At 70.9% G+C, this 461,373-nt stretch carries 349 protein-coding genes, 6 tRNA genes, 2 pseudogenes and 2 riboswitches (2 of these 359 cut by a window edge); of the genes and pseudogenes, 210 read left to right on the forward strand and 147 right to left on the reverse strand.

Annotation, left to right across the window (positions count from 1 at the left end):
• Positions 1–953: the 3' portion of an NAD(P)/FAD-dependent oxidoreductase gene (locus FHT38_RS08335; RefSeq protein WP_091724309.1), read on the forward strand. 730 nt of this gene lie to the left of the window's left edge; 953 of the gene's 1,683 nt are visible here — the last part of the coding sequence; the start codon falls outside the window, past its left edge; the stop codon is at positions 951–953.
• Between the two features lie 18 nt (positions 954–971).
• Here the strand turns inward: FHT38_RS08335 and FHT38_RS08340 are convergent, their stop codons facing one another.
• Positions 972–2,828, reverse strand: coding sequence for a hemolysin D (locus FHT38_RS08340; RefSeq protein WP_183491202.1), 1,857 nt, complete (start codon positions 2,826–2,828; stop codon positions 972–974).
• Between the two features lie 140 nt (positions 2,829–2,968).
• On the reverse strand, positions 2,969–4,126 hold the full coding sequence (locus FHT38_RS08345) for a lytic polysaccharide monooxygenase (protein ID WP_183491204.1): 1,158 nt from the start codon (positions 4,124–4,126) through the stop codon (positions 2,969–2,971).
• Positions 4,127–4,350: 224 nt separating this feature from the next.
• Here FHT38_RS08345 and FHT38_RS08350 point away from each other — a divergent pair, with 224 nt between their 5' ends.
• The 23 genes from FHT38_RS08350 to FHT38_RS08460 all read left to right on the forward strand — a co-directional run bounded on the left by FHT38_RS08350 (position 4,351) and on the right by FHT38_RS08460 (position 25,901).
• Complete coding sequence (locus FHT38_RS08350) at positions 4,351–5,325, forward strand: LysR family transcriptional regulator (protein WP_091724312.1); 975 nt, start codon at positions 4,351–4,353, stop codon at positions 5,323–5,325.
• 33 nt (positions 5,326–5,358) lie between these two features.
• Positions 5,359–6,795, forward strand: coding sequence for a 3-isopropylmalate dehydratase large subunit (leuC, locus tag FHT38_RS08355; RefSeq protein WP_147241613.1), 1,437 nt, complete (start codon positions 5,359–5,361; stop codon positions 6,793–6,795).
• Between the two features lie 23 nt (positions 6,796–6,818).
• Positions 6,819–7,469: a 3-isopropylmalate dehydratase small subunit gene (gene leuD / locus FHT38_RS08360; protein WP_183479104.1), complete on the forward strand. Its 651-nt coding sequence runs from the start codon at positions 6,819–6,821 to the stop codon at positions 7,467–7,469.
• 7 nt (positions 7,470–7,476) lie between these two features.
• Positions 7,477–8,595 (forward strand): 3-isopropylmalate dehydrogenase, encoded by a 1,119-nt coding sequence (gene leuB, locus FHT38_RS08365; RefSeq protein ID WP_183491206.1) that lies wholly within the window; start codon positions 7,477–7,479, stop codon positions 8,593–8,595.
• Positions 8,596–8,723: 128 nt separating this feature from the next.
• Complete coding sequence (gene asd / locus FHT38_RS08370) at positions 8,724–9,854, forward strand: aspartate-semialdehyde dehydrogenase (RefSeq protein ID WP_183491209.1); 1,131 nt, start codon at positions 8,724–8,726, stop codon at positions 9,852–9,854.
• Between the two features lie 340 nt (positions 9,855–10,194).
• Complete coding sequence (locus tag FHT38_RS08375) at positions 10,195–12,849, forward strand: FimV/HubP family polar landmark protein (RefSeq protein WP_310737361.1); 2,655 nt, start codon at positions 10,195–10,197, stop codon at positions 12,847–12,849.
• 84 nt (positions 12,850–12,933) lie between these two features.
• Positions 12,934–13,716, forward strand: coding sequence for a tRNA pseudouridine(38-40) synthase TruA (gene truA, locus FHT38_RS08380; RefSeq protein WP_183491211.1), 783 nt, complete (start codon positions 12,934–12,936; stop codon positions 13,714–13,716).
• 43 nt (positions 13,717–13,759) lie between these two features.
• On the forward strand, positions 13,760–14,395 hold the full coding sequence (locus FHT38_RS08385; protein WP_183491213.1) for a phosphoribosylanthranilate isomerase: 636 nt from the start codon (positions 13,760–13,762) through the stop codon (positions 14,393–14,395).
• A gap of 87 nt (positions 14,396–14,482) precedes the next feature.
• The gene (gene trpB / locus FHT38_RS08390) at positions 14,483–15,757 is read left to right on the forward strand and encodes a tryptophan synthase subunit beta (protein WP_404935724.1); all 1,275 of its coding nucleotides are present in this window, start codon (positions 14,483–14,485) and stop codon (positions 15,755–15,757) included.
• On the forward strand, positions 15,754–16,551 hold the full coding sequence (gene trpA, locus FHT38_RS08395) for a tryptophan synthase subunit alpha (protein WP_183491217.1): 798 nt from the start codon (positions 15,754–15,756) through the stop codon (positions 16,549–16,551). Before trpB ends, trpA begins: the two co-directional genes overlap by 4 nt.
• Before the next feature lie 52 nt (positions 16,552–16,603).
• Positions 16,604–17,476, forward strand: coding sequence for an acetyl-CoA carboxylase, carboxyltransferase subunit beta (gene accD / locus FHT38_RS08400; protein ID WP_091724322.1), 873 nt, complete (start codon positions 16,604–16,606; stop codon positions 17,474–17,476).
• Positions 17,477–17,571: 95 nt separating this feature from the next.
• Positions 17,572–18,951: a bifunctional tetrahydrofolate synthase/dihydrofolate synthase gene (folC, locus tag FHT38_RS08405; RefSeq protein WP_183491219.1), complete on the forward strand. Its 1,380-nt coding sequence runs from the start codon at positions 17,572–17,574 to the stop codon at positions 18,949–18,951.
• A 152-nt stretch (positions 18,952–19,103) separates the two neighbouring features.
• On the forward strand, positions 19,104–20,090 hold the full coding sequence (locus FHT38_RS08410; protein WP_183491221.1) for an SPOR domain-containing protein: 987 nt from the start codon (positions 19,104–19,106) through the stop codon (positions 20,088–20,090).
• A gap of 83 nt (positions 20,091–20,173) precedes the next feature.
• The gene (locus FHT38_RS08415) at positions 20,174–20,662 is read left to right on the forward strand and encodes a CvpA family protein (protein WP_091724325.1); all 489 of its coding nucleotides are present in this window, start codon (positions 20,174–20,176) and stop codon (positions 20,660–20,662) included.
• A 60-nt stretch (positions 20,663–20,722) separates the two neighbouring features.
• Positions 20,723–22,234 carry an amidophosphoribosyltransferase gene (gene purF / locus FHT38_RS08420; RefSeq protein WP_091724326.1) on the forward strand — a complete coding sequence of 504 codons (1,512 nt, stop codon included), beginning with the start codon at positions 20,723–20,725 and terminating at the stop codon, positions 22,232–22,234.
• On the forward strand, positions 22,234–23,478 hold the full coding sequence (locus tag FHT38_RS08425; protein ID WP_183491223.1) for an O-succinylhomoserine sulfhydrylase: 1,245 nt from the start codon (positions 22,234–22,236) through the stop codon (positions 23,476–23,478). Before purF ends, FHT38_RS08425 begins: the two co-directional genes overlap by 1 nt.
• On the forward strand, positions 23,475–24,866 hold the full coding sequence (gene gltX / locus FHT38_RS08430) for a glutamate--tRNA ligase (RefSeq protein WP_183491225.1): 1,392 nt from the start codon (positions 23,475–23,477) through the stop codon (positions 24,864–24,866). The genes FHT38_RS08425 and gltX overlap by 4 nt, the downstream gene beginning before the upstream one ends.
• A 145-nt stretch (positions 24,867–25,011) precedes the next feature.
• A tRNA-Ala gene (locus FHT38_RS08435) sits at positions 25,012–25,087 on the forward strand.
• 42 nt (positions 25,088–25,129) lie between these two features.
• Positions 25,130–25,205: transfer RNA gene (locus FHT38_RS08440), tRNA-Glu, on the forward strand.
• Positions 25,206–25,387: 182 nt separating this feature from the next.
• Positions 25,388–25,464: transfer RNA gene (locus FHT38_RS08445), tRNA-Asp, on the forward strand.
• Between the two features lie 47 nt (positions 25,465–25,511).
• Positions 25,512–25,587, forward strand: a tRNA-Ala gene (locus tag FHT38_RS08450).
• A gap of 59 nt (positions 25,588–25,646) precedes the next feature.
• A tRNA-Glu gene (locus FHT38_RS08455) sits at positions 25,647–25,722 on the forward strand.
• 102 nt (positions 25,723–25,824) lie between these two features.
• Positions 25,825–25,901, forward strand: a tRNA-Asp gene (locus FHT38_RS08460).
• Positions 25,902–25,993: 92 nt separating this feature from the next.
• Here the strand turns inward: FHT38_RS08460 and FHT38_RS08465 are convergent.
• The gene (locus FHT38_RS08465; protein WP_183479120.1) at positions 25,994–26,299 is read right to left on the reverse strand and encodes a helix-hairpin-helix domain-containing protein; all 306 of its coding nucleotides are present in this window, start codon (positions 26,297–26,299) and stop codon (positions 25,994–25,996) included.
• A gap of 17 nt (positions 26,300–26,316) precedes the next feature.
• Positions 26,317–26,994 carry a transcriptional repressor LexA gene (gene lexA / locus FHT38_RS08470; protein ID WP_183479122.1) on the reverse strand — a complete coding sequence of 226 codons (678 nt, stop codon included), beginning with the start codon at positions 26,992–26,994 and terminating at the stop codon, positions 26,317–26,319.
• A 114-nt stretch (positions 26,995–27,108) separates the two neighbouring features.
• On the opposite strand from lexA, the gene FHT38_RS08475 reads away from it, so the two are divergent.
• A complete protein-coding gene (locus FHT38_RS08475) occupies positions 27,109–28,041 on the forward strand; it encodes an asparaginase (protein WP_183491228.1) in 933 nt (310 codons plus the stop codon).
• Positions 28,042–28,179: 138 nt separating this feature from the next.
• Here the strand turns inward: FHT38_RS08475 and FHT38_RS08480 are convergent, their stop codons facing one another.
• From FHT38_RS08480 to queF, 10 genes are all read right to left on the reverse strand, one after another.
• Positions 28,180–28,614, reverse strand: coding sequence for an organic hydroperoxide resistance protein (locus tag FHT38_RS08480; protein ID WP_091724331.1), 435 nt, complete (start codon positions 28,612–28,614; stop codon positions 28,180–28,182).
• 39 nt (positions 28,615–28,653) lie between these two features.
• The gene (locus tag FHT38_RS08485; RefSeq protein WP_255488770.1) at positions 28,654–29,172 is read right to left on the reverse strand and encodes a MarR family winged helix-turn-helix transcriptional regulator; all 519 of its coding nucleotides are present in this window, start codon (positions 29,170–29,172) and stop codon (positions 28,654–28,656) included.
• 319 nt (positions 29,173–29,491) lie between these two features.
• On the reverse strand, positions 29,492–31,513 hold the full coding sequence (locus FHT38_RS08490; protein ID WP_183491232.1) for an ATP-binding cassette domain-containing protein: 2,022 nt from the start codon (positions 31,511–31,513) through the stop codon (positions 29,492–29,494).
• Positions 31,510–32,403 (reverse strand): 50S ribosomal protein L3 N(5)-glutamine methyltransferase, encoded by an 894-nt coding sequence (gene prmB, locus FHT38_RS08495; protein ID WP_183491234.1) that lies wholly within the window; start codon positions 32,401–32,403, stop codon positions 31,510–31,512. Before prmB ends, FHT38_RS08490 begins: the two co-directional genes overlap by 4 nt.
• Positions 32,400–33,551: a succinyl-diaminopimelate desuccinylase gene (dapE, locus tag FHT38_RS08500; protein ID WP_183491236.1), complete on the reverse strand. Its 1,152-nt coding sequence runs from the start codon at positions 33,549–33,551 to the stop codon at positions 32,400–32,402. The genes prmB and dapE overlap by 4 nt, the downstream gene beginning before the upstream one ends.
• Positions 33,552–33,571: 20 nt before the next feature.
• Entirely contained in the window at positions 33,572–34,738 is a 1,167-nt protein-coding gene (locus FHT38_RS08505) for a PilT/PilU family type 4a pilus ATPase (RefSeq protein WP_091724336.1), read from the reverse strand.
• Between the two features lie 40 nt (positions 34,739–34,778).
• The gene (dapD, locus tag FHT38_RS08510) at positions 34,779–35,597 is read right to left on the reverse strand and encodes a 2,3,4,5-tetrahydropyridine-2,6-dicarboxylate N-succinyltransferase (protein WP_091724337.1); all 819 of its coding nucleotides are present in this window, start codon (positions 35,595–35,597) and stop codon (positions 34,779–34,781) included.
• A gap of 81 nt (positions 35,598–35,678) precedes the next feature.
• Positions 35,679–36,941: a succinyldiaminopimelate transaminase gene (dapC, locus tag FHT38_RS08515; RefSeq protein ID WP_183491238.1), complete on the reverse strand. Its 1,263-nt coding sequence runs from the start codon at positions 36,939–36,941 to the stop codon at positions 35,679–35,681.
• A gap of 64 nt (positions 36,942–37,005) precedes the next feature.
• Positions 37,006–37,431 carry an SET domain-containing protein gene (locus tag FHT38_RS08520; RefSeq protein ID WP_221213749.1) on the reverse strand — a complete coding sequence of 142 codons (426 nt, stop codon included), beginning with the start codon at positions 37,429–37,431 and terminating at the stop codon, positions 37,006–37,008.
• A 34-nt stretch (positions 37,432–37,465) separates the two neighbouring features.
• Positions 37,466–37,897, reverse strand: a complete 432-nt coding sequence (queF, locus tag FHT38_RS08525; RefSeq protein WP_091725219.1) for a preQ(1) synthase — start codon at positions 37,895–37,897, stop codon at positions 37,466–37,468.
• Between the two features lie 230 nt (positions 37,898–38,127).
• On the opposite strand from queF, the gene smc reads away from it, so the two are divergent.
• From smc to FHT38_RS08540, 3 genes are all read left to right on the forward strand, one after another.
• Positions 38,128–41,640: a chromosome segregation protein SMC gene (gene smc, locus FHT38_RS08530; RefSeq protein WP_183491240.1), complete on the forward strand. Its 3,513-nt coding sequence runs from the start codon at positions 38,128–38,130 to the stop codon at positions 41,638–41,640.
• Between the two features lie 58 nt (positions 41,641–41,698).
• Positions 41,699–42,802 (forward strand): cell division protein FtsZ, encoded by a 1,104-nt coding sequence (locus tag FHT38_RS08535; protein WP_255488629.1) that lies wholly within the window; start codon positions 41,699–41,701, stop codon positions 42,800–42,802.
• A gap of 230 nt (positions 42,803–43,032) precedes the next feature.
• Complete coding sequence (locus tag FHT38_RS08540) at positions 43,033–43,581, forward strand: hypothetical protein (RefSeq protein ID WP_147240736.1); 549 nt, start codon at positions 43,033–43,035, stop codon at positions 43,579–43,581.
• 121 nt (positions 43,582–43,702) lie between these two features.
• On the opposite strand, the gene FHT38_RS08545 is transcribed toward FHT38_RS08540, so the two are convergent.
• Positions 43,703–44,407, reverse strand: coding sequence for a phosphoribosyltransferase (locus tag FHT38_RS08545; protein ID WP_183492426.1), 705 nt, complete (start codon positions 44,405–44,407; stop codon positions 43,703–43,705).
• 176 nt (positions 44,408–44,583) lie between these two features.
• Between FHT38_RS08545 and FHT38_RS08550 the strand changes: the two genes are divergently transcribed.
• Positions 44,584–45,579 (forward strand): Ku protein, encoded by a 996-nt coding sequence (locus FHT38_RS08550; RefSeq protein WP_183491242.1) that lies wholly within the window; start codon positions 44,584–44,586, stop codon positions 45,577–45,579.
• 18 nt (positions 45,580–45,597) lie between these two features.
• A complete protein-coding gene (gene ligD / locus FHT38_RS08555) occupies positions 45,598–48,342 on the forward strand; it encodes a DNA ligase D (protein WP_183491244.1) in 2,745 nt (914 codons plus the stop codon).
• Here the strand turns inward: ligD and FHT38_RS08560 are convergent.
• Positions 48,320–51,976 carry an ATP-binding protein gene (locus tag FHT38_RS08560; protein WP_183491245.1) on the reverse strand — a complete coding sequence of 1,219 codons (3,657 nt, stop codon included), beginning with the start codon at positions 51,974–51,976 and terminating at the stop codon, positions 48,320–48,322. The genes ligD and FHT38_RS08560 overlap by 23 nt on opposite strands.
• 210 nt (positions 51,977–52,186) lie before the next feature.
• On the opposite strand from FHT38_RS08560, the gene FHT38_RS08565 reads away from it, so the two are divergent.
• From FHT38_RS08565 to ligA, 3 genes are all read left to right on the forward strand, one after another.
• Entirely contained in the window at positions 52,187–52,684 is a 498-nt protein-coding gene (locus FHT38_RS08565) for a histidine phosphatase family protein (protein WP_254783283.1), read from the forward strand.
• 93 nt (positions 52,685–52,777) lie between these two features.
• Positions 52,778–54,088 carry a hemolysin family protein gene (locus tag FHT38_RS08570; protein WP_255488631.1) on the forward strand — a complete coding sequence of 437 codons (1,311 nt, stop codon included), beginning with the start codon at positions 52,778–52,780 and terminating at the stop codon, positions 54,086–54,088.
• Between the two features lie 83 nt (positions 54,089–54,171).
• Positions 54,172–56,259, forward strand: a complete 2,088-nt coding sequence (ligA, locus tag FHT38_RS08575) for an NAD-dependent DNA ligase LigA (protein WP_183491249.1) — start codon at positions 54,172–54,174, stop codon at positions 56,257–56,259.
• Positions 56,260–56,265: 6 nt separating this feature from the next.
• On the opposite strand, the gene FHT38_RS08580 is transcribed toward ligA, so the two are convergent.
• Together FHT38_RS08580 and FHT38_RS08585 are read right to left on the reverse strand one after the other, a co-directional pair.
• On the reverse strand, positions 56,266–57,549 hold the full coding sequence (locus FHT38_RS08580; RefSeq protein WP_183491251.1) for an MFS transporter: 1,284 nt from the start codon (positions 57,547–57,549) through the stop codon (positions 56,266–56,268).
• Complete coding sequence (locus tag FHT38_RS08585) at positions 57,519–57,743, reverse strand: hypothetical protein (protein WP_183491253.1); 225 nt, start codon at positions 57,741–57,743, stop codon at positions 57,519–57,521. The genes FHT38_RS08580 and FHT38_RS08585 overlap by 31 nt, the downstream gene beginning before the upstream one ends.
• Between FHT38_RS08585 and FHT38_RS08590 the strand changes: the two genes are divergently transcribed.
• A complete protein-coding gene (locus FHT38_RS08590; RefSeq protein WP_183491255.1) occupies positions 57,742–58,332 on the forward strand; it encodes a TetR/AcrR family transcriptional regulator in 591 nt (196 codons plus the stop codon). The two genes, FHT38_RS08585 and FHT38_RS08590, sit on opposite strands and share 2 nt — an antisense overlap.
• Here the strand turns inward: FHT38_RS08590 and FHT38_RS08595 are convergent.
• Genes FHT38_RS08595 through FHT38_RS08605 form a run of 3 tightly spaced genes read right to left on the reverse strand, consistent with a single transcriptional unit; the run spans position 58,295 to position 61,298 of the window.
• Positions 58,295–59,185 (reverse strand): DMT family transporter, encoded by an 891-nt coding sequence (locus tag FHT38_RS08595; protein WP_183491257.1) that lies wholly within the window; start codon positions 59,183–59,185, stop codon positions 58,295–58,297. The genes FHT38_RS08590 and FHT38_RS08595 overlap by 38 nt on opposite strands.
• Positions 59,182–59,766, reverse strand: coding sequence for a methylated-DNA--[protein]-cysteine S-methyltransferase (locus tag FHT38_RS08600; protein WP_183491258.1), 585 nt, complete (start codon positions 59,764–59,766; stop codon positions 59,182–59,184). Before FHT38_RS08600 ends, FHT38_RS08595 begins: the two co-directional genes overlap by 4 nt.
• The gene (locus tag FHT38_RS08605; RefSeq protein ID WP_255488632.1) at positions 59,763–61,298 is read right to left on the reverse strand and encodes a DNA-3-methyladenine glycosylase 2 family protein; all 1,536 of its coding nucleotides are present in this window, start codon (positions 61,296–61,298) and stop codon (positions 59,763–59,765) included. Before FHT38_RS08605 ends, FHT38_RS08600 begins: the two co-directional genes overlap by 4 nt.
• Positions 61,299–61,493: 195 nt before the next feature.
• Here FHT38_RS08605 and FHT38_RS08610 point away from each other — a divergent pair, with 195 nt between their 5' ends.
• Together FHT38_RS08610 and FHT38_RS08615 are read left to right on the forward strand one after the other, a co-directional pair.
• Positions 61,494–62,882 carry a phosphomannomutase/phosphoglucomutase gene (locus tag FHT38_RS08610; protein ID WP_183491263.1) on the forward strand — a complete coding sequence of 463 codons (1,389 nt, stop codon included), beginning with the start codon at positions 61,494–61,496 and terminating at the stop codon, positions 62,880–62,882.
• A 16-nt stretch (positions 62,883–62,898) separates the two neighbouring features.
• Positions 62,899–64,212: a 3-deoxy-D-manno-octulosonic acid transferase gene (locus FHT38_RS08615; RefSeq protein ID WP_183491265.1), complete on the forward strand. Its 1,314-nt coding sequence runs from the start codon at positions 62,899–62,901 to the stop codon at positions 64,210–64,212.
• A 201-nt stretch (positions 64,213–64,413) separates the two neighbouring features.
• Here the strand turns inward: FHT38_RS08615 and FHT38_RS08620 are convergent, their stop codons facing one another.
• Entirely contained in the window at positions 64,414–66,954 is a 2,541-nt protein-coding gene (locus FHT38_RS08620; RefSeq protein ID WP_183491267.1) for a GspE/PulE family protein, read from the reverse strand.
• Between the two features lie 159 nt (positions 66,955–67,113).
• Between FHT38_RS08620 and pcp the strand changes: the two genes are divergently transcribed.
• Positions 67,114–67,752 (forward strand): pyroglutamyl-peptidase I, encoded by a 639-nt coding sequence (gene pcp / locus FHT38_RS08625; protein ID WP_183491269.1) that lies wholly within the window; start codon positions 67,114–67,116, stop codon positions 67,750–67,752.
• Positions 67,753–67,761: 9 nt separating this feature from the next.
• On the opposite strand, the gene FHT38_RS08630 is transcribed toward pcp, so the two are convergent.
• Entirely contained in the window at positions 67,762–68,724 is a 963-nt protein-coding gene (locus FHT38_RS08630) for a YafY family protein (RefSeq protein WP_183491271.1), read from the reverse strand.
• Between the two features lie 131 nt (positions 68,725–68,855).
• On the opposite strand from FHT38_RS08630, the gene FHT38_RS08635 reads away from it, so the two are divergent.
• From FHT38_RS08635 to FHT38_RS08650, 4 genes are all read left to right on the forward strand, one after another.
• The gene (locus FHT38_RS08635; RefSeq protein ID WP_183491273.1) at positions 68,856–69,518 is read left to right on the forward strand and encodes a LysE family translocator; all 663 of its coding nucleotides are present in this window, start codon (positions 68,856–68,858) and stop codon (positions 69,516–69,518) included.
• 225 nt (positions 69,519–69,743) lie between these two features.
• Complete coding sequence (locus tag FHT38_RS08640; protein ID WP_183491275.1) at positions 69,744–70,016, forward strand: hypothetical protein; 273 nt, start codon at positions 69,744–69,746, stop codon at positions 70,014–70,016.
• Entirely contained in the window at positions 70,013–70,972 is a 960-nt protein-coding gene (locus FHT38_RS08645) for a DUF692 domain-containing protein (protein ID WP_183491278.1), read from the forward strand. Before FHT38_RS08640 ends, FHT38_RS08645 begins: the two co-directional genes overlap by 4 nt.
• Positions 70,959–71,834, forward strand: a complete 876-nt coding sequence (locus FHT38_RS08650; protein WP_183491280.1) for a hypothetical protein — start codon at positions 70,959–70,961, stop codon at positions 71,832–71,834. Before FHT38_RS08645 ends, FHT38_RS08650 begins: the two co-directional genes overlap by 14 nt.
• Here FHT38_RS08650 and tolA read toward each other — a convergent pair.
• The 8 genes from tolA to FHT38_RS08690 form a co-directional block, all read right to left on the reverse strand.
• Entirely contained in the window at positions 71,812–72,714 is a 903-nt protein-coding gene (tolA, locus tag FHT38_RS08655) for a cell envelope integrity protein TolA (RefSeq protein WP_091725231.1), read from the reverse strand. The genes FHT38_RS08650 and tolA overlap by 23 nt on opposite strands.
• A gap of 34 nt (positions 72,715–72,748) precedes the next feature.
• On the reverse strand, positions 72,749–73,189 hold the full coding sequence (gene tolR / locus FHT38_RS08660; protein ID WP_183479174.1) for a protein TolR: 441 nt from the start codon (positions 73,187–73,189) through the stop codon (positions 72,749–72,751).
• A gap of 15 nt (positions 73,190–73,204) precedes the next feature.
• On the reverse strand, positions 73,205–73,897 hold the full coding sequence (tolQ, locus tag FHT38_RS08665; RefSeq protein ID WP_091724361.1) for a protein TolQ: 693 nt from the start codon (positions 73,895–73,897) through the stop codon (positions 73,205–73,207).
• 224 nt (positions 73,898–74,121) lie between these two features.
• On the reverse strand, positions 74,122–74,952 hold the full coding sequence (locus FHT38_RS08670; RefSeq protein WP_183491282.1) for a GDSL-type esterase/lipase family protein: 831 nt from the start codon (positions 74,950–74,952) through the stop codon (positions 74,122–74,124).
• On the reverse strand, positions 74,949–76,769 hold the full coding sequence (locus FHT38_RS08675) for a rhamnogalacturonan lyase B N-terminal domain-containing protein (protein WP_183491284.1): 1,821 nt from the start codon (positions 76,767–76,769) through the stop codon (positions 74,949–74,951). The genes FHT38_RS08670 and FHT38_RS08675 overlap by 4 nt, the downstream gene beginning before the upstream one ends.
• A gap of 67 nt (positions 76,770–76,836) precedes the next feature.
• Positions 76,837–79,764 carry a Tat pathway signal sequence domain protein gene (locus tag FHT38_RS08680; protein ID WP_221213750.1) on the reverse strand — a complete coding sequence of 976 codons (2,928 nt, stop codon included), beginning with the start codon at positions 79,762–79,764 and terminating at the stop codon, positions 76,837–76,839.
• Positions 79,765–79,767: 3 nt separating this feature from the next.
• Complete coding sequence (locus FHT38_RS08685; RefSeq protein ID WP_183491286.1) at positions 79,768–82,101, reverse strand: TonB-dependent receptor; 2,334 nt, start codon at positions 82,099–82,101, stop codon at positions 79,768–79,770.
• Positions 82,102–82,228: 127 nt separating this feature from the next.
• The gene (locus FHT38_RS08690; RefSeq protein WP_141225263.1) at positions 82,229–83,038 is read right to left on the reverse strand and encodes a DUF6250 domain-containing protein; all 810 of its coding nucleotides are present in this window, start codon (positions 83,036–83,038) and stop codon (positions 82,229–82,231) included.
• A 265-nt stretch (positions 83,039–83,303) separates the two neighbouring features.
• Here FHT38_RS08690 and FHT38_RS08695 point away from each other — a divergent pair, with 265 nt between their 5' ends.
• From FHT38_RS08695 to FHT38_RS08730, 8 genes are read left to right on the forward strand one after another with little or no spacing between them, the layout of a single operon-like run.
• Positions 83,304–84,062 carry a GntR family transcriptional regulator gene (locus FHT38_RS08695; RefSeq protein WP_147242119.1) on the forward strand — a complete coding sequence of 253 codons (759 nt, stop codon included), beginning with the start codon at positions 83,304–83,306 and terminating at the stop codon, positions 84,060–84,062.
• Positions 84,063–85,811 (forward strand): fumarate reductase/succinate dehydrogenase flavoprotein subunit, encoded by a 1,749-nt coding sequence (locus FHT38_RS08700; protein WP_183491288.1) that lies wholly within the window; start codon positions 84,063–84,065, stop codon positions 85,809–85,811.
• Positions 85,808–86,053 (forward strand): ferredoxin family protein, encoded by a 246-nt coding sequence (locus FHT38_RS08705; protein WP_091724367.1) that lies wholly within the window; start codon positions 85,808–85,810, stop codon positions 86,051–86,053. Before FHT38_RS08700 ends, FHT38_RS08705 begins: the two co-directional genes overlap by 4 nt.
• Positions 86,054–86,069: 16 nt before the next feature.
• Positions 86,070–87,515 (forward strand): ABC transporter substrate-binding protein, encoded by a 1,446-nt coding sequence (locus FHT38_RS08710; RefSeq protein ID WP_183479188.1) that lies wholly within the window; start codon positions 86,070–86,072, stop codon positions 87,513–87,515.
• Between the two features lie 4 nt (positions 87,516–87,519).
• Positions 87,520–88,389: an ABC transporter permease gene (locus tag FHT38_RS08715; RefSeq protein WP_183491290.1), complete on the forward strand. Its 870-nt coding sequence runs from the start codon at positions 87,520–87,522 to the stop codon at positions 88,387–88,389.
• A 17-nt stretch (positions 88,390–88,406) separates the two neighbouring features.
• Positions 88,407–89,294 carry an ABC transporter ATP-binding protein gene (locus FHT38_RS08720; RefSeq protein WP_310737394.1) on the forward strand — a complete coding sequence of 296 codons (888 nt, stop codon included), beginning with the start codon at positions 88,407–88,409 and terminating at the stop codon, positions 89,292–89,294.
• Between the two features lie 5 nt (positions 89,295–89,299).
• Entirely contained in the window at positions 89,300–90,436 is a 1,137-nt protein-coding gene (locus tag FHT38_RS08725; RefSeq protein WP_183491294.1) for a HEAT repeat domain-containing protein, read from the forward strand.
• Positions 90,433–90,738 (forward strand): DUF971 domain-containing protein, encoded by a 306-nt coding sequence (locus FHT38_RS08730; RefSeq protein ID WP_147242451.1) that lies wholly within the window; start codon positions 90,433–90,435, stop codon positions 90,736–90,738. The genes FHT38_RS08725 and FHT38_RS08730 overlap by 4 nt, the downstream gene beginning before the upstream one ends.
• 9 nt (positions 90,739–90,747) lie before the next feature.
• On the opposite strand, the gene FHT38_RS08735 is transcribed toward FHT38_RS08730, so the two are convergent.
• The 4 genes from FHT38_RS08735 to FHT38_RS08750 form a co-directional block, all read right to left on the reverse strand.
• Positions 90,748–91,179, reverse strand: a complete 432-nt coding sequence (locus tag FHT38_RS08735) for a thioesterase family protein (protein WP_183479198.1) — start codon at positions 91,177–91,179, stop codon at positions 90,748–90,750.
• Positions 91,176–92,378 carry a pyridoxal phosphate-dependent aminotransferase gene (locus tag FHT38_RS08740; protein ID WP_183491296.1) on the reverse strand — a complete coding sequence of 401 codons (1,203 nt, stop codon included), beginning with the start codon at positions 92,376–92,378 and terminating at the stop codon, positions 91,176–91,178. The genes FHT38_RS08735 and FHT38_RS08740 overlap by 4 nt, the downstream gene beginning before the upstream one ends.
• 84 nt (positions 92,379–92,462) lie before the next feature.
• Entirely contained in the window at positions 92,463–93,059 is a 597-nt protein-coding gene (locus tag FHT38_RS08745) for a PEP-CTERM sorting domain-containing protein (RefSeq protein ID WP_183491298.1), read from the reverse strand.
• Between the two features lie 78 nt (positions 93,060–93,137).
• Complete coding sequence (locus FHT38_RS08750; RefSeq protein ID WP_183491300.1) at positions 93,138–96,731, reverse strand: alpha-1,6-glucosidase domain-containing protein; 3,594 nt, start codon at positions 96,729–96,731, stop codon at positions 93,138–93,140.
• A 339-nt stretch (positions 96,732–97,070) separates the two neighbouring features.
• Here FHT38_RS08750 and FHT38_RS08755 point away from each other — a divergent pair, with 339 nt between their 5' ends.
• A complete protein-coding gene (locus FHT38_RS08755; protein WP_183491303.1) occupies positions 97,071–98,270 on the forward strand; it encodes a nitronate monooxygenase family protein in 1,200 nt (399 codons plus the stop codon).
• Between the two features lie 79 nt (positions 98,271–98,349).
• On the opposite strand, the gene nusB is transcribed toward FHT38_RS08755, so the two are convergent.
• From nusB to FHT38_RS08810, 11 genes are all read right to left on the reverse strand, one after another.
• Complete coding sequence (gene nusB, locus FHT38_RS08760; protein ID WP_091724376.1) at positions 98,350–98,862, reverse strand: transcription antitermination factor NusB; 513 nt, start codon at positions 98,860–98,862, stop codon at positions 98,350–98,352.
• Positions 98,859–99,323, reverse strand: a complete 465-nt coding sequence (gene ribH / locus FHT38_RS08765) for a 6,7-dimethyl-8-ribityllumazine synthase (RefSeq protein ID WP_091724377.1) — start codon at positions 99,321–99,323, stop codon at positions 98,859–98,861. Before ribH ends, nusB begins: the two co-directional genes overlap by 4 nt.
• 13 nt (positions 99,324–99,336) lie before the next feature.
• Positions 99,337–100,443, reverse strand: a complete 1,107-nt coding sequence (gene ribBA / locus FHT38_RS08770; protein ID WP_183491305.1) for a bifunctional 3,4-dihydroxy-2-butanone-4-phosphate synthase/GTP cyclohydrolase II — start codon at positions 100,441–100,443, stop codon at positions 99,337–99,339.
• A gap of 50 nt (positions 100,444–100,493) precedes the next feature.
• Positions 100,494–102,170 (reverse strand): bifunctional diaminohydroxyphosphoribosylaminopyrimidine deaminase/5-amino-6-(5-phosphoribosylamino)uracil reductase RibD, encoded by a 1,677-nt coding sequence (gene ribD / locus FHT38_RS08775; RefSeq protein ID WP_183491307.1) that lies wholly within the window; start codon positions 102,168–102,170, stop codon positions 100,494–100,496.
• The gene (locus tag FHT38_RS08780; RefSeq protein ID WP_183491309.1) at positions 102,167–103,297 is read right to left on the reverse strand and encodes a PilX N-terminal domain-containing pilus assembly protein; all 1,131 of its coding nucleotides are present in this window, start codon (positions 103,295–103,297) and stop codon (positions 102,167–102,169) included. Before FHT38_RS08780 ends, ribD begins: the two co-directional genes overlap by 4 nt.
• Complete coding sequence (locus FHT38_RS08785; RefSeq protein WP_183479212.1) at positions 103,294–104,076, reverse strand: PilW family protein; 783 nt, start codon at positions 104,074–104,076, stop codon at positions 103,294–103,296. The genes FHT38_RS08780 and FHT38_RS08785 overlap by 4 nt, the downstream gene beginning before the upstream one ends.
• Before the next feature lie 13 nt (positions 104,077–104,089).
• Positions 104,090–104,509, reverse strand: coding sequence for a type IV pilin protein (locus tag FHT38_RS08790; RefSeq protein ID WP_183492428.1), 420 nt, complete (start codon positions 104,507–104,509; stop codon positions 104,090–104,092).
• Positions 104,506–105,096: a GspH/FimT family pseudopilin gene (locus tag FHT38_RS08795; protein WP_221213987.1), complete on the reverse strand. Its 591-nt coding sequence runs from the start codon at positions 105,094–105,096 to the stop codon at positions 104,506–104,508. Before FHT38_RS08795 ends, FHT38_RS08790 begins: the two co-directional genes overlap by 4 nt.
• A 137-nt stretch (positions 105,097–105,233) precedes the next feature.
• Complete coding sequence (gene nrdR / locus FHT38_RS08800) at positions 105,234–105,677, reverse strand: transcriptional regulator NrdR (RefSeq protein WP_091724383.1); 444 nt, start codon at positions 105,675–105,677, stop codon at positions 105,234–105,236.
• A 16-nt stretch (positions 105,678–105,693) separates the two neighbouring features.
• The gene (gene glyA / locus FHT38_RS08805; protein WP_183479218.1) at positions 105,694–106,944 is read right to left on the reverse strand and encodes a serine hydroxymethyltransferase; all 1,251 of its coding nucleotides are present in this window, start codon (positions 106,942–106,944) and stop codon (positions 105,694–105,696) included.
• Between the two features lie 89 nt (positions 106,945–107,033).
• Positions 107,034–107,180: riboswitch (ZMP/ZTP riboswitch) on the reverse strand.
• A gap of 126 nt (positions 107,181–107,306) precedes the next feature.
• Entirely contained in the window at positions 107,307–108,158 is an 852-nt protein-coding gene (locus FHT38_RS08810; protein WP_091724385.1) for a lytic transglycosylase domain-containing protein, read from the reverse strand.
• A gap of 308 nt (positions 108,159–108,466) precedes the next feature.
• Between FHT38_RS08810 and FHT38_RS08815 the strand changes: the two genes are divergently transcribed.
• Entirely contained in the window at positions 108,467–110,020 is a 1,554-nt protein-coding gene (locus FHT38_RS08815; protein ID WP_147241652.1) for a UbiD family decarboxylase domain-containing protein, read from the forward strand.
• A 236-nt stretch (positions 110,021–110,256) separates the two neighbouring features.
• Here the strand turns inward: FHT38_RS08815 and FHT38_RS08820 are convergent, their stop codons facing one another.
• Entirely contained in the window at positions 110,257–111,024 is a 768-nt protein-coding gene (locus FHT38_RS08820) for a YdcF family protein (protein WP_183491313.1), read from the reverse strand.
• A gap of 88 nt (positions 111,025–111,112) precedes the next feature.
• Here FHT38_RS08820 and FHT38_RS08825 point away from each other — a divergent pair, with 88 nt between their 5' ends.
• The 7 genes from FHT38_RS08825 to FHT38_RS08855 all read left to right on the forward strand — a co-directional run bounded on the left by FHT38_RS08825 (position 111,113) and on the right by FHT38_RS08855 (position 121,271).
• Complete coding sequence (locus tag FHT38_RS08825; RefSeq protein WP_183491315.1) at positions 111,113–115,012, forward strand: DUF748 domain-containing protein; 3,900 nt, start codon at positions 111,113–111,115, stop codon at positions 115,010–115,012.
• Between the two features lie 104 nt (positions 115,013–115,116).
• Complete coding sequence (msrA, locus tag FHT38_RS08830; protein ID WP_091724389.1) at positions 115,117–115,692, forward strand: peptide-methionine (S)-S-oxide reductase MsrA; 576 nt, start codon at positions 115,117–115,119, stop codon at positions 115,690–115,692.
• Positions 115,692–116,414 carry an ABC transporter ATP-binding protein gene (locus FHT38_RS08835; protein ID WP_183491317.1) on the forward strand — a complete coding sequence of 241 codons (723 nt, stop codon included), beginning with the start codon at positions 115,692–115,694 and terminating at the stop codon, positions 116,412–116,414. Before msrA ends, FHT38_RS08835 begins: the two co-directional genes overlap by 1 nt.
• The gene (locus FHT38_RS08840; protein WP_183491319.1) at positions 116,411–117,754 is read left to right on the forward strand and encodes an ABC transporter permease; all 1,344 of its coding nucleotides are present in this window, start codon (positions 116,411–116,413) and stop codon (positions 117,752–117,754) included. Before FHT38_RS08835 ends, FHT38_RS08840 begins: the two co-directional genes overlap by 4 nt.
• A 174-nt stretch (positions 117,755–117,928) precedes the next feature.
• Positions 117,929–118,495, forward strand: coding sequence for a DUF3299 domain-containing protein (locus FHT38_RS08845; protein WP_255488633.1), 567 nt, complete (start codon positions 117,929–117,931; stop codon positions 118,493–118,495).
• A gap of 26 nt (positions 118,496–118,521) precedes the next feature.
• On the forward strand, positions 118,522–118,899 hold the full coding sequence (locus FHT38_RS08850) for a hypothetical protein (protein WP_183491321.1): 378 nt from the start codon (positions 118,522–118,524) through the stop codon (positions 118,897–118,899).
• Positions 118,900–119,153: 254 nt separating this feature from the next.
• Positions 119,154–121,271: a TonB-dependent receptor gene (locus tag FHT38_RS08855; protein ID WP_183491323.1), complete on the forward strand. Its 2,118-nt coding sequence runs from the start codon at positions 119,154–119,156 to the stop codon at positions 121,269–121,271.
• Positions 121,272–121,486: 215 nt separating this feature from the next.
• On the opposite strand, the gene pdxH is transcribed toward FHT38_RS08855, so the two are convergent.
• The gene (pdxH, locus tag FHT38_RS08860) at positions 121,487–122,122 is read right to left on the reverse strand and encodes a pyridoxamine 5'-phosphate oxidase (protein ID WP_183491325.1); all 636 of its coding nucleotides are present in this window, start codon (positions 122,120–122,122) and stop codon (positions 121,487–121,489) included.
• 153 nt (positions 122,123–122,275) lie between these two features.
• Between pdxH and FHT38_RS08865 the strand changes: the two genes are divergently transcribed.
• Positions 122,276–122,923: an NTP transferase domain-containing protein gene (locus FHT38_RS08865; protein WP_091724394.1), complete on the forward strand. Its 648-nt coding sequence runs from the start codon at positions 122,276–122,278 to the stop codon at positions 122,921–122,923.
• An 80-nt stretch (positions 122,924–123,003) separates the two neighbouring features.
• Here FHT38_RS08865 and FHT38_RS08870 read toward each other — a convergent pair whose 3' ends face one another.
• Positions 123,004–123,627, reverse strand: coding sequence for a gamma-glutamylcyclotransferase (locus tag FHT38_RS08870; protein WP_183491327.1), 624 nt, complete (start codon positions 123,625–123,627; stop codon positions 123,004–123,006).
• Between the two features lie 365 nt (positions 123,628–123,992).
• Between FHT38_RS08870 and edd the strand changes: the two genes are divergently transcribed.
• Both edd and FHT38_RS08880 read left to right on the forward strand, forming a co-directional pair.
• Positions 123,993–125,813 (forward strand): phosphogluconate dehydratase, encoded by a 1,821-nt coding sequence (gene edd, locus FHT38_RS08875; protein ID WP_183491329.1) that lies wholly within the window; start codon positions 123,993–123,995, stop codon positions 125,811–125,813.
• A 53-nt stretch (positions 125,814–125,866) separates the two neighbouring features.
• The gene (locus FHT38_RS08880; protein WP_183491331.1) at positions 125,867–126,502 is read left to right on the forward strand and encodes a bifunctional 4-hydroxy-2-oxoglutarate aldolase/2-dehydro-3-deoxy-phosphogluconate aldolase; all 636 of its coding nucleotides are present in this window, start codon (positions 125,867–125,869) and stop codon (positions 126,500–126,502) included.
• 175 nt (positions 126,503–126,677) lie between these two features.
• On the opposite strand, the gene FHT38_RS08885 is transcribed toward FHT38_RS08880, so the two are convergent.
• The gene (locus tag FHT38_RS08885) at positions 126,678–127,232 is read right to left on the reverse strand and encodes a PaaI family thioesterase (protein ID WP_183491333.1); all 555 of its coding nucleotides are present in this window, start codon (positions 127,230–127,232) and stop codon (positions 126,678–126,680) included.
• 121 nt (positions 127,233–127,353) lie between these two features.
• Between FHT38_RS08885 and FHT38_RS08890 the strand changes: the two genes are divergently transcribed.
• The gene (locus FHT38_RS08890; RefSeq protein ID WP_183491335.1) at positions 127,354–127,872 is read left to right on the forward strand and encodes a MarR family winged helix-turn-helix transcriptional regulator; all 519 of its coding nucleotides are present in this window, start codon (positions 127,354–127,356) and stop codon (positions 127,870–127,872) included.
• A 75-nt stretch (positions 127,873–127,947) separates the two neighbouring features.
• On the opposite strand, the gene FHT38_RS08895 is transcribed toward FHT38_RS08890, so the two are convergent.
• The 9 genes and pseudogenes from FHT38_RS08895 to FHT38_RS08930 all read right to left on the reverse strand — a co-directional run bounded on the left by FHT38_RS08895 (position 127,948) and on the right by FHT38_RS08930 (position 137,047).
• The gene (locus tag FHT38_RS08895) at positions 127,948–129,099 is read right to left on the reverse strand and encodes a methyl-accepting chemotaxis protein (protein ID WP_404935725.1); all 1,152 of its coding nucleotides are present in this window, start codon (positions 129,097–129,099) and stop codon (positions 127,948–127,950) included.
• Between the two features lie 3 nt (positions 129,100–129,102).
• A pseudogene (locus FHT38_RS25735) lies at positions 129,103–129,384 on the reverse strand (PAS domain-containing protein); the annotation flags it as partial.
• Between the two features lie 149 nt (positions 129,385–129,533).
• Entirely contained in the window at positions 129,534–130,298 is a 765-nt protein-coding gene (locus FHT38_RS08900) for an exodeoxyribonuclease III (protein WP_091724401.1), read from the reverse strand.
• A gap of 93 nt (positions 130,299–130,391) precedes the next feature.
• A complete protein-coding gene (locus tag FHT38_RS08905; protein ID WP_183491339.1) occupies positions 130,392–130,928 on the reverse strand; it encodes a DUF2878 domain-containing protein in 537 nt (178 codons plus the stop codon).
• 74 nt (positions 130,929–131,002) lie between these two features.
• Entirely contained in the window at positions 131,003–131,959 is a 957-nt protein-coding gene (locus FHT38_RS08910; RefSeq protein WP_255488634.1) for a fasciclin domain-containing protein, read from the reverse strand.
• Between the two features lie 364 nt (positions 131,960–132,323).
• Positions 132,324–134,075 (reverse strand): hypothetical protein, encoded by a 1,752-nt coding sequence (locus FHT38_RS08915; RefSeq protein WP_183491341.1) that lies wholly within the window; start codon positions 134,073–134,075, stop codon positions 132,324–132,326.
• 127 nt (positions 134,076–134,202) lie between these two features.
• Positions 134,203–134,781, reverse strand: coding sequence for a DUF4337 domain-containing protein (locus tag FHT38_RS08920; RefSeq protein ID WP_183491343.1), 579 nt, complete (start codon positions 134,779–134,781; stop codon positions 134,203–134,205).
• Between the two features lie 97 nt (positions 134,782–134,878).
• Positions 134,879–135,385: a dihydrofolate reductase gene (locus tag FHT38_RS08925; protein ID WP_183491345.1), complete on the reverse strand. Its 507-nt coding sequence runs from the start codon at positions 135,383–135,385 to the stop codon at positions 134,879–134,881.
• A gap of 195 nt (positions 135,386–135,580) precedes the next feature.
• Positions 135,581–137,047 carry an epoxide hydrolase family protein gene (locus FHT38_RS08930; RefSeq protein ID WP_183491347.1) on the reverse strand — a complete coding sequence of 489 codons (1,467 nt, stop codon included), beginning with the start codon at positions 137,045–137,047 and terminating at the stop codon, positions 135,581–135,583.
• Between the two features lie 231 nt (positions 137,048–137,278).
• Here FHT38_RS08930 and ppk2 point away from each other — a divergent pair, with 231 nt between their 5' ends.
• Positions 137,279–138,202: a polyphosphate kinase 2 gene (ppk2, locus tag FHT38_RS08935; RefSeq protein ID WP_183491349.1), complete on the forward strand. Its 924-nt coding sequence runs from the start codon at positions 137,279–137,281 to the stop codon at positions 138,200–138,202.
• On the opposite strand, the gene FHT38_RS08940 is transcribed toward ppk2, so the two are convergent.
• From FHT38_RS08940 to FHT38_RS08950, 3 genes are all read right to left on the reverse strand, one after another.
• On the reverse strand, positions 138,196–138,918 hold the full coding sequence (locus FHT38_RS08940; protein ID WP_183491351.1) for an aspartate/glutamate racemase family protein: 723 nt from the start codon (positions 138,916–138,918) through the stop codon (positions 138,196–138,198). The genes ppk2 and FHT38_RS08940 overlap by 7 nt on opposite strands.
• Positions 138,919–139,014: 96 nt before the next feature.
• A complete protein-coding gene (locus FHT38_RS08945; RefSeq protein WP_091724410.1) occupies positions 139,015–139,608 on the reverse strand; it encodes a tetratricopeptide repeat protein in 594 nt (197 codons plus the stop codon).
• A 110-nt stretch (positions 139,609–139,718) separates the two neighbouring features.
• Positions 139,719–141,224, reverse strand: a complete 1,506-nt coding sequence (locus FHT38_RS08950) for a HAMP domain-containing sensor histidine kinase (protein WP_221213988.1) — start codon at positions 141,222–141,224, stop codon at positions 139,719–139,721.
• Positions 141,225–141,287: 63 nt separating this feature from the next.
• Here FHT38_RS08950 and FHT38_RS08955 point away from each other — a divergent pair, with 63 nt between their 5' ends.
• Entirely contained in the window at positions 141,288–141,593 is a 306-nt protein-coding gene (locus FHT38_RS08955; protein ID WP_183491355.1) for a hypothetical protein, read from the forward strand.
• A gap of 82 nt (positions 141,594–141,675) precedes the next feature.
• Positions 141,676–142,473, forward strand: coding sequence for a MipA/OmpV family protein (locus FHT38_RS08960; RefSeq protein WP_183491357.1), 798 nt, complete (start codon positions 141,676–141,678; stop codon positions 142,471–142,473).
• A gap of 147 nt (positions 142,474–142,620) precedes the next feature.
• Here the strand turns inward: FHT38_RS08960 and FHT38_RS08965 are convergent, their stop codons facing one another.
• Together FHT38_RS08965 and FHT38_RS08970 are read right to left on the reverse strand one after the other, a co-directional pair.
• Complete coding sequence (locus tag FHT38_RS08965; protein WP_147241622.1) at positions 142,621–143,448, reverse strand: thymidylate synthase; 828 nt, start codon at positions 143,446–143,448, stop codon at positions 142,621–142,623.
• 40 nt (positions 143,449–143,488) lie between these two features.
• Positions 143,489–145,345, reverse strand: a complete 1,857-nt coding sequence (locus FHT38_RS08970) for an ABC transporter transmembrane domain-containing protein (protein ID WP_183491359.1) — start codon at positions 145,343–145,345, stop codon at positions 143,489–143,491.
• Positions 145,346–145,511: 166 nt separating this feature from the next.
• On the opposite strand from FHT38_RS08970, the gene FHT38_RS08975 reads away from it, so the two are divergent.
• The 4 genes from FHT38_RS08975 (at position 145,512) to FHT38_RS08990 (ending at position 150,569) form a co-directional block, all read left to right on the forward strand.
• Entirely contained in the window at positions 145,512–146,033 is a 522-nt protein-coding gene (locus FHT38_RS08975; RefSeq protein ID WP_183491361.1) for a MarR family winged helix-turn-helix transcriptional regulator, read from the forward strand.
• Between the two features lie 73 nt (positions 146,034–146,106).
• Positions 146,107–147,576 carry an efflux transporter outer membrane subunit gene (locus FHT38_RS08980; protein ID WP_183491363.1) on the forward strand — a complete coding sequence of 490 codons (1,470 nt, stop codon included), beginning with the start codon at positions 146,107–146,109 and terminating at the stop codon, positions 147,574–147,576.
• A 126-nt stretch (positions 147,577–147,702) separates the two neighbouring features.
• Positions 147,703–148,968: an efflux RND transporter periplasmic adaptor subunit gene (locus FHT38_RS08985; RefSeq protein ID WP_091724416.1), complete on the forward strand. Its 1,266-nt coding sequence runs from the start codon at positions 147,703–147,705 to the stop codon at positions 148,966–148,968.
• Positions 148,965–150,569: a DHA2 family efflux MFS transporter permease subunit gene (locus FHT38_RS08990; protein ID WP_091724417.1), complete on the forward strand. Its 1,605-nt coding sequence runs from the start codon at positions 148,965–148,967 to the stop codon at positions 150,567–150,569. Before FHT38_RS08985 ends, FHT38_RS08990 begins: the two co-directional genes overlap by 4 nt.
• A gap of 42 nt (positions 150,570–150,611) precedes the next feature.
• Here the strand turns inward: FHT38_RS08990 and FHT38_RS08995 are convergent, their stop codons facing one another.
• From FHT38_RS08995 to FHT38_RS09015, 5 genes are read right to left on the reverse strand one after another with little or no spacing between them, the layout of a single operon-like run.
• Positions 150,612–151,025 carry a response regulator transcription factor gene (locus FHT38_RS08995; protein ID WP_091725252.1) on the reverse strand — a complete coding sequence of 138 codons (414 nt, stop codon included), beginning with the start codon at positions 151,023–151,025 and terminating at the stop codon, positions 150,612–150,614.
• A 29-nt stretch (positions 151,026–151,054) separates the two neighbouring features.
• Positions 151,055–153,343 carry an AsmA family protein gene (locus FHT38_RS09000; RefSeq protein ID WP_183491364.1) on the reverse strand — a complete coding sequence of 763 codons (2,289 nt, stop codon included), beginning with the start codon at positions 153,341–153,343 and terminating at the stop codon, positions 151,055–151,057.
• On the reverse strand, positions 153,334–154,809 hold the full coding sequence (locus tag FHT38_RS09005; protein ID WP_183491366.1) for a phosphatidylserine/phosphatidylglycerophosphate/cardiolipin synthase family protein: 1,476 nt from the start codon (positions 154,807–154,809) through the stop codon (positions 153,334–153,336). The genes FHT38_RS09000 and FHT38_RS09005 overlap by 10 nt, the downstream gene beginning before the upstream one ends.
• A gap of 3 nt (positions 154,810–154,812) precedes the next feature.
• A complete protein-coding gene (locus FHT38_RS09010; protein WP_091724420.1) occupies positions 154,813–155,349 on the reverse strand; it encodes a bacterioferritin in 537 nt (178 codons plus the stop codon).
• Between the two features lie 37 nt (positions 155,350–155,386).
• Positions 155,387–155,563 carry a DUF1328 family protein gene (locus tag FHT38_RS09015; RefSeq protein ID WP_084452206.1) on the reverse strand — a complete coding sequence of 59 codons (177 nt, stop codon included), beginning with the start codon at positions 155,561–155,563 and terminating at the stop codon, positions 155,387–155,389.
• A gap of 299 nt (positions 155,564–155,862) precedes the next feature.
• On the opposite strand from FHT38_RS09015, the gene FHT38_RS09020 reads away from it, so the two are divergent.
• Both FHT38_RS09020 and FHT38_RS09025 read left to right on the forward strand, forming a co-directional pair.
• The gene (locus tag FHT38_RS09020) at positions 155,863–156,387 is read left to right on the forward strand and encodes a hypothetical protein (protein ID WP_183491368.1); all 525 of its coding nucleotides are present in this window, start codon (positions 155,863–155,865) and stop codon (positions 156,385–156,387) included.
• A gap of 22 nt (positions 156,388–156,409) precedes the next feature.
• Entirely contained in the window at positions 156,410–156,613 is a 204-nt protein-coding gene (locus FHT38_RS09025) for a hypothetical protein (protein WP_091724422.1), read from the forward strand.
• Between the two features lie 198 nt (positions 156,614–156,811).
• On the opposite strand, the gene FHT38_RS09030 is transcribed toward FHT38_RS09025, so the two are convergent.
• Entirely contained in the window at positions 156,812–157,471 is a 660-nt protein-coding gene (locus tag FHT38_RS09030; protein WP_091725254.1) for an OmpA family protein, read from the reverse strand.
• A gap of 329 nt (positions 157,472–157,800) precedes the next feature.
• Here FHT38_RS09030 and FHT38_RS09035 point away from each other — a divergent pair, with 329 nt between their 5' ends.
• Positions 157,801–158,994: an EAL and HDOD domain-containing protein gene (locus FHT38_RS09035; protein WP_183491370.1), complete on the forward strand. Its 1,194-nt coding sequence runs from the start codon at positions 157,801–157,803 to the stop codon at positions 158,992–158,994.
• 117 nt (positions 158,995–159,111) lie between these two features.
• Here FHT38_RS09035 and FHT38_RS09040 read toward each other — a convergent pair whose 3' ends face one another.
• The 4 genes from FHT38_RS09040 to FHT38_RS09055 are packed head-to-tail and all read right to left on the reverse strand — an operon-like array spanning position 159,112 to position 164,376.
• Positions 159,112–159,777, reverse strand: coding sequence for a response regulator transcription factor (locus FHT38_RS09040; RefSeq protein WP_091724424.1), 666 nt, complete (start codon positions 159,775–159,777; stop codon positions 159,112–159,114).
• Positions 159,778–159,831: 54 nt separating this feature from the next.
• Complete coding sequence (locus FHT38_RS09045) at positions 159,832–160,986, reverse strand: HlyD family type I secretion periplasmic adaptor subunit (protein ID WP_183491371.1); 1,155 nt, start codon at positions 160,984–160,986, stop codon at positions 159,832–159,834.
• Between the two features lie 21 nt (positions 160,987–161,007).
• A complete protein-coding gene (locus tag FHT38_RS09050; protein WP_183491373.1) occupies positions 161,008–163,191 on the reverse strand; it encodes an ATP-binding cassette domain-containing protein in 2,184 nt (727 codons plus the stop codon).
• Positions 163,192–163,239: 48 nt separating this feature from the next.
• Positions 163,240–164,376, reverse strand: coding sequence for a TolC family protein (locus tag FHT38_RS09055; protein WP_183491375.1), 1,137 nt, complete (start codon positions 164,374–164,376; stop codon positions 163,240–163,242).
• A 474-nt stretch (positions 164,377–164,850) separates the two neighbouring features.
• Between FHT38_RS09055 and FHT38_RS09060 the strand changes: the two genes are divergently transcribed.
• Positions 164,851–165,177 carry a four-helix bundle copper-binding protein gene (locus FHT38_RS09060; RefSeq protein WP_091724428.1) on the forward strand — a complete coding sequence of 109 codons (327 nt, stop codon included), beginning with the start codon at positions 164,851–164,853 and terminating at the stop codon, positions 165,175–165,177.
• A 257-nt stretch (positions 165,178–165,434) separates the two neighbouring features.
• Here FHT38_RS09060 and FHT38_RS09065 read toward each other — a convergent pair whose 3' ends face one another.
• Complete coding sequence (locus FHT38_RS09065) at positions 165,435–167,504, reverse strand: sensor histidine kinase (protein WP_183491377.1); 2,070 nt, start codon at positions 167,502–167,504, stop codon at positions 165,435–165,437.
• Between the two features lies 1 nt (position 167,505).
• Complete coding sequence (locus tag FHT38_RS09070; protein WP_091724430.1) at positions 167,506–167,736, reverse strand: DUF2789 domain-containing protein; 231 nt, start codon at positions 167,734–167,736, stop codon at positions 167,506–167,508.
• A gap of 148 nt (positions 167,737–167,884) precedes the next feature.
• On the opposite strand from FHT38_RS09070, the gene FHT38_RS09075 reads away from it, so the two are divergent.
• The 4 genes from FHT38_RS09075 (at position 167,885) to FHT38_RS09090 (ending at position 173,245) form a co-directional block, all read left to right on the forward strand.
• Complete coding sequence (locus tag FHT38_RS09075) at positions 167,885–168,538, forward strand: MEDS domain-containing protein (protein ID WP_183479279.1); 654 nt, start codon at positions 167,885–167,887, stop codon at positions 168,536–168,538.
• A 5-nt stretch (positions 168,539–168,543) separates the two neighbouring features.
• A complete protein-coding gene (locus tag FHT38_RS09080; RefSeq protein ID WP_183491379.1) occupies positions 168,544–170,139 on the forward strand; it encodes an ATP-binding protein in 1,596 nt (531 codons plus the stop codon).
• 108 nt (positions 170,140–170,247) lie between these two features.
• Positions 170,248–171,132: a response regulator gene (locus tag FHT38_RS09085; protein ID WP_183491381.1), complete on the forward strand. Its 885-nt coding sequence runs from the start codon at positions 170,248–170,250 to the stop codon at positions 171,130–171,132.
• A gap of 7 nt (positions 171,133–171,139) precedes the next feature.
• The gene (locus tag FHT38_RS09090; RefSeq protein WP_255488635.1) at positions 171,140–173,245 is read left to right on the forward strand and encodes an ATP-binding protein; all 2,106 of its coding nucleotides are present in this window, start codon (positions 171,140–171,142) and stop codon (positions 173,243–173,245) included.
• Between the two features lie 24 nt (positions 173,246–173,269).
• On the opposite strand, the gene FHT38_RS09095 is transcribed toward FHT38_RS09090, so the two are convergent.
• Positions 173,270–174,175 (reverse strand): Crp/Fnr family transcriptional regulator, encoded by a 906-nt coding sequence (locus FHT38_RS09095; RefSeq protein WP_254783291.1) that lies wholly within the window; start codon positions 174,173–174,175, stop codon positions 173,270–173,272.
• A gap of 342 nt (positions 174,176–174,517) precedes the next feature.
• Here FHT38_RS09095 and FHT38_RS09100 point away from each other — a divergent pair, with 342 nt between their 5' ends.
• Positions 174,518–174,961 (forward strand): hypothetical protein, encoded by a 444-nt coding sequence (locus FHT38_RS09100; RefSeq protein WP_183491384.1) that lies wholly within the window; start codon positions 174,518–174,520, stop codon positions 174,959–174,961.
• 7 nt (positions 174,962–174,968) lie between these two features.
• Here the strand turns inward: FHT38_RS09100 and FHT38_RS09105 are convergent, their stop codons facing one another.
• Both FHT38_RS09105 and FHT38_RS09110 read right to left on the reverse strand, forming a co-directional pair.
• Entirely contained in the window at positions 174,969–175,559 is a 591-nt protein-coding gene (locus tag FHT38_RS09105) for a DUF4142 domain-containing protein (RefSeq protein ID WP_183479287.1), read from the reverse strand.
• 89 nt (positions 175,560–175,648) lie between these two features.
• Entirely contained in the window at positions 175,649–176,662 is a 1,014-nt protein-coding gene (locus tag FHT38_RS09110) for a glycosyl hydrolase (protein ID WP_255488636.1), read from the reverse strand.
• 404 nt (positions 176,663–177,066) lie between these two features.
• Between FHT38_RS09110 and tssA the strand changes: the two genes are divergently transcribed.
• The 13 genes from tssA to FHT38_RS09175 all read left to right on the forward strand — a co-directional run bounded on the left by tssA (position 177,067) and on the right by FHT38_RS09175 (position 190,507).
• A complete protein-coding gene (gene tssA / locus FHT38_RS09115) occupies positions 177,067–178,098 on the forward strand; it encodes a type VI secretion system protein TssA (protein WP_175538240.1) in 1,032 nt (343 codons plus the stop codon).
• A 67-nt stretch (positions 178,099–178,165) separates the two neighbouring features.
• On the forward strand, positions 178,166–178,678 hold the full coding sequence (tssB, locus tag FHT38_RS09120; RefSeq protein WP_091724438.1) for a type VI secretion system contractile sheath small subunit: 513 nt from the start codon (positions 178,166–178,168) through the stop codon (positions 178,676–178,678).
• 48 nt (positions 178,679–178,726) lie between these two features.
• Positions 178,727–180,226, forward strand: coding sequence for a type VI secretion system contractile sheath large subunit (gene tssC, locus FHT38_RS09125; protein WP_091724439.1), 1,500 nt, complete (start codon positions 178,727–178,729; stop codon positions 180,224–180,226).
• A 215-nt stretch (positions 180,227–180,441) separates the two neighbouring features.
• Positions 180,442–180,921, forward strand: a complete 480-nt coding sequence (locus tag FHT38_RS09130; RefSeq protein WP_091724440.1) for a type VI secretion system tube protein Hcp — start codon at positions 180,442–180,444, stop codon at positions 180,919–180,921.
• 148 nt (positions 180,922–181,069) lie between these two features.
• Positions 181,070–181,570: a type VI secretion system tube protein Hcp gene (locus FHT38_RS09135; RefSeq protein WP_183491386.1), complete on the forward strand. Its 501-nt coding sequence runs from the start codon at positions 181,070–181,072 to the stop codon at positions 181,568–181,570.
• Positions 181,571–181,643: 73 nt separating this feature from the next.
• A complete protein-coding gene (locus FHT38_RS09140) occupies positions 181,644–182,444 on the forward strand; it encodes a type VI secretion system accessory protein TagJ (RefSeq protein ID WP_183491388.1) in 801 nt (266 codons plus the stop codon).
• A gap of 117 nt (positions 182,445–182,561) precedes the next feature.
• Positions 182,562–183,149 (forward strand): hypothetical protein, encoded by a 588-nt coding sequence (locus FHT38_RS09145; protein ID WP_183491389.1) that lies wholly within the window; start codon positions 182,562–182,564, stop codon positions 183,147–183,149.
• Complete coding sequence (locus FHT38_RS09150; protein ID WP_091724444.1) at positions 183,134–183,655, forward strand: hypothetical protein; 522 nt, start codon at positions 183,134–183,136, stop codon at positions 183,653–183,655. Before FHT38_RS09145 ends, FHT38_RS09150 begins: the two co-directional genes overlap by 16 nt.
• Before the next feature lie 22 nt (positions 183,656–183,677).
• On the forward strand, positions 183,678–184,172 hold the full coding sequence (gene tssE / locus FHT38_RS09155; RefSeq protein WP_091724445.1) for a type VI secretion system baseplate subunit TssE: 495 nt from the start codon (positions 183,678–183,680) through the stop codon (positions 184,170–184,172).
• 9 nt (positions 184,173–184,181) lie between these two features.
• A complete protein-coding gene (gene tssF / locus FHT38_RS09160; RefSeq protein WP_183479298.1) occupies positions 184,182–186,110 on the forward strand; it encodes a type VI secretion system baseplate subunit TssF in 1,929 nt (642 codons plus the stop codon).
• Positions 186,107–187,360, forward strand: coding sequence for a type VI secretion system baseplate subunit TssG (tssG, locus tag FHT38_RS09165; RefSeq protein WP_091724447.1), 1,254 nt, complete (start codon positions 186,107–186,109; stop codon positions 187,358–187,360). Before tssF ends, tssG begins: the two co-directional genes overlap by 4 nt.
• Positions 187,357–190,008 carry a type VI secretion system ATPase TssH gene (tssH, locus tag FHT38_RS09170; protein ID WP_183491391.1) on the forward strand — a complete coding sequence of 884 codons (2,652 nt, stop codon included), beginning with the start codon at positions 187,357–187,359 and terminating at the stop codon, positions 190,006–190,008. The genes tssG and tssH overlap by 4 nt, the downstream gene beginning before the upstream one ends.
• A gap of 163 nt (positions 190,009–190,171) precedes the next feature.
• A complete protein-coding gene (locus FHT38_RS09175) occupies positions 190,172–190,507 on the forward strand; it encodes a YnfA family protein (protein ID WP_183491393.1) in 336 nt (111 codons plus the stop codon).
• A gap of 15 nt (positions 190,508–190,522) precedes the next feature.
• On the opposite strand, the gene FHT38_RS09180 is transcribed toward FHT38_RS09175, so the two are convergent.
• Both FHT38_RS09180 and FHT38_RS09185 read right to left on the reverse strand, forming a co-directional pair.
• Positions 190,523–191,227, reverse strand: coding sequence for a hypothetical protein (locus tag FHT38_RS09180; RefSeq protein ID WP_183491395.1), 705 nt, complete (start codon positions 191,225–191,227; stop codon positions 190,523–190,525).
• A complete protein-coding gene (locus FHT38_RS09185; protein ID WP_254783294.1) occupies positions 191,227–191,949 on the reverse strand; it encodes a hypothetical protein in 723 nt (240 codons plus the stop codon). Before FHT38_RS09185 ends, FHT38_RS09180 begins: the two co-directional genes overlap by 1 nt.
• Positions 191,950–192,122: 173 nt before the next feature.
• Between FHT38_RS09185 and FHT38_RS09190 the strand changes: the two genes are divergently transcribed.
• The 25 genes from FHT38_RS09190 to FHT38_RS09310 all read left to right on the forward strand — a co-directional run bounded on the left by FHT38_RS09190 (position 192,123) and on the right by FHT38_RS09310 (position 219,335).
• The gene (locus FHT38_RS09190; protein ID WP_147241393.1) at positions 192,123–194,186 is read left to right on the forward strand and encodes a type VI secretion system Vgr family protein; all 2,064 of its coding nucleotides are present in this window, start codon (positions 192,123–192,125) and stop codon (positions 194,184–194,186) included.
• Position 194,187: 1 nt separating this feature from the next.
• A complete protein-coding gene (locus FHT38_RS09195) occupies positions 194,188–194,736 on the forward strand; it encodes a hypothetical protein (RefSeq protein ID WP_147241392.1) in 549 nt (182 codons plus the stop codon).
• A 13-nt stretch (positions 194,737–194,749) separates the two neighbouring features.
• Positions 194,750–195,904, forward strand: a complete 1,155-nt coding sequence (locus FHT38_RS09200) for a DUF2169 domain-containing protein (protein WP_183491400.1) — start codon at positions 194,750–194,752, stop codon at positions 195,902–195,904.
• The gene (locus FHT38_RS09205) at positions 195,904–196,998 is read left to right on the forward strand and encodes a hypothetical protein (protein WP_183491402.1); all 1,095 of its coding nucleotides are present in this window, start codon (positions 195,904–195,906) and stop codon (positions 196,996–196,998) included. The genes FHT38_RS09200 and FHT38_RS09205 overlap by 1 nt, the downstream gene beginning before the upstream one ends.
• Positions 196,999–197,007: 9 nt before the next feature.
• The gene (locus tag FHT38_RS09210; RefSeq protein ID WP_091724455.1) at positions 197,008–197,394 is read left to right on the forward strand and encodes a DUF4150 domain-containing protein; all 387 of its coding nucleotides are present in this window, start codon (positions 197,008–197,010) and stop codon (positions 197,392–197,394) included.
• A 17-nt stretch (positions 197,395–197,411) separates the two neighbouring features.
• On the forward strand, positions 197,412–198,554 hold the full coding sequence (locus FHT38_RS09215; protein ID WP_183491404.1) for an HNH/endonuclease VII fold toxin-2 domain-containing protein: 1,143 nt from the start codon (positions 197,412–197,414) through the stop codon (positions 198,552–198,554).
• A gap of 7 nt (positions 198,555–198,561) precedes the next feature.
• On the forward strand, positions 198,562–199,557 hold the full coding sequence (locus FHT38_RS25280; protein ID WP_255488637.1) for a hypothetical protein: 996 nt from the start codon (positions 198,562–198,564) through the stop codon (positions 199,555–199,557).
• Positions 199,554–200,882 (forward strand): hypothetical protein, encoded by a 1,329-nt coding sequence (locus tag FHT38_RS09225; protein ID WP_183491406.1) that lies wholly within the window; start codon positions 199,554–199,556, stop codon positions 200,880–200,882. Before FHT38_RS25280 ends, FHT38_RS09225 begins: the two co-directional genes overlap by 4 nt.
• A 2-nt stretch (positions 200,883–200,884) precedes the next feature.
• On the forward strand, positions 200,885–201,337 hold the full coding sequence (locus FHT38_RS09230) for a hypothetical protein (protein WP_183491408.1): 453 nt from the start codon (positions 200,885–200,887) through the stop codon (positions 201,335–201,337).
• 73 nt (positions 201,338–201,410) lie between these two features.
• Positions 201,411–201,950: an SMI1/KNR4 family protein gene (locus tag FHT38_RS09235; RefSeq protein ID WP_183491410.1), complete on the forward strand. Its 540-nt coding sequence runs from the start codon at positions 201,411–201,413 to the stop codon at positions 201,948–201,950.
• Positions 201,940–202,386: a hypothetical protein gene (locus tag FHT38_RS09240; protein ID WP_183491412.1), complete on the forward strand. Its 447-nt coding sequence runs from the start codon at positions 201,940–201,942 to the stop codon at positions 202,384–202,386. The genes FHT38_RS09235 and FHT38_RS09240 overlap by 11 nt, the downstream gene beginning before the upstream one ends.
• A 28-nt stretch (positions 202,387–202,414) precedes the next feature.
• A complete protein-coding gene (locus FHT38_RS09245) occupies positions 202,415–202,942 on the forward strand; it encodes a hypothetical protein (RefSeq protein WP_183479317.1) in 528 nt (175 codons plus the stop codon).
• 143 nt (positions 202,943–203,085) lie between these two features.
• Positions 203,086–204,768: a cellulase family glycosylhydrolase gene (locus FHT38_RS09250; RefSeq protein ID WP_183491414.1), complete on the forward strand. Its 1,683-nt coding sequence runs from the start codon at positions 203,086–203,088 to the stop codon at positions 204,766–204,768.
• A 222-nt stretch (positions 204,769–204,990) separates the two neighbouring features.
• Positions 204,991–207,267, forward strand: a complete 2,277-nt coding sequence (locus tag FHT38_RS09255) for a type VI secretion system Vgr family protein (protein WP_183491416.1) — start codon at positions 204,991–204,993, stop codon at positions 207,265–207,267.
• 10 nt (positions 207,268–207,277) lie between these two features.
• A complete protein-coding gene (locus FHT38_RS09260; RefSeq protein WP_183479323.1) occupies positions 207,278–207,730 on the forward strand; it encodes a hypothetical protein in 453 nt (150 codons plus the stop codon).
• Between the two features lie 11 nt (positions 207,731–207,741).
• Positions 207,742–209,175, forward strand: a complete 1,434-nt coding sequence (locus tag FHT38_RS09265; RefSeq protein WP_183491418.1) for a hypothetical protein — start codon at positions 207,742–207,744, stop codon at positions 209,173–209,175.
• 16 nt (positions 209,176–209,191) lie between these two features.
• The gene (locus FHT38_RS09270) at positions 209,192–210,217 is read left to right on the forward strand and encodes a DUF2169 domain-containing protein (RefSeq protein ID WP_183491420.1); all 1,026 of its coding nucleotides are present in this window, start codon (positions 209,192–209,194) and stop codon (positions 210,215–210,217) included.
• Positions 210,214–211,329, forward strand: coding sequence for a hypothetical protein (locus FHT38_RS09275; RefSeq protein WP_183491422.1), 1,116 nt, complete (start codon positions 210,214–210,216; stop codon positions 211,327–211,329). Before FHT38_RS09270 ends, FHT38_RS09275 begins: the two co-directional genes overlap by 4 nt.
• On the forward strand, positions 211,326–211,697 hold the full coding sequence (locus tag FHT38_RS09280; protein ID WP_091724466.1) for a PAAR-like domain-containing protein: 372 nt from the start codon (positions 211,326–211,328) through the stop codon (positions 211,695–211,697). The genes FHT38_RS09275 and FHT38_RS09280 overlap by 4 nt, the downstream gene beginning before the upstream one ends.
• A gap of 22 nt (positions 211,698–211,719) precedes the next feature.
• Complete coding sequence (locus tag FHT38_RS09285) at positions 211,720–212,352, forward strand: hypothetical protein (RefSeq protein WP_183491424.1); 633 nt, start codon at positions 211,720–211,722, stop codon at positions 212,350–212,352.
• A gap of 63 nt (positions 212,353–212,415) precedes the next feature.
• Positions 212,416–213,366, forward strand: a complete 951-nt coding sequence (locus FHT38_RS09290; RefSeq protein WP_183491426.1) for a hypothetical protein — start codon at positions 212,416–212,418, stop codon at positions 213,364–213,366.
• Between the two features lie 3 nt (positions 213,367–213,369).
• Positions 213,370–214,296 (forward strand): type VI immunity family protein, encoded by a 927-nt coding sequence (locus FHT38_RS09295; RefSeq protein WP_183491428.1) that lies wholly within the window; start codon positions 213,370–213,372, stop codon positions 214,294–214,296.
• Between the two features lie 131 nt (positions 214,297–214,427).
• Positions 214,428–217,169 carry a protein kinase domain-containing protein gene (locus FHT38_RS09300; RefSeq protein ID WP_183491430.1) on the forward strand — a complete coding sequence of 914 codons (2,742 nt, stop codon included), beginning with the start codon at positions 214,428–214,430 and terminating at the stop codon, positions 217,167–217,169.
• Positions 217,170–217,401: 232 nt separating this feature from the next.
• Positions 217,402–218,451 (forward strand): polysaccharide deacetylase family protein, encoded by a 1,050-nt coding sequence (locus tag FHT38_RS09305; protein ID WP_183491432.1) that lies wholly within the window; start codon positions 217,402–217,404, stop codon positions 218,449–218,451.
• Entirely contained in the window at positions 218,448–219,335 is an 888-nt protein-coding gene (locus tag FHT38_RS09310) for a hypothetical protein (RefSeq protein ID WP_183491434.1), read from the forward strand. The genes FHT38_RS09305 and FHT38_RS09310 overlap by 4 nt, the downstream gene beginning before the upstream one ends.
• 70 nt (positions 219,336–219,405) lie before the next feature.
• On the opposite strand, the gene FHT38_RS09315 is transcribed toward FHT38_RS09310, so the two are convergent.
• Positions 219,406–219,834: a VOC family protein gene (locus FHT38_RS09315; protein ID WP_183491436.1), complete on the reverse strand. Its 429-nt coding sequence runs from the start codon at positions 219,832–219,834 to the stop codon at positions 219,406–219,408.
• A gap of 222 nt (positions 219,835–220,056) precedes the next feature.
• Between FHT38_RS09315 and FHT38_RS25740 the strand changes: the two genes are divergently transcribed.
• Complete coding sequence (locus tag FHT38_RS25740) at positions 220,057–220,173, forward strand: hypothetical protein (RefSeq protein WP_404935726.1); 117 nt, start codon at positions 220,057–220,059, stop codon at positions 220,171–220,173.
• Here FHT38_RS25740 and FHT38_RS09320 read toward each other — a convergent pair.
• From FHT38_RS09320 to FHT38_RS09335, 4 genes and pseudogenes are all read right to left on the reverse strand, one after another.
• A pseudogene (locus FHT38_RS09320) lies at positions 220,149–221,180 on the reverse strand (acyltransferase family protein); the annotation flags it as partial. The gene FHT38_RS25740 and the pseudogene FHT38_RS09320 overlap by 25 nt on opposite strands.
• A gap of 94 nt (positions 221,181–221,274) precedes the next feature.
• Positions 221,275–222,123 carry a TIGR03915 family putative DNA repair protein gene (locus FHT38_RS09325; protein WP_183491439.1) on the reverse strand — a complete coding sequence of 283 codons (849 nt, stop codon included), beginning with the start codon at positions 222,121–222,123 and terminating at the stop codon, positions 221,275–221,277.
• Positions 222,120–223,481: a putative DNA modification/repair radical SAM protein gene (locus tag FHT38_RS09330; RefSeq protein ID WP_183491441.1), complete on the reverse strand. Its 1,362-nt coding sequence runs from the start codon at positions 223,479–223,481 to the stop codon at positions 222,120–222,122. The genes FHT38_RS09325 and FHT38_RS09330 overlap by 4 nt, the downstream gene beginning before the upstream one ends.
• 169 nt (positions 223,482–223,650) lie before the next feature.
• Positions 223,651–224,658, reverse strand: a complete 1,008-nt coding sequence (locus tag FHT38_RS09335) for a LysM domain-containing protein (RefSeq protein WP_183491443.1) — start codon at positions 224,656–224,658, stop codon at positions 223,651–223,653.
• Positions 224,659–224,796: 138 nt separating this feature from the next.
• Between FHT38_RS09335 and tagH the strand changes: the two genes are divergently transcribed.
• Both tagH and FHT38_RS09345 read left to right on the forward strand, forming a co-directional pair.
• Positions 224,797–226,683 carry a type VI secretion system-associated FHA domain protein TagH gene (gene tagH, locus FHT38_RS25610; RefSeq protein ID WP_183491445.1) on the forward strand — a complete coding sequence of 629 codons (1,887 nt, stop codon included), beginning with the start codon at positions 224,797–224,799 and terminating at the stop codon, positions 226,681–226,683.
• Positions 226,684–226,716: 33 nt separating this feature from the next.
• Positions 226,717–227,586 (forward strand): PP2C family serine/threonine-protein phosphatase, encoded by an 870-nt coding sequence (locus FHT38_RS09345; RefSeq protein WP_183479345.1) that lies wholly within the window; start codon positions 226,717–226,719, stop codon positions 227,584–227,586.
• Positions 227,587–227,813: 227 nt separating this feature from the next.
• Here FHT38_RS09345 and FHT38_RS09350 read toward each other — a convergent pair whose 3' ends face one another.
• Positions 227,814–229,172, reverse strand: coding sequence for an STAS-like domain-containing protein (locus FHT38_RS09350; RefSeq protein WP_310737363.1), 1,359 nt, complete (start codon positions 229,170–229,172; stop codon positions 227,814–227,816).
• Positions 229,173–229,857: 685 nt separating this feature from the next.
• On the opposite strand from FHT38_RS09350, the gene FHT38_RS09355 reads away from it, so the two are divergent.
• The gene (locus tag FHT38_RS09355; protein WP_183491447.1) at positions 229,858–230,754 is read left to right on the forward strand and encodes an alpha/beta fold hydrolase; all 897 of its coding nucleotides are present in this window, start codon (positions 229,858–229,860) and stop codon (positions 230,752–230,754) included.
• A 57-nt stretch (positions 230,755–230,811) separates the two neighbouring features.
• On the opposite strand, the gene FHT38_RS09360 is transcribed toward FHT38_RS09355, so the two are convergent.
• Positions 230,812–231,729, reverse strand: coding sequence for a manganese catalase family protein (locus FHT38_RS09360; protein ID WP_183491449.1), 918 nt, complete (start codon positions 231,727–231,729; stop codon positions 230,812–230,814).
• Positions 231,730–232,210: 481 nt separating this feature from the next.
• Between FHT38_RS09360 and FHT38_RS09365 the strand changes: the two genes are divergently transcribed.
• The 4 genes from FHT38_RS09365 to FHT38_RS09380 all read left to right on the forward strand — a co-directional run bounded on the left by FHT38_RS09365 (position 232,211) and on the right by FHT38_RS09380 (position 235,869).
• Positions 232,211–232,525: a hypothetical protein gene (locus FHT38_RS09365; protein ID WP_183491451.1), complete on the forward strand. Its 315-nt coding sequence runs from the start codon at positions 232,211–232,213 to the stop codon at positions 232,523–232,525.
• Positions 232,526–232,594: 69 nt separating this feature from the next.
• On the forward strand, positions 232,595–234,604 hold the full coding sequence (locus FHT38_RS09370) for a S9 family peptidase (RefSeq protein ID WP_183491453.1): 2,010 nt from the start codon (positions 232,595–232,597) through the stop codon (positions 234,602–234,604).
• A 248-nt stretch (positions 234,605–234,852) separates the two neighbouring features.
• Positions 234,853–235,074 carry a hypothetical protein gene (locus FHT38_RS09375; RefSeq protein ID WP_183479355.1) on the forward strand — a complete coding sequence of 74 codons (222 nt, stop codon included), beginning with the start codon at positions 234,853–234,855 and terminating at the stop codon, positions 235,072–235,074.
• A 15-nt stretch (positions 235,075–235,089) separates the two neighbouring features.
• Positions 235,090–235,869, forward strand: a complete 780-nt coding sequence (locus FHT38_RS09380) for an OBAP family protein (RefSeq protein WP_183491455.1) — start codon at positions 235,090–235,092, stop codon at positions 235,867–235,869.
• A gap of 13 nt (positions 235,870–235,882) precedes the next feature.
• On the opposite strand, the gene FHT38_RS09385 is transcribed toward FHT38_RS09380, so the two are convergent.
• The 8 genes from FHT38_RS09385 to FHT38_RS09420 all read right to left on the reverse strand — a co-directional run bounded on the left by FHT38_RS09385 (position 235,883) and on the right by FHT38_RS09420 (position 246,582).
• Positions 235,883–236,314 (reverse strand): Hsp20/alpha crystallin family protein, encoded by a 432-nt coding sequence (locus FHT38_RS09385; protein ID WP_183491457.1) that lies wholly within the window; start codon positions 236,312–236,314, stop codon positions 235,883–235,885.
• 29 nt (positions 236,315–236,343) lie between these two features.
• A complete protein-coding gene (locus FHT38_RS09390) occupies positions 236,344–236,796 on the reverse strand; it encodes an Hsp20/alpha crystallin family protein (protein ID WP_091724487.1) in 453 nt (150 codons plus the stop codon).
• Between the two features lie 504 nt (positions 236,797–237,300).
• On the reverse strand, positions 237,301–238,011 hold the full coding sequence (gene tagF / locus FHT38_RS09395; RefSeq protein WP_091724489.1) for a type VI secretion system-associated protein TagF: 711 nt from the start codon (positions 238,009–238,011) through the stop codon (positions 237,301–237,303).
• A 22-nt stretch (positions 238,012–238,033) separates the two neighbouring features.
• Positions 238,034–241,612 carry a type VI secretion system membrane subunit TssM gene (gene tssM, locus FHT38_RS09400; RefSeq protein WP_183491459.1) on the reverse strand — a complete coding sequence of 1,193 codons (3,579 nt, stop codon included), beginning with the start codon at positions 241,610–241,612 and terminating at the stop codon, positions 238,034–238,036.
• Positions 241,609–242,931 (reverse strand): DotU family type VI secretion system protein, encoded by a 1,323-nt coding sequence (locus FHT38_RS09405; protein ID WP_183491462.1) that lies wholly within the window; start codon positions 242,929–242,931, stop codon positions 241,609–241,611. Before FHT38_RS09405 ends, tssM begins: the two co-directional genes overlap by 4 nt.
• Positions 242,932–243,014: 83 nt before the next feature.
• On the reverse strand, positions 243,015–244,349 hold the full coding sequence (tssK, locus tag FHT38_RS09410; protein ID WP_091724492.1) for a type VI secretion system baseplate subunit TssK: 1,335 nt from the start codon (positions 244,347–244,349) through the stop codon (positions 243,015–243,017).
• Entirely contained in the window at positions 244,346–244,852 is a 507-nt protein-coding gene (gene tssJ / locus FHT38_RS09415; protein WP_183491464.1) for a type VI secretion system lipoprotein TssJ, read from the reverse strand. The genes tssK and tssJ overlap by 4 nt, the downstream gene beginning before the upstream one ends.
• A gap of 170 nt (positions 244,853–245,022) precedes the next feature.
• Positions 245,023–246,582 (reverse strand): methyl-accepting chemotaxis protein, encoded by a 1,560-nt coding sequence (locus FHT38_RS09420; protein WP_183491466.1) that lies wholly within the window; start codon positions 246,580–246,582, stop codon positions 245,023–245,025.
• Between the two features lie 145 nt (positions 246,583–246,727).
• Here FHT38_RS09420 and FHT38_RS09425 point away from each other — a divergent pair, with 145 nt between their 5' ends.
• A complete protein-coding gene (locus FHT38_RS09425; protein WP_175538251.1) occupies positions 246,728–248,134 on the forward strand; it encodes an MFS transporter in 1,407 nt (468 codons plus the stop codon).
• Positions 248,135–248,182: 48 nt separating this feature from the next.
• Here FHT38_RS09425 and FHT38_RS09430 read toward each other — a convergent pair whose 3' ends face one another.
• The 3 genes from FHT38_RS09430 to FHT38_RS09435 all read right to left on the reverse strand — a co-directional run bounded on the left by FHT38_RS09430 (position 248,183) and on the right by FHT38_RS09435 (position 249,778).
• On the reverse strand, positions 248,183–249,067 hold the full coding sequence (locus FHT38_RS09430) for an MBL fold metallo-hydrolase (RefSeq protein WP_183491467.1): 885 nt from the start codon (positions 249,065–249,067) through the stop codon (positions 248,183–248,185).
• Between the two features lie 134 nt (positions 249,068–249,201).
• Positions 249,202–249,330: a hypothetical protein gene (locus FHT38_RS25295; protein ID WP_255488638.1), complete on the reverse strand. Its 129-nt coding sequence runs from the start codon at positions 249,328–249,330 to the stop codon at positions 249,202–249,204.
• A gap of 22 nt (positions 249,331–249,352) precedes the next feature.
• Entirely contained in the window at positions 249,353–249,778 is a 426-nt protein-coding gene (locus tag FHT38_RS09435; RefSeq protein ID WP_091724496.1) for an organic hydroperoxide resistance protein, read from the reverse strand.
• A 395-nt stretch (positions 249,779–250,173) separates the two neighbouring features.
• Here FHT38_RS09435 and FHT38_RS09440 point away from each other — a divergent pair, with 395 nt between their 5' ends.
• The 5 genes from FHT38_RS09440 (at position 250,174) to FHT38_RS09460 (ending at position 255,164) form a co-directional block, all read left to right on the forward strand.
• Complete coding sequence (locus FHT38_RS09440) at positions 250,174–250,506, forward strand: hypothetical protein (RefSeq protein WP_091724497.1); 333 nt, start codon at positions 250,174–250,176, stop codon at positions 250,504–250,506.
• Between the two features lie 198 nt (positions 250,507–250,704).
• Positions 250,705–251,370: a response regulator gene (locus FHT38_RS09445; RefSeq protein ID WP_091724499.1), complete on the forward strand. Its 666-nt coding sequence runs from the start codon at positions 250,705–250,707 to the stop codon at positions 251,368–251,370.
• Positions 251,367–252,860 (forward strand): sensor histidine kinase, encoded by a 1,494-nt coding sequence (locus FHT38_RS09450; protein WP_255488639.1) that lies wholly within the window; start codon positions 251,367–251,369, stop codon positions 252,858–252,860. The genes FHT38_RS09445 and FHT38_RS09450 overlap by 4 nt, the downstream gene beginning before the upstream one ends.
• A 122-nt stretch (positions 252,861–252,982) precedes the next feature.
• Positions 252,983–254,020, forward strand: a complete 1,038-nt coding sequence (locus tag FHT38_RS09455; protein WP_175538253.1) for a tripartite tricarboxylate transporter substrate binding protein — start codon at positions 252,983–252,985, stop codon at positions 254,018–254,020.
• Between the two features lie 64 nt (positions 254,021–254,084).
• On the forward strand, positions 254,085–255,164 hold the full coding sequence (locus FHT38_RS09460; protein ID WP_183491469.1) for a porin: 1,080 nt from the start codon (positions 254,085–254,087) through the stop codon (positions 255,162–255,164).
• An 84-nt stretch (positions 255,165–255,248) separates the two neighbouring features.
• Here the strand turns inward: FHT38_RS09460 and FHT38_RS09465 are convergent, their stop codons facing one another.
• Positions 255,249–257,645, reverse strand: coding sequence for a DUF3772 domain-containing protein (locus FHT38_RS09465; RefSeq protein WP_255488640.1), 2,397 nt, complete (start codon positions 257,643–257,645; stop codon positions 255,249–255,251).
• A gap of 184 nt (positions 257,646–257,829) precedes the next feature.
• Here FHT38_RS09465 and FHT38_RS09470 point away from each other — a divergent pair, with 184 nt between their 5' ends.
• Both FHT38_RS09470 and FHT38_RS09475 read left to right on the forward strand, forming a co-directional pair.
• Positions 257,830–258,513: a hypothetical protein gene (locus FHT38_RS09470; RefSeq protein ID WP_091724502.1), complete on the forward strand. Its 684-nt coding sequence runs from the start codon at positions 257,830–257,832 to the stop codon at positions 258,511–258,513.
• Between the two features lie 175 nt (positions 258,514–258,688).
• On the forward strand, positions 258,689–260,134 hold the full coding sequence (locus FHT38_RS09475) for an NAD-dependent succinate-semialdehyde dehydrogenase (protein ID WP_091724503.1): 1,446 nt from the start codon (positions 258,689–258,691) through the stop codon (positions 260,132–260,134).
• 148 nt (positions 260,135–260,282) lie between these two features.
• On the opposite strand, the gene FHT38_RS09480 is transcribed toward FHT38_RS09475, so the two are convergent.
• From FHT38_RS09480 to FHT38_RS09495, 4 genes are all read right to left on the reverse strand, one after another.
• Entirely contained in the window at positions 260,283–260,810 is a 528-nt protein-coding gene (locus FHT38_RS09480; protein ID WP_183491471.1) for a hypothetical protein, read from the reverse strand.
• A 161-nt stretch (positions 260,811–260,971) separates the two neighbouring features.
• Entirely contained in the window at positions 260,972–263,548 is a 2,577-nt protein-coding gene (locus FHT38_RS09485; RefSeq protein ID WP_183491473.1) for a cbb3-type cytochrome c oxidase subunit I, read from the reverse strand.
• Positions 263,545–264,564 (reverse strand): cytochrome c oxidase subunit II, encoded by a 1,020-nt coding sequence (gene coxB / locus FHT38_RS09490; protein WP_255488641.1) that lies wholly within the window; start codon positions 264,562–264,564, stop codon positions 263,545–263,547. The genes FHT38_RS09485 and coxB overlap by 4 nt, the downstream gene beginning before the upstream one ends.
• An 11-nt stretch (positions 264,565–264,575) precedes the next feature.
• Positions 264,576–265,127 carry a cytochrome c family protein gene (locus FHT38_RS09495; protein WP_183491477.1) on the reverse strand — a complete coding sequence of 184 codons (552 nt, stop codon included), beginning with the start codon at positions 265,125–265,127 and terminating at the stop codon, positions 264,576–264,578.
• Between the two features lie 69 nt (positions 265,128–265,196).
• Here FHT38_RS09495 and FHT38_RS09500 point away from each other — a divergent pair, with 69 nt between their 5' ends.
• On the forward strand, positions 265,197–266,132 hold the full coding sequence (locus tag FHT38_RS09500) for a c-type cytochrome (protein ID WP_183491479.1): 936 nt from the start codon (positions 265,197–265,199) through the stop codon (positions 266,130–266,132).
• Between the two features lie 64 nt (positions 266,133–266,196).
• Here FHT38_RS09500 and FHT38_RS09505 read toward each other — a convergent pair whose 3' ends face one another.
• On the reverse strand, positions 266,197–267,999 hold the full coding sequence (locus tag FHT38_RS09505; protein ID WP_183491481.1) for a carbamoyltransferase C-terminal domain-containing protein: 1,803 nt from the start codon (positions 267,997–267,999) through the stop codon (positions 266,197–266,199).
• 118 nt (positions 268,000–268,117) lie between these two features.
• On the reverse strand, positions 268,118–270,904 hold the full coding sequence (locus FHT38_RS09510; protein WP_183491483.1) for an ATP-binding cassette domain-containing protein: 2,787 nt from the start codon (positions 270,902–270,904) through the stop codon (positions 268,118–268,120).
• A gap of 302 nt (positions 270,905–271,206) precedes the next feature.
• On the opposite strand from FHT38_RS09510, the gene FHT38_RS09515 reads away from it, so the two are divergent.
• The 9 genes from FHT38_RS09515 (at position 271,207) to FHT38_RS09555 (ending at position 281,703) form a co-directional block, all read left to right on the forward strand.
• Complete coding sequence (locus tag FHT38_RS09515) at positions 271,207–272,391, forward strand: glycosyltransferase (protein WP_183491485.1); 1,185 nt, start codon at positions 271,207–271,209, stop codon at positions 272,389–272,391.
• A 12-nt stretch (positions 272,392–272,403) separates the two neighbouring features.
• Positions 272,404–273,351, forward strand: coding sequence for an amidohydrolase family protein (locus FHT38_RS09520; RefSeq protein WP_183491487.1), 948 nt, complete (start codon positions 272,404–272,406; stop codon positions 273,349–273,351).
• A 57-nt stretch (positions 273,352–273,408) separates the two neighbouring features.
• A complete protein-coding gene (locus FHT38_RS09525) occupies positions 273,409–274,638 on the forward strand; it encodes a glycosyltransferase family 4 protein (RefSeq protein WP_183491489.1) in 1,230 nt (409 codons plus the stop codon).
• A gap of 106 nt (positions 274,639–274,744) precedes the next feature.
• The gene (locus FHT38_RS09530; protein WP_255488642.1) at positions 274,745–276,166 is read left to right on the forward strand and encodes a glycosyltransferase family 1 protein; all 1,422 of its coding nucleotides are present in this window, start codon (positions 274,745–274,747) and stop codon (positions 276,164–276,166) included.
• Positions 276,163–277,407 carry a glycosyltransferase family 9 protein gene (locus FHT38_RS09535; protein ID WP_183491493.1) on the forward strand — a complete coding sequence of 415 codons (1,245 nt, stop codon included), beginning with the start codon at positions 276,163–276,165 and terminating at the stop codon, positions 277,405–277,407. Before FHT38_RS09530 ends, FHT38_RS09535 begins: the two co-directional genes overlap by 4 nt.
• Positions 277,404–278,552 carry a glycosyltransferase family 2 protein gene (locus tag FHT38_RS09540; RefSeq protein WP_183491495.1) on the forward strand — a complete coding sequence of 383 codons (1,149 nt, stop codon included), beginning with the start codon at positions 277,404–277,406 and terminating at the stop codon, positions 278,550–278,552. The genes FHT38_RS09535 and FHT38_RS09540 overlap by 4 nt, the downstream gene beginning before the upstream one ends.
• A gap of 145 nt (positions 278,553–278,697) precedes the next feature.
• Positions 278,698–279,852 (forward strand): glycosyltransferase family 9 protein, encoded by a 1,155-nt coding sequence (locus tag FHT38_RS09545; protein ID WP_310737364.1) that lies wholly within the window; start codon positions 278,698–278,700, stop codon positions 279,850–279,852.
• The gene (locus FHT38_RS09550) at positions 279,776–280,726 is read left to right on the forward strand and encodes a glycosyltransferase family 4 protein (protein WP_091725275.1); all 951 of its coding nucleotides are present in this window, start codon (positions 279,776–279,778) and stop codon (positions 280,724–280,726) included. The genes FHT38_RS09545 and FHT38_RS09550 overlap by 77 nt, the downstream gene beginning before the upstream one ends.
• Positions 280,723–281,703: a UDP-glucuronic acid decarboxylase family protein gene (locus tag FHT38_RS09555; RefSeq protein WP_183491499.1), complete on the forward strand. Its 981-nt coding sequence runs from the start codon at positions 280,723–280,725 to the stop codon at positions 281,701–281,703. Before FHT38_RS09550 ends, FHT38_RS09555 begins: the two co-directional genes overlap by 4 nt.
• Positions 281,704–281,723: 20 nt before the next feature.
• On the opposite strand, the gene FHT38_RS09560 is transcribed toward FHT38_RS09555, so the two are convergent.
• The 7 genes from FHT38_RS09560 to FHT38_RS09590 form a co-directional block, all read right to left on the reverse strand.
• Entirely contained in the window at positions 281,724–282,962 is a 1,239-nt protein-coding gene (locus FHT38_RS09560; RefSeq protein WP_183491501.1) for a hypothetical protein, read from the reverse strand.
• Positions 282,959–283,609, reverse strand: a complete 651-nt coding sequence (locus FHT38_RS09565) for a D-sedoheptulose 7-phosphate isomerase (RefSeq protein WP_183479401.1) — start codon at positions 283,607–283,609, stop codon at positions 282,959–282,961. The genes FHT38_RS09560 and FHT38_RS09565 overlap by 4 nt, the downstream gene beginning before the upstream one ends.
• On the reverse strand, positions 283,606–284,547 hold the full coding sequence (gene rfaE1 / locus FHT38_RS09570; protein WP_183491503.1) for a D-glycero-beta-D-manno-heptose-7-phosphate kinase: 942 nt from the start codon (positions 284,545–284,547) through the stop codon (positions 283,606–283,608). Before rfaE1 ends, FHT38_RS09565 begins: the two co-directional genes overlap by 4 nt.
• Positions 284,544–285,035 (reverse strand): adenylyltransferase/cytidyltransferase family protein, encoded by a 492-nt coding sequence (locus FHT38_RS09575; protein ID WP_183491505.1) that lies wholly within the window; start codon positions 285,033–285,035, stop codon positions 284,544–284,546. Before FHT38_RS09575 ends, rfaE1 begins: the two co-directional genes overlap by 4 nt.
• Positions 285,032–285,706: an HAD-IIIA family hydrolase gene (locus FHT38_RS09580; RefSeq protein WP_310737365.1), complete on the reverse strand. Its 675-nt coding sequence runs from the start codon at positions 285,704–285,706 to the stop codon at positions 285,032–285,034. The genes FHT38_RS09575 and FHT38_RS09580 overlap by 4 nt, the downstream gene beginning before the upstream one ends.
• Positions 285,703–286,503: an SDR family oxidoreductase gene (locus FHT38_RS09585; protein ID WP_091724521.1), complete on the reverse strand. Its 801-nt coding sequence runs from the start codon at positions 286,501–286,503 to the stop codon at positions 285,703–285,705. The genes FHT38_RS09580 and FHT38_RS09585 overlap by 4 nt, the downstream gene beginning before the upstream one ends.
• Before the next feature lie 67 nt (positions 286,504–286,570).
• Entirely contained in the window at positions 286,571–287,032 is a 462-nt protein-coding gene (locus FHT38_RS09590; protein ID WP_183491507.1) for a hypothetical protein, read from the reverse strand.
• Positions 287,033–287,195: 163 nt separating this feature from the next.
• On the opposite strand from FHT38_RS09590, the gene FHT38_RS09595 reads away from it, so the two are divergent.
• A complete protein-coding gene (locus FHT38_RS09595) occupies positions 287,196–287,717 on the forward strand; it encodes a hemerythrin domain-containing protein (RefSeq protein WP_183491509.1) in 522 nt (173 codons plus the stop codon).
• Between the two features lie 45 nt (positions 287,718–287,762).
• Here FHT38_RS09595 and FHT38_RS09600 read toward each other — a convergent pair whose 3' ends face one another.
• On the reverse strand, positions 287,763–288,224 hold the full coding sequence (locus tag FHT38_RS09600; RefSeq protein WP_183491512.1) for a DUF421 domain-containing protein: 462 nt from the start codon (positions 288,222–288,224) through the stop codon (positions 287,763–287,765).
• 242 nt (positions 288,225–288,466) lie between these two features.
• Here FHT38_RS09600 and FHT38_RS09605 point away from each other — a divergent pair, with 242 nt between their 5' ends.
• Positions 288,467–289,645: a zinc-dependent alcohol dehydrogenase gene (locus tag FHT38_RS09605; protein ID WP_147242042.1), complete on the forward strand. Its 1,179-nt coding sequence runs from the start codon at positions 288,467–288,469 to the stop codon at positions 289,643–289,645.
• A 35-nt stretch (positions 289,646–289,680) separates the two neighbouring features.
• Positions 289,681–290,463, forward strand: coding sequence for an SDR family oxidoreductase (locus tag FHT38_RS09610; RefSeq protein ID WP_183491514.1), 783 nt, complete (start codon positions 289,681–289,683; stop codon positions 290,461–290,463).
• 40 nt (positions 290,464–290,503) lie between these two features.
• Here FHT38_RS09610 and FHT38_RS09615 read toward each other — a convergent pair whose 3' ends face one another.
• Complete coding sequence (locus FHT38_RS09615; RefSeq protein WP_183491516.1) at positions 290,504–291,274, reverse strand: hypothetical protein; 771 nt, start codon at positions 291,272–291,274, stop codon at positions 290,504–290,506.
• Positions 291,275–291,632: 358 nt separating this feature from the next.
• Between FHT38_RS09615 and FHT38_RS09620 the strand changes: the two genes are divergently transcribed.
• The gene (locus FHT38_RS09620) at positions 291,633–292,742 is read left to right on the forward strand and encodes an S-(hydroxymethyl)glutathione dehydrogenase/class III alcohol dehydrogenase (protein ID WP_183479412.1); all 1,110 of its coding nucleotides are present in this window, start codon (positions 291,633–291,635) and stop codon (positions 292,740–292,742) included.
• A 58-nt stretch (positions 292,743–292,800) separates the two neighbouring features.
• Here FHT38_RS09620 and FHT38_RS09625 read toward each other — a convergent pair whose 3' ends face one another.
• The 3 genes from FHT38_RS09625 to FHT38_RS09635 all read right to left on the reverse strand — a co-directional run bounded on the left by FHT38_RS09625 (position 292,801) and on the right by FHT38_RS09635 (position 295,043).
• On the reverse strand, positions 292,801–293,589 hold the full coding sequence (locus FHT38_RS09625; protein WP_183491518.1) for a tellurite resistance TerB family protein: 789 nt from the start codon (positions 293,587–293,589) through the stop codon (positions 292,801–292,803).
• Positions 293,590–293,761: 172 nt separating this feature from the next.
• Complete coding sequence (locus FHT38_RS09630; protein ID WP_091724529.1) at positions 293,762–293,968, reverse strand: hypothetical protein; 207 nt, start codon at positions 293,966–293,968, stop codon at positions 293,762–293,764.
• Positions 293,969–294,077: 109 nt separating this feature from the next.
• Positions 294,078–295,043, reverse strand: a complete 966-nt coding sequence (locus tag FHT38_RS09635) for a LysR substrate-binding domain-containing protein (RefSeq protein WP_255488643.1) — start codon at positions 295,041–295,043, stop codon at positions 294,078–294,080.
• A 143-nt stretch (positions 295,044–295,186) separates the two neighbouring features.
• On the opposite strand from FHT38_RS09635, the gene FHT38_RS09640 reads away from it, so the two are divergent.
• From FHT38_RS09640 to FHT38_RS09650, 3 genes are all read left to right on the forward strand, one after another.
• Positions 295,187–296,260: a tartrate dehydrogenase gene (locus FHT38_RS09640; RefSeq protein WP_183491520.1), complete on the forward strand. Its 1,074-nt coding sequence runs from the start codon at positions 295,187–295,189 to the stop codon at positions 296,258–296,260.
• Between the two features lie 119 nt (positions 296,261–296,379).
• Entirely contained in the window at positions 296,380–297,384 is a 1,005-nt protein-coding gene (locus FHT38_RS09645; protein WP_183491522.1) for a tripartite tricarboxylate transporter substrate binding protein, read from the forward strand.
• A gap of 85 nt (positions 297,385–297,469) precedes the next feature.
• Positions 297,470–298,570, forward strand: coding sequence for a glycosyltransferase (locus FHT38_RS09650; protein ID WP_183491525.1), 1,101 nt, complete (start codon positions 297,470–297,472; stop codon positions 298,568–298,570).
• Here the strand turns inward: FHT38_RS09650 and FHT38_RS09655 are convergent.
• Positions 298,561–299,670 carry an ATP-binding protein gene (locus FHT38_RS09655; RefSeq protein WP_183491527.1) on the reverse strand — a complete coding sequence of 370 codons (1,110 nt, stop codon included), beginning with the start codon at positions 299,668–299,670 and terminating at the stop codon, positions 298,561–298,563. The genes FHT38_RS09650 and FHT38_RS09655 overlap by 10 nt on opposite strands.
• Entirely contained in the window at positions 299,667–300,377 is a 711-nt protein-coding gene (locus FHT38_RS09660) for a response regulator (RefSeq protein ID WP_091724534.1), read from the reverse strand. Before FHT38_RS09660 ends, FHT38_RS09655 begins: the two co-directional genes overlap by 4 nt.
• Positions 300,378–300,518: 141 nt before the next feature.
• Here FHT38_RS09660 and FHT38_RS09665 point away from each other — a divergent pair, with 141 nt between their 5' ends.
• From FHT38_RS09665 to FHT38_RS09685, 5 genes are all read left to right on the forward strand, one after another.
• On the forward strand, positions 300,519–301,703 hold the full coding sequence (locus FHT38_RS09665) for an efflux RND transporter periplasmic adaptor subunit (RefSeq protein WP_183491529.1): 1,185 nt from the start codon (positions 300,519–300,521) through the stop codon (positions 301,701–301,703).
• 10 nt (positions 301,704–301,713) lie between these two features.
• Complete coding sequence (locus FHT38_RS09670; RefSeq protein WP_183491531.1) at positions 301,714–304,917, forward strand: multidrug efflux RND transporter permease subunit; 3,204 nt, start codon at positions 301,714–301,716, stop codon at positions 304,915–304,917.
• Complete coding sequence (locus tag FHT38_RS09675; protein WP_183491534.1) at positions 304,914–306,332, forward strand: efflux transporter outer membrane subunit; 1,419 nt, start codon at positions 304,914–304,916, stop codon at positions 306,330–306,332. The genes FHT38_RS09670 and FHT38_RS09675 overlap by 4 nt, the downstream gene beginning before the upstream one ends.
• 114 nt (positions 306,333–306,446) lie before the next feature.
• Positions 306,447–307,436 (forward strand): LacI family DNA-binding transcriptional regulator, encoded by a 990-nt coding sequence (locus FHT38_RS09680; RefSeq protein WP_091724538.1) that lies wholly within the window; start codon positions 306,447–306,449, stop codon positions 307,434–307,436.
• 53 nt (positions 307,437–307,489) lie between these two features.
• The gene (locus FHT38_RS09685) at positions 307,490–308,758 is read left to right on the forward strand and encodes an ABC transporter substrate-binding protein (protein ID WP_183491536.1); all 1,269 of its coding nucleotides are present in this window, start codon (positions 307,490–307,492) and stop codon (positions 308,756–308,758) included.
• A gap of 64 nt (positions 308,759–308,822) precedes the next feature.
• Here FHT38_RS09685 and FHT38_RS09690 read toward each other — a convergent pair whose 3' ends face one another.
• Positions 308,823–309,611, reverse strand: a complete 789-nt coding sequence (locus FHT38_RS09690; protein WP_183491538.1) for a 4'-phosphopantetheinyl transferase — start codon at positions 309,609–309,611, stop codon at positions 308,823–308,825.
• 115 nt (positions 309,612–309,726) lie between these two features.
• Here FHT38_RS09690 and FHT38_RS09695 point away from each other — a divergent pair, with 115 nt between their 5' ends.
• From FHT38_RS09695 to FHT38_RS09730, 8 genes are all read left to right on the forward strand, one after another.
• Positions 309,727–310,251 carry a sigma-70 family RNA polymerase sigma factor gene (locus FHT38_RS09695; RefSeq protein WP_183479431.1) on the forward strand — a complete coding sequence of 175 codons (525 nt, stop codon included), beginning with the start codon at positions 309,727–309,729 and terminating at the stop codon, positions 310,249–310,251.
• 134 nt (positions 310,252–310,385) lie between these two features.
• The gene (locus tag FHT38_RS09700) at positions 310,386–310,631 is read left to right on the forward strand and encodes a DUF4880 domain-containing protein (RefSeq protein ID WP_091724542.1); all 246 of its coding nucleotides are present in this window, start codon (positions 310,386–310,388) and stop codon (positions 310,629–310,631) included.
• Positions 310,632–310,754: 123 nt separating this feature from the next.
• Complete coding sequence (locus FHT38_RS09705; RefSeq protein ID WP_091724543.1) at positions 310,755–311,000, forward strand: MbtH family NRPS accessory protein; 246 nt, start codon at positions 310,755–310,757, stop codon at positions 310,998–311,000.
• A gap of 3 nt (positions 311,001–311,003) precedes the next feature.
• A complete protein-coding gene (locus FHT38_RS09710) occupies positions 311,004–311,753 on the forward strand; it encodes a thioesterase II family protein (protein WP_183491540.1) in 750 nt (249 codons plus the stop codon).
• Positions 311,754–312,006: 253 nt separating this feature from the next.
• Positions 312,007–316,848, forward strand: coding sequence for a condensation domain-containing protein (locus FHT38_RS09715; RefSeq protein ID WP_183491542.1), 4,842 nt, complete (start codon positions 312,007–312,009; stop codon positions 316,846–316,848).
• Positions 316,849–316,852: 4 nt separating this feature from the next.
• Positions 316,853–320,395 carry a non-ribosomal peptide synthetase gene (locus FHT38_RS09720; RefSeq protein WP_183491544.1) on the forward strand — a complete coding sequence of 1,181 codons (3,543 nt, stop codon included), beginning with the start codon at positions 316,853–316,855 and terminating at the stop codon, positions 320,393–320,395.
• 25 nt (positions 320,396–320,420) lie between these two features.
• The gene (locus FHT38_RS09725; protein WP_183491546.1) at positions 320,421–333,671 is read left to right on the forward strand and encodes a non-ribosomal peptide synthetase; all 13,251 of its coding nucleotides are present in this window, start codon (positions 320,421–320,423) and stop codon (positions 333,669–333,671) included.
• Complete coding sequence (locus FHT38_RS09730) at positions 333,672–345,251, forward strand: non-ribosomal peptide synthetase (protein WP_183491548.1); 11,580 nt, start codon at positions 333,672–333,674, stop codon at positions 345,249–345,251.
• A gap of 72 nt (positions 345,252–345,323) precedes the next feature.
• On the opposite strand, the gene FHT38_RS09735 is transcribed toward FHT38_RS09730, so the two are convergent.
• The 4 genes from FHT38_RS09735 to FHT38_RS09750 form a co-directional block, all read right to left on the reverse strand.
• Positions 345,324–347,627, reverse strand: coding sequence for a TonB-dependent siderophore receptor (locus FHT38_RS09735; RefSeq protein WP_183491550.1), 2,304 nt, complete (start codon positions 347,625–347,627; stop codon positions 345,324–345,326).
• Positions 347,628–347,834: 207 nt separating this feature from the next.
• Positions 347,835–349,142 carry a lysine N(6)-hydroxylase/L-ornithine N(5)-oxygenase family protein gene (locus FHT38_RS09740; RefSeq protein ID WP_183491552.1) on the reverse strand — a complete coding sequence of 436 codons (1,308 nt, stop codon included), beginning with the start codon at positions 349,140–349,142 and terminating at the stop codon, positions 347,835–347,837.
• 7 nt (positions 349,143–349,149) lie between these two features.
• Positions 349,150–350,304, reverse strand: coding sequence for a GNAT family N-acetyltransferase (locus tag FHT38_RS09745; protein WP_255488644.1), 1,155 nt, complete (start codon positions 350,302–350,304; stop codon positions 349,150–349,152).
• A gap of 112 nt (positions 350,305–350,416) precedes the next feature.
• On the reverse strand, positions 350,417–351,355 hold the full coding sequence (locus tag FHT38_RS09750; RefSeq protein ID WP_183491554.1) for an alpha/beta hydrolase: 939 nt from the start codon (positions 351,353–351,355) through the stop codon (positions 350,417–350,419).
• Positions 351,356–351,572: 217 nt separating this feature from the next.
• Between FHT38_RS09750 and FHT38_RS09755 the strand changes: the two genes are divergently transcribed.
• Positions 351,573–353,291, forward strand: coding sequence for a cyclic peptide export ABC transporter (locus FHT38_RS09755; RefSeq protein WP_183491556.1), 1,719 nt, complete (start codon positions 351,573–351,575; stop codon positions 353,289–353,291).
• A gap of 27 nt (positions 353,292–353,318) precedes the next feature.
• On the opposite strand, the gene FHT38_RS09760 is transcribed toward FHT38_RS09755, so the two are convergent.
• Positions 353,319–355,547, reverse strand: a complete 2,229-nt coding sequence (locus FHT38_RS09760) for a LamG-like jellyroll fold domain-containing protein (protein WP_255488645.1) — start codon at positions 355,545–355,547, stop codon at positions 353,319–353,321.
• 187 nt (positions 355,548–355,734) lie between these two features.
• On the reverse strand, positions 355,735–358,749 hold the full coding sequence (locus FHT38_RS09765; RefSeq protein ID WP_183491558.1) for a ligand-binding sensor domain-containing diguanylate cyclase: 3,015 nt from the start codon (positions 358,747–358,749) through the stop codon (positions 355,735–355,737).
• Between the two features lie 289 nt (positions 358,750–359,038).
• A riboswitch (cyclic di-GMP riboswitch) is annotated at positions 359,039–359,139 on the forward strand.
• Between the two features lie 84 nt (positions 359,140–359,223).
• On the opposite strand from FHT38_RS09765, the gene FHT38_RS09770 reads away from it, so the two are divergent.
• The 4 genes from FHT38_RS09770 (at position 359,224) to FHT38_RS09785 (ending at position 378,713) form a co-directional block, all read left to right on the forward strand.
• Entirely contained in the window at positions 359,224–361,026 is a 1,803-nt protein-coding gene (locus tag FHT38_RS09770) for a ShlB/FhaC/HecB family hemolysin secretion/activation protein (protein WP_183491561.1), read from the forward strand.
• A 68-nt stretch (positions 361,027–361,094) separates the two neighbouring features.
• Entirely contained in the window at positions 361,095–377,681 is a 16,587-nt protein-coding gene (locus FHT38_RS09775) for a hemagglutinin repeat-containing protein (protein WP_183491562.1), read from the forward strand.
• Complete coding sequence (locus FHT38_RS09780) at positions 377,678–378,175, forward strand: hypothetical protein (protein WP_183491564.1); 498 nt, start codon at positions 377,678–377,680, stop codon at positions 378,173–378,175. Before FHT38_RS09775 ends, FHT38_RS09780 begins: the two co-directional genes overlap by 4 nt.
• Before the next feature lie 223 nt (positions 378,176–378,398).
• Positions 378,399–378,713: a hemagglutinin repeat-containing protein gene (locus tag FHT38_RS09785; RefSeq protein ID WP_183491566.1), complete on the forward strand. Its 315-nt coding sequence runs from the start codon at positions 378,399–378,401 to the stop codon at positions 378,711–378,713.
• 154 nt (positions 378,714–378,867) lie between these two features.
• Here the strand turns inward: FHT38_RS09785 and FHT38_RS09790 are convergent, their stop codons facing one another.
• On the reverse strand, positions 378,868–379,860 hold the full coding sequence (locus FHT38_RS09790; protein WP_183491568.1) for a hypothetical protein: 993 nt from the start codon (positions 379,858–379,860) through the stop codon (positions 378,868–378,870).
• Positions 379,861–379,867: 7 nt separating this feature from the next.
• Positions 379,868–380,365, reverse strand: a complete 498-nt coding sequence (locus FHT38_RS09795; protein WP_221213752.1) for an RNA polymerase sigma factor — start codon at positions 380,363–380,365, stop codon at positions 379,868–379,870.
• A 71-nt stretch (positions 380,366–380,436) separates the two neighbouring features.
• Here FHT38_RS09795 and FHT38_RS09800 point away from each other — a divergent pair, with 71 nt between their 5' ends.
• Together FHT38_RS09800 and FHT38_RS09805 are read left to right on the forward strand one after the other, a co-directional pair.
• Positions 380,437–381,879, forward strand: coding sequence for a S8 family serine peptidase (locus FHT38_RS09800; protein WP_183491570.1), 1,443 nt, complete (start codon positions 380,437–380,439; stop codon positions 381,877–381,879).
• 102 nt (positions 381,880–381,981) lie between these two features.
• On the forward strand, positions 381,982–382,773 hold the full coding sequence (locus FHT38_RS09805) for a hypothetical protein (protein WP_183491572.1): 792 nt from the start codon (positions 381,982–381,984) through the stop codon (positions 382,771–382,773).
• Between the two features lie 25 nt (positions 382,774–382,798).
• On the opposite strand, the gene FHT38_RS09810 is transcribed toward FHT38_RS09805, so the two are convergent.
• Both FHT38_RS09810 and yqhD read right to left on the reverse strand, forming a co-directional pair.
• A complete protein-coding gene (locus tag FHT38_RS09810) occupies positions 382,799–383,704 on the reverse strand; it encodes an AraC family transcriptional regulator (protein ID WP_183491574.1) in 906 nt (301 codons plus the stop codon).
• Between the two features lie 70 nt (positions 383,705–383,774).
• A complete protein-coding gene (gene yqhD, locus FHT38_RS09815; RefSeq protein ID WP_183491576.1) occupies positions 383,775–384,938 on the reverse strand; it encodes an alcohol dehydrogenase in 1,164 nt (387 codons plus the stop codon).
• A 284-nt stretch (positions 384,939–385,222) separates the two neighbouring features.
• On the opposite strand from yqhD, the gene FHT38_RS09820 reads away from it, so the two are divergent.
• The 5 genes from FHT38_RS09820 to gtfA all read left to right on the forward strand — a co-directional run bounded on the left by FHT38_RS09820 (position 385,223) and on the right by gtfA (position 392,698).
• The gene (locus tag FHT38_RS09820; RefSeq protein ID WP_183479473.1) at positions 385,223–386,002 is read left to right on the forward strand and encodes a GH12 family glycosyl hydrolase domain-containing protein; all 780 of its coding nucleotides are present in this window, start codon (positions 385,223–385,225) and stop codon (positions 386,000–386,002) included.
• Positions 386,003–386,124: 122 nt separating this feature from the next.
• Complete coding sequence (locus FHT38_RS09825) at positions 386,125–387,171, forward strand: LacI family DNA-binding transcriptional regulator (protein WP_255488646.1); 1,047 nt, start codon at positions 386,125–386,127, stop codon at positions 387,169–387,171.
• Positions 387,172–387,471: 300 nt separating this feature from the next.
• Complete coding sequence (locus tag FHT38_RS09830) at positions 387,472–389,802, forward strand: TonB-dependent siderophore receptor (protein WP_183491578.1); 2,331 nt, start codon at positions 387,472–387,474, stop codon at positions 389,800–389,802.
• Positions 389,803–389,861: 59 nt separating this feature from the next.
• Complete coding sequence (locus FHT38_RS09835) at positions 389,862–391,205, forward strand: MFS transporter (RefSeq protein ID WP_183491580.1); 1,344 nt, start codon at positions 389,862–389,864, stop codon at positions 391,203–391,205.
• Complete coding sequence (gene gtfA, locus FHT38_RS09840) at positions 391,202–392,698, forward strand: sucrose phosphorylase (protein WP_183491582.1); 1,497 nt, start codon at positions 391,202–391,204, stop codon at positions 392,696–392,698. The genes FHT38_RS09835 and gtfA overlap by 4 nt, the downstream gene beginning before the upstream one ends.
• Before the next feature lie 21 nt (positions 392,699–392,719).
• On the opposite strand, the gene FHT38_RS09845 is transcribed toward gtfA, so the two are convergent.
• The 8 genes from FHT38_RS09845 to FHT38_RS09880 all read right to left on the reverse strand — a co-directional run bounded on the left by FHT38_RS09845 (position 392,720) and on the right by FHT38_RS09880 (position 403,120).
• Entirely contained in the window at positions 392,720–393,697 is a 978-nt protein-coding gene (locus tag FHT38_RS09845; RefSeq protein ID WP_183491584.1) for a PDR/VanB family oxidoreductase, read from the reverse strand.
• Positions 393,694–394,722 (reverse strand): aromatic ring-hydroxylating dioxygenase subunit alpha, encoded by a 1,029-nt coding sequence (locus tag FHT38_RS09850; RefSeq protein ID WP_183491586.1) that lies wholly within the window; start codon positions 394,720–394,722, stop codon positions 393,694–393,696. The genes FHT38_RS09845 and FHT38_RS09850 overlap by 4 nt, the downstream gene beginning before the upstream one ends.
• Before the next feature lie 41 nt (positions 394,723–394,763).
• Positions 394,764–395,537 carry an SDR family NAD(P)-dependent oxidoreductase gene (locus FHT38_RS09855; protein WP_183491588.1) on the reverse strand — a complete coding sequence of 258 codons (774 nt, stop codon included), beginning with the start codon at positions 395,535–395,537 and terminating at the stop codon, positions 394,764–394,766.
• Positions 395,538–395,542: 5 nt separating this feature from the next.
• Positions 395,543–397,393, reverse strand: coding sequence for a feruloyl-CoA synthase (locus FHT38_RS09860; protein WP_183491590.1), 1,851 nt, complete (start codon positions 397,391–397,393; stop codon positions 395,543–395,545).
• Positions 397,390–398,205 (reverse strand): crotonase/enoyl-CoA hydratase family protein, encoded by an 816-nt coding sequence (locus FHT38_RS09865; protein ID WP_183479499.1) that lies wholly within the window; start codon positions 398,203–398,205, stop codon positions 397,390–397,392. Before FHT38_RS09865 ends, FHT38_RS09860 begins: the two co-directional genes overlap by 4 nt.
• Positions 398,202–399,770: an acyl CoA:acetate/3-ketoacid CoA transferase gene (locus FHT38_RS09870; RefSeq protein WP_183491593.1), complete on the reverse strand. Its 1,569-nt coding sequence runs from the start codon at positions 399,768–399,770 to the stop codon at positions 398,202–398,204. Before FHT38_RS09870 ends, FHT38_RS09865 begins: the two co-directional genes overlap by 4 nt.
• Before the next feature lie 7 nt (positions 399,771–399,777).
• Entirely contained in the window at positions 399,778–401,019 is a 1,242-nt protein-coding gene (locus tag FHT38_RS09875; protein ID WP_183491595.1) for a thiolase family protein, read from the reverse strand.
• Positions 401,020–401,251: 232 nt separating this feature from the next.
• A complete protein-coding gene (locus FHT38_RS09880) occupies positions 401,252–403,120 on the reverse strand; it encodes a sigma-54-dependent Fis family transcriptional regulator (RefSeq protein ID WP_183491597.1) in 1,869 nt (622 codons plus the stop codon).
• A 280-nt stretch (positions 403,121–403,400) separates the two neighbouring features.
• Between FHT38_RS09880 and FHT38_RS09885 the strand changes: the two genes are divergently transcribed.
• The 7 genes from FHT38_RS09885 to FHT38_RS09915 all read left to right on the forward strand — a co-directional run bounded on the left by FHT38_RS09885 (position 403,401) and on the right by FHT38_RS09915 (position 413,611).
• Complete coding sequence (locus tag FHT38_RS09885; RefSeq protein WP_183491599.1) at positions 403,401–404,864, forward strand: benzaldehyde dehydrogenase; 1,464 nt, start codon at positions 403,401–403,403, stop codon at positions 404,862–404,864.
• A 66-nt stretch (positions 404,865–404,930) separates the two neighbouring features.
• Positions 404,931–405,707, forward strand: coding sequence for a coniferyl-alcohol dehydrogenase (locus FHT38_RS09890; RefSeq protein WP_183491601.1), 777 nt, complete (start codon positions 404,931–404,933; stop codon positions 405,705–405,707).
• A 47-nt stretch (positions 405,708–405,754) separates the two neighbouring features.
• Positions 405,755–407,488 (forward strand): DUF1302 domain-containing protein, encoded by a 1,734-nt coding sequence (locus FHT38_RS09895; RefSeq protein ID WP_183491603.1) that lies wholly within the window; start codon positions 405,755–405,757, stop codon positions 407,486–407,488.
• A gap of 20 nt (positions 407,489–407,508) precedes the next feature.
• Positions 407,509–408,891 carry a DUF1329 domain-containing protein gene (locus FHT38_RS09900; RefSeq protein ID WP_183491605.1) on the forward strand — a complete coding sequence of 461 codons (1,383 nt, stop codon included), beginning with the start codon at positions 407,509–407,511 and terminating at the stop codon, positions 408,889–408,891.
• Complete coding sequence (locus FHT38_RS09905; RefSeq protein WP_255488647.1) at positions 408,891–410,054, forward strand: YCF48-related protein; 1,164 nt, start codon at positions 408,891–408,893, stop codon at positions 410,052–410,054. Before FHT38_RS09900 ends, FHT38_RS09905 begins: the two co-directional genes overlap by 1 nt.
• 20 nt (positions 410,055–410,074) lie before the next feature.
• The gene (locus FHT38_RS09910; RefSeq protein WP_183491607.1) at positions 410,075–412,639 is read left to right on the forward strand and encodes an RND family transporter; all 2,565 of its coding nucleotides are present in this window, start codon (positions 410,075–410,077) and stop codon (positions 412,637–412,639) included.
• Between the two features lie 42 nt (positions 412,640–412,681).
• Positions 412,682–413,611 (forward strand): alpha/beta hydrolase, encoded by a 930-nt coding sequence (locus FHT38_RS09915; protein WP_183491609.1) that lies wholly within the window; start codon positions 412,682–412,684, stop codon positions 413,609–413,611.
• A gap of 119 nt (positions 413,612–413,730) precedes the next feature.
• Here the strand turns inward: FHT38_RS09915 and FHT38_RS09920 are convergent, their stop codons facing one another.
• The 7 genes from FHT38_RS09920 to FHT38_RS09950 all read right to left on the reverse strand — a co-directional run bounded on the left by FHT38_RS09920 (position 413,731) and on the right by FHT38_RS09950 (position 424,364).
• Positions 413,731–414,183: a MarR family winged helix-turn-helix transcriptional regulator gene (locus FHT38_RS09920; RefSeq protein WP_183491611.1), complete on the reverse strand. Its 453-nt coding sequence runs from the start codon at positions 414,181–414,183 to the stop codon at positions 413,731–413,733.
• A gap of 76 nt (positions 414,184–414,259) precedes the next feature.
• Positions 414,260–415,189 (reverse strand): carbohydrate kinase, encoded by a 930-nt coding sequence (locus tag FHT38_RS09925; RefSeq protein WP_183491613.1) that lies wholly within the window; start codon positions 415,187–415,189, stop codon positions 414,260–414,262.
• Entirely contained in the window at positions 415,182–416,432 is a 1,251-nt protein-coding gene (locus tag FHT38_RS09930) for an AGE family epimerase/isomerase (protein WP_183491614.1), read from the reverse strand. The genes FHT38_RS09925 and FHT38_RS09930 overlap by 8 nt, the downstream gene beginning before the upstream one ends.
• 172 nt (positions 416,433–416,604) lie before the next feature.
• Positions 416,605–418,653: a beta-galactosidase gene (locus FHT38_RS09935; RefSeq protein ID WP_183491616.1), complete on the reverse strand. Its 2,049-nt coding sequence runs from the start codon at positions 418,651–418,653 to the stop codon at positions 416,605–416,607.
• Between the two features lie 52 nt (positions 418,654–418,705).
• Positions 418,706–420,364 (reverse strand): alpha-L-fucosidase, encoded by a 1,659-nt coding sequence (locus FHT38_RS09940; protein ID WP_183491618.1) that lies wholly within the window; start codon positions 420,362–420,364, stop codon positions 418,706–418,708.
• 19 nt (positions 420,365–420,383) lie between these two features.
• A complete protein-coding gene (locus tag FHT38_RS09945; RefSeq protein WP_183491620.1) occupies positions 420,384–422,057 on the reverse strand; it encodes an alpha-L-fucosidase in 1,674 nt (557 codons plus the stop codon).
• A 93-nt stretch (positions 422,058–422,150) separates the two neighbouring features.
• Complete coding sequence (locus FHT38_RS09950; RefSeq protein ID WP_255488648.1) at positions 422,151–424,364, reverse strand: exo-alpha-sialidase; 2,214 nt, start codon at positions 424,362–424,364, stop codon at positions 422,151–422,153.
• A 412-nt stretch (positions 424,365–424,776) separates the two neighbouring features.
• Here FHT38_RS09950 and FHT38_RS09955 point away from each other — a divergent pair, with 412 nt between their 5' ends.
• From FHT38_RS09955 to FHT38_RS09990, 8 genes are all read left to right on the forward strand, one after another.
• Positions 424,777–426,303 carry a hypothetical protein gene (locus FHT38_RS09955; protein ID WP_183491622.1) on the forward strand — a complete coding sequence of 509 codons (1,527 nt, stop codon included), beginning with the start codon at positions 424,777–424,779 and terminating at the stop codon, positions 426,301–426,303.
• 38 nt (positions 426,304–426,341) lie between these two features.
• Positions 426,342–429,563, forward strand: coding sequence for a TonB-dependent receptor (locus tag FHT38_RS09960; RefSeq protein ID WP_183491624.1), 3,222 nt, complete (start codon positions 426,342–426,344; stop codon positions 429,561–429,563).
• 43 nt (positions 429,564–429,606) lie between these two features.
• A complete protein-coding gene (locus FHT38_RS09965; RefSeq protein ID WP_183491626.1) occupies positions 429,607–431,433 on the forward strand; it encodes a hypothetical protein in 1,827 nt (608 codons plus the stop codon).
• Between the two features lie 91 nt (positions 431,434–431,524).
• Positions 431,525–432,016, forward strand: coding sequence for a GFA family protein (locus tag FHT38_RS09970; protein WP_183491628.1), 492 nt, complete (start codon positions 431,525–431,527; stop codon positions 432,014–432,016).
• Positions 432,017–432,240: 224 nt separating this feature from the next.
• A complete protein-coding gene (locus FHT38_RS09975; RefSeq protein WP_183479537.1) occupies positions 432,241–433,095 on the forward strand; it encodes an alpha/beta hydrolase in 855 nt (284 codons plus the stop codon).
• A 23-nt stretch (positions 433,096–433,118) separates the two neighbouring features.
• Complete coding sequence (locus tag FHT38_RS09980; protein WP_183491630.1) at positions 433,119–433,856, forward strand: lipase secretion chaperone; 738 nt, start codon at positions 433,119–433,121, stop codon at positions 433,854–433,856.
• Positions 433,857–433,887: 31 nt separating this feature from the next.
• Positions 433,888–434,709 (forward strand): AraC family transcriptional regulator, encoded by an 822-nt coding sequence (locus FHT38_RS09985; protein WP_183491632.1) that lies wholly within the window; start codon positions 433,888–433,890, stop codon positions 434,707–434,709.
• Between the two features lie 7 nt (positions 434,710–434,716).
• A complete protein-coding gene (locus tag FHT38_RS09990; RefSeq protein WP_183491634.1) occupies positions 434,717–435,616 on the forward strand; it encodes a YihY/virulence factor BrkB family protein in 900 nt (299 codons plus the stop codon).
• A gap of 101 nt (positions 435,617–435,717) precedes the next feature.
• Here FHT38_RS09990 and FHT38_RS09995 read toward each other — a convergent pair whose 3' ends face one another.
• Positions 435,718–436,806 carry a sigma-54-dependent Fis family transcriptional regulator gene (locus tag FHT38_RS09995; RefSeq protein WP_255488649.1) on the reverse strand — a complete coding sequence of 363 codons (1,089 nt, stop codon included), beginning with the start codon at positions 436,804–436,806 and terminating at the stop codon, positions 435,718–435,720.
• A 314-nt stretch (positions 436,807–437,120) separates the two neighbouring features.
• Here FHT38_RS09995 and FHT38_RS10000 point away from each other — a divergent pair, with 314 nt between their 5' ends.
• The 21 genes in view from FHT38_RS10000 to FHT38_RS10095 are tightly spaced (at most 27 nt apart) and all read left to right on the forward strand, a layout consistent with a single transcriptional unit that may run on beyond the window.
• Positions 437,121–437,366, forward strand: a complete 246-nt coding sequence (locus FHT38_RS10000) for a hypothetical protein (RefSeq protein WP_091724603.1) — start codon at positions 437,121–437,123, stop codon at positions 437,364–437,366.
• Positions 437,367–437,381: 15 nt separating this feature from the next.
• Positions 437,382–439,556: an ATP-binding protein gene (locus tag FHT38_RS10005; RefSeq protein WP_183491636.1), complete on the forward strand. Its 2,175-nt coding sequence runs from the start codon at positions 437,382–437,384 to the stop codon at positions 439,554–439,556.
• Entirely contained in the window at positions 439,546–440,376 is an 831-nt protein-coding gene (locus FHT38_RS10010; RefSeq protein WP_183491638.1) for a Pvc16 family protein, read from the forward strand. The genes FHT38_RS10005 and FHT38_RS10010 overlap by 11 nt, the downstream gene beginning before the upstream one ends.
• Before the next feature lie 16 nt (positions 440,377–440,392).
• Entirely contained in the window at positions 440,393–441,574 is a 1,182-nt protein-coding gene (locus tag FHT38_RS10015) for a phage tail sheath C-terminal domain-containing protein (RefSeq protein ID WP_091724606.1), read from the forward strand.
• A gap of 11 nt (positions 441,575–441,585) precedes the next feature.
• The gene (locus tag FHT38_RS10020) at positions 441,586–442,011 is read left to right on the forward strand and encodes a phage tail protein (RefSeq protein WP_091724607.1); all 426 of its coding nucleotides are present in this window, start codon (positions 441,586–441,588) and stop codon (positions 442,009–442,011) included.
• A 13-nt stretch (positions 442,012–442,024) separates the two neighbouring features.
• Positions 442,025–442,390, forward strand: a complete 366-nt coding sequence (locus FHT38_RS10025) for a hypothetical protein (RefSeq protein ID WP_091724608.1) — start codon at positions 442,025–442,027, stop codon at positions 442,388–442,390.
• Positions 442,342–442,551 (forward strand): DUF6760 family protein, encoded by a 210-nt coding sequence (locus FHT38_RS25615; protein WP_091724609.1) that lies wholly within the window; start codon positions 442,342–442,344, stop codon positions 442,549–442,551. The genes FHT38_RS10025 and FHT38_RS25615 overlap by 49 nt, the downstream gene beginning before the upstream one ends.
• Positions 442,552–442,567: 16 nt before the next feature.
• The gene (locus tag FHT38_RS10030) at positions 442,568–443,356 is read left to right on the forward strand and encodes a hypothetical protein (protein WP_183491640.1); all 789 of its coding nucleotides are present in this window, start codon (positions 442,568–442,570) and stop codon (positions 443,354–443,356) included.
• A gap of 3 nt (positions 443,357–443,359) precedes the next feature.
• Positions 443,360–444,013, forward strand: coding sequence for a LysM peptidoglycan-binding domain-containing protein (locus FHT38_RS10035; RefSeq protein WP_183491642.1), 654 nt, complete (start codon positions 443,360–443,362; stop codon positions 444,011–444,013).
• Positions 444,010–445,206, forward strand: coding sequence for a phage late control D family protein (locus tag FHT38_RS10040; RefSeq protein WP_091724612.1), 1,197 nt, complete (start codon positions 444,010–444,012; stop codon positions 445,204–445,206). The genes FHT38_RS10035 and FHT38_RS10040 overlap by 4 nt, the downstream gene beginning before the upstream one ends.
• A 27-nt stretch (positions 445,207–445,233) precedes the next feature.
• The gene (locus FHT38_RS10045; protein WP_091724613.1) at positions 445,234–445,899 is read left to right on the forward strand and encodes a phage baseplate assembly protein V; all 666 of its coding nucleotides are present in this window, start codon (positions 445,234–445,236) and stop codon (positions 445,897–445,899) included.
• 15 nt (positions 445,900–445,914) lie between these two features.
• Complete coding sequence (locus FHT38_RS10050; RefSeq protein ID WP_091724614.1) at positions 445,915–446,196, forward strand: PAAR domain-containing protein; 282 nt, start codon at positions 445,915–445,917, stop codon at positions 446,194–446,196.
• A gap of 4 nt (positions 446,197–446,200) precedes the next feature.
• Positions 446,201–446,614, forward strand: coding sequence for a GPW/gp25 family protein (locus FHT38_RS10055; RefSeq protein WP_183491643.1), 414 nt, complete (start codon positions 446,201–446,203; stop codon positions 446,612–446,614).
• Positions 446,611–450,150 carry a putative baseplate assembly protein gene (locus tag FHT38_RS25620; protein WP_221213753.1) on the forward strand — a complete coding sequence of 1,180 codons (3,540 nt, stop codon included), beginning with the start codon at positions 446,611–446,613 and terminating at the stop codon, positions 450,148–450,150. Before FHT38_RS10055 ends, FHT38_RS25620 begins: the two co-directional genes overlap by 4 nt.
• Positions 450,151–450,154: 4 nt before the next feature.
• Positions 450,155–452,305 (forward strand): putative baseplate assembly protein, encoded by a 2,151-nt coding sequence (locus tag FHT38_RS10065; RefSeq protein ID WP_183491645.1) that lies wholly within the window; start codon positions 450,155–450,157, stop codon positions 452,303–452,305.
• 1 nt (position 452,306) lies between these two features.
• On the forward strand, positions 452,307–455,123 hold the full coding sequence (locus tag FHT38_RS10070) for a hypothetical protein (RefSeq protein WP_183491647.1): 2,817 nt from the start codon (positions 452,307–452,309) through the stop codon (positions 455,121–455,123).
• Between the two features lie 24 nt (positions 455,124–455,147).
• Entirely contained in the window at positions 455,148–456,134 is a 987-nt protein-coding gene (locus FHT38_RS10075) for a hypothetical protein (RefSeq protein WP_175538269.1), read from the forward strand.
• Positions 456,135–456,138: 4 nt separating this feature from the next.
• The gene (locus tag FHT38_RS10080; protein ID WP_183491649.1) at positions 456,139–458,307 is read left to right on the forward strand and encodes a phage tail protein; all 2,169 of its coding nucleotides are present in this window, start codon (positions 456,139–456,141) and stop codon (positions 458,305–458,307) included.
• A gap of 20 nt (positions 458,308–458,327) precedes the next feature.
• On the forward strand, positions 458,328–459,173 hold the full coding sequence (locus tag FHT38_RS10085; protein ID WP_091724619.1) for a hypothetical protein: 846 nt from the start codon (positions 458,328–458,330) through the stop codon (positions 459,171–459,173).
• An 11-nt stretch (positions 459,174–459,184) separates the two neighbouring features.
• On the forward strand, positions 459,185–460,060 hold the full coding sequence (locus FHT38_RS10090; RefSeq protein WP_183491651.1) for a hypothetical protein: 876 nt from the start codon (positions 459,185–459,187) through the stop codon (positions 460,058–460,060).
• Positions 460,061–460,073: 13 nt separating this feature from the next.
• Positions 460,074–461,373: the 5' portion of a DUF4157 domain-containing protein gene (locus FHT38_RS10095; RefSeq protein ID WP_183491652.1), read on the forward strand. 650 nt of this gene lie beyond the right edge of the window; only the first 1,300 of its 1,950 coding nucleotides appear in the window; its start codon is at positions 460,074–460,076; the stop codon falls past the right edge of the window.

Raw genomic sequence — 461,373 nt, forward strand, 5'->3', positions numbered from 1 at the left:
TCGAGCCCGGCGCCGATGGCCAGCGCCAGGTGCGCGGCGTGACGCTGGCCTCGGGCGAGCAGATTCGCGCGGACCATGTCGTCGTCGCGCTCGGCCACAGCGCGCGCGACACCTTCACGATGCTGCACGCCCGCGGCGTCTACATGGAGGCCAAGCCGTTCTCGATCGGCTACCGCATCGAGCATCCGCAGTCGATCATCGACAAGGCGCGCTTCGGCCCCAACGCCGGCCATCCCCTCCTGGGCGCCGCGGACTACAAGCTGGTCCATCACGCGAAGAACGGCCGCTCGGTCTACAGCTTCTGCATGTGCCCGGGCGGCACGGTGGTGGCGGCGACCTCGGAGCCGGACCGGGTCGTCACCAACGGCATGAGCCAGTACTCCCGCGCCGAGCGCAATGCCAATGCCGGCATCGTCGTCGGCATCTCGCCCGAGGACTACCGCCAGGACGGCAAGAAGGACGGCAGCACCGTCAATCCGCTGGATGGCTTCGCGTTCCAGCGTTATTGGGAGTCGCGCGCCTACGAGCTGGGCGAGGGCGGCTACAAGGCGCCGGCCGGCCTGGTGGGCGACTTCATCAAGCGCCAGCGCAGCACCGCGCTGGGCGGCGTCGAGCCGAGCTACAAGCCGGGCGTCACGATGACCGATCTGCAGCAGAAGGGCTTCGGCAGCCTGCCCGAGTACGCGCTCGACGCGATCCGCGAGGCGCTGCCCGCCTTCGAGCGCCAGATCCGCGGCTTCTCGATGAACGACGCGGTGCTGACCGGCGTGGAGACGCGCACGTCCTCGCCGCTGCGCATCACGCGCGGCAAGGACTACCAGAGCCTGAACGTGCGCGGCCTGTTCCCGGCTGGCGAGGGCGCCGGTTACGCCGGCGGCATCATGTCCGCCGGCGTGGACGGCATCGAGGTGGCGGAGGCGGTGGGCAAGTCCATGCTGGGCCTCCTCGACTGAAGCGCCTGCGCCGGCCGCTCAGCGTGGCGGCGACGGGTCCAGCGACCACTGCCCACTGGGCTGGTTGGGATCGCCGCTGCGGGTGAGGTAGGGCGACTCGCCGGACAGCCACAGATACTGGTTCCAGTAGAGGTTGCGCAGCCCCATGCCGGCTCGCGCCGGGGCCACGCTGAACGAGGCCTCGGCCGGCGACGCGTACAGCTTCACCGCGCCGGTCGCGGCGCGATAGCTCAGGAACAGGTCGCTCTGGTCCGCCGCCCGGAACCAGGAGGCGCCCCCGGCGCCGGACACCTGGACGAACTCCACCGGCGTCCCGGCCCGGTTGTAGAGCCAGGCGTTGTCGACCAGTCCGTCGGGCGCCGTCATCGTCTGCTGGTTGGCCAGGCTGCGCAGGCGCACCCGGTTCCCGCTGTCCGCCGCGGGGATGGGCGGCTGCCAGTTCTCAGGCGCCGGCAGCCAGCTCTGGTCCTTCCACCGCCAATAGAAGGGCAGGCGCAGCTGTGGATCGGCCAGGTCGCCATAGCCGTCCTGCGCCTCGATGTTGAACAGGCATTGCCTGCGAGCCTCCTCGAGCTGGCGCACGCGCACCATCTGGTCGCCGGAGGGCTCGCCCAGGCCGCGCATGCAGTCCGCCACGCTGCGACCAGGTCCGCGCTGGTTCTGCGCCAGCACGTAGGTGGCGTCGCGGTGGGCCGGCTCGTCGTACCAGGCCTGCATCGCCTGGTCGTCGAAGCTCATCCAGTTCCTGGCGATCGCCTCGGCCTCCTCATTCGCCTTGGCCTCGCGCTGGCCGTAGGGCGTGCCCATCGTGCGGATGAATGCGGCCCACAGGTCCTTGCTGGCCTCCAGCGCGACCAGCGCCGGCACCTTCATGTTGCTGGGCTTGTAGCCGGACCAGCCGCCTTGCAGCTGCGTGCCGGGACGCCAGATGACGTCGCCGCTCGCGTAGGTCAGCAACTGCCCGTTGTCATGGGTGTGCTGTTCGGAGCCGGCCGCGCACAGGTAGCTCTTGACCTGCAGCAGGCGCTCCAGGTTGGAGCCAGGGTCGCGGACCGTGTGCTCGGTGCTGAAGGAGTCCTGCAGCAGGTGCGCCGCCCGGCCCATCAGGTAGTAGTTGCGGTCCACGGTGTAGGACGTGCTGTAGGCGCCGCCGTCCCAGGTCCGCATCTGCGCGCGCGGCGCCATCGCGGCCGCCACGAAGTACCGCACGAAGCGCTGGCGCGACTGCTGCGCGGCATTCACGCCGCCGTCGCCGTTGCGGTCGTCGTAGCGGCGCATGAAGTGGTCGTACTGGACGTCCGGCGGCTCCTGCGCCACCGCGTCGAAGCAGTTGAACTGGTCCAGATGACCCTTGGCGACATTGGTGCCGCCCAGGTCCACCCAGCGCTCGCCCAGGATGGCGTCGAAGACGAACCGGTAAGTCGACTGGTAGCGCTGGTCCGGATAGGGCAGGGCGCGCAGCCGGGCCAGCTCGGCCTGCGTCGACGCGCCGCTCAGGTCCAGGTTCTTCGCCCGTCCCTGCGTCCAGTTGCGCCGCGGGTCCTGCGGGTCGGTCGGCATGATGGGATCGCCGCCGGTCAGCTCCAGCGCCGCCAGCCGCGTCAGCCATTCATGGCCCATCGGGATGCCGTTGCCCAGGACCACCCCGGCACCGCTTTGCGTGAAGGCGTAGGTGACCGCCGGCGGCAGCGCCGTGGCGATCGCCAGCGCCAGCGGCCAGAGGCCCCATCGCGGCCATGGCGGCCGGGCGGGCCGCCGCCAGCGCTCGCGGGGCGGTCCTGCGGGCGCGCGGCCGGTCGAGGTGCCAGGATGAGCCGCGGCGGCCCGGGTCGAGGACGGGAGCGGCCGGCGGTCGGCCGGGGTGGGCAGTGCCATGGTGAGAGCCTCCACGTGAAAGGGTGGAGCCACTCTCGGCCCGCGGGCCTTCCGAGGCACCCGGCGCCGGACCGGGGCGGGGCCTCGGAATGTCCGAGCCGGGCCTCGGTCCGGCGCGGGGAGGACTCAGCGCGCGGTCATCAGAGCGCCTGCCACAGCGTGGGCGAGCTCGCCGGCGTCCAGCCCGCACCCACGTAGGCCGTGTGCGCCTGCAGGCAGCGGTAGGAGCGTCCCTGGTAGCTCACTACCTGGCCGACCGTGTAGCTCGCGCCTTCGGTCCAGGTCGTGCCGGGCGGCGTGGTCGGGGGCGTCGTCGGCAGGAGGGCGTCCATCGCGTAGCTCGCGCCCGAATTGGCGTTCTGCAGGTACACGTCCATCACCGTCGCGCCGCCGGGCACGACCACGACGCCGCCCTGCAGCGTGCCGATCTTGAGATAGGCGGAGCTCTGGTTGACCTTCGTCGCGATCTGGCCGAGCCACGCCGATTTCGTCGCCGCCGCGGTCAGCGTGATCGAGGTCGTCTCCAGGTCGTTGCCCGCGCCGTTGAACACGCGCAGCTTCACCGTGCTGCCCGACGGCAGGTCCTGCGCCGCCGACACCTGGCCGATCTGCTTCAGGTCCGAGGGTGTGCCCGGAGGCGTCGTGCCGCCGCCGAAGTCGATGTCGGAGCAGGCATAGAACGCTTCGGTGCTGTCGGAGCGCTGCCAGGCCGAGAACAGCACATGCCGGCCGGTGCGCTTGGGCAGCGTGAGCTTCATCGTGTAGATGGTCTTGCCGCTGGTGACGATCTGGTCCGGGCCAAGTTGCTGCACCTGCTCCAGGTCCGACCAGCGCAGCGGCGATGTCGCCGGGTTCCAGCCGTCGCGCGTGAGGAAGAAGGTCCAGTTCAGCGAGCGGTGCGGCGCGGTCGCGTTGTAGCGGTACTCGTACTTCCCATCCGCGCCCGGCGAGTAGGCCGTGGCGGGCCAGTCCGCCCGCGCCAGGTCGAAGCCCTTGAACTTCTCCTGCCCGCCGGCGCAGATCTTCAGGTCCGGCGCCACCGCCTTGTGATTGCCGTTGGCGTTGGCTTGGTTGACCCCGTTCCAGTCATAGATCGCCTGTTCACCGCCATAGGCGATCGCCGCTTGGCAGGCCGGCAAAGAGGGGTTCTTGAAGCAGTTGTACTGGCGCGAGATCGGGAATTCGGGCGCGCCATGGGCGAACGCGGTGCTCGGGGCGACGATCGCGGTCAGCGCGGTCACGGTGGTCGACAACGCGGCCAGCGACCAGGCGCCAGCGGTTCGGGCTCGGGATTGCATGCAAGTCTCCTGATTGAGAAGTGGAATGCCTCGATGAAGTGGCCCGACACCACACCAAAGCAGGACCACCATAGGACCTGAGGCAGACCAATACAAGCTAAACAACGGTAACGGCCGTGGCTGAAAATTTTTGAGCTTTCGTTTCGGGCGAAGGAATTATCATGAACGCCCAGAGTCTTGCTCTCTGAGCGAAGGCTACAGTGCAACCCAGCCGCCGCCCCACCATGCGCCTCGACCTCACCACCCTGAACCTCGTGTTGGCGATCGAACAGACCCGCTCCATCACCCGCGGGGCCGAGCGCGAACATCTGGCGCTGGCCGCGGCCAGCAAGCGGATCTCCGACCTGGAAACCCGGCTGGGCGTGCAGCTCTTCGAGCGCCGCGCCCGCGGCGTCGAGCCCACCGAGGCCTGCCGGGCGCTGGTCCGCCACATCCGCTCGCTGCATGCGTCGCTGCACGCGCTGGAGAGCGAGGTCGTCGAATTCGCCCGCGGCATCAAGGGCCACCTGCGCATCGCCGCCAACGCCGGCGCGATCGCCGAGGCGCTGCCGCCCGACCTGGCCGCGTTCTCCCAGGCCCATCCGCAGATCCGCATCAGCCTCGAGGACCAGACCAGCGCCGAAGTCCAGGCCGCCGTGGCCGAAGGCCGCGCCGACGTGGGCGTCTTCACGACGCCGCTGCTGGACAACCGGCTGCAGACCTGGTCCTACCGCACCGGCCGGCTGGCGGTGCTGGTGCCGGCGGCGCACGAGCTGGCGGGGCGCGAGTCGGTCAGCTTCGACGACCTGCTGGATCACGACCTCGTCGGCCTGCACAGCGGGGCCGCGGCGCAGGAACTCATGATGCAGGAGGCCATGACCCGCGGTCGCACGCTGAAGGCGCGGCTGCAGGTGCGCGGCTTCGATGCGATCGCCCAGCTGGTCGAGGCCGGCATGGGCGTCGCGGTGCTGCCGGACGCTCCGGCGCGCCGTTTCGCCCAGGTCTTCGACGTCCGCCGGCTGGCGCTCGATGAAGCCTGGGCCCAGCGCGACTACGTGCTGGGCGTGGCCCGCCAGGAGCGGCTGCCCACCGTCGTGCAGCGCTTCGTCGACGCGCTGTGCCCGGCGGCCCGGGGCGAAGCGTCCGCCTCGACCCCGGCCTCTACCCCGGCCTCGCCCGCGACCTCGTCGACCCCCGTTTCCAAGGGCGCTTCCCGGTGAAGCGCCATTCCTGAAGTGATGGAGAGCCATCCCATGACCGCCAACATCGCCAACGCTGGTGCGCCACGCACCCTCTACGACAAGCTCTGGGACGAGCACGTGGTGCACACCGAGGAGGACGGCACCGCCGTCCTGTACATCGACCGCCACCTGGTCCACGAAGTCACCAGCCCGCAGGCCTTCGAGGGCCTGGACCTGGCCGGCCGCAAGGTCTGGCGCCTGTCGGCCAACCTGGCCGTCAGCGACCACAACGTGCCCACCACCGACCGCAGCCAGGGCATCGCCGACCCGGTCTCGCGGCTGCAGGTCGACACGCTGGACAAGAACTGCGACCGCTTCGGCATCACGCAGTTCAAGATGAGCGACAAGCGCCAGGGCATCGTCCACGTGATCGGCCCGGAGCAGGGCGCCACGCTGCCCGGCATGACCGTCGTCTGCGGCGACAGCCACACCTCGACCCATGGCGCCTTCGGCGCGCTGGCGCATGGCATCGGCACTTCCGAGGTCGAGCACGTGCTGGCCACGCAGACGCTGCTGGCCAAGAAGGCCAAGAATCTGCTGATCAAGGTCGAGGGCCAGGTCATGCCGGGCGTCGGCGCCAAGGACATCGTGCTGGCCATCATCGGCCGCATCGGCACCGCCGGCGGCACGGGCTACACCATCGAGTTCGCCGGCAGCGCAATCCGCGCGCTGTCGATGGAAGGCCGCATGACCGTCTGCAACATGGCGATCGAGGCGGGCGCGCGCGCCGGCCTGATCGCCGTCGACGACACGACGATCCAGTACGTCAAGGGCCGTCCGTTCACGCCCACCGGCGTCGAGTGGGACCAGGCCGTGCAGTACTGGCGCACGTTGCACTCCGATCCAGGCGCGACCTTCGACGCGGTCGTCGAGCTGGACGCGACGCAGATCCGCCCGCAGGTGACCTGGGGCACCTCGCCCGAGATGGTCCTGTCCATCGAGGATCGCGTGCCCGATCCCGAGAAGGAGAAGGACGCCGTCAAGCGCGGCGCCATCGAGCGCGCGCTGCAGTACATGGCGCTGGAGCCCAACAAGGCGATCAACGACATCCGCATCGACAAGGTCTTCATCGGCAGCTGCACCAACAGCCGCATCGAGGACATGCGCGAGGCCGCGGCCGTGGTCAAGCGCCTGGGCGGCCGCGTGGCCAGCAACGTCAAGCTGGCGCTGGTGGTGCCGGGCTCCGGCCTGGTGAAGGCGCAGGCGGAGGCCGAAGGCCTGGACCAGATCTTCAAGGCCGCGGGCTTCGAATGGCGCGAGCCGGGCTGCTCGATGTGCCTGGCGATGAACGCCGACCGGCTCGAGCCGGGCGAGCGCTGCGCCTCGACCAGCAACCGCAACTTCGAAGGTCGTCAGGGCGCCGGCGGCCGCACCCACCTCGTCAGCCCCGCGATGGCCGCGGCCGCCGCGATGGAAGGTCACTTCGTCGACGTGCGACGCCTGGCCTGAGCGCCCGGACGCAGGAGCAACACATGGACAAGTTCACCGTGCACAAGGGCCTCGTGGCCCCGATGGATCGCGAGAACGTCGACACCGACGCGATCATCCCCAAGCAATTCCTGAAGTCGATCAAGCGCAGCGGCTTCGGCCCCAATCTCTTCGACGAGTGGCGCTACCTCGATCACGGCGAGCCGGGCCAGGATCCGGCCTCGCGCAAGCCCAATCCGGACTTCGTGCTGAACCAGCCGCGCTACCAGGGCGCCTCGATCCTGATCGCGCGCGGCAACTTCGGCTGCGGCTCCAGCCGCGAGCACGCGCCCTGGGCGCTGCAGCAGTACGGCTTCCGCGCGCTGATCGCGCCCAGCTTCGCCGACATCTTCTTCAACAACACCTTCAAGAACGGCGTGCTGCCGATCGTGCTCCCCGAGAGCCAGGTCGCGCGCCTGTTCGACGAGGTCTTCGCCTTCCCGGGCTACCAGCTGACCGTGGACCTGGAGCGCCAGGTCGTCGTCAAGCCCGATGGCGAGGAGCTGCCCTTCGACGTGCAGCCGTTCCGCAAGTACTGCTTGCTCAACGGCTTCGACGACATCGGCCTGACGCTGCGTCACGCCGACAAGATCAAGGCCTTCGAGGCCGAACGCATCGCCACCAAGCCGTGGCTCAACAACCGAATTACTCGCTGAGGACCCCATGAAGATCGCAGTCCTGCCCGGTGATGGCATCGGCACCGAAATCGTCGCGGAGGCCGTCAAGGTCCTGAAGGTCCTGGACCTGCCGCTGGAGATGGAAAGCGCGCCCGTGGGCGGCGCCGCCTACGAGGCCGCCGGCCATCCGCTGCCCGAGGCCACGCTCAAGCTGGCGCAGGCGGCGGACGCGGTGCTGTTCGGCGCCGTCGGCGACTGGAAGTACGACAAGCTCGAGCGCGCGCTGCGCCCCGAGCAGGCGATCCTGGGCCTGCGCAAGGCGCTGGGCCTGTTCGCCAACTTCCGTCCCGCGATCTGCTATGAGCAGCTGACCCATGCGTCCAGCCTCAAGCCGGAACTCGTCGCGGGCCTGGACATCCTGATCATCCGCGAGCTCACCGGCGACATCTATTTCGGTCAGCCGCGCGGCCGCCGCACCGCCGTCGACGGCCACTTCCCCGGCGCCGAGGAGGCCTTCGACACGATGCGCTACTCGCGTCCCGAGATCGAGCGCATCGCCCATGTGGCCTTCCAGGCCGCGCGCAAGCGCAACCGCAAGGTGACCTCGGTGGACAAGGCCAACGTGCTGGAGACCTTCCAGTTCTGGAAGGACGTCGTGACCGAGGTCCATCAGCAGTATCCGGACGTCGAGCTCGAGCACATGTACGTCGACAACGCCGCGATGCAGCTGGTCAAGGCGCCCAAGAAGTTCGACGTGGTCGTGACCGGCAACATGTTCGGCGACATCCTGTCGGACGAGGCCGCCATGCTGACCGGCTCGATCGGCATGCTGCCCAGTGCCTCGTTGGACAAGAACAACAAAGGCCTGTACGAACCGAGTCATGGCAGCGCGCCAGACATAGCAGGAAAGGGGATTGCCAATCCGCTGGCTACAATCCTGTCCGCTGCCATGATGCTCAAGTTCTCCCTCAACCAGCCCGAAGCCGCCGCTCGCATCGAGTCGGCGGTTCAGTCCGTGCTGGCCCAGGGTCTGCGTACCGCGGACATCTGGAGCGAGGGCACCCAGAAGGTGAGCACGCGCGAGATGGGTGATGCCGTCGTCGCCGCCATTGCGTCCAGCAAGGGCACGACCACCATTACCACGACCAAAACCATCAAGAGCTAGTCCGCTCCGGTTCGTCTCGCCCCCACTCACAAACCCGGCGAAGCGAGCCGGGCAGGCTCCCCAGGGTTTGTGACGGTGTTTGGGCGACATGCCCGGCCAGCAGTGCCGGGCCTCTTCAAGGAACGCAAATGACGACTTTGGTTGGACTGGTGGGTTGGCGCGGCATGGTCGGCTCCGTGCTGATGGACCGCATGGCGCAGGAGCGCGATTTCGACCTGATCGAGCCGCTGTTCTTCAGCACCTCGAACGCCGGCGGCACCGCCCCGTCGTTCGCGAAGAACGAGACCGCGCTGCAGAGCGCCTTCGACATCGAGCAGCTCAAGCGCTGCGAGATCATCATCACCTGCCAGGGTGGCGACTACACGAACGAGATCTACCCCAAGCTGCGCGCCGCGGGCTGGAACGGCCACTGGATCGACGCCGCGTCCTCGCTGCGCATGGCCGACAACGCCGTGATCGTGCTGGACCCGGTCAACATGCCGGTGATCAAGAACGCGCTGGCCAAGGGCGGCAAGGACTGGATCGGCGGCAACTGCACCGTCAGCTGCATGCTGATGGGCGTGGGCGCGCTGTACAAGGCCGGCCTGGTCGAGTGGATGTCCACGCAGACCTACCAGGCGGCCTCGGGCGGCGGCGCGCAGCACATGCGCGAGCTGCTGACCCAGTACGGCACGCTCAACGCCGCCGTGCGTCCGCTGCTGGACGACCCCAAGAGCGCGATCCTCGAGATCGACCGCCAGGTCATCGCCAAGCAGCGTTCGCTGTCGGCCGAGGAAACCGCCAATTTCGGCGTGCCGCTGGGCGGCTCGCTGATCCCTTGGATCGACAAGGACCTGGGCAACGGCACCTCCAAGGAAGAGTGGAAGGGCATGGCCGAGACCAACAAGATCCTCGGCCAGGGCGAGGGCTTCGGCTCGCCGGCCGTGCCGGTCGACGGCTTCTGCGTGCGCGTGGGCGCGATGCGCTGCCACTCGCAGGCGCTGACCTTCAAGCTGAAGAAGGACGTGCCGCTGGCCGACATCGAGGCCATGATCGCCGCCGACAACGAGTGGGTGAAGGTCGTCCCCAACACCCGCGAGGCCACGATCAAGGACCTGACGCCCGTGGCCGTGACCGGCACGATGACCATCCCGGTGGGCCGCCTGCGCAAGCTGGCGATGGGCCCGGACTACCTGGGCGCGTTCACGATCGGTGACCAGTTGCTGTGGGGCGCGGCGGAGCCGCTGCGCCGGATGCTGAGGATCCTGCTGGATCGCTGAGCCAGGGGTCGGGAAGCGGTGGCGTGCCACCGCTTTTTTTCGCTCCGATGAGGGAAAGCGAGCACGGCGCTCGCGTTGCCTTCTAGCGACAAGGCCGTAACCACCTGTGAATCGAGGCTGGCTCATGGATGTTATTCATGAGCTACCTCAGCAACGATGCGTATATGCTTGCCACCGTTGTGATTTTCTACCGCGGGATGGGCAGGGAGCCTGCGCGGCGCATGAGTCGCACAACAACAATACGTCATGACGAGCGGTCCTCCGGGTGGGCCGCTTTGTTGCTTTGGGGGACGCCTTGAAAAAACATGCGAGCGCATATGCGCGTTTTGCGCTGAGCCAGGTGGCCGCGGTCACCGCGTTGGGACTGGCGGCGGGCTCCGCCTGGGGTCTGGGACTGGGGAAACTGACGGTCCAGTCGGCGCTCGGCGAAACGCTGCGCGCCGAGATCGACGTCAGCAGCCTGAGCCCTGAAGAAGCGAGTTCGCTGAAGCTGCGCGTCGCGCCGCCGGAGTCCTATCGCGCCTCGGGCCTGGACTACAACGCGGTGCTGGCCAACACGCAGGTGCAGCTGGCCCGCCGTTCCGACGGACGCCCCTACCTGCGCCTGTCCAGCGACCGCGCGGTGCAGGAGCCCTTCGTCGACGTCATTCTCGAGGTGAACTGGTCCAGCGGCCGCCTGACCCGCGAGTTCACGCTGCTGTTCGATCCGCCGAGCAACAACGTCGCGCGTCCGGCCGAACCGACCACCTCGCCGGTGATCTCGGCGCCCGCGCCGTCGCCGGCGACCGCGCGCACGCAGGCGCCGGTGTCTTCCGCGCCGGCCACCCCGGTCAGCCAGCCGCCCGCGCCGGCCGTGACCGCGCGCACGCCGCGTCCCGCACCGGCCCCGTCCGCTGCACCGGCCGCTCCGGCGCCGGCCACGGGCGATTCCGAATACACCGTCAAGCCGGGCGACACGCTGTCGCGCATCGCCTCGCGCACCCAGCCCGCGGGCGTGTCGCTGGACCAGATGCTGGTCGGCCTGTACCGCAGCAACCCCGACGCCTTCATCGGCCAGAACATGAACCGGCTGAAGTCCGGCGCGGTGCTGTCGGTGCCGGGCAGCGAGTCGGTCCAGTCGATCACGCCGCAGGAGGCGCGCCGCGTCATCCAGGCGCAGAGCAGTGACTTTGGCGGTTACCGCCAGCGCCTGGCCGAAGCCGCGCCGACGCTCAAGCCCGACGAGAACGCCCGCCAGGCCAAGGGCTCGGTGCAGGCGGCCGTCGAGGACCGCAAGCCGGCGACCTCCGCCACGCCCGACAAGCTGACCCTGAGCAAGCCCAACGTCGCCACCGGCGGCGAGGCCAAGGTGTCCAAGGACACCGAGAAGAAGGATTCGGCGGCGCGCGTCGCCGAGCTGACCCGCAACGTCGAGGAGCTGAAGAAGCTCTCCGCCGCCGCGAAGCCGTCCGCGCCGACGACAACCGCCGCCGCACCGGCCCCCGCGCCCGCTCCGGCGCCTGCCCCCGCTCCCGCGCCAGCGCCCGCCCCGGTGGTGACGCCGCCGGTGAGCGTGGCCGCGAACGTGCCGCCCGCTTCGGAGGCGCCCGCCGCCGCGTCCGCGCCGGCCTCGGCCGCCGTGGCCGAAGCGCCGGCCTCGCGTCCGGTCGCCGCGTCGGCGCCGCGCGCCGTGCCCGCGCCGCACCCGGAACCGGAGGAGCCCGGCTTCCTGGACTCGCTCGGCGACTACCTGCCCGCGCTGGTCGCGGCGCTGGCGGTGATCGCCGGCGGCATCGGCTACAACCGCTGGCGCGCCCGCCGCGACGCGGCCTCCCGCTCGGAGACCGCCTTCGCCGAGAGCCGCCTGGCGCCGGATTCTTTTTTCGGCCATAGCGGCGGCCAGCGCGTCGACACCCGTGACGCGTCGACCACCGGCCAGTCGTCGATGAGCTACTCGCTGAGCCAGCTCGACGCGATCGGCGACGTGGACCCGGTCGCCGAGGCCGATGTCTACCTGGCCTACGGCCGCGACCTGCAGGCCGAGGAAATCCTGAAGGAAGCGCTGCGCGCCAATCCCGAACGCCTGGCCATCCGCCTGAAGCTGCTCGAGGTCTACGGCAAGCGCCGCGACATCAAGGGCTTCGAGCAACTGGCCGTGCAGCTCTACGCCGAGACCAAGGGGCAGGGCGAGGACTGGACCAAGGTGCAGGAACTCGGCCGCCAGGTCGATCCGGAGAATCCGCTGTACCAGCCCGGCGGCGCGCCGACGATGTTCGAGAGCGACGATGAGCGCCCCGAGCCGATGAACGCCAGCACGCTGCCCGCCGCGGGCCTCGCGCACCCGGGTAGCGGCGCGATCGCCCGTGCCGCGGCGACCGCCGCCGCCACCGCGCCGCGCGACAGCGGTCCGTCCAGCCTGATGGACCTGGACCTCGACCTGGACCTGGCGTCGCCGCCCGCACCGGCACCGGCCATGGCCGCCACGCAGGCGCTGCCGTCGTCCGCCAGCCAGGCGCCGATGAACATGGATCTGGACCTGAGCACGCCGCCGGCGGCTCCGGCCCCGTCCAATGCCCGCGAGCTGGAGTTCGACCTCGGTGACCTGGACGACCTGGGCGGCGCGCCGGCCCCGGCGCCCGCGCACGATCCGTCGTCGCTGGACTTCGACCTGTCGAGCATCGACCTGGACCTGCCGTCCGACGCGCCGGCGAGCCATGGGAAGGCGGGCCAGTCGTTCGAGACCCAGGACATCGCCTCGATCGACCTGCCGGCCCTGGACGCGCTGCCGGACACCCGGTCGACCCCGGACACGATGAGCCTGGATGACCTGGGCGTCGACCTGGACAGCATCGACCCGAACGACGACGAGGCGCTGCAGCGTCAGCTGGAGCTGGCCGAGGAGTTCCGCCAGATCGGCGATACCGAAGGCGCGCGCGACGTGCTGCAGGAGCTGGTCGGCAAGGCCTCCGGTCCGGTGCGCGACCGCGCTCAGCAGATGCTGGACCAGCTTCGCTAAACTGCGGCCGGTTCACGACAAGGCGCTCGGCCTGGCCGGGCGCCTTTTCTTTTTGGCGGCTTCCTTTCGAGTTCGGAGACCTGCATGCGCGTGGCGCTGGGCGTGAGTTATCGCGGCGAAGCCTATAAGGGCTGGCAGAGCCAGCCCGGCGGCGGCACGGTGCAGGACGCGCTGGAAGCGGCGCTGGCGCAGTTCGTCGCGCAACCGATCCGCACCATCTGCGCCGGCCGCACCGACACCGGCGTCCATGGGCTCAACCAGGTGGTCCACTTCGACTCGCCGGTGGCGCGCGAAGCCTTCTCCTGGGTGCGTGGCGTCAACCGCTACCTGCCGCGCGACATCGCGATCCAATGGGCCGCCTTTCCCGGCGAGGACTTCCATGCGCGCAACTGGGCGCGCGGCCGCCGCTACTGGTTCCTGCTGCTGGAGTCCAACGTGCGTCCGTCCATCCAGGCCGGCGGGGTGGGGTGGACCTTCCGCCCGCTGGATGGCGAGGCGATGCGCGAAGCGGCCTCGCGCCTGGTCGGCGAGCATGACTTCAGCTCCTTCCGCTCGTCGGAGTGCCAGGCCGCCTCGCCGGTGAAGATCCTGCACGGCATCCGCATCGAGAAGCGCGGCGCCTACTGGCGCTTCGAGTTCGACGGCATCGCCTTCCTGCATCACATGATCCGCAACATCATGGGCTGCCTGGTCGCGGTCGGTGCCGGACAGAAACCGCCCGCGTGGATGGACGAGGTGCTGGCGGCGCGCTCGCGCGACGCGGCGGCGCCGACCTTCCCGCCGGACGGGCTGTACTTCGTCGGCCCGACCTACGACGACCACCTGAACCTGCCGCGGCACACCGCCGCGATGGACTGGTTGCCGTGAGCGGAGTCCTCGCCGTCCGAGAACCTGCCTAGACTGGCGTCCCATGAGCCGAACCCGAATCAAGATCTGCGGCCTGACCCGCGAAGCCGATGTCGATGCCGCCGTCGAGGCCGGCGCCGACGCGATCGGTCTGGTGTTCTACGAGAAGAGCCCGCGCGCCGTGAGCGTCGCGCGCGCCGCCGAGTTGGCGCGGCGCCTGCCGCCGTTCGTGACGCCGGTGGGCCTGTTCGTCAACGCCGAGCCCGCGGCGATCGAAGCGGCGCTGGCCGCGATCCCGACGCTGACGCTGCAGTTCCACGGCGACGAGTCGCCCGAGGACTGCGACCGCTGGTCGCGCCCCTATCTGCGCGCGGCGCGCATGGCGCCGGGCTTCGATTTGCTAGACTTCGCGACTCGTTTCTCCCGCGCCCAGGCCGTGCTGGTCGACGCCTTCGTCGACGGCTACGGTGGAGGCGGAAAGGTCTTCGATTGGTCACTGCTGCCTCCAAGCGTTCCCTCTCCGGTCGTTTTGTCTGGTGGGTTGAGTGCAGCCAACGTGATCGATGGCGTGCGGCAGGTCCGGCCCTGGGCCGTTGACGTCAGCTCCGGCGTGGAGGCCGCCAAGGGCCTCAAGGACGCCGTGAAGATCCGCCAGTTCTGCGATGCCGTGCGCGAGGCCGACCGCCTGAAGTCGGCCTGATTCCGCTTCGAAGCGCGCGGGCATCCTCATAGAGAACCCCTCATGTCCAAGACCATCCCCGATTCGATCCCGTTCGTCACGGGACCGCTGGCCGGCTATGCGCAGCCCGACGCGCAAGGCCGTTTCGGCCCCGTGCCGACCGCCAACGCCCATGGCTACTACGGTGGCCGCTTCGTCGCCGAGACGCTGATCCATGCGCTCGACGAACTGAACGAGGCCTACGCCCGCTACAGCCAGGATCCGGAGTTCATCCGCGAGTTCCAGTACGAGCTGGCCCATTTCGTCGGCCGTCCGAGCCCGATCTATCACGCCCGGCGCCTGAGCAGTGAGCTGGGCGGCGCGCAGATCTTCCTCAAGCGGGAGGACCTGAACCACACCGGCGCGCACAAGGTCAACAACACCATCGGCCAGGCGCTGCTGGCGCGCCGCATGGGCAAGAAGCGCGTCATCGCCGAGACCGGCGCCGGCCAGCACGGCGTGGCCACCGCCACGATCTGCGCCCGCTATGGCATGGAGTGCGTCGTCTACATGGGCTCGGAGGACGTGAAGCGCCAGTCGCCCAACGTCTACCGGATGAACCTGCTGGGCGCGACCGTCGTGCCGGTGGAGTCCGGCTCCAAGACACTCAAGGACGCGCTCAACGAGGCGATGCGCGACTGGGTCACCAACATCGAGTCGACCTTCTACATCATCGGCACCGTGGCCGGCCCGCATCCGTATCCGATGATGGTCCGAGACTTCCAGCGCATCATCGGCGACGAATGCCTGGTCCAGATGCCGCAGATGACCGGCAAGCAGCCCGATGCGGTCATCGCCTGCGTCGGCGGCGGCAGCAACGCGATCGGCATCTTCTATCCCTACATCCCACACCAGGACGTGCGCCTGATCGGCGTCGAGGCGGCGGGGCAGGGCGTCGACACACCCAAGCACGCGGCCACGCTGAGCGCGGGTTCGCCGGGCGTGCTGCATGGCAATCGCACCTACCTGCTGCAGGACGATGCCGGGCAGATCATCGAGACCCATTCGATCTCCGCCGGCCTGGACTATCCCGGCGTCGGGCCCGAGCACGCCTATCTGAAGGACATCGGCCGCGCCGAGTACGTCGGCGCCACTGATGCCGAGGCACTCGCCGCCTTCCATCGGCTGTGCCGCACCGAGGGCATCATCCCGGCGCTGGAATCGAGCCACGCGCTCGCGCATGCGATCAAGCTCGCGCCGACGATGCGCCCCGACCAGCATCTGCTGGTGAACCTGTCAGGCCGCGGCGACAAGGACATCGGCACCGTCGCCGACCTGTCGGGCGCCGAGTATTTCGACCGGCCCTCGATGGCCGGCCACGCCGTGAAGGGAGGTGCCCAATGAGCCGCATCCAGGCCACGTTCGAGCGGCTGGCCGCCGCGGGCCGCAAGGCGCTGATTCCCTACGTCACCGCCGGCGATCCGTATGCCGACGTGACGGTCGAGCTGATGCTGGCGATGGCCCAGGCCGGCGCCGACGTCATCGAGTTGGGCGTGCCCTTCTCCGATCCGATGGCCGACGGCCCCGTCATCCAGCGCGCCAGCGAGCGCGCGCTGCAGAAGGGCATCACGCTGACCCATGTGCTGGAGATGGTGCGCGCCTTCCGCCAGCAGGATGCGGACACGCCGGTCGTGCTGATGGGCTACGCGAATCCGGTCGAGCGCTTCGGCCTGGAGCGCTTCGTCACCGAGGCCCAGGCCGCCGGTGTCGATGGCGTGCTGGTGGTCGACTATCCGCCCGAGGAGTGCGAGGCCTTCGCCACCGCGCTCAAGGCCAAGGGACTGGATCCGATCTTCCTGCTGGCGCCGACTTCCACCGACGAGCGCGTCGAGCGTCTGGGCCGGCTGGCCAGCGGCTACGTCTATTACGTCTCGCTCAAGGGCGTGACCGGCGCCGGCCACCTGGACACCGGCGCCGTCGCCGATGCCATGCCGCGCCTGCGCCGGCACGTGAAGGTGCCGCTGGGCGTGGGTTTCGGCATCCGTGACGGGGCGACGGCCGCCGCCGTGGCCCGGCATGCGGACGCGGTGGTGATCGGTTCGGCCCTGGTTCAGCTGATCGAGCTGCAATCCAGGGATAATGTCGCGATCCAGGCTGCGGCCTTCATCCGAGACATCCGCGCCGCGCTGGACGCCTGAGCGGGGCAATCTGCCCCGCTTTCGCGTTTCGCGACAGACATAGGAGCCCGCCATGAGTTGGCTTGAGAAACTTCTTCCGCCCAAGATCCAGCAGACCGACCCCGACCAGCGCCGCACGGTGCCGGAAGGCTTGTGGATCAAGTGCCCGTCCTGCGAGACGGTGCTCTACAAGACCGACCTCGAGCAGAACGTCAACGTCTGCCCGAAGTGCGGCCACCACCACCGCATTGGCGCCCGCGCCCGCCTGGACGCGTTCCTGGACGGGGAAGGGCGCTACGAGGTCGGCCAGGAGGTGCTGCCGGTCGACGCGCTGAAGTTCAAGGACAGCAAGAAGTATCCCGACCGCCTCAAGGAAGCGTTGGAGAACACCGGCGAGACCGACGCGCTGGTCGTCATGGGCGGCGCGGTGATGAGCATCCCGGTCGTCGCCGCCTGCTTCGAGTTCGACTTCATGGGCGGCTCGATGGGCTCCGTGGTCGGCGAACGCTTCGCGCGCGGCGTCGAGACCGCGCTGGAGCAGAAGACCCCCTTCATCTGCTTCACCGCCACCGGCGGCGCGCGGATGCAGGAAGGGCTGCTCTCGCTGATGCAGATGGCCAAGACCAACGCGGCGCTGACGCGCCTGGCCAAGGCCAAGCTCCCCTACATCAGCGTGCTGACCGACCCGACGATGGGCGGCGTCTCGGCGAGCTTCGCGTTCGTCGGCGACATCGTCATCGCCGAGCCCAAGGCGCTGATCGGCTTCGCGGGCCCGCGCGTGATCGAGAACACCGTGCGCGAGAAGCTGCCCGCCGGCTTCCAGCGCGCCGAGTTTCTGATGGAGAAGGGCGCGATCGACATGATCGTGGACCGCCGCAAGCTGCGCGAGGTCGTGGCCCGCAACCTGGCCATCCTGCAGCGCCAGAGCGCCGACGCGGTCGCCTGACGGCGCGCCGCCGAACCGCCCGCGGCGGTTCCGGTCCTCAGCACGGCCAGACCCCTCCCGGTCTGGCCGTCTTCATTTGAGCCTTGGACATTCCGATGACTTCTTCCCCGAACGACCTGTCGATCCCGCAACTGGCCCCGGGCGGCGACGCCCAGCCGGTGCTGGAGGCGTGGCTGTCGCGCTGCGAGCGGCTGCATCCCAAGGAGATCGACATGACGCTGGCCCGGGTCGCCGAGGTGCGCGACCGGCTGGGCCTGCGCTTCGGCGCGGACACGCCCGTCGTCATGGTCGCCGGCACCAACGGCAAGGGCTCGACCTGCGCGATGCTGGAGAGCATCGCGCTGCAGGCCGGCTACCGCGTCGGCCTCTACATCAAGCCGCACCTGGTGCACTTCCAGGAGCGCTGCCGCGTCGGCGGGGCGCCGGTGGATGCCGCGTCGCTGCTGCCGCATTTCGAGGCCGTCGAGCGCGCGCGCGGCGAGCTGACCCTGACCTATTTCGAGTTCACGACGCTCGCGATCCTGCACCGCCTGGCCGCGGAGCCGCTGGACCTGGTGATCCTGGAGGTCGGCCTGGGCGGGCGGCTGGACGCGGTCAACGCGATCGATGCCGACTGCAGCGTCATCACCAGCATCGACCTGGACCACACCGAATACCTGGGCCCGGACCGCGAATCGGTCGGCCGCGAGAAGGCGCACATCATGCGCCCGGGCAAGCCGGTGATCGTCTCCGACCCGATGCCGCCCGCCTCGATCGCCGCGCATGCGGCCTCGATCGGGGCCGACCTGCGTCAGCTGGGCCACGATTTCACCTATTCGGGCGACCGGCAGCAGTGGCAGTGGGCGGGGCGCTCGCGCCGCTACAGCGGCATGTCGTATCCGGCGCTGCGTGGCGTGAACCAGCTGCTGAATGCCTCCGGCGTGCTGGCCGTGTTCGAGGCGCTGTACGAGCGGCTGCCGATCTCCGCCCAGGCGGTACGCGCCGGCCTGGCGCTGGTGGAGCTGCCGGGGCGCTTCCAGGTGATCCCGGGCTCGCCGATGCTGGTGCTGGACGTGGCGCACAACCCGCACGCGGTGGCGGCGCTGGCGCAGAACCTGGACCAGATGGGCTTCTACCCGCGCACCCGCGCGGTGTTCGGCGCGATGGCCGACAAGGACCTGGCCAACATCCTGGCGCGGATCTCGCCGCTGATCGACCACTGGCACTTCTGCGACCTGCCGATCGCCCGTGCGGCGACCGCCCAGGCGCTCCAGCAGCGCTTCGACGAGGCCCGCGCCGCCGGCGCGCTGCAGACGCCGAAGGAAGTGGGCAGTTCTCTGCATCCGGACCCCGCCTCGGCGCTGGCCGCCGCGGCGGCCGAGGCGGACCCCGCTGATAGAATTTTGGTCTTTGGTTCGTTCTTCACCGTGGGCGGCATCCTCAAGCACGGCATCCCGAGATTGGGCGGCGGCGTCCAGCCGGAAGCCGCGCCCTGAGGGACCGCCCATGCCGCGCCAACCGCGCGTTGAACGCATCGCAACGCTGCATTCGAATCTGTCGCGATTGAAGTCGGCGGCCCTGTCCGCAGATGCGCCAGGACCACTTTCCGCTCCGGGGCGGCGCGGCACCAACCAGGTCTTCCGAGTACATGGGATTTCTTTCCTTCCTGAAGCGCGGCGAAGCGAATGAGGCCGGCGACCGCGGTGCCGAGCGGGGGCGCGCCGGCGACGGTGGCCGTGGCCGTGCCCGCGGTGGCGCCGAGGCGGTGGACGACGTCCAGCAACTGCGCCTGCGGGCCCGGCGGCGCCTGATCGGTGCGGCGGTGCTGGTGGGGGTGGCGGTGATCGTGTTCCCGCTGCTGTTCGAGACCCAGCCCCGCCCCATCCCGGTGGACCTGCCGATCGACATCCCGCGCAAGGACGGCGCCGCGCCGCTGAACATCCCGGCGCCGACCGCCCAGACCGCGCGTCCCCCGGCCGCCGATGGCGATGCCGGTCGCGGCATCATCACCGAGTCCGCCGAGCAGGCCGCCGCCGACCGCGCGGTGCCGCCGCCCCAGACCGCGACGCCGGAGCAGCAGGTCGCGCAGGCGATGCCGCCGACGCGCATGGCGACGCAGCCCGACGAACGCGCCACGATGGCCGAATCGGCACGCCCGGCGCGCGTCGAGCCCAAGCCGGAGTCCAGACCCGACACGCGGGCCGAGTCCAAGCCTGAAAGCAGCAAGCCCGAAAGCAGCAAGCCGGAGCGCAAGCCCGAGCCGAAGCCCGAGGCCAAGCCGGAGCGCAAGCCCGAAGCCAAGCCCGAATCGAAGCCCGACACCCGGTCGGCCGACGCCGCCCGCGCGCAGGCCTTGCTGGAAGGCCGGTCCGCGTCGGACCGCAAGCCCGATGCCGCCGCCGGCGGCGGGCGCTTCATCGTCCAGGTGGGTGCCTACGCCGACGGCAAGGCCGCCCAGGACGTGCGCGCCAAGGTCGAGCGGCTCGGGTTGAAGACCTACACGCAGGCGGTCGAGACCGCCGACGGCAAGCGCATCCGCGTGCGGGTGGGGCCGTTCAATTCGCGGGACGAGGCGGACAAGGTCGCGGCGAAGGTGCGCGGCGGTGGTCTCTCCTCGGCCGTGCTGACGCTCTGACGGGCCGGCACGGAGACCAGGACGATGCCCGGCCATGAACGCTTCGCGCCCCGATCGCCAGTTGCCCGTCGCGGAGCACCGCGATGAACTGGGTCGACATCGCGCTGCTGAGCCTGCTGGCGATCTCGGTGCTGCTGGGCGCCTGGCGCGGCCTGGTGTTCGAGCTGATGACGATCGCCGGCTGGGGCGTGGCCTACCTGGCGTCGCCCTTCGTCGCCCCGTTCATCGAGCGCTTCATCCCGCCGGAGAAGGTCGGCCCGGCGCTGATCCATGCGCTGGGACTGGTGCTGGGCTTCATCCTCGTCCTGCTGGTGTGGGGCCTGGGCGCGAAGCTGGTCCGGGCGCTGATTCACGCGACGCCGCTGGGCGTGATCGACCGGCTCGGCGGCGCGGCCTTCGGCGTGCTGCGCGCGGTGCTGCTGGCGCTCCTGGCCACCGTCATCGTCGGCATGACACCGGCGGTGCGCTCGCAAGCCTGGACCGAATCGCAGGCCGCGCCCTGGCTGCAGGCGGCGCTGACGCAGCTGCGGCCGCTGTTGCCGGCGGCGCTGCACGACTACATTCCGGCCTGAGCGTCACGAGCGCCCGGGTCTTCGCTTTCCTCCCGTTTCCAGAGCTTTGAAGGACCTCCCATGTGCGGCATCGTCGGTGTGATTTCCAAGGCGCCGGTCAACCAGCTGATCTATGACGCGCTGCTGCTGCTGCAGCACCGCGGCCAGGACGCGGCCGGCATCGTCACGATGCAGGGCCACAAGTGCTTCATGCACAAGGCGCGCGGCATGGTGCGCGACGTCTTCCGCACCCGCAACATGCGCGCGCTGCCCGGCAACGTGGGCCTGGGCCAGGTCCGCTACCCGACCGCCGGCAATGCCTACTCCGAGGAAGAGGCCCAGCCGTTCTACGTCAACGCGCCCTACGGCATCGTGCTGGTCCACAACGGCAACCTGACCAACGCGCATGCGCTGAAGGACGAGCTGTTCGAGGTCGATCGCCGCCACATCAACACCGAGAGCGACACCGAGGTGCTGATCAACGTGCTGGCGCACGAGCTGGAGATGGCCGGCCGCGACCTGCCGCTGACGCCGGCGCAGATCTTCAAGGCCGTGGGCACGGTGCACAAGCGCATCAAGGGCTCCTACGGCGTGATCGCGCTGATCGCCGGCCATGGCCTGCTCGCCTTCCGCGATCCCTATGGCATCCGGCCGCTGTGCTTCGGCCAGTCGGGCGACGGCGAGGTGATGGTGGCCAGCGAGAGCGTCGCGCTCGAGGGCACCGGTCACACGCTGACGCGCGACCTCGCGCCCGGCGAGGCCCTGTTCATCGACACCAGCGGCACCATTCACACGCAGCAGTGCGCCGAGCACCCGACGCTGAACCCCTGCATGTTCGAGTTCGTCTACCTGGCGCGCCCGGACTCGGTGATGGACGGCATCTCGGTCTACCAGGCGCGCCTGAACATGGGCGAGACGCTGGCCCAGCGCCTGATCTCGACGATCCCGCCCAGCGAGATCGACGTCGTCATCCCGATCCCGGAATCGAGCCGCCCGTCGGCGATGCAGCTGGCGCACCGCATCGGCAAGCCGTACCGCGAGGGCTTCGTCAAGAACCGCTACGTCGGCCGGACCTTCATCATGCCGGGCCAGTCCACGCGCAAGAAGTCGGTGCGCCAGAAGCTGAATGCGATCGGCCTGGAGTTCAAGGGCCGCAACGTGCTGCTGGTCGACGATTCCATCGTGCGCGGCACGACCTCCAAGGAGATCGTCCAGATGGCCCGCGAGGCCGGCGCCAACAAGGTCTACCTGGCCTCGGCCGCGCCACCGGTGCGCTTCCCCAACGTCTACGGCATCGACATGCCGACGAAGGAGGAACTGATCGCTCATGGCCGCTCGATCGAGGAGATCCGCCAGTTCATCGGCGCCGACGCGCTGATCTACCAGGATGTCGACGCGATGAAGCGCGTCGTCGCCCAGCTGCGTCCGGGTCTGAACGGCTTCGAGGCCTCCTGCTTCGACGGCCAGTACATCACCGGCGACGTGTCGGCCGAGGACTTCGCGACGCTGCAGGCGCAGCGCAAGTCGCAGCCCGAGGAGGAGGACCTGCCGGCGCGCAGCCGCCTCGCGCTGCAGAGCGGCGGAGACCAATGATGGCCAACGAAAAGCAAGGGGGCATCCCGCGCGTGGACCTGCCGGCCGACGCGCGCCTGGACACGCTCGCTGTCCGCGAGGGCCTGCCGCCGTCGCCCTGGGGCGAGAACTCCGAGGCGCTGTACCTGACCAGCTCCTTCGTGCATCCGGACGCGGCCACCGCCGCGCGCCGCTTCGCCAACGAGGAGGAGGCCTTCGTCTACAGCCGCTTCTCCAACCCGACGGTGATGATGATGGAGCGCCGGCTCGCGGCGCTGGAGGGCACCGAGGCCTGCATCGCGACGTCCTCGGGCATGTCCGCGATCATGCTGCTCGTGATGGGCCTGCTGAAGGCCGGCGATCACGTCGTGTGCTCGCGCTCGGTCTTCGGCTCGACGATCAAGCTGCTGCAGGGCGAGTTCGGCAAGTTCGGCGTCCAGACGACCTTCGTCTCGCAGACCGACCTGACGGAATGGAAGAACGCGCTGCAGCCCAACACCAGGCTGCTGTTCGCCGAGACCCCGACCAATCCGCTGACCGAGGTCTGCGATGTCGCCGCGCTGGCGGACATCGCGCACGGCCACGGTGCGCTGCTCGCGGTCGACAACTGCTTCGCATCCCCCGCGCTGCAGCAGCCGGCGAAGATGGGCGCGGACTTCATCATCCACTCCGGCACCAAGTACCTCGATGGCCAGGGCCGCGTGATCGCCGGCGCGATCTGCGCGTCGTCGAAACATGTGGACGAGGTGTTCACGCCGGTGATGCGTTCGGTGGGCATGTCGCTGTCGCCGTTCAACGCCTGGGTCGTGCTCAAGGGCATGGAGACGCTGTCGGTGCGCATGAGGGCGCAGACCGCCAGCGCCGCGCGGCTGGCCGAATGGCTGGAGGCCCATCCCGGCGTCGAGCGCGTCTATTACCCGGGCCTGAAGTCGCACCCGCAGCATGAGCTCGCGATGCGCCAGCAAGGCGGGCAGGGCGGGGCGGTGGTGTCCTTCATCGTCAAGGGCGGCGCCCGGGCGGCCGAGGACGGTGGTCGCGCCGCCGCCTTCCACGTGATCGACCAGACACGCATCTGCTCCATCACCGCCAACCTCGGCGACACCAAGACCACCATCACCCATCCGGCCAGCACCTCGCACGGCCGGCTCACCGAGCCGCAACGCCAGGCGGCCGGCATCACGCAGGGGCTGATCCGCGTCGCGGTGGGCCTCGAAGACATCGAAGACATCAAGGCCGACCTGGCCCGTGGTTTGAACTCGCTATGACCTCTCCCATCCGCACCCGCATCGCGCCGTCGCCGACGGGCTTCCTGCACCTGGGCACGGCCCGCACCGCGCTGTTCTCGTGGGCCTATGCGCGTCACCACGGCGGCGAATTCGTGCTGCGCATCGAGGACACCGATGTCGCGCGTTCGACGCAGGATTCGGTCGACCAGATCCTGGCGTCGATGAAGTGGCTGGGCCTCGACTACGACGAGGGCCCGGTCTATCAGATGCAGCGCCTGGAGCGCTACCACGCGGTGATCGAGCAGATGATCGCCGCGGGCACCGCCTATCGCTGTTACTGCTCGCCCGAAGAGCTGGCCGCGATGAAGGCCGGCCAGGAAGCGCGCGGCGAGAAGCGCCGCTACGACGGCACCTGGCGCCCGGAGCCAGGCAAGACGCTGCCGGTGATCCCGGCCGGCGTGTCGCCGGTGGTCCGATTCAAGAATCCGATCGACGGCGATGTCAGCTGGGACGACCTGGTCAAGGGCACCATCACGATCAACAACCGCGAGATCGACGACCTGATCCTGTTGCGTCCGGACGGCGTGCCGACCTACAACTTCGCGGTGGTGGTCGACGATTGGGACATGAAGATCACCCATGTCTTCCGCGGCGACGAGCACATCAACAACACGCCCTGGCAGATCAACCTGTTCAATGCGCTGGGCGCACCTTTGCCGGCCTTCGGGCACATCCCGGTGATCCTGGGCGACGACGGGCTGAAGCTGTCCAAGCGCCGCGGCGCAGTCAGCGTGACCGCCTACGAGGACAACGGTTATCTGCCCGAGGCGATGCTGAACTACCTGTCGCGCCTGGGCTGGAGCCACGGCGACGACGAGCTGTTCTCGCGCGAGCAGCTGGTGTCGTGGTTCGACGGCAGTCACATTTCCAAGAGCCCCGCGCAGTGGGACCCGGCCAAGCTGGAATGGGTCAATGCGCATTACATCAAGCTGGCCGATGACGCCCGTCTGGCGGAACTGGTGAGCGCTCAACTGGCCAAGCGCGGCCTGAGCGCGCCGCAGCGGCTGGAGGCGATGTGCGGCCTGTTCAAGGACCGATGCAGCACGACGGTCGCGTTGGCGGACTGGCTGGCGATGTACGTGTCGCCGGTGACGCCCAGCGAGGCCGACCGCGTGCAGCACTTGACCGACGCGGTCAAGCCGGCCGTGCTCGCGTTCGCCGACAAGCTCGAGGCGCTGGCCAGCTGGGACAAGGCTTCCATCAGCGCCGCCATCAAGGAAACGATCGCGGCGCACGGCCTGAAGATGCCGCAACTGGCCATCCCGGTGCGCGTGCTGGCCTGCGGCCGCGCGCAGACGCCGTCGGTCGATGCGGTGCTGGAACTCTTCGACAAAGAAATTTTGTTGAACCGCTTGCGTTCCGTTTAAAACTCGTTCTATACTCTCGTTCTCGCTTGAACAGCGCGTTGTTCGAAACGAACTTCGAAGCAGCAGACGGCGAATCAAAACGGGGAGCGCGAGCTCCCCGATGAGATTCAAAAGTAGTTGAATCGAATCGGTTCGAATCCCCAAAGGGGGTATAGCTCAGCTGGGAGAGCGCTTGCATGGCATGCAAGAGGTCAGCGGTTCGATCCCGCTTACCTCCACCAAACTTCGGTTTGCGTGGCGCGCGGTTCAAGGAAGAAGGTTCAGTCCCCTTCGTCTAGAGGCCTAGGACACCACCCTTTCACGGTGATTACAGGGGTTCGAATCCCCTAGGGGACGCCAAGTTTTCGAGCTTGGTTACTGACTGAGATTGAACGTGAAAATCGAAAATTCTTCGGAACTCGATTTAAGCGTTGTCAAAATCAGGTATAGTAACGAAATCGACGCAGAGAAGCGATCAAGTCATTGATCGAATCAAAGCGAGACCAGTTTGATGCGAAGGAATCGAAAGATTCTGAGTATCTGGAGTGGTAGTTCAGTTGGTTAGAATACCGGCCTGTCACGCCGGGGGTCGCGGGTTCGAGCCCCGTCCACTCCGCCAACACAGTTGAGGCTCGGGCAGCGTACCGATTCGATGCGTCAGCATTCGGGGGTATAGCTCAGCTGGGAGAGCGCTTGCATGGCATGCAAGAGGTCAGCGGTTCGATCCCGCTTACCTCCACCAGATTCCTTGGGAGTCTGGGTTGCCGGTACGCACTGACCGAGTCACAGCAAGAAGGTTCAGTCCCCTTCGTCTAGAGGCCTAGGACACCACCCTTTCACGGTGATTACAGGGGTTCGAATCCCCTAGGGGACGCCAAGTTTGGCAAGGCTTGGCTGCATCGCGGTTCTGAATGGATCCGTTGGCTTGCAGCGAAACTTGTTCGCGAATGATATCGACGCGCTCAACAGCGTCGTATCTGGAGTGGTAGTTCAGTTGGTTAGAATACCGGCCTGTCACGCCGGGGGTCGCGGGTTCGAGCCCCGTCCACTCCGCCAATATTGAAACCCTGTCGATACAAATCGGCAGGGTTTTTTCTTTGCCCGTTCCGGTCTCATTCTGGTTAAGGCGGGTCACGCCCACGGAATATTCAGAGGTCCGGATACTCGCGCTTGCGCTGGGCGGTATAACTCCACCAATCTCTGGGCGAGGCACCGTTCATGAAATCGACGGCCGCCATATAGGTATCCAGAACGCAGGGATCGTGGCGCTTGCCGGTCAGTTTGCAAATCCGCTGATAGAGCGCAAATGCATCGGCGCCGATGAGATCCGCGGGCTGCCGAATCCCCATCGATTCAAAATCCCGAACCATCGCAGGACCGATGTTGGGAATTTGCCGCAGCGTGAGGCATTCAGCGGCCGAAGCCGCTTTCGTGTGCGTCTTTCGCGCAGCCATGCGGCACTCGTACCCGCTCAGTGAAACCCGCCGGAGCGGATCAATCCCACCGCCAGGCCTTCGATGGCGAACTGCTCATCCGGCGTAACCTCGATCGGGGCGAAATCGGCGTTCTCCGGGAGAAGTCGGATGCCATCCGGATGGCGTTGGAAGCGCTTCACGGTGACCTCGTCACCCAGGCGCGCGACGACGACTTGGCCGTTGCGCGCTTCGCTGGTCTTCTTCACGGCGAGCAGGTCGCCGTCCATGATGCCGATGTCCTTCATGCTCATGCCTTTCACGCGCAGCAGGAAGTCCGGCGCCTTCGAGAACATCGAGGGGTCGACGCTATAGTGCTGCTCCACATGTTCCTCGGCGAGGATGGGCGCGCCGGCAGCGACGCGGCCGACCAGCGGCAGCGTCAGCTGCGCCAGGCTGGCCAGCGGCAGGGCGAACTGGCTGTGCTCCCGGGCGCGGTTGACCTGGCGCAGCGCGGTCGACGGCAGGCGGATGCCGCGCGCGGTGCCCCCCACCAGTTCGATGACGCCTTTGCGGGCGAGCGCTTGCAGGTGTTCCTCGGCGGCGTTCGCGGACTTGAAGCCGAGTTGCTGCGCGATCTCGGCGCGCGTGGGCGGCGAGCCGGTGCTCTCGATGCTGTCGCGGACCAGATCGAAGATCTGTTGTTGGCGGGCGGTGAGTTTGGGCGGTGTATCCACGAGCACAGGCCTTTATTCCATGGAGGACTGGTTGGAATGCAAAACGGCTTCGAGGGTTCGAAAGCCGCCTGAGAATCCATCCAGCATCTGGATTTTTATACAGGAGACGACAAATTGCAAAGCGCGCCCCAGACCCTCGTGATCATCGGCACCGGCGGCACGATCGCCGGCGCCTCCGGCAGCGCCACGGACAACGTCGGCTACAAGGCGGGTTCGCTGTCGGTGGAGTCGCTGGTGAAGGCGGTCCCGGCGCTCGCGGCGAAGTCGCTGGAGGCCGAACAACTGGCCCAGCTCGACAGCAAGGACATGGATCACGCCACCTGGGCGCGGCTGGCGAAGCGGGTGCGGGAGCACCTGGACCGGCCCGAGGTCCGCGGCGTGGTGATCACGCACGGCACCGACACGCTGGAAGAGACCGCCTATCTGCTGCAGCGCGTGCTGGCGCCGGAGAAGCCGGTCGTGCTGACCGCCGCGATGCGGCCGGCGACCGCCATCCAGGCGGATGGTCCGCAGAACCTGCTGGACGCCGTGGCCGTTGCCGAGAGCGAAGGCGTGCGAGGCGTCATCGCCGTCGTGGCGGGGCAGGTCTGGTCCGGGCTCGAGCTGCGCAAGACGCACAGCTACCGGCTCGACGCCTTCGAGGCCGGGCCTGACGCCGGGCCGCTGGCCGTGGTGGAGGAGGGCGTCGTGCGGCGCTTCCGCGATTGGCCGGGGGGCGAGGCGCTCGGCGCGGCGCTGTTGCCGGAGGACGCGAGCCAGTGGCCCTGGGTGGAGGTGCTCGCCAGCCATGCGGGCGCCGATGCGCGGTCGCTCGAAGCCTGGCGAGCGGCCGGTCTCCAGGGGCTGGTGCTGGCGTGCACGGGCAACGGCACGGTGAATCAGGTGCTCGAGGCGCCGGTGCGCGCGCTCAAGGAGGCCGGCGTGCCGGTGTGGCGGACGACGCGGTGCGCGCAGGGACGCATCGTGGGCGCCGGCGATGAGCCCGCCGCCGCGCTGTCGCCGTGGGCGGCGCGTGTCGAGTTGATGCTCAGCCTGCTGCAACGCTGAACCACAGCCGTCGCGAGTGGCTTCGTCGGTCGCGACGGAGCGAAGCGTCGACGGCTGGACCCATGAATGAAAAAGCGCCGGCATGACCGGCGCTTTTCTTTGTGCTCGACCCGGTGGTGACCGGGCGCCGCGGAAGGCTTAGACGATCGTCAGCGTGACGTCGACGTTGCCGCGGGTGGCGTTCGAGTAGGGGCAGACCTCGTGGGCGTCGGCCACCAGCTTTTCCAGCTGCGCGCGGTCCATGCCCGGCACCGAGATCTTCATCGCCACGGCGATGCCGAAGGCGCCCGGCTTGTTGGCGTGGGGGCCGATGCCGACTTCGCTGGTGATCGAGACTTCGGCTGGCAGGGCGACCTTGTTGCGGGCCGAGACGGCCTTCATCGCGCCGATGAAGCAGGCGGAATAGCCTGCGGCGAACAGCTGTTCCGGGTTGGTGCCGGCGCCGTCGTCGCCGCCCAGCGCCTTGGGCGTGGACAGCTGGACCTTCAGGCGGTCGTCGGACGATTGCGCGGTGCCGGAGCGGCCGCCGGTGGCGGTGGCGGTGGCGGTGTAGAGGGCTTTTTCGATGGCCATGTGGGGCTCCTTGGTGGTGAGGGGAAAGAACGCTTGGGGTCAGGGGTTGCCGTCCTCGCCGTCGCTCTCCGTGAGCGCGGCGGGATCGGCGGCGGAATCTGCGGCGGAATCTGCGGCGAGGTGGGTCAGCAGCTTGGTGCGCAAGGCCTGCAGACGGCGTGTCAGCGATTCGAGCTCGGCCGGCCCGCAGGCGCTGGCGCAGGCCAGTTGCTCGGGAATGCCTACCGCCTGATCGCGCAGTGCGCGGCCAGCGGCGGTCAGATGGATCTCGACGCGGCGCTCGTCGCCGCGGGCGCGCTGGCGCTCGATCAGCGCGCTGGCCTCGAGCCGCTTCAGCAGCGGTGTGAGCGTGCCGGAATCCAGGCTCAGACGCTGTCCCAGCTCCGAGACGCCCAGGCCCTCCGTCTCCCACAGCACCAGCATCACGAGGTATTGCGGGTAGGTCAGGCCCAGCGGCGCCAGCAGCGGCTTGTAGAGCTTGGTCATCGCCAGCGAGGTCGAATACAGCGCGAAGCAGAGCTGAACGTCCAGCTTCAGCCAGTCGGTGCCGGCGGGCATCGAGGGCTGGCCGCCAGCGGTGCTGACGGCGGCAGCGTCCTGGGGGCTGGAAGGGTTCGTCTTCGGCATGGGATGAAATGTAGCGAGCAATTCAATTGCACGCAATTGAAATGGTCTTTGTCCGCCGTTGAGGCGAACTATCGGTGCCTGGGACGAGCGCCGCCAGCACGGAAAAAGGGGACGCGAAGGAGCCCCACCCGTCCGACGACATCCATTCGAGGCCACCCGTTCGAAGGTCTCGGTGAGAACACCCTCTCCCGCGTTGCGGGAGAGGGAGGGGTGAGGGCAAAGCCCTGCGCAGATCGCTGAGCCTTTGCGCTCAGCCGGCCGATTGAACGGCGTCGACCTGCTCGCTCAGCTCCAGCCAGCGCATCTCGGCTTCGTCGATCTCATCGCTGATGGCCTTCAGCCGCTTGCCCGCGTCGGCGATCTGTGCGGGCGTCTGCCCGGGGTTGGAGAGCTGCGCTTCCAGCGCCGCGCGTTCCTCCGCCCAGGCCTTCATCTTCGCGTCGATCTGCTCCATCTCCTTGCGCAGCGGGCGCGTCTGCTCGTTGAGCTTCTGACGGGCCTGGCCGCTGAGCTTGCGGTCCTCGCGCTTGACGGGCGAGGGCGCGGGCGCCGCGGCGGGTGGCGGCGCGACGGCCGGGGCCGGTGCGGCCGCGGCGAGTGGTGCCTCGGCCTTGCCGGTGGCCCGGGCCTCGCGAATCGCCTGCTTGGCCTGTTCCTTCGCCAGCTTCGCGGCCTCCTTGGACTGCTCCAGCAGCCAGCGCTGGTAATCGTCGAGGTCGCCATCGAAGGGCGCGAGCTTGCCGTCGGCCACCAGCCAGAACTCGTCGCAGACCTCGCGCAGCAGCGCGCGGTCGTGGCTGACCAGCATGACGGTGCCTTCGAACTCGTTGAGCGCCATCGACAGCGCCTCGCGCGTCTGCAGGTCCAGGTGGTTGGTCGGTTCGTCCAGCAGCAGCAGGTTGGGGCGCTGCCACACCAGCATCGCCAGCACCAGCCGCGCCTTCTCGCCGCCGGACAAACTGCCAACCTCCTGGTTGACCATGTCGCCGACGAAGCGGAACTGGCCCAGGAAGTCGCGCAGCTCCTGTTCGCGCGCATTCGGGCTGACCTCCTTGGCCAGCCGGATCATGTGCATCAGCGGCCCTTCGTCGGGCCGCAGCACGTCCATCTCCTGCTGCGCGAAGTAGCCGATCGACAGGCCCTTGCCCTCGGTGATCGTGCCGCCCATCGCGCGCTGCATGCGCGCCACCGTCTTCACGAAGGTCGACTTGCCCTGGCCGTTCGCGCCCAGGATGCCGAAGCGCTGGCCCGCCAGCACGGAGCGGTCGATGCCGCGCACGATGACCTTCTCGCCCTCGTCCGTGTCGTAGCCCACGGACACGGTGTCGAACATCAGCATCGGATTGGGCAGGTTCAGCGGCTCGCGGAACTCGAAGCTGAAGTCCGACGCGGTGAGCACGGGTGCCAGCTTCTCCATGCGCTCGAGCGCCTTCACGCGGCTCTGCGCCTGCTTGGCCTTGGAGGCCTTGGCCTTGAAGCGGTCGATGAATTTCTGCAGGTGCGCCATGCGCTCCTGCTGCTTGTCGAAGGCCTGCTGCTGCTGGAGCATGCGCTCGGCGCGCATCGACTCGAAGGCGGTGTAGTTGCCGCCGTAGCGATGCAGCTTCGCATCGTCCAGGTGGAGCGTGACCTTGGTGATCGCGTCCAGGAATTCGCGGTCGTGGCTGATGATGATCAGCGTGCCTTCATAGCGCTGCAGCCAGGCTTCCAGCCAGACCAGGGCGTCCAGGTCCAGGTGGTTGGTGGGCTCGTCCAGCAGCATCAGGTCGGACGGGCACATCAGCGCGCGCGCCAGCTGCAGCCGCATGCGCCAGCCGCCGGAGAAGCTGTTCACCGGCGCATCGACCTGCGTGCCCTTGAAGCCCAGGCCCATCAGCAGCGCCTGCGCGCGGGCCGGGGCATCGAGGCTGCCGGCGTCCATCAGCTGCGCGTAGGCATCGGCGATCGCGTGGCCGTCGTCGGCCGCTTCGGCGTCGGCCAGCGCCTGGCGGGCGGCCATCAGGCGGATGTCGCCCTCGAGCACGAACTCGGTGGCCGGCATGTCGGTCTCGGGCATGTGCTGGGCGACCTCGGCCAGCGCCCAGTGGCGCGGAATCTCGACGTCGCCCTTGTCGCTGTGCAGCCGGTCGGTCAGGAGCGCGAAGAGGCTGGACTTGCCCGCGCCGTTGCGGCCGACCAGGCCGACCTTCTCGCCGGGCTGCAGCACGACGCTCGCATCGTCCAGGACGACCTTGGTGCCGCGGCGCAGCACGACGTTGCGCAAGGTGATCATGCGGACGCTCCCTCGGCGCCGAAGCCGGCCGCCACCAGCGCCTCGCGCGTCAACAGCAGCACCTGGTCCTCGCCGGCCGAGGTCTCGAGCCAGGCCGCTTCGAGCTGCGGGAAGGCAGCCTCGAAGAACGCGCGCTCGTTGCCGATCTCCAGGACCAGCACCGCATGCTCGTTCATCCGTGCCGGCGCATCGGCCAGCAGGCGGCGGATGAAGTCCATGCCATCGGCCCCGCCGGCCAGCGCGAGTTCGGGTTCGGCGCGGTATTCGTCGGGCAGCGCGGCCATCGACGCGCTGTTCACATAGGGCGGATTGCAGAGGATCAGGTCATACGCGCCCTGCGCCGGCGCCAGGCCGTCGCCCTGCAGCAGCCGCACGCGGTCGCCGAGTTGATGGCGCTCGACGTTGATCGCCGCGACCGCGAGCGCGTCCGCGCTCAGGTCGATCGCGTCGACCGACACCTCCGGCCAGGCCATCGCCGCCAGCACGGCGAGGCTGCCGTTGCCGGTGCACAGGTCCAGCACGCGGGTGGTCTGGTCCGACAGCCAGGCATCGATGGTCGCGTCGGCGAGCAGCTCCGCGATGAAGCTGCGCGGCACGATGGCGCGCTCGTCGACGTAGAAGGGCACGCCCTGCAGCCAGGCCTCGCGTGTCAGGTAGGCGGCCGGCTTGCGGGTGGCGATGCGCTGCTCGACCAGGACCTCCACCTTCTCGCGGCCCGCGTCGTCGACGGGCTCGCCCGCATGCGCGTCCAGCGCGTCCAGCGGCAGGTCCAGCGCCCACAGGCTCAGCCAGGCGGCCTCGTCGAAGGCGTTCGTGGTGCCATGCCCAAATGAAACGCCCGCCTCGGTGAGGCGGGCGGCCTGGGCCTCGATCAATTCCAACAGCGTCACAGCAGCAAATTCTCCAGCGTGCGGCGGTAGATGCGCGTCAGCGGCGCGATCTGGTCCAGCGGCACGTATTCATCGATCTTGTGGATGCTCGCATTGAGCGGTCCGAATTCCACCACCTGGGGGCACAGCTTGGCGATGAATCGCCCATCCGAGGTGCCGCCGGTCGTGGAGAGTTCGGTGGTGACGCCGGTTTCGGCCTCGATGGCCGCGCTGATCGCGGCCGACAGCGCGCCCACCGGCGTCAGGAAGGGCTCGCCTGAGAGCGACCAGTCCAGCGTGTACTCCAGCCCATGGCGATCGAGCAGCGCGTGCACCCGTTGGCGCAGCGTGTCGGGCGTCGATTCGGTCGAGAAGCGGAAGTTGAAGTCCACCACCAGCTCGCCGGGGATCACGTTGCCCACGCCGGTGCCGGCGGCGATGTTGGAGATCTGGAAGGTCGTCGGCGGGAAGTAGGCGTTGCCGCCGTCCCACTCGGTCACCGCGAGTTCCGCCAGCGCCGGCGCGGCCTGGTGCACCGGATTGCGCGCCAGCTGCGGATAGGCGACGTGGCCCTGGATGCCGATCACGCGCAGCTTGCCCGACAACGAGCCGCGGCGGCCGTTCTTGACCGTGTCGCCGAGGCGCTCGACCGAGGTCGGCTCGCCGACGATGCAGTAGTCCAGCCGCTCGCCGCGGGCGCGCAGGCGCTCGACGCAGACGACCGTGCCATCGCGCGCTGGGCCTTCCTCGTCGCTGGTCAGCAGGAAGGCGACGCTGCCGCGGTGTTCCGGATGCGCGGCGACGAAGGTCTCGGCCGCCACCACCATCGCCGCCAGCGAGGTCTTCATGTCCGCCGCGCCGCGCCCGTAGAGGCGACCGTCGCGCACCGTGGGCACGAAGGGATCGCTGCTCCACTTGGCCAGATCGCCGGTGGGGACGACATCGGTGTGGCCGGCGAAGACCAGGACCGGCGCTTCCGCCGCGGCGCCGCGGCGCACCGCCCACAGGTTGCTGACGCGGAAGTCGTCTGGCCCGCTGTCCATCCGTTCGAGCGCGAAACCGGCCGCTTCCAGCCGGGCGCCGATCAGCTCCAGGCAGCCGGCATCCTGCGGCGTCACCGACGCGCGGGCGATCAGCTGCTCGAGCAGCGCAAGGGTGTCGTCGTCCATGGGATCAGGGTGGGCGGGCATCAACCCGGCTGCACGTCCAGCGTGATCGAGGTGAAGTTGGCGGTGTCCTCGGCCGGCTCTTCCTTCTTCGACGCGCCCGGGCCGCCGGGCTTGACGCCGGGGCCGTCGTTCTGCAGGCGCCAGAGCAGGTTGGTCGGCGAGTCGGCGAAGGCCAGGCCTTCCTCGCGGGTGATCGTGCCCTCGGTGATCAGCTTGGCGAAGTGCTCCTCGAAGCTCTGCGAGCCTTCGGCGATCGACTTCTCCATCGCCTCCTTCACGCCGGCGAAGTCGCCTTGCTCGATCAGCTCGGCGATCAGCTTGGTGTTCAGCAGGATCTCGGTGACCGGCACGCGGCCGCCGGCGGCGGCGCGCACCAGGCGCTGCGAGATCACCGCCTTCAGGCCCGCGCCCAGGTCGTTCAGCATCGCCGGGCGGGACTCCGGCGTGTAGAAGGACATGATCCGGTTGAGCGCGTGGTAGCTGTTGTTGCCGTGCAGCGTGGCGACCACCAGATGGCCCGACAGCGCGTACGAGATCGCGGCGGTCATCGTCTCGCGATCGCGGATCTCACCGATCAGGATGCAGTCCGGCGCCTGGCGCAGTGCGTTCTTCAGCGCGGTGTTCAGCGAGGCGGTGTCGCGGCCGACCTCGCGCTGGTTGACCAGCGAGCGCTTGTTGGTGAACAGGTACTCGATCGGATCCTCGATCGTGAGGATGTGACCGGTCATCGTCTGGTTGCGGTGCTCCAGCATCGACGCGAGCGTGGTGCTCTTGCCGGTGCCGGTGGCGCCGACCATCAGGATCAGACCCCGCTTCTCGGTGATCAGCTTGCCCAGGACGGGCGGCAGGGACAGGCTGTCCAGCGTCGGGATGACGTGCGGGATGTGGCGGAACACCGCCGCGATCGAGCCGCGCTGGCGGAAGCCCGAGAGCCGGAAGCTGCCGACCTTGGGAATCGAGACCGCCATGTTGAGCTCGCCGTTGGCGTCGAGCTCGGCCAGGTGCTGCGGGTCGAGGACCTCGGAGATCAGCGCCCGCGGCTGGGCCGGCGTGAGCAACTGGTCGGACAGCTGCAGCATCTGCCCGTTGATCCGGATCAGCACCGGCATGTTGGCCGACAGGTAGGTGTCGGACGCGCCCTTCTCGGCCATCAGGCGCAGGATGCGCTCCATGTTTCCCGTGCTCATGCGGTCTCCTCCGGACGAATGCTTTTCTTCAGTGGGGGGCTCAGGCGCGCAGGAGCTCGTTGATGGAGGTCTTGGCGCGCGTTCCGGCGTCGACCTTCTTCACGATGATCGCGGCGTACAGGCTGTACTTGTCGTTCTTGGGCAGGCTGCCGCTGATGACCACCGAGCCGGCCGGCACGCGGCCGTAGGAGACGGTGTCGGTCTCGCGGTCGTAGATCGGGGTGCTCTGGCCGATGTACACGCCCATCGAGATCACCGAGTTCTCCTCGACGATCACGCCTTCGACGATCTCGGAGCGGGCGCCGATGAAGCAGTTGTCCTCGATGATGGTCGGATTGGCCTGCAGCGGCTCCAGCACGCCGCCGATGCCCACGCCACCGGACAGGTGGACGTTCTTGCCGATCTGGGCGCAGGAACCGACGGTGGCCCAGGTGTCGACCATCGTGCCCTCGTCGACGTAGGCGCCGATGTTCACGTAGGACGGCATCAGCACCACGTTCTTCGCCATGAAGCTGCCGCGGCGGGCCACGGCCGGCGGCACCACGCGCACGCCGGTGGCGCGCAGCGCCTCGTCGCTCATGCCGCCGAACTTGGTCGGGACCTTGTCGAAGAAGGTCATGTCGCCGGCGCCCATCTGGCGGTTGTCGTTCAGGCGGAAGGACAGCAGCACGGCCTTCTTGACCCACTGGTGCACCGTCCATTCGCCGACGGCCTTGCGCTCGGCCACGCGCAGCGTGCCGGCGTCCAGGCGGGCCAGGACCTCGTCCACGGCGGCGCGGACTTCCGGGCTGTTGGCCGAGGTCAGGTTGGCGCGGCCTTCCCAGGCCAGGTCGATGATGGATTGCAGGTCTTGCGTCATGGTGGGGATCTCGAGGATTCGATCGATTCGGGTCGGTGGGACACGTCCGGCGGCACGCGCGGTGCCGCGCGGCGGGACGGATCAGGCGGAGGTCTTGAGTTGCTTCGCGAAGGAGACGATGCGGTGGGCGGCTTCCAGGCATTCGGCCTGTCCGGCCACCAGCGCCAGGCGGATGCGGCCGGCGCCCGGGTTGAGGCCGTGGGCGTCTCGGGCCAGCAGGCTGCCGGGCAGAACGCCGACATTGTATTGAGCGAGCAGGCCCTGGGCGAAGCCAATATCGTTACCGTCTGGCACCGCCGCCCACAGGTAGAAACCCGCGTCGGGCAGGGCGACGTCCAGCACGTCGGCCAGCAGCGGCGTGACCGCGGCGAACTTGGCGCGGTACTGCGCGCGGTTCTCGATCACGTGGGCCTCGTCGTTCCAGGCGGCGATGCTGGCGGCCTGGATCAGCGGGCTCATCGCCGAGCCGTGGTAAGTGCGATAGAGCAGGAAGCGCTTGATCCAGGCGGCATCGCCGGCCACGAAGCCCGAGCGCATCCCCGGCACGTTGGAGCGCTTGGACAGGCTGGTGAACGCGATGAGGTTGCGGAAGTCCGGCCGGCCGAGCTGGACCGCGGCCTGCAGGCCCGACAGCGGCGCGGCGTCGGGGCCATCGCGGAAATAGATCTCGGAGTAGCACTCGTCCGAGGCGATCACGAAGCCGTGCCGGTCGCTGAGCTCGAACAGCGTCTGCCACTCCGACAGCGGCATCACCGCGCCGGTCGGATTGCCTGGCGAGCAGACGTAGAGCAGTTGCGTGCGGGCCCAGGTGGCGTCGTCGATCTGCGACCAGTCGGCGGCGAAGTTGCGCGCCGGGTCGGAGTTCGCGAAGGCCGGCGTGGCGCCGGCCAGCAGCGCGGCGCCTTCATAGATTTGATAGAACGGATTCGGGCAGACGACGGTCGCGCCCGGGCGGCTCGGATCGATCACGACCTGCGCCAGTGCGAACAGCGCCTCGCGCGAACCGTTGACCGGCAGGATCTGCGTGGCCGGATCCAGGCTCAGCGCGTAGCGACGCTGCAGCCAGCCCGCGATGGCCTCGCGCAGCCTGGGCTCGCCGGCCGTGGCGGGGTAGCTGGACAGGCCCTTCAGGTTGGCCATCAGCGCGTCCTCGACCAGCTTGGGCGCCGGATGCTTGGGCTCGCCGATGCCCAGCGAGATGGGGCGGTAATCGGGGTTGGGGACGATGCCCTGGGTCAGGGCGCGCAGGCGCTCGAAGGGGTAGGGGTTCAGGAGCGCCAATCGCGGGTTGACCGGGGGAGGGGTCGCGGGATCGGCCAGGGGCGAGGCGGGGGACGTGCTCATGCGCGGAATCATAGGCGGGCCCCTCGCGGCGGCCGTACTCGGCTGGACAACGCTGGGTTGACGCTCAGAGCGAGCCTCGGCAGCCGGGCGCGCCGCAGCGGCAGGGCAGACGGCCCTCGTGGTGGGTCACGCCGTAGTCGACGGTGATCTCGTCGCCGGGGCGCAGGTCCTCGGTCGCGAAGAAGCTGACCTCGCCGTCCTCGACCTGGATGCGGGCGTTGGGCCGGCAGCTGTGGTTGGTGAAGCGCATCGCGTCCTGCGAGCGGCTGGCGTCGATCGCCCGCGCCGGCGAGAGCTCCACCAGCATCAGCCGGCGGCTTTCCTGCGCGCGGCGCCGGGCTTCGGCCACCGTGATCGATTCGCCGGTCAGCAATCCGAGCCGCGTGCCGGCGGGGATGTCCTCGGCGGCGAACACGCCGTAGCCGTCGATGCGGCTGCGCTTGAGCGCGACCGCGACGAACTGCGTGGCGCTGTCGTAGGCGAGGGCCATCCGGCGGGACCTGGTGCGGGATGCGAGGCGCGGATCAGCGCAGCAGGCCGGTCTCGAAGCCGTGCGCCGGCAGGTCCACCGCCGGCAGCGGCTTCCAGCCCTTCTTGCGGTGCTCGGCCACGACGTTGGTGTAGATGCCGCCGCGCACGTACCACTTGGCGGTGATGCGGATGAAGCGCGGATTGGTCACCTTCACGATGTCCTCGAGGATGGTGTTGGTCACCTTCTCGTGGAACGCGCCTTCGTCGCGGTAGCTCCAGAAGTACATCTTCAGGCTCTTGAGCTCGACGCAGTACTGGTCCGCGATCATGTCGATCGTGAAGTGCGCGAAGTCCGGCTGGCCCGTCAGCGGGCAGTGGCAGGTGAACTCGGGGATCTGGAACTGGATGACGTAGTCGCGCTCCGGGGCCGGGTTGGGGAAGACGTGGATCTCCTTGCTGGGCCGGCTGGGCGGGTTGGGCGGCATCTCGCGCATCTTGGGCGCGACGGCGGGTTTGGCGGTCGGTTTGGCGGCCTTGGCGCCGGCCTTGGCGGCCGGCTTGGCGGAGGGGTTCTTGGCCATGGGGCTGGGGAAAAGACGAAGGGCGCGATGGTATCATCCGCCGCGAATCGAGCGCCCCGTCAAGGGGCGTTTCCACAATCAAATCAAAGGCTTAGATCACGCGCAGGCTGTGGCGGCCCGGTGATCACACCCCGATGCGACTGAACTCGATCAAGCTCTCGGGCTTCAAGTCCTTTGCCGATCCGACGAACTTCCAGCTGCCCGGCCAGCTGGTCGGCGTGGTCGGCCCCAACGGCTGCGGCAAGTCCAACATCATGGATGCGGTGCGCTGGGTGCTGGGCGAAAGCAAGGCCAGCGAACTGCGTGGCGAGTCCATGCAGGACGTGATCTTCAACGGCTCGGGCAACCGCAAGCCGGCCAGCCGCTCCAGCGTGGAACTGGTGTTCGACAACACCAGCGCGAGAGCCGGCGGCCAGTGGAACCAGTTCACCGAGATCGCCGTCAAGCGCGTGCTGACGCGCGACGGCACGTCCAGCTACTTCATCAACAACCAGCCGGTGCGCCGGCGCGACGTGCAGGACGTGTTCCTGGGCACCGGCCTGGGGCCGCGTGCCTACGCCATCATCGGCCAGGGCACGATCAGCCGGATCATCGAATCCAAGCCCGAGGAACTGCGCATGTTCCTCGAGGAAGCCGCCGGCGTCTCCAAGTACAAGGAGCGCCGCCGCGAGACCGAGAACCGCCTCAAGGACACGCGCGAGAACCTGACCCGCGTCGAGGACATCCTCCGGGAGCTCAACAGCAACCTCGAGAAGCTGGAGCGCCAGGCCGAGGTCGCCGCGAATTACCGCCACCTGCAGGACCAGGGCACGCTGAAGCTGCACCAGCTGTGGTTCCTGAAGCACCGCGACGCGGCCGGCGAGGCCACGCGAGTGAAGACCGAGCACGCGGAGGCGGTCAACGCGCTCGAGGCCAAGATGGCCGAGCTCCGCCAGCTCGAGGCCGAACTCGAGACCATCCGCCAGGCCCACTACGGCGCCGGCGACGAGCTGCATGCGGCGCAGGGCCGCATGGCCGAGGCGCAGATGGAGGTCAGCCGGCTCGAGGAGCGCATCCGCTACGTCGTCGAGGGCCGCCAGCGGCTGGAGCAGCGGCTGGTCGAACTGCAGGCGCAGAACCAGCAGTGGCAGGAGCGCGCCGAGCAGGCGCAGCTGGAGCTGGATGACGTCGCCACCCAGATCGCGCAGGCCGAGGAGCAGAGCGAGATCCTCGCCGCCCAGGCCGAGGACCAGGCGATGAAGCTGCCCGAGGTCGAGGACCAGGTGCGCGCCGCGCAGGCGCGCGCCAACGAGCAGCGCACCCAGGTCACGCAGGTGCAGCAACAGATCCAGGTGCTGGCGGCGGAAAGCCGCAGCGTCGACGAGCAGCTCAAGGGCCTGCGCGGCCGCCGCGAGCGCCTCGCTCAGGAACGCCAAGGCCTGGCCGCGCCGCAGCACGACAAACTCGACGAGGTGAAGCGGCTGTCCGTCGCCGCCGACGAGCAACAGGCGGTGGCCGACGCGCGGCTGGCGGAACTCGCGGAAGCAGCGCCTGCCGCCGACGAGGCGCGCCAGCAGGCCCAGCAGGAATCGCAGCAGCAGGCCGCGAAGCTGACCGACATCGTCGCGCGGCTGACCGCGCTGCGGGCGCTGCAGGAGAAGGTGCAGACCGAGGGCAAGCTCAAGCCCTGGCTGGCCAAGCATGGGCTGCAGGACATCAAGGGCCTGTGGACGCAGCTGCATATCACGCCGGGCTGGGAGAACGCGCTCGAGGCGGCGATGCGCGAGCGCATGGGCGCGCTGGCGGTGGGCCGGCTGGAGACGGTGCAGGCCTTCGCGTCCGATCCGCCGCCGGCGCGGCTGGCGTTCTACTCGCTGCCCAGCGGCGACATCGCCAACACGCATCGCGCGCTGCCGCCGCTGACCGACCAGCTCAAGCTGGAGTCCAGCGGCCTGAAGGCGCTGATGAACGACTGGCTCGAGGGCATCTACACCGCGGAGTCCATCGCGGACGCGCTGGCGCAGCGCCCCAAGCTCAGCCACGGCGAACTCATCATGACCCGCGAGGGCCACGCGGTGAGCCAGTTCGCGGTCAGCTTCTACGCGCCGGACTCCGAAACCGCCGGCCTGCTGGCGCGCGCGCAGGAGATCGAGAACCTGGAGCGCGAGCAGCGCGCGCAGACGCTGATCGCCGACGAGTCGCGCGCCCAGGCGGTCCGCGCCGAGGCCGTCTACACCGATGCGTCGCAGCGCCTGGCGGTGGTGCGGCGCGAAGCCTCCGAGACGCAGGCCCGTGCCCATCAACTGCAGGTCGAGCTGCTGCGCCTGGCGCAGCAGACCGAGGCCGCCGTCGCGCGCCGCACTCAGCTCGATGACGAGCTGGGCGAGATCGACGCCCAGACCGAGGCGCTGATGGAGCGCCGCATGGAGGGCGAGGCGCGCTTCGAGGAGCTGGACCTGCAGCTCGCGACGACGCAGGAGAAGCACGCCGAGCTCGACGAGTCGGTGATCAACGCCGAGCGCAAGCTGACCGAGGCGCGCGAGCATCAGCGCGTGCTGGAGCGGCGCGCGCAGGAGGCGGTGTTCAGCGCCCGTGCGCTGGCGGCCAAGCGCGGCGAGCTGCAGCGCAGCATCGAGACCTCGCGCCAGCAGGTGCAGGTCAACGAGCAGACGGTGCAGAACATGGCGCAGGAGCGCGCCGAACTGGACGACGCCGCGGCGCAGGCCGGGCTGCAGGACGCGCTGGCGCTGAAGATGGAGCGCGAGCAGGCGCTGGCCCTCGTGCGCGCCAACTACGACGACCTCAGCCAGCGCCTCAAGCGCAGCGAGGAGCAGCGCATGACGATCGAACGCGCGCTCGATCCCCTGCGCGAGCGCATCACCCGGCTGCAGCTCGACGAGCAGGCCGCCGCGCTGGGCGGTCAGCAGTTCATGGAGCAGCTGGTGGCGCAGAACGTCGACCTCGAGGCGCTGGCCAAGGGCATCGAGGAAGGCGGCGTGAAGCTGTACGGGCTGCAGGGCGAGATCGACCGCATCAACCGCGACATCGCGGCGCTGGGCGCGGTGAACCTGGCGGCGCTGGACGAGCTGGGCGCGGCGCGCGAGCGCAAGACCTTCCTGGACTCGCAGTTCGCCGACCTGACCAGCGCGATCACCACGCTGGAGGACGCGATCCACAAGATCGACCTGGAGACCCGCGACCTGCTGGGCGCCACCTTCACCCAGGTCAACGAGCACTTCGGCCGCATGTTCCCGAGCCTCTTCGGCGGCGGCCAGGCCAAGCTGGTCATGACCGGCGACGAGATCCTGGACGCCGGCGTGCAGGTGATGGCGCAGCCGCCGGGCAAGAAGAACTCGACCATCCATCTGCTGTCGGGCGGCGAGAAGGCGCTGACGGCGATCGCGCTGGTGTTCGCGATCTTCCAGCTGAATCCGGCGCCGTTCTGCCTGCTGGACGAGGTCGATGCGCCGCTGGACGACGCCAACACCGAGCGCTACGCGCGGCTGGTGTCGGAGATGAGCAAGATCACGCAGTTCCTGTTCATCTCCCACAACAAGATCGCGATGGAGATGGCCAAGCAGCTGATCGGCGTGACGATGCAGGAGCAGGGCGTGTCGCGCATCGTGGCGGTGGACATGGAATCCGCACTGGCGATGGCCGAGCAATGAGGATGACGACGGTGATCGCGGCGCACGAGGCGCGCGAGGCCGCAGGAGCAAACGAGCGATGACGACGGACTGGAACCTGACGACGCTGTTGGCCGCGCTGGGCGGCGTGGTGCTGGTGGGGCTGCTGGCGCAGGGCTGGTGGAGCGCGCGCAAGGCGGGGCCGCGACGCGCGGAGCCGCTCGCGCCGGTGGGCGACCGTCAGGAGCCCAGCCTGGGCGCCGGCGGTGCCGCGCCGGGCCAGGCGCCGGTGACGCTGGACGGCGCCGCCGACGGGGAGCCGCTGCCGGACCTGCGGACGCTGGACGAGACCGTCCCGGCGGTGGCCCGCACGCGCAAGGCCTCGACCCGCATCGATGCGCTGATCGACGCGATCGCGACGCTGGCGCCGGACTCGCCGGTGAGCGGCGAGATGGCGCTGTCGCACCTGCCGGGCAGCCGGCGCGCCGGGACCAAGCCTTTCCAGATCGAGGGCTTGAACGCGGACAGCGGCGAGTGGGAGCTGCCGCATCCGGGCCAGCGCTACGGCGAGTTCCAGGCGGGGCTGCAGATGGCCAACCGCAGCGGCGCGCTCAACGAGATCGAGTACTCGGAGTTCGTGCAGAAGATCCAGGGTTTCGCGGACGGCATCGGCGCGATGCCGGAGTTCCCCGACATGCTGGACGTGGTGGCGCGGGCGCGCGAGCTCGACCAGTTCGCGGCCAGCCACGACGCGCAGCTGGCGATCATGCTGCGCGCGCGCGGCGCGGCCTGGACCCTGGGCTTCGTGCAGCAGGGCGCGCTGCGCCACGGCTTCGTGCCGGGCGCGATGCCGGGCCGGCTGGTGCTGCCGTCGGCCGAGGAGGGCGCGCCGCCGCTGCTGACGCTCAACTTCGATGCGCAGGCGGCGCTGGCGGACGATCCGCAGGCCTCGTCGCTGCGCGAGCTGACGCTGTCGCTGGACGTGCTGCAGACGCCGGAGGCGCTGGAGCCGTTCGCGACCTGGCAGGAATCGGCGCGCAACCTGGCGCGCGACTTCGAGGCCGACATCTGCGACGACCGCAACCAGGTCCTGAACCTGCATGCGTTCCAGTCCATCGGGCAGGAACTGGCGGAGCTCTACAAGTCGCTGGCCGCGCGCGACCTCGCGGCAGGCAGTCCGGTGGCGCGGCGGCTGTTCAGCTGATTCCGGCGGTTCTCGCCGACGACGAAGACGGGCGCCCTCGGGCGCCCGTTTGCATGGGAGCGCCGCATGGCGGCGTCGCCCACAAGTTCGAGTGGGCGTGACTGCGCGTTCTTCTAGGCATGGACTCGGTTGGCAGGGATTTCGGTCATCGTGTGACGGACGCGCGATCGGCACAGTGGTGGACCTCTGTGTTGATGGACGCGGCCTCGGTAACGAGGCGCTATGAAGCAATGGAAGTTCAAGGACTCGCGGCCGCAAAACCACGCCCGTGGCTGGTCGCCAGCGGCTGCAACGCGCTCACGTTGCCCAATGACCCCGCCCCTGAGGTCGACCAGCGCGTTTTCTTCATTGCCGCGACATATGGGACCCGGGCGCAACTGGCAGCCTTGCTCAAGGTGCAACCTGAAGCCGTTGCGGCGCTGGAAGAGGCTCGACAGTTGTTCAGCATCCTGGATGCGTCGCGACCCCAACCCTTGTATGGCCTCTTCCAAGGGTTGGAGGGCGTGGCGGGGATGCCGCTGAGCCAAGTACTGGGAGCCTTCTACCGGGCCATCGACGCGGGGACCGCCTTCATGGGCAATCGTGATATCGCATCGTTCTTTCGAACGCCCACCCGCATGCTCGCCTGGACAACGCCGCTGGAGGTACTGCTTGGACATCGTCTCTATGACGTCATGCCCGACCCCGAGGCGTCATGGCTCATGCTCCAGCCGGACCAGTTCCGGCTGGGCGCCGTCCTGGGCGCGGTGAAGGACGAACTGCAGCATCGGAGGACTTGATGCAACTCGCGAATTCGTCATTCCGCGTCCCTCCGTTCAACGGTCGGGACCTCGACCTGGAGTTGGTGGATCCCGGCAGTGTCGTGTTGATCCGCGCGTATCAGCATCCGAGTGCTCAGCCTTAAGTCTTCGCCATGGTGGCGGACTCCGCTGCCACGGCCAGCAGGCGCCGCACCTCTTCATCCGTCGTCTGCTCAAAGGTCTCGTACCACTGCCCAACCGAGCGGAAGCGCTCCGGCGTCTGGCCGCAGACGACCTCGTCCGCGTCCTGCGAGATCAGGTGGCAGGTTTCAGCCGCCGAGACCGGCACCGCCACCACGATGCGTGCCGGTTGCAGGTCGCGCAGCGCCTGCACGCCCGCGCGCATCGTGGCCCCGGTGGCCATGCCGTCGTCGACCAGGATCACCTGCCGACCCTCGATCGCCGGCATCGGCCGGTCGCCGCGGTAGAGCCGCTCGCGCCGGTGCAGCTCACGCATCTCCGCCCGCGTGACGATGTCGATGGCCGAGTAGCTGATCGCCAGCTGCTGGATCACCTGCGTGTTGAGCACCCGTACGTCCCCCGACGCGATCGCGCCCATCGCGTACTCGGGCTGGCCGGGCAGTCCGAGCTTGCGCACCACCAGGATGTCGAGCGGCGCGTCCAGCGCCCGCGCGATTTCCGCCGCCACCGGCACGCCACCGCGCGGCAGCGCCAGCACCGTCACGTCGTCCCGGTGCGCATAGGCGGCCAGCCGCAGCGCCAGTTCGCGTCCCGCGTCGCGCCGGTCAGCGAAGCGACGCCCCGCGGCCGTCGACGGCGCGGCATGCGTCGCCGCATCGGGCATCTCGGGGGACGGGCGGACAGGCAGCATGGCGTGGGTCTCCGGGGTCATGGTGGTCTCGCAGGGACGCTGTTTCCATCCCCAGTTCAGAGCAAGCCGGGTGCCCGCCGCGGCCCGCCGGCTCGGGCGCGTCATTTGCCGCTCCGGCATTCCCAGGACGCTGCCCCGCCGAGGTCCCCATGCCGTCTCGAAGCTCTTCCTCCACGACCCGCACCACTCGCAAGGCGCCGCCGCGTGCGTCCGGTCGCTCCGGCGCGGGCGCGCGTCGCACGCGCGCCTCGAATGCCGACCATGCCGCGCACGGCAAGTCCTCGGGACGCGGCGCGGCGCGCGGCGACAGCGACGACGCGCCCGCCGCCCGGCGTGCGATCTGGAAGGGCGCCATCAGCTTCGGCCTGCTGCACGTGCCGGTGTCGCTGTATCCCGCCTCGCGCGACCAGCGCGTCGACTTCGACTGGCTGGACAAGCGCAGCATGGATCCGGTCGGCTACAAGCGCATCAACAAGCGCACCGGCAAGGACATCGACAAGACGCAGATCGTCAAGGGCGTGAAGCAGGACAACGGCGATTACGTCCTGGTCTCCGACGACGAGATCCGCAAGGCCTATCCCACCACCACGCAGACCATCGAGATCGAGACCTTCGTGCCGGCCACGCAGGTGTCCTTCGTCTACCTGGAGAAGCCGTACTACCTCGAGCCCATCGGCAAGTCCGGCAAGGTCTACGCGCTGCTGCGCGAGGCGATGTCGGACGCCGGCCTGATCGCGATCGCGCGGCTGGTGATCCACAGCAAGGAGCACCTGGCCGCGCTGCTGCCCGCCGGACCGGCGCTGATGATCGGCATGCTGCGCTGGGCCAACGAGATCCGCCCCTGCGACGACCTGAACCTGCCCGCCGAAGGCAAGTCCGCGCACGGCTTCAAGCCCAGCGAGCTGCAGATGGCCCGGCAGCTGATCGACGAGATGAGCAGCGACTGGCATCCCGAGGACTACCACGACGAGTTCACCGCCGCGATCCGCGACCTGATCGCGCGCAAGGTCGAGGAGGGCGAGACCGAGACCGTCACGCCGCTCGAGGCCGCGCCCGAGGCGGGCGAGGAGGGCGGCAACGTCGTCGACCTGACCGAGCTGCTCAAGCGCAGCCTGGGTGGCAAGTCCAGGAAGAAGTCGGCCTGAGGCCGGCGCCGATCCGCCATGCCCAGCGCCACCCGCCAGGACCCGCTGTCCCGCTACCGCCAGAAGCGGGACTTCCGCATCACGCCCGAGCCGGACGACACCCCGGACGACGCCGCGTCCGCGCGTGCCGCCCGCGGCCGGCGAAGCGGCACCGCCCCGCGCCGCGCGGCGCGACCGCAGGCGCTGTCCTTCGTCATCCAGAAGCACTGGGCCAGTCACCTGCATTACGACTTCCGGCTGGAACTCGACGGCGTGCTGCTGAGCTGGGCCGTGCCCAAGGGACCGTCCTACGACCCCAAGGAGCGCCGCATGGCGATCCATGTCGAGGACCATCCGCTGTCCTACGGCGGCTTCGAGGGCACCATCCCGCCGCGGCAGTACGGCGCCGGCGAGGTCATCGTCTGGGACAACGGCACCTGGGAGCCCGAGGGCGATCCGGCGCAGGGCCTGCGCGACGGCAAGCTGGTTTTCCGCCTGCATGGACAGAAGCTGGCGGGACTGTGGCAGCTGGTGCGGACCTCCCGCGATGCCGCCAAGCGCGAGCAATGGCTGCTGATCAAGAAGCACGACGGCCGCGAGCGCGCGCATGCGGACTACGACGTCACCCTCGCGCTGCCCGACAGCGTGATCCAGCATCCGCTGGGGCTGATCGAGGAGCGCGAGGCCGGTGAAGCGGACGCGGCCGCCGTCACCCCGGACCTGAGCCGCGCGCGCAAGGCGCGGTTGCCGGCCGAGTTGCCGCCGCAGCTCGCGACGCTGGTGAGCGCCACGCCGCCCGGCGAATGGATCGCCGAGGCCAAGTTCGACGGTTACCGCCTGATGGCGCGGGTCGACAAGGGCAAGGTGCGCCTGATCACCCGCGGCGGCAACGACTGGACCGATCGCCTGGGCACGCTGGCCGAGGCCGTCGCCGGCCTGGGGCTGGACAACGGCTGGCTGGACGGCGAGATCGTCGTGCTGCGCGACGACGGCGCGCCCGACTTCAACCTGCTGCAGAACGCGATCGGCCATCCGAAGCGCCGCGCGCAGGCGGACCTCGTCTACTTCCTCTTCGACGTGCCCTTCCTCAACGGCCACGACCTGCGCGAGGTGCCGCTGCGGGACCGCCGCGCGGTGCTGCGCGCGCTGATGGCGGGGCAGGAGGACGGGCCGCTGCGCTTCAGCGAGGACTTCGCGGTGCCGCCCGAGGAGATGCTGGCCGCGGCCTGCCAGATGCGGCTCGAGGGGCTGATCCTGAAGCGCCCCGACAGCAGCTACGTGTCCGCGCGCAGCGACGCCTGGATCAAGCTGAAGTGCCAGCAGCGGCAGGAGTTCGTCGTCGTCGGCTTCACCGACCGGTCCGACGGCGCGAAGGCGCTCGGCAGCCTGCTGCTGGGCTACTACGAAGGCCGCACGCTGCGGTACGCGGGCCGCGTGGGCACGGGCTGGTCGCTCAAGCTCGCCGGCGAGCTGCACGGGCAGCTGGCGGCGATCGAGGTCAAGCAGCCGCATTTCGACGAGGCCACGATCGCCCGCAGCCATTGGGCCAAGCTCAGCGGCCGCAGCGGCGGCGTGGCCCGGTGGGTGAAACCGACGGTGGTGGTCGAGGTCGCCTTCGCCGAGTGGACGCCCGACGGGCATGTCCGTCACGCCTCGTTCCAGGGCGTGCGCGTGGACAAGGCGCCGCGCGACGTGGGCCGCGAATCGGCGAAGCCCGCCGAGGAGGTCAAGCCCGCGCCGGCGGCCAAGGGCACGAAGGCGGGCAAGTCGGACGCGGCGAGCGCGGCCGGGAAGGCAGGCAAAGCCGTGAAGGCAGACAAGGCCGCGAAGGCGGAGAGCGCAGAAAAGGCGGGGAAGGTGGAGAAGGCGGAGAAGCCGAGCCGATCGGCGCAGGCTGCCAAGCGCGCTTCACCGGCAGCGAAGGGCCAGCAGTCGGCCATCGCTGCCGCGCCATCGGGCCAGTTGCGCATCACGCATCCGGACCGGGTGATCGATCCCTCCACCGGCCACACGAAGATCGAGCTGGTCCGCTACTACGAGAGCGTCATCGAATGGATGCAGCCGCATCTGGGCCGCCGGCCGGTGGCGATCGTGCGGGCGCCGGACGGCATCGAGGGCCAGCTGTTCTTCCAGAAGCATGTCGAGGGCGACGAGCTCATCGTGATCCCCGACGCCGCGGCGCTGATGCAGATGACGCAGATGAACGCGATCGAGTTCCACACCTGGAACGCGCAGGACGACCGGCTCGACCGCGCGGACCGGCTCATCGTCGACCTCGATCCCGGCGAGGGCGTGGCCTTCGGCGCGGTGGTGGAGGCGGCGCGCATCACCCGCGCGCTGCTCAAGGAACTGGGCCTGCTGAGCTGGCTCAAGACCAGCGGCGGCAAGGGCCTGCATGTGGTGGTGCCGCTCGACCGGCGCCACGACCACGCCACGGTGAAGGCCTTCAGCCAGGCCGTCGTGCGTCACCTGGCCGAGACCTTCCCGAAGAAGTTCTCGGCCAAGAGCGGCCCGCGCAACCGCGTCGGCAAGATCTTTCCCGATTACCTGCGCAACGGGGAAGGGCAGACCACCGCCTGCGCCTTCTCGGCCCGCGCGCGGCCCGGTCTGGGCGTGTCGATGCCGATCGACTGGGACGAGCTGGGCGAGCTCAAGCGCGCCGACCACTGGACCATCGCCAACGCGCGCGACCGGCTCAGCTTCCAGAAGCAGGATCCCTGGCAGGATTACTGGGGCACGCGGCAGACGCTGACGCGCGGCCTCAAGCTGCTGGGACTGCCCTGAGCGCCTTGGCGTCCATCAGCGGCAGGCGCAGCTCGAAGCGGGCGCCGGTGCCGCTGCCCTCGCTGTGCACGCCGACCTGGCCGCCATGCATGCCGATCAGCTGCTTGACCAGCGACAGGCCGATGCCCAGCCCGCCCTGCGAGCGATCGAGGGTGCGGTCGCCCTGGACGAACAGGTCGAACATGGTGAGCTGCAGGCTGGGCGGGATGCCGATGCCGTCGTCGCTGACGGTGATCAGCGCCTGGCCCGGGGCGCCGTCGGGGCCGCGCTCTTCGCGCAGCGAGAGCTCGATGCGGCCCAGCGGGTCGGTGTACTTGGCCGCGTTGGTCAGCAGGTTCGCCACGCACTGGATCAAGCGGGCCTGGTCGCCCCAGACTCGCAGCGGCGGGCCGCCGGCCGTCACCGAGAACCGGTGCTGGCGCTCCCGCATCAGCGGCTCCACCGTCTCCACCGCCTGGGCGATGACCTCGGGCAGCAGCACCGGCCCGAGCTGGAGTTCCACCCGGCCCTGGGTGATGCGCGACACGTCGAGCAGGTCGTCGACCAGCCGGGTCAGCGTCTCGACCTGCCGCCGGATGATGTCGACCATCTTGCGCGAGCGCTCGTCCGGCAGGCCCAGCCGGCTCAGCACGTCGCCGGCGCTGCGGATCGGCGCGATCGGGTTGCGCAGCTCGTGGGCCAGCATCGCCAGGAACTGGTCCTTCTGGCGATCCGCCGCCTCCAGCCGCCGCCGCGCCCTCAGGTGGGCGGAGATCTCGCGGTAGTAGCAGACGACGCCCGGCGCGCCGCTGGCCAGCGGGATGCGGCTGATCTGCCACTCGTAGGCCTCGGTCACGCCCAGGTCGCTGCGCTCCTGCACGAACTCCGGGGTGTGGTACGGCTCGCCGGTCTCCAGGGTGCGCTGGAACAGCGCCAGGATCTGGTCGGCCAGCGGGTGGCCCCACTGGCGCTCGACCTGCGCATCGAAGCGCGAGCCGATCAGGTCCGGCGGATCGCCGAAGGTGGCGCGCCCGGTCGGATTGGCCTCGCGGATGCGCAGCGCCGTGCCGTCGTGCTCGACCAGGAAGACGCCCATCGGCGCGGCATTGAGCAGGGTCTCGAACTGCGCCGTCCGCAGCCGGAAGGCCGCTTCCGCCGCCTGCCGCATCCGGCGCAGTTCCAGCAGCGCGCCCAGCCGCGCGAGCAACTCGCGGGCCGAGAAGGGTTTGATCATGTAGTCGTCGGCGCCGGCATCCAGGCCCTCGATGCGGGCGTCCTCGCCGGCCCGGGCCGACAGCAGCACCACCGGCACGCCGCCCAGCCGCGCGTCGCCGCGCAGCGCGGCCAGTAGCGCCAGGCCGTCGAGCTTCGGCATCATGACGTCGCTGAGGACCAGGTCCGGCGGCTCGCGCCGCGCCGCCTCCAGCGCCTCCAGGCCGTCGGCCGCCAGTTCCACCGCGTAGCAGGGCGACAGCAGGTCGCGCAGGTAGGCCCGCATGTCGGCGTTGTCGTCGGCCACGATCACCCGCGCGCCGAAGGTCTCCGCGAAACGTGGGTCGGCCGAGGCCCAACCGCCCGCCTGGACGCGGCCCGGTTCGCCTTCGCCCACCGGCTCGGGCGCCGGGAGCCAGCGCAACGCCTCTTCCACGAAAGCGCGAGCGCCAGTCGTGGTGGCCACGCCCGTGGTAATGGCGGTGGCAGCAGCGGCTGCAGTGGTGACGGCATTGGCGGTGGCATTGGCGCCGGTCGTGGTGGCCGCCGCGGCGACGGGGAGCGGCGCCGATCCGCCCGCCCGCGCAGGCGATGCGGGCTGCCGGCCCAGCGGCAGCAGCACGCGGAACAGCGAGCCTTCGCCCTGCACGCTGGAGGCCTCGATCCGTCCGCCGTGCAGCTTGACCAGCTCCTGCACCAGCGCCAGGCCGATGCCGGAGCCCTCGTGGGTGCGGCCCTCGGCGCCGGCCACGCGATGGAAGCGCTCGAAGACCCGCGGCAGTTCCTCCGCGGGGATGCCGGCGCCGGTGTCCGCGACCTCCAGCACCGCGAGCCGCGGGTCATGGCCCTGGCCGCGCAGGCGTACCGTGACCTGCCCGCGCAGGGTGAACTTGAAGGCGTTGGACAGCAGGTTCAGGACGATCTTTTCCCACATCTCGCGGTCGACCCAGGCCGCCTGGTCCAGCGGCGCGCAGTCGACCTCGAAGGCCAGTCCGGCGCGTTCCATGGCGGAGCGGAAGGTGCTCGCCAGGTCGCGCGTCAGCGCCGCCAGGTCGGTGGCCTCGAAGCGTGCCAGCGCGCGGCCGGCCTCGATCCGGGAGAAGTCCAGCAGCGTGTTCACCAGGCGCTGCAGGCGCGACGCGTTGCGCAGCACCAGGGCCAGGCGCTCGCGCTGCGGTCCGCTCAGGTCGGGCGCGGTCACCAGGTCCTCGAGCGGGCCCAGCATCAGCGTCAGCGGCGTGCGGAACTCATGGCTGATGTTGGAGAAGAAGGCCGTCTTGGCGCGGTCCAACTGGGCGAGCTCCTCTGCGCGGCGTCGTTCGGCCTCGTAGGCCGAGGCATCGGCCAGCGCCGCCGCGAGCTGGCCCGCGACCAGGTTGAGGAAGCTGCGGTAGGCCTCGTCGAGCGGCCGGCGCGGGCTCACGCCGGCCAGCAGGAAACCGGCCGGCTCGCGGCCGGCGCTCTTGAGCGGCAGCAGGACCGCGCGCTCGAGCGGCTCCGGCCACTCCGGCAGCCGCAGCGACACGCCCAGGGCCGCCATCGACGGCAGGTCCTGCGCCGGCGCGCCGTCCACCAGCGCGCGCAGCGGCCAGCCGTCGGGCGGATCGACCAGGTCGAGCCGCTCGGGCAAGGCCTCGGCGGCGCCGCGATGCGACGCCTCGCCGGCCGCGTCGTGGGCGAGCGGTCCGGTGCAGCCGGCGCGGCGCGCCCACTGTCCGCCGGGCTCGGTCAGGTACAGCGCGGTGAAGGGCAGGTCCAGCGGGTAGTCGGACAAGACCTCGCAGGAGCGCCGCGCGACGTCGTCCTGCTGCTCCACGCCGACGGTGCGCGTGGCCAGGTCCTTCAGCACCCGCAAGCGGCGCTCGCCGATCACGCGGTCGGTGACCTCGGTGACCACGCACCACATGCCGTTGACGCGCAGTTCGTCGTCGTGGACCGGGCTGTAGGAGAAGGTGTGATAGGTCTCCTCCGGGAAGCCGCTGCGCTCCAGGAACAGCAGCAGGCCTTCGTCCCAGGTCGCCTCGCCGGTGCTCAGCACATGGCGGATGCGGCTGTAGGCGGCGTCCCAGACCTCGGCCCAGACCCGCTCGGAGCGCGCGCCCAGCGCCCACTCGCGCTTCAGGCCCAGCGTCGGCAGGTAGGCGTCGTTGCAGAAGAAGGTCATCTCCGGGCCCCACGCCAGCCACATCGCGTAGCGGGAGTCCAGCATCATCCGCAGCACCGTCTTGAGCGCGCGCGGCCAGCCGTCCGGCGGACCGAGCGGCGTGCGGGTCCAGTCCAGGGCCCGCATGCGCGCGCCCATCTCGCCGCCGCCGTCCAGGAAGTGCTCGCGGCGCGGCGCGGCCGGTGCACCGGGCTGCGGCGGGGAGGAGGGCACCAGTGCGGCCGCGTCGTTGCGGCCCTCGGGGGGCATACCGGCGGGACCGGCGGGCAGAACAGGCATCGGCAGGAATTCCCTTGTCGGGACAGGGGCAGTCGAGTCTAGGCGTCGCCTAGCAAGCGGCGCACCCGCATCGGCCCTGCCTGGACGGCGGGGAGCGCCACGGCGATGGGGGACGCGAACCGGCGGTGCTGGGAGCGGCGCTTGCCGCTGCCATCCATCCGCATCCGCATCCGATCCGCACCCGCACCCTGCGCTGGAGAGCCCCGCCCGATGGCCGATTCGATGGACCTGATCCTGTGGCGCCACGCCGAGGCCGCCGACGCCGCGCCCGGCATGGACGACCTGTCGCGAGTGCTGACCGGCCGCGGCGAACGCCAGGCCCGCGAGATGGCGCACTGGCTGGACCGGCACCTGCCGCGCGACACCCGCGTGCTGGTCAGCCCGGCGGTGCGCACGCGCCAGACGGTCCAGGACCTGCGCCGCAAGGTCGTGTCCAGCGACGCGCTCGCGCCCAAGCGGGACGTGCGGGCGCTGCTCGAGGCCGCCGGCTGGGCCGAGGCGACGGCCCCGGTGATGGTCGTGGGTCACCAGCCGACGCTGGGACTGGCGCTCGCCCACCTGGTCGGCGGCGTGCCGCTGGACCGGCTCGCGGACACGACGCCCTGGCGGCTGCGCAAGGGCGGTGTCTGGTGGCTGCGCTGCGAGCGCGACGCCCGCGACCGGCCCGGCGTGCTGGTGGTGGCGGTGCGTTCGCCGGACCTGCCGTGATGCGCCGCCGGCCCTCGTTGCCGCGCCTTCGCGCCGGGGCGCCGGGGCAGGGGCGCCCGCTACACTGGCGGCTTGCCCACTGCGAAAGCTGCCTTGAGTTCCAGCCTGTTCCTCATCTTCCTGCTGATCGCCGCCAGCGCGTTCTTCTCGATGGCGGAGTTGTCGCTGGCCGCGTCGCGGCGGCTCAAGCTCAGGCAGATGGCGGACGAGGGCGACCCGCGGGCCGCGCAGGTGCTGAAGGTCCAGGAGCAGCCCGGCCACTACTTCACCGTGGTGCAGATCGGCGTCAACACGCTGGCCATCCTGGCCGGCGTGGTCGGCGAGGGCGCGCTGACGCCCCACTTCGAATCGCTGCTGCGGCCGCTGATCGACATCGATACCGCGCAGCGCGTGGCCTTCGCGCTGTCCTTCGGCTGCGTCACGACGCTGTTCGTCGTGCTGGCGGACCTGCTGCCCAAGCGGCTCTCGATGAACGAACCCGAGCGCGTCGCGCTGGCGCTGATCCGGCCGATGCTGTTCCTGACCGTGTTGCTGCGGCCGGTCGCCTGGGCGCTGGGCCTGGTCACGGACGGCCTGCTGCGGCTGCTCGGCCGGCCGATGACGCCGGACAACACCATCACCCATGACGACATCCTCGCCATGGCCGCCGCGGGCCAGCAGGCCGGCGTCGTCGCGGCCGCGGAGCAGCAGGTGATCGAGAACGTGCTCGAGCTCGAGACCCGCACCGTGGAGTCGTCGATGACCTCGCGCGAGCGCGTCGTCTATTTCTCGCTCGACGACGACGAGGCGCTGGTGCGCACGCGGATCGCGGATTCGCCGCACTCGACCTACCTGGTCTGCGATGGCGAGATCGACCAGGTGGTCGGCTACGTCGACGCGACCGACCTGTTTCAGCGCGTGCTGCGCGGCGAGGTGATCTCGCTGCGCGCCGAGCCGGCGCTGGTCAAGAAGGTGCTGATCGTGCCGGACCGGCTGACGCTGGCCGAGGTGCTGACCCAGTTCCGCCAGGCACATGAGGACTTCGCGGTCATCGTCAACGAGTACTCGCTGGTGGTGGGCGTGATCACGCTGAACGACGTGATGAGCACGGTGATGGGCTCGCTGGTCTCCACCGACGAGGAGGAGCAGCAGATCATCCGCCGCGACGACGGCAGCTTCCTGGCCGACGGCATCACGCCGATCCCGGACGTGCAGCGCGCGCTGGGCGTGGACGACTTCCCGCACCCGGGCCAGTACGACACGCTGGCCGGTTTCCTGATGGTGATGCTGCGGCGCATCCCCAAGCGGACCGACGTCGTGGAATGGCACGGCTGGCGCTTCGAGGTCGTCGACGTCGACAGCCACCGCGTCGACCAGGTCATGATCGCCCGCGCGGCACCGCCGGCGACCGACACGGGCGCCTGACCCCCGGCCGCCGGCCCTCCGGCAGCGTGTCCAGGGACGGCCTGACCAACGGCCGCGCGACCGGCCTGCGCCACAATGCGCGGATGACTGCCCAGCCCGCTTCCACTGCCTCCGCGGCTTCGCTTCCCCTCGACCAGGCCGCCGTCCGCGCCGGCGAACTCCGTGACCAGCTGCACCATCACGCCCACCTGTACTACGTGCTGGACGCGCCCGCGCTGCCCGATGCCGAGTACGACCGGCTGTTCCAGGAACTGCAGGCGATCGAGGCCGCGCATCCATCGCTGCTGACACCGGATTCGCCGACGCAGCGGGTCGGCGGCGCGGTGCTGGAAGGCTTCGAGCCGGTGCGGCACGTGGTGCCGATGCTGTCCATCCGCACCGAGACCGACACCGAGGCCAGCGGGGCCGAGAACTTCGACGCCCGCGTGCGTCGGGAACTGGACCTTGGCGAGCAGGCCGCGCCCGTCGAGTACGCGGCCGAGCTCAAGTTCGACGGCCTGGCGATCAGCCTGCGCTACGAACGCGGCGTGCTGGTGCAGGCCGCCACGCGCGGCAATGGCGAGACCGGCGAGGACGTGACGCAGAACGTGCGCACGATCCAGCAGATCCCGCTGCGCTTGCGGGGCGACGGCGCCAAGGCCGAGGTGCTGGAGGTGCGCGGCGAGGCCTACATGCGCCGCGACGATTTCGAGAAGCTCAACGAGCGGCAGCGCGCCAACAACGAGAAGACCTTCGTGAATCCGCGCAACACGGCGGCGGGGGCGATCCGCCAGCTCGATCCGGCGCTGGTGCGGCAGCGGCCGCTGAGCTTCTTCGCCTACGGCATCGGCGAGACGCGCGGCTGGGACATCCCCGCCACGCACAGCGCGATGCTGGACGCGCTGCAGTCCTACGGGCTGCCGGTCAACGCCGACCGCGCGGTGGTGCGCGGCGCCGAAGGGCTGGTGAAGTTCCACCGCGAGATCGGCGAGAAGCGCGACGCGCTGCCCTTCGACATCGACGGCGTCGTCTACAAGGTCAACAGCCGCGAGCTGCAGCGGCGGCTCGGTTTCGTGTCGCGCGAGCCGCGCTGGGCGGTCGCGCACAAGTACCCGGCGCAGGAGCAGGTCACCAAGCTGGACCGCATCGAGATCCAGGTCGGGCGCACCGGCAAGCTGACGCCGGTGGCCAAGCTGGAACCGGTCTTCGTCGGCGGCACGACGGTCAGCAACGCGACGCTGCACAACCTCTTCGAGATGCGTCGCAAGGGCATCCGCGTCGGCGACCAGGTGATCATCCGGCGCGCCGGCGATGTGATCCCGGAGGTCGTCGGCAAGGTGGACGCCAGGCGCGCGCGCTACGTGCCCAACTTCCGCATGCCCAGGCACTGCCCGATCTGCGGCAGCGACGTGGTGCGCGAGAAGGGTGGCATCGACCACCGCTGCAGCGGCGGCATCTTCTGCCCGGCGCAGCGCAAGCAGGCGATGCTGCACTTCGCCGGCCGCCGCGCGATGGACATCGAGGGCCTGGGCGACAAGCTGGTCGACCAGCTCGTCGACGGCGGCCTCGTGACGAGCCTGCCGGGGCTCTACAAGCTCGGCGTGGCCAAGCTCACCGCGCTGGAGCGCATGGGCGACCGCAGTGCGCTGAACCTGATCGACGCGCTCGAGAAGAGCAAGCACACGACGCTGGCGCGCTTCCTCTTCGCGCTGGGCATCCGGCAGGTGGGCGAGACCACGGCCAAGGACCTGGCGAAGCACTTCGGCAACATGGATGCGCTGATGAACGCGACGGAGGAGCAGCTGCTCGCGGTGAAGGACGTCGGGCCGATCGTCGCCAGGAGCATCGCGGCCTTCTTCGCCGAGGCGCACAACCGGGAGGTCGTCGCGCAGCTGATCGCCGCGGGTGTGAGCTTCCCCGAGAGCGATGGCGCCGTCGCCGCGCCGGCGGGACCGCAGCCGCTGGCGGGCAAGACGCTGGTGCTGACGGGGACGCTGCCGACGCTGTCGCGTGACGAGGCCAAGGAGCTGATCGAGGCCGCGGGGGGCAAGGTCAGCGGGTCGGTGTCGAAGAAGACCAGCTACGTGATCGCGGGCGAGGAGGCGGGGTCCAAGCTCGACAAGGCGCGCGAGCTCGGCGTGACCATCCTCGACGAGGCAGGGCTGCAGGCGCTGCTGGCCGGGGAGGGGTGAGGGCCATCAGCCTGCCGCAGTCCGGCGCCGGATCGTCATCGCCATGCCCGCCGCCAGAAGGCAGGCGGCGCCCGCCACGTAGAGCGCGGGCGCATAGCTCAGCAGCAGGCTGCGGCTGAGTCCCGCGCCGTACGCGGCCACCGCGGCGCCGATCTGGTGGCCGGCGAAGATCCACCCGAACACCATGCCGACCTTCGCCGCGCCGAAGCGCTCGGCGGTCAGGCGCACCGTCGGCGGCACGGTGGCGATCCAGTCCAGCCCGTAGAACACCGCGAACAGCGACAACCCGTACAGCGTGAACTCCGCGCTCGGCAGCCACAGCAGCGACAGCCCGCGCAGCGCGTAATACCAGCACAGCAGCTTGCGGGCGTCGTAGCGGTCGCTCAGCCAGCCCGAGGCGATGGTGCCGATGAAGTCGAACACGCCCATCATCGCGAGCACCGATGCCGCCGGCACCGCCGCCAGGCCGTAGTCGCCGCACAGCGAGATGAAATGCGTCTGCACCAGGCCGTTGGTCGACAGCCCGCAGATGAAGAAGGTGCCGAAGAGCAGCCAGAAGGTGGGCTGCGTCGACGCCTCGCGCAGCGCGACGAACGGCGTACGCCAGGTCACGGCGGCCGCGGCGGGGGCGGCCGGTGCCGGGGTCGCCGAGGCCGGCTCGGCGCCATAGGGCGCCAGCCCCAGGTCCGACGGCCGGTCACGCATGAACAGCAGCACCAGCGCCATCACGCCCAGGCACAGCACGGCCAGCGGCAGCAGCGGCGCGCGCCAGCCCCAGCGCTCGATCATCCAGGCGGCGACCGGCAGGCAGATCAGCTGGCCGGTCGCCGCGCTCGCGGTCAGGATGCCCATGACCAGTCCCCGGCGGGACGCGAACCAGCGGTTGGAGACGACCGCGCCCAGCACCAGCGCGGTCATGCCGCTGCCCAGGCCCAGCACCACGCCCCACAGCACGACCAGGTGCCAGAGCTGCGTGACCAGCCCGGCCATCAGCATCCCGCCGCCGACCAGCGCCAGCGCCACGCTGACCACGGCCCGCACGCCGAAGCGCTCCATCAGCACCGCCGCGAACGGCCCCATCAGGCCGAACAGCGCGAAGCGCAGCGCCAGGGCCGACGAGATCTGGCTGGTGGACCAGCCGAATTCCTGCGCCAGCGGCTGCAGCATCGCGCCGGGCAGGCCCAGCGCGGCCGACATGAACAGCATCGTCAGGAAGGTCAGCCCGGCGATCACCCAGCTGAAATGGAGACCGCGATGGGTCAGGCGGTGGAACAGGGCGGCGGCGGGCATGCGGTTCCTTCGGTACCGGCGTCCGCGCCGGGCCGCCAAGGGGCGCCGTCGGGACGGTTTTTGATGATGGCCGGCATGGTATCGGCCTTCCCGAAGTCGAGCGCAGATTTAATGATGCCCCTACTCAAAATCGAGGATTCCGGCGTGCCGTCGCCGCGCTGGCCGAGCGCGCTTCCTACAATGCCGAGCATCATGAAAGTCACCAAAGAGCAATCGGCCGCCAACCGCCAGGCGCTGGTCGACGCGGCGTCCAAGCTGTATCGGGAACGCGGCATCGCCGGCGTCGGTCTGGCGGAGATCTCGCGCGAGGCCGGCTTCACGCACGGCGGCTTCTATGGGCGCTTCGCGTCGAAGGAAGAGCTCGCGGCCGAGGCCTGCGACCAGGCCTTCGAGGCCTCGCTGTCCCGGCTGGCGACGCAGCTCGAGAAGCACGATGGCGACCTGGGGCCGTTCCTGAAGCGCTACTTCAGCGCCGCGCACCGCGATGCGCCGGGCGGCGGCTGCCCGATGGCGGCGCTGGGCGTGGACGCGGCGCGCGAGGGCGGCCTGCTGCGCGAGTCCATGAGCGCCGGCATCGGCGCTTATGTCCACGAACTGGCGACTCACCGGCCCGATGGCACGGTGGTCGAGACGCCGACCGCCGAGGATGAGGCCCGCGCGATCGGGCTGCTGGCCACCATGGTCGGCGGACTGGTGCTGGCCCGGGCCTGCGCGGGCGCGGCGCCGGGGCTGTCGGAGCGGATCCTCAGGACGTCGCTGGCGGCGTCGTCGAAGGCAGCCTGAGCACGCCCACCGCCAGCGCGGTGCCCAGCAGCACCACCAGGCAACCGGCGGCCATGCTGGCGCTCAGGGTCTCGCCCAGGAAGATCCAGCCCCACAGCAGGCCGAAGACCGGGATCAGGAAGGTCACCGAGATCGTGTTGGTCGGCCCCACCCGCTTCATCAGGCGGAAGAACAGGATGTAGGCGACGCCGGTGCACAGCAGCGCCAGCAGCGCGACCGCGCCCCAGGCGTGCGCGCTGGGCATCGCGGCCGGTCGCATCGACCAGACCGGCGCGGCCAGCAGCAGGGCGGCGGCGAACTGGCTGCCGGTGGCCACGGCCAGCGGGCTCGCGCCGGTGAGGTAGCGCTTGGTGGCGCTGGCGGCGACGCCGTAGCTCAGCGCGGCGATCAGGCAGGCGACGATCGCGAAGCCGCTGCCGCCCGGCTTGAACGAGGCCTTGTCCCAGGCCAGCAGGACCACGCCGGCGAAGCCCAGCGCCAGGCCCAGCATCCGCGAGCCGTCCAGGCGCTGCCCGAACCAGGCCCAGGCCACCAGCGCGCCCCACATCGGCGTGGTGGCGTTGAGGATGCTCGACAGGCCGGCGTTGATCGACAGCGCGGCATAGCTGAACAGCGCGAACGGGAAGGCACTGTTGAGCACGCCCACCAGCAGCAGGCCCTTCCAGTGGGTACGCAGGTCGCCGAGGCCCTCGCGCAGGCCCAGCAGCGGCAGCAGGAACAGCGACGCGCCGGCGACGCGCACCGCCGCGGTGGCCACGGCGCCGAACTCCGGCGCGGCCAGCCGCATGAACAGGAAGGACGCGCCCCAGATGGCGGCCAGGACGAGCAGTTCGATCAGATCGCTTCGCTTCACGCGGATACCCCTGGTGTGTTGTTGTCGTGGCGCCGTGCCGGCGGGCCGGACGGCGAGGGGCGAAGCGTAGCCGGAAGACCGCCCTCGATTGTCAGTAGGGCCTCCTTGCGATGCAGCCCGCCTGCGTAGCCGGTCAGGCTGCCGTCTGCGCCCAGCACGCGGTGGCACGGGATCAGCACCGACACCGGATTGCGCCCGACCGCCGCCGCGACCGCGCGCACCGCCTCCGGCCGGCCCAGGCGCGCGGCCAGTTCCCCATAGGTCACGGTGAGGCCGGACGGGATGTCCAGCAGCGCGCGCCAGACGGCTTGCTGGAACGCGGTGCCGGCCGGTGCCATCGGCGGCAGCGGCGGTGGCGTCGAGGCCGCGTCGCGACCGGCGAAGTAGGCCGTCATCGCGGCCACGGTCTCGCGCAGCAGCGGATCGGCGTCGTCACGGGGCGCGTCGATCGTGCCGGGGTGGTACTTCTGATCCTCGAACCAGAGGCCCGACAGGCCCTGGGCATTGCGGGCGATCAGCAGGCGGCCCAGCGGGGTGTCGGCCTCGGTCCAGGCGGTGTGCGTGACGGTGGACGTCTTCATGGCGTGGTTCCTTTGCGGGGTTTGAGCGCGGCTTCCCGCCACAGTTGCAACACGGCGTAGCTGCGGTAAGGGGCGAAATGCTCGGCGGCGGCGACCAGTTCGCGCGGTCGCAACGGCTGCCCGGCGCGTTGCTCCAGGCATTGCTTGAGCACCACGTCGCCCGGCAGAAAGGCATCCGGCCAGCTCCAGCCTCGCATCAGCATGTAGTGCGCGGTCCAGGGGCCCAGGCCGGGCAGGGCGGCCAGCTCGGCGATGGCGTCCTCCACCGTGCCGCGGCCCTGCGCGAAGGCCAGCGTCGGCCAGTGACGCGCCAGGTCGATCAGCGCCTGCGCGCGCCGTCCGGGCATGCCCAGGGTGGCGATCTCGTCCACCGTCGCGGCGGCCAGCGTGGCGGGCGTCGGGAAGGCATGCGTCACGCCGGGCGGCGCATCGGCGGCCTCGGGCAGGGGCTCGCCGAAACGCGCGATCAGGCGGGTCGCCAGGGTGCGCGCCGCGGCGACCGTCACCTGCTGGCCCAGCACCGCGCGGATCGCCAGCTCGAAGCGGTCCAGCGAGCCCGGCAGCCGCAGGCCTTCGGCGGCCGGGCCCAGGGTCTCGCCGAGCGCCGCGGCGATCGCCTGCGGGTCGGCGTCCAGGTCCAGCCAGCGGCGCAGCCGCGGCATCAGCGTCGCGATCGCCGGCCACAGCGAGGGGCTCAGCGACACCCGCACCTGCGGGCGCTCGGCGCCGTCCGGGCTCAGGCGCAGCGCCACCCAGCCCAGCAGGTCGGGCTGGCCCGCCCGCGTCAGCCGCACGCTGCGCGCCAGCGACAAGCCGGCCACGTCGACCTGCTCCACGCCAGGCACCGCGCGGGCGGCCAGGAAGCGCAGCAGCTCGGTGCCGAGCAGCGGCGGCCGCAGGTCCAGGCGCAGTTCGGTGGTCTCCGCCGCGCGCTCGGGCCGGGCGCCCTCGGCCTCGGCGCCGCCCTTGCGCAGCGCGGTCGGGCTCAGGCGGTAATGCTCCTGGAAGGCGGCGTTGAAGCGGCGCAGGCTCGAGAAACCGGCCGCCAGGGCGACTTCGGCGATCGGCAGCCGGGTGTCGGTCAGCAGCTGCTTGGCCAGCAGCAGTCGGCGCGTCTGCAGGTACTGCAGCGGCGCCACGCCGTGCACGGCGGTGAAGACGCGCCGCACATGCCGTTCGCTGACGCCCAGGCGGGCGGCCAGCGCGGGCAGCGAGGCCTCTTCCGGCGCGCATTCGTCGAGCCAGCGCGCCGCCTCGCGGGCCAGCACCTCGGCGGCGTCCATCGTGCTCCAGGGGCGTGCGGCGGGCGCCAGTTCGGGGCGGCACTTCAGGCAGGGGCGGAAGCGCGCGGCCTCGGCCAGCGTGGCGCTCGGGAAGAAGCGGCAGTTCTCCCGGCGCGGCGTGCGCACCCGGCAGATCGGCCGGCAGTACACGCCGGTCGAGGTCACGCCGACGAACCACTGGCCGTCGAAGCGCGCATCCCGCGCCAGCAGCGCGGGGTAGCAGTGGTCGGGGTCGAGGAGGAAGTCCATGGCCAGGATGATAGGAGCCGGCCTGCGCCGGATCTGGCCGTTTTCGGACATGTCCCTGCGGGCCGCCGGGGCCCGGCCGCGCGCCCCCTTGGTCCGCGAATTGCCTGCGTGCACCGGGTTACACGGACGCCGCATGGGGCCTGCCTACAATGCGCCCCAGTTTTTGAACCATCACCCATTCCTGCAAGGACGCACATGCAAGTTCACGCATCCATCTTCAAGGCCTATGACATCCGCGGTGTCGTGGGCACGACGCTGGACGAGGCGCTGGCCGAGCACCTCGGCAAGGCCTTCGGCACCGAGGCGCTCAAGCTCGGCGAGAAGGCGGTCGCCGTCGGCCGCGATGGCCGCCTGTCCGGCCCGTCGCTGGTGGATGCGCTGATCCGCGGCTTGAAGTCGACCGGGCTGGATGTCGTCGACATCGGTGCCGTCACCACGCCGATGCTGTACTACGTCGCCGCCACGCGCGGCAAGCATGGCTGCAACTCCGGCATCCAGGTCACCGGCAGCCACAACCCGAAGGACTACAACGGCTTCAAGATGGTCCTCAAGGGCGCCGCCGTCTACGGCGAGCAGATCCAGGACCTCAAGCGCCGCATCGAGGCCGAGGACTACGCCACCGGCAAGGGCCGCGTGGCCTCGATGGACATCATCGCCGAGTACACCCAGCGCATCGTCCGCGATGCGAAGCTGGCGCGTCCGATGAAGATCGTCGTCGACAGCGGCAACGGCATCCCCGGCGCGACCGCCCCGGCCATCCTGCGCGCGTTGGGCTGCGAGGTCATCGACATCTTCTCCAAGGTGGACGGCGACTTCCCCAACCACCATCCGGACCCCTCGCGTCCCGAGAACCTCGAGGACCTCAAGCGCGTCGTGCATGCCACCGATGCCGAGCTGGGCCTGGCCTTCGACGGCGACGGCGACCGCCTGGGCATCGTCACCAAGGACGGCACGATGATCATGCCGGACCGCCAGATCATGCTGATCGCCGCGGACATCCTCAAGCGCCTGCCGGGCTCGGAGATCATCTTCGACGTCAAGTGCACCCAGCGCCTGGCTCCGTGGATCCGCGAGCACGGCGGCAAGCCGCTGATGTGGATGACCGGCCACTCGCTGGCCAAGGCCAAGCTCAAGGAGACCGGCGCACCGCTGGCCGGCGAACTCTCCGGCCACATCTTCTTCGCCGAGCGCTGGTACGGCTTCGACGACGCGATGTACACGGCGGCGCGCATGCTGGAGATCCTCTCGCCCAGCGAGGACCCGTCCAAGGTCCTCCACGACCTGCCCAACAGCGTCAACACGCCCGAGCTCAACGTTCCCTGCAAGGAAGGCGAGCACCACGAGGTCGTGGCCAAGCTCAAGGAGATCGCCGAGTTCCCGAATGCCAAGGAGATCGTCACGATCGACGGCATCCGCGTCGAGTACGACGACGGCTTCGGCCTGGTGCGCGCGTCCAACACCACGCCGGTGCTGGTGCTGCGCTTCGAGGGCCACACCCAGGAGGCGCTCGAGCGCATCCAGAAGGAAGTCCTGGCGCAGCTCACGCGCGTGAAGCCGGACATCACCTTCACCTCCGGCCATTGAGCGGCGCTCGCTGCCGGTGACGCCGGACTCGTTCAAGGAGCGCCTGGCGCGCGGCGTCTTCAGCACGGTGCTGAGGCTTGCCGCGCCGGCGTACTTCCTGCGCCTGTTCCTGCGCGGCCGCCAAGAGCCTCTCTACGCGGCGCATCCCGCCGAACGCTTCGGCTTCGGCGCGGCGATCGAACCCGGCGCGATCTGGGTGCATGCGGTCTCGCTGGGCGAGACACGCGCCGCCGCGGCGCTCATCGAGCAGCTGCGGCGGGAGCGGCCCGGCCTGCGGCTGCTGCTCACCCACACCACGGCGACCGGCCGGGAAGCCGGCCGCGCGCTGCTGCGCGACGGCGACACGCAGCGCTGGCTGCCCTTCGACACGCCGGGCGCGGTGCGGCGATTCCTGCGGCGCACCCGGCCCGCGGTCGGCGTGCTGATGGAAACCGAGATCTGGCCCAACGTCCAGCACGAGGCGCTGAAGGCCGGCGTGCCGATGGTCCTGGCCAATGCACGGCTCTCCGCGCGCAGCCTGCGCCGCGGCGAGAAGTTCAAGGCGCTGCTGGCGCCCGCGGCGCGCAGCCTGCGCCTGGCGCTGGCGCAGACCGCCGAGGACGCCGACCGGCTGCGCCAGGCCGGCGTCGCCGAGGTGCGTGTCAGCGGCAACCTGAAATTCGACCTGCAGCCCGACGAGGCCCTGCTCGCGCGCGGACGCACCTGGCGCGCCGGCCTGAACCGGCCGGTGGTGATGCTGGCGGTCTCCCGCGAGGGCGAGGAGGCCGCGATGCTCGCGGCCTGGAAGTCGGCACGGGCGGCGAGGGCGCCAGCGGGTTCACCGCTGCTGCTGATCGTGCCGCGTCATCCGCAGCGCTTCGACGAGATCGCCGCGATGGTGACGGACGCCGGCCTGACGCTCGCGCGCCGCAGCGCCTTCGGCACCAGCGACATCGCGACGCCGCCCCTGAGCGCGGGCGTGGCGGACGTGTGGCTGGGCGACTCGATGCGCGAGATGGCGCTGTACTACGGCCTGGCGGACGTCGCGCTACTGGGCGGCAGCTTCGAGAAGCTGGGCGGGCAGAACCTGATCGAGACGGCCGCCTGCGGCGTCCCGCTCTTCATGGGCCCGCACACCTTCAACTTCGCCGAGGCAGCGGAGCTGTCACTGCAGGCCGGCGCCGCGCGCCGCGTGGCCACGCTGACGGAAGGCGTGTCGCAAGCGCTCGCGCTGCTGACGCAGCCCAACGAGCGGCAAGAGATGGCGGACGCGGCGACTGCCTTCGCGACCGCGCATCGTGGCGCGGCGCAACGGATGGCCGCGCCCATCCTGAAACTGGCCGCAGCCTGATCCGGCGTCCTCGGTCGCAAATCCGTCGAAGGACGGTGCTGATCGGGGACGGGATGGCTTGGGGTTTTGGCGCTTGACGCCAAGGGCGAACCCGACCGAGCTCAGTCCGGTGGACTGAGCGACGCGGGAGAGCGCTGGAGGACCAACGGTCCGACAGCCCCATGCCATCGCGGCCAACGCCCGGGCCGTTGCAGGCGACTTCTACTGATTGCTGGTCGACCGAACCTCACCGAGCGTCGTCACGCCCTGCAGCACCTTCGCGATGCCGTCCTGACGCAGCGTCCGCATGCCTTCGGCCATCGCCAGGTGCATCAGTTCCTCCGCCCGCCCACCGGTCTGGATCAACCGGCGGATGGGCCGCGAGACGGTCAGCAACTCATGCAGCCCCGCGCGGCCCTTGAAGCCGGTGTGGTCGCACTTGTCGCACCCGGGCGAGTGGTAATGCAGCAGGTTGGGTTGTCCGTACGCGCCTTTCCACTCGGCCAGCACCGACTCGCGCGCCGGCCGGTTCTCGGCCGAGAACACATGCAGGTAGTCGTCGAGCAGTTCGTTGAGCGTCGCCTCGGGCATCGGCTCGGACTTGCGGCAGGCCGGGCAGATGCGGCGCACCAGCCGCTGGGCCAGCACCGCGAGCAAAGAGTCGGCGAAGTTGAACGGGTCCATGCCCATGTCCAGCAGGCGCGTGACGGTTTCGGGCGCGCTGTTGGTGTGGAGCGTCGACAGCACCAGGTGGCCGGTCAGCGAGGCCTCGACCGCGATCTCGGCGGTTTCCTCGTCGCGGATCTCGCCGACCATGATCACGTCCGGGTCCGCGCGCAGGAAGGCGCGCAGCGCCTTCGCGAAGGTCCAGTCGATCTTCGGATTGACCTGCACCTGCCGCAGCCCCGCCTGCGTGATTTCGACCGGATCCTCGGCCGTCCAGATTTTGCGCTCCGGCGTGTTGATGTTGGCCAGCACCGAGTGCAGGGTCGTCGTCTTGCCCGAGCCCGTCGGGCCCACGCATAGCACCATGCCGTAGGGCCGCTCCGACGCCGCCTTGAGTTCGCGCAGGTTGTGCTCCGAGAAGCCCAGCTTCTCCATCGGGATCGGCTTGGCCGAGGCCAGGATCCGCATCACCACGTCCTCGAGCCCGTTGTTGGTGGGGATCGTGGCCACGCGCAATTCGATCTTGTGGCGCTCCGAGAACTTCGCGAAGTTGATCTTGCCGTCCTGCGGCTTGCGGCGCTCCGAGATGTCGAGGTCGCACATGATCTTGATGCGCGCGATCATCGCGCTGCGATACGTGTGCGGCAGTTCCAGGTGGGGCTGCAGCACGCCGTCCTTGCGGAAGCGGATTTTGACCTTCTCCTTGCCCGGATAGGTCTCGATGTGGATGTCCGACACGTTCTGGTTGTGCGCGTCGATGATCATCGTGTTGATCAGCCGGACCAGCGAGTTGTCGCTCTGCTCGATCTGGCGTTCCTTCTCCTCCTCGCGCGCGGCCTCGCGCGCGACCTGCTCCTGGCCCTCGCGCTCCAGCGTCTCGATCAGCTTGTCGGAGCTGTCGAGCTCGAAGTCCATGGACAGCGGCGGCAGGCCGCCGTCGCGATTGACGATCGGCTGGCCGCCGAAGCGTTCGTAGGAGGTCGGGATCGCGAACTGCAGCGAGCCCAGCCGCGCCAGCGCCGGTACGACCTTGAGCTGGGTGATGAACTCGACCTCGTCGATGCAGTCGCGCCGCGTCGGGTCTTCCATCGCGACGATCAGGCGGCCGTCGCGCAGCACCAGCGGCAGCACCTCCAGCCGCTTGGCCACCGAGAACGGCAGCTTGCGCACCGCGTCCGGCTCGATCGCGAAGTTGTCCGCGTCCACCAGCGGATAGCCCATCTTGCGGGCCAGCGCCGATTGCAGCTGCGCGCGCGTGACGATGCCCTTGCGCACCAGCAACTCGCCCAGCGGCACCGAGCGGTCCTGCTTCTGCTGCGCCAGCGCCTCGTCGAGCTGCGCCTGCGTGACCAGGTCCAGCGCGAGCAGCGCTTCGCCGATGCGCACCATCGGCATTTTGGCCTGCTGCTCGATCGCGAGCATCAGCTGCTCGGCCGAGACGATGTGCTGCGCCACCAGGATGTCGCCGACGCGGCGGTCGCGCAGGTCTCGCTGCTCGCCGGCGGCGTCGTCGACCTGCTCCTGCGTCGCCACCTGCTGGCGTACCAGCAGGTCGCCGATGCGCTCGCCGACCTCGAAGCTGACCAGCACCTCGCGCGGCACGAACATGCAGCGCACCCAGTCGCTGGTGTCGCTGACCGGCGGGAACAGGAACAGGCCGAGGTCGGTCTCGTGATGGCCGATGGTCGTGCCCTTCTGTTCTTCGCCGCCCTGGTAGACCAGCTTGAACTCGCTGCGCGGGCGCTGGTCCAGCGACAGCGGGTCGTTGGCGGTGGCCGGATCGCGCGGTGGCACCTCGATCGCGTGCAGCAGCTTGAGCGCCTTGAACTGCGAGAACTTCAGCGGCATCGCGTTGCGCGCCGGCGGCACCACGACTTGCGCCAGGCGTTCGCCCGGCACCATCAGGATCACCTTGCCGACGGTGCGGCTGCCGTTCAGGCCGAGGATCTCGCAGGCCTGCGGCTCGCGCTGGGTGCGCGGCCGGGGATAGGCGGCGAAGGGAGGCGTCGGCCACTCGAACAGCGGTGCCGCCTCAGCCGCCGGCGAGGCGGACGGCTGGGCTTGAGGCCATTGCAGCGGCACGGACGGGTCGGTCATCAGGCGGTCTCCGCGGAGTTCTGTGTCTAGGCAGATATAGGGCGGGAGAGTAACTCGTTTGTGGTGGGCCCACTACTCGGATAAGCAGGTGGCGTGCCTGCCTATCCGGCCCCGGATCGTCGCTGGCCCCAGCCGTCCGCCCGGCTAGACTCGCCGACCATGAACAACCTGCTGGTGACCGGGTTCGAGCCGTTCGGCGGCGAGACCATCAACCCCTCCTGGGAACTGGCGCGAGCGCTCAACGGTGAGGTGATCGGCGGCGCGCGCGTGGTGGCGGTCCAGTTGCCTTGCGTCTTCGGCGAGGCGCTGACGCGGCTGGACGAGGCGCTGGCGCGGGTGAAGCCGTCGGTGGTGCTGGCCATCGGCCAGGCCGGCGGGCGCTGCGACCTGTCGCTGGAGCGGGTGGCGATCAACGTCGACGACGCCCGGATCCCCGACAACGCCGGCGCCCAGCCCATCGACGAACCAGTCGTCCCGGGCGGGCCCGCCGCCTACTTCTCGACGCTGCCGATCAAGGCGATCGTGGCGGGGCTGCGGGAAGCGGGATTTCCGGCGTCGGTGTCGCAGACCGCCGGCACCTTCGTCTGCAATCACCTGTTCTACGGACTGCAGCATCTGGTGAAGGAACGCGCTGTTCGCAGCGGCTTCATGCACATTCCCTACCTGCCCGAGCAGGCGGCGCGCCATCCCGGCGCGCCCAGCCTGCCGCTGCCGACGCTGGTCGCGGCCACGCGCCTGGCCCTCGAACTGGCCGTGACGGCCGAGGAAGCCCGCCTCGGCGGCGGGCAGCTCGACTGAAGGGCTGGCTCAGTCGAGAGCCGGCGCCTGACCGGCGAGGGTCAGGAGTTGCCTCGCATGCGAGGCGATCTCACGCGCGAGCGCATCGGGCTCCAGGATGCGGAACGGGAAGGGCAGGGCGGCGAATGAAAGCGCCATCCAGGGCAGTTCATCCGCCTGGCAGCGCAGCAGCACGCCGTCCTCCTGCTGCTCCAGGCTGCTGATCGCGGCCAGCGGCTGGCGCGTGAGTGCCTCCAGCGGCGCCTGCACCAGCGCCCGCACCGCATGGGCGCGTGGCATCTCGACCAGCGAGGCGTGCAGGTGCGCGAGCACGTCGAAGCCTTCCGGGCGGCCGAAGCTCTGCGGCAGCGGATCGACCGATTCGATCCGGTCCAGCCGGAACGAGCGCAGCGCCCGCCGCAGCCCGCAATGGCCCACCGCATACCAGCGCCCGCCGCGGTAGCCCAGTCCATAGGGATCGAACGGCCGCTCGCTGAGCCGTCCTTGCATGTCGCGGTAGCGCATCGCCACGCGCTGCTGCGCCAGGGCCGCCGCACCCAGCGCCGACAGCGCCGCGGGGTTGGCGGGCACGGCCGGCTGCAGGTCGAGGGCGACGCGCTCGGCGATGCCGCGCTGGCGCTGCTTGAGCGCCGCGGGCAGCACGCGTTCGAGCTTGGCCTGCGCGCTGGCGACCGCCGGCGCGGTGTCGGCCAGTCCCAGTTGCCGCGCGGCGAGCAGTCCCAGGCCCAGGGCCAGCGCCTCGTCCTCGCTGAACATCAGCGGCGGCAAGCGGAAGCCGGTCGCCAGGCGGTAGCCGCCGAAGCGGCCCCGCTCGCGGTCGACGGGGATGCCCAGCGCCTCCAGCGCCACGACGTAGCGCCGCACGGTGCGGCGCTCGACCTGCAGCTCGGCGGCGATGGCGGCGCCGTCGAGCTGCCCGCGCGACTGCAGCAGTTCGAGCAGGGCCAGGATCCGGGAGGCGGGGAGCGACATGCCAGCGAGTCTACGGTGCCTGCGTTCGATATAGGGCTGGATCCGTCCTATATCGGCCCTAGGCTGCGTGCCATTCGCGCCTCGTGCGCAGCCTGGGCGCCACAGCCGCCCTCCAACCAGGAGACCCTCGAATGAATCCCGCCGACCTGACGCTCTACTTCGCCCTGGTGCTCGGCATCGTGCTGATCCCGGGCATGGACATGGCCTTCGTCGTCGGGCACAGCCTGACGGGTGGGCTGCGCGCGGGCTTGGCGGCGCTGGGCGGCATCGTCGCGGGGGCGTTCTGCCACCTCGCGATGGGCGCGATGGGCCTGGCCCTGCTGGTGCAGGCGCTGCCCGGCGCGTTCACGATCATGCTGGTCGCCGGCGCGATCTACCTCGGCTGGCTGGGCTGGGGCCTGATGCGCGCCGAACCCAGCGCCACACAGGCGCGGCCGGCGGACGGGCCGCGCGCGCACTCGGCCTTCTTCGGCGCGATGCTGACCAACCTGCTCAATCCCAAGGCCTACCTCTTCAGCCTGGCGGTGCTGCCGCAGTTCGTGCATCCCGAGCGCGGCGGGCTGGCCCTGCAGCTCGGCGCGATCGGCATCGTCACCGCCGCGACGCAGATCGGCGTCTACGGCGGGCTGGCCTGGCTGGCCGCGGGCGGGCGTCGCCGGCTCGGCACCGCCGACGCCGCCGGACTGCGGCGCCAACGCCTGCTGCTGCGCGGCGTGGGGCTGCTGCTGTGGGTCACGGCGCTCTATACCGCGTGGCAGGCTTGGCACCAGGCGGGGATGGCGGCGCTGGGCTGAGGCCGTCGGCGACGGGCGCGGACGGCGTGTCGCAGCGTGTCGTCGGCGTGGGGCGAGGGCGTCAATGCGCTTGATCCTTGTCAATGAACTCCGACCCGACGCCAAACGCGCGGGAGAGGTCGACAACTGAGGGCCCCGGCGCGTGGCCGGCGGATCGACGAGATCCGGCGACGCGCCGATCCATCCACCCTCGCGGGGCCAGGCCCCGTCCCATCGGAGTTGTTCATGACCACACGCCACATCATCCTCGCCGCGCTGACGGCCGCGCTGGCGGCGGGCACCTCGGCCCATGCGCCTGACGGTCGCGACACCAAGAGGTGGTATGGCCTCATCAAGGCGAGTCAGAACAATCACGAGGATTTGTCAGTCGAGGCAGCGATCGGTCAGCTGCCGAGCGACTGGCAATACCTCCCGGCGGCGCCGGCCCGCGTGACGAGCGGGGTCGGCCCCGGGTCCGGCGGCGCCGAGGGCTGTGGCGGCGCGAAGGCGGCATCGTGAGGTCCGGCGCCCCCTTGTGGCCGGTCGCCGTGGGCGTCGCGTGGCGGCAGCCTCATTACCAGGAGGTGATGGTCCGCGGCGCGCCCGGCATCGATTTCCTCGAGGTCCTCACCGAGGACTTCCTGTCGCCCGGCGGCGCCGCCCGCCAGCTGCTGCTGGACGCCGCGCGCCGCTTCCCGGTGAGCCTGCACGGCGCGGGCCTGGGGCTGGGCTCGGCGGTCGGCATCGACGGCGGCCACCTGCGGCAGGTGAGGGACCTGGTCGACGCGGTGCGGCCGGGCGCGGTGTCCGAATACGCCTGCTTCAACCGCGTGCATCGACCCGGAGCGCCCATCCACCTGCACGCGCGGCTGCCGATTCCCTTCAGCGAACGCAGCCTGTCGCTGCTGGCCGACCATGTCGACACGGCGCAGGAAGCGCTGGGGCGGCAGATCCTGATCGAGCCGATCGCGGCCTGCCTCGCGTGGGACGAGGACACGCTGAGCGAGCCCGCGTTCTTCAATGCGCTGGCGCGTCGCACCGGTTGCGGGGTGCTGGTCAATCTGGACAGCCTGGTCGTCACTGCGATCAACCGCGGTCATCGGGACGAGGCGAGCGTGCGGGCCGGCATCGCCTGGCTGGACGAGATCGATCCGGCCGTCGTCGGCCAGTACCACCTGGCCGGCCATGCGCAGGCGCAGGGCGTGGCCTTCGGCGGGCAGGGCGATCCGGTCGGCGAGGACGTCTGGTCGCTCTACCGCCACGCGCTGGGCCGCATCGGCGCACGCCCGACCGTGATCGACCGCGGCCGCCCGGCGCCGCCGCTGGCGACGCTGACGGAGGAGGTCGCGCGGGCGCGCCGCGAGCAGCAGGCCTTCGACCGCGAGGTGATCGCCCCGCCGCCGCCCCGGCAGGACCGGCGCGGCCGGGACAGCTTCCCCATCCAGTTCCAGGAGTCCGACGATGACGCGGCATGAGAGCGACGAACAGAACGGGCAGCGCAAGCTGATCGAACGCCAGGGCCGGCTGGCCGACACCCTGCTCGCGGCCTCCGAGGGCGAGGCGCTGGCCCTGGCGCCGGCCGGCCTGCATGCGCTGCCGGCGCTGCCGGGCGGCCTGGCCCAGGCGCTGCGGCTGTACCGCGTCCAGGCCGGCCTCCGCGCCGAGCGCGTGCTGGCCGGGGTCTATCCGCGCCTGCGCGAGCGCATGGAGGCCCACCAGGCAGGCAGCTTCGCCTCGCTGGCCTGGACCTGCTGGCGCCGTCATCCGCCGGTCCAGGGCGACCTCGGCACCTGGGGCGAGGCGCTCATCGGCCTGCTCGCCGAGGCCGAGGCGGTCGGGCTGCCACCGCTGTGGACCGCGCTGGCGCGCCTCGAATGGAACCTGCATCAGGTCGAGCGCCTGCCGGAGCCGGGGCGGGATCCGGGCTCGCTGGTGCTGCTGGGACGACTGCCCGCCGCGGCGGTGCGGCTGGTGCTGGCGGACCATGTGGCGCTGCATCGCTGCCACGCGCCCTCGCTGCGCGGGCTGCTCGAGCTGCCGACGGAGAGCTTCGGCATCGGCGCGCGCGAGGCGGTGGTCGTCTGGCGCGACGGCTGGCAGGGCCGCGCGATGGCGATCGACGCCGCCGCGCTGCGCTGGTTCGAGGCGCTCCAGGCCGGGCACGACCTCGAGCGCGCGCTCCAGCTGGCCGGCGCCGCCTTCGACTTCAGCGCCTGGCTGCCGGTGGCGATGACGCGCGGCTGGATGGCGCGGGTCGAGACGGTCGAGCAGGGCGGGGGCGCCGACGCCTATGGCGTCGCGTTCCCCCTGCGGTTCACTCGCGGGGTCGGAAGGTGATGATCATCACCCGCGGCACGGTGCCGTCGGTGTCCGTCGGCAGCTTCTCCGTCTTGTCGAGCGCGCGCAGCACCGCGCCGTCGAAGTCCGGCAGGCCGCTGGACTTGACGATCTTGCGCGCCACGATCGTGCCGTCCGGGCCGGCGCGGACCTCGACCTCGGCCTCGGGGTTGGACGGGCCGCCCGGGTCGGCGTAGATGATGTTGGGCCGCACGCGGGCCTTGATCCGGCCCGCGTAGTTGGCCGACGGGCCGGAGCTCTTCAGCGCCGTGCCGGTCGAGGTCGGTCCGCCGCTGGCGCCGGCCATGCCCTGGATGCGCCGCAGGTTCTCCTGGCGCTGCGCCTCGGCGCGGGCTTCCGCGTCCTTGCGGGCCTTCTCGGTCTTGGCCTTGTCGGCCTTCTCCTTGGCCTCGTCCTTCTTCGCCTGCTCTTCCTTGGCCTTGCGGTCGCGCTCCTTCTGCTCGGCCTCGTCCTTGCGGCGCTGGTCCTGTTTGCGCTTTTCCTCGGCCTCGCGCTGCTCCTGCTCTTCCTTCTGCTTGCGCTCCCTGGCCTTGGCGATCGCGATGTCCGCGTCGCGCTGCGCCTGGACCTCCTGGGGCGTGGGCTGCTGCGGCTTCGGCGGCTCGGGCTGCGGCTTGGGCGGCTCGGGTTGAGGGTCGGTCGGCAGCTGTTCCTTGGGCGCGGCGGCCTGGGGCACGGCCGACCACAGCTCCGCCTCGAGCGCCGGCACCGGCGTCGAGCGCCAGCTCACGCCGAAGCTCAGCGCCACCACCAGCAGCACGTGCGCGACGACCGCGAAGCTGAAGCCGCGGCCCAGGCCCGGCGCCGGCGGCGGGCGCAGCGGATCGCGTTCGGGGTGGAATCGGGAGGCGATGTCCATCGCGTTGCTCATCGTCTGGGGCCGCTTCCCGATCTCAGCGATCGGCCGGGGCGCCGTTCTTCACGGCCAGCCCGACCCGCTGGATGCCCGCGCGCTGCAGCACGTCCATCGTCTTGACGACGGCCTCGTACTTCACGTTGCGGTCGGCGGAGATCACGACCGGCGTGGCCGCGTCGCCCTTCTGCGCGTCCCGGACGCGCGCGGCCAGCGCCTTGAGCGGCACCGGCGACGGATCCTGGTCGCCGTCGAGCTTGATCTTGAGCTGCTCGTCGGTGCCCACGATCACCTGGATCACGTGCTGCGGCTGGGTCTTGGCGGTGCCGACGCTGGGCAGGTCGACGACGCCGGTGGTGATGAGGGGCGCGCTGACCATGAAGATGATCAGCAGCACCAGCATGACGTCGATGAAGGGGACCATGTTGATCTCGTTCATCGTGCGGCGGCGCGAGCCGCCGCGGGAGGACATCGCGGGCATGGCCGTTCCTCCGGATCAGCGCTGCGCGGCCGGCGCCGGCTGGCCGGCGTTGCGCTGCAGGATGTTGGAGAACTCCTCGATGAAGGTTTCCAGCGTGATGGCGTTGCGGTCGATCTGGCGGGCGAAGCGGTTGTAGGCCAGCACCGCCGGGATGGCGGCGAACAGGCCGATGGCGGTGGCGACCAGCGCCTCGGCGATGCCCGGGGCGACGGTGGCCAGCGTGACCTGGGTCAGGTTGGACAGCCCCACGAAGGCGTGCATGATCCCCCAGATGGTGCCGAACAGGCCCACGTAGGGCGAGACCGAGCCCACCGACGCCAGGAAGGACAGGTGCGATTCCATCGCGTCGAGCTCGCGCTGGTAGCTGGCGCGCATGGCGCGGCGGGCGCCGTCCAGCAGCGCGCCGGAATCGACGACGCGCTTCTCGCGCAGCTTCAGGAATTCGCGCATGCCCGAGGCGAAGATGCGCTCCAGCGGCGCGCCGTCCGGGCGGTTGGACACGCTGGTGTAGAGGTCGTTGAGGTTCTTGCCCGACCAGAACTCCTGCTCGAAGCCCTCGTTGCGCGCCTTGACGCGTCCCAGCGCGATCAGCTTGCTGAAGATCACGCTCCAGCTCGCGAGCGACACCAGCAGCAGCGCGGCGATCACCAGCTGCACCGTCAGGCTGGCATGGGCGATCAGGGAAATGATGGAGAGGTCTTGGTTCATGAGGTCAACGAAGGGTGATCGCGGGACGGCACCCGGCGCGAAGGCGCGCGGAGGCCGGCGGTGAGCGGTGGCCGGTCGAGGGTCGGGTCGAGATCGAAAGGGGGAATTGTGACAAGACTGGCGGCCTCCTTGGCAAACGGCGAACCAGCCACATGCAAAGAAGCGTGTCAGCGGTGCGAGGGGGAGACCAGGCGCACCTGAACGCCGCGGTCTTCGGCCTGGGACTACGCGCGCGGCCGTGCCCGCGGTCGGGGCACCTCCGCCGCGTCCGGCAGGGCGCCCAGCAAGCGCGCGACGCATTCGGCGTTGAGCGTCGCGCCCGCCTCGTTGGTGTGGGTGTTGGCGTCGGCGAAGAGCCGGTCCACCTCGGCCTGGCCGAGCGCGCGGTAGGCCTCGGTGACGGCCCCGGTCAGGTCGATGAACCACCCGCCCTCGCGCCGCGCCACCTCCCGGCCCCAGGCGCCGATGTCGGCAAAGTCCACGTCGTCCCGCCAGTGGTCCCGGTGCGGCACCGGAGAGACGACGACGGGCACCGCGCCGGCGGCCCGCGCGTCGCGCAGGTACGCCGTCAGATAGGCACCGAAGCTGCGGACCTGCTCGACGCCGCCGTCGGGCAGCGCTTCCTCCACGGTCTCGTCGCCGATCCCCGGCAGCACGCCGCGCTGCTTGGCGGCGGGATCGCCGACGCGGCCGAGGTCGTTGTGGCCGAACTGGATCAGCACCGCGTCGCCCGGCTTCAGCAGCGAGCGCACCTCGGCCCATCGTCCCTCGCGCAGGAAGCTGCGGCTGCTGCGGCCGGCCATCGCGTGGTTGGCCACCGTCAGCTCGCCGGGGTCGAACCACGGCGCCAGCCGTTCCCCCCAGCCCCATTGGCCATGGCGTCCGGCGCTCCGCACGGTGGAGTCGCCGACGATGAACAGGGTCCTGCCACGATCCCTCGGCGCGGGCCCGGCGGCCGACGCCTCCGCCCGACCCCCGCGCCACGACGCCGCTCCCAGCCCCGCCGCCAGCGCCAGCAGCGCGCGGCGGCTCGGCCCGCGACGCCCCGCGCTCATTGGACGAAATCGATCGCGTCGACCGCGAACGACGGGCTCAGGTAGCCGGTGGCCGAGCCGCCGCCGGCGACGTTGATCGTCAGCGTGTTGGTGCCGACGACCAGCGCGCTCGCGGGAATCGCGAAGCGGTAGGTGGTGTTGTTGCCGCGATAGGTCCCGACCGTGAGCGTGCGCGTCGTGGGCTGCGTCGAGGCCGCCGGCGTGTCCGAGCTCCAGGTGTTGACGCTGATCGATGGCCGGCCGTTGGCCCTGGCCGTCGTGATGCCGATGCGCAGCGTCGCGTCCTTGACCTGGGCGCTGGTCAGGGTGAAGCGCACGACCTGGCCGCTGTTCACGTCGCGCCAGAGATACGCCGGGAAGGCCGTGTCGGCCGAACTGCCCACGGTGAAGGCGCCTGGCGACCAACTGGCCAGGCGCACGTCGGACGGGTGCATCGTCGTGACCTGGGCGCCGTTGCGCAGCTCGGTGGGTGCGCCGTCCCAGCGGCCGATGCGCCAGAGCGCGGGCGTGGCTTCCGGATCGCCGTCGATGGCGATGGTGTTCAAGGAGGCGGTGCTCCCCGCGGTGACCTGCACGCCGGTGCTGTAGACCGCCAGTTCGTTCTTGTAGACGGTCAGCGTGTAGGCGCCGGGCAGCATGCCGGTGGCCTTGAAGAAGCCGCGGTTGGCCAGGTCGGCCGAGGCCCAGTACTGCGCCTTGTCGTTGGCGAAGCCGACGGTGTAGGCGTTGCCCGCGACGGTGCCGGTCAAGGCCACGCCGGCGATGCCGCCGCGACCGGACGGCGGCACGTAGCCCTGCAGGCCCGCCACGGAGAACCAGCTGGTGTCGGGCGCGGCCGGCGCGCTGCCGTCGGTGAAGATCAGCGTGTAGGCGTTGAGCACGCCGAGCCGGAAGGGCTCGGTCTGGCCCTCGCTGTAGTTGACGATGTAGGTCAGCTCGTTGGTGGTGGTCGTGATCTGGTTGAGCAGGCTGCGGTAGAACGGCCCGCCCGAGCCGCCCTCCTGGCCATCGCGGTAGAGCCACAAGCCGACGGTGCCGGCGCTGTTGCGGCCGCCGAAGTACTGCCAGTCCTTGAGCCGCTGGTTGGCGTAGTGCTTGGAGCGCGTCTGCCCCGCGAAGGCGCTGCTCGCGGAGAAGCCGAACACGTCGCCCGACTCCACCGTGGTGTCGGTGCCGCGCAGGTCCTGCGGCCAGGTGCCCGCGCTGGTCTGCCCACCGGGCACGCCCGCCGGCGGGCCGCTGGACAGCGCGCCGATGGGCACGCGCACGATGTAGCGCACCATGTTCAGCGTGTCGGGCTCCTCGGTGAAATAGGTGGCCATGTAGACGCGGGGCTCGCCCGCCTTGATCAGGTAGTAGTGCTTGAGCAGCCCGCCCTTGCCGCTGTTGCTGGTGACCGTGATCTTGATGTAGGCCCCGCCGGTGAGCGCGCCGTTCTGCGCCGTCGAGGCCGGCGTCGACGCGCCGCTGGCAGACAGCATCTCCGCCGAGACGCTCACCGCCGAGACATTGCTGTACAGCCCGTCGAAGCCCGAGTTGAGCTGGGAGCCGCGCGCCGGATCCTGGTACTGGACGCCGTTGTAGACGAGGCTGGAGATGTCGCCCGCGGACTGCGTGCTGGCGCCGTTGTCATAGGCCATGACGCGCAGGACCAGGCCCGCGTTGGTGTCCACCTCGAACTGGACCTTGGAGGCGCTGCCGCTGTCCCAGCGGGTGGTGAGGCTGAACGCGGCCATCGCCGCATGGGGCAGGGCGAGCGCGCTCGCGACGACGGCGGCCCGCGCCAGCCAGGCGCGCCAGGATCGGGGATTCAACATGCTTGCTCCTCGTGGATGAAGGCCGCCCGCGCGATGTCGAGGCGTCGGCCGGGGACGGGAAAGCGCCTCAGGGAGACGCCTCGGGAAGGGCATCGCCGATGAGGGCGAGGTTCTGGATCGCCGCCAGCGCCCATTGCGCGGCGTCGTTCGTGCTCAGGCCGGGCGCCTCGACCACCGGGCGGAGCACGGCGGGACCATCGACGCGCCGCGTCGCCAGCGGCCCGGAGCGGGGATCGCTCAGGAACTCGCGCCAGGCGCGTTGCGCCAGGGCCGGATCGCGGCGGCGCCATGCCGCGTAGGCGGTCAGGCGCGAGTGCCCCACGTACAGCGCCCGGGCTCCACCGTGCGGCGCGCCCAGCGCGCGGCGCTGTTCCTCGACCGGTGCGTTGAAGAGCGCGCAGTACTGCAGCCAGGCGTCCTCGAAGCCCGGCACGTCGACCAGCGCGATGAGATCGGCCACCATCTCCGTCAGCCCGAACACCGCGCTCAGATGGCTCGCGCCGACGCGCCCGCCCGAGACATCGATCAGCGCGCCGGTCTCGAGTTCATAACCCGCGGTGGCGGCGCTGAAGAAGCCATGCGGCATCGCGGCGACGCTCTGCATGCCGCGTCGGATGCGGTCGCGCCAGCGCGGGTCGCCGCTGCGTTCCCACTCGGTCAGCCAGTTGGCCAGCAGCGCGCCCCAGTCGGTGCCGACGCCGAGCAGCCCGTCGCCGGCACCGCTCGGCCGCGCGCCCAGCTTGCGTCCCGGATCGAGCGTGATCAGCGTGCGGTCCGCGTCGCGCAGCGCGTGCAGCACGTCGCCGATGCGTTCGTCGGCGGTGAGGTAGTGGTAGTGGCGACGGTAGGCGGCGGTGCTGATGCGCAGCTGCTTGGCGCTGTCGCTCCAGTGCAGCACGCCGTGCCGCGTGCCCAGGCCCTGGAAGCGGCCGAGGTGGTAGGTGTCGACCTCGCTGGTGTGGCGCACCATCGCCTCCGCGAAGCGGAAGATGTCCGCCCGCCCGCTGCGCAGGAAGGCGGACCAGAGCCACAGGTCGGGCGAGAGCTCCGAGTTGTCCCAGGCGAAGCCGCCCACGTCGTAGCGCCACTCGTGGCGGTCCTCGTCATAGGTGTGGCGGATGTCGCCGTGATCCCAGAAGCCGGTCCAGCGACGTTGCTCCGCCTCGCGCCGGTAGAAGTCGAAGAGGCTGTCGAGCCGGTCCTCGATCGCGGCCTTGGCCGGCGTGCCGCGGTCGGGCAGCGACCACAGCGGGCCGAAGACCTGCGTGTCGAGGTAGCGGCGCGGCGCGGCCACGAGCCGCGGCGGCGTCTGCACCAGCCGCGCCAGCTGCAGCAGGCGCTCGCGCGATGGCGTCGCGGCCAGCGCGAAGAGCGTGATCTCGTGGCTGCGGCCGACGCCCACCGCGGTGTCGAAGCCCGGCTCGTAGTCCTCGTAGGTCAGCTCGAGGCCCTGGCGCTGCTGCTCGAAGGTGTCTTGCCCGAGGCCGTCGTGGTAAGGCCGCAGGTCCATCGCCGGCGCGTCGGGGCTGTGCCACCACAGCCGCACCTGCGCCGTGTCGGTGTGGGCGCCGCGCACCTCCAGCTGCGCCGGATGGCGCTGCCAGAAGTCGCGCAGTCCGAAGGCCAGGCCACCGCCCGGGCCGCCCACGTAGCCCAGGCCGGCGGCGCGCGCGCCGTCGGCGGCATGGATCCAGGTGTGGCCCGGCCGCGTGCGCTTGCGGATCTGGAAGGCATCCGGCGAGTGCTGGGTGAGGCTGAAGTCGCCCCAGGCGGGGATGTGATCCTGGAGCTCGCGCACCGTCCGCTGCCAGGTGCTGTCGGGCGGGCAGGCGCGGCCCTCGAGCTGCGCGGCGCGGACCTCGGCGCCGGGGTCGCGGCGCAGCCCGGTGAAGCCGCGCACGGCCTCGGCCCACAGGCCCGCGTCCGGGCCCTCGGCCGCGCCGGCGAAACGCAGGTGACGGTCATGCAGCGGGTCGCGCAGCGGCACGTCGGCGATCAGGCCCAGGCCGCGCGGGAAGTCGCGCTGCGGGTCGCCGTCGAAGACCCAGCTGTGCATGATGCGCAGCGCGTCGCCGCCAGCGTACAGGTAGAGCCGCAGGTCGAAGGGCAGCCACGCGCGCGCGGCGGCATCGGCAGCGGAGCCGGTGGCCGTGGTGCTGGTGCTAGTAGCTATGGCCGGTGCGGTATCGGCGGCAGTGTCCGGGAGCACGCGATGGCGGCCGCGCAAGCGCAGCACCGCGCGGTGCGGCCCGCGCTGCTCGATGTCGACGGTCTCCACCTCGCCGCGGCTGCGCCGCGTGCGGCGCGTCGGCCCTTCGTCATCGGGCGCGTCATCGGCATCGGCCACCAGGCGCAGCTCGCGCAGGAGGTCGACGCCGCCGCGCGTGATCGAGGCCACCAGCGTGACGCCGCGCCGCGGCACAGTGCAGCGGATGACGCCGGTGTCGACGATCACCGCATCGGCCGTCTCCTTCACGCGCAGCGGCGTGATGGGCGAGGGCGCCGCCTTGCCAGGTGGCAGCGCAACGATGCGCCAGGCTTTGGTGGCCTCGCCCGGCGGCGTCAAGGCGGGTGGCAGCGCATGGCCGGACCACTTCACCGAGCCGTCAGGCCACCAGGCCAGCGGCCAGCCTTGCAGCGCGTGCAGCCGACCCTCGCTGTCCCGCAGCGCGAAGGCCTGGCCGCGCCGCGCCTCGCCGCGCGGCCATGGCCAACCCCAGTCCGTGCCGGCATGCCCGGTCGGCGCCGCGCCGTCCAGCCAGCGCAGCGCGTGGGGGTCGAGGTCATGCGGCAGCGGCGTCGGCGCCGCCGGGGCAAAGGGGACGTCCCCCGCGTCCGACAGGGCCCGGGGGAGCGCGCGGGGTGGGGCGGGCAGGGCAGTCCCGCCGGTACCGGCTGGCGTGCTTGCCGCGGTGGCGGCTGTCGCGGCCGCGGCGGCGCTGGACAGCGCCAGCAGGGCAGGCCCCCGCAGCAGATGGCGTCGGCTGATCGGCATGGCTCAGCGGAAGGCGTAGCCGAGGGTGATGCCGACGGTGCGCGGGTCGCCGACGTAACCGATCACCGTGCTGCCGCCATTGAGACGGGTGTAGTACAGCTTGTTGAAGGCGTTCGTGATCCAGAGTGCCGCGTCCCAGTCGCCGCCGGCGCCGGGGCGCTTCACGCCGAGCGTGAAGGCCGCCAGGCCGTAGCCCGGCACGCGCGCGGACGCGGCGTTGTCGACCGAGCCGTAGGTCCAGCCGCGGTAGGTGTAGCGCGCGGAGGCGTAGGGCTTGAAGTCGCCCTGCGACCAGTTGTAGCGGGCCGACAGCGCGAGCACCTGCTTGGGCGCGTTGAACACGCGCTGGCCGGTGAGGTCGCAGAAGGTGGCGGTGATCTCGGGCGGGCACAGCGCGCGGCGGTAATCCGTGTAGCGTGCATCGTTGACGATGCCGCTCAGCACCACGTCCAGCCGCTCCAGCGGCTGCGCCCGCAGCGCCACTTCCACGCCCTGGCTGCGGTAGTCGCCCGCGTTCATCAGGTAGCTGGTGGCGTTGGCATCGTCGTAGGCCTGCGTCTGGAAGTCGCTCACCTGCGTGCGGAACACGTCGGCCTGCAGCGTCAGCCGGTCCGGCACCAGCGCGCCGATCACGCCGATCTCCACGTTGCGCGTGGTCTCGGGCTTGAGCAGCAGCGTGTCGAGGCCGGCCTTCTTGGCGGCGCCCGCGGACACATTGATCCCGCCGGCCTTGCGGCCGTAGCCGTAGGACAGGTAGCTGCTCCAGTCGTCGTCGATCTGGAATTTCAGGCTGGCCGACGCGGACGGCAGCACCTTGTGCACGCGCAGGTCGCCGGAATCGAAGGCGGCGCGGTTGAGCCGGACGAAGCTCGCGTCGCGATCGTTGTAGGTGGCGCGCGCGCCGAGCTGCAGGTCCAGCCGATCGCTCAGGTGGAAGGTGCCGCGGCCGTAGGCCGAGCTCATCTCGTCTTCCAGGTGCCCGTTGCGGACGATGTCCAGGCCCTTGAAGCCGTTGCCCGCGTAGGTGTTGACGATGTCCGTGCTGGCGTAGCGGGTGTGGGCCTCGGTGTCCTGGTTGTCGCGGAAGTAGCTCAGGCCCACGACGTAGTCGAAGAACTCGCCGCGCGGCGACTCCAGGCGCAGGTCCTGGGTGAAGGTCGAGTCGTCCACCGCCGTGCCGCTGTTGGCGTAGATGCGCACGCTGAGCTCGTCGGCGAACTGCGGGACATAGCGGTAATGGCGCCAGGCCGTGACCGAGCGGAACTTGTAGCCGCCGTCCAGCTTCCAGTTGGCCTCGGCGGACACGCCGCCCTGCTCGGCGGCGGTGGTGGTGACGTCGTCGACGATGGTCTCGCGGCCGCCGGCCACGTAGCTCGCGCCGATCTTGCGCGCCGTGGCCGGGAAGCTGTCCGCCACCGACTTGTAGACGCGGGCTGGCGTGGCCGATTCGGCGCCGTAGTCCGCGGTCAGCTTCAGCTCGAAGCTGGCGCTGGGCCGCAGCAGCACCTGCGCGCGCAGGCCCTTGCGCTCGTAGCCGTTGAGGTGGCCGCCGTCGGCGAGGTTCTTCACCGCGCCGTCGCTGTGCGCGTACAGCGCCGTGACGCGGTAGGCGGCGCTGTCGCTGAGCGGTCCCGACAGGGCCGCCGTCAGCTTGGACGTGTTGCGCTCCGCGTACGAGACGCTGACCGCGCCTTCGCGCTGGAAGGCGGGGCCCTTGGTGTGGATGTCGATCGCGCCGCCGGTCGCGTTCTGGCCGAACACGGTGCCGCTCGGGCCCTTGAACACGTCGACGTAATCGATGTCGGTCAGCGAGCGGATGATGCCCGGCCGCGGGAAGTAGACGTTGTCGACATAGGTGGCGACGCTGCTGGGCATGCCGATGTTCTGGTCGCCGCTGGTCTGCCCGCCGCCGTCGCCCACGCCGCGGATGGTGAGCTGCGTGTCGTTCGAGTCCGTGCTCTGGATGTAGAGGCCCGGCACCACGTACTGCAGGTCCTGGATGTCCTCGACATGCAGCTCGGCCAGTGATTCGCCGCGCACGCGCGAGACGGCCGAGGCCGGGCGCTGCGGATGCTGCTCCTTCTTCGCGCGGCCGGTGACCTGCACCGCGTCGAGCTCGGTGACGTTGGACGTGGCTCTGGCGGTGTTGCTGTCGTTGACGGTGGTGTTCAGCTTGGCGCTGGCATTCGCACCGGCAGTGGCGTTGGCGTTGGCGTTGGTGTTGACGTTGTCGCTGGACGCGGCGGCCTGTGCCGCATGGGCGCCCAGCAGGAGGCCGGCGGCGCACAGGGCCGCGACGAGCGGAGGACGCGAAAGGGACGGGACGGGAATCGACATGAGGGACCTGGGTTCTTGTTGTGGAAAGAGACGAAAGAGATGAATGAGACGAGGGGCGACAACGTTGTCACGACGGCGCGAAGGATTCGTGGAAGCGGCGTCGCGACGGCGCGGGCGGGAGGACTGTTCAGAGCCGCAGGACGCGGAAGTCCTTGATCCGCAGATGGCTGGCCGTCGTGCGCAGCGCGAGCCAGCCGTGGCGGTACGGCGCGGGATCCGTCCACGCGAACACCAGTTGCTCATCGGCGAGAACACGGAGCTCGGCCGCCTGGCCCGGCGACGCGCGCGACTGGATGCGCAGGCGCACCGCTTCGCCGTCCTTCAAGCGCGCGAACGCGGGCGGCGCGCCGAGGCGGTCGTCGGCGGTGGCCAGCGACGGGTCGGCATAGCCGGCGACCTGCGGCCTGGCGGCGGTGCCGTCATAGCGGCGCAGGCGGGTGCTGCGGTTGCCGTTGGCGCCGAAGCCGAGGTAATAGAGGCGCAGCGCGTCGTAGCTGGCGAGCGCGCCATCGGCCTGCCGCGCGCCGGGATCGCCGCCCTCGGCGGTGGTGGCGTTCCAGAACAGGTTGAGGTCGGACACCCGGTCCGGCAGGCCCGGGAACGACGCCTTGAGCGGCGTCGCGGTGAGCTGGATCTCGTAATCGCCGCTGAAGGGCTGGCGATACCAGAGCGTCAGTCCCGCGCTCGCCTGCAGATCCAGCACGCCGTCCTCGGCGCGCACGAGGCTGTCGGGCGCCTGCCGCTCGATGCGCCAGGCGCTGGTGCCGTGGCGGAAGTCGTCCGACGCCAGCACCGTGCCGGGCGCTTCCTGGGCGTGGGCGGCCAGGCTCGCGAGTCCCAGCAGCCATGCGACGGCGCGGGACGGGCGGTGGATCTCTTCCTGGTGCGGCGCATGCGCAGGGGCCGGGCCGCGGCCCTTCGCGCTCAACGGGTGCATCGGTGATTCAAGGCGTGGTGACAGGACAGGGCGCGACTATGTTGGCCGGCCTCCCGCCCCGGCAAATGCGAAATCCCGCCAGCCACATGCCGATTTCGTGCTTGCCCATCGATGGGCGTGACGCTCGCGCCCGACGACACGCGCCCATGCACCGCGGCCTGCGCCTGCTCGCGCCACCCGATATCGATATGCGGGAATCTTGCTTCGCGCCACCGGTCCGCCTGCCTACGCTTCGCGCCAACTCGTCATGACAGGTTGAACCTGGATGAAACCGAACACGGCCGAACTCATCGCGCTGCCCAGCGCGCCCCTGCATGCGCAGGTCAAGAACACCCTGCGCGCCCGGATCCTGGACGGCACCTACGCGCCGCTGTCCCAGCTGCCGTCCGAGAGCGAACTCGGCGCCGCCTTCGGCGTCAGCCGCATCACGCTGCGCCAGGCGCTGGGCGCGCTGCAGCGCGAAGGGCTGATCTACACGCTGCAGGGCAAGGGCAGCTTCGTCTCCCGGCCCAAGGCCTTCCAGAACGTCAGCAGCCTGATGGGCTTCGCCGAGTCCATGTCGGCCCAGGGCCACGAGGTGCTCAACCAGCTGCGCGGGCTGCGCTTCATCGCGGCCGAGCGCGAGGTCGCCCGGCGCCTCGGCCTGGAGGACGGCGCGCCGGTGGCCGAGATCCGGCGCGTGCGGCTGCTCGACCGTGCGCCGGTGTCGCTGGAGCTCACCTACGTGCCGGCCGCGATCGGTCGCAAGCTTGCCCAGGCCGACCTGGTCACCCGCGACATCTTCCTGATCCTCGAGAACGAATGCGGGCTGCCGCTGGGCCACGCCGACATGAAGATCGACGCGACGCTCGCCGACGCCGAGCTGGCCGAGGCGCTCGGCATGAGCGAAGGCGCGCCGGTGCTGCGCATCGAGCGGCTCACCCACGACGCGCAGGGGCGCCCGATCGACTTCGAATACCTCCACTTCCGGGCCGACGCCTTCCAGTACCGGCTGCGCGTCGACCGTCACCGCCAGGAGCGCTGAATGCAGACCTTCGAACATGAATGCGACGTGGTCGTCGTCGGCGGCGGCACCGCCGGACCGATGGCGGCCGTCAAGGCCAAGCAGGCGAATCCGGCGCTGCGCGTGCTGCTGCTGGAGAAGGCCAACGTCAAGCGCAGCGGCGCGATCTCCATGGGCATGGACGGCCTCAACAACGCCGTCATTCCCGGCCACGCCACGCCGGAGCAGTACGTGCGCGAGATCACCATCGCCAACGACGGCATCGTCAACCAGAAGACGGTGATGGCCTACGCGCAGGGCAGCTTCGCGATGATCGAGGAGCTGGACCGCTGGGGCGTGCGTTTCGAGAAGGACGAGACCGGCGACTACGCCGTCAGGAAGGTGCACCACATGGGCAGCTACGTGCTGCCGATGCCGGAAGGGCACGACATCAAGAAGGTGCTGTACCGGCAGCTCAAGCGCGCCCGCGTGGAGATCACCAACCGCGTCGTGGCGACGCGGCTGCTCACCGCCGAGGACGGCCGCATCGCCGGCGTGATGGGCTTCGATTGCCGCACCGCCGATTTCCACGTGATCCGCGCCAGGTCCGTCGTGCTGAGCTGCGGCGCGGCGGGACGGCTGGGGCTGCCGGCGTCGGGGTATCTCTTCGGCACCTACGAGAACCCGACCAACGCGGGCGACGGCTACGCGATGGCGTACCACGCGGGCGCGGAGCTGTCGGGCCTGGAGTGCTTCCAGATCAATCCGCTCATCAAGGACTACAACGGCCCGGCCTGCGCCTACGTCACCGGTCCCTTCGGCGGCTACACCACCAACGCCGAGGGCCAGCGCTTCATCGAATGCGATTACTGGAGCGGCCAGATGATGTGGGAGTTCCACCGCGAGCTGCAGGGCGGCAAGGGCCCGGTGTTCCTGAAGCTGGACCACCTGGCCGAGGAGACCATCTCCGCCATCGAGACCATCCTGCACACCAACGAGCGGCCCAGCCGCGGCCGCTTCCACGCCGGCCGCGGCACCGACTACCGCGAGCGCATGGTCGAGATGCACATCTCCGAGATCGGCCTGTGCAGCGGTCATTCGGCCTCCGGCGTCTGGGTGGACGAGCACGCGCGCACTACCGTGCCCGGCCTGCACGCCGCCGGCGACATGGCCTGCGTGCCGCACAACTACATGCTGGGCGCCTTCGTCTACGGGAAGCTGGCGGGCGAGAGCAGCGCCCGCTTCAGCGCGGAGCACGGCCTGGCCGCGGTCGACGCGGGCCAGGTCGAGGACGAGCGCCGCCGCGTCTGGGCGCCGCTGCTGCGCGAGGACGGCCTGCCGCCCAACCAGGTCGAATACAAGCTGCGCCGTATGGTCAACGACTACCTGCAGCCGCCCAAGGTGACCCGCAAGATGGAGATCGGCCTGGAGCGCTTCGAGGCCATCCGCGAGGACCTGGACCGGCTCAAGGCGCGCGAGCCCCACGAGCTGATGCGGGCGCTGGAGGTGCATGCCATCCGCGACTGCGCCGAGATGGCCGCCCGCGCCTCGCTCTACCGCACCGAGAGCCGCTGGGGCCTGTACCACGCGCGCGTCGACTTCCCCGATCGCGACGACGCGCAGTGGTTCTGCCACGCCCAGCTGATGAAGGACGGGCAGGGCCGGATGGTCAGCTTCAAGCGCGCCATCGAGCCCTACCTCGTCCCCATCGCCGACGCCGACCGCAATGCCTACCGGCAGTTGCGCATCGCCACGCCCACCGAGGCTCCCACCGAGGCCCTTCCCGCATGACCACCATCGCCCCGCTTGCCTTCCATCCCAGCGCCGTCCCGGTGACCGTCGACGCCGACAAGTGCATCGCCGACAAGGGCTGCACCGTCTGCGTGGACGTGTGTCCGCTCGACGTCCTGGCCATCGACCTGGTCAAGGGCTCGGCCTACATGAAGTTCGACGAGTGCTGGTACTGCATGCCCTGCGAGAAGGACTGCCCGACCGGCGCGGTGCGCGTCGACATCCCCTACCTGCTGCGTTGACACCGGAGAACCCGAGATGCCTTTCAAGCCCTTGAGCGTCCTGCCGACCGCAGCGCTGACGGTCGCGCTGACCACCGCGTTGACCGTCGCACTGGCCGGCGCGCCCGCCAGCGCCCGCGCCGAGACCATCCGCGTGGCCATCGGCACGCAGGACACCACGATCAACTGCGCCACCGGCGGCCTGCTGATCCGCGAGCTGAAACTGCTGGAGAAGTACCTGCCGCGCGACGGCCGCTACAAGGAGGTCCGCTACGACATCCAGTGGAAGAACTTCACCTCCGGCGCGCCGCTCACCAGCGAGATGGTCGCCGACAAGCTGGACATCGGCTCCATGGCCGACTTCCCGGGCTCCAACAACGGCGCGGCCTTCCTCAAGGCCGGCAAGCGCAGCGTGTTCATCACGGTGCTGTCGGGCAGCACGCTGGGCAGCGGCAACGGCATCGTGGTGCCGCGCGACTCCAAGGTCACGCTGCTGTCGGAGCTCAAGGGCCACACCATCTCGGTGCCGTTCGCCTCCACCGCCCACGGCATGCTGCTGCGCGCGGTGGCCGCGCAGGGCTGGGACCCGCAGAAGGACGTGACCATCATCACCCAGGCCCCCGAGGTCGCCGGCCCCGCGTTGCAGGCCGGCAGGATCGAGGCGCATGCGGACTTCGTGCCCTTCGTCGAGCTGTTCGAGCACCGCGGCGTCGCCCGCAAGATCTATGACGGCGCGCAGGCCAACGCGCCCACGTACCACGGCTCGCTGGTCAGCGCGGACTATGCGGCCAGGTATCCGGAGGTGGTCGTCGCCTTCCTGCGCGCGGCCCTCGAGGCGGACCGCCTGATCGCCGCCGAGCCGGAGAAGTACAGCCTGCTGATCGAGCAGGTGACCGGCATCGACGCGGCGGTGAACTACCTCTACCACGGGCCGCTGGGCCTGCAGACGCGCGACCTCACCTGGAAGCCGGAGTACCGGCAGGCGCTGAGGACCTCGATCGAGACGCTCAAGCTGATGGGGCGCGACTCGCCGCTGAACGCGGACAGCTTCATCGACGACCGCTACATCCGCGCCGCGTTCAAGCAGTCCGGCCTGGACTACGAGCAGCGGCTCGCCAACCGGGACAAGCTGCCGCTGAAGGCCGTCGATGCGACGACCGGCCGGCCGATCACCGACGTGCAGCGCGCCGCCGGCATCTGGGTCCAGGGCGAGCCCAAGGTGCGCCACTACGCGAGCATCGAGAACGCGCTCGCCGACCTGCGCCGGATCGAGGCGGCCGGCGGCAAGGCGCGCGCCGTCTACGTCCACGACCTGATCCACCGGATCAAGCTGCTGGCACCGACCAGTTGGTACGCGATCGATGCCAAGGGGCAGCTCAGCGCCTTCCTGCAGAAGGACGCCGCCGCGGCCTACGCGGCGGCCAACCGCGGCCGCGTGCTCGACTTCGCCGGCGCGAAGGCGGCCGGGCCGACGGCGCTGTGACGACATGAGCGCCGTTCCTTCCCTGGCCCCGGCGGCCTCGACGGTGACACCGCCGGCGACATCCTCGGCCAACGCGACCGCCGGTGTCCGGTCCGCGCGGTGGCGGCGCGGCGGGCTGCCGATCGCGTCGCTGCTGCTGTGCCTGGCGCTGTGGCACCTGGCGGCGACGACACGCGTGAACCTCGGCCTGATCACCTTCGCCAACGTGCCGGCGCCGGCCGAGGTGCTGAGCGCTGCTTGGGCGCTGCTGCGCTCGCCCAAGCTCGGCGCGCACCTGGGAAGCAGCCTGCTGCGCATCGGGCTGGGCTTCGGTGCGGCGGTGCTGGCCGGCGTCGGCCTGGGCCTGCTGATCGGGCGCCTGCGCCTGGCGCGCGAGCTGCTCCTGCCGCCGCTGGAGGTGCTGCGGCCCATTCCGGCGGTGGCCTGGATCCCACTGGCCATCCTGATGTTCCCGTCCTCGGAAGGCAGCATGGTGTTCATCACCTTCACCGGCGCCGTGTTCCCCATCCTGCTCAACACGGTCCATGGCGTGGAGGCGGTCGACCCGCGGCTGGTGGCCTCGGCGCGCAGCCTGGGCACGCGCCGCTGGCGGCTCTTCGCCGAGGTGATCGCGCCGGCGGCCGCACCCAGCATCGTCACCGGGCTGTCCATCGGCATGGGCACCTGCTGGTTCTGCCTCGTGACCGCGGAAATGATCGCCGGCCAGTACGGCATCGGCTACTTCACCTGGGAGTCCTACACCGTGCAGAACTATCCCAACATCGTGGTCGGCATGCTGCTGATCGGCGCCCTGGGCATGGGCAGCAGCGCGCTGATCCAGTGGACCGGGCGGCGACTGATGCCGTGGTATCGCCCGCAGCGGGAGGCGCAATGACAGCGTCCGTGCAATCAGTGCAGACGGTGCAATCGGTGCCGCCCGTGCAAGCCGTGCAGCCCGCGCCGCCGCGTGGCGGCCGGCTCCTGATCGAGCAGGTGAGCATCGAGGTCGGCCAGGGGGATGCGCGTGTCGAGGTCCTGCGCGAGGTGACGATCGACGCCGCGCCCGGCGAGTTCATCTGCCTGCTGGGCCCCTCGGGCTGCGGCAAGTCGACGTTGCTGGGCGCGCTGGCCGGGCATTTGCGGCCCGCGCGCGGTGAGCTGCGGCTCGACGGCGCGCTCATCGGGGGTCCGGACCCGGAGCGCGGCCTGGTGTTCCAGCAGCACACGCTGTTTCCCTGGAAGACGGTGCTCGACAACGTCGCCTACGGGCTGAAGATGAAAGGCGTGGACCGCGCCACGCGCGAACGCGAGGCCCGGCAGCTGATCGGGATGGTCGGCCTGGCGGGCTTCGAGCATCGTTATCCGCGCGAACTGTCCGGCGGCATGCAGCAGCGGGTGGAGATCGCGCGCGTGCTGATCAACCATCCGCGCGTGCTGCTGATGGACGAGCCCTTCGGCGCGCTGGACGCGCTGACCCGCGCGCGCATGCAGGAACTGCTGCTGGACCTGTGGGCGCGGCTCTCGCCGACCGTCGTCTTCGTCACCCACGACATCGACGAGGCCCTGTTCCTGGCCGACCGGGTGCTGGTGCTCAGCGCGCGTCCGGGCCGCATCGTCGAGGCGCTGGACGTTCCCTTCGAGCGCCCGCGCCGCGCCACGCATCTCACCGATCCCGCCTTCGTCGCGCTCAAGCGCCGGTGCCTCGCGCTGCTGAGGCACGACGCGCGTGCGCCCGCGCTCGAGCGGCTCACGCCGCTGGGGTCGCCCTCCCTGCCGCCGCAATGGCGCTTCGCCACCTGATGACCATGAGCCTTGTTTCCCCTGACATCGATCCCCGTTCCGCCGATCTGCGGCAACGCCTGACCAGCCCCGACGCGGGCGTGCGGCGCGTCGCGCTGCTCGATTTCGCCGACGTCGAGGACGAGGCGCTGCTGCCGGCCCTCGTCACGGTGTTGCGCGGCGATCCCGACCCGGCACTGCGCGCCGAGGCGGCGCGCGCGCTCGCCGGCTGGGGCGATGGCGAGGTGGTGGAGGCGTTGGCCGATGCGCTCGCGGACGAGGCGGAAGTGCGCGAGGCCGCGGCGCAGTCGCTGGCCGAGCTCAAGGACGCCGAGGCGGGGGCGCGGCTCGTTCCCCGGGTGGGCCATGCGGACGGCTTCGTGAGCGCCGCGGCCCTGCGCGCGCTGAAGGAGCTGCGCGTGCCGGCGGCCGCGGTGCCGGCGACGGCCGCGCTGGCTCATGTCGATCCGGCGGTGCGCCGCGAGGCCGTGGGGGTGCTGGGCTGGTTGAAGCATGCGGCGGCGCTGCCGGCGCTCGCGCGCCTGGCGATCGGCGACGAGGACGCCGAGGTGCGCCGCGCGGCGGCGGGAGCGCTGGGCCTCGCGGCGGCCGGCGACGCGCCGTCGGTGCTGCCGGCCCTGTGCGCGGCGCTGCGCGATCCGGCCTGGCAGGTCCGCGAGGAGGCGGCGACGACGTTGGGCAAGCTGGGGCAGATCGCGATCGGCCACGGCAGCGGTGCAGACGCCATCAACGCCGTCAATGCAGCCAGTGCCGTCAACGCAGGCGGCGCGGCGAACGCGCCCGGCGCCGTCAACGAGGTCAACGACGTCAACGGCGCCATCGACGCCGGTGAAGCCAGCTGGGGCAACGAGGGCAGCAGGGCCACCGAACCCACGGTGGCCTTGCGGCAGGCGATGACGGACGCGTACTGGCAGGTGCGCCTGCGCGCCGCGCGCTCGCTGGGCCGTTTGCGCGACGTGGCGGCGCTGCCGGTGCTCATCGAGGCGCTGGCCCATCGCGCTGGCAACCTGCGCAAGGAGGCGGCGATCGCCCTGGGTGAGATCGGCGACCCGCGCGCGCTGCCGGCGCTGGAGGCGGCCGACGCCGACCCCGATCCGGAAGTGCGCAAGGCTGCGAGGCTGGCGCGCCAGCGCCTGTCATGAGCGGCGGCGCGCCCCAGGCGGTCGAGCTCCACGCCGGCCATCTGCTCTTGCGTTGGCCGGATGGCGAGCTCGTGCTGGCGGCTTCGACCCTGCGTGCGGCCTGCCGCTGCGCGCATTGCAGGGCAGCGGCGCTGAAGGGCGCGGTCTCATCGGCCGGGGACCCCGAGGTCGCGCTGAGTCAGGCGGAACTGGTAGGGCACTACGCGCTGCGGCTGAGCTTCAGCGACGGACACGACCGGGGCATCTATCCGTGGTCGCTGCTGCGCGAGATGGGCGCCTCGGAGGCGGGCGACAGCCGGTGAAGCGCGGATCTACCCGAAGGCCTGCTCGATCTCGGGCGGGAACTCGGGCCGGCCCTTGGCGTTCAACGCGGTGCCGGTGACCACCGCCTTGAGCATGAGGCGGTCGTCCGCGCGCCGATGGATGGTCTGGTCGAACAGGAAGCGGATCCGTCCCTGGCGCCGCAGCGTGGTGCGCACGACGAAGGTGTCGCCGCTGACCAGCGAGCCCTTGTAGTCGATCTCGACGCGGGTGACGACCAGGCTGATGCCGCGCCGGGACAGCTCGCCGAACTTCAGCCCGCGGGTTTCGAGCAGCTCGTGCCGGGCGTGTTCCAGGTAGTTGAGGTAGACCGCGTTGTTGACGACATGGTCCATGTCGCATTCGTAGTCCCGCACCTTCAACTCCAGCTCGAAGATCGGGGACTGGGCGGGCGTCGTCGAGGCGTCGGGCGTGGCGTTCATGCGGCGCGGGCCTTCAGCTGATCGAGGCGGACGCGGATGCGGGCCAGCGCCTCGCGCAGGTCGTCCATGCTGGAGGCGAAGGACAGCCGCAGGAAGCGCTCGCCGAAAGCTGGGCCGAAGTCGCGGCCGGGCGTGAGCGCGACCTGCGCATGCGTCATCAGGTCCATGCACAGGTCCCAGCTGCCCAGGCCCGTGCCGGAGGCGTCGGCCCAGGCGTAGAAGGCGCCGTCGGGCGGCACCGGCACCGGCAGGCCCATGGCCTCGAGCGCGGGCACGACCAGGTCGCGGCGACGACGCAGTTCCTCGCGACGACGCTCGTATTCGGCGATGGACTCGGGCTCGAAGCAGGCGAGGGCCGCCTGCTGCGCGATCGTGGACGGGCAGATGTAGAGGTTCTGCGCGAGCTTCTCGACGGCGCCCACCATCGCCTCGGGCAGCACCAGCCAGCCCAGGCGCCAGCCGGTCATGCCGAAGTATTTCGAGAAGCTGTTGATCGACACCACGTCGTCGCCCAGCGCCAGCGCGCTGCGCGCGTAGCGGCTGTCGAAGCTCAGCGGCTGGTAGATCTCGTCGACGATCGTGACGCCGCCGCGCTCGCGCACGAAGGCGTGGATGCGGGCGAGTTCCTCCGGCGCGATCGAGGTGCCGGTCGGGTTGCTCGGCGAGGCCAGCAGCACGCCGCGGCTGCGTTCCGTCCAGTGCGGCCGCAGGCGGTCCAGGCTGAGCTGGAAGCGCTCGGCGGCGGTGGAGGGAATGAGCACCGGCGTCGCATCGACCGCGGCGACGAAGTGCCGGTTGCAGGGATAGCTGGGGTCGGGCATCAGCACCTCGTCGCCGGCCTGGAACAGCGCCAGGCAGGCGAGCTGCAGCGCGGCCGAGGCGCCGGCGGTGATGACGATGCGGTCCGGATCGATCGCGAGTCGCTGCGTCTGCCGGTACCAGTCGGCGACGCGCTCGCGTAGCGTGCGCAGGCCGTTGGCATGGGTGTAGGGGATGCGGCCGGCGGCGGTGAAGCGCGCGGCGGCCTCGCGGACGGCGGGGCTGGCGCCGAAGTCGGGCTCGCCGATGTTCAGGTAGATCATGGGCCGGCCGCCCTGCGCCGGATCGCAGACCGCCGAGCGGGCAATCGCGTCGGCGCGCTTGGCGCATTCCATGACGTAGAAGGGATCGATGGCCTGGACGCGATCGGAGAGTCTCATCGCTGGGTGCAAGTGCTGTGCGGCCGCCATTCTAGTTTTGGCGCGCGCACCGCCGCCGGCTCGCCCTGGGTCACCCCGCCGGCATCAGCCGGGCCGGCGAGGCGTGTGGGATCGGGCCACGCGAGGACCGATCCCCGCCATCGCGGCCAGGCCCGCCAGCACCAGCGCCAGGCTCGCCGGCTCCGGCACGGCCGAGGCGGTCGTCACATCGAAGCTCAGCGTGCCGCCCAGCCAGCGGCCATCGGCCACGCCGGGCGCGAAGTCCTTGAAGGCCTCGCTGAACTCCAGGCGCAGCAGGCCGTCCGCGCCGGCGCTCACACCCAGGCCGCGCAGGTCGAGCATCCCCGTGTAGCGGCCCGTGCCGCTGAGGAGGTCGCCGTCGCCCGGCGCGAAGGTGATCTGCTCCAGCCCGCTGGATGCACCGAAGCTCAGCTGCATTTCCGACAGCACGCTCGGCGAGAACGCCTCCAGCGTGACCGACCAGCTCAGCGCGTTCAGCGCCGCGTGGGCGCCGACGTCGACGAACCACACCGTGTTGCCGGCATCGCCCGGCAAGTCCATGCTCTGCGCGCCGCTGACGTCGATGGCGACCGGCGTTGCCTGCGCGCCGGCGGCGCCGAGCGCCATCACCGCGGCCAGCGACCAGGCGGCCAGGGCCGCTGCGGAAGGGGAGCTTGTCATGGGGAGGACTTTCATCGGCGGATGGAATCAGGGGGGGATTCAGCACGTGGATTCAACGGGTGGATTCAGCGCGTGGGTTCAGCGTGTTGAGGCGGCGGGAACGACGAACACGACGGCCGTGCGCGCCGGCAGCTCGAAGCGACCGGTCGCGCGGTCGAAGCGGGCCTGGCGCGCGCGGGCGTCCGCGCCGGTCGCGTGGACCGGATGCGGCACCAGCGCATGGCCCGCCAGCGCGGGCAGTGTCAGCGCATGCGCCGTCTTGTCGACGTTGATCAGGTAGACCAGCTCGTCGAAGTTGGCCCCCGGATAACCGACGCCGTTCAGCCGCCCGACCAGCACCGTCGCCTCCTGCGCCGACCCGGTGTTCAGGAAGCTGAGCCGCGCCTGGATGTCCGCCGCGGTGCGCAGGCGCAGCAGCGTCGAGCTCTTGCGGATGCGCAGCAGGTCGCGGAACGCGTCGCGCGTCCAGGCGATGTCGGCGGCGCCCGGCTTGATCGCCGCGTCGGCCAGCAGCGGTCGCGCCAGGGACCAGTTGTCGGCGTTGTCCCGCGCGGGCGGCAGGCCCACGCCGAAGTGGTTGTCGGCATAGGTCCAGTCCAGCCGGTTGAACCAGTCGCCGCTGTCGTAGCTGTTGCGGTCCAGCGATTTGCTGCGCAGCGTGTCGCCGCCCGCATGGAAGTACGCCACGCCCTGGCTGAACGCGTTGATCGCGCTGGCCAGGATCTGCACGCGGGCGCGGTCCTCGCGGCTGGTGCCGGCCGGCAGGCGGAACACGTTGTTGTCGAACAGGGTGAGGTTGTCGTGGTTCTCGACGTAGTTGACGACCTCGCCCGGCTCCAGCACCCAGCCGGCGGGAATGCCGCCGACGTCGATCTGCTCGAGCCGCAGGGTCTCGTCCCAGCTCGTCTGCATCTGGAAGCCGCGGATCGAGCCCGCCATCGACGCGCGGATCCGGTCCGCCTGCCACATCAGCTCGCCGCGCGTCTGGCCGGCGTTCCAGCCGTTGCTGTCATAGAAGAAGCCGTTCACGTAGCCCTGGTTGGCCCGCAGCGCCGCGCCCGAATCGCAGCAACCGCCGCCGCGCACCGCGTCGCGGATCAGCGGATTGAAGCTGCCGATGCCCGAGCCGTTCAGCGACAGCATCTCCGCCTGCACGAAGCGCGCGCCGTTGGCGACCTCGCCGAAGTTCCAGCCCTCGCCGACGATCTGCACCTCGCGCCCGGCGGCCTGCGCCATGCGGGCCTTGAGCGTCTCCATGACCGCGCGCGGATGGTGGCCCATGATGTCGAAGCGCAGCGAGCTGATGCGGTAGTCGCGCGCCCAGATCACCGCCGAGTCGATCATGAGCTTGCCCATCATGAGGTTCTCGGACGCGGTGTTCTCGCAGCAGGTCGAGCGCTCGATGCCGCCGCTGGCGTTGTAGCGGAAGTAGTAGTTCGGCACGACCTTGTCGAGCACCGAGGTGGCGCTCTGGCCCGACGAGGTCGTGTGGTTGTAGACCAGGTCCATGCCCACCCGCAGGCCCGCCGCGTTGAGCGCCTGCACCATGCGGCGGAACTCGACCACCCGCGCCACCGGATCGCTCGCGTTGCTCGAGTAGCTGCCCTCGGGCGTCGAGAAATGCTGCGGGTCGTAGCCCCAGTTGAAGCAGTCGGCGGCGGCCGTGGCGGCCACGGCGGCCTGCTGGGTCTCGCCGTCCGGCGCGCCGGTGGGCGAGGGCGTCACGCAGCCTTTCTCGTTGACGGTGGCGAAGTCGAATGCCGGCAGCAGGTGCACGTCGGTCAGCCCCGCCGCGGCCAGCGCCGCCAGATGCCGCATGCCGTTGGAGCCGCTCTCGGCGAAGGCCAGGTACTTGCCGCGCCGCGCCGCGGGCACGGTCGCGTCGTTGATGGAGAAGTCGCGCACGTGCAGCTCGTAGATGCTCAGGTCCGACGGCGCGTTCACCGTCGCCGGCGGCGCGCCGGCGTCCCAGCCGGGCGGCTTGGTGGCGCCGGCGTCGAGGTCCATCACCACGCTCTGCTGCCCGCCCAGCGTCACGCCCCGCGAGTAGGGATCGGCCACCAGCTGGCGCACCAGTCCCACGCCCTTGACGAACACCTGCACTTGGTAGCGATAGGTCGCCCCGTGCAGGCTGCCGGGCTTGCTCAGGTGCCAGACGCCGGTCGCGGCATCGCGGGTCATGGACTCCGTCGTCGTGCGGGTCAGCGAGGAGGCGCCGATCGGTGTGGTCAGCACCAGCTGGACGTTCTGCGCGGTCGGGGCCCAGACCTTGAAGCTGGTGCTGCCCCTGGCCACGACGGCGCCCAGGTCCGGCACCTCGTCCGCGGCCGCATAGAGGTCGTCGAGCGCGCCGGCGATCTGGGCGGTCGTCGCGTTCAGCACCCGGCCGTCGGCGTCGACCTGCGCCAGCACCAGTTGCTGCTGATGCAGGGCGGGCAGGCGCGCGATGTCGTCCGGGCGCACCGCGAAGATCCCGCCGCTGGCCACGTACTTGAAGCGCCGGGCCGCGGCCTCCGGCACGGTGCCGGTGAAGGCGTCCAGCGTGATGAAGCCGTCGGCGCCCGTCACCGCCGCGCCGGCGGCCACGGCGATCTGGCCGGTGGCCGAGTGGTACAGCCGCACGCCGCCGCTGGCGCTGATGCGGGGCCACTTGACCAGCGTCTTGTTGAGCCACACCGCGCGCGCATCGGTGCTGGACACCTGGCGCAGGTCCGGCGGTGCGGTGTGGACGGTGGCGTCGCCCTCGACCAGCCAGATCTGACCGACGCGGTTCTGCACCGTCAGCGCGCCGAACTCGACGCGCAGGTTGTTGTCGCGGCCGTCCTTGTCGTTCTCGTTGGGCGGCATGCCGTGGATGATGAATTCCAGCCCCTTGCGGCTGGCGTCGTCCCGCGGATTGAGCACCGGCAGGTCGAAGACCACCTCGTCGCTGCCCACCGCATGCCCCGGCATGGCGCTGAACGGCACCGGCTGGTTCCAGCGGTCGATGGTGACGCCGGCGGGCAGGGCGGCCGTGTCCAGGCCGCTGCCATGCCACAGGTGCAGGCCCCAGGCCGCGTAGTGGGCATCGAAGCGCTTGTAATGGACGCGCACCGTCGTGAGGTCCGGTGCCGGCTGGCCCAGCGGATTGCTGGTGTAGGTCGTGCCGTCGCCCTGCAGGCGCCAGACTTCGTTGGCCCCGGCTTGCAGGACCAGGGACTGGTCGGCGCCGCCGTTGTCCTTCTCGTCGCCCTTGTGGAAGAGGAAGCCGACGGTGCCGCTGCCGGCCGCGAGCGGCACGTCGTAGTACACGCCGAAGTCGTCGCTCCCGCTGGCGTTCCAGCCTTCGTTCCAGTTGGGACTGCGCGCCGCGTTCCAGGTGTGGATCTGCCAGCCGGCGGCGTTGCCATCGGCGCGGCGGTAGTGGACGCGCAGCGAGGTGGCCGGCGCGTCCGGCGAGGCGACCGCGGCGGCGCGTGCGCGGCTGGCGCCGCCGCCGGCGGCGGGATCGGGAACGGCGGCGAGCACGGTGACGCCGAGCTCGCTCGCAGCCGAAGCGGCTGCGCCCGCTGACTGGGCGCGGGGAGTGTCGGCCTCGCCGCTGCCGCCACCACACGCGCTGAGCAGCCCGCTCAGGGCGACCACCCAGGTGCCCAGCACCGCTCGCCAACCCGCCCCAGTTCCGATGCGCATCGCCTTGCCCCTTCAAAAGGTCGGCGGATGCTATTGAAGTAAAACTACGTCATTGAGTAGTGAAACCCCGAAGTTCCGCTACATGTCCTGGCTGAATGGGACAGCGCAAGGGACAGGATCGGCCGCGCCAAGTCCAAGTGCCGCGTGGCGGTCGTAGTTTTATTTCACCGCCGCGTATGGGCCAGGCGTGCCGTTGTCGGCCGCCCACGCTGGCGCAGCGAGTTCAACACGAGCTCGCAGCCGGGCGCCCCGGGCCCTTGTTGAGCCGCGTCAAGGCGCATCGGCGCTCGAGCCGCCACCATCCGGGCTTTCGTTTTTTCCGGAACCCCGACCATGACCATGGCTTCGCTCCTCGACCGCATCCGCGCCGCCGGATTGCGCCCCTTGCGCCTCGCCGGCCGCGACCTGCTGCCCATCGTTCAAGGAGGCATGGGGGTGGGCATCTCGGCGCACCGGCTGGCCGGCAGCGTCGCGGGGCAGGGCGCCTGGGGCACGATCGCGTCGGTGGACCTGCGCCGGCATCACCCCGACCTCATGGCGCGCAGCGAGTCGATGCGCGACGGCGACGAGAAGAAGGCTGTGATCGAACAGGCCAACCAGGAGGCGCTGGCGCGTGAGATCGGGGCGGCTCGCCGGCTCTGCGAAGGGCGCGGCCTGCTGGCGGTCAATGTGATGCGCGCGGTGAGCGACTACGCGTCCTCGGTGCGGACGGCGCTCGAATCCGGCATCGACGCGCTGGTGGTGGGCGCGGGGCTGCCGCTGGATCTGCCCGAGCTCGCGCAGGACCATCCGCGCACCGCCCTGGTCCCCATCCTGTCCGAGGCCCGCGGCGTGACGCTGCTGTGGAAGAAATGGGAGCGCCGGCAGCGGCTGCCGGCAGCCGTGGTCATCGAGCATCCCGGCCATGCGGGCGGGCACCTCGGCGCGGCGCGGGTCGCGGATGTCGGCGACGGCCGTTTCGATTTCGAGACCGTGCTGCCCGAGGTCCGGCGCTTCCTGCGCGATGCGGGCGCCGAGGGCCAGGTGCCGCTGATCGCCGCCGGCGGCGTGCGGCGCTGCGAGGACATCCAGCGGCTGCAATCGCTGGGCGCCGACGCGGTGCAACTCGGCACGCCCTTCGCCGCGACGCTGGAGTGCGATGCGCATCCGTCATTCAAGCGGGTGCTGGCCCAGGCGCGCGACGAGGACCTCGTCGAGTTCTGCAGCGTCGCGGGCCTGCCGGCGCGGGCGGTGATGACGCCATGGCTGAAGAAGTACCTGGGCGCGGAGGCGCGCCTGCAGTCCGTCGCGCAGCTCAAGAAGCGCTGCACCCTGGCCTTCGACTGCCTGAGCCAGTGCGGCCTGCGCGATGGCTTGAAGGACTGGGGTCAGTTCTGCATCGACCAGCGGCTGGCCTCGGCGCTGCGCGGCGAGACCGCGAGAGGGCTGTTCTTCCGCGGCCGCGGCGCACTGCCGTTCGGCGACCAGATCGCCAGCGTGCGGCAGCTGCTGGAACGTCTGCTGACGCCCGGCGTTCCCCTCGGCACGCCAGCGGCCTGAGGCGCCCGGCAATGACAAAGGGCCCGCGGACGGATCGTCCCGGGCCCTGGCAGTTTCTGGCGCCTGAGGCGCCGCGCGCTCAACCGCGGGCGGCCTTCACCTCGACCGGCCGCAGGTCGATCGCGGCGCGGTCCAGCACGCCGTTGACGTACTTGTGGCCGTCGGTGCCGCCGAAGGACTTTGCCAATTCGACCGCCTCGTTGATCGCCACCTTGTAGGGAATGTCGATGCAGTTCTTCAGCTCGTAGGCGCCGATCATCAGGATCGCGTGCTCGATGGGCGAGAGCTCGGTCGTCTTGCGGTCGGCGTGGCGGGCGAGCACGGCGTCCAGGTCGGCCGCTTCCTCGATCGCGCCGTGGAAGACCTTGTCGTAATGACCGCGGTCGGCCTTGTCGAAGCCGTCCTGCTCACGCGTGTGCGCGTCGATCACGCCGAGGTCTTCGCCGGTGACCAGCCACTGGTAGATGCCTTGCAGCGCATGCTCGCGCGAGCGGCGGCGGGCCGACTTGGCCGGCGCCTTCCTGGCGGCCGGCTTGCCGCCGTTCTTGGCCGCGGGCTTGCCGGCGGGGGAGGAGGTGTCCTTGGTGTTCACTTGAGTTCTTTCAGCAGCTGCGCCATCTCGACGGCGACGGTTCCGGCATCGCGGCCCTTTTCCTCGGCACGGGCCCAGGCCTGTTCCTCGTTCTCCACCGTCAGGATCGCGTTGGCGATCGGCAGGCGGTGGTCGAGCGTCAGGCGCGTCACGCCGGCACCGCTCTCGTTGGCGACCAGTTCGAAGTGGTAGGTCTCGCCGCGGATGATGCAGCCCAGCGCCACCAGCGCGTCGAAGCGGCCGCTGACGGCCATGGCCTGCAGGGCCACCGGCACCTCGAGCGCGCCGGGCACGGTGACGTGGCGGATGTCGGCGTCCTGGACGCCGAGCCGGTTCAGCTCGGCCCGGCAGGCCTGGGCCAGCGCGGTCGTCAGTTCGTCGTTGAAGCGCGCCTGGACGATGCCCACGCGCAGGCCGCGTCCGTCGAGTCGGGTCGACTGACCCTTGTCAGATCCTTGCATGCGGTCCTCGGATTCAGCAGTCGTTGGGGGTGGGCTGGGCGGCCTGGAAACCGGTCACTTCCAGCCCGTAGCCGGTCATGCTGGGCATGCGGCGCGGGCTGCCGAGCAGCTTCATCCGATGCACGCCGAGCTCGCGCAGGATCTGCGCGCCGACGCCGTAGGTGCGCAGGTCCATGGTCTGGCGCGGTTCCTCGCCGGTCGCCGGCTGCAGCCGCGCGAGCAGCGCGTCGGCGTCCTCGCCGCAGTTCAGCAGCACCGCCACGCCTGAGCCTTCGCGCTGGATGGCCGCCAGCGCCTGCGGCAGCGGCCAGCTGTGGCCGCAGCGGCCGGCGTCCAGCAGGTCCATCGCGGAGAAGGGCTCGTGCACCCGCACCAGCACCTCCTGGTCCTTCTGCCATTGACCCAGCGCCAGCGCCATGTGGACGTTGTTGGAGCGATCGCGGAAGACGTGGCATTCGAACCGGCCCTCGCGCGTCTCCAGCGGACGCTGGGCGATGCGCTGCACGATCGATTCGTTGCGGCTGCGGTATTCGATCAGGTCGGCGATGGTGCCGATCTTCAGGCCGTGCTCCTGGGCGAAGACCTCCAGATCCGGCAGACGGGCCATGGTGCCGTCGTCGTTCATGATCTCGCAGATGACGCCGGCGGGCGTCAGGCCGGCCATGCGCGACAGGTCGCAGCCCGCCTCGGTATGGCCGGCGCGCATCAGCACGCCGCCGTCCTGGGCCTGCAGCGGGAAGATGTGGCCGGGCTGCACCAGGTCGGACGCCACGGCGCCCTTGGCGACCGCGGCCTGCACGGTCCGCGCGCGATCCGCGGCGGAGATGCCGGTCGTGACGCCGGTGGCGGCCTCGATCGACACGGTGAAGGCGGTGCCGTGCTTGGTGCCGTTGCGGGTGGCCATCGGCGGGAGCTGCAGCTGCTCGCAGCGCTCGCGGGTCAGCGTCAGGCAGATCAGCCCGCGGCCGTGCTTGGCCATGAAGTTGATCGCTTCCGGCGTGACGTGGTCGGCGGCGAGGACGAGGTCCCCCTCGTTCTCACGGTCTTCCTCGTCGACAAGGATGACCATGCGGCCGGCCGCCAGTTCGGCGACCAGCTCGGGAATCGGTGAAATAGGCATGGGCGCGATTGTAGGCGGGGCGGGCCTGGCGGGCCGGAGGAGGGCTGGGTCTAGGCGCTCGTGGCCGGTCTCAGGCGCAGGCGCAGGTCGCCGCCGACCGCCAGGCTCTCGACCAGGCGGAAGCGGGGGGCCTGGGCGAGTGCCGTCAGCCCGCCCAGGTCGACCATGCCCCGGCCCTCGCCGAGCAGCGTCGGCGCCAGGTACACCAGCAGTTCGTCGACCAGTCCGGTGCGCAGCAACGAGCCGTTGAGCTTGTAGCCGGCCTCGATGTGAAGCTCGTTGACCTGTCGGCGGCCCAGGTCGTGGATCGCCGCGGCCAGGTCCACCTTGCCCCGCGCCGGATCGGCCAGGCCGACGAGTTCCGCGCCCAGGCCGGCGAGCACCGCCCCCCGTTCGCCGGCCTGCGCCAGCGCGTGATAAACGAGCAGCCCGCCGGGCGGCGCCAGGAGGCGGGCGGACGGCGAGAGCTCCAGCCGCGAGTCGATCAGCACCCGCTGCGGCTGCCGGGCGGTCTCCACGTCGCGGACATCCAGGCGCGGGTCATCCTCGCGGGCGGTGCCGATGCCGGTCAGCACCGCCCCGGCGCGACGGCGCCATGCATGGCCGTCCTTGCGGGCCTCGGGGCCGGTGATCCATTGGCTGACGCCATTGGACAGCGCCGTGCGGCCATCCAGCGACGCGGCGATCTTCATTCGCACGAACGGGCGGCCGTGGCGCATGCGGGTCAGGAAACCGATGTTGAGCTCGTGCGCCTCGATCGCTGCCGGATGGTCCGCCGTGAGCACGTCCGTGACGATGCCGGCGGCGCGCATCCGCGCCAGGCCCTGGCCGGCGACCAGCGGATTGGGATCGTCCAGCGCGACGACGACCCCGGCCACGCCGGCTGCGATCAGCGCGTCGCAGCAGGGCGGGGTGCGACCGTGGTGGGCGCAAGGCTCGAGCGTCACATACGCGGTGGCGCCGCGCGGATCGTGACCACGGGCCTGCGCGTCCCGCAGCGCCATGACCTCGGCATGGGCCTGGCCCGCCGCCTGCGTGTGCCCTTGTCCGAGCACCCGATCCTGCGCGTCCACGAGGACGCAGCCCACGCGGGGATTGGGATCGCTGAGGCCGACGGCGCCCTGCGCCAGTCGCACCGCCTCGGTCATCCAGCGGCTGTCCCGGGTGTCGGCATGGAAAGGGGGCGGGGATGAGGCGGGGCGGGGCGCTTGCATGGCGCGCAGTCTAGCGGCGACCTTGGGCGGCAGCAGCAGCAGGCCCGAGAGGGCGGGATCCTCCGCCGGCAGCAGGCTGTCCAGCGTGAGCGACCGCGGCCTGCCGGCGCGATCGGTCCAGTGGACCCGGAGGTGGACCGCGCGCAGTGGCGGGACGTCGGCCATGAAACCGTCCGCCGGACCGTCCGCCGGAAGGCTGCCGGGCGGCATCGGCTCATGCCAGGGCGCGGACTGCGCGTCGAGCTTGAACTCGGTGGCCGGGCCCTCCCAGGTCAGCGAGGGGGCCGGGCCGTCGGGCCGCCATCGCCAGCGCTCGAGTTCGTTGCGCGCCAGGCGCAGCGCCTGCTCCTGGTGCCGGATGTCGTCGACAACGAGTCGCAGACGGACCTGGAGCGCCATGAGCGCTGCCGTGCCGATCGCGAGCAAGGCCAGCGCGATCAAGGCTTCCACCAGGGTGAAGCCCCGGCGACGACGCCGACCGTCATGCGGGAAAGGGGCGCGGGCGTTGGTCATCGCGTGGGGCTCCAGCTACCGGGGACGGGAAGAAAGCTGCCCATCTGGCGATGCACGCGATAGAGCACCGCGGCATCGTGGGTCAGGGTGACAGTCTTTCCCGGGTCGAAGACGCCGTCGGTCACGATCGCGCCGCGCCAGGAGGCGGCCTGGCCGACGGGCGGGTGCCAGCCGATGCCCTCCCGCGCATAGAGCACGCCTTGCGCGCTGCCCGGCGCGGAGAGGTCGAGGCGGCCGTCGACGACCAGCACCAGGGGCGTGCCGTCCAGCGCAGCGGGCGGCCATTCGCTCAGGCGCGCGTCTCCGTCGATCCAGATCAGGCGGCGTCCCCGCGCCAGGGCCTGGGCGAGCGGGGCGCCGCAGTCGGCGTCGCAGCGCATGCGCGCGATGGCGGGCTGACTGCGATATCGCATCGCCGGATAGCCGAAGACGCGCAGAAAGCTGCCCGGCCCTTCGGTCGCCGCCTGCGGCGGCGGCAGCCGCAGGGCGCTGAGCAGGGCCAGATGCCGGGCGGCCTCGGCAAGGCCGGAGGGGCCTTCGGACAGGTCGTCGCAGTCGGCCCGGCGGTCGCTGCATCCGCGCACGATCAGCTTCAGCTGGCCGGCCGGGCCCGCGTCGGTGAAACGAACGGTGAAGCGTGGTTGCGGATCCAGGGGTCGCGCGTCCGCGGTGGGTGATGCGCCGGCGGGGTCGCGCTGGGTCGCGCACTGGCAGGTCCAGCGGAGCGGTCCGGTGTTCGTGCAGGCCGGGGACATCGCGCCCCCTGTGGCTGGCGCGCTGGGCTTCGCGCGGTAATGCCCGTCCGCGCCGAGCTCCAGGAAGCGGCTGCGGAAGTCGGTCGCGGAGGCGCTGGAGGTGCCGGCGGCGGCAATGTCGGCGCTCGGGCCGGCTGGATGCGATGCCGGCCGGCAGCTGTCGTCCACATGGCCGCCATTGAGCATCGCGATCGCCCAGGCCATGCCGGCCTCGGCCGCCTCGAAGGCGGTGGCGGCGCGGTGGTCATTGGCGGCCACGCGCTGGGCCGTCGTCAACTGGCGCGTGGCCCAGGCAGCACCCAGCGCCAGTACGCCAAGCAGCACGACGCACATCGCCAGCGTGCCGAGTCCCCGTTGCAGGCGCCGGGTCATGGGCAGTCTCCCGCGAGCGCGTCGTTGCGCACGAGGCCCCGCACGGTCAGCTGTTGACGGACCCGGTGATCGTGAACGGCCTCGGCGTCGAGCACCAGTTCGACCATGCGGGTCAGGATCGCTGGGCCACAAGCGGGCGCGTCGCCACCCCCACCGCCACCCCCACCGCTGCCACTGCCGCCGTCGGTTGGAGGCGGCGCGGGCGGCGGCGTTCCCGGCGAGCAGGCGCGCGCGCAGGCGTCTCCCAGCGACTTCGCCTGCGAGTCGACCCGCAGGTCGAAGGCGCGCACGCGCAGCAGCGCCGGATCGGTCAGCGGCTGGTAGCGGCCCGCGACCAACTGGTCGATGCGGCCCTCGCTCCAGCGGAACCCGGCGACCTCCCGCACGCCGGTCCCACCGGTCGAGTTGCCGTCCCGGGAGAAGCTGTAGGTCACGTGGGTGCCGGCTTCTCCCACGTCCAGGTCGGCGTAGGGGTTGCGGACCGGCGCGGGTGCATCGGCCTGCCAGAGGGCCTCCTGCGGTCGGTCCCAGAAGGCGGCACGGCGCAGGTCGCGCAGGATCAGCTCCGCGGTGGCGCGCAGCTCCTGCTGCACTTGCAGCTCCAGCAGCAACCGGTGATGGGCGCCGACTTGAAGGCCGGCCATGGTGAAGGCGCCCGCCATCAGCATCAGGCTGATGGCCAAGCCGACCAGCAGTTCGACGAGCGTGAAGCCGTGCGAGATCCCCTGCGCATTTCGCGACGCACGGGGATGCTGCGGAGGGTGACGATGAGCGGACATGCGTTTGCCCCCTTCAGCGCGGCCAGCAGGCGTCGGCCTGTTCGGCGCCCCCGGCGTCCCGGCCCGAGGTGTGGATGGCGCCGGCCTCCAGCCGGAGTGTCAATACCTGGCACCGGCGGTCCCCGGTCTGGCTGCCCTGCGCGATGGCCTCGAGCGTGTAGCGCGTCGCGTCCGCCTGCGCGATGCGCAGCCGGTAGAGGCTGCTGCGCGTCAACGGCGACGGCGCCAGGTCCTCCAGCCGGTCGGCATAACGGGGGTGGCCGGACCTGAAGCGCTCCTGCGCCAGCTGGAGCGCCAGCAAGGCCTCCCGCGCCTCGGCGCGCCGTCCCTTCAGGACGTGATCGCGGAAACTCGGCAGCGTCAGCACGGCGAGGACGGCCAGGATCGCCAGCACGATCACGATCTCGATCAACGAGAAGCCCCGCGTCCTCATGCGCACCTCGGCAGGCGGCTCGCGGTGCCCTCGGCCGCGCAACTGCGCACGCGACCGGTCAGGCTGACGATGTGGCGGATCGCGCCGATGCCTTCCATGCGGACCTCGACCGTGCCGCTCACCGACACGGTGCCCTGGCGGCCGCTGAAGAGCATCGACGGCACGTTGGACACCACCTCCGACTGGCCGCGGCCTCGTGTCCAGCGCATCTGCTTGATGGCCTGGGCACCGGCGTCGCAGACCGGCGGGGTGTCCATCCGGCAGCCACAGCCGCCGAGGGGGCCGGTGTGCAGCACGTAGCAGCGTCCGCTGCCGGTCACCGGGGACTCGTCGCCGCCAAAGCGCAGGATCACATTGCGCGCGCCCTGGATGGCCTCGCTGCGTGCCAGCTGAAGGTCGCCAAGGACAGCCTGCGCGCTGTTGGCGAGCCGCTGGCGCCAGAGCCAGTCGCGCATGTCGGGGCCGGCGAGCATCGCCGCGAGCGCGACGATCGCGATCGACACGAGCAACTCGATCAGGCTGAAGCCGCGACCGTCGCCCGGTGGCACGGGGCCATCGCGGAATGCGGGCACGGGAAGGGCGGGCACGGGAAGAGGGAGGGGAAGGGCAGTGGGCACGTCGGTCTCCGGAAGAGTTGCAGGAACTCTAGGGAGACGCGCGTCGCGGCGCTTCGCCTTCAGGTGGGAAAAGCCGGCCCGCTGAAGGGGGCCGGCTTTTGGGGGAGTCAGATGTCCCGGATCAGCTGCCGGAACTCGTCGACGTCCTCGAACGAGCGGTACACCGATGCGAAGCGCACGTAGGCCACCTTGTCGATGCGCTTGAGCTCGCGCATCACATGCTCGCCGAGCTTGGTCGACGGGATCTCGCGGGCGCCGCTGCTCAGCAGCTTCTCCTGGATGCGTTCCAGCGCGGCGTCGATCTGCTCGATGCTGACGGGACGCTTGCGCAGCGCCAGCGTCATCGACGCGCGCAGCTTGCCCATGTCGAAGTCGGCGCGCGTGCCGTCCTTCTTCACGACCATGGGCAGCGCGATCTCCGCGCGCTCGTAGGTCGTGAAGCGCTTGTCGCAGGACTGGCAGCGCCGGCGGCGACGCACCACGTCGCCTTCATCCGATTCGCGGGTCTCCGAGACTTGCGTGTCGCCGTGACCGCAGAAGGGGCAACGCATGCGCCGCGGGCTCCGCTCAGCGGTAGACCGGGAACTGACGGGTCAGTTCGGCCACCTTGTCGCGCACGCGGGCCAGGTTGGCCTCGTCATGCGGGTTGTCCAGCACGTCGGCGATCAGGTGAGCGGTCGCGCGGACCTGCTCCTCCTTGAAGCCGCGGGTGGTCATCGCCGGCGTGCCCAGGCGGATGCCGCTGGTGACCATGGGCTTCTGCGGGTCGTTGGGGATGCCGTTCTTGTTGCAGGTCATGTGGGCGGCGCCCAGGATGGCCTCGGCTTCCTTGCCGGTCAGGTTCTTCGGACGCAGGTCCACCAGCATCACGTGGCTCTCGGTGCCGCCGGAGACGATGCGCAGGCCGCGCTCGATCAGCGTCTGCGCCAGCACCTTGGCGTTGGCCACGACCTGCTGCTGGTAGGCCTTGAATTCCGGCGACAGCGCTTCCTTGAAGGCCACCGCCTTGCCGGCGATGACGTGCATCAGCGGACCGCCCTGGATGCCGGGGAAGATCGCCGAGTTGATCTTCTTGGCGATCGCTTCGTCGTTGGTCAGGATGATGCCGCCGCGCGGGCCGCGCAGGCTCTTGTGCGTCGTCGAGGTCACCACGTCCGCGTGCGGCAGCGGGTTCGGGTAGACGCCCGCGGCGATCAGGCCGGCGTAGTGCGCCATGTCGACCATGAAGTAGGCGCCGATCTCCTTGGCGATCCTGCCGAAGCGCTCGAAGTCGATGCGCAGCGAGTAGGCCGAGGCGCCCGCGATGATCAGCTTGGGCTTCTTCTCGCGCGCCAGCGCTTCCATCGCGTCGTAGTCGATCTCCTCCTTGGCGTCCAGGCCGTAGGAGATGACGTTGAACCACTTGCCGCTCATGTTCAGCGCCATGCCGTGGGTCAGGTGGCCGCCTTCGGCCAGGCTCATGCCCATGATGGTGTCGCCCGGCTGCAGCAGCGCGAAGAACACGCCCTGGTTGGCCTGCGAGCCGCTGTTGGGCTGCACGTTGGCGAACTCGGCACCGTAGAGCTGCTTGAGGCGATCGATCGCCAGTTGCTCGACGACGTCGACGTATTCGCAGCCGCCGTAGTAGCGCTTGCCGGGATAGCCCTCGGCGTACTTGTTGGTCAGCTGGCTGCCCTGCGCGGCCATGACCGCCGGCGAGGTGTAGTTCTCCGAGGCGATCAGCTCGATGTGTTCTTCCTGCCGCTGGTTCTCCTGCTGGATGGCGGCGAAGACTTCGGCGTCGACGTTGGCGAGGGTCTGTTGGGTGCGGTCAAACATGATTTGATGTCGGCTCAAGGGTTGGCGCCGCCCGCCCGGCGGCGCATCGGCGCGATCGCGGGGCGCGATGCGGCGACGGATGCCGGAACGACGGCGGCCCAGGCGAACGGCACGGACAGCCGGAGGAGACCCCGGCCGTTCGCGCTTCCCGGTGGTGACCCACCTCGGGCGACGCCTGCGCGGTGAAGGAATCATCACCGGACAGGGCGCCCTGATCGCCAGTTGCGCGAAGCGTGCAGTGTAGCCGCACCGGAGCGGGGCACGGCGCGGGTCGTGACATTGTTCCTGGCTGGAGGCACGCCGACGCACCAATGAAAAAACGGGTTCCGAGGAACCCGTTTTTTCGAGGCGCGGTGGCTGGATCAGCGCATCACGGCGGTCATCGCGACCTGCTCGCCGCCGGTGGCCGGCGCCGAGGCCGGCTCGCGGATCGGGCGCGGCGCGGACGGGCTGACGTTGCGACCCTGGACCACCGCCTTGAGCAGGTCCTGCTCGGCCAGCACGCGGGCGGCGTAGCCGGTGTCGTCGGGCAGGTTGGTGGCGCCGACGTAACGACGCAGGCCTTCCTCGAGGCTGCCGGCGCGCTGGATGCATTCCTTGAGCACCTGCACGCCGACGCGCAGGTTGGTGATCGGGTCGAACGCGGCCAGGTTGCCGCCGAAGGCCTCGTACTTGTCGTCGTGGACGCGCGTCATCACCTGCATCAGGCCCTGCGCGCCGACGGCGCTCTGGGCGAAGGGGTTGAAGCCCGATTCGATCGCCATGATCGACAGGATCAGCGTGGGATCGACGCGCGCGCGCTGGCCCACGTCCCAGGCTTCCTTGACCAGGCGGCTGACCGGCTCGGGCGCGACGCGGTAGCGGCGCGCCAGGTAGTTCGCCACCAGTGCCTGCTGGCGGGTCAGTTCCTTGGGATCGACCGCGGTGGCGCGGGTGATCGCCTCGGGCTCGGCCATCAGCGCGAGCACGTCGCCGGAAGCCTCGACGCGCGCCTCGTGGCGGGCGTTGAGCCAGCCCAGCACCTGGCCTTCCAGTTGCTGGCGCAGGTCGGCCTGGCTGGCGAAGACCAGCCCGACGGCGACGACGGCGAAGCCCACCAGGGCGAGCGTGTTGTGGCTGACGACCAGCAAACCCTGGCCGATGTCCTTGATGAACAGCACCAGGGCGGCACGCGCCTGGCGGGGGAGGGATAGCAGGTCCGAACGCGCTGTCATGCGACTCCTTTCTCCGACCACGCCCGGTGTGTGCGGGACGAGTCGCAGATCGCGTTCACTCGTCGGACGCACCCTTGGGGGTGGCGATAATGGGCCGGTTCGGGCGTTGTCGGCGGCTCGGAGGGCTCTCAGAGGGCTCCGGGCGCTTGGCGCGACAGACGGGCGATCCAGCGTCCATTGGCAGCGGACCGGTTTCGCCGTCCCAAGGCGAAGACCGGGATAACCCTGGGGGCCAGGGCAGGGCGCGATTCTATGGATCAACAATAACCCGTCAATAGTATGGGCCTTGTTCATCAAAACTTTTGGTTATGAAGTACCGAGATCTGCGTGACTTTGTGGGCGCTTTGGAAGGCATGGGGGAACTGCGTCGGGTGACCGATCCGGTGTCGCCGGTGCTGGAGATGACGGCCCTCAGCGACCTGGTGCTGAGGGCGGAAGGGCCGGCCTTGTTGTTCGAGCGGCCCACCGGCCATCGCATGCCGGTGCTGGCCAACCTGTTCGGCACGCCGCGCCGGGTGGCGCTGGGCATGGGCGCGGAGTCGACCACCCAATTGAGGGAGGTCGGCCAGTTGCTGGCGACGCTCAAGGAGCCGGAACCGCCGCGCGGCATGCGCGACCTGGGCAAGCTGGCGCAGATGGGCAAGGCGCTGTGGGACATGAAGCCGGCGCTGGTCAAGCGGCCGGTCTGCCAGGAACAGGTGGTCGAGGGCGCGGCCGTCGACCTCAAGCAGCTGCCCATCCAGACCTGCTGGCCAGGCGACGTCGGCCCGCTGCTGACCTGGGGCCTCGTGGTGACGCGCGGACCGCAGCGGATCGCCAACCCCCGGTTGCGCCAGAACCTGGGTATCTATAGACAGCAGCTGATCGGCCGCCGGCAGCTGATCATGCGCTGGCTGGCGCATCGCGGCGGCGCCCTCGATTTCCGCGACTTCGCGATCGCGAATCCGGGACAGCCTTTCCCGATCGCGGTGGCGCTGGGCGCGGACCCGGCGACGACGCTCGGGGCGGTGACGCCGGTGCCGGACACCCTGTCCGAATACCAGTTCGCCGGGCTGCTGCGCGGCTCGCGGACGGAGGTCGCCGACACGCAGGTCGGCGAGGCCGGCCGGATGCTGCAGGTGCCCGCGACGTCGGAGATCGTGCTGGAGGGGCACATCCCGCCGGCGGCGCCCGGCTTCACCGGCCACAGCGAGGACGGCATCCCGCTCAAGGAGAAGGGCGGCTACCTGCACGCGCTGGAGGGGCCCTACGGCGACCACACCGGCTATTACAACGAGCAGGACTGGTTCCCCGTGTTCGAGGTGAACCGCATCACCCAGCGCGACGGCGCGATCTACCACTCGACCTACACCGGCAAGCCGCCCGACGAGCCTGCGGTGCTGGGCGTGGCGCTGAACGAGGTGTTCGTTCCGATCCTGCAGAAGCAGTTCCCGGAGATCGTCGACTTCTACCTGCCGCCGGAGGGCTGCAGCTACCGGATGGCGGTGATCTCGATCAAGAAGGCGTACCCGGGCCATGCGAAGCGCTTGATGTTCGGCCTGTGGAGCTACCTGCGCCAGTTCATGTACACCAAGTTCATCGTGATCGTGGACGAGGACGTGGACATCCGCAGCTGGCAGGACGTGATCTGGGCGATCACGACCCGCATGGATCCGGTGCGGGACACGACGCTGGTCGAGGGCACGCCGATCGATTACCTGGACTTCGCCTCGCCGGTCAGCGGACTGGGCGGGAAGATGGGCCTGGACGCGACCAACAAATGGCCGGGCGAAACCAGTCGCGAATGGGGTCGCGTCATCGAGATGCCGGCCGAGCACAAGGCCCGCGCGGCGGATCTCTATCAGCGTTTGTTCGGGGGCTAGGAATGTCCTGATTCCTAGGGGGCGCGGCTTGAATAGGCCGGATGGCCCACCTAAGGTTGTCAGGCCTTTCCGGCACTTCCTCTGGCGCAGTCTCTGCGCGCCAGGAGCCCTGCGGCAGATCGCCGCGGAGCCCCAAAGGCGGCTGGTCCGCCCACCCCCTCCCGTCCGGGATGCCCGGCGAGGAGGGGGTTTCTATTTGGAGTGGCTGCGCGATCCCGGCCCGGCGGATGGCCCGTTCAGTGGCCGGCCAGGTAGCCCAGCCATTCGTAGCCCAGGTAGCGCGCGCGGGCGGTGCCGTCCTGCGACGGCAGCAGGTCGCGCCATTCGAACCCGGACAGCGCCAGGCCCATCGGCGCTGGCACCAGCTCGACCCCGGGCGGCAGTTCCTCCCGGAAGGCGCGCAGCGCCCGGCGCATGTGGACGTCGTGCGTGACCAGCACGACGCGGCGCACGGGCTGGCCGCGGAGCAGCTCGGCGGTGTAGCGCGCGTTCTCGCGGGTGTCGGTGGCGCGATCCTCCTTCGCGGCAAGCTTGAAACCGAACTCCTGCGCCGCGGTGCGCTCGGCCAGCGCGGCCTCGGTCATGCGGTCCCCGGGCTCGTCGCGCGGCGTGCCGCCGGTGAAGATCAGCGGGATGCCGGTGCGGCGCGAGAGCCAGATGCCGTAGCGCAGCCGTTCGATCGACGCCGGCTTGAGCTGCGCGCTGCCGTACTCCGGCATCAGCCGGCGGGCGCCGCCGCCGAGCACGACGATGACGCTGTCCCGCGGCGGGATGTCCTGGAGCCGCTGGATCTGCACGGCCTGCTGCGGGCCGAGCAGGCGCTGCTGCAGCCACAGCGCGCCCAGTTCGGTGCTGCCGATCCAGACCGCGACCAGCCCGGCCGCGAAGAGCGCGCCCGACAACCACCGCCGGCGATGCCGCAGCCACCAGGCGAGCAGCAGCAGCGGAAAGGCGCCGGTGGGTGGCAGGAGGAAAGCAGCGACCGCGTGTATCAGGTCGTTCATCGGGAGCCGGGGATGGGTGTCAGGTGTTGAGGCCCGCCAGCATAATCAGCTTCCTTGACGATTCGACCGGTCCCGGCCGGCTGCGCCCGTGTTCTTCTCCGCTCTTCCCGTCTGGCCCCGGCGCGTCCTGCGCGCGCTCGTGGGCCTGGTGCTGTTCCTCGTGGCCCTGCTGCTGGTCGCGTGGATGGCATTGCCGATGTGGATCGAGCGGGCGGGCGTGCGGATCGCGACGGAGCAACTCGGCCGGACGGTGACGCTCGGCCGCGCCAGCTTCACGCCGTGGCGGCTGGCGCTGACGCTGGAGGACCTGAAGATCGCCGGCCCCGCGGCGCAGGCGCCGCCGCTGCTGGAGGTGCGTCGTGTCCGGGCGGCCCTGTCGCCGCGCTCGCTCTGGCACCTGGCGCCGGTGCTGTCCTCGCTGACGGTGGAGGCGCCGCGTGGACGCGTCGCGCTGTTGCCGGACGGCAAGACCGATCTGGACGACATCCTCGCCCGGCTGGCCGGGGCGCCGAAGACGCCGTCGTCGCCGGACGACGGCCCGACCGAGGCGGCGCTCTACAACATCGAACTGACCGACGGCGAATTCCGCCTGGACGACCGGACCGCCGGCATGGTCCACGAGCTCAAGGCGCTGCACCTGGGCATCCCTTTCCTGTCGACGCTCGACGCGGATGTCGAGGTGCATGTGCAGCCGCGCCTGTCCGGGCAGTTGAACGGCGTGGGATTCCAGAGCGAAGGCCAGGCGCAGCCGTTCGCGGACACCCGCAGCGCGAGCATGACCGTCAAGCTCGACGCGCTGGACCTGTCGGCCTATCGCGCCTACTGGCCCAAGTCGCTGCCGATGCGCCTGGCGCAGGGCCGGCTCGACACGCAACTGACGCTCGACTTCAAGCAGCCGCCCGGGCAGGCGCCCGAGGTCAAGATCAGCGGCCGCACCGCGCTGCGCGACCTGTCGCTGCAGCGTGGCGCCGGCGACGGCGTCTGGGCGGACTGGCTGCGCTGGCAGGCGCTGACCGTCGACCTGGCCGACGTCCAGCCGCTGAAGCGGCAGGTGATGCTGGGCGCGGTCACCTTGAAGCAGCCCGAGCTGCTGATGGGGCGCGACGCGCAAGGCCGGCTGTGGCTGCCGGACATGCCGCCGGAGCCGAAGCCGCCGGAGCCCGCAGCCGCCGCCTCGGCGGCCGGTGCCTCCAGAACCGCCGCGGCGCCGTGGCGCGTCGGCGTCCAGCGCCTGGCGCTGGAAGGCGGCCGTGTCGGCTGGACCGATGAGACGCTGCGTCCGGCCGCCCGCTGGCGGGTGGACGCCCTGAGCGTGACCGGCAGCGGGCTGAACTGGCCGCTGGCGGCGAAGGCGGCGCCGGTCGAGATCACCGCCACCCTGGGCGCCGACGGCGCGGCGTCGCCCGCGACGTTCTCCGGCAAGGGCCAGGTCGGCGCGGCCGGCATCGCGCTGGACTGGGCCGTGAAGGACCTGGCGCTGGACGGGCTCGCGCCTTACCTGAAGGCGGCGACGCCGCTGGCCGTGCGCGGCCGATTCGCAACGCAGGGCGCCGTGCGCGCCGGTCCCGGCGGCGAGGACGTCAAGCTGTCGCTGAAGGGGCTGAGCCTGGACGGCGTGGAGATCGCCGATGGCAAACAGCCGGTGCTGGCGCTCAAGCAACTGAGCCTGGATCAGGCGGAACTGGCCCTCGACGGCCGCCGGCTGAGCGCCGGCAAGCTGGCGCTGGTGGCGCCGCAGGCGCATCTGGGGCGCGACAAGGCGGGCCGATGGAGCTGGGAGGCCTGGATGGCCGCGTCGGCGCCGTCCCAGGGCGCGGGTGCCGCGACGGCCTCGCGCCAGCGCGCGCCAGAAACGCGGGGCGATCGCCTGACGCTGGATGCGCCCGAACACCGTGAGGTCGCGGCCGCACCGGTCCCCGCGCCGTGGACGGCGCAGGTGGCCGAGGTCACCGTCGAGGGCGGCAGCGCGACGCTGCTGGACCTGGCCACGCATGTGCTCGACGACGAACCGGCCCGGCCGATCGGCCTGCAGGAACTGGCGCTGAAGCTCTCCGGCCTCGAGTGGGACGGGCGGCAGTTGCGCAAGCCGATGCCGGTCCAGCTGAGCGCCACCCTGCGCCGGCCCGACGCCACGCGGCGCAACCAGCGCGAGGTCCCGAAGTTCCGCTGGGACGGCCAACTGGCGCTGGCGCCGCTGAAGCTGTCCGGCAAAGTCAGCGCCGAGCACCTGCCGCTGCACTGGGCCGATCCCTACCTCGATCCGTCGATCGGCATCCACCTGCAGCGGGCCGAGGGCTCGATGCGCGGCAGCTTCGAGCTGGCCGAGACGCCCAAGGGGCCGTCGGTCGCGGCTGGCGGCGACCTGCTGATCGCCGATCTGCGCCTGCGCCAGGCCCGTCTGCAGGACGGCCGGCGGCGCTCGGCCGAGGAACTGCTGAGCTGGCAGGGGCTGAAGCTGGGTGGTTTGAGCCTGGCGCTCGCGGCGGGCGGCACGCCGGACCTGAAGATCCAGCAGGCGGTGCTCGACGAGTTCTACGCCCGGCTGATCGTCAACGAGCAAGGGCGTCTCAACCTGCGCGACCTGAACCAGACCGAGCAGGGGCAGGCGGTGGCCGCCGTGGCCGGCACGGCGGCGGCCTCGGCCCCGGTGGCGGCGACGGTGGCGCAGGCCACCTCGGCGCCCGCGCCGGCCACCGGTGCCGCGGCCGCCTCGTCCGCCGCCGGGCAGCCGCCGCTGCGGCTCAGCATCGCCGAGACCCGGCTCAACGGCGGCAAGGTCGATTTCAATGACCGGTTCATCAAGCCCAACTACAGCGCCAACCTGAGCGAACTGACCGGCACGCTGGGCGCGTTCTCGGCGGGCTCGGCGGAGATGGCGCCGCTGCAGCTCAAGGGCAAGGTCGAGGGCACCGGGCTGCTGGACATCAGCGGCCGCCTGAACCCGAGCGGGGCGCCGCTGGCGCTGGACATCACCGCCAGCGCCACCGACATCGAGCTCGCGCCGCTGTCGCCCTATGCCGGCAAGTACGCCGGTTATGCGATCGAGCGCGGCAAGCTCTCGACGCGCGTCCATTACGAGATCGAGCCGGGCGGCCGGCTGCAGGCCGACAACAAGATCGTGCTCAACCAGCTGACCTTCGGCGACCGCATCGACAGCCCGACCGCGACCAAGCTGCCGGTCAAGCTGGCGGTGGCGCTGCTCAAGGACCGGGATGGCGTGATCGACGTCAACCTGCCAGTCAGCGGCTCGCTCAACGATCCGGAGTTCAGCGTCGGCGGGCTGGTCGTCAAGCTCATCGTCAACCTGCTGACCAAGGCGCTGATGTCGCCGTTCTCGCTGCTGTCCGGCGGCGGCGGGGCGGAGATGAGCCAGCTCGAATTCCAGCCCGGCACGGCCGCGCTGCAGCCGGACGCGGCGAGGAAGCTCGAGCCGCTGACCCGGGTGCTGGCGGACCGCCCGGCGCTGCAACTGAGCATCACCGGCTGGGTCGATCCGGCCGGCGAGCGCCGCGCGGCCCAGGCGGCGCGGCTCGAGGATGCGCTGCTGGCGGAGCGGCGTCGCGAACTGCGGCGGGCGGCGGTGACACAGGCAGCGGGGCAGGCGGTGGGCCCGGCGACGGCGGCCTCCGCCGCGACCGACGCGCCGGTGACGCTGGACGAAACCCAGCGCGCGCGCCTGCTCAAGGTCGTCTACGACAACGCCAAGCTGCCCAACAAGCCGCGCAACTTCGTCGGCCTGACCAAGGACATCCCGGCCGAGCAGATGCGCGAGCTGCTGATGGACAGCTACACCGTCACCGACGAGCAGCTGCGGGAGCTGGCGCTGCAGCGCGCGGTCGCGGTGCGGGATGCGCTGATCGAGCGCGGCGTGCCGAACGCGCGCATGTTCCTGGCCTCGCCGAAGCTGCACGCGAAGGACGACGAGCGCGGCGCCGACAAGGACAAGCCCTGGCAGCCGCGCGTGGATCTGGCGCTCAGCGCACAGTGAGCGGGCGTCGCTCGCCTATGCTGGCGGGCTTGATTTCCGGGGCGCGCGCCCGATCTGAATCCGCCTGTCGCGGGAAGACTTCCCGCCAGCCTTGAGGACCTGCCATGACGACCACTCCGAATCCCGTTTCCCTGCCGGCCGGCGAGGACCTGATCACCCTCGGAGGCGGCTGCTTCTGGTGTACCGAGGCGGTGTTCCTGCGCGTCAAGGGCGTGCTGGGCGTCGAGTCCGGCTACACCAACGGCCAGGTCGCGCAGCCCAACTATGAGCAGGTCTGCTCCGGCAACACCGGTCATGCCGAGGTGGTGCGGGTGCGTTTCGACACCCGCGTCGTCAGCCTCGAGGATCTGCTGCAGGTGTTCTTCACCATCCACGATCCGACGACGTTGAACCGCCAGGGCGCGGACGTCGGCACGCAGTACCGCTCCGGCATCTACTACACGCGGCCCGAGCAGCTGGGCGTGATCCGGCAGGTGCTGGACGAGGCGCAGCGCGCCCATGGCGGCAAGGTCGTCACCGAGGTCCAGCCCGAGCAGAACTACTGGCCCGCCGAGGCCTATCACCAGGACTACTTCGCCAATCACCCGGAGCAGGGCTACTGCGCGTTCGTCGTCGCGCCCAAGGTGGACAAGTTCGCGAAGAAGTTCAAGGAACTGCTGAAGGACGAGGCGGCCGGCTGATGGCGTCGACGGACGCCGCCGCGCTGATCGCGAGCCACGGGCTGCGCTTCCGCTACGGGGCGTCCGCCGCGGCCGACCTGCACTTTCCCGACTTCGAGTTGCCGCGCGGCGCTCACCTGCTGCTGCGCGGCGCGTCGGGCAGCGGCAAGAGCACGCTGCTCGCCTTGATGGCCGGACTGCTGACCCCGACGGCGGGACGCCTGGCGATGGACGGGGTGGAGGTCGGCGCGCTCGCGCCGGCCGCGCGGGACGCCTGGCGCGGCGCCCATCTGGGCTTCATGCCGCAGCGCCTGCACCTGAGCGCCTCGCTGAGCGTGCGCGACAACCTCGCGCTGCCTTACGTCGCCGCCGGGCTCAAGCCCGACGACGCCCGGATCACGGCGCTGCTGGCCGAGCTGGGCATCGCGCCACTGCTGGACCGACGTCCGCATGCGCTCAGCCAGGGCCAGGCGCAGCGCGTGGCATTGGCGCGAGCGTTGCTGCGGGCGCCGCGTTTCGTGCTCGCCGACGAGCCCACCGCCAACCTCGACGACGAGGCCTGTGACGCCACGCTGGCGCTGCTGCGTCGCGTGGCGACGGAACACGGCGCCAGCCTGGTGATCGCCTCGCATGACGCCCGCATCGAGGCCGTCTGGAGCGAGTGGCCGGCGCTGCAACGGTTGAGGCTCACGCGCATGGGCAGCGCGGCGATGCCGCTGCCGACGTCGTGCGCCACCCCATGAGCCGGTCCCCGCTGAACCTGCCGCGCCTGGCGTGGCGATACCTCTGGGCGCGTCCGATGCTGACGGCGCTCAACCTGATGCTGCTGAGCCTGGGCCTGGCCGCGATCGGTTTCGTCGTGCTGGTCAGCGAGCAGCTGGAGCAAGGCCTTCGGCGCGATCTCGGCGGCATCGACCTGGTGGTCGGTGCCAAGGGCAGTCCGATGCAGATCCTGCTGGCAGGCGTGTTCCACCTGGACCAGTCGACGGGGAACATCCCGCTCGCCACCGTCTCGCAGCTGAAGGCGCAGCCGCTGGTGGCGCAGGCGGTGCCGATCTCGCTGGGCGACAGCTTCCGCGGCCATCGCATCGTCGGCACGACGGCGGACTACCTGGCGCTCTACCAGCTGGAGCTCGCCCAGGGCCGGCGCTGGACCGGGCCCATGCAGGCAGTGCTGGGCGCCGAGGTGGCGCGCCAGTCCGGGCTGAAGCCGGGCGACCGGTTCCACGGCACGCACGGCCTGGCCGGTGGCGGCGAGGAACACGAGCACCCCTATGAAGTGACCGGCGTCCTGGCGCCGACGGGCGGTGTGGTCGACCGGCTGGTGCTGACGGACCTGGCCTCGGTCTGGGAGGCCCATGCGGCGCATGGGCACGCGGCGAAGTCGGCCCGCGAATCGAAGGGCAGGGGCCACGACGACCACGCCAGCGACCGCGACCACGCCAGCGACCGCGCCGAGGATCACGACCACGCCACGGACCACGAGCACGAGCACGAGCACGACCGCGAGCACACCGGTGCTCACGCGGACGCCGCACTCGAGGTCAGCATGGTGCTGGTGCGCTACCGCAGCCCGCTGGCCGCCGTGATGCTGCCGCGCTGGGTCAACGCGCAGGCGGGGCTGCAGGCCTCGGTGCCGGCGCTGGAGACCGCGCGGCTGCTGAGCATGGTGGGGGTGGGCGTGGACGTGCTGCGCGGCTTCGGGGGTGTGCTGCTGCTGGCGGCGGCGCTGTCGGTGCTGGTGGCGCTGCTGCACGCGGTGCGCGAGCGCCAGGGCGACCTCGCGATGCTCCGGATGCTCGGTGCGACGCCGGCCCGCGTCGCCGGCCTGATCGCGCTGGAGGCGCTGATGCTGGCCTCGCTCGCGACTCTGCTGGCGCTCGGACTCGCCCATGGCTTCGCGGCCGTGCTCGGCGCGGTGCTCGCGCAGCAGCAGTCGGTGCGGATCTCCGGCGCCTGGGTCTCGGCCTGGGAGGCGCTGGTGCCGGCGCTCGCGCTGGGCCTGGCGCTGATCGCGGCGGCCTGGCCAGCCTGGCGCGGTTACCGGCTCGACGTGACGGAGCTGCTGCAGACGCCGCGTTGAGCGGCGGACCGCAAGCGGCGGGCAGTTGGGGCGAGCGCTGCGGCCCCACGCGACGGGCTCGGCGCAACGCGTCGCGAATCGGCGAGGCGAGTTGAGGGGGCCGGGCGAGGCGAGGCACAATGTCGCGTTTCACGCGGCGCCGACGCCGCGTTCACGCCGACGCCCCGACGCCCGATGTCCTCACGAACCGTCATCGCCATCGCCATGCCGCGCCTTCCTGGAAGCGCGCTCGCCTGCGTGGCGATCGGCATGGCGGCGGCCACCTTCGTCGCCGCCGACCCGGTCCGGGCCCAGGCGTCCTCGCCGGGCACCGCGATCCCGATGGGCTCGGGCCCCGGCTACCACGATCCCCGCAGCCCCTTCAAGCCGCTGCAGGAGGTCGAGGGCGTCGTCAGCTGGAAGCTGCTGTCCTCGGTCACGGTCAAGGCGGACAAGAGCAAGGTCATCCCGACCTTCCCCTCCGGCGTGCTCGCGCTGGACAAGCGCACCGTGAAGATCCAGGGGTTCATGATGCCGCTCGAGCCGGGCGACAAGCAGAGCCACTTCCTGCTGTCGTCGGTGCCGACGAGCTGCTCCTTCTGCGTGCCCGCCGGCCCTGAAGGTCTGGTGGAAGTGCGCAGCAAGACGCCGGTGCGCTACACGCTGGAGGTCGTGACCGTCGAAGGCCAGCTGGCGGTCCTCAACGACGACCCCTACGGCATGTTCTACCGCGTCACGCAGGCCGTGCCCGCGGCGCGCTGAACGCGCCCACGACCGACCCCACGCTCATGCATCGCCCGACCGCGACCCTCCGGACCCGCCAGCAGCGCTGGTGGATCTGGCTGTGCGTGGCGGCGGTGCTCGGCTTCCAGGCGCTCGGCCTCGTGCACCGCAGCCTGCACGGGTCGGCCGGCCATCCCTCGCGCGTCGCCATCGCGATCGCGCAGGCGGCCGGCGAGGACACGCCCGCGCCCAGCTTCGGCCATGCGGCCGGCACGCCGGACTGCCAGTTGCTCGACCAGCTCAGCCATGCGCTGGGGCCGGTCGCCCAGGCCTTCGCCTGGACCGCGCCGTCGCCGGACCTCCCGGTCGACGTGGACGCGCCGCACGACGCGGCGCTGGCCCAGCTGTGGCGCAAGGGCGCGCGCGGTCCGCCGCGCGCCTGACACCTCCGTCGATCTTTCCCGCGTCCTTTCAGCGTCGCTTCGGCGTCGTTCCTCGACGTTCTTTGCGCCGTTTGCACCGTGCTCGTGCCGTGCTCGCGCCGTTCCGCGCTGCGCGCCACGCCCCTCGACGGGGCCGTGCGCCGCACGGCGGCGCGCCCGGCACGCGCCTCGGCGCTGGCGTTCGCGCCCGCGGGATCTCCGCCAGCATCTGATCGCGCCGCGGTGCTCGACCGCCGGCGCTCGAGAGTGTCCTCATGGCCAACAAGCCCCGTTTCCCGTTCCTCCTGTCTCCCATTTCCCTGGCGCTCGCGCTGGGCACCAGCACCGCCTGGGCCCAGCAGGCCCCCGTCGCGTCGACCGCCGATGCCGCTGCTCCCACAGGTGAGGCCGCCAATGCCGACACCGCCGCGGGTGGCGCGGCCCGCGAGCACAAACACAAGCTCGACGTTGTCGTCGTGACCGGCAACCCGCTGAGCCAGCGCGAGCTCGCCGCACCGGTGCAGGCGCTGAGCGGCGACGCGCTGACCCTCAAGCGCGGCGCGAGCCTGGGCGACACGCTGGACGGCCTGGCCGGCGTGGGCTCGACCTACTTCGGTCCCAACAGCAACCGCCCGACGATGCGGGGCCTGGATGGTGACCGCGTCCGCATGCTGAGCAATTCCGGCGCCTCGGTCGACGCCTCCAGCCTGAGCTTCGACCATGCGCTGCCGGTCGATCCGCTGGTGCTGACGCGGGTCGAGGTGCTGCGCGGCGCGGCGGCGCTGCAGTACGGCGGCAACGCGATCGGCGGCGTCGTCAACGCGATCGACAACCGCATCCCGCGCCTGGCCCAGCCGGGCCTGAACGGCGTGGCCGAGCTGCGCCTGGGCGGCGCGTCCGATGAGCGCGGCGGGGCGGTCGTGCTCGACGGCGGCAGCAACGCGTTCGCCTGGCACGTCGATGCCGCCGACCGTCGCGCCGACGACCAGCGCGTGCCGCGCTTCACCAGCGAAGACGGCAGCAGCACGCGGGTGCGCAACTCCGACGCCCACGGCCGCAGCGGCGCGGTGGGCGGCTCGCTGCTGTTCTCGCAGGGCTATGCCGGCGTGTCGGTGGAGGACTACCACAACGAGTACGGCGTGACCGTCGAGCCCGACGTGCGCATCCAGATGCAGCGCCAGCGCCTGGCCACCGCCGGCGAGTGGCGCGATCCGCTGCCGGGCCTGGCTCGCGTGACCTGGCAGTTCGCGAGCAGCCGCTACAAGCATCAGGAAGTGGAGGGCAGTGGCGAGATCGGCACCGTCTTCGAATCCGACGGCAAGGACGGCCGCGTCGAGGCCACGCATGCGGCCTTCCAGGGCGGCTGGGGCTCGGTGCAGGGCGTGCTGGGCTGGCAGTGGGACCAGAGCGACTTCTCCGCGCTCGGCGAGGAGGCGCTGGTGCCCGGCACCAAGACGCGGAGCAACGCGCTGTTCCTGATCGAGCAGTTCAAGTCCGGCCCGTGGAGCCTGCAGGCGGGCGCGCGCGCCGAGCGCGTCAGCGTGGCCTCGACCGGCGGTGATGAGGAACGCTTCGGTGATCCCGTGACGCGCCGCTTCAGCCCGAAGAGCCTGTCGCTGAGCGGCGCCTATGACCTGGGGCAGGGCTTCAGCCTGTCGAGCAACCTGAGCAGCGGCCAGCGCGCGCCGACCTTCTATGAGCTCTTCGCCAACGGCGTGCACGTGGCCTCGGGCGCGTTCGAGGTCGGCGACGTCAACCTCGGGCTGGAGCGCGCGAAGGCGGTCGACCTGGGCCTGCACTGGAAGCAGGGCGAGGCCAAATGGAGCCTGCAGGTCTACCAGACGCGTTTCTCGAACTACATCGCGCTGGACGCGAGCGGGCGCAGCGTCGAGCTGGTCGGCGAGGACGGCGGCACCGAGACCGTGCCCGAATACCTGTACCGCGGCGTGCGGGCGCGGATGCATGGCATCGAGCTCGAAGGCCGCCAGCCGCTGCCGGCGGTGGCCGGCTGGGGCCTGACGCTGGGCACGACGCTGGACCTGGTGCGCGGCACCAACCGCGATACCGGCGAGCCGCTGCCGCGCCTGGCGCCGGTGCGCGCCAGCCTGTCGATCCAGGCGGAGCGCGGCCCGTGGCTGATCCAGGCGGAATTGCGCGGCGCCAGGCGCCAGGACCGCGTGCCGGCGCTGGACACGCCCACGGCCGGCTACGGGATCCTGCGGCTGAACATCGCGCGCCACTTCGACATCGGCAATTTGGACGCGATGTGGTACCTGAAGCTGGACAACCTGGCCAACAAGCTGGCCTACAACGCCGGCAGCGTGCAGACCATCCGCGAGCTGACGCCGCTGCCGGGGCGCAGCGTGTTCGCGGGGTTGCAGGTCAAGTTCTGACCCGGGCGCCGGCCCTCACCCCCACCCTCTCCCGCAAGCGGGAGAGGGAGCTCCACCGGCGCGCTTCACACTTCCGCCCGCTTGGGGAAAAGGGTGCCATCTGTGCGCCCCGCACGCCCTCCCGCTTGTATGGAAGGAGGTCCATCGTTGCGCACTCCCTCTCCCGCTTGCGGGAGAGGGCAGGGGTGAGGGCCAGCGGCCGTGGAAGTAGAGGATCAGGGCGCCAGTCGCTCCCGGACCCAGATGCCGTCCTCGAGGCGATACACGAGCCGGTCATGCAACCGCGACTTGCGCCCCTGCCAGAACTCCCAGCGCTCGGGCACCAGCCGGTACCCGCCCCAGTGCGGCGGTCGCGCCGGATTCAACCCATGCTGAGCCGCGGCCTTCGCCGCGTTGGCGACCAGCACCGCGCGCGACGAGATCACCTGGCTCTGCGGCGACGCCCAGGCGCCCAGCCGCGAGTCCAGCGGCCGCGACGCGAAGTAGGCATCCGACTGCGCGGCATCGACCTTCTCGACCCGTCCTTCGATGCGCACCACCCGCTCCATCTCGACCCAATGGAACTGCAGCGCCGCGAACGGATGCGCCGCCAGCTCGCGACCCTTGCGGCTGTCGTAGTTGGTGTACCAGACCAGCCCGCGCTCCTCGATGTCCTTGATGAGCACGATCCGGGTGGACGGCCGGCCGTCCGGGCCCACCGTGGCCAGGGTCATCGCATTGGGTTCGGGGACGCCGGCGTCCAGCGCCTGCTGGAGCCATTCGCGGAACTGGCGCAGCGGTTCGGGCGAGGCCAGCTGCTCGTCGAGCTCGTCACGCTCGTAGCTCTTTCGAAGGTCGGAGAGTTTGTCCATCCTTTGGAGTATCGGGCGAATCCTTAAGTAAAGCTCCCACTCGTGAAACTCCGGGTGCGAGCCCCATCTTCCGGCAGGCATGCTTCCCGGCATGGAGCCGTGCCAGAGAGCGGCGGCCGGGGGGACTCGGGACCAAACCAGAAGGAAGTTTGCATGAATCAGCGACGACCCGCCGTCGTCGTGCTCGCGGCAGGGCGCGGCCAGCGCTTTCGCGGCGAGGGCCACAAGCTGGAACAGGTCTTGAACGGGGACACCGTGCTGGCGCTGACGCTGCGCCAGACGATGGCTTCCGGCCTGCCGATGCTCGTGGTGACCTCGACCGCGTTGGCGCCTCTGGTCCGACGCCATGTGGCCTCGCGCGACATGCTGGTGCTGCCCGACCAGGACCGCCTGGGACGTCCGGCGCCGCTGGGCATGGGCCATTCGATCGCGGCGGGTGTCGCCGCGACCGGGGACGCGCCGGGCTGGCTGATCCTGCCGGCCGACATGCCGATGGTGCGACCCGGCACGCTGGCCGCGGTGGCCGACGCGATCGAGCGCGATCCGATCGCCTATGCCCAGCACCGCGGGCGCCGGGGGCATCCGGTGGGCTTCAACGCCGAACTCTTCTCCGAACTCACCAGCCTGCAGGGCGATGAGGGCGCGCGCCGCCTGCTGGCGCGTTATCCGGCGCAGGCCGTGGACGTCGACGATCCGGGCGTGCTGATCGACGTCGATACCGTCGAGGACCTGCAGCGGCTCAAGGTGGATCCGTCGATGCCGCGCCCGAGCGACCTGGGCATGCGCAGCTTCGGCGGCTGAAACGGGCCAAGGCCGGCTCCGGCTGAGACCTGCCGGCTCGCGATGTCGAGCCGCGGCTCAAGCCGACGCGGCCGGTCGCTTCACAACCCGTGCGCGCGAGCCAGCGCCAGTTGGCGCTCCAGCGCGCGGTCGTGGATGCCGTGCTCCCGTAGGCAGGTCACGGCGCGCGTCAGGTAATCCAAGGTCGTGCCATAGCGCCCGCGCGCGTGGCGCAGGATGTGCAGCAATCGGTCGTCGGCGAGGTCACCCACCCAGCCCGGACTGCGCCGCGACAGCGTGAAGGCCAGCGCCTTGCGCGTGCCCAGGCCATCGGCGCAATGGCAGTCCAGCCACCGCGGCACGTAGGTGCCGACCACCATCTCCCGCAACCACAGACGATGCAGCGTGGCCTCGCTGTCCTGCGGCGCCACGCGGTAAAGCAAACCCCGGCAACTGCCACCCGACAACAACGTCATCACCAGCCCCGGCTGCTCCGCGCTGCCCCGGTTCACCAGCGAACGCAGGCGCAGCGCGCGGTGATAACCCTGCACCTTGGCCACCAGCGTCTGCGCGGGCTCGAAACCAGGGTTCCACATCAGCGAGCCATAGGCGAACATCATCAGGCCGTGCTCGCGGTCCCATTGACGCTCCGCCACTTGCAGCAGCGCTTGACTGTGGGCAGGAAGGTCTTCGAGCCGGGCTTCGGCCAAAGGGTCGTGAATCATGGGGGAATGCTGCCATAGGGGGGCACTCCCACTGCAACCGGCGGTGCGTTGGCCGCGAGGGCATGGGGCCTTGGCGGCCAGCGCCAAAACCCCACGCCCTCCCGTCCCGGCAGCAGGGCTGACTGCAACGAAGCGGTGGGCGCAGGGCAGGGCGTAGAACGGAGGCGGAGCGCGGAGCGCGGAGAGCGGAGCGCGGAAGGCGTCGTGCGGCGGGCGCGCTTCGGGAACGTGGACTGCCGCGCAGTGGGTGAGCGTTTTCGTAACTCTCTTGTACCTGGGAAAGCGCTTGCGGAGGGCCGTGGGACCCCGTCGGCGTGTAATATGGTTACCAATCTAACCCTGGCCGAGTTACATCGGCAGTCGGCATGAACAAGACGCTTCTGGACGTCACCGCGCGCATCAAGGCGCGCAGCGCCGCTTCGCGCGAGCGCTATCTGGACCTGATCGAGCGCATGGCGGGCCGCCAGCGCGGCGTGCAGCGCCTCGGTTGCGCGAACGTCGCCCATGCGGTGGCCGCGATGCCGGCCAACGACAAGCTGCGCATCGTCGCCGAGAAGGCGCCGCATCTGGGCATCGTCACGGCCTACAACGACATGCTGTCGGCCCATCAGCCCTATGAGAACTACCCCGCGATCATCCGCGACGAGGTGCATCGTCAGGGCGCGACGGCGCAGGTCGCCGGCGGCGTGCCGGCGATGTGCGACGGCGTCACGCAGGGCACGCCGGGCATGGAGCTCAGCCTGTTCTCGCGGGACACGATCGCGATGGGCACGGCGGTGGCGCTGTCCCACGATGTCTTCGATGCCGCGCTGCTGCTGGGCATCTGCGACAAGATCGTGCCGGGCCTGCTGATCGGCGCGCTGCACTTCGGCCATCTGCCCTGCGTGTTCGTGCCGGCCGGGCCGATGAGCTCCGGGCTGTCCAACAACGACAAGGCCAAGGTCCGCGAGCTCTACGCGCAGGGCAAGGTCGGCCGCGACGAGCTGCTGCAGGCCGAGTCCCAGGCCTATCACGGCGCCGGCACCTGCACCTTCTACGGCACGGCCAACAGCAACCAGATGCTGCTCGAGGCGATGGGCCTGCATGTGCCGGGCGCGGCGTTCGTGCATCCGCATGACGGGCTGCGCGAGGCGCTGACCCGCGAGGCCGTGCGCCAGGCGCTGAAGATCATTCCGCAGCGCGACTACACGCCGATCGGCCGCATGGTGGACGAGCGCAGCATCGTCAACGCGATGGCGGCGCTGCTGGCGACGGGCGGCTCGACCAACCACCTGATCCACTGGATCGCGGTGGCGCGCTCGGCGGGCATCCTGATCGACTGGAGCGATTTCTCCGAGTTGTCGTCGGTCGTGCCGCTGCTGGCGCGCGTGTATCCGAACGGCAGCGCCGACGTGAACCAGTTCCAGGCCGCGGGCGGCCCGGGCTTCGTGATCAAGGAGCTGATCGGCGCCGGGCTGATGCACGGGGACGTGCTGACCTCGGTGGCGGGGCAGGATTTGAACGCCTTCGCGCGGTTGCCGCGCCGCGCCGAAGATGGGTCGGTGAGCTGGAGCGACCTGCCGGCCCGGAGCGGCGACGAGGCGGTGGTGCGCACCGCCGCCGCGCCGTTCTCGCCGACCGGCGGGCTGAAGCTGCTGGCGGGCAATCTGGGTCGCGCGGTGATCAAGGTGTCGGCGGTGCCCGAGGATCGGCACACGGTGGAGGCGCCGGCGCGCATCTTCGACAGCCAGGAGGCGATGCAGGCCGCGTTCAAGGCCGGCGAGCTGGAGCGCGACGTCGTGGTCGTCGTGCGCTTCCAGGGGCCGCAAGCCAACGGCATGCCGGAGCTGCACAAGCTGACGCCGCCGCTGGCGGTGCTGCAGGGCAAGGGCTTCAAGGTGGCGCTGGTGACCGACGGGCGCATGAGCGGCGCGTCGGGCAAGGTGCCGGCGGCGATCCATGTGAGTCCGGAGGCGCTCTCGGGCGGACCGCTGGCCAAGCTGCGCGACGGCGACCTGGTGCGGGTGTGCGCCAACAGCGGCGAGCTGACGGCGCTGGTGCCGGCGGCGGAGTGGGATCGGCGCGAGCTGGCGCAGATCACCGCGGACGCGGTGGTGGAGAACGGCGCCGGACTGGGCCGCGAGCTGTTCGCCGGCATGCGGCGCAATGTGACGTCGGCGGAGGAAGGCGCGGTCACCTGGCTGTGAGGCCGGAGGATCGACGCCTCGCCGGATTCGGATTCGATTACGAGGAGAACCCCATGAGTTCCATCAAGGACACCCTGAGCCTGGCCGAACACGGTCCGGTGATCCCGGTCATCGTCATCGACCGCGTCGAGGACGCGGTGCCGCTGGCGCGCGCGCTGGTCGCCGGCGGCGTGAAGGTGCTGGAGGTGACGCTGCGCACGCCGGTGGCGCTGGAGGCGATCGCCGCGATCGCGCGCGAGGTGCCGCAGGCGCTGGTGGGCGCGGGCACGCTGCGGACCTCGGCGGACGCGGTGGCGGCCAAGCAGGCCGGTGCCTGCTTCGCGGTCAGCCCCGGCTTCACGCAGGACGTGGCGAGCGCCTGCGACGCGCATTTCCTGCCCCTGCTGCCGGGCGTGTCGACGGCCAGCGAGGTGATGATGGCCAGCGACGCCGGCTACAAGTTCCTGAAGCTGTTCCCTGCGACCGCGGTGGGCGGCGTCGGCCTGCTGAAGGCGCTGGCCGGCCCATTCCCCGATGTGGCGTTCTGCCCCACCGGCGGCATCACGGTGCAGACGGCGCCCGATTTCCTGGCGCTGCCGAACGTCAAGGTCTGCGGCGGTTCCTGGCTCACCCCGGCCGACGCGGTGAAGGCGGGCGACTGGGCACGCATCACCCAGCTGGCCAAGGAAGCGAGCGCGCTGCGCGCTTGAGTTGTCTGTCCCCTCTCCCCCGCGAGGGGGAGAGGGTTAGGGTGAGGGGGCATCGCACGACACCACTGTCGTACTTCGACGCCCCCTCACCCCTCCCTCTCCCCGCAAGCGGGGAGAGGGTGAAAGAAATGTCGTGGGGGCGTGAGAGTGTGAGGACCTAGATGGGCTCGGCGGTTCAGCGCGGCTGCGGATCGAAGATCAAGCAAGTCGTGCTCCCATGCGCATACAGCTTGCCGTCATGGCCGATCAGGTCCGCCTCCGCCGTCGCCATCTGGCGGCCGACATGCCGCACGCGGCCGATGGCGCGCACGACCGGCACGCGCTCGTTGAGCGCCCGCACCAGGTTGATCTTGAGCTCCAGCGTCGTATAGCCGCGGCCGGGATCCAGCGTCGTGTGCACCGCGCAGCCCAGCGCCGAATCCAGCAGCGTCGCATACCAGCCGCCGTGCACCGTGCCCATCGGGTTGTAGTGCCGGAACTTGGGCGAGCCCTGGAAGATCACCTCGCCCTTGGTCACGCGCAGCAGCGTGAAATCGAGGGTCTGCGCGATCGGCGGCGGCGGCAGCTTGCCGTCGAGCATCGCCTGCATCTGCTGCAGGCCGTTCAGGCCGGCGATCTCCGCCATCGTGGCCACGCCATGCTCGGGCCGCAGCATCGCGCGGACCGCCTTTTCTTCGTCCAGCCACTGGGCCAGCGCTTCGTCGTGCGAGGGAGTCAAAGCTGCGCTCATCGTGCATTCCTGTCGGGTGAATGAAGACCATCCGGAAACTTGTGGCTGCAATGGTTGCAGCTACAATCTTCTGCTGTCAAGCATCCCTGCGACAGCCGCAGGCTTCCACGTGAGGGGACCCATGAACCCGTCCGTCACCGCCACGAAGACGTCCGCCACGGCGAGCACCGCCCAGGCGGAGCCCATCTCGCCCAAGGGCTGTACCAATTTCAAGCTTCGCCAGGTGACGCGGCTGGTCTCCAACCACTGCGAGGCCCATTTCGCCGAGACCGGCCTGAAGACCACGCAGTACGCGCTGCTGTCGCACATCGTGGTGCTCGGTCCGATCCAGCCGAGCGAACTCGCGCGCCGCATGGACCTGGATCTGTCGACGCTGTCGCGCAACATCCAGCCCCTGCTCGCGATGGGACTGGTGGAGACCCTGCCCGGGCCTGACGCGCGCAGCCGCCAACTGCAGGCGACCGAGGAGGGCCACGCGCGCCGCAAACAGATGAAGGCGACCTGGAAACGCGCGCAGCTCTCGCTCAACGAGCGCCTGGGCGACGAGCGCGTGCAGCGTCTGCATGCGCTGCTCGACGAATGTGCGGCGCTGATGCGGGGCGAAGTCGATCCGGACGAACTCGATGGGGACTCGCCATGAGCGCCTGAACGCTCCGAGCGCTCCAAACCCGAGCAACGCCCAGAGCGCCCCGAGCGCCCTGAACGCTCGCGCGGCTCAGCGTCCCATCTGGAACAGATCGAGCGCCGCCGCCACCTCGCCGGCCTGGCCGCGCAGCCGATCCGAGGACCGCGCCAGGTCCTCGACCATCGCCACGTTCTGCTGTGTGATCTGCTCGAGCTGACGCACGGCGTCGGTCACCTGCGAGATGTCGTCGAGCTGCGCCTGCGCGCTGCGCTCGATGTCCTCGATGACGCCGCCGAAGCGCTCCACCGCCGAGAGCGTGTCCGCCATGCTGCGGCGCGCCTCGCCGGTCTGGCGCGTGCCCGCCTCGACCTTCTCGCCGGAGGCGGCGATCAGCTGCTTGATCTCTCGCGCCGCCACCGTGCTGCGCTGCGCCAGCGCGCGAACCTCCGACGCCACCACCGCGAAGCCCTTGCCATGCTCGCCGGCCCGCGCGGCCTCGACCGCCGCGTTCAACGCCAGGATGTTGGTCTGGAAGGCGATGCCCTCGATCAACTGCGTGATCTCGCCGATGCGGGCCGAGGCCTCGGCGATCGCGGTCATCGTGTCGTTGACCGAGCGCACGTTGCCGTCGCTGCGCCGCGCCGCCTGGCCGAGCTCCGCGGCGACCTCGCGCGCCCGGTGGGCCGCGTCGCGGTTGCCGCGCACCTCGTCGGTGATCTGGCGCATGCTCGCGGCGGTCTGCTCCAGGCTGGACGCCTGGGCTTCGGTGCGCCGGGCGAGGTCATGGTTGCCTTGCGCGATCGCGTCCGACACCGCCCGCATCTCGCCGAGTTCATGCTGCGTGTCCGACACCAGCGCGCGCAGGTTCACCCGCAGTTGCGTCAGCGCGCGATCCAGCAGTCCCGGCGGCGCGGCCGCCTCGGTGGCATGAGGGCGTGGTGCGCCCAGGTCGCCGGCCGCGAGGCGCTCCGCCACCCGCAGGCTTGCGCGCAGGGCGGCGCGTCGCTGGCCCACGCGCAGCGCCGAGACGACCCCGACCGCGAGCCGCCGCCAGAGCGGCGCGCGAAGACGGCCGTGGTGCAGCGCGAGTTCGCTCCGACCCGACCGACCCGGCTGGCCTTCGGCGTTCATCCGCGCATACAGCGTCTCGGCCGCGCGCACCTGTTCGCGCGTGGGCTGGCTGCGCACCGACAGGTAGCCCGCCGGCTGGCCGTCGCGCAGCAGCGGCGTCACGTTGGCCATCACCCAGTAATGGTCGCCATCCTTGCGGCGGTTCTTCACCAGGCCCGACCAGGGCCGTCCGGCTTGCACCGTCGCCCAGAGGTCGCGGAAGGCCTCGGCCGGCATGTCGGGATGGCGGATCAGGTTGTGCGGCCGGCCGATCAGCTCCTCGCGGCTGAAGCCGCTGACCGCGACGAACACGTCGTTGCAGTGCAGGATCCGGCCCTTCAGGTCGGTGGTGGACACCAGCGCGCGGCCCTCGGGGAACGGGAATTCCCGTTGCGTGACCGGCAGATTCGTTCTCATCGATGCGTTCCCTGTACGGTAAGTCTTGACTTGGATCAAGACACAGCATCGATGAGTTGGTCAGGGCGTCACTTGAGCAAGATCAAGCCATTGCGGGTTGACCCTGGAGAGGGTTGGCGCGCCGTGAAGGAGTGCCGGCGCGCCGGCCGTCAGTCGAGCGTGACGATCACCGGTGCGTGGTCGCTGGGCTTGGGCAGCTTGCGCATCTGACGGTCGATCGTGCAGGCGGTGACGCGGGGCTTGAGCGCCTCGCTGACGAGGATGTGGTCGATGCGCAGGCCCTTGTTCTTCTGGAAGCCGAGCATGCGGTAATCCCACCAGCTGTAGCTCTTGGGCGGCTGCTCGAACAGCCGGTAGGCGTCGGTGAGGCCCAGGTCGAGCAAGGCCTGGAAGTGCGCGCGCTCCTGCGGCGAGGTGTGCGTCTGGCCGACGAAGGCGGCGGGGTCGTAGCAGTCGCGGTCTTCCGGCGCGATGTTGAAGTCGCCCATCAGCACGAGTTGCTTGTGCTGCTGGAGTTCACTGGCGAGCCAGGCGCGCAGGCCGTCCAGCCAGGCCATCTTGTAGACGAACTTGTCGCTGTCCAGCGCCTGCCCGTTGGGGAAGTAGGCGCCGATCACGCGCACGTCGCCGACGGTGCCGGCGATCAGCCGCGCCTGTTCGTCGGCATAGCCGGTGATGTTCTTGACGACGTCCCGGGCGGGCTCGCGGGACAGCAGCGCCACGCCGTTGTAGGTCTTCTGCCCGAACCACTGGACCTGGTAGCCGGCCTCGCCGATCTCCAGGGTCGGGAACTTGTCGTCGGTGAGCTTGGTCTCCTGCAGCACGAGCGCATCGACCGGATTGGCGGCCAGCCAGTCGAGCAGCTGCGGCAGGCGCACGGCCAGGGAGTTGACGTTCCAGGTGGCGAATTTCATGGTGCTCGTAGGTGATGAGGCAGGCAACGCCGCATCGTACCCAGTCCTTCGGCGCCGACGCGCCATCGCCCTGCAGACGCCAACTGGAGAGGCTCAGGTGGGCCCGGTGGGTGCCGGCGGGTGCCGCCTGCCCAGGCGCCGGGCCGATTCGATCAGCGCCGGGGTCATGACCGCCCAACCCGCGCCCAGCACGGCCAGTGCGACCGCCGGGTCAGGAAAGCTGCCGGCACCCAGGCGCACGGCGGCCAGATAGGACAGCGGTCCCCCGATGGCGCCGAGTACCGCCGCCAGCAGCGGCCGCCCGTGCAGCCACGCGAGCGGCCCGCGGAGCAAGGTCGCGAACAGCGCCCAGAGCGCCAGGATCCAGATCGGCGCCAACTGGGGCAGCGGGCCGGGCGATGCGTACTGCACCCAGCCTTGCCGGACCATCGCGCTGTCCCACGCGAGGCCCATCAGCATGGCCAGTACCATCAGCGCCAGATCCGCGGCGCGGGCGGGACTCACGGCCAGGTGCAGCAGCACGACCGCGGCCACCGCCATCACGCCCGCCGCGACCTGACCATGCGCCGCGCCGAGCACGCACGCGAACCAGGCGGCCTGGAACAGGCAGAACTGGACGAGGCCGATCATCAGCCGCCTCCTCGATGCACTGCCTGCCTGCATGGCGGCGCCCCTTCCATCGCGGCGCGCCGCGCGCTGCCGCATCACAGCGGGTTGGGGATCAGCACCTTGTCGACGACGTGAATCACGCCGTTGCTGGCCCGCACGTCGACCGCGACGATCCTGGCCGGCGTCGCGCTGGAGTCGGTGATGGTGGGCGGCGTGCCGGCGTTGATCACGAGGGACTGGCCCAGCACCGTGGTGACCGGCGTGCCGAAGGGAATGTTGGCCGACAGCACCTCGCTGCCCAGCACGTGATAGGTCAGCACGTTGGTGAGCTGCTGCGTGCTCAGTCCGTTCACCGTCGAGGCGATGGCCGCGAAGGCGTCATGGGTCGGCGCGAAGACGGTGAAGGGGCCGGCGCCGCTGAGCGTCCCCTGCAGGTTCGCCTTGACCACCGCGGCGACGAGCGTGTCGAAGGTCGGGTTCACCTGCGCCATCTGGACGATGTTCAGCAGCCCCGGAGGCACGAGCACCTTGTCGACCGCATGGATGACGCCGTTGCTGGCCATCACGTCGGCAGTCGTCACACGGGCGGTGGTGAGGGCCGCATCCTGGATGGTGACGCCGCCGGTGAAGCTCAGGCTGAGCGTCGTGGCGTTGCCGTTGAACTTGTACAGCGTCGCCTGCGTGGCGCCGCCCGCGGCCAGGTCCGCGGCGGCCTTGCGCGTCCCCAGCACGTGGTACTGGAGGATGCTGGCCAGCGTCGATGCGGGCAGGGCGGTGACCATCGCATCGGCGCTGGCGAAGCCCAGCTGCGTCGCCAGTGTCGTGAACGCCTCGTTGGTCGGCGCGAAGACCGTCAGGGACACCGAGCCGTCCGCGAGCGTCGACGCCAGCCCCGCTTTCGTGGCGGCCGCCGTGAGCGCGGTGAAGCCGCCGTTCTGGGCGGCCTGGGCGAGGGTCGGCATCGGCGCGGGATCGTCGTCGTCGCCGCCGCAGGCGGTGAGCATCGTCGACACCGTCGCGGCCGCGAGCAGCCATTTGAAGAGACGCAGCATGGGGATCTCCTGGGTTGACCTTGTGGCGGACCTGGTCGGCGCGACCGGCCCGGGGACGCGACCGTCTTACGGCGACCGCGCCGTCATGGATCAACGATGAGGCGGACCGTTACGCTGGGTGCGTCGCCCCACATTGCCGATGGACAGGGCGATCCGGCCCGATCCGACCCGATGGCTCAGGGGGCGAGGCGCTCGCGCAGCAGCGAGCGCACGGCGCCCTTCATGGCGATGACGGCTTGGCAGGCATGGCGGCGGCGTGGTGTCTGGGCGCCTTCAGGTACCCCCCCACGGGAAGCGTCCCTTCGTTGTTCCGCGTCGATATACGGCGATCGCGACGCCTTGGATCAACGCCACGCGCGGCCGCTTACCGCAGGCGCTCCACGACGCTGCGCCGATCCGGCCATTCCTGGTGCGAGGCGGCGCGGTGGTTCTCCACCTCGGTGAAGGTCTTGCGCCGCTGCTCGTCGGTCTTGCGCATCGCGCGCGCGATCGAGTCGCGCGTCGTGTCGATCAGCGTGGTGACGGTCTTGCTGTCCTCGACGGTGGTGGCGTCGTAGTTGCCGCCGGCGCGGTCCAGCGTGTAGGTGCGCGACTTCTGGAAGCTGGCGCTCAGCGTCTCGGTCTGTGTCTGCGTGATCGAGCGGCCGCCGGTCGCCGCGTTGGGCCGCTCGCTGGTCGTCTGGCCGATCCGGTACTCGGCATGGCCGGCCTCCTGGACGCTGCCGATGCGGCTGGTCCGCTGCGAATCGGCGCTGAAGCTGGCCTGGAAGTCCGCCAGGCCGCTCCGCAGCGCCTGCGTCTGCGCGCGCAGCCCGTCGCTCATCGGTGCCATCGCGCCGGGGTCGAGGGCGTCCACGGCGCCGCCAATCACGGCGGTCGTGGTCTTGGCGGCAGTGCCGGCGCCGCCTGCATTCCCGGCACTCGCCGCGTGGCGGACCGCCAGCAACGAGGCCGCGCCCTGCGGACCCTCACGCCGCTCGCCGGCATCGGGACGCCGGCCGTCATCGGCGCGTCGCGTCTCGTCTGGATCCGCGGGCGGAGCCTGCAACTGCCGGAAGGCGTCCTTGAAGGATTTCGTCATCGCCGCGTCCGCGTGGCTGCGTTCGGCCGCGACATCGACCTGCTGGAGCAACTGGTCGATGGCCGACCAGCGCCTACCGCTCGCCGGCGTGCCGGCGGACGTGCGGGACGTGGCGGCGGCATCCACCTCGAGCGCCATCTCGCCGCTGGTGGTGCGCAGCGCCAGCGATTTCTTCTCGGCGCCCAGTTGCAGCGAGAACGAACGCAACTGGCCGGGCCGGTCGGCCGAGGCGTCGGGATGGTCGATGCGCAGGGCCAGGCCGGTCAGCACGCCGTTGGCGTCGAAGCCCGTCAGGCCGGACAGGTCCAGCGCCGGCACGCCGTCGCCCAGGCCCTCCAGGGCGCGGTCCAGGCCGTCGGACAGCATGGCGAGCGCGTCACGCTCGGCGCCGCTCAGCGGCCCGGAGCTCGAGACCTCGACCTGCAGGCCGCGCGTGCCGCCCGATTCGCCGCTGTTCACGCCGATCTTGAGTTCGACGCTCTGTCCGGAACGGGTCTGCACCTTCAGGCTCACCGTCGTGGCGTTGGTCGCGACGCCGGAGAGCGCCTGCTGCTGCAGGGCGGCGGCCGCGGCGGCGGGGTCGGCGCTTCCGGCGCCTTCTGCGTTTGCGGCGCTCGCGGCCGGATCGGTCGCGCCGGCGTCCGGGAGCGCCGGCACGACGTCCGCCAGCGTCTGGCGGTAGCGCTCGCCGGTGTCGGCCAACTGCTTGAGCAGCGCGCCGCCGAGTCCGCGCCAGCGGTCGGACAGCGTGCGGGCTTCCTTGCCGCTGTTGCGCGACATCAGCTCGCTCAGGCCGTCGTCACCGGCCTTGGCCCAGACGCGCCGCGGTCCGGCGCCGGGCGCCGAGGGCCGCGCATACACGGCGGCATCGGTGGTCGCGGCGTCCAGCGTCACGCGCGTGCCCGTGGTTGAAGCCGCCGGGGAGGCCGCGTCGGCGGCGCGCGAGGACACGCCCGCGGGGCGGAACGAGGCGGCCGCGCGGCTGGCGGCGAGCCGGTCCAGCAGGCCGGGGCCCGCCGAGGCGATGAAGTTCATGCGAAGCGCCTCCCTGGCGGCGGTGTCCCGTCGCTCTGGTGGCGGCGACGGTGATCCCTTCGCTATCGGCCGCCCGCGGCAGAACTTGAGGGGCCGGGCGGCGCGTCGTCGTGCCGGGCCGCGGCGCTCAGACGTGCAGCCAGGCCGCGATGCCCAGGCCGATGCCGATCGCGCCGGCGCCCAGCGTCGCGTACTCCATCCAGCGCCGCTTGGTCAGCAGCGCGATCGCGGCCAGCGCGATGCCCACCTGCAGCGCGGTCGTTGCCTGCGCCCAGCGGTGATGGAGGTGCAACTGGTCGTCGCTGCGGCGGTCCCATTCGGTGGACTCGGCCTCGAGCTTCTCGGCCTGCGCCTTGATCTCGTTCTTCTCGGTCTCGTAGCGGGCGATCTTCTCGCGGTACTTGGCTTTCTGCTCTTCGCTGGCGGTCAGGTCCAACGCGAACTCGGCCAGGTTCTGCTTGCTGCTCTTGGCCTGGAAGTAGTTCCAGCGGTTGGCGGCCTCGGTCTTGGTGATCGCGGCGTTGTTCTTGAAGAGCCCCGCATTGGCCTGCGTGGCGCCGCCCATGTAGGAGAAGAAGGCGCCCAGCGTCGCCAGCACCGCGGTGATCACGGCCAGCTGGCCGGCCAGGCCCTTGGGTTCATGGTGCGCGGCGTGTTCGAGCTCGTGGTCGTGCGGGCCGTGGACGTGGAAGTGATTGCCGGACATGGGAGTGGGGGGCGTGAAGTCGGAAGAGGGAAAGGGGGCGGGAAGGCGGTCGGGCCTCGGTCGCGACCGGCCTGCGGTCGAGGGCCGGGGCGCTCGCTCAGCGGCGGCGCTCGTAGCGGACGAAGTCGTAGTCCCAGTCGTGGCCGCGGTCGGCGGGGCTGTGATGGCGCTCGCGCGAGACCGGCGCGAAGACCTGCGGGTCGACGGCGGGGAAGAAGGCGTCGGCGTCGAAGCGGGCGTCGATCTCGGTCAGCTCCAGCGCGTCGGCGCGCGGCAGGCTGAGCGCATAGACCTGCGCGCCGCCCATGACGAAGACGGCCTCGTCGGCGCCGCAGGCATCGAGCGCCGCGTCCAGCGTGGCGAAGACCTCGGCGCCCTCGAGCCGCAGTCCCGGCTGGCGCGACAGCACCAGGTTGCGCCGCTGCACCAGCGGGCGGAACCTGGCGGGGATGGAGTCCCAGGTCTTGCGGCCCATGATCACCGTGTGGCCCAGCGTCAGCGCCTTGAAGCGCGCCATGTCCTCGGGCAGGCGGACCAGCAGGCCGTTGTCGCGGCCGATGCCGCGCGCGCGATCGAGCGCGGCGATGAGGGTGAGATGGGGCATGGGGAACGGCGGCGAAGCGGGGCGGAAACGTCGGGGAGGCGGCCCGCGTCGCGAAGGCGAGGCGGGCCGGGATCGCGAGTTTACGGGCGGCGAGGTGCCTTGGGCGCAGAGCCCGGCTCCGCCTTTCACCACTTGTCGCCGCCCGTCGCACGTCGCCCGTCGCCGCCCGGACGCTCAGCGCTCAGCGCTCGACGTTCAGCGCAGCCGGCGGAAGGCGGCGCGCAGTTCCCGGGCGAAGAGCTCGGGCTGTTCCCAGGCCGCGAAGTGGCCGCCCTTGTCCACTTCGTTGAAGTAGGCCAGCGACGGATAGGCGCGCTCGGTCCACGAGCGCGGCGCGCGGTAGATCTCGCCCGGGAAGACGGTGACGGCGACCGGGATCGTGATCTCCGTGGTGCGCTGGTGCGCGGCGCTGAAATTGTTGTTGTTGTTCTCCCAGTAGAAGCGCGAGGCCGAGGCGCCGGTGTTGGTCAACCAGTAGAGGCTGACGTCGTCCAGGATCTCGTCCTTGGTCAGGACGCGCTCGGGCTCGCCGCCGCTGTCGGTCCACTCGATGATCTTCTCGACCATGAAGCCGGCCAGCGCCGCCGGCGAGTCGCACAGCGCATAACCGATGGTCTGCGGCCGGGTGACCATCAGCGCGCCGTAGGCGGCGTTGCGGCCGAAGAAGCGGCTCAGCGTCAGGTAGGCGGTGCGCTCGGCGTCGGAGAGCCCCGGCGGCGGCGGATCGCCGGCGTTGATGGGCTTGACCAGTTCGGGCGGCACCGTGGGCGGCATGTTGACGTGGATGCCGAGCAGGCCGTCGAGCTTGAGCCGCGCCATCGCATCGGAGATCACCGAGCCGTGGTCGCCGCCCTGTGAGACGTAGCGGGTGTAGCCCAGGCGCTTCATCAGCACGTCCCAGGCGCGGCCGACGCGCTCCGGGCCCCAGCCCAGTTCGCGCGGCTTGCCGGAGAAGCCGTAGCCGGGGATGGACGGGATGACGAGGTGGAAGGCGTCCTCGGCCCGGCCGCCGTGCGCGGTCGGGTCGGTCAGCGGGCCGATGGTCTTGAGCATCTCCAGGATCGAGCCCGGCCAGCCATGGGTGATGACCAGCGGCAGCGCGTTGGCGTGCTTGGAGCGGATGTGGAGGAAATGGATGTCCAGGCCGTCGATCTGCGTGATGAACTGGGGCAGGGCATTGAGGCGGCGCTCCACCTGGCGCCAGTCGTAGCTGCGGCTCCAGTAGTCGCACAGCGCGCGCAGCCGCGCGAGCTGGATGCCCTGCGAGCCATCGGGCACCAGCTCCGGGTCGGGCCAGCGGGTGTCGGCGACGCGGCGGCGCAGGTCGGCCAGCGCGGCATCGGGGATGTCGATGCGGAAGCGCCGGACGGAGAAGTCGCCGATCGGGACGGCGGTGGTGAGGGCGGTGGTGTCGCCGCCGGAGAAGGTGACGGCGCCGGTCGGGGCGGCACCGGCGGCGCGCGCGGCACCGGCCGCGGACAGCAGGCCCAGGCCGGTCGCGCCGGCGGCAGCGGACGTGGCGAGGAAGCGCCGCCGGCCCGCCGCGTCGCGGGCGGCGGTCGCGGACGCGTCCGGCGTCGGGGTCGACTGGGTCGACGCGCCCGGCAGGGCCGGGGTGGAGGCCGCGTCGGTGACGGCGGGAGGAAGGGATTTCTTGAACATCAGGTCTCCGCATGAGGCTGTGAATGCGGAGGCGATCACATCAAACGCTGCGGCGCGCGCCCATCCGACCCTCGTCTGCAAGACCTGTACGAAGGTAGGTCTTGCGGCTTCGCGGCATGGGGCCGGTGGAGGCGGTGAAGGCGGTGAAGGCGGGCGCGCTCCGGTCCGTCACGAAGCCGTCACCCGCGCCGCGAATGATGGCCGGTCCCCAGCTCCGCCCCTTGCCGCACCATGAGCCCAGCCTCCGATCACGACGCGCTTGTCGAGCGCATCCGCCGCGACCTGCAGGACGGCTACGACGAGGAACTGGAACTCGAGATCGAGGACCGCCACGTGGACGAGGCGCTGCGCGCGCTCGACGAGGGCGACGGCGACAGCGCGCATAGCGAGCGCATCGCCTACTTTCGGCAGCTGTTCCGGCTGCAGCGCGAGCTGGTGAAGCTGCAGGACTGGGTGCAGCACACCCGCCAGAAGGTCGTGATCCTTTTCGAAGGCCGCGACGCGGCGGGCAAGGGCGGCGCGATCAAGCGCATCACCCAGCGCCTGAATCCGCGCGTGTGCCGCGTCGTCGCGCTGCCGGCGCCCAATGACCGCGAGCGCACGCAGTGGTACTTCCAGCGCTACGTGCCGCACCTGCCGGCGGCGGGGGAGATCGTGCTGTTCGACCGCAGCTGGTACAACCGCGCCGGCGTGGAGCGGGTGATGGGTTTCTGCTCGGAGGCCGACGTCGAGGAGTTCTTTCGCTCGGTGCCCGAGTTCGAGCGCATGCTGGTGCGCTCCGGCATCACGCTGATCAAGTACTGGTTCTCCATCAGCGACGAGGAGCAGCACCTGCGCTTCCTGGGCCGCATCCACGATCCGCTCAAGCAGTGGAAGCTCTCGCCGATGGACCTGGAGTCGCGCCGGCGCTGGGAGGACTACACCCGCGCCAAGGAGGTGATGCTGGAACGCACCCACATCCCCGAGGCACCCTGGTGGGTGGTGGCCGCGGACGACAAGAAACGCGCGCGGCTCAACTGCATCCAGCACCTGCTGGACCACTTCCCGTACCACGAGGTGGAGCGCGCCGAGGTCCGCCTGCCCGAGCGCGAACGGCATGACGACTACGCGCGCCAGCCGGTGCCGCCGCAGATGTTCGTGCCCGAGCGCTATTGAGCGACGGCCCGCCGCAAGGCGGCGCGCGCCAGCAGGCGCGTCGAATCGAGCGTGGGCAGCGACGCGTTGGCGTCGTCGATGATCAGCGGGATCTCGGTGCAGCCCAGCACGACGGCGTCGCAGCCGCGCTCGCGCAGCGCATCGATCGCGCGCTGGAAGCGCTCGACGGTGCCCGGCTGCACGCGGCCCGGGACCAGCTCGTCCATGATCCGCGCGCCGAGTTCGTCGCGCCACGCGTCGCTGGGCCGGATCGCCTCGATGCCGGCGGCGGCCAGCGCTTCGGGATAGACCTCGCTGCGCACCAGCCACTGCGTGCCCAGCACGCCCACGCGGCGGAAACCGCGCTGGCGCGCCTCGTCCGCGACGACGCGCGCGATGTGCAGCCAGGGCAGCGGCGAGCGCGGCTCGACCAGGTCGAAGGCCTGGTGGATGGTGTTGTCCGGGCAGATGAGCAGCTGCGCGCCGGCGGCCTGCAGACGATGCGCGGAGTCGAGCATCAGCGCCGCGACCGCCTCGCGGTCACCGCGATCCAGCGCCTCGACATAGCGGTGCAGCGAGGGCGTGTGCAGGCTGAGCTCGGGGTGCGCGTGCGGGCCGAGCAGCTCCGCGCCTTCGGCGCAGATCGTGCGGTAACAGAGGGCGGCGCCTTCGGCGGAACAGCCGACGATGCCGATGTGCAGCGGGCCCGCGGCGGGCAATGGGGCGGAAGCGGTCATGCGCGGATGCTAACGGGCGGCCTGCTCGCGCAGGGCGCTGACTGCGGCGCTAGTCCCGCTCCGCGCGCTTGACTCAGCACCGATCTCGCCCCGCCTTCAGCTCAGGCGTTGGTTCGAGCGGTTCTCGTCGACCAGGCGGCGATAGACGCGGAAGTGCGCCGCCGACGCGCGTGGCTCGCCGAGCCGCTCGCACAGCGCGCCGAGGCGGTAATGCGATTCGGCCAGCGCCGGGTTGAGGTCCAGGGCCTGCTCGAACGAGGCGATCGCTTGCGGCAGGCGGCCCGCGCTCTCGAGCACGCACCCGGCGAAGTGGTACAGCGCGGCGATGTCGCCACACCAGCCGACCGCCTGGTCGATGAGCTCGAGCGCCTCGTCATGGCGGCCCTGGCGGCTCAGCAGCGTGGTCAGCCGGGCGAAGGACTCGACGTGGCAGGGATCCTGCGCGATGGCCTGGCGGCAGGCCGATTCGAGGGTGGCTTCGTCGGTGTTGTCGGTCAGCACGGCCAGCTCGGCAATCGCGTCCAGCGCCGCGTCGCTGAGGCGCCGCGCGGAGCATTGCCGCTCGACCTCGTCGGCGCGAGGTGCGGCTTGAGACGCCGGGGTGGCGCGATCAAGCGAGGGGTCGAGCGGGCGCTCGAAGGGGCGGCTGAGCAGACGGTCGGCGGCGGTGATCGGCGGGTTGGTGGTCATGGCATCCCTCTGAAACGTTGCCGTGAACGGTACCCAGGCTTCGCACGCGTCTCTGCCGGAGAGGAGTGCGCGCGCGTGTAGGACAAGCGGAAGTTCCGAGCGCGCCGGGCTCAGCGCGGTCCGCGCGCTTCCCGGGGCATTGGCAGCGCGACCCGCACCAGCAGCCCGCCGCCCCGCGCGTCGTGCAGGGCGATGCGCCCGCCCAGGCCCTCCACCACCGCGCGGGCGATCGACAGTCCCAGGCCGCTGCCGGGCTCGCGCTGCGCGGGGTCCCGGAAGAAGCGGTCGAACACCCGCATCCGCAACGCGGCCGGGATGCCCGGACCCTCGTCGGCCACGGTGAGGAGCGCCTCGCCGGCCGCCTGCCGGAGCCCGACGCGCACCGTGCCGCCCGCCGGTCCGTACTTGACGGCGTTCTCGACCAGGTTGTCGACCAGCGACTCCAGCGCGCCGCGCTGGCCCTCGACGCACAGGTCGGGCGCCGCGGTCAGCTCCAGCTCGACCGAGCGCGCCGACGCCAGCGGCGACAGGGCCGCCAGCCGGTCCTGCAGCAGGCGGTCGAGGCGGATGCGCTCGCGCCGCTCCGCGCCGGGCGCCTCGCTGCGCATCAACCGGAGCAACTGGTTGACCATGCGCGACGCGCGATGGCCGCTGCTCAGCACGCCGGCCATCAGCTGGCGCTCCCGCTCGTCGCGCGCATCGGCGCGCAGCGCCTCGACGTTGACCAGCATCGCCGCCAGGGGCGTGCGCAGCTCGTGCGCCGCGTCGGCCACGAAGACGCGCTCGCGCTCGCTGCTGTCGGACACGCGTCGCATCCAGCCGTTGATCGCCTCCACCATCACCGCCAGTTCGCGATGGCCCTCGCGATAGGCGAGCGGGGTCAGGTCCTGCGGGCCGCGCCGGGCCATCTCGCGCGCCACCGCGCTCCAGGGACGCATCGCCAGCCGGATCGACAGCCAGGCCGGCACCACGAGGATGGGCAGGCTGATCAGCAAGGGCAGCAGGTAGAAGCCCTTGGAGTAGATCGTGATGAAGACGTTCCACCCCTGGTTGCGCGCGAACATGGTCGTGCGCGTCCCCGAGGGCGCCTGCATGGTCTTGGCGACGTAGGCGACGTCGCCCAGGCGCAGCGGGAACTGGCGGTCCAGCGGCCCTTCGGGGACGAAGTCGGGCGCCTTCGGACTGCGGTACACGATGCGCCCGTGCTGCTGGACGACGAAGCCCGGCAGCGGGTCGTTGATCGCGTCGTAGTCCTCGACGATCGCCTCGTGGGCGCGGTCGAGCACGCGCTGGCGGCGGTCGGGATCGTCGGCCAGCTCGTCGGCGATCGCATTGATGGTCTCGTAGAGCTTGCGGGTGTCGAGCAGCGGCCGGGCGCCCTGGCTCAGCAGGTAGCCCGCGCCCGCCGACCACAGCAGCGTCAGCAGCAGCATCTGCGCGATCAGCAGCCGCCGCACCAGGCTGGGTTGGGTGAGGGCGCGCGTGAAGTCGCGCACGCGTGAGGCCCCGATGAGCTGCATCTTCATGCCGGCCATTGGACCAGCACCGCGGCCCGGCACGCGCCGCGCCGCGCGGCGCTTCATGCTTTCTTCATGCGTGGAAAAGGTCGGCTTCATGGACCGCTTTGACACTGCCGACGCGTTCCAGGCCCCGTCTGGCGCAGTTCAGGGAGCAACGAAGTGACTGCCGTATCCGACCTCCACCCGCCGGCGCGCGGGCCTCATGCCCGACCGCGGCGCAAGCTGCGCGCGCCGCCGGCCTGCGTGATCGTCTGCGCGCTGAGCGCGTGCGCCGCGAGCGTCGAGCCGCTGCTGGCGGCGCATGGACGCGGCGACTTCGTCGTCACCTGCGACGGGCCGGAAGGCTGGGCCGCCTGCGAGCGCACGGCGGCTGAATGGTGCAACGGCCCTTACCGCGTCACCGATCGCCGCGAGCACGGCATGCGCCTGTCCGGCGAATGCCGCCCCTTTCAGCGCTACGAGTGAGCGTTTCCCATGGCCGCCGGTCCTCGAGCGCTCGAGCGCTCGAGCGGCGGTCCTCTTTCCCATGATCGACATGACCACAACCATGAAGTTTTCCCCCCTCGCCACCGCCGTCCTGCTGCTGCCGCTGTGCGTTGCGGCCCAGGCGCAGACCGCGCCCGCATCCACGCCGACGTCCACCATCGTCGTCCAGGGCGGCGTGGCCGTCGCCACGCGCTATGCCGGTTCGGACGAGCATCTCGTCGCGCCGTTGCTGGGGGTGGAGTACGCGCATGCCAGCGGCTTCTTCCTGAGCACGCAGCGTGGCCTGGGTTATGCGGGATCGACCGGCGGCCTGAGCTACAGCGCGGCGCTGGGCTACCGCGGCAAGCGCGAAGAGAAGGAGACCAAGGGACTGGGCGGCAACAGCGGCAGCAAGTACCTGCGCGGCATGGGCGAGGTGAAGGGCAGCGCCACGGCGCACCTGACGCTGGGCTATGCGGTGACTGATTGGCTCGAACTGCAGATCGCCACCGAGCAGCCGATCACGGCGCGGACCAACGGCGCGCTCTACAGCCTCGGCGCGGCGGCCACGGTGCTGTCGGGCGGCAGGAACACGGTGGTGCTGTCGGTGTCGGCCAACGCGGCGGACAAGAAGTACATGCAGACCTATCACGGCGTGACCGCCGCGCAGTCGGCGCGCTCGGGTTATGCGGTGTTCATGCCCAAGGCCGGCGCCCACATGGCCGAAGGCGGCTTGAGCTGGCAGCACAAGCTCTCATCGGACTGGCGCATCACCGGCATGGTCGGCGCGCAGCGCCTGCTCGGCGACGCGCGCAAGAGCCCCCTGACGCGCCGCGCGACCTCGCCGGTGGGGGCGGTGTATGTGAGCTACTCGTATTGATGAGCAATGGCCCGGCGATCGCCGGGCGCCCGCTTGCCATGCGAATCGGTTGTCGATCCGCATGGCGCCCATTCCCCACGCCTTGAGTTCGCGCTTGATCGCGAGTTCGCCGACCGCATCAGGTCGACCGGGAGCGCGCCCTGGGTGTCACACCGCCACCGGCGCCTTGATCGCCGCGTGGTGCTGGTAGTCGCGCAGCTCGAAGTCGTCGAACTCGTAATCGAAGATCGAGGCCGGCTGGCGCTTGATGTGCATCGTCGGGTAGGGGAAGGGCGCGCGCTCCAGCTGCGTCCGCACCTGCTCGAAGTGATTCGCGTAGATGTGGCAGTCGCCGCCGGTCCAGATGAAGTCACCCAGGCCCAGCCCGCATTGCTGCGCCAGCATCTGCGTCAGCAGCGCGTAGCTGGCGATGTTGAAGGGCACCCCCAGGAAGATGTCGGCGCTGCGCTGGTACAGCTGGCAGGACAGCCTGCCGTCGGCCACGTAGAACTGGAAGAAGGCGTGGCACGGCATCAGCGCCATCTGGTCCAGCTCCGCCACGTTCCAGGCCGAGACGATGATCCGGCGCGAATCCGGGTTGGTCTTGAGCTGCTTCACCACCTCGGCGATCTGGTCCACATGGCCGCCGCCCGCCTTGGGCCAGCTGCGCCACTGCACGCCGTAGACCGGCCCGAGGTCCCCGTCCTCGCGCGCCCACTCGTCCCAGATCGTGCAGCCGCGCTCCTGCAACCACTTGACGTTGGAGTCGCCGCGCAGGAACCACAGCAGCTCCAGGATGATCGACTTCAGGTGCACCTTCTTCGTCGTCACGAGCGGGAACCCCTCGTTCAGGTCGAAGCGCATCTGATGCCCGAAGACGCTGCGCGTGCCCGTGCCCGTGCGGTCGCCCTTGGCGACGCCGTGCTCGTACACGTGGCGCATGAAGTCTTCGTACTGGCTGCGCACCGGGCGTGCGGCGGTGGTGTCTGCGGTCATGGGGCGCGATTCTAGAGAAGCCCGGGAGCCCCGCCGGGCGTCAGGCATTGAACTGCAGCGCCGCCAGGCGCGCATACAGCCCGCCGCGTGCCACCAGCTCGGCATGCGTGCCTTGCTCGGCGATGCGGCCGTGGTCCATCACCACGATGCGGTCGGCGCGCTGCACCGTCGCCAGCCGGTGCGCGATCACCAGCGTCGTGCGGTCGCGCATCGCCTCGTCCAGCGCCTGCTGGACCAGTCGCTCGCTTTCGGCGTCCAGCGCGCTGGTGGCTTCGTCGAGCAGCAGCAGCGGCGCGTCCTGCAGCATCGCCCGCGCGATCGCGATGCGCTGGCGCTGGCCGCCGGACAGGCGCACGCCGCGCTCGCCGAGGAAGCTGTCGTAGCCCTGGGGCAACTGGCGGATGAACTCGTCGGCATGCGCGGCCCGCGCCGCGGCGATGACCGCCTCGCGGCTCGCGTCCGGACGGCCATAGCGGATGTTGTCCAGCGCGCTGGCCGAGAAGATCACGCTCTGCTGCGGCACCAGCGCCATGCGCGCGCGCAGCTCCGCCAGCCGCAGCCGGTCCACCGGCACGCCGTCCAGCAGCAGCGCCCCCGACTGGACGTCGAAGAATCGCTGCAGCAGCTGCAGCACGGTGCTCTTGCCGGCGCCGCTCGGGCCGACCAGCGCGACGGTCTCGCCGGGTTCGATGCGCAGGCTGAAGTCGTCCAGCGCGGCGCGGTCCGGCCGCGACGGGTAGTGGAAACGCACCTGCTCGAAGGCGACGCGCGCCGGGCCGGTCGACGCGGGCAGCGCCACCGGCGCGGCCGGATCCGCCACCGGCGACTGCGCGGCGAGCAGCTCCATCAGCCGCTCCGTCGCGCCCGCGGCGCGCAGCAGGTCGCCCCAGACCTCGGCCAGCACCGCCACCGACGACACCAGCAGGATCACGTAGACCACCGTCTGCCCGAGGTGCCCCGCGCTGATCCGGCCGGCCATCACCGCCTGCGTGCCCTGGTACAGGCCCCACAGCAGCGCGCCGAAGGTGGCGGTGATGATGAAGGCGACCAGGAAGGAGCGCACCCGGGTGCGCTTGCGGGCGGTGTCGAAGGCGGCCTCGCTGGCGGCATCGAACCGGGCCGCCTCCCGCGTCTCCTGCGCGTGCGACTGCACGACGGTGATCGCGTTGAGCATCTCCGCCGCGATCGCGCTGGTGTCGGCGACGCGGTCCTGGCTCGCCCGCGACAGGCGGCGCACGCGTCGCCCGAAGAACATCGCCGGGGCCACCACCAGCACCAGGATGCCCAGCACCTGCGTCATCACCCACGGGTTGCTGGCGATCAGCAGCGCCACCGCGCCCACGCCCATGATCAGGTTGCGCAGCCCCATCGACAGGCTGGAGCCGACGATGCTTTGGATCACCGTGGTGTCGGTGGTGATGCGGCTGATGACCTCGCCGGTCTGGGTGGTCTCGAAGAATTCGGGGCTCTGCCGCAGCACATGGCTGTAGACGGCGGTGCGCAGGTCCGCGCTGACGCGTTCGCCCAGCCAGCTCACCGCATAGAAGCGCAGCGCCGAGAACACGCCCAGCGCCGCGCCGGTGGCGAACAGCCAGAGGAAGTGCTCCCGCAGCGCCATCAGCCGCTCGCCCGGGTCGGCGGCGACCAGGCCCTGGTCGATCAGCTGGCGCAGCGCGATCGGGAAGACCAGCGTCGCCGCCGCCGCCATCACCAGGAAGACGATCGCCGCGGCGATCCGCCCCCGATACGGCCGCAGGAAGGGCCACAGCGCCGGCGCCATCGCCCGCAAGGGGGGCGGGCTGCGCACGGCGTTTGCCTGAGCCTCAGCCGAAGGGCCGGTGCCGGGGGGCGAAGCAGGGGTGGTCGAGGCGCCCGGGCGCGTCGAGGAGGGAGACATGGCGGACATCGAATCAGTTTAGGGGGCCGGTGTGGCGGAAAAGTCCCCACCCGCAGAAAGCCCATCCCAGGCAGTGATTGGCGAGGCAATCATTGCCTAAGCAATAATTGTCATCAAGTCTTTCCGCAGCCTGCCTCCCGGAAAGCCGAAGTCAGAAAGCCCAGCCATGAGCCCCAACTTGCCGCCTCCCGCCGATTTCTACAGCGCCGACAGCTTCACCTCCGAGCCCAGCCTGGGCTGGCTGCTGCGCCAGATCAAGCAGTCGATGGTGCTGCAGGCCGACAAGATGCTGGGCCAGCACGACCTGACCCACGCCCAGTGGGCGCCGATGCTGCGCCTGCGCTTCAACGGCCCGATGTCCAGCGCGGCGCTCGCGCGTGAACTGGCGATGGACGGCGGCGCGATGACCCGCCTGCTGGACCGGCTCGAGGCGAAGAACCTGGTGCGCCGCGAGCGCTCGGTCGAGGACCGGCGCGTGGTGATGGTGTCGCTGACCGAGGTCGGCGTGAACGCGATGGCGGCCGCGCCGGGCGTGCTGTCCAAGGTGTTCAACGATCACCTGGCCGGCTTCACCGACCACGAGTTCCGCACGCTGATCGGCCTGCTGCAGCGCGTCGTCGCCAACGGCCATGCGATCCGCGACGCGGGCCTGAGCTCCGAGACCTCGATCCTGGACAAGGACGATTGACCCGCACTTGTCGATGACGATCTCCCGCTGCTCTCTCCCCCTTCACAAGAACAACAGTCCCGAGGAACCCCCGATGACCTCCCGATCCCTTCATCGCACGACGCTGGCGCTGGCCATGGGCGCGGCGCTGCTGATGGTGCTCGCCGCCTGCGCGCCCATCCCCAAGCTGGCCGAGCCGGGCCGGCCGATCGACGGCGACGAGGCCGCCGCGCGCCTGGGCCTCGAGGCCGGCCCGGCCGAGGCGCTCGACGCGCAATGGTGGAAGGCCTTCCGCGATCCGCAGCTGGACGCGCTGGTCGACCAGGCGATCGCGAATTCGCCGACGCTGGCGCTGGCGCGGGCCCGCATCGCCCGTGCCGCGGCGCTGACCGAGAACGCCGAGGCGGCCCGGCGGCCGGCGGCGGAGCTCGAGGCCGACGCGACGCGCCAGCGCTTCAGCGAGCACGGCATCTACCCGCCGCCGCTGGCGGGCAGCGTGCGGACGCTGGCCAACATCCAGGCCGGCCTGAGCTACGAATTCGACTTCTTCGGCAAGCACGATGCCGCGCTGCAGGCGGCGCTGGGCCAGCAGCGCGCCGCCCAGGCCGACGCGGCCGCCGCGCGGCTGAGCGTGTCCAACGCCGTCGCCAAGGCCTATGTCGCGCTGGCCCGCAGCCAGGCGCAAGGCCGCCTGCTGGAGCAGCAGAAGGCCTTGCGCGACCAGAGCCTGGACCTGGTGCGCCAGCGCAGCGCCGCCGGGCTGGACAACGGCCAGGACCTGCGCTTGGCCGAAGCGCCGCTGCCCGACATCCAGCGCCAGCAGGTCGTGCTGCGCGAGCAGCAGGCGCTGCTGCGTCACCAGATCGCCGCGTTGACGGGGCAGGGGCCGACGGCCACCGCGTCGCTGGATGCGGCGCTGCCGGCTGCGCTGGACTGGCGCCAGGCGCCCCACCTGGACCTGCTGGGCCGCCGCCCGGACCTGGCCGCCGCGCGCGCCCGGGTCGAGGCCACCGCCCAGGACATCCGCGTCGCACGCGCGCAGTTCTATCCGAGCGTCAGCCTCACGGCCTTCGTCGGCCTGAACTCGATCGGGCTGGACGATCTCTTCAAGAGCGGCAGCCGCCAGTACGGCGCCGGCCCGGCGCTGCACCTGCCGCTGTTCGACAGCGGCCGGCTGCGCGCCAACCTGCGCGGCAGCGCTGCCGAGCAGGACGCCGCCATCGCCAGCTACAACGCCGCCGTGCTGGACGCGGTGCGCGACGCCAGCGACCAGGTCACGACGCTGGATTCCCTGCGCCTGCAGGGCGCGCAGCAGGACGCGCTGGTGGCCAACGCCGACAGCCAGGCCGCGCTGGCCGAGCAACGCCATCGCGCCGGCCTGACCGGTCGCTTGGCGCTGCTGACCGCGCAGCAGAACCAGCTGCTGCAGCAGCGCGGCCGCATCGACCTGCAAGCGCTGACCGTCGACGCGCAGATCAACCTGATGCGCGCGCTGGGCGGCGGTTACAGCGAACCCCGCCGCGCCGAGGCGCCCGCGCCGACCGCGCCGGCCGGGCGCGGCTGACCCCCTGTCCCCCAGGACGCTTCCGCAGGCAGCAACCGAACCCGCATCCGGACGCCGGCAGCCCGTGCCGCCAGCCTTCCTCCGACTTCCGCGCCCTTCGCGCGACGACATTCCGCAGAGCACACCATGAGCGCAACGCCCCCGAACAACACGCAAGCTCCCGCCAAGAACGGCGCCCGCAAGAAGGGCCTGACCGTCATCGCCGCCGCCGTCATCGTCGCCGGCCTGGTCTATGGCGGTTATGAATGGATCGTCGGCCGCCGCTACGAGACGACCGACAACGCCTACGTGCAGGCCAACGTCGTGCAGATCACGCCGCTGGTGGGCGGCACCGTCCGTGCCGTCTATGCCGACGACACCGACTTCGTGAAGGCCGGCCAGAAGCTGGTCAGCCTGGACCCGGTCGATGCGCGCGTCGCGCTGGAGCAGGCGCAGGCGCAGCTGGCCCAGACGGTCCGCGAGGTCCGCACCCTGTATGCCAACAACAGCGGCCTGGAAGCGCAGGTCAAGGTGCGCGAGGCCGACCTCAAGCGCGTCGCCTCCGACATGGAGCGCCTGCAGGCCGACGTCGCCCGCCGCCAGCCGCTGATCGCCACCGGCGCGGTCGGCAAGGAAGAGCTGGAGCATGCCCAGTCGCAGCTGACCGCCGCCCGCGCGCAGGCCGCCGCCGCGCAATCGGCGCTGCAGGCCGCGAAGGACCAGCTGGCCTCCAACCAGGTGCTGACCGACGGCGTCAAGGTCGAGGACCATCCCAACGTGCTGCGCGCCGCGGCCCGCCTGCGCGAGAGCTACCTGGCGCTGCAGCGCGCCGAGCTGATCGCGCCGGTGGACGGCTGGGTCGCGCGCCGCTCGGTGCAGCTGGGCCAGCGCGTGGCCGCCGGCGCGCCGCTGATGGCGGTGGTCGGCCTGCAGCAGGTCTGGGTCGACGCCAACTTCAAGGAAAGCCAACTGGCCAAGCTGCGCATCGGTCAGAAGGCGACGTTGGAGGCGGACGTCTACGGCAAGAAGACCGAGTACCACGGCACGGTCCAGGGCCTGGGCGCCGGCACGGGCGCGGCCTTCGCGCTGCTGCCGGCGCAGAACGCCACCGGCAACTGGATCAAGGTGGTGCAGCGCGTGCCGGTGCGCATCGCGCTGGATCCGAAGGAAGTGCAGGAGCACCCGCTGCGCGTGGGCCTGTCGATGGACGTGCAGGTCGACGTCCGTGAGCAGGGCGGCCAGATGCTGGCCGCCGCGACCGGCGCCAGCGCGCCGCGCCTGCAGACGACGATCTTCGACGCGCAGGAGAAGGCCGCCGACGAGCAGGTGAACCGCATCATCGCGGCCAACCTCGGCAAGGCGGCCGCCGCCAGGACCTCGACCTCGGCCTCGACCACCACGCGCGTGCAATGAGCAATTCCACTTCCATGGATGCGGCACCGGCGCCCGTGCCGTCCGCCGCACCGGTCGCGCCGGCCGCGCCGCCGCCGCTGACCGGCACGGCCCTGGTGCTGGGCACGATCTCGCTGTCGCTGGCGACCTTCATGAATGTGCTGGACTCGTCCATCGCGAACGTGTCGCTGCCGGCCATCGCGGGCGATCTGGGCGTGAGCCCTGTGCAGGGCACCTGGGTGATCACGAGCTTCGGCGTGGCCAACGCGATCTCGGTGCCGCTGACCGGCTGGCTGACCCAGCGCTTCGGCGCGGTGCGGCTGTTCACGATGAGCGTGCTGCTGTTCGTGCTGGCGTCCTGGCTGTGCGGCTTCGCCCATTCGCTGGAGATGCTGGTGGCGGCGCGGGTGTTCCAGGGGCTGGTGGCCGGGCCGATGATCCCGCTGTCGCAGACGCTGCTGCTGGCGAGTTATCCCAAGCACAAGGCGGGCACGGCGCTGGCGCTGTGGGGGATGACGACGCTGGTGGCGCCGGTGGTGGGGCCGCTGCTGGGCGGCTGGATCACCGACAACGTCACCTGGCCGTGGATCTTCTACATCAACGTCCCGGTCGGCCTGTTCGCGGCCGGCCTGACCTGGAGCATCTACCGGACGCGCGAGACGCCGGTGAAGAAGCTGCCGATCGACACCATCGGGCTGGCCCTGCTGGTGCTGTGGGTCGGCTCGCTGCAGGTGATGCTCGACAAGGGCAAGGAGCTCGACTGGTTCGCGTCGAACCAGATCGTCGCGCTGGCCGTGATCGCGGTCGTGGGCCTGGCGGTGTTCATCGTCTGGGAGCTGACCGACGACCATCCGGTGGTGGACCTGCGGCTCTTCGCGCGGCGCAACTTCCTGTTCGGCGCCTCGGTGCTGTCGATCGCCTACGGGCTGTTCTTCGGCAACGTCGTGCTGCTGCCGCTGTGGCTGCAGCAGCACATGGGCTACACCGCCACGGCCGCGGGCTTCGCGCTGGCGCCGGTGGGCGTGCTGGCGATCCTGCTGTCGCCGGTGGTGGGGCGCAAGGTGTCGACGTGGGACCCGCGCGCGATGGCGAGCTTCGCGTTCGTCGTGTTCGCGATCGTGCTGTTCATGCGCTCCAAGTTCACGACCGACACCGACCTGGCCGCCATCATGGTGCCCACCATCCTGCAGGGCGGGGCGCTGGCCTTCTTCTTCATCCCGCTGACGACGCTGACGCTGTCAGGTATCACGCCGGAGCGGATCGCCGCGGCGGCGGGCCTGTCCAACTTCGTCCGGATCACGGCGGGGGCGATGGGGACGTCGATCTCCACGACCCTGTGGGAGAACCGCGCGACGCTGCATCACCATCACCTGGCGGAGCGCCTGGCGCTGGGCGACGTGCCGGAGACGCAGGCGATCGAGACCTTGCAGCGCCAGGGCTTCAGCCATGACCAGGCGCTGGCCTACCTGAACCGGCTGGTCGACCAGCAGGCCTTCACCCGGGCGGCGGACGACATCTTCCTGGCCTCGGCGATCCTGTTCCTGGTGCTGATCGCCTTCGTCTGGCTGACCAAGCGCCCGCCGAAGATGGGCGCGCCGGTGGACGCGGGCGGGGCGCACTGAGCGCCAGCGGCCTCACGCCCACCAGCGAACTTCAGTGGCGGTTCACGCCTTCGACGACGCCAGGTCCAGGCAGTAGGCGATGAGCTCGTCGAGCTCGCTGGACTTGTCGAATACCCGGTCGGCGCCGAGCTGCTCGCAGCGCTGGCGCATGTCGACGGTGGCGTAGTTGGTCAGCACGATCAGCTTGGCCTCGGGCTGCAGCAGCCGGGCCTTGGGCAGCAGCGACATGCCCGAGCCCCGCTTGAGGAACAGGTCGATGATCAGCAGGTCGCAGGGGACCGCCTCGTCATGCAGCCAGCGCAGCGCGGCGGCCTCGTCCTCGGCCTGGCCGACGACGGCCAGGTCCAGCATCTCCTGCAGCGTCGCCACGAGGTTCTCGCGGATGAGCGGGCTGTCCTCGACCAGGAAACAGTTCAGCGTGCCGGGCGTCGGATCGATGACGGGAACGGTGGACATGGGCGTGGGCATATGGGAGGCGCCCATTATCACGATCCCGGCCTCCGCTTCGACACGGGCGCCAGCCGGGCGTTGCATTCGGACAGCGCGCGCAGGCTTTCATCGTCCGGGTCCTCGCCCAGGTCGATCAGCGGCACGATCGCCGCCAGCGGCGCCACGGCCACGCCCAGCACCGCCGCCGGCACCAGCTTGCGCAGCAGCGGGGCCTTCTGCAGGCTGAGTCGCGGATCGCCCAATGTCCCCTGGATGTTCAAGGGCGTGCGCAGCGTCAGCGGGCTGCGGTCCTTCGGATCGACCTTGGCGACCAGGTTCAGCCGCTCGGTGGCCAGCGACATGTCGCCGTCGACCAGCACCACCGAATCCTTGGTGTCCACCACCATCGGCCGCGGCGTCACCATGCCGTCCTTGACCCGCAGATCGGCGACGCCGCAGTTCACCTGCAGGGCGTCGTCGCCGCGCACCAGCAGGCCCAGGCCCTGCGCGATGTCGATACCGGCAGCCTCGACGATCAAGTGCGACACCGTGCCATCGGTCCAGTACAGCACCATGCGGCCGTCGGCGCTGGCCAGCAGCTCCGCCGTCGAGCGCCCGACGCCATCCAGCGCGATGCGTCCGCCCATCACGCCGGTCACCCAGCGCTGTCCGTTCTTGCGCTCCAGGTTCAGCCACTGCTCCAGATGCACGCCCCTGACGCGTAGCCGCGCCTGCCACTGGGCCTTGGGCTCGCGGCCGTCCAGGCGCATCAGGCCGGCGACCTGGCCGCGCGCCACGCGGGCGTCGATGTCGCGCAGCTCCAGCACGCCGTCCTTCAGCACGATGCGGGCGTTCAGCGGCTCGGCCGCCTGCAGCAGGGCCGAGCCGGACTCGAAGCGCGCGAGCTTCACGTTCACGTTGGCGTTCATCGCACGCAGCGAGGGCAGGTCGAACTGCTTGTCCGGCAGCACGCGCGACGCGGCCTTTTTCGCCCGCGGGGCGCCCGGCTCGGCCGGCACGCCGACGGCCGGGCCCAGGTCGGCCAGCCAGAGCTCGCGGCCGCGCAGCTCGCCGGTCAGCGTCGGCACGGCGTTCTCGGGCTTGTCGTACTGGAATTCACCGCTGAGCTGGCTCTTGCCGATCGTGGCCTGCCGCACCGCGGTGGTCCAGCGCGTGCCCTCGCGGGTAAGCCGCCCGCGCATCGAGAAGGCCGGTGTGGTCGGCAGCGTGACGCCCAGCGGCTCGCCGACCGCGGCCAGCGACGGGCCGCTGAGGGTGTAGTCGCCCGCCAGCCCCTGGCTCACGAGCAGGTCGCGCACCTCGCCGTCGAAACTCAGCCGCGCCTGCCCGATGTTGCCGCGCAGCGTGACCGGCACGGCCGGCGCGTTCGGGTCGGAGGAGAGCCAGGGCAGCGCCGAGCCGGTCTGCAGCGAGGCCTTGATCGGCAGGTCGCGGAAGTGGCCCTCGGCATGGGCCGTCACCCCATAGCGGCCGCCTTCCCCAGGGCCCGGCTCGCCAGCGGGCGCGGACGCTCCCTTGGGCTTGCCCGCGACGCGCTCGCCGAAGTCGACCGCCAGGCGCGTGCCCGACGCCGCGGCGCTGGCCGCGCGGGCGGCCACGCCGGGCGGCGAGTCCGGCGACGCGCGTCGGGCGGTCGCGCCCGAGGCCCCGGCGCCTGCGGCGCTGGCGGCCTGCTCCGCCGTCGTCCAGGTCTCGCGCAGCGCGAAGCGTGCGAGCAGCGAGAGCCGCTGGATCTTGTCGTCCACCAGCGCCGTGCCCTGGCGGACCTCCAGCAGGTCGAAGCGGATGCCGTCGACGCGGGGGCGTTTTCGCACCTGGGTGTCGCTCGGCGGTTGATCGCCGAACTGCCAGCTGGCGCGGCCTTCGACATCGCGTTCCAGCCGCAGCGCCAGCTCGCCGGCCCGCAGCGCCTTCACGCGCAAGGCCTGGCCCTCATGGCGCAGTGCGAGCAGGTCGCTGTAGCGCAGCGTGAGGGCGGCATCCTGCGCCTGCAGCGTGGGGCCGCCGAGCGTGCTCCAGCTCGGACCGGCGACGGTGACGCTGTGCGCCCGCAGCCGCAGGTGCCCGATCAGCCGCAGTTGCCAGTCCTGGCCCTCGACGCCGTCGAAGCGCACCTGGCGGTCCAGCTTCTGGCTCAGCCATTGCTCCGCCGGACGGCGCAGGAAGGGCCAGCCCAGCCATTCGCAGACGCCGATGGCCACCAGCAGCATCGCCAGCAGCGTGAGCAGGCCCATCGCCCACCCGTGCCGGTGCCGATGTCGTCGAGGGGCCGGTCCCGGCGGCATGCCGCCCGGTTCGCCCGCGGGCGCGTCCTTCACCACCATTGTTCAAACATCCTCGAGAAGAATTCCTTGCCGCGCTGCCAGACGCCGCGGTCCTGCCAGCGTCGCAGGTCGATGGCCTGCGATGCGGCGCGGTCGCGCTCGAACATGCGGGTCATCGCGTCGCCGAAGTCCTCGCCCAGCACGACGGCGTTGACCTCGTTGTTGTAGACGAAGCTGCGCCAGTCCATGTTGCTGGAGCCGACGGTGGAGACGACGCCGTCGATCACCGCGGTCTTGGCGTGCAGCACCGCCTCCTGCAATTCATGGATGCGGACGCCGGACTTCAGCAGGCGCTCGTAATGGCTGCGGCCGGCGTGCATGACCGGCGAGAAGTCGCTGCGTGAGGGCAGGATCAGCTGCACGTCGACGCCGCGGTCGGCGGCCTGGCACAGCGCGTCGACCATGTCCTGGCCGGGCGCGAAGTAGGCCATCGTCAGGTACACGCTGCGCTGCGCCGCGCGGATGCTGCCCAGCAGCAGCGTGTAGATGCGGTTCTCGGTGTCCTGCGGCGTCGACGGGATCACCCGCATCAACTGGCGGCCGGGCGGCGGACCGGCCGGCGGCTCGATCGCGGTGACCGTGCCCTCGCATTGCTGCTGCGCCCAGACCTCGCGGAACATCGTGTGCAGCGCCCGCGTCGCCGGGCCGCGCACCTGGATCATGGTGTCGCGCCAGCCGTTGTCGCCGGCCTTGCCCTCCTTGCCGGCCTCGCCGTCGGCGCCGCTGGCAGCCGCCGCCGGCCGGGGCGACCGCGACGAGCCCCGGCTGCCGAAGCCGCCCGAGCCGGAGGAGTAGACCGCGCTGATGTTGATGCCGCCGGTGAAGCCGGTCTCGCCGTCGACGACCAGGATCTTGCGGTGATCGCGGTGGGTGATCTTGTGATACCGGGCGCGCTTGAGCGGGTTGACCGGGTTGAAGGCGCAGACGGCGATGCCGCCCTGGCGCATGCGGTCGAAGTAGGCGTCCTGCGTGCCCATCGAGCCGATGGCGTCGTACATCAGCGCGACCTCGACCCCTTCCGCCCGGCGCTGCAGCAGCAGGTCGGCCAGGCGCTGCGCGACGTCGGCGTCCTCGATGATGTAGCTCTCCAGCACGATCTGCCGGCGCGCCTGGCCGATGGCCGCGAACATCGCGGCGAAGGTGGCCGGTCCGTCAACCAGTAGCGACGCTTCATTGCCGGCGTAGAGGTCGACATCGCCGAACGAGGACATGGCGGCGATCTGCCGCTTGAGCAGCTCGGCCTTGCCCTGGGCGGCGGCCGCGCGCAGCGCCTGCTCGCGGCTGGCCTGGTTCATGGGTCCGCGCGGCCCGACGACGTCCACCTGCGCGGCGACCCGCGTCAGCGCGGGCGCCGACGCCGGCGGTTCGGGGACGCGGCCGTTGACCGGCGGACGCGGCGTGCCGCAGGCGACGAGGCCGAAGCTCGCGCCGAGCACCAGCAGCAGGGCCGCGACGCGCCGGCGCATCGCTCAATCCCTCAGCAGGTCGGCCAGGTCGTCGGCGTGCTCTTCCTCCTCGGCGAGCACTTCCTCGAGGATGCGGCGCGTCGTCGGGTCCTTGTCGCCGATCAGCTGGATCATCTGCCGATAGGCCTCGACGGCGATGCGCTCGGCCACCAGGTTGGAGCGCAGCATGGCCTTGAGGTCCTTGCTCTCGTCGTACTCGGCGTGGCTGCGGCTCGTCAGCGAGTCCGGCTTGAAGTCGGGATCGCCGCCCAGCTGCACGATGCGCTCGGCGAGGCGGTCGGCATGCACGGCTTCCTGCGTCGCATGCTCAAGGAACTCCTCGGCGATGCGGGGCGAGTTCAGACCGTGCGCGGTGAAGTAGTGGCGCTTGTAGCGCAGCACGCAGACCAGCTCGGTGGCCAGCGCGTCGTTGAGCAGGCGGATCACGTCGTCGCGCCACGGGCCGTAGCTGGGTGTGACCGGGCCTTCGTCCAGGTGCTGGCGAGCGCGTTGCAAGGCCTGCTCGTCCAGCTGCAGGTGCTTGTGTTCAGGGGCGTTCATGGGCGGGCTCCTCTGGATGCGGAAAACGGAGGGAGGGTCACTTTCGCAGCGCGTTCACGCCGGTGATGCCGAGCACCAGCAGCACCAGGAAGATGACCAGGAAGATCCCGAACAGGATCTTGGCGATGCCGGCGGCGCCGGCGGCGATGCCGGTGAAGCCGAGCACGCCCGCCACCAGCGAGATCACGGCGAAGATCAAGGCCCACTTCAACATGACGAATCCTTTCAGGTGAACGGCCGCGGCGCGGCGCTTGCAGGGCATGTTGGCGCCCCGCGGCGCGAGCGGGGATCAGCAGGGTCCACGTCCGGATGTAGGACATGACGCCGCAGCGCGCGCCCGCGCAGGGACCGCCTTGAAAGTGCCCGGCGGCGCCGTCGCGGCGCTGCCGGACTCGTCCTACACACGGCACCGGCGCGGTACGACAGACGCGGCCCGCGCATCGGCCTAGCCTTGCTTCATCCTCCCTTCCCGACGTCCGACTCCGTGGCGCCCCGCGCCGGAAAGGATTCAAGATGATCAAGCTCAATAAGACCCTCTCGTCGCCGTCCACCGCCGCGCTGGTGACCGCTGGCGCGGTGCTGTCGGCCGTGATGATGGTGGCCGCGCCGGCCTTCGCCGCCGGCAACTCCTCCAAGTCGGAGATCCAGCGCATCTACGAGAAGGAGCGCGCGGACTGCCTGGCCGGCAAGACCGGCCAGAGCCAGGCGACCTGTCTCAAGGAGGCCGGCGCCGCCCGTCAGGAGGCGATGCGCGGCAACCTGCGCACCGCCAGCACGCAGGAGCTGGCCAACAACGCGATGCTGCGCTGCCAGCGCGTCGCCGAGGCCGACCGCGAGGACTGCCGGATGATGGTCATGGGCCAGGGCACCCGCGATGGCAGCGTGCAGAGCGGCGGCATCCTGACGCGCATCGAACGCCTGGTGCAGGAGAACCCGACCGCCGCCGGTACGCCGTCGGCGCCGCCCAGCGCGCCGATGCGTCCGGGTCCCGACGTGCCGCCGCCGCGCCAGCCCAAGGCCAGCGCGCCGGCGCGCTGATCGATCGCCGAGGAGCGACACCATGCTGATGAAACGACTCGTCCCCCTGGCCCTGTCCAGCCTGGCCGGCTACGCGCTGTGGCAATGGCAGGCGCGGCGCACCGAGCAGCGCCTGAAGACCTCGCACGGGAAACCCGAGGAAATGACCACCTGGGAGGGCGAGGGCGGCGCATTGCATCGCACTGGCCCGCACATGGGACCCGAGCCCACCAAGCCGGCGCACTGACGCGCCCCGCGTCGCTCGCACCGGGCCGCGGAGCATTCCAACGGGCCCGATGCGAAAAGGCCTGCCACCCCTGTGCCGGGGTGGCAGGCCATTCTTCGTTGCCGGCGTCGTGGGCGGCGCCGCCGGGGCGCCGTCATGAGGACCCCGTCATGAGGACCGTCGGCAGCCGCGCCCGGTGGACACCGGGCGCGCCGCCGTTCAGCCGCCGGAGCCTTGTTGCGGCTCGCGCAGGAAGATCTCGACGCGGCGGTTCTTCGCGCGGTTCTCGGCGGTGTCGTTCGACACCATCGGCTCACGCGAGCCCCGGCCGGCGACCTCGATCCGGTCGGCCCGCACGCCGCGATCGGCCAGGTAGCCGCGCACGCTCTCGGCCCGGCGCAGCGACAGCGGATCGTTGATGGCGTCGCTGCCGGTGTTGTCAGTGTGGCCGACGACGCGCACCACCGTCGGCGACGGGTTGCTGTTGAGCCCGTTGGCGAAGGCGTCCAGCACCGGGCGCAGGCGCGGCTCCAGCGTCGCGCTGTTGGTCGCGAACGAGATGTCGCTCGGGACGTCGAGCTTGAGCTGGTTGTCGGCGGTCCGGGTCACCTCGACGCCGGTGCCTTGCGTGGCCTGCTCCATCGCGCGACGCTTGTCCTCCATGTGGCGCGACCAGACGTTGCCGGCCACCGCGCCCACGGCGCCACCGATCAGCGCACCGGTGCCGGCCTTGCCGCCGGTGGCCGAGCTGATCACCGCGCCGGTGACCGCGCCGATCGCGGCGCCGCCGGCGGTGCCGCGCTGGCGTTCATCCATGTTGGCGCAGCCTGCCAGGACGGCTGCCGCGAGGGCGGCCACGGCCAGACGAGGGTGTCGCATCTGCATGTCGTTTCTCCTTGTGATCCGGATAAGAAAACCCAACGGCCGCGGAGCCGGTCCCACCGATCCGCGCGGATGTCGCCCGCGCGGCGGTGGTCCGTCCGTGGCCGGCGGATGAGTTGCGCGCGCGCCGCGCCGGAGTTCCAGCGCACGCGCGCCCGACGTTGATCGCCAGGGGCAAGCGCGGCGCCCGCGCGATGCCTTGATCCCAGTCAGCGCAACCCACCTATAACTGCTAGTCGGTGGTCAGGGATGACAGGTGTTTGCTATTTGGTGTCGAGTGGGCGATTCCTAGCATGAAGCCTTGTTCTTCCACTCCGCGGAAAGTCATGTCCCGCCCCTCCGATACCGGCCGCATCCCCGTCAGCGATGCGTCATCGACTTCGCCGCCCGTCCCGTCGCGCGAACGCTCCAACCCCCACGTACCCCACGTACCCCACGTCCGCTACGCCAGCCAGCCGATCATCGATCGCACGGGTCGTGTCGTCGCGACCGAATTGCTGTTCCGCTGGAATGGCGATGATGGCCCGGTCGGCCCGGAACTCGGTGCCCACGCGACCGCCGCCGTGCTGTCCAACGCGCTGATCGACGGCGCGCTCCTGACCAGCGCGACCGCCGCGGAGCATCCGCTGGGGGACCTGCTGGTCAACATGGACGGTCGCACGCTGATGGGTCCGATCGCCGAGGCGATGACGCCCGACGTCGGCGTCATCGAGCTGCTGGAGACGGTCGAGGTGGACACGGCCCTGATGCAGCGCATCGAGGACCTTCATGGCCGGGGCTACCGCTTCGCGCTGGACGACATCGTCAGCCTGGACGATCCCCGATGGGCGCTGGCCCCCTGGGCCCAGTTCGCCAAGATCGACATGCTGGGCCTCGCGCCGCTGGCGTTGCGATCCTTGATCCGCCATGCCCATCAGCTTGGCCTGGCGGTCATCGCGGAGAAGGTCGACAACGATGAAGCCCACCAGCGCGCGCTGCGTGCCGGTGCCGACTTCTTCCAGGGTTATGGCATCGCGCGCCCCGCGACGGTCGCCGTGCCGGCATTGCCGGAGACCGATGCACGGGTGGTCGCCCAGCTTCTGCAGTTGGCCGCCTCGGGCGCCTGCGCCGCGACGCTGGCCATGGTCGCGGGCCTGCATCCCTCGCTGGTCGCGCGGCTGCTGCGCGTGCAGGAGATCCATGCCGCGCAGAGCGTGGCCACCTCCGAGTCGCTGGCGGAACTGCTGGCCTCGCTGCCTCGCCCCGTCCTGGTCGCGTGGTTGTCGGTGTTCGGCCTTGCCGCCATCCACGGCCGGGAGCATCAGCTCAGCGCCCTCCTGCGCGAGGAGCTCGCGCAGGGCCAGCGGCGCCTGAAGGAGCAGGGGCGGGTGAGATCGCCGACCGACGCCGACCGGGCCTCGTTCTACATGTGCCGGCAGCTGCTGCGCATGCGCCTGCGGCAAGGTGGACGCAACGGAGCGTCGGCCGCAGCGAAGCCCGTCGTGCGGCGCGCCGGCCCGCTGGAGGCGCCTCGCCTGTGAGCGCCGCGGCCGTCGATGCGGCCTTGCGCCGCATTCGACACCGCATTCCGACACCGCATGAAAAAGCCGCCCTCGGGCGGCTTTTTCGCGGAAGTGCGGCGACCGGCCGCAGCCGCCTCAGTCGTCGATCAGGCCATGCATGCGGGCGACGCTCGTCGCCATGGCGCGGGAGTTCACATTCAGCTTGCGATAGATCGAGCGCAGATGCTGGTTCACCGTGAAGCGCGAGATCGACAGGCGGTTGCCGATGTCCACGATGGGCAGGCCTTCGATCAGCAGGTTCAGCACGCTCCATTCGCGTTGGCCCAGGCCCAGCTCCTTGAGCTTCTGGACGCGGTCGACCTTGGGCTTCACGCCGGTCTCCAGGCTTTCCAGCTTGTCCAGCACCAGGCGCGACACCGCCGGGCTCAGCGGCGCGTGGCCGTTGTGGGTGGCGATGATCTTGTCGATCAGGCTGGGCTGGATCTCTTCCTTCAGCAGGTAGCCGGAAGCCCCCGAGCGCAGGCTGCGCATCACGTGCTTGGCGTCGCCGAAGGTGCTGATCACCAGGCTTCGCGCGTCGGGGCACTTCTCGGCGATCAGCTTGATCAGGTCGATGCCGTCCACGTCGGGCAGGCCCAGGTCGACCAGGTAGATGTCGGCGCGGTTGGCCAGGATCGCGGAGACCGATTCGCCGCGGTTGCGGCCGATGCCCACGATCTGGCAGGCGCTGCTGGCGGACACGACGTCGATCAGGCGTTGAAGAACCGTCGCGTCGTCTTCGATGATGGTGACAGTGATCATGTGTGAATCCCCTGATGGTTCGGTTTGTTGTGGAATCGAGGAGTGGGTCGTGCCTCAGCGCTCGCCGAGGGACTCCGACATCGTCTTCTTGACGGGCTTGAGCAGGTAGTCCAGCACCGTATGGCGGCCGGTGATGACCTCCACGGTGGCCGTCATGCCGGGTTGCATCACGACGCGCTCGGCCTTCGCGCCCTTGAAGCGCTTGCCGCTGACGCGGATGTGGGTCCGGTAATACGGCTGCTCGCCTTGCGGCGTGCGCTCCGTCAGCGCGTCGGGGCTGACGTAGGTCACGACGCCGTCGAGGGCGCCGTAGATGCTGTAGTCGAAGGCGTCGAGCTTGATCGTCGCCGGCATGCCGGGACGGACGAAGCCGATGTCGGCCGCGCGCAGCCGGGCTTCGATGATCAGGTCGTCGCCGGTGGGCAGCAGCTGCATGATTTCGTCGCCGGAGCGCAGCACCGCACCCACCGTGGTCAGCGTGATCAGGTTGACGACGCCGTCCACCGGGGCACGCAGCGCCGTGTGCTCGAGGTTGCCGCGGCGGTCGTTCAGCATCTGCTGCACGCTGGCGAGCTCTTCCTCGGTCTTGGCCAGTTCGGCCTGCGCGTCCTGCAGGAAGCGGTTGCGGCGAGTGGTGACCTGGCCGGCCGCCTCGTTCGCGGCGCGCTGCAGGCGCAGGAACTCGGCGGCGCTGATGTCGCCGGCCTTGAACAGCGGTTCGTTCAGCTCGACTTCCCGCCGGGCAAGGTCGGCGGACTTGGACAGCACCGCCAGCTCTTCCTGGAGCGCGGTCTGGCGGCGTTCATACAAGCGGCGCTGCAGGTCGTTGAAGGCCCCGGCGCCGGCGGGGCGGTAGGGCGTGCCGAGCGTCTCGGCGCGCAGTCGCGCCAGCGAGGCCTGCAAGGCCGCGGCCTTCTCGCTCGAATCCGCCAACGCGGCGCTGGCCTTGGTGTTGTCCAGCTGGACCAGCAGGTCGCCCTTGCGCACGGCCTCTCCCTCATGCACGAACAGACGTTCCACCACGCCTCCGTCGGGCGCCTGGATGACTTGTGTGCGGGAGGATGCCATGACCTTGCCGCCGGCGCGAGTCACCTGTTCGATCTCGCCCTGGGAGGCCCACCACAGGCCGGCTCCGAGGGCCGCCACGGTGGCGATGACGGTCCAGCGGACCCGGGTCTGGCCGTCGTGCGGCGCATTCGTGTGTTTCATGAGGATCTCCGGAAGACGGGGTCATGACGCCGTCGCGACGGCGCGGATGGCGGGCGGGGCGGGCGCGGCGGCCGTGGGGGAGGTGGCCGTTGCGGTGACGCGGCCCTGCAAGCGGGCGATGACCTCGTCCCGCGGCCCGTCCATCGCCACGCCTTGCGGCGTCAGCACGATCACGCGATCGACCAGCGCCAGCATCGAGAGGCGGTGCGTCACCAGCAGCAGGGTCGCCTCGGGTTTGAGGAGCTGCTTCATCAGGCGAACCGTCGACTGTTCCAGCGCGTCGTCCATCCCGGAGGTCGGCTCGTCGAGCAGCCACAGGGGACGGTCGGCCAGGACCAGCCGGGTCAGCGCGACCAGTTGGCGCTGGCCGCCGGACAGACCGCGACCGCCCTCGGACAGCTTCCGGTCCAGGCCCAGCGGGTGCTGCGTCACCATGGGCCAGAGGCCGGTCTTGCGGCAGGCCGCCATCAGCAGGTCGTCGCTGACGTCGGGCAGCCCGAACAGCAGGTTCTCGCGCAGCGTGCCGGCGAACAACCAGGCGTGCTGCGGCCCGTAGGCCAGATGCGACGCACGCCAGCCGGCGTGGATCTGCTGCTGGTCCACGCCGTCCAGGTAGACCGTGCCGCGCGTCGGCTTGGACAGGCCGCAGGCCAGCGACAGCAGCGTCGTCTTGCCGGCGCCGACGGTGCCCAGGATCGCGACCTTGTCGCCCGGACGGACGTGCAGATGACCGATGCGCAGCGGGTCCTTCTGGCCGGGGTAGGCGAACTCGACGTCGTCGAATCGCAGCTCGCCGCGGAGGGTCTCGGGGACGATGGGGCGCTCGATGGCCTCGTTGTCGACCTGCAGCTTGAAGATGGCGTCGAGCGCCTTCATCGAGGCCCGCGCGCTGCCCAGTTGCACCAGCAGCGGCGGGATGGAGGCCAGCGGCGACAGCACGCGGCCCGAGAGGATCGAGCAGGCGACGATCGCACCCTGCGTCAGGTGTCCCTCGATCGCGAGGACCGCGCCGACGCAGATCAGCGAGACGTAGCTCGCCTGCTGCAGGGCCGCGGCGATGTAGGAGGTGGTGTCGCTTTCATGCTTGAGGGCCAGGCTCTGCGTGGCATTCACTTCGCACAGGCCGGCCCAGCGCGCCTCGAAGCGCCAAGCGGCGCCCAGGCCCTTGATGGACTCCGTGCCTTCGATGGTTTCCACCAGCAGGCCGGTCTTGGCGTTCGCGCCGGACTGGTTGCTGGCGGTCAGGCGGACGATGCGCCGGGCGCGCAGCAGGCCGGTCAGCACGGTGACGCCGAACAGCACCAGCGCCGGCAGCGCCATCCAGAAGCCGCCGATCGCCGCGATCACCAGGGCGAAGATCAGGGCCATCGGCATGTCGAAGAGCAGGAACAGCGTGCTGGTCGACAGGATCCCGCGGATCGACTCGAAGCTCTGGACCTGCGACGCGAGCGTGCCGACCGAGCCCGGGCGCTGATCCAGGCGCACCGCGTTCAGGCGGGCCATCAGCGCCTTGGAGATGCCGACGTCCAGGCGCTTGAGTCGCGGCTCCAGCAGCGAGGCCCGGGCCAGCTTCAGCAGGAACTCGATCAGCACGGCCAGGCCGACGCCGGCGGTCAGCACCCACAGGGTCTGGACGCCCTGGTTCGGAATGACCCGGTCGTAGACCTGCATGGAGAAGAAGGAGATCGCGATGCCGATCGTGGCCAGCACCAGGGAGAGTCCGGCGGCCTCCATGAAGATCGGCCATTGCCCGCGGACCTGCGAGAGCATCATGCGGCGCGCGCTGGTGACGCTCGACGGCGCACGGTCCGCGTCGGCGATGGCGTGGAGGCAGGGAATGTCGTCGAGGACGAGCTCGCGATGGACGCCATCGGCGCCGGCGCAGGTCCACAGGCCGTGCGCGGTGCGGGCGGTCACCACTTGCCAGCCGTGTTCGGCGTGATGGCACAACAGGGGCAACGCGGCGCGTTGGGGTTCCGGCAGGACGACGAACCGGGTCTGCTCGTCCACTCGCCCGGCAAGTTCGCGCGCCGCGTCCAGGCCGTCCCCCGCGAGCGCCGACGACGCGGCGTGCTGGCGGATGCGTTCGATCGGAACGGGCCGGCCCGTGATGCGCATCCATTGGGTGAGGACGGCGGCAAGCGCGTCGGAGGCGGGCGGCGGCGCGGTCGTCGAATCGGACGACGAGGAGAGGAGGGCGGTCATGGCGGATCCTGAAATGAGGGCGACGAGGGGGATGCAGGCTGCGAGCGGTCAGTCGCCAGCGGCGGCGTCGCCCAGCAGCAGGCCGAGGCGGTAACGGCCGGCGCGTTCGTCGATCGCGGCGTCGCGCTGGGTCTGGCGGGTGGCGTGGGCTTCGCGGACCATGTTCAGCAGGTCCAGCCAGGCGCGTTTGCCGGCGTCGAATTGCCGGCGGTAGGACGCCAGCACCTCTTCGCCTGTGGCGGCGGTGAGCTCGGCGTTGCGCAACGACGCGCCGGCGGCGGCGAAGCGCGTGTACTCCAGCTGGTAGTTGCCCAGGAGGTCCTGTTCGGTCGCGTCGACCGCGGCCTCCGCGGCGGCGATGCGGGCCCGCGCGGCGTTGACGCCGGCGAGTCCCGACAGCCCGCCCTGCAGGCCCGCCTGGAACACGAGGCCGACGCGCTGGTCCCGGTAGGCGCCGCTCTGGTGCTCCAGGCGCAGGCTGATGGTCGGCAGCAGCGCCGCCTTGGCCTTGGCCAGTTCGTCGCGCGCCAGGTCGACGTTGGCGCGAGCCAGCGCAATCTCGGGCGAGAGCTGGATGCGGTCCAGCACCTGGTGCAGCTCGGGCGGGGCCGGCTGGGCGCCGTCGAGCGCCGCGCCCAGCGACGGCTCCACCGGGCGGCGCGCCAGGCGGGCGAGGCGGTCGCGCTGCAGGCCTTCCTCGAGCCGCGCCTGGGCCAGTTCGGCCTGGACGGCGCTTTCCCGGGAGGCCGCGAGCGCTGCATCGGCCTTTGTCGCGACGCCGGCTTGGTGGCGGCGCCGGATCATGTCCAGGAGTTGGCGGTGACTGTCCTGGAGCGTCTCGAGCGCCTGGACGCGTCCGCGCGCCTTTGCCCAGTCCGCCCAGGTCTGGACGATCCGGAGCTTGAGCTGCAGCTGCGCCGCGAGCAATTCCTGCTGGCTGCCGCGCAGGGCGGTCCGGGCGGCGCTGAGGTTGGCGGTCAGCAGGCCGCCGCTGAACAGCGGCTGCTGCACGCGCACCACGTTCACATAGCGATGGGTGCCGCCCGCGAGTTCCCGGCTGATGCTGGGCGACGGGCCGAACTGCCATTTCGCGGCGGTGATGCCGTCCTCGGCCGCGGTGATCGACGCCCGCGCGCGCTCGATCGAAGGATCTTCGGCCAGGGCGGTCAGCAGGAAGTCGTCCATCGCGGCGCCCCAGTGGGACGCGGGAGGCGTTACGGCAGGCTGGCTGGGGGCCGAGGCAACCGAGGCCGCGGCTTCAGGCGCGGGGATCGCCGCGGAGGCGTCGTCGGCGATGGCCGGGACGGCGGTGGCGGAGAGGGTCGCGGCGATCGCGATATATCGCCAGGTTTTCGAACCGGGAATATGGATCCAGGTCGTCGCTGGGCAGGGGTTTTGAGTCAGCACCGGAAACTCCGTGGAGTGGTTTTGCTTCGGTGCTTAGTTTCCTTTCTCGTCTCGCCGGCCAACAATAGCATTCATTTGCTAGCCTTTTGTCACTCTTTGATCTGCTGCCCCTGGATGCCGAATTGCGACTAGCAAATTTGAGTAGTGCTGGCCAGCGGAGGCCGGCGGGGAATGTCGGTTGCCAACATCCCGTCTTCACCCCTTCCCCGAGGAGTCGTCATGACTAACCCTTCTGAAGACCTGGAGCCCTGCATGCGGGCCTGCGCCGAGGCGCTGCTCGCGACCCGGCAATGCGCGAACGCCTGTATCCGTTCCGGCGACCGCACCCTGGAAGCCTGCGCCCTGCTGAACCTGGATTGCGCCGCCCTCTGCGAGGCCACCCTGGGCGCGCTCTCCCGGGAGTCCGAGCATCACGGTGACTTCTGCGCGTTGTGCGCCCACCTGTGCCGAGCGTGCGCCGAGGAGTGCGAGCGGCATTCCCATGCCCATTGCAAGCGTTGCGCGCAAGCCTGCCGCGCCTGCGCCGAGGCCTGCGACGTGCATGCGGGCGAGCGGCATCGGCTGCAGCCGGGCCATTGAGCGGCACAGCCCGCGTTCAGTACTTGCCTGGCGCGACGCCGATACTCACCTTTCCGATGGTGAATTCCTCGCTTGGCTAGTGTTTGTATCGCCGCGATCGAGTTTCCATCGGATATTCCGTGGAGGCGAATTTTCGTGGATTTGGATCAGCTGGAGATATTCGCGTCAAGGGCAATGGCTCCGGCGTGTCGTCGAATATTCACTTTGATTTGACGTTTCGCAAAAGCGAAGCCGCCACAGCTGCCCGGCGGCGCCCGTCAGCGAGGAGCGACCACCTCGTGGCGCGGTGCCGCGACGGCCGCCACCAGCGGCAAGGTCAGGGTCGAACGCGCCCCGTCCGGGCCGCGCTCGAAGCGGTACTCGCCGCCCATGCGGCGCGCCCGCTCGCGCATGTTGATGAGCCCCTGCCCGGTGGAGGTGCCGAACGCCGGCCGCACCGCGGGTGCGGGGCCGGCGGCGGATTGGCCGTCGTCCTCGACCACCACGACGAGGACGTCGCCGTCCAGCCGCAGCGAGAGGTTCAGGCGCGAGGCGCGGGCGTATTTCAGCGTGTTGGCCACGCTCTCCTCGACGATCCGCATCACCTCCTTGGACAGCCCGCCGAGCAGCACGCATTCGCGGTCGTTCTCGATGTCGTAGCTGACCTGGAAATCGGGCGCGCTCAGCAGCGCGTCCAGATCCACGCCGTAGTCGAACAGGATGTCCTGGATCGGCCGGTGCTCAGTGGTGTCGGTCTCGCTGATGACCTCGCGCACGCCCTGCAGCACGTCCAGCAGGCCGCGCTCGACCTGATCGCGGTCGAGGCGGCCATCCCGGACGCTGAAGATCGTCCGCACCAGCTTCGACCCGATGCCGTCATGCAGCTCGCTGTAGATCCGCTCGCGTTCCTCCTGCGCCGCCTCGCCGCGCTCGAGGTCGCGCTGCCGGGCGTGGCTGACGGCCAGTTCCATCTCGCGCCGGCGCAGCGCTTCGGCCAGGATGCGGTTGGCCTCGCGCACATGCTCGACGCTGACGCGGAACTTCGCCAGATGCACCCGGGCCATCACGATCAGCAGCGGCGGCAGGGCGAGGTGGGTCAGGTAGATCGGCGCGGTGAGCAGGCGCATGAGCGTCCCGTCGTCCTCTCGGGGTGCGCGCCGCACCAGCTGCATCAGCACGTTGTAGTCGTGCAGGATGAGCGCGCCGGCCGCCAGCACCACGACCAGCAGCAGCACCGCGTCGCTGCTGCGGGTGCGCCACGCGTGGCGCGCCAGCCGCAGGATCGCCCAGGCCTGGAAGGGCACCAGCACCCAGATCCAGAACATGTCCAGGTCCCACTCGACCACCTGTCCCAGGAAGGGCCAGACCGTCGCCGCGCCGGCTGAGATGGCCACCAGCGTCGTCAGCGCGCGGCGGCTGAGCGGCTGGTCGATGTAGCGCAGGATGAACTGGATCAGCAGCACGTTGAGCGCGCCCGCGCACAGGTAGAAGGCCCAGAGCCAGGCGGGGCGCCACCCGGCCGGCATGTAGATCCACAGCGACAGCGTGTAGACGGCCGCCCAGATCAGCGACGCCGCGCCCAGCAGCCCGAAGGCGGGATCGCTGCGATTGGCCAGCCACACGCCCACCATGAACAGGCCGGCCAGCAGGCAGAAGCCCCGCGACGCGTTCGCCAGCGTGCGGCACAGGAAATGGATCGACTCGGCGACGTAGGCGGCGTGATCCGCCGGACCGATCAGCACGGGCGCGATCGTGAAGTAGGGCTCCCAGCTGTTCACTTCGAGGGTGACCCGGTTCGGGCCGTCGCGGCGCAGCAGCTTGGGCGGCAGTTCCACCACCAGCGGGCGGAACCACATGAAGCGGGCCCGCGCGCTGGATTGCGCCAGCCCGTTGATCCAGACGCCGTTGAGGTAGATGTCCGCGCCGTTGATCGCCTGCGAGAGCACCAGGCTCTTGGCGGGCGGACGGTGCGCCGTGGCCGGGTCGCCGTCGCGCGCGGGGTCGAATCCATCCTCCGGGCCGATGAACGGGTCGAGGTCGATCTCGAAGACGGCGCGGTGCAGGGACTGGTCGCCGTCGGTGCGGATGAACGCGGGCAGCGCGAGCCGCTCCCGGGCCTCGACGAGCCGGCCGCCGGGGCCGCGGCCGTCCGGGTCGCCGGGCGCGACCTCGCGGAGTTCGAAGCGGCTGACCGCGGGCACCGCGGCCAGCAAGCCGCCGGGCAGGCTGGCCGCCCAGCCGGCGAGCAGCACGATCAGCAGGAGGACCGCGCACGCGGCGCCGAGGCCGACCCATCGCGCGAGCCGGTCGTCCAGGGCTGGCGGCCCCGGCAGCGTGTCCCGCGTCAAGTCAGTGGAGCGCCAGGTTCAGCTGGTCGACCACCGGCGCCCAGTCGGCGTCCTCCAGCAGCATGTCGCGCAGCGCCTTGGCCTGGGCCGGTGTCCAGAACGGCGCGTCCTGGACTTTCACGTCACCGGGCAGCGGACGGTGGCGGGTGATGAAGGCGCGGATGTCGGATTCGGCGGCGGGCAGTCCCAGTTGCTCGAACAGCGCCGAGAACGGGTGGACGACAGGCTCCATGGGGACACTCCTTGCGCGGTTGCGGGTCGCACATACTCATCAAGGCTAACATCACCAGCCTAACTCACAAGAGCCAGCTACCTGGCCGCCACACCTCGGGTCGGAGGACATCCGCGGCGCGAGCGCCCCCGGATGGAATGAGAGAGCAGTGATCACCACCCATTTCCACATCTGCGCGTTCTTTGACAGCCGCGAGGAGGCCGGCCAGGTGCTGGCGCCGTTCTACCGCGAGGCGCAGGCGCGCAACGAGTGCAATCTGCACCTGGTCGAACCCGACGGGCTGGACGAGCATCGCGAGCGGCTGGCCGCCGCCGGCATCGACGTGCCGGGCTGCGAGCATCGCGGGCAACTGGTCCTGCGCCCATGGCCGGACGAGGCGGGCGCCTTCGACGTCGAAGGCCTGCTCGAGGCGATGGACCGCGCCACGGCGGAGCGCGGCGCGGCGTCCGGCGCCTTCGACGGGCTGCGGGTCATGGCGCAGATGGGCTGGGCGGTTCGCCCCGGCATCGACCGGCTGGACCTGCTGGAATACGAGGCGCGGCTCAATCGCGTGCTGGACACGAACCAGCAGCTGGCGATCTGCGTCTACGACCTCGCGCCGCTGGACGGGGCCACCATGATGGACCTGCTGCGGACGCATCCGCTCACGATGATTGGCGGCGTGCTGCGCGAGAATCCCTTTTTCACGCCGCCGGCCGAGATGCTGCGCGAGCTGTTCGCGCGTCGCGCCACCGGCCGGCGCCGCGGACGGTCGGCACCGGCGGCGCTTCCAGTGCCGGCACCAGGCCGGCGTGCCGAATGACGACGATGTCCCGAGAAAGAGAACCGTCCGCCGCCGACCGGGCGCTGCGCGACCTGATGGGTTTGCTGGCGCTGCCCGCGCTGTGGGTGGGCCGTGATGCCGCCACCGTGCTGCAGCTGACGACCGAGGCGGTCAACCGCATCGTCGGCACCGCGGTCTGCCTGGTGCACGCGCCGCTGGTGCCCGACGCCGCGCCGACGACGCTGCTGCAGCTCGGCGGGGTGCGCGTCGCGCACGATGCCTGGACCGACTTCATCACCGCCTGCCGGCAGATGCCCGACGCCGCCGACACCGCCACCGCGCTTGAATCGCCGCTGGGCACCCTGCGCGTCGTGCGGCTCTACCTCGGGCCGGCGGGCCGTGCGGGCAGCCTGTGGTTCGGCTCGTCGCGACCGGACTTCCCCTCCGCCCACCAGAGCGCCTTCATGCGCGCGGCGGCGACGCTGGCCTCCACCGGCCTGCATGCCGCCCGGCTGGATCACGAACGCGAGCGCGCCGCCAGCGCCAAGGACGAGTTCCTGGCGATGCTCGGTCACGAACTGCGCAATCCGCTGGCGCCGATCTCCACGGCGCTGCACCTGATCCGGCTGCAGACGGGCCAGCTCTCGCGCGAGCACGAGATCATCGAGCGCCAGGTCGGCCATCTGTCCAAGCTGGTGGACGACCTGCTCGACATCACCCGCATCACGCGCGGCAAGATCGAGCTGTCGCGCGAGCCGGTGGACGTGCCCTTCCTGCTCAGCGACGCGATCGAGGGCGTCAGCCCGCTGCTCGAGGAACGCAACCACCAGTTGCGGGTCGCCTGCGAGGTCGGGCCGGAGCTGCGCCTGGTCGGTGATCGCGCGCGGCTGCGGCAGGTGGTGGTCAACCTGCTCAGCAACGCCGCCAAGTACACGCCGACGAACGGCGAGATCCGCGTCGCCGCGCGGGCCGAGGGGCAGGCGCTGGTGATCGAGGTGCAGGACAACGGCGCCGGCATCGACGCCGAGATGCTGCCGCGCGTGTTCGAACTGTTCGAGCAGGGCTCGACGACGCTGGACCGCTCCAAGGGCGGGCTCGGCATCGGGCTGGCGATCGTGAAACAGCTCGTCGAGATGCATCACGGCCAGGTGGCGGTGCACAGCGAGGGGCCGGGGCTGGGCGCGACTTTCCGGGTCACGCTCCCGGCCGAGATCCATGCGGCGCCGCCCGAACCCGGCCCCGCGGCCGAGGCGCTGGACACGCTGCCGCCGGTGCAGGGGCGGGTGCTGGTCGTCGACGACAACCGCGACGCCGCCGAGACGCTGGGGCTGGCGCTGCGCTACGCCGGCTACGACGTGGTCACCACCACGCTGCCGCAGGAGGCGCTGGACCGGTTGCGTGGCTCGCGCTTCGATGCGGCGGTGCTCGACATCGGCATGCCGGTCATCGACGGCTACCAGCTCGCGATGCTGATCCACGACGAGCTGGGCGCGGGCGCGCCGCGGCTGATCGCGCTGACCGGCTACGGCCAGGCGTCCGACCGCGACAAGGCCTTGAGCAGCGGCTTCGACGAGCACATGGTCAAGCCGATCGACCTGGACCGCCTGACGCGCACGCTCGAACGTTTGATCCGAGCCTGATCCGCGCGGACGCGCCGACGCGTGTCCAGGCGCCTGTCGGGGCGTGCCCGGGCGATGCGTTCGGTCAGGCGGCCCGCGGGCGGGACGCCCTCCTAGAATGCCTGCCCAATGAGCACGCCCGGAACCTCCCCGTCCTCCTCGCCGAGCGCCCCCGCGCCGGCGCCCGCGCACGTGGCGATCCTCGACGACGAGGTGGACATCACCCAGCTGCTGGCCGGTTACCTCGCCACCCACGGTTTCCGCACGACGCAGCTGCACACCGGGCGCGCGCTGATGGCGCTGATGGCCGACGATCCACCCGACCTGGTGCTGCTCGACCTCGGCCTGCCGGGCGAGGATGGGTTCGTCATCGCGCGGCAGCTGCGGGAGCACTGGCGCTGCGGCCTGGTGATCGTGACCGGGCGCGGCGACGCGGTGGACAAGGTCGTCGGGCTCGAAGTCGGCGCCGACGATTACGTGACCAAGCCCTTCGACCTGCGCGAGCTGGTCGCGCGGGTGAAGGCCGTGCTGAGACGACTGGCACCGGGTCCCGATGCGGCCGCCGGTGCGGGGACGCCGGCGACATCGGGTGCCGCGTCGCCGGCCTCCGGCGCGCCAGGCGTGCCGGCCCCGGGAGGCGCGCGCTGGCCGGGCGGCGAGATCGTCCACGACCTGTCCGCCGGCCGGGAGCGCCTGCATTTCGAGGGCTGGACCGTCGACCTCGCGGCGCGCCTGGTCACCGGCCCCGACGGCGCCGAGGTGGCGCTGACCACCGGCGAATTCGACCTGCTGCACACCTTCCTGCTGCATCCGGGGCGGGTGCTGTCGCGCGACTTCCTGCTGGAGCAGACGCGCGGCCGGGAGTCCGGCCCCTTCGACCGCACCATCGACGTGCAGGTGGGGCGGCTGCGCCGCAAGCTCGGCGCCGAGTCGGGCGAAGGCCAGTGGATCAAGTCGGTGCGCGGCGCCGGTTATCTCTTCGCGCCGAGGGTGACCTCGACGCTCTCGGGCTGAGATGGCGATGGCGACCTGGCCGCCTGGCGTCGAGGAACACGCCGTTTTCCGCGCGCTGTTCGCCGCGTCGCCGGACGGGCTGATGCTGGTCGACGGCAGCGGACGGATCTGCCTGGCCAATCCGACGGTGTCGCAATTGCTGGGCTACGCGAACGAGGAGCTCGTCGGCGCCCCGGTCGAGATGCTGGTGCCCGATGCCATCCGCCCGCGCCACGCGGCCTATCGCCAGGCCTACGGCAGCGCGCCCCGCGCGCGACCGATGGGCGGCACGGCGACCGAGCTGGTCGCGCGGCGGCGCGACGGCTCCGAGGTGATGGTGGAGATCGCGCTCAGCCCGCTGCAGCCGCTCGGACTGCCCTACACGATGGCGTCGATCCGCAGCGTCGCCGAGTACCCGCGCGTGCGCCAGGCGCTGCAGCGGGCCCGCTACAGCGAGCATCTGGCCCAGCTCGGCCGGATCGCCGTCGACGCGCTGGATCCGCAGGAGGTGCTGCAGCAGGCGCCGGTGATCGCCGCCCAGGCACTGGAGGTCGAACTCGCGATCGTGTTCCTGCTCGATCCCGGCCGCTCGACGCTGCGCGTGGCCGGCGGCGTCGGCCTGCTGGCCGAGGAGGGCCTGGGCGCCGTGGTGCCGAACCGGCCCGACACGCCGCCCGGCTTCGTGCTGGCCGAGGGCCGGCCGGTGATCGTCGAGGACTACGGACGCGAGGCGCGCTTCGCCGTGCCGGCCGCCTATCGCCGCGAGGGCCTGGTGTCGGCGCTGTCGGTGCCGCTCTCGGACCGCGGCCGGCCGGTCGGCGCGCTGGCGGTGCGTTCGCGCCAGGCCAAGCGCTTTGGCGACGCGGAGCTGCGTTTCCTCGAGTCCGTCGCCAACCTGCTGGGCACCTGCCTGCAGCGCGCGCAGACCGAGGAGGCGCTGCATCACTCGCAGCGGCTGGAGGCGGTCGGGCAACTGACCGGCGGCATCGCGCACGACTTCAACAACCTGCTGACCGTGATCCAGGGCAACCTGCAGGTGCTGGCCGACCTGCCGGCGGTGACCGACGACGGCTTCGCGCCGCAACTGGTGGCGGCCGCGACGCGGGCCTCGCGACGCGGCGCGGAGCTGACCGGCAAGCTGCTGGCGTTCTCCCGCCGGCAGATGCTGCAGCCGGCCAGCGTCGACGTCGCGGCGATGATGCGATCGCTGGCCGACATGCTGCGCCGCACGCTGGACCAGCGCATCCGCATCCGCATCGAGGTGGCGCCCGACTGCCCCGATGTCCAGGCCGATCCGGCGCAGCTGGAGTCGGCGCTGCTCAACATCGCGATCAACGCGCGCGATGCCATGCCCGAGGGCGGCGAGCTGGTCTTCGAGGCTGCGCCGCTGGGCGCCGTGCCGCCGGAGCTGCGGCGGGAGCTGGAGGAAGACGGGACACCGCCCGATCCGGACGGCCCGGCGCGCTACGTCCGCATCGCGGTGACCGACAACGGCGTCGGCATGCCGGAGGACGTCAAGGAGCGGGCCTTCGAGCCCTTCTTCACCACCAAGCAGGCCGGTCGCGGCACGGGACTCGGCCTGAGCACGGTCTACGGCTTCGCGCGGCAGTCCCGCGGGGCGCTCGCCATCGACAGCACGCCGGGCCGTGGCACGACGCTCACGCTGATCCTGCCCCGACCGCCGGACGCGCCGGAGGGCGCGCTGGACGGCGATGCCGTCGTGGAGACGGTGCCGGCGGGCCTGCGGGTGCTGCTGGTGGAGGATGACGCGGAAGTGCGCGCGGTGGCGCGGCGCTTCCTGACCGACCTGCGGTGCCGGGTCGTGGCCTGCGCGAGCGGGGAGGAGGCCTTGCGGCACCTGCGCGAGGTCGCGGACCGCGTTGACGGGGGCGAGGGCGGCGAGCGGCCGCAGTTGCTGGTCAGCGACATCGCCCTGGGCGCCGGCATGCGGGGCACGGAGCTGGCGGGGGCCGTCCAGCAGGCCTGGCCCGACATCGCGGTGCTGCTGGTGTCCGGCTTCTCCGCCGAGTTGCTGGGGTCGGGCCCGGAGGCCGCCCTGGGCTGGGAGCTGCTGCCCAAGCCCTATGACCGCACCGCGCTGGTGCGGGCGATCGCGAAGGTGCTCAGCCGCTGAGCGGCGGCGTGTCCGCCGCGGCCGTCACTGGACCGCGGCCGGGCCGGCGTCCGGCAGGCCGCCGATGACGAACTGCTCCAGCCGTTCCAGGTTGGGGATCGAGATCTGCCGGCGGCCGCGTTCGCCGAAGCGGATGAGGCCTTCGCGGCTGAGCCGGGACAGGCAGCGGCTGACGGTCTCCAGCGTCATGCCCAGGTAGTTGCCGAGGTCGGCGCGGGTCATGCGCAGCGTCAGCTCGTCGGCGCGCAGGCCGCGCTGGTGCATGCTGCGCGCCCAGGCGCAGAGGAATTCCGCCACCCGCGCCAGCGAGGCCAGCGTGCAGACCGACATCAGCGACTGCCGCTCGTGGGTGATCTCGGTGCTCATGCCCTCGTGGACGATGGCCATCATCTCCGGATGGCGCGCGCAGGCCTCGGTGAGGGTGTCGTAGGGAATGATGGAGATGTTGCCGGTGTCCATCGCGACGGCGTCGCACGGATGGCGGCCCTGCGCGATGCCGCTGAAGCCCAGCCAGTCGCCCCGGAACTTCAGGCTGACGATCTGCTCGCGGCCATCCAGGCTCCGGCTCACCAGCTTGAAGGCGCCGGCGTTGATCAGATACACGGTGTTGAAGGGCTGCGCGGCGCGGAAGATCATGTCGCCGGCGCGCACGACCTTGGCGCTGGGCTGGACGAGGTCGCGGATGATGCGCATCGCTTCGAGCATGCGCTGGTGGGGATCGCGCGGGGAGGGACGGGTGTCGCTGGTGGCCACCGTGAAGGGGCGCGTCAGCGGACGGAGTTCGGAGACGGCGGTCGCGGCCGGGGGCAGCGCGAGGGCGGCGAGGCGGGAAGCGGCGGGGACGAGGGGGATGCGCGGGCGGCCTGCCGGGGCATCGCGCAGACGGTCGCGGGAGAGGTCGCTCGAGGGGGTGGCGATGGCGCTGTGCATGATGGTCTCGTGGTTGGTGGCGTTGAAGGGATGCTAGGAAGCGCGCGCAACGGCTGCGCCAATCCTTGACATCGCTCGGCAACAGTTGGTGAACCCTCGGTGACGGTTCAGTAACGGACCCTCAAGACGTCGCAGTGTTCCTGCGCATCGAGGCGCGCCAACCGCCGTCGTTTGACATCCATCAACGCTTTCCGGCGCGGGCTGACTACGCTCCCCAACCTCGCTGCCGACGCGTGTCGGCCGGGCCCCCTCCAGCCCCTCGCGCCCCTCACGCGTCCTCCCTCCCAAGCCTGCGTTCCGCGCCTGTCGACCATGCCGCATCACGCCCCGCCGCTGTCTGCGATGCCGACCTCCGTCCTGCCCTTGTCCGCGACCGCGCTGGACCGGTCCGCGGACGAGCTCGCGCAGGCCACGCAGCGCGGCGCGCCGCATCGGCCGCTGGTCGGCATGCGATTGGGGCTGTTCTGCGGTGACGAACGGTCCGAGACGGTCCGCTGCTTGCGCGAGGCCGCGCAGGCGCTGGGCGCGCAGGTCACGATGCTGGACCCGGCGCGGGCGCTGGAGGAGGGCGCCGCGCTCGACGAGATCGCCCGGCTGCTGGGGCATCTCTACGCGGCGGTGGCGTGCGAGGGCGTGCCCGCCGCCGTCATGCGCGGCCTGGCGATGGCCGCGGCGGTGCCGGTGCTGGATGCGCGGGCGGTGCTGGCGCCCGCGTCCGGACGCGGCACGGGCGCCGAGCGGCGCCCGTGGATCGCGCAGGCGGCGCTGCTGGCCGCGCTGCGCTGAAGCGCGCTTACTTCTTCTTGTCGGCCGCCTTGGTGGCCTGCTCCAGGGCCTGCGCCTCCTGCAAATGATGCTGCAAGGCCGGCAGCATCTTGGCGGCCCAGGCCTTCACGTCGGCGTCCTTGGCGTCCTTGGACGCCTTCTCGAACAGCTTGACGGCGTCCTTGTGGGCGCCGACCTGGTTTTCGGCGTAATGGTGGTCGAAGCTGGTCCCGTCGCGCTGCTCCAGGATCTTGGCCTTGCCCTTCTGGACCATGGAGGCATCGGTCGGGAGCTTCACGCCCTTGGACGCGGCCAGCGTCTGCAGTTCCGAATCCGCCTTCTTGTGGTCGTCGATCATCTTCTGGGCGAAGGCCTTGACGTCGGCGCTGGTGCCCTTCTTGAGCGCGAGGTCGGCGGCCGCGATCTCGGCGAAGTTGGACTCGGCGGCGTTCTTCATGAAGCTGCTGTCCGCGTGCGAACGCGCCGCGGAGGCCGGCGCGGCCGCGGTCGTGGCGGTCTGGGCGGCGACGGTGCCGGCGGCCAGGGCGCCGCCCAGGGCGAAGGCGATCGCGGCGATCGCGGGCAGGGCGCGCGGGCGGGAGGAGGCGATGACGGTCATGGGGATCACTCCATGAAGTGGTGATGCCCGGGAGACAGCAATCCCGGTTCCCGCGCCGCCGCCGTCCGCCGCGTGGCCTCGATCGCGCGTCAGGATGTCGGCAGCGTCTTGTACTGCTGACCCACCTCCGTCAGCGTGCCGGCGGCGCCGAACAGGCTGGTGAAATGCGGATCCGGCGACCAGCGGCCGGTGAACCACGCATAACGGAGCACGTCCGCGCGGGTCTCGCAGGTCTTGACCATGTCCGCCATCTGCGCCTTCTGCTTGGCCGCCGAGTCGATCTGCGCGCTTCCGTCGCCGACATGCCAATTCGCCATCTCGGTGATCCAGAACGGCTTGCCGTACTTCTCCAGCCGCTTGAGCTGGTCGGCCAGCCCGTAGTCGTACCAGTGGAAGGCGAGCGCGTCGATCTGCGGGTCGCGCCCGCCGTTGGCATTGCGGTAGGCGGCGATGAAGGCATCCATCCAGACCACCGGGTCGGCGTAGCCGGCCATCGTGCCCCAGGTGATCGCCGGACCGACGAGCTTGACGCCCGTCTGGCGCGCGACCTCCTCATACCGCGGCCACTGGGCGGCGGCTTCCGCCGGCGTCTTGTTGGCCTGGTCGGTCAGGTTGGGTTCGTTGAGCACCAGCAGGGACTTCACGGCCGGACGCGACTTCAGGTAGGCGACCACCTCCGCCGTGTCGAAGTCGAAGTTCCACAGCATTGGCACATGGTCCATCGCGCCGGCGATGGCGGGCTGGGCGAGCACCGCCGCGTTGGGCTTGAGCGCCCAGTTCACCCACCAGCCCACGGTGCCGCCGGACAGCGCGCTGAAATCGGCGGCGTCCTTCAGGTCATAGGCCAGGCCGCGCTTGACCGTCGAGGTCGCCGGCGGTGGCGCGGGCGGGGTCGGCGCGGCGGGCGGGGTTGGCGCGGCAGGTGCGGCCGGTTCGCCACCACCACCGCCGCCGCCGCCGCACGCGGTCAGCGTGGCGCCGAGGACGCCGGCGCCGGCCATCGTGAGCAGGCGACGGCGCTGGGCGTCGGGCGGCGGCGGGGCGACGAGCGCGTTCAGGGGATCGACCGCGTTCGCGGCGGCAGGCATCGGGGTTGGCTTCATGGGGCGGGCCTCTTCTTGGGTGGAGGCGGCCCGCCGCTCTCCCTCCCAAGGAGAACGCGTCGCGCGGGCCTCGTGCGCCCGCGGACCGGCGGAGCCGCCGGATCGAGCTGTCCCTGACAGAAGGGACAGGTCTTGCGGGGGCGGAGTATGGCCGGGCGTTTGTGTTCTTGTCCCGCACCGACACACATCGTTAAGGTTTCCCTGCGTTTGCATTAACAGCACTACCTCCAAAGAGGCAAGGGTCGCCGGCTGCCCGTTCCGTGGCGACCGCGCCGCGGGCGGGCGGCGGTGCAATCCCTAGGCTGAGCGCCTCCCTGGGGGGCAAAGTGACTTTCGACCACTGTGCGCGGTTACAGCTGTCAATAGAGTCCATGGCATGCAACTGTTCCGCTGCCTCCGACGCGATGGCTGATCTCGACCTCGACGCGCTGCTTGCCCCGCTGCAGGACGACGCCCCGTGTGGCGCCGACCTGGAGTACGACCCTGCCTTCCTCGCCCTGGAAGCGGCGGGCGCGGGCAAGCCGGAGCAGCAGTACGGCGACACCGTCATCCCGGCCGAGGAGCCGGATTGGCCCGCCGTGCACGAGCAGGCCCTGGCCCTGGCGCGGCGCACCCGCGACCTGCGCGTGGCCGTGTGGCTGGCCCGCGCTGGCGCCCGGCTGCACGGCTTCGGCGCGGCGCTCGACGGCCTGTCGCTGATCCGCGGCCTGCTGGAGCGCCATTGGGCGCACGTCCATCCGCAGCTGGACGCCTCGGACAACGACGACCCCACGATGCGCCTGAACGCGCTGCAGCCGCTGGTCAGCGGCACCGCGGCGATCGCCGATTTCCGCGCCGCCAGCCTGACCGGCCAGCGCGGCGGCCCCCGGGTGCGGGACGTGGAACTGGCGCTCGGCAATGCCGATCCGATCGCCGACGAATCCGTGCCCTCGCCCGAAGGCCTGATGGCCGGACTAGCGGCCCAGGCCGCGAACGATCCGGCGCTGGCCGCCCGGCTGCATGAATCGCTCCCGATCGCGCAAGGCATCGTCGCGGCGATCGAAACCCAGCTCGGCGCCGGCCAAGGCCCCGATTTCGCGCCGCTGCTGCGCCTGTTCAAGCCGCTGGCCGCCGCCGCCGGACAACTGCAGGGGCAGGGTGGCGAGGCGGTCGCGGCGCCCGTGGACGGCGCCAGCGCGCCGGCCGGCCTCGCGGTCGGCGCCGTGGTGGCCGGCGCGGTCGCCGCGCCCGGCACCATCGCCAGCCGCGACGACGCGGTCCGCGCCCTGCAGCGCGTGTGCGAATGGATCGAGCGCCACGAGCCCAGCAATCCCGCACCGCTGCTGATCCGCCGCGCGCAGCGGCTGATGAGCAAGTCCTTCCTGGAAATCATGCGCGACCTGAATCCGGACGGCGTGCATGAGATCGAGAAGCTCGCCGGCACGCCGAGCGAGTGATCCGCATCGCCTTCATTCCCTCCACGGTTTCCACCCTTCACCCGATCCACGCTTCAAGGAGCACCCCATGGCCACCAGCAGCCAGAAGTTCATCGCCAGGAATCGCGCCCCGCGCGTGCAGATCGAGTACGACGTCGAGCTCTACGGCGCCGAGAAGAAGGTCCAGCTGCCCTTCGTGATGGGTGTGCTGTCGGACCTGTCGGGCAAGCCCACCGAGCCGCTGCCGCCGGTGTCGGACCGCAAGTTCCTGGACTTCGACGTCGACAACTTCGACGCCCGCATGAAGGCCATGAAGCCGCGCGTCTCCTTCGCCGTGCCCAACACGCTGACCGGCGAAGGCAACCTGATGGTCGACCTGACCTTCGAGTCGATGGACGACTTCTCGCCGGCCGCGGTCGCGCGCAAGGTGGACGGTCTCAAGCAGCTGCTCGAGGCGCGCCAGCAACTGGCCAACCTGATCACCTACATGGATGGCAAGGCCGGCGCCGAGCAGCTGATCGCCAAGGTGGTCAAGGACGAGGCGCTGCTGAAGTCCCTGGCCTCGGCCCAGAAACCCGCCGACGACGCCGCCGCGCAATAAGCGCCGCGCGCCTTCAGACCCCTAGCCGGACCCCACGGAGCACGCACCATGGCCGAAGAGATCCTCTCGCAAGCCTCGCCCTCGCTGCAGGGCATCGAATACGAAGGCGGCGAGTTCGCCTCGCTGCTGAACAAGGAATTCAAGCCCAAGACCGACGAGGCCAAGTCCGCCGTCGAGCAGGCGGTGCTGACGCTGGCGCAGCAGGCGCTGTCGCAGACCCAGCTGATCGGCAGCGACGTCATCGTCTCGATCGAGTCGATGATCGCGGAGATCGACAAGAAGCTGTCCGAGCAGGTCAACGCGATCCTGCACCACGCCGAGTTCCAGCAGCTGGAATCGGCCTGGCGCGGCCTGCACTACCTGGTCAACAACACCGAGACCGACGAGCAGCTCAAGATCCGCGTCATGAGCATCTCCAAGAACGATCTCGGCAAGACGCTCAAGCGCTACAAGGGCACGGCCTGGGACCAGAGCCCGATCTTCAAGCGCGTCTATGAAGAGGAATTCGGCCAGTTCGGCGGCGAGCCCTTCGGCTGCATCGTCGGCGACTACTACTTCGACCACAGCCCGCCCGACGTCGAGCTGCTGGGCGAGATCGCCAAGGTCTCGGCCGCCGCGCACTCGCCCTTCATCGCCGCGGCGAATCCCTCGCTGATGCAGATGGGCTCGTGGCAGGAACTCGCCAACCCGCGCGACCTGACCAAGATCTTCAGCACGCCCGAGTACGCCGCCTGGAAGTCGCTGCGCGAGTCCGACGACGCGCGCTACATCGGCCTGGCCATGCCGCGTTTCCTGGCGCGCCTGCCCTACGGCGCGAAGACCAATCCGGTCGAGGAGTTCAACTTCGAGGAAGAGACCGGTGGCGGTGAGCACGCCAAGTACACCTGGGCCAACTCGGCCTACGCGATGGCGACCAACATCAACCGCTCGTTCAAGACCTACGGCTGGTGCACCCGCATCCGCGGCGTCGAGGCGGGCGGCGCGGTCGAGGGCCTGCCGGCCCACACCTTCCCGACCGACGAGGGCGGCGTGGCCATGAAGTGCCCCACCGAGATCGCCATCAGCGACCGCCGCGAGGCCGAGCTGGCCAAGAACGGCTTCATGCCGCTGGTGCACCGCAAGAACTCCGACTTCGCCGCCTTCATCGGTGCGCAGTCGCTGCAGAAGCCCGCCGAGTACGACGATCCGGACGCCACCGCCAATGCCAACCTGGCCGCGCGGCTGCCGTATCTGTTCGCCTGCAACCGCTTCGCCCATTACCTGAAGTGCATCGTGCGCGACAAGGTGGGCTCGTTCAAGGAACGCGCCGACATGGAGAAGTGGCTGAACAAGTGGATCATGAACTACGTCGACGGCGATCCCGCCAACTCCTCGGAGACGACGAAGTCGCAGAAGCCGCTGGCCTCGGCCGAGGTGGTGGTCGAGGAGATCCCGGGCAACCCCGGCTACTACTCGTCGAAATTCTTCCTGCGTCCGCATTACCAGCTCGAGGGCCTGACGGTCTCGCTGCGGCTGGTCTCGACGCTGCCGTCGCAGAAGGGCAAGTGAGGCGGCGGGTCGCCCCGGCGGCCCGCGCGAAGGAAACAAAGAAATCGCGCGCAACGACGCGCGACGCGTCCAAGGGAGCGCTGTCGAAGGCGCCGTTCTGAAATTTTCGAGGCGATGAGCCAACCGGGCCCTCGGGCCCGAAATCCCGGTTTCCGCATGCGGTGAGCGTTGATGCGGAGACTTTTTTCAAAGAGTCCATCTAGGAGAAACCGACCATGACGATCGACGCCAATCTGAAGTTCGCCGGAGTCGAAGGCGAATCCACCCACAAGGACCACAAGGGCGAGATTGATCTGCTCGCCTGGTCGTGGGATGTGCGTCAGGAAAGCACCGCCGCCGCCGGCACCGGCTCCGGCAAGGGCAAGGGCATTCCCGGCCAGTTCGTGTTCGCGCACTACTACGACAAGGCGTCCCCGGTGCTGGCCAAGGCCTGCGCCTCGGGCAAGCACTTCGACCAGGCCGTCCTGACCTGCCGCAAGGCCGGCGAAGGCCAGCAGGACTTCCTGAAGGTCACGCTGAAGCAGGTGCTGGTGACCAACGTCGCCCCGTCGGCCTCCGCCGGTGGCGAGATCAGCGAGAGCGTGGCCCTGTCGTACGCGGACATCGAGTTCGAGTACAAGGCCCAAGACGCCAAGGGCGGCCTGGGCGGCGCGGTCAAGTTCGGCTGGAACGTGGCCACGACCGAAACCCGTTGATCGGCGGGGCGCCGGTGCGAGCCGGCGCCTTCCGTTCGCGGATCCGCGGCGCGACGGCCCCTGGCCGGCCGCGCCGCGCTCGGACAACGCATGACGGTGCGCCGCCTGGCGCGCGCGCCGTCATCCGTTGTCCATGCCGGAGCGAAAGATGAATCCGATGACCAGCGGCGGCGCGACCAGCGCCGACATGTACCTGGACCTGTCGCTCAAGCGGGCGGGCAAGGTCAAGGGCGAATCCACCTCGGCGGGCCACGCCGGCGACGTCGTCGTGCGCGGCTTCAGCTGGGGCGTGGGCGCCGCCGGCGATGCGGTGGCGGGCCAGCAGACCGGCCGCCGCAGCTATCGCCAGCTGACGATCACCAAGGACCTGGACAGCGCCAGCACCGCGCTGATGAGCGCGGTGGCGACCAACGACGAGGTCAAGTCCGCCAAGCTCTACCTGCGCAAGGCGGGCGGCGCGCAGGAGGACTACTTCTGCCTGACGCTGGAGAAGGCCCGCGTCGCGTCCTACGACATCGACTGCGATGCCGACGGCGCGCCGGTCGAGCGCATCGCGATGAGCTTCCAGAAGGTCTCCATCGAGTACCGGACCCAGAACGCCAAGGGCGCGATGGGCGGCACCCACACCTTCGACGACGACCTGACCTGACCTGGCCCGATCCCGCGCGGCGGGCGAGGGCTGGTCTGCACCCCAACAACGACGAGATGTCACGGAGCATGCGATGAGCGCAGTGCAGGAACTGCTGGCGGCGGGCCGCCCGACCGAGGCGCTGGCCGCGGCGCAGGCGGAGGTCCGGCAGCGTCCGCAGGACGCCAAGCTGCGCACGATGCTGTTCCAGCTGCTGGCGGTGACCGGCCAGTGGGCGCGGGCGGCGGCGCAGCTGGAGGTCTGCGGCGAGCTGGACGCCGGCACGCTGGCGATGGTCAACACCTACCGCGAGGCGCTCAAGTGCGAGCTGGTGCGCGAGGCCGTCTTCGAGGGCCGCACCACGCCCATGGTGATGGGCGAGCCCGCCGAGTGGGTCGCGAACCTGGTGCATGCGCTCAAGCTCGACCACGACGGCGACGCGGCCGGCGCGCGGCAGCTGCGCGCGCAGGCGCTGGAGGCCGCGCCGGCCACCGCCGGCACGATCGACGGCCAGGCATTCGAGTGGCTGTGCGACGGCGACTCGCGCCTGGGCCCGGTGCTGGAGGCCGTGATCAACGGCCGCTACTGCTGGGTGCCGTTCTCCGCGCTGAAGGAAATCCACATCGAGCCGCCGACCGACCTGCGCGACCTGGTCTGGGCCGCGGCGCACCTGGAGTTCCCCAACGGCGGCGCCTCGGTGGCGCTGATCCCGACGCGCTACCCGCGCAGCGTGGCCTTCGACGACGAACGCGTCTGGCTGTCGCGCCGCACCGAATGGCAGCCGCTGCCGGGACCGGAGGACGACCAGTACGCCGGCATCGGCCAGCGCGTGCTGATGAGCGACCAAGGCGAGGCAGGATTGCTGGATGTCCGTCTCATCGAATTGAGGAAGTGAATGCGCTGCCGTCCGTCCCGTCCGTCCTTGCTCCGCGCCACCCGGGCGCCGTCCGTCCTGTCCGCTGGCGTGCCGGCCACGGTGTCGCCCGCGGCGTCCCCGCTCCGTTCGATCGCGATGAAGGCGGTCCTGGCCGTGGCCGGGACCATCGTCGCGTCGTCCGTCCACGCCGACGCGGGATCGATGCCGCCGGCGGCGAAGACCGCGGCGGCCAAGGCCGCGCCCTCCGCGAAGGCGGCCTGGCGCGCGCTGTCGCCCGAGGCCTGCACGCCGCTGGCTGACGCCGACCGGGCCAAGCTGCCCGCCAGCTGGGCCAAGTACCTCGACGCGGCGCGCCGCTGCGAGCTGGCGGCGCCGGGCGGCACGCCGCGCGTGGCGCTGATCTCGGTCTTCGCCGAGACCTATTACGCCACCCGCGCCGCTGACGCGCCGTGGGAGGACTTCCCCAAACCGATGCTGGTCGACCGCGAGTTCCGCTGCGTCGGCGGGCTGCCCGAGCTGTTCCCCTTCGATCAACCGCGGACATTGACGCTGCGCCACGGCCTGTGGCGTGACGGCGTGCCGCAGGAAATCCGCGTCCAGGTCAGCAACCCGGCCGTCGGCGGCGATTACGCGCTGCCGGCGCTGCGTTGGGACGCGGCCGAACACCGTTACCGCGCAGCGGGCGCCAAGCCGTCCGCGGACTTCCCATGCCCGACATCCTGAATCCCTCCGCCACCGAACCCGTCACCGCCGCCCAGCTCAAGCAGGTCGCCGACGAGGCCTACGAAAAGTACCCCGGCTCCTGCAGCCACGCCGTGTGGCACGTCATCAAGCGCTACATCCCGGACCAGGAGTACCGCACCGCCAATTCGCTGGTCGCCTTCCTGAAGGCCGACAAGCGCTGGAAGGAGACGCCGGTGTCGGAGCTGGCCGAGCGCGCCAGCCGCGGCGAGCTGATCGTCGGCGGCCTGGTGACGCAGCCCAACGGCCACGTGATCGTCGTCTATCCCGGCGCGGCCAAGCCGGCCGGCGGGTATGCCTACACCTCGGGCGGCAAGTCCCAGACCATGCGCGCCCGCGGCATGTATCCGCTGGCGATGTCGACCTCGCTGGGCGGCTGGGCCGGCGCCAAGAGCAAGGGCGACAAGACGATCTGGGACCCCTGGGCCAACGACGGCAAATTCGCCGAGGTCGTCTTCTGGCGCCTGGACACCGGCGCCGCGAAGTGAGCGGATCCGCGCCGCGCGAGCCATGACCCAGATCACCCGCGATCGGCTGCAGCCGGCCCTGCTGGACCGCCTCACCGACGACGATCCCTTCCACCGCGTCGAGGCGGAGGAGCGCCGCGTCATGACCAAGTCGCAGCTGCGCCAGGCGGTGCTGCGCGACCTGGGCTGGCTGTTCAACGCCATCCAGCCGCTGGGCAAGGCCTGCGACCCGTATGCGCGGGTCGGCGACAGCGTGCTGAACTTCGGCCTGCCGGCGCTGTCGGGGCAACTGGCCTCGCGCATCGACGTGCACCTGCTGGAGAAGCAGATCCGCCAGGCCATCCTGCGCTTCGAGCCGCGCATCCTGCCCGACACGCTCGAGGTCCGCGCGATCGAGACGCAGAGCGTCATGGACACCCACAACGTGATCGAGTTCGACATCCGCGGCCACCTCTGGTCGCAGCCGGTGCCGCTGGAGATCCTGCTGCGCACGCAGATGGACCTCGAGGCGGGGCAGGTCGAGGTGCGCGAGGGCTGAGGACGCGCGATGGATCCCCGGCTGCTGCGCCTGTACAACGACGAGCTCGCCCACCTGCGCGAGGTCGGCGCCGAATTCGCCCGCGACTTCCCCAAGATCGCCGCGCGCCTGGGCCTGGAGGATGCGGAGGTCGCCGACCCCTATGTCGAGCGGCTGCTGGAGGGTTTCGCTTTCCTGTCGGCGCGGGTGCAGCTCAAGCTCGACGCCGAGCATCCGCGCCTGATCGCCCACCTGCTGGAGTCGATTTACCCCAACTTCCTGGCGCCGGTGCCGTCGATGATGATCGCGCGCTTCGGCGTCGATCCGACCGACCCCAACCTCTCCAAGGGCCACCCGGTGCCGCGGGGCAGCGTGCTGCAGTCCGGCGTGCCGCGCGGCCAGGACACCCGCTGCGAGTTCCGCACCGCCCATGACGTGACGCTGTGGCCGCTGACGCTGGACGACGTCCAGTACTTCAGCCACGCGCCCGACCTGCCGATGTCGCGCCTGCCCGATGCCGCCGGCAGTCGTGGCGGGCTGCGGCTGCGGCTCAAGACCGGCGGCGGCATTCCGGTGCGCCAGCTGGGGCTGGACCGGCTCGCGCTCTACCTGAGCGCGCCCGACGAGGTCGCCTATCGCCTGCACGAGCTGGCGCTGGGCGCGCCACTGGGCAGCTTCGTCACCGGCGAGGGCATCGACGCTCCGGCGGTGCCGGCGCAGTGGCGGTCCGCGGCCAGCATCCGCCCGCTGGGCTTCGCGCCGGACGAGGCGCTGCTGCCGGAGACGCACCGCAACTTCTCCGGCTGCCGGCTGATGCAGGAGCTGGCCGCGATGCCGCGGCGCTTCCTGTTCCTGGAGATCGACCAGCTCGCCGAGCGCCTGGCGCGGGTGGAGGGCACGAGCTTCGAGATCGTGCTGTTCTTCAGCCGCGGCGACGGCGCGCTGGAGGCGATGGTCGACGTGGACAGCGTCTCGCTGCACTGCACGCCGGCGATCAACCTGTTCCCCAAGCGGCTGGACCGCATCCAGCTGGGCACGGGCAGCTGGGAATACCACGTCGTCCCGGACCGCACCCGGCCGATGGACTACGAGATCCACAGCCTGCAGTCCGTGACCGGCTACGGGGCCGGGGCGCTGGGCCAGCAGGGCTTCGAGCCGCTGTACGCGACCTACCACCAGGCGCCGCCCGATGCGCCCGGCTTCTACACGGTGCGGCGCGAGCCGCGCCTGCTGTCGACGCGCCAGAAGGAGCAGGGGCCGCGCACCGGCTACATCGGCGACGAGGTCTTCCTGTCGCTGGTCGACCCGCGCCATGCGCCGTATCGCGAGGACATCCGCCAGCTGTCGGTCTCGGCGCTGGTCACCAACCGCGACCTGCCGATGCTGCTGCCGCACAACGGCGCCGGCGCCTGGCGGCTGGACGCGGCGGGGCCGGTGCTCAAGGTCGAGGCGGTGCATGGCCCGACGCGGCCGGTCAACCGCCAACCGGTGGGCGAGGCGGGCTGGAGTCTGGTCGGCCTGCTGACGCAACAGCAACTGCCCTGGGCCGACGAGCCGCCCGCGCAGGCCGCGGCGACGCTGCGCCGCCTGCTGGCGCTGTACGGCCCGCCGAGCGATCCGGCCTGGCTGCGCCAGGTGGAGGGCGTCCGTGGCGTCGATGCCCAGCCGGTCGTGCGGCGCCTGCCGTTCACCGGGCCGCTGAGCTTCGGCGCGGGCACCGAGATCACGCTGGAGCTCGACGAACTGGCCTTCCAGGGCCACAGCGCCTATCTGTTCGCGAGCGTGCTGGAGCGCTACTTCACCCGCCACGCGGCGATCAACAGCTTCACGCAGCTGAGCCTGCGCACGCCGCAGCGCGGCCAGGTCAAGCGCTGGGCGCCGCGCATCGGCGGCGATGCCGAGGGCCGCGCGCAGCGCACGGAACGCGACGGACGCGCCTCCCCGGGGAGCCGTCCATGAACGTGCGCGACGCCGGCGGGTCGGACGACGCCCAGGCGCCGTCCGCCGCGGGAGGCGCGGTGCCGGGCGCTGCGGCGGCCGCGAGCGCCGCGGTCAGCGACGCCGAGGACGCGGGCGCGGAGCCATCGCCCGCCGCGCTGCTGGCGCGTCGTCCCGCGCGGCGCGGCGAGCACGACGCGGCGCTGCGCGCGCTCTTCGAGAGCGTGGAGGCGACGCCCTGGGCCCATGACTTCTTCGCGCTGCTGCGCCGCATCGAGGGCCTGACGCCCGATGTGCCGCGGCTGGGGCGCGGCCTGCGGCCGTCGCAGGAGGCGATCCGGCTGGGGCAGGAGCCCGAGCTGGACTTCGCGCCGGCGGCGCTGGCCAGCCTGACCCGCGGGCAGAACCCCGCGCCGCGGCTGGGCGTGCGCTTCTTCGGGCTGCTCGGTCCGCAGGGGCCGATGCCGCTGCATCTGACCGAGTACACCCGCGAGCGGCTGCATCAGCGCGGCGACCCGACGCTGAGCCGCTTCCTCGACGTCTTCCATCACCGGCTGCTGCTGCACTTCTACCGCGCCTGGGCCCAGTCCCAGCCGGCGGTGCAGCATGACCGGCCGGCCACGGACCGTTATGCCGCCTGGCTGGGCGCCGCCACCGGGCTGGACGGCGCGCAGCGGCCGGCGGACTCGCTGCCGCAGACCGCGCGCCTGTTCCAGGCCGGGCTGCACGGCGGGCGGGCGCAGCACGCCGAAGGGCTGGCCAAGATCCTGTCGCTGCACTTCGGGGTGCCGGTGCGCATCGAGCAGCACGTGCCGCACTGGCTGCCCGTCGAGGACGGCGAGCGCACGCGGCTGGGCTTCGCGCGCCAGCGGCCGGAGCGCATCGGCCGCGAGCTGCCGCGGCTGGGCGTCGACACCGCCTGCGGCAACAAGGCCTGGGACCGGCAGTACCGCTTCCGCGTCGTGCTGGGCCCGCTGACGCTGCGCCAGTACGAGGGCTTCCTGCCCGACGGCGACGCGTGGCGGCCGCTCAACGACTGGATCCGGCAGTACGTCGGCCACAACCTGCAATGGGAGCTGCAGCCGGTGCTGCGCCGCGACGAGGTGCCCGCCGCGGCGCTGAGTGGCCGCGCGCGCCTGGGCTTCACGTCCTGGACGGGCCGCTCGGGCGGCCGTCCGCATCGTCACGACCGGGGCGACCTGCACCTGCATCCGCGACAGCGGGTGAAGGGACGGGCCACGCCACCGGCATCACAGGGAGCATCGTCATGACAGAAATCGCCCGCACCAGCCTCTTCGGCAAGCTCAATCCGCTGGCCTACAAGGCGATCGAAGGCGCCACCGTGTTCTGCAAGCTGCGCGGCAATCCGTATGTGGAGCTGCAGCACTGGCTGTACCAGATCCTCAACACGCCGGACTCCGACCTGCATCGCATCGTCAAGCATTACGGGCTGGACGCGGCGCAGCTGTCGGCGGACCTGATGGCTTCGCTGGACCGGCTGCCACGCGGCGCGACCTCGGTCACCGACCTGTCGAGCTGGGTCGAGAACGCGGTCGAGCGCGGCTGGGTCTATGGCTCGCTGATGTTCGGCGACCAGCAGGTGCGCACCGGCCATCTGGTGCTGGGGCTGCTGAAGACGGCGTCGATGCGCAACGTGCTGCTGTCGGTGTCCAAGCAGTTCGAGAAGATCCCCGTCGACGACCTGAGCGAGCATTTCAACCAGATCCTGGAGGGCTCGCCGGAGCGAGCGATGCGCGCGGCCGAGCCGGGCGCGGCGCCCGGTGACGCGAGCGGCGCGATCGCGCCGGCGGCGATGGGCAAGCAGGAGGCGCTCAAGCGCTTCGCGGTGGACCTGACCGAGCGCGCGCGCAATGGCGAGATCGATCCGATCGCCGGCCGCGACGAGGAGATCCGCCAGATCGTCGACATCCTGATGCGCCGGCGCCAGAACAACCCGATCCTGACGGGCGAGGCGGGCGTGGGCAAGACGGCGGTGGTGGAGGGCTTCGCGCTGCGCCTGGCGCAGGGCGACGTGCCGCCGCAGCTGAAGGACGTGTCGCTGTACATGCTGGACATCGGCCTGCTGCAGGCGGGCGCGAGCATGAAGGGCGAATTCGAGAACCGGCTGCGCCAGGTCATCGACGAGGTGCAGGCCTCGCCCAAGCCCATCATCCTGTTCATCGACGAGGCGCACACGCTGATCGGCGCGGGCGGCGCGGCGGGCACGGGTGACGCGGCCAACCTGCTCAAGCCGGCGCTGGCGCGGGGCAAGCTGCGCACGATCGCGGCGACGACCTGGGCCGAGTACAAGAAGCACATCGAGAAGGATCCGGCGCTGACGCGGCGCTTCCAGGTCGTGCAGGTGCCCGAGCCCGATGAGCACAAGGCGGTGCTGATGCTGCGCGGCGTGGCGTCCATCCTGGAGAAGCATCACCGGGTGGCGCTGCTGGACGAGGGCATCGAGGCGGCGGTCCGCCTGAGCCACCGCTACATCCCGGCGCGGCAGTTGCCGGACAAGGCGGTGAGCCTGCTGGACACGGCCTGCGCGCGCGTGGCGGTGAGCCAGCACGCGACGCCGGCGGAGCTGGAGGACTGCCTGCGCCGCATCCAGGCGCTGGAGATCGAGCGCGAGATCATCGCGCGCGAGGGCGCGATCGGCATGGACGTTGCGGAGCGCCAGCAGCGCGTGGCGGCGGCGCTGGACGAATCGCAGACGCGCAAGGCGGAGCTGGAGGCGCGCCACCTGAAAGAGAAGGGCATGGTCGACCGCGTGCTGGCGCTGCACGCGCTGCTGCGCAAGGACGGCGAGGGCGCGCCGTCGGAAGAGGAGCGGGGCCCGCTGCTGAGCGAGCTGCACGGCCTGCGCGCAGAACTGGCGACGCTGCAGGGCGATGCGCCGCTGATCCTGCCTCAGGTGGATGAGCAGGCGGTGGCCGCGGTGGTGCAGGACTGGACCGGCATCCCGGTCGGCCGCATGGTGCGCAACGAGCTGCAGGCGGTGCTGCAGCTGGCCGACACGCTGAACCAGCGCGTGGTGGGCCAGCGGCATGCGCTGGAGATGATCGCCAAGCGCATCGAGGTCTCGCGCGCCGGGCTGGACAACCCGAGCAAGCCGATCGGCGTGTTCCTGCTGGCGGGCACCTCGGGCGTGGGCAAGACCGAGACGGCGCTGGCGCTGGCCGAGGCGCTCTACGGTGGCGAGCAGAACGTCATCACCATCAACATGAGCGAGTTCCAGGAGGCGCACACGGTCTCGACGCTCAAGGGCTCGCCGCCGGGGTATGTCGGCTACGGCGAGGGCGGCGTGCTGACCGAGGCGGTGCGCCGCCGGCCGTACAGCGTGGTGCTGCTGGATGAAGTCGAGAAGGCGCACCCGGACGTGCATGAGCTGTTCTTCCAGGTCTTCGACAAGGGCTGGATGGAGGATGGCGAGGGCCGCTACATCGACTTCAAGAACACGATCATCCTGCTGACGAGCAACGCGGGCAGCGACCTGATCATGAAGCTGTGCGCGGATCCGGAGCTGATGCCGGAGCCGGAGGGCATCGCCAAGGCGCTGCGCGAGCCGCTGCTGAAGGTGTTCCCGGCGGCGCTGCTGGGCCGGCTGGTGACGATCCCGTACTACCCGCTGAGCGAGGAGATGCTGGGCCAGATCGTGCGTCTGCAGCTGGGCCGCATCCAGAAGCGCGTGGGCGAGAACCTGGGCGTGCCGCTGAGCTTCGGCGACGACGTGGTGAAGCTGATCATCAGCCGCTGCAACGAGGTCGAGAGCGGCGGCCGGGTGGTGGACGCGATCCTGACGAACACGGTGCTGCCGCGCATCAGCCGCGAGTACCTCACGCGCCTGACCAACGGGCAGACGATCACCAAGGTCGCGCTGAACGTGAAGGACGGGGACTTCGAGTACGGGTTCGATTGAAGCGGGAAACTTGCTCGCGTGAGCACCGGCGGTATCGAGCTCGTATGAAGACATCTTCGAAACTTTCGGCAGCGACCGCGAGGCGAGTACCCGAAGTCGCTGCGGCGCAAGCTCGAAGCGGCTCGTCATCCACTTCCACGAAGTGATCGGCGAGCGCTGAGCCATGGAACTGGCCAAGACCTTCCTGCTGTTCGTCGTCACCGCCGTCGCCGAGATCCTCGGGTGCTATCTGCCGTATCTCTGGCTCAAGCAGGACAAGTCCGCGTGGCTGCTCGTGCCCGCGGCCGGCAGCCTGGCGCTCTTCGCCTGGTTGCTGACCTTGCATCCGACCGCCGCGGGCCGCGTCTACGCGGCCTATGGCGGTGTGTACATCGGCGTGGCGATGGCCTGGCTGATGCTCGTCGACAAGGTCAAGCCCACGCCCACCGACTGGATTGGCGTGGCCGTCAGCCTGGTGGGAATGGCGATCATCGTCCTGGGGCGCCGGCCGGCGGCCTGATCCGCGCCGTGACGCTCAGGGCTGGCCGATCGTCAAGGTCCCATCCTGGGCGTTGCCCGGCTCCCCGCTGACCGCGCGGCGATCGACCTGGCCCTCGCAGCCGCGCGCGCTGCATTGGTAGGCGACCAGCCGCAGCGGCTTGCCGGCCTTGGGCTCCGAGCGCTCGACCACGCGCAGCGTGAGCGTGCCCGCGGTGGCGCCCGACACCAGCGCGTCGCAGCCCGTCCAGTACCCGACGAAGCGATGCGCCGTCGCGCCCGGCGCCGCGCCGTTGAAGGGCACCAGCACCACGCTGGTCCAGCGCTGGAAGGTGCCGCTCTTGCCCACGCCCGCGTGCGAGAACTCCAGGCAACTGCCCCAGCGCTGACCGCCCGCCATCACGCGGTACGCGTCGGTCGGCGTCCAGTCCAGGTCGGGCAGGGCGTCGCCGCCCGGCGCCTTGTGCTCGACGACCTGCAGCCGCTGGCCGCCCTCGGCGCGCGCGAACCCGCCCTTGTCACGGTCGATGCGCAACTCGTCAGCATCGACGAAGCAGCCCTGGGGGCCGCACCAGCCTTCGGTCTTGATCGGGGTCAGCGTCGCCGCCGTGGCTGGACCACGGAGCAGGTCGCGCAACTCGGTGGCGTTCTTCGCCAGGGCGTCGGCCTGGGCGGCGCAGGCGGCGAAGGCCGAGCAGGCGAGGGCGATCGCGGCGAGGGCAACGGGACGCTGGGGGCGCATCAGTCGTATTCCTTGTTGTTGGTGGCCTTCACGAAGTCCGCGTTGTACTTCCAGAAGATCGTGCCGCCATAGGCGGCGGTGGACTCGTATTTGTAATCCCATTTGCCGCGCAGCTTCGTCTTCTGCCCTTGCGCGTTGCGCCACCACTCTTCGCCGGGGACGTCCTTGTCCTTGATGTCGTAGATGTTGTGCTTCGGGTCGGTGATGTGGATGCCGGCCTTGACCTTGGGATGCTTGTCGTAGTTCGACTTGATGTCGGCGCCGTCCCAGAAGTAGGCGCCGTTCGAGTAGTCCGTGCCGCTGGGATCGAGCGCATTGCGCGCGCCACGCACGGCGTCGTTCATGCCGGCGTCCTTGGCGATCTCCTCGGCGCTGGCCTTGATCAGCTTGCCGTGGCGCTGGTTGCCGTCATGCGCGGCGAAGGCGAAGGTCTTGTCGGCCTTGATGAAGGCGCTGATCGTCTTGTAGCCGCGGGCCTTCTGCTGGCGCACCAGCACGTTGGCGATGGCGGCCATCTCCTCGTAGACGTTGCCGGTCGAGCCCTCGCCATAAGCGACGGCGGCCAGCGCGCGGGTGTCGTCATCGATGGCCGGCGGCTTGTCGCGCGGCGCGGTGCCGACAGGGGCCGGCAGCGGCGACGCGGCGCGCACCAGGGTGCCGTCGTCGATGTCGAAGCAATTGGCGCCGGCGCCAAGCGGCCCGGGAATGCGGCAGGCAGGCATGGAGATCTCCTGGATACGACCCCGGAGGCCGCGGGCAGCGCAAGTCCTGCCCCTGATGCGGATGGGGAGGATGGACGGTAACGGGCGCAGGGCGGCGGCCAAAGTGACTTTCGCCTCTTTTGCGCGCGATAGGCGCCCCCTACCGTGTCGGCCAGGGAGATCCTGGAAGACCTATGGCCTCACCGTTCCGCCTCAAAACCGCCTTGCCCGACGACGTCCTGCGCGTGCATTCCTGCACTTCGCGCGAGGGCCTGAGCGAGGCAGGAGACACCACGCTGACGCTGCTGAGCGAGCGCAAGGACATCCTGGCCTCCGAGCTGCTGGGCAAACTGGCGACCTTGACGATCGCGCTGCGCGAGGACGCGCCGCGCCACCTCAGCGGCTATGTGACGCGCTTCGCGCAGCGGGGCTTCGAGGGCAAGCACTGCGTCTACGAGATGCAGCTCAAGCCGTGGCTGTGGCTGCTGTCGCGCACCGCGGACTGCCGCATCTTCCAGGAGATGTCGGTGCCGGACATCGTCAAGCAGGTGTTCGAGGACCATCCGGTGGCGCGGTACGAGTTCAAGCTGCTGCGCCCGTACCGGACCTGGAACTACTGCGTGCAGTACCGCGAGACCGACTTCAACTTCGTGGCGCGGCTGCTGGAGCACGAAGGCATCTACTGGTACGTGGAGCACGACGAGAGCGGCCACAAGGTGGTGCTGTGCGACTCGGCCAGCGGGCATGACGCCAAGCCGGGGTGTGAGTCGCTGCCGTTTTATGGCTCGGAATCGCAGGGCGCGCCGCAGCTGGAGTACGTGCAGGGCTGGAGCGGCGCGCAGTGCGTGCGGCCCGGCAAGGTGGTCATCACCGACTACGACTTCCAGAAGCCGTCCAGCGCGCTGGAGACAAGCCAGATGGTCAAGCGCGACTACGACCTGTCGGACGGCGAGATCTTCGATTACCCGGGCGGCTACATCCAGACCGGGGACGGCTCGCAGTACGTGGAGGACCGGCTCGACGAGCTGCAGAGCAGCCATGAGACCTATGAGGGCACGACCAATGCGCAGGGCGTGCAGACGGGCCACCTGCTGGCGCTGACGCGGCATCCGCGCGACAGCGAGAACGCGCAGTACCTGGTGACTGGCACGCAGCTGGCGCTGCACCAGGCGGCCAATGAATCGGGCTCGGGCGAGACCTCGCTGCGCTGCAGCTTCAGCTGCATCCCGGCGCAGCAGCAGTTCCGGCCGGGGCGTCGCACGCCCAAGCCGCTGGTGTCGGGGCCGCAGACGGCCATCGTGACAGGGCCGGCGGGCGAGGAGATCCACACCGACAAGTTCGGCCGGGTGAAGGTGCAGTTCCACTGGGACCGGCGGGGCAAGCGCGACGAGCGCAGCTCGTGCTGGGTGAGCGTGGCGCATCCGTGGGCGGGGTCCAACTTCGGCGGCATCCACATCCCGCGCATCGGGCAGGAGGTGATCGTCGGCTTCATCGAGGGCGATCCGGACGCGCCGATCATCATCGGCCGCACCTACAACGGCGAGAACCTGCCGCCGTGGGACCTGCCGGCCAATGCGACGCAGAGCGGCTTCCTGACGCGTTCGACCAAGGGCGGCAGCTACGGCAATGCCAACGCGATCCGCTTCGAGGACAAGCAGGGCGCGGAGCAGCTGTGGATCCACGCGGAGAAGAACCAGGACATCGAGGTCGAGAACGACGAGACGCATTGGGTCGGCCGGGACCGGACCAAGACGATCGACCGGCATGAGACGGTATTCGTGAAGGGGAACCGCACGGAGACGGTCGACCTGGACGAGACGATCACGGTGCATCAGAACCGGACGGAACGGGTGGACCTCAACGAGACGATCTCGATCGGGGACAACCGGTCGGTGACGATCGGGGGAATGAAGACGGAGACGGTTGCGCTGGCCAAGGCGGAGACGATCGGTCTGGCGAAGGCGCTGACCATCGGATTGGGCTATCAAACCACGGTCGGCGCCATGATGAACACGACCGTGGCATTGAGTCAGACCGCGCAGATCGGACAAAACAAGAGCACCAACGTCGGCAAGAGCTACGCCATCACCGCGGGGGACGAGCTGTCCATCAATGTTGGCAAGGCGAGCCTCACGATGAAGAAGGACGGCACGATCATCATCAATGGCCACAGCTTCAGCCTGGGCACCACCGCTGAACAGACGTTCAACGCGGACGGCGAGGTGACCGTGAAGGGCAAGAAGATCCTGGAGAACTGACGTGGAGCGAGTCGACTTTCCGGCGCATGGCGCCGAGGAGGCCTCACAGGAGGCATCCCCGTTCCATGCGCTGCTGAGCCAAGGGGCGCAGGTGGCGGCGTTGCCGGCGCCGGGCCAGGTGGTCATCGGCACGCTGCAGACGACACCTGTGATGGGTTCGGCGGGCGCGGCGCTGGTGCCGGGGTTGGGCGTGGTGGGCGTCGCTCACAGCCTCGTGCCGCTGACACCGGCGCAGGAGGGGCGAGGTGTGGCGCTGAGCGTCCTTGCGGACGGCTCGGCCATCGTGCTGGGGCTGCTCTGGAATGGCGCCGGGTCGGAGCATTCCCTGGAACTGCCGGATCGGCAGCCAGAGGCCCGGCCGGAAGGGATCGAAATCACGGTCGACGGCCATCGCGAGGTGATCGAGGCCGCTGAAGAGCTTGAGTTGCGCTGTGGTGAGGCGTGCATCGTGCTGACGGCCGATGGCCGCATCCAGCTCCGCGGGACCTACATCACGAGTCATGCGAGCGCGACGCAGCGCATCGTCGGCGGGTCGGTGCACGTGAACTGAGGGTGGCGCAGAGATGCAGGTACACGTAGGGTCGAAGCATCTGGCCACCGATGTCTCGGTGGCGCTGGATGCGAGCGGCAGGGAGCATCTCGTGGTCATCGCGAAGGCGACGTGGAGCATCCCCGAATGGGGACAGCGGCCGCGGCCGCTGGCGCCTCGTCCCATCGTCTCAACAGACAACTACTTTGGGGATCCCGGCGAGAGCGCAATGAGGTACGGCGCCGATGCGGCCCGCTACAAGCCGCAGTGCGACGTGATCTTCGACGCCACTGCGTATAGCGCCGCCGGCGCGCCGGTCACCACGCTGCTCGCAGGCTGGCAGGTAGGCGCGCTTGCCAAGCAGGTGCGGGTGATCGGCCCGCGCGTTTGGTCTGCTTCCCTGGAGCCTGGGGCGCCAGCGCCCTTCGATCGCATGCCCATCCGCTACAGCCTGGCCTTCGGAGGAACGCGCTGGTCCGACGACGGCGGGCGGCATGCGGAGTCGTTGCTGTCCAATCCCGTGGGACTGGGCTTCGCAGGACCGGATACGCTGCGGCAGATGGTTGGACAACCATTGCCGACGCTGGAGGCCGTCGATGATCCGGTGCGCCGGCCCGATGGCTCCCATCGAAGTCAATCCTTCGGGCCCATTGGTCGGCATTGGATGCCGCGCAAGACTTTCTCCGGCACCTATGACGAGCATTGGCGCCGTGAGGTTTTCCCCTTCCTGCCCGACGACTTCGACGAAGCATTCAACCAGGTGGCGCCGCCCGACCAGCAGATGCCATATCCGGTCGGTGGCGAGGAGGTCGTCCTCACGCGCTTGATGCCACATGTCGCCGGCGAAACCGAGCGGCGCTTCTTTCTTCCGAAGCTCGACCAACCTGCAGTCCGCATCCTGCGCACGGACTATTCGCAGGAGCGTTTGAAACCGGTGGTCGACACCCTGTTCTTCGAGACAGACGCGGTGATTGATGAAGAGACCGGACGACGAGGACGTTTCACCGCGGTCTGGCGCGTCGCGACTCCCATCCGGCGCCGCATTCAGGAGTTCAGCGCGGTCACCGTTGGACCGGTTGATGAAGCCTGGTGGGCGGCGAAGGCGTCCGGTCAGGCGGATGGCGCCTGCGTGGGATGTGGCGAGGCGAAAGCGCCGGCTTTGGCAGGCGACCTCGAGGAGGTCGACTGATGGATCGAGCGCGTTCTGAACTGCGCGTGGTCTCGGCGGGCGTCTGTTGCGCCCTGGGCCACGAACTTGCCGCCGCGGGGCCGGCTATTGCCGCCAATCTCGATGCGTTCGGTACAGCCGGTTTTCTTACCGATACGGGAGTGCCCATCCCTGTCGCTGCGTTGCCCTCGGGGCGGGTGTGGGGTGTGTCGAGATTGGCACATTGGGCCGCTTGGGCCGTCCGGGACTGCCTTGTGAACGCATATCCCGGCCTTACGCAGGAGGGCCTGATTGGTATCGCCAGATCCTGCGCACTGCTGCTGCTTACGCCGACCGCGGAGGCGCTGGAGGATCGCGACATCACCGTCGACGGCCTACCCGAAGCGGTGGCCAATCTTTTGGGCTTGCAGTTCTCCAATGCCACGCGCGTGCTGCCGTTTGGCGAAGCGGGCCTGAGCAAGGCCTTGGACCAGGCCGCGGCGCTACTGGAGCATGCACCAGAAGGACGTGTGCTGCTGGTGTCGGCGGACAGCCTCCTGGATGTGCAGTTGATAGAGCGGATGGTCGAGGACGAACGTCTGCGGGTACCGGGCTCGGATCGCGATGGCTTCACGCCAGGCGAGGCCGCTGCGGCGGTGTTGTTGGAAAACCCATTGCGCCCCGGGCCTGCCGGGATCGTCGGCCAGGCCGATTTCCGATTGCTTGGCTGGGGGGGCGCGGAAGAAGCGGCCCGGTGGAACAATGGGCTTCCCAATCGGTCGCAGGGGCTGACAAGGGCTGTCCGTGCCGCCTTGGGAGCCGCGCATGTGACGATGGCCGATGTCGACTACCGTCTCTCGGACCAAAACGGCGAGACGTTCCTGGTGCGCGACGCCGCTAATGCGATGACGCGTCTGATGGCGGATGTCGATCCTGATCGGTCGCCCGTGCTGATTACGCTGGCCGACAAAATTGGTGATGTGGGAGTCAGTGTCGGCGTGGTCGGAATTGCCTTGCTTCATTACCTTTCCAACCGGCCGGCGTTCTGTCCCGGACAGCTTGGTCTCATTCATCTCGCGCAGGACGATGGTCTGCGCTGCGCAATCGTCGTCGGCACCCTGCCGATGGCGGCTTGAAGGAAGCAAATGGACACGCGTGTCTTTGCAAATGGCTCGGAGGTCTGCTCCAAGGCTGCGGACGGAACGTCCCAGGTCGCCGTCGACCCGTGCTGGAGCCCACCGGCGCCGAGCGCCGGTCCAGTCGTGATCGTCTATGCCAATACGGCCTTCTCCAACCAGTTGCAGAAGGGCAGCAGTACGGTTTTCATCTGCGGCACGCCGCTCGCCTTGCGCGACAAGTCCTTCCTGGCAAACAGCACCGGCAACGAGCCGGCGACGCAGCAGTTCGCCAAAGGCGTGTCGAGCGGCGTCATCAAAGGCAAGGCGTACTTCGTGGACTGGTCGCCGGACGTGAAAGTCGAGGGACTCAACGTGTGCCGGCATTTTGACCCGATGACTCACAACCACGGCTGACGACGGAGCGACCGGGAATGAGCGCCAACACGCCCACCACGTATTACAAGGATTCGTCCGCCGTCGCGGCCGCGTGCAAGAAGGACTTCGAGAAGATCGAAAAGGCCTGTGCGAAGGATGACGACACGAAGCCAAAGTCGCGGCCCACATTCAAGAAGCTGCTGGGATCGAAATACAAGAATCACAGCGGAACGCTGAGCAAGGGCGGGACCGACAACAAATCCTGGATGGCGGATCACTGCGATTTCCTGTGGATTCCGCCGGGGCCGAGCTCCCACGGCGAGTTCCTGAAGAAGCTGGACTCTCTGAAGGACGATTTGGCCGAGGCGGTCGATAAGAAGCTGATGTCTGCCATTGACTCCGCGAAGGAGCGGCTCAAGCAAGAAGCGATCGACATGGCCAAGAAGAAGGCCGGTCAATCCGCAGCGCGAGCCGGCACGAGGTGGTTTGTCGGCGCGAGCGGCGCTGCGGTGGGTGGTGTCGGTGGTTTGGTCACGGAAGGCATCGCGACGGTCTGGAACCTTTGGGACATGGCAAGCACGGGCTGGGATGTCGCCAAGACGGGATACAACGCGTATCAGGAGCTTGGGGCCCTGGACGACATGGTCAAGGAGTTCAAGGGCGTTGGAACGGAACTGGAACGTTTGGGGCAGCAAGCGAAGTCGGACCCGCAAAAAGCCATCGCGGACTTCATGGCCGGTGTGGCGAAACTGAATCCTTGCATGCGCGCGCGGCGATGCTCGTTGGTGCCATATGGAAACTCGGGCGGCATGTCGGGCGACGGGTGTTGTCCCGGCCAGACCGGCCACCACCTGATTCCCGACTCAGCAGTGAAGGATTCGGGGTGCCCAGACTATGACTACAAGAAGGCTCCTACGGTTTGTGCGGAAGGGACAGGCAATAGCCATGGCGGTTCGCACCAGCGGTTGCATGATGTTCTGGAACGCCGAATGGATAAGCACATTCGAGAAAATCGAAGCACGGCCATCTCATACGCTGACTATCGAAGGCACGCGATGATGGCGTTCTATGAAACGTTCCCCGAGTCTGGGTGCAGTAGACAGTGTTTACAGGCCCAACTTGATGCGCACTACAAGTGTTCGGGAAAGACCCTAAAGGCCGCATCCGGAAAGGGTGCGACGCCGAAGGTGGAAGAGTGAGTACTGTATGACCCAATTGCTAGATTTGTTGTCTGCCGAGGATTACGCGAAACGCTTCCAAGGCTCGGGGATTCGAGACTGCGCCGTCATCGATCGCGGCCTGTTCTTCTTTATCAGTTTCCAAGACTGGGATGACGACAAGCCTCGGCCATTCGCGGACGAGCTTCAGACGCGTCTGACCAAACTGGAATTGAACGCGGAGAAGCGCTGGATCACCACCTTTATGGACGGCTACTCCAATCTCATGTGCTCCGGGCCCAGGGAAGGCGAGATTATTTGTGTCGCTGTTGACGGGCGTGGTCAAGTACTCGCCAAGAAGGTTCAAGGCTCGGATGACGAGCAACCTGTTCCCGGCGGAAAGGGGGAAGGGCCCTGCCGAGGGAACGTGGGCAAGATCAAGCCGTTTGCCGGTCGCATGTACGGTTGCGGCGGTGGCCGTAGTTTGTTCTATCGGATTGGTCCCGACCAGTGGGCGGAAGTGGGGCCATTGCCGCCCAACGGCCGCGGCGAAACCGGCTTCCAGGATTTCGACGGTTTCTCTGAATCCGATATCTACGCGGCGGGTGGCAAAGGCGACGTCTGGCGCTATGACGGGACTGCATGGCACAAGATCGCCTTCCCATCCAACATGTGGATCGAATCGGTTTGCTGTGGCGAAGACGGGTATGTCTACATCGGCGCGCAGTCGGGTACGGTCTATCGCGGTCGCGGTGATCAGTGGATGATGATTCATCAAGGCGATCTGAGCCTGCCGTTCCGCGACATGGTCTGGTTCAAGGACCGCGTCTACGCGACGAACGACTACGGCCTCTGGGAGATACAAGAAGGCCGGCTGCAGCCCAGCCAAGCCCCCATTGAGATCACCAACTGCGCGGGCAATCTTTCCGTCGCTGATGGCGTGATGCTGATGGCGGGCGCTTACGGCGCTGCACTCCATGACGGTCAGTCGTGGTCACGCCTTTTCAGCATCGCCGAGTTGGCTCGCCAGGCTCAGGGCGGATGAGCACAGTGCTGCGTCTGGAGGAGCGGCCGCCGATCATCGCGGCGGTGGTGCGGCGTCACGTTGAGGACGCGGCCTTCTACTGGTCGCAACTCGATGGATCGATCGATTCGCCGCAGCTTGGCGCCGAACGGGCTTCGCAGTTCGCTGCCTTGCTCACCGCTCATCTCGAGGGCGTGCGAGCAGGGAAAGAAGCGGCAGCGGCGATGGCGCAGCAAGCGCTTGAGCGGTGGCGCAAGCCTGGAGAGGCTTTCGTCGCCTGCGTCGCCGCGCTGTCGCTGGAGGGGGAGGGACGCATCGCCGCGATCGAGGCAGTTCTTCGGCAGGTCAGGCTCCGGCCGGATCTTCTGGTGCGCGGGGCCGTATCGGCGCTCGCCTGGGCATCACCAGCGGCGACCCGCCGGTGGCTGGCCACAGTCACCAGCCTCTCCGACCCCATAGACCTTGTCATTGCGTTGCGCGGCAGTGTCTTGGTGCGACACACCGTCGCCGACCTTGAAGCCTTCGTTGTCCATGCTTCTCCTCACGTGCGTGCTGCCGCCTGTCGGTGTGCAGACGCCGCGATGATCCCGGCACTCCAACGCCTTTGCGCGGACGAAGCGCTCGCCGTGCGCGCGGAGAGTTGCATCGCGCTTGCCCGGCTTCTGGACGCCGAGGCGGACGAACACCGAATGGCTGCCGCATCGCGCCTCTGGCAATGCGTGGCCGAGCAGGTGGCCTATCGCGAGCGCGCCAGTGGATGGGATCTCGTTCAAGCCGATCGCCGATTGAATCGATGGGTCCGCCATCTGGCGCAGTTGGCGCCCATTGGGCATCCGGGAATGCGTGAGCTGGTGCAGCGTCTTCCCCCCCGGGTGGGACTGACAGCGATGCTTCACCATGGCGACATCGCGCTGCTCGATCTTGTTGTGCATCGCATGGCGGACGACGAACAGGCGCGCTGGGCTGGATGGGTCTGGCACTGTCTCACCGGCGTTGACCTGTTGGCTGAGGGACTGGCGCTCGACGAGCCGCCTTTGGACCTCGATGCACGTATGACGCAGGGACGCAGAGATGCGGACCTCGGGCTGGTGCTGCCGGATCGTGATCGGGTGGCAGCGCATCCGGTGAACAGGCTGCGGCTCGGTGATGGCAGACGAGCACTGCTTGGCCGCCCGGCGGGGGAACGCGAACTCAAGCAGATCGTTGACCCCAAAGCCGACTTGCCGCAGGGGCTGCGATTTGTTGCGGCGAATGCCCTGAATCGAATCCAGTCCGAGGCGGAGTTGAACATCCGAGCGCGACCCGACGTGCAGCGGTCGACGCTTCAATCCCTGGGAATCTCCTGAGCATGCCTGCGTTTGATCCTTGGAACGATGCCGAGCTACTCGGCCGACACCTCGCACGGGTGGATGCTGAACTGCTCGTGGTGATCGGTGCGGAAGGCTGGTGTGACAAATGCAAGCGCCTTCGCCCCGCGTTCGAGACGCTTTGTCAGGCGGGCATGCCGTCGCAAGTGGCGTGGATGTGGCTTGATCTGGAAGACCATCACGAGTTCCTTGGGGAATTCATTCCGCCGGATCTGCCCCTGTTGCTGCGCTGGCGCAAAGGACTCTGTGTCCAGGCGGCCGTGGTTGAAGACATTGCACTCGATGCGGCGCCGAACGAACGCGTCAAGCTGCGACCGATGCACATCGAAGGTACCGGGGTGAGCGATCCGAACCAGGGTGAAGTGGTGGAGCTGCCCGCACTTTGGGCGGAGTTCGTCGCGGAGACCTGGGCCGAGGGCTCACCGAGTCGCTGATCTTGGCGCCGATCGTCTTGGCTTCGCCTGCGCGGCGCGGATTCCAGGTTCGGATTCAACGAAGGCACTCCACATGAACTGGAAGCTGGCGTTCCCCTTCGCGCATGACTACCCCGTCATCACTCGTGCGGACATCCTCGCTTTCGAGGGACGCAATCAGCTGAAGCTGCCCGCCGACTATGCGGCGTATCTGCTGGCGCACCGAGGCTCTTCGCCGATGTTCCAGAACGAGGACGGACGATTCCGGGCTGTCGAGTTCGATGTGGGTTGGGAAGGGAAGCCAGCCAAGAGCTACGGAGATCGGTGCGGTCTGGAGAGCACCTTCAGCATCTTCGCAGGCAAGGACATTGAATCGCCGTACAAGGGCGGATGCGACCTGGACGACAACATCGTCTGGAACAAGCATCTCCATCCGCCGGGCCTGCTACCGATCGGCATGGACGCCGGCAATTCGCTGTTCCTGTTGGGCGTTGAGGGGGAGTTGGCGGGGCAGGTCTTCTTCCTCTCGACCTTCCACATCCCGTGTCCCATGTCTTACGACCACATCGGTTTCATCGCCGATTCCTTCACCGCCTTCCTTGCGGCCGCGCGGCCGATGCAACGTGACAACTGACCTCACCCTGGACCTCTGGGCCGTGCTCTCGCTCCTGGTGGGGCAGGCGCCCCTCGATGCGCCGAAGCTGGCCTCCACGCTGCACTCCCCGGTGGTTCAACGCGACATTCACAACGCCTGGACCGATGGCTTCTTTGGCGGGCCGGTGACGCTCGCAGACGGCGTGCGGATCGAGGAAGCCTTTCTGCGCGTGAGCCGGCGCGATCCGTCAAACGCCTGGGGTCTCGTGCTGAAGATCGATGGCTCCTGCGTGCCGCACGCGGAGGTGCTTCGTCGCCATGAGGGGCTCGCGATCACCGGCCATCCCCGCGGTGCCTCCCTGAACGAAGAAACCCACTGGTCCCGCCCCACGCCCTGGGGCAAGCTGGGCTTCGGCTTCGCCGAGCGCCGCGAGGACTGCCTGAGTTCCATCCTCATCGCCGGACCCGCCTGGTGAGCGCCGCGACGCGTTATCGTTCGCCTCCATGACCGACACCCACGCCACCGCCCCCCTGTCGCTCCCCGAGCTCCCCCGCCTGCTCGGCCTCACCGAGGTCGACGCGCCGCTGATCGCCGCGATCCTCGCGCACACCACGCCCGCCGGCGCACCAGCGCCGACCGAGCTCTCACAGAAGCGCAAGAAGGAGATCCGCGCCGGCTTCGTCCTGCTCAAGGAACTCGGCGTCGTGATGTCCTTCACCCCGCGTGAAACCCACGCCGTGGACTTCGGCGAGCCGCTGGGGCCCGGCACCCACGTGCTCAGCGCGCTCTTCTACTACCCCGAGGGCAGCGAGGAAGTCGAGCCCTATGCCGGCGACGCGCCGTTCGCATCGACACCGGTCGAGACGCGCGACCAGGCGCTCGCCGCCTACGGCACGCCGTCCGATGGCGAAGAGGAGGAGGGCATCGTCGAGTGGGAGCAGTGGCAGCTCGAGGACCGCGAGCTGACCGCCGACTACGCCGACGACGGCGCCGTGCTGACCCTTACCGTCGCGTTGCCGCTGTCGCTCTGATCCGTCACGCGCGCCGCCCGGACACGCCGCTGTGGCGAAGATGACAACGTAGTCATACGGCGTTACCCATTCTCACCAGCCCTTGCGGGCGAGGCTTCGACACTGCTGGCGTTCCCTGTCCCGCAACTTCATGGGCCAACGTCATGCATCCAGTTCCTCGTCGCTTCGTTCAGCGTGCCAGCCTCGTGGCGATGGCCTTCGGGGCCGTCGCGCCCGCCTATGCGGCCCTGAGCCTGAACGTGGCCCAGGACGTCTGGTCGGGCGGCTTCTGCTCGCGGGTGACCGTCCGCAATCCCGGCACCACCGCCAGCGGCGCCTGGACGCTGCGCTTCGAGTTGCCCAGCGGCCAGATGAACGGCTCCTGGAACGGCACCTTCAAGCTCGAGTCGGGCGCGACCTTCGCCGTCACCGGCACCAGCTGGAACTCGCCGGTCGCGCCGGGCCAGAGCTTCGAGGTCGGCTTCTGCGGCACCGGCACCGCGCCGAATAGCGCCTCCTTCCGCATCTCGGAGGCCGGTGCGCCGGCACCGGCTCCCGCTCCGGCACCAGCACCCGCTCCGGCACCCGCTCCCGCTCCCGCTCCCGCTCCCGCTCCGGCACCCGCTCCCGCTCCCGCTCCCGCTCCCGCTCCCGCTCCGGCTCCCGCTCCGGCACCAGCTCCGGCTCCGGCACCGGCACCAGCGCCAGCGCCCTCCAGCGACCTCTCCGTCCCCGCGACCGGCCAGTTCAAGCTGCCGTTCAGCGTCGCGACCGATGGCCGCATCCTCGACAGCCAGGGCGTCGCGGTGTCGATCCGCGGTGTCAACTGGTTTGGTTTCGAGACGCCGGACCTCGTCGCCCACGGCCTGTGGCAGCGCAACTACAAGGACATGATCGGCCAGATGAAGGACCTGGGCTTCAACGCGGTCCGGCTGCCGTTCTGCCCGGCGACGCTGCGCTCCACCGGTCGCCCCAGCGGCGCGCTGAACACCAGCGTCAACCCCGACCTGGCCAACAAGACGCCGCTGCAGGTGCTGGACCGCATCGTCGCGGAGTTCGCGACGCGCGGCTTCTATGTCCTGCTCGACCATCACCGGCCCGACTGCAACGCGATCTCCACGACGCCCCAGATTCCCGGCTACACGCTGGACCAGTGGGTCGCCGACCTGCAGTTCGTCGCCGATCGTTACCGCAACGTGCCCAACGTCTTCGCCATCGACCTGAAGAACGAGCCGCACAGCACGGGCGGCAGCGGCGCCTTCTGGGGCACCGGCGACATCAACAACGACTGGAAGCTCGCCGCCGAGCGCGCCGGCAGCGCAGTGCTCGCCACCAATGCCAAGCTGCTGGTCTTCGTCGAAGGCGTGTCCGACAACGGCGGGCGCTGCGAGAACCCCGATGCCCACTGGTGGGGCGGCAACATCGAGCCCTCGGCCTGCTATCCGATCGACGAGACGAAGATCCCGCGCAACCGCCTGGTCCTGTCGCCCCACATCTACGGCCCGTCGGTGAGCGGCCAGCCCTATTTCGGCGACGGCACCGGTTTCCCCAACAACATGCCGGCGATCTGGCAGAACCAGCTCGGCCGCTTCATGGGCAAGAACGCCGTGGTGCTGGGCGAGTTCGGCGGACGCTTCACCGACAAGGACCGCCAGTGGCAGGTCAAGTTCGTCGACTGGCTGAAGTGCAAGGGCGTGCGCAACTTCTTCTACTGGTCGTGGAATCCGAATTCCGGCGACACCGGCGGCATCCTGCAGGACGACTGGCAGTCCGTCTCGCTCGACAAGTACAACAACCTGAAGCGCCTGTGGGACGGCTCCGCCGTGGACACCAACGTCTGCCGGTGAACCCACCGAGCGGGCGGGGAGGGCGCGGCGGCGTCGCCCGGCCGGCACCGTAGCGCGCGCCGCCGGCGGCGTCTGTGGCGTCACCCACACTGGTGACACGCCGTCGCCGGCTGATTCACCCCTTTACAAGGGCGCGTCGCGCGAATGACTTTGGTCGCTTCCGGCGCTCCTCGCACCGGCCTACCGTGAAGCACCACTCCCCGGGTCCCCTCCGGTCCGCCCATGGCCAGTCCATTCCGCCTCAAGACCGCGCTCGGCGACGACGTCCTGCGTGTCCACGCCTGCGCGTCGCGCGAGGCGCTGAGCGACCTCGGCGAGACCACGCTCACGCTGCTGAGCGAGCGCAAGGACATCCGCGCCGCCGAGCTGCTCGGCAAGGCCGCCACCTTGACGATGGCGCTGCGCGACGACGCGCCGCGCCAGCTGGCCGGCTACGTCACGCGCTTCGCGCAGACCGGCTTCGAGGGCCGGCACACCGTCTACCAGATGACGCTGCGGCCCTGGCTGTGGCTGCTCACGCGCACCGCGGACTGCCGCATCTTCCAGGAGATGACCGTCCCCGACATCGTCCGGGCGGTCTTCGACGACCACCCCGTCGCGCGCCACGAGTTCAAGCTGATGCGGGCCTACCGCCCCTGGACCTACTGCGTCCAGTACCGCGAGACCGACTTCAACTTCGTCGCCCGCCTGCTCGAGAACGAGGGCATCTACTGGTACTTCACCCATGACGAGGCCGGCCACACGCTGGTGCTGACCGACGCCGCCTCGGCCCACGACTGCGCCCCCGGCTGCGAGTCGCTGCCGTTCTACGGCAGCTCCGCCAACGTGCCGCCGGAGCTGGAGTACGTCGACGCCTGGATCACGCAGGAGAGCCTGAAGCCCGGCAAGGTCGTCATCACCGACTTCGATTTCGAGCGGCCCTCCAGCTCGCTGGAGAAGCAGCAGGACCGCACCCGCGACTACGACCTCTCCGACGGCGAGGTCTTCGACTATCCCGGCGGCTACCTGCAGGCCGGCGACGGCGCGCAGTACGCGGAGGACCGCCTCGACGAGATCCAGACCGCCTACGCGCGCTTCGACGGCGACACCAATGCGCAGGGCGTGCGCACCGGCCACCTGCTGTCGCTGGAGCGCCATCCGCGCGACGACCAGAACGCCAAGTACCTGGTCACCGGCACGACCATCCAGATGCGGCAGGCCGCCAATGAATCGGCCTCCGGCGAGTCGGACCTGCGCTGCCGCTTCAGCGCCATTCCCGCCGACCAGCAGTTCCGTCCCGAGCGCCGCACGCCCAAGCCGATGGCGCCCGGCCCGCAGACCGCGATCGTCACGGGCCCGTCGGGCGAGGAGATCTTCACCGACAAGTACGGCCGGGTGAAGGTGCAATTCCACTGGGACCGCCGCGGCAAGCGCAACGAGAGCAGCTCGTGCTGGATCCGCGTCTCGCAGCCCTGGGCCGGCAAGGGCTGGGGCGGCGTGTCCATCCCGCGCATCGGGCAGGAGGTGGTGGTCGACTTCGTCGAGGGCGATCCGGACCAGCCGCTCATCACCGGCCGGGTCTACAACGCCGAGCAGATGCCGCCCTACGGCCTGCCGGCCGCCGCGGTCATCAGCGGCATCAAGTCCAAGACCCACAAGGGTGCCGGCTACAACGAGCTGTCGATGGACGACACCGCCGGCAAGGAGATGATCACCATCCACGGCCAGTACGACATGGCCACGACGATCGAGCACGACCAGACCTCGACCATCCACAACAACCGCACCGACACCGTCGACGTCGACGATGCGGAGACGGTGGGCAACAACCAGACGCAGACGGTCGGCGTGGACCAGACGATCTCGATCGGGTCCAACCAGACGATGACGGTGGGCAGCAACCGCAGCAAGACCGTGGGCGTGGACGAGACGCTGACGGTCGGCGCCAACCAGGTCGAGAGCATCGGCGCCACGCGCACGCTGACCGTGGGCGCGGCGGACACGCAGAGCTTCGGCAGCACGCAGACGGTCACCGTGGCGCTGCTCAAGGCGGAGACCATCGGCGCGGCCTACGCGCTCACCGTCGGCGCGGCGATGAACCAGGCCATCGGCGCGGCGCTGATGCAGGAGGTCGGCGCCGCGAAGGTGGTGGCGGTGGGGGGCTTGAGCTCGGAGCAGGTGGGCCTGAGCAAGGCCGTGTCCGCCGGCACCCACATGAACCACGAGGCCGGCGCGAAGATGAGCCACAAGGCGGGCTCCAGCTATTCGGCGCAGTCGGGCTCGACGATGAGCTTCCAGTCGGGCGGCGACTACAGCGTCAACAGCAAGGCCAAGGCCGGCGTCGAGGCGGCGTCCGAGCTGGTGCTCAAGTGCGGCTCCGCCCAGCTGATCCTCAAGAGCAGCGGCGACATCACGCTCAAGGGCACCAGCATCACCATCCAGGGCAGCGGCAAGATCGGCATCAAGGCCGGGGGCAACCTCGACTTGAAGGGCTCGCCCAACATCAACCAGAACAGCTGAAGGAGGCGCGATGTCCAACCCCTTCGATCTTGCGCCGCTCATCGGTCAACCGCAGGCGCTGTGCCGCGGTGAAGTGGCCGAGGTGGACGACGAGGGCCACCTGCGCGTGCGGCTGCCCGGCGGCGAACTGCTGCGCTGCGAGCTGCTCCAGCCGGATGCGCCCGGAGCCGCCTGCAGCGGCGGCGACGCGGTGCTTGTCTGGCAGGACGGCGCCGGCGGCGGCATCGTGCTCGGGCGCATCGGGCGCCAGCTGGCCGAAGCGCGGCCGGTGGCCGATCCCAAGGCCTTCGCCGATCGGCCGGAGACGCTGGTGCTCGAGGCGCGCGGCGACATCGTGCTGCGCAACGGCCAGTCGCGCCTGCGCCTGGGCGCCGACGGCGACGTCGAGATCGTCTGCGCCAGCTTCGCCACGCGCAGCCGCCGGCTGCTGCGGCTGCTGGCGCCGATGATCAAGATGAACTGAGCGCGGCGATCGTGAACTCCGCCCTCGTGATGCCGGCGGCCGGACCGGCCGCGCCGACCGGCGCCTCCCGTGCCGGCGCCGGCGCGGCGTCCCGGCGCCTGATGATCGACCAGCCCCGGCTGCTGGACCTCGGCGCCGTCGGCGCGCCGGCGCCCTCGCTGCGCGTGCCGGCCCAGCCCGGCTGGCGCGGCGCCTGGCCGTCCGGTGGCGAGGCGCCGTCGCCGCCCTTCGAGGCCGGCGGCACCGCGGCGTTCCGGCGCCGCGCGGCGGAGGAATGCCTGGACCTGGTCGCGGTGCTGCGCGCCTACCGGGCCCCGCAACCGGACGAACACTGGCGCACGCCGATCGACTCGGAGCGCCGGCTGCTGGCCCAGGTCAACGCGATCATCGGGCTGGGCGCGGAGGCGCTCGACCAGGTCGCGGCCCTGGCCATCGACCCGGACCTGCCGGACCCCGGCCGGGTCTTCGCGGCGCTGCTGGTGCTGGGCTGCGTGGCGGGCGACCGCTGGTGGCCGGCGATGCAGCGGATCTTCGAGGCCGCCGTGAGCCGTCATCCGGAGGAGGGCGCGCATGCGGTCGAGGCCCTGTCGCTGTCGCCGAGGACCGACCTGCCGGAGCTGCTGAGCCCCTGGCTGGGCCATGAATCACCGGCGCTGCGCGCCGCGGCCGCGCGCGTGCTGGCCTTCCGCTGGGAACTGCCGGAGCGCGCCTGGGAGACGGCGATGCGGGACGCGGCGCCGGCGGTGGTCGCCGCCGCGCTCGGCGCGCCGGCGCATCAGTTCGATCCCGGTCGCTGCGAGCCGCTGCTGCTGGCGGCGGCGCACTCGCCCGTCGAGCCGGTCGCGCGGGCCGCGCTGCGTCTGGGCGCGGCCTTGCGCCTGCCCGCGCTGCACGGCCAGGCCACGCGCATGGCCACGCGCGACCCCGGCTGGGCCGACGCGCTGACGGCCATGGCGATGCACGGCCATCCCGGCGATGCCGTGCTGCTGCGCGCGATGCTGCGCAATGCCGACCGCTGGCAGGCCGCGCGCGCCGCCGGCGTGCTGGGCCTGCCGGCGCTGATCCCCGACCTGCTGGCGCTGCACGACGACCCGCTGCGCAACGACGAGGAGCGTCAGCTGGCGGCCCAGGCGCTGGCGACGATCGCCGGTCCGGCGCCGGAGGGCGACAGCGCCGGATGGTGGCGACGGGTCGCGCAGGCGCCGGGTGACCTGCGCGTGCGCGGCGGCCGGCCGCTCGGTGCCGGCGTGCTGCTGGCCCGGTTGCGCGGACCGGGCTGGTCGCGCGCCGTGCGCCAGGACCAGTACCTGGAGCTGATCGCGGCCTCGCGCGGCCAGGCGCCGCGTTTCAGCCCCTTCGATTTCGTCGCGGCCCAGGAGGCCTCGCTGCAGCGCATCGCCGACGCGATGGTGCCGCGGGATGCACGCGCCGACGGGCCGCATTGATCGTCGTCGAGCGCCCATGGACGAACCCGCCTTCTACAACCACAGCGGCCACCACGCGCAGGTGCTGCCCATCCTCGACCGCGACGGCGCCGAGGCGCGTCTCGTGCTCGTGAAGGCCAGCTACGACATCGTGCCGGGCGGCGGGTTGCGCGCCGCGGAGGCGCCGCGCGAGATCCGCCTGGGCGACGAGCCCTGGGGCGATCCGGCGATCGCCGACCTGCGCCTGCCGGGCGACTACGGCCTGCCCAAGCCCGGGACCGACTTCGTGCTCAGCGGTCACGCGGTGCCGCCGCTGGGCGGCGAGGCCGCCACGGCCATGGACGTCGGGATCCGGGTGCGCGACCGCGTCAAGCTGCTGCGCGTCCACGGCCCGCGGGTCTGGGTGCGGCAGTTCGGCGGCATCGGACCGGGCGAGAGCGGCCCGCTCGAGCGCACGCCGCTGGCCTGGTCGAGGGCCTACGGCGGCGCCGATTTCAGCGACCCGGCCAGACCGGTGGAAGAGGCCCGCAACCCCGTGGGCAGTGGCATCAGCCGCCATCCGGAGGCGCTGGTGGGACGGCCCGCGCCGCAGATCGAGACCTCGGGCGAGCCGGTGACGAGCGCCGGCGGCCGCCACACCCCCGCGGGCTGCGCGCCGCTGGGGCGCCACTTCGCGCCGCGCCGCGCGCACGCCGGCACCCATGACGCGGCCTGGCTGTCGGGCGGTTATCCGGCCCGGCCGTCGGACTACCGGCCCGAGCATGAACACTGCGCCGCGCCCGGCCTGGTCTTCGAGGAGCCGCTGCGCGGCGGCGAGGCGGTGCGCATCGCCGGCGTGCATGCCCAGGCGCTGCTCGATTTCGCGCTGCCCCGGCAGCTGCTGCGCATCGACGCGATCGTCGACGGCCAGCCCGACACGCGACGCCCGCACCTGGACACGGTGGTGGTCGACAGCGACGCGCTGATGCTGGAGATGGTCTGGCGGGCGGTGTTCCGCTGCCCGGCCAAGATGCGGGGTCACTTCACCTCGATCACGGTGCAAGCCAAGGAGTACATCGAATGAGCGCCTCCCAGAAAACGTCCGGCTGGCGCGCCGGCCTGGCCCATGCGGAGGCGGTGAGCTGCCTGGGCGAGACGCTGTCCGAAACCGCGCTGCTGCTGCGCGCCGGGGTGTCCGGGATCGGGCTGACCGACTTCGTCGACGGGCAGGGGCGCCGGGTGATGGGCTGCGCCTCGCCGGCGCTGCCGCCGGACCTGCCGGCCCGCGAGCGGCTGCTGGCGCTGGCGGTGCATGCGCTCATCGGCGTGAGCCGGCGCCGCGCGGCCCAGGCGCACCCGCGGCCCGAGCGGCCGCCGATCCTGCTGCTGGGATTGCCGGCGCGTTTCGCGCTGGAGCCGCAGAGCTACGAGCTCAATGTCGCCGGCCGCGACTTCGTGCAGCGTCTCTCGGCCGCGCTGCCGCCGCCCTTCGCCGGCGCGGACATCGAGGCCTTCCCGTTCGGACGCGCCGCCGGCGCGATCGCGATGGCGCGTGCGCTGCAGCTGGCCGAGTCGCGGCGCGAGGTGATCTGGGGCGGCGTCGACAGCCTGCTGCACTGGCCGACGCTGGAGGCGCTGCAGCAGCGGGAACGGCTGCTCACGATGGAGAACGTGGACGGCGTGCGTCCGGGCGAGGCGGCGGCCTTCGCGATGGTGACGCACGAAGGCCGCGAGGACGGCTGGGTCGCCGGGCTCGGGCTGGGGCGCGAGGCGCATCCGGTGGGCAGCGACGGGCCGTGCCGCTCGGACGGTTTCGCGCAGGCGCTGGAGGCGGCGGTGGCGCCGCTGCGGGCGACGGGCCGGCGCTGCGCGCTGTGGGCGCTGGACGCCTCGCATGAACGCCATGCGACGCGCGAGGTGCAGAACGTCATCGCGCGGTTTGGCGACGTGCTCGATCCGGGCACCGACCTGCGCCTGCCGCTCAAGGAACTGGGCGACGTCGGCGCGGCGGCGCTGCCGCTGATGGCGGCGCTGGTGCTGCAGGACTGGGCCCACGGCGTGGCGCGCGACGAGTTCGCGGTGCTGGCGGCCGGCGCCGATGACGGCGCGCGCGGCGCGCTGCTGCTGGCGGCGGGCGATCCGGCGGCGGCCGGCGCACGGCCGCGGGCGGCAGAGCATCGGGAGGTGACCGCATGAGCGTCAACGCGAATTTCCGCGAGGTGGCCGGCGAGTCGACGAACCACGTGATCGTCTACATGAATCCGAGCGTGTGCCTCACGCCCGCGGCGCCGAGCCCGGTGCCGATCCCGTATCCGATCACCACGCCGGTGGGCTCGGGCAAGCTCGATGGCGACACGCGCGGCGTCAAGATCGGCGGCAAGCCGACCTTCCACGTCGACGCGGTCGTGCACGACTGCATCGGCAACCAGCCGGGCACGCAGAAGGAAGTGGTCAGCCTGAAGATCGGCTCCTCCGCCTTCATCATCGACGGCAGTCCCAACGTCCAGTTCGAGGGCAAGGCGGTGGTCTACACCGGCAGCTCCGGCATGGGCAACCAGATGTGAGGCCATGGGTACCAGCGCGGCGATGGTTCAGTTGAAGGTGGTGAAGGCCGGCGGTGCCGGCGGCCAGACCACCATGAAGTGCGCGGACATCCTGGCGTGCTTCGATCCGCCGATCAAATTCGGCTCGCATGCCAGGATGGTCGGCTCGAAGAAGGGCTACCAGGCGGAGCACGTGATCCCGGCGTCCTCGATGCACAAGAAGGGACGCAAGGGCGCGCGCATTGCCGGGGCTTCCGGCTACAGCACGAGCGGCGCCTTGACCTTCATGGCGAGCGACGGGCAGAAGAAGGGCTTCGAGCACAAGATCCTGACCGATCGGATGCGCAAGTTCTCGCAGGCCAACGATGCGGCCAATCCCAAGAAGAATCCGACGCTCAAGGAGTGGCTGGAGGAATACAAGAAGGGAGCGAAGGACGCGCTGGACAAGGGCAAGCCGCCGCGCCGGATCAAGCGGCGGGACCTGCGGCGGTCGAGCTTGATCGACGCCGCGGCGGAATGCATCAAGCGGGCCGCGGCGGAGGCGTTCTCGAAGATGCGGCCGCCGGTGAAGCCCAACACGCCGCTGCGCAATCCGTGGAAGGCGACGGCGGCGCAGAAGCGGGCCGCGCGCGCGACCGGACGGGCCGGCCGCACGAGCACGCGCACCGGCGTGTAAGGATTGGCCCCGCCGCGCGGCAGATGGCACGCGGCGGGATCGCATGTTTGACAGGAGTTGATCTTGGAAGAGGAAATCACCCACATCGTCGAGACGGCCAAGGGCATCGTGTTCCTGAGCCTGACCGCGGACGACGAGGACGATGCGCCGGTGGGCGGGTTGTTCCGCATCACCGAAAAAGGCAAGAAGGACCAGGCCAACGAGATCCTGACGACCAACGAGACCCTGAGCGCGCTCTGGGCCTCCCCGAAGGGGCATCTGTGGGTGGGCTGCGCCGACGGCCGCGTCGCGACCACCGCGCCGCTGGGCTGGGCCGCCCCGTCCGACGACGCCGACTACCGGGCGCAGAACGGCGGACCGGCCTGGACCGTCGCGACCCTGCCGCTGGACAGCGTCGAGCAACTGCCGCCGAACGTCACGATGATGTGGGGCTCCGCCGATGACGACGTGCATGTCGGCACCCACGGCGGCCACATCTACCACTGGAACGGCAAGGCCTGGAAGCAGCTGCGCGAAGGCGACGGCAGCGCCGACCAGACCATCGTCGACATCAAGGGCCATGGACGCGACAGCGTCTTCGCCATCGGCACGCGCGACCTGCTGCTGCATTTCGACGGCGCGCAATGGCGCGAACTGCCCACGCCCGGCGCCCCGAACGAGAGCGAGTCGCTGGGCGGCATCGGCCTGCTGCCGGACGGCTCGGTGCTGATCTGCAGCGCCGGCGACGAGGGGCGGCTGCTGCACGGCGGCGCGGCCGGCTTCACCGAGTTCGGGCGTTATCCGCTGCCGCTCAACGACATCGCGGTGATCGGCGATCGGGTGCTGTTCGCCATCTGGGACGGCGTGGCCGAGCTGCAGGGCCGCAAGGTCAAGGTGGTCAAGTCGACCTTCCAGACCGCCGGTGCCTTCGAAGGACGCGACCGCGTGTTCTTCACCGAGCCCGACGGCGAGGGCCTGCAATTCATCGTGCACGATCCGAGCGACGACCCGCCCTGGCAGCGCCGGACCTATTGAGGCATGTACGCCGCGCTCCAGACCTTGATGGAAGTGGCGCCGGCCAGCGCCCAGGTGTCGATGCGCCTGAAGCTGGCCGTGTTCGTCCGCGGCTCCCTCGGTCGCCAGGACCTGGACCCCGACACGCTGTGGGAACTGCTGCGGGAGCAGCCGTTCGCCGCGCACCTGAACCGCTTCCGGCGTGGCGCCGAGTCGCAGTGGCGGCTGCCGCCGTCCGGCGGCTCGGGGCGCATCTGGGTGCGGCGGGCCGGCATGGATCCGGTCGTGGAAGTCGAGTTCGCGGGGGAGGATCGCCAGGGCCGCGGCGGGCTGTCGGTGAAGATCGCCGACCTGGCGCCCGCGCTCGGGATGGAGCGGGCCAGCCACCTGGTCTTCGACTTTCCGGACGACGCCTCGAATCGTCAGATCGTCGAGGTCGCTCGCTGGGTGACTCGCCATGTGCCGATCCTGTGGGGGACCGCGGGGTGGTGCTTCGAGGCGGTGGAGGGCTCGTCGTACATGGTCGCGCGCCACATGATCGCGTTGGCGCGCCGCCATTGGTCGGTCCAGATCCTGCCGACACCGGCCTTGCAGTGGGAGGCCCTGCAAGGGCTGCCGGGCGTCAACTGGCTCACCCTGGTCGGCGACGCCTTCGCCGTGGAGAAGGGACTCGATCCGGCGGCCCTGGCGGCGCTGGCGGGACCCGAGGTGTTCGTGCATCGCGGCACCGGGTCGACGCTGCTCGCGGCCGGCGCCGTCCCGCTGCGCGGCGACATCCATGCCGACGAATCCCTGGCGCCGCTGGTGACCGTGGCGCAGGCGCTGAAACCGGCGCTACTGGCCAACTGCTCGCCGATGTACGGCCAGTTGGCCGACGAGGACGTCATGAACGCCTGGTTACAGCGTTTCATCGAGCCCCAGGCCTGGCTCCGGGTGGACGTCGACGGGTAGGGCGCCTGGAGGACCTGCAGGGCCTGCGCGGCTCTGCCACAGCATCCTCGTGACTTTCGTTCATTGCCCCCGATCCCCGTGACACGGAGGATGCGGGCTGGGCGGCGATCCTCGCCGCGGCGAGGCGTTCGATGTCACGATCAGAAGGTAATCCCCGCTCGGCCAAGCCGGGCAGCGCGCCGGCGGCTCCCGCCGACGATCCCACGCTCGATCCTGACGCGACCCGCATCGTGCCGGCGCCGCTGCCGGCCGGTGCCGCGTCGCTGGAGCGCATGCCGCCGGACACCGCCGCCAACCGCGCCGCGCCCATCGCCGAGCCGCCCCATGACGACGGTCCCGAGACCGTCCAGCATGAGCGCGACATCAGCTTCATCGACCCGACCTTCCCCGACACCTTCTCGATGCGCGCCGGCCGCAAGCCCGCGGACATCCCCGTCGACACCGACCACACCGTGATCGCGCCCGCGGCGCTGCTGATGCCGCGCGAGTCGGTCGAGCCCGCCGCCTCCGCGTCCACGCTGGCACCGACCGCGCCACCGACCCCGGCGCCCACTTCGTCCCCCGTGGCGACCGCCCCCGCGGCGCCCCTGCCCAGCGCGCCCGCCGCCGCTCCGATCGATCCTCCCGCCGCCCCGGCCACCCCAGCCGCCGCCATTTCCGTGAACGACAACGAAACCGTCATCGTGCCCGCCGGGGCGCTGCCTCCCACGGCCAAGCCGGCGCCCGCCGTGGCGCCCACCCCAGCGCCCAAGCCCGTCGAAGCCATCCCCGCGACCGGCAACGAGACGGTGATCGCGCCGGCGGCCAGCCTCGCGGCCGTCGGAGCCCCGGCCGCCAAGGCGCCCGCCGCGCCGCCGGTGGCCACGCCCGCCGCGCCCGCCGTCCCGCCCGCGCAGGAGGCGGGCGATTCCGAGTTCCACGCGTCCGAGTTCGCCGAGACCGTGCTCGATCCGGACGCCGTCGCGGCGGTGGCCGCCATGCGCGCGCTGCCGCCCGAACCCACGCCGGTGGGGCGTCCGTCCACCGGCACGCTGCCCGGCGGCGCGCTGGCCGCCGCCAAGGCCAGCGCCGACGCGCCGGTGCGCCAGGTCGGCCGCTTCCAGGTGCTGGACCGCATCGGCCGCGGCGGCATGGCCAGCGTGTTCAAGGCCCACGACCCGGGCATCGGCCGCGACGTGGCCATCAAGTTCCTGCATGCCTCGCTGTGCGAGGACGACGAGTACCGCGCCCGCTTCCTGCGCGAGGCGCGCGCCTCGGGCGGCCTGTCGCATCCCAACATCGTCACCGTCCACGACGTGGGCGAGGTCGACGGCCGCCCCTACATGGCGATGGAGCTGCTCGACGGCGAGCCGCTGGCCGACCTGCTCGAGCCCGGCCAGCCGCTGGCCATCCGCGACACCGTGGTGATGGCCATCCAGCTGGCCCGCGCGCTGGACTACGCGCACAAGCGCGGCATCGTCCACCGCGACATCAAGCCGGGCAACATCGCCCGGGTGCGCGGCACGCTGGACATCAAGGTGATGGACTTCGGCATCGCCCACATGGAGTCGACGAAGGGGGAGCAACGCACCCGCGTCGGCGACGTGCTGGGCACGCCGCAGTACATGGCGCCCGAGCAGATGAACGGCGAGAAGATCGACGGCCGCTCGGACCTGTTCTCGGTCGGCATCGTGCTGTACCAGATGCTCACCGGCGTGCGCCCGTTCACCGGCGACAGCGTGGTCAACCTGGCGCTCAAGATCGCCAAGGACGACCCGACCCCGCTGAACAAGCTGCGGCCGGAGATTCCCGCGTCGCTGCGCCGGGTCGTCGACCGCTGCCTGGCCAAGGCGCCCGACAACCGCTTCCAGACCGGCGCCGAGCTGGCCGATGCGCTGGTCAAGGTGCTCAACGAGATCGACGAGGAAGCGCGCAACAAGAACCGCTCCAAGCTGATCCCGCTGCGGGTGAAGTGGGCCGCGATGATGGCCGGCATCGTCGCCATCGTGATGGCGGTCAGCGGCTCCATCATCAGCCAGCGCCAGAACGCGGCGCTGATGCAGCAGGTGGCCGACTACGGCACCGCGCTGTCGCGCTTCATCGCGGCGCAGAACGCCACCGCGGCGCTGGGCGAGGACTGGGTGTCGGTGGACGTGTCGCTGCAGGAGATCATGAAGACGCGCGACTTCGAGAGCGTCACCGTGATCGATCGCGCCGGCGTGGTGGCCGCGTCCAGCCAGCCCGACGCGGTCGGCAAGCCCTACCAGGCGCCGCCCGGCGAGCTGCTGGGCGAGCAGGGCGGCGTCAAGCGCACGCGGTATCACGCCGCGGGCGGGGCGGCGGTGCTGGGCTTCGACTCGCCGATCACCTTCCAGGACAAGACCGTGGGCCGCGTCGCGCTGGGCCTGCCGGAGCGCCCGCTGGAGAGCGTGGCGCGGCTGTCGCGCACGCTGATGGCGGTGCTGGCGGTGACGACGGTGCTGGCGGTGGCGATCGCGATGTTCTTCGTCGCCAACTGGTTCTCGCGGCCGATCAAGCTGGTCGTGGAGGCGCTGGACGAGATCGGCCGCGGCCGCGTCGACTTCCGCATCCGCGAGCAGCGCAAGGACGAGTTCGGGCTGCTCTACGCCGCCTTCGACCGCATGGCGCAGGCGCTGCAGGACAAGCAGGCGCTGGCGGCGTCGGCCGCCAAGGCGGAGGCGCCGACGACGATCGGCCGGCGCTCCGGGCTGCGTGGTGCCGCGATCGCGCCGGCGGCCGAGACGCCTGCCGCGGCAGCGGCCGCGCAGGCCGCCGCGCCCGTGAACGGCCAAGCCGCCGCGCCGTCCGACGAACAGACCCAGCCCGCGCCGCCGGTGCCGGCCGGGCCGGACGCTGCCGATGCGCCGAAGTAGCCCTGAGCGTCGCCCGATGAGCGTGAAAGGATTCCCCCCGATGAATGGCCCTCACCCCAACCCTCTCCCGCCAGCGGGAGAGGGGGCCGGACCGTCCGCGTTTCGCTTGGCCTCCCTCTTTCCCACTCTTTTGCCGGCAGGTGAGGGTGCCGGACCGTCCGCGTTTCGCTCGGCTTCTCTCTTTCCCCCTCTCCCGCTTGCGGGAGAGGGCAGGGGTGAGGGCCAGCGGCCGATGCAGTCCGCCATCGCCGCTATCCTCGCCGCGCTGGCCCTGACCGCCTGCGTCACCACCCCCACCGGCACGCCGCCGCTCAACGAGCCCGCGCCGACCCCGCCGCCCGCCGCGGCCGCCGCTCACGGCGAGGTCATCGCCCGCAATGACCGGCTGTTGATCTACGTCCCCGTCGCCGGCGAATCCCTGCGCGGCATCGCCGCCCGGCTGCTGGGCAGCGAGGACCGCGACTGGCAGATCAGCGAGGCCAACGCCGGCGTCACCAAGGCCGATCCCGGCCAGCCGCTGATCGTCCCGCTCAAGCCGATGAACCCGGTGGGCGTGCGCGCCGGCAGCTTCCAGACCGTCCCCATCCTCTGCTACCACCGCCTGGGCACGACCGGCGGCAAGATGGCCGTTTCCCCGGCCAGCTTCGCCGCCCAGATGGAATGGCTGGCGAAGAACGACTACCGCGTCGTCAAGCTCTCGCAGCTGACCGGCTACCTCGAGGGCAAGGAGCCGCTGCCGCCCAAGGCGGTGGTCGTCACCTTCGACGACGGCTACGAGTCGGTCTACAAGTTCGCCTACCCGGTGCTGCGCAAGCTGGGCCTGCCCGCGACGATGTTCGTCTACACCGATTTCGTCGGCGCCGGCGGCGACGCGGTCAGCTGGCCGCAGTTGGCGGAGATGCAGGCCTCGGGGCTGATGGACATCCAGGCCCATTCGAAGTCGCACCGCAACCTGATCGAGCGCACCGCCGGCGAGAACGACGAGCGCTACAAGCGCAACCTCGACAGCGAGACCGCCGGCCCGCGCGACCTGATCGAGCAGAAGCTCAACACCAAGGACCAGGTGCGCCATTACGCCTATCCCTACGGTGACGCCAACGAACTGGTGCTGGAGACGCTGACGCGTCAGAAGTACACGCTGGCGGTGACCGTCAACCCGGGCGGCAACGCCTTCTACGCGCAGCCGCTGATGCTGCGCCGCACGATGATCTTCGGCGACCACGACCTCGAGGCCTTCAAGGCCCGGCTGCAGACCAGCCGCCGCATTGGACAGACGCCATGAGGGCCGCGCTCGCAGTCCTCCTGGCCGCCGCCGCGCTGGCGGCCTGCAGCAGCGGCCCGAGCGGCGCGCTGCGCGGCGGTGAAGGCGTGGCCGGCTCGCCCCCCACGGCCTTCGAGCAGGCGCAGGTGTCGCGCGCGCAGGAGCAGGTGAAGGACGGCCAGCTGGCCGAGGCCGCCTGGACCTGGGAAGCGCTGACCGTGCTGCGGCCCGACAACGCCGGCTACCGCGACAGCCTGGCCGCGACCCGCCAGCTGATCGACAGCGGCGTGAGCGAGCGGCTCGAGAAAGCCAGGGCGGCGCAAAAGCGCGGCGACCTGGACGGCGCAAGCACGGCCTACCTGGGCGTGCTGGCGCTGCAGCCGGACAACGAGGCCGCCGCCGACGCGCTGCGTGGCCTGGAGAAGGAACGCAACCAGAAGAGCTACCTGGGCAAGCCGACGCGGCTGACGCTGCGCAAGGCGGGCCCGCCGGTGGCGGCCAAGCCGGCCGCCAAGGCGCAGGCGGCGGGTGCGTCGGGCAAGGACCCGGCCCCGGCCGCGGCGTCGGCCGGGCCGGACCGCAACGAACTCGAGCACATCGCGATGCTGGCCGCGCAGGGCGAGCTCGACGAGCCGATCCGGCTGCTCGAGCGCCGCGCGCCGCAGGACCGCAACGATCCTTCGGCCAAGCGGCTGCTGGCCGACCTCTACGTGCGCAAGGCCGAGAAGATCTCGACCATCGACAAGTCCGGCGCGGTGATGCTGCTGCAGAAGTGCCTGCGCGTGGATCCGAAGAACGCGCGCGCGACCGCGCTGATGCGCCAGCTCATCGACGAGTCGGCCGCCAAGGCCCCCGCCGCGGCGGGACCGGCCGCGGCGGCGAAGAACAAGGTCGACAAGCGCTAGTCGCGGGCATCGGCGTTGGCCGACGGCCGCCGCCGAAGGCCGCCGCAGATGGTTGCCCGCGCCCCGACGCCTAGAACGTCACCGTGACCGAGGGCGCGCTGCGCTGCGCCTCGCCGTGGAACACGGCCTCGATGTTGTTGCCGTCCGGGTCCAGCACGAAGGCCGCGTAGTAGCCCGGGTGATAGGGCCGCTCGCCGGGCGCGCCGTTGTCGGTGCCGCCGTTGGCCAGCGCGGTCTTGTGGAAGGCGTCGACCGCCGCGCGGTCCCGGGCCTGGAAGGCCAGGTGATGCCGCCCGGTCAGCTGGCCCTGCGCCGCATCGCTGCTCGCGGTCGACACGAACAGCTCGTCGGCCCAGAAATAGTCGTCGCCCGATCCGCCGATCGGCACGCCCAGCGGCGGCAGGACCGCCTCGTAGAAGTGGCGGCTCGCGGCCAGGTCGCGCACGACGAGCTGCAGGTGGTCGATCAGGCGTCCGCGGTGCAGTTGCTGGACTTCCATGGAGGCTCCTTGAAGTGGGTCGGCATGACGCCGGTCAGGGCAAACGGCGTTCTTATCCGCCCGGCGCGCCGGCGTCATTCGTTTTTCCGTCGACGGCCCGCCGCGCCCCCGGAGTGCGGGACAAGGACGATGCGCCTGCCAGGGTCCTCGGCGTCCGGCTCAGATCACGCCCGGTCCGCCGCGCCGTCGGCGGTTCCGGCACCGGAGCCGGCGACCTGGGCGATGCTGACGCTCGGCGGCCTGCTCCTGCTGCTGCGCCAGCGGCGGAGCAGGGGACCGGAGACGGTCCTTTCCAGCACCCCCGCCAGCAGCACGCAGGCCACCACCGCCGGCGCGTAGACCGCGAAGGTCCAGGCCTGCGACGCGCCCATCACGGCGCGATACAGCGCCACCGTGCCGAGCACGACCAGCATGTGGCTCAGGTAGAGCTCGTAGCTGAGCTCGCCCAGACGGGCGAGCCAGCGTCCGCCACGGCGTGGCGCCGGCGGGTGAGCGACCGCGGCGACCAGCAGCGCGGCGGTGCCGACGCACAGGACGTACATGCCGCCCTTGAAGAGATGGCGGTGGACGAGCTCGCCCCAGCCGATCACCAGCAGCAGGCCGACGCCGCCGAGCACCGCCAGCAGGCGGGCCTCGCGCGCGCCTGGCCGCCAGCGCCGCGCGAGCAGCGCCGCCAGCACGCCCCAGGCGATCGCCGACATGCCGGGCAGGTAGGCCTTCTCCCACCACACCTCGTCGCTTGGCGGGACCAGCGCCCTCAGCGGCACCAGGGCGAGCGCCAGCGCCACCAGCGCCGCCACCAGCAGCGGCCGGGGCAGCGCCAGGCACAGCAGCGGGAAGCCGACGTAGAAGACCTCCTCGATCGACAGCGACCACAGCACGTCCCAGGCCGCCGGCGCCCAGCCGGTGCGGCCTTCATACCAGTTGAAGGTGAAGCTCAGCGCCGAGCCCAGCAGGCCGGCCAGCGACTGCCGCTCGCCCGGTGCGAAACCAGGCACGCCCAGCAGCGCCAGGGTCGACAGCAACGCCAGCATCACCAGCAGCAGCGGCAGGATGCGCGTGGCGCGCGCGCGGTAGAAGGCGCGCAGGTCGACCCGGCGCAGGTCGCCATCGCGCGCCAGCAGGCGGGTCGTGATCAGGAAGCCCGAGATCACGAAGAAGATGAACACCGCCTCGTAGCCGTTGAAGCTGATCGCGTCGATCAGGCGCTTGGGCAGCCAGGCACCGGCCAGGCTGGGCGCCAGCGGCAGGCGGAAGGGCAGGGCCAGGTGGTGGACCACCACCAGCAGGATGGCCACGCCACGCAGGCAGTCGATGGCGAAGTTGCGCGGCGTGGTCTGGGTCATGCGGAGTGGCGGCCCCAGGCCGCCGAGAAGGGATGGCGGCGCGGATGTTAGCGGCGCCTGGCGTCGGCGCGGCCGCTCATCGGAGTGACGGCCGTTACGTCGTCGAGCCACGCGGTGGCAGCACGATCGGGCGAATGCGCCTGGGCGCGGTCGGTCCGGCGTCCAGCATGTCGCGCACGCGGTCGTCAGCCTGCGCGACCAGCGGCTCGATCAGCGCGGCCTCCGGCAGGTTGGCCCAGTAACGGCGCGGCATCTCGCGGGTCATCATGGCCAGCTTCAGGCGCGCCGGATTGAAGATGCTGCGGTAGTAGGTCAGCCACAGCGCCGCGCCAGCGTCCGGCGGTGGCGCCGTCTCCCGCCGCGCCCCCGGGCCGGCGCACAGCCGGACGCCGTCCCAGTGCATCGAGACGCGCGGCGACAGGATGGTCCAGCGCAGGTTGGCGAAGCGCCGCGCGAAGAAGGGCGAGGCGGCCTCGAGCACATGGTGCTCGGGCTCGAACCAGGCGACCAGGCGTTCGCCGTCGGTGTCCTCGACCGGGACGAAGCGCACGAAGGCATGGGTCTTGTGGATCTCGTGCCGCACCTCGCGGGCGAGCCGCTCCGCGTGGCGGCGGTCCTCGTCGAAACGGTCATGCCAGCACGCGGGATCGGTCCTCAGGCGCGACAGCAGGCGGTGCAGGAGCTCGAAGCGCCGCGGCTCGCGATGCAGCAGGGCGGACCGGCACAGCGACAGGAACGAGGCCGGCACCGTGAACGCGGCGCTCGCGACGCGCTCGTTCGCGTCGGTCGCATCGACGTCCCCCACTGTCGACCAGAGGTCGCCGTCGTCCTCGCCGGTGGTCCACTCGACGGTCTCCGGCGCCACGCCGTCCAGCACCAGGCGCCGGGCGGCGAGGCGGAAGCCGTCGAAGTCGACGGGTCCATCGAGCCGCACGCGGATCATCCGAACAGTCCCAGCTGCGTGGGAGTGCCCGCGACAACGCCCCCGACCACGCCCGTGCCCGTGCCCGCGTCCGCTGCCCCACTGGCGCGAGTCGGGGCTGGCGGTGCCGCGCCAGGACGATGACCGTCGACGATGACGAAAGGCAACACCCGGCGCAGCGGCAGCTTCATGTGGCGCAGGTCCTCGGCCCGCACCCGGCGCAGTCGACGGGCGGCGATCAGCCGGTCGACCGACCCGACGCCCAGGCCGGGCACCCGCAGCAGCAGCTCTCGCGGCGCCTGGTTGAGGTCGACCGGGAAGCGCTCCGGATGCGCGAGCGCCCAGGCGTGCTTGGGATCGACGTCCAGCCGCAGCAGCCCGGTGCCGTCGTCGACGATCTCCTCGTGGTCGAAGCCGTAGAAGCGCATCAGCCAGTCGGCCTGGTAGAGGCGGTGCTCGCGCACCAGCGGCGGCGCCTTCAGCGGCAGGGCCCGCGCGGCATCGGGAATGGGGCTGAACGCCGAGTAATAGACGCGCCGCATGCGAAAGCGCCCGTAGAGCGCGGCGCTGCTGCGCAGGATGCTGCGGTCGTCGCTGTCGTCGGCGCCGACGATCATCTGCGTGCTCTGGCCGGCCGGGGCGAAGCGCGGCGGCCGCGCGGGGCGCGGCGCGGCGCCCGGGATCACGCGGATCGGCGCCTCGCCCGTTGTCGCGCCAGTGGACCCGACCGACGACCCGCCGGTTGATCCGTCCGCTGACGCCCGCGCCTCACGGGCCTCGTCGATGTGCAGCCGCAGCCGGCCCATCGAGCGATGGATCGCGCTCGTGTCCTTCTCGGGCGCGAGCTGCTTCAGGCCGGCCTCGGTGGGCATCTCGACGTTGATGCTGAGCCGGTCGGCATACCGGCCGGCCCGGCGCAGCAGTTCGTCGCTGGCATCCGGGATGGTCTTGAGGTGGATGTAGCCGCGGAAGTCATGCACCTCGCGCAGCGTCTGCGCCACCCGCACCACCTGTTCCATGGTGTGGTCGGGGCTCTTGATGATCCCGCTGCTGAGGAACAGGCCCTCGATGGTGTTGCGGCGGTAGAAGTCCAGCGTCAGCCGCACGACCTCCTCGACGCTGAAGCGCGCCCGCGCCACGTTGCTCGACGACCGGTTGACGCAGTACAGGCAGTCGTACTGGCAATGGTTGGTCAGCAGGATCTTGAGCAGCGAGATGCAGCGGCCGTCGGGCGCGTAGCTGTGGCAGATGCCCATGCCTTCCGTCGAGCCGATGCCGGCGCCGCCGACGGAATCGCGCCGGTCGGTGCCGCTGGATGCGCAGGAGGCGTCGTACTTGGCGGCGTCGGCCAGGATGGCGAGCTTGCGGTCGAGGTCCATGGGGCGCGCGGGAATGACAAACAACTGTATGAATATACAGTAATTGAGTCATCCAGCTCTCGCCTCACCGGCCGCCTGCGAGGGAGTTCCGCCGGCGAGCGCCCATGCAAAAGAGGCGCACGCGGCGCCTCTTCCTTGGGGTGTCCGACGCCGTCGCAGCGGCGCGGTGTCACTTCAGCTGGTCGGCCTTGGCCTTCAGCGTGACGGCCTTCTGGCGTTCCAGCTTGGCCAGCTCGTTGTCCGGGTCGAGCTGCAGCACCGTGTCCCAGCCGCGGATCGCGCCGGCCAGGTCCTGCTTGGCGAAGGCGGTGCGCGCATTCAGCGTCGCCCGGGCGATCTGCTTCTTGCGCAGCGCCTCGATGCGGGCGGCGGCGCCGGGATGATCGGCGGCCTCGGCGCGGCGGAACTCCTCCAGCGCCTTGTCCATGCGGCCGGCGCGCTCGTGCGCATCACCGGCACGCATGGCCTTCTCGCCGGGCGACAGCTCGGCCACCGGCGGCGGCGCGGGCGGGGCGGCGGGCGCCGGAGCGGCGGCCACGGTCGCGGGCGGCGCGGCCGGCGCGGCGGCCTTCGGATCGGGGCGCGCCGAGGGGCGCGGATACAGCGGACCCGCCGGCGGCTTGCCGGGGATGCGCAGCACCTGGCCGCCGGCGACCTGGCGCGGCACGCGGATGTCGTTGTAGCGGGCCAGGATGTAGAAGGCGTAGATGTCGCCCATGAAGCGGCCGGCGATCCGCGACAGGGTGTCGCTGGACTGCACCGTGTACGCGAAGGACTCGCGACCCAGCAGCGCCACCGGGTCGGCGGTGATCTGCTTCATGAGGCTGTTGGCCAGCTTGTTGCCGGGATCCAGCTGCAGCGCGCGCTGCAGCTCGGCGCGGGCCTGGTCTTCCTGGCCGGCTTCCAGCAGTTCGATCGACTGCATCGCGGTCTTCTGCGCCAGGGCCTGCTCGGCGGGCGTCGGCGGGACCGGCTCCGGCGGCGGGGGCGGCGGAGGCGGCGCCGTCACCACCGGTTCGGGCGGCGGCGGCGCGGGCGCGGGCGTCTGGCAGGCCGCCAGGGCCAGGCTCAGCAGCAGCACCGAGACGGCCGACAGGGCGGATGGCACACCACCTCGCAGCGCGGCGGCAATCGAGGGGGAGGCGGTCGGGGCGTCGGGACGGAAAGTGGTCGACATCGGCATCACGTCGGGATTCGAGCGGGGTGGAGTATGAAACAGCGACAAGCCCCCCGCAGGTGACTTTCGTTCATTGAAGCAGGACCTTTGTCACGCAAACATCCCATGCCAGTCTCTCGAGGTCCCAAAGGCAGCATCATGACCCTCACCCTGCGCGCGGTGTCGCTCAACGACCTGCCCCTGACGCAGCCCATCACCGCGCGCTTCGACGCCACCGGGGGAACCATCGGTCGCGCCGACCACAACACCATGGCGCTGCCCGACCCGGAGCGCCACATCTCCCGCCAGCAGGCGGAGATCAGCGCCGACGCCGGCGGCTTCGTGATCCGCAACGTCGGCAGCGCCAATCCGATCACCGTCGCCGGGCAGCCGGTCGCCCAGGGTCAGGCCGTGCCGCTGCGGCACCTGGACCAGGTCCGCATCGGCGGCTACCTGCTGGAAGTGCAGAACGAGGCCGGCGACGACAGCGGCGCCACCGTGATCCGCCGGGCGCCGGACCTGGCGCGTCCGGTCATGCCGGCGCCTGGGTCCATGCCCATGCCGATCCCGGCGCCGCCGACGCCGCTGGGCGGCGCGACCTCGGCGCCCGCCGCGCTGTCCAGTTCCAACCCGTTCGCCGACCTGTTCGGCGGCGCGCCGACGCCGGCCGACCTGTTCGCCGCGACGCCGGCCCCGGCGCCGCATCTCTCGCCGTTCGCGGCCCCGCCGCCCGCCCCGACGCCCGCGCCGGCCGGACCGATGCTGCTGCCGGACGACTTCGATCCCTTCGCCCCGCCGCCACCGTCGCGCCAGGCATCCACCACCAGCGCCGCCGGACCGGCCGCGTTCGACCCCTTCGGCGGCCTGGACCTGGCGCCGCCGCCCGCGCCCATCGCGCCGCCGGCGGCCTCGAACGACCTGGGCTTCGGCGGAGCCTTCGCCGACCTGGTGCCGGGTGACAACAACCGCTCGCTGGACGACCTGTTCGGCTTGCAGGCCCCGGGCGCGGACCCACTGGCCGGCTTCATGGCCGGCGCGGCGCCGCGCGCCGACACCGGCGCGCGCGACGGCCTGCCGTCGGATCCGCTGGCGCTTTTCGGCGCCGCGGCGCCGGCCGCCAACACCGAGCCGCAGACGCCCGCGCTGCCGGACCACACGCCGGCGCTGCATTCGTCCTTCCGTCCGCCGGAGGTCCGCGGCCCGGCGCCGGCGCCGCTGCCTCCGCCAGTTCCGCCGGTGGCCGTGATGCCGCCGCCGGTCATGCCGCCCGCCGCGGTCATGCCGCCTCCAGTGACGCCGCCCCCGGTGATGCCGCCGCCGCCGGCCGTGGCGCCGCCGCCGACCTTCGCCCGGCCGCAACCGGCGGCGTCGGCGACCGCCGCGCCCGGTCAGCCCGCCGATACCGCCGCGCTCTGGCAGGCCTTCTGCGAAGGCGCGGGCGTGCGCATGGCCGCGCCGCCGCAAGGCCTGAACGCCGACCTGATGCGCGTCATCGGCCAGCTGCTGAATGCCTCCGTCGACGGCGCGCTGCGCATGATGGCGGTGCGCGCGGCCACGAAGCACGAGCTGCGCGCGCAGGTCACGGTGATCCGCTCGCGCGACAACAACCCGCTGAAGTTCTCGCCCGACGCGCAGTCGGCGCTCGAGCAGCTGCTGCAGCCGCCGGTGCGCGGCTTCCTGCCCGGTCCGGCGGCGATGCAGGACGCGATGCGCGACCTGGTCGGCCACACCATCGGCACCATGGCCGGCACCCGCGCGGCGCTGGAGGGCGTGCTGACGCGCTTCCAGCCCTCGGCGCTGGAGGCCAAGCTGACCAGCCGCTCGGTGCTGGACAGCGTGCTGGCGATGAACCGCAAGGCCAAGCTCTGGGAGCTCTACCTGCAGCATTTCGAATCCATCCGCGACGAGGCGCAGGAGGACTTCCACACCCTGTTCGGCAAGGCTTTCCTGGAGGCCTACGAAGACCAGCTCGAGCGCCTGAGCCAGCACGGCCGGGGCCCGGCGCCGGTCGCGCCGCACGCACAACCACAGCAGAGCGGGGCCTGAGCCCCGCCGATCGTCCTACACGTCGTTCACACCATGCTCAAGATCCGGGTCGCCGCCTGCAGCGAACAAGGCGCGCGCGCCAACAATGAAGACGCCATCGTGGCGCACGAGAACGGCCCCGGCTGGTATGCCGTGCTGGCCGACGGCGCCGGCGGCCACCGCAATGGCGCGGAGGCCGCGCGTCGCGCCGTCCACCGGATGCAGACCAGCCTGGGCGACGCCACGCTGCCCTGGCGGCCGGAGCTGCTGACTGGCGCGGTGCTGGCCGCGCACGACGACGTGCGTCGCGGCGTCGAGGGTACCGGCCGCGACCGCATGCACACGACGGTGGTGGCGCTGTGCGTGGATGCGCAGCGCAACTTCGCGCTGTGGACGCATGTGGGCGACTCCCGCCTGTACCGCATCCGCGACGGCCAGATCGACACGATCACGCAGGACGACAGCGTGGTGCAGATGCTGATCGAGGCCGGGCTGCTGACGCCGGAGCAGGCCGAGGATCACCCGCACAAGAACCACCTGGTGGCCGCGCTGGGCATCGAGGACGAACTGCATCCCCACACGACCTCGCCGCAGCCGCTGCAGGATGGCGACGTCTTCCTGCTGTGCAGCGACGGCTGGTGGGGCAGCGCGGGCGACACGCTGATCCACGACACGCTGCGCGCGGCCGCCTCGCCGGACGACTGGCTGGCGTCGATGCGCGCGGTGATCGAGGAGCGCGGCTTGCCGGACCAGGACAACTTCAGCGCCATCGCGCTGTGGGTCGGCGAGCCGGCCCTGGCGGTGGCCGCCGAGGCCCCGGCGGACGCGGCCGGCACGGCCACGGACGAGACCGCGGTGGACTCCGGACCCGTCCCGCTGGAAGAGGAAGAAGAGGACGAGTCGACGCGGCGGATGCCGCTCTGAGCGCGCGGGAGCGCCCACTGCGGTTGCCCATCTGCATTGTTTGAGACTTCGCAGTTGCCCTTTGAATGATGCGATAAGCCTTGGTCGATCTCCCCCCTGGAGCATCAGAGGGAATTTTCAGGCTCTGGTCCTTGGGCCGTCGCCGGCATTGCCACGAGTATGGCAATCAAAGGATTGGGATTCTGAGTGGCTAGACTGGCTACGAGAGACCATCTATTCGGCGTTGTTCATGGATCTTCATATTTGGACTCATCGGCGCCGTCTCCAGTATTGTCGTCAAGCACATAGTCTATTGTCTCTCTGATCTCGCTAGTTGCGTTGACGATTCTGATCTTCTTGAAAGCCTGTAAGCCCATTCTGCGAATTGGCGACGCTAGTAATGCGTTGAGAAAACTATGAGTCGAAGTCGTAACGTCGTTGAAGTCGATGACTATCGATTTTCCATTTGCTACTGCAGGTAATAGATGCCTGTCTCGATAGGAGATGGCAGCTTGTTTGTCATCTGCGTTTCGACCGAAATAGTTGTACATGCTGAGGAAATGTCTATTTTCTTCGTTCGCGCTGGTTCTTGCCTTCACTTCTGATCTCGCTTGCTCTCTGAATTCATTCATCATCGAATCGAGCGCAAATTCGGTGCCTCGGTCCAGCCTTACCGTAATGAGCGCAAATGTGCCAGGCCATGAGGTTTCAAGGGTTTTGCTGGTTGTGTCTGTTGGCGATACGTGGATAACGCCGCTGCCGGACACAATGTACATGTCTGCCCTTAATCGACGAACAATGTTGGACGATAGAAAAAGTCCCATCCCCGCGTTATTTCTGTTGGAGTAAGGATCCTGCCGGCCAAACGTGCCTGATATTTCAGGCTGAATTGCGAGGCGTAGAGCGTCTTCGTCGCTTGCTAGCCCCGAATACGTCTGCTCGAGATGTCTTTTGACACCTATGCCTATATCGCCAATGATGAAATGAAGTTCGTTGACCTTTTCGTACCACGTGTACTGCAGAAGGCTTGGTGTTGGGAATCTATGGCCCTTCCAGAAGAAGTCCGATTTTCCGTGTTCGAGTACGTTATATAGTAGTTCTGATAGAACATAGCGCAAGGTCTTCTGATACTCCACTCCAAATTTTGATGTGAATTCATCGGCCCCGTTCAGCGCAGTCTTGAAATCTTCCGAATTTCTGATTGCGAATAGCGGCTTGTGTTTGTTGCTTTTGAAGTTTGCCTTCGGATCTGTGCTTACTGCAAACAGGCCGTATGCGCCCATTAACTCCCATACTCGACTGCCATTTTGATTGCCCGCATGTTCGGTTTTAAAGGAAATTGCGCAATTCTGTTGTTTCAGCTTCCAGCAGTAGAGAATTAAGAGTGCCATTGCCTGATAATTGGCACTCTGACATTTTGAGAAATCGATCTCAATTGGAATGTTGTGCAGATTCCAGTTTAATGTGTTTAGAACCTGATCAAAATGTTTGGTGCCAGCTCTGTTGAAGGTTAATTCGTTGGGTAGCACGATGCTCTTCTTGGCCGCCGGTCGAAACTTTTGGCGGACAGCGAAGAGCTGATCGCGCATCGTTTTGGCAGATTTCACTATTCAGTCCTCCCCAAAAATGGATCTTTGTCCCTTTTGACCTAAAGTGTTGTGCGCTTAGGGGCGGTTACTGCCTCCCTTGCATGCGCCCGCGCTCCGCGGTTCCACGGGCTCACTTGTCAAACTTGCCTACGCCCTCGAGGGTCTGATTTGTCGTCTCGCAGTGCCGATGTTGACGTCGTCGCAGCAGATAACCGAGTCTGCTAAAGCGTGGGCATTGGCGTACGCGACGCTCCGGCCGCCAACTGAGCGATAGGCGGTGGTCAGAGCGAAGCAATTCAGGGCCACCGTCATGAAGCTTATCGAAGCTTTAGTTGGCCGAACCGGGGAACAACCAGCGCGGGTTAATCCGAGGGCAGACTCGGGTTTGAGGTTTGAGCGGCGACGCTTCTGCCGACCCAAGGCCAGCAGAAGGATGCGGTACTGCGGCGAGCCCCCTCGTCGTTTGCCGAACTCTTGCTTTCCTGGCATCGAGTGCCAACCCGGGCGCGGAGCGCCTGCGATCAAACGGGCGTAAATCACTTCGTGGACTGGCGAGGCGGTTGAACGGACGAGACCGCGGTGAACTTCGGACCCGTCCCGCTGAAAGAGGAAGAAGAGGACGAGTCGACGCGGCGGATGCCGCTCTGAGCGCGGGGCGCGAGCACGCCGCCGCGAGACAGTCGTAGACCTCTGGAGACAGCCGATGAGGACGGTCCGTCAAGTCGACGCCGGCGACCTGAGCGTCGGCCTGTGGGACGAGGGTCCGCGCGACGGGCCGGCGGTCGTGCTGCTGCACGGCTTTCCGTATGACATCCATGCCTACGAGGCGGTCATCGATCGCCTGGTCGAGCGCGGCTGCCGCGTGCTGGTGCCCTTCCTGCGCGGCTACGGCTCGACGCGTTTCCTCGATGCGGACACCCTGCGGTCCGGCGAGCAGGCGGTGCTCGGTGCCGACCTGCGGGCGCTGATGGAGGCGCTGCGGATCGAGTCCGCGGTGCTGGCGGGTTACGACTGGGGCGGACGGGCCGCCTGCGTGGTCGCGGCGGCGTGGCCGGAGCGCTGCGCCGGGCTGGTGTCCTGCAACGGCTACAACCTGCTGCATCCGCCGGACGCGATGGCGCCGGACGAGCCGGTCAACGAGGCGCGCTACTGGTACCAGTTCTACCTGCATGGCGAGCGCGGCCGGCGCGGCCTGGAGCAGCACCGGCTGGCCATGGCGAAGCTGCTGTGGCAGATGTGGTCGCCGCGCTGGCCGTTCACCGAGACCGACTTCCTTCGCTCGGCGGCGGCCTTCGACAACCCCGATTTCGTCGAGGTGGTCGTGCATTCCTATCGCCACCGCTATGGCCTGGTCACGGGCGATGCGCGCTTCCTCGAACTGGAGGAGAAGCTCCTGACCCGACCGGTGATCCAGGTCCCGACCATCCTCCTCGACGGCTTGGCGGACGGCGTCGCCGTCGAGCCCGACACGCGCTCGCATGCGCGCCATTTCGCCCGGCTCGTGCGACATGAGCGGGTGGATGGCGTCGGCCACAACTTCCCGCAGGAGTGCCCCGCCGTCTTCGCCGCGGCGGTGATGGACCTCGTCGGCCCGCACTGACCACCGGGGCCGCGGTTCGAGCGCGGCGAGAACGCCGCGCACCGCCGCCAAGCCACCTCAGGGCTGCGGCTTGTCCATCGCCGCATTCGACGCATCCACCGGGGTCGGCCCGCTGCCCAGCTCCACGCCGGTGACGGGCTCGCTCAGCGGATCGGACGCGGTGCGGGTGCGCATGGCCTCGCAGTCGCGTTCCTCGTCCGGCGTCAGGGCCACCGAGGCCTGGCCGTCGCCGCCGTCGACCGCGCACTGGCGCTCGCGGTCCGACTCGTACAGGAACAGCTTGTTGTCGTTCCACGGGCCCCGCATGTCGCCTTCGCCCTGCGACATGTTGTAGTAGACCGAGGCGAACTCCGGCTTGCCCGGCAGCTTGCCCGGCGGGAAGTTGGGGCTGATCGAATACAGCGCCTTCTCGAACGAGCGCTGGTGGGCGATCTCGCGGGTCATCAGGAAGCCGAGCGCCTCCTTCACGCCGGGGTCGTCGGTCACCGCGATCAGGCGTTCGTAGACGATCTTGGCGCGCGCTTCGGCGGCGATGTTGGAGCGCAGGTCGGCGGTCGGCTCGCCGATGCTGTCGATGTAGCCGGCGTTCCAGAGCTGGCCGCCGGAGTTGGTCAGCGCCGGTCCGCCGCCGTACAGCACCTGCGTCACATGCGAGTCGTTGCCGGCGCCTTGCAGCGAGCGGAAGAGCTCCGCTTCGGAATCGGTCGCTTCGGCCAACTGGCCCTTGGCGCCCTTGTTGAGCATCGCAACGATGGTGCCGATGACCTCGAGGTGGCTGAGCTCCTCGGTGGCGATGTCGAGCAGCATGTCCTTGCGGCCCGGGTCGTCCTCGGCCAGCGCCTGGGTGAAGTAACGACAGGCGGCGGCGAGCTCGCCTTGCGGGCCGCCGAACTGCTCGAGCATCAGGTTGGCCAGCGCCGGATTGCATTCGCGGACGCGGACGGTGTACTGGAGGCGTTTGTTGTGGGCGAACATGGAATCTCCTTGCGGTAGGCGGGGATGAGGGCAACTTGAAGCGCCGCACCACGCAGCCCTCAAGCGGGGCCGGCGTGCATGGCGACAAGGCGATCTGGCAAGGGCCGATCCAGCGCTGCGATGAGGGTCTCGCCCGCTACGACGCGACGGCCATGGACGGAGATCGCCGATGGCATCGGGATTCGCAGCCGACAGGCAAATTGCGTCGATGCGTTTCCGACGTTCGGAAGGGCATGCGGCAGAACTCACACACTTGTCCAGGCAAGTGTTTCGGGGTCAGGACTTGCGCCGGTTCGCGCGCTGCGAGGCGCGCGCGCGTGTTCTCTCTAGCAGGCCGCGCCCAGGCTCGCTTCTCCACGACTGACTGGTTCACCTGCCGGTCGTCCACAACCGCCTGCCGCCCCGCAAACCTCGATGGCATGGGCTTTGCAATGAAGAGGTCGTTGGCATGTGCCAATGACCCATTGACGGAGACACCACCATGACTCAGCAATCCGACCAAGGTCAGTCGACCCAAGGCCAGCAAGGCGGTTCCGGCTCGCAGCGCGAGCAGAACCAGCAGAACCAAGGTCAGCAAGGCCAGCAAGGACAGCAGGACCAGAACCGCGAGCAGCAGCGCCAGCAGGGCCAGAACCAGGGCCAGCAAGGCCAGACCTCCCAAGGCCAGGAGCAGCAGCGCCAACAAGGCCAGCAAGGCCAGCAGCGCGAGGACGGCTCGCAGAACCGTGCCGAGCAGCAGCGCCAGCAAGGCGGCCAGCAGCGCGACGAGGGCGGCCAGCAACGCGACGAGCGTTGAGCACCTGCCAGCGTGGGGGCCGGCCCGCAGGGGTCGGCCCCTTTCCTCTTTCAGTGAAAGGGAACTCAGATGGCCGAAGCCCCGAGCGCCTTCACCGTGGACGACCTCTGCAACGAGCAGCGCATCGAGTCGCTCGACCTGCACCCAGGCGGCCAGCGAGCGGTGTGCGCGCTGAAGTCGGTCCAACGCGCGGACGATGAGTACCAGACCCACCTGTGGCTGCTGCCCCTGGACGGTGGACCATCGAACCGGCTGACCTTCGTGCCGGGCAAGAACACGCGACCGCACTGGTCTCCCGGCGGCGATCGCATCGCTTTCCTCAGCGACCGGCATGGCGGGCCGAAGCAGGTGTACCTGATGCCCGCGGACGGCGGCGAGGCGCGCCAGATCACGCGTTTCGCCGGCACGGTGGTCGACCTGGCGTGGCGGCCGGACGGCCGGCAGCTCGCGCTGGTCTGCGCGGTCAATGTCGATCCGGACCAGCGCGTCGACGGCACGCGGGAGGTCGACCTGCAGCGGCCGATCGCCTCCGCGACGGCGCCGGAAGTGGTCTGGCGCCTGCCCTACAAGATGGACGGTTCCGGTTATGTGCTGGGCGCCCGGCTGCAGGTCGTGCTGCTGGACATCGAGTCGCAGGCGGCGACGCCGCTCACCCGAGGCGATTACGACGTGGGGCATCTCGCCTGGTCGCGCGACGGCCGGCGTCTGGCCTACACCCGGGGACGCGAGGACGAACGCGAGAGCCACTGCACCGATGTCTGGATGCTGGACCTCGACGGTCCCGCGCAGCCGTTTCCCGAGGCGCGGCGGCTCACCACCACGGTGGCCACCGCCTCGTGGCCGGCGTTCTCCCCCGACGGATCGACGATCGCCTTCATGGGCGCCGAGAACGGCGGCGACGCGATCATGCGGCTGTGGGCGGTGGACGTGGCCACTGGCACAACGCGTCGAGTGGCCGACGAGGATGTCGAGCTCTTCAGCAACGCGCTGTTCTGGGACGCCGATGGCCGCCGGCTGCGCGCGGTGCAGGCCTGGCGCGGCGTCCAGCGCATCGTGTCCATCCAGGTGGACAGCGGCGAAGTCACCCCGCTGGTCGAGCCGCCCGCAGGGCAGGTGAGCGCGATGGCGGTGGGCGAGGTGATCGCCTATGTCGAGGAAGGCATGGACCATCCGATCGAAGCCCACCGCTGCGACCTGGACGGCGGCCAGGCGCGACGCATCAGCGACTTCAACGGCTGGTGGCGCCAGCGGCCTGCGCTCAAGCTCGAGCGTCGCCGCTTCGAGGTGCCGGACGGCGAGGGCGGCACCGAGTCGATCGAGGGCTGGCTGCTGCGGCGCGAGGGCGACGCCTCACCGTGCCGGCTGCTGGTCGACGTGCATGGCGGGCCGGCCAGCTACGTGGCGCTGCAGTTCCCGACGGCACCGTACTGGCAGGTGCTGGCCAGCCAGGGCTGGGCCATCCTGGCGCTCAACGCGGTGGGGTCGGCCAGCTACGGCCGCCGGTTCAGCGAGCGGCTGCGCAAGTGCTGGGGCAAGCTCGACCTGCCGCAATACCGCGCCGCGATCGCCGCGCTCCGGCGCGAGGGCCTGGTGGACGAACGGGTCGCGATCGCCGGCTCGTCCTACGGCGGCTACTTCAGCGCGTATGCCACCGGCAACTGCGAGGACTTCCGCGCCTCGGTGGTCAGCGCGCCGGTGGGCAACCTGGAGACGCACTACGGCACCTCCGACAGCGGCTACTACGCCGATCCGTTCTCGATGGAAGGCAAGCCGGACGCCAACCGCGAGCTGATGATCGAGCTCTCGCCGATGGCGCACATCGGCCGCGGCCGCACGCCGACGCTGTTCCTGCAGGGCAAGGACGACGAGCGTTGTCCGAAATGCCAGTCGGAGGAGATGTTCGTGAAGCTCAAGCGCTCCGGCACGCCGAGCGAGATGGTCCTCTATCCCGGCGGCGACCACCACACGCTGGGCCAGGGCCGACCGTCCCATCGGCTCGACGGGCATGGGCGCATCGTCGATTGGTTGAATCGATGGGTCGAGGTGCCGTTGCCGGCGGCGCCCGGGGAGAAGCGCTGAGCGCTTCTCCGTGCCTTGGCGCGTGGAACGGGGGTTGCCCGTACCACGCAGGGCTCGATCCCGCGAGCCTCCCTCTGGAGATCTCCATGTCCCTTCGTCACCTGGCCGTCGCTGGCGGCGTCGCGCTGTTGTCCGCGCACCTGTTCCGTTCCCTGCGTGCGCCGCAAGACGGCGCACCGGCCTCGGCGCCGCTTCCGGCATCCTCCGCGGACGCGTCCTCACCAGGCGCTTCCTTGTCCGACGCTCCCTTGTCCGACCCTTCCTCGGCGGCTGACCGCACGCGGTCCGAAGGCAGCGCGCGCGCCTCGTCGGAGAGCGGCGAGCCCGCGCCTCTGACGCCGCTGGAAGGCGCGGCGGTCGCTGAGTCGCTGCGTGAGCAGGAGCGCCCCGAACTCGGCCTGCCGAGCGACACGCGCAACGATGCCGATCGCGTCCGGCCCGGCCTGGCGGACTTCGCGCGCGGTGCCTGAGTCGCGAGGTTGGCGATGAGGCCACGCACCGCCTTGTCGGCGGCCCTGACCGGGCTGCTGCTCGCCGCCTGCGGCGACCACCGGACCGAATCGCCGGTCCAGTCGCCCGGCGCGCCGGCGCGGCCCACCACAAAGGTCCTCGAAGCGGGCGCCGCCGTCCTGCAGGACAAGCCGCCGATCGAGGCGCTCAACGCCTATCTCGATGGCTTCCACTTCTACAACGGGCGGCCCACGGCGCAGATGGAGGCGCATCACTACTGCGCCGTCCTCAACGAGGAACTCATCCAATGCGTCATCTACGACGGCAACGTCAAGGACGCGAAGCTGATGGGCGTGGAATACATCATCAGCGGCCGGCAGTTCGCGGCCTTGCCGGCGGCGGAGAAGCGCCTGTGGCACAGCCATGTGCATGAGGTGAAGTCCGGCCAGCTGATCGCGCCCGGGATTCCCGAGGCGGCCGAGCGGCAGCTGATGGAACGGCTGGTCGGCACCTACGGGAAGACCTGGCACACCTGGCACACCGATGAGGGCAAGTCGCTGCCCTTGGGCGTGCCGCAGCTGATGATGGGCTTCACCGCGGACGGCCAGGCGGACGCGGCCATGGTGGCCGCGCGCGACCAGCGATTCGGCGTCGTCAGCGCGCACAAGCGCGAGCAGCGCGGCGCCATCCCCGCGCCGCCCGTTGACGCCGGCGCGGACGCCTGGCGCCGTGGACAGGTCTATCAGATCCCCGATCCGACGGGCGCGCACGGGGCCGGCGCCCATGCGCCCGGGCACGCCCCGTCCGCGCGGTGAGCGCGTCGCGCCTTCAGCCCGTGGACACGGCGATGCGCCGCGGCTGCGCATGCGCCTGCTTGGGGATCCGCAGCGTCAGCACGCCGTCCTTCATGCCGGCCTCGATGCGGCCCATGTCGAGCTCGCGGCTCAAGGTGAAGGCGCGGCGGAAACGCGGCACGCTCACTTCGGCCCACAGCGGGCGCATGCCGTCCGGCGCGCTGACCGCGGCCTCGCCTTCGATCACCAGCGTCTCGCCGTCGAGCCGGACGTCGAGCGCTTCCCGCGGCACGCCCGGCATGTCGGCCAGCAGCGTGATGCCGCCGGCGTCCTCGAAGATCTCGACCGCGGGTTCCGCGACCGCGCGGGGACCGGAGACCGGCTTGCCGGCCGGCGCGTTCTGCCCGGTCGAGGCCAGTTCCGCGCGGGCGCCATCGGCGCGGGTCAGTTGGGTGTGGGTGGACATGACAGCTCCTTTCTTCGTGAGGTCGTCGTTCACTGGACGTTGATGCGCTGCGGACGGGCGGCTTCGCGCAAGCCCACCGTGACGCGCAGCACGCCGTCGCGGTAATGCGCGTCCACGCTGCCGGTGTCGGCATCGTCGGGCAGCGCCACGGCGCGGGTGAAGCGGCCGTGCCAGCGCTCCGCGGCGTAGAGCTGCACGCCGTCGGACGAGTCGCGCGCGGTGGGCTTGCGCTCGCCGGAGATGCGCAGCACGCCGCGCTCGACGGTCACGTCGATGGCTTGCGCGTCCAGGCCGGCGGCGAAGGCGTACACCTCGATGGAGCGCTCGGTGCGGCCCACGTTGATCGGCGGGAAGGCGCCCGCCGTCGCCGAGCGGATGCTGTCCGCCAGGCCGTCCGGTGCGCGCGAACGCGACAGCGCCTGCTGCAGCTGGGTGAGCTGCTCCAGCAGGCCTTGAGGGCGGTGGAACACGGTATCGAACATGAGAGACCTCCTTTCCTGGTCGATGAATCGATGGGGTGATGAAAGGGATGGCGCAGGCGCCGTCCCGTGATGAACCGGTGGTGCGGACGACTGGAGACGTGCGGCCAGGCTCGGCCCGAGGTCGGCCCGAGGCGCTGGGTCGGCGGGCTCGCGCCGTCGCGGCAAGGCGGGCGCTATCGCCCGTCAGGGCGGGACGCGGTCTTGGTTGTGGTTGCCGTCGCGGCGGGGGAGGGCTCGCGCGCGAAGCAGGGGCGCGATGAGCACTTCAGGCGTCGCAGCGTCTCGCGCGCGAGTAGGTAGGCCTGGAGATGCGGCGGGCTCATCACGAGCCGCGTCGAGCGCAGTGGGCGCGGTGGGCGCCGGGTCGGCGCCTGGGAGGGGGTGTCGGAGAGCGGCTTGGCCATGATTCAGTTCCTCGTCCGAATCGGTGGATGGCGGGTCGACACAGATTTAGGAACTGGGGCCTCGCGCTTCAAGAGCCGCGCGATTCAGGGAAAACCCTGATCAGCCGGTCTTCTTCGTCAGCAGCGCCGCGAACGCTTCCACGTAGGGCAGGCCGGGCCCCCAGCGCATGTCGATCTGCTGGCCAGGCTCGGGGTTGGGCGACCACACGGTGCAGCCGGCCAGGCGCTCCATGAGCTCTCCGGCCGCCAGCATCGGCATCGCCGAGGTCAGCAGGCTCGCCGGCGCGGTGTAGGTGACCCACTGCACCGCGTTCTCCGGCGCGGGCAGCGTCGCCGCGTGGCTCGCCGGCCAGGGCGGGGCGGCCGCGAGCGCCGCCTCCAGCGAGTCCACCGTGGCGGTGTCGTCCAGCGTGCGCATCGCCGCGTTGGCCAGCACCGTGTACCAGCGGTCCAGGTGATCCAGCCCGGCGCGGTCGATCGGCGGCTGGGTGCGCGGCTGCGCGATCACCAGCGGGAAATAGCGACCCACGTTGTCGCAACTGGCCATCAGCACGCCGAACCACCACTTCATGTCGACCACGCCCGGCGCCCACGCGAAGCGCAGCACCGGCGCCGTCAGGTAGGTGTCGAGCCAGCGGGCGCCCAGCACCTTGGGCAGGTCCTGCATCATCCCGGACAGCCAGGCGTCGCAGTGGCGCACGCAGTGCTGCGGCAACCGCCGCTGGGCGAAGTCGCCCAGGGCGGCGACCTTGCCGTACCAGCCCGGCACGGTGTCGCCGGACGTGTTCAGGGCTTCGGGCAACGCGCTCATCGTCGGTCTCTCCTCGTGCGCCTCACAGCCCGCCGGGGCAGCGGAACTCGTTGAGCTCCGGCAGCCGGAACGGGTTGCGGACGCTGCTGGCGGTGACCTCGAAGACCGCCTTGCGGCCCTCGATCTCGAAGGTGGCCTTGAATCGCTCGGGCGCGGCGGTCTTCTCGATCTTGACCCGGTCGAACAGGCGGAACAGCGCCCACGGGCCGTCGTTGACCATGCCGGACGAGCCGCTCGTGCTGGCCGGGCTCAGCTGCACCCGCACCTGCGAGCTGCCGCGCGGCCCCGGCCACTGCACCGAGGTCGGGATCTGCGGGCCGTGGCTGTAGCGCACGATCTGGCCGTCCACGTCCAGGATGAACTGCTGGATCGAGGTGTCCATCTCGATCGGCTTGAAGTCCAGCCGCAGCGACGGCGTGTTGCTGCCCGGGAAGAAGGTCTCCTTGATCGCCTGCGCGCGCTGGAACTGCGGCAGCGTGCCGCTGTCGGCGCCCAGCGGCGTGCCCTCGACCGCGCGGAACTTCCACGGCCGCGTCGTCGTGTCGACGTAGGGCGCGAGCTTCTGCTGGAAGAGCTGGTCGATCTTGCCGCCCGGCGCGAACAGCATCGCGAAGTCGGCCTGGGTCGCGTCGCGCGAGGAATTGCGGTCCAGCGGATAACGGCCGGCCACGGCCTGGTTGCAGAACTCGCCGACCTGCGAGCGCACCTCCATGCCCAGGTTCTGGCGCATCGCGCCCTGCGACACGCGGGCGCTGCTGCTGCCCAGGTCGTCCAGCATCGTGCGCAGCGGCTCGGGGCTCATCGCGGCGGCGGCCTTCAGCCGCGTGGGCACCGGCGAGGGCGGCGGCGCGCTGCCGCCCTTGAGCGCGGAATCGGCCGCGGTCAGCATGATGTTGGCCTCGGCGATCAGGCCCACCGTCTCGTCCAGAGGCGCCTTGCCGCCGCCCGGGGGCGCGGTGACCATGCTGCGCAGGCCGACGAAGCGGTCGTCGACGATGCTCTCGATGCGCGGCGCGTTCGGATCGGCTTGCGCGGGCTGGCCGGGCTTGCCGGAGAACATGCCGGCGACGCGCTCGCGCGTCTGCTGCACCAGGTCGGCGGCGCGGCGCTCGGCGTTCTCGATCGCGTTGCCCGGCTGGGCCAGCGTGGTCTCGCGCGAGGCCGCGCGGAGGAACGGGCCCAGCGGGCTGTCCGGCGCGGACAGCATGCGCGAGCGCTCCACCGACTGCGGCACCGTCGCCATCGGCAGCAGCTTGACGCTGTTGAGGAAGGCCTCCCAGGCCGCGGCGTAGTCGTTCAGGTAGAGCCGGCGCACGTCGTCCACCAGCGGCGCGTTGGCGCGCACCATGGCCTGCGCATCCTTGGGCGCGGCGGCGACGCCCAGCACCCAGGGCTCCTCGGCGGCCAGCTCGTCGGTCACCTGGCCGACGCGCGGCTGGAAACCGCGCAGGTAGGCGTCGCGGGTGAAGAAGCCCGGCACGCCCTGCGTCAGCGGCGCGCCATTGGCGCGGGTGAACAGCAGCGGCGCGTTGTGGCCGCCGGCCCGCGCGACGGTGAAGTCGGGGTACTCGGTGCCCAGGCCCTGCGCGCGCAGCCGGTTGTAGATGCGCTGGGGCAGCGGCTGCGTCGCCAGCTGCGTGCGCACCGCCGTCAGCAGCGACGCATCCTCCGGCAGCGGCGAGGCGATGCCCCCCTGCGACAGCAAGGCATCCAGGTGGGCGCCGAGCGCCGCGCGCTGGTCAGGCGTCAACTCGCGGCGGGTGCTTTCCCAGTCGCCCTCGATGTGCTGCTTGAGCGCCTGCGCGTCGAAGTGCTGCGGGTCGTGCAGCATCACGTAGGCCTTGAGCGCCTCGTACAGCGTGACCGGCGTCGCGGCGCCCTGGCGCAGTTGCTCCTCGATGCGCAGCACCAGCCGCGGCAGCACCGCGTCGCCCAGCATGCGCTGGTAGGCGGCGCGCGCCGCGCTGTCGATCTTGCGGCCCTGGAACAGGCCCATGCGCATGGACAGCGGCACCTCGTCCTCGACCGCCGCCAGCGCGCGCGTGGCCTGCAGCGCCGGCAGGATCGGCAGCAGGTCGGCCGAGGCGCGGTTGGGCGTGGCCTGCAGCAGCTCGCGGACCTGCTCGGCGCGGGCGCTGGTCTCCTGCAGGTACTTGCGGTTGTTGAAGTAGCTGACCGTCCACGCGGTCAGCAGGCCCACGCCGACGACCGCGACGGCCGCATAGCCGGCCAGCGCCATCGCATTGCGCCGCCGCTCCCAGCCGCGGTGCGTGCCGCCCAGGCCGGCCTCGGCGAAGACGACCTCGCCCAGCAGGCGGTTCAGGAAGTAGCTGCGGCCGCTGGCCTGGTTGGGCGCGAGCACCGCATGCTCGATCTGGTAGCTGCGCGCCACCGAGCCCAGCACGCGGTCGATCGGCGTGCCTTCCTGCGTGCCGCTGACGAAGTAGATGCCGCGCAGCTGCGGCTGCGCCTCGTAGGGGGAGGGCGCGAAGACGCCCTCGGCGTACTCGGCCAGCAGCGCGCGCAGGCTCGCGAACTGGGCCGGGAAACCGTAGATGCGGGCGCGGCGCTGCGGGTCGCGCTCGGCCTGCAGGCGATCGATCAGGCCGTCCTGCAGGCGCTGCTCCAGGGCGTCGAACTCGGCACCGAAACCCGCCAGCGGCGAGGCGCTGCTGCGCGGGAAGGTGAAGCCCCAGGGCGCGGCGCGCTGGTCCTTGTCCACCGTGGCGAAGTAGTCCATGAAGCCGGACAGCAGGTCGGCCTTGGTGACCAGCAGATAGACCGGGAAGCGGATGTCCAGGTCCTTCTGCAGCTCCTGCACGCGGGCCCGCACGGTGGCGGCATGCTGGGCGCGCTCGGCCGGGCTGCGCGACAGCAGGTCGGTCACCGACACCGTCACCAGCGCGCCATTGATCGGCTGGCGCGGGCGCGAGCGCCGCAGCATCTGCAGGAAGCCGCTCCAGGTCGCCTTGTCGTTGGTCGGGTCGCTGTCCTGCGTGGTGAAGCGGCCGGCGGTGTCGATCAGCACCGCGCGGTCGGTGAACCACCAGTCGCAGTGGCGCGTGCCGCCGACGCCGCGGATCGCGTGGTCGCCCATCTGGTCGGCCAGCGGGAAGTTCAGCCCGCTGTGACGCAGCGCGGTCGTCTTGCCGGAACCCGGCGCGCCGATGATCAGGTACCAGGGCAGCTCATAGAGATAACGTCCGCCGAAGCGCGAGCGCAGCTTCGCGCCGAAGCCGGCCGAGCCCTCGGCGCCGAAGCGCGAGCGCTGCAGCAGCTGCAGCGCCTGCCGGAAGCGCTCCCGCACGGCCAGCATGTCGGCACTCTCGCGCTCGGTCGTGTCGGCGGCCGGTTGCTGGAGCAACTGGTTGACGACGGCCGTGTTGCCGCGCTTGGCGCGCCAGCGGCTCCAGGCGATGCACAGCGCCACCACCAGCACCAGCACGCCGATGGTGATCCAGCGCGAGCGCGCGGTGTCCAGCGGACGCGCCTCGCCGACGGCGATCAGCGGGCCGACGATCCAGATCAGCAGCGCGACCGCCAGCACCAGCACCGCCAGCAGCACCCAGCGGTTGAAGATCCATCCCAGGACGCGTTTCATCGCGAAGCTCCGCGCGCCGGCGCGTCGGGCGCGCGGCCATTGATCATCAGACTGACCTCGACGCGCCGGTTCAGCGCGCGGTTGGTCGGGGTGTCGTTCGGCGCCACCGGCTCGGCCTCGGCGCGGCCCTCGGCGCGGATGCGCTCGGGGGCGACGCGGCGCGCGATCAGCAGCTCGCGCACGGTGTTGGCGCGCTCCTCGGACAGGTGCCAGTTGGACGGGAAACGGGCGGTGCGGATCGGCGTGTTGTCGCTGTGGCCGGTCACCAGCACCGTGCCCTGGACCTGCGTCAGCGCGTCGGCGATGCGGCCCATCAGCGCTTCGCGCTCCGGGACGATGGTCGCGCTGGCCGGCGCGAACAGGCCGTCGCCGCGGATCGTGACCACGCTGCGGTCGACCTCGTCGCGCACCGCGACCAGGCCGGCCTTGATGTCGGACTGCAGGAACTGCGCCAGGCGCGGCTTGGCCGGCGGCGGCGGCGGCGCGACCACCGGCGGCGAGAGCCGCAGCGACTGGATCTGGCCGAACACCGGATCGGAGCGATCCGCCAGCGAGAGCGTCAGCGTCAGGTACACGCCCACCAGCAGCAGCGCCGTCAGCGCCGCGGTCGCCGCCAGCGGCAGCCAGCCGATGTGGCGACGCTGCACGGTCGGCTCGACCTGCCAGTGCTGCGCCAGCGCGGCGGGATAGTCGCCGCGCTGCTGCTTCAGGATCTGCGCCAGGCGGTCACGCACCGCCTCCAGCTGCGCGGGGCCGTTGTCGATGACGCGGTAGCGGCCGGCGAAGCCCAGTGTCAGCGCGGCGTAGATCAGCTCGAGCAGATCGCGGTTGGCATCGGGCTTCTCGGCCAGGCGCGCCATCAGTTGGAAGACCTTCTCGCCGCCCCAGGTCTCGTTGTGGAACATCGACAGCAGGCTGTGCCGCGCCCAGACGCCGGAGCCGCCCCAGGGGGTGTCGGCACAGGCCTCGTCGATCATCGTGCAGAGCACGTAGCGGGTGGCCATGACGCGCTCGGGCGGGATGCCCGCGGCGGCGGCGCGCGCGGCAAAGTCGCGGATGCCCTGGGCCAGGTTGTTGCGCAGCGCGGCCACGTCGTCGACGCGGCGCGTGGTGCGCAGCTGCGGCACCAGCAGCAGCAGCGGGTTGGCCAGCGTCAGCAGCGGGTTGAGCCCGGCGGCCGGCGGACCGGCGTCGGGCTGGACCGAGTCCGGCGCGGGCGAGGCGCCACGCGGCGCCTGCGCACCGCCGGGGCGGGGCTTGATGAAGGTGCGCTGATCGTCGAAGCCTGCGAACGGATCGTTGAGCGCGGAGGGGTCCATGCCGGCTCCCGGAGGTTGCTTGTCTTGTCGATGGAAGGGCTGAGGAGCGGGGACCAGGCCCGGCATGCCGCCGCGCGGGGCGGCTATTGCCGGATGGCCCAGAGCTCAAGCTCCAGTCCGGGGAAGTCGCCGGCCACGTGCAGCGCCAGGCTGCCGCTGCGCTCGAGCTGTTTCCACAGTTCGCCGCCGCGGTCCAGCTCGAAATAATGGAAGCCCGCATGGAACGGCAACTGGCGCGGCGCCACCGGCAGCGCGCGCAGGCCGATGCCGGGCAGTTGCAGGTTGACCAGGTCGCGGATGCGGTCCACCGGGCCCAGCTTGGATTGCGCCGGGAAGCGCTGGCGCAGTTGCTCGGCCGAGACCTGCGCGTTGACCGCGATGACGAAGCTGGCGCTGCGCAGCAGGTCGGCATCGGGCACGACGGCGGTGCGCACGCCGTGGGTGCGCTCGGTCAGGTCGATCTGCAGCGCGTTGCGCTCCAGCACCACGCTGAGCATGCGGCGCAGGTCCTCCAGCAGCGGCGCGAAACTGCCGCGCAGGTCGTCGTGGCGGTACAGCGGATATTCGGGCGCCAGGCGGGTGTCGCTCACGAAGGTGGCCAGATCGCCGGCCAGCTGCAGGCAGTCGCGGTGCAGCAGCTCCGGATGGACATGCGGCGACTCGGCATGCTGGCGGAACAGCGGGTCGGCGCGGTTCAGCGCCTGCAGCATCAGGAAGTCGGCCAGCTCGGACACGCCGTTGCCCAGTTGCCCCATGCGCGAGGACAGCAGCTGCGCGCGCTGGCGCACCAGCCCGTGCAGCAGCGAGGCCATCGCGGACAGGTGGCCGCTGGCGTCGATGCGGGTCTGCGGCGGGATGTAGCTGCGGTCCAGCACCAGCTGCTGGTCGGCGCGGCGCTCGGCCACGCGGGCCACGCCCAGCGCGGCATAGGCGTCGTTGAGCTCGCGCGCCGGCAGCAGCCGCAGCGTGAGCGCGCCGGTCTGGACGGGCTCGGGCTCGTCGCCGGCGCTGGTCTGGTCGCGCAGGTCCTGGTCGACGACGTGGTAGCGGTGCAGCTCGCCGGCATCGTGGCCGTTGAAGGCCACCTGGTCGGTGCCCGGGCGCGCGATCGGCGCGGCCAGCACGATCATGTCGCCCTTGAGGTCGGCAGGCACCTCCAGCGGCGCCATCGCGGCGTCCGCCTGCGGGATCTGGAAGGGCGTGCCGTCGGGCAGGATGCCGCTGGCGCGCACGATGCCCAGCCGGCCGACGCTCAGCAGCGCCTCGTCCAGCACCAGTTCGGTGAAGCCCCAGCCATGCGGTGCCAGCGCGCGGGCGCGGCTGTCGACCAGGTGCTCCAGATATCGGGTTTCCTGCTGGAAATGGTGGGGCAGCAGGAACATGCCCTGCGACCAGATGACCTTGCTGTGCCAGCTCACGGCTGCTTGACCGAGGCGCTGACCGACAGCTCGTCGGCCTGGATGAGGACGTCCTGCTTCTTGCCGACCATCACCGGCACCACCGCGCGCCAGCGCGCATGCTCCAGGTCGCGGTAGGCGCCGAAGACGGCGATGAAGCGGGTCTCCGGCGACAGCGTCTTCTTGTTGATGGTCCGGGATTCGCCGGGCTGGAGGGTCATTTCCTCGCGGGCGACCATCTCGGTGCCAAGCTCGGCCTGGTCCTTCTGGTACAGGCTGATGAAATCGGCAGCATTGAAGGCGTTGGTCGACTTCAGCTCATACACCCGCACCAGCAGCGGGGAGGGGCGCTTGTTGACGCTCGGGTTGAGCTGCGGCGAAGCTTGGATGCTGCCGCGCACCTCGGTGGGCTTGGGCGAGCTGGAGAAGGGATTGAGCTTGTCGATCGACGAGCAGCCCCCCAGCAGGCCGAGCGCGCCCAGCGCCAGCAGCGTTTCTGTGGCGCCGCGGCGAGCGGCGCGCATGTATCCGTGGTGTCCCGAACGAGGCGTGAGCATCTTGGCTGTCCTTCTTGACCGGAGGAAAGGATAGCCAGTGGGGGCGGTTGGGCGTGGTGACTTAGGTAATCGGGGAGGGTGTCCCCGACCACGACCGTACTGCGTCGGTTTTGCGACCGAGGACGGCGGGGGAGGGCTCAGGCGGTGCGGAGGCGGAATTGGCTGACCAGCTTGGCCAGTTGCTGGGCCTGGCCGTTGAGGCTCTCGGCGGCGGCGGCGCTTTGCTCGACCAAAGCGGCGTTCTGCTGGGTCACCTGGTCGAGGTGGGAGACGGCGCCGCCGACCTGCTGGATGCCGCCGTTCTGCTCCTGCGTCGCCGCGGAAATCTCCCGGATCAAGGTGTCGACCTGACCGACCTGGGCGACCACGCGCTGCATGACCTCGCCGGCCCCCTCGGCCTGGCGGGCGCCCGTGTCGACACGGTCGACGCTGGCCTGGATCAGGCCCTTGATCTCGCGGGCGGCGCCGGCCGAGCGCTGCGCCAGCGCACGCACCTCGGAGGCGACGACGGCGAAGCCACGCCCCTGCTCGCCGGCCCGGGCCGCCTCGACCGCCGCATTCAGCGCCAGGATGTTGGTCTGGAAGGCAATCGAGTCGATGACGCCGATGATGTCCTCGATGCGCCGCGAAGCATCGCTGATGCCCTGCATCGTCCGGACCAGCTCGCCGACAGCCTGGCCACCCTCGCTGGCCGCGCCGGAGGCATCCGCCGCCATGCGGCTGGCCTCGCCCGCAGAAGCCGCGCTCTGCGACACCGAACTGGTCAGCTGCTCCATCGAGGCGGCCGTCTGCTGCAGGCTGCTGGCCTGGCTTTCGGTGCGGGTGCTCAGGTCGGCATTGCCCTGGGCGATCTCGCGCGATCCGGTGGCGATGCTCTCGCTGCTGTCGCGCACCTGGCCGACCAGCGCCCCCAACTGACCGACCATCCGCGCCATGGCCCGCAGGAGGTCGGCCGGTTCGTCGCGGCCCTCGGCGTGGATGTCGACGGTCAGGTCGCCGGCGGCCACGTCCTCGGTGGCCTTGACCGCCTCGGCGATCGGCGAGGTGATGGAGCGCGTCACCTGCCAGGCCAGCGCGATGCCCACGGCCAGCGCGGCGGCGACGACCAGCAGCGTGATCAGCCGGCCATGGTCGTAGGACTCGGCGGCGGCCCGGGCGGCCTGGTCGCCGCCGGCGCGGTTGAAGTCGATGTCCTTGGCGATCGCGGCTGACACGGCGACGAACAGCGTCGTGGTGCGTCCGGTCGCCAGTTGACGGGCGTTCGCGTGCTCGGCCTCGCCGGCGGCGGCCGCGCGCAGCAGCTCGGCGTCGGCCGCCAGGTAGGCCGTCCAGGCCGCCCGGATGTCCTGGTAGAGGGCGCGTTCGGTCTCGCCGGTGATGCTGGTTTCGTAGGCCTTGGCGGCCTCGTCGAAGGCGCGCAGCGCGCTTTCACGCTCGCGGCCGCTGGCGGCGCGGGCGGTTTCGTCGGTGACCAGCGCGGCCCGCAGCGACTGGCGGCGGGCGAGGTTGGCGGCATCGTGCATCGCGGCCAGCCGGGTGACGCTGGGCAGCCAGTTGCCGTTCAGGTCCTGGACGTTCTCGTTGATCCGGGCCATCTGCAGCGTCCCGAACCAGGCGCTGAAACAGAGCAGGGCGAGGACCGTCGCAAAGGCCAGCGCCAACCGCTTGCCGATCCGGAAATTGCGAAGCAAGGCCATGGGAATCTCCCGGAAACATTGCCTGGAATTTCCCTGGCGGGGCAGGCCGGATGCCCGGGTGGCGGACAGGCATGCTCGCTTCCCCTGGGCTGACAACGTTGTCATGGTGTCGTATGCTCCGCGCCCACAAGAAGGAGACAAGTCGATGAGCGCAGATCTTTCCCGGATCACCGGGGGCGGCACGCCGTCCGGGCCGGCCCTGGCGGAAGCGGCACCGGGCGACGATCCGGGCGCGGCGGCCCCCGCGCGGCCGGCCCGCCATCCGCTGACCTGGGTGCCGTCGCTCTATCTGGCGATGGGACTGCCGAACGTGCTGGTCGGCGCGGTGGCGGCGATCCTCTACAAGAACCTGGGCGTGTCCAACGAGGACATCGCGCTCTACACCTCGCAGATGTACCTGCCCTGGGTGCTCAAGCCGCTGTGGTCGCCCTTGCTGGAACCCTACCGGACCAAGCGCTGGTGGGTGATCACGATGCAGTTCCTGATGATGGCGTCGCTGGGCGCGGTCGCGTTCTGCCTGCCGCTGGACGGCTTCTTCCGCGCTTCGCTGGCCTTCTTCTGGATCACCGGTTTCGCCTCCGCGACGCAAGACATCGTGGCCGACGGCGTGTTCATGACCACCATGCCGCCCCGCGAGCAGGCCAGTTACGCCGGCCTGCAGGGCATGTGCTGGAACCTGGGCGCGGTGGTGGCCTCGGGGCTGCTGGTGTCGCTGACCGGCTGGCTGCACGCGTCGCTGCACTGGACCTGGGTGCAGTGCTGGATGGCCGTGATGCTGGGGGCGGCGGCGATGATGGGCGGCTTCGGCCTGTGGCACCTGCGGGTGCTGCCGCCGGGCGCGCCGGCCGCGGTCCACGGCCAGGACCTGGCCACCGCGATGCTGTCGCTGCGGCAGTCCTGGGCCACGCTGTTCCAGAAGCCGTCGATCTGGATGATGCTGGCGGTGGTCTTCTTCTATCGCTTCGGCGAGGGCTTCATCGAGAAGTTCGGCCCGCTGTTCCTGCTCGATCCGCGCAGCGCCGGCGGCCTCGGCCTGGACAACGGCGCGCTGGGGCACATCTACGGCACGGCGGGGACGGTGGCCTTCATCGCGGGCGCCTTCCTGGGCGGTTTCATCGCCGCGAAGATGACGCTGCGGCGGTCCTTCCTGCTGCTGGCGATCTCGCTCAACCTGCCGCACCTGACCTATTACTACCTGAGCCACGCGATGCCGACCGACCTGTGGTGGATCGGCGCCGTGGTCGCGATCGAGAAGTTCGGCTTCGGCATGGGCTCCGTCGGCCACATGCTGTACATGATGCAGCAGATCGCGCCGGGGCCCTTCAAGATGACCCACTACGCGATGGCCACCGGCGTGATGGCGATGACCAAGTGGGCCACCGGCAGCGTCAGCGGCTGGCTGTTCGCCGGGGTCGGCCAGCACTACGCGAGCTTCTTCGGCTGGGTGCTGGTGTTCTCGATCCCGCCGATCGTGCTGGCCTGGTTCGCGCCGTTCCCGATCCGGGCCGGACACGACGGCGAGGCCGAAGCCACGCCGGCCAGCGGGCACTGATCCTTCAATACCGCCTCACTGCTAACTCACCGCCGGCTCCCTGCCGGCTCACTGCCGGCCGAGCGTGTCCAGCGGGATCTTCAGGTAGCGCACGCCGTTGTCCTCGGCTGGCGGCAGGTGGCCGGCGCGGATGTTGACCTGGATCGACGGCAGGATCAGCGTCGGCACCTCGAGCCGCGCGTCGCGGCCCTGGCGCAGCGCGACGAAGGCCGCCTCGCTCACGCCGTCATGGACATGCAGGTTGGCGCGGCGCTGCTCCGCCACCGTCGTTTCCCACGCCGGCGCGCGGCCCTCGGGCGGATAGTCGTGGCAGACGAACAGCCGCGTCGCCGGCGGTAGCGCCAGCAGCCGCTGGATCGAGCGGTACAGCGTCGCCGCATCGCCGCCGGGGAAATCGGCGCGCGCGGTGCCGACGTCCGGCATGAACAGCGTGTCGCCGACGAAGACGGCGTCCCCGATGCGATAGGCGACGCAGGCCGGCGTGTGGCCCGGGACGCTGATCGCCTCGGCCTCCAGGTTCCCGATGCGGAAGGTCTCGCCGTCACGGAACAGGTGGTCGAACTGGCGGCCGTCGGGCAGGAAGTCGCGCTCCAGGTTGTAGAGCTTGCGGAAGACCGCCTGCACTTCGCGGATGTGCTCGCCGATGGCGATGCGGCCGCCGACACGCGCCTGCAGGTGGCGCGCGGCGGAGAGGTGATCGGCATGGGCGTGGGTCTCGAGGATCCACTGCACGGTGAGGCCGGCCTGGGCGACATGCGCCAGCAGGCGATCGGCCTGCGTGGTGGCGGTGCGGCCGGACTTGAGGTCGAAATCCAGCACCGGGTCGACGATGGCGGCCTGCCGGGTCGCGGGATCCGTCAGCACGTAGCTGACGGTGCCGGTCTGGGGATCGTGGAAGGCCTGGATCGACAGGCCGGAGGAGGCGTGGCTCATGGCCGGGGCGCTCGCGGCTGGTGGGGGTGCCGGGCACTATACCGAGCGCCGGGCTCCGGGCGCCGTGCGCGGACCGGCGGCCCGCCCCGGGCCGGCGCCGGGGTGGCGCGTCGAAGGCCCGGGGGCGAGGCGGCTCAGGAGCCGCCAGTGGGGCGCCTGCGCGTGCCGCCGCCGCTGGTGATGGCGGTGCACTTCAGCGGATGGCGGACCTCGTGGGCCATGCCGCCGAGCAGGAAGAGCAGGGCGAGGACCAGGCGCTTCATGGCGGGTTTCCCGGCGTCGCGCTCAGACCAGTTCCAGGCCGACGTTCATGTTGCCGCGCGTCATCTTGGAGTAGGGGCAGGTCTCGTGGGCGCGCTTGATGAGGTCGTAGGCCTGGTTGCGCGGCAGGCCGGGCACGTGGATGCGCAGCCGGCCGCTCAGGAAGTAGCCGTCGGCGCCGCGGTTGAGGTCGACGATGGCTTCGACGTCGGTTTCCGCGGGCAGGCGCACGCCCATCGCCTGGGCGGCCAGGCCCATCGCGCCGATGAAGCAGGCGGACCAGCCGACGCCGAACAGCTGTTCCGGGTTGGTGCCGGGGCGCGACGATCCGGGCGTGCCGAGCTGCACGTCGAGGCGGCCGTCGTCGGACTGGCCGCGGCCCTCGCGGCCGCCGGTGGTGCGGGTGTGGGCGGTGTAGAGAACCTGGACGTGATCGGTGGTCGTGGACATGGCGGACTCCTTTGAAGGCTTGAAGGCAGCGTCGTCTGCTGCGTGGTCCGCATTGCATCGGGGCGATGTATCACCGGTGTGTGACCGCCGCGGCGAATTGGCGCGGCGCGTGTCGCGGCGGGGGCTGGACACAGTGGCATACAAACCGGCGGTCGGCGACCGCGCGTGACGGCGACGTGTAGATGGCGTGAAGGCAGGTGCGTCCAACGCCAAGTCGTTGTGCCGACTTGCGTGATCGCGGGTTTTCTTAAGCATTCCCTAACCCGGCCGGCGCACCTTACGTCCCAGGGCAACACGTTGTTTGACGCAATCGGCCCGACCCGCTCCGCGGCCCACGGCGACGCCTTGCAGAAGACGCCACCGGCGCGGAGCCCGCCGGACCGCAGGAGAAGCACATGAGCAAGTCCACCCCGATCCTCGCCATGGTGGCCGCCTTCGCGGCGGCGTCGGCCCAGGCCGCGACCGATCCCGACGACATGGCGCGCCGATCGGAGCGACGCGCGATGGTCCAGCAGCAACTGCGCGCGGTGCAGGTCGAGCTCTACTGCGACCACCAGGACAACGCGATGCACCTGCTGCGCGACGCCCGTCGCCAGTTGATGGCGCAGCGCCTGCCGGTCAGCGCCCCCGAACTGCGCCAGCTGGAGAAGGTCAGCTGGCTGGTGCGCCACGGCGACACCGTCGAGGCGATCGCCACGATCGACGCCGCCCGCGGCGACCTCGCCTGAGCGCAGGCCCATCGGCCCTCGATTCATTTCCCCATCAGTCAGCCGTCGACCGGTTGGGCAGCGCCCCGACCGGCGACGGCTGACCTCCTTCGGTTTCAATTCGAGCCTGGCCGACTGTCGTGGGCGCCAGCCCGCCGCCGTCGGCATGTGGAAAGACACTAGCCGTCACCGCATGTCCGCGCGCTAGCATCGCGCGCCATGCGGATCCTCCTGGTCGAAGACGAGAAGCCCCTGGCCGACTGGCTGGTGAAGGCGCTCGGGCAGAACGATTTCGTCGTCGACTGGGTCGACGACGGGCGGCTCGTGCTGGGCCAGCTCGGCGCGACCCGCTACGACGCGATGATCCTGGACCTCGGCCTGCCGGGACTGGGCGGCCACGAAGTCCTGGCCCGCCTGCGCGACGCCGACTCCCGCGTGCCGGTGCTGGTGCTGACCGCGCGCGACTCGCTGATGGAGCGCGTCAGCACGCTGCATGAAGGCGCCGACGACTTCCTCGCCAAGCCCTTCGAGATCCAGGAGCTCGAGGCCCGCCTCGTTGCGCTGATCCGCCGCTCGCGCGGGCGCGACCAGCCGCGCTTCGCCTGCGGGCCGCTGGTCTACGACGCCGCCTCCAAGCTGTTCACGCTGGACCGCGAACCGCTGCCGCTGTCCCCCCGCGAGCACGCGGTGCTGCGCACGCTGATCCAGCACAGCGGCGAACCGATGTCCAAGCAGGAGATCCTCGAGCGCCTGTTCTCCGACGAGCAGGACGTGCGGCCCGAGGCCGTCGAGGTGCTCGTGCACCGGCTGCGCCGCCGGATCGAATCCGGCAAGGTGCGCATCACCACGCTGCGCGGCCTGGGCTACGTGCTGGAAGCCTCATGACGGCGCCGGCGTCGGGCGTGCGCCGGCTCGCCCGCCTGATGCCGCTGCTGCCGTCGCTGCCGGCCCGCTGGCACCGCTTCAGCGTCCGTCGCACGCTGCTGGCGCTGGTGCTGCCCGTCATGCTGGCCGCCGTCGGCGTCGAGCTGGCGCTGACCTGGGGCACCGCGCTGCAGGCCGCGAACTCGGCCTACGACCGCTCGCTGCTCGGCGCCATCAAGGCGATCGAGAACAACGTGTCGACCGAGACCGGCGGCTTGTCGGTGGAGATGCCGTATCGCCTGCTGGAGTTCTTCGAGCTGACCGCCAGCGGCCAGGTGTATTTCCGCGTCAGCACCGAGGACGGCCTGGTCGAGATCGGCAACGCCGGGCTGCCGTTGCCGGCGCAGCCGCTCAAGAGCGGCGTGCCGCGCTTCATCGATGCCGAATACTTCGGCGAGGCGGTGCGCGTCGGCGCCTGGGCGCGCGAGCTCGATCCGGAGCGGCCCGGCCGCCGCATGATCATCCAGGTGGCGGAGAGCACGAACTCGCGCAACGCGTTCTCTCGCGCGCTGCTGATCCAGGCGATGTGGCGTGACCTGCTGACGGTGTCCGTCGTCGCCGGCACGCTGGCGCTGGTGATCGGCTGGGCGCTGCGCCCGCTGGACCGTCTGCGGCGCGAGGTCGAGGCGCGGGCCGACGACGATCTGTCGCCGGTCGACGAAACCCAGGTGCCCGCCGACGCGGCGCCGCTGGTGCGCGCGATCAACCACCACCTGGCCCGGCAGCGGGAGCTGATCGACGGCCGCCGGCGTTTCGTCGACGACGCCTCGCACCAGCTGCGCACGCCGCTGGCGACGCTGGCCACCATGGTCGGTTACGCGCGGCGCGAGCACGATCCGGCGCGCATCGCCGAGGCGCTGGAAGCGCTCAAGGGCCAGATCGACGACACGGTGCGCCGCACCAACCAGATGCTGGCGCTGGCCCGCGCCGACACCGCGCCGGTGGTGATGGCGCCGCTGGCGCTGGATCGCCTGGCCGACCGCTGCGCGCGCGAGTCCTGGCCGCTGGCCCGCGAGCAGGGCATCGACCTGGGTTTCGACTGCGGCCAGGCTGACATCGTCGTGCTCGGCCACGAAGGCCAGTTGCGGGAGGCGCTGCTGAACCTGCTGCACAACGCGCTGCGCTACACGCCGCGCGGCGGGCAGGTGACGCTGCAGGTCGGCATCGCGGGCCCGATGGCGGTGATCCGCGTCGTCGACGACGGCCCCGGCATTCCCGCCGACGAGCGGCCGCGCGCCGGCGAGCGCTTCTTCCGCGGCAGCAACGTCGACCTGCCGGGCTCGGGCCTGGGCCTGGCGATCGTGCGGGCAATCGCCCGGCGGCATCTGGGCGACATGGACGTCAGCGCCGCGCGTCTGGACGCCGACGGCCTGGAGCGCGGGACCACCGTGACGCTGCGGCTTCCGCTGCCGCCGGCATCGGAAATTCCTGAACCGCTGAAAGCCGGCTGAAAGCGCCGCTTTCCTAGAGTCCGCTGCAAGCAGGTGGCGGGCGACCGCGCGAGCCTGCCGGTGATTCGCGATTCCCGCGAGCCCGGCGGCCGACGGCGACCCAGATCACCGCAGGAGACAAGATGCGATCGACCCCGATGTTGCAGGCGGGCCGGCGTTGGGCGGGCGCGCTGCTGATGGCCGCCGCCCTGGCGGCCGGGACCGGCCTGATGGCGCCGGCGGCTCATGCCGCGCCGCCCGCGTTGCCGGTGGGCGACGCCGCGCCGGAATGCATCGCCCCGGCCAAGCCCGGCGGCGGCTTCGACCAGAGCTGCAAGCTCGCCCAGGCGGCGTTCCAGCAGGCCGGGCTGACGAAGACGCCGATGCGCATCACCTACCTGCCGGGCGGCGTCGGCGCGATCGCCTTCGACCAGATCGTCACCCGCCGCCCCGCGGAACCGCAGACCCTGGTCGCCTTCTCCAGCGGCTCACTGCTCAACCTCTCCAACGGCCGCTTCGGCAAGCGCAGCATCGACGACGTGCGCTGGGTCGCCGCCGTCGGCATCGACTACGGCGTGGTGCTGGTGGGACGCCAGGCGCCCTGGAAGACGCTCCCGGAACTGCTGGCCGCGCTCAAGGCCGACCCGGGACGCATCAGCTTCGCCGCCGGCGGCACCATCGGCAGCCAGGACTGGGTGAAGTCCGCCCTCGTGGCCGGGGCGGCGGGCGTCGATCACAAGTCCATGCGCTTCGTCGCCTTCGAGGGCGGCGGCGAGGCCAGCGCCGCGCTCAAGGGCGGGCACGTGCAGGTCTACATGGGCGACGCGTCCGAGGTCTTCGACAAGCTCGCGCCCGGCGGCCCCTTCCGGGTGCTGGCGGTGCTGGCCGAGCAGCGCCTGCCCGGGCCGCTGGCCGGCGTGCCGACGGCGCGGGAGCAGGGCGTGGACATCGTCTGGCCCGCGATCCGCGGCTTCTACGTCGGCCCGCAGGTCTCGGACGGCGCGGTCGTGGCCTGGACGGCCAGCTTCGACCAGCTGATGGCCACGCCGGCCTTCCAGGAACTCCGCGCACAACACGGGCTGTTCCCGCTGGCGCTGACGGGCCCGGCCCTGCGCGCCTTCATCGACCGCCAGCACCGCCAGTACGGCGAGCTCGCGACCCGTTTCGGCCTGCGGCGCTGAGCGAGCCAGCGCCCGCCGCCACCTTGCCTTTCCCGATCCCCATCAACGACAACGAGGAGACCTCTTGAAAACGACCCGCACCCTTCGATTGAACGCCCTGAGCGCCGGCCTGCTGGCGCTGTGCGCCGCGCCCGCCGCCTTCGCGCAGAGCAGCGTCACCGTCTACGGCATCGCCGACGTGCTGATGGAATACCGCGACCACATGAACGCGGCCGGCGACCACCGCTTCGGCGTCACCTCCGGCGGCATGAACACCTCGCGCTGGGGCCTGCGCGGCAGCGAGGACCTGGGCGGCGGCCTCAAGGCCGTGTTCCAGCTCGAGGCCGAGGTCGGCATGGACACCGGCGCGGCGGGCTCGTCGTTCTGGGGCCGCCAGGCCAACGTCGGGCTGGACGGCGACTTCGGGCGCGTGATCGTCGGCCGCTCGTACTCGACGACCTACGACTTCATGCTGCCCTTCGACCCGATGGGCTACGCGCCGTTCTATTCCTGGGCCACCTCCGGCGGCCAGATCGCGACGCTGCCGCGCAAGGACGGCATGGTCACCGGCGTGTCCAACCTGATCAAGTACCAGGGGACCTTCGGGCCGGTGAAGCTCGGCGCGACGTATGCGCTGGGCGAGGTGGCCGGTTCGGATTCGGCGGGGCGCTTCTTCTCGCTGGCGGGCGGCTACACGGCGGGACCGTTCGCGGCGGCGCTGGTGGTGGACCAGCGCAATGGCGCCACCATCGCGGCCAACGGCCGCTACGACAAGGAGAAGGCGCTGCATTGGGGCGTGTCTTATGACTGGAAGCCGGTCAAACTGTTCCTGGCGCAGCGCGTCTACAAGAAGGAATTCGCCACCGGCGGCGCCAACGCCAAGAGCACGATGACCTGGCTGGGCGCGACCTGGCAGGCCACGCCGGCGATCAGCCTGACGCCGGCCGTCTACTTCCAGAACATCTCCAGCGGCGCCAGCGGCACCGACGATCCGCGCCTCTTCGCGCTGCGCGCCAAGTACGAACTGTCCAAGCGCACCAGCCTGTACGCGGTGGCTTCGACCGCCAAGTCCGGCGATGGCGGCGTGGTCAGCGTCTCGCGCGATGACAACGGCTTCGCTGATTCGCAGTCCAGCGTCGGGCTGGGGATCCAGCACCGGTTCTGATCGGGCGGGCCCTCACCCCAACCCTCTCCCGCAAGCGGGAGAGGGGGCAAGAAGCAGCGGGCGGCGCCTTGGCGCCGCGGCGCCTCAGGCCGCGGGCGAGGGCTGGCCCGGCAGCAGGCCTTCGCCGCGCAGCCGGGCCAGCACGTCGAAGAGCAGGTCGCTGCGGATGCCGTAGGCGGCGCGCGGCGAGTTCACGAATCCCGAGGCGTTGAGCACCAGGTTCGTCCCGTCCACGCCGTCGAGCTGGACGTTGGGCGCCGGCGTCGCCAGCACGCCGGGATGGGCCTCGAACGAGGCCAGCACCAGCGCCTTCACCCGGTCGATGTCGGTGGCCAGCGGCATCGGCAGCTTGAACTGCACCATGCCCAGCGACTCGCCGTAGGTGACGTTGCGCACGATCTTGGTGATGAACTCCGAGTTCGGCACGATGACCGTCGAGCGGTCGCCCATCTGGATCTCCGTCGATCGCACGCTGATGCGGCGGATGTCGCCCTCGACGCCGGAGAGCGAGACCCAGTCGCCCACCTTCACCGGCCGCTCGGCCAGCAGGATCAGGCCGGAGACGAAGTTCTGCACGATGGACTGCAGGCCGAAGCCGATGCCCACCGACAGCGCGCTGGCCACCCAGGCCACGCTCTGCAGGCTGAACTCCATCGCGGTCAGCGAGGCGGCGATGGCCAGGACCGTGCCCATGTAGCCGAACAGCGTCGTCGCCGACGAGCGCATGCCCGCGTCCATCCGCGTGGTGGGCATGTAGCGCGTCGACAGCCATCCCTTGAGCCCCCGCACCGCGGCCAGGCCCAGCAGCAGCACCGCCAGGCCCTGCAGCAGTTCCAGCGGGCGCAGCGTCAGGCCGCCGATCGCCAGGCCGTCCGCCACCTTGCCGGACCGCCGCACCAGGTCCAGCGGGCCCTCGCCATAGGGCGCCAGGAGCAGCAGCAGCGCCAGGAAGGCGATCGCGATGCGGCACAGGCCCGAGAGCAGCAGCGCGGTCTGCTCGCGGGTGCGCGGCGGCGCCGGGGCCTCGTCGGGCGCCGCGGCGGGCTTGCCGTCGGACTTGGGCGCGGCGGGCAGGGGTGCCAGCAGCGTCATGAAGAGGTCGTCGACCAGCGCGCTCGCCAGGTAGGCGCCGCCGAGCACGATGAGCGCCCAGACGAACTGGTTCATCGCGAACACGGCCAGCGACACGAAGCCCAGCAGCAGCGCCAGCACCGCGGCGGTCAGCAGCAGCCACACGCCGGCGCGCAGCACGGATAACCAGAGCGGGCGGATGGCGGGCTCGGCCGACCGGGGCGCGCCATCGGCGTCCTTCGATCCGGCTGTCTTCCCAGCGCTCTTTCCAGCCGCCTTTCCGGGCTCGTCTCCCGGCGTGTCCCCGGGCGCGTCGCGTCGCGGCAACTGCCTGGCCGCCAGGGCCAGCACCGCCACGAAGGTCAGCGCCGCCAGCGCATGCGCGGCGCCGGTCCAGGCCAGGCTGATCTCCAGCGTCGCCGCGGTCCGCGAGGTCAACCAGCCCAGCATCGCCGCGGCGGCCAGCGTGTGCGGGAACCAGGCCAGCCGCGCGGCCGTCTCATCCGGCGCGGGCAGCAGGCGCCACGAGGGCTTGCGCGGCATCAGCGCGGCGGCGCCCAGGCCCGCGACGAAGCCGCCGAACCAGACGATGGCCTCGACCGTGTCCAGCCAGCCGGCCAGCACCGGCGCCACCGGCTCCGTGGCGCCCAGCGTCAGCATCAGGCCGTGGACGATCAGGCCGGGTCGCAGCGTGCGCAGCGTCACCAGGCTCACCGCGTAGAGCGAGCGCCGCAGCCGGCCCGGCGGCACGCGGGTCGCGCACAGGTGGGCGATCAGGCGCAGCAGCGCGTGGGTGACGAGCAGCACCAGGGCCGCCGCCCCCGCCAGCACCAGCCAGCCCCGGGCCGGCACGGCGCGCCAGAGATCGGCCAGCGACTGCCAGAACGCGCGCACCCGCGCCAGGTCGCCCGGCCCCTCGCGGGCCAGTCCGGTCCAGAAACCCGATTGCAGCGGGGAGGGCACGCGCTCTCCGAGCCGCGCGCCCAGCTGCATCCGGCGGTTCTGCTCGGCGCCGGCGATCGCCTGGCCGGCCTCCACGGCGGTGAGCTTGGCGAGCTTGACCTGCGCGTCGGTGTCGGCGATCTCCCGCGCCAGCTGCGCGCGCTGCGCGGCAAGCTCGGGCGGCTCCTTCGCGCCCGCCGGCGCGTCGCCCAGCTGGGCCAGCCGCGCGCGGGCGTCGGTGAGCCGCGGCTCCAGCGCCGCCGACGCCTCCTCGGCGCGCGACTGCACCGACAGCGCCTGCTTGCGCAATTCCTGCAGGTCGGCCTCGTCGTCCAGCCCCTTGTCCTGCTGCCGCTGCAGCTGGGCCAGGTCCTTGCGCGCGGCCTCCAGCACCTTGTCGGGATCGACGGGCGCGCTCGGCGCCTCCTGCGCCCAGGCCGTCGACGCCGCCGTCAGCAGGCCCAACATCCATGTCGCGAGAAGCCGCGACAGCCATCCGGTCGACACCGTCATCCCGATCCATTCATCAGCGCAGGTGCCGCCCGCAGGGCAATCGGCTTGCCCGGCCCGGCCGCGCGGCACCGGACTTTGGTCACTGGCTCCGCCCGGGGGCGCGGCTAGCCTGCGGTCTGCTTCGAAAGGGAGACACCCCATGCACCTGCTGCGAATCAACGCGGACTGGGCCCGGCAGATCGCGACGCTGCGCGACGCGACCACCGAGGAAACCCACCTGATCCGCTTCGACAACGGCTTCTACCGCATCTGCCGGCCCGGCCACGGGCAGTTCCAGGTGCTGCTCAAGCCCGGCGACGACAAGACCGGCAACGCGCCCGGCGTACGGCTGACGCTGCAGGAGAAGGACCTCTACGTGGCCGACATCGACGGCCGCCGCTTCGAGCGCTACGCCAGCACGCTGGACCAGATGCAGCCGACCGCCAGCGGGCTCGACGCCGCGGTGCGGCGGCTGCCGCAGGCGAACGGGGAGGAGCTGTTCCGGCTGCAGTCGCTGATCGTCTTCTGCATCGCCGAGTCGCTGCGCAGCGACCAGGTCGCCACCGCCGTGGGGCAGATGATCCTCAGCTCCACCGCCGGGCTGCTGGGCGTCGGGCCGACGCTGCCGACGCCGCGCCTGCTCGAGCAGGCCCGGTGCTGGGGCCAGGCGAGCAACGCCGTCCACGCGGCGCTCTCGCCGGAGGCGCGGGCCATCGTCGTCAAGCGCCGGACCGAGCTGACGCCGCAGCAGCGGCAGTTCAGCGAGCGCGTGGACATGGGGCGCATCGAAGCCGCGCTGCAGGAGCGGGCGAGGGCGGTGAAGGTGCTCAAGCGGCCTGATTGATCCCGCGCCGGCGCCCGTTTGGGCGCATGGCGTGCAATGGGCCGGCACGGCGTCGGACTCCCCGCGCCTCGCCCAGCGGCGCGGCGGGAGCGGGTAGAGTCGCCGCCATCGTTCACCCCCGCCCGCCGCCGTCGCGTCCGCTTCGGCCCCGTGGGCGATGCCACGAGGACCCGCCATGACGACGCCTTCCTATCCCGATGTCCGCCTGCTGATCGCCAACGAATGGGTCGATGCGGCCGGCGGCAAGACCATCGACGTGCGCAACCCGGCCACCGGTGCCGTCATCGGCAAGGTCGCCCATGCCGGCCAGGTCGACCTGGACCGCGCGCTCGAAGCCGCCCGCAAGGGCTTCGAGGCCTGGCGCCAGGTGTCCGCGCACGAGCGCGCCGCCACCATGCGCCGCGCCGCCGCGCTGCTGCGCGAACGCGCGGCCGACATCGCCCGGCTGCTGACCCAGGAGCAAGGCAAGCCGGTGGCCGAGGCCAAGGTCGAGGTGCTCGCCGGTGCCGACATCATCGAGTGGTTCGCCGACGAAGGCCGCCGCGTCTATGGACGCATCGTGCCGTCGCGCAACCTGGCGGCACAGCAGCTGGTGCTGAAGGAACCGGTCGGGCCGGTGGCCGCCTTCACGCCGTGGAACTTCCCGGTCAACCAGATCGTGCGCAAGCTTGGCGCGGCCCTGGCCACTGGATGCTCCTTCCTCGTGAAGGCGCCCGAGGAGACGCCGGCATCCCCGGCGGCGCTGCTGCAGACCTTCGTCGACGCCGGCGTGCCGCCTGGCACCGTCGGGCTGGTCTTCGGCGATCCGGCCGAGATCTCCAGCTACCTCATTCCCCACCCGGTCATCCGCAAGGTCACCTTCACCGGATCGACACCGGTGGGCAAGCAGCTGGCGGCGCTGGCCGGCGCCCACATGAAGCGGGTGACGATGGAACTGGGCGGTCATGCGCCGGTGATCGTGGCGGAGGACGCCGATGTCGCGCTGGCGGTCAAGGCCGCCGGCGGCGCGAAGTTCCGCAACGCGGGACAGGTCTGCATCTCGCCGACGCGCTTCCTGGTCCACAACAGCCTGAAGGACGAGTTCACCGCCGCGATGGTCAAGCACGCGCAGGGACTCAAGCTCGGCGACGGCCTCGCCGAAGGCACGACGCTCGGGCCCCTGGCGAACGAGCGGCGCGTCGTCGCGATGTCCAAGATCGTCGCCGAGGCGCGAGAGCGCGGCGCCAAGATCGCCACCGGCGGGGAGCGCGTCGGGACGGCGGGCAACTTCTTCGCGCCCACCATCCTGGCGGACGTGCCGCTGGACGCCTCGGTCTTCAACGATGAGCCCTTCGGGCCGATCGCGGCGATTCGCGGCTTCGACACGCTCGAGGACGCCATCGCGGAAGCCAACCGGCTGCCCTTCGGCCTGGCCGGTTATGCCTTCACCAAGTCGATCAAGAACGCCCATCTGCTCGCGCAGCGCGTCGAGGTCGGGATGCTCTGGATCAACCAGCCGGCCACGCCGTCCGCCGAGATGCCTTTCGGTGGCGTCAAGGATTCGGGCTACGGGTCGGAAGGCGGCCCCGAGGCGCTCGAGGCCTACCTGAACACCAAGGCGGTGTCGCTGCTCGGCGTCTGAGGACCTTCTCGCCAGGTCTCGCAGCGGTCGGCCGGTTGTCCCCGGCCGGCCGCGACGGCCACGCCAGGTGAACGGCCGGAGGAGTCAACGGCTCCTTGGATGCGGGGACTGCTGCCCGTGAGCGCGTATTTGGCCCGGCGTGAGCGCCTCAGGCTTGAACGGACGCGGCGGCATGATCCCTGGCCTCGAACCTGCCAGGGCTTGCGGTGACGTCCACCACCCAGAGCAGCTGGCTCAGCGCCCGGTTGGAGGCCCAGTCGTCTTCAAACCGCTGCATCAGCGTCGACGCCTCGCTCCAGCGGTCCATCGAGAAGCCCCAGACCGTGAACCAGAGGTGGCGACGGCCCGTGTCGACGTCGTGGTAGACGGCAACGCTGATCTGCCGATCGCCGACGTGTCGGATCAACAGCTGCATGAGCGCTTCCAGCTCGACGCGCGAGAACTCGTGGTACCTCCCGAGATGCCACGCCAGGATGTCCTCGTGGTCCGGCGTGCCGCGCAGCGCCTGCAGGTTGTAGGGCCACTCGTTGGGCGAGCACGGATCCCGGGAGGGACAGAACTCGTAGGGCGACTGTCCCTTGCTGTAGACCCACACCGTGCCGGGCCGAGGCCCGGTCCGATCACTCTGCTGCGCGCTCAAATGCGGCGCCCCCCTGCATTCGACTTGCTTCAACATCGCTACTGCCTTTCGCCGTCATCGACCCCATGCCGATGGAAGGTGCCCATTCTCGAAATCGAGGCGGGTTTCGCCATGACTCAAACTGGTTCTCGAGGGGGGAGAGAAGAGGGGCCACCTTCTGGGGGGAAGCCCGGGTGGGGCGCGATTCGCGTCGGCGATCAAGCCACCCAGCGCGGCCACCACACCGTGATCACGCCCTGCAGGCAGATCCACCCCCAGAGCAGCACCACCGATTCGCGAGTGGCGTGCTGGCGGGGACGGACCAGGCCGCTGGCGATGCGCGCGCCGTAGTACAGCGCCAGCAGCGCCGCCACCACGATCTGCAGCCCCTGCAGCGCGTGCAGCGCGGCGAGCGTACCCGTCCATGCGTCCAGCGTGGGGGGGCGGTCGGCAGGCCATGCCGACTTCAACCCGGCGTGGAAGGCCCATGCCGTCAGGGCGAAAGCGGGCAGCAGCAACGCGCTTCGCCAGGCCGGCACCGGCGCGCGCCAGGCGCCGCGGCCGGTCCATGCCACCAGCAGCGCGCTGAGCACGAAGCCCAGCGTCTGCAGCCAGAGCGCGTCGACGCCCGCCAGGCCGACCCCGGGCGGTGGGCAGACATCGAGGCGCATCGCGACATGCAGGTGCGCGAAGGCCATCGACGCGAAGATCGTCGCCTCCACCACGATCAGGATCACCACGCCCCAGAACGACGGCGCCTGCCAGCCCGATGCGCCCAGCGGCAGCAGCACGCCGTCCGCCGCCTGCGCGTCCTCGGCGGCCGGCGCCCGGTCCGTCTGCCACAGCCAGGCCCAGATCGACACCAGCGCGAGCACGCCACCCGCCACCGTCCCGCCCACCTGCTTGACGGTCATCAGCAGGAAGAAGGCCGCCGTGCCGATCGCGGCCAGCAAGGGCCACAGGCTGTCGCCGGCCAGCACGACCACGCGCAGCGGATGGGCCCGGACTGGGCTGGTGACCAAGGTCTCCCGGCCACCGGTGACCGTGCCGGGCAGCCAATGCGCGCCGGCCTCGACCTCCTCATGCAGCTCGGGCCGGTGCCACAGCGGCTCGTGATGCTCGACATGCGGAATGCTGCGGGTGCCGTAGGCCTCGCTCGGCAGCCACTCCAGCGTCGACGAGCGCCAGGGGTCGTTGTGCGATTGCTCCGGGCCGCGCTGGCTGCGGACCAGGTCGACGACGAACAGCAGCACCCCCGCCGCGATGACGACCGCACCGATCGACGACAGCAGGTTGGGCACTTCCAGCCCCAGGCCCGCCGGATAGGTGTGGACGCGGCGCGGCATGCCCAGCATGCCTGCCAGGTGCATCGGGAAGAAGGTCAGGTGGAAGCCGCCGAAGACGAGCCCGAAGACCCAGCGGCCGGCACGCTCCGACAGCGCGCGCCCCTTCCACAGCGGCATCCAGTGGTAGAGGGCCGCGAACATCGGCAGCACCATGCCGCCGATCAGCACGTAATGGAAATGCGCGACGACGAAGTAGGTGTCATGGACCTGCCAGTCGATCGGCAGCAGCGCCAGCATCACCCCGGTAAGCCCGCCCAGCACGAAGGTCACCAGGAAGCCGACCAGGAACCAGGTCGCCGTCGTCCACCTCAGGCGGCCGCGCCACAGCGTCCCGATCCACGCGAAGATCTGCAGCGCCCCGGGGATCGCGATCGCGACGCTGAAGATCGACACCAGGCTCAGCCCCAGCCCGCCCAGCCCCGCGGTGAACATGTGGTGCAGCCAGAGCAGGAAGCTGACCGCGCCGATGGCGATCAGCGCCGCGGTGACCGCATGCCGGCCGATCAGCGAGGTCCTCGCCAGCGCCGGCACCATGGTCGACACCAGCCCCGCCGCCGGCAGGAAGATGATGTAGACCTCCGGGTGGCCGAAGAACCAGAACAGGTGCTGCCACAGCAGCGGATCGCCGCCCCGCGTCGCGTCGAAGATCGGCCAGTCGAAGGCCCGCTCGAGCTCCAGCAGCGCCGTACCGGCGATCACCGCCGGGAAGGCCAGCACGATCATCAGCCCCACCACCAGCATCGCCCAGGCATAGACCGGCATGCGGCCCAGGCTCATGCCGGGTGCCCGCGTCATCAGGATGCCGGTGATCAGCTCGATGGCGCCGGCGATGGCGGAGATCTCGATGAAGCCGATGCCCAGCAGCCAGAAGTCGGCGTTCAGGCCTGGCGAGTAGCGCGAGCCGCTCAGCGGCGGATACATGAACCAGCCCGAGTCCGGCGCCAGCTGCCAGAACAGGGTGGCGTAGAAGGCCAGCCCGCCGATTGCGTACATCCAGTAGGAATAGGCGGACAGGCGCGGGAAGGGCAGGTCGCGCGCGCCCAACATGTTGGGCAGCAGGTAGACGGCGATCGCCTCCACCATCGGCACGGCGAAGAGGAACATCATCACCGTGCCATGCATGGTGAACAGCTGCTGGAACAGCGGCGCGTCGATCAGGGTCTGCGACGGGGCGGCCAGTTGCGCCCGCATCAGCAGCGCCAGCACGCCGCCCAGCAGCAGGAAGACGAAGGCCGTCGCGATGTAGAGCTTGCCGATGAAGACGTTGTTGACGCTGCCGACGACGCGCCAGCCCGACGGCCGCGTCCAGGCGGCGCGCAGCCGCTCCAGCTCGCCGGCCGGACGGGGAAGGCGGTTGTCGGGTCGCGTCGCGGGCGGCGCGGCTGGCGCCGATGCCGTTGTTGCCGCTGTTGCCGTCGGCGGCGCGGACGGGGCGGCCGTGTCCGTCATGGCGTCAGGGCGACCAGGGGCCGCTCGGTCCCGGCGCCGCCGGGCGGCGGTCCAGCGAGGTACTCGACCAGCGCATCGACCTCGTCCGCCCGCAGGTGCCGGTAGCTCGGCATCCGCGCGCCGGGCTTGACCTGCTGCACGTCGGCGATCCATTGGCGCAGCGCCGTGCGGGGATCACCCAGCGGATCGCGGTTGCGCAGCGCGCCCGCGCCCAGCCACAGCCGACTCGCCACATGGGTGAGGTCCGGGCCCAGCGGCGGACGATCCGGCGCGCCCGTGCCGTCCGGTGCGGTCGAGGCGGTGTCCGGCCCACCGCCGCCGCGCACCGCGTGGCAGGCGATGCAGCCCTGGTCGCGGAACAGCGCCGCGCCGCGCAAGGCCGCGCGCGAGACCGGTGGCGGCGCCGCGTCGGACTGGGCGCGCCGCCAGCGTTCGAAGTCCGCCGGCGGCATCGCGACGACCTGCAGCACCATCGCCGCATGCTGCGTGCCGCAGTACTCGGAGCACGGCCCGCGGTACACGCCGGGACGATCGGCGGTGAAGGTCAGGCGGTTGAGCCGCCCGGGCACCAGATCCACCTTGCCGCCCAGCGCCGGCACCCAGTAGCTGTGGATGACGTCGTCCGAGGCCAGCGTCAGCGCGACCGGTCGCCCGACCGGCACCCGCAGCTCGTTGGCGGCGGCGAAGCCGGGGACGCCGTGCTCCGGCGAATAGACCAGCGACCACCACCACAGGTGACCGGTCACGGTCACGCGCAATGCGCCGGCGGGGGCCGGCTCGTCGAGGCCGCGCGCGCGGCGCTCGCCGTGCAGCAGCAGGCCGCCGAAGACCAGCACCGGCAGCACCAGCCCGCCGCCCCAGAGCCAGAACGCGGTGGCCACCGGCCGGCGCCCCTTCCACCAGAGCGCCGCCGCGAGGCAGCCTATCGCGAGGACGAAGGCCAGGGCGCAGACGCCCAGCGCCGTGTGCATGACCTCCGCCAGCGCCCGCGCCTCGGGACCGGCCGGCCGGAGCATGCCGCCCGCGCTCATTGCAGCGACAGCAGGTAGCCGGCGATGTCGCGCGCGTCGCGCTCGGACAGGCCGAGCCGCGGCATCGTCGTGCCCGGCAGCATCCCGGGCGGGTCCAGCAGCCAGCGCTGCAGGGTTTCCGGCGTGTTGGGCAGCTGCCCGGCGATATAGCTGCGCCGGCCGAAGCGCGCCAGCTCGGGCGCGCGCTCCGCGCCGCCGGGCACGCCCGGCACGGCATGGCAGCTGCCGCACTGGTAATGCGCCATCAGCGTGCGCCCGCGCGCCCGGTCCGCCGTGTCGACCTGCCAGCGTCGCAGCGGCTCGTCCGGGGCGGGGCCGCAGCCGGTCAATCCAAGCACCAGCAGGACTGCCGACGCGGGGGCGGACAGGCGAGCGGTGAGCCGGGCGAACGCGCAGCCGATGCGAAGCCCGGCTTGGCGCCCGGCGAGCGGCCGGAGCCGGCACGCCACGTCCGGCTCGGACCCGTGGGCGACGACCGGCACGGACAGCGATTTGCCGTCACGCGCGCTCACGAACAGGGCGGGGGAGGAAGGGCAAGGGCGCTGCATGCGCGCTCTCCGGCACACGAAGTGCCTGCCCGGGCAGGGGTCCGGCATCGCGCTTGCCTCGCTGCCGCCATGAGCGATCCGCCGCGCCGTCTCTCCCCCGCGAAAGCCGCTGGGTCGGCCCTGGCCGTGGCGGCGGCGCTCGGGCTCGCCGGAGCTGCCGCCTTCGTCGGGCTCGGCATTTACGACGTGTCGGCGACGGGGCCGCATCTGCAGCCGGTGCATTCCTTGCTGGAATTCGCGCTCAAGCGGGCGGTGCAGCGGCGGGCGGAGGCGCATCCGCCGCCGCCCGACCTGCTGACCCGCGAGCGCGTGATGCAGGGGGCCGCCTGCTTCCGCGAGCACTGCGTCACCTGCCACGGCGCGCCCGGCGTCGCGCCGGAACCCTTCGCGCTGGGCATGCAGCCGGTGCCCGGCTCGCTGATCGAAGCCACCCGGCACTGGCGCCGCCAGGACCTGTACTGGATCACCCGCAACGGCATCAAGATGAGCGGCATGCCGGCCTGGGAGTACCGCCTCGACGACGGCGAGCTCTGGTCGGTGGTCGCCTTCCTCGACGCGCTGCCGCTGATGACGCCGGACCAGTACCGGGCCTTGGTCGGAACAGGGCAGGGCGACGCCTCGCGCAGCGGCGTCGCGGCCGCCCCCGCCCTCGGCGCCGCCCTGGCCCCTGCGTCCACGCGGCGCTGCGGGGCGCTGGTCGAGGCGCCGGCGCCGCTGACGCCGGCGCTCTCCAACGCCGAACTCGCCCAGCGAGCGTTCCGTCAGCACGGCTGCACCGCCTGCCATGCGATTCCCGGCGTCGTTGGTCCGGACACCTCGAACGGGCCGCGGCTCAGCGGCCTGGCGGGCCGGGACCGCATCGGCGGCAAGGCCTTTCCGACCGAGGACGGACTGGCCGCGTGGATCCGCGATCCCCAGGCGATCGACGCCCACACCGCCATGCCCACGCTGGGCATCAGCGAGACGCAGGCGCGGCTGATGGCGCGCTACCTGCTGGCCCACTGACGCGCGCGGCTCTCGCCGCCGGCCTCGGTTGCCCGCCCTCGTTGCCGGCTCTCGCTGCCGAGCGTCACTTCTCCAGGATGAAGGACCCGATCACCAGCGCATCCAGCGGGGTGCTGAAGAAGGCCTCGAGCGCCGCCTTGGGCGTGCCCACGATCGGCTCGCCGCGCACGTTGAACGAGGTGTTCACCAGCACCGGCACGCCGGTGCGCTCGCCCACGGCCTGGAGCAGATCGTGGAAGACCGGGTTGGTGGCGGCGTCCACCGTCTGCACGCGCGCGGTCCGGTCGGTGTGCAAGGCCGACGGGATGCGCTCACCGCGTCCGGGCTTGACGTTGTAGACGAAGAGCATGAACGGCGACTCGCCGCCGTTGGCGTCGGCCGGCTCGAACCAGTCGGCCAGGTCCTCGCGATTGACCGCGGGCGCCACCGGCCGGAAGTCCTCCCGGTCCTTGAGCTCGTTGAGCCGCGCCTGCATCGCCGGATCGACCGGCGAGGCCAGCAGCGAGCGCGCCCCCAGCGCGCGCGGCCCGAACTCCATCCGGCCCTGGAACCAGCCGATGATCTTGTTCCCGGCCAGCAGCGCGGCGGTCTCGGCCGCCACGTTCTCGGCCTTGCGATAACGCAGCTGCGCCCACTGCAGCAGCGCCTCGATCTCCTCGTCCGAATAGGCCGGGCCGAGGTAGGCATGGTCCATCTGCCAGCGGCGCTCGGCCAGCAGGACGGTGCCGTCGGTCGACGTGTCCGCCCCGCGGTCCGCCTGTCCGGAGCGCGCCAGCGCGTCCACCCACAGCGCCGCGCCCAGCGCGGTGCCGGCGTCGCCGGCGGCCGGCTGCACCCAGACCTCGCGGAAGATGCCCGCGTCGCGCAGCCGCGAGTTCATGACGCAGTTCAGGGCGACGCCGCCGGCCATCGCCAGCCGGTCCTCGCCGGTGCGCTCGCGCAGCCAGACCGCCAGCCGCAGCGCCGTCTCCTCCAGCACGTCCTGCAGCGAGGCCGCCAGGTCGAGGTAGGCCTCGCCCATCGCCGACCCCGGCACCCGCGCCGGGCCGAAACGCGCCGTCAGGTCCAGCGGCAGCGTGCGGTACTGGCCGTCAGCGTCCACCACCAGGTGCTCGCGCAGCAGGTCCGCATAGCGCGGCGTGCCCAGCGCGGCCATGGCCATGACCTTGTACTCGTCGCTCGAATGCAGGAAGCCCAGGTGCGAGGTCACCCGCTCGTACAGCAGCCCCAGCGAATGCGGCACATGGACCTCGCCCAGCGCCTCGTAGCGGTGGTCGCGGTAGCGGCCATAGCAGGTGCTGGCCTGCTCGCCGCGGCCGTCCAGGGTCATCACCGCGCAGCTCGAGAACGGCGCGGCGAGGAAGGCGCTGGCCTGGTGGCACAGGTGATGCGGCACGAAATGCCAGCGGTAGGGCGCATCGGCATGCCGCACCCCCGCGAAGCGCTTGCGCAGGTGATGCGGCACCGCGTCGGTCAGCAGCCGCGGCGCGCTCATCACATAGGCGGCGAAGAGCGGGTCCCACGGGTTCTCCCACGGCCCGGCCTCGAAGTCCGACGGCTGCAGCGGCAGGGTGAATCGGCCGTCCGGCGCGCGGTCGCCGAGGAAGCGCCGCGGATCGAAGCTGTAGGCCACATGCGCCAGGTCGCCGAGCGTCGCGCCGGCCTCCTTCAGGCAGAAGTCGATGGCGTGATAAGGCAGCTCCCAGGCCGTGAAGGGCACCGGCCGCTTGCCGTGCTTCACCCGCGTGAAGCGTTCCTCTTCGGCCGCCGCGATCACTTCGCCGTCGACCATCAGGGCCGCGGCCGAGTCGTGGAAGCTCGCATTGATGCCCAGCGTCAGCAGGCGTCGGGGGGAAGTCGCAGTCATGGAAGCTCCGTGAGGGTTGAGGGCGAAGGGGGGAAGGGGCGGAATCGATGCGGCCGGTGGGGCGGGCGAAGAGGGCGAATAGGGCGAATAGGGGGCGACAGGCTGAAGAGGGCCGCGCTCAGGCGGGCACGCGCGCGAGGTCATGCAGCGTCCGCACCAGTTCCTCGGGCACGACCGGCTTGGCCAGGTGGCGCTGGAAGCCGGCGACCAGCGCGCGCAGCCGGTCCTCGGGCTGCGCCATGCCGGTGAGCGCGATGGCCGGCAGGCGCCGGCCCAGCGGCACCTCGCGCCGCGCCTCCAGGTCGCGCAGCGCCCGTACCACCGCATGGCCGTCTTCCGGCCCGAGCGCGATGTCGCAGACCAGGACATGCGGCCACGCGTCGGGCGGGCGCTCGGCCAGGCGTCGCAGCGCCTCGTGGCCGGTGGTCAGGCGCTCGGTCCGCGCGCCGTCGTGCTCCAGCAGCGCGCCCAGCGAATCGAGCGCGTCCTCGTCGTCGTCCACGCACATCACGTTCAGGCCGGCCAGGGGATGCTCGTCCAGGCCGAACACCGTCTCCAGCGCCGTCTCCTCGCGGTCGAGCGCGGCCTGGGCCAGCGCGGGCGGCGCGGCGCGCAGCTCGTCCTCGGACAGACGAGCCTCGGCCAGCGCCGGCAGCGGGAAGTCGACGACGTACTGCTGGAAGCCGGCCTCCACATCTCGATCGATCGCCAGGTGACCGCCGGCCTCGCCGACCAGCGAGCGCAGCTCCAGCGTGTCCGGCGGGCCGACGCCCGGATCGAGGCGGCCGTGGAAACCGACCGTCAACTGGCTGCTCCGGTCGACGCGCCGCAGCCGGCCTTCCATGCGGCCGCGGGTGGCGCCGCGCAGCGCCAGCAGGCACATCAGCTGGACGATGCGCGCGATGCGGCTGGCGTCGCCATGGACGCTGGCGACGTTCAGGTCGACGTCGGTGAAGACATCGATGTCGGCGTCGGCCACCGTGTCGCGCAGGCCGTCCAGGCTCAGCACCAGCAGGCCGGCCACGTTGACCGGGTGCTGCGCGATGCGCCGCTCCAGCGTTTCGGTCTGCTGCTGCTGGCGCTGCAGCTCCCAGAGCTGCGCATAGAGACCGCGACGCTCGAGCAGCTCCTCATGGCGGCCGCGCTCGACGATCTCGCCGCGGTCCATCACGATGATCTGGTCCGCGTCGACCACCGTCGACAGGCGGTGGGCGATGATCAGCGAGGTGCGGTCGCGCGCGACCTCGTCCAGCGCGCCCTGGATCGCGCGCTCGGCCTTGGTGTCCAGCGCCGAGGTCGCTTCGTCGAGCACGACGATGGGTGGATTCTTCAGGAACGCGCGCGCGATGGCGATGCGCTGTTTTTCGCCGCCGGACAGCCGCGCGCCCCGTTCGCCGACGCGGGTCTCGTAGCCCTCGGGCAGCAGGCTGATGAACTCGTCGGCCTGCGCGGCCCGCGCCGCCGCGACGATCGCGGCGTGATCGGCCTCGGGCCGGCCGTAGCCGATGTTGTAGGCGATGGTGTCGTTGAACAGCACGGGGTCCTGCGGCACCACGCCGATCGCCTGCCGCAGGCTCTGCTGCGTCAGCCCGGTGAGCGGGTGGCCGCCGATGCTGACCTCGCCGCTGTCCGGGTCGTACATCCGCATCAGCAGCCGCGCCAGCGTCGACTTGCCCGACCCGCTGCTGCCCACCACGGCGAAGGTCTGGCCGTGCGGCACCTCCAGCGTCAGGCCCTTGAGGATCTGCCGCTGGCGGTCGTAGCCGAAGCGCACGTCGTCGAAGCGCAGCGTCGTGTCGCCGGCCGGCAGCGGCCGCGCGCCGGGGGCGTCGACGATGTCGGGCTCGCGCCCCAGCAGCGCGAACAGCACCTCGGTGTTCAGCAGCGCGTCGCGCGTTTCCCGGAACACGAAGCCCAGCGTGTTCAGCGGCAGGAAGACCTGGATCAGGTAGGCGTTCACCATGACCAGGTCGCCGATGCTCATCCGCCCCGCGACGGTGTCGATGCCGGCGAGCAGCATCACGGCGCCGACCCCGACCGCGATGATCGCCGCCTGGCCCAGGTGCAGGGCCGACAGCGTCCGCTGGCTGCCGACGCTGCCCTCGACCCACTGCGCCAGCACGCTGCCGTAGCGGTCCCGCTCGCTGTCCTCGCGGCCATGGGTTTTCACCGCTTCATAGTTCAGCAGCGTGTCGACCAGCAGCCCGTGCGCGCGCGAGTCGTATTCGTTCATCACGCGCTGGCGCGCGACGCGGGCGCGCGTCATCCAGCCGGTCCAGACGCTGTACGCCGCCATGCTGCCCGCGATGATCAACACGAACTTGGCGCCGTAGCCGCTGAGGATGATCACCAGCACCGCGCCGAACTCGACCGCCGTCGGCACCACGGTGAACACGCCCGCGCCCAGCAGGTAGCCCAGGCCATCGGTGCCGCGCTCGACCTCGCGCACCAGCGACCCGGTGTTGCGCTGCGCATGGAAACGCGGGCTCATCGCCAGCAGATGGGCGAAGGCCCGTTCCGAGAAGCTGCTGACCACCTGTTTGCCCACGCGCGCGAAGGCCAGGTCGCGCAGCTCGGTGAACAGGGTGCTCGCGTAGCGCAGCAGCGCGTATCCCAGCAGCAGCCAGACCGGCACGCTCAGTCCGACCGCGAGCGCGGCGCCGGCCGAGGCGCCGGCCGCGGCCGGCTGCGCCGGCGTGAGGTGGTCGACGATGGCCTTGAGCATCGCCGGCACGCCCACCGCCGCGAGCTTGGAGAGGATCAGCAGCGCCAGCGCGAGCAGCGTGCGGCCGCGCCAGCGCCATACCGCGTGCGCCAGTCCGAGGAAGACCTGGCGCGTCGGCGAAGGGGCGGGGAGTTGCGCTGCTGGAGCGGCGGAGGCGGCGGGAGCGGAGGTGGCGTCCATCGGCGACCTCTTCGCAAGCGGGATGCCCGGGATCCTGCGGCCACGCAGAAGCTAGTGGTACGGCATCGCCGCGATCCCTGTGTCCATCGGCAATTCAAGCCGCACCGCAGACGGTAAGCGCTTCGGCAAAAGCAGCGTTGGCAAGTGCGATGCGAAGCGCTGTGCGCTGTCGCACGCAAGCGAGCGACGGTCCCAGGAAGCAGCGACTCAAGCAGCGCTTCGACGCGACCAACGCTGTACGGAAACGTCTCGGGACGCGGGCTTGCCGAAGCGTTGCTCACGACCATCCGCAGAGACCCTCCATGCCACAGCAGCCCCACCTCCTCGTGTTCTCGCATCTGCGCTGGGACTTCGTGTTCCAACGCCCGCAGCATCTGATGACGCGGCTCGCGAACGACTACCGCGTCATCTTCATCGAGGAGCCGCAGCACGACCCGGCGGGACCGCCGCGCGTGGAGTCGCGTCGCGTCGGACCCGGCGGCGCGATCGAGGTGCTGGTGCCGGTCACGCCGGTAGCGGCCCCCGGCTTCGACGATGCGCAGCTGCCGCTGCTGCTGCCGCTGATCGAACGCGAACTGGCCCAGCGGGAGGTGCGCGACTACGCCGTCTGGATGTACACGCCGATGGCCCTGCCTTTGATCGCCGGCATGCAGCCTCGCGCGCTGGTGTACGACTGCATGGACGAGCTGTCCGCGTTCAAGCACGCGCCGGCGCAGCTGCGGCAGCGCGAGAGCGCGCTGATGGCCTCGGCCGACCTGGTGCTGTGCGGCGGCCCGGCGCTGTACGCGGCACGGCATGGCCAGCATCCCGAGCTGCACTGCCTGCCCAGCGCCGTCGACGCGGCCCATTTCGCGCCGCCGCGCGTCCCGCCGGACGACCCGCTGGCGCTGCGCGCGCAGGCGGTGCAAGGCCACATTCCCCGGCCGCGCCTGGGCTTCTTCGGCGTGATCGACGAGCGCATGGACCTGGCGCTGGTCGACGCGATCGCGGTGGCCCGGCCGGACTGGCAACTGGCCATGGTCGGGCCGGTGGTGAAGATTTCCGAGGCCGACCTGCCACGTCGGCCCAACCTCCACTGGCTGGGCATGCAGCGCTACGAGCTGCTGCCGCACCTGCTCGCCGGCTGGGATGTCTGCCTGATGCCGTTCGCGCTGAACGAGTCCACCCGCTTCATCAGCCCGACCAAGACGCTGGAGTACCTGGCCGGCGGCAAGCCGGTCGTGAGCACGCCGATCCGCGACGTGGTCGGCCTGTACGGCGACGTGGTCCGCATCGGGCGCGACGCGCTGGAGTTCGTCGCCGCCTGCGAGGAACTGCTGCAGGAGGACGTCGCGTCGCGCGAGTACTGGCATGGCAGCGCGACCGCCGTGGTTGCGGCGGCGTCGTGGGACGCGGCTGCGGGGCGCGCGCGCGACTGGCTGGCCGCGGCCCTGCGGCCGGTGGCGCCTGGCGCGCCCATCATCGGCGCCTCGCTGCGCGCGGCCTGAGGGACGCCCGCCATGATCATCGACGCGCATCTTCATTGCACCGGCCGGGAAACGACGGACGACGTGCTGCGCACGCTGGACGAAGCCGGCATCGACGTCGGCGTGCTGCTCGCGCCCTTCCTCGGGGATGGCTACTCGCTGGACGACGCGGCCTCGTTGCGTCGCGCCAACGAGCACCTGGCCCGGCTGGTGCGCCACCATCCTGATCGCCTCGTCGGTTTCGCGGTGGTGGATCCCCGCCATCCCGACGCGCCCGACGACCTGCGGCATGCGATCGAGGACCTCGGGCTGCGGGGCTGCAAGATGGTGCCCACCGGCTGGTACCCCTACGAGGAACGGGTGCAGCCGGTCTTCGCGGTCGCCAACGAGCATGCGCTGCCGCTGCTCTTCCACAGCGGGATCTTCATCGACGGCCGCTCCGGTCGCTTCTGCCGGCCGACCTATTTCGAGGCCTTGCGCGACCACCCGCGCACCCGGGTCGCGCTGGCCCACATGGGCTGGCCCTGGACCGACGAGGCGCTCGCCGTCACCTTGATCGACCGCATCCACGGCGTGCCGCATGAGCGCGCGCAGTTCCGGCTGGACATCTCCTTCGGACCGCCGCCGCCGTACCGGCGCGAGGTGCTGGCGCGGATGCTGGACGTGCTGGGCGCCGGCTCGCTGCAGTTCGGCAGCGACTGCTTCCTGCCTTGCTCCGGCGCGCACGTGCGCGAGCGCAAGCAGTGGGTGGTCGATCTCATGGACGAGCTGGACCTGGGCGCCGACACGCGCGAGCGCCTGTGGAGCGGCACCGCTGCTGCATGGCTCGGACTGCCGGCCACGGCCGGAACCCACGCCGGCGCTCACGCGAGCACCCACGCCGGATCCAACGCGGAACGTCCGCACGCGGGCCTGCTGGCAGGCACGGGCGGTGGCGGTGGCGACTACGCGCCGCGCCCGTGGCGGCCGGTGTGCTGCTGAGGCCGTCTCCGACCCTGAGCCGCTGCGCCTTCTCTTCCTCCACTTCGCTTCGTCACCATGGACCTTCCCTCGGACAGTCCCGTGCGCCCGGTGCCGCCGTCGCCGGTCACCCCCGCGCCCCTGCATGTGCTGGAGGTCGTCGGCAACGGCATCGTCGGCGGCATGGAACGCTGCGTGGAGCGGCTCGTGGCCGGACTGGGCGGCACCGGCGATTTCCGCTTCACCGTGCTGTGCCCGTCAGAGGGCGACTTCGCGGAACGCATCCGTGCGGTCGGCGGCGAGGTCGGCGTCGTCCCGATGCCGGAGGACCCGCCCTGGTCCTCGATCCAGATGGTGGCCGCGATGATCGCGGCCGAGCGGGTGGACCTGGTCCATGCGCACCTGCCCAATGCGCACCTGCTGGCGGGGCTGGCGGCGCGGCTCGCCGGCGTGCCGGCGATGACGACCATCCACGGCCGGCAGGTGATCCTGCCCGACCTGGAGATCCACCGGCTGGTGGGCAGCCACCTGAGCGTCGTCTGCCGCCAGAGTTACTACCACGCGCTCGGACTCGGCGTCGATCGCGGCCGCCTGAGCCTGGAACCCAACGGCGTGGACGTCGAGGCCTTCCGCCCCGGCACGCGGCCGGCCGACAGCCTGCGCGCGACGCTGGGCCTCGCGCCGGAGGTGCTGATCGCCGGCTTCGTCGGCCGGCTGTCGCCGGAGAAGGCGCCCGAGGTCTTCGTGCGCGCCGCGGCGTTGTTGCTGCAGCGCTTGCCGGACGCGCATGCGGTGCTGGTCGGCGAGGGACCGATGAAGACGCAGCTGCGCGACGCGATCGCGGCGCAGGGGCTGGGGTCGCGCATCCATGTGATGGGCGGCGTCGACGACGTTCGCCCGGTCTTCCACGACCTCGACCTGCTGGTGTCCAGCTCCAACTCCGAGGCGATGCCTCTGGCGCTGATGGAGGGCATGGCCAGCGGCCTGCCGGTCGTGGCGACGCGCGTCGGCGGGGTGCCGGAGATCGTCGCGCACGGCAGCACTGGCTGGCTGGTGGCGCCGCGCGACTACGAAGACCTGGCCGGCCGCATGCACCAGATGCTGACGCTGCATGAGCTCCGGCAGCGCATGGGGCAGGCCGCGCGGGCGCGGATGGAGCGGCATCACCGGCTCGATGAGGCGCTGCAGCGGCTGGCCGATCGGATGCGCCTCCTCGCGCGGCCGGCCACCGCCGCCCCATCGGCGCTGACGGTCGCGCGCGAGCCGCGCATGGCCGGCGGCACTGTCGGCAGCCGCAAGACCCGATGAACACGAGCCTGTCGCCACGTCGGGACAACGGCCGCGCGAAACCCCGTCCAAACGGACGGCATGTCATTTGCCTTTCCAGAAGCGAATGCGAACAGCAGGAGCAGTCATGATCGAAGCCCCCTTGAGAGTCGCGCTGATCAGCGAACACGCCTCGCCGCTGGCCCAGCAGGGCGGCGTCGACGCTGGCGGCCAGAACGTCTACGTGTCCCATGTGGCGGCGGCGCTGGCGCGGCGCGGCCACCATGTGGACGTGCTCACCCGGCGCGACCAGCGCGCGCTGCCCACGGCCGTCGACATGCGGCCGGGCGTGCGGGTGCTCCACATCGATGCCGGGCCGCCGGAGTTCGTGCCCAAGGAGCAGCTGCTGCCCTACATGCGGGCCTTCGGCAGCGAGGCGCTGCGGCTGATGCGCCGCAGCCTGCGCTACGACGTGGTGCATGCGAATTTCTTCATGTCCGGCGTCGTGGGGCTGCGGCTGCAACGCCAGCTGAACCTTCCGCTGGTGCAGACCTTCCACGCGCTGGGCGCGGTGCGGCGCCTGCATCAGAAGGAAGCCGACAAGTTCCCGGCCGAGCGCATCGACCTGGAACGGCGCATCGCCTGCGAGGCCGACTGCGTCATCGCCGAGTGCCCGCAGGACGCGGCCGACCTGGTGGCGCATTGCGGCGCGCCCGCCGACCGCATCGCGCAGGTGCCCTGCGGCGTGGACCTGGAGGAGTTCGGCCCGGGCGACAAGCTGCAGGCCCGTCGACGGCTGCATCTGCGCGAGGACGATTTCATCGTGCTGCAGCTCGGCCGCCTGGTGCCGCGCAAGGGCGTGGACAACGTGATCCGCGCGGTGGCGCATCTGCACCGCATGCCGGAGCGGCGGCCGTGGCGGCTGCTGGTGGTCGGTGGTGAGTCGACCCAGCCCGACGAGACCCGCACGCCGGAGATCGGACGGCTGCGCGGCATCGCGCGGGAGGCCGGCATCGAGGACCGCGTCACCTTCGTCGGCCGGCGCGACCGCGACCAGCTGCGCGACTACTACCTGGCCGCCGACGTCTTCGTGACGACGCCGTGGTACGAGCCCTTCGGCATCACGCCGCTGGAGGCCATGGCCTGCGCCACGCCGGTGATCGGCGCGGCGGTGGGCGGCATCCAGCACACCGTCGTGGACGGACTCACCGGTTATCTGGTCCCGCCCGAGGACCCCGAGCTGCTGGCGCTGCGGCTCGACGACCTGCGCCGCCATCCCGAGATCGCCCGGCTGATGGGGCGCGCCGGGCTGCAGCGCGTGCAGCGCGAGTTCACCTGGGACGGCGTCGCCTTCAAGCTGGCCGGCGTCTACGCCCAGGTCGCCGCGCGGCGGGCGATGCAGGGCAGCTCGTCGATCCGGCTGCTGGCCTCGGCGGCTGGCCAGGCCGGTCCGGGGGCGGCGGCGGTGCGGCACCTGGCGCGGCCGCACCTGGCCGCCGTCGGCGCGACGGACGCGGGCCATGCCGAGGTCGTCGCCATGCCGCTGGCCAATTCGGGAGGCCAGGGATGACGGTGGGGGCCGCCGATGTCCACGCTGAACGTGTCGCCCGATGGCGCCAGGCGCGTCGCGTCCTGCTGATCCGGCTGGACAACCTCGGCGACGTGCTGATGACGACGCCGGCGCTGGCGGCGGTGCGCGAGTCGCTGCCCGAAGCCCAGCTGACGCTGCTGGCCGCGCCGTCGATGGCGGCGCTGGCGCCGCATCTGCCGGAGGTGGACCGCATCGTCGGCTTCCATGCGCCGTGGATGAAGGCCGGCGCCGACGCGTTGGCGGCTGGCGGTCTGCCGGCGGGGCGGGCGGAGCGCCAGGCCCTCGCGCAATGGGCCGACGAGGACTATGACGCGGCCATCATCTTCACCGTCTGCACGCAGAGCGTCTTTCCGGCGGCGACGATGTGCCGGCTCGCCGGCATTCCCCGGGTGCTGGGCCATGCCCGCGAGCGCGCCTATGGCCTGCTGAGCGACGAGATCCCCGATCGCGACGAGGTCGGCGACGGCATGCGCCATGAGGTCCGCCGCCAACTGGACCTGGTGGGCGCGGTGGGCCTGCGCACGCGCGATGAGCGCCTGCGCTTTCGCGTGCTCGAGGGCGACCGCGAGGCGGTCCGTCAGCGCCTGGTCGCGGCGGGCGTGGGACCGCGCCAGCCCTTCGTCGTCGTGCATCCGGGCGCCAGCGCGCCGTCGCGGCGTTATCCGGCCGACCGCCTGGGCGAATCCGCCGGCCTGCTGCGGCAGGCGATGGCGGCGAGCACCGGCGCGAGCGGCGCGGGCGGCCCGGGCGATGTCCCGCCCGCGATCGTCGTGTGCGGCGGGCCGGGCGAGGAGTCGCTGGTCCAGGAGACGGTCCGGGCGCTGGCCGCGGCGGACCTGCCGGCCTCGACCGCCCGGGGCCTGGTGCTCTCGCCGCGGGTGTCGGGCGTGGGTGAACTCGCGGCGTTGATCGCCGAAGCCGACCTGCTGATCGGCAACAACAGCGGGCCGGTCCACCTCGCGGCCGCGGTCGGTACGCCGGTCGTGGACCTGTACGCGCTGACGAATCCGCAGCACACGCCGTGGCTGGTGCCGTCGCGCGTGCTGTTCCGCGACGTGCCGTGCCGCTTCTGCCAGAAGAGCCTGTGCCCCGAAGGCCACCACCGCTGCCTGAGCGGCGTGTCGCCGCGCGAGGTCGCGGCCGCGGCGATCGCCTTGATGCCAGCGCGGTTCACGGCGATCGTGCCGCCACCGCAGCCGGCGCTGGGGGAGGCCGCATGAGCGCGGTCCTGCCAGTGCGAGGCGCGGCCCCGGCGGATGCGTTGGTCGGTGTCGCGAGCCCCGATGGACTGGCGACGCCCACGGCAACCGCGACGCTCGACCTCAGCGTCGTCATGCCCACCTATCGGCGTCCCGACCTGCTGGCCCGCTGCCTGGGCGCGCTGCTGGCGCAGACGCTGCCAGCCGATCGCTTCGAGGTGATCGTCGTGGACGACGGTCAGGAGGACCGGTGCCGCGAGCAGGTCGAGCGGGTCGCCGCGACGCCGGGCGCGCCGGCGATCCGCTACCTGCGCGCCGCGAGCGGCCGTGGGCCCGCGGTCGCGCGCAACGCCGGCTGGCGCGCCGCGACGGCGCCGCTCGTCGCCTTCACCGATGACGACACGCTGCCCGATCCGTCGTGGCTGGCGCGCGGCCTGGCCGCGATGCAGGCACACCCGGACTGGGTCGCCGCGGCCGGCCAGGTCAGGGTGCCGAGCGCGAGCGCCGGTGGCATCGGCACCGCCACCGACGGCGACGGCGACGGCGACATCGGCCGGGACGGCGCTCCCGCCCGGCGCGACGCGCGACCGACTGACCATGAGCTGATGACCCGCGGCCTGGAGACCTCCGAATTCGTGACGGCGAATGCCTTCGCCCGGCGCGAGGTGCTGGCCCGCATCGAGGGCTTCGACGAACGCTTCCTGCGCGCCTGGCGCGAGGACTCCGACCTCCAGTTCCGCCTGCAGGCGCAGGGACCGGTGGGACGCGTCGCCGACGCGCTGGTCTGGCATCCGGTGCGCCCCGAACGCTGGGGCGTGTCGCTGCGCCAGCAGCGCAACGTCTACTTCGATGCGTTGCTGTACCGCAAGCATCCGGCCATCTACCGCTCGCGCATCCGCCGCGTGCCGCCGTGGGACTACTACGCCATCGTCGCGATGACCCCGGCGGCGCTCGTGCTGGCCGTGGCGGGGGAGGACGCGATCGCGGCGGGGCTGCTGGCTGCGTCGGCCGCGCTGATCCTGCGACTGACCGCCCACCGCCTGCGCGCCACCTCGCGTGCGCTGCCGCATGTGTGGGAGATGCTCTGCACCTCGGCCGCGATCCCCTTCCTCTCGGTGTACTGGCGGCTGCGCGGCGCGTGGCATTTCCGGACGCCGTTCCTCTGAGCCCGCGATGCGACCTCCGCTTCCGTCCAATACGCCGGCTCCGGCGAGTTCGCCTCTTCCGGGGGCGAGCCCGAAGTCCATCACCGGCCCCGTCCGAGGGTCCGCGACGTCGGCCGCTGCGGCGCCCGCGTCGATCGACGGCGAGGTGCGGCGCATCCTGATCCTGCGCGCGCTGGTGCTGGGCGACACGATCTGCGCCGTGCCCGCGCTGCGGGCCATCCGGCGCGCCTGGCCGCAGGCGCACATCGCGCTGATGGGCCTGCCGGTCGCGCGCGAGTACCTGTCGCGTCTGGACTGCGTCGACGAGTGGCGCCCGTTTCCCGGCTGGCCGGGCCTGCCGGAGCGCGAGCCCGATGTGCGCGCGCTGCCCGCCTTCCTCGCCGCGATGCACGCCAGCGACTGGGACCTCGCCATCCAGCTGCATGGCAGCGGCGAGCGGACCAATCCCTTCCTCGCGCTGCTGGGCGCGCGCTGGCACGCGGGTTTTCGCAGCGATGCGGCCTGGGTGCCGCCGGCCGACGAGGCCCGCTTTGCGCCCTGGCCGCTGCTGGGCCACGAGACGCAGCGGCTGCTGTCGCTGTGCCGCCACCTCGGCCTGCCGGCCGACGACGACACGCTCGAGTTCCCGCTACGCGAGGAGGACGACGCGGCGCTCGCCCAGGCCTGGCCCGGTCGCACGCAAACGGGCCCCTACGCCTGCCTCCACGTGGGCGCGCAGCTGGCATCGCGGCGCTGGCCGCTGCGCCGCTTCGCGGCGGTGGCCCAGGCGCTGCACGACGCCGGCCTGGCGATCGTGCTCACCGGCACCGCCGCCGAACGTCCGCTGACCGGCGAATTCGCCGCGATGCTCGCCGCGCTGGGCGTGCCGGTCACCGACCTGTCCGGCGCCACCACGCTGTGGACCCTGGGCGCGCTGCTGCGCGATGCGCGGGTGCTGGTGTGCAACGACACCGGCGTTTCGCATGTGGCTGCGGCGCTGCGCGTGCCCAGCGTGGTGGTGTCCTGCGGCAGCGAGCCGATGCGCTGGGCGCCGCCGGACCGCGCCCGGCACCGGGTGCTGGCCAAGCCCGCGCCCTGCCGTCCCTGCGCCTATCCCGAATGCCCGAACGGCCATGCCTGCGCGCATGCGCTGTCGGTCTTCGAGGTGCTGCAGGCGCTGGAAGACCTGCTGCGTTCGTCCGCGCCATCCATCCCATCCGTCGCGATCTCCAAGGAGGGTCCCCATGCCCCGTCGCCTGCGCATCCTGACCTGGCACGTCCACGGCAACTACCTCTACAACCTCACGCAGGTTCCGCATGACTTCTTCCTGGTGACCGACCCGGCGGGCTCGCCAGGCCGCGTGGGCCGTGTCGGCGCGCTGCCCTGGGGCGACAACGTGCATGAGGCGCCGGTGGAGCAGATCGCGACCATGCCCTTCGACCTGGTGCTGTACCAGCACCGCGCCGGCTGGGACGAGGACCGCCCGCGCTGGCTCAGCGAGGCGCAGCAGCGGCTGCCGCGCGTCTACCTGGAACACGACCCGCCGCAGCAGCATCCCACCGACACCCTGCACTGGGTGCAGGACCCCGGCGCGATGCTGGTCCATTGCACCCACTTCAACGCGCTGATGTGGGACGCGGGCCGGACGCCGACCCGGGTGGTCGAGCACGGCGTGCGGCCGCTGACGCAGGTGGTCTATCGTGGCGAGCTGGAGCGCGGGCTGGTGGTCGTCAACCACCTGCAGCGCCGCGGCCGCCGCCTGGGCGCCGACCTGTACCGGGAACTGCTCGAGCGGGTGCCGCTGACGCTGGTGGGCATGGGCAGCGAGGCGCTGCCAGGCGGCTGGGGCGAGGCCTCGCAACTGGAGCTGCCGGCCCACATGGCCTCGCACCGCTTCTTCCTGCATCCGGTCCGCTACACCAGCCTGGGCCTGGCGTTGATCGAGGCGATGCTGATCGGCCAGCCGGTCGTCGGCCTGGCCACCACCGAGCTGGCCACCGTCATCCGCAGCGGCGAGAACGGCTTCATCGACAACCGGCCGCAGGCGCTCGCCGACACCATGGCGCGGCTGCTGCGCGATCCGGGCCTGGCCCGCGAGTGGGGCGAGCGCGGCCGCGAGCTGGCGCGGGAGCGATTCAACATCGACCGCTTCGTCGCGGACTGGATGCAGCTTCTCCATGAGGTCACGACATGAACGACGCCATCGACACCCCCCGCACGATCCTGGTCACCGGCGCGGCCGGTTTCGTCGGCAGCCATCTCTGCGAACGCCTGCTCGCCCGCGGGCATCGGGTGATGGCCGTCGACAACCTGAGCACCGGCGACATCGGCCACCTCGACCAGCTGCTCGGCCACAAGGGCTTCACCTTCCACCGGCGCGACGTGTGCCTGGAGCCGACGCCGGAGATGGCGCAGGCGGACCGCATCTTCAACCTGGCCTGCCCGGCGAGCCCCGCGTACTACCAGACCGCGCCGGTGGACACCGTGCTCAGCAGCGTGCTGGGCGCCTGGCGCCTGCTGGAACTGGCGCAGCAGGCCGGCGCGCGGCTGCTGCACACCTCCACCAGCGAGGTCTACGGCGACCCCGAGTGCCATCCGCAGCACGAGGACTACTGGGGCCATGTCAATCCGAACGGCGCGCGCTCCTGCTACGACGAGGGCAAGCGCTGCGCCGAGGCGATGCTGATGGCCTACCACCACGAGCGCGGCGTCGACGTGCGGATGGCCCGCATCTTCAACACCTACGGCCCGCGGCTGCGGCCCGGCGATGGGCGCGTCGTCAGCAACTTCATCGTCCAGGCGCTGCAGGGCGAGGACCTCACCATCTACGGCGACGGACTGCAGACGCGCAGCTTCTGCTACGTCGACGACACGGTGCGCGCGCTGCTGCTGCTGATGGACGGCGCGCACCTCGGGCCGATCAACGTCGGCAATCCGGGCGAGCACACGATGCTGGCGCTGGCCGAGATGATCCTGCGCCTGACCGGCAGCCGCTCGCGACTGGTGTTCCGGCCGCTGCCCCAGGACGACCCGAAGCGCCGCTGTCCCGACATCGGCCGTGCGAAGGCGCTGCTCGGCTGGGAGCCGGAAGTGGCGCTGGAGGACGGGCTGCGCCGCACCATCGAGCACTTCCGCGGCGTGCTCGGGATGCGCAGCGTCACCGTGGCCTGAGCACCGGGTCGGGCGCGCGGTCAGGCGTGCGATCCGGCGTGCGATCCGTGATCCGCAACGAGGTCCAGCGCCATCGCGCTGCGCCGACCTCGCTCCCAGTCGGCCAGCGCGCGGGCATAGGGGCGCACCAGACGCCGCCCGACCGCGGCGCCGCGCGCATCGCGCGGCACATGCCATAGCCCGCTGCGGTGCCAGCGCGCCGGCTCATACCAGTCGGGCCGGTCCAGCATCGGATAGAGGCAGACGCCGCCCAGCGGTACGCCGGCGCGCAGCGCGCGCTGCGCTTCCCCCGCGATGTCGTGCAGCCAGTCGGCGCGACCGCGTCCGATGTGGCCGGTCTCGGCCACCAGCAGCGGCCGGCCATATCGTTCCCAGACCTGCCCCAGCAGCGCGGACAACGGCTGTCGCCGCGGATCGCCGAGGTGCCAGGCCAGCCGCTTCTCGCTGGGCACCTCCCACTGGCTGCTGTGATAGTGGTTGAGGCCAATCCAGTCCAGCGCCGCCGGATGGCCGCCGAGCTCGGGATCCTGCCGGCCGGCCAGCATGTCGAAGGCCTGCCACTGGTAGGACGCCACCTGCTCGGCCAGCGCGCGCTGGTCCGGCGTGTCCTCCGTCGGCACGACGTGGATCACCGGATCGATGTGCAGGAAGCGCGCCTGCGGATCGACCTCGCGGATCGCGTCCGTGCCGGCGAGCGCCGCCCGCACCAGCCGGCGCTTGATCGCGTAGCCGCTGATCCGCGAGTCCTCGCGGGCGCCGACCTCGTGCGGCGCGCCCGCCGGTCCCATCGCGTCGGAGGACGAGGCGGCCCAGGCCAGGAAGCTGATCTCGTTGATCGGCGTGTAGAAGCGCGGCCCCGGGCAGAGCGGGCGGATCGCCGCCGCAGCCGCCGCCGCGAATCGGGCGAAGCGCGGGATCAGCGCATCGTCCAGCAGCGTCAGGTCGGGCGGCACGCCGTAATGCATCAGCGTCCACAGCACCTGCAGGCCTTCTCGCCGCGCGGTCCGGGCCATGCCCTGGGCGCGGCTGAAGTCCCAGGTCCCGGGCGCGCGCTCGCTCAGGCGCCAGCCCACGCTTTCGCGCACGCAGCGCAGGCCGAGCCGGCGCGCCTCGCGGTAGTCCCGCGCCAGCAGCCGGTCGTGGCCGGTGGCGCGCACCATGTCGAGCGCGTCGCCGCGGCCGTTGACGTGGTCGGCGCCTTCGTAGCCGCCCATCCAGAAGGAGCGGAACGGGCGCTCGGACAGCGGGGCGCCGGTCACGGCGCCAGCAGCGCCTGCTCGACCAGCGCGCACCAGGTGTGGCCGATGAAGATGTGGGCCTCCTGGATGCGCGCGGTGTCGCTGTGCGGCACGACCAGACACAGGTCGCAGAGCTCCCGCATCGCGCCGCCGTCCCGGCCGCTCAGGCCGATCGTCGTCATGCCGAGCTGGCGCGCCTGCGCGAGCCCCCGCAGCACATTGGGCGAGTTGCCCGAGGTCGAGATGCCGATCACGCAGTCCCCGGGCGCGCCGAGGCCGGCGACCTGCCGCGAGAACACCTGCTCGAAGCCGTAATCGTTGCCGATGCAGGTCAGCGCGGAACTGTCGGTGGTGAGCGCCACCGCGGCCAGCGGCGCGCGTTCCCGGCTGAAACGGCCGGTGAACTCGGCCGCCAGGTGCTGGCAATCGGCGGCCGAGCCGCCATTGCCCATCAGCATCAGCTTGCGGCCCGCGCGCAGCGTGTCGCTCATCAGCGTCGCGGCGCGGGCGATGTCGGGCCCGAGCGCATCGAGCCGGTCGAACAGCGCGCGATGCGCCCGCAGGCCTTCGAGGAAGGTCGCGTCCGGATCGACGCGCGGCGGCGTCGTGGCGGGGCGCCGGGCCGGGCGCGGCAGCGGATGGGGCAGGGGATGGGGAAGCGCACTCATGCGGAGACTCCTAGTTCTTCGAGCGTGACCGAGGCGGTGCCGAACTTGCCGACCACCAGCCCGGCCGCGCGATTGGCCGCGCGCACCGCGTCCTCCAGCGACGCGCCGCGCGCCAGGAAGCAGGTCAGCGCGGCCAGCACGGTGTCGCCGGCGCCGCTGACGTCATAGACCTCGCGGGCCTCGGTGGGCACATGCAGGCAGGTGCCGTCCCGGGAGAACAGGCTCATGCCCTGCTCGCCGCGCGTCAGCAGCACATGGTCGATGTCCAGGCGCCGCTGCAGCGCCGCCAGGCGCTCGCACAGCTCGTCGTCGTCGCGCCAGTCGCCGACGGCCTCGCGCAATTCGGCCAGGTTGGGCTTGATCAGCCAGGCGCCGCGATAGGCCTCCAGGTCCTTGCGCTTGGGGTCGACCAGCACGCGGCAGGGCAGGTCCTGGCAACGCTCGATCAGCGTCCGCACGTGGCGCAGCGCGCCCTTGGCGTAGTCGGACACCAGGATCCAGCGGTGGCGCGCGGCCAGCTCGCCCGCCAGCGTCGTGAGCTCGTCAACGCTGGCGGCGGGCGGCTCGGATTCGACGTCCATGCGCAGCAGCTGCTGCCGCTGGCTGACCATGCGGATCTTCTGGATGGTGTCGATCGCCGGCCCGCGGACGAAGCGCTGCGTGATGCCGGGCTGGTCCAGCAGCGCGACCAGGCAGGCGCCGGCGGTGTCGGTGCCCACCAGGCCGCTGACGGTGCAGGGGCACCGCAACCGCGCCAGGTTGAGCGCGACGTTGGCGGCGCCGCCGGCCCGCTGCGACTGGCGATGCAGGCGCAGGATGGGCACCGGCGCCTCGGGCGAGATGCGATGCACCGCGCCTTCGAGGTACACGTCCAGCATGCAGTCGCCGACGATCAGCACCTCCGGCGGTGCCAGTTCAGGGAGCGTGGTCGCGGTCATGGCGCCGGGGCCCGCAGGTGCTCGATCAACTGGGTGCTCGAATGGCCGCGCAGGTAGGGCCCGATCGAGACCCGGCCGCCCCAGCTGCGCACCAGCGGCGTCTCCGGCAGTTCCTCGACGCGGTAGTCGCCACCCTTGACGTAGACATCGGGCCGTAGCGCCTCGAGCAGCGCCTGCGGCGTGGGTTCGTCGAACCAGGTGACCCAGGACACGCAGGCCAGCGCGCCAACCACGCGCGCCCGGTCCTCCAGCGTGTGGTACGGCCGATCGCCGCGCTTGCCCAGGCCGCGCGCCGAGCGGTCGCTGTTGAGCGCGACCACCAGGCTGCTGCCCTGCGCGCTGGCCGCCTCCAGCCCGCGCACGTGGCCGGCGTGCAGGATGTCGAAGACGCCGTTGGTGAACACCAGCGGGCGTGCCAGCCGCGCGGCCATCTCTCGCAGGCGCTCCGGCGGCACGCACTTGAGCGAGCTGTCCCACTTGTCGATCATGTCGGTCTCCCGGCTGGTGCCGCGCCACTCGCGACCTCGTCCAGCACGTGGGCGGCCAGCGCCGCCCAGTTGTCGAAGACGGCCTCGGGCTCGCGCAGCGGCGAGCGCCGCCACACGGTCTCGCCGCCACTGTCGAAGAGCAGGCCGCGCGCGCCGGCCCGGCGGCCGGCCTCGACGTCGTCCAGCGTGTCGCCCACCATCCAGGAACGCGTCAGGTCCAGCCCGTGCCGCCGCGCGGCGGTGATCAGCATGCCCGGCGCCGGCTTGCGGCACAGGCAGGCCGGCCGGCCCTGGGCATCGGGTTCGTGCGGGCAGAGCAGCACGTCGTCGATGCGCACGCCGGCCTCGTCGCGCAGGCGCCGCAGCAGCGCGTCCTGCAGCTGCGCGAACTGGGCGCGGGTGAAGTAGCCGCGCGCCAGGCCGCTCTGGTTGGTGACGATCACCAGCGCCAGCCCGGCCGACGCGAGCGCCGCCAGCGCCTGGCCGGCGCCGGGCATGAAGCGCAGCTGCGCCGGGTCGACGTTGTAGGGCACGTTCTCGATCAGCGTGCCGTCCTTGTCGATGAACAGGCAGGGACGCAGTGCGCCGGCGGGCAGGCGCTCGCCGGGCGCCGCGCTCAGGTCCAGGTCCTGCACCGGCAGCATGCTGATGGGGTCGGGCGGCGTGGTCACGGCCAGGAGGTCTCTTGGGTGGGCAGGACGGTGAGTTCCGGGATCACCGTGCCCTCGGGCTGCTGCAGCACCCAGCGCACCGCGCGCGCGACGTTCATCGGGTCCTGCAGCTTGCTCTCGTCGATGCCGGGGAAACGGTCCAGCAGGAAGGGCGTGCGCATGCCGCCGGCGACGATGGCGGAGACCCGCACCTGCTTGTCCCGCAGCTCGGCGTGCAGCGCATGCGACAGGCCCAGCAGGCCCCACTTGGTCGCGTGATACGCGCTGGCATTGGGCCAGGCGCGCTTGGAGGCGGTCGAGGCGATGTTGACGATGTGGCCGCCGCGCGGCTGCGTCAGCATCCGCGCCGAGGCGTACTTGGTCATCAGCAGCGGGCCCGAGAGGTTGGTGTTGAGCACGCGCTGCCAGTCCTCGACGGCCAGTTCCGACAGCGGCGCGGTGACGTCCACCGCGGCGTTGTTGATCAGCACGTCCAGCCGGCCGAAGTCGCGCACCGCGCTGGCCACGACCTCCTCGCACTGGCGCGGGTCGGAAACGTCCAGCGCGACGGGCACCGCCTCGATGTCGCGCTCGCCCAGCAGCGCGGCGCGGTCGCGGGCGCGGCCCAGGTCGATGTCGGCGATCAGCACGCGCATGCCGGCTTCGCCCAGCGTCTGCGCGATCGCGGCGCCCAGGCCGCGGCTGCCGCCGGTGATCAGCGCGACCTGGCCGTGCAGGCTGGCGGCGTCCGCGGCGGGCGTGGTGGAGGGGACGGTGGCCGGCGCGGTGGACGCGGCCGTCGAGGGACTGTCGATCATGGGGAACTCCGGCGGAGGGTGGGTGAAATCGGACAGGGAGAACGGGAAAGGGCAGGGGCGCGGCGCGTCAGCGCGCTGCTTCGGCGGCGATCCAGGCGCGGGCGCGCAGCTGGGCCGCGGCCATCATCGAGAAGCACTCGTCCCAGATCGGGAAGGCGCCGCTGGCGGCGACCACCAGGCCGTCCAGCCAGACGCCGCCCCACAGCACCGCGTCGTCGGTGCTCAGGCGGTGCGGCTCCAGCAGCTGCAGCCGCCGGCTGTCCATGCGGTGGCGCCAGGACAGCAGCGCCTTGCGGCGGGCGTAGTCGGCGTAGTCCACGTCCCAGCGGGCGCGGTCGCCGATCGAGTGCTCCAGCAGCACGCGCGGCTCGGAGGCGCCGTCGCCGCAGGGCACCGAGGGATCGAGCACGACCAGGTGCAGGACGCCGAGGCCGCTGACCTCGGGCGAGGCCAGTTGGGCGGCGATCGCCGGCGTGATCGCATCCAGCGCGGTGCGGGCGAGCTCGGGAGTCAGGAAGCGGCTGCTCATCGGGGAGGTCCAGGTGGGGGGAAGGGAAGTCGGACCTTCGATCAGCAAGGCGCATACCCGTGTCGCGATTGCGCCCGAAGCTGGGCATCCGGCTTGCCATCCAGAGAATCCGATGCGCCGTGCGGCGCGTCATCCCAGCACATTCACAGCCAGGAGAATCCCCATGCCTTCTTCCACGACCGCGGCCTCGAGCCGGAAAACCACCGCGCGGCGCGCCACCACGGCCCGGACGAAGACGCCCGACGCCGTCGCGCTGCTGCGCGCTGACCACAAGGAGGTCAGCGAGCTCTTCGACCAGTTCGAGAAGTCGCGCTCGGCCGCCAAGAAGCAGCAGCTCGTCGCCCAGATCTGCACGGCGCTGACGGTGCATGCGCAGATCGAGGAGGAAATCTTCTATCCCGAGGTGCAGGCCGCGCTGAAGGACAAGGAGCTGGTCCCTGAGGCCCGCGTCGAGCACCAGAGCATCAAGGACCTGATCGCGGCGGTGCAGGGCGTCGAGCCCGACGGCGAGGACTACGACGCCAAGGTCAAGGTCATGAGCGAGTGGGTCAAGCACCACGTCAAGGAGGAACAGAACGAGATGTTCCCCAAGGCGAAGAAGGCCGGGCTGGACCTGGCCGAACTCGGCGAGCGGCTGCAGCAGCGCAAGGACGAGCTGATGGCCGAGCAGCAGCAGGCGCACTGAGCATGCGCGGCGGGCCCGGGCGGGCCCGTCCTGCGACGGCCGGCGTCACTTCTTCTTCACGATGCTGATGCTGCCGTCGCTTTCCAGGATGGCGATCTTGACGTCGGCGAGCGAGCAGTCCGCCTCGCGCAGCGCCTTCTCGACATCCAGGTCGCTGAGCCGGTGCCGACGGATCACCTCGGGGAACCACTGGCCATCGCGGCCGATCAACACCGGCGAGCCCTCCAGCAGCCGCTCGACACGCCGGCTGCGCGAGCCGAAGAAGCCCATCAGGCCGTTCATCACGATCAGCGCGCCGGCCACGATCCAGGCGCCGGTCACCGACTCCTCGCCGCCGCTCAGGCCGTTGCTGACGGCCTCGCTCAGCAGCATGACCACCAGCAGGTCGAACGGCGTGAACTGGCCCACGGTGCGCTTGCCCGAAAGCCGCACCATCAGCAGCAGCGCGAAGTAGATCAGCGCCGCGCGCGCCAGCAGTTCCCAGGGACTGACTTGCAGGTCGAACATGAATCCATCGCTCCGGAAGCGCCTTTCGGCGACACCTCGTCAAGGCAAGGGCGGTGCCCGCGACGCAGCCGGGCGGCGCGGGCGCGCTTCCTTGCCGTCAACGCGTCGGCAGCGAATGCCGACCCGCATCGCGGCGTGCTGATCGGAGGCGCCGCTGGCCTGGAAGAAGCCCGCTCGCGGCGGGCCCTGCGGTTGCCGGATTCGGTGCAAACCCCGCTGTCATCGATGAAGAAAGGCTTCCCATGCTTGCCCTGACCTACCACGGTGCCCATGACGTGCGCGTCGAGACGGTGCCCGATCCGGTGCTCGCCGCCGACGACGACATCCTGCTGCGCGTCACCGCGACGGCGATCTGCGGGTCCGACCTGCACATCTACCGCGGCAAGATCCCCGACATGAAGGACGGGGACATCCTCGGCCACGAGTTCATGGGCGTGGTGGAGGAGGTGGGCCGCGGCGTGACGAAGCTGCGGCGAGGCGACCGGGTGGTCGTGCCCTTCACCATCTCCTGCGGCGACTGCTTCTTCTGCGGCCGCAAGCTGTTCGCCGCCTGCGAGAACACCAACCCCGGCCGCGGCGCGATCCTGAACAAGAAGGACATCCGCGCCGGCGCGGGCCTGTTCGGCTACAGCCATCTGTACGGCGGATATCCGGGCGGCCAGGCGCAGTACGTGCGGGTGCCCAAGGCCGATGTCGGCCCGCTGGTGATCCCGGACACGCAGCTGAGCGACGAGCAGGTGCTCTTCCTGTCCGACATCCTGCCCACCGGCTACCAGGCGGCGCTGAACGCGCAGGTGACGGCGGGCTCGACGATCGCGATCTTCGGCGCCGGGCCGGTCGGCATGATGGCGGCGGCCAGCGCGCGGCTGCTCGGCGCCGAGCGCATCTTCATGGTGGACCACCATCCCTACCGGCTGGCCTTCGCCAAGGAGACCTACGGCGTGCTGCCGATCGACTTCGACCAGATCGACGATCCGGCGGCTTTCATCATCGAGCAGACCGACCACCGCGGCGTCGACGCCTCGATCGACGCCGTCGGCTTCGAGGCCAAGGGCAGCACGGTGGAGACGGTGCTGTCGACGCTCAAGCTCGAGGGCTCCAGCGGCACCTCGCTGCGCTGGGCGATCGCGGCGACGCGCCGCGGCGGCATCGTCAGCGTGCCCGGCGTCTATGCCGGCTTCATCCACGGCTTCCTGTTCGGCGACGCCTTCGAGAAGGGGCTGAGCTTCACCAGCGGCCAGACGCATGCGCAGCGCTTCATGCCCGAGCTGCTGCGCCACATCGAGCGCGGCGAGCTCAAGCCCGACCTGATCGTCAGCCACCGGATGCCGCTGGTCGAGGCGGCGCGCGGCTACGAGATCTTCAACAAGAAGGAAGAGGACTGCCGCAAGGTGGTGCTGACGCCGTTCGGGCTCAGCTGAGCCGTCTTCCGATCCACGTTTCCAAGGAGTCCACGATGAACGACACCTCCGGACGGCCGCTGGCCGTCGTGACCGGCGCTTCCAGCGGCATCGGCCGCCAGCTCGCGCTCGAATGCGCCCGCCATGGCTACGACCTGCTGATCGCCGCGGACCGGCCCCTGGACGACACCGTCGCCGCCTGCCAGGCCGAGGGCGCGCAGGTGCAGGCGATCGAGGCCGACCTGGCGACGCCCGGCGGCGTGGACGCGCTCCATGCGGCGTTGGCGGCGCGGCCGGTCGACGCGCTGCTGGCCAATGCCGGCCACGGCCTGGGCCATGCCTTTCTGGACCAGGACTTCAATGCGGTGCGGCATGTCATCGACACCAACATCACCGGCACGCTCGACCTGATCCAGCGCGTCGGGCGGTCGATGCGGGACCGCAATGCCGGGAAGATCCTGATCACCGGCTCGATCGCGGGCCTGATGCCGGGCACCTTCCAGGCGGTCTACAACGGCACCAAGGCCTTCATCGATTCCTTCGCCTACGCGCTGCGCAACGAGCTGAAGGACACCAATGTGTCGGTCACGGTGCTGATGCCGGGGCCGACGGACACCGAGTTCTTCGAGCGCGCCGAGCTGACGGACACCAAGGTCGGGACGCAGCGCAAGCAGCCGCCCGAGGAGGTCGCGCGCACCGGTTACGAGGCGATGGAGGACGGCGAGAGCGCGGTGGTGGCCGGCTGGAAGAACAAGCTGCAGGCGGTCCTGGCCAACGTGACCCCGGCCGAGGTGCTGGCCGAGCAGCATCGGCGGATGGCGGAGCCGGGCAAGGCGTGAGCGGGCTGGGCCGCGCATGCGCGGCCGGACCTGGGCTTGGCTACCGGGTGTCGTTGGCGCGCGAGAGCCAACGGGACAACCGGAACCCGCGCCGCATGGCCTGCAGTTCTTCCAGGCGGGAGGTGACCAGCGGCCTGCCCACGCGACGTTCGATGTCCATGAGCGCGAGCGCCCTGGCCAGCGCCGGACCGAAGCCCGAGGCGAGCATCGTGGTCACGGTGGCAGCGAGCGCCGGCATGGCCAGCCAGACGACGTCGTTGGCTTGCCAGCCGCCGATCTGCAACAGCAGCGGCACGTTGAGGGCCACGGCGGTCAGCGCCGCCACGGTCGCGGCTCGCGGCGGCGGCGGTGACGGCAGGGGCAGGATGCGGTGTCGCTTCAAGTCCAGCAATGGGGCCAGCGGCGCCGGCAGGCCGGTCGCGGGATCGATGACACGCAGGCGGCGACGTTCGGCGACGAAGCCCGTGGCCATGCCGCCGACAAACATGAGCGCCGCCAGCCCGAGGGCCAAGGGCTGCAGGTCCGGCCGATGAGCGCGCCATGCCAGGGCTGTCGTGGAGACCACCAGCAGGCTGCCGAAGAACAGCAGCGCCAGCACGGCGGCCCAAAGGGCTTCGCGCGGCGAATAGCGGGCGCGGTACTTGAGGTGCAGGCCCGATCCCAGGAACACCAGGCCGGTGATCGGCGCCATGACCATGAGCGAGGGCCTGTCGAGCACGAAGGCCCACATCGCCGGGACGACGAAGGCACCCGCCGCGCCCAGGACGAGCGGCAGGTGCTTGAGGCTGGACAGATCGTCCGGTGGCCTCAACGCCCGACTCCCAGCGCCTTGCGTGCCTTCGCGGACCCGCTTCGAGATTGGCGTGTCGTCACTGGAGTTCCTGCACGGTCGTGTTGCGTTGCCGGGAGTGTCTGCATGCCGGCAACGGCGCGCAGTTGTCGAAGGTCACGTGGCGCCCGGGCCCGTTCATTCAACCAACGACAGGCTCGCGTCGCGGAGGCTTCTCCGCGTGCTCCATCCGCCGCCGGTTCCCTCCCGGCGGATCAGTCCAGGTGGGCGAGGCGCGAAGGCGGCGGCGCCAATCGGGACGGGCGCGGGGTATAGACTGCCCCGCATCGTCGCGCCCTCCGGGGCGCGTGCTCATTCCGTTCCTCCGAAAGGCCCTCTCATGAAATCCCGTGCCGCCGTCGCCTTCGCAGCCGGCCAGCCGCTGCAGATCGTCGAGATCGATGTCGAGCCGCCCCGCAAGGGCGAGGTGCTGGTGAAGATCACCCACACCGGCGTCTGCCACACCGATGCGTTCACGCTCAGCGGCGACGATCCGGAAGGGCTGTTCCCGGCGGTGCTCGGCCATGAGGGCGCGGGCATCGTCGTCGAGGTGGGCGAGGGCGTCACCAGCGTCAAGCCCGGCGACCACGTCATCCCGCTCTACACCGCCGAATGCGGCGAGTGCCTGTTCTGCAAGTCCGGCAAGACCAACCTGTGCGTCGCCGTGCGCGCCACCCAGGGCAAGGGCGTGATGCCCGACGGCACGACGCGCTTCTCCTACCAGGGCCAGCCGGTCTACCACTACATGGGCTGCTCGACCTTCAGCGAGTACACGGTGGTGGCCGAGGTGTCGCTGGCCAAGGTCCATCCCGAAGCGAACCCCGAGCAGGTCTGCCTGCTCGGCTGCGGCGTGACCACCGGCCTGGGCGCGGTGAAGAACACCGCCAAGGTGCAGCCCGGCGACTCGGTGGCCGTGTTCGGCCTGGGCGGCATCGGGCTGGCGGTGATCCAGGGCGCGAAGCTGGCGCAGGCCGGCCGCATCATCGCGATCGACACCAACCCGTCCAAGTTCGAGCTGGCCAAGGTCTTCGGCGCGACCGACTGCGTGAATCCGAAGGACCACGACAAGCCGATTCAGCAGGTGATCGTCGAGATGACCGGTTGGGGCGTCGATCACTCCTTCGAATGCATCGGCAATGTCAACGTGATGCGCGCGGCGCTGGAGTGCGCGCACCGCGGCTGGGGCCAGTCCATCGTCATCGGCGTCGCGGGCGCGGGCCAGGAGATCTCGACGCGCCCCTTCCAGCTGGTGACCGGCCGGACCTGGAAAGGCACGGCCTTCGGCGGCGTGAAGGGCCGCTCGCAGCTGCCGGGCATGGTGGAGGAGGCGATGCGCGGCGACATCCAGCTCGCGCCCTTCGTCACCCACACCATGCCGCTGACCGGCATCAACGAGGCCTTCGACCTGATGCACGAAGGCAAGTCGATCCGCTCCGTCGTCCACTACTGATTGCGAGCGAGCCGCCGGCCCTCGCCGCGATCGGCGGCGGGCGGCCGGCGCGCCGGCGTCACGACTGCAGCGCCTGCGCCTCGAGCTGCGCCTTGAGGCCGTCGGGCAGCTTCAGCTGCCGGGCGAGTTCGTCGAGGTAGGCGCGTTCCATGAAGCTGGTCTCGTCGACCATCAGCAGCGTCGCCAGGTACATCTCGGCAGCGATCTCCGGCGTCGTGGCCGCCTGCGCCACGGCCGCCGGATCGAGCGGCCGGCGCAGCGCGTCCTCGTGCCAGCGGCGCAGCTCGGCATCGCCGTCCAGGCGGGCCAGTTCGTTCTCGATGAGCTCGCGCTCGCGGTCGTCGAGGTGACCGTCGGCCTTGGCCGCCGCGATCATCGCCAGCAGCACCGCGCGGCTGTGCTGCTCCGCCTCCGCCGGCGACACGCGGTCCAGCGTGCGCGGTTCGGCCGTCACGGCGCCCGGGGTCCACGTCGCTGAACCGGTCGTCGCACCGGCGCGTGCCGCGCCCGCCGCGCCGCCCGGCGCGGTCGCGCCCTGGGCCTGCTGCTGCGCCTGCCAGCTCGTGTAGGCCTTGTAGGCCATCAGCCCGAGCGCCGCGATGCTGCCGTACTTCAAGGCCTTGCCGCCGTAGCTGCGGCCGCGCTTGCTGCCCAGCAGCGCACCCAGCACGCCGGCCGCACCCGCGCCGGCTCCGAGCTTGCCCAGGCCGCCGAGATTGGCGAGGTCGCCCAGGCTGCCCAGCCCGCCGAGCCCGCCCGATCCGCCGCGGCTCATGCCGCCACCGCGGCCTTCGAGCAGGTCACGTCCGGATCTCAGCAATTGGTCCAGAAGTCCATGTGCGCTCATCGTCTGCCCCTTGTCATGTGAAGCGAAAGCCTGCCAGTTGAGGCCGGGCCACGGCATTCCCAAGATCCCATGGGGCTGCGGTAGACGACGGGCCGGCGGTCTTGATCGTCACGGTCGTCAATGCTAGGACTTGGCGGCCATCGTTGTCGCCGCGGGTCCGCGGCGGAGCCCTTCAGCGCGTCTCGCGCCAGCCCAGCACCCGGGCCGGCAGGAACAGGATGGCCTTGAGCAAGGCGAAGACCGCCTCGACGCTCAGGCCGATCAGCCGGAACGGCAGCGTCAGCAGCCACACGATCGGCCACATCACCAGCGCCAGCAAGGCCAGCGGCCAGCACAGCACGAACAGGACCAGCCAGCACAGCAAGCCGAAGAAACTCATGACGTACTCCTTGGTTCGCAACACCGCGCCGGGTCGACGCGGCAGGGCGGCACCATAGCGCTGGCCGCGGCGTCATGCGGCCATCGCGCGACAGACCGGCGCATCGGGCTCATGGACTGCGCATGAGCGCTCCGAACGCCTGCGCCAGATGCTCGACGAATTGCCGGACCCGGGCCGTTCCCTGGACGCGCTGCGGATAGACGGCATAGATGTCGGCGTCCGGCGTCTCCCAGTCGGGCAGCACCTGCACCAGGCGCCCGCTGGCGAGGAAACGCGCGATGTCCCATTCCGCGCGCATCAGGATGCCGTGACCGTCGAGCGCCCAGTTCACCGCGATCTCGCCATCGTTGGTGGTCAGCGCGCCGCGCGTCTTCACCGCCTCGGTCACCGTCTTGCGGCCGCGCCGCGCGCTCAGTCGCCACAGCCCGTAAGCCTCCTCGCCCTGGCGGATGCCGATGCAGTCGTGACGCACCAGCTCGGCTGGCGTCTTCGGCGTGCCATGCCGCCTCAGGTAGGCGGGGGACGCGCACAGCAGCCGGCGGTTGGACGCGATCCGCCGTGCGATGACCCGCGCATCGGGCGGCGGGCCGAAACGGATGCAGACGTCGAAGGCGTCCTCGTGCAGCGGCGGTGGATTGACCGACAGTTGCAGCTGCACCTGCAGCTTCGGATGCTGGCGCGCGAAGCTCGAGATCAGCGGCGCGATGTGCGTGCGGCCGAAGCCCAGCGTCGCGTTCACCCGCAGCAGGCCGCTCGCGGTGCCGCCGCTGGCGCTGAGCAGCTCCTGCAGGTCGTCGATCGCGGCCAGGATGCGCCGCGCATGGTCCAGGTAGAGCTCGCCTTCCTGCGTCAGGCTCATGCGGCGCGTCGTGCGGCTGAGCAGCGGCGTGCCGATCCGGCCCTCCATCTGCGTCAGGTGCTTGCTCACCGCGGCGGTGGTGATGCCGAGCTCGCGTGCGGCGGCGCTGAGGCTGCCAGCGCTGCACAGCGTCGAGAAGAAGCTCAGGTCCGCCGGTGCGATCGCCGCCACGGGCATGGCCGCGGCTTCCCTGCGCGGCGAGGTCTTGGATGCCATGCCGATGGCCCCTCCGATTGTTGAATCCAGGTTAAGGACGGCTTGAATGTAGCCGCGATCCATGGCAGTCGCCGCTCCCTAGAGTCGATCCCGAGACGCCTCACCTGAGGCCGCTTTGGACACGAGACCGGAGACCCATTCCCATGAAGACCTATCGCATCGCCACGATCCCCGGCGACGGCATCGGCAAGGAAGTCATTCCCGCCGGCCGCGAGGTGCTGGAGGCGCTCGCCGCCACGACCGATCGCTTCCGCTTCGACTTCGAGCACTTCGGCTGGGGCGGCGACTGGCACCGCGCGCACGGCGAGATGATGCCGGCCGACGGCCTGGAGGCGCTGCGCGACAAGGACGCGATCCTGTTCGGCTCGGCCGGCGACCCGGACATCCCGGACCACATCACGCTGTGGGGCCTGCGGCTGAAGATCTGCCAGGGCTTCGACCAGTACGCCAACGTGCGGCCGACCCGCGTGCTGCCTGGCATCGACGCGCCGCTCAAGCGCTGCGGACCGCGCGACCTGGACTGGGTGATCGTGCGCGAGAACTCCGAGGGCGAGTACGCCGGTGTCGGTGGCCGCGTCCACCAGGGCCATCCGATCGAGGCCGCGACGGACGTGTCCGTCATGACCCGCGCCGGCGTCGAGCGGATCATGCGCTTCGCCTTCAAGCTGGCGCAGTCGCGGCCGCGCAAGCTGCTGACGGTGATCACCAAGAGCAACGCGCAACGCCATGCGATGGTCATGTGGGACGAGATCGCCGCGCAGGTCGCCGCGGAGTTTCCCGACGTCACCTGGGGCAAGGAGCTGGTCGACGCTGCGACCGCGCGCATGGTCAACAAGCCGGCGACGCTGGACACCATCGTCGCGACCAACCTGCATGCCGACATCCTCAGCGACCTGGCGGCCGCGCTCGCCGGCAGCCTGGGCATCGCGCCGACGGGCAACATCGACCCGGAACGCCGCTATCCCTCGATGTTCGAGCCGATCCACGGCTCGGCCTTCGACATCATGGGCCGCGGCCTGGCCAATCCGATCGGCACCTTCTGGTCCGCGGTGATGCTGCTGGAACACCTCGGCGAGGACGACGCCGCCCGGCGCCTGATGCGGGCCATCGAATCGGTGACCGCCAATCCGGCACTGCACACCGGCGACCTCGGCGGCCAGGCGAAGACCACCGATGTCACCGCCGCAGTGATCGCCGCGCTCCGCCACGCCGCATAGCACCGCGTCGCACCGCGCAGCCGCTCACCTGTCTTGCTCCCTCTCCCGCTTGCGGGAGAGGGCAGGGGTGAGGGCCGCACCCGCCCGAGTGGCCCCAGAGCCATCGATCAGGAGACCCCATGAGCCTTTCGACCCTCCACCGCGCCCGACGCGCGCTGCTCGCCACCGCGATCGGCCTGACCGTCGCCGCGCCCGCGCTGCTCGCACCGGCGGCCTTCGCCCAGCCCTGGCCGACCAAGCCGGTCACCCTGGTCGTGCCTTTCCCCGCCGGCGGCACCACCGACGTGCTGGCCCGCGCGCTGGCGGAGAAGCTCCAGCAGAGCCTGGGCCAGCCGGTGATCGTCGAGAGCCGCCCCGGCGCGGGCGCGACGCTCGGAGCCGACTACGTCGCCAAGGCCAAGCCGGACGGCTACACGTTGCTGATCGGCGCGGTCCACCACACGATCGCGAGCAGCGTCTACAAGAAACTGCCTTACGACTTCCAGAAGGACTTCGTGCCGATCACCGGCCTGGCGCTCGTGCCCAACGTGCTGGTCGTCAATGCGGGCGCGACGCCGGCGAAGTCGGTGGCCGAGCTGGTCGCGGCGCTGAAGGCCCATCCAGGCCAATGGAGCTACGGCTCCAACGGCAACGGCACCGCGCAGCACCTGATCGGCACCCAGTTCCAGAACGCCACCGGCACCACGCTCCTGCACGTGCCCTACAAGGGCAGCGGCCCGCTCGCCACCGACCTGCTGGGCGCGCAGATCCAGATGTCCTTCGACACCATCACGCCGGTGCTGCCGCACATCAAGGCCGGCAAGCTGCGCGCGCTGGCGGTCACGACGGCCCGGCGCTCCAGCGCGCTGCCCGACGTGCCGACGCTGGAGGAAGCGGGGCTCAAGGGTTTCGACATCGGCACCTGGTTCGGCGTGCTGGCGCCGGCGGCGACGCCCCGGGACATCGTCGCCCGCCTGAACGCGGAGATGGTGAAGGTGATCCAGGCGCCGGAGTTCCGCAAGCGCATGGACGAGATCGGCGCCGAGCCGACCGGCGGCAGCAGCGAGCAGCTGGCCGCGCAGATCCGCAGCGAGACCGGCAGGTTCGCGAAGCTGGTGAAAGACGCGAACGTCCAGATCGAGTGAGTGGCGCCGGGGTGGTCCGGGTCCTCCATCATCTCTCCACGATCCGTCCACGAAGGGTCCATGCAGGCGTCCCAGACTGGGCGCCATGGCTTCCCCCTCACTTCCTCCGCTGACCATCGTCCATGTCGTCTTCTCGTCCCGCCTGGCCGGCGCGGAACGGCATGCGCTAGACCTCGCCGCCGCGCAGGCCGCGGCCGGCCACCGCGTCCACGTGGTCACCCGCGGCAGCACGGCGCTGTGCCGCGCCATGCCGGCGGGCGTCGACCACCACGTGCTGGCGCTGCCGCTGTGGCGCGGCACCCGCCTGGATGCGCTGCTGCGCCGGCTGGGCGCGGACCTCTGCCATGGCCACCTCGGCCCGGCCTGCAAGACCGTCGCGAGCTGCGACGCGGCGCTGCGCTTCGGCACGCTGCACGTCGGCTACAAGGCCCATCACCACGAGCGGCTCGACGGCCTGATCTGCGTCAACCAGGCGCAGTGGGACTCGCTCAACGACTACCTCGGCGCGGCGCGCGTGATCTACAACTGGCCGCCGCGATCGGATCAGCCCAAGACGCCGGGCGAAGCGCCGCGACGGCCGGGCCTGCGCGAGCAGCTCAAGCTGGCCGACGACCAGGTGCTCGTCGGCACCGTCGCCCGGCTGCATCGCAGCAAGGGGGTCGATCTGTTGATCCGTGCGTTCTCGCGGCATGCGCCGGGCCACGCGGTGCTGGCCATCCTCGGCGAGGGCCGGGAGGCGAGGGCGCTGAAGCGGCTGGCCGCGGGTCATCCGGGCATCCACTTCCTCGGCTTCCGCGACGACGTCGACGCGGTGCTGGAGGACATGGACCTGTTCGTCTCCCCCTCGCGCGAGGAGGCCCTGCCGCTGGCGGTGCTGGAGGCGATGCGAGCCGGGCTGCCCATCGTGGCCACGCGCACGAACGGGCTGCAGCAGCTGTTGTCGGATGCGCCGGCGACGCTCGTGCCGCTGGAGGACGTCGCCGCGCTGGGCACGGCCTTGCAGGCGAGCATCCGCGGTCTGCGCCTGCCGGGGCATGGCCGGGTGCGGTCACGCGTCGCTTATGACCTGTCGCCCTATGACCGCGACCTGGCGGTCGCCCGGATCGAGGCCTTCTATCGCTCGCTGATGCCGACGTCGATGCCGACGTCGACGTCCACGTCGACGCTTGGCGGCTCCTACGCCTGAGTCCCGGCCGGCGTGTCCGGCCAGGTCAGCTCGATCGCCGTCCCGCCCAGCGGCGACGGCACGCACACCGCGTGGCCGCGATGCGCGCGCGCGATCGCGCCGACCACCGCCAATCCCAATCCGGTGCCGCCGCTGTCGCGCGAGCGCGAGCTCTCCGCGCGCCAGAACGCCTCGAAGACGCGCTGCGCGACGGCCGCGGGCACGCCCGGTCCCTCGTCCTCGACGCGCAGCACGCAGACGCCGCGGCTCACGCCCGCATGCACGCGCACGACGCCCGGCACCGCGTACTTGCGGGCGTTCTCGAGCAGGGCCAGCAGCACCTGGCGCAGGCGCACCGGATCGACGTGGGCGCGGCCCGGCGGCAGGTCGAGGACGACGCGCTGGCCCGCCGCCGCCATCGCGTGCTCGTAGACGTCGACGACCTGGCGCACTTCCTCGGCGAGGTCGGTCTCGACGATCTGCAGGTGCAGGTGGCCGCTCTCGGACAGGCCCAGCGTGCGCAGGTCGTCGATCAGCCGGGACAGGCCCTCCACCTGCGACAGCAGCTTGCGGAACTGCGCCTCGGACGGCTCGAAGACACCGTCCGCCAGCCCCTGCAGGCGGCCGCGCAGGATGGTCACCGGCGTGCGCAGCTCATGCGCGATCGCGGCGTTCCACTGCGCCTTCTCGTGGGTGACGCGCTCGAGCTGGTCGGCCATCGAGTTGAAGTCCTCGACCAGCCGCGAGGCCTCGCCCAGCGACAGGTCGCCACCAACGGCGCGGGCGCTGAGGTCGCCGGCGGCGACCTGCTGGATGCAGTCGGCCACCGAGTTCAGCGGCACCAGGATGCGCCGCGCCAGCCGCGAGGCGACCCAGGCCGCGCCCGCCATCGCCGCGATCGTGGTGAGCACCATCCAGACGATCTCGGGCGGCGTCAACGCCATGGAGTCGGTCTCCATGATCTCGGGCTGCACCCGCGACAGCACGTAATAGAAGGCGAAGGAGGTGCTGATCACCAGCACCGTCAGCCAGAACGCGACCATCGTCATCGACAGCACGATCTGCCGGCTCAGCCCGCCGGCAGGGAGCTCCGCCCGCCGGCGCGCCGGCGCGGGATTCATTCGACCTCCCGGAAGCGGTAGCCGATGCCCCGCACGCTGGCCGGCACGCCCTCGACGCCCAGGTCCTCGAGCTTGCGGCGCAGCTTGCTGACGTGGCTGTCCACGGTGCGCTCGAGCGCGTCGCCCTCGGGCAGGCAGGCCTGGAGCAGTTCGGCGCGGCTGTAGGCGCGCCGCGGATGGCGCGCCATCTCGGCCAGCAGCCGGAACTCCGTCAGCGTCAGCGACAGCCGCTGCGGCAGGCCGCCGACCTCGGCGGTCGCGACATGGTTCTCCAGGTCGATCTCGAACGGCGCCACGCGCAGCACCGGCGCGGGCGGGCGGCTGGGCCGGCCCGCGCGGCGCAGCACCGCCTGCACGCGTGCCACCACCTCGGCCGGGTTGAAGGGCTTGACGACGTAGTCGTCGGCGCCGATGCGCAGCCCGGTCAGCTTGTCGACGTCCTGGTCCAGCGCGGTCAGCAGGATCACCGGCGTGTCGCCGCGCTGGCGGATCGCGGCCAGCACCTGCCAGCCGTCCAGCAGCGGCATCTGCACGTCCAGCAGCACCAGGTCGGGCTTGAGCGCGAGGTGATGCTCCAGCGCGCGCCGGCCGTCGGTGGCGCGCGCGGTGCGCAGGCCCTCGCGCTCCAGGTAGGCCTGGAGGATGTCGGCGATCTCGGGCTCGTCCTCGACGATCAGCACGAGGGAACTGGTGAAGGCATCCGTCATGGGCGCGGATTCTCCTCCGGCGATCGCCGCTCCATCGAATCTCCACAGTTCCTCAGCCCGGCCTCCATCGACGCCGCCCAGACTCCGGCCCCTTGGCGACGGCGATCGCCGCTGTCCCTGAAGTCTGAAAGCGACGTGAACATGAAGAATCGAACGCCCTGGGTCCGGCGCGGCGCGGGTGCCCTGGCCGCGAGCCTGCTGGCCGCGTGCGGGATGGAGGCCGGCGAGATGCCGCCGACGCCGCCGCCCGCCGTGACGGTGACCACGCTGAAGCCCGAGGCGCTGACCGTCTCGGAGGATTTCCCCGGCCGCGTCGCCGCGCTGCGCGTGGCCGAGATCCGGCCGCAGGTCAGCGGCATCGTGCAGCGCCGGCTGTTCCAGGAGGGCGCCGAGGTGCGCGCCGGGCAGCCGCTGTTCGCGATCAATGCCGCGCCGTTCCAGGCCGAGGCCGCCATCGCGGCCGCCGCGCTCCAGCGGGCCGAGGCCGCGCTCGCGCGGGCCCAGCAGCAGCACGATCGGCTGGCGCCGCTGGCCCGTGCCGAGGCCGTCAGCCGCCAGGCCTTCGACGACGCCACCACCGAGCGCGACCTCGCCGCCGCCGACGTGGCGCAGGCCCGCGCCACGCATCGGCGCCGGCAGCTCGACCTGGCGTTCGCCACCGTCGAGGCGCCGATCGCCGGCCGCATCGACCAGGCCCTGCAGACCGAGGGTGCGCTGGTCGCCGCGACCGACGCCACGCCGCTGGCGCGCATCGTCCAGATCGACCAGGTCTATGTCGACGTGCGCCAGCCCGCGGCCGCGCTGGCGCCGCTGCGGCGCCGGCTCGAGATCGCCGGCAAGGGCCGGGCCGAAGAAGGGGCGGGTGCCGGCGTGCCCGTCACCGTCCTGGGCGCCGACGGCGCGCCGCTCGACCTGAAGGCGCGCGTGCTGTTCTCGGGCATGTCCGTGGACGCGGGCACGGGCGACGTGCTGATGCGCGTGCTGGTCGACAACCCCCGCCGCGAGCTGCTGCCCGGCATGTTCGTGCGAGCCCGCCTCTCGAGCATCGCCTACGAGCAGGCGCTGCGCGTGCCGCAGCAGGCGGTGCAGCGCGGCGCCATGGGCACGCAGGTCTGGGTGCTGTCGGGCACCGGCGAGGCCCGCCGCGTCACGGTGCAGCTGGGCGAACTGGTCGACCGGCACTACCGCGTCAGCGCCGGCCTGCGCGCCGGCGACCGCGTCGTGGTCACCGGCATGGACCGGCTGGTCGAAGGCGTGAAGACGCAGGTGGTCGCGAGCGAGGCCGCATCGCCGCTGGCCGTCGCCTCCACCGCGGCCGTGCGCTGAGGAGCGACCCATGCCTCAGTTCTTCATCCAGCGGCCCGTCTTCGCCTGGGTCATCGCGCTGTTCATCGTGCTGTTCGGGCTGATCGCGCTGCCGCAGCTGCCGATCGCCCGCTATCCCTCGGTGGCGCCGCCGTCGGTGACCATCTCCGCCACCTCGCCCGGTGCGACGCCGCAGTCGCTGAACGACGGCGTCGTGAGCCTCATCGAGCATGAGCTGTCCGGCGTGAAGGGGCTGCTCTACTTCGAGTCCACCGCCGATACCTCCGGCCAGGCCAGCATCACCGCGACCTTCAAGCCGGGCACCGATCCGGCGATGGCGCAGGTCGACGTGCAGAACCGGATCAAGGCCGTGGAGGCCCGGCTGCCGCAGGCGGTGCGCCAGAACGGCCTGGTCGTCGAGTCCGCCTCGTCCTCCTTCCTGATGATCATCGGCCTGCGGGCCGACGACGGCGGGGTCGACGAGACCGCGCTGAGCGATTACCTCGCGCGCAACACCGTCGAGGAACTGCGCCGCATCGACGGCGTCGGCCGGGTGCAGCTGTTCGGCGCGGAGCAGGCGATGCGGGTCTGGGTCGACCCGGTCAAGCTGATCGGCTACGGGCTGAGCATGTCGGACGTCAGCGGCGCCATCGCGCGCCAGAACGTGCAGATCTCGCCGGGGCGGCTGGGCGACTCGCCCGCCACCGCCGGCCAGCGGGTGACGGTGCCGCTGACGGTGGAAGGCCAACTCGGCTCGCCCGAGGAGTTCGCGTCCATCGTGCTGCGCGCCAATGCCGATGGCTCGCGGCTGCTGCTGCGCGACGTCGCCCGGGTGGAGCTGGGCGCGCAGTCCTACGGCTTCGTCATCAGCGAGAACGGCAAGGCCGCGTCCGCGCTCGCGGTGCAGCTGGCGCCGGGCGGCAACGCGGTCAAGACCGCCCAGGCGGTGCTGGACCGGATCGAGCAGCTCAAGCCGGCGCTGCCCAAGGGGCTGAGCTACTCGGTGCCGTTCGAGACGGCGCCTTTCGTGAAGCTCTCGATCGAGCAGGTCGTGCACACGCTGCTCGAGGCGATGGTGCTGGTCTTCCTCGTGATGTACCTGTTCCTGCAGAACCTGCGCTACACGCTGATCCCGGCGATCGTCGCGCCGATCGCGCTGCTGGGCACGCTGGCGGTGATGCTGGTGGCCGGCTTCTCGGTCAACGTGCTGACCATGTTCGGCATGGTGCTGGCGATCGGCATCATCGTGGACGACGCGATCGTGGTCGTCGAGAACGTCGAGCGGCTGATGGCGGAGGAGGGCCTGGGACCGCGCGAGGCGACGGTCAAGGCGATGAAGGAAATCACCGGCGCGGTCGTCGGCATCACGCTGGTGCTGACCGCGGTGTTTCTGCCGATGGCCTTCTCCAGCGGGTCGGTCGGCGTGATCTACCAGCAGTTCGCGCTGTCGATGGCGGTGTCCATCCTGTTCTCGGCCTTCCTCGCGCTGAGCCTGACGCCCGCGCTGTGCGCCACGCTGCTCAAGCCCGTCCCGGCCGGCCACCATGAGAAGCGCGGCTTCTTCGGCTGGTTCAACCGGCGCTTTGACCGGCTGACGCGCCGCTACGAGTCCGGCGTGGTGCGGCTGGTCGCGCGCAGCGGGCGGATGATGCTGGTCTTCCTGGCGCTGTCGGGCGCGCTGGTCGCGGCGCTGCGCGTGCTGCCGTCCTCGTTCCTGCCGGAGGAGGACCAGGGCTACTTCATGACGATGTTCCAGCTGCCCTCGGACGCGACGACCGAGCGCACGATGGACTCGATCCGCGCCTACGAGCGCCACCTGGCCACGCGTCCCGGCATAGCCAGCAACATGGCGGTGCTGGGCTTCGGCTTCTCGGGCTCCGGCCCCAACGCGGCGATGGCCTTCACCAACATGAAGCCCTGGGACCGCCGCGACGGCGCCACCACGGCCGACGAGGCCCGGCGCGCCCAGGAGGCGCTGGCCGGCACCGAGGGCCTGGTGATGAGCCTGATGCCGCCGGCCATCGAGGAGCTGGGGAATTCCTACGGCTTCACGATGCGGCTGGTCGACCAGGGCCACCAGGGCGCCGCGGCGCTGCAGGCGGCGCAGGCCAAGCTGCTGGAGCTGGCGGCGCAGAGCAGCGCGGTGGCCGGCGTGTATCCGGAAGGCCTGCCGCCGGGCACCGGCGTGCGGCTGGAGATCGACCGCCAGAAGGCGCAGGCGCTGGGCGTGGAGTTCAACGACATCAGCGACACCGTGTCCACGGCGATGGGCTCGCTCTACGTCAACGACTTCCCGAACCGGGGCCGGATGCAGCAGGTGATCGTGCAGGCCGACGCGCCGGCCCGCATGCAGCTGGACGACGTGCTCAAGCTCACCGTGCGCAATGGCGCCGGCGGCCTGGTGCAGCTGTCGGAGCTGGTCCGGCCGATCTGGAGCGAGACGCCGCTGCAGCTGGCGCGGTACCAGGGCTACCTGGCCGCCCGCCTCTCGGGCAGCGCCAACTACCCGACCTCCAGCGGCGAGGCGATGGCCGAGATGGAACGGCTGGCGGCGCAGCTGCCGCCGGGCTTCACCGTCGCATGGACCGGCCAGTCGCTGCAGGAGCGCGAGTCCGCGGCGCAGGCGCCGATGCTGCTGGCGCTGTCGATGCTGGTCGTCTTCCTGGTGCTGGCGGCGCTCTACGAGAGCTGGTCCATCCCGCTGTCGGTGATGCTGGTCGTCCCGCTCGGCCTGATCGGCGCGGTCGCGGCGGTGATGCTGCGCGGCCTGCCCAACGATGTCTTCTTCAAGGTGGGGATGATCACGGTGATCGGGCTGTCGGCGAAGAACGCGATCCTGATCGTCGAATTCGCCAAGCAGCTGCGGGAGGAGGGCCGTGGCCTGGTCGACGCGGTGGTGACCGCCGCGCGGATGCGCCTGCGGCCGATCCTGATGACCTCGCTGGCCTTCGTGCTGGGCGTGGTGCCGCTGATGCTGGCCTCCGGCGCGAGCGCCGAGACCCAGCGCGCCATCGGCACCGGCGTCTTCGGCGGCATGGTCAGCGCCACGGTCCTGGCGGTGGTGTTCGTGCCGGTGTTCTTCGTCTTCGTGATGGGCCTGCAGGAGCGCCTCGCCGCGTGGCGCGGGCGGTCCGCGTCGACGCCGGCCGGCCCGCGCGCCGGCAGTGGCAGCGACGACGGCGACGACAACAACGACGACAACAACAACCGCCATTCCCCCCGGGAGCCCGCATGAAGATGATGTTCATCGCCCTCGCGGCGGCCGCGATGCTGACCGGCTGCGCGCTGACGCCGCCGCTGGAGCGCCCCGCCAGCCCAGTGCCCGCCGCCTATCCGCTGCGGGACGATCCGGTGACCGACCGGACCGCCGCCGACCTCGGCTGGCGATCCATGTTCAACGACCCGGCGCTGCAGCGGCTGATCGAGCTGGCGCTGACCCACAACCGCGACCTGCGCCTGGCCGCGCTCAACGTCGAGATGGTGCGCGCGCAATACGACGTCCAGAAGGCGGCCGAGCTGCCGCACCTGGATGCCGGCGTCTCGATGACGCGCGAACGCGTCAACGCCGGCGGCCAGCGCGCGACGCAGACCCAGGCGGGCGCGAGCGTCGGCATCACCGCGTTCGAGCTGGACCTGTTCGGCCGGGTCCGCGCCTCTTCGGACGCGGCGCTGGCGCGCTACCTGGCCTCGGCGCAGGGACGCGACTCGGCGCGCATCGCGCTGGTCGGCGCGGTGGCCCAGGCCTACTTCGCCGAGCGGCTGGCGCAGGCGCAGCTGGCGCTGGCCACGCGCACCGTCGAGGACTGGCGCGGCTCGCTCGCGCTGGTCCGCCAGCTCCGGGCCGCGAACCAGACGGGTGCGCTCGAGCTCGCGCAGGCCGAGGCGCAGGTGGCGTCCTCGGAGGCCGACCGCGAGGCGCGACAGCGCGAGGCCGAGCGTCGTGGCCATGCGCTCGCGCAGCTGGTCGGCCAGCCGTTGCCGGCGGACCTGCCCGAGGGCGCGTCGCTGATGGAGGCGGCCGTGATCACGCAGTTGCCGGCGGGCCTGCCGTCGCAGCTGCTGGCACGGCGCCCGGACCTGCGCCAGGCGGAGCTCGCCCTGGTGGCGGCCAACGCCGAGATCGGCGTGGCGCGCGCGGCGCTGTTCCCGCGGATCTCGCTCACGGCGTCGGTGGGATCGGCGAGTCCGGGCCTGAAGGACCTGTTCAGGGGCGGCTCCGGCGTCTGGTCCTTCGCGCCGCAGATCACGCAGCCGCTGTTCCATGCCGGCCAGCTGCGGACGGAGCTGCGGCTGGCCGAGCTGCGCAAGTCCGCCGCGGTGCTGGAGTACGAACGCGCCATCGAGGCGGCCTTCCGCGAGGTGGCCGACGGCCTGTCCGGCCGGGAACGCTACGCGCGCCAGGCCGAGGCGCAGCAGCGCGTCGTGCAGGCGGCGGACCGCCGGGCGGCGCTCGCGGAGCTGCGCTACCGGGCCGGTGTCGACAGCCGCCTGGAGGTGCTGGACGCCCAGCGGCAGCTGTACGCCGCCCGGCAGGCGGCGCTGGACCTGCGCGGGGAGGAGATCGGCAATGCCATCGCGCTCTACAAGGCGCTGGGCGGCGGGTTGAGCGAGAACGACCGCGTCCTGCCGGAAGCACGATCGCGTCAATAACTGAAGCGATCGTCGTCAGGATTGGGGTGTTTAGCGAACCGTCCTAAACAGTTGGGAAACTCGTGCGACTTCGTTGACCCTTGAAACGGGCTTTCCAAGAATCGCCCCCAACCCATGAGCAGCATCACCATCCGCGATATCGCCAAGGCCGCCGGCCTGTCCATCGGCACCGTCTCGCGCGGCCTGCGCAACCAGTCCGGCCTGTCGGAGCAGACCCGCCAGATCGTGCGCGAGACCGCCATGCGTCTCGGCTACGACGTCAACCACCTGCGCAAGAAGAAGATCCGCCGGATCGGCTTCCTGCTGCACAGCCAGCACAACACGCTGGCGTCCAGCCCCTTCTTCTCGGCGGTGCTCCACGGCGCCGAGCAGGCCTGCAAGAGAGAAGGCCTGTCGCTCTCCTTCCTCGTGGCCGGGCCGGAGCAGCCGGTGATCGACCAGGTGCGCGTCCACCCGCTCGACGCCTACCTGTGCGTCGGCTACTTCGAGCCCGAGGTGCTGGACGCGCTCAAGCGCAGCGGCAAGCCGATGGTGCTGGTGGACATGCATCGCCGCGGCATGACTTCGGTCAACCCGGACCATCAGCACGGCAGCTTCCTGGCCACCAGCCACCTGCTGCGCAGCGGGCGGCGGACCATCGCGCTGATCTCGGGCTCGCCGGCGCATTACAGCCTGGAGCAGCGCGCCCGCGGCTACCGGCGGGCGCTGTTCGAGGCCAAGGTCCAGGCCGACCCGGACCTGGAGATCATCGCGCCGCAGCTGGGCGACGGCGAGGCCGGCATCACCGCGGCCATGCGCAGCCTGCTCGACCGCCGCCGCCGGCCCGACGCGGTGGTCTGCTTCAACGACAGCGCCGCCCTGGTGGCCCTGCGGCAGTGCCTGAACGCCGGCCTGCGCATCCCCGAGGACATCGCCGTCATCGGCTTCGACGACATCGGCGGCGCCGCCGTCAGCCACCCGCCGCTGAGCACTGTCCGCGTCGACAAGACGGCGCTGGGCGTCAAGGGCGTCGAGCTGCTGCTGGAGCTGCCGACGCCCGAGGCGCTGACCGTGACCCTGCCGGTCGAGCTGGTGGTGCGCGACAGCACCAGCTGCATCGACTGACGGCGCCTGCCCATCCTTCCGATCCACCCCCAGACCACAAAAGGAGACAAACGATGAAGACCATTCACCTGACCCGACGCGCCGTGCTCGCCACCGCCGCGATCGCGACCCTGGGCGCGCTGGCCGGCCCGGCGCGCGCCGGCGACCTGGAAGTGCTGCACTGGTGGACCAGCGGCGGCGAGGCCAAGGCCATCTCCGGCCTGAAGGACTCGCTGCAGGCCAAGGGCCACCACTGGAAGGACTTCGCGGTGGCCGGCGGCGCCGGCGACGCGGCGATGACGGTGCTGAAGTCGCGCGCCATCTCCGGCAACGCGCCGACCGCCGCGCAGATCAAGGGCCCGCTGCTGCAGGACTGGGCCGCCGAAGGCATGCTGGCCAACATCGACACCGTCGCCAAGGCCGAGCGCTGGGACGAGCTGCTGCTGCCGGTCATCAGCGACATCGTGAAGTACAAGGGCCACTACATCGCCGTGCCGGTCAACGTGCACCGCGTCAACTGGCTCTGGATCAATCCCGAGGTGATGAAGAAGGCCGGCGTCAAGCCGCCGACCAGCTGGGACGAGTTCTTCACCGCGGCCGACGCGCTGAAGAAGGCCGGGGTGATCCCGCTGGCCCACGGCGGGCAGTCCTGGCAGGACTTCACCACCTTCGAGACGGTGGTGCTGGGCACCGGCGGCCCGGCCTTCTATCGCAAGGCGCTGATCCAGCTCGACCCGGCCAGCCTGAAGAGCCCGACGATGGAGAAGTCGCTCGCGACCTTCCGTCGCCTGAAGGCCTACACCGACCGCAATGCGCCGGGCCGCGACTGGAACCTGGCCACGGCCATGGTCATGAAGGGCGAGGCCGCGATGCAGATCATGGGCGACTGGGCCAAGGGCGAGTTCCTGGCCGCCGGCAAGACCGCGGGCAAGGATTTCCTGTGCGTGCCCGCGCCCGGCACCGCGAAGTCCTACACCTTCAACGTCGACTCCTTCGCGATGTTCAAGGTCAAGGGCGAGGCCAACCAGCAGGCGCAGCGCGACATGGCCTCGGCCATCCTGTCGCCGGCGGTGCAGGAGTCCTTCAACCTGGAGAAGGGCTCGATCCCGGTGCGCCAGGGCGTGAGCCTGGCGCGCTACGACGACTGCGCCAAGGCCTCGGCCGCCGATTTCGCGGAGGCGGGCAAGGCCGGCACGCTGCTGCCGTCGATCGCGCACGGCATGGCGGTCCGCGCCGCCGTCGAGGGCGCGCTCAAGGACGTGGTCAGCCAGTTCTGGAACAGCGACGCGATCACGCCGGCCCAGGCGATGGACCGGCTAGTGGCGGCGGCCAAGACGCAGTGATCGGCGCAGTGACCGGCGCCTTGCGAGCGCGGCGCGAGCCTCGATCAGCGCATCGAGGCTGGCGTCAATCGCCGGCGACCAGTGCGGTGTGGACCTGGTCGCCGGCGACCACGGCGGTGAGCGCGAAGCCGTCGAAGCGCGCCGCCAGCGGCCCGCCAGGGACCGGCCGCAGCCGCAGCGCGCCGCGGCCCGCATCGAGCGCCACCAGCTCGACCTCGTCGAACTCGACGAAGCGCCGCACCACCGGATGGATGGCCTTGTAGACGCTCTCCTTCGCGGAGAAGAGCAGGGTGGCCAGCAGCGGGTCCGGCGCCTGCGGGAACCAGCGCCGGCGTTCCTCGGCGGTGCAGCACAGCTCGACGATGCTGCGCACGGCGTCGGCATCGGCGAGCAATTCGCTGTCGATGCCGACCATCGACCATGCCGGGCGCAGCCCGACGCAGGCCCAAGCGCCGCCGCGCGTGTGGGAGATCGACCCCACCAGATCGGCCGGCCAGAGCGGCGCACCGGACTCGCCGATGCCGATGCCGACGCGACGCCCGCTCACGGCGGCCATCGCCGCCTCCGCGCACAGCCGGCCGCCGAGGTGCCCGAGCTGCCGTGAGGCGCTCGCCCGCTGCAACGCGGGCGGTACCAGCGCCGGTAACAGGTCTTGCGCGAGCGCCTGCAGCTGCTCGAGATCCATCCCCCGCCCGGCGACGCCAGCGGGCAGTGCATGCGGCGCGGGCATCAGGCAGGCCTCGATGGCCGCCAGGCGATGCGGCGCCAGCCGCGCGAGCCGTTCCCAGCACGAGGGCGGCGGCGACGGAAACGGCTCGACGCGATCTGTTGCCGGATGAAGCGCTTGTGTCATGTCCCTCTTTTATCGGCGGGAAAGGGAAAGATCGGCTCGGATGACGGTAGAGTCCGGCATTGTTGAGAATTATTATCATCTAGGTGACCTCGAAGTCACAGGGAGCCGTCCTGTCATGACCACCCCGTGCGTGGAGCCCTCGCTGGCTCACGTCTTCATCGAGAACCGGCCGCGTCTGCGGCGCATCGCGCAGGGCATCGTCCGCACGCCCGAGCAGGCGGACGACGTGCTGCAGGACGCCTACCTGAAGCTGATCCACGGCGAGTCGCCGCGGCAGGCCGACCGGCCGCTGTGCTACTGCAGCCGGGTGGTGCGCAACCTGGCCCTGGACTACTGCCGCAAGCACAGCGTCGAGGCGAACTACCGCTGCTTCGACGTGGAGGCCGATGAGTTGGACATCCCCGACACCGCGTCACCCGAGCAACAGATGCGCGACAAGCAGGTGATCTGCTCGATCGACCGGGCGCTGGCCGGCGTGCCGGCGCAGACGCGGCAGGCCTTCGAGCTCTACCGCCTCGAGGGCCTGACGCAGCGCGAGATCGCCAAGCGCATGGGCTGCGCGCTGGGCCTGGTGAACGCCTGGATCGCCGACGCCGCGCGCGCGATCGCGGGCTGCCGGCACCTGCTGGCCGACGACTGACGCCCATCGCGCGCCCGTCGCTCGCCGCAAGCGCGCCCGGCGCGCGCCGCGACGCGTCCCTGGAGTAAGCTCCCGCGCCTGGGGCCGACCGGCCCAGGGTCTTTCACTCCGGGTCACGCCGCCGCCAACCCACCATGACACAAGAGCAGGACGATCCCGTCTGGCAAGCCGCCTGGACGTGGGTGCAACGCGAGTTCGACCGCGCGCGCTTCGACGCCGCCGCCCGGCTCGAACTCGAACGCTGGCTGGCCGAGGATCCCGCGCATCGCCGCGCCCATCGGCAGGCGGCGCGGCTCTGGGACCTCGCGGGGCAGGTGCCCGCGCGCGCCTCACGCGGCGACGGCACTGCCACGACCGCACCGCCCGAGCCCTGCGACTGACCCGGGAGGGTCGGCGCGGGCGCCATGAACATCTCCCGCGCTGAAACGTCTTCACAGGACAAGCCGCCATCTCCGGATCGACCGGAGGGCGCCGGCATCACCCATCCTGCAAGAGGCGTTTCCATGTCCACCAGCTGCTTCGATCGCGAAGACGACACCTTCATCGTTCTCGTCAACCACGAAGACCAGTACTCCATCTGGCCGCATTGGAAGGCGGTCCCCGGCGGCTGGTCCGTGGTGCCGGACGTGCGCGGCGACAAGAAGACGGTGCTGGCCTTCGTGGATCGCACCTGGACCGACATGCGTCCGAAGTCGCTGCGCGAGTGGATGGCGCGCCAGGAGTCGGGCAGCGCCGCCGCGGCGGAGTGATCGATGTCCGAGACGGCCGTCCAGCTGCTGTGCCTGCCCTGCGCGGGCGCCAGCGCCACGATGTACCTGCGCTGGCGGCGCCTGCTGCCGCGATGGATCGCGATCACGCCGGTGGAGTTGCCGGGCCGGGGCGGCCGGTTGGGCGAGCGCTTCGTCGAGGACTTCGACGCGCTGGCCGACCAGCTGTGCGAGGAGCTGGCGCCGCGCTTGGCGCCGGCCACGCCGTTCGCGCTCTTCGGCCACAGCATGGGCGCGCTGCTCGCGCATGGCCTGGCGCAGCGCCTGCGCGAGCGCGGCGTGCGCCTGCCGCTGGCGCTGATCGCTTCCGGCAGCGCGGCGCCGTCGCGTCGCGATACGGCGCGTCTGGAGCGCGTGATCGGCGATGAGGCCGCGCTGGTGGCCGACCTGCGCCGCCAGGGCGGCACGCCGGAAGAGGTCTTCGCGAACGCGGAACTGCTGCGGCTGACCCTGGATGTGCTGGGCGCCGATTACCGCGTGTGCGCGAGCTACCGGCACGAGGCGCGCGCGCCCTTGCCGGTGCCGCTGCACGTGCTGGCCGGTCGCCAGGACGAGATCGCGCCGGACCGGCTGGCCGCCTGGTCGGCCGAGTCCACGCTGCCGATGACCCTGGACTGGTTCGACGGCGGCCATTTCTTCGTGCGGCAGCAGGAGGGCGCGGTGCTGGCCGCGCTGGCCCGCCACCTGAGCGCCGCCGGCGCGCGCGCCGTGCCCGCGACCGACGCCTTCGCGTGAGCGCGCGGCCGTCCGGGCGAACCGGGCGCCGCCGCTCCGACCTCCTCACAGAAAGAAGCGCGACATGACTGCCGCGATGCAGAGCCTTTCGTCCCTTTCTCCGGTTCCTACGTTTTCTCCGGCCGCCGTGGCGGACCGCACCGCGACGGACCCCACCGCGACGGACAACGCCGCGATGGATAAAGCCGCGATGGATAAAGCCGCGATGGCCGCGCCGCGAGCCTTGTCCGCGCCTGCCTCGACGGCGTCCGGAATGCCGTCCGAGACCCTCGTCGACCGCGTCGATGAGCTCGCGCGCATGCGGCCGGAAGACATCGCGCTCGTGATGCTCAACGACGGCGGCCTCGACGGCCGGGACCGCCCCGTGCGCTACGCCGAGCTGGGGCGCCGCGCGCGGGCGGTCGCTGCCGCGCTGCAGGACGCCGGCCTGCCGCTGGGCGCGCGGGTGCTGCTGGCGCTGGAGGGCACGGACGACTACCTCGTCGCCTTCCTCGGCTGCCTGTACGCCGGCCTCATCGCGGTGCCGGTGTTCCCGCCCGAGCCCGCCCGGCCGCAGCACCTCCAGCGCTTCGGCGCCATTGCGCGCGACGCGGGCGCGGCCGCGGTCCTCGCCGCGCGAGCGGACATCGACGGCGGCGCCTTCGAGGGCATTGAGGGCATCGCGGCACCCGGCGCCGCGCGGCTGCTGGCCGTCGACGACATCCGCGCCGAACGCGCCGATGCGTGGCGTCCGCACCGTCCGCGACCCGCTGACATCGCCTTCCTGCAATACACGTCCGGATCGACGTCCACGCCCAAGGGCGTGATGGTCAGCCACGGCAACCTGATGGCCAACGAAATCGCGATCCAGGCGACGCTGGGCACCACCGCGCGGGACGTCTACGTGAGCTGGTTGCCGCCGTTCCACGACATGGGCCTGATCGGCGGCCTGCTGCAGCCGCTGCACGCTGGCGGGATGCTGGTGCTGATGACCACGGCCGCCTTCCTCGCGCGACCCACGCGCTGGCTGGACGCGATGCACCGCTATCGCGGCACGGTGGCCGCCGGTCCCGACTTCGCCTATCGTCTGTGCGCCGATCGCGTCGCGCGCGCCGACCGGAACGCGCCGCCGGCCTGGGACCTCAGCGCCTGGCGCATCGCGCTGTCGGGCGCCGAGCCGGTCCGCGCCGACACGGTCGCGGCTTTCCAAGCCGCCTTCGCGCCGTGCGGCTTCGCGGCGCGTGCCGTCACGCCAAGCTACGGCCTGGCCGAGGCGACGCTGCTGGTGACCGGGAGCCAGCGCACGCACGGCGCGGTGTCGCGGCTTTTCTCGAGCGAGGCCTTGAAGCGCGGGATGGCCGAGCCGCTGCCGGAGGATGGGGCGACCACGACGACGGCAGCGGCCGCGGCGACGCAGGCGAGAGGAGTGATCGCGTCAAGCGGCGTGATCGCGTCAAGCGACGCAACGAGAGAGAGCGGGGCGGTTGCCTGTGACGTCGGCGCCCAGCGCCTGGTCGGCTGCGGGGCCGTCGCGCCCGATCACGCCCTGCGGATCGTCGATCCGTCCAGCGCCGCGGCGCGTGGCGCGGGCGAGATCGGCGAGATCCAGGTGAAGGGTCCCAGCGTCGCGCTCGGCTACTGGGGCCGGCCGGAGGCCAGCGCCGAGACCTTCGCGGAGGAGGGGCCGGATCGCTGGCTGCGCACCGGTGACCTGGGCTTCGTGCTGGACGGCGAGCTCTACGTGACCGGCCGCATCAAGGACCTCATCATCGTCCGCGGCCACAACCTCTATCCGCAGGACATCGAGGCCGCGCTCGAGACCCGGCTGGATCTCGTGCGCAAGGGCCGCATCGCGGCGTTCGCGGTGCCCGGCCCGACGGGCGACGCGATCGGCGTCGCGGCCGAGGTGTCCCGCGCCACGCGCAAGGCGGTGACGCCGCAGGCGCTGGTCGCCGCGATCGCGGCGGTGGTCGGCGAGGTCTGCGGCGAGGCGCCGAGGGTGACCGTCCTGCTGAACCCCGGCGGACTGCCCAAGACCTCGAGCGGCAAGATCCAGCGCAGCGCGGCGCGTCGCGGCTGGCAGGACGACAGCCTCGATGCCTACGCGGTGCATGCGGACGGTCGCTTCACGGTCGATGCGGAGGACGCCGATCCTCGGAGGCTCGACGCTGCATCCGACGCAGCGCCCCATGCAGCGCCCGACGCAATGCTGGACGCGGGAAGCGATGCAAAGCGCGACACGGGACCTCACGCCGGAACCGATGCAGGGCTCGATGCGGCGCTGACCGATACCGAACAGGCGCTTGCCGCGATCTGGCACGAGGTGCTCGAGGATGCCGGCGGCCTTCGCCTGACTCCGCGAAGCCACTTCTTTGCCGTCGGCGGCAACTCGCTGACCGCGGCGCGGCTCGCGTCGCGCGTGACGGCGCGGTTCGGCGTGAAGCTGGCCTTGCGCGACCTGTTCCAGGGACCGACGCTCGCCGCACTGGCCGCGCGGGTCGAGGCGCTGCGGCAGGAGGCTGAGGCGCTGCGGCAGAGGGGCGAGGCGATGCCGACATCGGCACCGCTGCTCCCCATCGCGCGGGGCGCCACGATGCCGCTGTCGCCGGCGCAGCGCCGGCTGTGGCTGGTCGAGCGGCTGACGCCGCGCGCCGATCGCCAGGCCCATCCCGCCTACAACATGACGGCCGCGCTGCATCTGTCGGGTCCGCTGGACCTGCCGGCGCTGCGGGCGGCGATGACCGACCTCGTCGAGCGCCACGAGGTGCTCCGCACCGTTTATCCCGAGAACGACGACGGTGAGCCGCTGGCCGTGTCGCGGCCGCCGTTCGCGCTCGAGCTCCCGCTGACGGATGTGTCGGCGCTGCCCGAGGCTCGCCAGTCCGCGATGCTGGACGAGGCCTTCGCCGCGATAGCGGGCATCGCGTTCGAGCTCGCCGACGGCCCGTTGCTGCGCGCGACGCTGCTGCGGCTGGCGCCCGAGCGCCACGTCCTGCTGCTGGGCGTTCATCACATCGTCTTCGACGGCTGGTCGGTGGCCGTCTTTGTCCGCGACCTGGCCACCGCCTATGCCGCGCGCCATGCGGGTCGGCCACCGCACTGGTCGCGGCTGCCGGTCCAGTACGCCGACTACGCCGACTGGCAGACGCGCCAGCTCGCCACGGCGCTTCCCCCGCTCGCTGCGCACTGGCGCGAGACGCTGCGCGGCGCGCCGGTGCTGTCGACGCTGCCACCCGACCGCGAGCGACCGGCCGTGGCGTCGATGGCCGGTGAGGCGATCGAGCTGATGCTGCCGCGCGCGGAAGCCGACGCCATCGGGCAACTGGCGCGCGCGCAAGGCAGCACGCCCTTCGCGGTGATGCTGGCCGCCTTCCTCGCGGCACTGCACCGCCGCGCCGCCAGCGACGACCTGGTCATCGGCACCGATGTCGCGGGACGCGACCGGCCCGAGATCGAGGACCTGATCGGCTTCTTCGTCAATGTCGTGCCGCTGCGTTCACGACGCGAGGGCGGCGGCACTTTCGCCCAGTGGCTGGCGCGGGTGCGGGACCTGAGCCTGAGCGCCTTCGAGCATGCCGCGATGCCCTTCGACCAGATCGTCGACGCGGCCGGCGTGCCGCGCACGCGGCGACATGGACCGCTCGTGCAGACCCTGTTCGTCGTCCAGAACACGCCGGCCGGGCGCACGGACCTGCCGGGGCTGAGCCTGCGACTCGAGTCGCGCCCGCCGGCCACCTCGAAGTTCGACCTGGCCGTCTTCGTGACCGACACGCCGGATGGCCTGCGCGCCGAGTGGGTCTTCGCCGCGGCGCTGTACGAGCGCGCCAGCGTCGAGGCCTTCGCGCAAGGCTGGCGCGCGCTGCTGCGCGCCGCCGCGGCCGCGCCCGACGCGGCGCTCGACGCGCTGCTCGACGCCGTGCCGGGCGGCCTGTCGCCTGCTTCTCCTCCGCCTTTCAAGGAGCCGACCATGACTTCCCTCCCCATGTCCGCCGTCGACAAGCCCGGCAAGCTCGACAAGCTGAGCAAACTCGACAAGCTGTCCAAGCTCGGCAAGGGCGCGGCGACGGCGATCAGCACGGGCGCACCCGCCGTGGCCGCGCTACCGGGTGTCGCCACGCTGCCGGGTGTGCCCGCGCTGCCGGCCGTGCGCCTGTCCACGCTGGCCGAGGATCGCCGCTTCCCGCTGATCGTCGAGGCCACCAGTCCGGACATCGATGCCGTCGCCTGGGCGCGCCGGCATCGCGACACCGTCGAGTCGCTGCTGTTGTCGCATGGCGGCCTGCTGATGCGGGGCTTCGGGCTGCGGACGCCGCAGGAGTTCGAGGCCTTCGCCGAAACCATCGAGCCCGAGCTGTTCGGCGGCTATGGCGACCTGCCGAAGAAGGAGGGCGGTCGCAACACCTACCGGTCGACGCCGTACCCCGAGCGGCAGATGATCCTGTTCCACAACGAGAGCGCGCACCTGGAGCGCTGGCCGCGCAAGCAGTGGTTCTTCTGCGAGCTGCCGTCGCCGGTGGGCGGCGCGACGCCCATCGTCGACTGCCGCGAGATGCTGCGGCGCCTGCCCGCCGACCTGGTCGACGAATTCGAGCGCAAGGGGCTGCTGTACGTCCGCACCTTCACGCCGCGGCTGGACGTGTCGTGGCAAGACTTCTTCAAGACCACGGACCGTGCCGAGGTCGAGGCGCGGCTGGCGCGGGCCGGTACCGGCTTCCGCTGGCTCGACGCCGACACGCTGCAGACGCGCACCCGCTGCCCGGCGGTGGTCAAGCATCCGTTGACCGGGGAACGGGTGTTCTTCAACCAGGTGCAGCTGCATCACGTCAGCTGCCTGGAGGCGCAGGTGCGCGAGGACCTGCTCGGGCTGGTGGGGCTGGAGCGGATGCCGCGGCACGTGATGTTCGGCGACGGCTCGCTGATCCCAGACGCGACGATGGCCGTGGTCGGTGCGACCTACGAGGCCTGCGCGGTGCGGCTGGATTGGCGGCAAGGCGACGTCATCATGCTGGACAACATGCTGGCGGCGCATGCGCGCGATCCCTACGAGGGACCGCGCAAGATCGTCGTGGCGATGGGCGCGATGTTCGATCGCGCGGCGCTGGGCGGGGAGGGGTGAACCGATGAACGCGATCCACACCCCCGAGATCGCCGCCGCCGCGCTGGCGTCGAGCGGATTGAGCCCCGAGCAGCGGGCGGTTGCCTTGGCGGATCCGTCGACGGCGCTGACGGCGTGGGTCCGCATCGACGGCCCGCTGGACGTCGTCGCGCTGAGGTGGGCGGTCGAGCAGGCGGTGGCCGAGCACGACCTGCTGCGCACGGCCTTCGGCGCCGTGGACGGCTATCGCGGCCTGCGGCAATGGTCGCTGCCCGCGACACCGGTGCTGGATTGGCAGGGCGCTGATCTGCGCGACGCGGACATGGCCGACTCCACGGCCAACTCGACGGCCGACGGAGCGGACGAACGCGAGGGCGGGCTGCATGGACGCGGAGAGGGCGTCAGCGCGCTACACGCGTGGCTGGAGGCACTCGCGACGCCGCTGGCGATCGATGAGGGGCGCGTAGTCCGCGCGGGGCTGGCGCGACTCGGTGAAGCGCGCCATGTGCTGGCGGTCCACGCAAGCGCCTTGGTGGTCGACGCCGGGAGCCTGATCGCGCTGCTCGCACGGGTGGCCGAGATCGCAACCGCCGATGCGATCGGCACCGAGCACTTCCAATACGCGCAGTACGTCGACTGGCGCGCGGAGCTCGCGAGCGACGACGGGGCTCAGGCGGGCAATGCCTATTGGCAGCGTCACTTCGCTGGCACCGCGGATGACGCGGTCGCCGCGAGCACCACGGGCACCGTGGGTGTCGTGAGAGCGCTGAACGTCGCCGACTGGCAGGCCCCTCGGCTCGCCAAGCCGCTCGCACCACGAGCGGGGCGTGTCCAGGCTCGCGCGGCGTTGCCGGCTGACCTGGTTCGCCGTCTCACCGATGCCAATGCCAATGCCAATGCCAACGGCGACGGCGACGGCGACGGCGACGGCGACGGCGACGCCAGCGCGGCCGGACCCGAACGGCTGCTGCAGGCGGTGTGGCTGCTGCTCCTGGCGCGTCTGAACGGCTTCGAGCCATTCGTCGCTGGATGGCGGCACGACTGCCGCGCCGACTACGACCTGATGCGCGGCGGCATGGGCCTCTTCGAGAAGCTCCTGCCGATGGCGATGACGCCGCGCCCGGAGGCCCGCTTCTCCGACTGGCTCGCGCATTGCGCGGCGATCGCGACGAATCACGTGGACGCCCAGGAGTACTGGCCGGTCGATGCTCCACCGACCACGGCGCATCGGGAGGCCGTCTTCGGCTGGCGCGAGGCCGTGCCGCCCGCAGCCTGCTGGTCCGCTCCGGACGTCGAGTTGCCGGAGAGCGATGTCGCGCTCTCGCTCGATGTGCATTGGGGGCCGCGCCCGGAGCTGGTGCTGAACGCCGACGGGACGCGCCATTCACGCGCGGCCGTCGAGCGGCTGCTGTGGCAGTTCAATACGCTGCTCCGCGCGGCGCTCGACCACCCCCACGCGGCAATGCACATGCTGGATCCCGTCGGCGAGGCGGAGCGGGCGGCACTGCTGTCCTGGCGCGGCGAGCGACGCGACGTGGGCACGCTCACGATCTCGCAGCATGTTGCCGAGTGGGCCGCGCTGTCGCCACAGGCGCCTGCGGTGGAGGCGCAGGGTGAGACGCTCGACTACCGCTCGCTCAACCAACGGGCCAACCGGCTCGCCCGCGCGATGAGCTCGCTGGGCGTGACGCCGGGCGCGCTCGTGGCGCTGAACCTGCCACGCAGCGCCGACCTGATCGTCGCGATCCTGGCGACGTGGCGCGCCGGCGCGGCGTATCTGCCGCTGGAACCCCATTGGCCGGAAGCCCGCCGGCAGGCGCTCCTCGCCGACGCGCGGCCCGCGCTGGTGCTGCACGCCGCATCGCTCGGCGGCATGAATGCGGTCGACGTGGCGCTCCACTGCCGCGCGGCGGTCCTCGCCGGCGAAAGCCTGAGCCCCGCAGCTGAGCCGGTCGTCGACCTGCGCACCCTCGACGCCGACATGCCGCCAAGCGTCGCGGGGCTGGGCGATCTGGCCTATGTGCTCTACACCTCGGGCTCGACCGGCCAGCCCAAAGGCGTCGCCATCGAGCATGGCCAGTTGCTCCACTACGTCGTCGGCAGCTCGGCGGCGATGGACCTGGCGGCCCGCCGCCGCTGGGCGCTGGCCAGTTCGGTGGTGGCCGACCTGGGCAACACGGCGCTGTTCGGCGCGCTGTTCAACGGCGCCTGCCTGGTCATCGCCGAAGACGCCGACACGCGAGACGCGGACGCCTTCGCCCGCTTCGTCGACGGTCGCGGCATCGACGCCATCAAGATCGTGCCGTCCCACCTGGAGGCCCTGCTGGACGCCCGGTCGCCGCGGTTGCCGCGCACCGTGGTGCTCGGCGGCGAAGCCGCGCCCCGCGCGCTGATCGAGCGCATCTGGCGCCTGGCGCCGGACACCGTGATCCACAACCACTACGGCCCGACCGAGACCACGGTGGGCGTGCTGGTCCACCGCGTGCGTCCGTCCGATGCGCACGGCGCCGACGCGCTGCCGCTGACGCAGGTGCTGCCCAACACCCGGGTCCATGTGCTCGACGAGGCGATGCGGCTGGTGCCGGCCGGCGCCCAGGGGCAGGTCCATGTCGGCGGTCCGCAGCTGTGCCGCGGCTACCTGGGCCGCGAGGTGCCGGGCGTCTTCGTCGACGACCCGTTCCATCCCGGCGAGCGCCTCTACCGCACCGGCGATGTCGCGCAGGTGCTCGCCGAGGGCGGCCTGCGCCTGATCGGACGCGCGGATCATCAGCTGAAGCTGCGAGGTTTCCGCGTGGACCCGGCGGAGGTCGAAGGCGCGCTGCTGACGCTGCCCGGCGTGCGCCAGGCCGTCGTGCTCGGGATGCCAGGCGCCGGCGGCATCGAGTTGGCCGCCTGCGTCGCCATGGCTGAGGACGGTGCCGGCGTCGACGTCGGCATCGGCGGCCTGCGCGAGGCGCTGAAGTCGCTGCTGCCCTCGCACATGGTCCCCACGCGGGTGATGCGCGTCGACGACTTCCCGCGCCTGCCCAACGGCAAGCTCGATCGCGCCGCCATCGCGACGCTGGTGGCGTCCGCCCTGTCTTCGTCCTCGACCACGAACCCGACATCGACGTCATCCGTCGTCGTGCCTGGCGCGCTCGGCGCGCTCGACGCGCTCAGCGGGACGAGCGGCCCGACGGCCTCGGTCCAGGCCGCGTCCGCCGGCGCGCCGCGCGACGCGCTCGAGAGCGTCCTGTCGCAAGGCATGGGCCTGCTGCTGGGCCGCGGCCCGATCGGCATCGATGAGGATTTCTTCGAGCTCGGGGGTCATTCGCTGCTGGTGATCCGCCTGGTCGCGCGCCTGCGCAAGCTGCTGGGCATTGAGATCGAGCCCGGCCTGGTCTTCGACCACCCGATCGTGGCCGAGCTGGCCGCCGCGCTGCGCGCCGGCCCCTGGGACACCTCGGGCTTCGAGCGCCTGGCCGCCACCGACTGGCAGACGTCCGAGACCGCAGGGCCCCAGACAGCGACATCCCAGACAGCGACATCCGAGACCGCGGCCTCCGAGACCGCGACGCCGTCCCCCTGATCCCTCTGTTGCACCCATGAACGACATGACCCTCCCGCCCGTGCCCGCCGCTGACGACCTGGGCGTCGCCGCGACGCCACCCACCGCCCGCGTCGCCGACGGCGAGGCGGTCCGTCTGTCGTTCACGCAGGAGCCGCTGTGGGTGCTGCAGCGCCTGGGCGAGCGCATGACCGCCTACAACCTGCCACGCGTCATGCGCCTGCGCGGCCCGCTGCGGGCCGAGGCCCTGCAGCGCGCCTTCGAGGCGGTGATCGCGCGCCACGCCATCCTGCGCACCCGCTTCCTCGAACGCGACGGCCTGCCGATGGCCGTGGCCGAGCCGCAGGTCGCGTTCACGCTCGGGCAGACGGATGTCTCGGCGCTCGCGCCGCAGGCGCGCGAGGAGGCGATCGCGCGCGAGGTGCAGGCCACGCTCCACCACGTTTTCGATCTGGCGGTCGCGCCGGCGATGGTGGCGCGGCTGCTGAAGCGGGGCGAGGACGACCACGTCCTGGTGCTGTGCCTGCATCACATCGTGTCGGACGCATGGTCCAACCCGGTCTTCGCCGCCGACCTGTCGACGGCCTACGGCCTGGCGCTGCGGCAGGCCGGCCCGGTCCAGCTGCCACCGCTGCGCCTGCAGTACGCGGACCACGCGGTCCGCCAGCGCGAGACGCTGGCGCGCGGCGGGTTCGATCGCGCGCTCGCCCACTGGAACGCGCAGCTCGGCCCCGAGGTCCCGGTGCTGGCCTTGCCGACCGATGCGCCGCGTCCCGCGATGCCGTCGTTCCGCGGCACGTCGATCGACTTCGCGCTCGAGCCCGCGCTGGAGGCGGCGCTGCGCCAGTTCTGCCGCGCCGAGCGCTGCACGCCCTTCGTCGTGCTGTTCGCCGCCTGGCAGCTGCTGCTGGCGCGTTTCGCGCGGCAGTCGGAATTCGCCGTCGGCGTGCCGCATGCGGGGCGCCAGGACGAGGAGTTCTTCGGCCTGATCGGCTTCTTCGTCAACACCCATGTCTATCGCGCCAGGCTCAAGCCCGAGCAGACCTTGCGGGCGCTGTGCCGCCAGATCCGGAGCGACGCGCTGGGCGCGATGTCGCATCCCGACCTGCCGCTGGACCTGCTGCTGGCCCAGCGCAACGAGCGCCGGGATCCGACGCGCTCGCCGCTGTTCCAGGTGCTCTTCGGCGTGCAGATGGGGGACCTGCCGGCGCTGGACTTCGACGAGGTCACGGTCGAGTTCGTCGAGCAAGGGGACGTCAATGCGAAGTTCGACCTGTCGATGAATTTCCAGGTGGGCTCGGCGCGCATCGGCGGCCGGCTCGCCTACAACACCGACCTGTTCGAGGCCTCGACGGCACGGCGGCTGGTCCGCGCCTGCGTGGCGATGCTGGAGACCATCGTGCGCGCGCCTGACCAGATCGTCGGGGCCGTCGGCCTGGCGGATGAGGACGATCTGCGGCGCCTCGCGGCTTGGGGCCTCGGTAAGCCTGCGCCAGTCCCCGTGGGCGCAACGGCGCTGACCGGCTCGTCTTTCGTGCCAGTGCATGAGCATGTTGCCCTGCACGCGCGACGCCATCCGCAGGCCACGGCGCTCGTCCAGGAGGACGACGCGCTGACCTGGTCAGCGCTGGATCGTCGTGTCGACGCGCTGGCGCGAAGGCTGCGTGATCGGAGCATCGGCGCCGACGCGCGCGTGGGCCTGGCCTTCGACCGCTCGATCCCGATGGTCGTCGCGATGCTCGGCGTGCTGCGCGCCGGCGCGGCGTTCGTGCCGCTGGATCCAGCGCTGCCGGCGGAGCGCCTGGATTTCCAACTGCGGGACAGCGGCGCGGCGCTGGTGATCGGCGACGGCGATCCGGTCTGGGCCCTCGGCGTGCCGACGATGCGGCTTCCGACCGACGACGACAACGACGCCGCCCTGGCCCGCTCATCGAGCGGAGCGACTGCCACGGCTACAGCCGCGGCCGTCCATCCGGACCAGGCGGCCTACTTGATCTACACCTCAGGATCGACCGGCCGCCCGAAGGGCGTCGTCGTCAGCCATGGCGCCTTGGGCAACTACCTCGACGGCGTGCTGCATCGGCTGCACATCGACGACCGCCTCTCAAGCATGGCCATGGTCTCGACGGTGGCCGCCGATCTCGGCCACACGGTGCTGTTCGGCGCCCTGCGCGCGGGGCTGACGCTGCACCTGATCTCCGCCGCGCGGGCGTCCGACCCGGATGCCTTCGCCGAGGTGATGCGGCGGGAATCGATCGACGTGCTCAAGATCACGCCCAGTCATCTGCAGGCCTTGCTCGGCGCCCGCGAGGCGGCGGAGGCCTTGCCGCGGCACCGGCTGGTCCTGGGTGGCGAGGCCACGACCTGGGCGCTGCTGTCGCGCATCCAGGCGCTGCGGCCGGCGCTGCGCGTCTTCAACCATTACGGCCCGACGGAGACCACCGTCGGCACGCTCACCCAGGACGCGGCGACCGCCGACCGTTCGGCGGCGACGCTGCCGGTCGGCCGGCCGCTGCCCGGCACGGCGATGCGCGTGCTCGATGCCGACCTGCTGCCGGTGCCGCCGGGGCTGCCTGGCGAGTTGTATGTCGCCGGCCTGGGCTTGGCGCGTGGCTACCAGTCCCGGCCCGGACAGACCGCCGAGCGCTTCGTCGCCGATCCGTTCGACGAGCGGGGCGGTCGCCTGTACCGCACCGGCGACCTGGTGCGCTGGACCGCCGATGGCCAGCTGGAGTACCTCGGCCGGGTCGACCACCAGGTCAAGGTGCGCGGCTTCCGCGTGGAGCTCGGCGAGGTCGAGGCGCAGCTGCGCGCCGACGAGGCGATCGCCGATGCCGTCGTCGACGCCCAGGACGGAATCGGCGGTCTGCGGCTGGTGGCCTACGTCACCGGCCGCGACGGGATCCCGCCGGACCTGGCGGCGCTGCGCGAGCGCCTGTCGCGTGGGCTCACCGATGCGATGCTGCCGTCCGCCTTCGTCGTGATGGACGCGCTGCCGCTGACCCCCAACGGCAAGATCGACCGCCGCGCGCTGCCGGCGCCGGACCGGACCTCGTCCGAGGCGCACGAGCCGCCGCAAGGTCCGGTCGAGACCTCGATCGCTACGGCCTGGGCCGAGGTGCTGGAGGTGCCGCGCGTGGGCCGCGGCGACCACTTCTTCGAACTGGGCGGGCATTCGCTGCTGGCGCTGCGCCTGGTCGAGCGGCTGCGCCGCGACGGCCACCGCGCGCAGGTGCGCCAGCTCTTCGCCCATCCGCGGCTGCAGGACTTCGCGCGGGCCCTCGCGATCGAGCCGGTCGAGTCGGAGTTGATCGTTCCGCCCAACCGCATTCCCGCCGGTTGCGAGGCCCTCACGCCGGAGATGCTGCCGCTGGTGTCGCTGACGCCGGACGAGATCCGCCGCGTCGAGGCGGCGGTGCCCGGCGGCGCCGCCAACATCCAGGACGTCTACCCGCTGGCGCCGCTGCAGGAAGGCATCCTGTTCCACCACCTGATGCAGGCCGACGGCGATGCCTACGTCACCTCGCGCGGCCTGGCCTTCGACAGCCGCGAGCGGCTGGAGCGCTTCGTCGCCCACCTCGACGCGGTGATCGCGCGGCACGACATCCTGCGGACCTCGGTCGTGTGGGAGGGCCTGCGGGAGCCGGTGCAGGTGGTGCATCGCTCGGCGCCGCTGCGGCTGCATTGGCTGGACGGGGAGGGCGCCGTCGCCACTGCCGACGCCGAACACCGGCTGAAGGCGCATGTTCACCGGAGCCGGCTGCGCATCGATGTCCGTGAGGCGCCAATGATTCGAGCGACGGCCGTCGAGGTGGCCGCTGAGGTGGCGCCGACCGCAGAGGTGGCGGTGGCCGCGGAAGTGGCGGGGGAGTTGGCGGTGGAAGAGGCCAATGGCGCACCGCCCGCTGGCGCAGTGCAGGGCGGCGCCAGCGCATCGGCTCGGACCGGCGCGCCCGGCCGCTGGCTGCTGCAGCTGTCGCGCCATCACCTGGTGTCCGACCACACCACGCTGGAGCGCATCGTCGAGGAGATCGGTCTGATGCAACGCGGCGCGGCCGCTGAGCTGCCGACGCCGGTGCCGTTCCGCGAGCAGGTCGCCCGCGCGCGCCTGGGGATGGGGCGCGAGGCTCACGAGGCCTTCTTCACCGCGCTGCTGCGCGACGTGGAGGAGCCGACGGCGCCCTATGGGCTGATCGACGTGCGCGGCGATGGCACCAGCGTGCACGAGGCGCGGCGGACGCTCGACACCGCGCTGGCGGACCGGATCCGCCAGGAAGCGCGACGGCATGGCGTGGGCGCATCGGCGGTGTTCCACCTGGCCTGGTCGCTGGTGCTGGCGCGCGCGACCGGGCGCGATGACGTGGTCTTCGGCACGGTGCTGCTCGGCCGCATGCTGGCGGGGCGCGACGCCGGGCGCGCGCTGGGCCTGTTCATCAACACGCTGCCGCTGCGGCTGCGGGTCGGGCCGCTGGGCGTCGCGGCGAGCCTGCGCCTGGCGCAGGCCGGACTGGCCGATCTGATGCGGCACGAGCACGCGCCGCTGTCGCTGGCGCAGCGCTGCAGCGGGTTGCCGGGCGGCACGCCGTTGTTCTCCGCGCTGCTGAACTACCGCCACAGCCGCCGCCAGCCGGTGAGCGCCGTGCTCGACGGGGACGGCATGCGGCTGCTCGACGGCGAGGAGCGCACCAACTATCCCTTCGCGCTGTCGGTGGACGATTTCGGCGATGGCTTCGGGCTGGTGGCGCAGGTCGATCGGACGCTCGATGCCGAGGCCATCGGGGCGCAGGTGCTGGCCGCGGTCGAGGCGGTCACGCGCGCGCTGGCCGAGAACCCCGATCAGCCCTTGTGCGAGCTCGGTAGCCTGGATCCGGCGGCGCTGTCGCAATGGCACGCATGGAGCGGCGGCGATGCGATTCAGGCGGCGGTCGCCGCGACCGTCCCTGAGCTCATCGAGCGGCAGGCCCACGCGCGGCCCGAGGCAGTCGCGGTCATCGCCAGCGACGGCCGGCTCACCCGCGCGCAACTGGAGGCTCGCGCGAACCGCCTGGCACATCGGCTGATCGCACGTGGCGTGACGCCGGAGTCACGCGTCGGCCTGGCGCTGCCGCGTTCGCTCGACATGATCGTCGGCCTGTTGGCCATCCTGAAGGCCGGCGGCGCCTACGTGCCGCTGGATCCGTCGTATCCGTCGGCGCGCTTGCGCCACATGATCGAGGACAGCCGCATCGAGCTGCTGCTCACACAGGCCGACGTCCTCGATTGCATGCCGGTGTCCGAGGGCGTGCCGACGCTGTGCATCGATCAACCGGACCGCCCCGACGCTTCGGCGTGCGACGAGCTGCCGCTTCCGGCGCTCGCGGCCGACCAGCTCGCCTACGTCATCTACACCTCCGGTTCGACCGGCCGGCCCAAGGGCGTGGCCGTCGCGCACGGGCCGCTGGCCATGCACCTGCAGGCGATCGGCAAGCGGCTCAAGCTCACCCCCGAGGATCGCCTGCTGCAGTTCGCGTCGATCAGCTTCGACGCGGCCGGTTCGCAATGGATGGCGCCGCTGATCCACGGTGCGGGCGTCGTGCTGCTGCCGCGGGACGGCTGGTCGACCGAGGAGGTCGCCCGCACCGTCCGTCGCGAGGGCGTGACGGCGCTGCACCTGCCGCCGGCCTATCTGCGGCAGCTCGCGGCTGAGCACGCGGGCGGGCGGCTTCCGGTTCGGTTGTGCATCGCCGGTGGCGAGGCCTGGTCCGCCGCCGACTTCCACGCGGCGCGCGACGCCTTCCTCCCGCGGCGCCTGGTGAATTCCTATGGCCCGACCGAGGCGGTGATCACGCCATGCGCCTGGGACGTTCCGGCCGAGGAGATCGAGCGCCTCGGCGACCGGCCGACCGTGCCGATCGGCCGCCCCGTCGGCGACCGGACCGCCCGCGTGCTCGACCGCCATCTGTCGCCATGCCCCGCCGGCGTGCCGGGCGAGCTCTATCTGGGCGGGACCGGCCTGGCGCGCGGCTACCTCGACCGCGCCGGCCTGACGGCCGAGCGCTTCGTCGCCGATCCGTTCGGCGCGCCGGGCTCGCGGCTGTATCGCACCGGCGACCTGGTGCGCTGGAGCGCCGATGGCGAGCTGGAGTACCTCGGTCGCATCGATCATCAGGTCAAGGTGCGCGGGTTCCGCATCGAGCTGGGCGAGGTCGAGGCCTCGCTCAAGGTCCTGCCGGAACTGCGCGACGCTGTGGTCGTCGCCGCACCGGGCGCGAGCGGCACGCGGCTCGTGGCCTATGTCGTCGCGAGAGAGGGCCGTGTGGCCGACCCGGCTGCGGTGATCGCTGAGGTCGCGCGGACGCTGCCCGACTACATGGTGCCGGCCGCGGTCGTCGTGCTGGAGGCCCTGCCGCTCAACCCGAACGGCAAGGTCGATCGGCGCGCGTTGCCTTCGCCGGAGCCGCAGGTCGCCGACGTGTTCGAGGCCCCTCGCGGAGAGATTGAAGCGGCCGTGGCGACGCTGTTCGCCGAGGTGCTGGGCTTGGCGCGGATCGGTCGCGACGACAACTTCTTCGCCGCAGGCGGCGATTCGATCCTGAGCCTGAAGGTCGTCGCGTTGGGGCATCAGCGCGGCTGGCGCCTCCTGCCGCGGCATGTCTTCGAGCATCCGACGGTCGCGGCGCTCGCGCGCGTGGTAGCGGAGATCCACGCGGACAAAGCAGGGGCTGCGATCGCGCCGTCCGTTGCGCCGTCCATCACCTCGAGCGTGCGGTCCGCCGTCGTGCCGCTGGGCGACAAGGCCCGTGCGGCAGGCATGCCGCTGTCATTCGCGCAGCAGCGTCAATGGTTCCTGTGGCAGCTGGACCCGACCAGCACCGCGTATCACATCGCTGGCGCGCTGAACCTGCACGGTGCGCTGGATGTCGACGCGCTACGCAACAGCTTCGATTTGCTGGTGCGGCGGCACGAATCGCTGCGCACCGTCTTCCGGCTGGGCGAGGGCGGCGCGGTGGAGCAGCGGGTGCAAGCACCCGGCACGGCCGGAGTGGCATTCACCCTGCTCGCCGACGAAGCGCAGGCGCGACGGCTCGTCCAGACGCCGTTCGACCTGACCACCGGTCCGCTGATCCGTGTCGGCCTGCTGCGGCAGGGCATCGATCGGCACCAACTGGTCGTCGTGATGCATCACATCGTGTCCGACGGCTGGTCGATGCGCGTTGTCGTGGACGAGGTCTTCGCGGACTACGCCGCCGCCGTGCGGGACGAGGCGACGACGCTGGCGCCCTGGCCCATCCAGTACGCGGACTTCGCGGTGTGGCAGCGCCAGTGGGGCGCAGGGGCCGAGTGGCAGCGCCAGCTGGATTACTGGCGTGAGCGGCTCGGCGCGGAGCAGCCGGTGCTGCAGCTGCCGGCCGATCATCCGCGTCGGCCCGATGGCCGCTACCGGGCCGCGCGTCACGCCTGGACGCTGCCGCCGGCGCTGTCGGCGCGCCTGCGGCAACGCGCCCGCGACGAGGGCGCGACCCTGTTCATGGTGCTGCTGGCCGGCTTCCAGGCGCTGCTGAGCCGCTGGACCGCGCAGACGGAGATCCGCGTGGGCGTGCCCATCGCCAACCGCGACCGGCCGGAGATCGCGCCGGTGGTCGGCTTCTTCGTCAACACGCAGGTGCTGGACAACCGCATCGGCGCGCGGATGCCGTTGGCGCGAGTGCTGGCGCAAGCCCGCGAGGCCGCGATCGGCGCGCAGGCCCATCCGGACCTGCCGTTCGAGCAACTGGTCGAAGCGCTCCAACCGGAACGCACCTTGGGCGTGCATCCGCTGTTCCAGGTGATGTTCAACCACCAGCGCGGGGAGGACCTGACGGCGCGCCGACTGCCGGAGCTTGAGATCGAGCCGGGCGCCCTGGCCGAGCGCGAGGCCCAGTTCGAGCTGACGCTGCACACGACCGAACTGCCGACCGGCGACATCGAGGCGAGCTTCAGCTACGCGGCTGAGCTGTTCGAGTTCGACACGATCGAGCGCATGGCGGGACATCTCGTGGCGATGCTGGAAGCGATCAGCGCGACGCCGGAGCGAGCCGTCGGGGATGTGGTGCTGATGTCGTCGGAGGAGTTCGAGCGGCTGGAGCGGCTGAGTGTCAACGGCGATGAGGTGGCGGAGGCCGTGCCGATGCACCGCCTCATCGAGCGCCAAGCAGCGATCGATCCGCACGCACCTGCGCTGGTTTTTGGGCAGAGCGCGCTGAATCGCGGTCAGCTCAATGAGCGCGCGAACCGACTCGCGCATCGCCTCATCGCGCTGGGCGTGCGACCGGACTCGCGCGTAGGGCTGGCCATCGAGCGCTCGTTGGAGATGATGGTCGGCGTGCTGGCCATCCTCAAGGCCGGCGGCGCCTACGTGCCGCTCGACCCGGAGCTTCCCGCCGATCGGCTCGCCTACATGCTCGAAGACAGCGGCGTGGCGCTGGTGCTGACGCAGCCGCATCTGCGCGCGAAGCTGCCGGCGGGGCAGGGCGTCGATTTGGTCGACATCGAGGCCGCGGAGAGCGCCGATGAACGTCCGGGCGCATCGCTGGCGAATCCCAACGTCGAGATCCACGGCGAGAACCTCGCCTACGTGATCTACACCTCCGGCTCGACGGGGCGGCCGAAGGGCGCGGCCAACCGCCATGTCGCGTTGCATAACCGTTTGGCCTGGATGCAGAAAGCCTACGGGCTGAGCGCGGCTGACACGGTGCTGCAGAAGACGCCGCTGAGCTTCGACGTCTCGGTGTGGGAGTTGTTCTGGGCGTTGGCGGAAGGCGCACGACTCGCTATCGCCGCGCCGGGCGATCACCGCGATCCGCAGCGGCTGGTCGAGCTCATCAACGAGCACCAGGTCACCACGATCCACTTCGTGCCCTCGATGCTGCAGGCCTTCCTGGCCCATGACGGCGTCGAGGCCTGCACCTCGCTACGGCGCATCGTGTGCAGCGGCGAAGCGCTGCCAGCCGAGGCGCAAGCCGCCGTGTTCCGCCGGCTTCCTAAGGCGGGCCTCTACAACCTGTACGGCCCCACCGAAGCGGCCATCGACGTCACGCACTGGACTTGCCGGGACGATGGTCGCAGCCAAGTGCCGATCGGCGCGCCGATCACCGGCATCTCAACATGGGTGCTCGATGGCGACCTCAACGCGGTGCCGCCGGGTGTTCCGGGCGAGCTGTACCTGGGAGGCATCGGCCTGGCGCGCGGTTATCACGATCGCGCCGGACTCACCTCCGAGCGCTTCGTCGCCAATCCGATGGCCATCGACGGCAGCCGGCTCTATCGCACCGGGGACTTGGTGCGATGGAACGCCGAAGGGCAGCTCGACTACCTCGGCCGCATCGATCACCAAGTCAAGATCCGCGGCTTCCGGATCGAGCTGGGCGAGATCGAAGCGCAGCTGCTCGCGCAGCCCGGCGTGCGCGAGGCCGTGGTCGTGGCGCTGCAGGCGCCCACCGGCGCGAGGTTGGTGGCATACGTCTCTGCGCATGCGGCGGCGCTGGCGCAGCCCGGAGCGACGGCGCAGCGCGACGGTGCAATCGACACCGACATCCTGCGCGAGGCGCTCAGCCGGGCCTTGCCGGAGTACATGGTCCCCAGCGCCATCGTCGTGCTGGACACGCTGCCGCTGAACCCCAGCGGCAAGGTCGATCGCAAGGCGCTGCCGGCACCGGATCTCCACTCCGCATCAGCAGCCGCCTACGAGGCACCACAGGGTGAGGTCGAGACCGCCATCGCCGCGGTCTGGGCCGACGTGCTGGGCTTGCCGACCGACCAGGTCGGCCGCCGCGACAACTTCTTCTCGCTGGGCGGCCACTCGCTGCTGGCGCTGAAGGTGCTCGATCAACTGCGCGGCCGAGGCCTCCGCGCTCAGGTGCGGCAGTTGTTCCTCCATCCGGAGCTGGCGGCTTTTGCGCAGTCGATCGACCCACAGGCGGGCAGGGCCTCGGATTCGGCCATCGCCGCCGAAGCGGCCCGCTCAGCCGACGCGGCGCCGCTCGACATCGTCGTGCCTCCCAACTGCATCCCCGACGACTGCACCGAGATCCAGCCGGAGATGCTCACCCTGGTCGACCTCGACGCGGCCGCGATCCGCCGCATCGAAGCGGCGATCCCCGGCGGCGCGGCCAACATCCAGGACATCTACCCGCTGGCGCCGCTGCAGGAAGGCATCCTCTTCCACCACCTGCTGCAGCGCGACACCGACGCCTACGTGACCGCGCACCTGATGCGCTTCGACAGCGAAGCGCGGCTGCGCCGGTTCATCGACAGCTTCGATCGCGTCATCGCGCGCCACGACATCCTGCGCACCGCGATCCTGTGGGAGGGGTTGGACGAACCGCTGCAGGTCGTGTGCCGCGAGGCCCGCCTGGACATCGTCTGGCTCTCGCCGACGGACGGCCCGGTGGCCGAGCGCCTCGAGGCGCTGGGCCGACCCGGCTCCGGCCGCATCGACGTGCGGCGCGCGCCGCTGCTGCGCGCCGTGGCCGGCTTCGACGCCGGCAGCGGTCGCTGGCTGCTGCAACTGTCCAGTCACCACCTGGTGACGGACCACAGCACGCTGGCCGGCGTCGTCGAGGAGATTGCGCTGATCCAGCAGGATCGCGAGGCCGAGCTGCCTGCACCGGTGCCGTTCCGGCGCTTCGTCGCGCACGCCCGCCTCAGCGTCAGCCGCGCCGAGCACGAGGCCTTCTTCGGCGCGATGCTGCGCGACGTGACCGAGCCCACCGTGCCCTTCGGCGTGGCCGATGTGCGAGGCGACGGGTCGCGGCTGCGACAGTCGCGACTGGCACTGCCCGCCCCGCTGGCCAGCCAGGCGCGTCGCATGGCGCGTCAACAAGGCGTGGGCGTCGCGGCGCTGTTCCATCTCGCCTGGGCCCTGGTGCTGGGCCGCGCGAGCGGCCGGACCGACGTGGTCTTCGGCACCGTGCTGCTCGGCCGCCTGCAGGTCGACGACGGCGCGGCGCGCGCACTGGGCCTGTCCATCAATACGCTGCCGCTGCGCCTGCGGGTCGGCGACCAATCCGTCGCCGAGGGGCTGCGCGACGCCCACGCGGAGCTGTCCGCGCTGCTGCGTCATGAGCACGCCAGCCTGTCGCTGGCGCAGCGCTGCAGCGGACTGCCGGGTGGCACGCCGCTGTTCTCGGCGCTGCTGAACTACCGGCACGCCCACCGACGCCGTGATGCGTCCTCCGCCGCCTGGGACGGCATGGAGATCGATGCCGCCCAGGAACGATCGAACTATCCCTTCGGCCTGTCGGTGGACGATGACGGCGAAGGCTTCGGCCTCGTCGCGCAGGTGCATGAGTCGCTGGATCCCGAGCAGGTCTGCGCGCTGATGCACGCGGCGGTGAGCAGCCTGGTCGATGCATTGACGCATCGACCCGCGCAAGCCCTGTGCGCGCTGGACGTCCTGGATGACGCCGCCCGCGCGCGCCTGTCCCGCTGGGGCGTCCCGGTGCCGCGCTTCGACGGCACGCCGCCGGTGCCCCGCCTTGTCGAGCGCCAGGCCGTCGAGCGCCCTGACGCGGTGGCGCTCCTCTTCGGCGACGAGCAGCTCAGCTATGCGCAGTTCAACACCCGCGCCAACCGCCTGGCGCATCGCCTGATCGCGCTCGGCATCCGCCCCGAGGACCGCGTCGGCCTGGCCGTGCAGCGGTCGATGGACATGGTGGTTGCGCTGCTCGCCATCCTCAAGGCCGGCGCGGCCTACGTGCCGCTGGACCCGTCCTATCCGGCCGAGCGGCTGGCCTACATGGTCGAGGACAGCGGCATCCGGCTGCTGCTGACGCAGCAGGCGCTCGCGGCGCGGCTGCCGTCGACCGACGGCCTCGCGGTGCTGGCGCTGGACGGCGAGGACGCCTTCACCGGCGCCGAGTCGGATCCCGCCGTCGAGATCCACCCGGAGCACCTGGCCTACGTCATCTACACCTCCGGTTCGACCGGCCGCCCCAAGGGCGTGGCAGTCACGCACGGCCCGCTGGCGATGCACGTGCAGTCGATCGGCGAGGTCTACGGCATGACGCCGGCCGACCGTGAACTGCAGTTCGCGTCCATCGCCTTCGACGGCGCGCACGAGCGCACCTGGGTGCCGCTGGCCTTCGGTGCCGCGCTGATGCCGCGTGACCAGGAGCTGTGGCCGGTGGAACGCACCGCCGCCGAGATCGAGCGCCACGGCATCACCATCGCCTGCTTCACGCCGGGCTACCTGACGCAGATGGCCGAGCTGCTCGGCGAGGCCGGCAGCCGGCTGCCGATCCGGTCCTACACGGTCGGCGGCGAGGCGATGTCGCGCGCCAACCTCGACCTCGTGCAATCGGTGCTGAAGCCGCCGCGCATCATCAACGGCTACGGTCCGACCGAGACCGTCATCACCCCGACCGTCGGCATCGCGCTGGTGGGCGAGCGATTCGCCGCGCCTTACATGCCCATCGGCAGGCCGGTCGGGGACCGGCAGGCGCGCGTGCTCGACGCTGACCTCAATCTCTGCCCGCCCGGCGTGCCCGGCGAGCTCTACCTGAGCGGCGGTCTCGCGCGGGGTTACCTCGGCCGGCCCGGCGCGAGCGCCGAACGCTGCGTCGCCGATCCCTTCAACGCCACCGGCGGGCGGATGTACCGCACAGGCGACCTCGTCCGCTGGAACGAAGAAGGGCAGCTCGAATACCTCGGTCGCATCGACCACCAGGTGAAGGTGCGCGGCTTCCGCATCGAGCTGGGCGAGGTGGAGTCGCAGCTTCGGCTGCAGGTGGGCGTGCGCGAGGCCGTTGCCGTCGCGGCCGAAGGGGCGGGCGGCGCGCGGCTGGTGGCCTACGTCTCGCCGCTTCCTGGCCACGCGCTGGACCCACGCGCGCTTCGCGAGGGCTTGGCCCGCGTGCTGCCGGACCACATGGTGCCGGGGCTCTTCATCGTGCTGGACGCGCTGCCGCTGAATCCCAACGGCAAGGTCGACCGCAAGGCGCTGCCGGCGCCGCAGGCCGATGCCGGACGCCCCCATGAGCCGCCGCGCGGCGAAACGGAGACGGCGCTCGCCGCGCTGTGGGCCGAGACGCTGGCCGTGGAGCGCGTCGGGCGCGACGACAACTTCTTCGAATTGGGCGGCCATTCGCTCGCCTTGATGAAGCTGCAGATGAAGGTCCAGCGCCGCTTTGGCGTGCAACTGCCGCTGCGCGCGTACTTCGAGAGCCCGACGCTCGCCGATGCCGCCGCGCGCGTGCAGCGCGAGAGCGAGGCGCTGGCCGCCGCGCAGGGCGCGGACCTCGATCGCATGGCCGCGCTGCTGGATACCTGGGAGAACTGAATGAGCACCCTCGACAAGAACGACACGATCGCGACGACCGACGCGGCCCCGGCCCAGGCTCCGAGCGCACCGTCCGCCGATCCCCGGCGCGCGCTGGCCGAGCGCTTCGCGCGCCTGCCGGCGGAAAAGCAGCGGGGCTTCCTGCAGGCGCTCAAGGCGCAGGGGATCGACTTCGCGATGCTGCCCATCGTGCCGGCGCCGCTCGAGACGCGCCCGCTGTCGTTCGCGCAACTGCGGCAGTGGTTCCTGTGGACGCTGGATCGGACGAGCACCGCGTATCACTTGTCCGGCGCGCTGACGCTCGAGGGCGAGGTGGATGCCGCCGCGATGCGCGACATCTTCGCGGCGCTGGTGGCGCGCCATGAATCGCTGCGGACGACCTTCCATGCGGATGCCCAGGGACAGGTCGTCCAGAGGGTCCACGCCGCCGGCGACATCGGCTTCGGGTTGGAGATGATCGACCTGCGGGAGGGCGAGGGCGGTGAGGGCGCCAAGGGCAGCGAGGGCCGCGAGGGCAATGATGCGATCAAGTCCCGCACCCGCGCGGAGGTCCGCCGTCTGGTCGACACGCCGTTCGAGCTCGAGCGGGGCCCGCTGCTGCGGGTGGCCTTGCTGCGCCAAGGCGCGCGGCGGCAGGTGCTCGTCGTCGTGATGCATCACATCGTGTCGGACGCCTGGTCGATGAAGGTCATCGTCGACGAGTTCATCGCGCAATACGGCGCCCGGGTCCGCGCCGAGACGCCGTCGATGACCGCGCTGCCCATCCAATACGCCGACTACGCCGCGTGGCAGCGGCACTGGCTGGAGGCCGGTGAGCGGGAACGGCAGCTGGCGTACTGGGTGGCGCAGCTCGGGGGCGAGCAACCGGTGCTGCAGCTGCCGACGGATCGCCCGCGGCGGGCCGATGGGCGTTATCGGGCGGCGCAGCATGGCGTGGAGCTGCCGGCGGCGCTGGTGCGCGGCCTGCGGGCACGCGCGCAGGCGCAGGGGGCGACCTTGTTCATGGCGCTGCTTGCCGGTTATCAGGCGGTGCTCGGCCGCCATGCGGGGCTGGCGGAGGTGCGCGTCGGCGTGCCGGTCGCCAACCGGCAGCGGGTCGAAACCGAAGGCGTGGTCGGCTTTTTCGTCAACACGCAGGTGCTGCGCAACCGCGTGGACGGACGTCGGTCGCTGGGCGAGGTGCTCGATCAGGCGCGGGAGTCGGCCTTGGGCGCGCAGGCGCATCAGGATCTGCCGTTCGAGCAACTGGTGGATGCGCTGCAGCCTGAGCGCACGCTGGGCGTGCATCCGCTGTTCCAGGTGATGTTCAACCATGGCAGCGCGGGCGCGCAGGGGCCCATGGCGCTGCCCGGATTGCGATTGACGCCGTACGCGCTGGGCGAGCAGACGGCCCAGTTCGAGCTGATGCTGACGACGACCGAGACCGCGGAGGGCACGGTGCGCGCGAGCTTCAGCTACGCGGCCGAGCTGTTCGAGCCGGCGGCGATCGAGCGGATGGCGGGGCATTTCGTGGCCATGCTGGAGGCGATCAGCGCGACGCCGGAGCGAGCCGTCGGGGACGTGGCGCTGATGTCGCCGGAGGAGCTCAAGCGGCTGGAGCGCCTGAGCGTCAATGGCGATGAGGTGGCGGAGGCCGTGCCGATGCACCGTCTCATCGAGCGCCAAGCGGCGATCGATCCGCATGCACCGGCGCTGGTTTTTGGGCAGAGCGCGCTGACTCGCGGTCAGCTCAATGCGCGTGCGAACCGCCTGGCGCATCGGCTCATCGCGCTGGGCGTGCGCCCGGACTCGCGCGTGGGACTGGCCGTCGAGCGCTCGTTGGAGATGATGATCGGCGTGCTGGCCATCCTGAAGGCCGGCGGCGCCTACGTGCCGCTGGACCCCGAGCTGCCCGCCGATCGATTGGCATACATGCTCGAAGACAGCGGCGTGGCGCTGGTGCTGACGCAGCCGCATCTGCACGCGAAGCTGCCGGTCGGCGAGCGCGTCGAGTTGGTCGACATCGACCCCGCGGAGAGCGCCGATGAACGTCTGAGCGCATCGCCAGCGAATCCCGACGTCGAGGTCCACGGCGAGAACCTCGCCTACGTGATTTACACCTCCGGCTCGACGGGGCGGCCGAAGGGCGCGGCCAACCGCCACGTCGCGTTGCACAACCGATTGGCCTGGATGCAGCGAGCCTACGCGCTGAGCGCGGTCGACACGGTGCTGCAGAAGACGCCGCTGAGCTTCGACGTCTCGGTGTGGGAACTGTTCTGGGCGCTGGCCGAAGGCGCTCGCTTGGCCATCGCGGCGCCCGGCGATCACCGCGATCCGCAGCGGCTGGTCGAGCTCATCAACGAGCACCAGGTCACCACGATCCACTTCGTGCCATCGATGCTGCAGGCCTTCCTCGCCCACGACGGCGTGGAGGCCTGCACCTCGCTGCGGCGCATCGTGTGCAGCGGCGAAGCGTTGCCAGCCGAGGCGCAAGCCGCCGTGTTCCGCCGGCTTCCGAAGGCGGGCCTCTACAACCTGTACGGCCCCACCGAAGCGGCCATCGACGTCACGCATTGGACCTGCCGCGACGACGGCCGCAGCCAAGTGCCGATCGGCGCCCCGATCACCGGCATCTCGACGTGGGTGCTCGATGGCGACCTCAACGCGGTGCCTCCCGGCGTGCCGGGCGAGCTGTACCTGGGAGGAATCGGCTTGGCGCGCGAATATCACGACCGCGCCGGCCTGACCTCCGAGCGCTTCGTCGCCAATTCGATGGCCACCGACGGCAGCCGGCTCTATCGCACCGGCGACCTCGTGCGATGGAACGCCGAAGGGCAGCTCGACTACCTCGGCCGCATCGATCACCAAGTCAAGATCCGCGGCTTCCGGATCGAGCTGGGCGAGATCGAAGCGCAGTTGCTCGCGCAGCCCGGCGTGCGCGAGGCCGTGGTCGTGGCGCTGCAGGCGCCCACCGGCGCGCGGCTGGTCGCCTACATCTCGGCTCAGGCGGCCGCCCCGGTGGAGCCAGCAACTTCAGTGCGGTCCGGAACCTCCGTGCCGATGGGTGCGTCGGCGCAGCCACGGGGCGCGCTGGACACCGACCAGCTACGCGAGGCACTCGGCCGGACCCTGCCGGAGTACATGGTCCCCAGCGCCATCGTCGTGCTCGACACGCTGCCGCTGAACCCCAGCGGCAAGGTCGATCGCAAGGCCCTGCCGGCGCCGGACCTCCATGCCCAGTCAGCGGCGGCTTACGAGGCCCCGCAGGGCGAGGCCGAAGCGACCATCGCGTCGATCTGGCGTGACCTGCTCGGCGTGGAGCGCGTCGGCCGGTGGGACAGCTTCTTCGAATTGGGCGGGCACTCGCTGCTCGCGATCCAGCTGCAGGCGAGACTGCGCCAGTGCGGTTGGCCATCGGAGATGCGGGCCTTGTTCCTTCATCCGCGACTCGCCGATTTCGCGTCAGCCGTGGCCCAGTCGGCGGGCGTGGCCGTCCCCATCGCAGACCCCGACGCCAATGCGGCGACCATCCCGGCCGGCTGCACCGCACTCGAGCCGGGCATGCTGCCGCTGGTTGAGCTCGACACGGCCGAGCTGCGGCGCATCGAGGCCGCGATCCCCGGTGGCGCGGCCAACATCCAGGACATCTACCCGCTCGCGCCGCTGCAGGAGGGCATGCTCTTCCATCACCTGATGCAGGAGCAGGGCGACGCCTATGTGATTTCGCTGCTGCTGCGCTTCGACGGCGAGGCACGGTTGACGCGTTTCATCGACGCGCTGAATCAGGTCATCTCGCGTCACGACATCCTGCGCACCGCGGTCGTGTGGGAGGGGTTGCGCGAGCCGGTGCAGGTCGTCTGCCGCGCGGCGCCGCTGACCCTCGAATGGCTGCCGATCGACGAGGCCGACCGCGCCGCGGGCCGTGCCGCGGAGCGGCTGGCGGCCCACGTGGATCGCCGATCCTTCCGCATCGACGTGCGCCGAGCGCCGATGGTGAGGGCCATCGCGGTCCACGATGCGGCCAGTGGCCAGTGGCTGCTGCAGCTTCCCAGCCATCACCTCGCGCTCGACCACACGGCCGAGAAGCTGATGATCGAGGAGATCGCGCTGATCCTGCAGCAGCGTCATGCCGAGCTGCCCCGGCCAGTGCCGTACCGCCGCTACGTGGCGCAGGCGCGCGCGGGCATGAGCGGGGACCAGCACGAGGCCTTCTTCCGGCAACTGCTGGGCGGCGTGGACGAGGTGACCGCGCCTTTTGGCCTCGTCGACGCGCGACTCGATGGAAGCGCGAACGAGGAGTCGCGCCTGACCTTGCCGGCGGCGCTCTCGACCGAGTTGCGCGAGCAGGCGCGTCGCCAGGGCGTGAGCGCGGCGACCTTGTTCCACCTCGCCTGGGCGCTGGTGCTGGCGCGCACGGCGGGGCGCGACGACGTGGTCTTCGGCACGGTGTTGTTCGGCCGCATGCAGGGCGGGGACGAGGCGCATCGTGCGATGGGCATGTTCATCAACACGTTGCCCCTGCGGGTCGAGCTGCGCGGGCGCAGCGTCTCGCAGGGCTTGCGGGAGACGCATGAGCGGCTCACCGGCCTGCTGCACCACGAGCACGCACCGCTGTCGCTGGCCCAGCGCTGCAGCGGGTTGCCCGGTGGCACGCCGCTGTTCTCCAGCCTGCTGAACTATCGCCACAGCGGTCCGCGCCGCGGCGAGGACGGTGCGGACGCGGTGTGGGACGGCATGACGCTGGTCGGCGCGAAGGAGCGGACCAACTATCCGTTCACGCTCTCGGTCAATGACCGCGGGGAGGTCTTCGAGCTGGTGCTGCAGGTCGAGCGCTCGGTGCGTGTGGCGCGGATGCAGGTTTATCTGGAAGCGGCCGTGCGCGGCATCGTCGACGCGCTGACTGCGGGCGGCGGGCAAGCCTTGCATGCGCTGAGCGTGATCGGGCCGGAGGAGGCTGCGACCCTGACGCGTTGGAGCGAGGTGCCGCCGTCTGCTGACGAGGCCGTGCCGATGCATCGGCTGATCGAACGCAAGGCGGCGATCGATCCGGATGCACCGGCGCTGGTCTTTGGGCAGAGCACGCTGACACGCGGTCAACTCAATGGGCGTGCGAACCGTCTTGCGCATCGCCTCATCGCGCTGGGGGTGCGCCCGGACTCGCGCGTGGGACTGGCCGTCGATCGATCGATGGAGATGATGGTCGGCGTGCTGGCCATCCTCAAGGCCGGCGGCGCCTACGTGCCGCTGGACCCCGAGCTGCCCGCCGATCGGCTGGCCTACATGCTCGAGGACAGCGGCGTGTCGTTGGTTCTGACGCAGTCGCATCTGCACGCGAAGCTGCCGGTCGGGCAGGGCGTCGAGCTGGTCGATATCGACGCGACCGTCGCCGCTCAGGCCTCGCAGGACACGCGCGGTCGCACCGACCGTGCGGCCGAAGCCGCCGATGAGGCGGTCAGCGATGGTGAGAGCGATGCATCGCTGGCGAATCCCAACGTCGAGGTCCACGGCGAGAACCTCGCCTATGTGATCTACACCTCCGGCTCGACGGGGCGGCCCAAGGGCGCGGCCAACCGCCACGTGGCGCTGCACAACCGGCTGGCGTGGATGCAGAAGGCCTATACGCTGAGCGCGGCCGACACAGTGCTGCAGAAGACGCCGCTGAGCTTCGACGTCTCGGTGTGGGAACTGTTCTGGGCGTTGGCCGAAGGCGCACGACTCGCTATCGCCGCGCCGGGCGATCACCGCGATCCGCAGCGGCTGGTCGAGCTCATCAACGAGCACCAAGTCACCACGATCCACTTCGTGCCCTCGATGCTGCAGGCCTTCTTGGCGCACGACGGCGTGGAGGCCTGCACTTCGCTGCGCCGCGTCGTGTGCAGCGGCGAGGCGTTGCCGGCCGAGGCACAAGCCGCCGTGTTCCGACGCCTTCCGAAGGCGGAGCTCTACAACCTGTACGGTCCGACCGAAGCGGCCATCGACGTCACGCACTGGACCTGCCGCGACGATGGTCGCAGCCAAGTCCCGATCGGTGCGCCGATCACCGGCATCTCGACTTGGGTGCTCGATGGCGACCTCAACGCGGTGCCTCCCGGCGTGCCGGGCGAGCTGTACCTGGGAGGCATTGGCCTTGCGCGCGGTTATCACGACCGCGCCGGGCTCACGTCCGAGCGCTTCATCGCCAATCCGATGGCCGTCGACGGCAGCCGGCTCTATCGCACCGGCGACTTGGTGCGATGGAATACCGAGGGTCAACTCGACTACCTCGGCCGCATCGACCACCAGGTCAAGATCCGCGGCTTCCGGATCGAGCTGGGCGAGATCGAAGCGCAGTTGCTAGCCCAGCCCGGCGTGCGCGAGGCCGTGGTCGTGGCGATGCAGACGCCCACCGGCGCGAGGTTGGTGGCATACGTCTCTGCGCACGCGACGGCGCTGGCGCAGCCCGGAGCGACGGTGCAGCGTGACGGTGCAATCGACACCGAAATCCTGCGCGAGGTGCTCAGCCGCAGCTTGCCCGAGTACATGGTCCCCAGCGCCATCGTCGTGCTCGACACGCTGCCGCTGAATCCCAGCGGCAAGGTCGATCGCAAGGCGTTGCCGGCCCCCGATCTCCATACCGCATCGGCAGCCGCCTACGAGGCACCGCAGGGCGAGGTCGAGGCTGCCATCACCGCGGTCTGGGCCGACGTGCTCGACGTGGACATCAGCCGCGTGGGCCGTCACGACAACTTCTTCGAAGTCGGCGGAGATTCCATCCTCAGCCTGCAGATCATTGCCCGCCTGCGTCGCACCGGATGGCATCTGACGCCGCGGCAGATCTTCGAGTTGCAGACGATCGTCCGTCTCGGCGTTGCGGCGCAGCGGATCGACGACGGCGCGCCGGCAGCGCCCGATGCGGCATCACCGCTCGGTCGTCTCGACGACTTCCTCGATGCCGCCGCCATCGCCGCGCTGCCGATCGACCCCGCCTCGATCGAGGACGTCTACCCGCTGGTGCCGACGCAGGAAGGCATGCTGCTGCACTCGGTCGAGGCGCCGGACTCCGGCCTCTACGTGAACCAGCTGAACGTCGAGGTCCGCCACCTCGATCCCGATCGCCTGGAAGCGGCGTGGCGCGTGATGGTCGCGCGGCACGCGATGCTGCGCACCGCCGTGTTGTGGCAACCCGGCATGACGCGACCGCTGCAACTGGTGCTGCGCGAGGCGCCCAGCGCCATGACGCGGCTGGACTGGCGCGGCGAGGCGGACACCGCGCGTCGCATCGCCGACTTCGCCCGCGCCGAGCTCACGCGCCCGATCGACTGGCTCCGCCCGCCGCTCTCGCGGGTCGCCGTGATCCAGCTGGACGAGGATCGCCACCAGCTCGTGTGGACCCGCCACCACCTGCTCTCCGACGGCTGGAGCGACGCCCGCCTGATGGCGGAATGGCTGCGCTGCTACGCCGGCGAGGCGCTGCCGTCGGCGCCGCCGCGCTATGGCGACTTCGTGCGCTGGCTGCAGCGGCAGGATGCCGGCGCGCCGCAGGCCTTCTGGACCGAGGCGCTCGCGGCCCTCGACGGCCCGACGCTGCTGGCCGAGTCCACCCGCGCCGCGCCCGGCCGCTCGAGCTTCGAGAAGCGCTACTCGCGTTTCGACGCCGAGCGGTCCGCGGCGCTGACGGCCTTCGCCCAGCGCGAGCGCGTGACGGTGAACACCCTGGTGCAGGCCGCCTGGGCCGTGCTGCTGCACCGGCACACCGGCCGCGACCGCGTGGTCTTCGGCGCCACCGTCGCGGGCCGTCCCGCCACGCTGCCGGGCGCGGAGGAGATGCTGGGCCTGTTCATCAACACCGTGCCGGTGCCGGTCACATGGGACGCCAGCCAGCGGGTGGGCGACTACCTGCGCGCCGTGCAGGACACCAACCTGCGCCTGCGCGACCACGAGCACGCCGCGCTGGCCGACGTGCAGCGCTGGGCCGGCTCCTCCGGCCGGCCGCTGTTCGACAGCATCATCGTCTTCGAGAACGCACCGATCGACCGCGCGCTGCGGCAGCTCGGCCAGTACGGCCTCGAGTTCGACGAGATCGGTGGGGAAGGCCTGACCGGCTACGCGATGGACCTGCAGGTCGTCGCCGGCGAGCGGCTGGTGATCGAGTACTGCTACAGCCGCCGGGATCTCGACGACGCCTTCGTCGAGAGGCTGCGCACCCAGATGGAGACGCTGCTGGACGGCATGGCCGCCGATCCGTCGGCACCGCTGGGCGAGCTGCGCTGGCTGGACGCGCCGGCGGCACGCGCGCTGCGCGCGCTCGGGCAGGGTGGCGGTGGCCTGGCCGAGCCGCGGCCGGCGCCGGTGCATCGCCTGATCGAGCGCCAGGCCGCCACCCGCGGCGACGCCATCGCGCTGCTGCTGGGCGACGAAGAACTGAGCTACGCCCAGCTGAACGCGCGGGCCAACCGGCTGGCCCACCACCTGGTCCGCCGCGGCCTGCCGCGCGACGCCCGCGTCGGCGTGGCGCTGGAGCGCTCGCTCGACAGCATCGTCGGCCTGCTGGCCGTGCTGAAGGCCGGCGCGGCCTACGTGCCGCTGGACCCGGCCTATCCGCCGGACCGGCTCGCCTTCATGCTGCAGGACAGCGGCGCCGCGCTGCTGCTGACGCAGCGCGGCTTGCGCGCACGACTGCCGGCGGTGCCGGGCCTCGAGGTCGTGACGATGGAGGAGGTCCGCGAGGCGACTGCGGCCGCCACAGCGGCCATAGCGGCCACAGCGGCCACAGCGGCGGACGATGCCGCCAATCTCGCGCTGGCGGACCATCCCGACCACCTCGCCTATGTGATCTACACCTCCGGCTCGACCGGCCTGCCCAAGGGCGTGGCGGTGACACACGGACCGCTGGCCATGCATTGCCTGGCCACGGCGGAGATCTACGGCATGAGCGCCGCCTCCTGCGAGCTGCACTTCATGTCCTTCTCTTTCGACGGTGCCCATGAGCGCTGGCTGACGCCGCTGTGCGTGGGCGCGGGCCTGGCCCTGCGCGACAACGAGCTGTGGACCGCCGAGCAGACCTGCGAGGCGCTGCATCGCTACGAGGTCACCAACGCCGCCTTCCCGCCGGCCTACCTCGGCCAGATCGCCGATTGGGCCGGCCTGCGCGGCGACGCGCCGCCGGTGGAGCTGTACGTCTTCGGCGGCGAGGCCATGCCCAAGGCCGCCTACGACAAGGTCTGCCGCCACCTGCGGCCGCGCACGCTGATCAACGGCTACGGCCCGACCGAGTGCGTCATCACGCCGCTGATCTGGAAGTCGGCCGCGAGCGAGGGCTTCGACTGCGCCTACGCGCCGATCGGCAAGCCGGTCGGGGACCGCGCGATCCATGTGCTCGACACCGACCTGCAGCCGGTGCCGGCGGGCGTCGTCGGCGAGCTCTACATCGGCGGATTCGGCCTCGCGCGCGGCTACCTGGGACGCGCCGGCCTGACCGCGCAGCGCTTCGTGGCCGATCCCTTCGACGCCGCCGGTGGCCGGCTGTACCGCACCGGCGACCTGGTCCGCTGGATGGAGGACGGCAACATCGAATACATCGGGCGCGCCGACCACCAGGTCAAGATCCGCGGTTTCCGCATCGAGCTGGGCGAGATCGAGACCTGCCTGTGCGAGGTGCCCGGCGTGCTGGAGGCGGCGGTCGTGGCGCGCGAGAGTCCGTCCGGCAAGCAGCTCGCGGCCTACGTCGTCGCGCTGGCGGATGTGAGCGAGGCGACGCTGCTGCCCCGCCTGCGCCAGCGCATCGCCGAGCAACTGCCGGAGCACATGGCGCCGGCTCATCTGGTCCTGCTGCCGCGACTGCCGCGCCTGATCAGCGGCAAGCTGGATCGCGCGGCGCTGCCCGATCCGGTGAGCTCGCACGATGGCGACTACCGCGCGCCGCGCACCGAGGTCGAGCAGCGGCTGGCGACGATCTGGCAGGAGGTGCTGGGGATCGAGCAGGTCGGCATCGGCGACAACTTCTTCGAGCTGGGCGGAGATTCCATCCTCAGCCTGCAGGTGATCTCGCGGGTGCGCAACGCCAGGCTCGGCTTCGAACTGCGGCTGCGTGACCTGATCCGCCATCAGACGATCGAGGGCCTGATGGCCACCTTCGCTGGTGCCGGCTCGGCTACGGCGGGCGCGTCGACCACGTCGAACGCGAGGGACGCGTCGACGGCGATGTCGGCTCGCGGATCGGTGAGCGCGGCGGCGGGCTTGACCGGGAGCGTGTCGACGCCTGTCGCCGCCGAAGGCGAGGTGCCGCTCACGCCGATCCAGCGCTGGTTCTTCGAGCAGCCCATCCCGGCGCGTCATCACTACAACCAGTCGGTGATGTTGAGGGCGCCGGCCTGGCTCGACGAGGACCGGCTGCGACGCGTGATCGCGCTGCTCACCCAGCACCACGAGGGCCTGCGCCTGCGCTTCAACCAGGACGCCGATGGCCGATGGACACAGCGCTACGAGGACGCGTCGACCGTGGCGACGGCGACAGCTCCTGATCCGCGCTCCGACGTGCTGTGGAGTCGCGAGGTCGCCAGCCCGGAGGACATCCGGCGCGAGGCCGACCGGGCTCAGCGAAGCCTCGACCTCGCGCGGGGCCCGCTGTGGCGGGTGCTGCACCTGCGGCACGTCGACGGCAGCGCGCGGCTGCTGATCGCCGTGCATCACCTGACGATCGACGGCGTGTCCTGGCGCGTGCTGCTGGAGGACCTGCAGGCCGCCTACCTGGCGCTGGTGGCCGGTACTGAGCCGGTGCTGCCCGCGCGCAGCGCGCCGTTCAAGGCCTGGGCGGAGCATCTGGCGCGCTGGGCGGGCTCGGAGGCGCTGGCCGCCGAGCTGCCGCACTGGCGGCGCGAGCTGGCCGCGATCCCAGACCTGCCGCGGGACGATCCGCAGGCCCCCGCCTGGATCCAGGACCGCCGCACCGCGGCGATGTCGCTGGACGCGGCGCTCACGCGGCAGCTGCTGCGTGTCGCACCCGCGGCCTACGGCGGCGGCGTCGATGCGCTGCTGCTGACCGCGCTCGGGCGGACGCTGTCCGCCTGGAGCGGCCATCCCGAGGCGCTGGTGCTGCTCGAGGGCCACGGCCGCGAAGGCGATGCGGCCGACATCGACCTCAGCCGCACCGTGGGCTGGTTCACGAGTGCCTATCCGGTTCGCCTGTCCGGCCACCAGCAGCCGTGGGCGGCGGCGATTCCGTCGGTGTCCGGCCACCTGCGCGCGGTGCCGAACCGCGGTGTCGGCTTCGGCGTGCTGCGCCACCTGCATGCCGACGAGGCGGTGCGTGCGTCGCTGGCGGCGGTCCAGCCGGGGATCGCGTTCAACTACCTCGGCCAGCTGGACCAGACGCTGAAGGACGGCGCGGGCTTCAGCCGCGCGCACGACTCCGGCGGCATGGCCCGCGACGAGCGCGGACCGCTGCCCTGCTGGATCGAGGTGATCGGCCAGGTGATGGACGGCGTGTTGACGATGAACTGGTCCTACAGCGACCGCATGTTCAAGCCGGCGACGATGGAGGCGCTGGCTGCGGGCTTCCGGGGGCAGCTGGTCGCGCTGATCGACCACTGCGTGGAGGTGGCGGGCCGCGCGGGGACGGCGTGAATGCGGAGATCCGGTGCCTCCCGGCACCGGATCCCGTCCGTGGCGACGCCGACACCGGCGTCGCCAGCGGCCTCAGAAGCGGTAGCTGCCGCGCAGCCAGGTGCTGCGCGGCGTTCCGAACATGTAGCCGGACTGGCCGCTCATCCAGATGTAGGTCTTGTCGGTCACGTTCTCGACGTTGAGCGACACGGTCATGCGCGGCGTGAGCTCGTAGCGCGCCAGCAGGCCGATCAGCGTGTAGCCGCCCTGCGTCAGCGGCGTCTTGGAGACGATGTCCATCGAGGTGGCGTTCTGGTAGCTGAGGTTGCCGCCGATGGTCAGCCGGCTCAGCGCGCCGGGCAGGCGGTAGCTGGTCGCCAGGTTGACGGTGCGCGTGGCCAGGTGCGGCGAAAGCGGCGTGCCATCGGCCTTGCGCGGCGTACCGTAGGCATAACCGGCCATCAGCTGCCAGCCGGTCAGCACCTCGCCGGACGCACTCAGCTCGAAGCCCTCGGTCACCGTGCCGCGCTCGCCGCGGAAAGCCGGCGAGCCATCGGGCTGCAGCGTGCCGGTGGCCACCGGCACATGGTCCTGCTTGGTGCGGAAGACCGCGACCGCGGTGTTCAGGCGGCCGCCGAAGTGCTCGCCCTTCACGCCCACCTCGACGTTGCTGCCGCGCTGCGGATCGATCACGTTGCCGTTCTCGTCCTTGGAGGTGTTGGGCTGGAAGATCTGCGTGAAGCTGCCGTAGACCGAAAACTCGCCGGTCAGGTCGTAGACCACGCCGGCGTAGGGCGTGACGACCGAGGTCTCCTTGATCGGCACGCCGTCCACCCGCGCGCCGTTGGCCGTGCCGGCCCAGGAACGCTGGTAGGACCGGTTCTCGTAGGAGGTCACCCGCGCGCCGACCAGCAGCGACAGCGCATCGGTCGCCTGCAGGCGCGTGGAGGCATAGGCCGCGCGTTCCTCGGTCTCGGCGTTCTGGCGCAGGCGCGGGTACAGGAAGTCCGGCTTGGCGATCGCGCCGAGGTCGAAGACGCCGCCCGGGCGGCGATCCAGCCGCGTGCCGGTGTTGAGCGCGCTGTTGTTGGCGATCTCGGTCTCCAGCTTGTTCACGTTGAAACCGATCACCGCCTGGTGCGTGCGGCCGAACAGCTGGTAGGGGCCCGAGGCGTAGACGTCCAGCGACTTGTTGGTGCCGTCCGCCGGGTTGTCGCTCAGCGAGACGACGCCGATGTTGGTCGCCGCGTTGATCGGGAAGGTGGGCAGCGTGCTCTGCAGGTCGCCGCTGTAGCGCTCGCGCTGGTTCTTGACCTGTGCCACCTCGGCCTTGACCTGCCAACCGTTGTCGAAGGCGTGCTGCAGGTTGACGAAGACCCGCCGGGTCTCCATGTTCCAGGTGCTCCAGGGCGTGCTGAAGGAGTAGGAACGCGGCACCACCAGCCGCGCGCCGTTGCCGTAGTAGGGCGGGATGTTGCCGAAGTTGGCGCCGTCGATGTCGTTCTTCTGGTACTCGAAGCCGGCGGCCAGCACGGTGCGGGCGCCGAGGTCGGTCTCGACGATGCCGTAGAGCAGGCTGTCCTTGCGGCGCTTGTTGTCAATGAAGGTGTCGCCGCCCGAGTGCGAGGCGACGATGCGGCCGCGCACGCCGCCGCTGGCGGTGAGGCTGCCGCCGATGTCGGCCTGCGCCAGGGTGCGGCTCCAGTTGCCGGCGCCGACGGTGACGCTGCCCTCGAACTGCTGGGTCGGGCGCTTGCGGACCAGGTTGACCGAGCCGCCGGGCTGGCCCACGCCGTTGAGCAGGCCGGCCGGTCCGCGGATGACCTCGACGCGGTCGTACATCGCCATGCTGGTCATGCTGGCCTCGGCCGAGACATTGTTGTAGGCCAGCGTCGGGATGCCGTCGACCATCTGGCTCAGCGAGAAGCCGCGCGACGTGAAGTCCACGCGCTCGTCGCGCCGGTTGACGACGATGCCGGGCGTCTGGCGCATCACCTCGTTGAGCGTGTCCAGGTTCTGCTCGTCCATCTGCTGGCGGCCGACGACCGTCAGCGACTGCGGCGTCTCCCGCGGCGACAGCGGCATGCGGGTGCCGGCGCCGGTGCTGCGCACCGTGTAGGAGCCGGTGCCCTCGCTGGTGGCGGACCGGCCGCTCACCGACACGGTGGGCAGCGCGGCGCCGGAGGTGGTGCCCGATGTGGCGGCCGAGGCGGCGGCTCCGGGCGCCGCGGCGGAGGCGGCCGCGGCCGCGGGAGCGCTGTCGGTGGGCGCCTCGGCGGCGACGGCCTGCGCCCGCGCGGGCGCGGCGCCGGCGAGCGCGAGGGTGCCGAAGGCGGTGGTCAGGGCCAACGACAGCCGGTGAGGACGGAACAGGGCGAGCGACGGGAACGGGGACATGGCGCGATCCTTCTGAGGATTCATGGTTGTGGCGAACGGGAACAGGGTGGGCAACGAGGCGCCCGGAACGTGAAAAAGCGCGCCGCCACGGATCCCGTGTGGCGGCGCGCGTCGCGGAGAAGGGGCAGGTCGGCGCGATCGGGTCCTCCGTTCAAGGACCCGGCGGCGGCCGGCAGAGGCCGGCTCGCGGCGCCCCGGACCGGCCGCTCATGCGGCCTGCCGGGCGCTGTCCTGCCGCCCAGTCGCGTGGTCCAGGCCGGTCGCGCCGTGCAGCGCGCCGCGGATCTCGCCCGAGCGGATCGCGGTCACCGACAGCAGCGTGTCGCTCAGCCCGTGGGTCAGCTCGCAGGCGCCTTGCAGGAAGACGCTGGGATGGAAGCCGGGCTGCGCGCGCAGCCGGTAGTGGCGGTCCACCTCCCAGTCGCCGAGGTAGGGCGCCAGCGGCGCCAGCAGGCTGCGGTGGCGGTCGCGCTCGTAGCCGGTGGCCAGCACGATCGCGTCGTAGTCCTGCGTGGTCGTGCGCGCGTGGTTCAGGTCGCGCAGCGTCAGGCGCAGGCCGTGCTCGCCGGCCTGCACCCCGGCCACCTCGTGGCGGCGCAGGAAGCGGTGGCGCGGCTCGCCGCTGACGCGCTGGCGGTAGAAGACCTCGAAGATCTGCTGGATCAGCGCCAGGTCCGGCGCCGCGTAGTTGGTGTGCCAGTACTCGTTGAGCAGCTCCTCGCGCTCGCTGCCGGAGCGGCTGAAGACGAAGTCGGTGAAGTCGGCGTTGAAGATCTCGTTGACGAAGGGGCTGTCGTCCGAGGGCTTGATCGAGCGCGCCCGCATCACCAGGTCCACCTGCGGCCGCTGCGGCCGGCCGTGCAGGTCCATGAAGATCTCCGCCGCGCTCTGGCCCGCGCCGACGACGGCGATGCGCCGCGCCTGGCCGTGGCTGGCGATGGCTTCCAGGTAGTGGCTGGAGTGGAAGACGCGCGGATCGTCCTTGAAGGCCTTGAACTCGGCCGGGATGCGCGGTGCGCCACCGACGCCCACCACCAGGTGCCGCGTCAGGCGCTCGCGCACGGCGCCCGCGGCGTCGCGCGAGCGCACCCGAAGCAGCTTCACCTCGCCGGCGCGCGGCTCGGGCAGCACTTCGACCACGTCCTCGCCATAGGCGCAGCGGTCCTCGAACTGCGCCGCGGCCCAGGCCAGGTAGTCGTTGAACTCGTGACGGCTGGGGAAGAAGGTCTTCAGGTTGATGAAGTCCTGCAGGCGGTCCTTCTCGTGCAGGTAGTTCAGGAAGGTGAAGCGGCTGGACGGGTTGCGCAGCGTCGCCAGGTCCTTCAGGAAGGAGATCTGCATGTGCGCCTGGTCCAGCAGCATGTTCCTGTGCCAGACGAAACCGGGCTGGCGTTCCACGAACAGCGCGTCCAGCGGCCGGTGCTGCGGGCGCGCGTCGCGACCTTCCTCCAGCGCGATGGCCAGGGCGATGTTGGACGGGCCGAAGCCGATGCCGATCAGGTCATGGATGTGCATGGGTGCCTCAGGATTGGGGAACTGCGAGGGAATGGCCGGAGGACGCGGGCGCAGGCGCGTCGACGTCGTCGGTGCGCGGGATCCAGAGCGCGTCGTCGAAGAAGCGCTCGCGCATCAGCAGGCCCAGCACCGCGCGCTTGTGCGGGAACTGGATCTCCTTGAGCGAGGCGTAACCGCAGCGGTGGAGGCTGCGGATCATCCGGCGGTTGTCGATGCGGGGCTCGATCACCAGGCGCTGGGTGCGGCAGTCGTCGAGGAAGAGGTAATGGGAGACGCCCGGCATCCAGGCGGTCAGGAAGGGCCGGCCGCGCAGCGCCGGCTCGCCCACCAGCACATGCCAGCCGCGATCGTGGTCGGCGGCGTCGTAGAAGGGCGCGATGCGGTCTTCCTTGGCCCAGTAGGCCTCGACGTAGCAGAACGGCCGCTCGTCCAGGCAGCCGATCAGCCCGGTGGTGTGCGGGTCGGCGGCCACGCCGGCGAGGTAGCGGCGGTGGTGCTCCAGGTCGCCGGTCTCCTGCCAGAAGTGCGCGACGGCGGGCTCGTTCATCCAGCGGTTCACGGTGGCCAGGTCGCGCTCGACGTCCATCGCGCGCAGGCTGAAGGCCTGGTCCAGCCAGGGGATGTGGCGGCGGTAGACGGCGCCGACCGGCTTGGGCGGCCGGCGCGGATGGCGGCGGCCGTCCTTGCTGAAGACGTACTGGCTGGGCGGCGGATCGCGCCGGTCGGTCAGCCACAGGCGGTCCCATTGCCAGAACAGCTCCCGCGAGACGGTGGCCGGCTGGCCGGCGGGCTGCAGCGCGATGCCGCCCGCGAGGAGCGCCGAGCCGGCCGGCAACGCGCCGCCGAGCGACACAGCCGCAAGGTCCGGGCGCAGCGCAAAGACCGCTTCCAGCGCCGCGGGCAGGTGGAGGTCGAGCAGCGCCGGAGGCGTCCGGTCCAGGTCGTCGCGGGGCTGCAGCAGCGGCAGCGGCGCGGCGGGCTCCAGCATCCAGGCGCTGACCGGCCCGCCGTCCCGCGGCAGCACGCTCAGGTGGGGGCCGTTCATGACGGTCTCGAGCTCCTGGCCCGCGACGCGGCTCAGGATGCGGCCGGCGGTGCGGGAGCCGGCGCTGGCGAGGGAAGGATCGGAGCCGGCGGACAGGGCCGGCGCAGCGATGGACATGGGACTGCCTCGGAAGTGGTCGCGGCGCTCGGCGCGCCGCCGTCTTCCGGTAATGACGTTGGCCGCGCCGATTTGTTCATGCGGGCGGTGCCCGGGGGCGCGGTGGCCCGGCTCAGCGGAAGGCGTGGGCCAGCGCGGCGGCGGCGTCGGCGCGCAGCGTGGCGGCGTCCTCGACCACGTTCCCGAGCCGGGCGAAGTCATGCACCATGCCGGCGTAAACCTGGACGCGGGTGCGCACGCTGGCGGCCTCCAGCGCCCGCGCGTAGGCCAGGCCCTCGTCCAGCAGCGGGTCGAACTCGGCCAGCGCGAGGTGCGCGGGGGCCAGGCCGTGCAGGCTGGCGGCCTGCAAGGGCGCGAAGCGCCAGTCCAGGCGGTCCGCGTCGTCGCGCAGGTACTGGCCGAACATCCATTGCAGGTTGCGCTGCTCCAGCAGGTGGCCGGTGGCCAGCCGGCGATGGGACGGCGTGTCCTGGTGGGCGCTGGTGCAGGGATAGAGCAGCAGCTGCAGCACCGGTTGCGCCAGGCCGGCGTCGCGCGCGGCCAGGGTCAGCGCGGTCGCGAGCGTGCCGCCGACGCTGTCGCCGCCGACGGCGATGCGGGCCGGGTCCAGCCCCAGCGCCACGGCATGGGCGCGCAGCCAGGCCGCGGCGTCCTCGGCATCGTGGAAGGCGGTGGGGAAGCGGTGCTCGGGGGCGCGCCGGTAATCGACGGCGAGGACCGCGCAGGCCGCCTGCCGCGCGAGGTCCCGGCACAGCGAGTCGTGCGAGTCCAGCCCGCCCAGCACGTAACCCCCGCCATGGAAGAACAGCAGCACCGGCGCGCGCGGCGCCGTGTCGCCGCGGTAGAGCCGGGCGGGCAGGGCGTGGCCGTCGCGGGCGGGCAGCGTCAGCGCCTCGCAGGGCAGGTCGGGGCCGGGCAGGTCCAGCGCCCGCGTCGAGCGGTCGTAGGCGGCGCGCGCCTGTTCGGCGGTCAACTCGTGCAGCGCCGGGCCGTCGGCGTTCGCGGCGTTGACCAGGTCGAGGAAGGCTTCCAGATCGGGATGCAGGGGCATGGGAGGGTCGCCGGCGCGGGGCGGATTCGTTGCGGGAAGGGCGCCATCACGCGCCTGCAGGTAAGACGTCCGTCCCGCGCGCTTGTTCATGGGCGGTCGTCGTCGGCGCCACCTTTTCGCGGCGCGAGCCATGAACAAACCCGCCGCCGGATCGTCTACCCGGTAGGACCTCACCCGTCCGCCGCGCCGCTGGGCCGGCGGCTGAAAGACCGCGCTGATGAACACTGCTCCTGGCACCCCGGCTGGCGATCCGCCGGGCCCCGCTCCCGGCAAGGCCGGCGAAGTCTCCGGGCTCCTGAAGCCCTTCCTGCCCTGGCTGGCCTTCTCCGCGGTGACCGGCGTGGCCGCCGGCGCGGCGACGGTGGCGCTGCTGGGCACGATCAACGCGGTGCTGAACCGGCCCGGCGGCATGGCCGGCGGGCTGCTGCTGACCTTCGTGGCGCTGTGCGCGATCGCGCTGGTGGGGCGCGCGGCGTCCAGCATGAGCACCAACCTGGTCGGCCAGCGGCTGGTGGCGCAGGTGCGCAAGAGCCTGGCGCGCAAGATCCTGGCCGCGCCCATCGATGCCCTCGAGCGCTATCGCACCCACCGCCTGATGCCGGTGCTGACCGGCGACGTGGACATGATCAGCGACGCCGCCTTCGTGCTGTCCTCGGCGCTGATCGCGCTGGCGATCACGCTGGGCTGCCTGGGCTACCTGGCCTGGCTGTCACCGGCGCTGTTCGTGCTGCTTCTGGTGGCCCTGGTCGTGGGCGTGGGCGTGCAGACCTGGGCCCAGGCGCGCGGCATCAAGGGCTTCCACAAGGCCCGCGACGCCGAGGAGCAGCTGCACAAGGCCTACCGCGCCATCAGCGACGGCGCCAAGGAACTGCGCATGCACCGCGCGCGCCGCGCCGGCATGTACGGCGGACAGATCGAAGGCACGGTCGACCGCATCCGCGAGATCAACTGGCGCGCCATCAACACCTACGTGCTGGCGACGGCCTTCGGCTCGGCGCTGTTCTTCCTGCTGATCGCGCTGATCCTGGGCTGGGCGGCGCTCAGCACGATGCCGCCACCGGTGCTCAGCGGCTTCGTGCTGGTGCTGCTGTTCCTGAAAGGCCCGCTGGACCAGATCGCCGCGGCGGTGCCGGGCATCGGCCGGGCGCGGGTGGCCTTCCAGCGCATCGCGGACATGTCGGCGCGCTTCGCCACGCCCGAGCCCTTCCTGGACCTGGGCCAGCCCGGCGAGCCGGCCGCGCTGGCCGAGTCGATCGAGCTGCGCGGCGTGCGCTACGGCTTCCCGGCACCCGACGGCGGCGAGGCCTTCGTGCTCGGGCCGGTGGACCTGACGCTGCGGCGCGGGGAGATGGTGTTCGTCGTCGGCGACAACGGCTCGGGCAAGACCACGCTGGTCAAGCTGCTGCTGGGGCTGTACGCGCCGCAGCAGGGCCAGGTGCTGGCGGACGGCCGGCCGGTGACCGACCAGACCCGCGACCACTATCGCCAGCTCTACACGACGGTGTTCTCGGACTTCTACCTGTTCGAGGACCTGGCCGCCGAGGCCGGGCAGGGCGGCAGCCTGCCGCAGCGCGCGCTGCCCTACCTGCAGCGGCTGGAGATCGCGCACAAGGTGTCGGTCAAGAACGGCGCGTTCAGCACGGTGGACCTGTCGACCGGCCAGCGCAAGCGCCTGGCGCTGGTGCATGCCTACCTGGAAGGTCGCCCGGTGCTGGTCTTCGACGAGTGGGCGGCCGACCAGGATCCGACCTTCCGCCACCTGTTCTACACGGAGCTGCTGCCGGAGCTGCGCGACAAGGGCCACCTGCTGATCGTGGTCTCGCACGACGACCGCTACTTCCACCTCGCCGATCGCGTGATCCGCATGGCCCAGGGCCGGATCGTCGAGGGCGCGGCGCCCGCGTCCCGGCCGGAACGCGCGGCCGCGGCGGCCTGACCCTCGGCCTGATCCTCGGCCTGTCCCTCAGCCCTGCGCCAGCGCCTGGACCTGGGCGGTGCTCAGCGCGCCGCCGTAGATCCGGAAGTCCTGCAGCCGCCCGTTGAAGTAGGGGTCCTGCCCGTACTGCGCGCGGCCGAGCCAGTTCTGCGTCGTGTCGCCGAGCTGGTAGGGCGCCAGGTCCATCGTCGTGATCGACGCGGCCACCGCGCCGTCGACGTGCAGGGTGCAGGTGCGGTCCTTGAGCGTCATCGCCAGGTGCACCCAGCGGCCCTTGGCCAGCGGGCCGGTGGAGACCGTCTGCTCGCCGAAGTAGCTGGTGTTGGTCACGCTGACCCGCATCGTGTCGTTGCTCACCAGCAGCGTGAGATAGGTGATGTCGGTCGAGCCGAAGTCGAAGACGCGGGCGTTGCCCTTGTTCACCCCGTTCCACCAGACCCAGCCGGCGATGGTGACGTCGCCGACGCCGGCCAGCACGCCCGTGGGCAGCGCCAGGTGGCCCGAGGCGCCGTCCAGCGCCAGCGCCTTCGTGCCGGCCTTGCGGCCGTCGCCCCAGGAGGCGCCGCCGACCAGCGTGCCGTTGCGCTGGCGCCCGCCGACATCGCGCGCCGTCGTGCCCTGGCCGTCGTCCAGCGGCAGGCTCAGCAGCAGCGGGGCGTCCAGGTCCACGGTCGATGTGGCCGAGGTCGACAGCACCGCGCCGGCGCCGTCCAGCGCGCGGACCTGGTACTGCCACCGGCCTTGCGACACCGCGCTGTCCGTCCAGGTGGGCAGGCCGCCGGCGTTCACGCGGGTGAGTTCGGTGTAGGTGGAGGAGCCGGCCGGCGCGCGCATCACCGCATGGGCCGCCGCATCCGCGCTGCCCCACCACGAGAGCTGGATCGCGCCGCCGCGCACGATGGCCTGCAGCCCGGCGGGCGGGACGCGCGTCACCTCCGCGTCGCGCGAGAAGGTCAGCGTGCCGAAGCTCAGGTCGTCGCCGAGCCAGGTGTTGCCCTCCGGCCGCAGTTGCGCGGCCAGCGCGCTGACCCACGGCGCGGCCAGGCCCTTGCGCTTGACGTAATGGTTGTAGATCGGCTCCCAGCACGGGCGGCCATTCGGCCGGCCGCCGTCGGACACCGCGGTGAAGGTGCCCTGCCGGTTGATGTAGAGGTAGAAGGGCAGCGTGTAGAAGGCGCCGGCGGCGTCCTTCAGGTTGGACTTGGCGACGTACTCCGCGCCGGCCAGCAGCCGGTTGTCGTCCTCGCCGTAGAGGTCGTCGCCCTGGTTCCAGGCCATCTCGCACAGGTAGCCGGCCATGCCCAGGCTGAGCGTCGCATGGCCCTGGTCGCGGCCGCTTTCCTGCCACTGGCCCATGTGGCCGGGATGGCGCGCGTAGACCATGTGGCGCGAGGCGCCGTTGCCGCGGCCGCGGTGGAAGTAGTCCAGCGCCTCCTGGTACACGTCGGCCCGGTCGGCGAAGACGCCCACGGCCAGCATGCCCACCAGGCACACCAGGTCCCAGTTGGCCCATTGGTTGGTGATGTTGGTGCCGTTGTGGTCCTTCAGGAAGCTGCTCTGCAGCGGATAGAAATGCGTCAGCAGCCATTGCTGGCAGGCGGCCCGGTCGGTCGCGCTCCAGCCGCTATAGGTGCGCAGGATCTCGGCCGCGTTGGCCCACTGGTAGCCGTAGATGCCGGCGGCGAGGAAGCGGTCGCCGTTGCCGGTCAGCGTGGTCATCGTGCTCACCCACGCGTTGACGTAACGCACGGCCTGGTCGGCATAGGCGGGGTCGTTGGTGACCTTCCAGCGCAGCGCCAGCTGGTAGGCGCGCTGCACGTCCTCGACCATCGCGCGGAAGTTCTCGCCGTCGCCGCCGCGGATCGCGGTGACGACCGGTTGCGGATCGCGTCCCAGCTGCGCGCGGCTGCTCGAGGTCAGCGCGCGCAGGCCGCTCACCCAGGGTTCGCGACCGGCCGCGAGCTGGGTGCGCATGCGGGTGAAGTCGGCTTCGGTGTGCAGCAGGCCGGGGTGGGTGAAGACGCGCGCCGTCGAGGTGCCGCCGGTCGTCGTGCCACCGGTGCTGCCGCTGGTGGTGCCACCGGTCGGCGTCGACGCGCCGCCGCTGCTCTCGGCCGAGACGGCCTCGTTGGCACCGCCTCCGCCCGAGCCGCAGGCCGACAGGCCCAGCGCCGAGCCGCCGGTCACGAGGGCCCGGCGCATCCATTGGCGGCGGGTGCTGGTCGACGCGAGCCACGCGTCAAAGTCGAAATTCATCACGGTGGGGCCTGCGTCGGAAGAGGAAGGGAGGGCGACATGCGGCGTTTGCGAGCGCGTGGCGCATCTTGGCCGGACACCGTTGTCATCGCCTCAACCGTTGCACTCTGTGACCGCTGCCCGTCGGCCTCGCACAACACCCGGCCCCCGGGCCGCGGCGGTGCGGACCGGAGAGCTCACCGAGTCATCACGAAACGATCACCGATCGGTCGCGTCCGCCGTGCTTGGCGTCGTAGAGCGCCGCATCGGCGCGCGCGACCAGCGCCTCCAGCGACTCGTCGCAAGCCGGGGGCACGCCCACCACGCCGGCGCTGCAGGTCGCGGCCAGCGGCGTGCCGGTGCCGATGTCGAAGGGCTGGTCGCCGATGCAGCGCTGCAGGGCCTGCGCGCGGCGCCGGCCCTGCTCCTGCGCCATCGACAGGCCGGGCAGCACCAGCAGGAATTCCTCGCCGCCCCAACGGCCGATCGCGTCGTAGTCGCGCATCGTGGCTTTGAGCCGCAGCACCAGTTGCGTCAGCACCGCGTCGCCGGCGGGATGGCCATGGGTGTCGTTGATGCGCTTGAAGTGGTCGATGTCGATCAGCATCAGCGTCACCGCCGCGTCGCCGCGGCGGGCCCGCGCGATCTCCCGGGCGGCCAGGTCGGTGATGGCGCGCCGGTTCATCGCGCCGGTCAGGCCGTCGGTCAGCGCGAGGGTGCGCATCTGCTCGTAGGACGCCTTGAGCTCGGCCGTGCGCCGCCCGACGAGGCCTTCCAGCTCGCGCTGGCGCCGCACCCAGGCGCGCACCCGCCAGCGATGCGCCAGCGCGATCAGCGCCACCGCCAGCGCGCCGGCCGCCGCCAGCGCCCAGGCGCTGCGCCACCAGGGCGGCCGGATCTCGAAGGGCAGCGCGGCGAGCTCGGACACCAGGCCGAGGTCGATGTTCTCCACCCGCGCCTCGAAGACGTAGCGACCGCCGGGCAGCGCGGGGAAGACGACGTCCTCGTGCGCCGTGGTGCGCCATTGCTCGTCCAGGCCGCGCAGCCGGTAGCGCACCTGCTGCGTGGCGCGGTTCCGGAATACCGGCGCGGCCCAGGCGATCTCCAGCGCGCCGGCGGACCAGTCCGCCGTCCAGGCGCGATCCAGCGGCATCGGCACCTGGTCGCGTGTCACGCGGGTGAGGTGCAGGGCAACGCGCGCCGGGTCGAGCAGCCGTTCGGGCGCGATCACCTGCGTCGCGCCGCGGCTCGTGCCGATCCAGATGTCGCCGGCGGCGTCCTCGACCAGCGCGTTCTGGTTGCAGTCGTTCCAGCCCAGGCCGTTGCTGTCGTCGAAACGGCGCCAGGGACCGCCGTTCCAGACCAGCACGCCGTCGTCCGTCGTCACCCACAGCCAGCCGCGACGGTCGGACAGCAGCGCCATCACCGTGCGGCGGCCGAGGACCTCGCCCGGCTGCAGCGCGGCGGCGCGCCACGCGCCAGCGCCGTCGCTGCCGCCGCTGCTGTTGCCGTCGCTGTCGCTCGCCACCCGCCAGAGCCGGTGGTCCCGCGAGGCGACCCACAGCGCGCCGTCCCGGCCGCAGGCGACCTTCTCGATCGACAGGCCGTCCGGCAGCCCGGCGATGGCCGGCCTCGTCACGCCGTGGGCCTCGTCATGCGCGATCAGCCCGGCCGACGTGGCGAACCAGGTGCGCCGCTGGGGCGAGGTGCACGCCGCGAAGACGGTCAGGGACTTCGCGCGGTCGGCCGCCATGCCCGGCGCCGGCACCACCCGGGGCGGCGCCCCGGTGGCCCCGCTGGCGGCCCCGCCGGCGGGCGGCACGAGGAAGAGGCCCTTGTCGGTTCCCGCCCACATCCCGCCGCCCAGCGCCGGCTGCAGCACGAACACCAGCGGCAACCCCTTGGCCACGCGCTGCCACGCTCCGCCGGCCCGTCGCCGGAACAGCTCGCCGGAGTAGGTCGCCATCCACAGCTGGCCCGCCTCGTCCCGCGCCAGGCCCCCGACCTGATCGTTCGTTCCGCCGGGCGTCCGGACATCCACCCTGCCGCTGTCCGGATCCAACAGGGCCGCGCCGTTTCCGGTGCCCAGCCACATCCGTCCGGGCGCCTCCTCCAGGAAGGTCCAAAGGTCGTCGCTCGGCACGCCCTGGCGCCGGGTCCACTGACGCCAGTGCTCGTAGCCGCGCCAGTGCACGAGCCCGTGACCGGCCGTGCCCAGCCACAGGTCGTGGTCGCGGTCCTGCAGGATCGCGTGCACGCCGCTGCCGACGTCCAGTCCGTGCTCGGCGCCGAAGCGCGTCCAGCGGCCCGACTGCCAGCGCAGCACGCCGTCGTCGCTCGAGGTGAGGACGCGGCCCTGCGTGTCCTCCGCCAGCGGCAGGTGCAGCCGCACGGTGCTGTCGCCCAGGCGCGACGGCGTGAGGTCCTCGAAGCGATCCGCGCCCGGCGCCTGGCGCGCGACCTGCGTCTGGCCGCGCGCCCACAGGGCGCCGTCGCGCGTGCGCAGCAGGTCGCCCCAGCGCGCCGGCTTCAGGCCGTCGCGCTCGCCGAACCGGGTCAGGGCGCCGTCCCGCCAGCGGCACAGCGCCCGGCCACAGCCCAGCCACCATCCGCCGTCCGGCTCCACCAGCACCGCATGGATGTCGGCCAGCGAGGGCTCCCGGTCCAGCAGCGCCTGCGCGAAGGCCGGCGTGGCGCGCCAGCCGCTGCCGTCCCGGCGAAGCACGTACAGCCCGTCCATCGCCGCCACCAGCACGCCGCCGTCGGCCGTGGCGGCGATGGTCCGATGGCCCTGGCGCACGGAGAGCGCGGGGCTGCCGGTGGCGATCACCTCCAGCCCCTGGGGCCCCAGGCGGGCGAGGCCGCTGATCATCCCGACCCACACGCCGCCGCGGCCGTCCGGCGCCAGCGAGCTGATGTGGCGGTTGACGAGCGGCAGGTCGGGCGCGTCGATGCGGGTGATGCGGGCGCCGTCGTGGCGATAGAGACCGTTCTCGGTGCCGATGACCAGGCGGCCGTCGGGCAACTGGACCGTGGCCGTGACGGAGAGATTGGAGAGCCCGTCCGACTGCGTGTGCGTGGTCAGCGCCAGGTCTTGCGCCGGGGCCGTGGCGACCAGTGCGCCCGCCAGCAGGCCCGCGAGGATCCAGCGGGCGAACCGGATCGGCGCGGAGCGGCGCGGAGCGGGCGAGGCGAGTGGGGCGAGCGTGGCGGAAGAGGGCATCGGTGGACGCGAGGACCGGCGATCAGCCAAGGCGCCGCAGCGGTTCGCGACGCACGTTCAGCTCCGGAGGATAGCGGGCAGGCGGGCGCTCATCGCACCGTGTCGCACCGGGCGCTGATCGCGAGGGCCGGGCGTGAGACTTTCTGCCTCGAAAGCCGCGCTAGCGGCTCGCGGCCGCTTCGTCAATCCTCCCTGAAGTGCGATGTGTCGATCGTGTTGCACTCCGATACAGTGCTTCACTCGAGTCCGCCGCCGAGCGAGCACTTCGTGAGCAATCTCACAGGGCGCGGACTGCCTAGGGCAAAACCGGCGCGAGCCGGCGACGCAAAGCTTCCGGTCTCCCTCCGGCATCCCTCCGATGCCGTGGCGCGAGATAGCGGGGTTGCCGGACGGGTCCGCGCCAGTCCGTGATGCATTGCCGTCTTCCCGGCTGCCTTGGGTTCAGAAAAACAACGCCCAACAGGCAGGCAAGGGATGCAGCAGGACAAGAACAAGCGGGCGCACGTGCGCCCGGCCGCCGGCGTGCCGGCAGTGGCGATGGTCGCGCTGGCCGCGGCGCTCGCCGCCGGCGTGGAAACCGCCTGGGGTCAGGCCTTGCCGCCGGGCACGGTCGACCCCGACGCGCAACGCCAGCTCCAGCAACAGCGCGAGGCGCAGCAGCGCCAGTCGCTGGAGCGCGAACCCGACGTGCGCCTGCGCGCCAGCCCGCCCCCGGCACGTCAACGCCTGCGCGACGACGAGTCGCCCTGTTTCCTCATCACCCGGATCGAGCTGGACGGCGTCGAGGACCAGCCCCGCATGGCCCGCCAGATCCGCGCGCTGGACGGCCCGCAGGGCGACGACGCCCCGATCGGCCGTTGCCTGGGCGCCACCGGCGTGGCCACGCTGGTCACGCGGCTGCAGGACGCGCTGATCGAGGAAGGCTTCATCACCACGCGCGTGCTGGCCGCGCCCCAGGATCTGTCCACCGGCGTGCTGCGCCTGACCGTGGTGCCGGGACGCGTCCACGCGATCCGCGTGCGCGAGGGCAGTTCCCCGCAGGTGCGGCTGGCCAACGCGCTGCCGGTCAAGCCCGGCGACGTGCTCAACCTGCGCGACATGGAGCAGGCGCTGGAGAACCTGCAGCGCGTGCCCGGCGCGCAGGCCGACATCCAGGTCGAACCCGCCCGCGACACGGTCGAGCCCGGCTACAGCGACCTCGCCGTCAGCTACCAGGGCGGGCGCCAATGGCGCTGGCAGGTGTCGCTGGACGACAGCGGCAGCGAGGCCACCGGCCGCTATCCGCTGGCGCTGACCGCCTCGCTGGACCATGCGCTGACGCTCAACGACCTCTTCTACGTGACCCTGAACCGCGACGCCGACTGGCTCGCGCGCCGCGTCGACGAGCGCGACGGTCCGCACAAGGGCACCGGCGGCCACGTGCTGCACTACTCGCTGCCCTGGGGCCACGCGCTGCTGAGCGTCACCGTCAGCCGCAGCGGCTATCGCCAGGTCGTCATCGGCGCGAACCAGACCTACGTCTACCGCGGCGCCAGCAGCAACGGCGAACTCAAGCTGACCCGCATGCTCTGGCGCGACGGCCAGTACAAGTTCAGCGGTTTCGTGAAGCTGTTCGGGCGCGGCTCGCGCAACTACATCGACGACACCGAGGTCGAGGTCCAGCGCCGGCGCACCGGCGGCTGGGAAGCCGGCTTCAACCTCAAGCGCCAGGCCGGCGGCGTCGGCAGCGAGGCCGAGTTCAGCCTCAAGCGCGGCACCGGCGCCTTCCACGCGCTCGAGGCGCCCGAGGAGGCCTTCGGCGAGGCCGACTCGCGCGTGAAGCTGCTGCAGGGCAGCGTGAGTGTCAACGGCGCGCTGCCGCTGGGCGCCCGTCAGCTGCAGCTGAGCAGCTCGCTGCGCGGCCAGCTCGCGCTGAACCGCCTGACGCCGCAGGACCGCTTCTCCATCGGCGGCCGCTACACGGTGCGCGGCTTCGGCAGCGATGCCTCCCTGTCCGCCGATGACGGCCTGCTCTGGCGCAACGAGGCCGAGCTGCCGGTGAGCGCGCCGCAGGGCTCCCCGGCGGTGTCGATGTACCTGGGCGTGGACGCCGGCTTGGTCGGCGGCAACGGCGCGGAACGCCTGGCCGGACGCCACCTGACCGGCGCCGTCATCGGCTCGCGCCTGCGCACGCAGGGCTTCTCGCTCGATGTCTTCGCCGGCGCGCCGCTGTGGCAGCCCGCGCGCTTCCCGGCGGCCCGCGTCGTCGCGGGCTTCAGCCTGACCTATTCCCGTTGATGCCTTTCCGTTGATGCCCTTGCGCTGACCCGGATCCCTCGCTCCCCAATTTCTCCGTTGAGCTCACGATGAACCGTCTCCAGTACCGAATCGTCTTCAACAAGCAACGTGGCCAACTGATGGCCGTGGCCGAGACCGCCGTCAGCCAGACCAAGGGCGGCAGCGGGGAGAGTGCGGCACCGGCGCGTCGCGCGCTGGCCGCCGCGGAGGTGGTGCCGGCGATCTCGCGTGGCCCGCCGGCGCTGCTCGCGCTGGCCGCAGCCTTCGCGATGGGGGCGGTGATCACGCTGGCGCCGGAGGCGCTGGCCCAGGTCAAGGCCGATCCGAATGCGCCGAAGCAGCAGCAGCCGACGGTGGTCAACAGCGCCAACGGCACGGTGCAGGTGAACATCCAGACACCCAGCGCGGCCGGCGTCTCGCGCAACACCTACAGCCAGTTCGACGTCGACAGGCAGGGTGTGATCCTGAACAACTCGCGCACCGATGCCAGCACGCAGCTGGGCGGTTTCGTGCAGGGCAACCCGTGGCTGGCCAAGGGCAGCGCGCGGGTGATCCTCAACGAGGTCAACAGCAGCGCGCCCAGCCAGCTCAAGGGCTACGTGGAAGTGGCGGGGCAGCGGGCCGAGGTGATCATCGCCAACCCGGCCGGCATCCAGGTGGACGGCGGCGGCTTCATCAACGCCAGCGCCGCGGTGCTGACGACGGGCACGCCGCGCTTCAACGCCGACGGCAGCATCGCCGGCTACGGCGTGCAGGGCGGGCTGATCCGCATCGATGGGCAGGGGCTGGATGGCTCGCAGACGGACTACACCGCGCTGCTGGCGCGGGCGGTCGAACTCAACGCCGGCCTGTGGGCCAAGGACGCGCGCATCCAGACCGGCACGCAGGTGATGACGGTCGAAGGCGCGGCCGCCGGCAATGGCGCGGGCGAAGCGCTGACGCCGAACGGCGAGCGTCCGCGCTATGCGCTCGACAGCACGGCGCTGGGCGGCATCTATGCACAGCGGATCACGCTGGTCGGCACGGAAGCGGGCCTGGGCGTGCGCCAGGCTGGGCAGATCGTCGGTGGGCAGCTGACGCTGCGCGCGGATGGCTGGCTGGACAACACGGGCACCGTCTACGCGCAGGAGGCCGATGCCAACGGCACGCCGTCGCTGACGGTGCAGTCCAACACGGGCGTGCGCAACGCGGGATGGCTCGCTTCGCGTGGGAGCGTGGACCTCAAGGCGCCGCAGCTGAGCGGCGAAGCCGGCAGCGCGACCGTCGCCGGCATGACTTCGGATGGCGCGATCGTCGCCGGAGCCGGCAGCTTGTCGCTGACCGCCTCCCAGTCGGCGACGCAGCTGGGCCAACTGCTCGCGGGCGACGGCTTGGCCGTGCAGGCGACGACCATCACCGCCGATGGCGCGCGCCTTGCGAGCAACGGCGCCGCGCTCTCCATCGTGGCCGATACCTTCAGCGGCGTCGGCGCCAGCCTCGAGCAGTACGGCACCGGCGGCCTCACGCTCGACGCCCGTGCGCTCATGCTGACCGGTGCGACGCTCTTGTCCAACGGCGCGCTGTCGGCGCGCTCGGCGCAGCTGATGCTCGATGGCGCCGATGTCCAGGCGCTGTCGATCTCGCTGAAGGCGGATGGCACGCTGAGCCAGCAACGCGCGTCGCTGCGCTCGGCCGGCGCCGCGACGCTGAGCGCGGACCGCATCGACAACCGCGACGCGCGCATCGCCGCCGATGGCGGCGTGACGCTGCAGGCCGGCACCGAGCTGCGCAACGATCGCGGCGAACTGAACGCCGCCGCGGGCGGCATCGTGATCCAGGGCCAGGCCGACGTGGTCAACACCGCGGGCGCGATCGCGGCGCGCGACGGCATCTCCGTGGAAGCGCGCTCGCTCGTGCAGGAGCAGGGCGGGTCGATCGACGGTCAGGACGTCACGCTGAAGCTGCAAGGCGCGCTGCGCCAGGACGCGAACGCGCGGCTGGCCGCCGGCAACGGCCTGTCCGTCGACGCCGCCTCCATCGCCTCCGACGCGCAAGTGCGCGCAGGCGGCGCGCTCGCCCTCTCCGCGCGTGACGGCGCCGTGCTCGGGGGCTCGATCTATGGCGGCAACGTGAGCGCCACGTCCGGCGGTGACCTCAGCGTGAGCGGCCTGCTCGCCGCTCAACGCGACCTGAACGCGAGCGCCGCCCGGCGCCTCCAGACGGGCGCCGCCGCGACCGTCGCGGCCGGCCTGGGCAGCGACGGACGCGTGGGTACGCAGGGCGCGCTGTCGATGTCGGCGGGTTCCGAGCTCTTGCTGCGCGGTCAACTGCTGGCCGCCGACGCCGCCTTCGACGCCGCCGGCATCGACCTGGCCGGCGCGCAGTTGCAGGCCTCCAATGCGCTGCGCATCAGCACGGCCAGCGACCTGGTCACGGAAGGCGCGCGGATGAGCGCCTCGTCGCTGACGCTGCAGGCGCAGAACTGGCGCCATGCCGGCGGCCAGCTCGCGATGAGCGGCACCGGCGACTGGAACGTCGCGCTGACGGGCCAGCTCGACAACCGCCAGGGCCAGATCCAGACGAACGCGCGCAGCCTCACGCTGACGGCGCAGGGCGTCGACAACACCGGCGGCCGCCTCTCGACCTCGGGCGACGCGCTGACGATGACCGTGCAGTCGCTCGCGAACCAGGGGGGCGTGCTGTCGACCAGCGGCGATCTGCGCGTTGATGCGCGCCAGCTCGACAACCGCGATGGCGAGTTGAGCGGCCGCGGCGTGGACGTGCGTGGACAGCAGGTCGACAACACCGGCAGCGGCCTGATCGTGGCCTCGCGCGACTTGAGCGTCCGTGCCGACGCGCTGACCAACGCCGGCGTGATCCGCGCGGCGGGCGCGGCCTCGATCGACGCGGGGACTCTGACGCATGGCGGCACCGTCGCCGCGGGCGGCGCGCTGGACGTGCATGCCGGCGCCATCGACAGCAGCGGCGCCTTCGCCGCGGGCCTGAGGGCGGACAACACCGTCGGCACCGCGGGCGACCTGTCGCTGAAGGCCGAGGGCGCGCTGAAGCACAGCGGCGTGACGCTGGCCGGCGGCGCCGCGCGCCTCGAAGGCGCCGAGCTGCAGCTGCAAGGCAGCCGCACGCAGGCCGCGAGCGTCACCGCGCAGGCGAAGGCGGGTGACCTGCGCCTCGATCGCGCGGCGATGGCTTCGGTCGGCGCGCTCGACCTGGGCGCGACTGGCGCCATCGTCTCCGAGAACGCGCAGCTCAGCGGTGGCTCGGTGAGCTTGACGGCAGCCGACTGGCGCAACGCCGGCGGCGAGCTCTCGCAGACGGACGCGACGGGTCGCCTCGCGGCGACGGTGACGGGCGCGCTCGACAACCGCGGCGGTCGCATCACCGCCAACGGAACGGCGCTGACGCTGTCGGCGCAGCAGCTCGACAACACGGCGGGTCACATCGTCCATGCGGGCACAGCCGCGGGTGAACTCCGCATCGACGCCGGCACGCTGGCCGGCGCGCGGGGCGAGATCCTCGGCAACGGCGCGCTGACGCTGAGCACGAGCGGCGCCGCCGACCTGAGCCAGGCGCAGACACAAGCCGACCGCATCACGGTGAACGCCGCCAGCCTGTCGCTGCAGAACGCGCAGCTGGTGGCCAAGGGCGCGGTCGATCTCACGGCCGCGCAGGCGCTCGACAACACGAGCGGCCTGGTGCAGGGCGGCGGCCCGGTGACGCTGCAGGCGGCGACGCTGACCAACCGCGACGGCCAGATCGGCGGCGCGGCGGTCACGCTGCGCGCAGGCGCGATCGACAACGCGGGACAGGGCCTGGTGACTTCGGGCTCGAGCCTGACGGTGAACGCTGATCGCCTCGACAACGCGGGCCAGCTGCAAGCCGCAGGCGATGTCGACCTGACGGCTCGCGCCGCGCTGACGAATGCTGGCCTGATCACCGCGAAGGGCGATGTCCGCGTGGATGCGGGCGCCTTCGATCACACCGGCACCGTGGCCGCGAGCGGCAGCACCCGCATCACCGCTGGCACCTTGACCAGCAGCGGCAGCTTCGCGGCGGGGCTCCAGGCCGACAACACCGTCGGCGATCGCGGTGACCTGACGATCACCGCACAGCAACTGCGTCAGAGCGGCACCTCCGTGGCGGGTGGCGCGCTGACGTTCAGTGCCGACAGCGTCGCGCTCCAAGGCAGCAAGACGCAGGCCGGCTCGGTGTCGCTGCAGGCGCTGGCGGGTAGCCTCGCGCTCGATCAGGCGACGGTCGCGGCAACGCGGCAGCTGACGCTGTCGGCCTCCGGCGCGCTGGACACGGCGGGTTCGACGCTGAGCGGCGGCTCCGTCGCGATCGCGGCCGCCGATTGGTACAACGCGGGCGGCACGCTCGCGCAGACCGGCGCGGCGGGCGCGATGCGCGTCGACGTGGCCGGACTGATCGACAACCAGGGCGGCCGCATCGGCGCGAACGCCCAGTCGGCCACGCTGAACGCGGGTCAGCTCGACAACCGCGGCGGCGCGATCACGCATGCCGGCGCGGACGCGCTGACGATCTCGGCGGGCTCGCTGTCGGGCGCGGACGGCCGCATCGCCAGCAGCGGCGACCTCGCGCTGACCATGACCGGCGCGGCGACGCTGGACCGCGCGCAGACGCAGGGTCGGACGATCACGCTCGACGCGGGCAGCCTCAGCCATCGCGAGGGCCAGTTGCTCAGCCAGGGCGATGCCTCGGTGCGCGTGAGCGGCGTGCTGGACAACTCCGGCAGCTTCTACGCCCAGGGGGCGATGACGGTGACGGCGGGCGGCGCGCTCACGCACACCGGCCTGATCGCGGCGCAGGGCGACCTGACCGTGCGGGCGGACAGCATCGCCAGCAGCGGCGCCTTCGCCGCGGGCATGAAGCCGGACACCACGCTGGCGGCGCAGGGCGAGCTGACGCTGTCCGCGGCGCACACGCTGCAGCACTCGGGCACCGCGCAGGCGGTGGGCCGCGCGACGCTCGAGGGCGCGTCGCTGCTGCTGCAGGACAGCCAGACCACGGCCGCGTCGATCGCGCTGAATGCGCGTGGCGGCGAGCTTCGCCTGGACCGCGCGCTGCTGTCGGTGCGTGATCTGCTCGATTTGCGCAGCAGCGGCACGCTGAACACCGAGGGCGCGCGCATGAGCGGCGCCAGCGTCGCCATCACGGCGGTCGACTGGCGCAATGCCGGCGGCCAGATCGGTCAGACGGATGCCGCGGGCCAGTTCACCGCGACGCTGAGCGGCGTCCTGGACAACCAGGGCGGGCGCATCGCGGGCAATGGCACGGCGCTGACGCTGTCGGCGGACCGCATCGAAAGCGGCGCGGGCAAGATCATTCATGCGGGCGCGACGGGCGGCACGCTGCGTGTGGACGCGACGACGCTGAATGGCGTCAACGGCACGATCGCCGGCAATGGCACGCTGGCGCTGAACATCGCGGGCGATGCCGACTTGAGCGGCGCGACGGCGCAAGGCGACCGCGTGACGGTCCACGCGGCCAATCTCAAGCTGCGTGGCGGCGAGCTGCTCGGGCAGAGCTCGGCGGCGCTGACCGTTGGCGGTGAGCTCGACAACACCGGCGGCCTGGTGCATGGCGCGAGCAGCCTGACGATCGATGCCGGCACGCTGACGAACCGCGATGGCCAGCTCGGCGCGGTGGACGTGACGCTCAAGGGCGGCACGATCGACAACGCGGGCCTTGGCCTGATCGCGGCGCGCGGGAAGCTTTCGGCGGACGTGGCGAGCCTGAGCAACGCGGGCTCGATGCAGGCGGGCGGCGATCTCGACCTGCGCGCGAGCGATGCACTGCGCAACAGCGGCACCGTCCGCGCTCAGGGCGATGGCACGCTGAACGCCGACACGCTGGTCAACACCGGCACGGTGGCGGCGCAGGGCGCGCTCATCGCGCAGGCGCGCGACATCGCCAGCAGCGGCGCCTTCGCCGCTGGCCTGAACGCCGACAACACGCTCGCCACGCGCGGCGACCTGGCGCTGACCGCGAGCGGTCAGCTACAGCAGAGCGGCACAGCGCTCGCGGGCGGCGGGCTGACGATGAGTGGCGCCAGGCTCGCGCTGCAGGACAGCCGCGTGCAGGCGCAGCGCGTGACGATGACGGCGCTGGCTGGCGACGCGCGCCTGGACCGCGCGACCGTGGCTGGCGGCGAACGCCTGACGCTGTCCGCGGCGAATGCGCTGGACAGCTCCGGCGCGACGCTGGGCGCGGGCTCGGTGTCGATCACGGCGACCGACTGGCGCAACGCCGGCGGCGATCTCGCGCAGAGCGCGGCGGATGGCGAGCTGCGCGTCTCGGTGGCGCAGGCGTTGATCAACCAGGGCGGCTCGATCGCGGCCAACGCGGCGGACGTGACGCTCGCCGCGGTGCGCATCGACAACCGCCAAGGCACGCTGCTGCATGCCGGCACCGGCACGCTGACGCTGAGCGCGCAGCAGCTCGATGGCACCGGCGGCGAGATCCTGGGCAAGGGCGCGCTGGCGATCCAGACGCCCGGCGCGCTGACGCTGGACGGCGCGCTGACGCAGGCTCGCGACATCACGGTGAATGCGGGCAGCCTCAGCCATCGCGACGGCAAGCTGCTGAGCCAGACCGGCGCGGCCTTCACCGTCGGCGGCGCGATGGACAACACGCGCGGCCTGATCCAGGCGAGCGAGGACCTGCGCATCGTCGCGGCTTCGCTGGACAACACGGATGGCCAATTGGGCGGCCGCGCGGTCAGCCTGAGCACGGCGGGCCGGCTGCTCAACGGCGGTCAGGGCCTGATCGCTTCGGCGCAGGCGCTGACGATCGAAGCCGGCCAGCTCGACAACGCCGGTAGCCTGCAGTCGCAGGCGGCGCTGGAGCTGACGGCACATGGCGCCTTCGGCAACACCGGCAGCGCGTACGCACGCGGCCCGCTGACGATCACCGCCGATGGCGCGTTGACGAACAGCGGCATGCTGGCGGCGCAGGGCGCGCTGTCGGTGCAGGCGGCGAGCATCGCGAGCAGCGGCGGCTTCGTCGCGGGTTTGAAACCGGACAACACGCTCGGCACGCAGGGCGATCTGACGCTGCGCACGAGCGGCGCATTGCAGCAGAGCGGCCAGACCGTGGCCGCGGGCGCGATGACGCTGTCGGGCAGCACGCTGCAGCTGCAGGACGCGAAGCTGCAGGCGCAGCGCGCGGACCTGACGGCCAGCACCGGCGACCTGCGCCTGAACCGCGCGACGCTGGCGTCGTCGGGGGCGCTGACGATGTCGGCGGCGGGCGCGATGGACACGGGCGCGGCGTCGATCTCGGGCGACACGCTGTCGGTGACGGCGCAGCGCTGGTCCAACGTCGATGGGGTGGTCACGCAGACCGGCCAGGCCGGCGCGCTGAGCGCGACGCTGCAGGGCGCGCTGGACAACACGCGCGGCGAGATCGCCGCGGCGGGCCGCACGCTGACGGTGAACGCGGGATCGATCGACAACGCGAGCGGCCGTCTGGTGCACGCGGGCGCGGAGGGGCTGAGCCTCACGACCGGCACGCTGAGCGGCGCGAGCGGCGAGATTCTCGGCGCGCACGCGGTGACGCTGACGGCGACGGGCGCGGTCGATCTGAGCCAGGCGAAGACGCAGGGCGGCACGGTGACGCTGCAGGCGGACAGCCTGCGTCATCAAGGCGGCCAGCTGCTGAGCGGCGGCGATGCGCAGCTGCGCGTCGCTGGGGCGATCGACAACACCGGCGGCGCGATGGGCGCGGGCGGCGATCTGCGCGCGCAGGCGGCGTCGCTGGACAACACTGGCGGCCAACTCGGCGCTCGTGCTGTTGACCTGACGCTGGGGACGCTGACCAACGGCGCGCAGAGCCTGATCAACGCGCAGACCGCGCTGACCATCGGCGCGAGCCAGGTGACGAACGCGGGCTCGCTGCAATCGGGCGCGGACACGCGGCTGACGACGACCGGCGCGCTGAGCAACAGCGGCAACATCTACGCGCAAGGCAACGTCATGGTGAACGCGGGCCAGACGCTCACCAACAACGGCCTGATCGGCGCGCAGGGCGCGCTGACCGTGGACGCGCCCGCGCTGGCGGGCGCCGGCACGCTGGCCGCGGGCCTGCGTCCGGACAACTCGCTCGGCGCACAAGGCGACCTGACGGTCCGCACGACGGGCACGCTGCAATCGGCCGGATCGATGCTGGCCGCGGGCACGATGACGCTGCGCGGCGGCGATCTGCAGCTGCAGGACAGCCGTCTGCAGGCGGCGTCGGTGTCGATGAACTCAACCGGCACATCGGGCCTGGGAGCGCTGCGCCTGGACCGCGCGATCGTCGCGGTCGCGGGTGACCTGATGCTCGCGAGCGCGGGTCTGCTGTCGACGGACGCGGCGACGCTGAGCGGCGCCAACGTCGGCATCACGGCGACGACGGACTGGCGCAATGTCGGCGGCTCGCTGACGCAGACCGGCGCGGCCGGCGCGCTGACCGCGACGATCGGCAACCAGCTGCTCAACACCGATGGCCGCATCCAGGCGGCCGGCACCGGCCTGCGTCTGCAGGCGCAGTCGGTGGACAACGTGCGCGGCACGCTGATGGCGGCGGGCAGCGGTCCGCTGACGGTCACGACGGGCTCGCTGGATGGCAGCTCGGGCCAGATCCTCGCGAGCGGCGCGGTGACGATCGCCGCGACCGGCGCGGTGACGCTGGCCAGTGCGCAGACGCAGGGCACCGGCGTGACGGTGTCGGGCAGCAGCCTGGACCACCGCGGCGGCAACCTCGTCAGCAATGGCGGGGCGCTGCTCAACCTCACGGGCGGCATCGACAACCGGGGCGGCACGGTGGCCAGTGCGGGCGCGCTCGATGTGCGCGGCGCGAGCCTGCTCAACGGCGGCAACGGCCTGATGCAGAGCGACTCGACGCTGCAGGCCACCATCGGCGGCACGCTCGACAACCAGGGCGGTCGCCTGCGCAGCGGCGCGGCGATGACGCTGAACGCGGGCAATGTCGACAACCGCGGCGGCTGGGCTGGCAGCGACGGCGCGCTGAGCGTCACCACGGGCGGCGCGCTGCAGAACGCGGGCGGCACGCTGCTCGCGCAGCAGGGCGTGTCGCTGAGCGCGGCGACGCTGGGCAACCAGCAGGGCCGGATCTCGAGCCTGCAAGGCGGCGTGACGCTGCGCGCGCAGGGCGCGATCGACAACACGGCCGGCGCCATTCAGGCCGGGCAGACGGCGGATCTGGGCTCGGCCTCGATGATCAACGCGCGGGGCGAGGTCTCGGGCGCAGCGGTCGTGATCGATGCGCGCGGACAGACGCTGGACAACAGCGGCGGCCGGCTGCTTGCGACGCAGTCGCTGACGGTGGACAGCGGCACGCTGGAGAACCGCGGTGGGCTGCTGCAATCGGGCGGCGGCCTGTCGGTGCAGACGCATGGCGCGGCGCTGAACAACACGCGCGACGGCTCGGTGACGACGCCCACGGGCATCCGCGCGCAGGGCGCGATGACGCTGAACGCCGGCACGCTGACCAACGAGCAGGGCATCAGCGCCGGCACGTCGGCGCAGGTGAACCTGAGCCAGCTGGTCAACCGCGCGGAGCTGTCGGCCTCGGCGCTGACGGTGTCGGTGGGCGGCACGCTCGACAACCAGGGTGGACGGCTGATCGGCGCGCAGACGCTGGACGCGTCGGCGCAGCAGGTGCTCAACCAGGGCGGGCTGATCTACGGCGGCAGCACGCTGAACCTCACGGCCGCGGGTCGCATCGACAACACGAACACCGGCGGCGCCGGGCAGGGTATCCAGGGCGGCGCCGTCAACGTGCGCGCGCAGCAGCTGGACAACATCGGCGGTCAGGTGCTGGCCAGTGGGAGCCTGGGGCTGACGATCGCGCAGTCGCTCAACAACGCGGGCGGGGCACTGGGCGCGTCGGGCACGCAGACGATCGGGGATGGGGCGTCGGTGTCGGCGCTGTCGCTGAACAACGCGGGCGGGCGCATCTGGTCGGGCAGCGCGATGGGGCTGAACCTGCGCGAGCTCGCCGGCGGTGTCGGCGGGCAGATCAGCAGCGGCGCGGGCATGAGCGTCAAGCTCGTGGGCGATTTCGTCTACGGCGCCAGCAGCCAGTTCCAGTCGGCGGGCGACATGGTGCTCGACGTCTCGGGCAACTTCGCCAACCAGGGCACGCTGCGCAGCGGCGGGACGCTGTCGATCTCGGCGCAGAACATCGACAACGCGGCCAGCGGCGAGCTCAGCGGCGTGAACACGCTGCTCACCGCGGCGGGGAAGATCACCAACCGCGGCCTGATCGACGGCGACGGCGTGCTGCTGACCTCGGACCGGCTGGTCAACCTGGGCACGGGCCGGATCTACGGCGGCGACGTGGTCATCGACGGTGGCGCGCTGGTCAACGGCGCGGAGGGCGGCGTGGCGGCGGTGATCGCGGGACGGCGCTCGATCGACGCGCAGCTCACGCGCGAGATCTCCAACACGGACGGGGCGCTGATCTTCGCGGACGGCGACCTGCGGCTCGCGGGCGCGAGCCTGCTCAACGAGAACTCGACCATCGAGGCCAGCCGCGCGCTGGCGCTGCAGATGACGGGTGGGATCGTGAACAGGACGGTGCTGCAGGGCGTTGGGACGGGGCAGGGCACCGGGCAGGGAACGCTGGCCTCGGCGGCCTTCATCCGCGCCGGCGGGGACATGACGATCTCCGGCGATACGCTGCTCAACAGCGGCGCCACGATCGAGGCGCGCAGCAACCTGATGCTGACGGCCAACCGCATCGACAACGTCAACCCGTACCTGATGTGGGGCAACTACACGCCGGGCTCGGAAGGATTTGTCAGCATCGTCTACTCGATCAACAACGGGCCGATCGAAGACCTTGCCGTTCCAATGAACGGGCGCACGGCGCAGGAGGTGGTGAGCGACTACGCGCGGACGCATCGCACCCACCGGATCGTTTCGTGGGAGGCATTCGGTGGCAATGACGCGGGCGCGCCGCTGACGCAGTCGCTCGCGGCCAAGATCATCGTGGGCGGCACCTTGAGCATCGGTGCCGGCACGATCAACAACGACATGAGCCAGGTGGTCGGCATGACCGGCGTGGCGATCACCGGCGGGCAGGTCACGAACGTGCCGCACACGGTGACGGCCGTCGACACGCAGGGCGTGGCGCATACGGTGAATCTCTCGCTGGCGGGCGGTGCGCCGGTGGTGGGGCAGGTGTCGCAAGCGCCCGGCGGTCGCCAGGGCGCTGGTGCGGTGAGCACCGGGGGCGGTGCCTCGCCGCAACAGGCGCAAGGCGGTGCTTCCGCCAACGCGAGCGGTGGCGCCGGTACTGGCGGCTTCCTCACCCGCTTGATCCGCCAGGTGCAGCAGGGCGCTGCCGCGCAGGCCAACGCGCAAGGCAATGCGCAGGTGCGAGTGGGCAGCGCGATCGCGTCGAACGCAGTGGCGACGGGCAACGGCGCCGCGGGCGCCGGCGTGGTCCAGGCGATCCAGCGCAGTGGCGCGACCGCGACCGAGCGCGCCATCGCCGCCGCGCAGTCCGGCGACGCGGGCGCGCAGGTCGAGGCGACGCTCCGTCACGAGCGCGATGGCGACGCGGTGCAGACGGGCTCGGCGCAGGACCTGCAAGGCGCGCGCGTGACCACGCAGTTCCGCGATGGGCAGGCGATCGATGCCGCGCAGGCCAACAGCACGACGCAACAGGTGCAGGGCACGGCGCGAACTGGTCTCGCCGGCCTGCTTCAGCGGGCCCGCGCCGCGTCGGCCGCGCAGGTCGACGCGTCCGCGCAGACCGACCAGAAGGCCACGACGCAGATCGGCAAGGTGACGACGCAGGCCGGCTCGACGAGCCGGCCGGGCTCGGCCCAGAACGCGGCGCTGAGGGTCTCGGGCCTGAGCGTCGGCGGCCGCCTGTTCGGCGTGATGCCCAACCTCACGCTGCCCTCCAACAGCCTGTTCAAGACCCACAGCGAGCCCGGCGGCAAGTACCTGGTCGAGACGGACCCGCGCTTTGCCAACTACCGCGAGTGGCTCTCCAGCGACTTCCTGCTGCAGCAGATGGCGCTGGACCCCACCGTGACGCAGAAGCGCCTGGGCGACGGCTTCTACGAGCAGCGGCTGGTGCGCGAGCAGATCGGCCAGCTCACCGGCACGGGCTACCTGTCGGGCTACGCGGACGACGAGTCGATGTACCGCGCGCTGCTGACCAACGGCGCGACCTTCGCCAAGGAGCACCAGCTGGTGCCGGGCGTGGCGCTGAGCGCCGAGCAGATGACGCAGCTCACCAGCGACCTGGTGTGGCTGGTGGAGCAGACGGTGACGCTGGCGGACGGCACGACGCAGCGCGTGCTGGTGCCGCAGGTGTACCTGGTGCCGCGCGAGGGCGACCTGCTGCCCAGCGGCTCGCTGATCGCCGGCGGCCGGGTGGAGATGGCGCTGACGGGCGACTTCAACAACGGCGGCAGCGTGCGCGGCGGGGCGGTGGCCATCCAGGCGCAGAACATCGCCAACACTGGCGATATGCGCGCCACGACGCTGGCGCTGACGGCGCGCGAGGATCTGCGCAACATCGGCGGGCAGCTGGCGGCCACGGGCGACATGAGCCTGGTGGCCGGGCGTGACGTCGTCATGCAGAGCACGACGGCCAGCGGCGGCACGGTGAAGGGCAACGTCACGACCAAGGCGACGGTGCTGGACCAGGTGGCCTCGCTCACCGCGGGCGGCGTGATGGTGGTGCAGGCCGGGCGCGACGCGCAGCTGCAGGCGGTGCAGATCACGCAGGGCGGCGCGGAGGGCGCGGGCGCCGAAGGCGGCGTGATGGTGGCCGCCGGGCGCGACCTGACGCTGAGCACGGTGCAGACCTCGAGCTCGCGCGACCAGGTCTGGAACGCGACCAACTTCAAGAAGGAAAGCCAGCGCCAGGACGTGGGCACGGAGATCAAGGCCGAGGGTGCGGTGCTGCTCAAGGCTGGGCAGGACCTGAGCGCCACGGCCGCGCAGATCGCCAGCGCGCAAGGCGCGGTGACGCTGAGCGCAGGGCGCGACGTCGAGCTGCTGGCCGGCGAGGCCAACAAGGTCGTCGAGGAGATGACGCAGAAGACCAAGAAGAGTCTGTTCAAGAAGAAGACCGTCACGACCTACAACAAGACGGACACGACGACCGCGATTGGCACGACGCTGTCGGGCGACACGGTCAACATCGTGGCCGGGCGCGACATCACGCTGGCCGCGGCGCAGGCGGTGTCGGACAACGGCACCAAGCTCATCGCCGACCGCGACATCACCATCGATGGCGTCACCAACTCGGTGGACACGGAGCAGTTCAAGAAGACGGTGAAGTCGGGGCTGTTCAGCGGCGGCGGGATCGGGGTGACGATCGGCAAGCAGGAACTGTCGCAGGCGACGAAGACGAGCCAGGAGACGCACCAGGGCTCGGTGGTGGCCAGCGTGGCCGGGGACGTGGACATCTACGCCGGCGGCAAGTACCGGCAGGTGGGCTCGGAGGTGCAGGCGCCGCAGGGCGACGTGACGATCAAGGGCAAGTCCATCGACATCGTGGAGGCCCGCAACCAGTCGGCGCAGGACACGGAGACCAAGTTCAGGCAGAGCGGGCTGTCGCTGTCCTTGAGCGCACCGGGCGTGGATGCGGCGATGGGTGCCATCAAGGCCGGGGAGCACGTCACGCAGACGCAGGACGACCGGATGAAGGCGCTGGCGGCGGCCACGGCGATCTCCAAGGCCAAGCAGGCAGTCGAGGAGATCCAGAAGTTCAACGACCTGGCCAAGGCGCAGCAGGAGCAGAGCATCCGCATCAGCCTGTCGGTGGGCAGCCAGCAGAGCAAGAGCTCGCAGCACAACGAGGCGAACCAGACCGCGGGCAGCTCGGTGCTCGCGGACGGCAAGCTGAGCCTCATCGCCACCGGCGGCGGGCAGGACTCCAACGTCACGGTCCGAGGCAGCACGCTCGCGGGTCAGGACGTGTTCATCAAGGCGGACAACAAGATCGACTTGCTGGCCGCGCAGAACACCAGCGAGCAGCACAGCAAGGACTCGAGCAGCAGCGCGTCCATTGGCATCGGCATCTCGCTGGGCCAGGAGAACCGGCTGGGCTTCACCGCCAGCGCCAGCGTGTCCAAGGGCAACGCGGACGGCAAGGACACGAACTACTCGGCCACGCAGGTCACGGGCGGCAGCTCGGTGACGCTGCAGTCGGGTGGGGACACGACGCTGGGCGGCGCGGTGGTGACGGCGCCGAAGGTGGTGGCCGACATCGGCGGCAACCTCAAGATCGAAAGCCTGCAGGACACGGCCAAGTTCGACTCGAAGAGCCAGAGCATGGGCGGCAGCGTGACCGTCGGGTACGGGGCGGGCGGCAACGCCAACTTCAGCCAGTCCAAGGTCAACGCGGACTATGCGGCGGTGGGCGAGCAGGCCGGCATCCGCGCCGGCGATGGCGGCTTCCAGGTGAGCGTGAAGGGCAACACCGAGCTCAAGGGTGGTGCGATCACGAGCAGCCAGGCGGCGATCGACGCGGGCAAGAACAGCTTCAGCACCGGCACGCTGACCAGCAGCGACATCGACAACCGCAGCCAGTTCAGCGCCAGCGCCGTGACGGTGAGCGCGGGCACGAGCGGCGGCATGGCCGGCGCCTTCAAGGACAGCGGCGACGAGCGCAGCACGACGCGCAGCACGATCAGCGCGGGCAGCACGACGATCACCAGCGGGGATGCGGCGAGTCAGGCGACGCTGGAGAAGCTGGACCGCGGCGCGACGAACGATGCCACGGCGGGCAAGCTGTCGCAGGGTTGGGATGGGCAGAAGCTCTCGCAGCAGGTGAAGGTGAATGCGCAGATCGTGGCGGAGTTTGGGGCGCAGGCGTCGAAGGAGGTGGCCGAACAGTTCAAGAAGCAGGCGGACAAGCTGCGGGCTGAAGGCAAAGAGCAGGAAGCCAAGAAGTACGAGGAGGGCGGTGAGTACCGAGTGGCGGCGCATGCGGTGATCGGCGCGATGACCGGCGATCTCAGCGGAGCATTGGGCGCTGCTGCGAGCGCGAAGGTGGCCGATCAACTGAACTCACTTCAGGAGACGCTCAGGGACCGGCTTGATAAGGCGGGTCTAGGGGGAGAGGATCAAAAGAACGATTGGGCGACGGCACTGTCAAAGCTGGCGAGCGGGGCGCTCGCTACCGGTCTCGGTGCGATCGCCGGTGGCGGTTTCGACGGCGCAGCAGCTGGCTTGAATCAGGACTACAACAATCGGCAGTTGCACCCCAAGGAGCGCGATAAGGCTGCTGAACTGGCGAAGAGGAGCAAGGGTAAATACACCCAGGAGCAGATCGAAGACGCGATGCGTAATAGCGGAAATAGCTATTACAAGGAAGATGTCACCGCCGGCATGGTCATTCGTGATCCAAAGGATCCCAATGCCTTCTATGACAAGGGTGCACCGTTCACGACGGGCGATAACGGGAAAAGCTTCGTTCAGATCAATCGCGACAATACCTCACTGAACTCGTCCAATATCGATCCGGATCTTGCGGCCTTCGTTCGAGCCAACACGGGCGGGGAAAACTCTCCTTACTACGACCTGGCGCCAAAGAAGATTACCTATCCAGAACTGGCTCAAGGCGGCAAGGCTACGGGATTGCAATATCAAACGGTCAGCGCAAACGGGCAGTCGTTCCGCTTGGCAATCGCGGACTGCCCGGCAGTGAGTTGCCAAAACACGGACAACATCGCCCGGTTCGGGCTGAGCGCAGAGGACAAGGCTCAACTCGACGCATACGACGCTGCGGTCAAGAAGTCGCTGACCAAAGATGCAGTGAAGGGAGGCGTTGCCGTCGCTGTTATTGCGACTGCCCCAGCAACGATTCCCGGCGCAGTGATCGGTGGCGCAGTGGTCGGAGGGACGTCTAGCGCAAGTGATCAATATATTGACAAGGGAACGATCGATGGAAAACAGGTTGCCAAGGAAGCTGTAATTGGGGGCGTCGTTGGTGGCGGGACCGCTGCAGTAGTGAGCATTGGTGGCGTGCTTGTGCCGAAAATTGGTCAAGCCCTTGATGAGATGGTCACCGCGAAGATCGTGTCTCAATCAGAGATGGACGCGTATGTCGCAGCAAAAACGGCACAGAAGATATCTCAAAATGCAGAGCGCGACGGCGGCGTGGATCCATATGTCAAGCCACCAAACGCCGATGCAGAAATTGCGCTTCGGGATAAGTCGGCGCTGGATGCGCAGAATGGAACTAGCAATCCACACTATCTGGAAAAGCACGGCTCTTATACGAGTTTGACCGAGCAATATAATCGTGCGATGTATGGGATTAATCCGCAGACGGGGCAGATAGGTCGTCCGGTAAATGCTTCGAAGTACTTCAATGAAACCGATATGGAGTACGCGATCAAACAGGCGGAGGCGACATATGCTGCGAATCCTAGTAGCTTCCCTGATCGGCAAATACCTATTAACTTTGGTCGGCCCGTTGGCGAAGGATATATGGCGAACAGTACGGCGAACCAAACCAGTGGGGTCGCAGGTGAATATCGTTGGACTGAAGTTGTCGTTGTAGGTATTGATCAAGCTACAGGGAAGGCGTATACATCGTTCCCACAACTTAATTCCGGTGTGAAAATGCCCGATCCTCGAGGAGTTAGGCCATGAAGGAAATTTCTCTTTATCACGCTGAGCTTATTATGTTGCCGTTTTCGGAACATGAGGCTGAGCATTACGGTTATGACGAAGAGCTTTTTTCACTTGATCTCGTGAATCCTGTTCAGGCGGAGTTCGCTATTGGAAAGTGGCTGGTGCCGCATGCAGCAAATTGGAGTGCAGGAGGTCGTGAATTGAGGCGAGAAGCCTCACGAATTTGCATATCGCAGGATATGCCATTTAGCAATTCATGGCTTCCTGGAATTGATGATCTTTGTAGGGTTACTGGTGATCTCAAAGAGTACTCAAGAAATCTTGCAGCATTTCAGAGGCAGGTTTGGGAGCGTCTGTTTGGGGAGCGATATTCGGCACTCCCGCTCGAGCAGTACGTGCTTCGAGTTGACAAGGAGTTTGAGTTTTTTCCTGATTCTCCAAATCTTTGGACTGTTCCGAATTATTCATCTTGGCCTCCAGGTTTTAAAGGTCGAGACTTATCCGCTTCTTGATTTCAAAGTGCAATCGTTGAAGCGCGCAACCAGTCAGCGCAGGACACGGAGACGAAGTTGAAGCAGAGCGGGCTCCGGTGTCGCTGAGCGCCGGGCGTGGATGCGGCGCTTAGTGCTATCAGGGCCTCCGAGCACGTCACGCAAACGCAGGACGTCACGCAGACGCAGGACGACCGCATGAAGGCGCAGGCCGCGGCTACGGCGATCTCCAAGGCCAATCAACTTGCTGGCCGCGCAGAACACCAGCGAGCAGCACAGCAAGGACTCGAGCAGCAGCGCGTCCATCGGCATCGGCATCTCGCTGGGCCAGGAGAACCGGCTGGGCTTTACCGCCAGCGCCAGCGTGTCCAAGGGCAACGCGGACGGCAAGGACACGAACTACTCGGCCACGCAGATCACGGGCGGCAGCTCGGTGACGCTGCAGTCGGGTGGGGATACGACACTGGGCGGTGCGGTGGTGACGCGGATGCGAGCGCCGCGGCGAAGTACGGGCTGGAGGCCAGTTCCGGCCTCGCGACGAAGACGGCCGGACCGCTGACGCTGACCGCCGGCGCGACGACGACCACCAACTTCTCGTTCCCTTGAGTCGACCGCCATCGCGGCGTCCCGGCTGGGGGCGTGACCGGCCGGCAGGTACGCCGCGCCGCGCGAGGGCTGCACGCGAAGGTGACATCAAGCGCCGCTGAGGGCGCTCAGCGCCGCCAGTCGCGACGCATGGCGTCCCGCTCGTCCGCGCTCGACAAGGGATCGCCCTCGCGCAGGCGATCCATGTCGTCGAGCAGCGCTTGCGGCCAGGGAGAGGCCGCCATCCGGAAGGCTTCCGACGCTGCGGATGTCGATGCGGTCGGGGACGCTGACGCGGACCCCGCCGTGATCGTCGCGAGTTGCCGCACGCGCCATGCGTCGTCGCCGCGGCAGGCCAGGCCCGCCGTGGCACCGCCGGCATCCGCCCCGCCGACCGTGAAGGCGCGGCAGTATCGACCGTCCCGCGACACGAAGCTCAGGCCCACGCGGGTGGAGGAACCGGGCGCCGCCGCGCCGGACAGCTGCGCGTCCAGGGCCTGGGCGAGGGCACCTTCGGCGAGCCAGCCGCCGTCTGCCGCCACCTCGAGCGCTCCGCGCGGCGCCAGCCAGGTCGTGCCGATCAACACGCCCAGCGCCAGGCTGGCCGCCATGCCGCCCCAGGCCAGCCAACCTCCGCGGCGACGCCGACGTTCCTCGTCGAGGTCGATGGGCTTGGTGTCTGGCTTGGTGCCTGGCTTGGCGGACGGACCGGGCACCGCGGCGGGCGCGGGCTCGGCGGCGGCCTCGGTGACGGCCTCGCGATTCGCGAAGAGCGCGCTCAACCGCTCGGGTACGGGCTCTGCCAGCACGGGATCGAAGGCCTGGCCCAGCCGCGCGCGCAGGCGCCGTTCCCTCGCCACCGCGGCGCCGAGCGTCGCATCCTCCGCCAGCCTCGCTTCGAAGCGCGCGCGCTCCGCCGCGTCCATCTCGTCGTCGACATAGGCGGCGACGCGCGTCGCATCGTCCATCGTCCGCGTGGCATCGAGCTCATCCTCGCGGTGCTCGCCGCGCTCCCGACCCGGGCCAGCGCCGCCGACCTCATCGCCGCCATCGCCGCTGTCTTGGCCGCGCTCGCGGCCGGAATCCATTGCGCCGTTCATGTCCTGTCCTTCGCCGCTCATGTGCCGCTCATGCGTCGATGTCGCCGTCGCCCAGCAGTTGCTGCAGCGTGTCCTTCGCCCGTGCCAGCCGGCTGGTGACGGTGCCGATCGGAACCTCCAGCACCGCCGCGGCCTCCTTGTAGGGCAGGCCCTCGACCAGCACCAGGCCCACCACCAGGCGCTGCTCCGCGGGGAGCCGCGCCATCGCCGCCTGCACCGACAAGCGCGCGATGTGCCGACCCGTCTCGGACACGCCGACGTGCTCGCCCGCCTCCTCGGGAGCCAGCACCTCGGCGCGCCGGCCGCGGGCGCGCTGCTCGTCGATCCAGGCGTTCTTCATGATCCTGAACATCCAGCTGTCCAGGCGCGTGCCGGGCTCGTACTGGTCCAAGGCCCGCAGCGCCCGCTCCACGGCCACCTGCACGAGGTCGTCCGCATCCTCGCGGTGATGCGTCAGGCTGCGGGCGAAGCGCCGCAGCCGGGGCAGCAGCGCGGCCAGGGCGGATTGCAACTCCAATATGCTCATGCGATGGGATGCCTGATGAATAGAACGACGGCGGCGCGGATTTTCTTCCGTGTGCCGGACGTTATCCGTCGATGAGCTTGAAATTCCTTCCGATCCTCGGCCTGGCCGCGGCCTTGATCACGGCGCTGCCCGCGTCGGCGCAGGTCCGTCTGCCCAATCTGCCCGGCGGTGGGCGCCTGCCCGGCGGCGAGCTGCTGCGCCGTACCGAGCCGCTGTTGACCTCGACCAGCCAGCTGCTCGCGCCGGTCGATCCGCTGCGCTGGCGCGAGCGGCTCGCCGATCAGCTGCTTCGGCGCCATCCCGACCAGCTTCAGCGCAACGCGGCGGACGAACTGGTGTTCATCGGCGAGGTGCTCGCGTTGCCGTCATCGGCGCAGGCGCGGCAGCGCGTGCTGTCGATGGACGGGTGGGAGCGGGTGGAGGAGACGCGGCTGGATGGGTTGGACCTCGCCTGGTTGCGGCTGCGGGCGTCCGCAGGGACCTCGCCTTCAGCGCTGGCCGCGCGGATCGCGCAGCTGCGCGCCGAGGACCCGGAGGGCAGCTACGACTATCACCATGTCTACGTCGACGCCGGCACGGCAACGTCGACGGAAGGCGCGCCGCCGTCCAGCCGTGGCGCTACGACGACCACGCTCGCAAGCGCAAGCGCAAGCGCGAGCGCGAGCGCGACCCAGTACGCCGCCTGGAGCACCAGCGCCAGCGGAAACGCGACCGGCTCCATCGGGACCGAAGGGGCCGTCACCGGCGAGCGTCGCGTCGGCATGATCGACAGCGGCGTCGATGCCGCCCATCCCTCGCTGCGGCATGTGGCGCTGACTCGACAGGGTTGCGCGGGCCAGGCCCGGCCCGCGGCGCATGGCACGGCCGTGGCGTCGCTGCTGGTGGGCGATTCCGAGATCGGCTTCCGCGGCGCGCTGCCGCGCGGGCGCCTCTTCGCGATGGACGTGTATTGCGAGGGCGGGTCCCAGGCCGGCGGCGGCGTGCAGGCGATCGCCGAAGGCTTTGGCTGGCTGGCGCGGATGCGGGTGGGCGTGGTCAACATCAGCCTGGTCGGCCCGCCCAACGCGCTGCTGCGACGCGTGGTCGAGGCGGCGCAGGACAAGGGACTCCTGATCGTCGCGCCGGTCGGCAACGACGGGCCGTCGGCGCCGCCGCTCTATCCGGCCGCATGGCCCGGCGTGATCGCGGTCACCGGCGTCGACGCGCGCCGGCGTGTGCTCGTCGAGGCCGGGCGCGGCCCGCATGTCGCCTTCGCCGCGCCGGGGGCCGACATGGTCGCCGCCGAGGCCGGCGGGGGCGGCTACGCGGCCGTGCGCGGCACCTCGTTCGCCGCGCCGCTGGTGGCGGGACTGCTCGCGGCGCGCCTGCCATCGTCCGATCGAGCCGCGTCCTCGTCGGCCTTCAATGCGCTCGCGCGCGAGGCGATCGACCTGGGCGCCCCGGGACGTGACGACGTGTATGGCGTCGGGCTCGTCGGCGCCTCGCTGCGCGTGAACGCTGGCGACCTGCGCTGAAAACCATTGGTTGCAACTGGCCGGGAAGAAGCGATCCGGCCGCGTCGTTCTCCCAGTGCAGGCCGCGGAACGGTTCCGTGGCTCTCGAACCAGGAGATCGACATGAACGCAATTTCGAAGCAGCCCCAAAGTCTTTGGCCCGTGGTGGCGGGCACCCTGGTGGCGGTCCTCGGCGCCTTGGCACAGCCGGCGCATGCGGGCTTGCTCGGCGGTGGTGGCGGCTTCTCCGGCGGCGCCAGCGGGCAGATCGGCGGCAGCCTCGGTGGGATGGGCGGCCTGGGCCAGCGACCGGACCTGAGCCGCGGCCGCGATGCGCTGCAGAACACGCGGGACCGCGCCGACCAGGCGGCCGGCAAGGTGAGCGATCGCGCGCAGCAGGCGACGGGCCGGGTGGGTGACGGCGTCGAGGCCGCGCGCGGCAAGGCCACGGAGCGCGCGCAGGACGGCGTCGGCCGCGCGCAGGACCTCGCGACACGGGCGCAGGACAAGGCCGCCGATGCGACGACCTCGTTGAACGAGCGCGCCGAACAAGGCGTCGCCCGCGCCGCGGGTGCGGCCAGCGCAGCTGGTGGCCAACTGGATCACGCGGCGGGCCAGGCTCATCAGGTGAGCGCGGAAGGAACTGCCGTGGCAACGAGCGGTACCGGCTCGACCTCGACGCCTTCCACGACTTCCACGCCTTCGCCTTCCTCGCCTTCCTCGCCTTCCTCGCCTTCCTCGCCGGCGTCCCCTTCCACGCCGTCCTCGCCCGAGCGCGCCCACCGCGCGCAGGCCAGCGGCAGCGCGAAGGCCTCGGGCTCGGCGCAGGCCAGCCGGGACGGCGGTCGGGTGAGCGGGCAGGGCAGCGCGAGCACCTCGGCCGAGGCCAAGGCTGGCAAGACCGGCGGGCAGTGAGCCCGAAGCGGCGAGGGCGGGCCGCTTACCGCGGCGCCCTCAGCCGCGCCACTTCATCCAGCGGCGTGGCGCCGAAGTAGCGCTTGAACTCGCGGCTGAACTGCGACGGGCTCTCGTAACCCACGCGCGTGGCAGCGACCCCGGCCTTCACGCCTTCGTTCAACATGATCAGCCGCGCCTTGTGCAGCTTGTAGCTCTTCACGTACTGCAGCGGCGAGGTGTTGGTGACCGCCTTGAAGTTGTGATGGAAGGCGGACACGCTCATGTTCACCAGCCTGGCCAGCTGCTCGACGTTCAAGGGCTTGGCGTAGTTCGACTCGATGTGCTGCAGCGCCTTGGTCACCTGCGCGAAGTGCGTGTGCCGATGGGCCAGCGCCTGCAGCGCCGCGCCGCTGTCGCCGCACAGCACGTGGTAGACGATCTCCTTGACGATCAGCCGGCCCAGCACCTTGGCATCGCGCGGATGGTCCATCGCGTCGACCAGCCGCTCGAGCGCGCACAGCACCTCCTCGGTGAAGGGCGCGCTGTTGACGCCGGGGCATTCGAGGCTGGCGGGCCGGTCGAAGTCCTCGTCCTCCAGGTCGATCAGCAGCTCCTGCAGCATCGCGGTGTCGATGTCGATCGACACGCCGACGAAGGGCTCCTTGCGGCTCGCGATCGTCTGGCACTCGAAGGGCAGGGGCACCGTCAGCAGCAGGTAGTTGTCCGCGTCGTAGCGAAAGGTCCGGTCGCCCACGTGCCCCACCTTCGCCCCCTGCGCCACGATGACGATGGAAGGCTCATAGAGCACCGGCGTGCGGGGATGCGGCGTCTCGGTGTAGAGCACGCGCACGCCGGCCACCGGGGAGGGCGTCGCGAAGGACCCGGTCGAGAAGCGGGTCGCGGCGTCGACGATGCGCCGGCGGATGGTGTCGTTGAGGGTGGTCGCCATGGGATCTGAAAGGACATCGGGCGCGGACGGACCTGAGTCCGTCCGCGCCGCGCGTGGGGAGGTTGCTGGCTCAGCGGGCCGCTTCGAGGATGCGCTGGCTGTCCTCGAGGCGGATGTCCTGGTGCTCGCCCAGCGCCGTGCCGCCGTGTTCCTGGAGCTTGGCGATCATCGCCGGGATGGTGCTGCCGTCCAGGCCGTAGGCGGACAGGCGCGTGCCCACGCCCAGTTGCTCGAAGAACGCGCGCGTGGCCGCGATCGCGCCGTCGATGCGCTGCGCCTCGGTGCCTTCGCGCAGGCCCCAGACGCGGTCCGCGTACTGCAGCAGCTTGGCGCGCTTCTGCTCCTTCTTGTAGGCCAGCACCGACGGCAGCACGATCGCCAGCGTCTGCGCGTGATCGAGTCCATGCATCGCGGTCAGCTCGTGGCCGATCATGTGCGTCGCCCAGTCCTGCGGCACGCCGGCGCCGATCAGGCCGTTGAGCGCCTGCGTCGCGCTCCACATCACGTTGGCGCGGACGTCGTAGTTCTCGGGCTCGGTCAGCGCGCGCGGGCCTTCCTCGATCAGCGTCTGCAGGATGCCCTCGGCGAAGCGGTCCTGGATGCGGCCTTCGGCGGGATAGGTCAGGTATTGCTCGACCGTGTGGACGAAGGCGTCGACGACGCCGTTGGCGACCTGGCGCGCCGGCAACGAGTAGGTGGTCGCCGGGTCGAGCACCGCGAACACCGGATAGGTGAAGGGCGAGAAGAAGGGCAGCTTGTCGCCGGTCTCCCGGCGGCTGATGACGGCGCCGTTGTTGGACTCGGAGCCGGTGGCCGGCAGCGTCAGCACGACGCCCATCTTCACCGCGTCGGCGACCTTGGCGCCGCGGGTCAGCAGGATCTCCCAGGCGTTCGGCGAGGCCTCGTAGCGCGCGGCTGCGGCGATGAACTTGGTCCCGTCCGCGACCGAGCCGCCGCCCACGGCCAGCAGGAAGTCGATGCGCTCAGCCTTGACCACCTCGACGGCCTTCATCAGCGTCTCGAAGGTGGGGTTGGGCTCGATGCCGGAGAACTCGAGCACCGTGCGGCCGGCCAGCGCCGCGCGGACCTGGTCGAGCACGCCGTTCTTCTTGATGCTGCCGCCGCCGTAGGTGATCAGGATGCGTGCGTCGGCGGGAATCTCCTGGCCGAGCTGGGCGATCTGGCCCTGGCCGAAGAGGATCTTGGTGGGGGTGTTGAGGATGAAGTTGTTCATGGCTTGCGGCTCCGTGGCGGTGATCGAAGGATCGACTCGATGGGGCGGATTGTTCCGCCGGCGCCCAGGAGCCGACAAGGCACGAAACTGCTTTCGTCTTGCCCATTCCTGCTTGCGCGGGGATGAATGGGCAAGGCGGCGGGACCGATCCGGGAGGCGGCCGACGCCGGGTTACCCCGATGGTTGAACTAATTGTTTGGGGGCTGAATTAATTGGCCGGCTGACAACGCTGACATCGCGCGCGGTCTTCACGGCATCCTCACATCAACAACACACGGAGACCTATGAACCTCACCCATCGCACGCTGCTCGCAGCCGCCTTCGTCACTACGCTGGCCGCGGCCGCACCGGGCGCGCAGGCCGCCACCTGGGCCGCTTCCTCGCCGGCGACGTCCTCCTGCTCGGCGCCCAATCTCTTCGCCACCTGGACCTACGGCAGCTACGGCTTCAACAACGACGTCTGGTCGCCCTGCAGCAACCTGGCCGCCGGTGCCCAGACCATCTGGGCCAACTCGAACGCCGACTGGGGCGTCTGGTCCGATCAGCCCAACACCGGCGGGATCAAGTCCTACCCGCACATCGGCTACGCGGTGAACCGCACGATCAGCTCGCTGTCCACGCTGACGTCCACCATCAGCGCGACCACGCCATCGGGCGGCGCCTGGGAGTCGACCTACGACATCTGGGTCGGCAACAACGCCCACGAGATCATGCTGTGGCTGAACTACACCGGCACCGCCGGCGGCTGCGGCAACGTCAAGCCGATCTCCTACAACTGGACTTCCGCGGGCTGCGCGATCCCCGTCTACACCAACGTCTCGGTGGGCGGCTCCACCTGGAATGTCTACCGCGGCAACAACGGCAACAACATGGTGTATTCCTTCCTGCGCACCACGAAGACCAACAACACGACCGTGGACGTGCGCGCCATCCTCAACTACCTGAAGAACCTGGGCTGGATGGGCGACCTGGTGGTCGGCGATGTGCAGTACGGCTTCGAGATCACCTCCTCGGCCGGCGGCATGAACTTCGGTGCGAAGAACTTCTCCGTCACCGTGAAGTGAGCCGGTGCCGCCGCGGTGGGGCGGTGCCTCGCCGCGGCGGCACTGCGGCATCGTAGGCGGCGTCCTGGGCGGCGCGGACCTTCTGCGAAACTCGTCCCGATTCGCTCGAGAAGGTCGTGTTCATGAAATCGGATGAGAGGGAGGCCGCCGACCGGCGGCGCTTGCAGATGGCGGACATCGCGCGGATGGCCGGCGTGTCCGTCTCGACGGTGTCGCGCTGCCTCAACGGCAGCCCGCTGGTCAACGCGGAGACGCGCCGGCGGGTCGAGGAACTGGCCAAGTCGCTGAACTACACCATCAACCTCGGCGCCAAGAGCTTCCGGCTGCAGGAGAACCGCACCGTCGCGGTGGTCGTGCCCTACGACCGCGACTCCCGCCAGCACATCTCCGATCCCTTCTTCCTCACCATCGTCGGCGCGATCGCCGACGTGCTGACCGCGCGCGGCTTCGACATGCTGCTGTCGCGCGTCGACGCGGACCATCTCGACCAGGCCGTGCGCGGCGTCGAGATGGGCAAGGCCTGCGGCCTGCTGCTGATCGGCCAGTGGCGCCATCACGACCAGCTCAACGAGCTGGCCGCGCGCCACATGCCGGTGGTGGTCTGGGGCGCGGAGCTGCCGCAGCAGCTCTACTGCACCGTCGGCGGCGACAACCATGCGGGCGGGCTGCTCGCCACGCGGCACCTGATCGAGGCCGGCCGCCGCCGCATCGCCTTCCTCGGCGATGCCCAACTGCCCGAGGTGCTGCATCGCCGGCAGGGCCACTGGCAGGCGCTTCGCGACGCCGGCCTCGCGCCCGACCCGGCGCTGGAGCTGCCGGTCTCCTTCGCGCCGGCCGCCGCGCGGGCGCCGATCGAGGCCTTCTTCGCCGCGCACCGGGAGGTCGACGCGGTGATGGCCTGTTCCGACCTGCTGGCGCTGGAGGCGGTACGCGCGCTGCGCGCGGCGGGGCGCTCGGTGCCGGCGGACGTGTCCGTCACCGGCTACGACGACATGGCGCTCGCCGCCTACGGCACGCCCGCGCTGACCACCGTCCACCAGCCGGTGGCCGAGGCGGCCGAGGCGCTGGTCGATGCGCTGATGCAGATGCTCGCCGGCGAGCGCGTCGCGCCGCTGACGCTGCCGGTCCACCTCGTCGTCCGCGACAGCTCGCGGCGCACAACGGGCTGAGGCTCGACTGCGGACGTGCGCCTCACGGCACTCTGCAACACTGAATGCAACCGATTGCATTTGATGGCCACCGATTGCACCCATTGCTGCGGTGTGCGGTTGGCTCCATAGGTCGTTAACGCTGATCATGCCGTGCCACCAGCGATCGTCATGGCGTTGAACTTAGGGTTTCCGCTGTTTTGCAATCGATTGCAATGAACGGCCGGGTCGACCACAATGCATGCAGGCCGCCACCAGTGCGGCGATCCACGCCGACCCACGTCGAGGTCGGTGCGGCACAACGACCCGGAGACACTCGACATGCGTCCTTCCTCGCCCTTGCGCCGGCTGCCGCTGGCGATCGCCCTCTCGCTGGCTTTCCCCGCCGCCTGGAGCCAGACCGCCACGCCCGAGGCCGCGCCGCCCGCCGCCGCGCCCGCTGCGGCCAATGAGCGCGCCAGCGAGCCAGCCGCCGCTGCGGCGCCCCAGGAGGCGTCGACCGACGCGCTGTCGCTGAACCAGGTCGTCGTGACCGGCACCTCGACCAGGACCAGCAAGATGAAGCAGAGCCTGTCCATCAGCTCGATGGGCAGCGAGCAGATCGCCAAGACCGGCGCGACCAGCGCGGCCGAGCTGCTGCGCGCGGTGCCGGGCCTGCGCTCCGAGTCCTCCGGCGGCGAGGGCAACGCCAACATCACCGTGCGGGGCGTGCCGCTGTCGGCGGGCGGCTCACGCTACGTGCAGATCCAGGAGGACGGCCTGCCGGTGCTGCTGTTCGGCGACATCGCCTTCGGCACCGCCGACCAGTTCCTGCGCGCCGACGTCAACATCGACCGGCTGGAGGTGGTGCGCGGCGGGTCGGCCTCGACGCTGGCCAGCAACTCGCCGGGCGGCCTGATCAACTTCATCAGCAAGACCGGCAAGGGCGAGCAGGGCGGATCGATGGCGCTGACCGGCGGCCTCGATCACCGCCTGTGGCGCGTGGAGGCCGACTACGGCGGCTCGCTGGGGCGCGGCACCAGCTTCCACATCGGCGGCTTCCAGCGCCAGGGCGAGGGCGGCCGTCCCACCGGCCGCACGCTGGAGCAGGGCGGGCAGATCAAGGCCAACCTGACCCAGACCTTCGACGCCGGTTACCTGCGGCTCAACCTCAAGGCGCTGGACGACCGCACGCCCTCGCTGATGCCGGTGCCGGTGCAGGTCGTGAACGGCCAGATCCGGACCGTCGCCGGCATCGATCCGCGCCAGGCCTTCTTCCTGACCTCGGGCCTGCCCGCCGACACCACCGTCGACAGGAACGGCAATCCCGTCACCACGAGCACGCGCGACGGGCTGCGGGTGAAGAGCTTCGCCATCGGGCTGGAGACCCGCCTGGACCTGGGCCAGGGCTGGACGCTGGAGGACCGCTTCCGCCGCACCAGCAACTCGGGCCGCTTCATGGCGCTGTTTCCCGCGGACAACGGCAACAACGGCAGCAATGCCTTCTTCACCGGCACGCTGTTCAACACCTCGCTGGACGACCTGGGCAACACCTTCAACGACCTGAAGCTGAGCCGCAAGTTCGCGCTGGCCGGCGGGTCGGCGACGGTGCTCGGCGGCCTGTTCAACGGCGTGCAGCAGGTGGCGCAGACCTGGTTCTGGAACCAGTACAACCTGAGCTTCAGCAACAACGGCGCGCGCGTCGTCGATGCCGCCGGACAGCCCTCGACGCTGCCGGTGAGCAGCGGTTGGGACACCTGGGGCGGCTGCTGCGCGCGGACCTTCGACGTGCAGTACACGCAGACCTCTCCCTACCTGGCGCTGGCCTGGGAAGGCGGCCCGGTCAACGTCGACCTGAGCGTGCGCCGCGACGGCCAGCGGGCCAGCGGCTACACGCTGGCCGGTAATGCCCAGACGCGCAACTGGGATCCGGCCTCGCGCCAGGAGGTGGACTACAAGGTCTCCCACACCTCCTATTCGGGCGGCGTGAACTACGCGGTCAGCAACGACCTGGCGCTGTTCGGGCGCGTCAGCAACGGCGTGGCCTTCTCCGCCGATCGCCTGCTCTACGGCAATCCGCTGGACGGCTCCGTGCCGGTGGCGATCAACGAGATCGACCAGACCGAGCTCGGCCTGAAGTGGCGCGACAAGTCCGGCCTGAGCCTGTTCGTCACTGCCTTCGATGCCCGCACCAACGAGAGCAACTACGAGGTCACGACGCGGACCTTCACCGCCAACCGCTACCGCGCCCGCGGCCTGGAGCTGGAAAGCGCGTACACGAGCGGCCCGTGGCGGCTGACCGCCGGCGCGACCTGGACCCATGCCCGCATCCGCAGCGCCAACGACCCGGCGCTGGTGGGCAACAAGCCGCGCCGGCAGGCCGCGCTGGTGTGGCAGCTGGCGCCGTCGTACACCATCGGCGACCTCGAACTGGGTGCGGCGGTGGTGGGCTCCGGCAAGTCCTACGGCGACGATGCCAACACCATCACGATGAAGGCTTATGCCGTGGTCAATGCCTTCGTGAACTACGCGCTGACGGAGAAGATCATGCTGGGCCTGTCGGCCAACAACGTGTTCGACAAGCTGGCCTACACCGAGATCGAGGGGGACGGCCACGCCGCCCGGGCGCTCAATGGCCGCACGCTGCGCGCCACGCTGAAGATCGACTTCTGAGGTCCGCGCATGCACGATCCGACCCCTTGGCGGGCCGCGCTGGCCGCACCGGAGCAGCCATGAACGGCATCAAGCCGCGCCTGAGCCTGGCGCAGATCGTCAACATGAATGTCGGCTTCCTCGGCATCCAGTTCAGCTTCGGTCTGCAGCAGAGCAACATGAGCCCGATCTACAAGTACCTCGGCGCCGACGAGGCCACGCTGCCGCTGCTCTGGCTGGCCGGCCCGGTGACGGGGCTGCTGGTGCAGCCGCTGGTCGGCGCGGTCAGCGACCGCACGGTCACGCGCTGGGGCCGGCGCACGCCGTACTTCCTGTTCGGCGCGCTGCTGTGCAGCCTGGGGCTGCTGCTGATGCCGATGAGCCCGGCGCTGTGGTTCGCCGCGGGGCTGCTGTGGATCCTGGACGCGGCCAACAACATGACGATGGAGCCTTACCGCGCCTACGTCAGCGACCGGCTCGACGAGTCGCAGCACGTGCCCGGCTTCATGATCCAGAGCGCCTTCACCGGCCTGGCGCAGACGCTGGCCTATCTGACGCCCTCGCTGCTGGTGGCGATGGGCATGAGCCGCGATGCGGTCGGCGGCAACCACATCCCGCAGACGACGACGGTGGCCTTCGGGCTGGGCGCGCTGCTGTCGTTCACGACGGTGTGGTGGTCGGTGCGACGCGTGCCCGAGCTGCCGATGACGCCGCGTGCGCTCGACGCGCTGCGCGCCCAGCCGCGCACGCCGGCCGCGATCGTCGGCGAGATCGTCTCGGCGCTGCGCGAGATGCCCGAGACGATGCGCCGGCTGTGGTGGATGAAGCTGTGCCAGTGGTACGCCATGATGTGCTACTGGATCTACATCGTGCCGAGCCTGGCGCGCTCGCTGTTCGGCACCAGCGACGCGTCCTCGGCCGGTTTCCGCGAGGCGGGCCTGCTCAACGGGCAGATCGGCGGTTTCTACAACTTCGTCGCCTTCCTCGCCGCCCTGGCCATGCTGCCGCTGACGCGCCGCCTGGGCGCGCGACGGGTGCATGCGGCCTGCCTGGTGGCCGCCGGCATCGCGATGTGGAGCCTGCCGCTGGTGCGCGAGCGCGCCTGGCTGTTCGTGCCGATGCTGGGCATCGGCGTGGCCTGGGCCAGCATGATGGGCAATCCCTACGTGATGCTGGCCGGCTGCATTCCGCCGGAGCGGGCCGGCGTCTACATGGGCATCTTCAACATGTTCATCGTGATCCCGATGCTGCTGCAGATGCTCACGCTGCCCTTGCTCTACGACACGGTGCTGCGCGGCGATCCCGCCAACGTGCTGCGCCTGGCCGGCACGCTGATGCTGCTGGCCGCGCTGGCGACGCTGCGGGTGAAGGCGCCCGCGCGCGCGACGTCGCTCCCGCCCCCCGTCACCCTCGACCGTCCATGAAGAACCAAGTTCAACTCATCACCTATGTCGACCGCCTGGGCGGCGGGGACCTGCGCGCGCTGCAGGCGCTGCTGACGCAAGGCGAGGGCAATCCGCTGCGCGGCCGCTTCGGCGGCGTGCACCTGCTCCCGTTCTTCCATCCGATCGACGGCGCCGACGCGGGCTTCGATCCGATCGACCACACGCGGGTGGACCCGCGCCTGGGCGACTGGTCCGACCTGGCGGCGCTCGCGGCGCCGGAGAGCGGACTGGACGTGATGGCCGACGTGATCGTGAACCACATGTCTTCGCAGTCGCCGCAGTTCCTCGACTACCAGGCGCGCGGCGAGGCGTCCGAGCATGCCGGCCTGTTCCTGACGCTGGACGCCGTGTTCCCCGACGGCGCGAACGAGGCGCTGCTGACCGCCGTCTACCGGCCGCGTCCCGGCCTGCCGCTGACGATGCTGCCGGCGGGCGATGCGCGGCGCCTCTTCTGGACCACCTTCACGCCGCAGCAGATCGACATCGACGTCGAGCATCCCAGCGGCGAGGCCTACCTGGACGCGATCCTGCGCCGCTTCGCCTCTGTGGGCATCCGCAGCATCCGGCTGGATGCGGCGGGGTATGCGATCAAGCGGGCGGGGCGCTCGTGTTTCATGATGCCGGAGACCTTCGATTTCATCGCCGCCTTCAGCGCCAAGGCGCGGGCGCTGGGCATCGAGGTGCTGGTCGAGGTGCACAGCTACTACCGCCGCCAGATCGAGATCGCGCGTCAGGTCGATTGGGTGTACGACTTCGCGCTGCCGCCGCTGGTGCTGCATGCCTTCGCCTTCGGCACGGCCGGGCCCTTGAAGCAGTGGGCGGCCATGCGGCCGCGCAATGCGCTGACGGTGCTCGACACGCATGACGGCATCGGCATCATCGACATCGGCGCGGACGCCGCCGACCGCGCGGGATCGCCGGGACTGGTGCCGCCCGAGGAGCTGGATGCGCTGGTCGAATGGATCCATCGCAACAGCCGCGGCGAGAGCCGCCTGGCCACCGGCGCGGCGGCCTCCAACCTCGACCTGTACCAGGTCAACTGCACCTTCTTCGACGCGCTGGGCGGCAACGAGCGCGACTACCTGCTGGCGCGCGCGATCCAGTTCTTCCTGCCCGGCATTCCGCAGGTGTACTACGTCGGCTTGCTGGCCGGGCGCAACGACCTGGCGCTGCTGCAGCGCACCGGCGTCGGGCGCGACATCAACCGTCATCACTACACCCGCGCGGAGATCGACGAAGGCCTGCGCGCGGACGTGGTCCAGCAGCTGTTGCGGCTGATCGAGCTGCGCAACGCGCACCCCGCCTTCAACGGCCAGTTCGAGATGCGCGGCGGGAGCGATGAGGAGCTTCGACTCGCCTGGACCCGCGGCGAGCACCAGGCCGAGCTGTGGATCGACTTCAAGGACCCGGCGCGGCACGGTTTGCGCTTCTCCGGGCCCTCGGGCGAGGAGACTTCGCTGCGCTTGGGCTGAAGGACTTCAACCCTCGCGCGCTCAACCGAGATCGAGCACCAGCCGGTCGCTCCGGGCGCGCGAGCAGCAGGGCGTGAACTGGTCGTTGGCCGCCTGTTCCTCCGGCGTGAGGTACAGGTCGCGGTGCTCGGGCTCGCCGGCCAGCACGCCGGTCAGGCAGGTGCCGCAGACGCCTTGCTCGCAGGACGTCAGCAGCGGGATGCCCGCCGCGATCAGCGCCTGCGCGGCGCTCTGACCGACCGCCACGGGAATGACGCGGCCCGAGCGCAGCTCGAGCTCGAACGGACGGTCCTGGCCCGGGGGCGGTGCCTCGGCGCCGGCGAAGAACTCGTGATGGACCCGGTCGCCCGCCCAGCCCAGCGCCCGGGCGGCCTCGGTCACGGCGTCGATCAGGCGCTTGGGGCCGCAGACGTAGACATGCGTGTCGGCCGCCTGCGCCGCCAGCAGTCCAGGCACGTCCAGCCGGTCCGGGCCGGCGTGGAAGCGGGCCGCGCCGGCCCAGGCGCTGGCCTCGATCTCCGCGCGGAAGGCCATGCGCTCGAGGTCGCGGGCCGCGTAATGCAGCGCGAAGTCCGCGCCCGCGCCGGCGAGCTGGCGCGCCATTGCGAGCAGCGGCGTGATGCCGATGCCGCCGGCGATCAGCAGGCTGCGACGGGCCGACGGCACCAGCGGGAAATGATTGCGCGGCGCGCCGATCTGCAGCGTCTGGCCCGGCATCAACTGCTCATGCACCGCGCGCGATCCGCCGCGCGAGGTCGCTTCCAGCAGCACGCCCAGCACGTAGCGATGGGTCTCGGCGGGATCGTTGCTGAGGGAATACTGCCGCACCAGGCCGCCCGGCAGATGCACGTCCACATGCGCGCCGGCGGTGAACGCGGGCAGGGCGCCGCCATCGGCGGCCACGAGAGTGATGGCGCAGACGTCGTGCGCGGCGGTGGCCTTGGCCTGGACGCGGACGGGGATCAGCGCCGTGATGGGCGCGAGGATCGGCGCGCTCATGCCCGCGCCGCCATCAGCCGATCGATGACTTTGCGCGACTGCACGCCGCCGCCGTCGATGTTGAGCATCAGCAGCGGGCGTTGCGGCCAGGCCAGCAGGTTCTGCTGCTGGCGCTCCAGCATCTCCTGGTCCTCGGCGAAGATCCGGCCCTGGCCTTCGCGGATCTGCTCGGTGAGCGCCGGGTCCTGCGGTTTGAACTTGCGCGCCATGCCCCAGAAGTAGTGGATGGAGGTGTCGGTCTCCGGGGTGATGAAGTCCACCACCCAGCTCGCCGCCTTGACCTCGTCGGGCGCCTCGTAGCCCCCGTGGCCGGCCAGCGCCACGCCGACCTCGATCATGATGTGGCTGGGCGGCGTGAAGTGGCAGATCTGCCAGCGGTCCACCGGCTGGTCCTCGGGCAGGCCGTTCATGCGCAGCGCCATCCGCCAGAACGGCGGCGCCTCGATGCCCTGCATGTGGCGCTCGGTGATGACGTGGTCGCCATCCACGCGCGTGGTGCAGGGGATCTCGTCGATCTCCTTCTGGCCGATGCTGCCGGCATGCACGTAGGTCTCGTGGGTGAGGTCCATCAGGTTGTCGATCATCAGCCGGTAGTCGCAGGCGATGTGGTACAGGCCGCCGCCGTAACCGAAGGCCGGGTTGCCCAGCCACTCGAAGGCCGGCAGCGCGGCCAGGTCCACCTGCGCGGCGTCGCCCGGCCAGACCCAGATGAAGCCGTGCGCCTCATGGACCGGGAAACTGCGGATGGCCGGAAAGCCGCGCACGCGCTGGCAGGGCATGGACACGGTCCTGCCGTCGCCGCCCATGGCCAGGCCGTGGTAGCCGCAGACCAGGGTGTCGCCGTTCACGCGGCCCAGCGACAGCGGCGCGCCGCGGTGCGGGCAGAAGTCCTCCACCGCGCGGACGGCGCCGGCGCTGTCGCGGAAGAAGGCCATCGCGTGGTTGCAGACCTGGCGGCCCAGCGGCTTGTCGGTGCCGACCTCCTCGCTGCGGGCGGCGACGTACCAGGTGTTGGTGATGAACATGGGAACTCCTCGGGAACGGACCTGGGGCGGGACCGGCGCGCTCAGCGCGGCGCCATGCGCAGCGCGCCGTCGAGGCGGATGACCTCGCCGTTGAGGTGGCCGTTGGCGACGATGTGCGCGGCCAGCGCGGCGAATTCCTCGGGCAGGCCCAGGCGCTTGGGGAAGGGGATGGCCGCGGCCAGGTTCTGCTGCACCTCCTCGGGCAATTCCTTCATCAGCGGCGTGGCGAACAGGCCGGGCGCGATGGTGCAGACGCGCACGCCGAACTGGGCGAGGTCGCGCGCCAGCGGCAGCGTCATGCCGACGATGCCGCCCTTGGAGGCCGAGTAGGCCTCCTGGCCGACTTGGCCATCGAAGGCGGCGACCGAGGCGGTGTTGACGACGACGCCGCGTTCGCCGTCGGCCAGCGGCGCCAGCGCCGCGATGCGGCTCACCGCCAGGCGCGTCATGTTGTAGGTGCCGATCAGGTTGATGCGCACGACGCGCTCGAAGTCCTCCAGCGGCGCCGGCGAGCCGTCGCGCTGCACGATGCGCTTGGCGGTGCCGATGCCGGCGACGTTCATGAGGATGCGGGCCGGACCGTGGGCGGCCGTGGCGGCGTCCAGCGCGGCGGTGACGGAGGCGGCATCGGTGATGTCGCAGCGCAGCGCCAGCGCGCGGTCGGCGCCGAGCTCGTCGGCCACGCGGCGCGCGCCGGCTTCGTTGATGTCGAGCAGCGCGACGCGAACGCCTTGGGCGGCGAGGGTACGGGCGACGGCTTCGCCGAGGCCGGAGCCGGCGCCGGTGACGAGGGCGGCTTGTCCTGTGAGGTTCATGGTGGTCAGCGGTGGGGGGTGATGACGTCGGGATGGCCGTCAGCGGCCTCGTGCAGCAGCTCGACCAGCGCCGCGCGGCGGCTCAGCACCGCGCGCTGGTTGATCGAGCCCTTGTCGGTGATCTCGCCGCCGTCGATGGATGGCGGCTCGGCCAGCAGCAGCAGGCGCGCCGGGCGGTTGGCGCTGCCGGTGCCCTGGGCCCAGAGCTGGTCGGCCAGGTCCTGGAAGAAGCCGCGCACGATCGAATGGGCCAGCACCTGGGCGGCGGGCAGGCTGTCGGGCAGCTCCGCCAGCCGGCGGACCTCGCCCAGGCGCGGCACGATCAGCAGGCCGATCTCGTCGCGCCCCAGGCCGGTGACGACCGCGTCGTGCACGCAGGGGAAACCCAGCGCGACCACGCGGGCGCGCAGCGGGCCGACGCTGACGAAGGTGCCGGTGGACAGCTTGAAGTCCTCGGCGATGCGGCCGTCAAACATCAGGCCCTGGGCCGGGTCGGCGGGATCGGCGGGCCGCGCGGCGTCGCCGGTGCGGTAGTAGCCCTCGTCGTCGAAGGCCTCGCGCGTCAGCTCCGGCTCGCGCCAGTAGCCGGGCATCACGTTGGGGCCGCGGAAGCGCACCTCGTGCTTGTCGCCGGCCGGCACCAGCTTGACCTCCACGCCGGGCACCGGGCAGCCGATGAAGCCGGGCCGGCTGTCCTCGGGGATGGCGAAGGTGCAGGTCGGGGCGGTCTCGGTCATGCCCAGGCCCGCGGCCAGGCGGATGCGTTCGCCGATGGCAGCCTCGGCAAGCTGGTTGAAGGCGTCCAGCGTCTTGGCCGAGAGCCCCGCGCCGCCGCATTCCACCAGGCGCAGCCGGCTGAAGAAGTGGTCGCGCAGCGCGGTGTCGGCCCGCAGCGCCGAGACCAGCTCGTCATACCCCTTGGGCACGTTGAAGAAGATGGTCGGCGCGATCTCGCGCAGATTGCGCAGCGTGTCCTCGAAGCGGCCCGGCACCGGCTTGCCCTCGTCGATGTAGAGGCTGCCGCCGTTGTAGAGCACGATGCCCAGGTTGTGGTTGCCGCCGAAGGTGTGATTCCACGGCAGCCAGTCCAGCACCACCGGCGGCTCCTCCGCCAGGAAGGGCAGCGTCTGCAGCGTCATCTGCTGGTTGGCGCACCACATGCGCTGCGTCACGATCACGCCCTTGGGCGCCTTGGTCGAGCCCGAGGTGAACATCAGCTTGACGATGGTGTCGGGATCGATCCGCGCGTGGGCGGCGTCCAGCTCGGGCCCCGGTGCGGTGTCCAGCAGGTCGTCGAAGCGCTCTATGGCCCGGCCGGCGAGCCGGCCTTCGCCGAGGACCACGCAGGTCCCGGCCTCGACCACCGCCTCGATGGCCGCGGCGTAGCCTGGATCCGCCGCGTAGACGGCACCCGGCGTGGCCTTGCCGACGATGTGGCGCAGGCGGCCGAAGTCGGTCGACACCAGCGAGTAGGCCGGCGAGATGCTGACGCTCGGGATGCCGGCCCACATCGCGCCCAGCATCAGGCTCAGGTGCGGGAGGTCGTTGTCGGACAGGAGGACCAGCGGTCGCTCCACGCCCAGGCCCCGGTCCAGCAGCGCCTGGCCCAGCGAGCGCGCCCGCGCCAGCATGTCGGCGTAGCTGAGGGCGCGCCAGGCGCCGTCCGGATCGCGCTTCGCGGCGAAGAGCCGGTCCGGCGCGGTCCGCGCCCAGTGCTGGAGGCGCTCGCCCATGTGCCGGGGATAGGCCGCCAGCGCCTCGGTCGAGCGCAGCACGAAGCCGCCGTCGTCGCGCGGCTCGACGCGGGTGTGGTCCAGGCAGCCGCCGGTGGCGACGGGGCGGTAGCGCGGCTTCATGACTTGACGATCTTGGGGCTGCGTTTCTGCAGGAAGTCCTGCAGCCGTTGCTTGGCCACTTCGTCGCCCTGGGCGATGGCGGCCATCAGCGACTCCATGAACAGGCCGTCGGCCTGCGGCAGGTCGGCGATGCGCGGCAGCGCCTGGGTCACGGCGAAGTTGGACAGCGGCGCATTCTGCGCGATGCGGCCGGCCAGCTCGATGGCCTTGGCGACGGCCTCGCCGGGCGGCACCACGTACTGCGCCAGGCCGCGCCGCTCGCCCTCGTGGGCATCCAGCACGCGGCCGGTGAGCATCATGTCGGTCATGCAGGCCGTGCCAGCCAGGCGCGGGATGCGGGCCGAGCCGCCGCCACCGACGAAGATGCCGCGCTGGCCCTCGGGCAGGCCGAAGTAGGCGGTCTCGTCGGCCACGCGGATGTGGACGGCCGCCGCGAGCTCCAGCCCACCGCCCACGACCGCGCCGTGCAGCGCCGCCACGACCGGCACGCTGCAGAACTGCAGCGCGTCCATGACCACATGCCAGCCGCGCGAGTGCAGCACGCCTTCGGCCACGCTGCGCTCGCTGAGGTCGGACAGGTCCAGGCCGGCGCAGAAGTGCGCGCCTTCGCCGCTGACGACCAGCGCCCGCGTCGACGCCGGCAGGTTGAGCAGGGCGGTGTGCAGCTGCCGCATCAACGCCTCGTTGATGGCGTTGCGCTTGGCGGGGCGGTTCAGGCGCAGATGCGTGACGGCGCCGGCATGCTCGATGAGCAACAGGTCGAGCTGGGCCAGCAGGCCGCTGGCGGGGAGGAAGTCGGTGGCGGCGTTCATGCGGGGCTCGCGGAGGTGAGGGCGGCGGCCAGGCCGCCCCAATGGTCGCGGAAAAGTCCGGCGTCCATGGTCTTCACGTCGCGCATCAGCGGACGGAATTCCATGTGGGCCAGCACGTCGCGCTCGAGGTCGATGCCCGGCGCGATCTCGGTCAGCTCCAGGCCGTCCTCGCGCAGCGCGAAGACGGCGCGCTCGGTCACGAAGAGCACCTCCTGGCCGCGGCGCGCGGCATCGCGGCCGTTGAAGGTGATCTGCTCGACCTGCTCGACGAACTTGCGCGCGCGGCCTTCCTGACGGATGTGGAGCTCGCCGTCCGAGACGGCGAGCTCGACGCCCCCGGCGGTGAAACTGCCGCAGAACACGAGGCGCGGCGTCGAGGCCGTGATGTTGATGAAGCCGCCACAGCCCACCGGGCGGCCATTGAACTTGCTGACGTTGACGTTGCCGTGGCGGTCGGTCTGGGCCAGGCCCAGGAAGCTGCAGTCCAGGCCGCCGCCGTCGTAGAAGTCGAACTGCGAGGACTGCTCGATGATGGACTCGGGGTTATAGGCCAAGCCGAAGTCGCCGCCCTGCGCGGGCACGCCGCCGTTCACGCCGCATTCGACGCTCAGCGTGAGCAGGCCCGCCACGCCTTCCTCGGCCGCCACCGACGGTACGCCGGCCGGGATGCCGATGCCCAGGTTGGTGACCGCGCCGGGCCGCAGCTCCATCGCGGCGCGGCGGGCGATGACCTTGCGCTCGTCCAGCGGCAGCGCCGGCACGCGGTCCAGCGGCACGCGCACGTCGCCGCTGAAGGCGGGATTGAAGGCGGTGGTGATGGTCTGCAGATGGTTCTCCGGCTGGGCGACGACGACGTAGTCCACCACCAGGCCCGGCACCTTGACGCTCTTGGGATGCAGACTGCCGGCGGCCACCACCGCCTCGACCTGCGCGACCACGATGCCGCCGCAAGCGCGCGCGGCCTGCGCGATGGTGAGCTGCTCCAGCAGCACGCCTTCCTTGTCCATGCTGAGGTTGCCCCGTTCATCGGCATAGGTGGCGCGGATGAAGGCGACGTCGATGCGCGGCGCGGGATGGAAGAGCCACTCCTCGCCTTCGAACTCGACCAGGCGCACCAGGTCCTCGCGCGAAGCGGCGTTGAGCCGGCCGCCTTCCTGCCGCGGGTCCACGAAGGTGCCCAGGCCGACCTTGGTCAGCAGGCCCGGCGAGCGGCTGGCGATATGCCGCGTGAGGCTGGACAGCGAGCCTTGCGGGAAGTTGTAGGCCTCGACCTCGCCGGCATGGACCCTGGCCATCATGGCCTTGCCCGTCTGCCCGAAATGGCCGGCGACGACGCGCTTGACCATGCCCGGATGGGCCAGGTGGGCCATGCCGCCGCTGCCGGCGTTGCCGATCGCGCCGCAGGCCCAGGTGGTGAGCTGGTTGGGATGGCCGGTGGCGAGGAAGTGGCGCTCCAGCCCCTGCAGCACTTCCTCGGCCAGGCCCATCATGGCCAGGCCGCCGAGGAAGAGGGTGGCGCCATCCTTGACGAGGGGACCGACCTGGTCGGCGGTGATGATCTTCATGGGGGCCTCAGGCAGCGGGGTTTTCGATCAGCAGCGCCATGCCCTGGCCGCCGCCGACGCAGGCGGAGACGATGGCGTAGCGGCCACCGCGACGCTGCAGTTCGCGCGCGGCGGTGAGGGTCAGGCGCACGCCGGTGGCGGCCAGCGGATGTCCCAGCGCGATGGCGCCGCCGTTGACGTTGAGCCGGTCCAGGTCCAGGCCGAGCTCCTTCGCGCAGGCCAGGGTCTGGGCGCCCTGGGCCTCGTTGATCTCGAAGAGGTCGATGTCGGCCAGCGTCAGCCCGCAGCGCGACAGCAGCGCACGGATGGCCGGCGCGGGGCCGATGCCCATGATCTCGGGCGGCACGCCGGCTGCGGCCGCACCGCGCAGGCGCGCCAGCGGTCGCAGCCCGCGATCGCGCACCTGGACGCCGGAGGCCACGACCACCGCCGCCGCACCGTCGACCAGCGCCGAGGAGTTGCCGGCCGTCTGCACGCCGCCTTCGTACACCGGCCGCAGCGCGGCGAGCGCCTCGAGCGGGGACGGGCGCGGATGGGTGTCGCGATCGGCGACGGCGACCTTGCGCGGCAGCTTGATGCCGCGCGGCTCATAGCCGTCGAGCTCGAAACGCTCGCTCGTCACCGGCACGATCTCGCCGGCATGGAAGCCGTCGGCCTGCGCCCGCAGCGCGCGCTCGAACGAGGACGCGGCATAGGCGTCGACCTCGGCGCGCGTGATGCCGTATTTCCGCGCAAGGTTCTCGGCCGTCTGGATCATCGAGACCTTGGCGGCCGGGTCGTCCAGCGCTTCCCACAGGAAGTCCTTGAACTCGACCGGCGCGCCGAGCCGGAAGCCGCCGCGGTGCGTGTAGGCGCAGATCGGATTGCGCGACATCGACTCCGCGCCCACCACCAGCGCCAGGCTGGCGTAGCCCAGCGTGATCTGGTCGGCGGCCTGGCGAATGATCTCGAAGCCGCTGCCGCAGATGCGCTGCACCAGGATGGCCGGGACCGCGATGGGCACGCCGGCGTACAGGCCGACGTGGCGCGGCAGCATGTAGGCGTCGAAGGAGGCCTGCGCCATCGAGGCGGTGACGACCGAGTCGATGGCGGCGCCGGGCACCTGGGCGCGCGTCAGCGCGGCGCGGGCCGCCTTGATGCCCAGGTCGATGGGGGAGACATCGGCCAGCGCGCCGCAGTAGTCCACCAGCGGCGTGCGCGCGCCGTCGAGGAGCCAGTGATCGTCGAATCGGGCGGAGAAGTCGGGCATGGGGGCGTCTGGCGATGCCAGCTGCTTGGCTGCTGATGATTAACAGTATTAACTAAAAGCGGAGCAAGACATTCAGGGTTTGCACGGACATCGGAACCGCAATCAGCGGCTTCAACGGCACCTGATCGACGGTGTGGCGCAGGCTTGCGCGGCCGAGGCGATGTCGCCGCCGGCCGTCAAGCGATGGATTGATTACTTAAATGAATTGATTGCCCCGACCAGATGCCGCGGCTCAGCCGGCAGGCGCCGGCGGCTGCGCCGCGCGCTGCAGCCGGTAGGCCAGCTGCGCGCGCGTGAGGCCCAGCCGGCGGGCGGCGGCGGCGAGGTTGCCGTGCTCGGCCTCGGTGGCCTCGCGCAGCAGTTGGCGCTCGATGGCGTCCAGCGCCACGTGGCCGGCGCTGCCGGGATGCAGCGCCTCGCCCAGCAGGTCCAGCAGGCGCGGCGGGGGCGCGGCGCCCTTGCGCAGCGTGCCGTGCGCGCCGATGGCCAGCAGCGCCTCGTCGCTGAGCTGCTCGCGCCGGAACATGTGGGCCACGTCGATGGCCTGGCCGTCCTCGGCCGAGATGACGCCGCGCTCGACCAGGTTCTGCAGCTCGCGGATGTTGCCGGGGAAGGCGTAGTGCAGCATGGCCCGCACGGCGCGGGGCGTGAAGCCGGTCGGATGGCGGCCGTGCCGCTGAGCTTCGCGCCGCAGGAAATGCGCCATCAGCAGCGGGACGTCGTCGCGCCGCTCGCGCAGCGGAGGCAAATGGATGGGGTAGACGTTGAGGCGGTAGTAGAGGTCCTCGCGGAAGCGCCCGGCGCTGACCTCGGCCTGCAGGTCGACGTTGGTCGCGGCGACCACGCGGACATCGACCTCCAGCACCCGCGTGCCGCCCACGCGCTCGATCTCGCCCTCCTGCAGCGCGCGCAGCAGCTTGCCCTGGCTGACCAGGCTGAGCGTGCCGATCTCGTCCAGGAACAGCGTGCCGCCGTGCGCCCGCTCGAAGCGCCCAGGGCGCGACTGGCTGGCCCCGGTGAACGCGCCGCGCTCGACGCCGAAGAGCTCGCTCTCGATCAGCGTCTCCGGAATGGCCGCGCAGTTCACCGCCATGAAGGGCCCAGCCGCGCGCGGACTGACGCGGTGCAGCCGGCGCGCGAAGGCCTCCTTGCCGACGCCCGATTCGCCGGTGAAGAGCACGGTGGCGCGGGTGGGCGCCACGCGCGCGAGCTGGTGGCAGGCGGAGTTGAAGGCCGAGGAGGCGCCGACGATGTCATGGCGCTCGGCTTGGTGGCCTGCATGGCCTTCTGCATGGCCTTCTGCGTGGCGTTCGGCGGGGTCTCCATCACGCTCGGCGGGCCGCTCGCCACGGGTGTCGGGCGACGCGGCACGCGGCGTCGGGGCGGGGGCCGCGGCGGCGTTGATGCGGCGGAAGTCCTTGGCCTCCAGGTAGCGCAGGTCCTCGCTGATGTCGCCCCAGGCCGCGGCATGGCGGCCGATCACGCGGCAGACGCTCGCGCCCATGGCGCGGCACTCCACCTCGCGGAAGATCACGAGCTGCCCGAACAGGCTGGTCACGTAGCCGGTGGCGTAGCCCACCTGCGACCAGCAGGCCGCCTCGGTGCCGATGCCGTAGGCGCTGATGTGCTCGTCGTCCTCGCTGGAGTGCTCCCAGAGGAACTCGCCCTCGTAGGTGCCGCGATCGATGTCGAAGTCGAAGGCCAGCGGCGTCACCTTCACCACGCCCTCGAGCGCATGCAGCCGCGTGCCGGCCATGAAGACGTTGGCCGCGTCGGCCTGCGGCCAGCGCTCGCGCACCAACTGCGCGTCGCGCGCGCCGGACACGTAGCCGGCCCGCGTGAGCAGGCCGCGCGCGCGCTCCAGGCCCAGCGTGTCGATCAACTCGCGCCGCAGGTGCCCGACGGCGGAGCTGTGCAGCAGCAGCATGCGCTGGTCGTTGAGCCAGATGCGGCCGTCGCCGGGCGAGAAGAACAGCGACTCGGTCAGGTCGTCCATCGTCGGCTGCTGTGCCTCGACGAAGTGCCGGCTGTCGCCGCGGCGCAGCATCGTGCCGGTCTGGCGGGCCACTTCGGCCAGGGAGATGCGAGGCGGCTTGGTCATGGCTTGATCAATTGAGCAGGTCGACCGCGGGTCGGGCCCTCAAATTGTTTTCATTTCATAAATATCGATGACCCGGGATAACCCGTGACAGTGGCATTCACATTGAGGGCAGGGAAAGTCCCAGGGCGGGCGATGGTTTCACTCTGAAAACGATCCAGGCCGGCGCATCGATGCACCGCGGCGGCGCGCCGCCCTGGCACGGCGCGGCACGGGCGTTGCACTGGAAGAGGGCGAGCGAACACCGGGTTCGTGCCTTTCAACCTCTTCAGCGTGGCCTGACATGACCTCTCGACCCTTCCTCGACCCCGCCTTGTGGCAAGAGCACGTGTACAGCGGTGGCTGGCGCGCCGCCGCCGAGTCCGCCGACCTGATCGAGCCCGCCACCGGCGCGGTGCTGACGCGCACCGGCGTTGCCGTGGCGGCCGACGTGGCGCCGGCCGCGCGCATCGCCGCGCAGGCGCAGGCGGGCTGGGCGGCCACACCGCCGCGCGAGCGCGCCGCGGTGTTCCTGCGTACGGCGCAGCTGTTCCAGGACCACTTCGACGAGCTGGCGCTCTTCGTCACCCGCGAGAGCGGCGCCATCCTGCCCAAGGGCCAGCACGAGCTGCGCGAGGCCATCGCGTTCTGCCAGATCGCAGCCTCCATGCCGCTGCAGTCGCAGGGGCAGGTGCTGCCCAGCACGCCGGGCCGGCTGTCCCTCGCGCGGCGCGTGCCGCTGGGCGTGGTGGGCGTGATCTCGCCCTTCAACTTCCCGCTGGTGCTGACGCTGCGCGTGGTGGCCCCGGCACTGGCCGCGGGCAACGCCGTCGTCATCAAGCCCGATCCGCGCACGCCGGTCAGCGGCGGCTTCCTGATCGCCCGCGTCTTCGAGGCCGCCGGCCTGCCCGCCGGCCTGCTGCACGTCCTGCCCGGCGGCGCGGCCGTGGGCGAGGCGCTGGTCGAGGATCCGGCCGTCGCGATGATCTCCTTCACCGGCTCGGTCGGCGTGGGGCGCCGCATCGGCGAACTGGCGGGCCGCCATCTGAAGAAGGTCTCGTTGGAGCTGGGCGGCAGCAATGCGCTGGTCGTGCTCGACGACGCCGACCTCGACCTGGCCGCGAGCAACATCGCCTGGGGCGCCTGGCTGCACCAGGGCCAGATCTGCATGGCCAGCAATCGCGTGCTGGTGCACGAGGCCATCGCCCCCGCCATCACCGAGCGCCTGGTCGCCAAGGCCCGGCAACTGCCGGTGGGCGACGGTGCCACCGGCCAGGTCGCGCTGGGGCCGCTGATCGACGAGCGCCAGCGCGACCGCGTGCATGCCGCGGTGCAGGCCAGCGTGCGGGCCGGCGCCCAGCTGCTGGCCGGTGGCACCTTCGATCGGCTCTTCTACAAGCCCACCGTGCTGGCCGGCGTGCGGCCCGGCATGCCGACCTACGACCACGAGACCTTCGGCCCCGTCGTCAACCTGGTGACCTTCAAGACGGACGAGGAGGCCGTGGCGCTGGCCAACGACAGCCAGGGCGGGCTGGCGGCCGGCGTGATCTCGCGCTCGGTCGGCCGCGCGCTGGCGCTGGGGCGGCAACTGCGCGCCGGCATGGTCCATATCAACGACCAGACGGTCAACGACGACGCGGTCAATCCCTTTGGCGGCCCCGGCATCGCGGGCAACGGCAACTCGCACGGCGGCCCCGGCGACTGGGAGCAGTTCAGCACCTGGCAATGGCTGACCGTCAAGGACGCGCCGCCGCAGTTCCCGTTCTGACGCGCACCGCGCGAGACGGCGCGGGCCCGCGGCAGCAGACAGACGACAACACACGAGGAGACAAGCATGAACTTCCATGGCAAGACCATCGTCATCACCGGCGCGAGCTCCGGCATCGGCGCCGAGACCGCGCGCTTCCTGCGCCTGAAGGGCGCGCGCGTCATCGGCGTGGACCGCAACGAGCCCGCGCTGACGCTGGACGGCTTCATCAAGGCCGACCTGTCGGAGCAGGCCGCCATCGACGCCGCCTTCAAGCAGCTGCCCGAGCGTTTCGACGCGCTGTGCAACATCGCCGGCGTGCCCGGCACCGCGCCGGTGGACCTGGTGGCGCGGGTCAACTACCTCGGGCTGCGCCACCTGTGCACGCGCGCCATCGAGCGCCTGCCTCATGGGAATCACGGCGGCGCCATCGTCAACATCGCCTCCATCCTCGGCGCCGAATGGCCCGAGCGGCTGGCGCTGCACAAGGCGCTGGCGGAGACGCCCAGCTTCGAGGCCGGCCTGGCCTTCCTCGCGAAGAAGCCGGTGGCGCAGGAGACCTGCTACCAGTACTTCAAGGAAGCGCTGATCGTCTGGACCCTCACGCAGTCGCAGAAGTGGTTCCTCGCGCATGGCGTGCGGATGAACTGCGTCGCGCCCGGTCCGGTGATGACGCCCATCCTGGGCGACTTCGTGCAGATGCTCGGCGAGGAGCGCGTGCAGAAGGACGCCCACCGCATCAAGCGCCCGGCGCTGGCGGATGAGGTCGCGCCCGTGATCGCCTTCCTGTGCGCCGACGAGTCGCGCTGGATCAGCGGCGTCAACCTGCCGGTCGACGGCGGGCTGGCCTCGACCTACCTCTGATTCATTCAAGCGGGCCGCCGAGCCCGCACCACCCTCGAGGAGACACCATGACCCGACCCACCCGCCTCGCGCTGGCGGTGGCGGCAGCTTTTGCCCTGCCGGCCGCCCACGCCTTCGACATCGACCTGCCCAGCAGCGACTACAAGCTGCGCCTGGACCTGACGCCCAAGTACAGCACCGCCGTGCGGCTCAAGAATCCGTCCGCCGCGCTGACGCGCCTGGACGTGGCGGTCGATCCCGGCACCGTCAACGAGGACGACGGCGACCACAACTTCAAGCGCGGACAGATCTCCAACCGCTTCGACCTGCTGGCCGAGCTCGACCTCACCAGCCAGAACTTCGGCGCGCGGCTCAGCGGCAACGCGTGGCGTGACGCGGTCTACCTGCGCAAGAACCGCTACGCCGGCACCGAGCTCTACGCCGGCGGCAACGACCTGGGCACCGCCGTCCCGACGTCCAACGGCTTCCCGGGCCAGGCCGCCAACGAGTTCCTCCCCGACACGCGCCGCCAGCATGGTCGCAGCGGCGAGTTCCTCGATGCCTTCGTCTACTTCAAGGGCGAGATCGCCGGCATGAAGGGCACCGTGCGCATCGGACGCCACACGCTGCAATGGGGCGAGAGCCTCTTCTTCGGCCAGAACGGCATCGCCAACGCGCAAGGGCCGGTGGACGTGGCCAAGATCATGTCGGTGCCCGGCTGGCAGTTCAAGGAAGTGCTGCTGCCGGTGGAACAGGTGTCGGGCTCGCTGCAGATCGCCGAGGGCCTCTCGCTGGGCGCCTACTACCAGCTCAAGTGGCGGCCCAGCAAGATCCCCGGCGTCGGCAGCTACTTCTCCAACCAGGACTACGTCGGCACCGGCACCGTCAACTTTGGCCAGGCGCCCGACGGCAGTCCCATCCTGCTGACCTACGACAGGAGCCGTGACCTGCGTCCGCGCGATTCGGGGCAGGGCGGCGTGCAACTGCGCATCAGCCCGACCGGCAGCGACTACGAGTTCGGCCTCTACGCCGCGCAGTACCACGACAAGACGCCCGCCGTGCCGGTGTTCGACTTCGTCAACGGCAATGTGCATCTGGCCTATGGCGACGACATCCGCACCCTCGGCGCGAGCGTCACCTCGTCGATCGGCCAGTTGAACTGGGCCGTCGAGGGCTCGCTGCGCTGGAACGCGCCGCTGAACAGCGATCCCGCCGTGCTCGGCCTGGGCCCGGTGCTGAGCTGCGGTGGCAGCGACGCGCCGTGCTTCGCGGTGGGCCGCACCGCCCATCTGCAGGCCTCGGGCATCTACGTGCTGCAGCCGGGCGCGCTGTGGCAGGGCGGGGCGCTGCTGGCCGAGCTGGCCTACAACCGCCGGCTCAGCGTGACCAAGGACATCTTCGCCGCCAGCAACGGCGCGAGCCAGGGCATCGGCGGGCTGGACCCGAACACCACCAAGGGCGCCTTCGCCTTGCGCGTGCTCTTCGAGCCGCAGTACTTCCAGGTGCTGCCGGGACTGGACCTTTCGGTCCCCATCGGCCTGGGCTGGAACTTCGGCGGCCGGTCCTCCGCCATCGCCAACTTCGCCGGCGGCGCGTCCAAGGCCGGTGACTACAGCATCGGGCTCAAGGGCAAGTACCAGAACGCCTGGAACGTCGCGCTGACCTACAGCGATTTCTTCGGCACCGCCAGGACCTTCACCGAGACCCTCGTCGCCGGCAGCGGCTCGCCGCGCCAGCTCACCTTCGGCCAGACGCTGCGCGACCGCGCCTACGTCAGCCTCGCCGTCTCGCGCACCTTCTGACGCCACACGAAAGACCTCCCATGAATCGCATCCCTCTCCCGGCGCGCGTCTTCGCCGCCACCGCTGCTTCCGCTGCCGCGGTCGCCATGCTGTTGTCCGCTCCCGCGCTCGCCGCCGTCACGGCCGAGGAGGCCGCCCGGCTCAAGACCACGCTGACCCCGCTGGGCGCCGAGCGCGGCGCCAACAAGGACGGCAGCATTCCCGCCTGGGACGGCGGCATGACCAAGGCGCCCGCGGGCTTCAAGGCCGGCGACGCCCGACCCGATCCCTTCCCGGGCGAAAAGCCGCTGTACTCGATCAGCGCCAAGAACATGGCCCAGTACGAGTCCAAGCTCAGCGACGGCGTGAAGGCGCTGATGAAGAAGTACCCCGACTTCCGCATCGAGGTCTACCCGACCCACCGCACCGCCGCCGCGCCGCAATGGGTCTACGACAACACCTTGAAGAACGCGACGCGGGCCAAGCTCGTGGATAACGGCCACGGCACCGAGGGCGCCTATGGCGGTACGCCGTTCCCCATTCCCAAGGATGGCTACGAGGTGTTCCAGAACCATCGCCTGGCGTGGACCGGCACCTACATCCAGGCGCCGGTGCGCGTGTGGGTCGTGACAGCGGACGGCAAGCGCGCGATGGCCTCCGGCGGCACGCAGAGTTTCCGCAAGCAGTTCTACGATCCCGAGGGCAGCCTCGAGAAGTTCGATGGCTACTACCAGCTCGGCAAGTTCGCCGTCAGCGAGCCCGGCTCCAAGACCGGCGAGGCCATCCTCGCGCACGACAACCTGAACGCCAGCAACCCGCGCGGTCTGTGGCAGTACCTGGTGGGGCAGCGCCGCGTGCGCAAGGCACCGTCGGTGGCCTACGACACGCCGGACTCGGTGACCTCGGGCATCGGCCTGTTCGACGAAGCGTTCAACCTCTTCGGGCCCATCGACAAGCACACGCTCAAGCTGGTCGGCAAGCGCGAGCTCTACATCCCCTACAACAACAACCGCGCGGCCTCGGCCAAGGTGGCGGACCTGGTGACGCCGGGCACGCTCAACCCGAGCCTGGTGCGCTGGGAGCTGCACCGCGTCTGGGAGGTCGAGGCGACGCTGGCCGAGGGCAAGCGCCATGTGGTGCCCAAGCGCAAGTACTACATCGACGAGGACAGCTGGCAGATCATCCTGTTCGACGGCTGGGACGCCAAGGGCGACCTCTGGCGCACCAACTACACGCTGACGCTGCTGGCGCCGGACATCCCGGCCCTGGTCGGCAACATGTACTGGGGCGGCTACGACCTGCAGACCGGCGCCTACTACCTGAACATGGCCAGCAACGAGCTGCCCAGCCAGTACAAGGTCGTCGCGCCGCTGCCGCGCAGCTTCTTCAGCCCGGAGGAACTGGCCAACGAAGGAGCGCGGTGATGCGGAGGCTGGCCGCCTTGGCGCTGCTGAGCGCCGTCTCGGCGCAGGCCGCTGCGCCCGCGCCCAGTGCGGGCACTGCGCCCACTGGGATCTTGGCACCCGGCGTGAGCGCCAGGGCCGGCGCGCCGGTCGAGCCGATGGCGCCCACCGCGGTCACCGCGCCGGCCGTGGTCGCACCGGCCGCACCGGCCGCGCTGGCGGAACCAGCCCTGATCAGCCCCAAGGCGCTCGGCGCGGCCACGTTGGCCGTGGCACGTGCCGGCGATCGCCTGGTGGCGGCCGGCGAGCGCGGCACGGTGCTGTGGTCCGACGACGGCGGCAAGACCTGGCAGCAGGCCCGGGTGCCGGTGCGCGCGGGCCTGACGGCGCTGCGCTTCGTCGATGCCCGCATCGGGTGGGCCGTCGGCCACCTCGGCGTCATCCTGAAGACGGAGGACGGCGGCAAGACGTGGGCGCTGCAACTGGACGGACTGCGGGCGGCCCGGGCCCTGCTGGCCGCCGCGACCGATGACGCCAGCCGCCGCGCCGCGCAGCGCCTGGTGGAGGAGGGCGCCGACAAACCCTGGTTCGATCTGGAGGCCCTCGACGCGCAGCGGGCCATCGCCGTCGGCGCCTACGGCCTGGCCATGGCCACGCGCGACGGCGGCCGGACGTGGGAGCCGCTGCCGCTGCGCGCGGTCAATCCGCGCGGCCTGCACCTGTACGGCGTGCGCGCCGTCGGCGGGCCTGGCGGCGCGTGGGTCATCGCCGGCGAGCAGGGCCTGCTGCTGCGCTCCAGCGACGATGGCGTTTCCTTCACCGCGCTGGCCTCGCCCTACAAGGGCAGCTTCTTCGGCCTGCTGGCCACGCGCAGCGGCGCGCTGCTGGCCTACGGCCTGCGCGGCAGCGTCTACCGCTCGGGCGATGCCGGGACGAGCTGGGACAAGGTCGAGCTCGGCACGCCGGTCAGCCTGCAGGCCGGCCTCGAGCGCGCCGACCGCGGCGAGCTCACGCTGCTGGCGCAGAACGGCGAGCTCTTCGTCAGCACCGACGACGGCCACCGCTTCACGCGCCGTCCCCCGCCCGCCGGACCCCTGCCTGCCGCTGGCCTCGCCGCCGCCCCCGACGGCGCCTGGGTCATCGCCAGCCTGCGCGGTACCCGCCGCGCCTCACCCGCACCCTGATCCACTCCCTGACACCAACGATGCACGCCGCCACCGACCCGGCCGGCACCCCACCCGTGGTGACCCGGCTCGACGACTTCGACACCCGCTCCGGCTCCTGGGCCGAGCGCTTGCTGTTCAACCATCGGCCCTGGGTCATGCTGCTTTGCCTGCTGGCCACGCTGTGGCTGGGCCAGCAGGCCTGGCGCCTGACGCTCAACGCCAGCTTCGAGAAGACCATCCCGACCCTGCATCCCTACATCGCCAACTACCTGGCGCACAAGGGCGACCTCGGCGGCCAGGGCAATGCGCTGCGCATCGTCGTCGAGGCCCGCCAGGGCACCATCTACGACCAGCGCTACCTCGACACGCTGCAGAAGATCAGCGACGAGGTCTACCTGATGCCGGGCGTGGACCGGCCCTTCATGAAGTCGCTGTGGACGGCCAACACGCGCTGGGTGGCCGTGACGGAGGAGGGCCTGGACGGCAACACCGTGATGGGCGACAGCTATGACGGCTCGCCCGCCGCGCTGGCCGAAGTCCGCGCCAACGTCGAGCGCTCCGGCGAGATCGGCCAGATTGTCGCCGGCGACGCGCGCTCCAGCATCGTCTTCGCGCCGCTGCTGGACGTGAATCCGAAGACCGGCCAGGCGCTGGACTACGGCGCGCTGGGCCGGCAGATCGAGGCGCTGCGCGCGAAGTACGACGGCGACGTCGTCACGTTGCACGTGACCGGTTTCGCCAAGGTCATGGGCGATCTCATCGAGGGGCTGCGCCAGGTGCTGGTGTTCTTCGGCGTGGCGCTCGTGATCTGCGCCGGCGTGCTGTGGGCCTACACCCGCTGCGTGCGCAGCACCGTGCTGGTCGTGGCCTGCTCGCTCATCGCCGTGGTGTGGCAGTTCGGCCTGCTGGCGCTGCTGGGCTACGCGCTGGATCCGTACTCGGTGCTGGTGCCCTTCCTGGTCTTCGCCATCGGCATGAGCCATGGCGCGCAGAAGATGAACGGGATCATGCAGGACGTGGGTCGCGGCACGCACCGCGTGGTCGCCGCGCGCTACACCTTCCGCCGCCTCTTCGTCGCGGGCCTGACCGCGCTGCTGTGCGATGCCGTCGGCTTCGCGGTGCTGGCGCTGATCAAGATCCAGGCCATCCAGGACCTGGCGCTGGTGGCCAGCATTGGCGTGGCGGTGCTGATCTTCACCAACCTCGTGCTGCTGCCCATCCTGCTGTCCTACGTCGGCGTGAGCCCGGCGGCCGCCAGGCGGAGCTTGCGCGACGACCCTGCGTTCAATCCCGCCGCGGGCAATTCGGGCCTGTGGCGCCTGCTCGACCGCTTCACCCAGCGCGGCCCGGCGCTGATGGCGCTTGGCGTTTCGGCGGTGCTGGCCGTGGCGGGTCATGCGGTCAGCACGCGGCTGCACGTCGGTGACCTCGACCCCGGTGCCCCCGAGTTGCGCGCGGACTCGCGCTACAACCGCGACAACGACTACGTCACCCGGCACTACGCCGCCTCCAGCGACATCCTGGTCGTGATGGTCGCCACGCCCGAGGACCAGTGCACGCGCTACGGCACGCTGGCCAAGGTCGACCAGCTCGCCTGGCGGCTGGAGCAACTGCCCGGCGTGGAGTCCACCAACTCCATGGCCGCGCTCTCCAAGCTCGCGATGGTGGGCTACAACGAGGGCCAGCTGAAGTGGTATGAGCTCATCCCCAACGACAGCGCGCTCGGCGGCGTGCAGACGCGCGCGCCGCGCGAGCTGTTCAACCAGGGCTGCTCCTTCCTCTCGCTGTACGTCTACCTGAAGGACCACAAGGCCGAGACGCTGACCAGCGTCGTCGACACGGTCGAGGCCTTCATCGCCGCCAACGCCGCCAACGCAACGGCACCGAGTGGTGGCGCCGGGCCGTCCGGGACAGCGGCTGCGCCCTCCGAGCGCTTCATGCTGGCCGCCGGCTCGGCCGGCATCGCCGCGGCCACCAACATCGTCGTCCAGCAGGCGATGCGCGAGATGCTGTGGTGGGTCTACGGCGCCGTCGTCGTACTGTGCTGGGTGACCTTCCGCTCGTGGCGGGCGGTGGTGGTGGCGGTGCTGCCGCTGGTGCTGACCTCCATCCTGTGCGAGGCGCTGATGGTGGGCCTGGGCATGGGGGTCAAGGTGGCCACGCTGCCGGTGATCGCGCTGGGCGTGGGCATCGGCGTGGACTACGCGCTGTATGTGCTCAGCGTCATGCTGGCCCGGCTGCGCGCGGGCGAGAGCCTCTCGGCGGCCTACCTGCACGCGCTGCAGTTCACCGGACGGGTGGTCATGCTCACCGGCGTGACCCTCGCGCTGGCGGTGGGCACCTGGGCGCTGTCCCCCATCAAGTTCCAGGCCGACATGGGCCTCCTGCTGGCCTTCATGTTTGTCTGGAACATGGTCGGCGCGCTGGTGCTGCTGCCGGCGCTGGCCCACTGGCTGCTCAAGCCGACCGGCCCAGCCACCCACGCCGCCAACGCGAACGGCAACACGCCCACCACCAGCGGTACGACCACCACCAGCGGTACGACCACCACCAGCGGCGCGGCCAGCACCAGCGGCGCGGCCAGCACGGCCGGGCCCGCCTGACACGACGCCTCACCTCACCTCGATCGTCTTGAAGGAGACCCCATGCTCGACCTGCATCTGAAGCACGTGCTCGCCCAGGCGGCCGGTGCGCCCGATCTCTGCGACCTGCCGCCCGACGCCTGCCGCGGCCTGTACCGGCAGATCTGCACGGCTGCCACCGTGCCGCCCGCCGACGTGGAAGTGACGCCGCACGAGGCCCGCTTCGGCGGCCAGGCCCTGCGGGTCCGCGTCTACCGGCCGCGTGGCGCTGCCGGCGCCTTGCCGGTGACGCTGTACTTCCACGGCGGTGGTTTCGTGCTGGGCGACCTCGACGCCTATGACGCGGTGTGCCGCCAGCTCTGCGCGGACAGCGGCGTCATGGTCGTCTCCGCCGCCTACCGCCTCGCGCCGGAGCATCCGTATCCCGCGGCCGTCGAGGACTGCTTCGCCGCGCTCGGCTGGGTCGCCGAGGCGATTCGCGGTTTCGGCGGCGACCCGGCCCGGCTGGCGGTGGCCGGCGACAGCGCCGGTGCCGCGCTGGCGGCGACCACGGCGCTGATGGCGCGCGATGCGGGCGGACCGGCGATCGCGTTCCAGCTGCTGGTCTATCCGCCGGCCGCCGGCGGCCACGACGGCGCCTATCCGTCCCGCGAGCGGCATGCCGCGGGGCCGACGTTGACGCGCCGGACGATGGACTACTTCAGCCGTCATTACTTCGGCCCCACGGCGAAGGCGCCCGACTGGCGCGGCGCGCCGCTGCTGGCGCCGAGCCTGGCCGGCCTGCCGCCCACCCTGCTGGTGCTCGCGGCCCATGACGCGCTGCGCGACGAGGCCATGGCCTACGGCGAAGCGCTGGGCGCGGCCGGCAATGCCGTCACCGTCGTCGAGTACCACGGCCTGGCGCATGGTTTCATCAGCATGGCCGGCGCCGTGCCGGCCGCGCGCCTGGCGCTCGCGCAGATGGCGCAGGCCTTGAAACAGGCGCTGGCCTGAGCGCGCCAGCGGGCGACGAGCGAAGGCCCTCGCAGGCGAGCACAGGCCAGCACGAAAGCGGGGCGAAGGCGAGGGCGCCCGAGCGCGCCCGAGCTGCCGTCTCGGCTGCCTCGGCCGCCTCAGCGGGCGACCTTGGCGAGCAGTTCCTGCAGCAGCAGACGCTCGCCGCTGGTCAGCACCTGCTCGAGCGCCTGCTCGGTCTCCTGCAGCGCCGCGAGGCTCTTCTCGGCCAGCCGGGTGCCCGCGGGCGTGAGCCGCAGGTGCAGCGCGCGGCGGTCGTTGGCATCGCGCTCGCGCACGAGCCAGCCGCGTTCCTGCAACCGGTCCAGGATCAGCGTCATCTGCGGCGCCGGCACGCGCAGCAGGTCGCACAGCCGCTTCTGCGTGGTGGCGGGATTGGAGAAGATCAGCTGCAGCAGCGTGAACTCCACCGGCCTGAGTCCCAGCGGATCACCAACACCCTGAGCGAACAGCTGGTTGGTGGTGACCGCCGCGCGCGCGATGGCGTAGCCCAGCGTGTGGGCGAGGCGGGACTGGTCGAGGGGAGCGGATTTGTCGCGCGTCGAGCTCATGGGCGCGCAGCATAACTGCAGCCTTGCCGCGGCCCCTGGGTTCATGGCGGTTCGTGGCGCGATGGCGGGCGCCGCGTCACGCGAGCGCCGCCCCGGCGCGCAGCTGCTCGTACAGACGATCTACGGCCTCCCGACTGGGCGGCGTGGCGCCGGCGTGCTGGCAGGCGGCCGAGCCGGCCGCCAGGGCCGCGTGCAGGTGATCCGGCAAGGCCCGGTCGGGATGGCTGGCGAGGCTGTGCAGCAGCCCGGCCACGCTCGCATCGCCGGCGCCGACGGTGTCGACCACGTCGACCCGGGGCGCCTGCGCGTCGCAGCGCTGTTCACCACGCAGCAGGCTCGCGCCGGCGCCACCCCGGGTGAACAGGCACAGCGCCGACGGGTTCATCGCGCGGAGCTGGCGCAGGGATTCGTCCGGCGCCACGCCGGGGAACAGCCCCAGCAGGTCCTCGTCGGACACCTTGACCAGATCGGCCAGCGCGGCCATGCGCCGCAGCGTCGGTGCGTAGGAGGCGTCCATCAGCGTGCGGTAGTTGGGGTCGTAGCTGATCGCCACGCCCTTGCGCTTCAGGCGCTCGGCCAGCGCCACCAACCGCTCGGCCAGCGGCCGGCGCGCCAGGCTGATGCCGCCGAAATGCGCCCAACGCAGCCCCTGCGACCAGCCGGCGGGCAGCGCCTGCTCGTCGAAGTGCAGGTCGGCGCTGTCGTTGCCGATGAAGAAGTAGGACGGCGGCTCGCCCCGCTCGACGACCGCGAGCAAGGGCGCGCGATCGACACGCTGCATCAGGCGCAGGTCCAGGCCGGCGGCTTCGCTGGCCCGCCACAGCGCGTCGCCGAAGTGGTCGCGGCTGACGGCGCCGGCAAAGGCGGTGGGCTCGCCCAGCGCCGCCAGCGCGCGCGCCACGTTCCACACCGAGCCTCCGACGCGGCTGACCCAGCGATCCTCGCCCTGGTGCAGCAGGTCGGTCAGCGCCTCGCCGGCGCAGAGCATCGACGGCGCGTCATGCATGAGCGGCTGCTCCCATGGCCCGGACGATGTCGTAGCAGGCGCCCATCGTGTGGTAATCGACCTTGCCCGCGGGGCTCTTCTCATCGCTGAGCTTGCGGTTCTCGCGGTCCAGGATGCGGTACCAGGCGCCGTGCGCGTGGTCGACGAAATGGGTCCAGCTGTAGGCCCAGAGCCGCTGGTACCAGTCCCAGTAGAAGGTCGCGTCGCCCCGGGTGCGGACCGCCAGCAGCGCCGCGGCGGCGGCGCTCTCGGCCTGCACCCAGAAATACTTGTCCGCGTCGCAGACGCTCAGGTCGGGCGCCAGCGAGTAATGCAGGCCGCCCTGCGCGCGGTCCCAGCCCTTGTCCATCGCGACCCTGAACAGGCGTTCGGCGGTGGGCAGCGCCCAGCTCAGGTCCGCCTCCAGCGCGTCACCGCGCGCTTGCAGCTGCAGCAGCAGCTTGGCCCACTCGGTGAGGTGGCCGGGCTGGTAGCCCCAGGGGCGAAACAGATGAGCCGGGTTGTCGATGTTGTATTGCCAGTCCGGTTGCCACTGGGTGTCGTAGTGCTCCCAGATCAGGCCGCCGCAGCGCTGGGCCTGGCGCTGGGTGATGTTGTAGGCCAGCTGGTGGGCGCGCTCGAGGTAGCGGCGTTCGCCGGTCGCGTCGAAGGCGGCCAGCAGGGCCTCGCAGGCATGCATGTTGGCGTTCTGGCCGCGGTACGGCGACAGCGCCGACCAGTCCGCGCTGGCCTCGTCCGCATACAGGCCGGCCGCCGCGTCCCAGAAGCGCCGCTCCATCAGCTCGAAGGTCTCCGCCAGCCAGGGGCGGGCTTCGTCCAGGCCGGCCATCACGGCATGGGCGTAGGCCAGCAGCACGAACGCATGCCCGTAGGCGTGGCGCGTGCCGTCGAGCACCTCGCGCCGATCGGCGCGGCAGTCCAGCAGCCAGTGGTAGCCCTCCTGCGCCGTGTCCCGGTGCGCCTCGCGCAGGAAACGCAGCGCATGGCGCAGGCCCTCCAGATGGGCCGGATCGCCGAAGTGGCGGTAGGCCATCGCGTAGGTGAAGACGAAGCGGGTGCTGCTGACCAGATGGCGCTGATGCGCGTCGTAGACGGTGCCGTCGTCCTTGAAGAAGTGGTACATCCCGCCGCTGGGATCGATGCAGCGCGGGTGATAGAAGTCCATGGTGTGCCGGGCGTGCGCGAGCAGCACGGCTGGAGACCTGAAGTCGGGGAGGGCGGGAAGGTCGCGGGCGTTGGGCATGGTGAGGATGGGTCCGTGGGGATCGCCGGAGCAACGCCGACGCCCCGGAGGGTTTGCGCGCCGTTATAGGGGGCGCGCCTCGCCACGGTCAATCTCGCCGGAGGGAATCGGCCCCAATTTCGCGACGTTTAGTAAACAAGCCGGGTTCCCGTCCGGCCGTTCCGTCCCGCGCTCAACGCTCCAGCAGGTCCGCGCCACGTGCCTCCAGCCGCAGCGTGCCGTCGAAGCGCTTGCCGCTGAGCACGCCATGCATCGCGCCGTCGATGGCCACGTCGACCGGCGCGTTGTTGGTGTTGACGTAGAGCACGCGGCCGTCGACCGCACGGGCGAAGACGCCGTCCGGCGTCTTGGGGCCGGCTGCGATGCCGAGCTCGGCACGGAGCTGCCGCAGCAGCGGCCGCATGATCTGCGGCTGCGCCGGCGTGGCGACGTAGTACGCGCTGCCCTTGCCGAAGCGGTTGACGGTGATGGCGGGCGGCGTGCCTTCCAGGTTGGTGAAGCGCGCCAGCACCTGCGCGCTGGAGGGCTCCAGCACCTCGTAATGCTCGACCGTGCCCTTGATCTCCTCGCCGCCGAGCGTCAAGGTGCCGGCCGCGTCATAGAACTCGTTGGTGCGCAGGCCGAAGACATCGGTCAACTGGCCCGGCAACGGCGTGTTGTGCCACTGGTTGTTGTCGCCGACCTTGGCGGACTGGGCCGTCATCACCACCGTGCCGCCACCGGCCACGAACTGGCGCACCGCCTCGGTCGAGGCCCGGTCCAGCAGGTACATGCCGGGCAGGATGATCAGGCGGTAGCGGCTCAGGTCCTCGTAGGACAGCTTGATGATGGCGACGTCGACGTTGTCCTTGAGCAGCGGCTCGAAGGCGCCCTGCGCCTGTTTCAGGTAGGGCGCCTTGATGTACTGGCGCACCGTGTTGGACGGGCCATTCGGGCTGGTGGCGTGGACGTTCTCGAACGAGTAGGCGATGGCCACCTGCGGCTCGACGCGGCGCGGGAAGCCGAGCTTTTCCAGCTTGGCGTAGTCCGCGGCGATGGCCGCCCATTCCGCCAGCTTCCAGGAGGGCCGGTCGTCATGGTCGATCAGCCCCATCAGGGCCTGCTCCTCGCCGCCGAGGTGGCTGTTGAAGGTCCAGGCCAGCGCGGCCTGGCCGCCCATCAGCAGCACGAAGTGGGCCCACATGCGCGACCAGCCCTTGCTGCCGTAGGAGCCGCCGCCGCCGGCGGCGAACTCGTTGAACCAGGTCGGCGTGCTCATGCCGCCCTTGATCATCGTGGCCTCCCAGCCGCCGTTGATCGCGTCGCCGGCATAGAAGCCCATCGCGCCATAGGTGGTGTGCCGGCGGTAGCTGCCCAGGAAATCGAATCCCTTGCGGCCCGACCAGTCCCAATAGTTGGACAGCACCGGCTTGTCGGGCAGGTTTTTCCGGCGCACCGACTCGAGGTCGTCGAGCGTCGCGAGGGTCAGGTCGGACCAGAAGCGCCGCAGGTCCAGGTAGCGCTCGGCCGGACCGGGGCCGTCGGCATAGGGCAGGCGCACCTCGTCCCACTGGCCGATGCGGCGCGACCAGCGCTGCGTGGCCCAGGCCTTGTTCAGCGCCTCGAGGCTGCCGTAGCGCTGCTTGAGCCATGCGACGAAGCGCTGACGGTCGGCTTCGGAATACGACATGAAGCCGTTGCCGATCTCGTTGTCGTAACCCACCGCGAGCAGGGCCGGGTGCCTGGCGTAGCGCTTGGTCAGCGTGTCGGCCATGCGCCGGGCCAGGCGCCGGTAGTCGGGGTCGCCGATGTTGTCCATGTAGCGCTCGGCCGGGGCCAGCCGCGTGCCGGCCTGGTTGGTGATGTCGACGCCGGGGTACTTGTGATGCAGCCACATCGGCGCGGGCAGGCCGGGGATGTCCAGGATGACGCGGATGCCGGCGGCGTGCACCGCGTCCATCACGGCGTCGAAGTGCTTGAAGTCGAACCGGCCTTCCTCGGGCTCGAAATAGTCCCAGGCCAGGTCGCCCATGCGCACGACCTTGAAACCGGACTGCTTCATCAGCGCGACATCGCGCCGAACCTGTTCCAGCGTGCGGTCCACCGGCTGGTAGTTCACGCCGGCGAAGAGCTGGCCGGGGCCTGGCCAGTCGGGATGGCCCTCGGCGCTCTGGGCGCACGCGGAGGTCAGGGACGCCAGCGACAGCGCGCAGGCAATGAAGGTCTTTTTGAGAGCTTGCATGGTGAGCGGCTCGGCGAGAGCCCCTGTGGCTGGTTGGATGTCGCGGCGGAACTCAGGCCAGACCGCGACCGAACACCTTCAGCGCAATGGCCGGCGAGCCGGCCAATCCCTCCGGCACACGCACCTCCAGCCCCTGGCGGGTGCGCTTGAAGGGCAGGCTGCCCGCGGCGCCGACCACCTCGACGCGGTCGATGCTGCCGGGCGCGAAGGCCGAGTCCTGGGCCAGCGATTGGACGCGCATCACGCCGTCCTGCGGCCAGCCCAGCCCGATGGCATGGAGCGCGTCGCCCCGGGTGGTGAAGCGGATGTCCTGCGCGGTGAAAGGCGTCGCCGGCTGCTCGCTCATCGCGCCGCCTTTCACGACCGTCGGGCCCTCGCCGAAGCGTCGCCAGGGCCGCGTGCCGTGGATGGCCTCGCCGTGGCGCGCCATCCAGGCGGCAAGGCCCTCCAGCGTCTGGCGCTCGTCCGAGTCGATCGTGCCGTCCGCCTTGAGCGGCACCGACAGCAGCAGATTGCCGTTCTTGGACACGACGTCGCACAGGATGTGCAGCACCGTGGCGGCCGACTTGTACTGGTGGTTCTCGAAGACGCTGCGGCTGTAGTGCCAGTCGCCGATGCAGGTGTCGGTCTGCCACGGGTGCGGCTGGATGTCGTCGCGCGAGCCGCGTTCGACGTCCTCCACCACGGCGAGGCGGCGGTCTCCCTGCAGGCCCTTGGTGTTCAGCACCGCCTCCAGCCGGCCGCCATGCCAGGCCCGGCTGGCGTTGTAGAAGTGGGCGGCGAGGTCCATCCCCGCCTGGCCCAGCGGCAGGCCGTCGTTGTCGAAGTACAGCAGGTCGGGCCGGTAGCGGTCGATGAGGTCGCGGCAGCGCAGGAACCAGCGCCGCGTGAAGGCCGGGTTGTGCGCCGGTGGCGGCACGTGCCACACGCCGTCGTTGGCGGCATGCCACTCGGCCGCCGCCTTGGCGTCGGTGAATCCGTCGGGGATGACCATGTTGCGGCCGGTGTACAGGTCCTGCGGATCCAGTCCCTCCCACCAGGTGCCCTTGCCGTCGGCCGCGGTGAGGCGGAAGGCGTCGTAGCGCTGGCCGGCCAGCGGTCCTTGCGCGTCATAGCCGTAGGCGGTCTGGAACCAGTGCCAGGCGTTGCCCGAGTGGTTGCTGACGCCGAAGCGCAGGCCGCGCTGGCGGGCCGCCTCGGCCCACAGGCCGACCAGGTCCCGCCTGGGGCCGATGCGCGTGCTGTTCCAGCCGTGGTATTTCGACTCGTAGTTGTCGAAGTTGTCGTGGTGGTTGGCCAGGGCCACGAAGTACTTCGCGCCGGCCCGGACGTACAGGTCCAGCAGGGCGCCGGGATCCCAGTTCTCGGCCCGCCAGCGATGGTTCATCTCCATGAAGCCGAGCTGGGTCGGATGACCGTAGGTCTTCAGGTGATGCGTGTACTGGGCATGGCCCTGGACGTACATGTTGCGGGCATACCAGTCGCCCGCCTCGGGCACGCACTGCGCGGTCCAGTGGGCCCAGATGCCGAACTTGGCATCGCGGAACCAGCCCGGCGCACGGTAGCCGCCGATGAGCGACGCCCAGTCCGGCGTGAAGGTCGGCGCAGCGGCATGGACCCGCGCCGAGGCCAGCGCGCCGGCCGCGGCCGTGGCCCGGAGAAGGGATCGGCGCGTCAACGCGGCGCCGGCGTCGGTCCTGCCTGCTCGCATGGGATGACTCCAAGCGTGATCAAACCAGCCCCTGGCCCTGGATCTTCAGCGCGATGGCTGCCGAGCCGGCCAGGCCCTCCGGCACGCGCACCTCCAGCGCCTTGGCTGTGCGCGAGAAGCTCAGCGGCTGCGCGGCGCCCAGCGCCTCGACGCGCTCGATCGCCCCGGGCGCCAGCGCCGAATCCTGGGCCAGGGCCGTGAGGCGCAGCACGCCGCTCTCCGGCCAGCCCAGGGCGATGGCGTACAGCGCGCCGTCCTTGGTCGTGTAGCGGATGTCCTGCCCGCCGAACACCATGGGCTGACCTTCTTCGGCATCGGCGCGGACGCGGGTGGGGCCTTCGCCGTAGCGGCGCCACGGGCGCGTGCCGTGGATAGCCTCGGCGTTGCGCCCCATCCATTCGGCGAGGTCGGCCAGGATCTTGCGCTCGTCGGCATCGAGGGTGCCGTCGCCGCGCAGCGGTACCGACAGCAGCAGGTTGCCGTTTTTGGCGACGATGTCGCACAGCCGGTGGATGACCGCGGCGGCCGGCTTGTACAGGTGGCCCTCGTAGATCCAGCGGTTGTAGTGCCATTCGCCGATGCAGGTGTCGGTCTGCCACGGCAGGGGCTCGATGCCCTCCCGGAACCCGCGTTCGGTGTCCTCCACCAGACCGGCGCGGCGCTCGGGCGGCAGGAACTTGGCGTTGACCACGGCCTCGAGCCTGCCGCCGTGCCAGGCCATGCTGGCGTTGTAGAAGTGGGCCGTGATGTCCAGCCCGGCCTGCCCCAGCGGCAGGCCGTAGTTGTCGAAGTACAGCAGGTCGGGGCGGTAGCTGTCGACCAGGTCGCGGCAGCGCAGGAACCACTGGCGGGTGAATGCGGGGTTCCCGGCGGGCGGATCCTCGTTCCAGATGCGGTCGTTGGCCTCATGCCAGTCCTGGGCCGCCTTGATGCTGGTGATGCCGTCGGGAATCACCATGTTGGGGCCGGTGTACAGCTCCTGCGGGTCCAGGCCTTCCCACCACTGGCCCTTGCCGTCGGCCTTCCTGAGGCGAAAGGCGTCGTAGCGCTGGCCGGCCAGCGGGCCTTCGGCGTCATAGCCGTAGGCCGGCTGCAGCCAGTGCCAGGCATGCGCCGAATGGTTGCTGACGCCGAAGCGCAGGCCCCGCCGGCGGGCCGCCTTGGCCCAGATGCCGACGATGTCGCGCCGGGGGCCGACGCGCACGCTGTTCCAGCCGTGGTACTTCGAGTCGTAGGCATCGAAGTTGTCGTGGTGGTTGGCGAGCGCCACGAAGTACTTCGCGCCCGCCTTCACGTACAGGTCCATCAGCTCCTCCGGCTGCCAGTGCTCGGCCTTCCAGCGGTTCTGGATCTCCATGAAGCCGACCTTGGACGGATGGCCATAGGTCTTCACGTGATGGTCGTAGTGGCCATGGCCCTGCAGGTACATGCTGCGCGCGTACCAGTCGCCCACCTCGGGCACGCACTGCGCGCTCCAGTGCGCCCAGATGCCGAACTTGGCATCGCGGAACCAGTCCGGCGCGCGGTAGCCGCCGACCAGCGAGTCCCAGGTCGGCGCGAACGCCGCAGGCGCGGCAGGAGCGGCCGGGGCGGCATGGACATGCGGTGCCGCCAGCGCGCCGGCGGCGGCCGAGGCCTGGAGGAACGAGCGGCGTGTCCAGTCCGCGCCAAGGGTCTTCTTGGGTGCTTGCATCGGGGCGTGGTGAAGGTGAGAGATGACAGGCAACGCTGGAACACAGCGCTGGCGGGGTTCGCCGAGCGGTGAGGATCGGCGCCGATCGGTCGGTCAGGGCGGGGAGCGGGCGTCGGGGCCGTCGGCGGGCACGCCATAGACGATGCCCCGGCCGACCGTGCTCATATAGACCACGCCTTCGACGTTCATGTCGCCCGTCACGAACTGGCCGTTGCCGGGGCCGCCGAACTGGTGGGCGTCGTCATTGATGCGCAGCCAGGTGGCGCCGGCATCGGTGGAGCGATAGACGCCCAGCGGCTCGCCCTTGGGAGCGCCCCAGATGAAGACGGTGGGATAGGACGCACCCGCCATGGCCTTCCCGAAGCCCACGGCGCCGCAGCGGTCGACGGCGGCGAGCGTCTTGAAGCTGCGGCCGGCATCGGTGGAGCGCGCCAGGCCGCCGTCCTTCAGTGGCACCCACACGTCGCCCTCGCGTCCCGGTGCCACGCGCACCAGCGGCGAGCCGCCGGCGGGCAGCCGGGCGGTGGCCACGAAGCTGGCCCCGCCGTCGGTGCTGACCCGCACCGTGCCGGCGTCATAGGCATAGAACCTGGCGGGGTTCACCGGGTCGCCCACCGGCCGCACCGCTGCGCCCTCGAGGCCACGCACCGGCACCCAGGTCGGCTGGGCCTGGCTGAAATCGGCGGAACGCACGGTGACGGGGCGGCCATCGCCGGCGCGGAAGCTGTGCAGCAGGCTGGCGCCATCCGCGGACAGCGCCACCGTCCCGGAACTGCCCTGCATGCCGGCCACCTCGACCCAGGTGCGGCCCGTGTCGGTGGAGCGGTACATCTTCTTTTCGCCCACCCGCACGACGACCGCCGTGCGGCTGCCCGCCACGGCCAGGCCCGTGGTGGAGCCGATGCGCGGCTCGTGGATGGGCGCGTAGGCATCGAGCCGCTGATGGCGGAAGCCGTCGAAGTCGGCGATCGCCGACAGCAGCGGGCCGCCCGGAACGCTGATGGCCACGTTGGGCACCGTTTCCTCGAGGCCGTCGACCATGAAGCGCCAGGTGGCCGGCGTGGCGTCGATGTCGTCGGTGCGGAAGATGCCGTTGCCCGAGGTCACCCACACGGCGCGCGGATCGGCGGTGTCGAACTCGATGGCGCCGGCCCAGTGGATGGCATAACCGGCGACCCAGCTGACGCCGCGGGTGTCCATGGCGAAGCCGCGCGCCACCACGTCGGTCCAGTGGCCGCCCTCGTCGGTGGTGAGGAAGAACCGGTCGCCGCCGTTCCTGCCGCCCTGCGGCATCCAGGTGTTGATGGTGGAGACGACCACCCGCTTCGGGTTGCCGGGGTCCACCGACACACCGGAGAAGGGCTTGTCCAATCCCCCCGGCGTGACGTTGGTCCAGCGGCCGCTGGCGACCTCGTACTTCCACACCTGGCCGCTGGTCTGGGGCTCGGGCGGTGTCAGTTGTTTCCAGTCGCCGTGCGGGCCGGCGCCGTTGCCAAAGGTGATGTAGAGCTGCCCGTCGGCCGCGAGCGCCGCCCGCTGCGGCATGTGGCCGGACGGGGCGCCGGGCACCGGCTGGAAGGTGGCGCCGGCGTCGTCGCTGCGATAGAGGTTGGGGCCCACCGAGCCGAAGCGCGAGACGCCGACGAACAGGCGCTGCGCCACGCCCCGGGCCACGCTGGTGGGGTCGATCAGCACGAAGCTGAGACCGGTCTCGTTGGGTGTCGTGGTGACGGGGAGCGCCTCGACGCGCGAGAAGCTGACGCCGGCGTCGGTGCTCTTGAACAGGCCGTTGGCGCGCGAGCCGAGGTACAGCACCCTGCTGTCGCCCGGGTCCACCTGCAGTCGCTCGCCATTGCCCCGGCCCATGCCGTTGCCGTTGGCGCGCAGCAGGTGGCTCACGTCGGTGATGCGGCTGAAGGTGGCGCCGCGGTCGGTGGAGCGCATCACGACGGTTCTGCCCTCGCTGAAATACGGCACGCCGGCCAGCAGGTACAGGACATCGCCGTGCTGGGGATCGAGCGCGAGCGCGTCCACGCTCAACCAGCCGACGTCCGCCTCGGACACCCCATCCATCAGCGACACCCAGCGACGCTTGGCGGCCTCCCAGCGGTAGGCGCCGCCCACGTCGGTGCGGGCGTAGATCAGGCCGCGCTCGGTCTTGCTCGTCACGAGGGCGGCGACGTAGCCACCGCCCCCGATGGCCAGGCTGTCCCAGCGGTAGGACTCGGCCTGGCCGCTCAAGGCCAGCATCGCCAAGGCGGTGGCGAACAGCGAGCGCCAGGAGGTCATGGTTCGGCGGAGGGGCATGCGTGGGGCTGTCCCACGGGGCATCCCGGGGTCTTGCTCAATTGGTATATCCACTTTGCCAGAAGCGACATTTGGTCTTACCAGTGCATACCCCAATGGGGAGCTCGCCATCGTCTGGACGCGCCCGCAGCGCCTGAGCGCCAGTGGCGCCGTCGTGATGACGATGTGACGAGGTCGTGAAGCGTCTGGCGCGACCACCGCCGACCATGGCGATCCGGTCGGGGCGGCTTCGCATCAGAAGAACCCAGGGTCGCTGCTGGAAGTTGGTCAGACCGGGCGTTTGCCCTAGCTTAATTTGGTCAGGCCAAACATATGATTTAGCGGTAAATCCAGCAATTCTGGTCTAACCAGAAGCAGCCGTTGATGAGGCTTGGGCAGCGCTCCGGCCACCTACAAAAAAAGGAGACACAACGTGACGAAGAAGGTGTTGAGACATCGGGCCAAGCTGTCCGTGCTCGCGGCGAGCGCCCTGGTGGTGGCCTGCGGCGGCGGGGGCGGCGAGGGCGGAGGCAGCTCCGGCGCGTTCCAGGCCATCAGCTTCAATTACCCCGGCGGCGCGACGCTGCTCGCCGGGCCGGTGACGCTGAAGGCCACCGCCGATTCAGGCCTCCCCGTGGCCTTCAGGTCGGGCACGCCCGACATCTGCACCGTCTCCGGCGACCAGCTCACGCTGGTGGCCAAGGGCGAATGCAGCGTCATCGCCAGCCAGGCCGGTGGCGCCGGCACCAACGGCAAGCAATGGGCCGCGGCGGACGAGGTCGGGCAGCTGTTCAAGGTGCTGGGACGCGCGCAGACGCCGGTCGTGCCGGTCGCGGTGATGCGGCGCGCCACGACGGCGACGGTGAGCTTGTCGGGCAAGACCGACGCGGGGCTGGCGGCGACCTACCAGAGCACCACGCCCTCGATCTGCACCGTCAGCGGCACGAGCTTGACGGCACTCGGCGACGGGCTGTGCCAGTTGACGGTGACCGCACCCGCCGACGCCACCCACGAGGCCCTGGCCGGCACGACCGTCATCGCCGTGTCGCCGCTGCCGCCGGCGGTCGTGCAGAGCCAGGGCAAGACGCAGATCGTCGCGCTGGCCACCACCGACGCGGACGGCAGCGCCTTGAGCTATGCGAGCACCGCGCCCGCCGTCTGCGCGGTGGCCGGCAGCGAGCTGCAGATCCTGGCCAAGGGCACCTGCACGCTGACCCTGTCCAGCACCAGCGGCGCCACGGAGAACCTCGGCGTGGTCGTCGATCCGCACTTCTTCGCGAGCGGATTCAACCCGACGACCAATCGCACGCTGGAGTTCGGCGACATCAACACCGGCGCCGGCGTGCCCATCTCCGGTTGGTGCGGCGGCGCCGATCCGTCCTACTGCAACCTGACGGTGACCTCCTTCTCGTCGACCTTCGGGTTCGACATCAAGCAGAAGGCGGGCAGCGGCTGGGACGGCTCCACCGCCGGATGGTGGGCCTACTACAACTACGAGATCGGCGCGCCCAAGACCTCGAGCGGCGATCGCCTGCCCTTCGACCTCAAGACCGAGGAGTCGCTGTTCGTGACGCTCGGCCTGAACCAGACGCTGTTCGATGGCGGCGGCGCCGTGGCGGTCCGCATCCAGACGAACAACCTGCAGAAGAAGGCCAACGGCGACGAGTGCTATATCACCGCCTCGGTCAACGTGCAGCCGACGTCCGCCGCGCCCACCGCCTACTTCCTCCCGCTGAAGAACTTCTCCGTGACGGAAACCTGCGGCACCGACATCGCGCAGACGGCGGAAGCCGGGCTGGCGCAGATCCGCAGCTTCGGCGTGCGCGCCCTGCAGTTCGGTCCGAGCATCAACCTGAGCCGACCGACGCCGAACGCGGACGGCACGCTGCCCGCGCCAACCGACCCGGGCTACACGCTCAGCACCGACGTCACCGTCTTCGGCCCGATCACCTTCCAGTGATCGCCAGGCGCCGCACAACCGAATCAGAGAGAAAAACGATGAGACAGTTCCGCACCACCGCCGTCCATCGCGGCATGGTCCAGATGCTGTTGCTGACCGCTGGCAGCACCGCATTTGCCCAAACCACTCCGCCCCCCAAGGAGCCCGAGACGCCGGCTGCGCTGGGCACCGTCGTCGTCAAGGGCCAGCGCGCCGCCTTGCAGTCGGCGCAGAAGATCAAGCAGAACTCCGAGGAGATCGTCGACTCCGTCGTGGCGGAGGAGGCGGGCAAGCTGCCCGACAAGTCCATCACCGAGGTGCTGCAGCGCATCGTCGGCGTGACCGTCGAGCGTCTGCGCTCGACCAACAACGACCCCAAGCACTTCTCCGAAGGCAGCGACGACCGCATCAACGTGCGCGGCCTGTCCTGGGGCTCGTCCACCCTCAATGGCCGCGAGATGTTCTCGGCCGGCTGGCCCGGGCGCGACCTGAGCTGGAGTGCCGTGCCCGCCGAACTGATGGCCGGCGTGGACGTCTACAAGAACCCGTCGGCGGAAAAGATCGAAGGCGGCGTCAGCGGCCAGGTGGACCTGCGCACGGCGCTGCCGTTCGACTACGAGGGCACCAAGCGCGTCGTCTCCTTCGGCAGCAACTACGAGCAGCGGACGAAGAAGGCCTCGCCGACGCTCTCGGGGCTCTATTCGACGAGGTGGGAGGCCGAGTCGGGCCGCTGGGGTGCGCTGGTCGACCTGGCGATGAACCACTCGACCTATGAGCAGCAGAAGCTCGAGGTCCAGCCCTACTACCCGCGCAGCGACGTGGTGCCCGGCCGGACGGTGTGGGTGCCCGGCGCGGCGGACTGGGGGCAGAACCTCGGTGAGAGCGACCGCAAGGGCTTCTACGGCGCGCTGCAGTGGAAGAAGAACAACATGCAGTCGTCGCTGACGGCCTTCGTGTCGAAGTCGCGGGAGGAGAACACCGGCTCGAACATCTACCCGAGCTTCGCCGATGGCAACTTCAACATGTCGCCGTACAACGTGCGGGTCGACAACCCGGTGGTCGACGATCGGGGCGTGGTGGTGTCGGGCCACTACAGCTATCCGTTGCAACTGCCGCGCGATGCCAACGGCAACGTCACGGACTTCAACCGTGGCGGCAAGGGCGCGAACCAGTTCGCCGACGGCGGCATCATGATGGGCACCAGCCGGGCGTTCACCCAGCACCATACCAACACCGCCGAGCTGGCCTGGAATTTCCAGTGGGCCGTCAACGACCGCTTCGCCTTGCAGAACGACCTGCAGTGGGTCAAGTCCACCTTCCGCACCCGCGGCGAGGAAGTGCAGACGGCCACCTTCGTGCCGAGCATGGACATCACCACCTCGGGCAGCAAGCCGGTGCAGATCGGCTTCGACGAGCGGTCGCGCAATTTCCTCGCCGATCCGGGCAACTACTTCTGGCTGTCGGTCATGCCCGGCCGCTACAAGGGGGACGCCGACCTGTATGCCTGGAAGGTCGACGGCAAGTACGTGTTCGACGATTCGATCCTGCGCGACCTGAGAGTCGGCTTCCGCACCACCTACCGCACCTCCAAGCGCGAAGTGGCGGTCTATGCCGGCGACCCCACCAGCGTCGGCTGGAAGTCGATCGCCGAACCCTGGGTGGTGCGTCAGACCAGCACGCCGGGCCAGTTGCCCGGCCCCAACGATGACCAGAGCTGGAAGTCGCGCGGCAACTTCGCCTACCTGAGCGATCCGCGCTACGCGGCGGCCGCGCCGGTGGAGCTGTTCAACTACGCCGCCTTCGGCGGCAACCGCCCGCCCAGCGTGGTGTTCCCGACCTATGGCGCCCTCAAGGACTACAACACCTACAGCAAGCTGATCGGTGACGTCCGATACAACCAGTGCCTGGACTCGCAGGCGTGGGCGAAGGGGCAGAACGCGAAAAACCCGCAGAACCAGATCAACGTCCCGACCTGCAACGCCAGCGACTACCAGTACGACACGACGCTGTACTACGGGCTGAACCCGAACATGACCAGCAACGTCTCCGAGCGCACCCATGCCGTCTACGGCAGCCTGCGCTTCGGCTTCGATGACTGGAAGATCCCGGTGGACGGCAACCTGGGCCTGCGCGTGGTCTACACCGGACGTTCGTCGCACGGGCACACGACCTTCGACGCGACCTACGACGACCGCACGCCGCCCGACGTGCCGCGCTTCGGTCCGATCAACGAGAACCTGAATGTCGACGCCAATCATGTCGACGTGCTGCCCTCGCTGAACCTGAAGTTCAACCTGACGGGCGACAACAAGCTGCTGGGGCGCATCGCGGCGGCCCGCAGCGTGTACCGGCCGGGTTTCAACCAGCTGCAGGAATCGGTGTCGCTCAAGCAGAACATCGACACGGCCAACAACCGCATCACCTACACGGGCGAGAACACCGGCAACGCCAAGCTCAAGCCGCTGACGTCCGACAACTTCGACCTGGGCCTCGAGTGGTACCCGCGCAGCGGCCAGATGGTGTCGGTCACGGCCTTCTACAAGGACGTGAAGGACGTGATCTACGACTCCACCTACACGCGCGACTACAACAGCCTGGCGGGCAACCCGCAGACCTTCCAGATCAAGGGCCCGCGCAACGCGGCCCGGGCCTGGGTGCATGGCATCGAGCTCAAGGCCGAGACCTACCTGGACCATTTCGACTTCCTGAAGGACCGGCTGCCCGACTGGGCCAAGGGCTTCGGCGTCTCGGCGGACTACACCTACCTCGGCAGCAGCCAGCGCTTCTACCGCGATGCGCAGGTGCAGTTCTGCCCGCCCAACGGCACGATCACGAGCGACGCGCTCAAGGTGTACGGCTGCGACACCAACGGCAGGCCCTTCGGTGCGCTGCCGGTGCCCGGCCTGGTGAAGAACGCCGCCAACTTCGCGCTGCGCTATGACCGCTACGGCTTCTCGGCCCGCCTGGCCTACAACTGGACCAGTCGCGTGCTGAGGAACGTCGGCGTCGACTTCAATGGCCAGAACGGCACGAGCGCGGATCCGGCGCGCGCCGGCGCGCAGGACACGTGGTGGGGCCTGCCGCAGTACCAGGAGGCCTTCGGGCAGTGGGATGGCGGCGTGTCGTACAACTTCACGGAGAAGTTCGGGCTGTCGCTCAGCGTGACCAACCTGAACAACGTGACGGTTCGTCGCACTTTCCAGCAGACGCCGGGTGCCATGGGCGCGAGCTGGAACTTCCCGGGACGCAGCTACTACCTGACGGCGCGGTACGAGCTCTGAGGCGAGGTCGGGGCGCAAGCCCCGACCCCAACAAGGCGAAGTCATGCCCATGTCGTTCCGGGTCGCGCTCACCGCGACCTTCGTCCTGCTCTCAGCCGGCGCGGCCTGCGCCCAGCAAGCCGGCACGGCCAACCTGGACCGCGTCGAAGTGGCCGGCAGGAAGACGGAGCTCTCGCCGTGGTTCCGTGCCGAGAGCCCGCATTTCGTCGTGTACTCGGACACCCGCGAGGAGGATGTCGCGCCCCTGCTGGACAACCTGGAGAAGCTGGACCGGCTGCTGCGGGCCTACCTCCTGCCGGCCGGCCCCGCCGAGTCGCAGGCCGAGCCGCCGGCATCGAAACTGACGCTGTACTACCACGCCAGCCTGTCGGGCCTGCGGGCGGTCCCGGGCAGCGTGCCGGTCGATGCCGTCGGCCTGTACACCCGCTGCGCCGAGGGGGTGCAGGGCTTCGGCGTTCACCTGGAACGCATGGCCGCGCTGGACGACGAGCAACTCGAGAAGGCGCCGCTGAACGATTCGCTGACGCATGTCTTCGAGGCCTATGCGCGGCACTTCCTCTATCGCCATACCGACATCCGCAGCCCCGCGTGGTTCATCGATGGCTTCGCCCAGTACTTCTCCAGCGTGCGGTTCTCGGCGCAGCAGACGGTCGTCGGGCGGGCGCCCAGGGACGTCGCCGGCTACCTGAGGTTCCTGGGGGCGGGGCGCAAGTACCACCTCGAATGGGAGGATGTGCTGGCGCATCGGCTGGCTGATGCGCACGGCCATGGCGGCGAAGCCGGCGCGCGTCTCGAGTTCCAGGCGAAGTCCTGGCTGCTGACGCACTACGCACTGTCCTCGGACGACAACCGCAAGCGCCTCAGCCGCTATCTCCGGCTGGTCGGTGACGGCGCGTCGCCGACCGCGGCGTTCGAACGGGCCTTTGGCCTGACAAGCGCGGCGCTCGGCCCGGCGATGTGGCGCTACGGCCAGCGCGGCATGGAAGTGCTGCGAGGCGCCCCCCAGTCGCTCCCCCCGACGCCGGTCCGCTTCCGGACGCTCACGCGGGGAGCGGGCGAGTTCGTGCTGGTGGACGCCGCCCTGCGGTCCTGCCCGGGCCGGCAGGTCGGCGAGTCCCTGCTGAAGGAAGCCTCCGAGCTGGCGGCCAGGTTCCCGGAGGATCGGCCAGGGCGACTCACCTGGAGCCGGGCGCAGATCGACTGGGGTGATCCGCAGGCGGCGCTCTCCCGGCTGGAGGCCGACCTGCGGGACGACGACACGGGCTTCGAGGCTCGTTACCTGGCGGGCAGGGCGCAGCTCAGTCTTGCGGGGCGCAGCGAAGGCGCGTCCCGGGCGGCTCATCTCCAGGCGGCGCGGCAGCACTTGCAACGCGCGCTGGCGTTGAACCCGCGATCACCCGAAGTCGCGCTCGCAGGGTTCAAGGCGGAGGTCGCCGCGGCGGACCCGCCGGATGACGCCGCGTTTCAAGGCGTCATTGCCGTCTGGCAGACCGCGCGAGACGTGGACGCGCTCACCCGCTTCGCGGCGCTGGCCTATGCGCTGACCGGCAAGGCGGACGAGGCGTACCAGGCCCTGGGCACGCTCGCGCAGAACGGGGAAGTCCCGGCCGCCATGGCGCAATGGGCGCGCGAGTGGCAGGGGCGACTCGAGACCGGCGTGACGCGCGGCGAACTCCTCGCCGAGTTGCGCCGGACCGACGTGCCGGACGCGCCGGTCAAGGAATGGACCCTCAACAAGCGGCGCGTGTTGCAGAAGGTCGAACTCAGCGCGGGTCTGGAGGCCGCGGACGCCTTCATCAAGGATCGGCAGCAGCAGAGCGATGGTGGGCCGCCCCCAGGCAACGCCGCGGGCGGCGCAGGGAGGCGGTAGGGCGCAGACGCCGCCGGCTGCCCGTCGGCCTTGGCGCCGGCCCCGGCGCGCCGGTTGCCCCTTCCTGCCGCCACCTTCCGGAGCCACCCCCATGCAGCCAACGACCGCTGAGTCCGCCCCGTCTTCCGCCGTGAGCCCCAGCGCTTCGACGCTCACCGGCCATTGCCTCTGTGGCGCCGTCACGATCACCGTGGCAGGCCACCACGACCCGCGCGTCGGCGCCTGCCATTGCCGGATGTGCCAGCGATGGACCGGCGGCCTGTTCCTGTGTTTCACCGCCGACGTCTCCGCCGTGACCGTCACGGGCGAGGTCGCGCGCTATCGCTCGTCCTCCTTCGCCGAGCGCGCCTTCTGCCCGCGCTGCGGCTCGCACCTCTGGTTCAACGACGTCGACGACGCCGGCCAGCCCAAGGACTACGAACTCATGCCGGGGCTCTTCGATGCGGCTCGCCCCTGGCCGCTGCGGTCCGAGATCTACGTCGACCGGGCGATGGCCGCCGTGCCTCTCGCGGGGAACCATCGCCGCAAGACCCGCGCGGAGTACGAGGCCGACAACCCGTTCATCGAAGGCGACCTCGAGTAGCGCTGGAGCGACCGGCCAGGCGCTGAGGCCCTTGCCGTGCGATGGCGGAGCCGGAGGCTCGAGGGCAGGGCACCCGGGCAGGGCGACGGGGCTCCGGGTTTTCCCTCAATGATCCTAGGGGGGCACCCCGCCGCTGCATACAAGGCGCCTGGCCGCCGTGCTTCCTAGACTGCGCCTCGCCCGATGCATGTTGCATCGCGGGCGCATCCACTCAGGGAGACACCATGACCCAGTCAGCTTCGTTGCGACGCGCCTTGCGCGCCCTGGTCCTGTGCGGCACCTTCGCGGCCGCCGGCGCCTCGGCCCAGGTCGGTCCGGACCCCACGTCCGCCAGCCTCAATGCCACCGCCGGACCGTTCGCGGTCTCGACCAGCAACGTGGTGCTCGCGCGCGGTTTCGGCGGCGGCACGATCTACTACCCGACCGCGACCGGGCGCTACGGCGTCGTGGCCATCAGCCCGGGCTTCACCGCCACGGAGTCCAGCGTCGCCTGGCTCGGCCGCCGCCTGGCCACGCACGGGCTGGTGGTCATCACCATCAACACCAACACCACGCTCGACCAGCCCGCCAGCCGCGCCACGCAGCTGATGGCGGCGCTCAACCACGTCGTCAACAGCGCGAGCAGCACGGTGCGCAGCCGCGTGGACAGCACCCGCCTGGCGGTGGCGGGACATTCGATGGGCGGGGGCGGCGCGCTGATCGCCGCGCAGAACAACCCGACGCTCAAGGCCGCGCTGCCGCTGACGCCGTGGAACCTGAGCAGCAGCTTCACGCAGGTGCGGGTGCCGACGCTGATCGTGGGCGCGGATGGCGACTCGGTGGCGTCGGTGGCCGTGCATGCGCGGCCGTTCTACGCGAGCCTGCCCGCCACGACCTTCAAGGCCTATGCCGAGCTCAACGGCGCGAGCCACTTCACGCCCAACAGCACCAACACGCCGATCGGCCGCTACGGCACCGCGTGGATGAAGCGCTTCGTCGACGCGGACAGCCGCTACTCGCCCTTCCTCTGCGGCGCGCCGCACGAGGCCTACGCCACGGCGCTGGTGTTCGACCGCTACAGCCAGAACTGCCCGTACTGAGCCCGCAGCCGCAGGAGGACGCCATGTCGCACTCGTCCGATCGACCTCGGGGCCGGCGCATCGCCTGGGCCCTTGCCGCCGGCCTCGGCTCGGCGATCCTCCTGGTCTGGCTGGCCGCCGCGGCGCTCGCTCCGGCGGCCGCGGAGGAACCCGCCGCGGTGTTCCCCTGGGCGCGTACCCCGGCCGCGGCGTCGTCCGAATCGGGGACGCCGCCCGGCATGGCGCCTGTCGTCGCAGGGCAGGGGACATCGGCGTCGCCGGCTTCCTCGCAGGCGTCGGCGGGGTCAGACCTTGCCAGCACGTCCTCCGGTGTGTTCCGGGTCGATGCGCAGGGCCGGCTGGTCGTCGACCAGGCGATGCGGCTGCGGGTCGAGGCGTTGCTGGCGCTCCATGAAGGCGACGCGCTGGCCGCGCGCCTGGACGCGGAACTGGCGGGGCTGACGCCGACCGCCGCCGCGCGGGCGCGCGAACTGGTCGCGCAGTTCGAGGCCTACCAGGACGCGCAGGCCGCCGCGTTCCCGCCGGGCAGGGCGCCCTTGGTGCCCGAGGAGGGGCTCGCGCAACTGCAGGCGATGCAGGCGCTGCGGGCCAGCCACTTCGGCGCCGACGCGGCGCGGCAGATGTTCGCGCAGGACGATGCCGTCGCGCGCCGGATCCTGGAGCTGATGCGGGAGGACACCTCCACCGCGCGCAGCATGGAGGAGAAGGCGATGCGGGCCCAGGTGCGCTATGACCAGGAGCGCGGTGCGGTTCCGCCTTGACGCCGCGACGCGCGCCCGGGAGCATGCCGCCATGACCTCTGGCGACACCGTCGAGCCTCGCCTCGGCCTGCTGGGTGACAGCTTCATCTACGCCAGCGCGGCCTTGCGGTCGCGCGTCTGCCGGCACTCCGCGACGCTGGCCTGCGCGCTGACGCCGCAGCCGCTGAGCATCAGCGCCGACGGCCAGCAGTGGCGAGGTCACCTGATGGCGATCCGCCCGTTTTCCTGGCGTGCCATCGACTCGGGCGGGCAACCCGTCGTGCTGATCGACCTGGAGCCCACCCATCCGCGCTACAACACCTTCAGCCACTGGCCCGACCGCGCGCCGGTGCGCGTGCTCGACGCCCACGGCTTCGCCGGCCTGCGCGATTGCGCGTGCGCCTTCGCGCATCGGACCTTGAGCGGCCGGCGCCTGCAGGCGTCGGTGCAGTTGCTGGTCGGCAGCGTCGCCGACAGCGTGGCACCGCACCGACCGCTGGAGGTCCGCGTGCGGCAGATGATGGCCGCGCTGCGCCTGGACCCGTCCCTGGACCTGACGGCGCTGGGCGCGGCGGTCGGCCTGTCCGCGGCACAGGCCTCGCGCGGCTTCGTGCGCTCGCTCGGCATCACGGCGCGGCAGTACGCGCTGGCCGCCAAGATCCAGCGCGCGGCCATGTTCTTCGGCAGCGGCCGCGCGCTGACCAGCATCGCGCAGGCGTCCGGGTTCACCGATTCCGCCCACCTGGCCAAGGTGTGGATGCGCTGTTACGGTGACTGCCCGTCGCGCTACTTCGCCCAGCACGACGGCACGCTCGACGGCCGCGTCGACCACGCCTGGCGGCAGCGCGTCAGCCTGTCGGAGACCTTCAACTGAGCCCTTCGTGACACGCCCGACGCTCTGGCATCGACTTCGACATGCGGCTGTTCATGCGCCTGGCCTGGGCGTGCTGCTGCTGGCCGTGCGCAACTACGTGCTCCACCAGAGCGCCAACCAGGCGGGCAGCATGGCGTTCTCGATGGTGCTGTCGATGTTTCCGCTGCTGGTGCTGCTGTCCGCGGGCGCGGCGTACATCGGCGCTCCCGGCGATGCCGCGGCGCTGGCGCGGCGTGTGGCCGAGTACGCGCCGCCGCTGGTGCGTGGCGCCTTGCAGCCGGTCGTCGACCAGGTGCTGGCCCAGCGCAGCCAGACGCTGGTGACCATCGGCCTGTTCGTCACGCTGTGGACCGCGTCCTCCGGCATGCAGGCGGTCCGCACCGCGCTCAACCGGTCCTACGGCATCGAGCGCGGCCTGTCATTCTGGCGGGCGCGCCTGAAGGTGACCGTGTTCACCGTGGTCGTCGGTGGCGGCATTCTTCTCACCTTCAGTTCCATCATCGTCATGCCCTACGTGTGGGAGGCGCTGGAGCGCAGCACCGGCGTGGGCAAGGAGACGCTCTGGCTGCGCAACAGCGTGCGCTACGGCCTGGCGTTCCCGTTGCTCACCGTGCTGTACGCGCTGCTGTACGGCTGGCTGCCCGACATCCGCCAGCGCCTGCGCACGGTGCTGCCCGGCGCCGTCGTCGGCGCGGCGCTGTGGGTGGCGCTGGTGGCGGTGCTGTCGTACTCGCTGCGAAGCGCCGGCAAGCTGGCGCTGCTGTACGGCAGCTTCGCCGGCGTGGTGGCCACGCTGGTGTTCCTCTACCTCAGCGCGGCGACGCTGATCTATGGGGCTGAGGTGAATGCGGTGATCCGGGGGAGGTTGGTCGGGGCGGGGAATGACCTGGAGGAGGCTGAGCGGTGAATCGGCGATCGGGGAAGCTGCATGACGGTAGCAGCCGAGGCCTTCCTTTGCGCGCCAACACGCTTGGCCCTGCGTCGGGGTATCGAGGGCCAGCAGCCCGGTCACTTCGAGGCCCGGATGGTCGGCGAAGTGGTCGTCAGGTACAGCGACCGGCCGGTATCCGCCGGCTTGGCCGCGCCGCGGTCCCGGCAGGCCAGCGCGTCGCCGTGTTTCTTCACCAGCTTGCTCAGCGTGGCCCGCTGCATGTTGCAGATGCGCGCGGCCTCGCTGATGTTGCCGTTGCCGACGGCCATCGCCTCCATCACGAACTGACGCTCGACGTTGACCACCGCCGCGCGCTTGGCTTCGCGCAAGGAGGCGCAGCCGCGTTCGCCACTGCGCTGCGCCGCCGCTTCCCGCAGCCCCGGTGAGCTGGTGAGCAGCGTGTCGACGTCGATGCAGCCCGCCGTCGTGCTCAGGCAGGCTCGCACCAGCGTGTGCTCGAGCTCGCGCACGTTGCCCGGCCAGTTCAGCGATCGCAGCAGCGCCAGCGCCTCGTCGCTGATCGCCTTGGGCGGCCCGGTGGTGGTCTGCGCCACGCCGCGCAGCAGGTGCGGCACCAGCAGGTCGAGGTCCTCCGGCCGCTCGCGCAGCGGCGGCAGGTCCACCCGCAGCACGTCCAGCCGGAAGAACAGGTCCGAGCGGAAGCCGCCTTGCTGCGACAGCGAGAACAGGTCGACGTTGCAGGCCGCGACGATGCGCACGTCGGCCTTGTGCGTCTGGTCGTCGCCGACCGCGCGGAACGACGCGTCCTGCAGGAAGCGCAGCAGCACCACCTGGCCGCGCGGCGACAGCGCCTCGATCTCGTCGAGGAACAGCGTGCCGCCTTCGGCCTCGCGCACCAGGCCCCGGCGCGTGCGCGCCGCATCGGTGAAGGCGCCGCGCGCGTGGCCGAACAGCTCGCTCTCGATCAGCGTGTCCGGCAGCGCGCCGCAGTTGACGGGAATGAAGGCGCCATCGCGCCGCGGACCCAGGTAGTGGATGGCGCGCGCCACCAGGTCCTTGCCGGTGCCGGTCTCGCCGACCACCAGCACCGGCGCCGCGCAATCGGCATAGCGTGCCACCAGGTCCAGCGCCTTGCGCAAGCCCGCGGACGTGCCCACGAGCATCGCGTCCAGCGTCCCCGGGTGAGCCTTGGTTGGGGTGCTCATCGTGTCGCCTCCCTGGCCTGACATCGGTCGGCAGGCAGTGTACGGAAGGCCGTTTGCCGAGCACCTCCCTAATGTTGACGACCGTTACAACCCAGGCGCGATCGGGCCATCCGTGCCATCGCGACACGGCCGTGTCGCGATCGACACAGGGCCTCGCGCGGCCCGCCACGACGGCATCGCGGCCTTGCCCGCGGTCGCGCGGGTCCGTGTCGGCGGTGACTCGGACGATGTGACGCAGATCACGATTGCCTCAATCAAATCAAGGACTTGAGGCGGGCCGGCCACCTGGCACGGTTTACGCATGGTCAGCCGGCATGACCACCCCTCCGTCCAGCGCCGACGTGGCCGCGATGATCCTGCGCTACGTCATCGCGCATCCCGGCGCCTGCGATTCCATCGATGGCATCTGCGATTGGTGGCTGGTGCGGCAGCAGCGCGACGACCTGCGCAGCGCCGCCGAGGCGGCGCTGGTGCTGCTGGTGGCAGATGGCCGCATCGAGGTCATCACCCAGGTCGACGGCAGCACCGTCTATCGCGCCTTGCCGCCCGCGCGGCATTGACGGATGCGCACCGCCATGCCCGCCATCGCCTCGAACCGCCCGCCGGACTTCCAGATGGAAGGCCTGTGGGCCGCGCTCGGCCGGCTGGACCGCATGCTCGAGCGCGCCGCCAACGCGGCCGATGCCGCGGCGGTCCCGGCGGCTGCGGGCGCGCAGCCCGAGCCGTATCGCGGCCTCTACGTCACGACGCAGGACGTGCAGCGGCTGGTCCGCCAGGGGCCCGGCGAACCGTGGCTGGCCGGCCACGGCCCGGGTGCCGGCGCCGTGGAGCCCGCCGCGCCGCCGCCGATGCCCGAGAGCTCGCGTTTCCCATGGCTGCAGCAGGCCTTCGGGCTCGACACCATCGACCTGGACATCGTGCTGGTCGCGCTCGCGCCCGAGGTCGACCTGCGCTACGAGCGGCTCTATGCCTACCTGCAGGACGACGTGACGCGGCGCAGGCCCACCGTCGACCTCGTGCTCAACCTGCTGTGCGCGTCGCGCGACGCCAAGATCCTCGCGCGCGCCCGCTTCGGTCCCGAGGCGCCGCTGGTGCGGCACCGGCTGGTGCAACTGGCCGGCGATGCCGGCGCGATCGGCACGCCGCTGCTGTCGCAGGCGATCAAGCTCGAGGAACCGGTGGTGCGGCTGCTGCTGGGCCAGCCCTGGCTGGACGCGCGGTTGCGCGGCGTGGCGCGGTTCACCGCGGCGCCCGAGGCCGGCGAGGGCGGAGCGGCCGACACGCTGGCGCTGAGCCTGTCCAAGGCGCTGGCCGACGGCAGCGGCCCGCAGTTCTACCTGGAGGGCGAATCCAGTGCCGGCCAGGAGGCCGCGGCGGCGAAGCTCGCGGCGCGGCTGGGGCGGTCGCTGATCGTCGTCGACCTCGTGCGCGCCGCCGATCCGGCCGACCAGTTCGCGACCACGCTCGAGCTGCTGCTGCGCGAGGCGCACCTGCTGTCGGCGGTCGTCCACCTGCAGGGGCATGACGCGCTGACGAACGCGGAGCGCGGCACGCTGGCGCAGGCCCTCGCGGCGCGGACGCCGGCGGCGGGGCTGGTGATCGTGATGTCGGGCGCCCGGCCCTGCGATCCGCGCTTTCGCGGCATGGCGTCGGTGCCGGTGGCCGCGGCCGGCTTCCGCGACCGCCGTGCCGCCTGGACCGCCGGCCTGCGCGGCCAGCGCATCGAGCTCGATCCCCGCGCCCTCGATGACCTCGCCGCGCGGTATCCCCTCGACGAGGCGCAGATCGCCGCCGCCACGGCGCATGCGGCGCGCCAGTCCGCCTTGGAGCAGACCACGCCCGACCCGGCCGCGCTGGCCCGGGCCGCGCGCCAGCAGCTCTCGCGCGACCCCGGCACGCTGGCCCGCAAGCTCGCCCCGCTGCATGTCTGGAACGACCTCGTGTTGCCGCCGGACGCGATCGCCCAGCTGAAGGAGATCTGCCGCCAGGCGCGCTTTCGCCATGTCGTGTTCGGCGACTGGGGCTTCGATCGCAAGCTCTCCGTCGGCAAGGGCCTGAGCGCGCTGTTCAGCGGCCCGCCCGGCACCGGCAAGACGATGGCGGTGGAGGTCATCGCCAACGACCTCGGGCTGGACCTGTTCAAGATCGACCTGTCGCAGGTCGTCAGCAAGTACATCGGCGAAACCGAGAAGAGCATCGACCGCCTGTTCCTCGAGGCGCGCGCGGGCAACGCGATCCTGTTCTTCGACGAGTGCGACGCGCTCTTCGGCAAGCGCACCACGGTGCAGGACGCGCACGACCGCTACGCCAACATCGAAGTCGCCTACCTGCTGCAGAAGCTCGATGAACACGAGGGCCTGAGCATCCTGGCGACCAACCTGCGGCAGAACCTGGACGTGGCCTTCACCCGCCGGCTCGGCTTCATCGTCGACTTCCCGTTCCCCGACGAGGACAGCCGGCGCCGGCTGTGGGAATCGATCTGGCCGCCCAAGGTGCCGCGCAGCCAGGACCTGGACCTGGGTTTCCTGGCCGCCAACTTCAAGGTGCCCGGCGGCGCGGTGAAGAACATCGCGGTGGCCGCGGCCTTCCTGGCGGCGGAGCAGGGCGGCGAGCTCAAGACCGAGCACCTGCTGTGGGCCGCGCGGCGCGAGATCGAGAAGTCCGGCCGGCGCGTCGCCGGCAGCGAGTTCGGCCCCTACGCGGCGCGCGTGGAGGCGTTGGCCCGGGCGGGAGATCGTCATGCTGCATGAGGTCACCGACAGCCTGGAGGCCTTCTTCAAGCAGCCGGGGCTGGCGCCGCCGCTGCGCGACGCGGCGATCCGCTTCGACCGGCCGACCGATCCGTACGCGCTCGACCAGACCACGGTCAACCTGTTCCTGTTCGAGGTGCGCGAGCACCTGGAGCTGCGCAGCAACGAGCCGGTGACGCGCCGGGTCGGCGGCCAGTCGCTCGTGGTGCCGCCAGCGTGGCGCGCCAACTGCCTCTACCTGGTCACCGCCTGGCCGGTCGGCGGCACCGACCTGCCCAAGCAGGAGCACCAGCTGCTGGGCCAGGTGCTGCAGCTGATCGCCGGTTCGCCGGTGATCCCGCCGGCCTTCCTGACGCCGGCGCTGCAGGCGCAGGAGCCGCCGCTGCCGATGCTGATGGTGCAGCCCGACGGCGTGCGCAACCCGGCCGAGTTCTGGGCCGCGATCGGCAACCGGATCAAGGCCTCGCTGCTGCTGTCGGTGACGGTGTCGCTGGAGGTCTTCGAGACCGAGACCTATCCCAGCGTCATCACCAGCGAGATCCGCCTGGAATCGCTGCCCGACGGCGCGGCGCTGGAAGCGCCGTTCTTCCGCATCGGCGGCGTGGTGCGCGACAACGCGTCGGTGCCGGTAGCCAGTGCCGGCGTCCAGCTGCTGGGGCGCGGCCGCAGCACGCTGACCGACGCCGAAGGCAAGTTCTCGCTGTCGGCCGTCGCGGCGGGCAGCTACACCCTGCGCGTGACGGCGGGCGCCGTCACGCGGGACCGTGCCATCGTCGTCCCGGCCCCCGCGGTCGCGGGCTACGACGTGCAGTTGATCTGACCGAGAGAGGGCATCGATGGCTAACTATTTCGCACCCGGCGTCTACGTCGAAGAAGTCCCGCCCGTCGCCCGGCCGATCGCCGGCGTGGGCACCAGCACGGCCGCCTTCATCGGCGTGGCCGACCGGCTCGATCCGGCCGATGTCGGCAAACCGAGGAAGTTCACCAACTGGGGTGAGTTCGCCACCTTCATCGTCGGCGCCGGCGCCACGCCGACGACGCCCATCCACACCACCGCCAACCGCATGCTGGCGCTGGCGGTGTTCGGCTTCTTCGCCAACGGCGGCACCACCTGCTACGTGGTGCCGGTCGCGGCCGGCGGGCTGGCCAACCTGCAGGCGCCGCTGGAGACGCTCAAGGCCTTCGACGACATCGCCATCGTCGCCGCGCCCGGCGCGCAGGGCACCGCCGCCAAGGTCCAGCTGATGGACCACTGCTTCGAGATGCAGGACCGGGTGGCCGTGCTCGACGGCGAGCACGCGCCCGCCTCCGACAGCACGCCCGCCGACATCTACGGCGGCCCCATGCCCGGCGGCGGCCCGTCCACGCCGGACAAGTTCAGCTACGGCGCGATCTACTTCCCGTGGGTCAAGGTCTTCAATCCGCTGTTCACCGGTACCGGGCCGGAGACCGAGCTGATCGACCAGCCGCCCAGCGGCCACGTGGCCGGCATCTGGGCCCGCGTGGACGCCACGCGCGGCGTGCACAAGGCACCGGCCAACGAGGGCGTGATCGGCATCGTCGACCTGGAGCGGCCGATGGGCAAGGACAAGCAGGTCAGCCTGAACCCCCCCGGCATCAACGTGATCCGGCCCTTCGGCGGCTCGCCGATGGTCTACGGCGCGCGCACGCTCGGCGGCGACCGCAACGGGGAGTACCGCTACCTCAACGTGCGGCGCTTCATGAACTTCCTGAAGGAATCGATCGACGAGGGCACGCAGTTCGTCGTCTTCGAGCCCAACTCGCCGGCGCTGTGGCAGCGGATCATCCGCTCGGTCAGCGACTTCCTCTACAACCAGTGGCGCGACGGCGCGCTGTTCGGCGCGACAGCGAAGGAAGCCTTCTTCGTCAAGTGCGACCTCGAGACCAATCCGGCCAGCGAGCGCGAGGCCGGGCGCGTCATCACCGAGATCGGCGTGGCGGTCGTCAAGCCCGCGGAGTTCGTCATCTTCCGCATCCAGCAGAACACCGGCGCCTGAGGAGAGCAGACATGGCCAGAAAAGATCCCTATCGCAACTTCCGCTTCCTGGTGGAGATCGACGGCATCGTGCAGGCCGGCTTCGCGGAGTGCAGCGGCTTCGGCTCCAACATCGAGGTGGTCGAGTACCGCGAGGGCGGCGAGGTCGCCACCGTGCGCAAGCTGCCCGGCAAGGTGTCCTATCCCGACATCACGCTCAAGTGGGGCGTGACCGACTCGCGCGAGCTCTACGACTGGCACCTGGCCGCGGTCAACGGGACCATCGACCGGCGCAACGGCTCGATCATCCTGCAGGACGACGCGGGGCAGGAGAAGGTGCGCTGGAACTTCTTCAGCGCCTGGCCCAGCAAGTACGACGGGCCGGACTTCAACGCCAAGGGCAACGACGTGTCGCTGGACGCGCTGACGGTGAGCTGCGAACGCGTCGAGCGCGCCTGAACCGGGGAGCACCATGTTCCAGACCGAGTTCGAGTTCACGCTGCCACTGGGGTATGTCGACGCCGACGGCGACCTGCATCGCGAGGGCGTGATGCGCCTGGCCACCGCGGCCGACGAAATCCTGCCGCTGCGCGACCCGCGGGTGCAGGGCAACGAGGCCTACCTGACCATCATCCTGCTGTCGCGCGTGCTGTCGCGGCTCGGCTCGGTGGGGCAGGTCACGCCCAAGGTGGTCGAGGGCCTCTACGCGGCCGACCTGGCCTACCTGCAGGAGTTCTACAACCGCATCAACCGCAGCGGCCGCGCCACGATCGAGGCCGCCTGCCCGAAGTGCGCGCACGAGTTCGCGATGGAGATGAACAGCCCGGGGGGATCGTAGGCTACCCCCTGTCCGCGCTGTACAGGGAGGTAGCCTTCGTCGCCTACCACTTCCACTGGTCGCACGAGGACGTGCTCCTGCTCGAGCACAAGGAGCGCCAGCGCTGGGTGGAGGAGATCTCCGCGATCAACGACAGAGCCAACAGCGAAGCCGTTCAGTGACACCACAGGAGTCGACGTGAACCGATGGCAAGCATGGGCAGGGCGTCTGCGCGCGCGGCATGGCCGCGTCGACGCGTGGCGCGCCGCCGGAGAGATGGCGCTGCGACGCGGCGCCGGCGCGGCCGGCACCGTCGTGCAAGCGCACGCGGGACCGGTCGTCCACCAGCACCTGCGGCTGGCGGTCACGGCGCGTTTCCCGCTGAGCCTGCGCGCCCGGCCGTCGGCGCCGATGGTGCTGCGCCAGCCGATGCCCGTGGGTGCCCTGCAGGTGCCCGCCGAGATCCCTCGCATGACCATCGCGAGCGCCGGACCCGATGGCCGCCCGGGGCGGCCCGGAGCCGCGGGACCGGACGGCGCGCCCGGACATCCGGGCGAGATGGCGAGCGTGCCGATGACGCACCGCATGGCCGCGCCGCTCTTCGTGCCGGCCAGGGAGGCGACCGCGCGGCCGATGCTGGCGGCGTCGCCGTCCGCGCCGGTGCTGCGTGCCGGGGTCCAGCCGATCGCGCCGGTCGCGGCCGCGCATGCGGCGCAGATCGCGACGCGCCTGCGCCGCGGCGCCACGCGCGAGGAACTGCCGCCGGCCCCGTCCGCGGCGGTGCTGACCGCGCCGGGACGCGCGGCGGCGCGCGCCGCCGAGGCCGAGGCGAAGGCCGCCGTGCAGGCCGCCGCCCGCCAGCAGCCGAGCGCGCCGCGTCAGGCACCCGCCGCACCCGCGGTGGACGTCGACGCGCTGACCGGCCTGGTGATCCAGCAGATCGACCGCCGCCTGGTCGCCTGGCGCGAACGGATGGGGAGGGTCTGAGCGATGGCACTGGCCAAGGCCCGCATCACCGTCGAGCACACCGGGGCGCAGTTCGACGTCATGTTCAACCCCGAGGAGTACAGCCTCAACAAGGACAACAACTTCGCCTCGCAGGCGATCCCGGGGCTGGGCTCGCCGATCCTGCAGTTCGTGCACGGCAACCTGCGCACGCTGGAGATGGAGCTGTTCTTCGACACCACCGACACCCGCGTCGACGTGCGCGGCCAGACGCAGAAGGTGGTGGACCTGCTCAAGATCGACTCCGAGCTGCATGCGCCGCCGGTGCTGCGCGTGGCCTGGGGCTCGCTGCAGCTGCGCTGCGTGCTGACGCGGGCGAACCAGAAGTTCATCAAGTTCCTCGAGGACGGCCGGCCGACGCGGGCCCGCATCACCGTCAGCTTCAGCGAGTTCATCGATCCGGAGCGCGAGGCCAAGGAGGTCAACCGCCAGACGGCCGACTTCAGCAAGGGCTGGACGGTGCAGCGCGGCGACACGCTCCAGTCGATCGCGTGGCGCTTCTACGAGGACCCGGCGCTGTGGCGTCCGATCGCGATCGTCAACGGCATCGACGATCCGCGCAGCCTCGTGCCCGGGCAGGCGCTGCGCGTGCCGGCGCTGCCCTTCACCGATCCGGCCACCGGGGAGGTGAGCTCATGAGCCGCCTCGCCCCGGAATGCACGATCCGCATCAACGGCGACACGATCCCCGCGGCGCTGCGCGCCTCGATCGTCAGCCTGAGTCACACCGACGGCATGGAGGGCGCGGACCGCGTCGAGCTGAGCATCGCCAACACCTCGCTGCAGTGGCTGGACCATCCGCTGCTGCAGGTCAACAACGAGTTCCGGCTGTCGCTCGGGTATGCGCCGGGGCCGCTGGAGGAAGTCTTCGTCGGCGAGATCACCGGCGTGGAACCCTCGTTCCCGTCCAGCGGCATCCCGATGATCCGGCTCACCGCGCAGGACTACCTGCAGCGGCTCACCGTCGGCACCAAGGACCGCGCCTTCGCGATCAAGATCCCCACGGTGGGCAACTTCCCGCTGCCGGACTCGGCGGTGGCGGCGCTGGTGGCCGGCACCAACGCGCTGATCCCGGCGCTGGACCCGGTCGGCGGCACGCTGTCGACGCTGGTGGGCCTGGCCACCTACCTGAGCTTCCCGCAGTTCGCGCAGATGGGCGTGCGGCGCCAGAGCGGCGTCAACGACTTCCAGTTCCTGAGCGAGGTGGCCAAGGAGAACGGCTGGCAGATGTACATCGACCACACGGCCGAGCCGCATGGCCGGGTGCTCAAGTTCCAGTTCCTGATCCAGGACTACGCGCCCAGCCTGACGCTGAAGTGGGGCGCCTCGCTGACCGACTTCACGCCGCGCATCACCACCGTGGGCGAGATCGAGGGCGTGGCCGCCAAGGTCTGGGTCGACAGCATCAAGATGGACTTCACCATCGCGCTGAACTGGGACTACGACCGCGCGATGTTCAAGCTCTCGATCACGCCGGGCGGCCAGCTCGGCGAGCTGCTCGCGCCGGGCAAGGTCACCACGATCAAACCCACCAGCTACGCCACCGCGCCGTCCAAGATCCTCACCGAGCTGCTGCCCAAGCTCAACAACCGGCTGACCGGTTCCGGCAGCACCGTCGGCGACCCCCGCATCAAGGCCAGCCGCGTCGTCAACCTCGAGGGGCTGGGCGACCAGTTCGGCGGGCTGTACCGCATCACCTCGGCCACGCACACGCTGGACGGCAGCGGCTATCGCACCAGTTTCCAGGCGCGCAAGGAAGTGTGGTTCGGCGCGGTGCCGCTGCCCAAGGGGCGCGGCGGGCTGGTGCGGCTGCAAGGGCAGTTCACCGTGTGAGCGGCGACAGGAGCAGGAACACCCACCATGGATGAACAACTCTTCGAGCGGCTGGACCACCTCGGCGTCGAATCGCTGAAGGAGGGCTTCGCGATCTCGCCCGGCGTCGTGACCAGCAACTTCGACGCGATGTCGGAAGGGCGGGTGCAGGTGCGCATCCCGTCGATCCCCGGCATGGAGCCCTGGTGCCGGCTGCCGTCGATGGGCGGCGGCTCGGGCCGCGGCTTCATCTGGGTGCCGCAGGTGGACGACGAGGTGCTGGTGGCGTTCGCGCAGAACGACGCGGCGGCCGCCTACGTGCTGGGCGGGCTGTGGAGCACCCGGGACCGCCCGCCGCTGACGCTGCAGAGCGACTTCCTGGTCAAGCGCCTGATCAAGACCGGCCTGGCCGGCGGCGTCGGCCACGAGGTGGAGTTCGACGACGCGCTGCAGTCCATCACCATCACCACGAGCACCCGCCAGAAGGTCACGATCGATCCGCTGCAGATCAAGCTGGAGAACACCGCCGGCACGCTGTCGATCGCGATGGACAACAAGACGCAGACGATCACCGTGCAGTCGGCGCTGAAGATCGAGCTCAAGGCGCTGCAGATCGCGCTCGAGGGCACGCAGGTCGACATCAAGGGCAGCGTCGTCAACATCCAGTCCGCCGGTCCCTGCAGCGTGCAGGGCCTGCCGATCAAGCTCAACTGACGGAGGGACGACACCATGCCTCCCGCAGCCCGCGTGGGCGACCCCACCGGTCATCCTGGCGTCATCACCGGCCCCGGCGTGGCGATGGTGCTCATCGGCGGCATGCCCGCCGCGGTCGTCGGCGACCTGCACGCCTGCTCGATGCCGCCGACCGCCGGCCCGCATCCGCCCACGCCGATCGCCAAGGGCAGCGCCACGGTGCTGATCGCAGGCCGGCCGGCCGCGCGCGTCGGGGACATGAGCGGCTGCGGCGCGCCCATCGTGATGGGCTGCCCGCTGGTCGAGATCGGGGGCTGAGGCCATGGCCGCCGCTCAGACGCCGTCCACCTTCCTCGGCCAGGGCTGGGCGTTCCCGGTCGGCATCGAGGCTGGCCAGACCGCCACCGCCGCCTATGACGAGGACGTGCGCCAGGCCATCCTGATCATCGTCGGCACCAACCCCGGCGAGCGTGTGATGCGGCCCGACTTCGGCACCGGCCTGAACGCGTTCGTCTTCGAGCCGCTGAACCCCGCCACGCTGGAGGCGATCCGCCAGCGCGTGATGGAGGCGCTGGTCGACTGGGAGCCGCGCATCGACGTGACGGCGGTGACCGCCGTCGCCGATGTCGCCGACACCGGCAAGGTGCGCATCGAGATGAGCTACCGCGTGCGGGCGACCAACTCGCATGCGAACCTCGTCTACCCGTTCTACCTCGAGGAAGGATCGGCGCAGTGAACACCCCGCCCCGCGTCGAACTCGACGGCCGCGATGCGCCGGCGCTGCTGGCGCAGCTGCTCGCGCGCCGCGCCGGCTACACGCCGGAATGGCTGGCGGCGGACCGCGGCGCCGGCACCGGCCTGGCCGCGATCGCGGCCCGCTACCTGGGGGCGCTGACGCAACGCCTCGGCCAGGTGCCGGACAAGCTCAAGCTGGGTTTCCTGGACGTCGCCGGGCTCAGTCTGGTGCCCGCGCAGGAGGCGCGCGCGCCGGTCGTGTTCCGGCTCTCCGACCAGGCGACGGGCGGCTCGGCGCCGGCCCGCACGCCGGTCGGGGCGCCGCCGCCGGCCGGCAGCAGCGAGCAGGTGCTGTTCGAGACCGAACGCGCCGTCGGCGTCACCGCCGGTCGCCTGGTGGAGCTGGTGAGCCTGTGGCCCGGCCGCGACCAGTACGTCGACCACGGCGCGGCCTACCTCGCCGGCCAGCCGGTCGAGCCCTTCGCCGCGCGGCTGCTGCGGCCGACGCCGCATGAGCTCTACCTGTCCCATCCGGTGCTGCTGGCGCTGTCGGGCCGGGTCAAGCTGTCGGTCGAGTTCGAGCTGCAGCACGACGCGACCACGCCGCTGGACATCGTCTGGGAGTACTGGGACGGCGTGACCTGGCGCGGGTTCATCGACACCAGCACCGAATGCCGCGGCTCGGCGACGAGCGACGTCGCCGGTGACGAGGAGGACGGGGAGGACGACGAGGACCTCGACGACCAGGGCGTCGACACCGTCGTCACCGATGTGGACAGCACCAACGGTCTGACGCAGAGCGGCAGTTTCCAACTGGTGACCGACTGCGCTTCCGCCGGCAAGACGACGGTGAACGGCATCGAGGGCTACTGGCTGCGCGCGCGGCTCGACGAGTCGCTGCCGCCCGATCCGGGCCAGTCGCTGCCCGAGGTCGACACGATCCGCCTGTCCAGCACCGTCAACGGCGCGCTGCGCGGGCGCATCGCGGTCGGCCAGCCGGTGGCGCCACAGACCCAGATGGGGCAGGGCACGCCGGGCATCCTCGCGATCGCGGCGGAGTCACCGGTACCGTCCGCGCCCAACAGCCTCGGCGGCATCGTCCGCAATGACGCGGGCCAGCCGGTCGAGGGCGCGGTGGTGCGGCTGACCGACCCGGCGGACCCGACGCGCGCGGCCTACACCTCGCAGCCGACCGGCAAGACCGGCGCCTACCTGATCGCCAACGTCAACTTCACGCGCGACTACCTGTTCAGCGTCGCCTTCGCCGGCATCGTCTTCACCGCGCCGCAGGCCTCGCGGCACGCGCATCCCGCGCCGTCGGCCACTCGGAGCGTCGTGGACCTGACGCTGTCGGTCACCGGCCTGGCGCCGGACAAGGCCTTCGCCGACGGCGCCGCGCTCGACGTCAGCAAACCCTTCTATCCGCTGGGCCAGCAGCCGCAGCCGGGCTCGGCCTTCTACTTCACCAGCGAGGAGGCCTTCGGCAAGCCGCTGGCGAAGGTGCGGCTGTTCGTCGGCCGCAGCCTGTCGCCGCAGGACCAGGGCGCCATCGCGGGTTCCGCCGCGCTGGCGCACCAGCTCGACTGGGAGTACTGGAACGGCCGGCTGTGGGCGCCGCTGCCGGTGAGCTCGAGCCTGGCCGGCTCGCAGCGCGACCTCGACCGCACCGAGGTCATCGACTTCACCGTGCCGATCGACATGGCGCCGGTCAGCGTCAATCAGCAGGAGGCGCGCTGGGTGCGCGTGCGCCTGCAGAGCGGCTCCTACGGCTTCAGCCGCACCGTCGGCTTCAACGCCGACGCGGCGGGCGGCGCGGTCAACACCTTCACCTACGTCGTCGCGCAGCCGCCGGTGCTGGGCGCGTTCTCGATCGGCTACACCTGGCAGTACGGGCCCTTCCACGCGGAACGCGTGCTGGCCCGCAACGATTTCCGCTTTGTCGACCGCACCGCCGAGGCGATGTGGCCCGGCACGACCTTCGCGCCGTTCGAGCGGGTCGGCGACCTGACCCCGGCGCTCTACCTGGGCTTCGACAAGGCGCCGCCGGTCGACCAGCTCGGCCTGTTCGTCGACGTCGTCGAGGCGCCGGACACGCCGGCCGGTCCGGCGCTGGTCTGGGAGTACTGGAACGGCGACGCCTGGACGCGCACGCCGGCCGACGACGAGACCGGCGCGCTGCGCCGACCGGGCATCGTCAACGTGCTGGCACAGGCGGACGACGCCGAGCTGGCGCGCTTCGGCACGCCGCGCCACTGGCTGCGCGCCCGGCTGAAGGAGGACGGCCCGCCGGGCGAGCCCGTCTTCGCCGGCCTGCATGTCAACGCGGTGTGGGCGAGCGAGCGCCACACGCTTCACGACCTGCCCCTGGGCACCAGCAACGGCACGCCGGACCAGGTGTTCCTGCTGACGCAGACGCCGGTGCTGGCCGGCGAGCGCCTCGAGGTGCGCGAGCTCGGCGGCGCGCGCGCCAATGTCGAGTGGCGGATCCTGGCGATGGAACTGTGGCAGGGCGACAGCGCCGTGCTGGGCCGGCTGGAGCGGCTGCTGGCGGTCGAGTCGACCGAGCCCAGCGTGTCGCTCGGCCCGCTGCGGCTGACCCGCAACCGGCACAAGCAGGTCACCGAGGCCTGGGTGCTGTGGGAGCGGCGCGAGCAGCTGTTCTTCTCGTCGCCGACGGACCGCCATTACGCGCTGGACGGCGCCAGCGGGCGAGTGCGTTTCGGCGACGGCGTGTCGGGCCGCGTGCCGCCGGCCGGGGCGGCGATCCTGGTGCGCCGGATGAGCGTCGGCGGTGGCTCCCGCGGCAACGTGCCGGCCCGCGCGATCGCGCAGTTGCTGGGCGTCGTGCCCGGCATCGAGGCGGTCTTCAACCCGCGCGCGGCCGAGGGCGGCGCGGACGGCGAAGCGCCGTCGGCGGTGCTGGACCGCGGACCGCGCACGGTGCGCCACCGCGGCCGTGCGCTGACGCCTTCGGACTACGAGACGCTGGCGGTCGAGGCCTCGCCGGCGGTGAAGATGGTGCGCGCCATCGCCGGCCGCAGCCCCGGCGGACGGACGCTGCCGGGCTGGGTGACGGTGCTGATCGTGCCGGGCAGCCTGGACGCGCGGCCGCAGCCGTCGTTCGGCCTGCGCGAACAGGTGCGCCGCCACATCGAGGCGCGCGCGCCCGCCGATCTCGCCGCGCTGCACCGCATCCATGTGACCGGCCCGACCTACCTGCCGGTCGGCGTGTCGGCCCGCATCGTGCCGCTCGATCCGAGCCAGGCCGGTGCGGTCGAGCGCGCGGTGCGCGAAACGCTCGAGCGCTTCCTCCATCCGGTGGTTGGCGGCCCGGGGGGCACCGGCTGGGCGCTGGGGCGCGACGTGTACGTGTCGGACGTCGCGGCGGAGCTCGAACGCACGCCGGGCGTCGACTACATCGAGGCGCTCGACCTCGTCCTGGACGGCGTGCCGCAGGGCGAGTCGGTACGCGTGCCCGACGACGCGGTGGTGGCGGCCGGGACCCTGGTCCTGCGTCTGGACGAATCGGAAGCGTGACGCCATGAGCATCCCCCTGCCTCAACTCGACGATCGCCGCTGGTCGGACCTGGTCGAACAGGGCCGGGCGCTGATCCCGCTGGTCGCGCCGGCGTGGACCGACCACAACGCATCGGACCCCGGCATCACGCTGATGGAGCTGCTGGCGTCGGTGGCCGAGACGGACCTCTACCGCCTCAACCGCTTCACCGACGCGCAGAAGCGGCGCCTGCTGGCGCTGATGGACATCCGGTGCGCGCCGCCGCGGCCCGCGACGCTGGTGAGCGAGCTGCGCATCGCCGCGGGGCCGTCGCCGGTGGCCTCGCCGGTCGTGCTGCCGGCCGGCACCGAGTTCGACGGGATGCGGCTGGACGCGACGGCGGCGCCGCTGCGCACGACGGCACCGATCGAGGTCGTCGACGCGGTGCTGCGCGCCGTGCAGCGCCAGGATGCGGCCGGCTTCCAGAACCTGACGGCGGCCTGGTCGCGCCAGGAAACCTTCGCCGCCTTCGGCGACGACCCGGCGGTCGGCGCGGAATGCCAGATCGGCTTCGACCGCGCGTTGCCGGCGGGGCGGTGGTCCCAGGTGTTCGTCTGCATCGAGGGCGATCAGGCGCGGTTGAGCGAGCGGGCCCGGTTGGCCGAGGAGGCGCCGATCGACGCGCCGCTCGTCCATCATGGCGCGCGCCTGGTCTGGGAGTACTTCGCCGACGACGGCGCCGCCGGCCGCTGGCTGCCGCTGGAGGTCGACGACGACACCCGCTCGTTCAGCCTCAACGGCGCGCTGCGGCTGCGGCCGGGCGCGGCGATGAAGGCGTCCGTGCTGGGCCGCGTCGCGCAGCCGCAGTGCTGGGTGCGGGCCCGGCTGGTCGACGGTGCCTTCGATGCCGCGCCGCGCCTGCGGCGGCTGCTGCTCAATGGCGTCCAGCTGGAGCAATCGACGCCGGTCTGGACCTCCTGGCCGATCGCGCCCGGCACCGTCGTGACCGGCGGTCCGATCACGCCCGGGCAGGGCGCCGCGCTGCGCCTGACGCTGCAGCAGGGGCGGGTCGTCGCGCTGTCGGTGGACGCCTCGGGCGAGGCGCCGGTCTTCACCGTGCTCGCCTACACCGCGGCAAGCGCGACCGACCCGGGCCTGCTGGCCGTCGACGGCACGCTCGCCGGCACGGGCAGTGGCGAGCCGTCCCAACGCCTGACGCTCGCGCAGCGGCCGGTGGTCGAGGCGTCGCTGCGGCTCTTCTCCGTCGAGGACGGCCATCCGCGCGCCTGGACCCGGGTGGACGACTTCAGCGCCTCGTCGCGCTCGGACGCCCACTTCACGCTCGATCCGACCAGCGGCGAGGTCGTCGGTGGCGATGGCGAGCGGGGTCGCGTCCTGCCGCGCGGCTGCCAGGTCTTCGCGTTCCACGCGTGGACGCGACCGGCGCCGGCGGTCGCGCGCATCGACGGGCTGGCCGACAGCCCGCGCAACCGCGTGTTCCTGCCGGATGCCGGCGCGATCGGGCGGATCGCCGCTGGTGTGCCGATCGTGCTGGAGGACGCCGCGCCGGCCGAGACGCTGGCGCATGCGTTGGGTCGCGCGATCGAGCAGCGCGAGGCCCGCCTGCGCGCGGTGACCCGCGAGGACTTCGAGGCGCTCGCGCTCGCCACGCCCGGCCTGCGCGTGGCCCGCGCCATCGCGCTGCCCAACTTCTGTCCCGGCCTGGCCTGCGTGAACGCCCCTGGCATGGTCACCGTGATCGTGCTGCCATTCCTGCCGCTCGGCCGGCCGTTCCCGAGCCGCGGCGTCCTCGACCGGGTCGCCGCGCGGCTGGAGACGCGCCGGGTCCTCGGCACGCGCGTGGTCGTGGCCGGACCGGGCTACCTGGAGGTGGCGGTCCGCGCCCGCGTCCAGGCGCTGGACGGCATCGACCGCCAGCGACTGGCCACCGAGGTGTCGGCGGCGCTGGACGGGTTCTTCGACCCGGTGAGCGGTGGCCCCGACGCCGCCGGCTGGCCGCTGGGCCGTGACGTCTACCGCGCCGAGGTGATGCAGGTGATCGACCAGACGCCGGGCGTGGACCACGTGATCGCGCTCGAGCTCATCGCCGAGGGCTGCGCGCCGAACTGCGGCAATGTCTGCCTGCGTCCGGACTGGCTGGTCGCCGCCGGCCGCCACAACATCGAGGTGGCCTGACATGTCGACGCCGTACCGCCGGGATCTCGAACGGCTGCAGTACTGGCAGGGCCAGACGCTGCGCAGCCGCGACGCGCGCGACCAGCAGCGCTTCGAGGCGCTGCGCCGCCAGCTGCACAACCGCGCGCTGCATGAGACGGGCGGGATCGCCTTCGGCCTGGTGAGCGCTGAAGTGACTGAAGACGGGACCGGCCAGGTGACCGGCATCGAGGTCGCCTGCGGGCTGGCCTACGACCGCCGCGGCCGCGAGCTGATCCTGCAGCGCGCGCGCCGCGTGCCGCTGCCCACCGAGGCCGCCTGGCTGGTGCTGCGCCTGCGCGCCACGCGCCGCGGCGGCGGGAACGGAAGCGGGACGTGCTGCGTGCCCGACGAGCCCGGCTGCGTCCTGGACGACGCGCGCCTGCTCGAGAGCGACGTGGAACTGGCCTGGGTGCCGATCGCCGCGAACGAGGCGCCGGACGGCGCGGTGCTGGCCCGCTACGACGGCGGCTTGAAGACCGACTTCCGCCCGCCCCGGGTCCGGCCGCTGGCCCGGCCGCGGCTGGCGCGCGGCGAGACGGTCGAGGGCGGCACGCCCTGGGAACCGTGGATCGTCGAGTCCCCCGACGGCCGCGGCGGCATCGTCAGCAAGGTGGTTGGCGTGCAGACGCGGGTCGACACCTCCGCCAGCGGCTTCACCGAGGTGCCGCGCTATGTGGCCAACGTGCAGGCGCGCAGCTGGAACCTGGCCAAGGCCGAGTTCGCGCCGGCCTTCTTCCCCGAGGTGGCCGATCCGGCCGTCGACGGCTTCACCTTCCGGCTGCTGATGGCCGAGATCGGGCGCCGCCGCGTCGCCGCCTGGTACGGCCAGACGCGGGTGTCGGCGATCCGGCGAGGCGCGGGCGACCAGCTCTCGATCGACCTCGACGACGCCGCCGTCTTCAAGCCGAACGACGTCATCGCGCTGCTGCGGCCGCGGGCCCGCACAGCGGTGTCGCTGACCGCGGCCGAGGGATCGACGGTGACGCTCTCCGCGCCGCTGGACGGCGTGCGCGTCGACGACAGCGTGCTGGCGCTGGGCAACCTGCCGCGCCTGGCCGAGGTGGTGACGGTGCCCGACGACAGCGCGGCGATGCTGGCCGACTACACCGCCGCGCCGGCGATCAAGAAGGGCGACGTGCTGCACCGTGACTCGGACGGCGCCGTCGCGCTGATCGACGGCGTGAGCGCCGGCCGGATGACCGTGGAGCAGCCGCCGCCGGCCTGGAAGGAAAGCGACGGGCTGCACGTGGCGCGGACGACCGACGCCATCGACATCAAGCGCGCGACGCTGTCGGCCGACGGCAAGTCGCTGCAGCTGGAACTGAAGTCGGCGCAGCAGGGATTGGGCAAGGGCGCGCGGGCGGTGCTGCTCGACGCGGACCGGCAGCCGCTGGCGACGGCGCCCGAGGTGACGGTGAGCGACGGCGTGAAGCTCGAGCTGCAGCCGCCGCCGACGGCGGCCGAGGTGGCCACGCTGACGCGCGCCGTGCCGCTGTCCGGCGGCCTGACGATCCAGCGCCTGGTCCCGAAGGCCAGCAGCGAGGTGGGCGTCAGCGACGTCGCGCCGTTCGCCGTGGGCGACGTCGTGGCGCCGATGCGGGACCTGTCCCTGGTCGCCGTCGTGGACAAGATCGTGAAGAAGCGCAAGGCGCTGGTGCTCAGCGCCGGGCTGGGACTGGCGGTGGGCGATCGGCTGGTGGCGGCGGACTGGTGCTGCGCCACGACGATCGACGCCTTCGAGCCCAAGCGGCCGAACGAAGTGCGCGTCGGACGCGCGAGCGCCGCGCGGGTGAAGGACGTGCTGCGGCTGCGCGTGGCCGACGGCGCCGAGTCGCCGCCGCCGGCATCGGTGGCCGCGGTGACGGGCACGCTGCTGGGCCTGGGGTCGCCGCTGGTGGAAACGGCTCGCCGGCTGGACCTGCTGGCCGTCGGCCGCTTCGGCCGCGTCGCGACGGTGGTGGCGCAACAGACCGACGAGACACGGATCACGCTGGCCGAGTCCGCCGCCTTCGCCGTCGGCGACTGCGTGATGGCCTGGCCGCTCAATGGCAGCGTGACGCTGGAGAGCGCGGTGGCGCAAGTGGTGGCGATCGTCGGGGTCGACCTGGTGCTGTCCGGGTCGCCGGGGGCGTTGGCCACCGGGGACCGGCTCGCGACGGTGCACTGGCGCGACAGCGCGCGGATCACCCGCGTCGATGCCGATCCCCGGGAGCTCGATGTCGCCGACGACCTCGTCTTCGGCCCGAACGACGTCGCGGGGCTGCTGGTCCATCACGCCGATGTCTCCAACGGCGCCTACGTGCAGCAGATCGTGGGCAACACCGTCACGGTGCGGCCCACGCTGGCGCAGGGCGACGGCATCGTGGACCAGGGCTGGATCGACGGCGGGCTGGTCGGGCCGGCGGCGCTGACCTGGGACCCGGCACGGCCCATGGACTTCCCGGCCACCTGGCAACCGCTGGTGCGGATGGACTCGGCCGGCGGACTGGACGGCCGCGCGATCGCGACCTTGTACGGACTGGACCTGAACACCGGCGTCTACCAGTCGCGCGCGGCCTGGCCGTATCCGATCGACGCCGAGCTGCACCTGTACGCGGTCACGCCGGCGACCACGCCGGCCTACCGCTTCCGGCCGGAGACGCTGTCGCTGATCACCAGCTTCAACAGCGACTTCCCGGCCGCCTTCGTGACTTTCGCGCAGAAGAAACGGCTGGTGGTGCGCTGGTTCGGCTGCCAGCAGGAGTTCCGGCCCGTGACCGACTGCCCCGGGCAGACACCCGGCGATCCCTGCGCCTGACCCCTGAGGAAGGAACCGGACATCATGGCCCTCATCGGTGACACCCGTTTCGCGGAGCGCAGCAGCTTCTTCAACGGCCAGCGCCTGTTCGCGTCGGACCTGCAGGAGCTGGACGACTTCAACCGCCAGATGCGCTGGCTGCACAACCAGAGCCTGCACCAGCCCGGCATCGGCGCCGGGTTCGCCACCACCGGCACCAAGGGTGCGCGCGAGGTCTCGATCCAGCCCGGCTACGCGATCGACGCCCGCGGCCGCGAGATCGTGCTGGCCGACGCGGTGGTGCAGCCGGTGCCGCCGGTGGCCGGCGACGACTTCGGCGCGCCGGTGTTCTTCGACCTGACGGTGTCCTATCCCACCGAGGCGCTGGAGGTGGCCGAGACGCGCGAGGGCGCGTGCGGCGCCACCGGCGGCGCCATCCGGCTGCGCGAGACGCCGGTGTTCTGCTGGGTGCGGCTCGGCCCGGCGCCGGACTACCTGCCCACCGATGCGAAGCTGCGCGACGCGGTCGTCAACGGCACCCAGCTGCGCCTGGCGCGGGCGCAGGTGCTCAACTGCCGGCTGGAGCAGCCGCTGTCGCTGGCGCAGCGGCGCAACGCGCGGCCGGCCGCGCAGCCCTACGTGGCCAGCGGCCTGGTCGCCAAGCCGGCCTGGACGATGCCGGCGGCCGGCGCGGGCGCCTCGGGCTTCGGGCTGCAGCTGGAGGCGGTGGTTGACACCACCTCGGCCGGTTTCCGGACCATGCCCTGCTACTCGGCGCAGGTGCTGGGCCGGCGCGATTTCAGTTTCGACGTCGGCGATCGCGACGTGGTGCGCCTGGTCGACGGTTTCGTGATGTTGCTGGCGGCGGACAAGGCCGGGTTCAAGTTCTCGATGCTGGTGCCGGACTCGCTGCTGGCCAGCCTGCCGCCCGGCGCGGACGATCCCGATCCGCAGAGCGAGGACTTCCGCAAGCAGCTGCTCAAGCAGGTGCGCGACGAGTGGCGCATCGAGTGGATCGGGGTGGAGGGCTGAAGCCATGGGCGCACCGGACCTCCGACCCTTCCGTCATCTCAACGAGGACGGCCTGTGGCCGCGTTTCCATTGGCACGGCCTCGCGCGCGGGGACGACGGCGCGCTGCGCCTGGCGGCGCTGCCGGTGTTAGAGGGCGAGTTGCCCGCGGCGCTGGGGACGCTCGCCGACGCGCAACCGCAGGGCGGCGTGGCCGTCGATGCCGGCGGCACCGTGTTCTTCACCGATCCCGCGGGGGGCGTGGTGTCGTGGATCGAGGGCTGCTTCGGCGCCATCGGCCCGGTGCCGTGCCTGGGTGGACCGGGCAGCGATGCGACGCGCTTCGATGCGCCCGCGGGGCTGGCGATCGCGCCGGCGCGCGGCGCGCTGTATGTCGCCGACGCCGGCAACCACCGGGTGGAGGTCTTCGACCTCGGCAGCCTGGCGCTGGTGGAGGTGCTGGAGGGGTTCCAGCTGCCGGTGTCGCTGGCGCTGGACGAGGCGGGGCAGCTCTACGTCGCCGACCTGGGCGACGGTCGGGTCGAGTGCATCACGACGTGGGGCGACCGGGCACCTGCCTTCGGCGACGCGGTGCGGGCCAGCGGGCAGGCGGATCATCCGTGCGCGATCGCGTGGTCGGACGGACGGCTGTGGGTGCTGGACGCCCAGACGCATCAGGTCACCGCGTTCACGCCGCAGGGCGCGCCGATGGAGAGCATTCCCACCGGCATCGAAGGCGCCATCGCGCTGGCGGTGTCCGGCGATTCGCTGTTCATCGGCGATCCGGGGCGGCGGCGGATCGCGGTCTGGTCGCGCGGTCAGGACGGGTCCTTCTTCCACGCCGGCGATGCCGCGGGCTATGAAGGGCCGGTCGCCGCGCTCGCGATCGACGGTCGCGCGAGCGCAAGCGGCGGCAGTGGCGGCGACGGCGACGGCGCGTTGTGGGTCTCGCCTGGCGGTGGCCTCGCGCCGCTGCGGCTGGCGCTGCAAGGCAGCCATGCGGCCGAAGGCTGGTTGTGGAGCGACGCGATCACCGTCGACACGCTCGATCACGTCTGGAACCGGCTGCACGCCAGCATCGCCCTGCCCGCGGGCAGCCATGTGACCTTCCACATCGCGACGGGAGCGCTGGCCGCGCCCGTGCCGCCGCCGACGGCGGACGGGCTCTTCGCCGCGCCGTGGCGCGCGGTCGGCGCCGACGTGACCGATTTCTTCATCGACCTGGACGACACCGGGCCGCAGCGGGCGCTGTGGATCGGCGCGCGCTTCGCCAACGACCTGCACGGCACGCCGGTGCTGCGCCAGGCGCGCGTGGACTTCGACCAGGCCAGCTACCTGCCGGACCTGCCTGGGATCTACCGCGAGCGTCCGCCGTCGCTGTACCCGGACCGGCCGCGGGACAACTTCCTGCTGCGTTACCTCAGCCTGTTCGAGAGCTTCTTCCGCGAGATCGAGGCGACGACCGGCGAGTTGCCGGCGCTGCTGGATCCGGCGGGTGCGCCGGACGAGGCGCTGGACTGGCTGGCCGGGTTCCTGGCCGTGCCGCTGTCGCAGACCCAGGACGAGGCCACGCGCCGCGCGTCGATCGCCGGCGCCTGGGCGCGCCATGCGCGGCGCGGCACCGCGGCCGGGCTGGGCGAGGCGCTGCGCGACGAGGCCGGCGTGCGGGCGGTGATCGAGGAACCGCTGCAGGCGCTGGGCTGGTGGGCGCTGCCGGCGCCGTCGAGCTCGTGCAAGCAGGGACAGGCCGGGACCTGGGCTGACGGCGGGGACTCGGTGCTCGGCTTCAACACGGTGCTGCCGGCGTCGGAACCGCAGGGTGCGGTGCTGGGCAGCACCGCGACGCTGGACCGGTCGCGGCTGATCGCGTCCGACGCCTTCGGCACGCCGCTGTTCGAGGAGGCGGCCTACCGCTTCCTGGTGCGGCTCTATCCGCGCGACTTGCACTGCGCCGACACGCTGGCGCGGGTGCGGGAGATCGTCGAGCGCGAGAAGCCGGCGCACACCCTGTGGCAGCTGTGCGCGATCGCGCCGGGGCTGCGGGTGGGATACCAGGCGAGCCTGGGCGTGGACACGCTGCTGGGGGGTGGTCCGCCCGAGCCGGGCCCGCTGGGCGAGGGCGCGCTGGTGCTGGGCGGGGAGCCGCGCGCGCGCCTGGGCGTGGACAGCCGCGTGGGTGCGCGGGCGCAACTTTGATGGCCATCAGGAGAAGGCACATGCGAGACGAATCGGTCGAATGCGAGGCGCTGCGAAGCTTTTCGCGTCCGCGCTACTTCCACGGTCAATTGCTCGACGTTCGTCATTTCGAATCCGAGCAGGCCTATTTCAAGCGCAAGCAGTGGATGCTCAACCGCCTGGTCGCCGGCTTCGGCGTGGTGTGCGGGCTGGACGTGCAGCTGGGCGAGGACGACCACAGCGTGGTCGTGATGGCCGGGCTGGCGCTGGACAAGCAGGGGCGCGAGATCGTCGTGCCGTCGCGGTCCAGGCCGCTGGCGGTGCCGTCGCGCGCGGCGCCGCCGGCCGAGTCCGAGTCGGACCCCGTGCCGACCGGCGCCGCGGCCAACGCCGCCGCGGCTGCGCGGGGACAGCGCAACGGTGGCCGTAACGGCGGCCGTGATGGCGAGGGCCACTGCGACGACGACTGGATGCACCTGGTGGTCTGCTACGAGGAGTGCCGGACCGATCCGGAGCCGGTGATGGCCGGCGGCTGCGACACCGCCACGCGCTGCGCGCCGGGGGCGATCCGGGAGGGCTACTCGCTGGTGCTGCGACCCGGCAAGGCGCCGCACATCCCGGTGGACGCCGACATCCCGGGCCTGATCAAGGGCAACAGCGTGAACTACCAGGCGCTGGCGGAATGGGTCAGCCGACCCTGCGACTGCGACACCGGCGCGGGCTGCATCACGCTGGCCAACCTGCATCTGCCCGCGGCGGGGCAGACGCTGGAGCTGTCGGACATCGACATCGCGGTCCGGCCGATCGTCTACGGCGCCGACGTGCTGTGGGAACTGGTGCTGGCGCTCAGTCATGAGTCGCAGGCCCGGCGCGGCGGCAAGTACTGAAAGGAACGACCATGGCTTCAATGACGACAGGCTCGGGCGACTGCGGTTGCGGCGGGGGTTGCGGAGGCACCGCGACGAGCGGATCGGGCACCGGCGCGCGCGGCGGGATCGAGCGGCCGCGTTTCTTCCCCCGGCAGCTCATCACGCCCGACGACCTCACGCTGGGGCAGGACTACTTCCGCGACCGGCTGCGCCGCATGAACCGCTACCTGCACGGCTGGGGCGTGGTGTGCGGCGCCCGGGTCGAGGCCAGCACGCAGGCCTGGCGCGTGGTGGTGCAGCCGGGCTACCTGCTCGGGCCGCAGGGCGACGAGATCATGATCGAGCGCGACGTGTGCTTCGACCTCCGCACCCGTTGCGTGTCGGCGGTCAGCGGCGATGCCTGCGACGACATCGCGATCGACCCGCTGTGCCCGGACCGCACCGTGTCCACGCGCGATCCCGGCGCGCCGCTGTTCGTCGCGGTGCGCTACCGGCAGGTGGCCGCGCGGCCGGTGCGGGTGCAGCCGGTGGGCTGCGGCTGCGACGACACCGGTTGCGAGTTCTCGCGCTGGCAGGACGGGTACGAGCTGTGCGTGCTCGATGCCTGCCCGGAGTCGCACGCGTCGCCACCGTCGATGGCGCAGTTCACGGAACCGGGCGCCATCCCGGATTGCCCGCCATGCCCGACCGATCCGTGGGTGGTGCTGGCCAAGGTCACCGTGGACGAGCAAGGCAAGGTGAGCGCGCCGGACAACTGCGCCTGCCGGCGGCAGCTGCGAACGACGGGGCCGTATTGGTGGAACTGCAATGAGGGCACGCGGTCTGAGACCCAGCCCGGGACGGCGACGGAGGCGGGGACGAAAGCGGAGACGAAGGCAAAGGCGGATCCGGCCCGACCCGCTTGACGGCAGGACGACCGTGCGAACGCCCACGCGAAAGGCCCCCTCCGAGCGCGCGGTCGACGCGTTGCGTGGCGCGGGAGGGCGGCCCCTGCCGCCCCAGGTGCAGCAGGAGGCCGCGCAGCGTTATGGCTTCGGTTTCGGCCACGTTCGCGTGCATGACGGACCGGGGGCGCATGCCGCCGCCCGCGCCTTGCATGCGTCGGCCTACACGGTCGGCAGCGACATTGCCTTCGGCGCGGGACGGTATGCGCCGGAGTCGCCGCAAGGGCGGGCCTTGCTGCGGCACGAACTGCGCCACGTCGCGCAGCAGCATTGGGCGGTGGCGGCGCGGGAACCGGTGGTCGACGCGCCCGATTCCGCGCACGAGCAGGATGCCCGCGCGCTGCTGGCGTCCGACGTGCCGGCCTTGCCCGTGCAACGCATCCAGTGCGCGCCGGAGGAAGAGGCGCCGTATTCGCTGGGAACGGGGCTGATCGACACGGTGGGACGCAAGGCCACCAGCGACGCGTCCTGGCCGTTCATCAAGGCGGTGCTCGAGGGATTCGTTGGCGGGTTGAAGGCCGATGTCCGCGCGGGCCGCGCCGACGCCGCCAAGGCGCATCTCTCCGAATTGATGGTGCCGTGGAACGCCGCCAGGTTCTACGGCGGGTACCTCGTCGGGCTGGTCATCGGCCTGGTCAGCCCGATCACCGACCTGGTCAAGGGCGTGGTCGGCCTGGTCAGGCTCGGCCTGTCCGGGCTGGAGTGGCTGGCGAAGTGGTCGCCGCTGGGGATCGCGGTGAGTCCGGAACGGCAACGCAAGATCGCGGAGCTCAACGTCCGGCTCAACGCGTTGATGGGGGAACTGGGCGGTGCGCTGGCGAGCTTCGTGACGGATCCGAAGGGCACGGTGCAGAAGTTCTCGGGACTGCTCGACAACCTGATGCAGATGGCCCAGTCCAAGGCGCGGGACATGGGCGCGAGCGGGGCGCATGCGATCTTCGACCTGCTGGGCAAGGACTTCTACGAGATGGGCAAGGGCATCGGGGAGGTGGTCGGCACGCTGGTCGCGCAGGTGCTGATGCTGGTGTTCAGCGAGGCGATCGGCAACCTGATCGCCAAGGGCGCCAGCTTGGTGGGCAAGGCTGCGGAGTTCGTGGCGGGCAAGGCGGTGCAGGCGTTCGGATGGATCAAGGGCGTGTTCTTGGAGGCCGGCGCGCTGCTGCGCAAGGCGGTCAATGGGGCGCTCAAGTTCTTCAAGGGCGTGGTCGACAAGGCGGTCGAGGCCTTCGACGCGCTGGTGGCGGTCTTCAGCGAGGCGGCGGCCGGCGAGCAGG

The sequence above is a fragment of the Mitsuaria sp. BK041 genome (genome assembly GCF_014193085.1).
Taxonomy (GTDB): Bacteria; Pseudomonadota; Gammaproteobacteria; order Burkholderiales; family Burkholderiaceae_C; genus Roseateles.

Excerpts from the sequence above, each read along its gene's own strand:
- FHT38_RS09135 (WP_183491386.1), top strand. The coding sequence starts at position 181,070 with ATGAATCCGATGACCAGCGGCGGCGCGACCAGCGCCGACATGTACCTG.
- FHT38_RS08920 (WP_183491343.1), bottom strand. The coding sequence starts at position 134,781 with ATGTCCGGCAATCACTTCCACGTCCACGGCCCGCACGACCACGAGCTC.
- FHT38_RS09900 (WP_183491605.1), top strand. The coding sequence starts at position 407,509 with ATGAATCGCATCCCTCTCCCGGCGCGCGTCTTCGCCGCCACCGCTGCT.
- FHT38_RS08340 (WP_183491202.1), bottom strand. The coding sequence starts at position 2,828 with ATGGCACTGCCCACCCCGGCCGACCGCCGGCCGCTCCCGTCCTCGACC.
- FHT38_RS09855 (WP_183491588.1), bottom strand. The coding sequence starts at position 395,537 with ATGAACCTCACAGGACAAGCCGCCCTCGTCACCGGCGCCGGCTCCGGC.
- FHT38_RS09200 (WP_183491400.1), top strand. The coding sequence starts at position 194,750 with ATGCAGGTACACGTAGGGTCGAAGCATCTGGCCACCGATGTCTCGGTG.
- FHT38_RS08545 (WP_183492426.1), bottom strand. The coding sequence starts at position 44,407 with ATGCCCGATGCGGCGACGCATGCCGCGCCGTCGACGGCCGCGGGGCGT.
- FHT38_RS09035 (WP_183491370.1), top strand. The coding sequence starts at position 157,801 with ATGTCCCGCCCCTCCGATACCGGCCGCATCCCCGTCAGCGATGCGTCA.
- FHT38_RS09725 (WP_183491546.1), top strand. The coding sequence starts at position 320,421 with ATGACCCTCCCGCCCGTGCCCGCCGCTGACGACCTGGGCGTCGCCGCG.
- truA (WP_183491211.1), top strand. The coding sequence starts at position 12,934 with ATGCGCGTGGCGCTGGGCGTGAGTTATCGCGGCGAAGCCTATAAGGGC.
- FHT38_RS09735 (WP_183491550.1), bottom strand. The coding sequence starts at position 347,627 with ATGTCCCCGTTCCCGTCGCTCGCCCTGTTCCGTCCTCACCGGCTGTCG.
- FHT38_RS08585 (WP_183491253.1), bottom strand. The coding sequence starts at position 57,743 with ATGATGCTCGGCATTGTAGGAAGCGCGCTCGGCCAGCGCGGCGACGGC.
- FHT38_RS08635 (WP_183491273.1), top strand. The coding sequence starts at position 68,856 with ATGAATCCCGCCGACCTGACGCTCTACTTCGCCCTGGTGCTCGGCATC.
- FHT38_RS08785 (WP_183479212.1), bottom strand. The coding sequence starts at position 104,076 with ATGTCCGCTCATCGTCACCCTCCGCAGCATCCCCGTGCGTCGCGAAAT.
- FHT38_RS09565 (WP_183479401.1), bottom strand. The coding sequence starts at position 283,609 with ATGAGTGCGCTTCCCCATCCCCTGCCCCATCCGCTGCCGCGCCCGGCC.
- FHT38_RS09015 (WP_084452206.1), bottom strand. The coding sequence starts at position 155,563 with ATGTTGAAGTGGGCCTTGATCTTCGCCGTGATCTCGCTGGTGGCGGGC.
- FHT38_RS09030 (WP_091725254.1), bottom strand. The coding sequence starts at position 157,471 with ATGCGACACCCTCGTCTGGCCGTGGCCGCCCTCGCGGCAGCCGTCCTG.
- FHT38_RS08650 (WP_183491280.1), top strand. The coding sequence starts at position 70,959 with ATGACGCGGCATGAGAGCGACGAACAGAACGGGCAGCGCAAGCTGATC.
- FHT38_RS09345 (WP_183479345.1), top strand. The coding sequence starts at position 226,717 with ATGCTCAAGATCCGGGTCGCCGCCTGCAGCGAACAAGGCGCGCGCGCC.
- FHT38_RS09245 (WP_183479317.1), top strand. The coding sequence starts at position 202,415 with ATGACCGACACCCACGCCACCGCCCCCCTGTCGCTCCCCGAGCTCCCC.
- edd (WP_183491329.1), top strand. The coding sequence starts at position 123,993 with ATGAACAAGACGCTTCTGGACGTCACCGCGCGCATCAAGGCGCGCAGC.
- FHT38_RS08705 (WP_091724367.1), top strand. The coding sequence starts at position 85,808 with ATGACCACCATCGCCCCGCTTGCCTTCCATCCCAGCGCCGTCCCGGTG.
- FHT38_RS08745 (WP_183491298.1), bottom strand. The coding sequence starts at position 93,059 with ATGACAAGCTCCCCTTCCGCAGCGGCCCTGGCCGCCTGGTCGCTGGCC.
- folC (WP_183491219.1), top strand. The coding sequence starts at position 17,572 with ATGACTTCTTCCCCGAACGACCTGTCGATCCCGCAACTGGCCCCGGGC.
- FHT38_RS09930 (WP_183491614.1), bottom strand. The coding sequence starts at position 416,432 with ATGCCCAACGCCCGCGACCTTCCCGCCCTCCCCGACTTCAGGTCTCCA.
- FHT38_RS09835 (WP_183491580.1), top strand. The coding sequence starts at position 389,862 with ATGAACGGCATCAAGCCGCGCCTGAGCCTGGCGCAGATCGTCAACATG.
- FHT38_RS09750 (WP_183491554.1), bottom strand. The coding sequence starts at position 351,355 with ATGCCCCTGCATCCCGATCTGGAAGCCTTCCTCGACCTGGTCAACGCC.
- FHT38_RS09960 (WP_183491624.1), top strand. The coding sequence starts at position 426,342 with ATGAGACAGTTCCGCACCACCGCCGTCCATCGCGGCATGGTCCAGATG.
- FHT38_RS08560 (WP_183491245.1), bottom strand. The coding sequence starts at position 51,976 with ATGCCTGTTCTGCCCGCCGGTCCCGCCGGTATGCCCCCCGAGGGCCGC.
- FHT38_RS09010 (WP_091724420.1), bottom strand. The coding sequence starts at position 155,349 with ATGAACGCCCCTGAACACAAGCACCTGCAGCTGGACGAGCAGGCCTTG.
- FHT38_RS09500 (WP_183491479.1), top strand. The coding sequence starts at position 265,197 with ATGAGCGATCCGCCGCGCCGTCTCTCCCCCGCGAAAGCCGCTGGGTCG.
- FHT38_RS09285 (WP_183491424.1), top strand. The coding sequence starts at position 211,720 with ATGGTTCAGTTGAAGGTGGTGAAGGCCGGCGGTGCCGGCGGCCAGACC.
- FHT38_RS09085 (WP_183491381.1), top strand. The coding sequence starts at position 170,248 with ATGAGCACGCCCGGAACCTCCCCGTCCTCCTCGCCGAGCGCCCCCGCG.
- FHT38_RS08410 (WP_183491221.1), top strand. The coding sequence starts at position 19,104 with ATGGGATTTCTTTCCTTCCTGAAGCGCGGCGAAGCGAATGAGGCCGGC.
- FHT38_RS08620 (WP_183491267.1), bottom strand. The coding sequence starts at position 66,954 with ATGACCGACCCGTCCGTGCCGCTGCAATGGCCTCAAGCCCAGCCGTCC.
- FHT38_RS09020 (WP_183491368.1), top strand. The coding sequence starts at position 155,863 with ATGATCAAGCTCAATAAGACCCTCTCGTCGCCGTCCACCGCCGCGCTG.
- FHT38_RS09995 (WP_255488649.1), bottom strand. The coding sequence starts at position 436,806 with ATGAGCACCCCAACCAAGGCTCACCCGGGGACGCTGGACGCGATGCTC.
- FHT38_RS08750 (WP_183491300.1), bottom strand. The coding sequence starts at position 96,731 with ATGCGCATCGGAACTGGGGCGGGTTGGCGAGCGGTGCTGGGCACCTGG.
- FHT38_RS09060 (WP_091724428.1), top strand. The coding sequence starts at position 164,851 with ATGCGGGCCTGCGCCGAGGCGCTGCTCGCGACCCGGCAATGCGCGAAC.
- FHT38_RS09850 (WP_183491586.1), bottom strand. The coding sequence starts at position 394,722 with ATGTTCATCACCAACACCTGGTACGTCGCCGCCCGCAGCGAGGAGGTC.
- FHT38_RS09205 (WP_183491402.1), top strand. The coding sequence starts at position 195,904 with ATGGATCGAGCGCGTTCTGAACTGCGCGTGGTCTCGGCGGGCGTCTGT.
- ribH (WP_091724377.1), bottom strand. The coding sequence starts at position 99,323 with ATGCAAGGATCTGACAAGGGTCAGTCGACCCGACTCGACGGACGCGGC.
- glyA (WP_183479218.1), bottom strand. The coding sequence starts at position 106,944 with ATGTTTGACCGCACCCAACAGACCCTCGCCAACGTCGACGCCGAAGTC.
- FHT38_RS08485 (WP_255488770.1), bottom strand. The coding sequence starts at position 29,172 with ATGCCCGCCGGCACCGACTGGCTGAAGCTGGACGTTCAGCTCTGCTTC.
- FHT38_RS09505 (WP_183491481.1), bottom strand. The coding sequence starts at position 267,999 with ATGACTGCGACTTCCCCCCGACGCCTGCTGACGCTGGGCATCAATGCG.
- FHT38_RS08735 (WP_183479198.1), bottom strand. The coding sequence starts at position 91,179 with ATGAACGCCACGCCCGACGCCTCGACGACGCCCGCCCAGTCCCCGATC.
- FHT38_RS09455 (WP_175538253.1), top strand. The coding sequence starts at position 252,983 with ATGCGATCGACCCCGATGTTGCAGGCGGGCCGGCGTTGGGCGGGCGCG.
- FHT38_RS09970 (WP_183491628.1), top strand. The coding sequence starts at position 431,525 with ATGCAGCCAACGACCGCTGAGTCCGCCCCGTCTTCCGCCGTGAGCCCC.
- FHT38_RS09575 (WP_183491505.1), bottom strand. The coding sequence starts at position 285,035 with ATGATCGACAAGTGGGACAGCTCGCTCAAGTGCGTGCCGCCGGAGCGC.
- FHT38_RS08905 (WP_183491339.1), bottom strand. The coding sequence starts at position 130,928 with ATGATCGGCCTCGTCCAGTTCTGCCTGTTCCAGGCCGCCTGGTTCGCG.
- tagH (WP_183491445.1), top strand. The coding sequence starts at position 224,797 with ATGACCCTCACCCTGCGCGCGGTGTCGCTCAACGACCTGCCCCTGACG.
- ribBA (WP_183491305.1), bottom strand. The coding sequence starts at position 100,443 with ATGCCTATTTCACCGATTCCCGAGCTGGTCGCCGAACTGGCGGCCGGC.
- tssH (WP_183491391.1), top strand. The coding sequence starts at position 187,357 with ATGACAGAAATCGCCCGCACCAGCCTCTTCGGCAAGCTCAATCCGCTG.
- FHT38_RS09485 (WP_183491473.1), bottom strand. The coding sequence starts at position 263,548 with ATGACGGACACGGCCGCCCCGTCCGCGCCGCCGACGGCAACAGCGGCA.
- FHT38_RS09605 (WP_147242042.1), top strand. The coding sequence starts at position 288,467 with ATGCTTGCCCTGACCTACCACGGTGCCCATGACGTGCGCGTCGAGACG.
- FHT38_RS08670 (WP_183491282.1), bottom strand. The coding sequence starts at position 74,952 with ATGAGCGCGGGGCGTCGCGGGCCGAGCCGCCGCGCGCTGCTGGCGCTG.
- FHT38_RS09595 (WP_183491509.1), top strand. The coding sequence starts at position 287,196 with ATGCCTTCTTCCACGACCGCGGCCTCGAGCCGGAAAACCACCGCGCGG.
- FHT38_RS10065 (WP_183491645.1), top strand. The coding sequence starts at position 450,155 with ATGAGCATCCCCCTGCCTCAACTCGACGATCGCCGCTGGTCGGACCTG.
- FHT38_RS09215 (WP_183491404.1), top strand. The coding sequence starts at position 197,412 with ATGAGCGCCAACACGCCCACCACGTATTACAAGGATTCGTCCGCCGTC.
- FHT38_RS08950 (WP_221213988.1), bottom strand. The coding sequence starts at position 141,224 with ATGAAGCCGACCTTTTCCACGCATGAAGAAAGCATGAAGCGCCGCGCG.
- FHT38_RS09910 (WP_183491607.1), top strand. The coding sequence starts at position 410,075 with ATGCACGCCGCCACCGACCCGGCCGGCACCCCACCCGTGGTGACCCGG.
- msrA (WP_091724389.1), top strand. The coding sequence starts at position 115,117 with ATGACGACCACTCCGAATCCCGTTTCCCTGCCGGCCGGCGAGGACCTG.
- FHT38_RS08870 (WP_183491327.1), bottom strand. The coding sequence starts at position 123,627 with ATGATTCACGACCCTTTGGCCGAAGCCCGGCTCGAAGACCTTCCTGCC.
- FHT38_RS09310 (WP_183491434.1), top strand. The coding sequence starts at position 218,448 with ATGAGGGCCGCGCTCGCAGTCCTCCTGGCCGCCGCCGCGCTGGCGGCC.
- rfaE1 (WP_183491503.1), bottom strand. The coding sequence starts at position 284,547 with ATGACCGCGACCACGCTCCCTGAACTGGCACCGCCGGAGGTGCTGATC.
- FHT38_RS09875 (WP_183491595.1), bottom strand. The coding sequence starts at position 401,019 with ATGCCCGACTTCTCCGCCCGATTCGACGATCACTGGCTCCTCGACGGC.
- FHT38_RS09300 (WP_183491430.1), top strand. The coding sequence starts at position 214,428 with ATGTCACGATCAGAAGGTAATCCCCGCTCGGCCAAGCCGGGCAGCGCG.
- FHT38_RS08695 (WP_147242119.1), top strand. The coding sequence starts at position 83,304 with ATGAAACCGAACACGGCCGAACTCATCGCGCTGCCCAGCGCGCCCCTG.
- tssJ (WP_183491464.1), bottom strand. The coding sequence starts at position 244,852 with ATGCGCGCCGCTCGCCGCGGCGCCACAGAAACGCTGCTGGCGCTGGGC.
- tssA (WP_175538240.1), top strand. The coding sequence starts at position 177,067 with ATGGCTGATCTCGACCTCGACGCGCTGCTTGCCCCGCTGCAGGACGAC.
- FHT38_RS09880 (WP_183491597.1), bottom strand. The coding sequence starts at position 403,120 with ATGACCAAGCCGCCTCGCATCTCCCTGGCCGAAGTGGCCCGCCAGACC.
- dapD (WP_091724337.1), bottom strand. The coding sequence starts at position 35,597 with ATGACGCAAGACCTGCAATCCATCATCGACCTGGCCTGGGAAGGCCGC.
- FHT38_RS09870 (WP_183491593.1), bottom strand. The coding sequence starts at position 399,770 with ATGAAGATCATCACCGCCGACCAGGTCGGTCCCCTCGTCAAGGATGGC.
- FHT38_RS25280 (WP_255488637.1), top strand. The coding sequence starts at position 198,562 with ATGACCCAATTGCTAGATTTGTTGTCTGCCGAGGATTACGCGAAACGC.
- FHT38_RS09775 (WP_183491562.1), top strand. The coding sequence starts at position 361,095 with ATGAACCGTCTCCAGTACCGAATCGTCTTCAACAAGCAACGTGGCCAA.
- yqhD (WP_183491576.1), bottom strand. The coding sequence starts at position 384,938 with ATGAACAACTTCATCCTCAACACCCCCACCAAGATCCTCTTCGGCCAG.
- FHT38_RS09365 (WP_183491451.1), top strand. The coding sequence starts at position 232,211 with ATGACTCAGCAATCCGACCAAGGTCAGTCGACCCAAGGCCAGCAAGGC.
- FHT38_RS09070 (WP_091724430.1), bottom strand. The coding sequence starts at position 167,736 with ATGGAGCCTGTCGTCCACCCGTTCTCGGCGCTGTTCGAGCAACTGGGA.
- FHT38_RS09465 (WP_255488640.1), bottom strand. The coding sequence starts at position 257,645 with ATGTTGGGCCTGCTGACGGCGGCGTCGACGGCCTGGGCGCAGGAGGCG.
- tssC (WP_091724439.1), top strand. The coding sequence starts at position 178,727 with ATGGCCGAAGAGATCCTCTCGCAAGCCTCGCCCTCGCTGCAGGGCATC.
- FHT38_RS09675 (WP_183491534.1), top strand. The coding sequence starts at position 304,914 with ATGAAGATGATGTTCATCGCCCTCGCGGCGGCCGCGATGCTGACCGGC.
- nrdR (WP_091724383.1), bottom strand. The coding sequence starts at position 105,677 with ATGCGTTGCCCCTTCTGCGGTCACGGCGACACGCAAGTCTCGGAGACC.
- FHT38_RS08755 (WP_183491303.1), top strand. The coding sequence starts at position 97,071 with ATGGCTTCGCTCCTCGACCGCATCCGCGCCGCCGGATTGCGCCCCTTG.
- FHT38_RS08600 (WP_183491258.1), bottom strand. The coding sequence starts at position 59,766 with ATGAAGACGTCCACCGTCACGCACACCGCCTGGACCGAGGCCGACACC.
- FHT38_RS09385 (WP_183491457.1), bottom strand. The coding sequence starts at position 236,314 with ATGTCCACCCACACCCAACTGACCCGCGCCGATGGCGCCCGCGCGGAA.
- tolR (WP_183479174.1), bottom strand. The coding sequence starts at position 73,189 with ATGCCCGCGATGTCCTCCCGCGGCGGCTCGCGCCGCCGCACGATGAAC.
- FHT38_RS08815 (WP_147241652.1), top strand. The coding sequence starts at position 108,467 with ATGAAGTACCGAGATCTGCGTGACTTTGTGGGCGCTTTGGAAGGCATG.
- FHT38_RS09095 (WP_254783291.1), bottom strand. The coding sequence starts at position 174,175 with ATGCACAGCGCCATCGCCACCCCCTCGAGCGACCTCTCCCGCGACCGT.
- FHT38_RS08960 (WP_183491357.1), top strand. The coding sequence starts at position 141,676 with ATGAAGTTTTCCCCCCTCGCCACCGCCGTCCTGCTGCTGCCGCTGTGC.
- tagF (WP_091724489.1), bottom strand. The coding sequence starts at position 238,011 with ATGAGCGCGTTGCCCGAAGCCCTGAACACGTCCGGCGACACCGTGCCG.
- FHT38_RS08835 (WP_183491317.1), top strand. The coding sequence starts at position 115,692 with ATGGCGTCGACGGACGCCGCCGCGCTGATCGCGAGCCACGGGCTGCGC.
- FHT38_RS08680 (WP_221213750.1), bottom strand. The coding sequence starts at position 79,764 with ATGCCGATCAGCCGACGCCATCTGCTGCGGGGGCCTGCCCTGCTGGCG.
- ribD (WP_183491307.1), bottom strand. The coding sequence starts at position 102,170 with ATGACCAACGCCCGCGCCCCTTTCCCGCATGACGGTCGGCGTCGTCGC.
- pcp (WP_183491269.1), top strand. The coding sequence starts at position 67,114 with ATGAACAACCTGCTGGTGACCGGGTTCGAGCCGTTCGGCGGCGAGACC.
- FHT38_RS08715 (WP_183491290.1), top strand. The coding sequence starts at position 87,520 with ATGAGCGCCGTTCCTTCCCTGGCCCCGGCGGCCTCGACGGTGACACCG.
- ppk2 (WP_183491349.1), top strand. The coding sequence starts at position 137,279 with ATGAGCCCAGCCTCCGATCACGACGCGCTTGTCGAGCGCATCCGCCGC.
- FHT38_RS08700 (WP_183491288.1), top strand. The coding sequence starts at position 84,063 with ATGCAGACCTTCGAACATGAATGCGACGTGGTCGTCGTCGGCGGCGGC.
- FHT38_RS09325 (WP_183491439.1), bottom strand. The coding sequence starts at position 222,123 with ATGATCCGCGTGCGGCTCGATGGACCCGTCGACTTCGACGGCTTCCGC.
- FHT38_RS25295 (WP_255488638.1), bottom strand. The coding sequence starts at position 249,330 with ATGAAGCGCCTGGTCCTCGCCCTGCTCTTCCTGCTCGGCGGCATGGCC.
- FHT38_RS08780 (WP_183491309.1), bottom strand. The coding sequence starts at position 103,297 with ATGACCCGGCGCCTGCAACGGGGACTCGGCACGCTGGCGATGTGCGTC.
- FHT38_RS09920 (WP_183491611.1), bottom strand. The coding sequence starts at position 414,183 with ATGAGCTCGACGCGCGACAAATCCGCTCCCCTCGACCAGTCCCGCCTC.
- FHT38_RS09360 (WP_183491449.1), bottom strand. The coding sequence starts at position 231,729 with ATGTTCGCCCACAACAAACGCCTCCAGTACACCGTCCGCGTCCGCGAA.
- FHT38_RS09175 (WP_183491393.1), top strand. The coding sequence starts at position 190,172 with ATGGAACTGGCCAAGACCTTCCTGCTGTTCGTCGTCACCGCCGTCGCC.
- FHT38_RS08480 (WP_091724331.1), bottom strand. The coding sequence starts at position 28,614 with ATGGCCATCGAAAAAGCCCTCTACACCGCCACCGCCACCGCCACCGGC.
- FHT38_RS08925 (WP_183491345.1), bottom strand. The coding sequence starts at position 135,385 with ATGCCCCATCTCACCCTCATCGCCGCGCTCGATCGCGCGCGCGGCATC.
- FHT38_RS09295 (WP_183491428.1), top strand. The coding sequence starts at position 213,370 with ATGTACGCCGCGCTCCAGACCTTGATGGAAGTGGCGCCGGCCAGCGCC.
- FHT38_RS09745 (WP_255488644.1), bottom strand. The coding sequence starts at position 350,304 with ATGTCCATCGCTGCGCCGGCCCTGTCCGCCGGCTCCGATCCTTCCCTC.
- FHT38_RS08385 (WP_183491213.1), top strand. The coding sequence starts at position 13,760 with ATGAGCCGAACCCGAATCAAGATCTGCGGCCTGACCCGCGAAGCCGAT.
- FHT38_RS09660 (WP_091724534.1), bottom strand. The coding sequence starts at position 300,377 with ATGACGGATGCCTTCACCAGTTCCCTCGTGCTGATCGTCGAGGACGAG.
- FHT38_RS08685 (WP_183491286.1), bottom strand. The coding sequence starts at position 82,101 with ATGTCGATTCCCGTCCCGTCCCTTTCGCGTCCTCCGCTCGTCGCGGCC.
- FHT38_RS09665 (WP_183491529.1), top strand. The coding sequence starts at position 300,519 with ATGAAGAATCGAACGCCCTGGGTCCGGCGCGGCGCGGGTGCCCTGGCC.
- FHT38_RS08995 (WP_091725252.1), bottom strand. The coding sequence starts at position 151,025 with ATGTCCACCGTTCCCGTCATCGATCCGACGCCCGGCACGCTGAACTGT.
- FHT38_RS09475 (WP_091724503.1), top strand. The coding sequence starts at position 258,689 with ATGACGACGCCTTCCTATCCCGATGTCCGCCTGCTGATCGCCAACGAA.
- FHT38_RS09255 (WP_183491416.1), top strand. The coding sequence starts at position 204,991 with ATGGCCAGTCCATTCCGCCTCAAGACCGCGCTCGGCGACGACGTCCTG.
- FHT38_RS08915 (WP_183491341.1), bottom strand. The coding sequence starts at position 134,075 with ATGAACTTCATCGCCTCGGCGGGCCCCGGCCTGCTGGACCGGCTCGCC.
- FHT38_RS08490 (WP_183491232.1), bottom strand. The coding sequence starts at position 31,513 with ATGATCACCTTGCGCAACGTCGTGCTGCGCCGCGGCACCAAGGTCGTC.
- leuB (WP_183491206.1), top strand. The coding sequence starts at position 7,477 with ATGAAGATCGCAGTCCTGCCCGGTGATGGCATCGGCACCGAAATCGTC.
- FHT38_RS08675 (WP_183491284.1), bottom strand. The coding sequence starts at position 76,769 with ATGTTGAATCCCCGATCCTGGCGCGCCTGGCTGGCGCGGGCCGCCGTC.
- FHT38_RS08690 (WP_141225263.1), bottom strand. The coding sequence starts at position 83,038 with ATGCACCCGTTGAGCGCGAAGGGCCGCGGCCCGGCCCCTGCGCATGCG.
- FHT38_RS10005 (WP_183491636.1), top strand. The coding sequence starts at position 437,382 with ATGCCCGCCATCGCCTCGAACCGCCCGCCGGACTTCCAGATGGAAGGC.
- FHT38_RS09050 (WP_183491373.1), bottom strand. The coding sequence starts at position 163,191 with ATGACCGCCCTCCTCTCCTCGTCGTCCGATTCGACGACCGCGCCGCCG.
- FHT38_RS10015 (WP_091724606.1), top strand. The coding sequence starts at position 440,393 with ATGGCTAACTATTTCGCACCCGGCGTCTACGTCGAAGAAGTCCCGCCC.
- FHT38_RS08810 (WP_091724385.1), bottom strand. The coding sequence starts at position 108,158 with ATGACAGCGCGTTCGGACCTGCTATCCCTCCCCCGCCAGGCGCGTGCC.
- FHT38_RS08425 (WP_183491223.1), top strand. The coding sequence starts at position 22,234 with ATGGCCAACGAAAAGCAAGGGGGCATCCCGCGCGTGGACCTGCCGGCC.
- FHT38_RS09550 (WP_091725275.1), top strand. The coding sequence starts at position 279,776 with ATGCCCCGTCGCCTGCGCATCCTGACCTGGCACGTCCACGGCAACTAC.
- FHT38_RS09090 (WP_255488635.1), top strand. The coding sequence starts at position 171,140 with ATGGCGACCTGGCCGCCTGGCGTCGAGGAACACGCCGTTTTCCGCGCG.
- FHT38_RS10075 (WP_175538269.1), top strand. The coding sequence starts at position 455,148 with ATGGCCCTCATCGGTGACACCCGTTTCGCGGAGCGCAGCAGCTTCTTC.
- FHT38_RS10045 (WP_091724613.1), top strand. The coding sequence starts at position 445,234 with ATGGATGAACAACTCTTCGAGCGGCTGGACCACCTCGGCGTCGAATCG.
- FHT38_RS08985 (WP_091724416.1), top strand. The coding sequence starts at position 147,703 with ATGAGCGCAACGCCCCCGAACAACACGCAAGCTCCCGCCAAGAACGGC.
- FHT38_RS09270 (WP_183491420.1), top strand. The coding sequence starts at position 209,192 with ATGGACGAACCCGCCTTCTACAACCACAGCGGCCACCACGCGCAGGTG.
- FHT38_RS09520 (WP_183491487.1), top strand. The coding sequence starts at position 272,404 with ATGATCATCGACGCGCATCTTCATTGCACCGGCCGGGAAACGACGGAC.
- FHT38_RS09555 (WP_183491499.1), top strand. The coding sequence starts at position 280,723 with ATGAACGACGCCATCGACACCCCCCGCACGATCCTGGTCACCGGCGCG.
- FHT38_RS09600 (WP_183491512.1), bottom strand. The coding sequence starts at position 288,224 with ATGTTCGACCTGCAAGTCAGTCCCTGGGAACTGCTGGCGCGCGCGGCG.
- leuD (WP_183479104.1), top strand. The coding sequence starts at position 6,819 with ATGGACAAGTTCACCGTGCACAAGGGCCTCGTGGCCCCGATGGATCGC.
- tssM (WP_183491459.1), bottom strand. The coding sequence starts at position 241,612 with ATGAAACGCGTCCTGGGATGGATCTTCAACCGCTGGGTGCTGCTGGCG.
- FHT38_RS09755 (WP_183491556.1), top strand. The coding sequence starts at position 351,573 with ATGAACACTGCTCCTGGCACCCCGGCTGGCGATCCGCCGGGCCCCGCT.
- FHT38_RS09905 (WP_255488647.1), top strand. The coding sequence starts at position 408,891 with ATGCGGAGGCTGGCCGCCTTGGCGCTGCTGAGCGCCGTCTCGGCGCAG.
- tssG (WP_091724447.1), top strand. The coding sequence starts at position 186,107 with ATGAACGTGCGCGACGCCGGCGGGTCGGACGACGCCCAGGCGCCGTCC.
- FHT38_RS09885 (WP_183491599.1), top strand. The coding sequence starts at position 403,401 with ATGACCTCTCGACCCTTCCTCGACCCCGCCTTGTGGCAAGAGCACGTG.
- FHT38_RS09140 (WP_183491388.1), top strand. The coding sequence starts at position 181,644 with ATGAGCGCAGTGCAGGAACTGCTGGCGGCGGGCCGCCCGACCGAGGCG.
- FHT38_RS09845 (WP_183491584.1), bottom strand. The coding sequence starts at position 393,697 with ATGAGCGCGCCGATCCTCGCGCCCATCACGGCGCTGATCCCCGTCCGC.
- FHT38_RS08630 (WP_183491271.1), bottom strand. The coding sequence starts at position 68,724 with ATGTCGCTCCCCGCCTCCCGGATCCTGGCCCTGCTCGAACTGCTGCAG.
- gltX (WP_183491225.1), top strand. The coding sequence starts at position 23,475 with ATGACCTCTCCCATCCGCACCCGCATCGCGCCGTCGCCGACGGGCTTC.
- smc (WP_183491240.1), top strand. The coding sequence starts at position 38,128 with ATGCGACTGAACTCGATCAAGCTCTCGGGCTTCAAGTCCTTTGCCGAT.
- FHT38_RS10080 (WP_183491649.1), top strand. The coding sequence starts at position 456,139 with ATGGGCGCACCGGACCTCCGACCCTTCCGTCATCTCAACGAGGACGGC.
- FHT38_RS08725 (WP_183491294.1), top strand. The coding sequence starts at position 89,300 with ATGAGCCTTGTTTCCCCTGACATCGATCCCCGTTCCGCCGATCTGCGG.
- FHT38_RS09080 (WP_183491379.1), top strand. The coding sequence starts at position 168,544 with ATGTCCCGAGAAAGAGAACCGTCCGCCGCCGACCGGGCGCTGCGCGAC.
- FHT38_RS09210 (WP_091724455.1), top strand. The coding sequence starts at position 197,008 with ATGGACACGCGTGTCTTTGCAAATGGCTCGGAGGTCTGCTCCAAGGCT.
- ligD (WP_183491244.1), top strand. The coding sequence starts at position 45,598 with ATGCCCAGCGCCACCCGCCAGGACCCGCTGTCCCGCTACCGCCAGAAG.
- FHT38_RS09700 (WP_091724542.1), top strand. The coding sequence starts at position 310,386 with ATGACACAAGAGCAGGACGATCCCGTCTGGCAAGCCGCCTGGACGTGG.
- FHT38_RS09695 (WP_183479431.1), top strand. The coding sequence starts at position 309,727 with ATGACCACCCCGTGCGTGGAGCCCTCGCTGGCTCACGTCTTCATCGAG.
- FHT38_RS09390 (WP_091724487.1), bottom strand. The coding sequence starts at position 236,796 with ATGTTCGATACCGTGTTCCACCGCCCTCAAGGCCTGCTGGAGCAGCTC.
- FHT38_RS08840 (WP_183491319.1), top strand. The coding sequence starts at position 116,411 with ATGAGCCGGTCCCCGCTGAACCTGCCGCGCCTGGCGTGGCGATACCTC.
- FHT38_RS08980 (WP_183491363.1), top strand. The coding sequence starts at position 146,107 with ATGACCTCCCGATCCCTTCATCGCACGACGCTGGCGCTGGCCATGGGC.
- FHT38_RS09370 (WP_183491453.1), top strand. The coding sequence starts at position 232,595 with ATGGCCGAAGCCCCGAGCGCCTTCACCGTGGACGACCTCTGCAACGAG.
- FHT38_RS08865 (WP_091724394.1), top strand. The coding sequence starts at position 122,276 with ATGAATCAGCGACGACCCGCCGTCGTCGTGCTCGCGGCAGGGCGCGGC.
- FHT38_RS08465 (WP_183479120.1), bottom strand. The coding sequence starts at position 26,299 with ATGGCTGCGCGAAAGACGCACACGAAAGCGGCTTCGGCCGCTGAATGC.
- FHT38_RS08990 (WP_091724417.1), top strand. The coding sequence starts at position 148,965 with ATGAGCAATTCCACTTCCATGGATGCGGCACCGGCGCCCGTGCCGTCC.
- FHT38_RS09670 (WP_183491531.1), top strand. The coding sequence starts at position 301,714 with ATGCCTCAGTTCTTCATCCAGCGGCCCGTCTTCGCCTGGGTCATCGCG.
- FHT38_RS09760 (WP_255488645.1), bottom strand. The coding sequence starts at position 355,547 with ATGAATTTCGACTTTGACGCGTGGCTCGCGTCGACCAGCACCCGCCGC.
- tolQ (WP_091724361.1), bottom strand. The coding sequence starts at position 73,897 with ATGAACCAAGACCTCTCCATCATTTCCCTGATCGCCCATGCCAGCCTG.
- FHT38_RS09305 (WP_183491432.1), top strand. The coding sequence starts at position 217,402 with ATGCAGTCCGCCATCGCCGCTATCCTCGCCGCGCTGGCCCTGACCGCC.
- FHT38_RS09985 (WP_183491632.1), top strand. The coding sequence starts at position 433,888 with ATGACCTCTGGCGACACCGTCGAGCCTCGCCTCGGCCTGCTGGGTGAC.
- FHT38_RS08970 (WP_183491359.1), bottom strand. The coding sequence starts at position 145,345 with ATGTCTCCCTCCTCGACGCGCCCGGGCGCCTCGACCACCCCTGCTTCG.
- FHT38_RS09625 (WP_183491518.1), bottom strand. The coding sequence starts at position 293,589 with ATGAGCGCACATGGACTTCTGGACCAATTGCTGAGATCCGGACGTGAC.
- FHT38_RS09330 (WP_183491441.1), bottom strand. The coding sequence starts at position 223,481 with ATGGACCTCGACCGCAAGCTCGCCATCCTGGCCGACGCCGCCAAGTAC.
- FHT38_RS09190 (WP_147241393.1), top strand. The coding sequence starts at position 192,123 with ATGGCCTCACCGTTCCGCCTCAAAACCGCCTTGCCCGACGACGTCCTG.
- FHT38_RS08930 (WP_183491347.1), bottom strand. The coding sequence starts at position 137,047 with ATGTTCAAGAAATCCCTTCCTCCCGCCGTCACCGACGCGGCCTCCACC.
- FHT38_RS09590 (WP_183491507.1), bottom strand. The coding sequence starts at position 287,032 with ATGAGCAGCCGCTTCCTGACTCCCGAGCTCGCCCGCACCGCGCTGGAT.
- FHT38_RS08640 (WP_183491275.1), top strand. The coding sequence starts at position 69,744 with ATGACCACACGCCACATCATCCTCGCCGCGCTGACGGCCGCGCTGGCG.
- FHT38_RS10000 (WP_091724603.1), top strand. The coding sequence starts at position 437,121 with ATGACCACCCCTCCGTCCAGCGCCGACGTGGCCGCGATGATCCTGCGC.
- tolA (WP_091725231.1), bottom strand. The coding sequence starts at position 72,714 with ATGGACATCGCCTCCCGATTCCACCCCGAACGCGATCCGCTGCGCCCG.
- FHT38_RS10040 (WP_091724612.1), top strand. The coding sequence starts at position 444,010 with ATGAGCCGCCTCGCCCCGGAATGCACGATCCGCATCAACGGCGACACG.
- FHT38_RS09540 (WP_183491495.1), top strand. The coding sequence starts at position 277,404 with ATGAGCGCGGTCCTGCCAGTGCGAGGCGCGGCCCCGGCGGATGCGTTG.
- FHT38_RS10010 (WP_183491638.1), top strand. The coding sequence starts at position 439,546 with ATGCTGCATGAGGTCACCGACAGCCTGGAGGCCTTCTTCAAGCAGCCG.
- FHT38_RS08550 (WP_183491242.1), top strand. The coding sequence starts at position 44,584 with ATGCCGTCTCGAAGCTCTTCCTCCACGACCCGCACCACTCGCAAGGCG.
- FHT38_RS10070 (WP_183491647.1), top strand. The coding sequence starts at position 452,307 with ATGTCGACGCCGTACCGCCGGGATCTCGAACGGCTGCAGTACTGGCAG.
- FHT38_RS09980 (WP_183491630.1), top strand. The coding sequence starts at position 433,119 with ATGTCGCACTCGTCCGATCGACCTCGGGGCCGGCGCATCGCCTGGGCC.
- FHT38_RS09525 (WP_183491489.1), top strand. The coding sequence starts at position 273,409 with ATGGACCTTCCCTCGGACAGTCCCGTGCGCCCGGTGCCGCCGTCGCCG.
- FHT38_RS09355 (WP_183491447.1), top strand. The coding sequence starts at position 229,858 with ATGAGGACGGTCCGTCAAGTCGACGCCGGCGACCTGAGCGTCGGCCTG.
- FHT38_RS09250 (WP_183491414.1), top strand. The coding sequence starts at position 203,086 with ATGCATCCAGTTCCTCGTCGCTTCGTTCAGCGTGCCAGCCTCGTGGCG.
- FHT38_RS09645 (WP_183491522.1), top strand. The coding sequence starts at position 296,380 with ATGAGCCTTTCGACCCTCCACCGCGCCCGACGCGCGCTGCTCGCCACC.
- FHT38_RS08565 (WP_254783283.1), top strand. The coding sequence starts at position 52,187 with ATGGCCGATTCGATGGACCTGATCCTGTGGCGCCACGCCGAGGCCGCC.
- FHT38_RS08910 (WP_255488634.1), bottom strand. The coding sequence starts at position 131,959 with ATGCTGCGTCTCTTCAAATGGCTGCTCGCGGCCGCGACGGTGTCGACG.
- FHT38_RS09005 (WP_183491366.1), bottom strand. The coding sequence starts at position 154,809 with ATGCGCCGGCGCGTCGCGGCCCTGCTGCTGGTGCTCGGCGCGAGCTTC.
- asd (WP_183491209.1), top strand. The coding sequence starts at position 8,724 with ATGACGACTTTGGTTGGACTGGTGGGTTGGCGCGGCATGGTCGGCTCC.
- trpA (WP_183491217.1), top strand. The coding sequence starts at position 15,754 with ATGAGCCGCATCCAGGCCACGTTCGAGCGGCTGGCCGCCGCGGGCCGC.
- FHT38_RS09640 (WP_183491520.1), top strand. The coding sequence starts at position 295,187 with ATGAAGACCTATCGCATCGCCACGATCCCCGGCGACGGCATCGGCAAG.
- tssB (WP_091724438.1), top strand. The coding sequence starts at position 178,166 with ATGGCCACCAGCAGCCAGAAGTTCATCGCCAGGAATCGCGCCCCGCGC.
- FHT38_RS08975 (WP_183491361.1), top strand. The coding sequence starts at position 145,512 with ATGAGCCCCAACTTGCCGCCTCCCGCCGATTTCTACAGCGCCGACAGC.
- FHT38_RS09110 (WP_255488636.1), bottom strand. The coding sequence starts at position 176,662 with ATGAAGCCAACCCCGATGCCTGCCGCCGCGAACGCGGTCGATCCCCTG.
- FHT38_RS09685 (WP_183491536.1), top strand. The coding sequence starts at position 307,490 with ATGAAGACCATTCACCTGACCCGACGCGCCGTGCTCGCCACCGCCGCG.
- purF (WP_091724326.1), top strand. The coding sequence starts at position 20,723 with ATGTGCGGCATCGTCGGTGTGATTTCCAAGGCGCCGGTCAACCAGCTG.
- FHT38_RS09025 (WP_091724422.1), top strand. The coding sequence starts at position 156,410 with ATGCTGATGAAACGACTCGTCCCCCTGGCCCTGTCCAGCCTGGCCGGC.
- FHT38_RS08880 (WP_183491331.1), top strand. The coding sequence starts at position 125,867 with ATGAGTTCCATCAAGGACACCCTGAGCCTGGCCGAACACGGTCCGGTG.
- FHT38_RS08855 (WP_183491323.1), top strand. The coding sequence starts at position 119,154 with ATGGCCAACAAGCCCCGTTTCCCGTTCCTCCTGTCTCCCATTTCCCTG.
- FHT38_RS09795 (WP_221213752.1), bottom strand. The coding sequence starts at position 380,365 with ATGAGCATATTGGAGTTGCAATCCGCCCTGGCCGCGCTGCTGCCCCGG.
- FHT38_RS08945 (WP_091724410.1), bottom strand. The coding sequence starts at position 139,608 with ATGACCACCAACCCGCCGATCACCGCCGCCGACCGTCTGCTCAGCCGC.
- FHT38_RS09915 (WP_183491609.1), top strand. The coding sequence starts at position 412,682 with ATGCTCGACCTGCATCTGAAGCACGTGCTCGCCCAGGCGGCCGGTGCG.
- FHT38_RS08900 (WP_091724401.1), bottom strand. The coding sequence starts at position 130,298 with ATGAAATTCGCCACCTGGAACGTCAACTCCCTGGCCGTGCGCCTGCCG.
- FHT38_RS09730 (WP_183491548.1), top strand. The coding sequence starts at position 333,672 with ATGAGCACCCTCGACAAGAACGACACGATCGCGACGACCGACGCGGCC.
- FHT38_RS10025 (WP_091724608.1), top strand. The coding sequence starts at position 442,025 with ATGTTCCAGACCGAGTTCGAGTTCACGCTGCCACTGGGGTATGTCGAC.
- leuC (WP_147241613.1), top strand. The coding sequence starts at position 5,359 with ATGACCGCCAACATCGCCAACGCTGGTGCGCCACGCACCCTCTACGAC.
- FHT38_RS08845 (WP_255488633.1), top strand. The coding sequence starts at position 117,929 with ATGTCCTCACGAACCGTCATCGCCATCGCCATGCCGCGCCTTCCTGGA.
- FHT38_RS10085 (WP_091724619.1), top strand. The coding sequence starts at position 458,328 with ATGCGAGACGAATCGGTCGAATGCGAGGCGCTGCGAAGCTTTTCGCGT.
- FHT38_RS09435 (WP_091724496.1), bottom strand. The coding sequence starts at position 249,778 with ATGTCCACGACCACCGATCACGTCCAGGTTCTCTACACCGCCCACACC.
- FHT38_RS09335 (WP_183491443.1), bottom strand. The coding sequence starts at position 224,658 with ATGTCGACCACTTTCCGTCCCGACGCCCCGACCGCCTCCCCCTCGATT.
- FHT38_RS10055 (WP_183491643.1), top strand. The coding sequence starts at position 446,201 with ATGGCCGCCGCTCAGACGCCGTCCACCTTCCTCGGCCAGGGCTGGGCG.
- coxB (WP_255488641.1), bottom strand. The coding sequence starts at position 264,564 with ATGCTCCGGCCGGCCGGTCCCGAGGCGCGGGCGCTGGCGGAGGTCATG.
- FHT38_RS09105 (WP_183479287.1), bottom strand. The coding sequence starts at position 175,559 with ATGACCGTCATCGCCTCCTCCCGCCCGCGCGCCCTGCCCGCGATCGCC.
- FHT38_RS08895 (WP_404935725.1), bottom strand. The coding sequence starts at position 129,099 with ATGGCCAACGTGACGCCGCTGCTGCGCGACGGCCAGCCGGCGGGCTAC.
- FHT38_RS09705 (WP_091724543.1), top strand. The coding sequence starts at position 310,755 with ATGTCCACCAGCTGCTTCGATCGCGAAGACGACACCTTCATCGTTCTC.
- FHT38_RS09890 (WP_183491601.1), top strand. The coding sequence starts at position 404,931 with ATGAACTTCCATGGCAAGACCATCGTCATCACCGGCGCGAGCTCCGGC.
- gtfA (WP_183491582.1), top strand. The coding sequence starts at position 391,202 with ATGAAGAACCAAGTTCAACTCATCACCTATGTCGACCGCCTGGGCGGC.
- dapE (WP_183491236.1), bottom strand. The coding sequence starts at position 33,551 with ATGGACGACGACACCCTTGCGCTGCTCGAGCAGCTGATCGCCCGCGCG.
- FHT38_RS08345 (WP_183491204.1), bottom strand. The coding sequence starts at position 4,126 with ATGCAATCCCGAGCCCGAACCGCTGGCGCCTGGTCGCTGGCCGCGTTG.
- FHT38_RS09780 (WP_183491564.1), top strand. The coding sequence starts at position 377,678 with ATGAAGGAAATTTCTCTTTATCACGCTGAGCTTATTATGTTGCCGTTT.
- FHT38_RS09150 (WP_091724444.1), top strand. The coding sequence starts at position 183,134 with ATGCCCGACATCCTGAATCCCTCCGCCACCGAACCCGTCACCGCCGCC.
- FHT38_RS08350 (WP_091724312.1), top strand. The coding sequence starts at position 4,351 with ATGCGCCTCGACCTCACCACCCTGAACCTCGTGTTGGCGATCGAACAG.
- FHT38_RS08710 (WP_183479188.1), top strand. The coding sequence starts at position 86,070 with ATGCCTTTCAAGCCCTTGAGCGTCCTGCCGACCGCAGCGCTGACGGTC.
- dapC (WP_183491238.1), bottom strand. The coding sequence starts at position 36,941 with ATGAGCACGTCCCCCGCCTCGCCCCTGGCCGATCCCGCGACCCCTCCC.
- FHT38_RS08740 (WP_183491296.1), bottom strand. The coding sequence starts at position 92,378 with ATGAGACTCTCCGATCGCGTCCAGGCCATCGATCCCTTCTACGTCATG.
- FHT38_RS09810 (WP_183491574.1), bottom strand. The coding sequence starts at position 383,704 with ATGGCGACCACCCTCAACGACACCATCCGCCGGCGCATCGTCGACGCC.
- FHT38_RS08610 (WP_183491263.1), top strand. The coding sequence starts at position 61,494 with ATGCAAGTTCACGCATCCATCTTCAAGGCCTATGACATCCGCGGTGTC.
- FHT38_RS09470 (WP_091724502.1), top strand. The coding sequence starts at position 257,830 with ATGCACCTGCTGCGAATCAACGCGGACTGGGCCCGGCAGATCGCGACG.
- FHT38_RS08415 (WP_091724325.1), top strand. The coding sequence starts at position 20,174 with ATGAACTGGGTCGACATCGCGCTGCTGAGCCTGCTGGCGATCTCGGTG.
- FHT38_RS08730 (WP_147242451.1), top strand. The coding sequence starts at position 90,433 with ATGAGCGGCGGCGCGCCCCAGGCGGTCGAGCTCCACGCCGGCCATCTG.
- FHT38_RS09965 (WP_183491626.1), top strand. The coding sequence starts at position 429,607 with ATGCCCATGTCGTTCCGGGTCGCGCTCACCGCGACCTTCGTCCTGCTC.
- FHT38_RS09680 (WP_091724538.1), top strand. The coding sequence starts at position 306,447 with ATGAGCAGCATCACCATCCGCGATATCGCCAAGGCCGCCGGCCTGTCC.
- FHT38_RS08790 (WP_183492428.1), bottom strand. The coding sequence starts at position 104,509 with ATGAGGACGCGGGGCTTCTCGTTGATCGAGATCGTGATCGTGCTGGCG.
- FHT38_RS10020 (WP_091724607.1), top strand. The coding sequence starts at position 441,586 with ATGGCCAGAAAAGATCCCTATCGCAACTTCCGCTTCCTGGTGGAGATC.
- FHT38_RS09830 (WP_183491578.1), top strand. The coding sequence starts at position 387,472 with ATGCGTCCTTCCTCGCCCTTGCGCCGGCTGCCGCTGGCGATCGCCCTC.
- FHT38_RS09945 (WP_183491620.1), bottom strand. The coding sequence starts at position 422,057 with ATGCAAGCACCCAAGAAGACCCTTGGCGCGGACTGGACACGCCGCTCG.
- FHT38_RS09805 (WP_183491572.1), top strand. The coding sequence starts at position 381,982 with ATGAACGCAATTTCGAAGCAGCCCCAAAGTCTTTGGCCCGTGGTGGCG.
- FHT38_RS08850 (WP_183491321.1), top strand. The coding sequence starts at position 118,522 with ATGCATCGCCCGACCGCGACCCTCCGGACCCGCCAGCAGCGCTGGTGG.
- FHT38_RS09420 (WP_183491466.1), bottom strand. The coding sequence starts at position 246,582 with ATGGCCTTGCTTCGCAATTTCCGGATCGGCAAGCGGTTGGCGCTGGCC.
- FHT38_RS09280 (WP_091724466.1), top strand. The coding sequence starts at position 211,326 with ATGAGCGTCAACGCGAATTTCCGCGAGGTGGCCGGCGAGTCGACGAAC.
- FHT38_RS09045 (WP_183491371.1), bottom strand. The coding sequence starts at position 160,986 with ATGAAACACACGAATGCGCCGCACGACGGCCAGACCCGGGTCCGCTGG.
- FHT38_RS09380 (WP_183491455.1), top strand. The coding sequence starts at position 235,090 with ATGAGGCCACGCACCGCCTTGTCGGCGGCCCTGACCGGGCTGCTGCTC.
- FHT38_RS25740 (WP_404935726.1), top strand. The coding sequence starts at position 220,057 with ATGCTGACGCTCGGCGGCCTGCTCCTGCTGCTGCGCCAGCGGCGGAGC.
- FHT38_RS08820 (WP_183491313.1), bottom strand. The coding sequence starts at position 111,024 with ATGAACGACCTGATACACGCGGTCGCTGCTTTCCTCCTGCCACCCACC.
- tssF (WP_183479298.1), top strand. The coding sequence starts at position 184,182 with ATGGATCCCCGGCTGCTGCGCCTGTACAACGACGAGCTCGCCCACCTG.
- FHT38_RS09720 (WP_183491544.1), top strand. The coding sequence starts at position 316,853 with ATGAACGCGATCCACACCCCCGAGATCGCCGCCGCCGCGCTGGCGTCG.
- FHT38_RS08890 (WP_183491335.1), top strand. The coding sequence starts at position 127,354 with ATGAACCCGTCCGTCACCGCCACGAAGACGTCCGCCACGGCGAGCACC.
- queF (WP_091725219.1), bottom strand. The coding sequence starts at position 37,897 with ATGCCGCCCAACCCGCCCAGCCGGCCCAGCAAGGAGATCCACGTCTTC.
- FHT38_RS09510 (WP_183491483.1), bottom strand. The coding sequence starts at position 270,904 with ATGGACGCCACCTCCGCTCCCGCCGCCTCCGCCGCTCCAGCAGCGCAA.
- FHT38_RS09260 (WP_183479323.1), top strand. The coding sequence starts at position 207,278 with ATGTCCAACCCCTTCGATCTTGCGCCGCTCATCGGTCAACCGCAGGCG.
- FHT38_RS10050 (WP_091724614.1), top strand. The coding sequence starts at position 445,915 with ATGCCTCCCGCAGCCCGCGTGGGCGACCCCACCGGTCATCCTGGCGTC.
- FHT38_RS09860 (WP_183491590.1), bottom strand. The coding sequence starts at position 397,393 with ATGAAGCCGCGCTACCGCCCCGTCGCCACCGGCGGCTGCCTGGACCAC.
- FHT38_RS09530 (WP_255488642.1), top strand. The coding sequence starts at position 274,745 with ATGATCGAAGCCCCCTTGAGAGTCGCGCTGATCAGCGAACACGCCTCG.
- FHT38_RS09145 (WP_183491389.1), top strand. The coding sequence starts at position 182,562 with ATGAAGGCGGTCCTGGCCGTGGCCGGGACCATCGTCGCGTCGTCCGTC.
- FHT38_RS09975 (WP_183479537.1), top strand. The coding sequence starts at position 432,241 with ATGACCCAGTCAGCTTCGTTGCGACGCGCCTTGCGCGCCCTGGTCCTG.
- FHT38_RS09230 (WP_183491408.1), top strand. The coding sequence starts at position 200,885 with ATGCCTGCGTTTGATCCTTGGAACGATGCCGAGCTACTCGGCCGACAC.
- FHT38_RS08505 (WP_091724336.1), bottom strand. The coding sequence starts at position 34,738 with ATGAGCACGGGAAACATGGAGCGCATCCTGCGCCTGATGGCCGAGAAG.
- FHT38_RS09405 (WP_183491462.1), bottom strand. The coding sequence starts at position 242,931 with ATGGACCCCTCCGCGCTCAACGATCCGTTCGCAGGCTTCGACGATCAG.
- FHT38_RS08520 (WP_221213749.1), bottom strand. The coding sequence starts at position 37,431 with ATGGCCCTCGCCTACGACAGCGCCACGCAGTTCGTCGCGGTCGCGCTC.
- FHT38_RS09895 (WP_183491603.1), top strand. The coding sequence starts at position 405,755 with ATGACCCGACCCACCCGCCTCGCGCTGGCGGTGGCGGCAGCTTTTGCC.
- FHT38_RS09440 (WP_091724497.1), top strand. The coding sequence starts at position 250,174 with ATGAGCAAGTCCACCCCGATCCTCGCCATGGTGGCCGCCTTCGCGGCG.
- FHT38_RS09425 (WP_175538251.1), top strand. The coding sequence starts at position 246,728 with ATGAGCGCAGATCTTTCCCGGATCACCGGGGGCGGCACGCCGTCCGGG.
- FHT38_RS10035 (WP_183491642.1), top strand. The coding sequence starts at position 443,360 with ATGGCACTGGCCAAGGCCCGCATCACCGTCGAGCACACCGGGGCGCAG.
- FHT38_RS09275 (WP_183491422.1), top strand. The coding sequence starts at position 210,214 with ATGAGCGCCTCCCAGAAAACGTCCGGCTGGCGCGCCGGCCTGGCCCAT.
- FHT38_RS09535 (WP_183491493.1), top strand. The coding sequence starts at position 276,163 with ATGACGGTGGGGGCCGCCGATGTCCACGCTGAACGTGTCGCCCGATGG.
- FHT38_RS09040 (WP_091724424.1), bottom strand. The coding sequence starts at position 159,777 with ATGATCACTGTCACCATCATCGAAGACGACGCGACGGTTCTTCAACGC.
- ligA (WP_183491249.1), top strand. The coding sequence starts at position 54,172 with ATGACTGCCCAGCCCGCTTCCACTGCCTCCGCGGCTTCGCTTCCCCTC.
- FHT38_RS09825 (WP_255488646.1), top strand. The coding sequence starts at position 386,125 with ATGAAATCGGATGAGAGGGAGGCCGCCGACCGGCGGCGCTTGCAGATG.
- FHT38_RS09450 (WP_255488639.1), top strand. The coding sequence starts at position 251,367 with ATGACGGCGCCGGCGTCGGGCGTGCGCCGGCTCGCCCGCCTGATGCCG.
- FHT38_RS09650 (WP_183491525.1), top strand. The coding sequence starts at position 297,470 with ATGGCTTCCCCCTCACTTCCTCCGCTGACCATCGTCCATGTCGTCTTC.
- FHT38_RS09180 (WP_183491395.1), bottom strand. The coding sequence starts at position 191,227 with ATGCGCCCCCAGCGTCCCGTTGCCCTCGCCGCGATCGCCCTCGCCTGC.
- tssE (WP_091724445.1), top strand. The coding sequence starts at position 183,678 with ATGACCCAGATCACCCGCGATCGGCTGCAGCCGGCCCTGCTGGACCGC.
- FHT38_RS09445 (WP_091724499.1), top strand. The coding sequence starts at position 250,705 with ATGCGGATCCTCCTGGTCGAAGACGAGAAGCCCCTGGCCGACTGGCTG.
- pdxH (WP_183491325.1), bottom strand. The coding sequence starts at position 122,122 with ATGGACAAACTCTCCGACCTTCGAAAGAGCTACGAGCGTGACGAGCTC.
- FHT38_RS09790 (WP_183491568.1), bottom strand. The coding sequence starts at position 379,860 with ATGAGCGGCGAAGGACAGGACATGAACGGCGCAATGGATTCCGGCCGC.
- FHT38_RS09185 (WP_254783294.1), bottom strand. The coding sequence starts at position 191,949 with ATGCCTGCCTGCCGCATTCCCGGGCCGCTTGGCGCCGGCGCCAATTGC.
- accD (WP_091724322.1), top strand. The coding sequence starts at position 16,604 with ATGAGTTGGCTTGAGAAACTTCTTCCGCCCAAGATCCAGCAGACCGAC.
- FHT38_RS09480 (WP_183491471.1), bottom strand. The coding sequence starts at position 260,810 with ATGTTGAAGCAAGTCGAATGCAGGGGGGCGCCGCATTTGAGCGCGCAG.
- FHT38_RS08580 (WP_183491251.1), bottom strand. The coding sequence starts at position 57,549 with ATGCCCGCCGCCGCCCTGTTCCACCGCCTGACCCATCGCGGTCTCCAT.
- FHT38_RS09225 (WP_183491406.1), top strand. The coding sequence starts at position 199,554 with ATGAGCACAGTGCTGCGTCTGGAGGAGCGGCCGCCGATCATCGCGGCG.
- FHT38_RS09950 (WP_255488648.1), bottom strand. The coding sequence starts at position 424,364 with ATGCCCCTCCGCCGAACCATGACCTCCTGGCGCTCGCTGTTCGCCACC.
- FHT38_RS09740 (WP_183491552.1), bottom strand. The coding sequence starts at position 349,142 with ATGCACATCCATGACCTGATCGGCATCGGCTTCGGCCCGTCCAACATC.
- FHT38_RS08535 (WP_255488629.1), top strand. The coding sequence starts at position 41,699 with ATGACGACGGACTGGAACCTGACGACGCTGTTGGCCGCGCTGGGCGGC.
- FHT38_RS09655 (WP_183491527.1), bottom strand. The coding sequence starts at position 299,670 with ATGAATCCCGCGCCGGCGCGCCGGCGGGCGGAGCTCCCTGCCGGCGGG.
- FHT38_RS09495 (WP_183491477.1), bottom strand. The coding sequence starts at position 265,127 with ATGCAGCGCCCTTGCCCTTCCTCCCCCGCCCTGTTCGTGAGCGCGCGT.
- FHT38_RS08605 (WP_255488632.1), bottom strand. The coding sequence starts at position 61,298 with ATGGACTTCCTCCTCGACCCCGACCACTGCTACCCCGCGCTGCTGGCG.
- FHT38_RS09820 (WP_183479473.1), top strand. The coding sequence starts at position 385,223 with ATGAACCTCACCCATCGCACGCTGCTCGCAGCCGCCTTCGTCACTACG.
- FHT38_RS09610 (WP_183491514.1), top strand. The coding sequence starts at position 289,681 with ATGAACGACACCTCCGGACGGCCGCTGGCCGTCGTGACCGGCGCTTCC.
- FHT38_RS09315 (WP_183491436.1), bottom strand. The coding sequence starts at position 219,834 with ATGGAAGTCCAGCAACTGCACCGCGGACGCCTGATCGACCACCTGCAG.
- FHT38_RS09940 (WP_183491618.1), bottom strand. The coding sequence starts at position 420,364 with ATGCGAGCAGGCAGGACCGACGCCGGCGCCGCGTTGACGCGCCGATCC.
- FHT38_RS09935 (WP_183491616.1), bottom strand. The coding sequence starts at position 418,653 with ATGCAAGCTCTCAAAAAGACCTTCATTGCCTGCGCGCTGTCGCTGGCG.
- FHT38_RS09690 (WP_183491538.1), bottom strand. The coding sequence starts at position 309,611 with ATGACACAAGCGCTTCATCCGGCAACAGATCGCGTCGAGCCGTTTCCG.
- FHT38_RS09925 (WP_183491613.1), bottom strand. The coding sequence starts at position 415,189 with ATGCATGACGCGCCGTCGATGCTCTGCGCCGGCGAGGCGCTGACCGAC.
- FHT38_RS09055 (WP_183491375.1), bottom strand. The coding sequence starts at position 164,376 with ATGGACGACTTCCTGCTGACCGCCCTGGCCGAAGATCCTTCGATCGAG.
- FHT38_RS09635 (WP_255488643.1), bottom strand. The coding sequence starts at position 295,043 with ATGGCATCCAAGACCTCGCCGCGCAGGGAAGCCGCGGCCATGCCCGTG.
- FHT38_RS08940 (WP_183491351.1), bottom strand. The coding sequence starts at position 138,918 with ATGACCGCTTCCGCCCCATTGCCCGCCGCGGGCCCGCTGCACATCGGC.
- FHT38_RS08965 (WP_147241622.1), bottom strand. The coding sequence starts at position 143,448 with ATGACCGCAGACACCACCGCCGCACGCCCGGTGCGCAGCCAGTACGAA.
- FHT38_RS09765 (WP_183491558.1), bottom strand. The coding sequence starts at position 358,749 with ATGCCCTCTTCCGCCACGCTCGCCCCACTCGCCTCGCCCGCTCCGCGC.
- FHT38_RS09770 (WP_183491561.1), top strand. The coding sequence starts at position 359,224 with ATGCAGCAGGACAAGAACAAGCGGGCGCACGTGCGCCCGGCCGCCGGC.
- FHT38_RS09000 (WP_183491364.1), bottom strand. The coding sequence starts at position 153,343 with ATGGTGGTGAAGGACGCGCCCGCGGGCGAACCGGGCGGCATGCCGCCG.
- FHT38_RS09100 (WP_183491384.1), top strand. The coding sequence starts at position 174,518 with ATGCCGACCTCCGTCCTGCCCTTGTCCGCGACCGCGCTGGACCGGTCC.
- FHT38_RS08540 (WP_147240736.1), top strand. The coding sequence starts at position 43,033 with ATGGAAGTTCAAGGACTCGCGGCCGCAAAACCACGCCCGTGGCTGGTC.
- FHT38_RS09515 (WP_183491485.1), top strand. The coding sequence starts at position 271,207 with ATGCCACAGCAGCCCCACCTCCTCGTGTTCTCGCATCTGCGCTGGGAC.
- FHT38_RS09130 (WP_091724440.1), top strand. The coding sequence starts at position 180,442 with ATGACGATCGACGCCAATCTGAAGTTCGCCGGAGTCGAAGGCGAATCC.
- FHT38_RS08885 (WP_183491333.1), bottom strand. The coding sequence starts at position 127,232 with ATGAGCGCAGCTTTGACTCCCTCGCACGACGAAGCGCTGGCCCAGTGG.
- FHT38_RS08590 (WP_183491255.1), top strand. The coding sequence starts at position 57,742 with ATGAAAGTCACCAAAGAGCAATCGGCCGCCAACCGCCAGGCGCTGGTC.
- FHT38_RS09430 (WP_183491467.1), bottom strand. The coding sequence starts at position 249,067 with ATGAGCCACGCCTCCTCCGGCCTGTCGATCCAGGCCTTCCACGATCCC.
- FHT38_RS09715 (WP_183491542.1), top strand. The coding sequence starts at position 312,007 with ATGCCGTCCGAGACCCTCGTCGACCGCGTCGATGAGCTCGCGCGCATG.
- FHT38_RS09620 (WP_183479412.1), top strand. The coding sequence starts at position 291,633 with ATGAAATCCCGTGCCGCCGTCGCCTTCGCAGCCGGCCAGCCGCTGCAG.
- FHT38_RS10090 (WP_183491651.1), top strand. The coding sequence starts at position 459,185 with ATGGCTTCAATGACGACAGGCTCGGGCGACTGCGGTTGCGGCGGGGGT.
- FHT38_RS09235 (WP_183491410.1), top strand. The coding sequence starts at position 201,411 with ATGAACTGGAAGCTGGCGTTCCCCTTCGCGCATGACTACCCCGTCATC.
- FHT38_RS09630 (WP_091724529.1), bottom strand. The coding sequence starts at position 293,968 with ATGAGTTTCTTCGGCTTGCTGTGCTGGCTGGTCCTGTTCGTGCTGTGC.
- FHT38_RS09585 (WP_091724521.1), bottom strand. The coding sequence starts at position 286,503 with ATGATCGACAGTCCCTCGACGGCCGCGTCCACCGCGCCGGCCACCGTC.
- FHT38_RS09800 (WP_183491570.1), top strand. The coding sequence starts at position 380,437 with ATGAGCTTGAAATTCCTTCCGATCCTCGGCCTGGCCGCGGCCTTGATC.
- FHT38_RS09710 (WP_183491540.1), top strand. The coding sequence starts at position 311,004 with ATGTCCGAGACGGCCGTCCAGCTGCTGTGCCTGCCCTGCGCGGGCGCC.
- FHT38_RS09865 (WP_183479499.1), bottom strand. The coding sequence starts at position 398,205 with ATGAACGCCGCCACCGACTTCCTCCCCGCCAGCGGCCTGCTGGCCCAG.